Annotated in this window: 390 protein-coding genes and 13 pseudogenes (1 of these 403 only partly in view); 175 read left to right on the top strand and 228 right to left on the bottom strand. The window is 71.0% G+C overall.

Annotated features, from left to right (window positions below; genetic code table 11):
* Positions 1 to 2,038: the 5' portion of a SpoIIE family protein phosphatase gene (locus tag ACFYO2_RS05735; RefSeq protein ID WP_388344537.1), read on the bottom strand. It extends 1,013 nt beyond the left edge of the window; only the first 2,038 of its 3,051 coding nucleotides appear in the window; it begins with the start codon at positions 2,036 to 2,038; the stop codon falls past the left edge of the window.
* Between the two features lie 236 nt (positions 2,039 to 2,274).
* On the opposite strand from ACFYO2_RS05735, the gene ACFYO2_RS05740 reads away from it, so the two are divergent.
* The 4 genes from ACFYO2_RS05740 to ACFYO2_RS05755 all read left to right on the top strand — a co-directional run bounded on the left by ACFYO2_RS05740 (position 2,275) and on the right by ACFYO2_RS05755 (position 6,170).
* Positions 2,275 to 2,460, top strand: coding sequence for a hypothetical protein (locus tag ACFYO2_RS05740; protein WP_388344539.1), 186 nt, complete (start codon positions 2,275 to 2,277; stop codon positions 2,458 to 2,460).
* Positions 2,461 to 2,632: 172 nt separating this feature from the next.
* The gene (locus ACFYO2_RS05745; protein WP_388344541.1) at positions 2,633 to 3,460 is read left to right on the top strand and encodes a class I SAM-dependent methyltransferase; all 828 of its coding nucleotides are present in this window, start codon (positions 2,633 to 2,635) and stop codon (positions 3,458 to 3,460) included.
* 291 nt (positions 3,461 to 3,751) lie between these two features.
* Complete coding sequence (rho, locus tag ACFYO2_RS05750; protein ID WP_388344543.1) at positions 3,752 to 4,894, top strand: transcription termination factor Rho; 1,143 nt, start codon at positions 3,752 to 3,754, stop codon at positions 4,892 to 4,894.
* 103 nt (positions 4,895 to 4,997) lie between these two features.
* Positions 4,998 to 6,170 carry a D-alanyl-D-alanine carboxypeptidase family protein gene (locus ACFYO2_RS05755; protein WP_388344546.1) on the top strand — a complete coding sequence of 391 codons (1,173 nt, stop codon included), beginning with the start codon at positions 4,998 to 5,000 and terminating at the stop codon, positions 6,168 to 6,170.
* A 232-nt stretch (positions 6,171 to 6,402) separates the two neighbouring features.
* On the opposite strand, the pseudogene mptB reads toward ACFYO2_RS05755, so the two are convergent.
* The 12 genes and pseudogenes from mptB to ACFYO2_RS05815 all read right to left on the bottom strand — a co-directional run bounded on the left by mptB (position 6,403) and on the right by ACFYO2_RS05815 (position 19,081).
* A pseudogene (gene mptB, locus ACFYO2_RS05760) lies at positions 6,403 to 7,529 on the bottom strand (polyprenol phosphomannose-dependent alpha 1,6 mannosyltransferase MptB).
* A gap of 108 nt (positions 7,530 to 7,637) precedes the next feature.
* A complete protein-coding gene (locus ACFYO2_RS05765) occupies positions 7,638 to 8,561 on the bottom strand; it encodes a glutaminase (RefSeq protein WP_388344549.1) in 924 nt (307 codons plus the stop codon).
* Positions 8,562 to 8,607: 46 nt separating this feature from the next.
* Positions 8,608 to 10,017, bottom strand: a complete 1,410-nt coding sequence (aspA, locus tag ACFYO2_RS05770) for an aspartate ammonia-lyase (protein ID WP_388344551.1) — start codon at positions 10,015 to 10,017, stop codon at positions 8,608 to 8,610.
* 233 nt (positions 10,018 to 10,250) lie between these two features.
* Positions 10,251 to 11,267 carry an asparaginase gene (locus ACFYO2_RS05775; protein ID WP_388346048.1) on the bottom strand — a complete coding sequence of 339 codons (1,017 nt, stop codon included), beginning with the start codon at positions 11,265 to 11,267 and terminating at the stop codon, positions 10,251 to 10,253.
* A 32-nt stretch (positions 11,268 to 11,299) separates the two neighbouring features.
* Positions 11,300 to 12,742 carry an amino acid permease gene (locus ACFYO2_RS05780; RefSeq protein WP_388344554.1) on the bottom strand — a complete coding sequence of 481 codons (1,443 nt, stop codon included), beginning with the start codon at positions 12,740 to 12,742 and terminating at the stop codon, positions 11,300 to 11,302.
* Positions 12,739 to 13,416: a FadR/GntR family transcriptional regulator gene (locus tag ACFYO2_RS05785; protein WP_388346050.1), complete on the bottom strand. Its 678-nt coding sequence runs from the start codon at positions 13,414 to 13,416 to the stop codon at positions 12,739 to 12,741. Before ACFYO2_RS05785 ends, ACFYO2_RS05780 begins: the two co-directional genes overlap by 4 nt.
* 175 nt (positions 13,417 to 13,591) lie before the next feature.
* A complete protein-coding gene (locus tag ACFYO2_RS05790; protein WP_388344557.1) occupies positions 13,592 to 14,428 on the bottom strand; it encodes an undecaprenyl-diphosphate phosphatase in 837 nt (278 codons plus the stop codon).
* A gap of 70 nt (positions 14,429 to 14,498) precedes the next feature.
* Positions 14,499 to 14,873, bottom strand: coding sequence for a fluoride efflux transporter CrcB (gene crcB, locus ACFYO2_RS05795; RefSeq protein WP_388344559.1), 375 nt, complete (start codon positions 14,871 to 14,873; stop codon positions 14,499 to 14,501).
* The gene (locus ACFYO2_RS05800; protein WP_388344562.1) at positions 14,870 to 15,250 is read right to left on the bottom strand and encodes a DUF190 domain-containing protein; all 381 of its coding nucleotides are present in this window, start codon (positions 15,248 to 15,250) and stop codon (positions 14,870 to 14,872) included. The genes crcB (ACFYO2_RS05795) and ACFYO2_RS05800 overlap by 4 nt, the downstream gene beginning before the upstream one ends.
* Complete coding sequence (crcB, locus tag ACFYO2_RS05805) at positions 15,247 to 15,702, bottom strand: fluoride efflux transporter CrcB (RefSeq protein ID WP_388344565.1); 456 nt, start codon at positions 15,700 to 15,702, stop codon at positions 15,247 to 15,249. Before crcB (ACFYO2_RS05805) ends, ACFYO2_RS05800 begins: the two co-directional genes overlap by 4 nt.
* Positions 15,703 to 15,867: 165 nt before the next feature.
* Positions 15,868 to 16,830: an SMP-30/gluconolactonase/LRE family protein gene (locus ACFYO2_RS05810; RefSeq protein ID WP_388344568.1), complete on the bottom strand. Its 963-nt coding sequence runs from the start codon at positions 16,828 to 16,830 to the stop codon at positions 15,868 to 15,870.
* A gap of 229 nt (positions 16,831 to 17,059) precedes the next feature.
* Positions 17,060 to 19,081, bottom strand: coding sequence for a beta-galactosidase (locus tag ACFYO2_RS05815; protein WP_388344571.1), 2,022 nt, complete (start codon positions 19,079 to 19,081; stop codon positions 17,060 to 17,062).
* Positions 19,082 to 19,278: 197 nt separating this feature from the next.
* Between ACFYO2_RS05815 and ACFYO2_RS05820 the strand changes: the two genes are divergently transcribed.
* The 3 genes from ACFYO2_RS05820 (at position 19,279) to ACFYO2_RS05830 (ending at position 21,234) form a co-directional block, all read left to right on the top strand.
* Positions 19,279 to 20,310 (top strand): LacI family DNA-binding transcriptional regulator, encoded by a 1,032-nt coding sequence (locus tag ACFYO2_RS05820; RefSeq protein WP_388344574.1) that lies wholly within the window; start codon positions 19,279 to 19,281, stop codon positions 20,308 to 20,310.
* A gap of 145 nt (positions 20,311 to 20,455) precedes the next feature.
* A complete protein-coding gene (locus ACFYO2_RS05825) occupies positions 20,456 to 20,800 on the top strand; it encodes a VOC family protein (protein ID WP_388344577.1) in 345 nt (114 codons plus the stop codon).
* A gap of 47 nt (positions 20,801 to 20,847) precedes the next feature.
* Positions 20,848 to 21,234, top strand: a complete 387-nt coding sequence (locus tag ACFYO2_RS05830) for a MarR family winged helix-turn-helix transcriptional regulator (protein ID WP_388344580.1) — start codon at positions 20,848 to 20,850, stop codon at positions 21,232 to 21,234.
* An 87-nt stretch (positions 21,235 to 21,321) separates the two neighbouring features.
* On the opposite strand, the gene ACFYO2_RS05835 is transcribed toward ACFYO2_RS05830, so the two are convergent.
* On the bottom strand, positions 21,322 to 22,170 hold the full coding sequence (locus ACFYO2_RS05835; RefSeq protein ID WP_388344583.1) for a LysR family transcriptional regulator: 849 nt from the start codon (positions 22,168 to 22,170) through the stop codon (positions 21,322 to 21,324).
* Between the two features lie 404 nt (positions 22,171 to 22,574).
* Here ACFYO2_RS05835 and ACFYO2_RS05840 point away from each other — a divergent pair, with 404 nt between their 5' ends.
* The 9 genes from ACFYO2_RS05840 to ACFYO2_RS05880 are packed head-to-tail and all read left to right on the top strand — an operon-like array spanning position 22,575 to position 31,327.
* Entirely contained in the window at positions 22,575 to 23,279 is a 705-nt protein-coding gene (locus ACFYO2_RS05840) for an alpha/beta hydrolase (protein ID WP_388344585.1), read from the top strand.
* Entirely contained in the window at positions 23,276 to 24,115 is an 840-nt protein-coding gene (locus tag ACFYO2_RS05845; RefSeq protein ID WP_388344587.1) for a sulfurtransferase, read from the top strand. Before ACFYO2_RS05840 ends, ACFYO2_RS05845 begins: the two co-directional genes overlap by 4 nt.
* Positions 24,112 to 24,993: an ABC transporter permease gene (locus ACFYO2_RS05850; RefSeq protein ID WP_388344589.1), complete on the top strand. Its 882-nt coding sequence runs from the start codon at positions 24,112 to 24,114 to the stop codon at positions 24,991 to 24,993. Before ACFYO2_RS05845 ends, ACFYO2_RS05850 begins: the two co-directional genes overlap by 4 nt.
* 5 nt (positions 24,994 to 24,998) lie before the next feature.
* Positions 24,999 to 25,715, top strand: coding sequence for an ABC transporter ATP-binding protein (locus ACFYO2_RS05855; protein WP_388346053.1), 717 nt, complete (start codon positions 24,999 to 25,001; stop codon positions 25,713 to 25,715).
* Entirely contained in the window at positions 25,712 to 26,680 is a 969-nt protein-coding gene (locus ACFYO2_RS05860; RefSeq protein ID WP_388344591.1) for an ABC transporter substrate-binding protein, read from the top strand. The genes ACFYO2_RS05855 and ACFYO2_RS05860 overlap by 4 nt, the downstream gene beginning before the upstream one ends.
* 13 nt (positions 26,681 to 26,693) lie before the next feature.
* Positions 26,694 to 27,791, top strand: a complete 1,098-nt coding sequence (locus ACFYO2_RS05865; protein ID WP_388344593.1) for an LLM class flavin-dependent oxidoreductase — start codon at positions 26,694 to 26,696, stop codon at positions 27,789 to 27,791.
* Between the two features lie 10 nt (positions 27,792 to 27,801).
* Complete coding sequence (locus tag ACFYO2_RS05870; RefSeq protein WP_388344595.1) at positions 27,802 to 28,812, top strand: ABC transporter substrate-binding protein; 1,011 nt, start codon at positions 27,802 to 27,804, stop codon at positions 28,810 to 28,812.
* A complete protein-coding gene (locus ACFYO2_RS05875) occupies positions 28,809 to 29,954 on the top strand; it encodes an acyl-CoA dehydrogenase family protein (RefSeq protein WP_388344598.1) in 1,146 nt (381 codons plus the stop codon). Before ACFYO2_RS05870 ends, ACFYO2_RS05875 begins: the two co-directional genes overlap by 4 nt.
* A complete protein-coding gene (locus ACFYO2_RS05880) occupies positions 29,951 to 31,327 on the top strand; it encodes an FAD-binding oxidoreductase (protein ID WP_388344601.1) in 1,377 nt (458 codons plus the stop codon). Before ACFYO2_RS05875 ends, ACFYO2_RS05880 begins: the two co-directional genes overlap by 4 nt.
* A gap of 97 nt (positions 31,328 to 31,424) precedes the next feature.
* Here the strand turns inward: ACFYO2_RS05880 and ACFYO2_RS05885 are convergent, their stop codons facing one another.
* Both ACFYO2_RS05885 and ACFYO2_RS05890 read right to left on the bottom strand, forming a co-directional pair.
* Positions 31,425 to 31,826: an SseB family protein gene (locus ACFYO2_RS05885; protein ID WP_388344604.1), complete on the bottom strand. Its 402-nt coding sequence runs from the start codon at positions 31,824 to 31,826 to the stop codon at positions 31,425 to 31,427.
* Positions 31,827 to 31,978: 152 nt separating this feature from the next.
* Entirely contained in the window at positions 31,979 to 33,193 is a 1,215-nt protein-coding gene (locus tag ACFYO2_RS05890; RefSeq protein ID WP_388344606.1) for an RNA-guided endonuclease InsQ/TnpB family protein, read from the bottom strand.
* A 50-nt stretch (positions 33,194 to 33,243) separates the two neighbouring features.
* On the opposite strand from ACFYO2_RS05890, the gene tnpA reads away from it, so the two are divergent.
* Positions 33,244 to 33,672 (top strand): IS200/IS605 family transposase, encoded by a 429-nt coding sequence (gene tnpA, locus ACFYO2_RS05895; RefSeq protein ID WP_388344608.1) that lies wholly within the window; start codon positions 33,244 to 33,246, stop codon positions 33,670 to 33,672.
* A 285-nt stretch (positions 33,673 to 33,957) separates the two neighbouring features.
* Here the strand turns inward: tnpA and ACFYO2_RS05900 are convergent, their stop codons facing one another.
* Entirely contained in the window at positions 33,958 to 35,634 is a 1,677-nt protein-coding gene (locus ACFYO2_RS05900; protein ID WP_388344610.1) for a cellulase family glycosylhydrolase, read from the bottom strand.
* A 197-nt stretch (positions 35,635 to 35,831) separates the two neighbouring features.
* On the bottom strand, positions 35,832 to 36,275 hold the full coding sequence (locus ACFYO2_RS05905) for an alpha/beta hydrolase (RefSeq protein ID WP_388344613.1): 444 nt from the start codon (positions 36,273 to 36,275) through the stop codon (positions 35,832 to 35,834).
* Positions 36,276 to 36,464: 189 nt separating this feature from the next.
* Between ACFYO2_RS05905 and ACFYO2_RS05910 the strand changes: the two genes are divergently transcribed.
* Both ACFYO2_RS05910 and ACFYO2_RS05915 read left to right on the top strand, forming a co-directional pair.
* Complete coding sequence (locus tag ACFYO2_RS05910) at positions 36,465 to 37,586, top strand: arabinogalactan endo-beta-1,4-galactanase (protein WP_388344616.1); 1,122 nt, start codon at positions 36,465 to 36,467, stop codon at positions 37,584 to 37,586.
* 296 nt (positions 37,587 to 37,882) lie between these two features.
* On the top strand, positions 37,883 to 39,442 hold the full coding sequence (locus ACFYO2_RS05915; protein WP_388344619.1) for a carbohydrate-binding protein: 1,560 nt from the start codon (positions 37,883 to 37,885) through the stop codon (positions 39,440 to 39,442).
* Between the two features lie 383 nt (positions 39,443 to 39,825).
* Here the strand turns inward: ACFYO2_RS05915 and ACFYO2_RS05920 are convergent, their stop codons facing one another.
* Both ACFYO2_RS05920 and ACFYO2_RS05925 read right to left on the bottom strand, forming a co-directional pair.
* On the bottom strand, positions 39,826 to 40,248 hold the full coding sequence (locus tag ACFYO2_RS05920; protein ID WP_388344621.1) for a hypothetical protein: 423 nt from the start codon (positions 40,246 to 40,248) through the stop codon (positions 39,826 to 39,828).
* 67 nt (positions 40,249 to 40,315) lie between these two features.
* Complete coding sequence (locus ACFYO2_RS05925; protein WP_388344623.1) at positions 40,316 to 40,864, bottom strand: DUF2231 domain-containing protein; 549 nt, start codon at positions 40,862 to 40,864, stop codon at positions 40,316 to 40,318.
* Positions 40,865 to 40,988: 124 nt separating this feature from the next.
* Between ACFYO2_RS05925 and ACFYO2_RS05930 the strand changes: the two genes are divergently transcribed.
* The 3 genes from ACFYO2_RS05930 (at position 40,989) to ACFYO2_RS05940 (ending at position 43,358) form a co-directional block, all read left to right on the top strand.
* Positions 40,989 to 41,828, top strand: coding sequence for a helix-turn-helix transcriptional regulator (locus ACFYO2_RS05930; protein ID WP_388344626.1), 840 nt, complete (start codon positions 40,989 to 40,991; stop codon positions 41,826 to 41,828).
* A gap of 146 nt (positions 41,829 to 41,974) precedes the next feature.
* Entirely contained in the window at positions 41,975 to 42,178 is a 204-nt protein-coding gene (locus ACFYO2_RS05935) for a cold-shock protein (protein WP_388344629.1), read from the top strand.
* Positions 42,179 to 42,830: 652 nt separating this feature from the next.
* Positions 42,831 to 43,358, top strand: a complete 528-nt coding sequence (locus ACFYO2_RS05940; protein WP_388344631.1) for a TerD family protein — start codon at positions 42,831 to 42,833, stop codon at positions 43,356 to 43,358.
* Positions 43,359 to 43,851: 493 nt separating this feature from the next.
* On the opposite strand, the gene ACFYO2_RS05945 is transcribed toward ACFYO2_RS05940, so the two are convergent.
* The 7 genes from ACFYO2_RS05945 to ACFYO2_RS05975 all read right to left on the bottom strand — a co-directional run bounded on the left by ACFYO2_RS05945 (position 43,852) and on the right by ACFYO2_RS05975 (position 48,120).
* A complete protein-coding gene (locus ACFYO2_RS05945; protein ID WP_388344634.1) occupies positions 43,852 to 44,517 on the bottom strand; it encodes a dihydrofolate reductase family protein in 666 nt (221 codons plus the stop codon).
* The gene (locus tag ACFYO2_RS05950) at positions 44,517 to 45,023 is read right to left on the bottom strand and encodes an SRPBCC family protein (protein WP_388344637.1); all 507 of its coding nucleotides are present in this window, start codon (positions 45,021 to 45,023) and stop codon (positions 44,517 to 44,519) included. The genes ACFYO2_RS05945 and ACFYO2_RS05950 overlap by 1 nt, the downstream gene beginning before the upstream one ends.
* A 3-nt stretch (positions 45,024 to 45,026) precedes the next feature.
* Positions 45,027 to 45,368 carry an ArsR/SmtB family transcription factor gene (locus ACFYO2_RS05955; RefSeq protein WP_388344640.1) on the bottom strand — a complete coding sequence of 114 codons (342 nt, stop codon included), beginning with the start codon at positions 45,366 to 45,368 and terminating at the stop codon, positions 45,027 to 45,029.
* A 658-nt stretch (positions 45,369 to 46,026) separates the two neighbouring features.
* Positions 46,027 to 46,431 carry a cupredoxin family copper-binding protein gene (locus ACFYO2_RS05960; RefSeq protein ID WP_388344643.1) on the bottom strand — a complete coding sequence of 135 codons (405 nt, stop codon included), beginning with the start codon at positions 46,429 to 46,431 and terminating at the stop codon, positions 46,027 to 46,029.
* A 448-nt stretch (positions 46,432 to 46,879) separates the two neighbouring features.
* Complete coding sequence (locus tag ACFYO2_RS05965; RefSeq protein ID WP_388344646.1) at positions 46,880 to 47,128, bottom strand: DUF2933 domain-containing protein; 249 nt, start codon at positions 47,126 to 47,128, stop codon at positions 46,880 to 46,882.
* A gap of 51 nt (positions 47,129 to 47,179) precedes the next feature.
* Complete coding sequence (locus ACFYO2_RS05970) at positions 47,180 to 47,443, bottom strand: SHOCT domain-containing protein (RefSeq protein ID WP_388344649.1); 264 nt, start codon at positions 47,441 to 47,443, stop codon at positions 47,180 to 47,182.
* A 269-nt stretch (positions 47,444 to 47,712) separates the two neighbouring features.
* Positions 47,713 to 48,120, bottom strand: a complete 408-nt coding sequence (locus ACFYO2_RS05975; protein WP_388344651.1) for a hypothetical protein — start codon at positions 48,118 to 48,120, stop codon at positions 47,713 to 47,715.
* Positions 48,121 to 48,460: 340 nt separating this feature from the next.
* On the opposite strand from ACFYO2_RS05975, the gene ACFYO2_RS05980 reads away from it, so the two are divergent.
* Positions 48,461 to 48,607 carry a hypothetical protein gene (locus tag ACFYO2_RS05980; RefSeq protein WP_388344654.1) on the top strand — a complete coding sequence of 49 codons (147 nt, stop codon included), beginning with the start codon at positions 48,461 to 48,463 and terminating at the stop codon, positions 48,605 to 48,607.
* 173 nt (positions 48,608 to 48,780) lie between these two features.
* Here the strand turns inward: ACFYO2_RS05980 and ACFYO2_RS05985 are convergent, their stop codons facing one another.
* Positions 48,781 to 49,704 carry a DUF1918 domain-containing protein gene (locus ACFYO2_RS05985; RefSeq protein ID WP_388344656.1) on the bottom strand — a complete coding sequence of 308 codons (924 nt, stop codon included), beginning with the start codon at positions 49,702 to 49,704 and terminating at the stop codon, positions 48,781 to 48,783.
* 133 nt (positions 49,705 to 49,837) lie between these two features.
* Here ACFYO2_RS05985 and ACFYO2_RS05990 point away from each other — a divergent pair.
* Positions 49,838 to 50,384: pseudogene (locus tag ACFYO2_RS05990) on the top strand (CBS domain-containing protein).
* Positions 50,385 to 50,519: 135 nt separating this feature from the next.
* Here the strand turns inward: ACFYO2_RS05990 and ACFYO2_RS05995 are convergent.
* The 3 genes and pseudogenes from ACFYO2_RS05995 to ACFYO2_RS06005 form a co-directional block, all read right to left on the bottom strand.
* Positions 50,520 to 50,807: a DUF1876 domain-containing protein gene (locus tag ACFYO2_RS05995; RefSeq protein WP_388344658.1), complete on the bottom strand. Its 288-nt coding sequence runs from the start codon at positions 50,805 to 50,807 to the stop codon at positions 50,520 to 50,522.
* Between the two features lie 11 nt (positions 50,808 to 50,818).
* Positions 50,819 to 52,201, bottom strand: a complete 1,383-nt coding sequence (locus tag ACFYO2_RS06000) for a nicotinate phosphoribosyltransferase (protein ID WP_388344660.1) — start codon at positions 52,199 to 52,201, stop codon at positions 50,819 to 50,821.
* Positions 52,202 to 52,253: 52 nt separating this feature from the next.
* Positions 52,254 to 52,421, bottom strand: a pseudogene (locus tag ACFYO2_RS06005) (universal stress protein); the annotation flags it as partial.
* Positions 52,422 to 52,653: 232 nt separating this feature from the next.
* Between ACFYO2_RS06005 and ACFYO2_RS06010 the strand changes: the two are divergent.
* Positions 52,654 to 53,235: pseudogene (locus ACFYO2_RS06010) on the top strand (AAA family ATPase); the annotation flags it as partial.
* On the opposite strand, the gene ACFYO2_RS06015 reads toward ACFYO2_RS06010, so the two are convergent.
* The 3 genes from ACFYO2_RS06015 to ACFYO2_RS06025 form a co-directional block, all read right to left on the bottom strand.
* Entirely contained in the window at positions 53,217 to 53,882 is a 666-nt protein-coding gene (locus tag ACFYO2_RS06015) for a hypothetical protein (RefSeq protein ID WP_388344663.1), read from the bottom strand. The pseudogene ACFYO2_RS06010 and the gene ACFYO2_RS06015 sit on opposite strands and share 19 nt — an antisense overlap.
* Positions 53,883 to 54,505: 623 nt before the next feature.
* Positions 54,506 to 55,378, bottom strand: a complete 873-nt coding sequence (locus tag ACFYO2_RS06020) for a universal stress protein (protein WP_388344666.1) — start codon at positions 55,376 to 55,378, stop codon at positions 54,506 to 54,508.
* 163 nt (positions 55,379 to 55,541) lie between these two features.
* Positions 55,542 to 55,865, bottom strand: coding sequence for a hypothetical protein (locus ACFYO2_RS06025; RefSeq protein ID WP_388344669.1), 324 nt, complete (start codon positions 55,863 to 55,865; stop codon positions 55,542 to 55,544).
* A 101-nt stretch (positions 55,866 to 55,966) separates the two neighbouring features.
* Here ACFYO2_RS06025 and ACFYO2_RS06030 point away from each other — a divergent pair, with 101 nt between their 5' ends.
* Positions 55,967 to 56,866, top strand: a complete 900-nt coding sequence (locus tag ACFYO2_RS06030) for a universal stress protein (protein WP_388344672.1) — start codon at positions 55,967 to 55,969, stop codon at positions 56,864 to 56,866.
* Between the two features lie 34 nt (positions 56,867 to 56,900).
* Here ACFYO2_RS06030 and ACFYO2_RS06035 read toward each other — a convergent pair whose 3' ends face one another.
* From ACFYO2_RS06035 to ACFYO2_RS06050, 4 genes are all read right to left on the bottom strand, one after another.
* Positions 56,901 to 57,926, bottom strand: a complete 1,026-nt coding sequence (locus ACFYO2_RS06035) for a 6-phosphofructokinase (RefSeq protein ID WP_388344675.1) — start codon at positions 57,924 to 57,926, stop codon at positions 56,901 to 56,903.
* 417 nt (positions 57,927 to 58,343) lie between these two features.
* A complete protein-coding gene (locus ACFYO2_RS06040; protein WP_388344678.1) occupies positions 58,344 to 59,417 on the bottom strand; it encodes a zinc-dependent alcohol dehydrogenase family protein in 1,074 nt (357 codons plus the stop codon).
* A 689-nt stretch (positions 59,418 to 60,106) separates the two neighbouring features.
* Entirely contained in the window at positions 60,107 to 61,114 is a 1,008-nt protein-coding gene (locus tag ACFYO2_RS06045; RefSeq protein WP_388344681.1) for an NADP-dependent oxidoreductase, read from the bottom strand.
* Positions 61,115 to 61,302: 188 nt separating this feature from the next.
* Positions 61,303 to 62,007 carry a TetR/AcrR family transcriptional regulator gene (locus tag ACFYO2_RS06050; protein ID WP_388344684.1) on the bottom strand — a complete coding sequence of 235 codons (705 nt, stop codon included), beginning with the start codon at positions 62,005 to 62,007 and terminating at the stop codon, positions 61,303 to 61,305.
* A gap of 135 nt (positions 62,008 to 62,142) precedes the next feature.
* On the opposite strand from ACFYO2_RS06050, the gene ACFYO2_RS06055 reads away from it, so the two are divergent.
* From ACFYO2_RS06055 to ACFYO2_RS06065, 3 genes are all read left to right on the top strand, one after another.
* Positions 62,143 to 63,195, top strand: a complete 1,053-nt coding sequence (locus ACFYO2_RS06055) for an alcohol dehydrogenase catalytic domain-containing protein (protein ID WP_388344687.1) — start codon at positions 62,143 to 62,145, stop codon at positions 63,193 to 63,195.
* Positions 63,196 to 63,349: 154 nt separating this feature from the next.
* Positions 63,350 to 63,808: a DUF485 domain-containing protein gene (locus ACFYO2_RS06060; protein ID WP_388344690.1), complete on the top strand. Its 459-nt coding sequence runs from the start codon at positions 63,350 to 63,352 to the stop codon at positions 63,806 to 63,808.
* Positions 63,805 to 65,421, top strand: coding sequence for a cation acetate symporter (locus ACFYO2_RS06065; RefSeq protein WP_388344693.1), 1,617 nt, complete (start codon positions 63,805 to 63,807; stop codon positions 65,419 to 65,421). Before ACFYO2_RS06060 ends, ACFYO2_RS06065 begins: the two co-directional genes overlap by 4 nt.
* Positions 65,422 to 65,588: 167 nt before the next feature.
* On the opposite strand, the gene ACFYO2_RS06070 is transcribed toward ACFYO2_RS06065, so the two are convergent.
* The 6 genes from ACFYO2_RS06070 to ACFYO2_RS06095 all read right to left on the bottom strand — a co-directional run bounded on the left by ACFYO2_RS06070 (position 65,589) and on the right by ACFYO2_RS06095 (position 73,310).
* A complete protein-coding gene (locus ACFYO2_RS06070; RefSeq protein WP_388344696.1) occupies positions 65,589 to 68,009 on the bottom strand; it encodes a SpoIIE family protein phosphatase in 2,421 nt (806 codons plus the stop codon).
* An 815-nt stretch (positions 68,010 to 68,824) separates the two neighbouring features.
* Positions 68,825 to 70,054 (bottom strand): acyl-CoA dehydrogenase family protein, encoded by a 1,230-nt coding sequence (locus tag ACFYO2_RS06075; RefSeq protein WP_388344699.1) that lies wholly within the window; start codon positions 70,052 to 70,054, stop codon positions 68,825 to 68,827.
* 35 nt (positions 70,055 to 70,089) lie between these two features.
* The gene (locus tag ACFYO2_RS06080; RefSeq protein ID WP_388344702.1) at positions 70,090 to 70,269 is read right to left on the bottom strand and encodes a hypothetical protein; all 180 of its coding nucleotides are present in this window, start codon (positions 70,267 to 70,269) and stop codon (positions 70,090 to 70,092) included.
* A 325-nt stretch (positions 70,270 to 70,594) separates the two neighbouring features.
* Positions 70,595 to 71,287, bottom strand: coding sequence for a TetR/AcrR family transcriptional regulator (locus ACFYO2_RS06085; protein ID WP_388344704.1), 693 nt, complete (start codon positions 71,285 to 71,287; stop codon positions 70,595 to 70,597).
* Between the two features lie 102 nt (positions 71,288 to 71,389).
* The gene (locus ACFYO2_RS06090; RefSeq protein ID WP_388344706.1) at positions 71,390 to 72,037 is read right to left on the bottom strand and encodes an HAD family hydrolase; all 648 of its coding nucleotides are present in this window, start codon (positions 72,035 to 72,037) and stop codon (positions 71,390 to 71,392) included.
* Positions 72,038 to 72,110: 73 nt separating this feature from the next.
* Positions 72,111 to 73,310, bottom strand: coding sequence for an acetyl-CoA C-acyltransferase (locus ACFYO2_RS06095; protein WP_388344709.1), 1,200 nt, complete (start codon positions 73,308 to 73,310; stop codon positions 72,111 to 72,113).
* 217 nt (positions 73,311 to 73,527) lie between these two features.
* On the opposite strand from ACFYO2_RS06095, the gene ACFYO2_RS06100 reads away from it, so the two are divergent.
* Positions 73,528 to 73,707 carry a hypothetical protein gene (locus tag ACFYO2_RS06100; protein ID WP_388344711.1) on the top strand — a complete coding sequence of 60 codons (180 nt, stop codon included), beginning with the start codon at positions 73,528 to 73,530 and terminating at the stop codon, positions 73,705 to 73,707.
* Positions 73,708 to 73,902: 195 nt separating this feature from the next.
* Complete coding sequence (locus ACFYO2_RS06105) at positions 73,903 to 75,282, top strand: MFS transporter (protein WP_388344714.1); 1,380 nt, start codon at positions 73,903 to 73,905, stop codon at positions 75,280 to 75,282.
* Positions 75,283 to 75,354: 72 nt separating this feature from the next.
* Here the strand turns inward: ACFYO2_RS06105 and ACFYO2_RS06110 are convergent, their stop codons facing one another.
* The 4 genes from ACFYO2_RS06110 to lnt all read right to left on the bottom strand — a co-directional run bounded on the left by ACFYO2_RS06110 (position 75,355) and on the right by lnt (position 80,406).
* A complete protein-coding gene (locus ACFYO2_RS06110; protein ID WP_388344717.1) occupies positions 75,355 to 77,301 on the bottom strand; it encodes a helix-turn-helix domain-containing protein in 1,947 nt (648 codons plus the stop codon).
* Between the two features lie 76 nt (positions 77,302 to 77,377).
* Positions 77,378 to 78,187, bottom strand: a complete 810-nt coding sequence (locus ACFYO2_RS06115) for a 3-hydroxybutyrate dehydrogenase (protein WP_388344720.1) — start codon at positions 78,185 to 78,187, stop codon at positions 77,378 to 77,380.
* 54 nt (positions 78,188 to 78,241) lie between these two features.
* Positions 78,242 to 78,721 carry an NUDIX domain-containing protein gene (locus ACFYO2_RS06120; protein WP_388344722.1) on the bottom strand — a complete coding sequence of 160 codons (480 nt, stop codon included), beginning with the start codon at positions 78,719 to 78,721 and terminating at the stop codon, positions 78,242 to 78,244.
* Between the two features lie 68 nt (positions 78,722 to 78,789).
* Positions 78,790 to 80,406, bottom strand: a complete 1,617-nt coding sequence (lnt, locus tag ACFYO2_RS06125; protein WP_388344725.1) for an apolipoprotein N-acyltransferase — start codon at positions 80,404 to 80,406, stop codon at positions 78,790 to 78,792.
* Between the two features lie 244 nt (positions 80,407 to 80,650).
* On the opposite strand from lnt, the gene ACFYO2_RS06130 reads away from it, so the two are divergent.
* Positions 80,651 to 81,718, top strand: a complete 1,068-nt coding sequence (locus ACFYO2_RS06130; protein ID WP_388344727.1) for an O-antigen ligase family protein — start codon at positions 80,651 to 80,653, stop codon at positions 81,716 to 81,718.
* 38 nt (positions 81,719 to 81,756) lie between these two features.
* On the opposite strand, the gene ACFYO2_RS06135 is transcribed toward ACFYO2_RS06130, so the two are convergent.
* Together ACFYO2_RS06135 and ACFYO2_RS06140 are read right to left on the bottom strand one after the other, a co-directional pair.
* Positions 81,757 to 82,299, bottom strand: a complete 543-nt coding sequence (locus tag ACFYO2_RS06135) for a hypothetical protein (RefSeq protein ID WP_388344729.1) — start codon at positions 82,297 to 82,299, stop codon at positions 81,757 to 81,759.
* A 132-nt stretch (positions 82,300 to 82,431) separates the two neighbouring features.
* On the bottom strand, positions 82,432 to 83,217 hold the full coding sequence (locus ACFYO2_RS06140) for a glutamate racemase (protein ID WP_388344732.1): 786 nt from the start codon (positions 83,215 to 83,217) through the stop codon (positions 82,432 to 82,434).
* A 39-nt stretch (positions 83,218 to 83,256) separates the two neighbouring features.
* Here ACFYO2_RS06140 and ACFYO2_RS06145 point away from each other — a divergent pair, with 39 nt between their 5' ends.
* Positions 83,257 to 84,453, top strand: coding sequence for a glycosyltransferase (locus tag ACFYO2_RS06145; protein ID WP_388344734.1), 1,197 nt, complete (start codon positions 83,257 to 83,259; stop codon positions 84,451 to 84,453).
* Positions 84,454 to 84,457: 4 nt separating this feature from the next.
* Here the strand turns inward: ACFYO2_RS06145 and ACFYO2_RS06150 are convergent, their stop codons facing one another.
* Complete coding sequence (locus ACFYO2_RS06150; RefSeq protein ID WP_388344737.1) at positions 84,458 to 85,678, bottom strand: TerD family protein; 1,221 nt, start codon at positions 85,676 to 85,678, stop codon at positions 84,458 to 84,460.
* Between the two features lie 298 nt (positions 85,679 to 85,976).
* On the opposite strand from ACFYO2_RS06150, the gene ACFYO2_RS06155 reads away from it, so the two are divergent.
* From ACFYO2_RS06155 to ACFYO2_RS06170, 4 genes are all read left to right on the top strand, one after another.
* Positions 85,977 to 86,414, top strand: coding sequence for a DUF6643 family protein (locus ACFYO2_RS06155; protein WP_388344739.1), 438 nt, complete (start codon positions 85,977 to 85,979; stop codon positions 86,412 to 86,414).
* A gap of 41 nt (positions 86,415 to 86,455) precedes the next feature.
* Entirely contained in the window at positions 86,456 to 87,283 is an 828-nt protein-coding gene (locus tag ACFYO2_RS06160; RefSeq protein WP_388344741.1) for an MOSC domain-containing protein, read from the top strand.
* A gap of 189 nt (positions 87,284 to 87,472) precedes the next feature.
* Positions 87,473 to 88,078 (top strand): hypothetical protein, encoded by a 606-nt coding sequence (locus ACFYO2_RS06165; RefSeq protein WP_388344744.1) that lies wholly within the window; start codon positions 87,473 to 87,475, stop codon positions 88,076 to 88,078.
* Between the two features lie 108 nt (positions 88,079 to 88,186).
* On the top strand, positions 88,187 to 90,625 hold the full coding sequence (locus ACFYO2_RS06170) for a right-handed parallel beta-helix repeat-containing protein (RefSeq protein ID WP_388344747.1): 2,439 nt from the start codon (positions 88,187 to 88,189) through the stop codon (positions 90,623 to 90,625).
* Here the strand turns inward: ACFYO2_RS06170 and ACFYO2_RS06175 are convergent.
* Entirely contained in the window at positions 90,595 to 92,943 is a 2,349-nt protein-coding gene (locus ACFYO2_RS06175) for a hypothetical protein (RefSeq protein WP_388344750.1), read from the bottom strand. The two genes, ACFYO2_RS06170 and ACFYO2_RS06175, sit on opposite strands and share 31 nt — an antisense overlap.
* Before the next feature lie 292 nt (positions 92,944 to 93,235).
* On the opposite strand from ACFYO2_RS06175, the gene ACFYO2_RS06180 reads away from it, so the two are divergent.
* A complete protein-coding gene (locus tag ACFYO2_RS06180; RefSeq protein WP_388344753.1) occupies positions 93,236 to 94,066 on the top strand; it encodes a DeoR/GlpR family DNA-binding transcription regulator in 831 nt (276 codons plus the stop codon).
* 62 nt (positions 94,067 to 94,128) lie between these two features.
* Positions 94,129 to 94,602: an SRPBCC family protein gene (locus ACFYO2_RS06185; protein ID WP_388344756.1), complete on the top strand. Its 474-nt coding sequence runs from the start codon at positions 94,129 to 94,131 to the stop codon at positions 94,600 to 94,602.
* Here the strand turns inward: ACFYO2_RS06185 and ACFYO2_RS06190 are convergent.
* Complete coding sequence (locus tag ACFYO2_RS06190) at positions 94,599 to 95,720, bottom strand: PLP-dependent cysteine synthase family protein (RefSeq protein ID WP_388344759.1); 1,122 nt, start codon at positions 95,718 to 95,720, stop codon at positions 94,599 to 94,601. The two genes, ACFYO2_RS06185 and ACFYO2_RS06190, sit on opposite strands and share 4 nt — an antisense overlap.
* A gap of 340 nt (positions 95,721 to 96,060) precedes the next feature.
* Here ACFYO2_RS06190 and ACFYO2_RS06195 point away from each other — a divergent pair, with 340 nt between their 5' ends.
* Together ACFYO2_RS06195 and ACFYO2_RS06200 are read left to right on the top strand one after the other, a co-directional pair.
* On the top strand, positions 96,061 to 96,384 hold the full coding sequence (locus ACFYO2_RS06195) for a hypothetical protein (RefSeq protein ID WP_388344762.1): 324 nt from the start codon (positions 96,061 to 96,063) through the stop codon (positions 96,382 to 96,384).
* 186 nt (positions 96,385 to 96,570) lie between these two features.
* Positions 96,571 to 97,104 (top strand): ATP-binding protein, encoded by a 534-nt coding sequence (locus tag ACFYO2_RS06200; RefSeq protein ID WP_388344765.1) that lies wholly within the window; start codon positions 96,571 to 96,573, stop codon positions 97,102 to 97,104.
* 314 nt (positions 97,105 to 97,418) lie between these two features.
* On the opposite strand, the gene ACFYO2_RS06205 is transcribed toward ACFYO2_RS06200, so the two are convergent.
* From ACFYO2_RS06205 to ACFYO2_RS06215, 3 genes are read right to left on the bottom strand one after another with little or no spacing between them, the layout of a single operon-like run.
* Positions 97,419 to 99,974 (bottom strand): ABC transporter permease, encoded by a 2,556-nt coding sequence (locus ACFYO2_RS06205; RefSeq protein WP_388344768.1) that lies wholly within the window; start codon positions 99,972 to 99,974, stop codon positions 97,419 to 97,421.
* Entirely contained in the window at positions 99,971 to 100,720 is a 750-nt protein-coding gene (locus ACFYO2_RS06210) for an ABC transporter ATP-binding protein (protein ID WP_388346054.1), read from the bottom strand. Before ACFYO2_RS06210 ends, ACFYO2_RS06205 begins: the two co-directional genes overlap by 4 nt.
* Before the next feature lie 5 nt (positions 100,721 to 100,725).
* Complete coding sequence (locus ACFYO2_RS06215) at positions 100,726 to 101,010, bottom strand: SHOCT domain-containing protein (RefSeq protein WP_388344771.1); 285 nt, start codon at positions 101,008 to 101,010, stop codon at positions 100,726 to 100,728.
* A gap of 176 nt (positions 101,011 to 101,186) precedes the next feature.
* Here ACFYO2_RS06215 and ACFYO2_RS06220 point away from each other — a divergent pair, with 176 nt between their 5' ends.
* The 4 genes and pseudogenes from ACFYO2_RS06220 to ACFYO2_RS06235 all read left to right on the top strand — a co-directional run bounded on the left by ACFYO2_RS06220 (position 101,187) and on the right by ACFYO2_RS06235 (position 103,405).
* Positions 101,187 to 101,753, top strand: a complete 567-nt coding sequence (locus ACFYO2_RS06220) for a TetR/AcrR family transcriptional regulator (RefSeq protein ID WP_388344774.1) — start codon at positions 101,187 to 101,189, stop codon at positions 101,751 to 101,753.
* A gap of 10 nt (positions 101,754 to 101,763) precedes the next feature.
* Positions 101,764 to 102,348 carry a DUF4865 family protein gene (locus ACFYO2_RS06225; RefSeq protein ID WP_388344777.1) on the top strand — a complete coding sequence of 195 codons (585 nt, stop codon included), beginning with the start codon at positions 101,764 to 101,766 and terminating at the stop codon, positions 102,346 to 102,348.
* Positions 102,345 to 103,252: pseudogene (locus tag ACFYO2_RS06230) on the top strand (phosphotriesterase). Before ACFYO2_RS06225 ends, ACFYO2_RS06230 begins: the two are co-directional and overlap by 4 nt.
* A gap of 93 nt (positions 103,253 to 103,345) precedes the next feature.
* The gene (locus tag ACFYO2_RS06235; RefSeq protein ID WP_388346057.1) at positions 103,346 to 103,405 is read left to right on the top strand and encodes a DUF1272 domain-containing protein; all 60 of its coding nucleotides are present in this window, start codon (positions 103,346 to 103,348) and stop codon (positions 103,403 to 103,405) included.
* Between the two features lie 40 nt (positions 103,406 to 103,445).
* Here ACFYO2_RS06235 and ACFYO2_RS06240 read toward each other — a convergent pair whose 3' ends face one another.
* Positions 103,446 to 104,915 (bottom strand): ketol-acid reductoisomerase, encoded by a 1,470-nt coding sequence (locus ACFYO2_RS06240; protein ID WP_388344779.1) that lies wholly within the window; start codon positions 104,913 to 104,915, stop codon positions 103,446 to 103,448.
* An 88-nt stretch (positions 104,916 to 105,003) separates the two neighbouring features.
* Here ACFYO2_RS06240 and ilvY point away from each other — a divergent pair, with 88 nt between their 5' ends.
* Entirely contained in the window at positions 105,004 to 105,852 is an 849-nt protein-coding gene (gene ilvY, locus ACFYO2_RS06245) for an HTH-type transcriptional activator IlvY (protein WP_388344781.1), read from the top strand.
* Between the two features lies 1 nt (position 105,853).
* Here ilvY and ACFYO2_RS06250 read toward each other — a convergent pair whose 3' ends face one another.
* The 3 genes from ACFYO2_RS06250 to ACFYO2_RS06260 are packed head-to-tail and all read right to left on the bottom strand — an operon-like array spanning position 105,854 to position 108,285.
* Positions 105,854 to 106,309 (bottom strand): RpiB/LacA/LacB family sugar-phosphate isomerase, encoded by a 456-nt coding sequence (locus ACFYO2_RS06250; RefSeq protein WP_388344783.1) that lies wholly within the window; start codon positions 106,307 to 106,309, stop codon positions 105,854 to 105,856.
* 56 nt (positions 106,310 to 106,365) lie between these two features.
* Positions 106,366 to 107,607 (bottom strand): ROK family protein, encoded by a 1,242-nt coding sequence (locus ACFYO2_RS06255; RefSeq protein WP_388344785.1) that lies wholly within the window; start codon positions 107,605 to 107,607, stop codon positions 106,366 to 106,368.
* Between the two features lie 36 nt (positions 107,608 to 107,643).
* Positions 107,644 to 108,285 (bottom strand): alpha-ketoglutarate-dependent dioxygenase AlkB family protein, encoded by a 642-nt coding sequence (locus ACFYO2_RS06260; RefSeq protein ID WP_388344788.1) that lies wholly within the window; start codon positions 108,283 to 108,285, stop codon positions 107,644 to 107,646.
* Between the two features lie 66 nt (positions 108,286 to 108,351).
* Here ACFYO2_RS06260 and ACFYO2_RS06265 point away from each other — a divergent pair, with 66 nt between their 5' ends.
* Positions 108,352 to 109,485, top strand: coding sequence for a methyltransferase (locus ACFYO2_RS06265; protein ID WP_388346059.1), 1,134 nt, complete (start codon positions 108,352 to 108,354; stop codon positions 109,483 to 109,485).
* Positions 109,486 to 109,493: 8 nt separating this feature from the next.
* Here the strand turns inward: ACFYO2_RS06265 and ACFYO2_RS06270 are convergent, their stop codons facing one another.
* Both ACFYO2_RS06270 and ACFYO2_RS06275 read right to left on the bottom strand, forming a co-directional pair.
* Positions 109,494 to 110,342, bottom strand: coding sequence for a ketose-bisphosphate aldolase (locus tag ACFYO2_RS06270; protein ID WP_388344790.1), 849 nt, complete (start codon positions 110,340 to 110,342; stop codon positions 109,494 to 109,496).
* Between the two features lie 22 nt (positions 110,343 to 110,364).
* Positions 110,365 to 111,246: an SIS domain-containing protein gene (locus tag ACFYO2_RS06275; protein ID WP_388344793.1), complete on the bottom strand. Its 882-nt coding sequence runs from the start codon at positions 111,244 to 111,246 to the stop codon at positions 110,365 to 110,367.
* Between the two features lie 121 nt (positions 111,247 to 111,367).
* On the opposite strand from ACFYO2_RS06275, the gene ACFYO2_RS06280 reads away from it, so the two are divergent.
* Entirely contained in the window at positions 111,368 to 112,147 is a 780-nt protein-coding gene (locus tag ACFYO2_RS06280; RefSeq protein WP_388344795.1) for a DeoR/GlpR family DNA-binding transcription regulator, read from the top strand.
* 36 nt (positions 112,148 to 112,183) lie between these two features.
* Here the strand turns inward: ACFYO2_RS06280 and ACFYO2_RS06285 are convergent, their stop codons facing one another.
* A complete protein-coding gene (locus ACFYO2_RS06285; protein ID WP_388344798.1) occupies positions 112,184 to 113,371 on the bottom strand; it encodes a GDSL-type esterase/lipase family protein in 1,188 nt (395 codons plus the stop codon).
* 84 nt (positions 113,372 to 113,455) lie between these two features.
* Positions 113,456 to 114,031, bottom strand: coding sequence for a TetR/AcrR family transcriptional regulator (locus ACFYO2_RS06290; RefSeq protein WP_388344800.1), 576 nt, complete (start codon positions 114,029 to 114,031; stop codon positions 113,456 to 113,458).
* 146 nt (positions 114,032 to 114,177) lie between these two features.
* Here ACFYO2_RS06290 and ACFYO2_RS06295 point away from each other — a divergent pair, with 146 nt between their 5' ends.
* Positions 114,178 to 116,004, top strand: a complete 1,827-nt coding sequence (locus ACFYO2_RS06295; protein ID WP_388344802.1) for a glycoside hydrolase family 15 protein — start codon at positions 114,178 to 114,180, stop codon at positions 116,002 to 116,004.
* Positions 116,005 to 116,117: 113 nt separating this feature from the next.
* On the opposite strand, the gene ACFYO2_RS06300 is transcribed toward ACFYO2_RS06295, so the two are convergent.
* The 4 genes from ACFYO2_RS06300 to ACFYO2_RS06315 all read right to left on the bottom strand — a co-directional run bounded on the left by ACFYO2_RS06300 (position 116,118) and on the right by ACFYO2_RS06315 (position 119,938).
* Positions 116,118 to 116,879 carry a cupin gene (locus ACFYO2_RS06300; protein ID WP_388344805.1) on the bottom strand — a complete coding sequence of 254 codons (762 nt, stop codon included), beginning with the start codon at positions 116,877 to 116,879 and terminating at the stop codon, positions 116,118 to 116,120.
* Positions 116,873 to 117,811: a PmoA family protein gene (locus ACFYO2_RS06305; protein ID WP_388344807.1), complete on the bottom strand. Its 939-nt coding sequence runs from the start codon at positions 117,809 to 117,811 to the stop codon at positions 116,873 to 116,875. The genes ACFYO2_RS06300 and ACFYO2_RS06305 overlap by 7 nt, the downstream gene beginning before the upstream one ends.
* The gene (locus ACFYO2_RS06310; protein ID WP_388344809.1) at positions 117,808 to 118,923 is read right to left on the bottom strand and encodes a Gfo/Idh/MocA family protein; all 1,116 of its coding nucleotides are present in this window, start codon (positions 118,921 to 118,923) and stop codon (positions 117,808 to 117,810) included. Before ACFYO2_RS06310 ends, ACFYO2_RS06305 begins: the two co-directional genes overlap by 4 nt.
* Positions 118,924 to 119,155: 232 nt before the next feature.
* Entirely contained in the window at positions 119,156 to 119,938 is a 783-nt protein-coding gene (locus ACFYO2_RS06315) for a class I SAM-dependent methyltransferase (RefSeq protein ID WP_388344812.1), read from the bottom strand.
* Positions 119,939 to 120,134: 196 nt separating this feature from the next.
* Between ACFYO2_RS06315 and ACFYO2_RS06320 the strand changes: the two genes are divergently transcribed.
* The 4 genes and pseudogenes from ACFYO2_RS06320 (at position 120,135) to ACFYO2_RS06335 (ending at position 124,618) form a co-directional block, all read left to right on the top strand.
* Positions 120,135 to 121,385 (top strand): sensor histidine kinase, encoded by a 1,251-nt coding sequence (locus tag ACFYO2_RS06320; RefSeq protein WP_388344814.1) that lies wholly within the window; start codon positions 120,135 to 120,137, stop codon positions 121,383 to 121,385.
* Positions 121,382 to 122,014: a response regulator gene (locus ACFYO2_RS06325; protein ID WP_388344816.1), complete on the top strand. Its 633-nt coding sequence runs from the start codon at positions 121,382 to 121,384 to the stop codon at positions 122,012 to 122,014. Before ACFYO2_RS06320 ends, ACFYO2_RS06325 begins: the two co-directional genes overlap by 4 nt.
* A gap of 166 nt (positions 122,015 to 122,180) precedes the next feature.
* A pseudogene (locus tag ACFYO2_RS06330) lies at positions 122,181 to 122,683 on the top strand (tripartite tricarboxylate transporter permease); the annotation flags it as partial.
* 210 nt (positions 122,684 to 122,893) lie between these two features.
* The gene (locus ACFYO2_RS06335) at positions 122,894 to 124,618 is read left to right on the top strand and encodes a protein kinase (RefSeq protein ID WP_388346061.1); all 1,725 of its coding nucleotides are present in this window, start codon (positions 122,894 to 122,896) and stop codon (positions 124,616 to 124,618) included.
* A 20-nt stretch (positions 124,619 to 124,638) separates the two neighbouring features.
* On the opposite strand, the gene ACFYO2_RS06340 is transcribed toward ACFYO2_RS06335, so the two are convergent.
* Entirely contained in the window at positions 124,639 to 125,406 is a 768-nt protein-coding gene (locus tag ACFYO2_RS06340) for a FadR/GntR family transcriptional regulator (RefSeq protein WP_388344818.1), read from the bottom strand.
* A gap of 184 nt (positions 125,407 to 125,590) precedes the next feature.
* On the opposite strand from ACFYO2_RS06340, the gene ACFYO2_RS06345 reads away from it, so the two are divergent.
* The 9 genes from ACFYO2_RS06345 (at position 125,591) to ACFYO2_RS06385 (ending at position 135,657) form a co-directional block, all read left to right on the top strand.
* Positions 125,591 to 126,526: a proline iminopeptidase-family hydrolase gene (locus ACFYO2_RS06345; RefSeq protein ID WP_388344820.1), complete on the top strand. Its 936-nt coding sequence runs from the start codon at positions 125,591 to 125,593 to the stop codon at positions 126,524 to 126,526.
* Between the two features lie 31 nt (positions 126,527 to 126,557).
* Positions 126,558 to 128,321: an ABC transporter substrate-binding protein gene (locus ACFYO2_RS06350; RefSeq protein ID WP_388344822.1), complete on the top strand. Its 1,764-nt coding sequence runs from the start codon at positions 126,558 to 126,560 to the stop codon at positions 128,319 to 128,321.
* A complete protein-coding gene (locus tag ACFYO2_RS06355; protein ID WP_388344825.1) occupies positions 128,318 to 129,343 on the top strand; it encodes an ABC transporter permease in 1,026 nt (341 codons plus the stop codon). The genes ACFYO2_RS06350 and ACFYO2_RS06355 overlap by 4 nt, the downstream gene beginning before the upstream one ends.
* Positions 129,344 to 129,348: 5 nt before the next feature.
* On the top strand, positions 129,349 to 130,317 hold the full coding sequence (locus tag ACFYO2_RS06360; protein ID WP_388346064.1) for an ABC transporter permease: 969 nt from the start codon (positions 129,349 to 129,351) through the stop codon (positions 130,315 to 130,317).
* A complete protein-coding gene (locus ACFYO2_RS06365) occupies positions 130,310 to 131,356 on the top strand; it encodes an ABC transporter ATP-binding protein (protein ID WP_388344827.1) in 1,047 nt (348 codons plus the stop codon). The genes ACFYO2_RS06360 and ACFYO2_RS06365 overlap by 8 nt, the downstream gene beginning before the upstream one ends.
* Positions 131,353 to 132,390, top strand: a complete 1,038-nt coding sequence (locus tag ACFYO2_RS06370) for an ABC transporter ATP-binding protein (protein WP_388344829.1) — start codon at positions 131,353 to 131,355, stop codon at positions 132,388 to 132,390. Before ACFYO2_RS06365 ends, ACFYO2_RS06370 begins: the two co-directional genes overlap by 4 nt.
* Positions 132,391 to 132,525: 135 nt before the next feature.
* Entirely contained in the window at positions 132,526 to 133,665 is a 1,140-nt protein-coding gene (locus ACFYO2_RS06375; protein WP_388344832.1) for an ABC transporter substrate-binding protein, read from the top strand.
* A gap of 136 nt (positions 133,666 to 133,801) precedes the next feature.
* Positions 133,802 to 134,995, top strand: coding sequence for a sensor histidine kinase (locus ACFYO2_RS06380; protein ID WP_388344834.1), 1,194 nt, complete (start codon positions 133,802 to 133,804; stop codon positions 134,993 to 134,995).
* Positions 134,992 to 135,657 (top strand): response regulator transcription factor, encoded by a 666-nt coding sequence (locus ACFYO2_RS06385; RefSeq protein WP_388344836.1) that lies wholly within the window; start codon positions 134,992 to 134,994, stop codon positions 135,655 to 135,657. Before ACFYO2_RS06380 ends, ACFYO2_RS06385 begins: the two co-directional genes overlap by 4 nt.
* A 57-nt stretch (positions 135,658 to 135,714) precedes the next feature.
* Here ACFYO2_RS06385 and ACFYO2_RS06390 read toward each other — a convergent pair whose 3' ends face one another.
* Genes ACFYO2_RS06390 through ACFYO2_RS06405 form a run of 4 tightly spaced genes read right to left on the bottom strand, consistent with a single transcriptional unit; the run spans position 135,715 to position 139,456 of the window.
* On the bottom strand, positions 135,715 to 136,980 hold the full coding sequence (locus tag ACFYO2_RS06390) for an NAD(P)/FAD-dependent oxidoreductase (protein WP_388344839.1): 1,266 nt from the start codon (positions 136,978 to 136,980) through the stop codon (positions 135,715 to 135,717).
* Complete coding sequence (locus ACFYO2_RS06395; protein WP_388344841.1) at positions 136,977 to 137,771, bottom strand: amino acid ABC transporter ATP-binding protein; 795 nt, start codon at positions 137,769 to 137,771, stop codon at positions 136,977 to 136,979. Before ACFYO2_RS06395 ends, ACFYO2_RS06390 begins: the two co-directional genes overlap by 4 nt.
* Positions 137,768 to 138,535: an amino acid ABC transporter permease gene (locus ACFYO2_RS06400; protein ID WP_388344842.1), complete on the bottom strand. Its 768-nt coding sequence runs from the start codon at positions 138,533 to 138,535 to the stop codon at positions 137,768 to 137,770. Before ACFYO2_RS06400 ends, ACFYO2_RS06395 begins: the two co-directional genes overlap by 4 nt.
* A gap of 9 nt (positions 138,536 to 138,544) precedes the next feature.
* Complete coding sequence (locus tag ACFYO2_RS06405; protein WP_388344845.1) at positions 138,545 to 139,456, bottom strand: substrate-binding periplasmic protein; 912 nt, start codon at positions 139,454 to 139,456, stop codon at positions 138,545 to 138,547.
* Between the two features lie 231 nt (positions 139,457 to 139,687).
* Here ACFYO2_RS06405 and ACFYO2_RS06410 point away from each other — a divergent pair, with 231 nt between their 5' ends.
* A complete protein-coding gene (locus tag ACFYO2_RS06410; protein WP_388344847.1) occupies positions 139,688 to 140,866 on the top strand; it encodes a CdaR family transcriptional regulator in 1,179 nt (392 codons plus the stop codon).
* A gap of 105 nt (positions 140,867 to 140,971) precedes the next feature.
* Here ACFYO2_RS06410 and ACFYO2_RS06415 read toward each other — a convergent pair whose 3' ends face one another.
* From ACFYO2_RS06415 to ACFYO2_RS06435, 5 genes are all read right to left on the bottom strand, one after another.
* Positions 140,972 to 141,574, bottom strand: coding sequence for a DUF1097 domain-containing protein (locus ACFYO2_RS06415; protein ID WP_388344849.1), 603 nt, complete (start codon positions 141,572 to 141,574; stop codon positions 140,972 to 140,974).
* Positions 141,575 to 141,576: 2 nt separating this feature from the next.
* Complete coding sequence (locus tag ACFYO2_RS06420; protein ID WP_388344852.1) at positions 141,577 to 142,614, bottom strand: alpha/beta fold hydrolase; 1,038 nt, start codon at positions 142,612 to 142,614, stop codon at positions 141,577 to 141,579.
* Positions 142,615 to 142,634: 20 nt separating this feature from the next.
* Entirely contained in the window at positions 142,635 to 143,882 is a 1,248-nt protein-coding gene (gene fmdA / locus ACFYO2_RS06425) for a formamidase (RefSeq protein WP_388344855.1), read from the bottom strand.
* 18 nt (positions 143,883 to 143,900) lie between these two features.
* Entirely contained in the window at positions 143,901 to 144,182 is a 282-nt protein-coding gene (locus tag ACFYO2_RS06430) for an FmdB family zinc ribbon protein (protein ID WP_388344858.1), read from the bottom strand.
* Positions 144,183 to 144,280: 98 nt separating this feature from the next.
* Positions 144,281 to 145,378, bottom strand: coding sequence for a substrate-binding domain-containing protein (locus tag ACFYO2_RS06435; RefSeq protein ID WP_388344859.1), 1,098 nt, complete (start codon positions 145,376 to 145,378; stop codon positions 144,281 to 144,283).
* Between the two features lie 118 nt (positions 145,379 to 145,496).
* On the opposite strand from ACFYO2_RS06435, the gene ACFYO2_RS06440 reads away from it, so the two are divergent.
* Entirely contained in the window at positions 145,497 to 145,937 is a 441-nt protein-coding gene (locus ACFYO2_RS06440) for a MarR family winged helix-turn-helix transcriptional regulator (protein WP_388344862.1), read from the top strand.
* A 67-nt stretch (positions 145,938 to 146,004) separates the two neighbouring features.
* On the opposite strand, the gene ACFYO2_RS06445 is transcribed toward ACFYO2_RS06440, so the two are convergent.
* Both ACFYO2_RS06445 and ACFYO2_RS06450 read right to left on the bottom strand, forming a co-directional pair.
* The gene (locus ACFYO2_RS06445) at positions 146,005 to 147,459 is read right to left on the bottom strand and encodes a HupE/UreJ family protein (protein ID WP_388344864.1); all 1,455 of its coding nucleotides are present in this window, start codon (positions 147,457 to 147,459) and stop codon (positions 146,005 to 146,007) included.
* A gap of 20 nt (positions 147,460 to 147,479) precedes the next feature.
* Entirely contained in the window at positions 147,480 to 148,757 is a 1,278-nt protein-coding gene (locus tag ACFYO2_RS06450; RefSeq protein ID WP_388344867.1) for a DUF3500 domain-containing protein, read from the bottom strand.
* Between the two features lie 127 nt (positions 148,758 to 148,884).
* Here ACFYO2_RS06450 and ACFYO2_RS06455 point away from each other — a divergent pair, with 127 nt between their 5' ends.
* Both ACFYO2_RS06455 and ACFYO2_RS06460 read left to right on the top strand, forming a co-directional pair.
* Positions 148,885 to 149,604, top strand: a complete 720-nt coding sequence (locus ACFYO2_RS06455) for a response regulator transcription factor (RefSeq protein ID WP_388344869.1) — start codon at positions 148,885 to 148,887, stop codon at positions 149,602 to 149,604.
* Positions 149,601 to 151,064: an ATP-binding protein gene (locus ACFYO2_RS06460; RefSeq protein WP_388344871.1), complete on the top strand. Its 1,464-nt coding sequence runs from the start codon at positions 149,601 to 149,603 to the stop codon at positions 151,062 to 151,064. Before ACFYO2_RS06455 ends, ACFYO2_RS06460 begins: the two co-directional genes overlap by 4 nt.
* 69 nt (positions 151,065 to 151,133) lie before the next feature.
* Here ACFYO2_RS06460 and ACFYO2_RS06465 read toward each other — a convergent pair whose 3' ends face one another.
* The 3 genes from ACFYO2_RS06465 to ACFYO2_RS06475 are packed head-to-tail and all read right to left on the bottom strand — an operon-like array spanning position 151,134 to position 154,298.
* On the bottom strand, positions 151,134 to 151,967 hold the full coding sequence (locus ACFYO2_RS06465; RefSeq protein WP_388344872.1) for a carbohydrate ABC transporter permease: 834 nt from the start codon (positions 151,965 to 151,967) through the stop codon (positions 151,134 to 151,136).
* The gene (locus tag ACFYO2_RS06470; protein ID WP_388344874.1) at positions 151,964 to 153,019 is read right to left on the bottom strand and encodes a carbohydrate ABC transporter permease; all 1,056 of its coding nucleotides are present in this window, start codon (positions 153,017 to 153,019) and stop codon (positions 151,964 to 151,966) included. Before ACFYO2_RS06470 ends, ACFYO2_RS06465 begins: the two co-directional genes overlap by 4 nt.
* Before the next feature lies 1 nt (position 153,020).
* On the bottom strand, positions 153,021 to 154,298 hold the full coding sequence (locus ACFYO2_RS06475; RefSeq protein ID WP_388344877.1) for an extracellular solute-binding protein: 1,278 nt from the start codon (positions 154,296 to 154,298) through the stop codon (positions 153,021 to 153,023).
* Between the two features lie 339 nt (positions 154,299 to 154,637).
* Between ACFYO2_RS06475 and ACFYO2_RS06480 the strand changes: the two genes are divergently transcribed.
* The 3 genes from ACFYO2_RS06480 to ACFYO2_RS06490 all read left to right on the top strand — a co-directional run bounded on the left by ACFYO2_RS06480 (position 154,638) and on the right by ACFYO2_RS06490 (position 157,832).
* Entirely contained in the window at positions 154,638 to 155,390 is a 753-nt protein-coding gene (locus ACFYO2_RS06480) for a DeoR/GlpR family DNA-binding transcription regulator (protein ID WP_388344880.1), read from the top strand.
* 366 nt (positions 155,391 to 155,756) lie between these two features.
* On the top strand, positions 155,757 to 156,920 hold the full coding sequence (locus ACFYO2_RS06485) for an MFS transporter (protein ID WP_388346066.1): 1,164 nt from the start codon (positions 155,757 to 155,759) through the stop codon (positions 156,918 to 156,920).
* Between the two features lie 165 nt (positions 156,921 to 157,085).
* Positions 157,086 to 157,832 (top strand): maleylpyruvate isomerase family mycothiol-dependent enzyme, encoded by a 747-nt coding sequence (locus tag ACFYO2_RS06490; RefSeq protein WP_388344882.1) that lies wholly within the window; start codon positions 157,086 to 157,088, stop codon positions 157,830 to 157,832.
* 30 nt (positions 157,833 to 157,862) lie between these two features.
* Here ACFYO2_RS06490 and ACFYO2_RS06495 read toward each other — a convergent pair whose 3' ends face one another.
* Complete coding sequence (locus ACFYO2_RS06495; RefSeq protein WP_388344885.1) at positions 157,863 to 158,255, bottom strand: MarR family winged helix-turn-helix transcriptional regulator; 393 nt, start codon at positions 158,253 to 158,255, stop codon at positions 157,863 to 157,865.
* 86 nt (positions 158,256 to 158,341) lie between these two features.
* Here ACFYO2_RS06495 and ACFYO2_RS06500 point away from each other — a divergent pair, with 86 nt between their 5' ends.
* Together ACFYO2_RS06500 and ACFYO2_RS06505 are read left to right on the top strand one after the other, a co-directional pair.
* Positions 158,342 to 159,829: an MFS transporter gene (locus tag ACFYO2_RS06500; RefSeq protein ID WP_388344887.1), complete on the top strand. Its 1,488-nt coding sequence runs from the start codon at positions 158,342 to 158,344 to the stop codon at positions 159,827 to 159,829.
* 73 nt (positions 159,830 to 159,902) lie between these two features.
* Entirely contained in the window at positions 159,903 to 160,214 is a 312-nt protein-coding gene (locus ACFYO2_RS06505) for a DUF6332 family protein (protein WP_388344890.1), read from the top strand.
* Here the strand turns inward: ACFYO2_RS06505 and ACFYO2_RS06510 are convergent.
* The 3 genes from ACFYO2_RS06510 to ACFYO2_RS06520 all read right to left on the bottom strand — a co-directional run bounded on the left by ACFYO2_RS06510 (position 160,175) and on the right by ACFYO2_RS06520 (position 162,943).
* On the bottom strand, positions 160,175 to 160,840 hold the full coding sequence (locus ACFYO2_RS06510; RefSeq protein ID WP_388344893.1) for a response regulator: 666 nt from the start codon (positions 160,838 to 160,840) through the stop codon (positions 160,175 to 160,177). The genes ACFYO2_RS06505 and ACFYO2_RS06510 overlap by 40 nt on opposite strands.
* A complete protein-coding gene (locus ACFYO2_RS06515; RefSeq protein WP_388344896.1) occupies positions 160,837 to 162,072 on the bottom strand; it encodes a sensor histidine kinase in 1,236 nt (411 codons plus the stop codon). Before ACFYO2_RS06515 ends, ACFYO2_RS06510 begins: the two co-directional genes overlap by 4 nt.
* A gap of 172 nt (positions 162,073 to 162,244) precedes the next feature.
* Positions 162,245 to 162,943 (bottom strand): TetR/AcrR family transcriptional regulator, encoded by a 699-nt coding sequence (locus ACFYO2_RS06520; RefSeq protein ID WP_388344899.1) that lies wholly within the window; start codon positions 162,941 to 162,943, stop codon positions 162,245 to 162,247.
* 166 nt (positions 162,944 to 163,109) lie between these two features.
* On the opposite strand from ACFYO2_RS06520, the gene ACFYO2_RS06525 reads away from it, so the two are divergent.
* On the top strand, positions 163,110 to 163,559 hold the full coding sequence (locus ACFYO2_RS06525; RefSeq protein ID WP_388344902.1) for a nitroreductase family deazaflavin-dependent oxidoreductase: 450 nt from the start codon (positions 163,110 to 163,112) through the stop codon (positions 163,557 to 163,559).
* Here ACFYO2_RS06525 and ACFYO2_RS06530 read toward each other — a convergent pair.
* Positions 163,549 to 164,808 carry a geranylgeranyl reductase family protein gene (locus ACFYO2_RS06530; protein WP_388344905.1) on the bottom strand — a complete coding sequence of 420 codons (1,260 nt, stop codon included), beginning with the start codon at positions 164,806 to 164,808 and terminating at the stop codon, positions 163,549 to 163,551. The genes ACFYO2_RS06525 and ACFYO2_RS06530 overlap by 11 nt on opposite strands.
* Positions 164,809 to 164,942: 134 nt before the next feature.
* Here ACFYO2_RS06530 and ACFYO2_RS06535 point away from each other — a divergent pair, with 134 nt between their 5' ends.
* Complete coding sequence (locus tag ACFYO2_RS06535; protein WP_388344907.1) at positions 164,943 to 166,298, top strand: dipeptidase; 1,356 nt, start codon at positions 164,943 to 164,945, stop codon at positions 166,296 to 166,298.
* 71 nt (positions 166,299 to 166,369) lie between these two features.
* Positions 166,370 to 167,094: pseudogene (locus ACFYO2_RS06540) on the top strand (MBL fold metallo-hydrolase).
* 74 nt (positions 167,095 to 167,168) lie between these two features.
* On the opposite strand, the gene ACFYO2_RS06545 reads toward ACFYO2_RS06540, so the two are convergent.
* The 4 genes from ACFYO2_RS06545 to ACFYO2_RS06560 all read right to left on the bottom strand — a co-directional run bounded on the left by ACFYO2_RS06545 (position 167,169) and on the right by ACFYO2_RS06560 (position 170,689).
* Positions 167,169 to 168,209 carry an NUDIX domain-containing protein gene (locus ACFYO2_RS06545; protein ID WP_388344910.1) on the bottom strand — a complete coding sequence of 347 codons (1,041 nt, stop codon included), beginning with the start codon at positions 168,207 to 168,209 and terminating at the stop codon, positions 167,169 to 167,171.
* Positions 168,210 to 168,354: 145 nt separating this feature from the next.
* A complete protein-coding gene (locus tag ACFYO2_RS06550; RefSeq protein WP_388344912.1) occupies positions 168,355 to 168,549 on the bottom strand; it encodes a hypothetical protein in 195 nt (64 codons plus the stop codon).
* A gap of 31 nt (positions 168,550 to 168,580) precedes the next feature.
* Positions 168,581 to 169,591 (bottom strand): TIGR01777 family oxidoreductase, encoded by a 1,011-nt coding sequence (locus tag ACFYO2_RS06555; RefSeq protein ID WP_388344915.1) that lies wholly within the window; start codon positions 169,589 to 169,591, stop codon positions 168,581 to 168,583.
* A gap of 132 nt (positions 169,592 to 169,723) precedes the next feature.
* Entirely contained in the window at positions 169,724 to 170,689 is a 966-nt protein-coding gene (locus tag ACFYO2_RS06560; RefSeq protein WP_388344917.1) for an ROK family protein, read from the bottom strand.
* A gap of 216 nt (positions 170,690 to 170,905) precedes the next feature.
* Here ACFYO2_RS06560 and ACFYO2_RS06565 point away from each other — a divergent pair, with 216 nt between their 5' ends.
* Positions 170,906 to 171,955, top strand: a complete 1,050-nt coding sequence (locus ACFYO2_RS06565; protein ID WP_388344920.1) for a LacI family DNA-binding transcriptional regulator — start codon at positions 170,906 to 170,908, stop codon at positions 171,953 to 171,955.
* Positions 171,956 to 171,962: 7 nt separating this feature from the next.
* A complete protein-coding gene (locus tag ACFYO2_RS06570) occupies positions 171,963 to 172,763 on the top strand; it encodes a hypothetical protein (RefSeq protein WP_388344923.1) in 801 nt (266 codons plus the stop codon).
* Here ACFYO2_RS06570 and ACFYO2_RS06575 read toward each other — a convergent pair.
* Both ACFYO2_RS06575 and ACFYO2_RS06580 read right to left on the bottom strand, forming a co-directional pair.
* On the bottom strand, positions 172,709 to 174,883 hold the full coding sequence (locus ACFYO2_RS06575; RefSeq protein ID WP_388344926.1) for a protein kinase: 2,175 nt from the start codon (positions 174,881 to 174,883) through the stop codon (positions 172,709 to 172,711). The two genes, ACFYO2_RS06570 and ACFYO2_RS06575, sit on opposite strands and share 55 nt — an antisense overlap.
* A gap of 95 nt (positions 174,884 to 174,978) precedes the next feature.
* Positions 174,979 to 176,283, bottom strand: coding sequence for a DUF6986 family protein (locus tag ACFYO2_RS06580; protein ID WP_388344929.1), 1,305 nt, complete (start codon positions 176,281 to 176,283; stop codon positions 174,979 to 174,981).
* Positions 176,284 to 176,524: 241 nt separating this feature from the next.
* Between ACFYO2_RS06580 and ACFYO2_RS06585 the strand changes: the two genes are divergently transcribed.
* Positions 176,525 to 177,358 (top strand): endonuclease/exonuclease/phosphatase family protein, encoded by an 834-nt coding sequence (locus ACFYO2_RS06585; RefSeq protein WP_388346069.1) that lies wholly within the window; start codon positions 176,525 to 176,527, stop codon positions 177,356 to 177,358.
* A 76-nt stretch (positions 177,359 to 177,434) separates the two neighbouring features.
* On the opposite strand, the gene ACFYO2_RS06590 is transcribed toward ACFYO2_RS06585, so the two are convergent.
* From ACFYO2_RS06590 to ACFYO2_RS06605, 4 genes are all read right to left on the bottom strand, one after another.
* Complete coding sequence (locus ACFYO2_RS06590) at positions 177,435 to 178,397, bottom strand: electron transfer flavoprotein subunit alpha/FixB family protein (RefSeq protein ID WP_388344932.1); 963 nt, start codon at positions 178,395 to 178,397, stop codon at positions 177,435 to 177,437.
* Between the two features lie 54 nt (positions 178,398 to 178,451).
* On the bottom strand, positions 178,452 to 179,240 hold the full coding sequence (locus ACFYO2_RS06595) for an electron transfer flavoprotein subunit beta/FixA family protein (protein ID WP_388344935.1): 789 nt from the start codon (positions 179,238 to 179,240) through the stop codon (positions 178,452 to 178,454).
* Between the two features lie 218 nt (positions 179,241 to 179,458).
* Positions 179,459 to 179,968: a flavin reductase family protein gene (locus tag ACFYO2_RS06600; RefSeq protein WP_388344937.1), complete on the bottom strand. Its 510-nt coding sequence runs from the start codon at positions 179,966 to 179,968 to the stop codon at positions 179,459 to 179,461.
* A gap of 206 nt (positions 179,969 to 180,174) precedes the next feature.
* Positions 180,175 to 180,588 (bottom strand): TlpA family protein disulfide reductase, encoded by a 414-nt coding sequence (locus tag ACFYO2_RS06605; protein WP_388344940.1) that lies wholly within the window; start codon positions 180,586 to 180,588, stop codon positions 180,175 to 180,177.
* A 77-nt stretch (positions 180,589 to 180,665) separates the two neighbouring features.
* On the opposite strand from ACFYO2_RS06605, the gene ACFYO2_RS06610 reads away from it, so the two are divergent.
* Both ACFYO2_RS06610 and ACFYO2_RS06615 read left to right on the top strand, forming a co-directional pair.
* A complete protein-coding gene (locus ACFYO2_RS06610) occupies positions 180,666 to 181,082 on the top strand; it encodes a DUF4395 domain-containing protein (protein ID WP_388344943.1) in 417 nt (138 codons plus the stop codon).
* A gap of 192 nt (positions 181,083 to 181,274) precedes the next feature.
* Positions 181,275 to 182,003 carry a lysophospholipid acyltransferase family protein gene (locus ACFYO2_RS06615; protein WP_388344946.1) on the top strand — a complete coding sequence of 243 codons (729 nt, stop codon included), beginning with the start codon at positions 181,275 to 181,277 and terminating at the stop codon, positions 182,001 to 182,003.
* 24 nt (positions 182,004 to 182,027) lie between these two features.
* Here ACFYO2_RS06615 and ACFYO2_RS06620 read toward each other — a convergent pair whose 3' ends face one another.
* The 5 genes from ACFYO2_RS06620 to ACFYO2_RS06640 all read right to left on the bottom strand — a co-directional run bounded on the left by ACFYO2_RS06620 (position 182,028) and on the right by ACFYO2_RS06640 (position 186,674).
* On the bottom strand, positions 182,028 to 182,723 hold the full coding sequence (locus tag ACFYO2_RS06620) for a B3/4 domain-containing protein (protein WP_388344948.1): 696 nt from the start codon (positions 182,721 to 182,723) through the stop codon (positions 182,028 to 182,030).
* An 8-nt stretch (positions 182,724 to 182,731) separates the two neighbouring features.
* Entirely contained in the window at positions 182,732 to 183,304 is a 573-nt protein-coding gene (locus tag ACFYO2_RS06625; RefSeq protein WP_388344951.1) for a transglutaminase domain-containing protein, read from the bottom strand.
* Between the two features lie 87 nt (positions 183,305 to 183,391).
* A complete protein-coding gene (locus ACFYO2_RS06630) occupies positions 183,392 to 184,462 on the bottom strand; it encodes a threonine aldolase family protein (protein ID WP_388346071.1) in 1,071 nt (356 codons plus the stop codon).
* Positions 184,463 to 184,488: 26 nt separating this feature from the next.
* Complete coding sequence (locus tag ACFYO2_RS06635; protein WP_388344953.1) at positions 184,489 to 185,235, bottom strand: SDR family NAD(P)-dependent oxidoreductase; 747 nt, start codon at positions 185,233 to 185,235, stop codon at positions 184,489 to 184,491.
* A 41-nt stretch (positions 185,236 to 185,276) separates the two neighbouring features.
* A complete protein-coding gene (locus tag ACFYO2_RS06640) occupies positions 185,277 to 186,674 on the bottom strand; it encodes a DUF6421 family protein (protein ID WP_388344956.1) in 1,398 nt (465 codons plus the stop codon).
* Positions 186,675 to 186,959: 285 nt separating this feature from the next.
* On the opposite strand from ACFYO2_RS06640, the gene ACFYO2_RS06645 reads away from it, so the two are divergent.
* A complete protein-coding gene (locus ACFYO2_RS06645; protein WP_388344959.1) occupies positions 186,960 to 187,643 on the top strand; it encodes a glycerophosphodiester phosphodiesterase in 684 nt (227 codons plus the stop codon).
* A gap of 33 nt (positions 187,644 to 187,676) precedes the next feature.
* Here ACFYO2_RS06645 and ACFYO2_RS06650 read toward each other — a convergent pair whose 3' ends face one another.
* A complete protein-coding gene (locus ACFYO2_RS06650; protein WP_388344961.1) occupies positions 187,677 to 188,207 on the bottom strand; it encodes a GNAT family N-acetyltransferase in 531 nt (176 codons plus the stop codon).
* Positions 188,208 to 188,278: 71 nt separating this feature from the next.
* Between ACFYO2_RS06650 and ACFYO2_RS06655 the strand changes: the two genes are divergently transcribed.
* Positions 188,279 to 188,671 (top strand): VOC family protein, encoded by a 393-nt coding sequence (locus ACFYO2_RS06655; RefSeq protein WP_388344964.1) that lies wholly within the window; start codon positions 188,279 to 188,281, stop codon positions 188,669 to 188,671.
* 2 nt (positions 188,672 to 188,673) lie between these two features.
* Here ACFYO2_RS06655 and ACFYO2_RS06660 read toward each other — a convergent pair whose 3' ends face one another.
* Positions 188,674 to 189,588 carry a GNAT family N-acetyltransferase gene (locus tag ACFYO2_RS06660; RefSeq protein WP_388344966.1) on the bottom strand — a complete coding sequence of 305 codons (915 nt, stop codon included), beginning with the start codon at positions 189,586 to 189,588 and terminating at the stop codon, positions 188,674 to 188,676.
* A gap of 215 nt (positions 189,589 to 189,803) precedes the next feature.
* Here ACFYO2_RS06660 and ACFYO2_RS06665 point away from each other — a divergent pair, with 215 nt between their 5' ends.
* Complete coding sequence (locus ACFYO2_RS06665) at positions 189,804 to 190,856, top strand: aldo/keto reductase (protein ID WP_388344969.1); 1,053 nt, start codon at positions 189,804 to 189,806, stop codon at positions 190,854 to 190,856.
* Here ACFYO2_RS06665 and ACFYO2_RS06670 read toward each other — a convergent pair.
* The 3 genes from ACFYO2_RS06670 to ACFYO2_RS06680 all read right to left on the bottom strand — a co-directional run bounded on the left by ACFYO2_RS06670 (position 190,853) and on the right by ACFYO2_RS06680 (position 195,778).
* Positions 190,853 to 193,420, bottom strand: coding sequence for a cellulosome protein (locus tag ACFYO2_RS06670; RefSeq protein WP_388344971.1), 2,568 nt, complete (start codon positions 193,418 to 193,420; stop codon positions 190,853 to 190,855). The genes ACFYO2_RS06665 and ACFYO2_RS06670 overlap by 4 nt on opposite strands.
* Positions 193,421 to 193,556: 136 nt before the next feature.
* On the bottom strand, positions 193,557 to 194,099 hold the full coding sequence (locus ACFYO2_RS06675) for a MarR family winged helix-turn-helix transcriptional regulator (RefSeq protein WP_388344974.1): 543 nt from the start codon (positions 194,097 to 194,099) through the stop codon (positions 193,557 to 193,559).
* Positions 194,096 to 195,778 (bottom strand): FUSC family protein, encoded by a 1,683-nt coding sequence (locus ACFYO2_RS06680; protein ID WP_388344976.1) that lies wholly within the window; start codon positions 195,776 to 195,778, stop codon positions 194,096 to 194,098. Before ACFYO2_RS06680 ends, ACFYO2_RS06675 begins: the two co-directional genes overlap by 4 nt.
* Before the next feature lie 163 nt (positions 195,779 to 195,941).
* Between ACFYO2_RS06680 and ACFYO2_RS06685 the strand changes: the two genes are divergently transcribed.
* The 6 genes from ACFYO2_RS06685 to ACFYO2_RS06710 all read left to right on the top strand — a co-directional run bounded on the left by ACFYO2_RS06685 (position 195,942) and on the right by ACFYO2_RS06710 (position 200,407).
* A complete protein-coding gene (locus ACFYO2_RS06685) occupies positions 195,942 to 196,484 on the top strand; it encodes a DUF5134 domain-containing protein (protein WP_388344979.1) in 543 nt (180 codons plus the stop codon).
* 113 nt (positions 196,485 to 196,597) lie between these two features.
* A complete protein-coding gene (locus tag ACFYO2_RS06690) occupies positions 196,598 to 197,533 on the top strand; it encodes a M56 family metallopeptidase (protein WP_388344982.1) in 936 nt (311 codons plus the stop codon).
* Positions 197,534 to 197,633: 100 nt separating this feature from the next.
* On the top strand, positions 197,634 to 198,305 hold the full coding sequence (locus ACFYO2_RS06695; RefSeq protein WP_388344984.1) for a phosphatase PAP2 family protein: 672 nt from the start codon (positions 197,634 to 197,636) through the stop codon (positions 198,303 to 198,305).
* Positions 198,302 to 198,817, top strand: coding sequence for a hypothetical protein (locus ACFYO2_RS06700; RefSeq protein ID WP_388344986.1), 516 nt, complete (start codon positions 198,302 to 198,304; stop codon positions 198,815 to 198,817). The genes ACFYO2_RS06695 and ACFYO2_RS06700 overlap by 4 nt, the downstream gene beginning before the upstream one ends.
* 10 nt (positions 198,818 to 198,827) lie before the next feature.
* A complete protein-coding gene (locus ACFYO2_RS06705) occupies positions 198,828 to 199,520 on the top strand; it encodes an HAD family hydrolase (RefSeq protein WP_388344989.1) in 693 nt (230 codons plus the stop codon).
* A gap of 188 nt (positions 199,521 to 199,708) precedes the next feature.
* Positions 199,709 to 200,407, top strand: a complete 699-nt coding sequence (locus tag ACFYO2_RS06710) for a TetR/AcrR family transcriptional regulator (RefSeq protein WP_388344992.1) — start codon at positions 199,709 to 199,711, stop codon at positions 200,405 to 200,407.
* 59 nt (positions 200,408 to 200,466) lie between these two features.
* Here the strand turns inward: ACFYO2_RS06710 and ACFYO2_RS06715 are convergent, their stop codons facing one another.
* On the bottom strand, positions 200,467 to 201,969 hold the full coding sequence (locus tag ACFYO2_RS06715) for an LVIVD repeat-containing protein (RefSeq protein WP_388344995.1): 1,503 nt from the start codon (positions 201,967 to 201,969) through the stop codon (positions 200,467 to 200,469).
* Positions 201,970 to 202,162: 193 nt separating this feature from the next.
* On the opposite strand from ACFYO2_RS06715, the gene ACFYO2_RS06720 reads away from it, so the two are divergent.
* A complete protein-coding gene (locus ACFYO2_RS06720) occupies positions 202,163 to 202,819 on the top strand; it encodes a DUF305 domain-containing protein (protein ID WP_388344998.1) in 657 nt (218 codons plus the stop codon).
* A gap of 63 nt (positions 202,820 to 202,882) precedes the next feature.
* Here the strand turns inward: ACFYO2_RS06720 and ACFYO2_RS06725 are convergent, their stop codons facing one another.
* Complete coding sequence (locus ACFYO2_RS06725; RefSeq protein WP_388345000.1) at positions 202,883 to 203,347, bottom strand: DUF6214 family protein; 465 nt, start codon at positions 203,345 to 203,347, stop codon at positions 202,883 to 202,885.
* A gap of 209 nt (positions 203,348 to 203,556) precedes the next feature.
* On the opposite strand from ACFYO2_RS06725, the gene ACFYO2_RS06730 reads away from it, so the two are divergent.
* A complete protein-coding gene (locus tag ACFYO2_RS06730; RefSeq protein ID WP_388345003.1) occupies positions 203,557 to 204,903 on the top strand; it encodes an FAD-dependent oxidoreductase in 1,347 nt (448 codons plus the stop codon).
* Positions 204,904 to 205,043: 140 nt separating this feature from the next.
* Positions 205,044 to 206,426, top strand: coding sequence for a nucleobase:cation symporter-2 family protein (locus tag ACFYO2_RS06735; protein ID WP_388345005.1), 1,383 nt, complete (start codon positions 205,044 to 205,046; stop codon positions 206,424 to 206,426).
* 342 nt (positions 206,427 to 206,768) lie between these two features.
* Here the strand turns inward: ACFYO2_RS06735 and ACFYO2_RS06740 are convergent, their stop codons facing one another.
* Positions 206,769 to 208,046 (bottom strand): PHB depolymerase family esterase, encoded by a 1,278-nt coding sequence (locus ACFYO2_RS06740; RefSeq protein WP_388346072.1) that lies wholly within the window; start codon positions 208,044 to 208,046, stop codon positions 206,769 to 206,771.
* Positions 208,047 to 208,139: 93 nt separating this feature from the next.
* Positions 208,140 to 209,222: a non-reducing end alpha-L-arabinofuranosidase family hydrolase gene (locus tag ACFYO2_RS06745; protein ID WP_388345008.1), complete on the bottom strand. Its 1,083-nt coding sequence runs from the start codon at positions 209,220 to 209,222 to the stop codon at positions 208,140 to 208,142.
* A 321-nt stretch (positions 209,223 to 209,543) separates the two neighbouring features.
* Here ACFYO2_RS06745 and ACFYO2_RS06750 point away from each other — a divergent pair, with 321 nt between their 5' ends.
* Entirely contained in the window at positions 209,544 to 210,521 is a 978-nt protein-coding gene (locus tag ACFYO2_RS06750; protein ID WP_388345011.1) for a polysaccharide lyase family 1 protein, read from the top strand.
* 32 nt (positions 210,522 to 210,553) lie between these two features.
* Positions 210,554 to 211,357, top strand: a complete 804-nt coding sequence (locus ACFYO2_RS06755; protein WP_388345014.1) for a pectate lyase — start codon at positions 210,554 to 210,556, stop codon at positions 211,355 to 211,357.
* A gap of 67 nt (positions 211,358 to 211,424) precedes the next feature.
* On the opposite strand, the gene ACFYO2_RS06760 is transcribed toward ACFYO2_RS06755, so the two are convergent.
* Complete coding sequence (locus tag ACFYO2_RS06760) at positions 211,425 to 212,195, bottom strand: PaaX family transcriptional regulator C-terminal domain-containing protein (protein WP_388345016.1); 771 nt, start codon at positions 212,193 to 212,195, stop codon at positions 211,425 to 211,427.
* Positions 212,196 to 212,256: 61 nt separating this feature from the next.
* Here ACFYO2_RS06760 and ACFYO2_RS06765 point away from each other — a divergent pair, with 61 nt between their 5' ends.
* Both ACFYO2_RS06765 and ACFYO2_RS06770 read left to right on the top strand, forming a co-directional pair.
* Entirely contained in the window at positions 212,257 to 213,912 is a 1,656-nt protein-coding gene (locus ACFYO2_RS06765) for an acyl-CoA dehydrogenase family protein (RefSeq protein ID WP_388345019.1), read from the top strand.
* 121 nt (positions 213,913 to 214,033) lie between these two features.
* Positions 214,034 to 216,055, top strand: a complete 2,022-nt coding sequence (locus ACFYO2_RS06770; RefSeq protein ID WP_388345022.1) for a HEAT repeat domain-containing protein — start codon at positions 214,034 to 214,036, stop codon at positions 216,053 to 216,055.
* Between the two features lie 148 nt (positions 216,056 to 216,203).
* On the opposite strand, the gene ACFYO2_RS06775 is transcribed toward ACFYO2_RS06770, so the two are convergent.
* Positions 216,204 to 216,788 carry a hypothetical protein gene (locus tag ACFYO2_RS06775; protein WP_388345025.1) on the bottom strand — a complete coding sequence of 195 codons (585 nt, stop codon included), beginning with the start codon at positions 216,786 to 216,788 and terminating at the stop codon, positions 216,204 to 216,206.
* Between the two features lie 283 nt (positions 216,789 to 217,071).
* On the opposite strand from ACFYO2_RS06775, the gene ACFYO2_RS06780 reads away from it, so the two are divergent.
* From ACFYO2_RS06780 to ACFYO2_RS06795, 4 genes are all read left to right on the top strand, one after another.
* Positions 217,072 to 218,157 (top strand): WD40/YVTN/BNR-like repeat-containing protein, encoded by a 1,086-nt coding sequence (locus ACFYO2_RS06780; protein ID WP_388345028.1) that lies wholly within the window; start codon positions 217,072 to 217,074, stop codon positions 218,155 to 218,157.
* Positions 218,158 to 218,239: 82 nt separating this feature from the next.
* A complete protein-coding gene (locus ACFYO2_RS06785; RefSeq protein WP_388345031.1) occupies positions 218,240 to 218,917 on the top strand; it encodes a uracil-DNA glycosylase in 678 nt (225 codons plus the stop codon).
* Complete coding sequence (locus ACFYO2_RS06790; protein WP_388345034.1) at positions 218,914 to 219,894, top strand: N-acetylglucosamine kinase; 981 nt, start codon at positions 218,914 to 218,916, stop codon at positions 219,892 to 219,894. Before ACFYO2_RS06785 ends, ACFYO2_RS06790 begins: the two co-directional genes overlap by 4 nt.
* A 181-nt stretch (positions 219,895 to 220,075) precedes the next feature.
* Positions 220,076 to 220,999 carry a sirohydrochlorin chelatase gene (locus ACFYO2_RS06795; protein ID WP_388345036.1) on the top strand — a complete coding sequence of 308 codons (924 nt, stop codon included), beginning with the start codon at positions 220,076 to 220,078 and terminating at the stop codon, positions 220,997 to 220,999.
* A 117-nt stretch (positions 221,000 to 221,116) separates the two neighbouring features.
* Here the strand turns inward: ACFYO2_RS06795 and ACFYO2_RS06800 are convergent, their stop codons facing one another.
* Positions 221,117 to 222,151 (bottom strand): lactonase family protein, encoded by a 1,035-nt coding sequence (locus tag ACFYO2_RS06800; RefSeq protein WP_388345039.1) that lies wholly within the window; start codon positions 222,149 to 222,151, stop codon positions 221,117 to 221,119.
* Between the two features lie 103 nt (positions 222,152 to 222,254).
* On the bottom strand, positions 222,255 to 223,763 hold the full coding sequence (locus tag ACFYO2_RS06805; protein WP_388345040.1) for an FUSC family protein: 1,509 nt from the start codon (positions 223,761 to 223,763) through the stop codon (positions 222,255 to 222,257).
* A gap of 195 nt (positions 223,764 to 223,958) precedes the next feature.
* Here ACFYO2_RS06805 and ACFYO2_RS06810 point away from each other — a divergent pair, with 195 nt between their 5' ends.
* Together ACFYO2_RS06810 and ACFYO2_RS06815 are read left to right on the top strand one after the other, a co-directional pair.
* A complete protein-coding gene (locus ACFYO2_RS06810) occupies positions 223,959 to 224,435 on the top strand; it encodes an Lrp/AsnC family transcriptional regulator (RefSeq protein ID WP_388345043.1) in 477 nt (158 codons plus the stop codon).
* A 19-nt stretch (positions 224,436 to 224,454) separates the two neighbouring features.
* Positions 224,455 to 225,141 carry an HAD family hydrolase gene (locus ACFYO2_RS06815; protein WP_388345045.1) on the top strand — a complete coding sequence of 229 codons (687 nt, stop codon included), beginning with the start codon at positions 224,455 to 224,457 and terminating at the stop codon, positions 225,139 to 225,141.
* 65 nt (positions 225,142 to 225,206) lie between these two features.
* Here the strand turns inward: ACFYO2_RS06815 and ACFYO2_RS06820 are convergent, their stop codons facing one another.
* On the bottom strand, positions 225,207 to 226,622 hold the full coding sequence (locus tag ACFYO2_RS06820) for an FAD-binding oxidoreductase (protein ID WP_388345048.1): 1,416 nt from the start codon (positions 226,620 to 226,622) through the stop codon (positions 225,207 to 225,209).
* Between the two features lie 114 nt (positions 226,623 to 226,736).
* On the bottom strand, positions 226,737 to 229,340 hold the full coding sequence (locus ACFYO2_RS06825) for an ATP-binding protein (protein WP_388345051.1): 2,604 nt from the start codon (positions 229,338 to 229,340) through the stop codon (positions 226,737 to 226,739).
* A gap of 198 nt (positions 229,341 to 229,538) precedes the next feature.
* Between ACFYO2_RS06825 and ACFYO2_RS06830 the strand changes: the two genes are divergently transcribed.
* Entirely contained in the window at positions 229,539 to 232,343 is a 2,805-nt protein-coding gene (locus ACFYO2_RS06830) for a beta-L-arabinofuranosidase domain-containing protein (protein WP_388345054.1), read from the top strand.
* Between the two features lie 21 nt (positions 232,344 to 232,364).
* Here the strand turns inward: ACFYO2_RS06830 and ACFYO2_RS06835 are convergent.
* Together ACFYO2_RS06835 and ACFYO2_RS06840 are read right to left on the bottom strand one after the other, a co-directional pair.
* A pseudogene (locus tag ACFYO2_RS06835) lies at positions 232,365 to 232,517 on the bottom strand (SLC13 family permease); the annotation flags it as partial.
* A 121-nt stretch (positions 232,518 to 232,638) separates the two neighbouring features.
* Positions 232,639 to 233,424, bottom strand: coding sequence for a LysR family transcriptional regulator substrate-binding protein (locus ACFYO2_RS06840; RefSeq protein WP_388345057.1), 786 nt, complete (start codon positions 233,422 to 233,424; stop codon positions 232,639 to 232,641).
* 58 nt (positions 233,425 to 233,482) lie between these two features.
* Here ACFYO2_RS06840 and ACFYO2_RS06845 point away from each other — a divergent pair, with 58 nt between their 5' ends.
* Together ACFYO2_RS06845 and ACFYO2_RS06850 are read left to right on the top strand one after the other, a co-directional pair.
* Positions 233,483 to 233,872, top strand: coding sequence for a DUF5997 family protein (locus tag ACFYO2_RS06845; protein WP_388345060.1), 390 nt, complete (start codon positions 233,483 to 233,485; stop codon positions 233,870 to 233,872).
* A gap of 60 nt (positions 233,873 to 233,932) precedes the next feature.
* A complete protein-coding gene (locus tag ACFYO2_RS06850; RefSeq protein WP_388345063.1) occupies positions 233,933 to 236,107 on the top strand; it encodes a TerD family protein in 2,175 nt (724 codons plus the stop codon).
* Between the two features lie 112 nt (positions 236,108 to 236,219).
* Here the strand turns inward: ACFYO2_RS06850 and ACFYO2_RS06855 are convergent, their stop codons facing one another.
* A complete protein-coding gene (locus ACFYO2_RS06855; protein ID WP_388345066.1) occupies positions 236,220 to 237,092 on the bottom strand; it encodes a fructosamine kinase family protein in 873 nt (290 codons plus the stop codon).
* A 169-nt stretch (positions 237,093 to 237,261) separates the two neighbouring features.
* Here ACFYO2_RS06855 and ACFYO2_RS06860 point away from each other — a divergent pair, with 169 nt between their 5' ends.
* From ACFYO2_RS06860 to ACFYO2_RS06870, 3 genes are read left to right on the top strand one after another with little or no spacing between them, the layout of a single operon-like run.
* Positions 237,262 to 237,717 carry a carbohydrate ABC transporter permease gene (locus ACFYO2_RS06860; protein WP_388345068.1) on the top strand — a complete coding sequence of 152 codons (456 nt, stop codon included), beginning with the start codon at positions 237,262 to 237,264 and terminating at the stop codon, positions 237,715 to 237,717.
* 44 nt (positions 237,718 to 237,761) lie between these two features.
* Complete coding sequence (locus tag ACFYO2_RS06865; protein ID WP_388345071.1) at positions 237,762 to 238,670, top strand: 5-dehydro-4-deoxyglucarate dehydratase; 909 nt, start codon at positions 237,762 to 237,764, stop codon at positions 238,668 to 238,670.
* Positions 238,667 to 239,917: a glucarate dehydratase family protein gene (locus tag ACFYO2_RS06870; RefSeq protein WP_388345074.1), complete on the top strand. Its 1,251-nt coding sequence runs from the start codon at positions 238,667 to 238,669 to the stop codon at positions 239,915 to 239,917. Before ACFYO2_RS06865 ends, ACFYO2_RS06870 begins: the two co-directional genes overlap by 4 nt.
* Here the strand turns inward: ACFYO2_RS06870 and ACFYO2_RS06875 are convergent.
* Both ACFYO2_RS06875 and ACFYO2_RS06880 read right to left on the bottom strand, forming a co-directional pair.
* Entirely contained in the window at positions 239,898 to 240,044 is a 147-nt protein-coding gene (locus ACFYO2_RS06875; protein ID WP_388345077.1) for a hypothetical protein, read from the bottom strand. The two genes, ACFYO2_RS06870 and ACFYO2_RS06875, sit on opposite strands and share 20 nt — an antisense overlap.
* A gap of 80 nt (positions 240,045 to 240,124) precedes the next feature.
* A complete protein-coding gene (locus tag ACFYO2_RS06880; RefSeq protein ID WP_388345080.1) occupies positions 240,125 to 241,084 on the bottom strand; it encodes an alpha/beta hydrolase in 960 nt (319 codons plus the stop codon).
* A 159-nt stretch (positions 241,085 to 241,243) separates the two neighbouring features.
* Between ACFYO2_RS06880 and ACFYO2_RS06885 the strand changes: the two genes are divergently transcribed.
* The 9 genes and pseudogenes from ACFYO2_RS06885 to ACFYO2_RS06925 all read left to right on the top strand — a co-directional run bounded on the left by ACFYO2_RS06885 (position 241,244) and on the right by ACFYO2_RS06925 (position 256,195).
* Positions 241,244 to 241,726, top strand: coding sequence for a MarR family winged helix-turn-helix transcriptional regulator (locus ACFYO2_RS06885; protein ID WP_388345083.1), 483 nt, complete (start codon positions 241,244 to 241,246; stop codon positions 241,724 to 241,726).
* A gap of 188 nt (positions 241,727 to 241,914) precedes the next feature.
* Positions 241,915 to 242,052 carry a hypothetical protein gene (locus ACFYO2_RS06890; RefSeq protein WP_388345086.1) on the top strand — a complete coding sequence of 46 codons (138 nt, stop codon included), beginning with the start codon at positions 241,915 to 241,917 and terminating at the stop codon, positions 242,050 to 242,052.
* A gap of 49 nt (positions 242,053 to 242,101) precedes the next feature.
* On the top strand, positions 242,102 to 243,796 hold the full coding sequence (locus ACFYO2_RS06895) for an acyltransferase (RefSeq protein WP_388345089.1): 1,695 nt from the start codon (positions 242,102 to 242,104) through the stop codon (positions 243,794 to 243,796).
* A 204-nt stretch (positions 243,797 to 244,000) separates the two neighbouring features.
* Positions 244,001 to 245,083, top strand: coding sequence for an NAD-dependent epimerase/dehydratase family protein (locus ACFYO2_RS06900; protein ID WP_388345092.1), 1,083 nt, complete (start codon positions 244,001 to 244,003; stop codon positions 245,081 to 245,083).
* Between the two features lie 1,599 nt (positions 245,084 to 246,682).
* Positions 246,683 to 247,048: pseudogene (locus ACFYO2_RS06905) on the top strand (C40 family peptidase); the annotation flags it as partial.
* Between the two features lie 451 nt (positions 247,049 to 247,499).
* Positions 247,500 to 250,397: a glycosyl hydrolase 115 family protein gene (locus tag ACFYO2_RS06910; RefSeq protein WP_388346074.1), complete on the top strand. Its 2,898-nt coding sequence runs from the start codon at positions 247,500 to 247,502 to the stop codon at positions 250,395 to 250,397.
* Positions 250,398 to 250,739: 342 nt separating this feature from the next.
* The gene (locus tag ACFYO2_RS06915) at positions 250,740 to 252,131 is read left to right on the top strand and encodes a cytochrome P450 (protein ID WP_388345095.1); all 1,392 of its coding nucleotides are present in this window, start codon (positions 250,740 to 250,742) and stop codon (positions 252,129 to 252,131) included.
* Complete coding sequence (locus tag ACFYO2_RS06920; RefSeq protein ID WP_388345097.1) at positions 252,115 to 253,122, top strand: (-)-alpha-amorphene synthase; 1,008 nt, start codon at positions 252,115 to 252,117, stop codon at positions 253,120 to 253,122. Before ACFYO2_RS06915 ends, ACFYO2_RS06920 begins: the two co-directional genes overlap by 17 nt.
* Positions 253,123 to 253,285: 163 nt before the next feature.
* On the top strand, positions 253,286 to 256,195 hold the full coding sequence (locus ACFYO2_RS06925) for an ATP-binding protein (RefSeq protein ID WP_388345100.1): 2,910 nt from the start codon (positions 253,286 to 253,288) through the stop codon (positions 256,193 to 256,195).
* Positions 256,196 to 256,213: 18 nt separating this feature from the next.
* Here ACFYO2_RS06925 and ACFYO2_RS06930 read toward each other — a convergent pair whose 3' ends face one another.
* The 11 genes and pseudogenes from ACFYO2_RS06930 to ACFYO2_RS06980 form a co-directional block, all read right to left on the bottom strand.
* Positions 256,214 to 257,677 carry an alpha-amylase gene (locus tag ACFYO2_RS06930; protein WP_388345102.1) on the bottom strand — a complete coding sequence of 488 codons (1,464 nt, stop codon included), beginning with the start codon at positions 257,675 to 257,677 and terminating at the stop codon, positions 256,214 to 256,216.
* Positions 257,674 to 260,388: a glucosidase gene (locus tag ACFYO2_RS06935; protein WP_388345105.1), complete on the bottom strand. Its 2,715-nt coding sequence runs from the start codon at positions 260,386 to 260,388 to the stop codon at positions 257,674 to 257,676. Before ACFYO2_RS06935 ends, ACFYO2_RS06930 begins: the two co-directional genes overlap by 4 nt.
* Positions 260,389 to 260,502: 114 nt before the next feature.
* Complete coding sequence (locus ACFYO2_RS06940) at positions 260,503 to 263,877, bottom strand: pyruvate carboxylase (protein WP_388345108.1); 3,375 nt, start codon at positions 263,875 to 263,877, stop codon at positions 260,503 to 260,505.
* Positions 263,878 to 263,988: 111 nt separating this feature from the next.
* Positions 263,989 to 264,804: a DUF427 domain-containing protein gene (locus tag ACFYO2_RS06945; RefSeq protein WP_388345110.1), complete on the bottom strand. Its 816-nt coding sequence runs from the start codon at positions 264,802 to 264,804 to the stop codon at positions 263,989 to 263,991.
* A gap of 22 nt (positions 264,805 to 264,826) precedes the next feature.
* On the bottom strand, positions 264,827 to 266,035 hold the full coding sequence (locus ACFYO2_RS06950; protein WP_388345113.1) for a cysteine desulfurase-like protein: 1,209 nt from the start codon (positions 266,033 to 266,035) through the stop codon (positions 264,827 to 264,829).
* A gap of 11 nt (positions 266,036 to 266,046) precedes the next feature.
* Positions 266,047 to 267,225: a cytochrome P450 gene (locus ACFYO2_RS06955; protein ID WP_388345116.1), complete on the bottom strand. Its 1,179-nt coding sequence runs from the start codon at positions 267,223 to 267,225 to the stop codon at positions 266,047 to 266,049.
* Positions 267,226 to 268,251: 1,026 nt separating this feature from the next.
* Positions 268,252 to 268,392, bottom strand: a pseudogene (locus ACFYO2_RS06960) (AAA family ATPase); the annotation flags it as partial.
* Between the two features lie 28 nt (positions 268,393 to 268,420).
* A complete protein-coding gene (locus ACFYO2_RS06965; protein ID WP_388346077.1) occupies positions 268,421 to 269,350 on the bottom strand; it encodes an ABC transporter substrate-binding protein in 930 nt (309 codons plus the stop codon).
* A 48-nt stretch (positions 269,351 to 269,398) separates the two neighbouring features.
* Positions 269,399 to 270,088 (bottom strand): ABC transporter permease, encoded by a 690-nt coding sequence (locus ACFYO2_RS06970; RefSeq protein ID WP_388345119.1) that lies wholly within the window; start codon positions 270,086 to 270,088, stop codon positions 269,399 to 269,401.
* Positions 270,085 to 270,750: an ABC transporter permease gene (locus ACFYO2_RS06975; protein WP_388345122.1), complete on the bottom strand. Its 666-nt coding sequence runs from the start codon at positions 270,748 to 270,750 to the stop codon at positions 270,085 to 270,087. Before ACFYO2_RS06975 ends, ACFYO2_RS06970 begins: the two co-directional genes overlap by 4 nt.
* Positions 270,747 to 271,883: an ABC transporter ATP-binding protein gene (locus tag ACFYO2_RS06980; RefSeq protein WP_388345125.1), complete on the bottom strand. Its 1,137-nt coding sequence runs from the start codon at positions 271,881 to 271,883 to the stop codon at positions 270,747 to 270,749. The genes ACFYO2_RS06975 and ACFYO2_RS06980 overlap by 4 nt, the downstream gene beginning before the upstream one ends.
* Before the next feature lie 186 nt (positions 271,884 to 272,069).
* Between ACFYO2_RS06980 and ACFYO2_RS06985 the strand changes: the two genes are divergently transcribed.
* The 4 genes from ACFYO2_RS06985 (at position 272,070) to ACFYO2_RS07000 (ending at position 277,478) form a co-directional block, all read left to right on the top strand.
* Positions 272,070 to 273,071: an ornithine cyclodeaminase family protein gene (locus tag ACFYO2_RS06985; protein WP_388345128.1), complete on the top strand. Its 1,002-nt coding sequence runs from the start codon at positions 272,070 to 272,072 to the stop codon at positions 273,069 to 273,071.
* Positions 273,068 to 274,594 (top strand): histidine ammonia-lyase, encoded by a 1,527-nt coding sequence (gene hutH, locus ACFYO2_RS06990; protein ID WP_388345131.1) that lies wholly within the window; start codon positions 273,068 to 273,070, stop codon positions 274,592 to 274,594. The genes ACFYO2_RS06985 and hutH overlap by 4 nt, the downstream gene beginning before the upstream one ends.
* Positions 274,591 to 275,493 carry an amidohydrolase gene (locus ACFYO2_RS06995; protein WP_388345134.1) on the top strand — a complete coding sequence of 301 codons (903 nt, stop codon included), beginning with the start codon at positions 274,591 to 274,593 and terminating at the stop codon, positions 275,491 to 275,493. Before hutH ends, ACFYO2_RS06995 begins: the two co-directional genes overlap by 4 nt.
* A 113-nt stretch (positions 275,494 to 275,606) precedes the next feature.
* A complete protein-coding gene (locus tag ACFYO2_RS07000) occupies positions 275,607 to 277,478 on the top strand; it encodes a serine/threonine protein kinase (RefSeq protein WP_388345137.1) in 1,872 nt (623 codons plus the stop codon).
* A 43-nt stretch (positions 277,479 to 277,521) separates the two neighbouring features.
* Here ACFYO2_RS07000 and ACFYO2_RS07005 read toward each other — a convergent pair whose 3' ends face one another.
* Together ACFYO2_RS07005 and ACFYO2_RS07010 are read right to left on the bottom strand one after the other, a co-directional pair.
* On the bottom strand, positions 277,522 to 279,573 hold the full coding sequence (locus tag ACFYO2_RS07005) for a trypsin-like serine peptidase (protein WP_388345140.1): 2,052 nt from the start codon (positions 279,571 to 279,573) through the stop codon (positions 277,522 to 277,524).
* Positions 279,574 to 279,698: 125 nt separating this feature from the next.
* Entirely contained in the window at positions 279,699 to 281,366 is a 1,668-nt protein-coding gene (locus ACFYO2_RS07010) for a heme peroxidase family protein (protein WP_388345143.1), read from the bottom strand.
* A 557-nt stretch (positions 281,367 to 281,923) separates the two neighbouring features.
* Here ACFYO2_RS07010 and ACFYO2_RS07015 point away from each other — a divergent pair.
* Together ACFYO2_RS07015 and ACFYO2_RS07020 are read left to right on the top strand one after the other, a co-directional pair.
* Positions 281,924 to 284,854: an AAA family ATPase gene (locus tag ACFYO2_RS07015; RefSeq protein WP_388345146.1), complete on the top strand. Its 2,931-nt coding sequence runs from the start codon at positions 281,924 to 281,926 to the stop codon at positions 284,852 to 284,854.
* Between the two features lie 331 nt (positions 284,855 to 285,185).
* Positions 285,186 to 285,407 (top strand): hypothetical protein, encoded by a 222-nt coding sequence (locus tag ACFYO2_RS07020; protein ID WP_388345149.1) that lies wholly within the window; start codon positions 285,186 to 285,188, stop codon positions 285,405 to 285,407.
* Between the two features lie 491 nt (positions 285,408 to 285,898).
* Here the strand turns inward: ACFYO2_RS07020 and ACFYO2_RS07025 are convergent, their stop codons facing one another.
* From ACFYO2_RS07025 to ACFYO2_RS07075, 11 genes are all read right to left on the bottom strand, one after another.
* Positions 285,899 to 289,021, bottom strand: a complete 3,123-nt coding sequence (locus tag ACFYO2_RS07025) for an alpha-N-acetylglucosaminidase TIM-barrel domain-containing protein (protein WP_388345152.1) — start codon at positions 289,019 to 289,021, stop codon at positions 285,899 to 285,901.
* A gap of 67 nt (positions 289,022 to 289,088) precedes the next feature.
* Positions 289,089 to 290,003 (bottom strand): beta-glucosidase, encoded by a 915-nt coding sequence (locus ACFYO2_RS07030; protein ID WP_388345155.1) that lies wholly within the window; start codon positions 290,001 to 290,003, stop codon positions 289,089 to 289,091.
* On the bottom strand, positions 290,000 to 290,944 hold the full coding sequence (locus ACFYO2_RS07035) for a hypothetical protein (RefSeq protein ID WP_388345158.1): 945 nt from the start codon (positions 290,942 to 290,944) through the stop codon (positions 290,000 to 290,002). Before ACFYO2_RS07035 ends, ACFYO2_RS07030 begins: the two co-directional genes overlap by 4 nt.
* 5 nt (positions 290,945 to 290,949) lie before the next feature.
* Complete coding sequence (locus ACFYO2_RS07040) at positions 290,950 to 292,398, bottom strand: alpha-L-fucosidase (RefSeq protein ID WP_388345161.1); 1,449 nt, start codon at positions 292,396 to 292,398, stop codon at positions 290,950 to 290,952.
* A gap of 26 nt (positions 292,399 to 292,424) precedes the next feature.
* A complete protein-coding gene (locus tag ACFYO2_RS07045; protein ID WP_388345164.1) occupies positions 292,425 to 294,569 on the bottom strand; it encodes a GDSL-type esterase/lipase family protein in 2,145 nt (714 codons plus the stop codon).
* Positions 294,570 to 294,578: 9 nt separating this feature from the next.
* Positions 294,579 to 295,799 (bottom strand): SGNH/GDSL hydrolase family protein, encoded by a 1,221-nt coding sequence (locus ACFYO2_RS07050; RefSeq protein ID WP_388345167.1) that lies wholly within the window; start codon positions 295,797 to 295,799, stop codon positions 294,579 to 294,581.
* Positions 295,800 to 295,807: 8 nt separating this feature from the next.
* Complete coding sequence (locus tag ACFYO2_RS07055; RefSeq protein ID WP_388345170.1) at positions 295,808 to 297,814, bottom strand: glycoside hydrolase family 31 protein; 2,007 nt, start codon at positions 297,812 to 297,814, stop codon at positions 295,808 to 295,810.
* Positions 297,814 to 301,539 carry a beta-galactosidase gene (locus ACFYO2_RS07060; protein ID WP_388345172.1) on the bottom strand — a complete coding sequence of 1,242 codons (3,726 nt, stop codon included), beginning with the start codon at positions 301,537 to 301,539 and terminating at the stop codon, positions 297,814 to 297,816. Before ACFYO2_RS07060 ends, ACFYO2_RS07055 begins: the two co-directional genes overlap by 1 nt.
* Complete coding sequence (locus tag ACFYO2_RS07065; RefSeq protein ID WP_388345175.1) at positions 301,536 to 305,189, bottom strand: beta-galactosidase; 3,654 nt, start codon at positions 305,187 to 305,189, stop codon at positions 301,536 to 301,538. The genes ACFYO2_RS07060 and ACFYO2_RS07065 overlap by 4 nt, the downstream gene beginning before the upstream one ends.
* Entirely contained in the window at positions 305,186 to 307,054 is a 1,869-nt protein-coding gene (locus ACFYO2_RS07070; RefSeq protein ID WP_388345177.1) for a glycoside hydrolase domain-containing protein, read from the bottom strand. The genes ACFYO2_RS07065 and ACFYO2_RS07070 overlap by 4 nt, the downstream gene beginning before the upstream one ends.
* Before the next feature lie 161 nt (positions 307,055 to 307,215).
* Positions 307,216 to 310,233, bottom strand: a complete 3,018-nt coding sequence (locus ACFYO2_RS07075; protein ID WP_388345180.1) for a TIM-barrel domain-containing protein — start codon at positions 310,231 to 310,233, stop codon at positions 307,216 to 307,218.
* 600 nt (positions 310,234 to 310,833) lie between these two features.
* Here ACFYO2_RS07075 and ACFYO2_RS07080 point away from each other — a divergent pair.
* From ACFYO2_RS07080 to ACFYO2_RS07090, 3 genes are read left to right on the top strand one after another with little or no spacing between them, the layout of a single operon-like run.
* Complete coding sequence (locus ACFYO2_RS07080; protein ID WP_388345182.1) at positions 310,834 to 312,084, top strand: extracellular solute-binding protein; 1,251 nt, start codon at positions 310,834 to 310,836, stop codon at positions 312,082 to 312,084.
* A gap of 4 nt (positions 312,085 to 312,088) precedes the next feature.
* On the top strand, positions 312,089 to 313,060 hold the full coding sequence (locus ACFYO2_RS07085; RefSeq protein WP_388345185.1) for a carbohydrate ABC transporter permease: 972 nt from the start codon (positions 312,089 to 312,091) through the stop codon (positions 313,058 to 313,060).
* Positions 313,060 to 313,944, top strand: a complete 885-nt coding sequence (locus tag ACFYO2_RS07090) for a carbohydrate ABC transporter permease (RefSeq protein ID WP_388345188.1) — start codon at positions 313,060 to 313,062, stop codon at positions 313,942 to 313,944. Before ACFYO2_RS07085 ends, ACFYO2_RS07090 begins: the two co-directional genes overlap by 1 nt.
* 36 nt (positions 313,945 to 313,980) lie before the next feature.
* On the opposite strand, the gene ACFYO2_RS07095 is transcribed toward ACFYO2_RS07090, so the two are convergent.
* A complete protein-coding gene (locus ACFYO2_RS07095) occupies positions 313,981 to 314,769 on the bottom strand; it encodes a DeoR/GlpR family DNA-binding transcription regulator (protein ID WP_388345191.1) in 789 nt (262 codons plus the stop codon).
* A 177-nt stretch (positions 314,770 to 314,946) separates the two neighbouring features.
* On the opposite strand from ACFYO2_RS07095, the gene ACFYO2_RS07100 reads away from it, so the two are divergent.
* Complete coding sequence (locus tag ACFYO2_RS07100; protein WP_388345194.1) at positions 314,947 to 315,681, top strand: hypothetical protein; 735 nt, start codon at positions 314,947 to 314,949, stop codon at positions 315,679 to 315,681.
* A 72-nt stretch (positions 315,682 to 315,753) separates the two neighbouring features.
* On the opposite strand, the gene ACFYO2_RS07105 is transcribed toward ACFYO2_RS07100, so the two are convergent.
* Entirely contained in the window at positions 315,754 to 316,176 is a 423-nt protein-coding gene (locus ACFYO2_RS07105; protein ID WP_388345196.1) for a secondary thiamine-phosphate synthase enzyme YjbQ, read from the bottom strand.
* A gap of 122 nt (positions 316,177 to 316,298) precedes the next feature.
* On the opposite strand from ACFYO2_RS07105, the gene ACFYO2_RS07110 reads away from it, so the two are divergent.
* The 4 genes and pseudogenes from ACFYO2_RS07110 (at position 316,299) to ACFYO2_RS07125 (ending at position 318,695) form a co-directional block, all read left to right on the top strand.
* Entirely contained in the window at positions 316,299 to 316,382 is an 84-nt protein-coding gene (locus ACFYO2_RS07110) for a putative leader peptide (RefSeq protein WP_313884353.1), read from the top strand.
* 126 nt (positions 316,383 to 316,508) lie between these two features.
* Positions 316,509 to 317,048 (top strand): annotated as a pseudogene (locus tag ACFYO2_RS07115) (ABC transporter permease); the annotation flags it as partial.
* Positions 317,048 to 317,566 (top strand): annotated as a pseudogene (locus ACFYO2_RS07120) (ABC transporter substrate-binding protein); the annotation flags it as partial. The pseudogenes ACFYO2_RS07115 and ACFYO2_RS07120, both read left to right, overlap by 1 nt.
* 52 nt (positions 317,567 to 317,618) lie before the next feature.
* Positions 317,619 to 318,695: an NAD(P)-binding domain-containing protein gene (locus tag ACFYO2_RS07125; protein WP_388345199.1), complete on the top strand. Its 1,077-nt coding sequence runs from the start codon at positions 317,619 to 317,621 to the stop codon at positions 318,693 to 318,695.
* A 12-nt stretch (positions 318,696 to 318,707) separates the two neighbouring features.
* Here the strand turns inward: ACFYO2_RS07125 and mltG are convergent, their stop codons facing one another.
* Positions 318,708 to 319,550, bottom strand: coding sequence for an endolytic transglycosylase MltG (gene mltG, locus ACFYO2_RS07130; protein ID WP_388345202.1), 843 nt, complete (start codon positions 319,548 to 319,550; stop codon positions 318,708 to 318,710).
* A 43-nt stretch (positions 319,551 to 319,593) separates the two neighbouring features.
* Entirely contained in the window at positions 319,594 to 321,402 is a 1,809-nt protein-coding gene (locus tag ACFYO2_RS07135; RefSeq protein WP_388345205.1) for an ABC transporter ATP-binding protein, read from the bottom strand.
* A gap of 107 nt (positions 321,403 to 321,509) precedes the next feature.
* Between ACFYO2_RS07135 and ACFYO2_RS07140 the strand changes: the two genes are divergently transcribed.
* Complete coding sequence (locus ACFYO2_RS07140) at positions 321,510 to 321,965, top strand: MarR family winged helix-turn-helix transcriptional regulator (protein WP_388345208.1); 456 nt, start codon at positions 321,510 to 321,512, stop codon at positions 321,963 to 321,965.
* A gap of 70 nt (positions 321,966 to 322,035) precedes the next feature.
* Here ACFYO2_RS07140 and ACFYO2_RS07145 read toward each other — a convergent pair whose 3' ends face one another.
* The 3 genes from ACFYO2_RS07145 to ACFYO2_RS07155 all read right to left on the bottom strand — a co-directional run bounded on the left by ACFYO2_RS07145 (position 322,036) and on the right by ACFYO2_RS07155 (position 326,057).
* Positions 322,036 to 323,457, bottom strand: a complete 1,422-nt coding sequence (locus ACFYO2_RS07145; RefSeq protein WP_388345211.1) for a cation:dicarboxylate symporter family transporter — start codon at positions 323,455 to 323,457, stop codon at positions 322,036 to 322,038.
* A 173-nt stretch (positions 323,458 to 323,630) separates the two neighbouring features.
* Positions 323,631 to 325,253 carry a peptide-N4-asparagine amidase gene (locus ACFYO2_RS07150; RefSeq protein WP_388345213.1) on the bottom strand — a complete coding sequence of 541 codons (1,623 nt, stop codon included), beginning with the start codon at positions 325,251 to 325,253 and terminating at the stop codon, positions 323,631 to 323,633.
* A gap of 57 nt (positions 325,254 to 325,310) precedes the next feature.
* Positions 325,311 to 326,057 carry a hypothetical protein gene (locus tag ACFYO2_RS07155; protein WP_388345216.1) on the bottom strand — a complete coding sequence of 249 codons (747 nt, stop codon included), beginning with the start codon at positions 326,055 to 326,057 and terminating at the stop codon, positions 325,311 to 325,313.
* Between the two features lie 151 nt (positions 326,058 to 326,208).
* On the opposite strand from ACFYO2_RS07155, the gene ACFYO2_RS07160 reads away from it, so the two are divergent.
* The 4 genes from ACFYO2_RS07160 (at position 326,209) to ACFYO2_RS07175 (ending at position 330,959) form a co-directional block, all read left to right on the top strand.
* Positions 326,209 to 328,005 (top strand): ABC transporter transmembrane domain-containing protein, encoded by a 1,797-nt coding sequence (locus tag ACFYO2_RS07160; RefSeq protein ID WP_388345219.1) that lies wholly within the window; start codon positions 326,209 to 326,211, stop codon positions 328,003 to 328,005.
* Positions 328,002 to 329,783 carry an ABC transporter ATP-binding protein gene (locus tag ACFYO2_RS07165; protein WP_388345221.1) on the top strand — a complete coding sequence of 594 codons (1,782 nt, stop codon included), beginning with the start codon at positions 328,002 to 328,004 and terminating at the stop codon, positions 329,781 to 329,783. The genes ACFYO2_RS07160 and ACFYO2_RS07165 overlap by 4 nt, the downstream gene beginning before the upstream one ends.
* A gap of 384 nt (positions 329,784 to 330,167) precedes the next feature.
* Positions 330,168 to 330,638: a DUF5709 domain-containing protein gene (locus ACFYO2_RS07170; RefSeq protein WP_388345224.1), complete on the top strand. Its 471-nt coding sequence runs from the start codon at positions 330,168 to 330,170 to the stop codon at positions 330,636 to 330,638.
* 69 nt (positions 330,639 to 330,707) lie between these two features.
* Complete coding sequence (locus tag ACFYO2_RS07175) at positions 330,708 to 330,959, top strand: type B 50S ribosomal protein L31 (RefSeq protein ID WP_388345227.1); 252 nt, start codon at positions 330,708 to 330,710, stop codon at positions 330,957 to 330,959.
* A gap of 56 nt (positions 330,960 to 331,015) precedes the next feature.
* Here the strand turns inward: ACFYO2_RS07175 and ACFYO2_RS07180 are convergent, their stop codons facing one another.
* A complete protein-coding gene (locus tag ACFYO2_RS07180) occupies positions 331,016 to 331,810 on the bottom strand; it encodes a metal-dependent hydrolase (RefSeq protein ID WP_388345230.1) in 795 nt (264 codons plus the stop codon).
* 145 nt (positions 331,811 to 331,955) lie between these two features.
* On the opposite strand from ACFYO2_RS07180, the gene ACFYO2_RS07185 reads away from it, so the two are divergent.
* Both ACFYO2_RS07185 and ACFYO2_RS07190 read left to right on the top strand, forming a co-directional pair.
* Entirely contained in the window at positions 331,956 to 334,469 is a 2,514-nt protein-coding gene (locus ACFYO2_RS07185; protein WP_388345233.1) for a DUF3516 domain-containing protein, read from the top strand.
* 19 nt (positions 334,470 to 334,488) lie between these two features.
* Positions 334,489 to 335,355, top strand: a complete 867-nt coding sequence (locus ACFYO2_RS07190; RefSeq protein ID WP_388345239.1) for an acyl-CoA thioesterase — start codon at positions 334,489 to 334,491, stop codon at positions 335,353 to 335,355.
* A gap of 5 nt (positions 335,356 to 335,360) precedes the next feature.
* Here ACFYO2_RS07190 and ACFYO2_RS07195 read toward each other — a convergent pair whose 3' ends face one another.
* Positions 335,361 to 336,302, bottom strand: a complete 942-nt coding sequence (locus tag ACFYO2_RS07195) for a DUF6397 family protein (protein WP_388345241.1) — start codon at positions 336,300 to 336,302, stop codon at positions 335,361 to 335,363.
* Between the two features lie 126 nt (positions 336,303 to 336,428).
* Positions 336,429 to 336,842: a roadblock/LC7 domain-containing protein gene (locus ACFYO2_RS07200; protein WP_388345244.1), complete on the bottom strand. Its 414-nt coding sequence runs from the start codon at positions 336,840 to 336,842 to the stop codon at positions 336,429 to 336,431.
* A gap of 94 nt (positions 336,843 to 336,936) precedes the next feature.
* On the opposite strand from ACFYO2_RS07200, the gene ACFYO2_RS07205 reads away from it, so the two are divergent.
* Complete coding sequence (locus ACFYO2_RS07205) at positions 336,937 to 337,365, top strand: PPOX class F420-dependent oxidoreductase (RefSeq protein WP_388345247.1); 429 nt, start codon at positions 336,937 to 336,939, stop codon at positions 337,363 to 337,365.
* Between the two features lie 28 nt (positions 337,366 to 337,393).
* Here ACFYO2_RS07205 and ACFYO2_RS07210 read toward each other — a convergent pair whose 3' ends face one another.
* The 5 genes from ACFYO2_RS07210 to ACFYO2_RS07230 form a co-directional block, all read right to left on the bottom strand.
* The gene (locus tag ACFYO2_RS07210; RefSeq protein WP_388345249.1) at positions 337,394 to 337,999 is read right to left on the bottom strand and encodes an ATP/GTP-binding protein; all 606 of its coding nucleotides are present in this window, start codon (positions 337,997 to 337,999) and stop codon (positions 337,394 to 337,396) included.
* 92 nt (positions 338,000 to 338,091) lie between these two features.
* Positions 338,092 to 338,505 (bottom strand): DUF742 domain-containing protein, encoded by a 414-nt coding sequence (locus ACFYO2_RS07215; protein ID WP_388345252.1) that lies wholly within the window; start codon positions 338,503 to 338,505, stop codon positions 338,092 to 338,094.
* A gap of 19 nt (positions 338,506 to 338,524) precedes the next feature.
* Positions 338,525 to 338,962 (bottom strand): roadblock/LC7 domain-containing protein, encoded by a 438-nt coding sequence (locus ACFYO2_RS07220; RefSeq protein WP_388345255.1) that lies wholly within the window; start codon positions 338,960 to 338,962, stop codon positions 338,525 to 338,527.
* Entirely contained in the window at positions 338,959 to 341,484 is a 2,526-nt protein-coding gene (locus tag ACFYO2_RS07225; RefSeq protein ID WP_388345257.1) for a nitrate- and nitrite sensing domain-containing protein, read from the bottom strand. Before ACFYO2_RS07225 ends, ACFYO2_RS07220 begins: the two co-directional genes overlap by 4 nt.
* Positions 341,485 to 341,547: 63 nt before the next feature.
* Positions 341,548 to 342,321 (bottom strand): MHYT domain-containing protein, encoded by a 774-nt coding sequence (locus tag ACFYO2_RS07230; protein ID WP_388345260.1) that lies wholly within the window; start codon positions 342,319 to 342,321, stop codon positions 341,548 to 341,550.
* Positions 342,322 to 342,473: 152 nt separating this feature from the next.
* Between ACFYO2_RS07230 and ACFYO2_RS07235 the strand changes: the two genes are divergently transcribed.
* A complete protein-coding gene (locus ACFYO2_RS07235) occupies positions 342,474 to 343,073 on the top strand; it encodes a class I SAM-dependent methyltransferase (RefSeq protein WP_388345263.1) in 600 nt (199 codons plus the stop codon).
* A gap of 159 nt (positions 343,074 to 343,232) precedes the next feature.
* Here the strand turns inward: ACFYO2_RS07235 and ACFYO2_RS07240 are convergent, their stop codons facing one another.
* Complete coding sequence (locus ACFYO2_RS07240; protein WP_388345266.1) at positions 343,233 to 344,138, bottom strand: oxygenase MpaB family protein; 906 nt, start codon at positions 344,136 to 344,138, stop codon at positions 343,233 to 343,235.
* A gap of 99 nt (positions 344,139 to 344,237) precedes the next feature.
* On the opposite strand from ACFYO2_RS07240, the gene ACFYO2_RS07245 reads away from it, so the two are divergent.
* Both ACFYO2_RS07245 and ACFYO2_RS07250 read left to right on the top strand, forming a co-directional pair.
* Entirely contained in the window at positions 344,238 to 344,534 is a 297-nt protein-coding gene (locus ACFYO2_RS07245; RefSeq protein WP_388345268.1) for a hypothetical protein, read from the top strand.
* Positions 344,535 to 344,667: 133 nt separating this feature from the next.
* Positions 344,668 to 345,573, top strand: a complete 906-nt coding sequence (locus ACFYO2_RS07250; protein ID WP_388345270.1) for a hypothetical protein — start codon at positions 344,668 to 344,670, stop codon at positions 345,571 to 345,573.
* Between the two features lie 148 nt (positions 345,574 to 345,721).
* On the opposite strand, the gene ACFYO2_RS07255 is transcribed toward ACFYO2_RS07250, so the two are convergent.
* Entirely contained in the window at positions 345,722 to 345,904 is a 183-nt protein-coding gene (locus ACFYO2_RS07255) for a hypothetical protein (RefSeq protein ID WP_189704020.1), read from the bottom strand.
* Positions 345,905 to 346,020: 116 nt separating this feature from the next.
* Positions 346,021 to 347,067 carry a fatty acid desaturase family protein gene (locus tag ACFYO2_RS07260; protein WP_388345272.1) on the bottom strand — a complete coding sequence of 349 codons (1,047 nt, stop codon included), beginning with the start codon at positions 347,065 to 347,067 and terminating at the stop codon, positions 346,021 to 346,023.
* A 242-nt stretch (positions 347,068 to 347,309) separates the two neighbouring features.
* Between ACFYO2_RS07260 and ACFYO2_RS07265 the strand changes: the two genes are divergently transcribed.
* Both ACFYO2_RS07265 and ACFYO2_RS07270 read left to right on the top strand, forming a co-directional pair.
* Positions 347,310 to 350,171 (top strand): DEAD/DEAH box helicase, encoded by a 2,862-nt coding sequence (locus tag ACFYO2_RS07265; protein ID WP_388345275.1) that lies wholly within the window; start codon positions 347,310 to 347,312, stop codon positions 350,169 to 350,171.
* Positions 350,168 to 351,436 carry an SWF or SNF family helicase gene (locus ACFYO2_RS07270; RefSeq protein WP_388345277.1) on the top strand — a complete coding sequence of 423 codons (1,269 nt, stop codon included), beginning with the start codon at positions 350,168 to 350,170 and terminating at the stop codon, positions 351,434 to 351,436. The genes ACFYO2_RS07265 and ACFYO2_RS07270 overlap by 4 nt, the downstream gene beginning before the upstream one ends.
* 99 nt (positions 351,437 to 351,535) lie before the next feature.
* Here ACFYO2_RS07270 and ACFYO2_RS07275 read toward each other — a convergent pair whose 3' ends face one another.
* Positions 351,536 to 351,868, bottom strand: a complete 333-nt coding sequence (locus tag ACFYO2_RS07275) for a hypothetical protein (protein WP_388345280.1) — start codon at positions 351,866 to 351,868, stop codon at positions 351,536 to 351,538.
* 345 nt (positions 351,869 to 352,213) lie between these two features.
* The gene (xylA, locus tag ACFYO2_RS07280; RefSeq protein WP_388345282.1) at positions 352,214 to 353,380 is read right to left on the bottom strand and encodes a xylose isomerase; all 1,167 of its coding nucleotides are present in this window, start codon (positions 353,378 to 353,380) and stop codon (positions 352,214 to 352,216) included.
* A gap of 117 nt (positions 353,381 to 353,497) precedes the next feature.
* Between xylA and xylB the strand changes: the two genes are divergently transcribed.
* The 7 genes from xylB to ACFYO2_RS07315 all read left to right on the top strand — a co-directional run bounded on the left by xylB (position 353,498) and on the right by ACFYO2_RS07315 (position 362,279).
* Positions 353,498 to 354,943: a xylulokinase gene (gene xylB / locus ACFYO2_RS07285; RefSeq protein WP_388345285.1), complete on the top strand. Its 1,446-nt coding sequence runs from the start codon at positions 353,498 to 353,500 to the stop codon at positions 354,941 to 354,943.
* 97 nt (positions 354,944 to 355,040) lie between these two features.
* Positions 355,041 to 356,249 (top strand): ROK family protein, encoded by a 1,209-nt coding sequence (locus ACFYO2_RS07290; protein WP_388345288.1) that lies wholly within the window; start codon positions 355,041 to 355,043, stop codon positions 356,247 to 356,249.
* A gap of 376 nt (positions 356,250 to 356,625) precedes the next feature.
* Complete coding sequence (locus tag ACFYO2_RS07295) at positions 356,626 to 357,639, top strand: acetamidase/formamidase family protein (protein WP_388345290.1); 1,014 nt, start codon at positions 356,626 to 356,628, stop codon at positions 357,637 to 357,639.
* Between the two features lie 100 nt (positions 357,640 to 357,739).
* The gene (locus ACFYO2_RS07300; protein ID WP_388345293.1) at positions 357,740 to 358,339 is read left to right on the top strand and encodes an N-acetylmuramoyl-L-alanine amidase; all 600 of its coding nucleotides are present in this window, start codon (positions 357,740 to 357,742) and stop codon (positions 358,337 to 358,339) included.
* Between the two features lie 110 nt (positions 358,340 to 358,449).
* Complete coding sequence (locus ACFYO2_RS07305; protein WP_388345296.1) at positions 358,450 to 359,727, top strand: GAF domain-containing protein; 1,278 nt, start codon at positions 358,450 to 358,452, stop codon at positions 359,725 to 359,727.
* A gap of 196 nt (positions 359,728 to 359,923) precedes the next feature.
* Positions 359,924 to 361,447, top strand: a complete 1,524-nt coding sequence (locus ACFYO2_RS07310; RefSeq protein WP_388345299.1) for an aldehyde dehydrogenase family protein — start codon at positions 359,924 to 359,926, stop codon at positions 361,445 to 361,447.
* A gap of 445 nt (positions 361,448 to 361,892) precedes the next feature.
* Positions 361,893 to 362,279, top strand: coding sequence for a hypothetical protein (locus ACFYO2_RS07315; RefSeq protein WP_388345302.1), 387 nt, complete (start codon positions 361,893 to 361,895; stop codon positions 362,277 to 362,279).
* A gap of 49 nt (positions 362,280 to 362,328) precedes the next feature.
* On the opposite strand, the gene hypE is transcribed toward ACFYO2_RS07315, so the two are convergent.
* From hypE to ACFYO2_RS07425, 22 genes are all read right to left on the bottom strand, one after another.
* A complete protein-coding gene (gene hypE, locus ACFYO2_RS07320) occupies positions 362,329 to 363,408 on the bottom strand; it encodes a hydrogenase expression/formation protein HypE (protein ID WP_388345305.1) in 1,080 nt (359 codons plus the stop codon).
* Complete coding sequence (hypD, locus tag ACFYO2_RS07325) at positions 363,401 to 364,528, bottom strand: hydrogenase formation protein HypD (protein ID WP_388345308.1); 1,128 nt, start codon at positions 364,526 to 364,528, stop codon at positions 363,401 to 363,403. The genes hypE and hypD overlap by 8 nt, the downstream gene beginning before the upstream one ends.
* On the bottom strand, positions 364,525 to 364,830 hold the full coding sequence (locus ACFYO2_RS07330; RefSeq protein ID WP_388345310.1) for a HypC/HybG/HupF family hydrogenase formation chaperone: 306 nt from the start codon (positions 364,828 to 364,830) through the stop codon (positions 364,525 to 364,527). The genes hypD and ACFYO2_RS07330 overlap by 4 nt, the downstream gene beginning before the upstream one ends.
* Before the next feature lie 30 nt (positions 364,831 to 364,860).
* Positions 364,861 to 367,245, bottom strand: coding sequence for a carbamoyltransferase HypF (gene hypF, locus ACFYO2_RS07335; RefSeq protein WP_388345313.1), 2,385 nt, complete (start codon positions 367,243 to 367,245; stop codon positions 364,861 to 364,863).
* Positions 367,242 to 368,018: a hydrogenase nickel incorporation protein HypB gene (hypB, locus tag ACFYO2_RS07340; RefSeq protein WP_388345316.1), complete on the bottom strand. Its 777-nt coding sequence runs from the start codon at positions 368,016 to 368,018 to the stop codon at positions 367,242 to 367,244. The genes hypF and hypB overlap by 4 nt, the downstream gene beginning before the upstream one ends.
* A 3-nt stretch (positions 368,019 to 368,021) precedes the next feature.
* Positions 368,022 to 368,420, bottom strand: a complete 399-nt coding sequence (locus tag ACFYO2_RS07345; RefSeq protein ID WP_388345318.1) for a hydrogenase maturation nickel metallochaperone HypA — start codon at positions 368,418 to 368,420, stop codon at positions 368,022 to 368,024.
* Between the two features lie 141 nt (positions 368,421 to 368,561).
* Positions 368,562 to 368,666 (bottom strand): DUF6893 family small protein, encoded by a 105-nt coding sequence (locus tag ACFYO2_RS07350; RefSeq protein ID WP_388345321.1) that lies wholly within the window; start codon positions 368,664 to 368,666, stop codon positions 368,562 to 368,564.
* A gap of 11 nt (positions 368,667 to 368,677) precedes the next feature.
* Positions 368,678 to 369,220, bottom strand: coding sequence for a hydrogenase maturation protease (locus ACFYO2_RS07355; protein ID WP_388345323.1), 543 nt, complete (start codon positions 369,218 to 369,220; stop codon positions 368,678 to 368,680).
* A complete protein-coding gene (locus ACFYO2_RS07360; RefSeq protein WP_388345326.1) occupies positions 369,217 to 370,647 on the bottom strand; it encodes a hypothetical protein in 1,431 nt (476 codons plus the stop codon). Before ACFYO2_RS07360 ends, ACFYO2_RS07355 begins: the two co-directional genes overlap by 4 nt.
* Positions 370,644 to 371,336 (bottom strand): DUF6084 family protein, encoded by a 693-nt coding sequence (locus tag ACFYO2_RS07365; protein WP_388345329.1) that lies wholly within the window; start codon positions 371,334 to 371,336, stop codon positions 370,644 to 370,646. The genes ACFYO2_RS07360 and ACFYO2_RS07365 overlap by 4 nt, the downstream gene beginning before the upstream one ends.
* Entirely contained in the window at positions 371,333 to 371,974 is a 642-nt protein-coding gene (locus tag ACFYO2_RS07370; protein WP_388345332.1) for a DUF5947 family protein, read from the bottom strand. Before ACFYO2_RS07370 ends, ACFYO2_RS07365 begins: the two co-directional genes overlap by 4 nt.
* Positions 371,971 to 372,504 (bottom strand): hypothetical protein, encoded by a 534-nt coding sequence (locus tag ACFYO2_RS07375; RefSeq protein ID WP_388345335.1) that lies wholly within the window; start codon positions 372,502 to 372,504, stop codon positions 371,971 to 371,973. Before ACFYO2_RS07375 ends, ACFYO2_RS07370 begins: the two co-directional genes overlap by 4 nt.
* A complete protein-coding gene (locus ACFYO2_RS07380; RefSeq protein WP_388345337.1) occupies positions 372,501 to 374,285 on the bottom strand; it encodes a nickel-dependent hydrogenase large subunit in 1,785 nt (594 codons plus the stop codon). The genes ACFYO2_RS07375 and ACFYO2_RS07380 overlap by 4 nt, the downstream gene beginning before the upstream one ends.
* 91 nt (positions 374,286 to 374,376) lie before the next feature.
* Complete coding sequence (locus tag ACFYO2_RS07385) at positions 374,377 to 375,465, bottom strand: hydrogenase expression protein HypE (RefSeq protein ID WP_388345340.1); 1,089 nt, start codon at positions 375,463 to 375,465, stop codon at positions 374,377 to 374,379.
* A gap of 63 nt (positions 375,466 to 375,528) precedes the next feature.
* The gene (locus tag ACFYO2_RS07390; RefSeq protein WP_388345343.1) at positions 375,529 to 377,310 is read right to left on the bottom strand and encodes an enoyl-CoA hydratase-related protein; all 1,782 of its coding nucleotides are present in this window, start codon (positions 377,308 to 377,310) and stop codon (positions 375,529 to 375,531) included.
* Between the two features lie 193 nt (positions 377,311 to 377,503).
* Positions 377,504 to 377,761 (bottom strand): hypothetical protein, encoded by a 258-nt coding sequence (locus tag ACFYO2_RS07395; protein WP_388345346.1) that lies wholly within the window; start codon positions 377,759 to 377,761, stop codon positions 377,504 to 377,506.
* The gene (locus tag ACFYO2_RS07400) at positions 377,748 to 378,062 is read right to left on the bottom strand and encodes a DUF6400 family protein (RefSeq protein WP_388345349.1); all 315 of its coding nucleotides are present in this window, start codon (positions 378,060 to 378,062) and stop codon (positions 377,748 to 377,750) included. Before ACFYO2_RS07400 ends, ACFYO2_RS07395 begins: the two co-directional genes overlap by 14 nt.
* Positions 378,063 to 378,939: 877 nt before the next feature.
* Positions 378,940 to 379,986: a branched-chain amino acid ABC transporter permease gene (locus ACFYO2_RS07405; RefSeq protein WP_388345352.1), complete on the bottom strand. Its 1,047-nt coding sequence runs from the start codon at positions 379,984 to 379,986 to the stop codon at positions 378,940 to 378,942.
* Positions 379,983 to 380,855: a branched-chain amino acid ABC transporter permease gene (locus tag ACFYO2_RS07410; RefSeq protein ID WP_388345355.1), complete on the bottom strand. Its 873-nt coding sequence runs from the start codon at positions 380,853 to 380,855 to the stop codon at positions 379,983 to 379,985. The genes ACFYO2_RS07405 and ACFYO2_RS07410 overlap by 4 nt, the downstream gene beginning before the upstream one ends.
* Positions 380,852 to 381,574 carry an ABC transporter ATP-binding protein gene (locus ACFYO2_RS07415; RefSeq protein WP_388345357.1) on the bottom strand — a complete coding sequence of 241 codons (723 nt, stop codon included), beginning with the start codon at positions 381,572 to 381,574 and terminating at the stop codon, positions 380,852 to 380,854. Before ACFYO2_RS07415 ends, ACFYO2_RS07410 begins: the two co-directional genes overlap by 4 nt.
* Positions 381,571 to 382,311 carry an ABC transporter ATP-binding protein gene (locus ACFYO2_RS07420; RefSeq protein ID WP_388345360.1) on the bottom strand — a complete coding sequence of 247 codons (741 nt, stop codon included), beginning with the start codon at positions 382,309 to 382,311 and terminating at the stop codon, positions 381,571 to 381,573. The genes ACFYO2_RS07415 and ACFYO2_RS07420 overlap by 4 nt, the downstream gene beginning before the upstream one ends.
* Positions 382,308 to 383,648, bottom strand: a complete 1,341-nt coding sequence (locus ACFYO2_RS07425) for an ABC transporter substrate-binding protein (protein ID WP_388345363.1) — start codon at positions 383,646 to 383,648, stop codon at positions 382,308 to 382,310. The genes ACFYO2_RS07420 and ACFYO2_RS07425 overlap by 4 nt, the downstream gene beginning before the upstream one ends.
* 624 nt (positions 383,649 to 384,272) lie before the next feature.
* Here ACFYO2_RS07425 and ACFYO2_RS07430 point away from each other — a divergent pair.
* The 10 genes from ACFYO2_RS07430 (at position 384,273) to ACFYO2_RS07475 (ending at position 394,263) form a co-directional block, all read left to right on the top strand.
* Positions 384,273 to 385,904 (top strand): IS200/IS605 family accessory protein TnpB-related protein, encoded by a 1,632-nt coding sequence (locus ACFYO2_RS07430; RefSeq protein WP_388345366.1) that lies wholly within the window; start codon positions 384,273 to 384,275, stop codon positions 385,902 to 385,904.
* A 62-nt stretch (positions 385,905 to 385,966) separates the two neighbouring features.
* Positions 385,967 to 386,719 (top strand): IclR family transcriptional regulator, encoded by a 753-nt coding sequence (locus ACFYO2_RS07435; protein WP_388345368.1) that lies wholly within the window; start codon positions 385,967 to 385,969, stop codon positions 386,717 to 386,719.
* A gap of 291 nt (positions 386,720 to 387,010) precedes the next feature.
* On the top strand, positions 387,011 to 388,636 hold the full coding sequence (locus ACFYO2_RS07440; protein ID WP_388345371.1) for a thiamine pyrophosphate-dependent enzyme: 1,626 nt from the start codon (positions 387,011 to 387,013) through the stop codon (positions 388,634 to 388,636).
* A gap of 11 nt (positions 388,637 to 388,647) precedes the next feature.
* Complete coding sequence (locus ACFYO2_RS07445; RefSeq protein ID WP_388345373.1) at positions 388,648 to 389,580, top strand: malate dehydrogenase; 933 nt, start codon at positions 388,648 to 388,650, stop codon at positions 389,578 to 389,580.
* 53 nt (positions 389,581 to 389,633) lie between these two features.
* Complete coding sequence (locus ACFYO2_RS07450; protein WP_388345376.1) at positions 389,634 to 389,879, top strand: hypothetical protein; 246 nt, start codon at positions 389,634 to 389,636, stop codon at positions 389,877 to 389,879.
* A 360-nt stretch (positions 389,880 to 390,239) separates the two neighbouring features.
* The gene (locus tag ACFYO2_RS07455) at positions 390,240 to 390,773 is read left to right on the top strand and encodes a 2,4'-dihydroxyacetophenone dioxygenase family protein (protein WP_257548577.1); all 534 of its coding nucleotides are present in this window, start codon (positions 390,240 to 390,242) and stop codon (positions 390,771 to 390,773) included.
* Between the two features lie 30 nt (positions 390,774 to 390,803).
* Entirely contained in the window at positions 390,804 to 391,154 is a 351-nt protein-coding gene (locus ACFYO2_RS07460; protein WP_388345379.1) for a hypothetical protein, read from the top strand.
* Positions 391,151 to 392,263, top strand: a complete 1,113-nt coding sequence (locus ACFYO2_RS07465; RefSeq protein ID WP_388345382.1) for a 2,3-butanediol dehydrogenase — start codon at positions 391,151 to 391,153, stop codon at positions 392,261 to 392,263. The genes ACFYO2_RS07460 and ACFYO2_RS07465 overlap by 4 nt, the downstream gene beginning before the upstream one ends.
* Positions 392,260 to 392,994: an SDR family NAD(P)-dependent oxidoreductase gene (locus tag ACFYO2_RS07470; RefSeq protein ID WP_388345386.1), complete on the top strand. Its 735-nt coding sequence runs from the start codon at positions 392,260 to 392,262 to the stop codon at positions 392,992 to 392,994. Before ACFYO2_RS07465 ends, ACFYO2_RS07470 begins: the two co-directional genes overlap by 4 nt.
* Before the next feature lie 309 nt (positions 392,995 to 393,303).
* Entirely contained in the window at positions 393,304 to 394,263 is a 960-nt protein-coding gene (locus ACFYO2_RS07475; protein WP_388345389.1) for a helix-turn-helix domain-containing protein, read from the top strand.
* 194 nt (positions 394,264 to 394,457) lie between these two features.
* Here ACFYO2_RS07475 and paaE read toward each other — a convergent pair whose 3' ends face one another.
* The 13 genes from paaE to pdhA form a co-directional block, all read right to left on the bottom strand.
* Complete coding sequence (gene paaE / locus ACFYO2_RS07480) at positions 394,458 to 395,582, bottom strand: 1,2-phenylacetyl-CoA epoxidase subunit PaaE (RefSeq protein ID WP_388345392.1); 1,125 nt, start codon at positions 395,580 to 395,582, stop codon at positions 394,458 to 394,460.
* On the bottom strand, positions 395,582 to 396,112 hold the full coding sequence (gene paaD / locus ACFYO2_RS07485; RefSeq protein ID WP_388345394.1) for a 1,2-phenylacetyl-CoA epoxidase subunit PaaD: 531 nt from the start codon (positions 396,110 to 396,112) through the stop codon (positions 395,582 to 395,584). Before paaD ends, paaE begins: the two co-directional genes overlap by 1 nt.
* Positions 396,113 to 396,117: 5 nt before the next feature.
* Entirely contained in the window at positions 396,118 to 396,984 is an 867-nt protein-coding gene (paaC, locus tag ACFYO2_RS07490) for a 1,2-phenylacetyl-CoA epoxidase subunit PaaC (RefSeq protein ID WP_388345397.1), read from the bottom strand.
* Positions 396,985 to 396,993: 9 nt separating this feature from the next.
* Positions 396,994 to 397,320 (bottom strand): 1,2-phenylacetyl-CoA epoxidase subunit PaaB, encoded by a 327-nt coding sequence (paaB, locus tag ACFYO2_RS07495; RefSeq protein ID WP_388345400.1) that lies wholly within the window; start codon positions 397,318 to 397,320, stop codon positions 396,994 to 396,996.
* The gene (gene paaA, locus ACFYO2_RS07500; protein WP_388345403.1) at positions 397,317 to 398,291 is read right to left on the bottom strand and encodes a 1,2-phenylacetyl-CoA epoxidase subunit PaaA; all 975 of its coding nucleotides are present in this window, start codon (positions 398,289 to 398,291) and stop codon (positions 397,317 to 397,319) included. The genes paaB and paaA overlap by 4 nt, the downstream gene beginning before the upstream one ends.
* Before the next feature lie 40 nt (positions 398,292 to 398,331).
* Positions 398,332 to 399,177 (bottom strand): enoyl-CoA hydratase/isomerase family protein, encoded by an 846-nt coding sequence (locus ACFYO2_RS07505; RefSeq protein ID WP_388345405.1) that lies wholly within the window; start codon positions 399,175 to 399,177, stop codon positions 398,332 to 398,334.
* The gene (locus tag ACFYO2_RS07510; protein ID WP_388345407.1) at positions 399,168 to 400,034 is read right to left on the bottom strand and encodes a 3-hydroxyacyl-CoA dehydrogenase family protein; all 867 of its coding nucleotides are present in this window, start codon (positions 400,032 to 400,034) and stop codon (positions 399,168 to 399,170) included. The genes ACFYO2_RS07505 and ACFYO2_RS07510 overlap by 10 nt, the downstream gene beginning before the upstream one ends.
* Positions 400,031 to 400,810 carry an enoyl-CoA hydratase/isomerase family protein gene (locus ACFYO2_RS07515; RefSeq protein WP_388345410.1) on the bottom strand — a complete coding sequence of 260 codons (780 nt, stop codon included), beginning with the start codon at positions 400,808 to 400,810 and terminating at the stop codon, positions 400,031 to 400,033. The genes ACFYO2_RS07510 and ACFYO2_RS07515 overlap by 4 nt, the downstream gene beginning before the upstream one ends.
* A complete protein-coding gene (locus tag ACFYO2_RS07520; RefSeq protein ID WP_388345412.1) occupies positions 400,807 to 401,988 on the bottom strand; it encodes a thiolase family protein in 1,182 nt (393 codons plus the stop codon). The genes ACFYO2_RS07515 and ACFYO2_RS07520 overlap by 4 nt, the downstream gene beginning before the upstream one ends.
* Complete coding sequence (gene paaN, locus ACFYO2_RS07525) at positions 401,981 to 403,693, bottom strand: phenylacetic acid degradation protein PaaN (protein WP_388345415.1); 1,713 nt, start codon at positions 403,691 to 403,693, stop codon at positions 401,981 to 401,983. The genes ACFYO2_RS07520 and paaN overlap by 8 nt, the downstream gene beginning before the upstream one ends.
* A 72-nt stretch (positions 403,694 to 403,765) precedes the next feature.
* Positions 403,766 to 405,346, bottom strand: coding sequence for a dihydrolipoamide acetyltransferase family protein (locus ACFYO2_RS07530; protein WP_388345418.1), 1,581 nt, complete (start codon positions 405,344 to 405,346; stop codon positions 403,766 to 403,768).
* Positions 405,343 to 406,362 carry an alpha-ketoacid dehydrogenase subunit beta gene (locus ACFYO2_RS07535; protein ID WP_388345421.1) on the bottom strand — a complete coding sequence of 340 codons (1,020 nt, stop codon included), beginning with the start codon at positions 406,360 to 406,362 and terminating at the stop codon, positions 405,343 to 405,345. The genes ACFYO2_RS07530 and ACFYO2_RS07535 overlap by 4 nt, the downstream gene beginning before the upstream one ends.
* A 5-nt stretch (positions 406,363 to 406,367) precedes the next feature.
* Positions 406,368 to 407,513, bottom strand: a complete 1,146-nt coding sequence (gene pdhA, locus ACFYO2_RS07540; protein WP_388345424.1) for a pyruvate dehydrogenase (acetyl-transferring) E1 component subunit alpha — start codon at positions 407,511 to 407,513, stop codon at positions 406,368 to 406,370.
* 120 nt (positions 407,514 to 407,633) lie between these two features.
* Here pdhA and ACFYO2_RS07545 point away from each other — a divergent pair, with 120 nt between their 5' ends.
* Positions 407,634 to 408,134, top strand: a complete 501-nt coding sequence (locus ACFYO2_RS07545; protein WP_388345427.1) for an Lrp/AsnC family transcriptional regulator — start codon at positions 407,634 to 407,636, stop codon at positions 408,132 to 408,134.
* Between the two features lie 104 nt (positions 408,135 to 408,238).
* Here the strand turns inward: ACFYO2_RS07545 and ACFYO2_RS07550 are convergent, their stop codons facing one another.
* Positions 408,239 to 410,095, bottom strand: a complete 1,857-nt coding sequence (locus ACFYO2_RS07550; RefSeq protein ID WP_388345430.1) for an aldehyde dehydrogenase family protein — start codon at positions 410,093 to 410,095, stop codon at positions 408,239 to 408,241.
* Between the two features lie 5 nt (positions 410,096 to 410,100).
* Positions 410,101 to 411,147 carry a histidinol-phosphate transaminase gene (gene hisC, locus ACFYO2_RS07555; protein WP_388345432.1) on the bottom strand — a complete coding sequence of 349 codons (1,047 nt, stop codon included), beginning with the start codon at positions 411,145 to 411,147 and terminating at the stop codon, positions 410,101 to 410,103.
* A 340-nt stretch (positions 411,148 to 411,487) separates the two neighbouring features.
* On the opposite strand from hisC, the gene ACFYO2_RS07560 reads away from it, so the two are divergent.
* A complete protein-coding gene (locus ACFYO2_RS07560; protein ID WP_388345435.1) occupies positions 411,488 to 412,153 on the top strand; it encodes a hypothetical protein in 666 nt (221 codons plus the stop codon).
* Positions 412,154 to 412,205: 52 nt separating this feature from the next.
* Here ACFYO2_RS07560 and ACFYO2_RS07565 read toward each other — a convergent pair.
* A pseudogene (locus ACFYO2_RS07565) lies at positions 412,206 to 412,391 on the bottom strand (transposase family protein); the annotation flags it as partial.
* A 115-nt stretch (positions 412,392 to 412,506) separates the two neighbouring features.
* Here ACFYO2_RS07565 and ACFYO2_RS07570 point away from each other — a divergent pair.
* On the top strand, positions 412,507 to 413,727 hold the full coding sequence (locus ACFYO2_RS07570) for a metallophosphoesterase (RefSeq protein WP_388345438.1): 1,221 nt from the start codon (positions 412,507 to 412,509) through the stop codon (positions 413,725 to 413,727).
* 372 nt (positions 413,728 to 414,099) lie between these two features.
* On the opposite strand, the gene ACFYO2_RS07575 is transcribed toward ACFYO2_RS07570, so the two are convergent.
* The 5 genes from ACFYO2_RS07575 to ACFYO2_RS07595 form a co-directional block, all read right to left on the bottom strand.
* Positions 414,100 to 417,039, bottom strand: a complete 2,940-nt coding sequence (locus ACFYO2_RS07575) for a hypothetical protein (RefSeq protein WP_388345440.1) — start codon at positions 417,037 to 417,039, stop codon at positions 414,100 to 414,102.
* Positions 417,040 to 417,041: 2 nt separating this feature from the next.
* A complete protein-coding gene (locus tag ACFYO2_RS07580) occupies positions 417,042 to 418,886 on the bottom strand; it encodes an HSP90 family protein (protein WP_388345443.1) in 1,845 nt (614 codons plus the stop codon).
* Between the two features lie 63 nt (positions 418,887 to 418,949).
* Positions 418,950 to 419,936, bottom strand: coding sequence for a hypothetical protein (locus tag ACFYO2_RS07585; protein ID WP_388345446.1), 987 nt, complete (start codon positions 419,934 to 419,936; stop codon positions 418,950 to 418,952).
* Between the two features lie 361 nt (positions 419,937 to 420,297).
* The gene (locus ACFYO2_RS07590; protein ID WP_388345449.1) at positions 420,298 to 420,513 is read right to left on the bottom strand and encodes a tautomerase family protein; all 216 of its coding nucleotides are present in this window, start codon (positions 420,511 to 420,513) and stop codon (positions 420,298 to 420,300) included.
* Between the two features lie 141 nt (positions 420,514 to 420,654).
* Positions 420,655 to 421,437, bottom strand: coding sequence for an SDR family oxidoreductase (locus ACFYO2_RS07595; protein ID WP_388345452.1), 783 nt, complete (start codon positions 421,435 to 421,437; stop codon positions 420,655 to 420,657).
* A 204-nt stretch (positions 421,438 to 421,641) separates the two neighbouring features.
* Here ACFYO2_RS07595 and ACFYO2_RS07600 point away from each other — a divergent pair, with 204 nt between their 5' ends.
* The 4 genes from ACFYO2_RS07600 (at position 421,642) to ACFYO2_RS07615 (ending at position 425,038) form a co-directional block, all read left to right on the top strand.
* Positions 421,642 to 422,514: a helix-turn-helix domain-containing protein gene (locus ACFYO2_RS07600; protein ID WP_388345454.1), complete on the top strand. Its 873-nt coding sequence runs from the start codon at positions 421,642 to 421,644 to the stop codon at positions 422,512 to 422,514.
* 75 nt (positions 422,515 to 422,589) lie between these two features.
* Complete coding sequence (locus tag ACFYO2_RS07605) at positions 422,590 to 423,462, top strand: helix-turn-helix transcriptional regulator (protein ID WP_388345457.1); 873 nt, start codon at positions 422,590 to 422,592, stop codon at positions 423,460 to 423,462.
* A gap of 210 nt (positions 423,463 to 423,672) precedes the next feature.
* Complete coding sequence (locus tag ACFYO2_RS07610) at positions 423,673 to 424,533, top strand: oxidoreductase (protein ID WP_388345460.1); 861 nt, start codon at positions 423,673 to 423,675, stop codon at positions 424,531 to 424,533.
* Positions 424,534 to 424,711: 178 nt separating this feature from the next.
* A complete protein-coding gene (locus ACFYO2_RS07615; protein ID WP_388346080.1) occupies positions 424,712 to 425,038 on the top strand; it encodes a hypothetical protein in 327 nt (108 codons plus the stop codon).
* A gap of 135 nt (positions 425,039 to 425,173) precedes the next feature.
* Here ACFYO2_RS07615 and ACFYO2_RS07620 read toward each other — a convergent pair whose 3' ends face one another.
* Together ACFYO2_RS07620 and ACFYO2_RS07625 are read right to left on the bottom strand one after the other, a co-directional pair.
* Positions 425,174 to 427,219, bottom strand: coding sequence for an ATP-binding protein (locus tag ACFYO2_RS07620; RefSeq protein WP_388345462.1), 2,046 nt, complete (start codon positions 427,217 to 427,219; stop codon positions 425,174 to 425,176).
* A gap of 156 nt (positions 427,220 to 427,375) precedes the next feature.
* Positions 427,376 to 428,137 (bottom strand): SDR family oxidoreductase, encoded by a 762-nt coding sequence (locus tag ACFYO2_RS07625; RefSeq protein ID WP_388345465.1) that lies wholly within the window; start codon positions 428,135 to 428,137, stop codon positions 427,376 to 427,378.
* Between the two features lie 104 nt (positions 428,138 to 428,241).
* On the opposite strand from ACFYO2_RS07625, the gene ACFYO2_RS07630 reads away from it, so the two are divergent.
* Positions 428,242 to 428,469, top strand: coding sequence for a hypothetical protein (locus ACFYO2_RS07630; RefSeq protein ID WP_388345468.1), 228 nt, complete (start codon positions 428,242 to 428,244; stop codon positions 428,467 to 428,469).
* A 31-nt stretch (positions 428,470 to 428,500) separates the two neighbouring features.
* On the opposite strand, the gene ACFYO2_RS07635 is transcribed toward ACFYO2_RS07630, so the two are convergent.
* On the bottom strand, positions 428,501 to 429,559 hold the full coding sequence (locus ACFYO2_RS07635; protein WP_388345471.1) for a methyltransferase: 1,059 nt from the start codon (positions 429,557 to 429,559) through the stop codon (positions 428,501 to 428,503).
* Positions 429,560 to 429,970: 411 nt separating this feature from the next.
* On the opposite strand from ACFYO2_RS07635, the gene ACFYO2_RS07640 reads away from it, so the two are divergent.
* Both ACFYO2_RS07640 and ACFYO2_RS07645 read left to right on the top strand, forming a co-directional pair.
* Entirely contained in the window at positions 429,971 to 430,927 is a 957-nt protein-coding gene (locus tag ACFYO2_RS07640) for a helix-turn-helix domain-containing protein (RefSeq protein WP_388345473.1), read from the top strand.
* Between the two features lie 123 nt (positions 430,928 to 431,050).
* Complete coding sequence (locus tag ACFYO2_RS07645) at positions 431,051 to 431,614, top strand: GNAT family N-acetyltransferase (protein ID WP_388345475.1); 564 nt, start codon at positions 431,051 to 431,053, stop codon at positions 431,612 to 431,614.
* Between the two features lie 22 nt (positions 431,615 to 431,636).
* Here the strand turns inward: ACFYO2_RS07645 and ACFYO2_RS07650 are convergent, their stop codons facing one another.
* The gene (locus ACFYO2_RS07650) at positions 431,637 to 431,966 is read right to left on the bottom strand and encodes a TfoX/Sxy family protein (RefSeq protein ID WP_388345478.1); all 330 of its coding nucleotides are present in this window, start codon (positions 431,964 to 431,966) and stop codon (positions 431,637 to 431,639) included.
* A complete protein-coding gene (locus ACFYO2_RS07655; protein ID WP_388345480.1) occupies positions 431,921 to 432,247 on the bottom strand; it encodes a hypothetical protein in 327 nt (108 codons plus the stop codon). The genes ACFYO2_RS07650 and ACFYO2_RS07655 overlap by 46 nt, the downstream gene beginning before the upstream one ends.
* Before the next feature lie 284 nt (positions 432,248 to 432,531).
* Here ACFYO2_RS07655 and ACFYO2_RS07660 point away from each other — a divergent pair, with 284 nt between their 5' ends.
* Together ACFYO2_RS07660 and ACFYO2_RS07665 are read left to right on the top strand one after the other, a co-directional pair.
* Positions 432,532 to 433,842, top strand: a complete 1,311-nt coding sequence (locus ACFYO2_RS07660; protein WP_388345483.1) for a cytochrome P450 — start codon at positions 432,532 to 432,534, stop codon at positions 433,840 to 433,842.
* Complete coding sequence (locus ACFYO2_RS07665; protein WP_388345486.1) at positions 433,842 to 434,087, top strand: hypothetical protein; 246 nt, start codon at positions 433,842 to 433,844, stop codon at positions 434,085 to 434,087. The genes ACFYO2_RS07660 and ACFYO2_RS07665 overlap by 1 nt, the downstream gene beginning before the upstream one ends.
* 135 nt (positions 434,088 to 434,222) lie before the next feature.
* Here the strand turns inward: ACFYO2_RS07665 and ACFYO2_RS07670 are convergent, their stop codons facing one another.
* On the bottom strand, positions 434,223 to 435,212 hold the full coding sequence (locus ACFYO2_RS07670) for an SDR family oxidoreductase (protein WP_388345489.1): 990 nt from the start codon (positions 435,210 to 435,212) through the stop codon (positions 434,223 to 434,225).
* Between the two features lie 11 nt (positions 435,213 to 435,223).
* Positions 435,224 to 437,431: a SpoIIE family protein phosphatase gene (locus ACFYO2_RS07675; RefSeq protein WP_388345492.1), complete on the bottom strand. Its 2,208-nt coding sequence runs from the start codon at positions 437,429 to 437,431 to the stop codon at positions 435,224 to 435,226.
* Positions 437,432 to 437,811: 380 nt separating this feature from the next.
* Here ACFYO2_RS07675 and ACFYO2_RS07680 point away from each other — a divergent pair, with 380 nt between their 5' ends.
* Together ACFYO2_RS07680 and ACFYO2_RS07685 are read left to right on the top strand one after the other, a co-directional pair.
* The gene (locus ACFYO2_RS07680) at positions 437,812 to 438,357 is read left to right on the top strand and encodes a hypothetical protein (protein ID WP_388345494.1); all 546 of its coding nucleotides are present in this window, start codon (positions 437,812 to 437,814) and stop codon (positions 438,355 to 438,357) included.
* Positions 438,354 to 438,500, top strand: a complete 147-nt coding sequence (locus tag ACFYO2_RS07685) for a hypothetical protein (RefSeq protein WP_388345497.1) — start codon at positions 438,354 to 438,356, stop codon at positions 438,498 to 438,500. Before ACFYO2_RS07680 ends, ACFYO2_RS07685 begins: the two co-directional genes overlap by 4 nt.
* An 82-nt stretch (positions 438,501 to 438,582) precedes the next feature.
* On the opposite strand, the gene ACFYO2_RS07690 is transcribed toward ACFYO2_RS07685, so the two are convergent.
* From ACFYO2_RS07690 to ACFYO2_RS07740, 11 genes are all read right to left on the bottom strand, one after another.
* On the bottom strand, positions 438,583 to 439,074 hold the full coding sequence (locus ACFYO2_RS07690) for a hypothetical protein (RefSeq protein ID WP_388345499.1): 492 nt from the start codon (positions 439,072 to 439,074) through the stop codon (positions 438,583 to 438,585).
* Positions 439,071 to 441,467 (bottom strand): molybdopterin oxidoreductase family protein, encoded by a 2,397-nt coding sequence (locus tag ACFYO2_RS07695; RefSeq protein ID WP_388345501.1) that lies wholly within the window; start codon positions 441,465 to 441,467, stop codon positions 439,071 to 439,073. The genes ACFYO2_RS07690 and ACFYO2_RS07695 overlap by 4 nt, the downstream gene beginning before the upstream one ends.
* A 366-nt stretch (positions 441,468 to 441,833) precedes the next feature.
* Positions 441,834 to 444,821 carry an esterase-like activity of phytase family protein gene (locus tag ACFYO2_RS07700; RefSeq protein WP_388345503.1) on the bottom strand — a complete coding sequence of 996 codons (2,988 nt, stop codon included), beginning with the start codon at positions 444,819 to 444,821 and terminating at the stop codon, positions 441,834 to 441,836.
* Positions 444,822 to 444,933: 112 nt separating this feature from the next.
* On the bottom strand, positions 444,934 to 445,869 hold the full coding sequence (locus ACFYO2_RS07705; protein WP_388345505.1) for an ABC transporter permease: 936 nt from the start codon (positions 445,867 to 445,869) through the stop codon (positions 444,934 to 444,936).
* On the bottom strand, positions 445,866 to 446,987 hold the full coding sequence (locus ACFYO2_RS07710; protein ID WP_388345508.1) for an ABC transporter permease: 1,122 nt from the start codon (positions 446,985 to 446,987) through the stop codon (positions 445,866 to 445,868). The genes ACFYO2_RS07705 and ACFYO2_RS07710 overlap by 4 nt, the downstream gene beginning before the upstream one ends.
* Entirely contained in the window at positions 446,984 to 448,591 is a 1,608-nt protein-coding gene (locus ACFYO2_RS07715; protein ID WP_388345511.1) for an ABC transporter ATP-binding protein, read from the bottom strand. Before ACFYO2_RS07715 ends, ACFYO2_RS07710 begins: the two co-directional genes overlap by 4 nt.
* A 13-nt stretch (positions 448,592 to 448,604) precedes the next feature.
* Entirely contained in the window at positions 448,605 to 449,705 is a 1,101-nt protein-coding gene (locus ACFYO2_RS07720) for a BMP family protein (protein WP_388345514.1), read from the bottom strand.
* 112 nt (positions 449,706 to 449,817) lie between these two features.
* Positions 449,818 to 450,561, bottom strand: coding sequence for a purine-nucleoside phosphorylase (gene deoD / locus ACFYO2_RS07725; protein WP_388345517.1), 744 nt, complete (start codon positions 450,559 to 450,561; stop codon positions 449,818 to 449,820).
* Positions 450,558 to 451,307 (bottom strand): glutamine amidotransferase, encoded by a 750-nt coding sequence (locus ACFYO2_RS07730; RefSeq protein WP_388345520.1) that lies wholly within the window; start codon positions 451,305 to 451,307, stop codon positions 450,558 to 450,560. The genes deoD and ACFYO2_RS07730 overlap by 4 nt, the downstream gene beginning before the upstream one ends.
* A gap of 78 nt (positions 451,308 to 451,385) precedes the next feature.
* Positions 451,386 to 452,426: a LacI family DNA-binding transcriptional regulator gene (locus ACFYO2_RS07735; protein ID WP_388345523.1), complete on the bottom strand. Its 1,041-nt coding sequence runs from the start codon at positions 452,424 to 452,426 to the stop codon at positions 451,386 to 451,388.
* Positions 452,416 to 453,801 carry an amidohydrolase gene (locus ACFYO2_RS07740; protein ID WP_388345526.1) on the bottom strand — a complete coding sequence of 462 codons (1,386 nt, stop codon included), beginning with the start codon at positions 453,799 to 453,801 and terminating at the stop codon, positions 452,416 to 452,418. The genes ACFYO2_RS07735 and ACFYO2_RS07740 overlap by 11 nt, the downstream gene beginning before the upstream one ends.
* 204 nt (positions 453,802 to 454,005) lie before the next feature.
* On the opposite strand from ACFYO2_RS07740, the gene ACFYO2_RS07745 reads away from it, so the two are divergent.
* The gene (locus ACFYO2_RS07745) at positions 454,006 to 454,701 is read left to right on the top strand and encodes a LuxR C-terminal-related transcriptional regulator (RefSeq protein ID WP_388345528.1); all 696 of its coding nucleotides are present in this window, start codon (positions 454,006 to 454,008) and stop codon (positions 454,699 to 454,701) included.
* The last annotated feature ends 53 nt before the right edge of the window (positions 454,702 to 454,754 follow it).

The following is a 454,754-nucleotide window of genomic DNA, read 5'->3' on the forward strand; positions in this document are numbered from 1 at the left end:
CCACCCCGGCCTGCGCGGGCAGGTAGCGGTAGGCGACGTCGACGGCGCTCTGCTCGGGCCGGCCCCGGGGCAGCAGGCTGCGCTGCAGGGCGAGGGCCGTGTTGTGTTCGCGGGTGTAGCGGCGGGCGTTGTCGATGCAGATCGCCGCGCGGCCGGCCAGTTCCTGGGCCAGGGACAGGTCGTCCTCCTCGAAGGGGGCGGGCTTGTCGGAGCGGTAGAAGCTGACCACGCCGAGGGTCGCGCCGCGCGCCCGCAGCGGCACGGTGATCAGGGAGTGGATGCCGGCCGCGAGGACACGCTCGAGCCGTGCACGGTCCTGGGCGAGCCAGCCCTCGGCCTCGAGGAGCACGGGCTCGAGTACGGACTGTCTGCTCTCCAGGCTGCGGGCCTGCGGCGTGGACGGGACGTAGTGGACGGGGTCGCCGACGCCGTAAAGATGGGGCATCCCGTGGACGGAGCCCAGCGCGACCCGGCGCAACGGTGTCCCCGCTCCTCCGAGCGGGCCCGGCTCCTCGCCCTGCAGCACCGCGTCCGGGAGGTCCACGGCGGCGACGTCGGCGAACCGGGGGACGGCCACCTCCGTCAGTTCCTCGGCCGTGCGGGTGACGTCCAGGGTGGTGCCGATGCGGACCCCGGCGTCGTGCAGCAATTCCAGACGCCTGCGGGCCAGGAGTGCGAGCCGGCCGACCCCCAGTTCGCCGACGAGCAGCAGACGGTCGTCGGCGCCGCTGCCGTCGTCTCCACCGGATCCGTCCCGGGTCGGCGGGCGCTCGCCGGTACCTGTGGGAGACAGGGGTGGCGCGGACCGGATGGTCACGGTGGGTCCGGCGACCGGCTTGGCGGACACGGCGGGCGTGGTGGGCAGGAGTGTGGCGGACGAGGCGCCCTTGCCGGTCGGCGCCGTCCCGGGTGCCGGTCCGGTGCCCTTGCCGGCCGATGCATCCACAAGGGCCCGAGCGGCCGTCGGCGCCGCTTCCGGCGGCGCGTCCGTCACGTTCTCGGCGAGAAGCGGTTCGCCCCCGGTCGCTCCGGTCACGGCCGGCCCCGTCGAGGTCGCTCCCGCGGCCGGTCCCACCGCGGTCGATCCCACCACGGTCGATCCGGCCTGGCGCAGTCGCGACCCGCCGAGGACCCGGGCCTCGACGACCACGCCCGTCTCGCCCGCAGCGCCCATGACCGAGCGGCGCAGCAGGGTGGCGACGCGGCCGCCGGACAGGACGACCTCGTCAAGGGTGCGCTGGGGGGAGGCGAGGAGTTCCTCGGCCTTCTCCCGCAGCACGGCCAGGTCGATGCGGCCGAGGCCGCGGTTGCCGTCTCCCTGGTCGGGCGCCGCGAGTCGGGGCTGGCGCGGCCACCCGCCGACATCGGGGCCCGCTCGCCGGTACGCGGCGAGCAGGGCACGTTCGCGCTGCGTGGACTGCTCCAGCAACCGTGCCTCGATGCTGTGGGCGGCCTCGCGGACCAGCCGCAGCATGGCGGGGTCGCCGTCGTCGCGCAGGCAGGTCAGGTCGAGGACGGCCTCGATGCGCCCGCTGAAGGGATCGCGGACGGGCGCGCCCGCGCAGGCGAAGGGCTGGAGGCAGTCGGCGAAGTGCTCGCGGCCGATGACGTAGACGGGGCTGCGCTCGGCAAGCGCGGTGCCGACGCCGTTGGTGCCGACGATCCGCTCGGAGGCGTCGAAACCGGGGGCGAAGCGCACCTCGTCGAGGCGGTCGCGCAACTGCCGGTCACCGCCGAGCCGCTCGACCATACGGCCCCGGGCGTCGCAGAGCGCGATGGTGATGCCGGGCTCGGTGAGTGACGCGCTCAGGTCCTTCAGGACGGGGTGGGCGGCGCGCAGGAACCGGTCCTCCAGCGTCAGGTCAGGCGCGTAGGGGACCAGCAGCTGGTGCGGCTGAAGCCCCGCCGACCTGCATCGCTTCCAGGAGTCGAGCACCGAGTCCCGGACCGCGGAGTCGACGAGCGCACCCGCCAGAAAACGTTCGTGGGCATCGACGAGCCCGCCGATGTCGTCCCAGGCGACGGACAAGGGGATCACTTCCCTCACCCGGAGACGTGCCGGGTCGCGCACCGCTGTTCGACACGCCGCCCGTCGACGTACTCCAAGCGACTTCACCCTAGCCCGTCTGTGACCCCTATCACAACGCCGGTCAGCAGCCCGGACGGCGCACCCTCGGGCCTCGGTGTGAGCTGCTGTCACCCCACCGACGAGCCGCCCCGACGCCGATCGAGACTCCGCGAGCCGCCGCTCGGCGTCGTTCTCCACCAGCTCCAGTGCCCGCTCAGCACGAACCGCTCCAGCTCGGCGTACGGCCCGGGGATGTCGGCCTCCTGAGCCGCGGGAGCGGTGGTGTGGCAGGCGGCGACGGCGGCCTGGATCTGGTACGGGCCGGAGCGGCCGCGCCGCAGGGCGATCTCGAGCAGGGCGGCGCCCTCTTCGGCCTCCGCCCCAGAAGGTGAAGATCAGCCGCAGTCGAAGAGCTTCCTGCGCCCCACCGACGAACAGGACCCCGCGGAATCGACATGCCGGTCGCACGAGTCGTACGAGAAGAGGCCGGGGCACGACCCCGGCGGAGGGCCGTCGGGCCTCGCATGGATGGCATTCCGGGACCGTCCACGGTTGGATGCCGTCATGACGACCGACGAGCACGCTCGGCTGATGCGGGCCAACCAGGCGAACTGGGACGCCCGCACGCCCGTTCACCTCGCCAGCCGGTTCTACGGACTCGACCAGGACCTGGACCCCGAGCGCTGGTTCGCCGCCTTCGAGTGGGACGACCTCGGCGAGCTCGCCGGCCGCGACGTGCTGCACCTGCAGTGCCACCTCGGCACCGAGACGCTCGCCTTCGCCCGGCGCGGGGCCCGGGCCGTCGGCCTCGACTTCTCCGAGGCGTCCGTGGCGGCGGCGAACGCCATCGCCGCGAAGGCCGGCCTCGACGTCGGTTACGTGTGCGCGAACGTGTACGGCGCCGTCGAGGCCCTGAATGGACGGCAGTTCGACGTCGTCTACACCGGCAAGGGCGCCCTGTGCTACCTGCCCGACCTGGAGCGCTGGGCGGATGTCGTGGCCCAACTCCTGTGCCCGGGCGGCCGGTTGTACATCGTCGAGTTCCACCCTCTGCTCAACTCGCTGGGCCCCAAGCCGGCTCCCGGCGAGGGACCCGAGCTGCTGCTGCGCCACGACTACCTGGGCGGCGAGGGCCCCGTCCACCGGGACGCCACCCACACGTACACCGACGGGCCGCCTGTCGAGGGCGCCACCGACAGCTACGAGTGGATGCACGGAATAGGAGAGGTCATCGGCGCGTTGACGGGAGCGGGACTGAGCGTCCGGCTACTGAGGGAGAGCGACGAGCTGCCCTGGCAGCGCTGGCAGCGGATGGTGCGTACACCGTCCGGCTGGTGGCGCCTTCCCGAACCGCGCATTCCTCTCCTGTACGGCCTGCTGGCCGACCGCTGAGTCAGGTATCGCAGACCTGACCGCGCACCGCGTGGTACATTAGGGCTAGCACTTGTGTACGCCCCGTTCCGGGCGCCGGTGCTTCCTCTTCAACCAGCCTGATCCGCCCCCGTTTTCACGGTCGGCGTGCACGGCTTCCCAGCATCACCTCGTCGAGGCCTTCGTCTGCCGTACCCGAGGTGCTGTCCCCGCCGCCGAGGCGTGTTCTTCGCTCCGCCTCCCCTCGCGGCTTCTCCCCCTCCCTTGTTCCGCATTCCACATGCGCTTCCGTCCGTGAAAGGACCACCCATCATGACCACCACACTCGAACACCCTCCTGTCCAGCAGCAGGCCCCGGCCCGGGTCGCCACCGGCGTTCTCGACATCGACGCGAACGGGAAGGGGCATCTGCGCCCCCTGGACCTCCTGCCCTCCCCCAACGACCTCCAAGTCCCTCCCCAGCTGATCCGCAAGTACGGCCTGCGCAAGGGCGACCTCGTCGACGGCGTACGCGGCACCCAGCGCGCCCTCACGGAGGTGGCCCGCATCAACGGGCGCACCGCCGAGGACGAGCGGGGCCGTCGCCACTTCCGCGACCTGACGCCGCTGCACCCGCAGGAGCGGCTGCGCCTCGAACACCCGGCGTCCGGGCTCACCGGACGCGTCACCGACCTGATCGCCCCGGTCGGCAAGGGGCAGCGCGGGCTGATCGTGGCACCGCCCAAGACCGGCAAGACCGTCCTGCTCCAGCAGATCGCGGCCGCCGTCGCCGGCAACCACCCCGAGGCCCACCTGATGGTCGTGCTGCTCGACGAACGCCCCGAGGAGGTCACCGACATGCGGCGCTCCGTGCGCGGCGAGGTGTACGCCTCGACGTTCGACAAGGCGCCCAGGCAGCACATCGCCCTCGCCGAACTCGTCATCGAGCGCGCCAAGCGGCTCGTCGAGGCGGGCGAGGACGTCGTCATCCTGCTCGACTCCCTGACCCGGCTGTGCCGGGCCCACAACAACGCGGCCGCCGCCGGTGGCCGCACCCTCAGTGGCGGCGTCGACGCGACCGCGCTGATCGGTCCCAAGCGGTTCTTCGGCGCCGCCCGCCTGGCCGAGGAGGGCGGCTCGCTCACCATCCTCGCCACCGCCCTGGTGGAGACCGGCTCCCGCGCCGACGACTTCTACTTCGAGGAGCTCAAGAGCACCGGCAACATGGAGCTGCGCCTGAGCCGCGACCTGGCGGGTCGTCGCGTCTTCCCGGCCGTCGAGATCAACCCCTCCGGCACCCGCCGCGAGGAACTCCTCCTGCCCCCGGCCGAGTTGACCGCCGTGCGCGGCCTGCGCCGCGCCCTCCAGACCCGCGACGGCCAGCCCAGCCTGGAAACCCTGCTGGAGCGGATGCGTGAAACCCCGGACAACGCGACCTTCCTCCGCAGGATCCAGCCGACGCTGCCCACCGGCTGACGACCCCTCCGATCGCCTTCCGGCATGTGGCATCCGGGTGTTCGCGGCCCGCTCTCGGACCGGGCAGCGCTGTGTGGGGCCGGTCCGTTCCTACGTTTGCGGCATGACGATCGGATTGACTTCCCGGGCTGTTGTGTCAACCTTCGCGATCTGCGCGGCGGGCCTGCTCGCGCTCGCGCCCGCCTCCGTGGCGGCCCATACCGGGGCGGACCCCGGTACGCCCGGTGGGCCACGGGTGGCGGTACCCCAGCCCTCTCTGCTCTACCGGTCGGGCACGCAGGTCCGCCCACGGGCCGGGGCTCCCGAGCCGCCGGACGTCTCCGCGCTGTCGTGGCTGGTGGCGGATGCCCGCAGCGGTGAGGTGCTCGCCGCGCACAACGCACACCGGAAACTGCCGCCGGCCAGCACGCTCAAGACCCTGTTCGCACTCACCGTGCTGCCGGTCCTGCCCGGCGGCATCCGCCACCAGGTCCGGGAGGAGGAGCTGACCGGCATCGGCGACGGCAGCAGCCGGGTCGGGGTCGCCGAGGGGCGTACGTACCAGGTCGCCGACCTGTGGCGCGGGGTGTTCCTCAACTCCGGCAACGACGCCGTGCACGTGCTGGCCGAGTTGAGCGGCGGCTGGCGCTCCGCGGCCGCGCGCATGCAGGCCAAGGCCCGCTCCCTCGGGGCCCGCGACACGCGCGTGCTGTCGCCGGACGGCTATGACATGCCGGGCCAGGTGTCGTCGGCGTACGACCTCGCCGTGTTCGGCCGGGCGGGGCTGCGCAACGCGGACTTCGCGCGGTACTGCGGCACGGTCCAGGCCAGGTTCCCGGGCGGTGGCGGATGGTCGTACCCGATCCGCAACACCAACCGGCTGCTGTCGGGCGAGGACGGTGTGGAGCCGTATCCGGGCCTGATCGGCATCAAGAACGGCTACACCAGCAAGGCGGGCAACACGCTCGTGGCCGCCGCCCGCCGGGGCGGGCGCACTGTCGTCGTGACGGTGATGAATCCTCAGGCGGGAGGCCGTTTCGCCGTGTACGAGGAGGCCCGTGAGCTGCTCGACTGGGGGTTCGACGCCGACGGGCGGGTCGCTCCGGTGGGCTCCTTGGACGCGCTGCGGGCCCGGCCGCAGGCGAGGCCGTCGGCGTTGCCCGCGGCCGTGGCGCCCGTGGCCGCGGGCAACGCCCCCTGGTCGGAGACGGGCGCGATCGCCGGCGCCGCCGGACTGGGTGCCGGTGCCGTGGCACTCGTGCTGCGGCTCAAAGGCGGGCGGACGGCGCCGAATTGACCCAGCGGCAGCCACAGCAGCAGACCGAGTGTGATCCAGGTGTACGTGTTGCTGCCGAGGAAACCGTCGATACCCGACGCGTCGTCAAGCCACAGCCACACCACGCTGGTACACATCACCGCGTACAGGGCGCCCGCTAGCCGCGGGCGCCCGGCGCGGACCAGTACGACGAAGGACGGCAGCAGCCAGACCAGGTGGTGCACCCATGTGATCGGGGTGACTAGGCAGGCGGTCAGGCCGGTGAGGGCGAACGCGGTCGTCCACTGCCCCGCGACCACCGCCCGGCGGGCGCGGACCGCCCACACGCACAGGACCAGCAACACCGCCACCCCCACACCACGCGGTCCGGTGCGCCCAGCCGGGCCAGGATCCCCTGGAGCGACTGGTTGGAGACATAGTCCAGGCGGCCCACCCGGGTCGTGTCCCACAGTGCGTCGGTCCAGTAGAAGCGTGAGGCTTCGGGCGCCACGCAGGCCGCGAACGCCGTCGCCGCGACGGTGACGGCCGTCGCGACGGCGGCCGCCCGCCAACGCCGGGCGAGCAACCCGCGCGCACCTGGAGGACGGCGACCGCGGCCAGCCCGAGCACGGCGGGCGCCTTGACCAGGGCGGCGAGCGTGACGAGCACGGCGCCCACTACCGGCCACCGGCCCAGCGCCGCCACCAGGCCGAGGCCCGGCAGGCCGAGCATGAGGGCGTCGTTGTGGGCCCCCGCGACCAGGTGCAGCAGGACGAGCGGATTCAGGGCGCCGAGCCAGAGCGCGGCGGCCGGATCGGCGCCGCTGTGCCGGGCCAGACGGGGCAGCGCGGCCGCCATCAGGCCGACGCCGCAAAGAGCCACGAGGCGCATGCCGAAGAGGCCGGCGGGAAGTTCGCCCCGGGTCAGCCCGGACAGCACGGCGGCGACGCCCAGGAAGACCGGGCCGTACGGCGCTCCGGTGTGCCGCCACAGCGGGGAGACCTCGTCCGCGAGAGGGCCGCCGAGCTGTGCGGGCCCGTGTGCGTAGACGTCGATGTGCGCGTCGACCATGGCGCCCTGCGCGAGGTAGCTGTACACGTCCCGGTTGAACGGCGGGGGCGCGAGCAGCAGCGGGGCGGCCCAGATCGCCAGGGCCACCAGCAGGGCGCGCGGGCTCGGCGGCTCGGCGCCCCCGATCAGCCGCCCCAGCAGAGCCCAGGCCGCTATCAGCAGGACGACGCCGAAGTACGCGCCGACCAGGCCGAGGGCGGCGTGGGCGGAGGACGGGGCGAGGAGCTCCCGGACCGGCAGGGCACCGGCACTCTCACCTCCCGCCGCGACGAACGCGGTTCCGGCCAGACCGAGCACCTGGCAGCGACGGAGACCGACGGGAAAAGCCATGGCCAACACTCGGGAAGATGGCCAACGCCGGATGGCCGGAAAACGATGCGGGACTCTCCTGGCGGAGGCCTGCGTGTGACCGGCGTGTGATCCCGGCGGAACCGATTCTCAGAACACGGACAGCCCGGTCAGCGTGGTGAAGCGTTCGAGGGCCGCCACCCCCGCCACCGAGTTGCCCCGCTCGTCCAGCCCCGGGCTCCACACGCACAGCGTGCAGCGCCCTGGTACGACCGCGATGATGCCGCCGCCCACTCCACTCTTGCCGGGCAGGCCCACACGGTAGGCGAATTCGCCTGCCGCGTCGTAGGTGCCGCAGGTCAGCATCACCGCGTTGACCTGTTTGGCCTGGCTCTGGGTGAGCAGGCGGCTGCCGTCGGACCGGATGCCGTGGCGGGTCAGGAAGGTGGTCGCGAGGGCCAGGTCGGCGCACGACGCCCTGAGGGAGCACTGGCGGAAATACTGGTCGAGGAGGACCGGCACGGCGTTGTCGATGTTGCCGTACGACGCCATGAAGTGGGCGAGGGCGGCGTTGCGGTCGCCGTGGGCGGCCTCGGAGGCGGCGACCTCCTTGTCGAAGTCCAGGGTGGGGTTGCCCGACTCGGAGCGGATGAAGGCCAGCAGCTCGCCGGCCGCGTCTCCGGTACGGGTGTGGAGGCGGTCGGTGACGACGAGGGCGCCGGCGTTGATGAACGGGTTGCGCGGGATGCCGTTCTCGTACTCCAGTTGGATGAGGGAGTTGAACGGGTTGCCGGAGGGCTCGCGGCCCACGTGCTCCCAGAGTTCGTCGCCCTCGCGGGCCAGGTCGAGCGCGAGGGTGAAGACCTTGGTGAGGGACTGCGTGGAGAACGGCTCGCGCCAGTCCCCCACCCCGTACACCGTGCCGTCCAGCTCGGCGACGGCCATGCCGAAGCTGCGCGGGTCGCAGAGCGCGAGCGCCGGGATGTAGTCGGCGGGCCGGCCACGGCCGGGGGTGCGGCCGATCTCGCCGGCGATGCGCTCCAGGACCGGCTGGAAGGTCATGGACGAAGTCATGATCGCTATTGTGCCTTCCAGGCCGGTCTTGGGGCGCGGGTGGTGCTCAGGCCAAAGGGGAGCCGGAGCCCGCGAGGACCTCCGGGCGTAGCAGGTCGGCGAGCGTCTCGGCGGGCAACAGGCCCCTTTCCAGGACGAGTTCGGCCACGCCGCGGCCGGTGGCGAGGGCTTCCTTGGCGATGTCGGTGGCGGCCGTGTAGCCGATGTGCGGGTTGAGGGCGGTGACCAGGCCGATGGAGTTCTCCACGGTCGCGCGCAGTGCCTCGGTGTTGGCGGTGATGCCGTCGACGCAGCGTTCGGCGAGGGTGAGGCAGGCGGCGGTCAGGTGGGTGATGGATTCCGAGAGGGAGTGCAGGATGATCGGCTCGAAGGCGTTGAGCTGGAGCTGTCCGGCCTCGGCGGCCATGGTGATGGTGACGTCGTTGCCGATCACCTCGAAGGCGACCTGGTTGACGACCTCGGGGATGACCGGGTTGACCTTGCCGGGCATGATGGACGAACCGGCCTGCACCGGCGGCAGGTTGATCTCACCCAGACCCGCGCGCGGCCCCGACGACAGCAGCCGCAGGTCGTTACAGCTCTTGGACAGCTTGACGGCGATCCGCTTGAGCACGCCGGACATCTGGACGAACGCCCCGCAGTCCTGGGTGGCCTCCACCAGGTTGGCGGCGGTGACCAGCGGCAGCCCGGTGATCTGGGAGAGGTGGCGGCGGGCCGACTCGGCATATCCGGCCGGGGCGTTGAGGCCGGTGCCGATGGCCGTGGCGCCCAGGTTGATCTCATGGATCAACTCGACGGCCTCGGCAAGACGGGACCGGTCCTCGTCAATCATGACCGCATACGCCGAGAACTCCTGACCGAGCGTCATCGGCACCGCGTCCTGCAACTGTGTACGGCCCATCTTGAGCACGTTGCGGAACTCGACGGCCTTGCCCGCGAAGGCGTCCTGCAGTACAGACATCGCCTCGAGCAGTCCACGCACCGCGAACACCGTCGCGATCTTGACGGCGGTCGGGTAGACGTCATTGGTGGACTGGCCCAGGTTGACGTCCTCATTCGGGTGCAGATGCCGGTACTCGCCCCTGGCGTGGCCGAGCAGCTCCAACGCCCGGTTGGCGATCACCTCGTTGGCGTTCATGTTCGTCGAGGTGCCCGCGCCGCCCTGGATGACGTCGACCACGAACTGGTCATGCAGCTTGCCCTCGCGGATCTCCCGGCAGGCCTCGACGATCGCGGCGGCCTTCCCTGGCTCCAGCAGCCCGAGCTCCTCGTTGGCCAGGGCGGCGGCCTCCTTGACCGCGGCGAGGGCCTCGATCAGGTGCGGGTAGGCGGAGATCGGCGTCCCGGTGATGGGGAAGTTCTCGGTGGCGCGCAGGGTGTGGACGCCCCAGTACGCGTCGGCGGGGACGTCACGGTCGCCGAGGAGGTCGTGCTCGGTGCGGGTGATGGCGGACATGAGGGTGCAAGTCCCCTTTCAGAGGGCGGGAGAGACGGGGCGGGCAGAGTCGGGCGAGGGCGAACGCCCCGGCGATACGTGGGCAGTCACAGCGATACGACGCCGGCACGCCCGGCACACCTGGGGGCGCGGGGCTGTGACATTTTGCGGCTCCGCCGCGTGGGCGCGCTCAGCCACAGCATCGCCGCAGCCGGTCGAACACAGCACCCCCACATCGCTCAGCCGGCCTGCCGTCAGGCACAGGCCGACAACGTGACCGGGTCGAGGGCCCGTACCGGGCGTACGCAGCCGACCGGTTCGCCGCCGCCGAGCAGCGGCTCCCCTGCAAACTCAGCGAGCGCCAGAGGGTCGACACCCGCCCGGGCAAGCGCCGCCGCGGCGACGGGCACGCGCGCGCGGTTCGCCCCGTCCGCGATCTTCACGGCAACCGCGCGGCCATCCGGGAGGGCCGCGACCTGGACGCCCTCGAACCCGTCCTTGGCGAGCAGCCCCGGCACGGCCCGCATCTGCGTGGCGACGTCCCGGCCGGAGCCGGACGCCATCTCGGCGTGCTCGCGCATCGCGTCGGCGACGCGCGCCTCAGGGGTGCCGGGCGCGCCGGTGGTGACGCGGGCGACGGCCCGGGCGAGGCCGTGCAGGGAGACGGAGAACAGGGGTGCGCCGCAGCCGTCGACGGTCACCTGGGCGATGCGCTGCCCGGTGAGGTCCTCGACGATCTCGGCGATCGCCTGCTGGAGCGGGTGCCCGGGGTCGAGGTAGTCGTCCAGGGACCAGCCGTTGAGCCTGCTCACGTACAGCATGGCCGCGTGCTTGCCGGAGCAGTTCTGGGCGAGCCGGGAGGGCATCCTGCCGTCCCGGATCCAGTCGTCCCGGACGACCTGGTCGAAGGGCAGGTCGGGGACGTTGCGCAGGTGGTCCTCCGTGAGCCCGGCGATCTCGAGGATCCGCCGGGCGCCGGCGAGGTGGCGTTCCTCGCCGGAGTGGCTGGCGGCGGCGAGCGAGAGCAACTCGCCGTCGAGCGGGAGCCCCGCCCGGACCATGGCGACGGCCTGGACGGGCTTGAGGGCCGAGCGGGGATAGAAGGCGGCCTCGATGTCGCCGAGCTGGAAGTCGACCTGGCCGTCGGCGTCGAGGACGACGACGGAGCCGTAGTGGATGCCTTCCACGACCCCGCCGCGTATGAGGTGGGCGACGGGGGCGTGGAGGGGCTCACGGATCAGGGGTGCGTCCGCGACGGAGCTGTTGTACATCACTGCCTGGGTGTGGTCGGCCGGCGCGTGGATCACGCGTCGGCTCCGGTGGTGGACTTGCGCGCGGTACGGCCGCGGACGGCGAACCATCCGGCGACCAGCGCCCCGACGATCAGCGGGAGGCACAGCACGGTGGTGCGGCCGGCGCCGCCGTCGGCGTACATGAGGACCAGGACGGTGGCGAGGAAGGCCAGCGTCACGAGTTCGGTCCAGGGAGAGCCCGGCAAGCGGTAACCGGGGCGGGACAGTTCGCCCTTCTGGGTCTTCTGCCAGAACATCAGGTGGCAGACCATGATCATGCCCCAGGTGGAGAGGATCCCGATCGCGGCGAAGTTGAGCACGATCTCGAACGCGTCGGCGGGGACGACGAAGTTGAGGCCGACGCCGAGGACGCAGATGCCGCTGGTGAGCAGGATGCCGCCGTAGGGGACCTGGCTGCGGCTCATCACGCCCGTGAACCTGGGGGCGGAGCCGGACATCGCCATGGAGCGCAGGATGCGGCCGGTGGAGTACAGGCCGGAGTTGAGCGAGGACATGGCCGCGGTGAGGACGACGAGGTTCATCACGCCGCCGGCCGCCGGGATGCCGATGTTGGACAGCACGGTCACGAAGGGGCTCTCGCCGGCGGTGTACTTGTTCCACGGCAGCAGCATCGACAGCAGGACGACCGAACCGACGTAGAACAGACCGACCCGCCACATGATCGAGTTGATCGCCTTCGGCATGATCTTCTCGGGGTTCTCGGTCTCGCCCGCCGCGACACCGACCAGTTCGACGGAGGCGTAGGCGAAGACGACGCCCTGGATGATCAGCAGCATGGGCAGCAGGCCGTGGGGGAAGACGCCGCCGTTGTCGGTGATCAGGGACGGGCCCGGGTCGTGCCCGTCGACCGGGTGCTGGGTGACCAGCAGGAAGATGCCGATGAGCATGAAGGCGACGAGCGCGCCGACCTTGATAATCGCGAACCAGAACTCCAGTTCACCGAACATTCTCACGGATATGAGGTTCACGGTGAGGACGACGGCGAGCGCGATGAGCGCTATCACCCACTGCGGGATGTCGGAGAACATGCCCCAGTAGTGGGTGTAGACGGCCACGGCGGTGATGTCTGCGATGCCGGTGGTGGCCCAGTTGAGGAAGTACATCCAGCCCGCGACGTACGCGCCCTTCTCGCCGAGAAACTCACGGGCGTACGACACGAAGGCGCCGGACGAGGGCCGGTACAGGACGAGTTCGCCGAGCGCGCGGACGACCAGGAAGGCGAAGAGGCCGCAGACCGCGTAGGCGATGAACAGGGACGGGCCGGCGTCGGCCAGGCGGCCGCCGGCGCCGAGGAAGAGGCCGGTGCCGATGGCGCCGCCGATGGCGATCATGTTGACGTGCCGGGACTTCAGGGACTTGCTGTAGCCGGCGTCTCCGGCGTCGACGTGCGCGGTCTTTTTGCGGGTCGCCTCTTGGAGGTGCTGCTCGCTCACGCCTCGGGTCCGCCTTCCATGGGGGTGTCCGCGCCCTGCGGGCGCACGATGTCGGTGAGGGTCGTCTCGACGCGGTCGAGGTGGTGGGCCATGGCCTCCTCCGCGTCGGTCTCGCAGCCGTCGATCAGCGCCTCGACGATCGCGCGGTGCTCGCGGTTGGACTGCTCGCGTCGGCCGCCCAGCTCGTTGAGGAACGCCGACTGGCGGGCCAGCGCGTCGCGGATCTCCTCGATGACCCGGCGGAAGACCGGGTTCTGGGCGGCCTCGGCCACGCCGAGGTGGAACAGCGTGTCCATCGCGACCCACGCGGTGGTGTCGGTCTCCCGTTCCATCCGGTCCAGGAGGTGGGCCAGGTGGTCGAGGTTCTCCGCGGTGCGGCGCCGGGCCGCGTACCCGGCGACCGGGATCTCGACATGGCGGCGCACCTCCAGCAGGTCGCTGGCCGCGTAGTCGCCGAAGGTGGGGTCCTCGACGGCACTCGCGACCACGAAGGTGCCCTTGCCGGTCTTGGAGACCGTCAGTCCCATGGTCTGCAGGGCCCTGAGGGCCTCGCGCAGCACCGGGCGGGAGACCTCGAGGTTGCGGCACAGCTCCGCCTCGGAGGGGAGCTTGTCGCCGATCGCGTACTCGCCGCGCTCGATGGCGCCGCGCAGATGCCCGAGCACCGCTTCCATGGCGCTGACGCGCCGCGGGCCCTGACTGGCTGTCTGGCTGTCTGACAGGTTCACGGGAGTGATACTCCGGGGGTCGTGAGGTCCCTGTCAAGGTGGCTGAAACAATAAATTCACGGGGCGTGAACCCTGAAAAAGGCCTCACACCCCGTGCGGACGACCGCCGGGCCTCCGAAGGTCAGCTGCTCAGCCCACCCGTTGCCAGCAGCCCGAACAGCAGCACGCCCACGATGATCCGGTAGACCACGAAGGCGTTGAAGGAGTGCTTGGCGACGAACTTCAGCAGCCAGGCGATGGACGCGTAGGCCACGCCGAAGGAGACGACGGTCCCCACGGCGAGCGGCGCCGCGCCCACCCCGGCCCCGAGGGCGTCCTTGAGCTCGTACAGGCCGGCCCCGGTCAGGGCGGGGATGCCGAGGAAGAAGGACAGCCGGGTCGCGGCCACGCGGTCCAGGTCCAGGATCAGCGCCGTGGACATGGTGGCGCCGGAGCGGGAGAAGCCCGGGAAGAGCAGGGCGAGGATCTGCGAACTGCCCACCAGCATGGCGTCCTTGAACGAGGTGTCGCCCTCCCCGCGCTTGTGCCGGCCCATCTGGTCCGCCGCCCACATCACCCCGCTGCCGACGATCAGCGAGCCCGCCACCACCCACAGCGAGGCGAGCGGTCCTTCGATGAGCGGCTTGGCGGCCAGGCCGACGGCCACGATCGGGATCGTCGCGTAGATCACCCACCAGGCGAACTTGTAGTCGTGGTGGTAGCGCTCCTCCTTGTTCACCAGCCCGCGACCCCACGCCGAAACGATCCGCACGATGTCCTTGAAGAAGTACACCAGCACGGCGGCGATCGCCCCGACCTGGATCACGGCCGAGAACCCGACGACGGAGTCGTCGTCGACCGGGATGCCCATCAGCCCCTCGACGATCTTCAGATGGCCGGTGGAGGACACGGGCAGGAACTCGGTCACCCCCTCGACGGCTCCGAGGACGACGGCCTGACCGACGCTGATGACGCTCATGGGATCCAGTTCTGCTCAGGGGTGCATACGGCGGGCTCTGTCTTACTACACGCAGACGAGAGCCGAGCGCCTACGCCCACACCGCCTGAGCCACCGCCACACCCACGAAGGCGGCCCCCAGACCCGCCATCACGCTGCCGATCACGTTGACGGCCGCATAGAACCCCGCGCCCGTCTCGGCCAGCCGGAGGGTCTCGTACGAGAAGGTCGAGTACGTCGTCAGCGCCCCGCACAGGCCGGTTCCCAGGTGCAGCTGGACGTGGGAACCGGCGGCCCCCGAGGCCGCCGCGCCGGTCAGCAGGCCGAGGATCAGGCAGCCGGTGACGTTCACCGCGAAGGTGCCCCAGGGGAACACCGAGTCGTGCCGGGACTGCACCGCCCGGTCGGTCAGGTAGCGCAGCGGGGCGCCGACCATGGCACCCGCGACGACCAGCAGCCAGTTCACAACGACTTCTTACCCTTCGCGCCCTGATTGCCCTTTTCGTCCCCCCGGCCTACGTACCTGATGACCTCGCAGTCGTCGAGGATCACCAGTCCCTCGGTGACGAGTTCGTCGAGCTGCGGCAGGAACGCCCGTACGCGCTCCTCGTCGTCCACGATCACGACCGCCACCGGCAGATCCTCGCTGAGCGACAGCAACCGGGAGGTGTGGATCAGCGAGGAGGCGCCGAAGCCCTCGATGCCCCGGAAGACGCTGGCGCCCGCGAGGCCGGCCGCGTGGGCGCGGTGCACGATCTCGCTGTAGAGGGGCCTGTGGTGCCAGGTGTCGTGCTCGCCGACGAAGACGGTCACGCGCAGGGCGCTGCCGGTCAGCCTCGTCATGACTGCCTCCACTTCAGGGCCCGCCGGGTGGCCGCCACGGCGAGCCACACCGCCGTGAGTGCCGCGAGCAGGGTCGCGAAGAGGTACGCCAGTCCGGTGCGGGGATGGCCCGAGTCGACCAGCTTCTGGATGTCGACCGCGTACGTCGAGAAGGTGGTGAAGCCGCCGAGCACACCGGTGCCGAAGAACGGGCGGACGAGCCGGTGGGCGGCCCACACGTCGGTGATGCTCACCATGAACACGCCGATCACGCCACAGCCGACGACGTTGGTCCAGAAGGTCGCCCAGGGGAACCCGCCCGGCTGGGCGGGCCACCACACAGCGGCCGCGTACCGGGCGGTGGCGCCGAGGGCTCCGCCGAGCGCGACCACCGCGACGACCGGGGCCTGGCCGCGGCAGACGGGCTGTCGCGCGGCGGGGACGCGGACGCTGTCGGTCTCCTGCGTTGTCATGGTCGGGCGTCTCCTACTCGCCGGGGCCCTGGCGTGCGGGCGTGCTCCATCGCAAGTAGGGACCGTTGGCGGCACCTGAGCCGCGGTTCGGGTACGGCGGGCCCCACCGCCGCGCCGCGAGCTGATCGCGGCTGGTCAACAGGGTAGCCCCCGGGCGCACCCCGGTCACTTCGTGCTCGGCGCCTCGCAGACCGCGACGCCGGGCTCCCACAGGCTTCCCAGGATCAGGTGGCCGGCACTCTCGCAGACACTGGTGACCATGCGGAAGCCGGAGCGGCGGCGGGTGAGGTGGTGGACGATCCCGCCCTGGTCGTCGACCGCGAGGATGCCGATCGTGCCGGAGGGGCGGAAGGGGGCGCGCACGGCGATACGGGCGGCGGTGCGGCGGACGTCGGGGGTGCCGCGGTGCAACAGGTCGAGGGGCGGGACGCGGGGTCCGGCGAGCGGCACCCAGATCGGGCCGTCGGGTGCGCCGCGCCAGAGGTTGTCGGGCATGCCCGGCAGGTTCTCGACGAAGGGCTCGCCGCGGCCCGCCTTCGGTCCGGCGATCCAGTAGCGGGTCAACCGGTACGCGCCCGTCTCGGCGACGACCAGGAACGTCTCGTCCGCGCTCGCCGCGAGGCCGTTGGCGAACTGCAGGCCCTCCAGCAGGACTTCCGGCTCGTCAGTGCCCGGGGCCAGGCGCAGGAGCCGGCCGGTGCCGGTGCGCTCGACGAGATCGCCGATCCACTCCTCCAAGGGGTAGCGGCGGCTGGAGACGGTGAAGTACACGGTTCCGTCGGACAGGGCGACCACGTTGCTGCAGAAGCGCAGCGGCTCCCCCGCCACCGAGCCGGCGACGACCCGTACCGTGCCGTCGGTGAGGTCCACGCCCAGCAGTCCGCGTTCGGCGTCGCACACCAACAGGGCGTCGTCCGGGAGGAGGTGGAGGCCGAGTGGCCTGCCGCCGGTCTTGGTGAGCACCTCGACGCGGGTCGCGGTGGGGTCCGTCAGGCCCTCCAGACGCAGGATCCGGCCGTCCTCGACGCCGGTCAGCACCCGGCCGCGGGCGTCGGCCACCACGTCCTCGGGGCCGCGGCCGCCGATCGCGACGTAATGACGGGGAACCAGAGCCGTGGGACGGTTCATGCGCGCCTGCCCTTCGCTGCCGGAGGCGGATCCTCCTCGCAGGCGTGTACCCCCGCGGGCCGGTCACCTACCAGCCCTTCTCGAACATGCGTGCCATCTCGGCGATCCGTATCTCGTCGCGCCGGCACGCGGCGGGCGAGCTGCCGGCCTTCCTCCGCTCCGAGTCGGGCGGCCTGAGAGGCCCCTCCGCCCGCGGCTCGTGCGCTCGCACGGGCGGAGGGGAGTCGGTTCAGCCGTCGAGTCGTACGACCCGGACGGTGCCCGCCGGGACCCCGAGGCGGCCGGCGGCGCGTTCTCCGGTGAGCAGCTCGATGCCGTCCCCCTCCAGGGGAACCTTGACGTCCGTGGCGGTGTGGTTGATCGCGAACAGGTAGGTACCGGACTCGCCAGTGCGGCGCACCACCTCGACGTCGTGGGGCAGGTCGGCGCGGGTGCCGAGGTCTGCGTCCTCGACGGCGCAGCCCAGCAGCGCGTCCAGACCGTCGGCGGTGAGGCGGGTGGAGACGTACCAGGCGCTGCCCTCACCGAGGCGGTGCCGGGTGACGGCCGGGTGGCCGGCGGTCGGACCGTCGGAGTACGTCCACACGGTCTCGGCGCCGCGCGGCACCACGAACTCGGTCCACACGTCCGCGGTGAGCTCCGAGCCGTCGGGGCCGCCGATGCGCACCAGCTGGTCCTTCAGCAGCGGTGCGAACTCCTCGACGGTCAGGCCCAGCACGTCCCGCAGCGGCCCCGGATAGGCGCCCTCGTGCACGGCGTCGTGCTCGTCGACGATGCCCGAGAAGTACGACACGACAAGGGTGCCGCCGTTCTCCACGTACTCCTTGATGTTGCGCCCGGCCGCCTGGGTCATGAGGTACAGCGCGGGCACGACGACAAGGGGGTACCTCGACAAGTCGGCTTCCGGGTGGGCGAAGTCGACGGTCAGGTGGCGGTCGTAGAGGACCTCGTAGAAGGCGTCGGCGCGTTCGCGCGGGTCGTGGTCCTCGGTCGGGCGCCACTGGAGGTTCTGCGCCCACCAGGACTGCCAGTCCCACAGGACGGCCACGTCGGCGACGGTGCGGCTGCCCCGTACGGTGCTCAACGAGTCGAGACAGGCGCCCAGTTCGACCACTTCGCGCCACACACGGGTCTCGGTGCCGCCGTGCGGGACCATCGCCGAGTGGAACTTCTCGGCGCCGCGCCGCGACTGGCGCCACTGGAAGAACATGGCTCCCTCGGAGCCGCGCGCCACGTGGGCGAGGGAGTTGCGGGCCATCTGGCCGGGGGTCTTGGCCGGGTTGCGGGGCTGCCAGTTCACTCCCGAGGTGGAGTGTTCGAGCAGCAGCCAGGGGGCGCCGCCCGCGACCGAGCGGGTGAGGTCGGCGGCCATCGCGAGGTTGACGTGGGTGCGGCGGCCGTCGGTGATCAGGTAGTGGTCGTTGGTGACGAGGTCGACCTCGCGGCCCCAGGCCCAGTAGTCGACGGAGTCGCACTGGCTGAGCGCGGTCATGAAGTTCGTGGTGACCGGGATGCCGGGCGAAAGGCGGTGCAGGATGTCCCGCTCCGTCACGAAGTTCTCGCGCATGGTGGCGTCGGCGAACCGCTTGTAGTCCAGCGCCTGGCCCGGGTTGCCGACGGTGGGCGCCGTGCGCGGCGGGTTGATCTGGCCGAGGTCGGCGTAGCGCTGGCCCCAGAAGGCGGTGCCCCATGCCTCGTTGACCGCGTCGACCGTGCCGTACGTCGTGGCAAGCCAGCGGCGGAAGTGGGCGGCGCAGGAGTCGCAGTAACAGGCGGAGACCGGGACGCCGTACTCGTTGTGCACATGCCACATCGCCAGGGCCGGATGTCCGGCGTAGCGCTCGGCGAGCCGGGTGGTGATGCCGGCGGCGGCCGCGCGGTAGTCGGCGTTGCTGTGGCAGACGGCACCGCGCGAGCCGAACTCGTAGCGGATGCCGTCGGCCGTCACGGGCAGCGCGTCGGGGTGGTCGCGGTAGAACCAGGCCGGGGGGACGACGGTGGGCGTGCCGAGGTCGACGCGGATGCCGTTCTCGTGCAGCAGGTCGAGAAGCCGGTCGAGCCAGCCGAAGTCGTACGTGCCGGGCGCGGGCTCCAGGAGTGCCCAGGAGAAGATCCCGACGCTCACCATGGTGACGCCGGCCTCCCGCATCAGCCGCACGTCCTCCTCCCAGACACTCTCGGGCCACTGCTCCGGGTTGTAGTCCCCGCCGAAGGCAAGCCTGGTGAGGCCCCTGGGGGTGGTCTCCGGCATGGGTCTCTCCCGTTTCTGGTGGTTGGGAACGTGCACACACGGCGGCAACAGCGCACGCCCAAGATAATCGCACGAAGGCGAGGCTTGCCAAGTGCACGGTGGCGGGTTTTGCTGTGCACGATCACAGACAGCCGCCGCACCTCGTGGTCATCCCGGCGACACAGCGACCGCCATCTCCCTTCCGGGGCCTTAAAGTCATGACCATGAACCATGCGGGGGGCCGACGCAGAGCGCCGACGATCCACGACGTGGCGCGGGAGGCAGGGGTCTCACGCGGCACCGTCTCACGCGTGCTCAACGGCGGCCACTACGTCAGCCCCGCCGCCCAGGAGGCGGTCAACGCCGCCATCCGCAAGACGGGTTACGTCGTCAACCGGCACGCGCGTTCGCTGATCACCGGGCGTTCCGACTCGGTGGGCTTCCTGCTGACCGAGCCGCAGGAGCGCTTCTTCGAGGACCCCAACTTCAACGTCCTGCTGCGCGGCTGCACCCAGGCACTGGCCGCCCACGACATCCCGCTGCTGCTGATGCTGGCCGGCACCGAGGACGAGCGGCGGCGCATCACGCGGTACATCACCGCCGGGCACGTCGACGGCGTTCTGCTGGTCTCCAGCCACTCCGGGGACCCGATCGCCGAGGAGCTGCGCGAGGCGGGCGTGCCGCTGGTCGCGTGCGGCAAGCCGATCGGGCTCGGTTCCCGGGTGAGCTACGTGGCCGCGGACGACCGGGACGGCGCCCGTGACATGGTGCGCCACCTGCTGTCCCTGGGCCGCCGACGCATCGGTGTGGTCACCGGCCCGCTGGACACACCGGGCGGTGTCGAGCGCCTCGCCGGGTACAAGGAGGTGCTCGTCGACGCGGGCGTGGCGATCGACGAGCGGCTCGTCGTCTCCGGCGACTACAGCCGGGCCAGCGGCCAGGCGGGCGCCGAACGGCTGCTCGCGCAGGTCCCGGATCTGGACGCCGTGTTCGTCGCCTCCGACCTGATGGCCCAGGGCGTCCTGACGGCGCTGGAGCGGGCGGGCCGGCGGGTGCCGGACGACGTGGCGGTGGGCGGCTTCGACGACTCCCCCGCCGCGCTGGCCTCCCGGCCCGAGCTGACGACGATCCGGCAGCCCTGGGACCGCATCAGCGCCGAGATGGTGCGCGTGCTGCTGGCGCAGATCGGGGGCGAGGACGCGGCGGCGGTGATTCTGCCCACGGAGCTGGTGAAGCGGGAGTCGACCTGAGGCGTCGGGGCGGCTCGTGGCCGACGCCGGGAAGAACGGCACCGCGGCAACCGGTCAGGATCGAAGAAGCGGCTCCCCCCTCCCCCTGCCTAGCGTGGGACCACCGACGAAATCCGTCGGTCCACGCAGCACCGAGGAGCACGCCATGACCGCCGGACTCAAAACGATCATCTACCCCGTCAAGGACATCGCGCGGGCGAAGGCCCTGTTCAGCGCCCTGCTGGAAGTCGAGCCCTACGCGGACGAGCCCTACTACGTCGGCTTCAAGGACGCCGGCCAGGACGTCGGCCTGGACCCGAACGGACACGCCAAGGGCATGACCGGCCCCGTCCCCTACTGGCACGTCTCCGACATCAGGGGCCGGCTCACCGCCCTGCTCGCCGCGGGCGCCGAGCTGCTCCAGGACGTCCAGGAGGTCGGCGGGGGCAGGATGATCGCCTCGGTCAAGGACGCCGACGGAAACCTCGTCGGGCTCCTCCAGGACGCCTGAGCCGCTTCCCCGGCCGAATGTCGATGCACACGCATTAACATTGGTGTATGGCAGTGAACACGGCCGGTGCCCGGCTCGAGGAACAGTGGCGGGACATCCTGTCGGTGCATGCGCGCACGATGTGCGAGATCGACCGCGCGCTGCACCCCCACGGGCTGGGCGCGAGCGACTTCGAGGTGCTCGACGTGCTCGCCACCGAGGCTCCCGAGGAGGGCGACCTGTGCCGGGTGCAGAACCTCGCCGGCCGGGTGCACCTCAGCCAGAGCGCCCTGTCCCGCCTCATCGGCCGCCTGGAGAAGGAAGGGCTGGTGGAGCGCTCCGTCTGCATGGAGGACCGGCGGGGCGTGTGGGTCGCCCTGACCCGCAAGGGACGCGACCTGCACGCCGAGGTGTTGCCGCTGCAGCGGGACGTGCTGGCCCGGATGCTGGGCTGACCCGGTTCCGCCTCGCCGCGGCCCGGACGCCGGCCCGACCACGCCCGCCTCGCCGCGGCCGGAGGGAACTACCTCGCCACACCCGCGTCAGCGCAGCAGCTCCCGTACGGCGGCGAAGGCTGCCTCGACCGTGGCCGGATCCGCCCCGGGACGGGCCAGCGCGCTCATCGGGATCGGGGTGACCGCCGGGAGACCGTCGTACGGGGTCAGGCCGTCGGGGGCGGGGCCCACGGCGGCGAGCAGCGCTACGCCCTGGCCGGTGCGGGCGATGTCGAGGACGCCCGCGAGGTAGCCGGCGTCGCCTACGACCGTGGCCGGCACCCCCTGCGCGGCCAGCGTGGCGATGGCCCGGCGGCGGATGGCGCAGGGGTCCTCGATGGCGACCAGCGGGACGGCGGCCGGTGCGGGCGGCGGCTCCCAGCCCGGGACGGCGTGCCAGGTGAGCGCGAGACCGCCGACGGGCGTGCCCTCCGTGGCGGCGGCCTCCGTGACGTACACCGCCACGTCGACGCTGCCGCGTTCCACGGCCTCGACGAGGCGGGCGGAACGGTCGATGCGGAAACGGACCCGGCAGCCGGGCCGTACCCCCTGGACGGCGGCGGTGAGCCGGGGCAGGAACTGGTCGGCGGCGTGCTCGGTGGCGCCGACGGTGACGGTGTCGCCGTCGGACTCCAGCAGGGTGCGTACGGCCTCGTCGTGGACGGCGAGGACACGGCGGGCCTGTTCCAGCAGTCGGCGGCCCTCCGGGGTGAACCGCGTGCCGCGGCCCTCGCGTTCGACGACGGGCCCGCCGAGGATCTTCTCCAGTTTGCGGACGTGCTGGCTGACCGCGGACTGGCTCAGGGACAGGGTCCGGGCGGCGCGGTGGAAGCCGCCGCAGTCGGCGATCGCGGTCAGGCTGCGCAAAGCCACGATGTCGAGGACGGGTTGGGGCATGCCGCGACAGTAGCGGCCCATGGGACCGATTGCGATATCTGATCGGTTTCGATGCGGAATCGTCGTTGGACGCGATCCGCCCCCGCCGGTCATGATGGGCTCATGTTGCACGCGACCGCTTCTGCTGCCCTTCTGACGCAGCGCCGAGTCATCGACTTCGGCGTGGCGTGCAGCGCGCGCTGTCGCTGACCTCCCGCCGCCCACCGGCGTATCTCCGCAGGCCGAGCCGATCACGTCTCCTCCTCGCTGACACGTGACAGTCGCCGTCGGCTGACCTTTTCCGAACGCATTCCCCTTGCCCGGACGCGGTCCGGACATCCCCCGGGAAATGCCCATGCCCCAAGCCCCCAAGCCCCCATGCCCCAAGCCCCATGCCCCTGCCCAGAAACGGGAGCTGCCCCCTCATGCCCTCATCCTTCTCCTGGGACGAACCCGAAGGCCTCGCCGCCCGCGGCACGTTGATCGTGCTGGCCGGCCGGGGTGAACACGGCGGTGTGTACGAGCGGTTCGGCCGCCGGCTCTCCTACGACGCGTATCGGGTCCGAGCCCTCGGTGACGCGTCCGCCGATCCGTCCGTGCTCGACCGGGCGGCCAAGCTGCTCGCCGACGAGTCGCTGCCCGGCCCGAAGGTGCTGGTCGGCTCGGACACGGGCGCCCGATACGCCGCCCAGCTGGCCGCCGAGCAGATCCCGGACCTCGACGCGCTGATCCTGGCGGGTCTGCCCACCACACCCTGGACCTCGGGGAGTTGGGAGTCCGAGGTCGAGGCCCGCACCGCCTGCCCCACCCACCGGTCCCGTCTCACGAACGACACCGAGTTCCGACGCGGGGCGCTCGACGAGCACCCGGACCTGCCCGAACCGCGTCTCGACCTCGTGCGTGTTCCCGTACTGGCCCTGCACGGCCGGGAGGACACCGTGAGCCCTCTCGCGCAGGCACTGGACGCGTACGCGGGACACCCGGGCGTACGGACGGTCACCTTCAACGGCGGTCGGCACGACGTCCTCAACGACGCGCTGCACCGCACGGCCGCCGCCACCGTCGTGCTCTTCCTGGAACGCCTGCGCCTCTCCCCCGAGCTGCCCGCCATCGCGGAGGCCTCGGCATGACCGTCACCACAACCGTCCCCGAACTGTGCGAACTGCTCGCCTCCGACGCTCCCCCGATCGTCCTCGACGTCCGCTGGGCACTGGGCGATCCGCACGGCCGCGACCACTACGCCGAGGGTCACATCCCGGGCGCGGTCTACGTCGACCTCGACACGGAACTGGCCGGGCCGCCGAGCCCGGAGGGCGGCCGGCATCCGCTGCCCCGCATCGCGGACCTGCAGGACGCGGCACGCCGGTGGGGCATCGGGCAGGATCAACGGGTCGTCGTCCACGACGACTCGGGCAACACCGCGGCCGCCCGCGCCTGGTGGCTCCTGCGCTACGCCGGTCTCACCCAGGTCACGCTGCTCGACGGGGCACTCGGCGCCTGGCGCTCGGCCGGGCTGCCGCTGGAGTCCGGGATCCCGGCCGACCCGCCGCCCGGCGACGTCGTACTGCATCCCGGCGGCCTGCCCGTGACCGACGCCGACGGCGCCGCCGAACTCGCCGCTTCGGGGCTGCTGTTGGACGCGCGGGCCGCCGAGCGGTACCGCGGCGAGGTGGAGCCGGTGGACCCGCGAGCGGGGCACATCCCGGGCGCGGTCTCGGCCCCCACCGGGGAGAACCTCGCGGCGGACGGCACCTTCCTGCCGTCCGAGGAACTGCGCAAGCGGTTCGAGGAGAAGGGCGCGGGAGGAGCATCCCGCATCGCTGTCTACTGCGGCTCCGGCGTCACCGCCGCCCACCAGATCGCCGCGCTGGAACTCGCCGGGTTCGAGGCGGTGCTGTTCGCGGGCTCCTGGTCCGCCTGGTCCGCCGATCCGGCCCGCCCGGCCGCGAAGGGAAACCGCCCATGACGACGAAACCCCTGGACCCGGCTGTGCTGCCACGACAGGCAGAACCCACGGACCGAGCCCCTGAGCCGAGCCGCGTCACCATCCGCGGCACCGTCAAGACCGGTCGCCGCCTGACCGTCCCCCGCTCCGTACGCCGGTCCGCGGGCCCGGTGGGTCTGGTCCTCCTGTGGTTCCTGACCTCGGCCACCGGCGTCCTCCCCGAATCCGTGCTGGCCTCCCCCGTGGACGTCGCACGCCAGGCCGTGGAGCTCACCAAGAGCGGCGAACTGCCCGACGCCGTCGCCGCGTCGGGCCGCCGGGCGGCCGTCGGCTTCCTGATCGGCGCGAGCGTCGCGCTGAGCCTGTCGCTGCTGGCCGGGCTGTTCCGGCTCGGCGAGGACGTCATCGACTCCTCGATGGGCATGTTCCGGGCGATCCCCTGGGTGGGACTGATCCCCCTGTTCATCGTCTGGTTCGGCATCGAGGAGACCCCGAAGATCGCCCTTGTCGCGCTCGGGGTGACGTACCCGCTGTACTTCAACATCTACGGCGGCATCCGATCCACCGACGCCCAACTCGTCGAGGCGGCACGGATGATGGGGCTCGGCAGGCTCGGGCTGATCAAGTACGTGATCCTGCCGAGCGCGCTGCCCGGGGCCCTCGTGGGCCTTCGCTACGCGCTGTCCACCGCCTGGCTGGCCCTGGTCTTCGCCGAGCAGATCAACGCGGACGCGGGCCTCGGCTATCTGATGAGCAACGCGCAGCAGTACTTCCGTACGGACGTCATCGTGCTGTGCCTCGTCGTGTACGCGCTGCTCGGGCTCGCCTGCGACTTCGCCGTACGGATCCTTTCGCGCCGCCTGCTGACCTGGCGCGCCAACTTCGAGGGCGGGGCGTGAGCGTCATGGCCAACAGCGTGGAAACACGAGGGCTTTCGCGGGCCTTCGACGGCAACACCGTCCTGCACGACCTCGATCTCGACATCCGTGAGGGCGAGTTCGTGGCCCTGCTGGGTCACAGCGGTTGCGGCAAGTCGACGCTGCTGCGGATCCTCGCCGGGCTCGACGACGAGATCGGCGGCGAGGTGACCGTACCCGCCCGCCGCAGTGCCGCCTTCCAGTCGCCGCGGCTGCTGCCCTGGCTGAAGGTGTGGCGCAACGTCGTCCTCGGACTGCCCGGGCGGCCCGACCGGGAACTGGCAGGCAAGGCCCTCGCCGAGGTCGGCATCGCGGAGCGCGCGGCCGTCTGGCCCAAGACCCTCTCCGGCGGCCAGGCCCAGCGGGTCTCTCTGGCCCGCGCTCTGGTGCGCGAGCCCGAACTGCTGCTCCTGGACGAGCCGTTCGGCGCCCTCGACGCGCTCACCCGGGGCAAGGTGCAGCAGCTGGTCGCCGAGCTGTGGCAGCGGCACGGCTGCGCGATCCTCCTGGTCACCCACGACGTGGAGGAGGCGCTGCTGCTCGCCGACCGCGTCCTGGTGATGGACGAGGGCCGCATCGCCCACGAAATGACCGTCGACCTGCCCCGCCCCCGCGACCTCACCGCCCCCGAGTTCGTCACCCTGCGCGCCCGCCTCCTGAACTGGCTCGGCGTGACCCGCACCCTGGAAGGAACCCCCTCGTGATACGCCGATTCGCAGCCGCCACGCTGAGCTTCTCCGCCCTGCTGGCGCTGACCGCCTGCGGCGCGGACTCCTCCGCGGACGCCTCCGGCAACGGCCGGGTCACGCTCACCATCGGCGACCAGGCCAAGACCCTGCAGACGATCGTCGCCGCCTCGGGCGCCCTGAAGGGCGCCGACTACAAGGTGAAGTGGGCCGAGTTCGAGGGCGCGGCCCCGCTCTACCAGGCCGTGCAGGCGGGCGCCGCCGACACCACGTACTCCGCGGATCTGCCCGCGCTCCAGGCACTGAGCGGCGGGGTGAAGTTCAAGAACGTGGCCGCGCTGAAGAACGACGGCCGGCATGTCGGCATCGTCGTCGGCAAGAACTCCGGCATCGACAGCGTCAGGGATCTCAAGGGCCAGAAGGTCGTGGTGTCCTCGGCGAAGGGCAGCATCTCCGAGTACCTGCTGGCCAACGTGCTCAAGCAGAACGGCCTCAGCTACTCGGACGTGAAGGTGCAGTACCTGCTGCCGACCGACGCGCAGGCCGCCTTCACCTCCGGGAAGATCAAGGCCTGGGCGACCTTCGGCGTCTACCAGGCCGTCGGTCTGGAACAGGGCGGCAAGCTGCTCGTCGACGGTGCCGACGGACGGGTCAGCGGCTACGGCTTCGTCGGCGCGTCCGAAGAGGCCCTTGCCGACTCGCCGAAGAAGGCCGCGCTCGCCGACTTCCTGGGGCGCCTCGGTACGGCCCTTCAGTGGACGAGCACCCACAAGGACGCCTACGCGAAGGCCATCGAGCAGCGCAACGGCGCCGATGCCTCCGTGGCCAAGACGCTGGCCTCCGCCGCGTACAGCAAGGTCCTGCCGATCTCGTCGGACGTCAACAAGACCGTCCAGGGGGTGGCCGACCTCATGAACGGCATCGGCGTCCTCGACCCGAACGTCGACGTGGCCCAGTCGGCCGACACGTCCCTTCTCAACTGATCAGGAGCCGCACATGCCTGTCGAATTCATCAGCGCCGTCCATACCGACTCCGCGGCCTCGGGCCCGGCCGCCGCGAGCCGCACCGGCTTCGACCCCGACCACCTGCGCAGGTACGCCCGCACCCTCGACGACGGCGGCTTCGACCACACCCTCGTCGCCTACCACTCGGCGTCCCCCGACGCCTTCCAGGTCGCCCAGTTCGTCGCCACCCACACCGAGCGGATCCGCCCGATCCTGGCGCACCGGCCGGGCGTCGTCTTCCCCACCCACGCGGCCCGTGCCCTCGCCACCCTCGACCGGATCAGCGACGGCCGGCTGACCGTGCACATCATCTCCGGCGGCAGCGACGAGGAGCAGCGCCGGGAGGGCGACTACCTGGGCAAGACGGAGCGGTACGAGCGTTCGGACGAGTACATCCGGATCCTGCGGAAGGTGTGGCAGGCCGACGGGCCCGTCTCGCACGAGGGCAAGCACTTCAAGTTCGAGGGCTACTACTCCGACGTGAAGCCGGTGAACGGGCTGGTCCCCATCTCGGTGGGCGGCTCGTCCCAGGACGCCTACCGGGTCGGCGGTCAGCAGGGCGACATCTTCGGGCTGTGGGGCGAGCCGCTGAAGGAGACGGCCGAGCAGATCGCCGCCGTCAACGCGGTCGCGGATGCCGCCGGGCGCCCCCGCCCCCGTATCTGGGTGTCGTTCCGACCGATCATCGCGCCCACCGACGAACTGGCCTGGGAGAAGGCGCACCGCACCCTGGGCGTGCTCAAGGACCAGGCCCGCAACACCGAGCTGCTGCGCCATTACCGCACCACCGGCCGCCCGGACAACGTCGGTTCGCAGCGGCTGCTGGACATCGCGGAGCGCGGTGAGGTCCACGACCGCTGCCTGTGGACCGCCCCGGCGGTCGCCACCAACGCGGCCGGCGCCTCCACCGCGCTGGTCGGCACACCCGAGACGGTGGCCAAGGCCCTGCTCGACTACGTCGACATCGGCTGCGACCTGCTGTCCATCCGAGGCTACGACCCGCTCAACGACGCCATCGACTACTCCCGTCACGTCCTGCCGCTGGTGCGTCAGGAACTCGCCCACCGCGCCACGACCCAAGCTGCCTGATGGAGATCCCGTGTTGTTCCGCCGCACCCTCCGCACGTCCGCCGCCACCCTCGCCCTGCTGCTGCCCTTCGCGGCGGCGTGCGGGACCCAGGCACAGGCCGGATCCTCGTCCACCGTCACCCTCCGGGTCGGCGCCACCGGCTGGAAGCTCGAAGAGGCGGTCCTGAAGTACGCCGGTCTCGACGACACCCCTTACAAGGTGAAGTGGAGCCAGTTCCAGGGCGGTGACCAGCAGCTCCAGGCGATCCGCGCCGGAGCCCTCGACCTCGCCTCCTCCAGCGAGATCCCGCCGATCTTCGCGGCCGCCGACGGCGAACCCAACTTCGAGGTCGTCGCCGTGCAGCGCGGGGCGACCCTCAACCAGGAGGTCGTCGTCCCCAAGGACTCGAAGGTGACCGACATAGCCGGTCTCAAGGGCAAAAAGGTCGGCTACGTCCAGAACACCACCGCCCACTACTTCCTGTACAAGCTGCTGAAGCAGGCGGGCCTGAACTGGTCCGACGTCGACGCCGAACCGCTCCTTCCCAACGACGGCCTCGCCGCCCTCAACGGCGGCAGCATCGACGCCTTCGCCTCCTACGGCACCTCGATCATCACCGCCCACCAGCAGGGCGCGACGACGGTCGGCTCGGGCAAGGACATCCTTTCCGGCAACTTCCTCTGGTCGGCGCGCGACAGCGTCCTGAAGAGCCCGGAGCAGAAGGCCGCCGCGGCCGATCTGATCGCCCGGATCACCAAGGCGTACGCCTACGTCCGCGACGGCCACGAGGACGGCTTCGCCCAGGTCACCGCCGACGCCACCCACCAGCCCCTGGCCCAGGCGAAGAAGGATCTCGTCGACGCCCAGGCCCAGCGTCCGACACAGGCCCGGACCGTCGGCGCCGACACCATCGCCTCGCAGCAGAAGGTCGCCGACGTCTTCACCGAACTCGGCGCGCTCAAGGAGCACTTGGACGTGAAGTCGTTCTGGACCACCGAACTGAACACCGACCTGAACGCCGACCTGAAGAAGGCCCCGTGACCGACCGCATCGCCGAGCTCGCCGCCGAGTACGACCGTTCGGCCGCCTTTCCGGCCGAGTCCCTCCGCATCGCCCACGAGGCGGGGCTGCTCACCGCGACGATCGGCGAACGGTACGGCGGCCGGGGCGCGGACGTCGAGGAGATCGCCCGCATCCTGCACACGCTGGGGCGGTCCGACCCGTCCGTCGCCCTCATCGCCGCGATGACGCTGAACACCCACGCCCGGCAGGCCGCCCAGCCGCACTGGCCCGAGGAGCTGTACGCGCGGGTGGTCAAGGAGTCGTTCGAGCGTCCCGTCCTGATCAACCACGCGCGCGTGGAGCCCGAACTGGGCTCCCCCGCGCGGGGCGGGCTGCCCGCCACCCTCGCGCGTCGTACGGCCGACGGCTGGTCCGTCAGTGGCACCAAGCGGTTCGTGACCGGCGCCGATGGGCTCGACTGGTTCCTGGTGTGGGCGAGCACCGACGAGCCTGAGCCGCGGGTGGGCACCTTTCTGGTGCCCGGCGGCTCGCCCGGCATCGAGATCACCGGCCGCTGGGACCAGTTGGGGCTGCGCGCCAGCGGCAGCCACGACGTGACGTTCCGGGACGTGGCGGTCCCCTACGAGCACGTCGTCGGCATCGGCCCGCACGGGCCGGCCGCCGAACAGGACAACCGGGCAGGCGCGGCCCTGCATCTGACGCTGGCCGCCCTTTACTTGGGCGTCGCCCGCGCCGCCCAGGACGCCTTCCACACCTTCGCCCGCACCCGCGTGCCCGCCAACCTGGGCCACCCGGTGGCCCGTACGGAGCGCTTCCGGCGCACCGCCGGGGAAATCGAGGTGCTGCTCGCCGCCGCCGAGCAGCTGGTGTTCGACGGGGCCGCGAAGGTCGCCGCCCAGGACACCTCGTACACCCCCGAACAGGCCCTGGGCGCACGGGTACTGGCCGACCGGCACGGCGTGCGGGCGGTCGCGCTGGCGGTACGGCTGCTGGGCAACCCGGGGCTGGCCCGCGGCAACCCGCTGGAGCGGCACTTCCGGGACATCCAGTGCGCGCCCGTGCACGCGCCTCAGGAGGACATCTCGCTGCTCGCGATCGGAACGAAGGTGTTGGACCAACCAGTGACCACCGCACAGGAATCGAAGGTGTCGGACCGATGACCACGGCACCGGAACGGACCGCCTCCGCAAGGCTCCTCGGGCTGCTCGCCCGCGACCTGCCGCCCGACCGGCTGACCACCGACCCGGTCGTACTCACCGCGCACGCCACCGACCGTTCCGGCAGCCGGCCCGACGGCGAGGCACTGGCCGTCGTGCACGCCCGGCGGACGGAGGACGTGACGGTCACCCTGCGGCACGCGCACGCCCTGCGCGTGCCGGTGGTGCCGCGCGGCGCGGGTACCGGTCTGTCGGGCGGGGCCACGGCGAACGAGGGCTCCCTGGTCCTGGACCTCTCGGGAATGAACCGCATCCTCGAGCTCAATGCCGACGACCAGCTCGCCGTCGTCGAACCGGGCGTCATCACGGCCGAGTTGGACCGGGCCGCGGGTGCGCACGGACTGCGGTACGCGCCCGATCCGGCGAGCGCGTCCCTGTCCACCATCGGTGGGAACATCGCGACCAACGCGGGCGGTCTGCGGTGCGCGAAGTACGGGGTCACCCGGGACAGCGTGCTGGGTCTGGAAGCGGTCCTCGCCGACGGGACGGTGGTCAGGACCGGCCGCCGTACCGTCAAAGGCGTCACCGGCTACGACCTGACCGCCCTGCTCACCGGCTCGGAGGGCACCCTCGCCGTGATCACCTCGGCGACGCTGCGCCTCAGGCCGATCCCGGTGGCAACGGCCACGCTCGCCGCCTACTTCCCTTCCTTCGAGCAGGCCGCCGAGGCCTCGTACGCGATCACCCGGGCCGGAGTCGAGCCCGCGCTGGCGGAGCTGGTCGACGGGCCGGTGCTGCACGCCATCGACCCGGCGCTGCGGGAGCGGGGCGCGGCGCTGCTGGTGGTGCAGTGCGACGGCGCGGGGGCGGCGGCCGAGGCCGCGGCGGTGGCCCGGCTGATGGCTCCCCTGGCCACGACGGTGGAGACCACGGAGGACCCCGCCGAGGCCGAGACCCTGCTGGCCGCCCGCCGCCTCGCGCTGCCCGCGCTGGAGCGGCTGGGCCGCCCGCTCATCGAGGACATCGCGGTCCCGCGCTCCCGGCTGGCCGAGGCGGTCCGCGAGATACGCGTGATCTCCGCCCGGCACGACGTGCCCGTGTTCACCCTCGCGCACGCGGCGGACGGCAATCTGCACCCGATCGTGGTCGTGGACCCGTCCCTGGACCGGCTGCCGGAGGCCGCGTGGGAGGTGGCCGGCGAGATCTTCGCCCTGGCCCTGCGGCTGGGCGGGACACTGACCGGCGAGCACGGGGTGGGCCTGCTGAAGCGGCAGTGGGTCGCCGAGGAGCTCGGGCCCGCCGCCCACGCGTTGCAGCGGAGGCTCAAAGAGGTCTTCGATCCTCGGGGAATCCTCAACCCCGGCAAGAGTCTGTGACGCGGAGCGGCAAGGGAAGCCGACCCGGCGTGGACGTCCGTCCACGCCGGCCGCTCCCCTTGCCGCTCCGCGGCGCCCGGGCCCCTTCCGTTCGTCCCTACGGCCTCGCCAGGAGGGTGCGGACGCCCTCCGAGGTGAGGGTCAGCGGATGGGCGGAGTTCGCGTCGATGGTCAGGGACAGGTCGTCGGCCGGCCACTGTGCGGCGAGTGCGCCCAGCGGGACCAGACGGTAGCGGGAGACATACGGGAGGAGCTCGGCCATCTCCGGCTCCGAGGTGAACACGGGCACCACCGGAGCGCCGTCCGGCTGCTCGAGGACCGGCAGCGCCACCACGCTGGAATCACCGGCCCCCTCCTGATCGGCATCGTCGGGCACCGGCACCAGCACCTCGCTGCTCGCGAGGGCCGCCAGCGCCGCCGTGTCCTCGGTGTTCTCGGCCAGCGCGTCCAGCGCCCGCCGGGCCGGTGTGACGGAGTTGTCGTACGCGGGTGTTTCCATGGCTGATGATTCCCCTGGTAGCGGCGGTCGTGCGGCCCGCCCGGGGACAAGATCGCCCCGGGTTCGGTCCTGCTCGCGTACCCGACCGCGGCCGGAGCATGCGTCCGGGTCTCGATGTGACTCCTCCCCCGGCTGAAGCCGGGGGCTTCTCGTTACGCCGGGTGGGCGTCGCGACGGACCAGCCCGGCCCGTAGAACGTTGATCGCCCCGACCGTGTCGGCGTGCGCGGTGTGGCCGCACGAGACGCAGTGGAACTTTTCCTGTGTGGGCCGGTTCTCCTTGGCGGTGTGCCCGCATCCGGGGCACTCGCGGGAGGTGTTGCGGGGGTCCACGGCGATCACTTCCCATCCGGCGCTTTCAGCCTTGGCGTGCAGGATCGTCAGGAATACCCCCCATCCGGCATCATTGATCGACGTGTTGAGCCCTGCCTTCGCGGCTGCCCCGTTGAGCAAGAACACGCCTGGTTGGTCGGGGTCGGGCTTCGGCGCGGGGGCCTTGCTCATGTTACGGATCTTGAGGTCTTCGTGCGCGATGAAGTCATGTGCGCGGACCAGGCCGAGCGCTGTCTTGTGCGCGTGGTCAAGCCGCTGACGACGCACCTTGCCATGCAGCTGGGCAACCTTCTCCACCGCGCGCTGGTGATTGGCGGTGCGGTCCTTGGCCTTGCGGCGCGGGAAGCAGGACAGGGCCTGCTGCGCTGCCTGAAGCTTCGCGGCCGCGCGGCGCCCGTGGCGCGGGTTGGGTACGAACTCGCCGCCCGAGTCGGCCAGGAAGTTCGCGATGCCCAGGTCGATGCCGACCACGCTGCCGGTCGACGGCAGCGGCTCCGGCTGGTCCTGCTCGGCCGTCAGCACGACGAACCACCGACGGCCCTCACGCTTGACCGAGACGGTCTTGACCCGGCCGGCCACCGGGCGGTGCTGGTTGACCTTCACATGCCCGACGCCCTGAAGGCGGACGCGAGTGGTCGGGTCGTGCGGGGTGGAGTTCCACCGGCAACCGTCCCCGTCCTTCAGGAAGTCCACCGTGTCGAACCAGTTCACCCCGCGAAAGCGCGGATAGCCGGGCGTCTCACCGGACTTGACGCGACGGAAGAACGCGGCGAACGCCTTGTCGAGACGGCGCAAGGTGGCCTGCTGCGAGGAGAACGACCAGCGGCCCTGACGCTCCGGATCGAACGCCCGGATCTCCTTGAGCTGCGCGGACTGCACCCCGTACCTGACGGTGGTCTTCGAGACGTGCCGCCAGGCGTCACGCCGTTCCTGCAACGCCGCGTTGTAGAGGGAGCAGTGGTCCCGCAGCATCGCGCCCAGCGCCTGCTCCTGGCGGACGGTGGGTCGCAGGGGGAACTTGTACGCACGGATCAACTCAGCCCACCCCTCCGGTCGAGTTCGCTCGATCCTACTACACTTGGCGTATGTCACCACGCTGGGAACCAGATCCTGACATCAGACGGGGAAACCACGTCGTATACAACCTCCACGCACACTTGGTGTTTGTCACGAAGTACCGGCGGGAGATCTTCAACGACGACATGCTGACACGCTGCGAGGCGATCATGCGCGACGTGTGCCAGTCCTTCGAGGCCGAGCTGCGCGAGTTCAACGGTGAAGGCGACCACGTCCACCTGCTCGTCCACTATCCGCCGAAAATCGCCCTGTCCAAGCTCGTCAACAGCCTCAAAGGCGTCAGCTCCCGCTACCTGCGCGCGGAGTACACCGGCCGGATCAACCGGATCAGCACGGGGTCAGTCTTCTGGTCCCCGTCCTACTTCGTAGGCTCCTGCGGCGGCGCACCACTAAGCCTCGTCAAGAACTACATCGACAACCAGAAGCGGCCTGTCTGACCGTCAGAACAAAAGCGCAGAGAACTCCGGCGCTTCGCGTCTCCGGGGCGAAGATCGCATTCCCGCCCGGCCTGAAAGCCGGGATTCCCTGCGAAGATCAAGGGATGGATCTGCTCACCGCCGGTGCGTACAGGGGAGCGGTCAGCGTGCTGCCGGGCGAGCACGAATTTACCGAGGCCTCGGACGTCCTGCGTGCGCCGGCCGCCTGGGAACCGTGACAGTCGTCATGGACGCACTCCGCACACGTCCATGACGACTGCCATCGGGAGACCGGCCATGCCGGTATCAAGCCGTGGTGCAGGCCGAACCGTTGAGCGTGAACGTGGTCGGAGCGGTGTTGGTGGCGCCCTTGTTGGCGGTGAAGCCGAGGGTCACCGAGCCGGCCACCGGGATGGTGGAGGTGTACGAGGCGGGGCCGACGCTCACCGTGCCGCCCGTCTGCGTGGGGGTCCCGCCCCACATGTTGCTCACAGTCTGGCCGTTGACGAAGGCGAAGACGAGGGTCCAGCCGTTGATGGCGGAGGTGCCGGTGTTGCGGATGACGATCTCGCCCTGGAAGCCGCCCGGCCACTCGTTGGTGGCGCGGTAGGCGACGGAGCAGTTCCCGGCGGGGGCGCTGCCGGTGGTGACGTTCACCGTGGCCGAGCGGGCGGAGCGGTTGCCGGCCGCGTCCCGGGCGTAGACGGCGAAGGTGTACGCGGTTCCTGCGGTGAGGCCGGTCACCGTGACGGAGTTACCGGTGGAGGACGCGGCCTTGGTCTCGGAGCTGCCGCTGACGCGGACGACGTCGTAGCCGGTGACTGCGACGTTGTCGGTGGACGCGGTCCACGAGAGGGCGGCCGAGGTGGCCGTCACGGACGAAGCGGTCGGGGTGCCGGGAGTGCTCGGGGCCTGGGTGTCGCCGGGGTTTGCGCCACCGAAGACGGTGGCTTCCTTCGAGGTCTGGGCGATGCCGTTGGCGCCGTTGAAGATGCGCTGACCCCAGGAGCTGAGCTGCCCCGGGTCGAACCCGATCGACAGGTCGAGGATCGGGTCGGTGTTGCCGCTCCAGGACCAGGCCAGATAGCCGAGGTCGAGCTGCTCGGCCGTGGCCATCATCGTGTCCTCGTCCGGGTCGCCCCACTGGTCGGCGGGACCGCCGAACTCGCCGATGAGGATGGGCAGTCCGGCGTCGACGTAGGCGTTCAGGTAGTCGGTGATCTCCTGGGCGGTGTCGTAGACGCTGTACATGTGGATCGAGAAGATCAGGTTGCCGGTGGTGTCGGCGTCGTAGACGGCCTGGGCGTTGGCGCGCATGACGCCCTGCCAGTCCTGGCCCCAGTTGGGCGCGTCCACCATGATCGTGTGCTCGAATCCGGCGCTGCGCAGCTTCTTCACGGCCGCGATCGTCGGGTCGGTCCAGCCTGCGGGGTTGGTGTTGCCCCAGGGCTCGTTGCCGATGTTGACGATGATGTAGTTCTCTTCGCCGGCGAGCACGTCCTTGAGGCCGATCCAGTAGTCGGCGGCGTGGTCGAGGGTGCCGGCCGCGGTGTCCTCGCCGTAGCCGGTGGTGTCGTGCACCTCCAGTACGCAGATCAGCCGGTTCGCCTTGCACTGGGCGACAACGTTCGCCACGTCGGCAGCGCTGTTCTCGGTCCAGCGGTGACCGTCGGAGAGGACGACGCGCACGCTGTTGGCGCCGAGCGCCTTGATGTCGGCCAGCGACTGCGTCTCGCCCGGGTACCAGGTGTGGGCGTGGTTGACGCCGCGCATGACGAAGTCGTTGCCGTTGCCTTCGAGCAGACGGCCGTCGCTGATGTGCAGGCCCGTTGCCTGGACTCTGGCCTGGGATTGGGCCGGAACTTGGGCCTGGGCGACGGACGGGCCGAGGACGCCGAGGACGACCAGCCCGAGCAGGGCGGCGAGGCCGGTCAGCAGACGGGCCAGCGGGTCCTTTCGTGTCGTACTTCTTGCTGTTCTCACTGCGACTCCAGGGGTGGGCGCCGAGGAACTCTGGCATCAGTAGGGTTCATGGGAGCGCTCCCATGAAGCCACCATGCCAAGTACACGTCAAGACGTCGCGCACGCATCATCACTTGGCGCCGTAGGCGTGCGGTCGCACGAAAAGGTCGCGGCCCGCCGGAACGGACCACGACCCTCTCGCTCACAACCGCGTCGAATCAGGTCACGTCACGCCGCTCACCGGCGGGCCCCGTGCCCACCAGATCGGGCAGCGGGTTGATGAGATCTCCGCTCGGCGACTGCCGCTGAGGGAAGGCGCGGTCGGCCAGACCGCCGGGCAATGGGCGCCCTTTCGAGGGGCTTGAGGGTGAGGAGAGATACGTGTCGATGGCGTCGCGCGCGCACGGGCTCAGCCAGTAGTCGGGGTGACCAACACCGTCGTACGTGAGGAACGCGGCCTCGCGGCCGATATGGCGGGCCGCGTTGGAGCCCCAGGAGTGCGGGGTGGCCACGTCGTAGCGGCTGTTGGTGACCAGGATCGGCGGGGTGCCGTCGACGCGGAGGCGGTGCGGCAGGTTGGTCACCTCGGTCGGCCAGTCCTGGCAGCCGGTCAGGTCCGTCCAGGCGAGGGAGTGGATCCGATGAAGTCCTGCCCATCTCATGGCAGGTCCTGTGCACGTACCCAATCAGTGAGCATGAGCGTCAAGCCCATGACCTGTACGAAATCTCCGTGACACACATATTTACAGCCCCTGCTACCTCCCTTACTGTGAACGTTCACGGAAACAGCTACATGCGCATGCCAAGCCCGACTGCTTGGCTAGGCCACGTCTCGATCAAAGGAGTTCGGGATGACCGTGAACGGTCCAGGTCGCACAGTGAAGGCCGCCCTGCTCATGGCAGCCGTCGCCCTGCCCGCGTCCCTGCTCACCACCCCCACGACCGCCTCCGCCGCGGGCACGCTCACCATGCTCGGCGCCGACGTCTCGACCGCGCAACGCGCCCTCGACCTCGGCGCCAAGTACTACGACGCGGGCGGCACCGCCAAGGACCCGCTCGACATCCTCAAGGGCGCCGGCGTGAACTACGTCCGCCTGCGGGTCTGGAACAACCCGGCCAGTGGCTACAACAACAAGGCCAAGGTGCTGGCGTACGCGAAGCAGGTGAAGGCCAAGGGTCTCAAGCTGCTGGTCGACTTCCACTACTCCGACACCTGGGCCGACCCGGGCAAGCAGTACAAGCCCGCGGCCTGGGCCGGCCACAACATCAACCAGCTGCAGACGGACGTCTACAACTACACCTACGACGTCTGCAACAGTCTCAAGTCCCAGGGCACCACCCCGGACAGTGTGCAGATCGGCAACGAGATCAACGTCGGCATGCTGTGGGACGAGGGCAAGGTGGTGAACAACGACTTCACCAACCTCAGCCTGCTCCTCAAGTCGGGCTACAACGCGACCAAGGCATGCAACAGCGGCACAAAGGTGATCATTCACACCGCCAACTCGGACAGTGACGCGCACGCGCGGTGGTTCTACGACGGCATCACGGCGAAGGGCGTCAACTGGGACATCACCGGGCTGTCCTACTACTGCCCCTGGCACGGGACGCTGGCCAACATGGGCAGCGTGGTGTCCGACATGAAGTCCCGGTACGGCAAGGACGTGGTCATCGCCGAGACGGCGTACCCGTTCACCTCGGCGAACGCGGACAGCACCACCAACTCGGTCACCTCAGGCTGCTCTGGTTACCCGCTCACCTGGCAGGGCCAGGCCGACAACTTCACGGCCGTGCAGAACACCGCCCGCAACGCCGGCGCGATCGGCGTCTTCTACTGGGAACCGACCTGGTACGCGGTCAAGGGCAACGGCTGGGATCCGGCCGACATCAACAACAGCGGCAACGGCTGGGACAACATGGCCATCTTCAACTGGACCGGCCAGGTGAACCCGAACGTCAAGTGGACCCCGTAGTAGACCCTGCAGTACCCGCGATCCAGTAACGAACGGCACCGTCTCCGGACGGTGCCGTTTTGATTTCCCAGGTGGCCTCACTGAGATTCACGCACATGAACAAGGATCATGTACACAACCGTTGACGCGTTCACGGCATCCACTTTACCGTCCAGGGAAAGCGCTTTCTCCCAGCTGGGTGCAAGGTTCGGTCTCCTGTCCCGTTCATGAGCCGAACCAGCCGCTCACGGCACCCAGATGGCCCCGTTCACCGAGCCGCCCCTGGTCGGACGAGACAACCAACCTGGAGATGAACGATGCAACTGAGACCCGTCATCGCGTCCATCAGCCTGCTGACCGGCACACTCGTCGCGGTGTCCGGCGCCACGGCGCAGGCCGCTACCACCCGCTACGAGGCCGAGAGTTCCCCCGCGGTCTGCACCGGCACCGTCGACTCCGACTGGGCCGGCTACTCCGGCAGCGGATTCTGCAACGGCAACAACGCGGTCGGCGCGTACGCGCAGTTCACCGTGAACGCCTCCGCCGCCGGCACGGCCACGCTGAACATCCGCTTCGCCAACGGCACCACCGCCGCACGGCCCGCGAGCCTCACGGTGAACGGCTCGGCAGCGACCTCGGTGTCCTTCGAGAGCACCGGCACCTGGGGAGCGTGGACGACGAAGACGCTCACGGTGCAGCTGACCGCGGGCAGCAACACCATCCGGCTCAGTCCCACCGCCGCCGCGGGCTTGCCCAACATCGACTACCTCGATGTCGAGGTGAGCGGCACCACCACGCCCCCGTCGAGTTCCGCCCTGTACGTGGCGCCGAACGGCACCGACGGCGCCGCCGGAACCCAGTCGGCCCCGACGACGCTCACCTCGGCGATCAGCCGGATCACCCCGGGCGGGACGATCTACCTGCGCGGCGGGACCTACAACCACTCGCAGACGGTCACCATCCCGGCGGGCAACAACGGCACCGCCAGTGACCGCACCGAACTGTCCGCCTACCCGGGTGAGACCCCGGTCCTGAACTTCTCGGCCCAGACCGAGGACCCGGCCAACCGCGGCCTCGCCGTGAACGGGTCGTACTGGCACGTCAAGGGCCTGGTCGTCGAGCGTGCCGGTGACAACGGGATCTTCGTCGGCGGCAGCAACAACATCTTCGAGCGCACGGTGACGCGCTTCAACCGTGACACCGGGCTGCAGCTCTCCCGGATGGCCTCCACCACCCCCAGCAGCCAGTGGCCGTCCAACAACCTCATCCTGAGCGCGGAGTCGCACGACAACGCCGACTCCGACGGCGAGGACGCCGACGGCTTCGCCGCGAAGCTCACCTCCGGTCCCGGCAACGTGTTCCGCTACGCCGTGTCCCACAACAACATCGACGACGGCTGGGACCTCTACACCAAGCCCGACACCGGCCCCATCGGCGCCGTGACCATCGAGGACTCCCTCGCCTACGACAACGGCACCCTCACCGACGGCTCCCAGGCCGGCAACGGTGACCGCAACGGCTACAAGCTCGGCGGCGACGACATCGCGGTCAACCACATCGTCCGGCGCAGCATCGCGTACCACAACGGCAAGCACGGGTTCACCTACAACAGCAACCCGGGCTCGATGACGGTGTCGGACAACATCAGCATCGACAACGCTCAGCGCAACTTCAACTTCGACGCGGGCACCTCGGTGTTCCGCAACAACACCTCGTGCCGCAGCGGCAGCGGGACGAACGACAGGATCATCGGCGACTCCGACAGCTCGAACCAGTTCTGGTCCGGATCGAACGGCTCCCGGTGTTCCTCCTACGCCGGCGCGCTGCACTGGTCCTTCGCCACGGACGGCCGCCTGGTCGTGACCTTCGGCCAGTAAAGGGCGTCGCGGGTCGACGACGGCCCCGGCCGGCCCCTCCGGTATCTGCGGAGGGGCCGGGCATGCCGCGGCGGGCCACGACGCCGAACCGGTGGCACGGATAGTGCGCGGGACACAGGTGGTGCAGGTGGCACATGTAGTGCTCGTGGCACTGGTGGTGCAGGTGCATGTGGAGGTGGCACAGGTACTGCACATCGTGGCCGCCGCGGAGTACAAGCGGAGGCGGTATCACCCGGGCACGAAGGTCTCACCCAAGGTCTTCGGCAACGACCGCCGCCCTCCGACCACCGACCGTCGGCCTGACACGGGAGGGCACCGTCGCGTCGCCTCAGCGCGTTCGTCTTCGGCTCAACTGGTAAGCGGTGTCGGGACGCCGATTCGTGTCACTCCCCGATGCCGAGCGCGGTGAGCAGGACCAGGACCACGGTGGTGACGGCGGCCAGGCCGTGCACGGCGACGACGGGCACCGGGAAGTGCCGTTCGGCCGGTGCGGACTGTTCTGGAGAGGCCGGCGCGGCGGCTCGGTCGCGGTGGACGGGGATCCAGCGGGCCAGCATGGTGAAGCCGAGCAGGGCGACGGGCAGGAGCAGGCCGAAGGCGGTCCAGGCAAGGGCGTCCTCGTCGGTGACCACGTAGACGATCCACACGACGAGGCCGACGGCGGCGAGCGCGAAGTGGCCGAAGACGACCGGGACGGGCAGGCGGCTGGTGCCACCCCTGGCGCCGCCGTGCGAGAGCCAGGTACCGAGCATGTAGAAGCCACCGAGAGCGGTGGCCACCCAGGCGATCAGTGCGGCGATGTCCATGGGGGAGCTCCTTGCGCTTGGTTGCGCACGCCGGGTGCGGACGCGCCGGGCGCGCAGACGGCTGAGGTCAGCTGGATCGGCGGCCCAGGCCGCGCTGTGGGGCGGGGACGAAACCCTCCGCCTGGGTCGCCTCGTCCGCGACCCTGACGCCGTAGTGGTAGGCGAGCTTGCCGCCCAGGAATCCGGAGAAGCCGAGCACGGCCAGGCTCACCGCGCCCAGCACGAGTTGTCCCGTGCCGACACTGCCCGACGGCCCGTCTCCGGAACGGCGCCACAGGAAGTTGCCCGCGTACGAGGCGGTCACGAGCAGGTTCAGCGTCATGTGGACGAGCCCGACGCGAAAAGCCCGCGTACCGGCGGGGATGGCGACCAGGTCCAGAAAGCCGACCATCGCCGCCGCCAGGGCACCGAGCACCCCCACGGCGATCAGCCACATGGCTCCCCGGGCCAGGAAGTCCGGGTCGTCCACGACATGGGAGGCGATGTCGAAGACCACGGCGCCCACCCACGCTCCGATCGGGACGGTCACCAGGATCGGATGGAACGGGTGCCCGTAGGGGCCGGCGAGTGTCGCGCTGACCGGCTGCTTCGCCTGCTGCTGCAGTTCGCCTGCCATGACGTGCCCTCTCCCGTGAATTCACTAAACAGTATTGGTCTTATTCGCCGAGCAGGTCAAGCGGGGCTCAAGGTGGCCATGAACGCCGAGTTACGCCTGCCTAAGTCGGCGATATCGTTCGGTCATGACCTCTGACCCGAGTGCGGCTTCGCGTCCGCCGTCCACCGTCGAGAATGTCGAGGCCGTCTCGGTCCTCGCGGACGACCTGCGCCGCAGGATGTACGGCTTCATACGGCGTGCGCGCCGGCCGGTGACCCGGGAGGAGGCGGCCGGTGACGCCGGGATCTCGACCAAGCTGGCCGCCTTCCACCTGGACAAGCTTGTCGCGGCCGGGCTGCTGCGCTCCCGCTATGACAGCCCGGGCGGCATCCGCAGGGTCGGCCGTAAGCCCAAGGTCTACGAGCCGACCGACACCGACATCCGGATCAGCATCCCTGAGCGCCGCCCCGACGTACTCGCGGAGATCCTGGTCGACGCGATCCTGGCCGAGCAGCCCGGCGAGGACGCGCGGTCCGCCGCGCTGCGCACGGCCCGCCGACGGGGCGAGGAACTCGGCGCCGCCGAACGCGCCCGCAGCCGTCCCGGCCGCCTGGGCCCCGAACGCTCGCTCACCCTCACCGAGACCACACTGGAGCAGCACGGCTTCGAGCCCCACCGCGAAGCGCCCACCGAACTGCGATTGCTCAACTGCCCCTTCCACCCACTCGCCGCGCGATCCCCCGAACTGGTGTGCGGAATCAACCACGCCTTCCTGGACGGCTTCCTCACCGGACTCCAGACCGCCGGGATCGACGCGGTCCTGGCCCCCCGCCCGGGCCGGTGCTGTGTGGAACTGCGCGCCGCGTCCGGCGGTCACAGCACACAGGAGGCCGCCGCCGAGAGCACCGGCATCTGCGGGAAGGAGCACGGCACCTCGCCTGTGGACGACCACGGCGCCACGCGAGAGACGGGACGACTTCCATAGGGCGCCTGCCGCATGCCGACGCTGCCGACGCCGAACCGAAGAGATCCCCAGCCGCGTTTGCCTTCCGCAGCCCTGGGAAGTCGTGCATGATCAAAGCACAACGGCACAGGGCACATTCGCACTGGGCCCATGAAGGAGAGCGAAAAATGGCTACGGGCACTGTGAAGTGGTTCAACGCGGAGAAGGGTTTCGGCTTCATCGCCCAGGACGGCGGCGGCCCCGATGTGTTCGTCCACTACTCGGCCATCGCCAGCACCGGTTACCGGGAGCTCAACGAGGGCCAGAAGGTCGAGTTCGACGTAACACAGGGGCCCAAGGGACCCCAGGCCGAGAACGTCACTCCGGTCTGACTCGGCCCGGCGCTTCTCGCGCCGGTTTCCCAGGGAGCATCGACGCCGGCGCGGGTACTCCCACGAGCCTCGCGCCGTGATCAACCTGTCGAAGAACGCGGCGATGGCGGCAGCCCCCGCTCGTCCTCCGCTCCACGGCTTCCCTCGTCAGGAGGCCAGGGGCGTGTGCGGGAGCCGTGCGGGTCTGCGCGACGCGTCGCTGCCGCCGTGCCTCGGACTGCGTCAGGCATCAGCAGCACGGCTTCGGCGGGTTGGCTTCCTCTGGTCGGCCACCTTCGGGGCCGTCGGCCAGTAGCACCGCGGCCGGACCAGCAGCAATGGGCTGACCAGAACCCGCTCCGGCCCCACGGGCCGTCTGTCAGCTGCACCGGCCCGGCGGGGCCGCAGATGGCCGACCTGTGGTGCCCGCATCCGACCATGGCCGAGGGCCTCAAGCGGTCGCCCAGGCCTACACCCGCGACGTGACCGAGGCGCGCCTTCGTCCGATGTGCATGTTCGGCGCACCGGCAGGCCGGTACTTCGGAGCAGCCCGGGGAATGCACGGCCGCCGAAGGAGCCGACCGTGCAAGGCTTCAACAGGATGGCCGAGAGCCATACTTGACCATACGGGACCAATCCCGTGGCAGGTTGACATGGGAGGGGCAGCGATCCGGTGAGCAGCGGCAGCCAAGGAGTGGGCAAGGCCGAGGTGCGGCTCAAGTGGGACCCGAGTCCCTGGCAGGAGCCACCTCATCATCTCGACATCATCGCCGCCACCTACTCGGCGGATGCCCCCTACGGGCGTCCGGTGTACGTCGTCCACTTCGACAGCCGCTCACCGGACGGCACCATCAACATGAGCCGGCACAGCCAGACCGGTCAGGGTTTCGGCTATGTCGAAGTGATGACTCTGGAACTCGATCGCCTCGCGTCCTCCTTCGCACGTGTGGTCGTGGGCGTGGCGATCCACCAGAACAGGGGCCCCAAGACCTTCGGTGACATATCGAACGCCGGGGTGCTGGTTGTCGAGGGGTACAAGGAGCTGCTGAAGGACGACTTCTCAAGGGTCGCCGGATCCACCGCCGCCACCGTCGCGGAGTTCACCCGGAGTACGGCGACAGCATGGGCGTTTCACGAGATGCTCCGCGGGTTCGACAGTGACCCCATGGTCTTCACCGCGGAGATGGGCGACTCCCCATAGCTGCTCGACTCGCAGCACGGCGCGGCCCCGTGGCGCGTCACGCGCAGCGCCCGCTCAACTACGGCGCGCATACCCGGTTGTGGTTGTCCTTCCTGCGGGGGTGTCGGTCCAGGCACGATCGCAGCTGTCTCAGCCCCCAGCCCGCCGCGTCGGCTCATTCAAATCCATTGACGGAGTGAGTACTCACTCCGTCGAGATCGTCGGCCTGAACCGGCCAGGCGCCGACCTGCACCAGACGCTCAGCGGCGAACTCACCACCGTTCATGACCGGCGGTGGTCCGGTCCTGTCGTCGGCAGACGGCAGCCCCCGTGGTGGCCAGCCCCAGGAGGGCGCCCATCACGAGCGCCATGGGGGGCGCTGCGGGTGCCGAACAGACCGATCAGTGAGGAGGCGACCGCGCCGAAGCCAAACCGGCTCTTCGCAGTTGGCCGTGGAGGTGCTGATTCAAGCGTGTGCGCCGTGGGTGCTCGCCGGGGTGGAGTGGTGGCGCGGCTACCGTGGGTGCACGGCGTAGGTCAGGTGCGTCACCCGCGACGACGGCTCCGAACGGACCGGCTCCAGCGCGACCCTGGACGCGTCCACGCCGTCGAACAGGCGGGTGCCGGCGCCGAGAAGCACCGGTGACAGCGTGATCGAAAACTCGTCGACCAGGCCGGCGTTCAGGTGCTCCACGATCGTCGCGCCGCCGCCGGCGATGCGGACATCGCGGTCGCCGGCGGCCTTGTGGGCCTGGACGAGGGCGTGCTCGATGCCGTCGTTGACGAAGTGGAACGTCGTGCCGCCGGGCCGCTCCCACGGGTCACGCTTGGTGTGCGTCACGACGAAGACCGGGGTGTGGAAGGGCGCCTCCTCCGGCCATGCCTGCTCGCCGAGGTCGAACATGCGCCTGCCCATGACGCTCGCACCGGTGCGCTCGAACGTCTCCCGCGCGACGTCGTTGTCGCGGCCCTCCTCGCCGCCCTCGCCCAGCTTCAGGTTCTCCCGGAAGAACCGCAGCGGGAAGATCCACTGCTGCAGTTCCATCCACTGCGCCATCCAGCGCTGAACGTCCGGGTCGTCCTGCTTCTCGGGCGCGAAGAAGTCGTCAACGGGCACGGACTCGGGCGCGATGAAGCCGTCCAGCGACATCGACACGCTGAAGAACACCTTTCCGGCCATCAGCCCTCCGCCTCCTTCCGCGCGAGGTCGGTGACGTAGGCCGCCAGGCTGCTCAGGGTCTGCTGGCCGCCCTCGATCGCGTGGTACTTCTCGACCGCCTCGTCGCGCAGTTCCTTGGTGGGGAACACCGTACGCATCACGATCCGGGTCGCCGCGCCGTCCGGCGCGAAGGTCAGGAGCGACTCGAAGGCGTTCGGGTCGTCGCGGGACTCACCGTGCAGCAGCGCGATCCGCTCCGGCGGGGCGATCCGCAGCCAGCGGATCCACTCGGAGTAGTCGGTCCCGTCCGGCCCGTGCAGCACGAAGTCCCACTCCCCGCCCTCGCGGAACTCGAAGGACCGCGTGGTGGTGGTGAACCCCTCCGGACCCCACCACCGCGAAAGGTGCCGGACCTCGGTGAACGCCTCGAACACCAACTCCCGCGGGGCGTCGATGATCCGGGAGATCACGATCTCCCGGTCGGCCGTCGCCGGCTCCGGCCGCGTTTCATGCCTTGCCCGTGCCATCGGTCATTCCTCCTGCCGTGTCTGCTTGAGGTCCTGCACGTAGGTGTCCAGCCGATCGAAACTCTCGTTCCAGAACCGCTCGAATCCGCCGACCCACTCGTGGACCGGCCGCAGCCCGCGGGCGTCCAGGCCGTAGAGGCGCTGCTTGCCCGCCCCGCGGACCCGCACCAGCCCCACCTCCCGGAGCACCCGCAGGTGCTTGGACGCCCGCGGCTGGCTCATCCCCAGCGCCTCGGCCAGGTCGGTCACCGGCCACTCACCCGCCCGCAGCAACGCCAGGATGTCCCGACGCTGCGGCTCGGCGATCGCGTTGAACGCGTCCGACGTCGTCGCTGCTCGTGCCATGGCAGCCATCATATTCCGATATCGGAATACATCAAGCCCGGGTTGGTAATCGGGCGAGTCTTGCCGGATGACGATTGCAAACCGGGCCGCGCCAGCAGTGCGGACGTGGCGCCGGGCGTGTCCCGGCGCCAGCGCTGCCCCACCGTGTCAGGGACGGGAAGAGGAACCCGAAGGAGACGACAACACCAGGTCGTTAAGTCCTTCGACACGCACAACTTGACAGGGAACGCACCTGGTCGGACGAGACCACCCACGTGATCCACGAATCGCAGAGCCTGCGCATCGAGCGCGTCCATGGGGCCCCCCGAGACCGCCTGGACCGTGGCCGCGGGCGAGACGCCGGTGTCCGACCGCATGCGGCACCTGACCGCGACCGCACTGCCCCGCCCCGATCCTCCAGACCCTGCTGAACCACCTCGCCGACGGTGACGGGTGGGACACCGCCCTGGGGAGCCCGGCCCCGTTGTGTTCGAAGGGGAGGGGGTTCGCGGACGCGAGGCCGTGCATGCCTACAAGCGCGACCAGCACAGTGAGCACCAGCAGTGCCCGCAGCCGAATTGCTGATTGCGGCCATGATGATGGCGTCGGCACGCTCGGCATCACAGCGTCATCGTAGGCGCGGCCGGGGCTTGGCGCGCGGGCTTGGCTTGCCGCCCCGTCAGCGCACGGTGAGGGTGCCTTCCATGTTCGGGTGGATCGTGCAGATGTAGGAGTAGCTGCCGGATGTGGATGGTGCGGTGAAGGTGGCGGTAGCGCCGCTTGCGATGCTGCCGGTGTCGAACGTCTTGTCCCCGGTGGCGGTCACGGTGTGCGCGGCGGAGTCGCGGTTCACGACCATGATCTTCGTTCCGGGGCGCACTTGAAGGTTCGCCGGGTTGAAGGTGAAGTTCTCGATCACGATGCGCGCCGCGGCGGCGCTGGCACTGGTTGCGGCAGGTGGGGCACTGGTGGTGGCCGGGGCGGTGCCGTTGCCGCCCTTGGAACAGTTGACCAGGCCGAGCAGGGTGCAGGCTCCCCCTATGGCCAGAGCGGTGCGGCCTCGGCGCAGACGGGAAAGTGACATGCGGGGCGGGCCTTCCGGGCGAGGACCGCGTGGTCAGGTGCGGCCGATGGTTAGCGGTTGCACTCAGGTTCGCCGTCTCCGGTGACGCTTGCCTGGGCCGTACCGCCATCCGCCTGGCTGGCTCACCTGAAAGAACGCGGAGCCGCGCGTCCAGCAGGTAGCGGGTGTTACCCAGGGGCGGTGGCGGTGCGGCGGGAGAGGATGGCTGCGGCGAGGGTGAGTCCGGTCAGCCAGGCGAGGGCGATGAACAGGGGGATCCGGTTTCGTCGAAGGTGGGGGTGAGGGATGCGTCGATCAGGACGCGGGTGGCGCCGTAGCCGGGCAGGGCGTGTGCCCAGCCGGGTGGGTCGGGGCGGAGCATGGGGCTCTGTTCGATGCCCAGGTCGATGAAGGGGGCGGCGCTGATGGCGTTCTCCTCGCCGTGCCGTGGACGCCGGTATCCGCCCGGTCAGCGCCGGTCGGATCCGGGGTGTTGCTGGTCGTGCTTGTGCAGCGGGTCCTCGTCGCGGTCGTCACGGCTGTCACCGCCGTGCATGTCCCGACCGTGCATGCTCTTCATCATGAAGAACATCATCAGCGGGCAGGCGGCCACCAGGGCGAGCCAGACCAGGCTCTCCAGTGAGGCGCCGACGATCAGGGCTCCGACGACGACGATCGCGGCGGCAAGCGCGTACATGCCGTAGTTGCGCTGGTTCATCACGAGCCTCCTTCAGCGGAGGGCAGAGGCCGCAGCCAGTGCGGCCGACCGTCAGGGTTTGGTGAGAGGGCCGGCGTGCAGGGTGTTCAGGCGGCGCCGGTACTCCTCTTCGTCGATCTCCCCGCGGGCGAACCGCTCCCTGAGGACCTGCTCGGGGGTCTGCGGCACGGCGGGGGCGTGGGTGTGCTCGTGTGGCCGGTTCACAGCGCGGAAGAGCAGCACGCCCGCTGTGATGATCAGCGCCCAGAACAGGATCATGCTGGCGGACATCGCGAACCAGCCCCATCCGCTGACATCGTGGCCGTACCAGAACATCGCCATTCACCTGCTTCGGATCGTTCGGCGATCGGGTGCGGGCCCGGGGGTCCGACGCCCTGAAGGAGCCTGTGTCCTCATATTCATCGTGCCTCTCCCAGGGGCGGCGCGCTGGGGCCGTATGGTCTCGACGAGTGGGCCGTTCAGCCCCTACCAGGCAGGGCCGGGCGGAGGCTTGCAGCAGCGAGGCTGGATCCCAGCCCGCCGGGGCCGGTGACGGACGGCAGGGGCACCATCTACCGAAGGCCGGCTGCGGTCCGTCGGGCAGGTCAGGGCCGGATGTCGAGTACCTCCGGCACCGGGCGGCGTGGTGTGCGGGGGCCTTTGGGGCCGTATCCAAGGCGCAGCAGCATCTGCGTGTAGCCCGTCCCGGTCACCGGGTCGCGCAGCGGCCAGCGCAGGTCCGTCCATTCGAGGGGCTGGGTGGCGAAGGAGCTGGACAGGCCCTCAAGGGTGGCCAGCAGCAGGGCACGTTCCATGGCCTGGCCGGCGCGCAGCCAGTCCTCCGGGTGGTCATGGCTCGTGCTGACCAGGGCCGGCTGAGGCCTCTGTTCGAAGTCCGCGGCGTCCCGTCCCGCCACCTGCCGCGGGCCCGCGAAGTCCCGCATGGGCGCCTTGCCTCCGCGCTTGCGCGGCCCGAAGGCGTAGTCCGGGACTCCGTCGTCGGTCATGTTCACCGACGGAGCCTCGATGCGGGTCCATTCGGCCCAGGTCCTGGTCGCTGCCGCGGTCGGTGAGGTTGCGCGCCTCGGCTTCCTCGACCACCTCCAGGACCTCCTGCAGGTGCCATGAGGTGGGAAACGTCAGCACGGCCCCCTCACGGCGAGCGGCCTCGCTGAGCGCCTCTCGCACGGCATCGGGGATCTCCGTCTCGTCGAACGGGAAGCGGCTGCTGTGCCGCTCGTGGATCGCCGGATACAGCGCGCCGAGCTCGCTCTCCCCGCTTTCGGGTGCGGTGAGCCGCCCGCTGGCGAGGAGCGCCGGATCGGACGGGTCGTGCAGCAGTCGGGTCTCCGGATGCCAGCCTTCGTGGGCCACGGCGACCCGCAGGTTCGGCAGGGCGGCGCCGCAGCCGATGTGAAGGCCGCGGGTTCGGGGGTCGGAGCGCGGCATGGCCGCTCGAAGTCGGCGCGCATCTCGAAGGTGCGGCTGCGCCGGACGTAGCGGAAGCGCCAGGGCTGTGCGTTGTGCATCGACGGAGCGGCGGCGGCGTCGTGGACCAGGTCCGTCACGCACTCGTCGGACGGTACTTGTCGGCTCACCGGAGCCTCCTCTCCCGAATCGGCGGCATGCCAGGAGGCGACCACTCTTCGGTTGCTGGCCAGTCCTGCGGCGGCTTATTGGTCGGCAGGGGTGATGCGCCTGCCCGTGAGGCTCGCCGGCAGGATCGACACCCACATCTCGCGTTCACCGCCCGGCCAGGGCCTGGTGTGGGCGCGTTGGGTGAGTCCACGGACGGTTCCGGGCTCCGTGACGACGCGCGCCGGCCCGACTGCCAGCACGCTCCAGCCCTGACTCATCGCCTCGTCCACGTGGTCCACCTCGAAGGCGACCTCCTTCCCCACCGCCGCCGCCGGAACCGAGCCGGGCGCGGTCCGGAAGACGATCGCGTCATCGACGACCTCGTAGTTGATCGGGACCACCGCCGGGCGACCATCGAACGCCGGGACCGCGATGCGCCCCACACCGTGCGTGGAGAGCAGATTGCGGCACTCCTGCGGGCTGAGATCCCTCAGTTGAGGGTGCAGCAGCGCGTGGCCCTGGCCGGGGGGCAGATCGATGCCGCCCCCACGCAGGGCAGCGACGGTGGTACCCAGCGCGTCGGCCAGTCTGATGAGGGTCCCCACACTCGGTTCGGCGGGCTGTTCCTCCAGGTACGCCAGGTAGTCGGGCGACATGCGGGCGCGGCGGGCCGTTTCCTCCAGGCTGAGCCCACTTCTGTGGCGTTCCACGGCCACACGCCGGCCGATGTCGCCGGGGTTGGGTGTGCGGTCCGGCGGGGCCGGCGCGGAGACGGATCCCGGCTCACCCGAGTCCGGCGGGGAAGACCCGTGGGTGGTCCCGGGTTGTCCGTGCTCGACGTGGCGGAGGTGCGCGTCGGGCCCGGGGAACACGAGCGTCACTTCGTCCGTGTCCGACCAGCGCACGTCGTAGGGAGGTGTTCCGTCCTCGTGGTGGAGTCCGACGATCTCGCCGTCGCGCCTGGTGGCGCCGGTCGCCGGGCTTTCGATGACGAGTTGGTCGCCGAGGTGAGCTCGCATGATCGCCGCCCTCTCCTCAGAATGGTGTTGTAACCAACGTGCCACGCGCGACAGGCCACCGCATGGGCCGAGTGGCCCGTATCCGCAGGGTGGGCCTGGTTGACTGGCTGTCACGTACGGGATGGGAGTCGACATGCGCCACCGAACGGTCTCTGAACTCAGTGACCCGGGACGTCGTCCGGGCGCGGCGTGACACGCCGTTCAAGGAGATCGCCGGTCCCACACCTTGAGGCGTGGGAGCGGGCCAAGGTGGAGGGGTCCCGCGCCGAGGAGCTGATGTCGGCTCCCTCGGTGTGCGCACGTCCGGAGTGGAGCGTGGTCGAGGCCGCCTGATGGAGGCCCATCACATCAAGCGGCTGCCCGTGGTGGACGAGACGGACCGGCTGCTGCGAATCGTCAGCCGTGGTGACCTGCTGCGGATCTTCCTGCGCCGGGACGACGCGATTCGCGACGAGATCACCGAGGACGTGCTGTGGCGCACGATAGGACTCGGACTCGCTCCCTCGGAGATGACGGCCGAGGTGCGCGACGGACGGGTCGAACTCGGTGGCTCCGTCGAGTTCAGGAGTCCGATTCCCGTCATCGAGCGGCTGTGCGGCAGCGTCGACGGCGTGGTCTCGGTCAGCGGGCACATCGCCTACCGGAACGACGACGCCCGGCCTTCGCCCTCCGGCGGTTGAGCCTCGCGGCAACGTGGTCGGGAAGGGCCGGCGGTTGAACCGCCAGCCCTCGGGAAACCGCGGGCACTTTGCCGGCCCCCGGACGCGTCCCGGTGACTGCCCCCGCCGCCGGCTCAGCCGGTGATCCGCCGTCAGTCACAAGGGCCATCCAGCGGCCTGACGGGTGCCGGGCCGGGGCGCGGCCATGCCCTCGATGTCGCGCTCGGCGGTGTGCAGCAGCTGCTGGGCGAGATTTTGCATGGCCCGGCCCGCCGCCAGTTCGTCGCCGATCTCCGGCACGTTCGTGTCGGCCGGATGACAGTGCGCTGTTCCGTGTCCGCTCAGCGCCGTGGTGCCGGTGTCCAGCACCACGTGTGCCTTCGTCGCTCCGTCGTCGTCCTCGAAGAGGTGGAGACGAACCTTCCATTCCACCGTATGTGGCATCGCTTTACTCCTCACTGTGATCCGGATGCGGTGTGTTCCGGGCTCGCGGGCCGTGCGTAGGGAGCCGACCTCTGCTCGTCGATGCGGCGCCGGACGCGGCGAGCGAGTGCGCTCAGGTGCTCGGAGGCCGTCGCGCTGGGCGGGACCGGGTCCCGTGTCCGGCGGGCCGCCGGCGGCAGTCCGGCCAGGTCCGCAGCGAGTCTCTCCCGGCACGCGTCGAGCGTGGATCTGCCGCCGGTGCGCTGCCCACCGCGCATCACCGTCTCCAGCATCGGGCTGCCGTCACCGGGCGACGGCTCGTCGGCGAGACGGATCACGTCGGCGTACGCCGTGCGGCGGAATACCTGCTTGGGGCCGGGTGCGGTCACCTTCGCCGACGACAGCTTCATCACCGGCCGGCCGTCGTACTCCACCATCTTGTACGCGGAGTCCAGGTACGGTGCGTCGGCGGAGACCCCGACGCGAGTCCCGACGGCATAGGTGTCGATCGGCGCTCCGGAGCGGACCAGGTCGTCCACGGCGTACTCGTCGAGACCTCCACTGGCGATGATCCGTACGTCGGGCAGGCCCGCGGTGTCGAGGATGGAGCGTGCCCGGGCCGCCAGGGCGCCGAGGTCGCCGCTGTCCAGCCGTACGGCCGAGCCGCCGCGGGCCGCGTGGCCGAGGTCTCGCAGCACGCGCGCCGCGACGCGGACGCCCTCCTCGGTGTCGTACGTATCCACCAGCAACGTCACGGGTCCGGGGTGGCAGCGTGCGAACGCGCGGAACGCTTCTTCCTCCGTGGCGAACGCCTCCACGTAGGAGTGGGCCATCGTGCCGACGGCGGGGATGCCGAGAGCCGTGGCCGCGGCCACGTTGCTGGTGCCGGCGAAGCCGGCCATCGCACCGAGCCGGGCGGCCTGGAACCCGGCCTGCGGGCCGTGGGTCCGCCGCAGGGAGAAGTCCACGACCGGATGCCCGGCAGCCGCGAGCACACAACGCGCGGCCTTCGAGGCGATCGCCGTCTGGTGGCTGAGCTGGTTGAGCACGTACGTTTCGGCCAACTGCGCCTGCGGGAGAGGGGCGGTCACCTCCAGCAGCGGCTCTCCCGCGAGCACGATTCGGCCCTCCGGTACGGCCCGTACGTCACCCGTGAACTCCAGGCCGAGCAGGGGCTGAAGATCCCGAAGGGGACGGTGCAGCGCGGAAGCGAAGGCGTCGGCGTCCTCGGGGCCCACTCGGAGGCCGGACAGGTAGTCCAGCGCCGACTCCAGCCCCGCGGCGACCAGGAAGCCCCGCTCAGGAGGAAGGTCGCGGACGAAGAGGCTGAAGGTGGCCGGGCGGGTCATCCCCTCCCGCAGGTAGGACATGGCCATCGTCACTTCGTACAGATCGGTGGTCGTCGCTTCGGACATCGGCGTCGCCTCCTCGTGCACGTGCGGTCTCTGCCCCTCACCGGCCCTTGATGGCACGTTCCGAGGCGTGTCCGATCACGTCGGACACCTCATGGTCCCGCGCCGCCGCGTGCAGAAGGTGGAGTGGCACCCCGTGCCGGACCGCCTCGTCGGCGGCCCAGTCCACAGCCTCCAGGCTCGCCTCGGACCCGTCGACGCCGACCACCAGGGGAATCGCCACCACCCCCGTCTCCTCTCCTGCCGACCCCGCCGCCTCCGGCCCCCTCCTGCACATGCGCCTCGGAAGGGATTGGGGTACTCCTCGAATGAGGAACGCGCCACGCTCGGCATGTCGCCAACATCCGAACAGTCCGGCAATCAGACTCATCAGCCGTCACTTCCAGCTTGCTATGCGACGGAGGCCGCTGCCATGCAACCAGTTGTCACCGTGGGCCTCGACGGTTCACCCGAGAGCCTTGCGCCTGACGCTCGTCGGCGGGCTGCCGGGCAGCGGGAAGTCCACCCTCGCCGGAGCCCTGGCCGACCGGCTGGGGGTCACGCTGCTCAGCAGCGACCGCCTCCGCAAGGAGCTGGCGGGCATCCCCGCCGAGCAGTCCGCGGCCGCCGCCTACGGCGAGGGCCTGTACACCCCCGAGCGGACGGCCAGGACCTACGCCACCCTGCTCGACCGCGCCTCCGCCCTGCTGTTCTCCGGCGAGTCCGTCGTGCTGGACGCCACCTGGTCCCATGCGGGACAACGCGAAGCGGCACTCCACCTGGCCGAACGCACCAGCGCTGACCTGGTGGCCCTGCACTGCCACGTGCCGGGCGACGTGACAGCGGCCCGCCTGACCACGCGCGCCTCCGGAATCTCCGACGCCGACCTCGACATCGTCACCGCCATGGCGGCCACGGAACCGCCATGGCCGGAGGCCGTCGCGGTCGACACCAGCGGCCCGTTGGAGTCCTCGATCGCCCGGGCGCTGGCAGCCGTACGCCCCTGGGGCCCCGGCCAGGCCCCGGTCTTCCGCCGCCCCTACATGGAGCCGGACTGAATGAGCGAGTATCCCGCGTATATCCGGGACCGGCCGCTGGTCGCCGAGCCGCACCACCAGGTTTCGCGGGATGTCCCAAAGTCCCTCAGGGTGGGTGGGTAGGAGGAAGCCCGGCAGGCGTGGCAAGCCGGGCAGCACACGCCCGCCTGCCGGACGCAACATGTCGGCTTAGGGAGCGGGACCGTCGACACGGCCGGGCTGACGGGCTGGCTCTCACTGATCGGCGCAGCGGCGGCTTCCTCCATGGAGTCATGAACACCGGCGGAACGACGAGACGACGGAGTCCGCCGTGCCAGCGGTCCAACGGGCTGATGATCCCGGTTGCCCGGGAACCCCTCGGGGGTGACCGCGGAGTGGGGGAGCGAGGGAGCGAGTATCGTGCGAGCGCTCGTCTCCCCCCGCCGCTGGAAGGCGGTGACCACGCGCATCTTGTGCTCCGGGCTGACCCGGCACAGCAGCAGCTCGGACTTCTGGTCGAGCAACGCGTCCAACGACTCCTCGTCCATCGCGTCGAGCCGCGCCCCCGTCACCACGACCGGATCCGGCAACTCCGTCACCTGCGGCGCCGCCGCCTCCTCCTCCACGCCCAGGTCCAGCCCGGCTTTGGCCGCGACGAGCAGCGCCCCCTCGGTGGTGTCGCCAAGCACCCCAGTGCTCCCTGGGGGTCGTGGGTGGAACAAGCCGGGCGTTGCAGCACAGGCCCGCCACCCGGAGCAGCTCGCGCACCGGCGCGGCGTCGGCGACCTCGCCGCTCGGCTCGTACCCCACACCGCTCACCGGGTGCGGCGCACCTCCCGCCCACACTTGTGTGACGGTCATCTCCGCCTGGGTGAGCGTCCCGGTCTTGTCGGTGCACACGCCCGTGGTCGACCCGAGCGCCTCCACCGCCACCGTCGGCAGGCCGCGCCGTGACGAACCCAACGCGGTGAAGACCTCACCGGCGGGGAGTTCGGGTACCGGAAGACCCGGGCCGGAGCCGGACGTGGCACCGACCGCCTCGTCCCTCCCTCCGCCCGGTACCAGCGGGTCCGTACCGGTGCACATCATCCGATCCCATACGGTGACCACGATTTCGCCGACGCTGTGACCGGCCGGGTCGCGCGGAGGGCCTTGGGCGAGGCTGTCATCACAGACTCCAGCGGACTCCGGGGAACTCGGCGGATATCTCGCCGATGCGCCGCCCATGACCGGCGGTTCTCCCTCATCGTGTGACCGGCCGACCGGCGAGAGCGGGGCCTTCCGGGGCAGAGGTCCCGCGACGTCCGCCGCCTCACGCCGGGACCGTGATGACGGGGCAGCGGGCGTGGTGGAGTACGCCCTGACTCACCGAGCCCAGCCACATGCCCGTAAAGCCGCCGTGCCCCCGGGTTCCCACGACCAGGCCCAGGGCGTGTTCAGAGGCTTCCGTCAGAACCTGCACCGGGTGTCCCCGCACGACTTCGTGGTGCAGCTCCACTTCCGGGTACGTCGCGGTGCGGCCCGCGACCGTCTCCGACAGCACACGACGACACTCCCGCACCGCCGCGTCCTCGTCGAGAACCCCGAGGAGCGGCGGATGCCACACGTACAGGGCCCGCAGGAGCGCTCCACGCAGGGCCGCCTCCTCGAACGCCAGGTCCACCGCCGAGGCCGAATGCGGACTGCCGTCGACGCCGACGACGAAGTACGCGGGCTGCTGGGTTACGTGCTCAGGCTCCGGCACGACCGCGACCGGGCAGGGAGCGTGGGCGGTGAGCGGGAGCGCCAGGGAGGCGGAGGAGAACATCTCGCGCCGCCTGCTCAGGTGCCAGGAGCCCACCACGACCAGGGCGGCGTTCCGCGCCTCCTCGCGCAGGACCCACGCCGGCTCTCCTTCCGCCAGCAGCGTCGACACCTGCACCGCCGGCCGCCTGGACTCGACGAAGGCGACCGCGTCCTTGAGTACCTGATCACCCAGGCCGTGCAGCGCCCGGTTCCACTCCTCCCAGGACGGCCGCGCCTCCCCCGACCGGTATCCGCCGGTCGGCACGCCCTGGGCGTGCACGAGCCGCAGCGGCACGTCACGCCGCTCCGCCTCATCGGCGGCCCAGGCGAGGGCCAGCCGCTTCGAAGGGTCGGGGTCGACGCCCACCACGATCGGCCGACGCCCGTCCGCACCAGCCATGGCACCTCCAGGAGATCTCCGCGCCGCCCGTTCGTTCCTGTCCTTCCAGCCTCACCCCTGCTGTCGAGTGGCGCCACGCCACGGGTACGCGGAGGTGTGCCCTGGTGACTCGGCTCTTCACGGCGCCAGGCTTAGTAGCCGCATCGGGCGGCGCCGCGAGGTGTCAGTTGCACGATGCGGGGCGTCGCAGGGTGGTGAAGGCTGGAGGGAAGCGGCGCGCCTGGCGCCCCGCTTGCGTCAGTCCGGTTGACCGGCGGCGGGTGAGGAGGAGGTGTGTCGTGGCGAACCCGGTCGTTGCGGGAGTGGACGGCTCGGTGAGGTCGGCCGACACCGAGTAGTCCACGCCGTCCTTCAACGCCGGGTTGCGCAGGTAGCACCACAGCACGGTGAACATGCCCAATTCATGGGCCCACGCGAAGACTTCGCTGGCTTCCTGCAACTGGCGGTCCGACTGCTGGTGAGTCCGTGCGGGCCGTTTCACTCGCATCCGGTCCGGACGCCTGAGCGGTCCCGGCGTGGAACAGTGGAAGGCAGGAGACACGGGCCGTGTGCGGCCACGGAGATGCAGGCCGGGCGAAGGAGGACGTGATGAGTCACCCTGTGCTGGCGGGTATCGACGGGTCGGAACGCAGCTCGGCGGCGGCCGACTGGGCGGCGCGGGAGGCAGCGCTGCGCGACGTTCCGCTGCGTCTGTTCCACGCCTCTCCACCGCTTCCCGGGGCGACCGTGCCGGGCCTGGCCCTGGACAGGCTGCATCACATGGGGACGCGGACGCTCCAGCGGGTGGCCGCCGCCCTCGGCGACCTCTACCCGGATGTCGAGGTGCGAGCCGAGCAAACTGATGACGCCCCGGCCGAGGCTCTCCTCGCCGCGGCCGGCGATGCCGGGCTCCTCGTCGTCGGCACACGGGGCACGGGCGGCTTCGACGGCCTCGCGGTCGGCTCGGTGGCCCTGCGGATGGCCGCGGCAGCCCCGTGCCCCGTCGTGTTGATTCCCCACCGGCCCGGCCCCTTCGGAGAAGAGAGGCACGCGGCACGCGGTGCTTCCCAGGTCGTGGTGGGGTTCGACGCGCATCACCCGGTGGGTGATGCGGCGGACTTCGCGTTCTCGGCCGCGGAGGCACGCGGAGCACTCCTGCGGGTGGTGCAGGCATGGGCGTTTCCTGCCGAGGCCGTCTCTCCGCAGACGCTGGTGGTGACCGAGGAGGACCGGGCCACATGGGAGGACCAGGAGGTCTTGCGGCTCTCCGACGCGGTGCGCGCGTGGCAGGAGAAGCACCCCCGCGTGACGGCCCGCACCGATGTCGTACTGCTCCATCCCGCGGAAGCGCTCTTGAACGCGTCGCGGGGTGCGGGCCTGCTCGTCGTGGGGCGCCGCACCGATCCCCAGGCGGCCGAAGGCCGCCTGGGCCCGGTCACGCACGCCGTCCTGCACCACGCCCGCTGCCCGGTGGCGGTCGTACCGCACGCCGGACAGCGGCCGACCTGAGGTCCGGTGGCGATCCGATGAGTACCGGGGCCGGTCAGCCGAAGAACACCTCGAACTCGTCGTACAGGGTCGGATCGACCAGCTTGGTCTTCTCTGTGGCATCGGCGAGGGGCAGGCGGACGATGCGGGTGCCCTGCAGGGCGACCATGACGCCGAAGTCACCGTCCTTGACCGCGTCGATGGCGTGCAGCCCGAAGCGCGTGGCCAGCCACCGGTCGAAGGCGCTCGGGGTGCCGCCGCGCTGGATGTGACCCAGCACCGTGGTGCGGGCATCCTTGCCGGTGCGTTCCGAGATCTCCTGGGCCAGCCATTCACCGATGCCGGACAGCCGCACGTGGCCGAACTCGTCCAGCGACCGATCCTTGAGGATCATCTGCCCCTCTTTGGGGACGGCTCCTTCGGCCACGACGACGATCGGCGCATAGTTGATCTTGAACCGGCTCTTCACCTGCTCACAGACCTGATCGATGTCGAACGGTCGCTCCGGGATGAGGATCACGTTGGCGCCGCCCGCGATGCCGGCGTGCAGGGCGATCCAACCCGAGTGCCGCCCCATCACCTCCACCACCAGGGCGCGCATGTGTGACTCGGCAGTGGTGTGGAGACGGTCGATGGCCTCCGTCGCGATACCGACGGCTGTGTTGAAACCGAAGGTGTAGTCGGTGCCGGAGACGTCGTTGTCGATGGTCTTCGGCACACCGACCAGCCGGATCCCCTGCCGGCTCAGCTCGGTGGCCACGCCGAGCGTGTCCTCGCCGCCGATCACGACGAGCGCGTCCACGTCGTGCGCGGCAAGCGTGTCCTGCACGCGTCGCAGCCCGTCCTCGTGCTTGAACGGGTTGGTGCGGGAGGAGCCGAGGATGGTCCCGCCGCGGGGCAGAATCCCCCGCACGCTGGAGATGTCCAACGGCACGACATCACCCCGGAGCAGACCGAGCCACCCGTCCCGCACGCCGACGAAGTCGACGGCGTATTCCTGGACGCCTTTGCGGACGACACTGCGGATCACGGCGTTGAGGCCCGGGCAGTCACCGCCACCGGTCAGTACTCCGACCTTCATGGGCTTGCTCCCATCCGCTGGTCACCCCGCGCGCCTGGTCGTGGCCTTCTCGGCGAACGAAAACAGCCGTCGGGGCAACATGGACCGCCTCCTTCCAGCCTCCCTCCGTTCGAACCGCAGTGGCCACTCGACAGGCGCGCGTCCAGGTGACTCGTCGTGGGACTTCTGTCCAGCCTTGGCATCGGTTCCGAGTCCGATGGACAGGTGTCGACACCCTGGATGTGCTGTCCGGACAGGTTCCGGCGAGGCGTCCCACTCCGTGCCTCGAAACCGGGGCGCGGTACTCCCCACATCGGTCAGCTCGGTGTCTTCCGTGCTCCGGCCAGCCCGAGGAAGACGCACGAGGTCGCTCACCGGGTGCCCTCCACGGCATGCGACGATGCCACCTCGGTCACGCCCCCTCACCTCTCTCGTTCGTCAGGCCGTCCCGGCGGGGACGAGCTCCTCGTGTTGTTCCCCGCCGAGCACGACCTTGAGCGCACCCGTGTCGGCCGCCTTGGCGAAGACGTCGTATGCCTCCTCCATGTGGGGCAGCGGGAAGGTGTGCGTGACCAGCTGCTCGGTGGGCAGTCGGCCGGCGGCCGCCATCCGCAGCAGAGTGGGGGTGGAGTACGTGTCCACCAGGCCAGTGGTGATCGTCAGGTTCTTGATCCACAGGTCTTCCAGGTGCAGGGTCGCGGGCCTGCCGTGCACGCCGACGTTGGCCACGTGACCGCCAGGTCGCACCGTGCGGGTGCACAGCTCGAAGGTCTCCGGAACGCCGACGGCCTCGACGGCCACGTCCGCGCCCAGCCCGTCGGTGAGATCCGCGATCAGCTGCTCGGGGGCCTCCCGAGCGTCCGCCACCGCGTCCGCGCCGAGCTGCCTGGCGGCGTCCAGCCGTGCGGCGGCGAGGTCCACGGCGACGATCCGCTCCGGCGCGAACAGCCGGGCCGTGGCGATGGCCGCGAGGCCGATGGGACCGGCGCCCACGACGGCGACGGTGTCCCCGGGCCGTACGTGCCCGTTCAGTACGCCCACCTCGTACGCGGTCGGGAAGATGTCGGCCAACAGCACGGCGTCCTTGCTGTCCAGGGCGCCGGGCAGTGGGTGCACGGAGAGGTCGGCGTACGGCACGCGGACGTACTCGGCCTGGGTGCCGTCGATCAGGTGGCCGAGGATCCAGCCTCCGCCGCCCCGGCACTGCCCGTACACACCCTCCCGGCAGTACCGGCAGCGACCACAAGAGGTTATGCAGGACACCAGCACCCGGTCCCCCGGCCGCACGCTCCGCACGTCACCACCGACCTCGACGATCTCACCGACCGCCTCGTGCCCCAGTACCGTGCCCGGACGTACCTCGGGAACATCGCCCTTGAGAATGTGCAGGTCCGTTCCGCAGATGGTGACGGCGTCGACACGCACGATCGCGTCGGTCGCCTCCTTGATACCGGGGTCCGGGACGTCCTCCCAAGCGGACTGTCCGGGGCCGTGGAAGACATAGCCCTTCATGGCGTTCCCACCCTCCTGCTACGACACAATGACGAAAATGCCTCGTATGTTCAGATTGCCGTGCACGGAGGGAAGGCGCTTGAGCCGGTCGGCCCCATCGGTCGGCCGGACGGGGCCTACCCCAGCGGCCGGTCCGCGACCGCAGCGGGAAGGCCCTACCGGACCGGGCACCTGGACCGGTCGGCCCTACCGCACACCCCATTCGCCCGGCTTTGCGTCCTGCACCACGCCACGGCCCCCGTCAGCACCAAACCAGCACGGGAGTCAGCACCGCACCGTCAAATTATCCCGAACTACGCGTCCCGGACGGCTGTTTCGACCACCTTCGAGCCCCTGAACCGCCTTTCCGTGAGCAGGCATGGTGGCCACACGCATAGCCAACCCTCGAACTATGTTGCCCCGCCACATGTGCCACTGACCTGCGGATTCCTACGGCATGGCGACACGCAAACGTCCCCGCCAACCGCCAGGAAGTGGCTTCGACATCCGGCTCGGCGTCACCGCGCTGGACGCGATCGGCTCCGTCGCGGACCGCGCTGCACGCCGCGACGTCGCAGACCGCCGGACGGTCGCGGCCGCCCTGGAAGAACCAGCACCTCCGGATGCCGCGGCCCGTGACGATCCGCAGCACCGGGGCGCGGCCCCGTCCGTCAGTCACGGGTGGGCGGCGACCCCGCTCTCGACGGCGGTCATGCCAGCTCCAGGACGAGCTTGCCGACGTTCTCTCCGCGGAAGAGCATCTGCAACGTCTCGGGGAAGTCGTCCACGCTCCCCCTCACCACATGTTCCTTGACCCTGATGCGGCCGTCGCCGATCCAGGCCGAGATGTCCTGCGCAGCCTGCGCGTAGCGCTTGGCATAGTCGAAGACGACGAAGCCCTCCATGCGGGCGCGGCGCACCAGCAGGGAGAGGTAGTTGGAGGGGCCCTTGACCGGCGTGTCGTTGTTGTACTGGCTGATCGCACCGCAGACCACGACCCGCGCATGCATCGCCAGCCGGGTCAGGGCGGCGTCGAGGATGTCTCCGCCCACGTTGTCGAAGTAGACGTCGATTCCGTCGGGGGCCTCCCGGCGCAGCGCTTTCCTGACGTCGTCGGCGCGGTAGTCGATCGCCGCGTCGAATCCCAGTTCGTCGGTGAGCAACGCGCACTTCTCCGGCCCTCCCGCGATGCCCACGACCCGACAGCCCTTGGCTTTCGCGATCTGACCCACGATGGTGCCGACCGCGCCTGCCGCCCCCGACACCACGACGGTCTCGCCGTCCTTCAGCGCCCCGACGTCCAGCAGACCGAAGTAGGCGGTCATGCCGGGCATGCCCAGCGCGCCCAGGTACGTCGAGGGCGGGGCGAGGGAGGTGTCGATCTTCATGGCGCCCCGACCGTCGGAGACCACGTACTCCTGGACGCCGAAGGTGCCGACCACGTGATCACCCGGCTGGAAGTCGGGGTGGTTGGAGGCGGTGACCTCGACGACCGATCCGGCGCGCATCACCTCACCGATGCCCACCGGCGGCAGGTAGGAGGGACGGTCGTCCAGCCAGCCCCGCATGGCAGGGTCCAGGGAGATGACCCGCGTGCGGCCCGCGAACCGGCCCGGGCCCGGCTCCTCGACGGGCCCTGAACAGTGCTCCCAGTCCCCGGGTTTCACGTCGCCCGTGGGGCGGGCTGCCAGACGGATCTGGCGGTTGGTCGCAGACATGGCGCCTCCTGTCATTCGCGGTCCCGCCGAGAGTACCGACCAGTTGGTATGCCCTGATGGGTGATGTTCACCACATGCCATTGGTGACCCTGCCTTCCGCGGACCGTGGGCAGGAAAGCCCCCGGGTGAGGCGGCGCGGGGGGCCGCGAGAACCGGCCCAGTCAGGGACGTCTGCGGGGCCGGACGGTTCAGCGGGTCGGGGCCTGTGGCTGGGCCTTTCCCTTCCGGCCTCGCTCATGCAGCAGGCGTGCGGTCTGCTCGGACACCGGCGCGGCCAGCAGTGCGGAGACCAGGTCGATCAGTCGGCTGGTGAACAACCGGTCGTCCCTGCGGGGGCGGCCAGCGGCGCGGGCGGCGAGTTCGGCGTGACAGAAGCGCATGGCGGTGAAGCGGCTGTGGAACACCGTGATCGACTCGCCAGCCAGCAGGGGCTGCACCAGGCGCCGCCAGGGATGGATGCTCGACCCCTTCGTCACGACGACCTCGACCAGGGGCTCGGGGCGGTTGAGCAGTTCGGCCACGATCTGCAGGAACTCGCGCCCGCCGTCGGGGTCGGCGAGTTTCGCGGCGATCGGCAGCACCAGTGCGGCGGCGAGGGACCGGAGGTCGACGGCGCCGCTGTCCTCGTACTGCTGCAGCAGCACCTCCCGGCGGGCGTCCACCGCAGGAAGGTGCTTGTCGAGTACGGCCCGCAGGAGTCCCGCCCGGTCGCCGAAGTGGTACTGCAGGGCCATCGCGTTGCGCTGGCCGGCGGCCCGCTTGATCTCGTTGAGGGACACGCCATCGACGCCCTTCGCGGCGAACAACTGCTCGGCGGCCCGGATGAGTGTGCCGCGAGTGTCACCGGCTTTCCGGCCCCCAGGCGACGTGGCCTGCGTCTCATGTGCTGTCACGGAGGCCCATGCTAGCGTCGCCACGCCAAAGTAATACGGGCGCATTAATGCCTGATAAAAGCGCCTTGCACGTTCCCCACTCCCGAATCCCTGTTCTGCACGGGCGCCGCCCTGCGCCTGGAATGGAGGCACCCAGTGAAGGCACTGACCTACCAGGGCCCCCACGACATCCACTACGGCGACGTCCCCGACCCCGCCGTCACCAGTCCCACCGACGCGGTCGTCCAGGTCACCACGGCCGGTATATGCGGCAGCGACCTGCACATCTACGGCGGCAACGGGTTCAGCCCGGACACCGGGTACACCCCGGGACACGAGTGCGTCGGCGTAGTGGTCGACACCGGCGACCAGGTCACCCGTTTCAAGCCCGGCGACCGCGTCCTGGTTCCCGCCTCGGTCGGCTGCACCCTGTGCGCGACATGCGCGCGGGGACTCACCGCCAGGTGCGAGCGGGCCCATGCCCCGACGGACCTTTGCTATGGGGTGAGCCCGCACCTCCCGGGCAGTCAGGCCCAGGCCCTCGCTGTGCCCCATGCCGAGGTCAACCTGGTGCACCTGCCCGACGGCATCTCCGACGAGGCCGCCATCGTCCTGACGGACAACGCCCCGACGGCCTGGTATGGCTGCCGTCGAGCCCGTATCCAGCCCGGTGAAACGGTCCTGGTCATCGGCCTGGGCCCGGTCGGCCTCATGGCCGCGCAATCCGCCTTCGTGATGGGCGCCGCCCGCGTGCTGGGCGTGGACCTGGTCGCGGAGCGCCGTGCCTTCGCAGCCACCCTCGGCGTCGAGCCGGTTGAGGGCGAGGACGCCCGAACGGCCATACGGGAGATGACCGCAGGACGCGGACCGGACGCCGTGGTGGAGGCCGTGGGCTCGGACGCCACCATCGACCTCGCCCTGAAAGCCGTTCGGCAGGCAGGTCGAGTCAGTGTCATCGGCGTCAGCCAGAACAAGGCTTTCCCCGTTCACATGGGACTGGCCCAGATCAAGGAGCTCGAATTCGCCATCGGGCTGTGCTCGATCCACTACGAGCTCCCGGCCCTGATCCCCCTCACCCAGGCCGGCCGGATCACACCGGAGGTCGTGGTCTCCCACCGCTTCGCCCTCTCCCAGGGCCCCGCGGCGTACGAACTGTTCAACAGCCGCGCCGCCGGTGTCCGCAAGATCCTCCTCGACCCCACCCGTTGACCACGAAGTCGATCTTCATCCGGGCGGCCGCATCGACCCCGAAACGTGACCCACTGCGGGCTTACAGGCATTCCAACCAGTCGGTATGGTGCGCCGGCTGAACCATTTCCCCCGTTCACCTCCACGGATCCGAGCCGTAGTGGAAGGCCAGGCGATGACATACCCCGACGAGAACCGGTATCGGCCATCAGCGCCACCGGGATGGCCAATACCGCACGCCGAGCCCCCGTCGTACGGGTACGACGTCCCTCGCTACGACTCGTACGGGCAAGCCCCTTGGGTCGAGCCGTATGCGCAGGAGACTCATCGGCAAGATACCGACCTCGCCGCTCTCCGCTCGGCCTACCGCCTGCTCCGCCGGACCTCCACGCTCGCCGCGCTCGGCTCCTTCGTGGCGTACGTCGTGCTCTCCTGCTTCACGCCGGACCTGATGGGGTCCAAGATCGCCGGGGAGCTGAGCCTCGGCATGGCCCTGGGGGTCCTCCAGCTCGTCGTCACCTTCGCGGCGGTCTTCTGGTACGGACGCAGCGCACAACGCTCGGTGGATCCCTTGGCCCGCGCCGTCAGGGAACGGGCGGTCCCCGCCGACCGCAACGCAAGGACGGCGAGATGAACGACTACAGCTCCGGGACGCAGGCCACCGTCCTCATTCTGTTCACCACGCTGGTCACCGTCACGCTGCTGATGTGCGTGATGGCGGGACCGGACCGCGACGACCTGACGAACTTCTACACCGGCTACCTCACGCTCACCCCGTTCCAGAACGGCCTGGCCATCGCGGGCGACTACATCTCCGCGGCCACGGTGCTGAGCACCACCGGCATCGTCGCGCTCGCCGGATACGACGGCTATGTCCTTGCGGTCAGCACCGCCTTGTCTCTGGTGCTGCTGATGTTCCTGCTGGCCGAACCCCTGCGCAACGCCGGCCGGTTCACCATGGGCGACGTCCTGGCCCGCAACATGCCCGGCCGGGCCGTGCGCATCGCCGCCTGCGTGGTGACGCTTTCGGCGACCCTGCCCTTCCTGGTCGTCCAGCTCTCCGGTGCCGGGTCGCTCCTCACCTTCATCCTGGACCTCCCGCACGTGGCGGGCGCCAGGACGGCGTGCATCGTCATCATCGGCAGTCTGATGATCATTTACGCGGCGCTCGGCGGGATGAAAGGCACCGCGCTCATTCAGATGATCAAGATCGTCATCCTGCTCTTTACCAGCGCCGTCGTCGCCGCTCTGGTGCTGAACCGCTTTGGCTGGAGCCCCGGCAACGTGCTCAGGGCCGCCCAGCACGGCAGCGGCGCGGGCCCCGCCTTCCTCCAGCAGGGCCTTCAGCTGGGCACCTCGGCCGTTGACCGGCTGGATTTCATCGGTCTCCAGATCACCGTGGTCCTCGGTGTGGCCTGTCTGCCCCACATCACGATGCGTCTGTACTCCGCGCGGGACGTGCCGGCCGTACGTCGCTCCATGTCGTGGGCGGTCGGCACGGTCACCACGTTCTGCCTGCTCGTCATCATCATGGGTACGGGAGCGGCGGCGCTGGTGGGATCGCAGTACATCACCGCGGCCGACCCTCAGGGCAGGACGTCGGTGCTCATGCTGTCGCAGGTGCTCGGCGGGGCACACGGTTCCGCGGGCACGACGATTCTCTACTCGGCCGTGGCGGGCATGGTGTTCATCACCCTGCTCTCGTCGGTCGCGGGAATGACTCTGGCCGCGGCCTCATCGCTCGCCCATGATCTGTTCGCCCATGCGGCGCGTCGGGGACACGTCGATCCACGCACGGAGATGACGGTGGCGGCGTGGACGAGCGTGGCCGTGGGAACCCTTGCCATCGGACTCTCCACCCTGGTCCAGGACTGGAACGTCGGCGTGCTGACCACTCTGGCCATCTGCATAGGGGCATCGGCGGTGGCACCCGCGCTCACCTACTCCCTGTTCTGGCGAGGATTCACGCGCAGCGGCCTGCTCGCTTCCCTCTACGGCGGCGCGGCCTGCGCGCTGCTGCTGATGGTCTTCTCCAAGGCCGTTTCGGGCACGCCGTCCGCCGTCTTCCCGAACGCCGACTTCGACCTGTTCCCCATGCAGTCCACCGGACTGGTCTCCGTCCCGTTCGGCTACCTGGCGGGCTGGCTGGGCAGCCGTCTGGACCACCGGCGCCGCGCCGCCGACAGCCTAGAGAACCGGCGGCTGTACGAGGAGAGCGAGGCACGGCTGCTCGCCGCAGCCGAATGACCACGACTGCGCGGCCGGGCTGCGCGAGCGGCCTCGGTGCCGCCGCGGTGGTCCGGCGCGGCCGGCGGGGCCCAAAGCCCGTCGCACAGACCCCTCAGCAGCAGCACGGTCAGCACGGCACGTGTCCTCGGCGGGCGTCCGGGGCCACCCGGCAGGACCTGAGACGGTCAGGTGAACGTGCCGGCCAGTGGTTGTTCGGTCCACACGGTCTTGCCCTCGCGGGTGTAACGGGTACCCCAGCGTTCGGCCATCTGGGCCACCAGGAACAGGCCGCGCCCGCCCTCGTCAGTGGTACGGGCGCGGCGCAGGTGGGGCGAGGTGTGGCTGGTGTCGCTGACCTCGCACACCAGACACCGTTCACGGATCAGCCGCAGGGTCGCAGGGCCGCTGGCGTAACGGTAGACATTGGTGACCAGTTCGCTGGCGATCAACTCGGTCGTGAACGCCAAGTGCTCCAGACCCCATTCGCTCAGCTTGGCCGAGGTCAGTGCCCGGGCCCGGGCGGCGCTGACAGGCTCCAGCGGCAAACTCCAGGAGGCGACACTGTCCGGTGGCAGCATGCGGGTGCGGGCGACCAGCAATGCGACGTCGTCGCTGGGGCGCGATGGCACGAGCGAGTCGACCACCGCTTGGCATGTCCGTTCCAGCGCGTCCGCGGGGCGGGTGAGCGCGGCGCACAGCTTGGTCAGGCCGATGTCGGCATCGATGTTGCGTTCGCCGATGAGTCCGTTGGTGTACAGGCACAGCAGGCTTCCCCCGGCCAGTTCGACGTCCCGGGCCTCGAACGGCAGGCCGCCCAGGCCGAGCGGTGGGCCGGCGGGCAGGTCCAGCAGAGCCACCTGTCCGTCCGGAGCGGTCACCACCGGCGGCAGGTGGCCGGCGCGGGCCACGGAGCACTGCCCGGAGACCGGGTCGTACACGGCGTACAGGCAGGTGGCACCGACGACCTGCTCGCCCACGGGCCGCTCACCGGCTGCTTCCTGTTCCACCGCCAGCAGGATGACCAGGTCGTCCAGGCGGGAGAGGACCTCGTCCGGTTCCAGGTCGAGGCTGGCGAGCGTGTGTACGGCGGTACGCAACCGGCCCATGGTGGCGGCTGCGTGGATGCCGCGTCCCACCACGTCGCCGACGACGAGGGCGACCCGGGCCCCGGAGAGGGGAATGACGTCGAACCAGTCACCGCCCAGGCCCGGGGCCGCGCTGGCCGGCAGGTAGCGCAGGGCCACCTCGACGGCCGACTGGTCCGGAACCGCCCGGGGCAGAAGGCTGCTCTGCAAGGTGAACGCGGTCTGCTGCTGCTGGGTGAAGCGCCGGGCGTTGTCGATGGCGACAGCGGCGCGCGAGGCGAGTTCCTGGGCGAGGGTGAGATCGTCCGCCTCGAAGGGATCGGGACGGCGCGAACGCCACAGGGTCATCACGCCCAGCACCAGGCCACGTGCGGCCAGGGGTACCACGATCAGTGAGTGGGCGCCCAGGTCCGGAGCATGGGCCCCCTGGTGGCCTCTCGTCGAGAACCAGTCGGGCGGGAGAACCGGTTCCAGGATGGGCCGCCCTTCGGCGAGGCATCTGGCCTGGGGGGTGTCCGGCGCGAACTCCACCGGCTCGCCCTGCGGGTGGGCCGGGCCGGCTTGCTGGGCGCCGACACCGCAGGCCCCCACGCGTACCACCGGCCCTGCCAAGGCCCCCGCCAGTTCCTCACCGCGCGTCACGGGCTGAAGCAGGTCCACTGACGCATGGTCGGCGAGGTGAGGCACCATCACCTCGGCGAGTTCCCGGGCCGTCTCTGCCACGTCAAGGGTGGTTCCGATACGGCTGCCGGCCTGGTCGAGGAGTGCGAGCCGACGCTGGGCCCGATGGCGTTCGGTGATGTCCTCGATCATCTCGGCCACACCCAGAATGCGACCGGAGGGATCCACCATCGGGAAGGACGAGACCATCGCCACCCGCTCTCGCGCGGGGTCCTGCTCCAGGCGAACGAACTGCTCGGAGTAGACCGATGGCCTTCCGGTGTCGATCACCTGGCGCACACGGTCCACGGCCCTGCGTGCGTCATCGGGGAGGAGGAAACAGCCGGTGGGCAGCCCCCGAAAGTCCGCTGCGGGGACGCCGCTGAAGCGTTCGATGGCCCGGTTGACCCGGAGAAGCCTCAGGTCGGGGCCGTGGACGACCAGGCCGATCGGGCAGCGGCGGTACAACCCGTCGAGGACCGCGCGGTCCCTTTGCCACTCCAGGACGTCAGCCTCGAGTGCCCCGGCAAGAACCCACTCGCGGACCCGGCCATCGCGTGAGAGCGCATCGGCCCTGAGCCCCATCTCCACAAGTCGCCCGTCGCGGTGCCGCACCGTGAGCATCCCGGACCAGCCGCCGCTTCTTCTGCAGTTCCCCGCGGCCTCCCTGACGGCCGGCAGGTCGCGGGGATCGATAAGGATCTCGGACGCCGGACGACCGATCACGGCTGTGTCCGGATAGCCGAGCAGTTCCTGAGCCCGCCGGTTCCATCCGACCACGGTTCCCCGGTCGTCGAGCACCGCCAAAGCGGCGAGGTGCAGGGCGAACGGATCGTCGTGGCTTTCGCTGAGCTCCGTCATCCGCTTCTCCACCGCCGAACACCACCTTGTCCTCGGTCGCCCCTGTTCTGCCTCGGGGTCCGCCACGGCCGGTGACCGGCGTGACGGCGTCCGAGTCGGTGGCCAGGCGTTCCACACGTGCACGCCGACGACCTACAGATGCCATGTAAGCCTATTGAACCCGGTGGAGCCGCAGCCTCGCCCGCCGTGCGGCACGGTGTGGCGGGCATGGGTGGGCTACGGCAGGGCAGACGGCCCGCTCATCAGCGACCTGAGGCCGGGCCTCCCTGGGGCTGGGTCGGGCAGGGTCTGCCGCCCTGTGCCCACGCCTTGAACGCGTACGCTCAGCTGCCCGGATACTGGATCAGCCGGTGAGCGGTGGTCTACGGGAGACTCCCGCGCGCTGAGCGCTTAATGGCCTGGACGCGGCTGGACAGCGACCTCCACCCGACGCTGTGTGCGCTTTCCCATGGCCCCGAGGGGCCTGATGCGGCTCAAGCCACCGGCGCCTTCCGCCGAGAGCGGGCGACTATGAACAGCGCCGGCGGCGAGTCCAAACCCCGAGAGACCTCTGCGGGGTGGTGCGGTCGGTGACCGCGTGCGGCCGGCAGGTGCTGTGGGACGCGCTGCTGGACTGCGCGGGCACGTCCGCCGAGGCCCAGCAGGCCGCGCTGTCCCTCGTCACACCGCTGATGCGGTACGTCGACTACGCGAGCACCCATGCCGCGCAGGCATACGTCGAGTACCAACAGCACGTGGTGGCGGACGCGGACCGGGAGCGCCGGAGGCCGCCGGTGACGACGGCGGTGCGACCGGTGGGATCGAGTCCCGCCGTCTCAGCTCACCGCTGCCGTGGCCGCGTCGCGGTACTGCCGCAGTTCCTGTTTGGCGATGGCCCGCTTGTGGACCTCGTCGGGACCGTCCGCCAGCCGCAATGTCCGCAGCTGCGCGTACATCATGGCAAGCGGGAAGTCGTCGGTCACTCCTGCTCCCCCGTGCACCTGGATCGCGCGGTCGACGATCTTCAACGCGATGTTAGGGGCGGCCACCTTGATGGCCGCGATCTCGGTGCGCGCTTCCTTGTTCCCGACCGTGTCCATCAGATACGCGGCCTTGAGCGTGAGCAGGCGGATCATCTCGATGTCGATGCGCGCTTCCGCGATCCAGTCCTGGATGTTGGACCGGTCGGCAACCGGACGACCGAACGTCACACGTGACTGCGCGCGCCGGCACATCAGCTCCAGCGCCCGCTCGGCCGCGCCGATCGCCCGCATGCAGTGGTGGATACGACCGGGCCCGAGCCGGGCCTGGCTGATCGCGAAACCCTCGCCCTCGCCCTTGAGTACGTCCTTGGCCGGCACGCGTACGTCGGCGAAGTCGATTTCGGCGTGCCCCTCACGGTCCTGGTAGCCGAACACCGGCAACCCGCGCATCACCGTGATCCCGGGGGCGTCGATCGGGACGACCATCATCGACTGCTGCCGGTGCGGGGCGGCGGTGGGATCCGTCTTCCCCATGACGATGAGCACCTTGCAGTTGCGGTGCAGGGCGTTGGACGCGAACCACTTACGGCCGTTGAGCACGTACTCGTCGCCTTCGCGCTCCATCCGCAACTCGATGTTGGTGGCGTCGGAGCTGGCGACACGCGGCTCGGTCATCGCGAAGGCCGAGGCCATCGTCCCGTCGAGCAGGGGCTTCAGGTACTTCTCCTTGTGCTCGTCATTGCCGAAGAGTGTGAGCACCTCCATGTTGCCGGTGTCGGGAGCGTTGCAGTTGCACGCCTCGGAGGCGATGTGGCTGCGACCCATGATCTCCGCCAGCGGCGCGTACTCCAGGTTCGTCAGTCCCGGGCCCCACTCGCGGTGCGGGTGGAAGAGGTTCCACAGTCCGCGCCTCCGAGCCTCCGCCTTGAGGTCCTCGATGATCGGCGGGTGGAAGTGCGGGTCACCCGACGCGCGCATCTGCTCGTGGTACACCTCCTCAGCGGGGTAGATGTGCGAGTCCATGAACTCAAGCAGGTCCGCCTGGTACTTCTTCGCGCGGTCCGACGTCTCAAAAAAGGACATCTGTACTCCTGACGGGTAGGGAGGGAAAAACTCGGTCAGAGCTTGTCAAGGTGGTCGACCACACCTTCGACGAAATCGGGCCCGCGGAAGGCGTCGTTGCGCCGTGCCTCCTCGGCATCCGGCATACGACACGACAGCGAGGTGAACCGGGCCGGAGGCGGGCCGAAACGAATGTCGCAGTGGAGCGCCGCCACCACGCCCGGGCCGACGGCCACCCCGCGCCGGTCATGCCTTCGCCGGCAGGGAACCCCCGATATGGCGTGACGGGCTCTTCTCTCCTGTTCTGTATACTTGAATCCGACGTCAAGTTCAATAGATGCCCGCGCGGCAGCACGCGGCGACCGCCGCCTGTCACCACGGGGATGAGCGGCTCGCCGAACAGATCGTCAAGGAGCCCGACTCCACGGAAACGGCCAGCGGCTGGCGCGGTTGTCACGTCCGTGAGGGAGGCGAGAAGGAATGCAGGTACCCGGCTGTACCGGGTGTGATCAGGTACCCGGCTGTACCGAGTGTGATGAGGCAGGCGGTCCAGACTGCCGATCAGTGGTGGCCGGGGAACCGCAGGGCGTTCGCCCAGAGCCGCGTGACCGTGGACACGAGCTCCTCGAAGTCCACCGGCGCGCCTTCCTCTTGCTCTTCACAGAGCACGAAGGCGTTGTAGGCCATACCGCTGACCATGCCCGACAGCGCACGGGAGGCCATAATCGGATCGACCTCACGGTCTGCGACACCGCGCGCCTGCAGGTCCGCGATGCCGCGGGCATTGCGGCGGATGAACGCGTCCCCGCGCCGACTTCGGAACTCACGGAATTCCGGCTCCACTTGGGCGACCTGCTCAAGCAGTGCCATCAGCTTCGCATTCCGTTTGTACGCCTCCAGATACGCGCGATTGCTCGCCTCAAGCACCGCATAGGGATCGTCGGCACCCTGCACCCGGCCCATGCCGGGGTGCATCATGTCCTCCTGCGCCTCCAGGAGGACGGCGGCAAGCACCTCTTCCTTGTTGGCGAAGTAGGTGTAGAAGGATCCCGCCGCGCAACGGGCCTCTTTGGTGATGTCGGTCAGGCGGGTGTCGAGGTAGCCGTCCCGTTCGAACACCTTCCGCGCGGCCTTCACCAGAGCAGCCCGTGTCCGCGCTCCCCGCTGCGTCGTGGGCGGCTCGCGAAGTTGCGAGAGGGGCGCCATGGGCGGTGCCGTCTCGCCGTCGATCTCCCCGGGCGCAGTGGTGTCCATCCCCGGAACTTTACTTGAATCCGACGCCATAGTCATAAACAGACGTCAATCCCGAAGTTGCGGTACTGACCGAACCTCACTGCGCCCGAGCGGTCGGTCCCGTCAGGCGGTGATCCTGAAGCGTTCGGCGAGTCGGCGGCGGGTGTCGGCGGCACTCGTGTGCAGCACACCTCCGATTCCGATCCGCGCCGCCCCGTCGAGGTTCTGCTGCAGATCGTCGATCATGACTGCCTCCTCGGGGTGGATGCCGAGGCGTTCACATGCGATCGCGTAAATCCGCCGGGAAGGCTTGCGGACCCCGACCTCGGCGGAGATGACGACCACGTCGGCGACAGCGGCGAGGTCGACGCCGTCGTAGGTTCCGGTTCCGAACGAATTGGATACCAGCGCCACGGGGTAGCCGGCGCCTCGAAGATCACCGAGCAGCGCGAGCATGTCCTGGTCGATCGACATTCCCGCCTGCATGCGGGCCATGAGCCCCTCGGCCGGTACCTCGGCGCCGTGGGCGCGGAGACGCTCGGCGAATCCCCGCTCGAAGGCTTCGGCGTCGATACGGCCGCATTCGTGGTCGGCCAGGAGAGTGCGGGACGGCTGGTCCCGGGCGAGCAGGTGGAGCGGCAGGCGCGGGTCGCCGCCGAGCGAGGCGCCGAAGTCGGTGAAAGCCCGCAGCACACTGGAGGTGATGACCCCGCCGAAGTCCACCAGGACCGCGGTTCGGGCCTTTTCCACCACGTTCGACACGATATCCACGCCTCTCTCCAGCGTCGGCTCGCCGCCGTCCCCTGCGGACGGCGGCCATGTTTCTCCCGCAGGGATGCGGACCTCAGGCAGTCTCGAACAGTCCGGCCGCGCCCATTCCGCCGCCGACACACATCGAGATCACCACATACCGGGCACCGCGGCGCTTGCCCTCGATGAGGGCGTGCCCCACCAGGCGGGCACCGGTCATTCCATAGGGATGGCCGACCGAGATCGCCCCTCCATCGACGTTGAACCGCTCCGGGTTGATGCGCAGTTCGTCACGGCAGTACAGCGCCTGGGAAGCGAACGCTTCGTTGAGTTCCCACAGGCCGATGTCGTCGATGGTGAGGTTGTGCTGCTTCAGCAGCTTCGGAATGGCGAACACCGGGCCGATGCCCATCTCGTCCGGCCCGCAACCGGCGACGGTCATACCCCGGTAGACGCCCAGCGGTTCCAGTCCGCGGCGCTCGGCCTCCTTCGACTCCATCAACACCGATGCCGAAGCCCCGTCCGACAACTGCGAGGAGTTGCCCGCCGTCACGCTGGAATGCGCGCTCACCTGACCGTCGCGCAGCACCGGCGCCAACCCGGTCAGGCCCGCGAGCGTCGTAGACGCGCGGTTGCCCTCGTCCCGGGTCAGGGTGACCTCCTCGTCCCGAACCTCGCCGGACTGCTTGTCGAGGACCTTCTTGACGCTGGTGAGCGGGACGATCTCCTGGTCGAACCGGCCGGCCTCCTGCGCCGCGGCGGTGCGCTGCTGCGACAGCAGGGCGAACTCGTCCTGGCGCTCCCGGCTCACGCCGTAGCGTTCGGCGACGATCTCCGCCGTCTGCAACATCGGCATGTAGATGCTCGGGGTGTGCTCGACCAGCCAGGGATCCGCCATGCGGTGGGTGTTCATGTGGTCGTTCTGCACCAAGGAGATCGACTCGCCCCCACCACCGACAGCGATCTCCATGCCGTCCGTGACGATCTGCTTGGCGGCCGTCGCTATGGCCATCAGGCCCGACGAGCACTGCCGGTCGATCGTCATCCCCGACACGCTGTCCGGAAGTCCGGCACGCAGAGCGGCCTGGCGGGCGAGGTTGAACCCGGAGGACCCCTGCTGCACGGCGCAGCCGAAGATGACGTCCTCGACCTCGCCTCCCTCAAGCCCGGCGCGCCGCACCGCGTGCGCAAGGGCATGGGCGGCGAGTTCCTGTGCCTGGGTGTCGTTGAACGCGCCACGGTATGCCTTGCCGATCGGCGTTCGTGCCGTCGAAACGATGACTGCTTCCCTCATGTGGCCTCACTGCTTCCTGTTGGTCCCGTCGGCCCGGGAGCTTCGGGGCCGGAATTCCGAGCTCCGTGAGCCGGGCTCGATACCGGTGGGCGGTGCCGATCGCCGACTGCGGCGCGGTGTGATCGGTTATATTTGAATTCGACGTCATGTTCAACCAGGGCAGGCTTCCGGCAGGCTAGGGCTGCTGCGACAATGGCAGGCCGCGGCGCCGGCCTACGTGCCGCACCCGTCCGAGTCCGGCGCTCTCACCACGGCGCTCAACTGGTACCGCGCCGGCCGCCCCGCCGGCGCGATCGGCGTCGTCGACGTGCCCACGCTGTACGGCTGGAGCACGGAGGACAGCGCGTTCGGCCCAGCGGCCGCACAGGCACCAGTGCGACCGCTGCTTCGCCCGTGACTTCGGGTTCGGGACCGCCGCCCGTACCGAGCGTGAGCTGTGCCCCTGGGCCGGCCCATCAGAGCGCTGGCATAGGGGCGGCACGCACACTCGCCCCGCGAACTATGTAGTCCCACCATATGGGCGCCTGACATGCGTGTTTCTACCGTGTGCCGACACGTACCCGTCCCCACCGCACACGAGGAAGTGGCGCACATGGCCTCCGCAGCATCAATCGCTCCCCCATCCCCCGCCAACCTCAAGCGCATCGTCGCCGCGAGTCTCATCGGCACCACCATCGAGTGGTATGACTTCTTCCTCTACGGTTCCGCCGCCGCCCTCGTCTTCAACAAGCTGTTCTTTCCGGGCTCCGACCCGCTGGTCGGCACACTTCTGTCCTTCCTGACGTATGCCGTCGGATTCGCGGCACGTCCGCTGGGCGCCCTCGTCTTCGGGCACTATGGCGACCGGCTCGGACGCAAGAAACTGCTGGTCCTGAGCCTGTTGCTGATGGGCGGGGCAACCTTCGCGATCGGCCTGCTGCCCACCCACGCGACGATCGGAACGGCCGCTCCGGTGCTGCTGACCGTGCTGCGCCTGGTGCAGGGCTTCGCGCTGGGCGGCGAGTGGGGCGGGGCGGTGCTGCTGGTCTCCGAGCACGGGGACGCGCGCCGGCGCGGCTTCTGGGCGTCGTGGCCGCAGACCGGGGCGCCGGCTGGCCAGCTCCTCGCGACCGGTGTGCTGTCCCTGCTGACCGCCCTCCTGTCTGACGCCGCGTTCGGCAGCTGGGGGTGGCGGATTCCGTTCCTGCTCTCCGGTGTGCTGGTGATCGTCGGTTTGTGGATTCGTCTGTCTGTCGATGAATCACCGGTCTTCAAAGAGGCGTTGGCGCAGGCCGAGGCCCGCAAGGCGGCACGCCCCGGCGACACCGAGAAGCTCCCGCTCGTCTCCGTGCTGCGCCACCACTGGCGGGACGTCCTGGTGGCCATGGGCGCGCGCATGGCGGAGAACATCAGCTACTACGTGATCACGGCGTTCATCCTGGTTTACGCCACCACCTCGGCCGGCGTCTCCAGGCAGACCGCGCTCAACTCGGTGCTCATCGCCTCGGCCGTGCACTTCGCGGTGATCCCGGGCTGGGGCGCGCTGTCGGACCGGATCGGCCGCCGTCCCGTGTATCTGCTGGGCGCGGTCGGCGTCGGCCTGTGGATGTTCCCGTTCTTCTCACTCATCGACACCGGCGGCTTCGGCAACCTGATCCTCGCGGTGACCGTGGGTCTGGTGCTGCACGGGGCGATGTACGCGCCCCAGGCCGCCTTCTTCTCCGAGATGTTCGCGACGCGGATGCGCTACTCCGGCGCGTCCATCGGCGCCCAGTTCGCCTCGGTCGCGGCAGGCGCGCCCGCGCCGCTCATCGCCACGGCACTGCTGTCCGACTACGGGAGTTCCACGCCGATCGCGCTGTACGTCATCGGCGCGGCCGTCCTGACCGTGGTCGCCGTGGGGGTGGCCAAGGAGACGCGCCACCGGGACCTGGCCGAGGTCGATCCCGCGGCAGCCCCGGAGCCCGTACCGGCGGACGCCCGCACCGCGTGATCCACGACCGGTGAACCAACTGCCCCTGTGCGCCCCGGCGTACGGGGGCGGTGGTGCGTCGTTACCTGGGGGTCAGCGCTGCGTCGGCGTGGACAACCGGTGCAGCCGCAGAGCGAGTTGGATCTCCAGGGCACGCGCGGGACTCTGCCAGTCGTCGCCGAGGAGACGGCCGACGCGTTCCAGGCGCTGGGCGACCGTGTTCACGTGGACGTGCAGGTCGTCCTTCGTACGAGCCGGGCTCATCCCGCAGGCGAAGTACGCGTCGAGCGTGCGCACCAGGTCGGTGCCGCGCCGTTCGTCGTACGCGACGACCTGGCCGATCGTGCGGTCGACGAAGCCGGTGATGTCCCGGTCCCCGGCGAGCAGCAGTCCCAGGAAGCCGAAGTCATCGGCGGCGGCCCCGTCGCCGATGCGGCCGAGCAGCCGTAGCGCGTCGAGGCAGCGCCGGCCTTCCTCGTAGGCGGCCGCCACGGCGTCCGGGTGGGCGACGAGGTTCTCGACCGGGGCGGAGGCGCCGACGGTGACCGCCTCGTGCACGGCGGTGCCCAGGTGACGGGCGGTGCGGCGGGCCAGCTCCGCGGCGGTGTCACCGGGTTCCAGGGGCAGCAGCAGGACGGTACCGCCGTCGCGGGCGGCGGCCAGTCCCTGCCGGGTGGCGGAGAGGTGGGAGGCGGCGGACCACAGACGTCTGCGGTTGTCCGCTTCCTGGTCGGCGTCGGCCGCGGCGCCGTCCAGGCGGGCGGCGAGTACGACGTGGGTGGCGTCGAGGTCGGCGTGCAGCCGGGACGCGCGCTCGCGCAGCAGGCGCGGGTCGCGGTCGCGGGCGTCGAGCAGGTCGTCCAACAGCTCGCCGCGCACGCGTTGTTCCGCCTCCGCGGCGGAGCGCCGGGCGAGCAGCAGCAGCGAGGTGACCATGGCGGCGCGCTCCAGGGTGCGCTGGTCGACGGGGTCGAGCCCCGGATGTCCGCGCAGCACGAGCGCGCCGAGGAGTTCACCCCCGGCGGCGACGGCGGCGATCCAGTCGTCCGCGTGCCGCACCGCGTGTCCCTCGGCACGGGACACTTCAAGGGCTCGCGCGGGTGCGGTGGCGGCCTCGGTGAACTCGACGGTTCCGTCGAGTACTTCGGAGACCGCGGCGGCCACGTCGTGGACACCGCCGCCGCGCAGAACGAGTTCCGCGAGCCGGTCGTGGACGTCGGAGGCACGTTCGATGACCCCACTGCGGTCCCGGATGATCTCGTTGGCGCGCTCCAGGCCGGCGAGGGCCGAGCGGGTCTCGGTGAGGAGGTTCGCGGTGTCGATGGCGGCCGCGGCCAGCGCGGCGAAGGAGCCGAGCAGCGCGATCTGCTCCCGCTCGAAGACCCTGGCACGCCGGTCCGCCGCGAAGAGGACCCCGATGACGTGATGCCCCAGCATCAGCGGCACACCGAGGATGGCGACCAGGCCCTCGTCCCGCACGCCCGCGTCGATGGTCAGGGTGTGCTGGAAGCGGTCGTCCTTGAAGTAGTCGTCGGTGACATACGGACGGGCCGTCTGGGCGACGAGGCCGCCGAGCCCCTCTCCCATGCCGAGCCGCAGTTGCTGGAAGCGGGCCGCGACCGAGCCCTCGGTGACCCGCATGTAGGTGTCTCCTCGCACCGGGTCGTTCAGGCTGAGGTAGGCGACGTCGGTGCCGAGCAGTGACCGGGCGCGCTGCACGATCGCCTGCAGCACCGCGTCCAGGTCGCGCAGCCCGGCCAGGTCGTGGGCGGTCTCGAAGAGCGCGGACAACTCGGCCTCCCGCCGGCGCCGCCCCTCCAGCTCCGAGCGCACGCGCAGCGCGAGCTGCTTGGCCTGCTCCAGTGCGAGGATCCACTCGGCCGGCCGCCCCTCGGCACGGGCGAGCAGCACCGGCTGCTCGTAGGCGTCGGCGGACGCGCCGCGGGCGAGCAGCTCGAGGAACGGCGCCTCGGCGCCTGCTGCCGGCGCTGCGGCGACGGCATCGGATCGCTCGGCGGACTGCACGTGATCGCGGGACATGCTCACAGGATTCACCATCACCCGACCGGCCCGTCAGCCCTGTGGAAAACTCCGCGGGCCACCGGTGCGGCCCCGCTCAGTGCGCCGTCCAGCCGCCGTCGAGGACGAGCGAGGTGCCGGTCACGAAGGACGCGTGCGGGCCGCACAGGTACGCCACCGCCTCCGCGACCTCCTCGGGCTCGATCAGCCGCTTGACGGCACTGTCCTGCAGCAGCACCTCGGCGAGCACGCGCTCCTCGGGGATGCCGTGCGCCCGGGCCTGGCCGGCGATCTGCTTCTCGACCAGTGGGGTGCGCACATAGGCGGGGTTCACACAGTTCGAGGTGACGCCATGGGGTGCGCCTTCGAGTGCGGCCGTCTTGGACAGTCCCTCCAGGCCGTGTTTGGCGGCCACATAGGCCGACTTGTAGGCCGAGGCGCGCAGACCGTGGACGGAGGACACGTTGACGATACGACCCCACCCCTGCCCGTACATGTGGGGCAGCGCGCCTCGGATGAGCCGGAACGGTGCCTCCAGCATCACGGTGAGCACGGTGTGGAAGACGTCGGGCGGGAACTCCTCGATGGGACGCACGAGCTGGATCCCGGCGTTGTTGACGAGAACATCGGTCCCCGCGGCGGCGAGTTCGGCGGCGTCCAGGTCGGTGAGGTCGAGGACGAGCGGTTCGAGGGTGCCCGCAAGGCCCCGGGACTGTTCGGCGAGCGCTTCGAGGCCCGCCGCGTCCCGGTCGACCACTCTCACCTTGGCCCCGGCGCCGGCGAGCCGCAGCGCACAGGCGCGGCCGATGCCGCCGGCGGCGCCGGTGACGAGCGCGGTGCGGCCGCCGAGGTCGAGCGTGGGGGCGGGGGCGCCGTGGGGGCCCGGGAGGGCATTGCGAGCGGTCATGCCTAGACCCTAGGCAGCACCCGCGCCCCGCCCCATGTGGTCACCGCCCACACTTCACTCGGAACTCGTGGGGTCGAACCATGTGGGTGCGTCCGACAGGGCCTGCTTGATCCTCAGGTGGGCGAAGTCGTTCAGCTCGGGCAGCGCGTCCACCGCGAACCACCCCACCTCCAGCGACTCGTCGTCGTTCACCCGTGCCTCGCCGCCGAGGGCCCGGCAGCGGAATGCGATGTCCATGTACTGGCAGGTGTCGCCGTTGTCGTACGCGACGGGCTTCAGCGACTGAACGACGATCACCCGCTCCACCTCGCAGCGCACCCCGGTCTCCTCCTCGACCTCGCGCACCGCGCAGGCCGCGGGCTGCTCCCCCGGCTCCGGGATGCCACCGATCAGTGCCCATTTGCGGGTGTCGGAGCGGCGGTTGAGCAGGACTCTGCCCTCGTCGTCGAAGACGACGACGCTGACGCCGGGCAGCCACAGCAACTCGTGGCCGATGGAAGCCCGGAGTGTACGGATGAAGTCAGGAGTAGCCATGGCCCCGACCCTAACGGGCGGGTTCCGTTACTCCGGCCTTCCTGCCCGGGCGTCCGGCAGGCGTACGGCTACACCTCACCGGCGCGTCGCCCGCGCACTCGGGTGCCGATCGCCGCCCAGCCGAGTCCGCCGGCCGCGACCAGCACGAGGGCGATCTCGGGCAGGATCCCGAGCTGCGTGGCGGGTGTCTGCGAGGACCGCAGCGGCACCTTCTGGACCAGCGAGTCGGCGACGAACATGCCGGTCTTCTGAGTGATCTTCCCGTCCGGCATGATGATCGCGCTGACGCCGCTGGTCACCGGAACGGTGACGGTCCGGCTGTGCTCGACGGCCCGGACCCGGGACATGGCGAGCTGCTGGTAGGTCATCTCGCTGCGGTCGAAGGTCGCGTTGTTGCTGGGCACGGAGATCAGCTGCGCGCCGTCGGTGACCTCTGAGCGCACGGCCCAGTCGAAGGCGGCCTCGTAGCAGGTGACCAGGCCGACCTTGGCGCCGTCCATGTCGAACACGCCCGGCTTGCTGCCCCGGCTGAAGTCCTGGCGGACCATGGAGGTCCAGTTGCTGTTGATCGCCCCGATGAGCGAGCGGAGGGGAAGGTACTCGCCGAACGGCTGGATCTGCCGCTTGTCGTAGGTGTCGGTGGGGCCCTTGACCGGGTCCCACAGGATCTGCTCGTTGTAGAGCTTGCCATCTCGCTCGACGACACCGCCGACGGAGATCGGCACGCCGATCGCCTTGGCCGCCTCGTCGATGACGGTGCGCGCGTCGGCGTTGGCGAACGGGTCGATGTCGGAGGAGTTCTCCGGCCACAGCACGAAGTCCGGCTCGGCCACCTTGCCCGCCTTGACCTCGGCGGCCAGCCGCTCGGTCTCCCGCGCGTGGTAGTCGAGCACGGCCCGCCGCTGGGCGTTGAACTCCAGCCCGGCCCGGGGCACGTTGCCCTGGATGACCGCGACGGTCACCGTGCCGTCCTCGGCCTTGTCGCTCACCAGCGGCCGGGCGGCCACCGCCGCCACCACGGGCACGACCACGCTCAGCAGGGCGACGGCCGCCGCCGACCGCCGTACCGCGCGCGTACGTCGCCCTTCGACGACCAGGCGTACGACCTCGAAGAGACCGAAGCCGCACAGGACGACCGCGAAGCCGAGCACCGGTGTGCCGCCCACCGCGGCGAGCGGCAGGAAGACGCCGTCCGCCTGGCCGAACGCGATCTTGCCCCAGGGGAAGCCGTTGAAGGGCACGCGCGCGCGTGCCGCCTCGCCGGCGACCCAGATCGCGGCCGCCCAGACCGGCGAGCCCGGCAGCTTGGACACCGCGGCGACGCCGGCGCCGACCAGCGCGACGAAGATCGCCTCGATCACGACCAGCGCGATCCAGGGGCCGGGGCCGACCTCCACGCCGGTCCACACCAGCAGCGGCAGCAGGAAACCCAGGCCGAAGAGGTAGCCGAGACCGAGCGCCGCCTTCCAGCCGCGGCCGCGCAGCACCCAGCCGAAGACGGCGAAGGCGGGCATGGCCAGCCACCACAGGGTGCGCGGCGGGAAACTGACATAGAGCAGCACTCCGGAGAGCGCGGCTGCGGCGGCCGGGACGAGACGACGCAGGAGCCGCGCCCCGCGTGCTGCGGGCGCGGTCGGGGTCTGTACCTGGTCCGACTCGTCCACGGAGGTTGCGGTGACGGTCACGTGGGGAGTGTAGGCGGTCGGCCTCGGCGCCGACAGCGCGGTCCGTCCGGTCACAGGGGACGCCGTGCGGCACACCGGACGCATCGTTCCTGCGCAACTCGGTCCGACTCGTCCACAAACCGGCCATCAGCCGTTACGGTGTGCCGGAGTCTTTTGCCGTAGCGGCCGGTGACGCCCGCTGCGGCCGGGACCGTCACAGGTCGGGGGCGACCGGGTTCGGGGGGGCGGGGTGGGTTCCACGGGGATGAGGTCTGCGGCCGGTCCGGATGAGGACGGCGACAGACGAAACGTTTCTGACGCGGTGGGTGTCGTGGTGCTGGGTGCCTGCGCCATCTGGTCCCTGATCACCGCGGCCGCGCACGACGGCCGTCCCGAGGGCGTACTGCTCGCTGTCCTGGCCGTGGGGGCCGGGTACGCCGCGGGGCGGATCTGTGGAGCGCTCCTGCCGGTCGCCGCGCCCTGCGTCGGGGCCCTGGCCGGGCTCGCCCTCACGGTGGGGCTGCCGCACCTCTCTCCCGGGCCCGACATCGTCGCGCCGCTGGGACAGGCGGGCGCCACCGCCGCCCTGCTCACCCTGGCGGCGGGCGCCGCATGCTGCGCCGCCTGGTCCGCTGGGGCGCCGGCCCTGCGACTCACCCTGTGCGCACTGGCCGCCGGGATCACGCTGACCGCAGCCGTTCTCGGTTCGGTCGGCGGGTTCCTCGCCTGCACCGCGGTGCTGCTGTGCTCGTTCGCCGCGGGCCGGATACGCCGCCGCGGCCTCGGCCTGGTGGGACTGGCCCTGTCCGCGGCACTCGTGACGGGGCTGACCTGGGCGGTCGCGGGGAGCGCGGTGCCGGACGGGCTCGAGGTGTCCCTGGAGGGCCGACTGACCCGGCACCGGCTCGGGCTGTGGCGCGACGGGCTGCACATGGCACACCAGGAGGCGGCACTGGGCGTCGGCCCGGGGCGGTTCGGTGAGCTCAGCACGACGGCGACCCAGACGCTGCTGTCCGACGGCAAACCCCACTCGGCGCCGCTTCAGCAGGCCGCCGAGCAGGGCGTCGTCGGCGTTGCCCTGCTGGCGACGGCCTTCTGCTGGATGCTCTACGCGCTGTGGCGCACCAGGCGGCCGACCCCGGTCGCCCTGACCGCGGGCGCCGCCCTGACAGCGCTGGCGGTGATCGCCTGTCTCGGCAACGCGCTGAGCTTCACCACGGTGTCGGCGGGCGCGGGACTACTGGCCGGACTGTCCACGGCACGCCCCTTCACGGAGGAGCCACCGGATCGCGAGAGAGACGTACGCCCGCGTGGAGACCGCCTGACTTCATGAGTCTCGGCGCCTTCCGCGGTCTGCTCGACGGGGTGACCTCAGCGCGCGGCGCCGGTGCCCGACCTCAGCCGGTCACGGATGACTCGCACGGCCGCCTCCGCGTCGTCCACCGTGATGGTGAAGGTGTGGCCGTCCCACAGTTGCAGGACCACGCCCTCGCCACGCCGTACGACGACCGCGGTGCCCTTCTCGGGACGCCAGCGGTAGCCCCAGCCTCCCCAGTGGCGCGGGGTGACGTGCGGATCGAACTCGGCACCCGCGACGTGCGCCAGCGGGATGCGGCGGCGCGGTACGCCCATGTGACCGCAGCGCACCTCGAGGGACTCCTTGTCGACCTTGAGGGCGACATGCACGAACGCGAGGGTGCCGAAGAGGACCAGCAGCCCGGCCGCGATGCAGCCGACGACGGACATGACGAGCGGCGCGATGCCGGACGTCCACGCCGAGTCGACGGCAAGCTCGATGCCGAGCGCCAGGCAGGCGGCGCCGGCGAGCGCCAGCAACCACTGGATCCGGTTGGAGGCCCGTCCGGTCCAGACGTCGGGGTGCGGGGCGTTCTCGCCGCGGGGGTGGTCCCTCATGTTTACGAGATTACTCAGGATTCGCTGCGCGGGTAGGACGTCGCGCAGGGTGACTGCTCCGGGTGGGGGCAGCGGAGGTCGAACGTCCGCTTTGTCCGCCCCTGCCTACGCATACGGAGGACGTCCACGCGGTTACCGTGCGGGGCTGACCGTCGCGAGGAGCCGGCCCTCCTCGTAGGCCAACGCGGGCTCGGGCAGGCTCCCCTCGCGTCCGCTCAGCAGCACCGTCAGGGTTCCGTCGGCCGCTGCCCGGGGGGCGGGCTGCTCGCCGAGCCGGCGCAGCGCTTGGGCGGCGACCGCTCCCGCGGAGCCGTGCAGGACGAGCGGGGGGAAACCGGGGCGCTGCACCGCGGCGCGGATGCGCTCGGAGACCAGCTCGTAATGGGTGCAGCCCAGGACGACGGTCGTCACATCGTCCGGGGTCAGGGCCGCGGCCGCGGCGACGGCGGCCTCGATGGCCGCCTCGTCGGCGTGTTCCACGGCCTCGGCGAGACCGTGGCAGGGCACCTCGGTGACCGCCACGCCGTCGGCGAAGTCCTCGATGAGGCCCCGTTGGTAGGGGCTGCCCGTCGTGGCGGGCGTGGCCCAGATCGCGAAGGGGCCGCCGCCGGCCGCGGCCGGCTTGATCGCGGGAACCGTGCCGATGACCGGGATGCCAGGTTCCAGGCGGGCGCGCAAGGTGGGCAGCGCATGCACGGTGGCCGTGTTGCAGCCGATGATCAGGGCGTCGGGCCGGTGCGCGGCGGCGGCCTCGGCCACGGCCACGGCCCGCCGGGTGAGGTCCTCAGAGGTCCTGGGGCCCCAGGGCATGCCGTCGGGGTCCAGGGAGAGGACGAGATCCGCGTCGGGGCGAAGACGCCGTACCGCGGCGGTGGCCGCCAGCAGCCCGATCCCGGAGTCCATGAGCGCGATCTTCACCCCGCCACGATAGACGATGCACCCTTGTGGGCAGGGTTGGTGGGGCAGACTGCGCGCGTGAGCGCCATCGTGTGGACTGCCGCCGGATCCCTCGCCGCCTGGCTGTGGCTGCTGCTCTGCCAGGGCTTCTTCTGGCGCACGGACGTCAGACTGCCGCCCAGGACCGAGCCCGAGGACTGGCCGTCCGTCTGTGTCGTCGTACCGGCGCGCGACGAGGCCGAGGTGTTGCCGGCGAGTCTGCCGTCGCTGCTCCTCCAGGACTATCCGGGGCAGGCGGAGGTGTTCCTCGTCGACGACGGCAGTTCGGACGGTACCGGGGAGCTGGCGCACGAACTGGCACGGCGCCACGCAGGTCTGCCGCTGACCGTGATCTCGCCCGGCGAGCCGCCCGCCGGCTGGACCGGCAAGCTCTGGGCGGTGCGCCACGGCATCGGCCTGGCACGCGCGCGTGCCCCCGAGTACCTGCTGCTGACGGACGCCGACATCGCCCACGCCCCGGACAGCCTTCGGCAGCTGGTCGCGGCGGCGCGTACCGGGGGCTTCGACGTCGTCTCCCAGATGGCCAGGCTGCGGGTGGCGAGCCTGTGGGAACGGCTCGTCGTACCGGCCTTCGTCTACTTCTTCGCCCAGCTGTACCCGTTCCGCCGGATCGGAATCCGGGGAACGCGGACGGCTGCCGCGGCCGGCGGCTGTGTGCTGCTGCGCACCGAGGCGGCCGAGCGGGCGCGGATCCCGGACGCCATCCGGCATGCCGTGATCGACGACGTGGCGCTCGCGCGGGCCGTCAAGGGCGGCGGAGGCCACATCTGGCTGGGGCTGGCGGAGCGGGTGGACAGTGTGCGCCCGTATCCCCGGCTGCACGACCTGTGGCGGATGGTGTCGCGCAGCGCGTACGCGCAGCTGCGGCACAACCCCCTGCTGCTGACCGGAACGGTGGCCGGCCTCGCGCTGGTGTATCTGGTGCCGCCCGTGGCCGTGGTCACGGGTCTGGCGACGGGACATACGGCGGCCGTGGCTCTCGGTGCTCTCGCGTGGCTGGTGATGACGGGGACGTACGCGCCGATGCTCCGCTACTACCGTCAGCCGCTGTGGCTCGCTCCCCTGTTGCCGTTCACCGCGTTCCTCTATCTCCTCATGACGGTCGATTCGGCGGTGCAGCACTACAGGGGGCGTGGTGCGGCGTGGAAGGGCCGCACCTACGCGCGGCCGGACGCCGTCGTGGGTGACGAGAGCTGAGCGGTCACTTCCTGCCCGGCATCCAGTTCATGCCCCACCCATAGGCTTGGTCGACGGTCCGCTGCGGGCTCACACCGCGCTCGGGCACCAGGTAGCGGGCCTCGCGCTGGACGACCAGGTCGCTGCCGGTGTTGGTGATCAGGGCGAGCGCGCACACCGTGGAGGGGACCGTGCACTCGTCGAGGGAGAAGTCGACCGCGGCGCCGTGCTGCGGCTGGAGGGTGACGGTGGCGTTCAGGTCGGCGAAGGAGCGCGCTCCTTCGTAGATGGTGACGAAGACCAGGATGCGGCGGAAGGCCTGCTGATGGTCGAGGTTGACGGTGAGGTTCTCGCCGCTCGCGACCGCGCCGGTGCGGTCGTCCCCGTCGAGATGGATGTACGGCGGCCGGTGCAGGGCGCCGAAAGCGTTGCCGAGCGCCTGTACGACTCCCTTGCTGCCGTCGGTGAGTTCGTACAGGGCGCACAGGTCGAGGTCGAGGTCGGCGTGCATGGGGACCGCGCGGCCCGGTTTGCGGCCCCATCCCGAGAACTGCTTGTGCACCTGCCAGTTGAGGTTCACGCGCAGGGTTCCCGAGGTGCCGCCCTGTTTGGTGAGTGACACGGAGGGTGCGGCCTTGGTGAGTGTCACCTTGGTGAGACGAACCGGGGACGCCGAGGAAGGGGGCGGCGGCGCAGGGGCGGGGGCCGTGACGGGCGCGGTCTGCTGCGGTTCGTCGACGGTGATCCCGAAGTCCGTGGCGAGGCCTTCCAGGCCACTGCCGTAGCCCTGTCCGACGGCACGGAATTTCCAGGCGCCCTTACGCCGATAGAACTCGCCGAGCACGAAAGCGGTTTCTACCGTGGCGCCCGTGCTGTCGAAACGCGCGACGACAGTGGATTGGGCCCCGTCGCGGACCTCGATATACAGATCCGGCACCCCTGCGAAGGTGCCCCCGTCCGCGGAGGCGGCGAGGACGACGGTCTCGACGGCGGGCTCCACGCGCGCGAGGTCGACGAGGAGAGTGTCGGTCACTCGGCCGCCCCCGTCCCGTTTGCCCTCGTGGCGGACCGCGCCGGAGGCGTGCACCGGTTGGTTGTAGAAGACGAAGTCGGCGTCGGAGCGGACCTTCCCGCCGACCAGCAGCAGGGCCGAGGCGTCCACGTCGGGGACGCCGGGACCGGAACGCCACCCCAATTCGACGCGCAGTGCCGTCGACGGCACCGGAACATTCGATCCTTTCGGCATTGGCATGTCCGCCCCCATCACGTGTCACCACGCCGGGTACGTCCCGGCAGCCGCCTCGTGCTCTCCATGCGGCCAACCTATTCCCCGGGCCGGCGAACTCCCATGAGCGGCGCAGGAAGACCGGTGATCAACCGCCGGTAACCCCCCGGGAACTCGGCCTTTACATGAGAATGGCCCTGTGCGCTGCCCCTTTTTGCCGAGTTCGCTCGCATTGGGGATCCCGCGTCACTGCCGACACGGAAAACAACCCTCTTATCGGTCTCCCCAACCAGCACATCGTGGGCTTAACTTATGTGCCATGACCTCCCCCCGCTCCACTTATGGCGGCGGCTACTACTCCGCCTCCTTCCCGGACACTCCGATCTACGACTCGCTCGTGGCTGAGCGGGGCAGCCCGCAGATCGCCCCGATCCGGGTCCCCGCCGCGTACGACATGCCGGGCAGTCATCTGCCCGCGCTGCCGTCGGCCTTCCCCGCCCTTCCGGCGGGCCCGTCCCAGCCCTCCTACGGTTACCCGCAGACGCAGCAGCCCGCTCCGCTGCAGCAGGCGCCCGCGGCCTACATCCCGCAGCAGGCCGCAGCGCCACGCGGCTATCCCGGTCCGCAGGCGCAGCAGCCGCGCCAGCCGGGCCCCGGGATGGGCACGGGCTACGAGGCGATGCGCCCCGCGGCTCCCCGGCCCGCACCGGCCAACTACCAGGATCCGTACAACAACCAGCAGTACCGCGGCTACTAAATCCTTTCCGGGCTGTCGGTGGCGGCTGTCACGATGGCCTCATGGGGAACGCGCAGCTGCAGTCGATTCATGTTCATCCGGTCAAGGCGTTCCGGGGCCAGGCGCCCCGGGAGGCCGTCGTGGAGCCCTGGGGGCTGGCCGGTGACCGACGCTGGGTCCTGATCGACGACGGGGGAAAGGTCGTCACGCAACGCGAGCAACCTCGCCTCGCGTTGGCCGCCGCCGAGCTGGTGCCCGGCGGCGGTGTTCGTCTGTCCGCGCCCGGTATGGACACCTTGACCGTGCCGGTGCCGCGGCCCGACGGCACCGTGTCGGTGAACGTCTTCCGCGACAAGGTCGAAGGGGTTCCGGCCGAGGACGATGCCGCGCATGCCTGGTGCAGCGAGTATCTCGGCGCCGGGGTGCGCCTGATCCACATGCCCGACCCCGCCACGTGCCGGCCGGTGGACCCGGAGTTCGCGCTGCCGGGCGAGACCGTGTCGTTCGCCGACGGCTATCCGCTGCTGCTCACCTCGGCGGCCTCCCTCGACGCCCTCAACTCCTTGATCGCCCAGGGCGACCACGCGGCCGAGGGGCCGCTGCCCATGAACCGCTTCCGGCCCAACGTGGTCGTGTCGGGCACCGCCGCCTGGGCCGAGGACGACTGGTCGCGCGTCTCCATCGGCGACGTCGTCTTCAGGGTCGCCAAGATGTGCGGGCGGTGCGTCGTGACCACGACCGACCAGAACACCGCCGACCGCGGCAGGGAACCCCTGCGCACCCTCGGCCGGCACCGGCGCATCGGCGGCAAGCTCGTCTTCGGGCAGAACCTGGTGCCTGTCTCCACCGGCACGATCCAGGTCGGCGATCCGGTGACCGTTCTCGAGTAGCGCGGGGCGGGCCGAGCGGATCGGGCGGGAAGCCGGATCACGGGAACCCGGCCCGGGGCCCCGGGCGTTGGGTTCCGTGAGAAGTTCATGAAAGGCCCGGCCGCAGGTGATTTCGCTCTCTCTTTGACCGGGCCCGCACGTGAACGGCTCTGCCGGGCGTTATCACGGAGCGGGAAGGGGGTGCGGACGGTGCGAGCGATCAGTGGAATCTGGCGCTGGCGGCGCAACCCGTTGCGCCGCGCGACCGATCTGGCCGAGGCCTGGGTGGCCCTGGTGGCCCTGCTGCTGATCCTGGTCGTCGGACCCGTGATCGGCTCGCTGGTCGGCGGCGTCGCCCAGGAGGCGCTGCAGCGGTCCGTGCGGGAGCAGCACGAGTCGCGTCACCTGGTGACGGCCACCGTGGTCCGCAAACTGGACCGCTCTCCTCTGGACGCCGATCCCGAGACCTCCTCCGGTCGGAATCTGCGCAGCCGGGTGGCGGCCGACTGGACCGCGCCTGACGGCACCGTGCACCACGGCACGGTCATCGCCGCCCTTGAGGAACCGCACCGCGGTGACCACTTCACGTTGTGGACGGACGAGCACGGCCGCACAGTCGCCCGACCGCTCGACTCCGCCACCGCGACCACACATGCCGTCCTCGCCGGGTTCGGTGCGGCCCTGCTCACCGCGGGCCTCGTCGAGGCCGGCAGACGGTTCGCGGTCTGGCGCATGGTCCGTCGCCGGTACGCCCGTTGGGACCGGGCCTGGGAGCGGGCGGGCCCGGACTGGGGCAGGACCGGTACCGGCAGCTGACAGCCTTCCGGCTCTGGTCAACCCACCGCCTGCGCGCACGCTACGGTGGACCGGCCGAACGTATTCGGCATCAACCCGCGTACCACGAGGTGGGGGCACAGCAACGCCATGGCACAGGGCACGGTCCAGGTGACGCACACCGGCACATCACGCTGGCGGCGCCGCACGGGTGAGTACGCGTCGCTCGCCGCCGCCCTGGAGGCCGCGGCCGAAGGTGACGTCCTCACTGTCGCGCCCGGCACCTACCGGGAGAACCTCGTCGTCCAGCGGGCGGTGACCCTGCGCGGCCCCGAGGGTTCCCCCGGTTCGGTGCGCATCGCGCCCCTGGACGGTGTGCCGCTGACCGTGCGCGCCTCGGCCGTGGTGCAGGACCTGTACGTGGAAGGCCAGGACGCGGCCGCGCCCGCCCTCCTCGTCGAGGAGGGCACTCCGGAGCTCACGGACATCCGCATCGTGACGCGCTCCGCGGCCGGCATCGAGGTGCGCGGCGGCGCGCGGCCGACCGTGCGGCGCTGCACCGTCGACAACCCGGCCGGCATCGGCATCGCCGTACTCGACGGCGGGGGCGGGGTGTTCGAGGAGTGCGAGATCGTCGCGGCCGGCCAGGCGGGCGTCGCGGTGCGCGGCGGCGGGCATCCGCGGCTGGACCGCTGCCGGGTGCACCACGCCTCGGGCGTCGGCCTGTCGGTGACCGGCGAGAACTCCGCGCTGGAAGCGGTGGGTTGCGAGGTCTACGAGGTCCGGGGCAGCGGTGTCCAGGTCACCGGCCGGGCCACCGCACACCTCACCGACTGCGATGTGCACCGCACCACCGGGGACGGCGTCACCCTCGACACGGACGCCGTGCTGACCCTGGCCGACTGCCGTATCCACGACATCCCGGAGAACGCGGTCGACCTGCGCTCCCGTTCGGTCCTGACGCTGACCCGGACGACGGTGCGTCAGTTCGGGCGCAACGGGCTGTCGGTGTGGGACCCGGGCACGCGCGTGGACGCCAACCAGTGCGAGATCTTCGACAGCACGGGCGACTACCCGGCCGTCTGGGTCAGCGACGGCGCCACCGCGGTCCTCGACTCCTGCCGGGTGCACGACGTGCCGGACGCCCTGTTCGTCCTCGATCGCGGCTCGCGCGCGGACGTCGTCGACAGCGACCTCTCCCAGGTGCGCAACACCGCAGTGTCGGTGAGCGACGGCGCCACCGCACAACTCGACGACTGCCGCATCCGGGACGCGGCGACGGGCGCCTGGTTCCGCGACCACGGCAGCGGCGGCACCCTCAACAACTGCACGGTGGACGGCACCCAGACCGGCGTGATCGTCACCAAGGGCGCGGACCCGACGATAGAGCGCTGCACCGTCGACTCCCCCGCCGAAGCCGGCTTCTACGTCTCGGCGGGTGGCCGGGGCAGTTTCCTGAACTGCCGGGTCACAGGCAGCGGCGGCTACGGCTTCCATGTGCTCGACGGCTGCCGTACGACGCTGAAGAAGTGCCGTACGGAGCGGTGTGCGCGCGGCGGGTACGAGTTCGCGGACGCCGGCCCGGACGGGGGATCCGGTGCGGGGCCGGTCGTCGAGGACTGCACGAGCGACGAGAGCAGCAGCCTGCGACACCCGCCCGCGGCGGAAACAGCCGTACAGACGGTGTCCCAGTCTCCCGGCCTGCTGGGATCGATCCCCGGGCAGCGCAGCACCGAGCAGGAACCGCTGGTCGCCGCCGCGGAGCCGGAGAAGCCTGCGCGGACCTCGAAGGCGGTGCTCGGTGAACTGGACGCGCTGGTGGGCCTGGACAGCGTCAAGCGCGAGGTCCGGGCGCTCACGGACATGATCGAGGTGGGCAGGCGCCGACAGGAGGCGGGCCTGAAGGCGGCCTCGGTGAAGCGCCACCTGGTCTTCACGGGCTCCCCCGGCACCGGCAAGACCACGGTCGCCCGTCTCTACGGCGAGATCCTCGCCTCCCTCGGTGTACTGGAGAAGGGCCATCTCGTGGAGGTGTCCCGCGTCGACCTGGTCGGCGAGCACATCGGTTCCACGGCGATCCGCACCCAGGAGGCCTTCGACAAGGCGCGCGGCGGTGTGCTGTTCATCGACGAGGCGTACGCGCTGTCGCCGGAGGACTCGGGCCGGGACTTCGGCAAGGAGGCCATCGACACGCTGGTGAAGCTGATGGAGGACCACCGGGACGCGGTCGTGGTGATCGTCGCGGGCTACACGGCCGAGATGGAGCGGTTCCTTTCGATCAACCCCGGTGTGGCGTCGCGCTTCTCACGCACCATCACCTTCAGCGACTACAACGCCGAGGAACTGCTGCGGATCGTGGAGCAGCAGGCCGAGGAGCACGAGTACCGGCTGGCGCCGGGCGCCTCTCCGGCCCTGTTGAAGTACTTCACGACGCTCCCCAAGGGGCCGGCCTTCGGCAACGGCCGTACCGCCCGCCAGACCTTCGAGGCGATGGTCGAGCGGCACGCGAGCCGGGTCGCCCAGGTCGCCGACCCGAACACGGACGACCTGACGCTCCTCTACGCGGAGGACCTGCCCGAGTCGTCCTGAGGCCGCTGCGCCGGTAGGCCCGGGCGCAGCCGGGCCAGCAGCCGTTCCCGTTCCTCCGCGAACACCGGGTCGGCCTGGTAGTCGGAGTGACCGAGGACCGGCGCGGGCAAGGGGTGTGCGTCGGTACGGCCGTACGCCAGCGGGTCCTTGAGGGCTTCGCGGTCCACCTCGGGCCCGCAGTCGCCGGGCAGGCCGACCGGGCCGCCGATCGGGTCGGTGGGCCGGTGCAGGTTGCGCCAGCAGTCGACGTCGTGATGGAGGGCGCTGAGCGCGGCCGGTCCGAAGTGGGCGGGGAACCAGCGGCCGTACAGGCGCTCCAGTGGGGAGCCGTACGTCAGCAGGCCGACCCGTTTGCGGACGGACGGCGTCAGCTGCCAGGCGGCCGCGGCGGCGAGCACACTGCCCTGTGAGTGCCCGGAGAGGACGAGGCGCCCTCCGGTGGTCCGGGTCCAGGTCTCCATGCGCCAGGTCAGGTCGGGCACCGCGCGTTCGGCGTAGCAGGGCGGCGCGAAGGGGTGGGCGGCGCGTGGCCAGAAGGTTCCGACGTCCCAGAGGATGCCGATGGTCCGCCGTGCGGAGGCGTCCTTGTAGGCGCGGCGGCCCCAGGTGACGAACAGTATGAAGCCGAATCCGATCAACCAGGAGCCCAGCGCCTGCGCGGTCTCGGCGGCGCCCTCGACGAAGGCGTGCGTGCGTTGCGCGGCCTCGGCGGGTGCCTTGTCGGTGGTCATCGCGCCGACCAGGGCCCCGGCACCGAGGAGGAGGGTCGTGGTGGAGGTGACCGCGACGAGCAGGGGCCCGCGGTCGGTGAGTGTGGCCGCCGCACGGGCGCGTGCGATACGGCGGGTGCGGCTGGGGTCCTTGGGCTGGTCCGGGTAGTCCCGCTCCACCGCGGCCAGTTCGGACCGGCGCAGCAGCCGGGTCCGCCAGGCCAGCCAGCCGCACAGCACCAGCAGCACCACGAGCAGCGGCGGGATCACGGACGCCTGCCAGGTCAGCAGGACCGGCGGGCCGGGGATGTTCATGCCGGTGCCGTCCAGCCAGTCGGCGACGCGCTGGGAGACTCCGCCGGACATGACCCCTCCCAGTGCGCAGGCCAGCATCGCGACGGCGGGTCCGCCCAGGCCGCGCATCGCGGCGCGCGGGTCGGGATGGGCGCGGTACAGGACGTCGGCGACCGCGCCGAGGGCGATGACCAGCAGTCCCTGGACCAGGGCGATGCCCCCGAAGGTCGCGTCGCCGGGCAGGCGGCCGGCCGATTCCCATCCGGGCCGCTCCCACCCGGCGTACACGGCGGCGAGGCCGAGCAGGACGAGGGCGGTGAGCGGCAGCCGTCGTACGAGATGGGCGTCGAGGTCCCGGTCGAGGCGGTGCTCGCTGCGGCCCCTGCGGCAGACCACCCATACCACGCCCACCGCGGCGGCGACCAGCGCCGCTTCCAGGAACCGGCCCAGGGCGTCGAGGAGCGCGGGCCCGCCGGACCTGTGGTCGAAGCGTGCGGCCGACGTGCCGACGGCCGCGGCGACCGTCAGCAGTCCGGCGGCGGTGTGGGCGGCGCGCAGCCGGGCCACCAGACGGCGTCCGTACCAGAAGCCGGGCCGGCCGAGCGCGGTGCGGCCGGTCTCCTCGTCGGGCTCGGGGGTGCGGGGCATCGGCTGCTGGGACTCGTACGCGCTCCAGGTGCGCTGGGACAGATACCACAGCAGCCAGGTGAGCGCGGCCGGCACGAGTGCCGCGAGGGCGAGGCGGCGGCCGGGCCTGCTCCACCAGCCGCCGTCCGAGACGGTGGGCGACAGGAAGCCGAGCCAGGTGTGCCGCTCGGCGCACGCGCGCGTGCCCGCGCACTGCCAGGCCGCGAGGTCGAGGGCGACCTCGCAGACGGCGGCGACGAGCAGCACGGTCAGGGTCAGACCGGCGAGCCGCACCAGCAGCCCGTACAGTCGCACCGTCCGTTTGCGGCCGCGTGCGGTGGGGCGCATCCAGTGGGCCAGGTTGACGACCATGAACGGCAGCAGCAACAGCCACAGGGCGCGGGTGCCGTTGCCGGAGGTGAGGTTGCACCAGACGTACGCCTCGGGCACCGGCCGGCCCTGGTGGTCGTCGGGTGTGGACTCGGCGTCGGCGTCCTGGGCGCGCCGGAAGACGGCCGCCGTGTCGTCGCCGGTGATCCGGACGGTGCGCGGATCGTCGAGCATCTTCTCGGGTGTGGTGCCGCCGACTCCGTGGACCAGGAGTTCCAGGGCGGTTCCGGAGGCCTCGGGCCGCGTGGCGGAGCCGTCGGCTCCGGCGGTCGAGGCACGTTTCTGCGCTCGTTCCACTGTTTCGCACTTCCCCCGTGACGCGCCGTCGGCATCTGTCCGTGCGGGCAACAGGATCGCCGTTCGGCACGCCGTGTGCACCTCTCGTCACGGAATCTCCCCGATCCGTGTGACAGTCGGCCGCACGGATGTCGCCCGGATGGCATGAGCGCGTGGGGACGGTCGGTGGCGCGACCCGCCGCGGCCCGTGCGAGGATGAGACGTCCGCGTACCTGGAGAGGGCAAAATGTCCTTGTCACAGGGGATGCGCAGGGCGTGTCGGACGGGTTGAGGCGAAAGGACCGGAGCGTACGTGAGTGAGAATCAGAACCTCCTCGCGGAGCAGCGCCGTGCCCTGATCCTGGACGAGGTCCGCCGCCGCGGCGGCGTCCGCGTGAACGAGCTGACCCGCAAGCTCGGCGTGTCGGACATGACCGTACGGCGTGACCTCGACGCGCTGGCCCGACAGGGCGTGCTGGAGAAGGTGCACGGCGGCGCGGTCCCGGTGGTCGAGGCGAGCACGCACGAGCCGGGCTTCGAGGCGAAGTCCGGTCTGGAACTGACGGCCAAGGAGGACATCGCGCGGGCCGCGGCGGAGCTGGTCGTGCCGGGCAGCGCGATCGCGCTGTCGGGCGGTACGACGACGTACGCGCTGGCGCACCGGCTGGTCGACGTGCCGGACCTGACCGTCGTTACCAACTCGGTGCGGGTGGCCGACGTCTTCCACGTGGCGCAGCGCACCTCGGGCCCCAGGCAGGGCGCGGCCACGGTCGTGCTGACCGGCGGCGTGCGCACCCCGTCCGACTCGCTGGTGGGGCCGGTGGCGGACCAGGCCATCGCGGCGCTCCACTTCGATCTGCTGTTCCTCGGCGTGCACGGGATATCGCTCGAGGCCGGCCTGTCCACGCCGAACCTCGCGGAGGCCGAGACCAACCGGCGCCTGGTGCAGTCGGCGCGGCGGGTCGTGGTCGTCGCCGACCACACCAAGTGGGGGACGGTGGGCCTGAGTTCGTTCGCCACGCTGGAGCAGGTCGACACGCTGGTGACGGACGCCGGACTGCCCGGCGAGGCGCGCGCGGAGATCTCCGAGCATCTGCGGCGACTGGTGGTGGCGGGCGAGCCCGGCGAGGACGCAGACGACTGACTGGCCGTCAGCTAGGGTGACGCTGCCCGGTCAATGCCCGCTCCCCCAAGGGGGTTCTGCCCATGACCCGTCAACTGCGCCCGGTGGGGGTCGAGTTCGTCGAGACCGCCCCCGTACGTCTGGTCTTCGCGCGGGAGGTCTCCGCAGCTCCCGATGCCGTCTTCCACGCACTCGCCGAGGACGTGCCCGGCTGGGCCGACTGGTTCGGCGCGGTGACGCTCGCCCGGTCCTTCGACGAGGGCGCCCGGCGCGAGATCCGGCTCAGGGGCGGGACGCGTTTCCTGGAGACGGTCCTCCTCGCCAAGGAGGCCGAGGTCTACGCCTACCGCGTCGACGAGACCAACGCGCCTGGCCCCCGCGCGCTGGTCGAAGAGTGGCGGCTCACCGCGGCGGGCAGCGGCACCCGGGTGCGGTGGACTTTCGCCGCGGACGGACCGGCGGCCTTCCGGCTGGGCCTGACGCTCGCGCGCGCGGGTCTGGGGCGGGCCTTCCGGGACGCCGTCGCCTCGCTCGAGGGGCGACTGGCGGCGCGCTAGCGCCAGATGCCCGACTCCAGCAGGGAGTCGATCGCCGCCGCGTACGGCGCGATGTCCAGGCCCTGTTCGGCGAGCCACGCGTCCGAGTAGTACTTGTCCAGGTAGCGGTCCCCGGGATCGCACAACAGGGTCACCACGCTCCCCTGCCGGCCCTCCGCCACCATCTCGGCGACGATCTTCAGCGCGCTCCACAGCCCGGTGCCCGTCGAGCCGCCCGCCTTGCGGCCGATGGCCTGCTCCAGGGCGCGTACGGCGGCGACGCTGGCGGCGTCCGGGACCTTCATCATCCGGTCGATCGCGCCGGGTACGAAGCTGGGTTCCATGCGGGGCCGGCCGATGCCCTCGATGCGGGAGCCGCAGTCGCACGTGACGTCCGGATCGCCGGTGGTCCAGCCCTCGAAGAAACACGAGTTCTCGGGATCGGCGACACAGATGCGGGTGTCGTGCTGCGTGTAGTGGACGTAACGGGCGAGAGTCGCGGAGGTGCCTCCGGTGCCGGCCGTGGCGACGATCCACGCGGGCTCCGGGAACCGCTCCAACTCCAGTTGGCGGAAGATGGATTCGGCGATGTTGTTGTTGCCGCGCCAGTCCGTGGCCCGTTCGGCGTAGGTGAACTGGTCCATGTAGTGGCCGCCGGTCTCCACCGCGAGGCGGGCGGCCTCCTCGTACATCTTCCGGGAGTCGTCCACGAAGTGGCACTGCCCGCCGTGGAACTGGATCAGGCGGATCTTCTCGGCGCTGGTCGTGCGCGGCATGACGGCGATGAAGGGCACGCCGATGAGTTTCGCGAAGTACGCCTCGGAGACGGCCGTCGAACCGCTGGACGCCTCGATCACCGGGCGGCCCGGCCGGATCCAGCCGTTGCAGAGGCCGTAGAGGAAGAGCGAGCGGGCGAGCCGGTGCTTGAGACTTCCGGTGGGGTGGGTCGACTCGTCCTTCAGATACAGGTCGATGCCCCACTTCTCCGGCAGCGGGAAGCGCAGCAGATGCGTGTCGGCCGAGCGGTTGGCGTCGGCCTGGACCTTCCGGACGGCTTCTTTCAGCCAGCCACGGTAGGCAGCGTCAGTGTGGTCGACGTCGAGGGTTTCGCCGGTCCGGGTCTTTTGAGGGGTGCTCACGGCGGGGCTCCTTACACTGCGCGCCGACGGCGCATCATGCGGCCGCCACATCGATCATAGACATCTTCCGCACGCTTCTCACCTGCATAAACACACCTTTGAGCGCCTCAAAGGCACCCCTGGGGCAGGGCGGCATCGAGCCGTGGGGGCGCATTCGCGCGAGTGCTCCGGGTGCCTCGGCGAGGGGGCCGTGCGCACTGGTGCTCGACGTCGGTGGCAGGCAGACTGCCCGACGGGACGCAGGTCCGAACGGGGGCACACTGGATCACGACAGGAAACAGGACAACGGCCCACGCGGGAGCGCGGGTCGGTACCCACACGCACAAGGGGGCGGGACGGGATGGCGGAGCCTGAGTTCACGGCCACGGGCGTGCGGATCGGGAAGCGGCTGCGCTCGCTCACCCGAGCCGGACAGGTGCGTATCAGCGACGGCCGGCTGGAGCTGCTCACCAGTTACGGCAGTGAGATCGACAGCGCCCCCGTGCAGGCTGTGCGCGCCTCCAAACCGTGGTTCGCACCGGAGGACCGGGCCCTCGCGGACCTCAACGGCAACCGCTACCTGCTGACCCTGGGCGAGCACGACCCCGCCCCGGGCGAGCCCGGCCCGCCCGCGGCACGCCGGTTCATCGAGGCCGTACGGCGGGCTGCAAGGCGTAACGACTGAACCACCGTGAGTTGCGGGACCTGGACCCCTGGGTCACTCTGGTCTCACATCACTCTGGGTTTACCGGCGATAACGCTGCGAACCAGCCGCCGGGCCACAACAGCAGGCGGCCGTTTCACGCAGGCTCTCTGCTGGATCGATCCGAACTCCGTGTTCTCCGGACCTCTACGTCGGGGAGTCGCAGCCGTGATCAGCCACCCAAGCAGGCACTGCACGGTAGAGCTCCAAGCCCTGCCGTCGCGGATCGGCCAGGTCCGCAGAATCGTATCGGCGCAGTTGCGCTACTGGCATCTGGATCCCCTGATAGACCGCGCCGCGCTCGGTGTGACGGAGCTGTTGACCAACGTCCACCTTCATGCCCGGCCCGACAAGACGTGCACCGTGGAGATCGAGCTGCTGCTCGACCGTCTCACTGTCTCGGTGCGCGACCACGATCCGCGTCTGCCGGTCGTGGCGGATGCCGAGGCGTTCGCCACGTGCGGGCGCGGGCTCGCCATGGTCGCCGCCGTCAGCGAGAGCTGGGGAGCGCGGCCGGACGGCGAGTCCGGCAAGGTCGTGTGGTTCACGCTGCCGACGCCCTTGTCCGCGCGGCCGGCATCCGCCCGCCCGCCGCGGCGCAAGGTGGCGGACAAGCCCGCGCACCGGTTCGTGGAAGTCGCGCACACCGTCGACCTGCACAGGCCCGAACACGCTCCGGCCCGGTCCGCCGTTGCGGGCTGACCGTATTGGATGGCTCGTGCTGTGCTTGATGGCTCGGTCGCCTACGGGGCGCCTCAGCCGGTGTCGAGAGCCCGATCGTGCTCAGCCCTTCGGGCCTCCGCGCGTTCGGGCTCTCGACACCGGCGCGCCCCTACGGCTCCCTCGCGGCCGACACGTGGGGACAGCGGGACTTGGTGGGCTCCCGCCACGAGCCCCACCAGCGGGCCGGGCGCAGGCCCGCCAGCGCTTCCACCACGAGCCGCACCAACGGGCGCGCCCTACGGCTCCCTCCCAACCGACGCGCCGGGACAGCCCGACCCGGTGGGCCCTCGCCGTCACTCTGTGGCGATTGCCCGCAGGACGTCCAGGCGGGCCGCGCGCCGGGCCGGGCGTAGACCTGCGAGAGCTCCCGCGGTGAGCCCCACCAGCGCGACCACCGCGAGTTGCAGGGGCGGCATGGCGAAGGCGCTGTCGCTCGCCCCGTCCGAAGCCTTGACCAGCACCCAGCCGAGGAAGGCGCCGAGGGCCAGCCCGCCGACCGTGCCGAAGGCGGCGACCAGGACCGACTCCCAGCGGACCATCGCCCGCAGCTGGGACCGGGTCTGGCCGACGGCTCGCAGCAGGCCCAGTTCGCGGGTGCGCTCGTGGATCGCCAGCGTCAGTGTGTTGGCGATGCCGAGGAGCGCGATGAGCACCGCGAGGGCGAGCAGGGCGTAGACGAGGGTGAGCATCATGTCGATGCCGCCGGCCGAGGACTGCGCGTACTCGTCGCGGGTCTGTACCTCCGGGTTGCCGTACTGCTCGGCGACCTTCTCCACCGCCGCCTTGCCCGCGTCCGTGCTCACGCCGTCCTTGAAGGAGACGGCGAGGAGGGTGTCGGAGTCCTGGGTGCGGTGCGGGGCCCAGGCGGCGCGGGTGATGACGTACTCGCCGACGAGTTCGGACTGGCCGTAAACCGCGCGGACGGTGAAGTTCTGCGTCTCGCCGTCGGTGAAGGTGAGGCGTGCCTTGTCGCCGCTGGTCAGGCCCTGCTTGGCGGCCTCGGTCTTGGTGATGGCGATGCCGTCGGTGCCGAGGTCGCGCAGGGAGCCGTCGATCGTGCCCAGGTCGAAGGTGCGCTCCAGGGCCAGGGGGTCGGTGACGGTCAGTGCCCTGCCCTTGCCGTCGACTTCGGCGACGCCGCGACCGAGTCCGACGGCCCGGTCCACCTCGGGCAGTTGCTGGACCGCTCCGGCGAGGCTTGGGCTGAGGCCGCTGCCGCCCGCGCCGAACGACGGGGTGCTGACGGCGACATCGCCCGCGAAGGACCGGGACACGGTCTGGTCCATGGTCGCCTTCAGCGAGGCGCCGAACACGGTGAACAGCGAGACCACTGCCACGCCGATCATCAGGGCACTGGCCGTTGCGGCCGTCCGCCGGGGACTGCGCAGGGCGTTGCGCCGGGCGAGTGTTCCCGTGACGCCGCGCAGCCTGTCGAGCGGGCTGCCGAGGACTCGGACGGCCGTCGTCGAGGCGACCGGGCCCAGGACCACGAAGGAGGCAAGGGCCAGGACGGCGCCGGTCCCGGCGAGCCACAGGGACGGTGACACCAGGACACCGGTGAGGGTCACGGCGAGCGCGAGGGCGGCGAGACCCATGCCGGTGACGGCGCGGACGCGGGAGGCGCCGGTGGTGTCGACGGCCGTCTCGCGCAGGGCGGCCAGGGGCGCGGTGCGGCCGGCTCGTACGGCGGGCAGCAGCGCGGAGCCCAGACAGACCACGACGCCGACCGCGAGCGGCAGGGCCATCGACACGGCGCTGATCACCAAGTCGCCCTCGGGGAACGGGAATCCGATGGCCGGGAACAGGGCCTGCAGTCCGGCGGCGATACCGATGCCACCCGCCAGTCCGGTGGCCGACGCGAGCACGGCCACGACACTCGCCTCGGCGAGGGTCGACGCGGTGACCTGGCGGCGTGAGGCGCCCAGGGCGCGCAGCAGGGCGTTCTCACGGGCACGTTGGGCGAGGACGATCGCGAAGGTGTTGTGGATGGAGAAGGTCGCGACCAGCAGGGCGATGCCGGAGAACACGAGAAGGAAGGTAGTGAAGAGGGTCAGGAACTGGCTGGAGATCATGTCCGTGTTCTCCTCGGCCGATTCCTGGCCGGTGATGGCCTCGACTCCCTTGGGCAGTACGGCGGTCACCCGGTCCACGAGCTCCTGCTGGCCGATCCCGGGTCCGGCCCGCACCTGGATGCTCGACGCCTCGCCCGGCCTGGCCGTGAGGTACTTCTCGGCGTCGGCCTGGGTCATGCCGGTGAAGGTGACCTGGGCCATGCCGTCCTCGCCGCCGAAGGTGGCGAGCCCGACGATCGTCACTTTGACGGGGTCGGGGGTGCGCAGGGTGGTCGTGTCGCCGATCTTCAGATCGCCCTTCTCGGCGGTGCCGCGGTTGACGACGACCTCGCCCGACTTCTCCGGGGCGCGGCCCTCGGCGAGACGGTAGGAGTTGAGCTTGGGGTCGGCGATCCAGTTGCCGGCGAGGGTGGGCGGCCCCTGGCCGCCGATCGGCTTGCCGTTCGCGCCCACGAGCTGGCCGGCGCCCTGAATGTTGGGGGCGGCGGCCGCGACGCCCGGGACCTTCTCGACGGCGCTGATCAGGTCGGTGTCGACCGGCTGCCGTACGCCCTGGCTCTCGCCGGGCGTGGTGATGGCGTCGGCACTGCGGACCACGGCGTCCGTGCCGCTGGTCGCGTTGCCGAACATGGTGTCGAAACTGGCGCGCAGCGTGTCGCCCATGACGAGCGTCCCGGCGAGGAAGGCGACGCCGAGGAAGACCGCGAGGAACGTTCCGGCGAAGCGTCGCTTGTGGGCGTGCAGGGAGGACACGCTCAGACGTACCGAGGCGTTCATGAGGGCACCTCCAGGGCTTTCATCCGGTCCAGGACCTTGTCGGCGGTCGGGGATTCCATCCGGTCGACCAGGCGTCCGTCCGCGAGGAAGACGACCTCGTCGGCGTGGGCGGCGGCCACCGGGTCGTGGGTGACCATGACGACCGTGCGGGCCGTCTGGCGCACGGTGCGGCCGAGCAGCCCCAGGACCTCCCCGCCGGAGCGGGAGTCGAGGTTGCCGGTCGGCTCGTCGGCGAAGACGACGTCGGGGCGGCCGGCGAACGCCCGTGCCACGGCGACACGTTGCTGCTGGCCGCCGGAGAGCTCGGAGGGCCGGTGGTGCAGCCGGTCGCGCAGGCCGACGACGTCGATCAGGGCGTCGATCCACTCCGGATCGCCCTTGGTGCCCGCGAGGTCGAGCGGCAGCCTGATGTTCTCCGCGACGGTCAGCGTCGGCACCAGGTTGAACGCCTGGAAGACGAAGCCGACGCGGTCGCGGCGCAGGAGGGTGAGGCGGCGGTCGTCGAGGCTGCCCAGTTCGGTGTCGCCGATGTGGGCGGCGCCCGAGGTGAGGGTGTCGAGGCCGGCCGCGCAGTGCATCAGGGTGGACTTGCCGGAGCCCGAGGGCCCCATGATCGCGGTGAAGCGGCCGACCGGGAAGTCGACGCTCACCCCGTCCAGGGCCCTCACCGCCGTGTCGCCGCTGCCGTAGACCTTCACGGCGTCGAAGACCCGGGCGGCCGGCAGCGTGCCGGTGGTGGCGGTCATGGTGGTCATGCCGCACCGCCCTTGCCCGTACGGCCGAACTGCTCGTCCAGGACGGACAGCCGGCGCCAGTACTCGTCCTCGTCGATCTCGCCGGAGGCGAAGCGGTGGCCGAGCACGGTGATGGGCGAGTTGTCCTCGACGGTCGGGCGCCGCCAGGGCCCGCCACGTCCGCGCCACACGGTGCGGCGCAGCAGGGTGATGCCGCCGATCACGACGGCCGCCCAGATCAGGGGGAAGAACAGGATCCACGGGCCGGGGCCGCCGTCGCCGAAGTGCGCCAGGGTCTGCATGTCGAGTCATCTCCTAGATGGTTTTCTGCGATGCCTCGACAGTGGCTCCGGAGAGGGGTCCCCGTCGTCGTACGGCCAGCGGCAGTGCGCGTACCTCCCGGGGAGTACGCGGATCCGGCGGCGCTGCTTCTCCGGAGCCTCGACTTCTGTAACTACTAGTATGTACAGTGGCGGGTATGAGCACCTCGGAGCGACTGATCGAGTCCACCCGTGAGCTGCTGTGGGAGCGCGGCTATGTGGGCACCAGCCCCAAGGCCATCCTGGAGCGCGCGGGAGCCGGGCAGGGCAGCATGTACCACCACTTCAAAGGGAAGCCGGACCTCGCCCTGGCCGCGATCCGGCGGACGGCCGCGGAGTTGCGGGCTACCTCCGAGGGAGTACTGGACGGTCCAGGGACGCCGTACGAGCGGATCGAGGCGTATCTGCGGCGCGAGCGCGACGTGCTGCGCGGCTGCCCGATCGGGCGGCTGACGATGGACCCGGACATCATCGCCAGCGACGAGCTGCGCGCGCCGGTCGACGAGACGCTCGACCGGATCCGTGAACGGATCGCCGGAATCGTCGAAGAGGGCAAGGAGCAGGGCCAGTTCGCACCCTCGTTGGACGGCGAGGAGATCGCCGCGACCGTTCTCGCGACCGTCCAGGGCGGTTATGTCCTCGCCCGCGCGTCCGGTTCACCGGCCGCGTTCGACGTGGGTGTCCGGGGGCTGTTGTCACTGCTCGCGCCCGACCGCCCGGCCTGAGGAGGCGCCTGTGCACGCCATGCAGTACGAACTCACGTTGCCCGCCGGCTACGACATGGACGTCATCCGCGACCGGGTCGCCCGCAAGGGGCATCTGCTCGACGGCTGGGAGGGCCTCGGCCTCAAGGCGTATCTGATGCGCGAGCGGGGCACCGACGGGTCGCCGGTCAACCAGTACGCGCCGTTCTACCTGTGGAACACCCTGCGGGGCATGAACAGCTTCCTCTGGGGCGGCGCCTTCCAGGGGATCCCCAACGACTTCGGGCGGCCCTCGGTCCGGCAGTGGACGGGGGTGGCGTACGAGGTGGGCGGCGCCGCGGGCTCTCCCGCGCCGGTCGCGCTGCGCCACCGGCAACCCATGCCGGACGGCGTGGAGTTGTCCGCGGCCATGGAGGATGCCGTACACGAGACCGCCCGGCTGGCCGGGGAGGACGGGGCGGTGCTGGCGGCGGCCGCCGTGGACACCAGCCGTTGGGAGGTGGTCCACTTCTCGCTCTGGGCGCATGATGCGCCGAAGTCCGAGGGCCATGTCTTCCAGGTGCTTCATCTGTCGGCGCCGGGGCTCGGTCGGCTGCCGCGGGGACGGCACTGGTGAGCGCGGTTCGCACGGTGCTCGGGGACGTGCACCCCGGGAACCTGGGCGTCTGCGACGCGCACGACCATCTGTTCCTCCGCAGTCCGCTCCTGCCGGGGCAGGAGCTCCAGCACGTGTCCGCCGCCCGGGCCGAGTTGGCGGCGTTCCTCGCACAGGGCGGCAACAGTGTGGTGCAGTGGACGCCGTACGGGATGGGGCGGCGGGCCGCCGATCTGCCGCCGCTGTCACGGGACACGGGGGTGCTGGTCGTGGCCGCGACCGGGCTGCACCAGGCCGTCCACTACGACGACGAGACGCTCGGCCGGTTACGCGGTCGGCTCGCCGAGGTCTTCGTCGCCGAACTGACCGAGGGCATCGGCACGTCGGGAGTCCGGACGGGGCTGATCAAGGTCGCGGGCGGTTTCCACGGCCTCGACGCGCACGCCCGCTGGACCATGAGAGCGGCGGCCGAGGCCCACCATGCGACGGGAGCGCCCATCGCCGTCCACCTGGAGCTCGGCACCGGCGCCCTGGATGTACTGGACCTGCTGTGCGGGGAGTTGGGGGTGCCACCACACCGGGTGATCCTGGGGCACCTCAACCGCTCCCCCGACCTCGTGGTGCACCTGCGAGCGGCGGAGACGGGCTGCTATCTCGCCTTCGACGGGCCGTCACGCGCCCACCACGCCACGGACTGGCGGATGCCGGGCGCCGTCCGGGCGCTCGCCGAAGCCGGACACGGCGACCGGCTGCTGCTGGGCGGCGACACCACGAGCGCTCAGGCGCGCTCGGTCAACGGCGGGCCGGGGATGCCGTATCTGCTGCGCCGGGTGCGGCCTCGGCTCGAAGTCGAGCTGGCGAGGGGATGGTGGAGCGGATCCTCGTGCAGAACCCGGCACGGGCCTTCGCGGTGGAGTGGCGCTGAACGTGCGTCGGCCGGTGGCCCGATCGTGGTGCCCTTTGGCCCTAGGGCGCCTTTCGGCCACGCCGGCGCCAGGGAGCAGCGTGCGGCGAGGCCATCCGCAACGCCTGTCCCAACTGCGGCGGAGAGCTGGTCCCCCGACCGCGCAGGAGCTGAGGCCACCGAGGGAATGCCGCCGCCCTCCCCCACGCGGCATCTAAAGCACGGCGATGTCCACGGACGGCCGGAGCTTCGCCGCCGCGGCCAGGGCCTCGTGGACGGGATGGCTGTCGAAGGCCGTCAATAGGGCCGGGTCCGCCGGGCCTTGGGCCGCCGGGTAGGCGATCTGCTCGTACGCGGCCTGGAAGCGCGGGCCCCAGCGGCGGGCGCCGAGGCGGGCGGTGCGGGAGCAGTTGTCGACCATGTGGGCCACGTCCCGGGCGTGCATGTAGGGCAGCAGCGAGTCGACGGCCTCGATGACGGACTCGTTGACGATCTCCGACCACGGGTGCCCGCGCTCCGCGAACTCGTCGACCTGCGCCAGCATCGTGGCGACGAAGACACCGGCGGTGAACGGATCGACCGGCAGCTCGCGTTCGGCACGACGGCCCCGCACCCGGTCACCGGCGGACCACATCGCCGAGCCGCCGATCTCGCTCATCCGGCGGCCGTCGAGCCGCCGCTCGGCCAGGATGACGCTGCGCAGTTCGGTGCCGTCGGCGACCTCGTCGTAGATCTCGGCGACGATCTCGCGGGCGGGCGCGTACGTCGCCGTGCAGGCGCGGTCGAAGACGTCCCGGCCGGCCGCGTCGAGGCCGTCGCGCACCGCGCCGATCCCGGCCTGCGAGATCGTGCGGGCGATGGGCCCGGTGACGTTCTCGCAGGACCTCTCGTACGCGGTCACCTCGTCGTCTCCGGCGAGGCGGTAGCGGCCGTACAGGCTCTCGACGATGCCGTGGACGGCGCCGAGCAGGATGGCGCGTTCCCCCACGATGTCGGAGAGGTACTCGCTGTCGAGCGTGGTGCGGAAGGTGTACGGCGAGCCCAGCGCCACCGACCAGCCGAGCGCGAGGTCGACGGCCCGGCCGTCGGGGTCGGTGTGCACGGCGAAGCTGCTGTTGATCCCGGCGCCGTTGACCTCGGCGCCCTGCTGGTACAGGCGGCGCACGGAGTCACCCATGCCCTTGGGGCACACGGCGATCACCGGGTGGCCGGGCGGGAAGTCGCCGCCGGTCTCCCGCAGGTGACCGAGCAGGAAGCCGTGCGAGAGACCGATGGTGGCGCCGGGCTTGAGGACCGCGAAGACCTCCTGGTGGTGGGCGGCGAGCGCGGCGTCCGCGATCAGCAGGATCACCAGGTCGCTGTCGGCGGCGATGGCGAGCCAGTCGCCGAGCGTGCCGTCCTCCTCCGTGAAGCCCTGGGCGCGGGCGTCGGCGGCCGACCGGGAGCCGGGGCGCAGTCCGACGGCCACCCGGATGTCGGTGCCGGCGAGGGAGTCGCGCAGGTTGAGGGCCTGCGCGCGGCCCTGCGGGCCCCAGCCGACGACGCCGATGCGGCTCACGCCTTCGAAGGCCCTCGGCAGCAGGGGGAACAGGTGCCGACCGCCGCGCAGGATGGTCTCGGTGCCGCCGGGCACGTCCATCGTTTCGAGGGCGAAGACTCGGGAGGTGTACGTGGTCGAGGTCATGGTCGAGTTGTAGGCTCCGGCCCAGTGTTGCGGCAAGCGCAACCTCTGCAGCGCGCTGTTGCGTGAAGTGAAAGAGCGAGGTCAGGGCATGCGGGACGACCATCGGGAACTGCGTCTCTTCCTGCATCTGGCGCAGACGCTGAACTTCGGCCGGACCAGCCTGGACTGCCATGTCAGCCCGGCGACGCTGACACGGACCGTGCAGCGGCTGGAGGCCGATCTCGGGCACCGGCTGTTCGACCGGGGGCCGCGCGGCGTGTCGCTGACGGCGGAGGGGCACCGGTTTCGTGAATACGCGGTCCAGGCACTGGAGCTGTGGCGTACCTACCGCGAGGAGCATCCCGACCCGGCCGAACTGACCGGCCGACTGGCCGTGTTCGCGACGGTGACCGCCTGCCAGGCGCTGCTGCCCGACCTGCTGGCCCCGTTCCGCACCGCGCATCCCCAGGTACGGCTGAACCTGCGCACCGGTGACGCGGCGGCGGCGCTGGCCCGGCTGGACGAGGGCGAGGTCGACGTGGCCGTCGCCGGAATCCCGGCCAGGCTGCCGGAGCCCCTGGTCAGCCGTACGGTCGCGGTCACCGAGCTGGTCCTGGTCACCGCGCGCGACCGGCCGGACCCCGGTCTCGACGGCCCCTTCGTCCTCCCCCACCGCGGGCTGGTCCGCGAGGCCGCCGACCGCTGGTTCCGGATGCGCGGCACGGCACCCGAGGTGGCCTGCGAACCCGACGGCCACGAAGGGCTGTTGACGCTCGTCGCCCTGGGGTGCGGCACGGGCGTGGTCCCCCGTCTCGTACTGGAGCACAGCGCGGTGCGCGACCGGCTCGCCGTGCTCCCGGTGGAGCCGTTGCCGGAACCGTTCCCGATCGGGCTCTGCGTACGACGGGCCGACCTGCGCCGACCGCTGGTGGCCGCGCTGTGGAGCCTGTGCCGGTGAACTACGAGGTGGTCCTGCCGAGGTCGAGGCGGTCGACGCGGGCCACGTTCTCCCGGTCCTCGGCATCGCCGCTCGCCTCCGCGGCGAACCAGGCGTCGAGGATCTCCTTGAGCAGCGGCTCGGACGTCAGTCGCAGGCTGAGGGCCAGCACGTTGGCGTCGTTCCAGCGGCGAGCGCCGTCCGCCGTGCAGGCGTCCGTGCACAGGGCGGCTCGGACGCCCGGCACCTTGTTCGCGGCGATCGACGCGCCCGTGCCGGTCCAGCAGCACACGACCGCCTGGTCGGCGGTTCCGGCGGCGACCTCGCGCGCGGCGGCCTCCGTGCAGACGGCCCACTGGGGGTCGTCGCCGGGGCTCAGCGCGCCGTACGGCACCACCTCGTGACCGCGGTCCCGCAGCTGGGCGACGAGGCTGCGCGCCACGGGTTCGTCCATGTCCGAGGAAACGGAGATCCGCATGTCATGAGCCTACCCGGGGCTGTGCCCGAGGGCGCCCCACGCCCCGTCCGTGAGCGTCACCGTGCCAGCGCGCCCAGCGGATCGTCCAGGACCGGCTGCCATGCCAACTCGGCCGCGCCGACCAGGCTGTTGTGGTCGAGGGTGCAGGCCAGGATGGGGACGCCGCCGCTCTGCCCCCACAGGCTGCGGTCGGCGACGACCGCGCGCAGCCGGTCCGGTTCGGCGTCCAGCAGGGTGCGGTGCAGACCGCCGAGGATGATCCGGTCCGGGTTGAGGATGTTCACCAGGCCGGCGAGGCCGAGGCCGAGGCGGTCGATCAGGGCCTCGGTGGCGGTGCGGACGGCCGGGTCGTCGTAGTGGTTGCGGACCAGGTCGTTGGCCTGCTGGAGGAGGGAGACCTCCGGGCCCGGGTCACGGCCCGCGGCGGTGAGGAGGGCGAGCGGGTCGGCCTCCACGTCCAGGCAGCCGCGGCTGCCGCAGTGGCAGGGGCGACCCTCCGGGTTGACGGTGAGGTGACCGACTTCGAGCGCCAGGCCCGAACTCCCGGTGTGCAGCCGCCCGTCGAGCACCAGCGCACCGCCCACGCCCCGGTGGCCGGTGGCCACGCACAGCAGGTCCCGCGCGCCCCGGCCCGCGCCGTGCCGGTGCTCGGCGAGCGCGGCGAGGTTGACGTCGTTGCCCGCGAAGGCCGGTCCGGTGATCCCGGCCGCGCGCACGCACTCCGCGAAGATACGGCGCACCGGGGCGCCCACCGGCCATGCCAGGTGCAGCGGGTTCAGGGCGAGTCCGTCCGGCTCGGCGACCGCCGACGGCACGGCGAGCCCGGCGCCCACGCACCGCCGCCCGGTCGTGCGCAGCAGTTCGGCGCCGGCCTCCACGACGGACACGAGGACCTTCGCGGGATCTTCTTCGACGGTCTCGCAGCCGGGTGCGGTGGCGACGATACGGCCGCCCAGACCGACCAGCGCCGCCCGGAACCCGTCGGCGTGCACCTGTGCGGCAAGGACGACGGGCCCGTCCTCGGCGACCGCGAGCCGGTGCGAGGGCCGCCCCTGTGAACCGGCCGCCGCGCCGGGCCGGGCGTCGACCCGGATCAGCCCGAGCGCCTCCAGCTCGGCGGCGACCGCGCCGGCGGTGGCCCGCGTCACGCCGAGCTCGGCGGTCAGTACGGCGCGGGTCGGCGCGCGTCCGGTGTGCACGAGCTCCAACGCGGGCCCGAGCGCACCGCGCCCCCGGTCCAACCGCGCCCTCGAGGTGGTCCCTTCCCCCGCCGTCCGGGGGTCCGCCTTGCCGCTCATGAGGGCGAGTCTCCCATGATCCGCGGGCCCGGCGGCCTACAGCCCGCTCACCCGAAGCGTGATGTTCAACCGCCCGACCAGACCCAACTCCGGCGGCGCCGTGCCCGCCTGGACCCGGGGCACCCCGTGGTACGCGAGCCGGGACGGTCCGCCGAAGACGAACAGGTCGCCGCTGCGCAGCTCGACGTCCGTGTACGGCCGGGTCCGGGTCTCGGGGTTGCCGAAGCGGAAGACACACGTGTCGCCGAGGCTCAGCGACACCACCGGCGCGTCGGACTTCTCGTCGCTGTCGCGGTGCATGCCCATGCGGGCGTCGCCGTCGTAGAAATTGATCAGTGCGATGTCGTACGGAGCCGACTCCGTGCCCAGGGCGTCACGCACCGCGCGGCGGCCCAGCTCCCCGAGCCAGGACGGGAACGGCTTCACCGGTGCGCCGTCACCGTCGGCGACCGTGCGGGCGTAGGCGTACGGATACCAGTGCCAACCCAGACACACCTGGCGGGCGGTCATCGTGCCGCCGCCGGGTGTGCGGACCGTCCTGAGGCCGGCCGGCGGGCGGGCCCACTCCCGGCAGGCCCGGAGCAGGTCGCGCTGCCCGGCCGTGTCCAGCCAGTCCGGCACGTGCACCGCGCCCGGCGCGACCTCCGTACGGGCCCTCGGGAACAGCTCGGCGTCCATGGTTCCATCCTGCCCGACAGCCCTGAGCTGCGGCTCGGCTAGCCTGGGCACACGATGAACGACCGTATGACGACTCCCTGGGCCGAGCTCGAGCTGTCCCGCTTCCCCGAGGACCCGCGCGAGAGACTGCGCGCCTGGGACGCCTCCGACGAGTACCTCCTCCGACATCTCGCGGAGCAGGACGTCCCCCTGTCCGGCACGGTCGTGGTGGTCGGGGACCGCTGGGGCGCGCTGGCCACGGCGCTCGCGGCGCACCGACCGGTGCAGATCACCGACTCCTATCTGACCCAGGAGGCGACCCGGGCGAACCTGGCGCGGGCCGGCGTCGAGACCGGTGCCGTGCAGTTGCTCACCACCCAGGACCCGCCGCCCGGGCGCGTCGACGTCCTGCTGGTGCGGGTGCCGAAGAGCCTGGCTCTGCTGGAGGACCAGCTGCTGCGGCTGGCGCCCGCGGTGCACAAGGGCACGGTCGTCGTCGGCACCGGCATGGTGAAGGAGATCCACACCTCGACGCTGCGGTTGTTCGAGCGGATCCTAGGTCCGACCCGCACCTCGCTCGCCGAGAAGAAGGCCCGGCTGATCTTCTGCACGCCCGAGCCGTCGCCGCAACGCGGCGCGCATCCGTGGCCGTACAGCTACGAGCTCCCCGACGGCCTCGGCCCCGTCTCGGGCCGTACCGTCGTCAACCACGCGGGGGTCTTCTGCGCCGACCGCCTCGACATCGGCACCCGGTTCTTCCTGCAGCACCTGCCCGGCAGCAGCGGCGGGCAGCGGGTGGTGGACCTGGGGTGCGGCAACGGAGTCGTCGGTACGGCGATGGCGCTGGCCGAGCCCGAGGCCGAGGTGCTGTTCGTGGACGAGTCGTTCCAGGCGGTGGCCTCGGCGGAGGCGACGTTCAAGGCGAACGGCGTGCCGGGGCACGCCGAGTTCCGGGTCGGGGACGGGCTGGCGGGCGTTCCCACCGACAGCGTGGATCTGGTACTCAACAATCCGCCGTTCCACTCGCACCAGGCGACGACGGACTCCACGGCGTCGCGGATGTTCACCGGGGCGCGGCGCGCACTGCGGCCGGGCGGCGAACTGTGGGTGATCGGCAACCGTCATCTCGGCTACCACCTGAAGCTGCGGCGGTTGTTCGGCAACAGTGAACTGGTCGCCAGTGACCCCAAGTTCGTCGTGCTGAAGGCGGTCAAGAAGTAGCGGTCCCGTCAGCCGAGCGCCCGGATGATCTCCGCCACCGCCCGCATCATCGCCTCCCGCCCGACGCTCAGGTACCTCCGCGAGTCGACCGCCTCGGGGTGGGCCGCCAGGAACTCGCGGACCGCGCCCGTCATGGCGATGTTGAGAGCGGTGCCGACGTTGACCTTGCTGATGCCGCCCGCGGCCGCCTTGGCCAGCTCGTCGTTCGGGACCCCGGACGAGCCGTGCAGCACCAGCGGTACGTCCAGGGTGTCGGTCAGGCGTCTGAGGAGGGTGTGGTCGAGGGTGGCGGTGCGGGTGGTCATGGCGTGGGAGCTGCCGACGGCCACGGCCAGGGCGTCGACCCCGGAGTCCGCGACGAAGGCACGGGCCTCGGCGGGGTCGGTGCGGGCTCCGGGGGCGTGGGCGTCCAGCGGCGACTCACCGTTCTTGCCACCGATCCGGCCCAACTCCGCCTCGAGCCAGAGCCCTTGGGTATGTGCCCAGTCGGCGGCGACCCTGGTCGCGGCGAGGTTCTCTTCGTAGGGGAGTCGGGCCGCGTCGTACATGACGGAGCTGAATCCGGCGTCGGGTGCCTGGCGCAGCAGGTTGTCGCTCTGCACGTGGTCCAGGTGCAGAGCGACGGGTACGACGGCTCGTTCGGCGGCGGCGACGGCGGCGCGGGCGAGCGGGAGCAGTCGTCCGTAGCGGAACTTGACGGCGTTCTCGCTGACCTGGAGGACGACGGGTGAACCCACCGACTCCGCACCGGCGATGACCGCCTCGACGTGCTCCAGCGTGATGATGTTGAAGGCGGCGACGGCGGAGTGCGTGGCGGCGGCGCGGGTGACGAGTTCGCCGGTGTTGACGAGGGGCACGGCTGATCCTTCCGTGGGGGGGTCAGGGGGCGAGGATCACCGAGCGGGTGAGGTGGCGCGGCTGGTCGGGGTCCAGGCCGCGGGCCGCTGCGACGGCGACGGCGAGCCGCTGGACGCGGACCAGCTCGGCGAGCGGGTCGAGGCCTCCGGCGACCCACCGCCCGCCCGTGTCCCGCACCTGTTCGGGCAGGCCCCCCGGCACCTCTCCGAGCATCCAGGTGGCCGTACCGTGGGTGGTGATGCTGATGGGGCCGTGCCGGTACTCCATCGCCGGATAGGCCTCGGTCCAGGCGAGGCATGCCTCGCGCATCTTCAGCGCGGCCTCGTTGGCCAGCCCGACCGTCCAGCCGCGGCCGAGGAAGGTGAACTGGGCGCAGTCCACGATTCCCTGGGGCAGCTCCGAGCGAAGTGCGGTGCGGGCGTCGGCGACGACGGCCTCGGTGTGCAGGCCGAGGTGGGCACGCAGCAGGGTCAGCGCGGTGGTGGCGAACCGGGTCTGCACGACCGAGCGTTCGTCCGCGAAGTCGAGGACGACGAGGTCGTCGGCGGCATCCATGACGGGCGTGCCGGGATCCGCGGTGATGGCGGTCGTGCGGGTGCGTCCGCGCAGCTCGCCGAGCAGCTCCAGCACTTCGGTGGTGGTGCCGGAGCGGGTGAGGGCGACGACCCGGTCGTACGAGCGGCCGTAGGGGAACTCGGAGGCGGCGAAGGCGTCCGTCTCGCCCTGACCCGATCCCTCACGCAGCGCCGCCACGGCCTGCGCCATGAAGTACGAGGTGCCGCAGCCGACGATCGCGACCCGCTCCCCCGGCGCCGGCAGCGCCCCTCCGTACTCCGTCGCCCGTGCGGCCGCGCGTGTCCAGCACTCGGGCTGGCTGGTCAGCTCATCCTCGACATGGGTCATGCCTCACCCCTCCACTTTGATTGTTTGTGCAAGATATAGCGAAGTTTCGAGCACAATCAAGCATTCGGGGGGAGTGGGGGTGCGCTAGGGTCGCTGGGAGACCGAGGAACGGAGGGCGTGGATGTCACGCGACGCCCGTTGGAAGGCACTGCTGGAGCTGCTGGTCGAGCGCGGCCGGTTGGACGTCGAGGAGGCGGCCGCCGAGCTGGCGGTCTCGTCCGCGACGATCCGGCGCGACTTCGACCAGCTGGCCGAGCAGCAGATGCTCGTGCGCACGCGGGGCGGCGCGGTCGTGCACGGGGTGTCGTACGAGCTGCCGCTGCGCTACAAGACGGCCCGCCACGCCTCCGAGAAGCAGCGCATCGCGAAGGCGGTGGCGGACCTCCTCGCCCCCGGCGAGGCGGTGGGGCTCACCGGCGGGACGACCACGACGGAGGTGGCGCGGGCCCTGGCCGTGCGCGGTGACCTGGCGTCCGGTTCGCCCGCGCTGACCGTGGTCACGAACGCGCTCAACATCGCCAACGAGCTGGCCGTACGCCCCCAGTTCAAGATCGTGCTGACCGGCGGGGTCGCGCGCCCCCAGTCGTACGAACTCGTCGGACCGCTCGCGGACGGTGTGCTGAGTCAGATCACCGTCGACGTGGCGGTGCTGGGCGTCGTCGCCTTCGACGTCGCCCACGGTGCCGCCGCGCACGACGAGGCGGAGGCGGCGATCAACCGGCTGCTCTGTGAACGCGCGGAGCGCGTGATCGTCGCCGCGGACTCCAGCAAGCTGGGACAGCGGGCCTTCGCCCGGATCTGCGCGGCGGAGTCCGTGAACACGCTGGTCACGGACACGGCGGCCGCGCCGGACACCGTACGGCGGTTCGAGGAGGCGGGGCTGCGGGTCCTCGCGGTGTAGGGGCCGCAGGGCAGGGCGTGGGGGCAGCCGCGGGGCTCAGTTGCCGCCGCGGTCCGCGAAGGCCCCGTCGGTCGCGAAGGCCAGCTCGGCGAAGCGTTCGCCGATGTGGCGGTGGGCGGCGGCGTCCGGATGGAGGTTGTCGGGCAGCGGGAGCTCGACGGAGTCCCCCTCGCCGTAGAGGTCGCGGCCGTCGAGGTAGTGCAGGTTCGGATCCTCTGTCGCCCGCTGCGCCACGATCCTGGCGAGCTCCTCCCGTATGACACCCAGGGTCAGTTTCCCGCTCGCGCGTTCCGCCGGATCCCCCATGGCCACGAACCGCAGTTGCCCGGCGCTGAGGTTGCTGAAGTCCGGGGCGCTGGGGCCGGGCGTGTCCTCGTGGATGGGACACAGGATGGGCGAGACGACCAGCAGCGGGGTGGTGGGGTGACCTTCGCGGATGGTGTCGAGGAAGCCGTGGACGGCGGGGGTGAACGCGCGCAGGCGCATCACGTCGAGATTGACCAGGTTGATTCCGATCTTGACGCTGATGAGGTCGGCGGGCGTGTCGCGCAGGGTGCGGGCGGTGAACGGGTCGAGCAGGGCGCTGCCGCCCAGGCCCAGGTTGATCAGTTCGACGCCGCCGAGGGAGGCGGCGAGGGCCGGCCAGATGGAGGTGGGCCCGGCGGCGTCGGAGCCGTGGCTGATCGAGCTGCCGTGGTGCAGCCACACCCTGCGGCCCGGGTCCGGGGCGGGCTCGACGGGAGCGTCGGTGCGCAGGGCGACCAGTTCGGTGGTCTCGTTGTGCGGCAGCCAGATCTCGACGTCCTTGATGCTGTCGGACAGGTCGGTGAAGCGGAGGGTGCCGGGCCGCCCGGCACGGTGTTCGACGCTTCCGGTGGTCATGTCGACGGTCACGGTGTGGCCGTCCGTGACGCTGCCCCGGCCCGCCGGGCACCCGTCGACCAGTAGTTCGTACACACCGTCCGGGCGCGGCGGGGCGCCCACGTAGACCCGCTTGGTGGGCAGCGTGTCCAGTTCGACGACGGTGGCGCGGGTACGGAAGGCCAGCCGTACGCCTGAGGGCTGGGACTCGGCCATGGCCAGTTGCCCGTCGGCGCACTGGGCGCGGGCTCGGGCGGGCAGCCGGTGCGGCAGCACACCGTGCTCGGTGCGCTCCAGATCGAGGGCTCCGCGCAGGAGGTCCATGGTGACGGGCGTGGTGATCCAGTTGTCCTCGGTGTGCATTGCCTCAACCTGTTGATCACGTGACTGAACTGCATGGATTGCATGGGCTGGATGGACTGCAAGAAGCCGGGTGGACTGGGCGGGCTACGTGGTGGACGCGGGCCAGTTCCGCAGCAACGCGTCAAGGGCGTCCATCACTCTTGACCAGGTCTCCTGTGAATCGGGGGCGCTGTGGCTGAACCCTCCCCCGAGCTCCAGGCTCACGTAGCCGTGGAAGACGCTGCCCAGCAGCCGGACCGCATGTGTCTGGTCCGGCTCCGTCAGGTCGTAGCCGCGCAGGATCGCCCGCGTCATCTGCGCGTGTCTGCGGCCGGCGCTGACGGCCGCCACCTCCGGGGAGAGCCTCAGCTGCGTCGCGGCATAGCGGCCGGGGTGCTCGCGGGCGTAGTCGCGGTAGACGTTCGCGAAGGCGGTCAGGGCGTCCTTGCCGGCCCGGCCGGCGAGCGCGGTGGCGCCCCGGTCGGCGAGTTCCTCCAGGGCGAGCAGGGCGATCCCGGCCTTGAGGTCGTGGGAGTTCTTCACGTGCGAGTACAGACTCGCGACCTTCACCTCGAACCGCCTGGCGAGCGCCGAGACGGTCACCTGGTCGAAGCCGACCTCGTCGGCCAACTCGGCTCCTGCCCGGACCAGGCGTTCCGTGGTCAGTCCTACCCGCGCCATAACCAACCCTTCGTTCACCTGAAGGGATTGTGCATTTAGCTACAAGCTTTAGGCAAATCCCGTGTCCAGTTCCTTGGTCGTCGCGGCGCCCGCTCCCCCTAAGCTGAGGCTGATGCCGAGGTGCGTGTCGGGCCGGGGAGGCTGCTATGCGTGGAACACAGGGCATGTCCGGGGCCGGGCCCTATCTGCCGATCGCCGAGCACGGTCTGATCGGCGACCTGCGCAGCGTGGCCCTCGTGGGGACCGACGGCACGATCGACTGGTACTGCTGTCCCTCGTTCGACGCCCCGAGCGTCTTCGCCTCGATCCTGGACGCGGAGAAGGGCGGCTGCTTCGAGCTGGCGGCGAGCGTGCCGGCCCGCACCAAGCAGTTCTACTTTCCCGACACCAACGTCCTGATCACCCGGTTCTTCACCGAGGACGGCGTCGGCGAGGTGCAGGACTTCATGCCGGTCGACGGCGGCTCGGTGGAGACGGAACGGCACCGGCTGATCCGGCGGGTGCTGTGTGTGCGCGGCTCCATCCCGTTCCGTACCCGCGTGGCACCGCGTTTCGACTACGGCGCCGAGCCGCACACCGTGCGCATGGTCGGCGACGTCGCGGTCTTCGAGTCCAGCAAGCTGTCGCTGGGGCTGACCGCGACCGTGCCGCTGGAGGTCGACGGCCTGGACGCACGCGCCGACTTCAAGCTCGCCGAGGGCGAGTCGGCGGTGTTCGCACTGGACCAGGTGGGCGGCGAGGTGGCACCGCGGCGGTGCGCGCGGACCGAGGCCGAGGAGCAGTTCACCACCACGGTGGCGTACTGGCGCAAGTGGCTGTCCGCGTCCAAGTACCGGGGCCGCTGGCGGGAGATGGTGCACCGCTCGGCCCTCACCCTGAAGCTGCTCACCTACGCGCCGACCGGCGCGATCGTGGCCGCCCCGACGACCAGCCTGCCGGAGGAACTCGGCGGCGAACGCAACTGGGACTACCGGTACGTGTGGGTGCGTGACGCCGCCTTCTGCGTGTACGCGCTGCTGCGGCTGGGCTTCACCGGCGAGGCCGAGGCGTTCATGAACTTCGTGACCCGGCACATCAGCCCCGGCGACGGCAAACCGTCGGGCCCGTTGCAGATCATGTACGGCATCGACGGTCGCACCGATCTGGCCGAGCGCGAACTCGACCACCTGGAGGGGCACCACGGCTCCGCGCCGGTCCGGGTCGGCAACGCCGCCGCCGACCAGCTCCAACTCGACATCTACGGCGCCCTGATCGACTCGATCTACCTCTACGACAAATGGGCCAAGCCGATCTCCAGTGACCAGTGGGACGATGTGTCCGCGCTGGTGGACTGGGTGTGCGAGAACTGGGACCAGCCCGACGAGGGCATCTGGGAGACCCGCGGCGGCCGCAAGAACTTCCTCTACTCACGGCTGATGTGCTGGGTGGCGATCGAGCGGGCGATCCGCATGGCCAACCGGCGCGGTCTGCCCGCCGATCTGAACCGCTGGCGGGAGTGCCGCGACACGATCTACCGGCGGATCATGAAGCGGGGCTGGTCCGAGACCCGCCAGGCCTTCGTGCAGCACGAGGACAGCGACGTGCTCGACGCGGCCGTCCTGATGATGCCGCTGACGAAGTTCATCGCCCCGACCGACCCCAAGTGGCTGTCCACCCTGGACGCGCTCACCAACGACCTGGTGTCCGACTCGCTGGTCTACCGCTACGACCCGCAGGCGAGCCCCGACGGACTGCGGGGCGACGAGGGCACGTTCTCCATCTGCTCGTTCTGGTACGTCGAGGCCATGGTCCACGCCGGACGGATCGACGAGGCACGGCTGGCCTTCGAGAAGATGCTCACGTACGCCAACCATCTGGGCCTGTACGCCGAGGAGATCAGCCACACGGGTGAGCAACAGGGCAACTTCCCGCAGGCGTTCACCCATCTCGCCCTGATCAGCGCCGCGTTCAACCTGGACCGTGCGCTCGGCTGAGGAACTGACGAGCCGGGGAACTGCAGCGCCGAGGAACTGAAGAGCCGAGGCACGGTCCGGTGACGTCCTCAGGCCGAAGGGGAAGTCCCGCGCGGACTCGCTCTTCTGCCGGATCAGGAGGGCAGCGTCGTCCCCGGCAGGTTGTACTCGTCCCGCCGGCCGCACATCCCGAAGCCGCCGAGCCGGGTGGGCACGGCCTCGTACGCGGTCGCCTCGCCGAGGTACGCCGGCGCGCCGTCCGCCAGCGCGTCGAGCTGGGCGCCGGTGCGTTCGGCGGTGGCCAGCGCGCCGGCCCGCCACAGCTCGCGCCAGGCCGGGACCTTGGCTTGCACCAACCGGGCGGCGGCACGCTGGAACTCCAGGTACGGGCCGTTGTCGCCGGCGACGAGCGCCTCGCGCAGAGCGAGGTAGCCCTCGACGGCGAGGTCCCGGCGGTGTCGGGCTGCCGCCGCCGTCTCCCCTCCCGTGCCGGGCGGAAGGGTCGCCACCGCCGCGTAGATCTCGGGGTCGGCGAGCACCTCGGGCGGGAAGGTGAAGACGGCGTCCCCGGCCTCCGGCAGCCCGCTGTTCTGCATCAGCACGGTGATGCGCAGGCCGCCGCCCTGGACCATGCGGTGCACGGTACCCGGCGTGAACCAGGCGACCGAGCCCGGCTCCAGGGGGATGTCCCGGTAGCCGTCGGGGCTCAGCGTCTGCACCGCGCCCCGGCCGCCGGTGACGACGTACGCCTCCGTGCACACCAGGTGCAGATGCGGGCTGCCGCCGCAGACGCCGTCGGCGGCCTCCCAGTCGTAGGCGCTCAGGTGGGAAAGGCCGACGGCGCCGGGCAGGGGGTGCGGGAAGGTCGGCTTCACGGCCGCTGGTCCGCTCACCACGGCAGCCCTTCCAGGTGCGAGACGACGCGTTCGCGGTCCCAGGCGCCGTCGGCGAAGACGACCCGGTAGCGGTAGGCGAAGGACTCGCCCGGCGGCAGCTCGAACTCCTCGAAGAACGCCCAGGAGAACGCGACCGTGGGAATCGGCTCGGAGCGCACGAACCAGTGCGACTCGTGGATCGCGGCCCGCTCGTCGAGGTTCTCGGGAGCGTGGGCGAAGACGAGGGTGGAGTGCCCGTCGACGTCGTCGTGTTCGGTGGTGAAGGCGAGCCACGGGCCCTGGGTGCCCATCAGCTTGCCCGCGTCCGCACCCGCTCCCCCGTCGATGTCGGGACCGAAGACGGTGCCGCCGGTGAAGTCGCGCGGCCCGCGCCACTGCAGGCCGGTGTAACCGGCCATCTCGCGGCCCTCGGTCGTCGGGGAGCCGAAGGCGAGGGGCTGGTCGCGGAGGTTGGTGAGCCGGATCGACCAGTCGAGGGCCCAGGCACCGGCCTCCTGGTCGACCGAGTGGACGGTCAGACCGCGCTCCTCGCGGGCCCACTGGGCGCCGCCGTTCTCCACCCAGGTGAGTTCCTCGGTGAAGGCGAGCCGGTCGTCCTCGACCGTGAACGCGGGGAAGCCGTCGTGCCGCATGGAGCCGATGCGTTCGGGCAGGGGGAGGTATCCCTGGCCGTGGACGTAGCAGTTGCCGCCCCAGAAGTTCTGGCCGGACAGATGACTCGCGGTCATCTGCAGGCCCTTGTGCCAGCGGTGGTCGTTCGGGCGATAGCCGGTCACCGTGCGTCCGGCCAGGGTGCGGACCGGGTGGGCGTAGGGCTTGCGGGACTCGAAGGCCTCGGCGTCGGGGCGGTAGACGTAGCGGAGGATCTCCGTGCCGTCCGCCGCCTCGACCGCGATGTGCTGGCCGTGGACGTGGCTGACGCGGATGGTCATGCGCGCTCCTTCGGGGCCCAGTGGGGGTGGTCTCCGTGCATGGCCGGGTAGAACGGGTCGCCAGGGCCGATCTGGCCCGCGTGCACCGGGTTGCCGGTGAACGCGGCCTTGTAGAGCGCGGCGGCGAATTCGAGGGTCGCGCGCGCTTCGGGGCCGCTGTTGGGCGGCCTGACACCGTTGTCGAAGGCGTCGAGGAGCGCGCCGAGCTGTGCGGTGTGGGAGCTGGGCACGTCGGCGGCGGGGGTGCGCCAGGCCTCGGCACGTTCGGCGGCCACGTGGGAAGCCGGGATGTAGGCCCAGTCCTCGTTGCGGTGCCCGTACAGGTGGGTGAGCTCGACGGTCGCGTCCGCGCAGTCGATGCGGATGCGGCTGACCTCGTCCGGGGAGAGCACGCTGTTGACGACGGTGGCGAGGGCGCCGTTCTCGAACCGGACCAGGGCCGTGGACACGTCCTCGCTCTCGGTGTCGTGGACCAGCCGCGCCGCCATGGCCCGGATCTCCGTCCACGGGCCGAGCAGGTGCAGCAGCAGGTCGTACTGGTGGATGCCGTGTCCCATCGTCGGGCCGCCGCCCTCGGTGGACCACTTCCCGCGCCACGGTACGGCGTAGTAGCCGGCGTCGCGGTGCCAGGTGGTCTGGCAGTGGGCGACCCTCGGGGGACCAAGCTCACCGCTCGCGATCAGCTCACGGGCGTGGACGGCGCCGGAGCCGTAACGGTGCTGGAAGACCACGGAGGCGTACGCCCCCGAGGCCTCCTCTGCCGCCGCGATCTCGTCGTACTCGGCGAGCGACAGGGTCAGCGGCTTCTCGCACAACACCCAGGCGCCCGCCTTCAGCGCCGCCACCGTCTGCCCCCGGTGCAGGGACGGGGGCGTGCCGATGAGGACCAGGTCCGGGCGTACCGAGTCCAGCATGGCGTCCATCGACGTGTACCCGGCGACGGCCTCCCCCGCGAGCTCCCGGAAGGCCTCGAGCCGACCCGGGTCCACGTCGACGGCGGCTACCAGTTCCACCCGGTCGGCGTGGGCTCTGACGGCCGGCAGGTGACTGCCGCTGACGATGGCACCGGTGCCGACGACGGCGACCCGGCGACGGGCTGGGAGCGGGGGCATGCAGTTCTCCTGGTACGGCCGACGGACATGCAGAAAGCGCTTGCTCCGAGCGAGCCTAGGTCCCGGAGAATGTCCGGACAACCCCCTGCGGTGATGTGGGAAGGGCTTGGCCGCCGTCGGTCCGGGCGCCGGGCTGCTTCGCAGCCGCGGGGAGCGGCAACACGCCTGAGGCAGCCTTCCGCGCGGAACACCCGGATTCCCGGCGCTGAGCCGCGTCTACGGGCAAGAGGGGTCAGTTCACGTCTCGGTGAGTGACGCGGATCTTGGACTGGCCGTGCGGGAGTTTCTCCCAGTCGTCCATGAAGCGCGCCCGCAGTCCGTGTCGTTCCGCCAGGGCCGTGAGCGTCTCGGTGCGGTAGTAGAAGTCCTCCCGCAGGACGTGGTGTTCCTCGCCCTCGGTGCGGTCGAAGGTGAAGTCGAACCAGCCGCCCGGCGCGAGCACCCGGCCGACGTGCGCCAGGCACTCGTCGATGACGGGGAGCGGCGAGTGCGAGAAGACGCTGTGCGCGTGCACCACGTCGAAGTGGGCGTCGGGCAGGAACCGCAGCGTCAGGTCGCGGACCGGGGTCAGTGTGGGGAGCCGCTGTTGCAGGCCCATCTCGACGACGGTGTCCTGCGCGGCGACGAGGATGTCGGGCGAGATGTCGATGCCGTGGTAGTGCCCGGGCTCCAGGTGCCGGATGAACCGCCAGCCGCCCCGCAGGTTGCCGCAGCCGATCTCCAGCATGCGGTGTTCGGGGCGCAGCCCGTGGCCGATCAGGTAGTCGAACTGCATCGCCCCCAGCGCGAGCCATCGCTCACGGCTGCGGCTGCCGACCGCCGCGTCCGGGTCGGCCCGGGTGTCGGAGCGCATCACGGCGCGGTAGTAGGAGACGTGGTCGGTGTGCCGGTGGCGCAGCCACAGATCCCGGGCGACGCGGGTCAGATGGCGGGGCACCCGGTCAGGATGGCGCAGGGCGTAACCGATGCGGTGGCCGAGGGCGGCACGGTTGACGGTGAGGTTCTTGGTGGGCATGGGGTCGCTGCCTTTCCGGGAGGGCGCATTCCGAAGACGTCTGCCGGGGGGCGGGTCCTGGTTTCAGCCTCGGTGCGGGAGCGGCGCTGCCGGCTCGGCCAACGGGCTGCGGTCCTGCGGCGGTTCGGGTGAGCGGTGGGTCAACCGATCGGTTGATGCGGTGCCGCTTGCGACGCGTTAGACACGGAGGATGAGGATGAGACACACCGATCCTGACGAGCGCTGGCTGGGCGCGGTCGTGGACGCCGCCTTCTTCCTGCTGCTCGGCTCCTCGTTCGCCCGTTTCCTGACCCGCGACCAGGACGGAGCGCGCACCGGGTGGGTGACGGCGCTGTTCGCGGTCTTCTGTCTGCTGTACGTCCTCGGTCGCTTCCTGGCTCCGGCGCCGCCCCCCGGCTCGCCCCCGACCAGGCGTCATCTGGTGTGGCTGGGCTCGGCGTCCGCGGTCTGGGTCGTGCTCCTGGCCCTTGCGCCGAGTGCCACGTGGTGCGCGATGCCGCTGCTGTTCGCCGGGCTGCACGCGCTGCCCCCGCGGATCGCGGTACCGGTGGCGGCCCTGCTCACCGCGCTGATCGTGGCCTCCGAAGTACGCGTCGCCCAGGGCACGTTGAATCCCAATATGGTCATCGCCCCGCCCGCTGTCGCCGCGGTCGCCACCGCCGTGATGGTGCATCTTCAGCGCCAAGGGGCCCGGCAGCGCGTCCTGATCGAGGACCTGGTCCGTACGCGCCACGAACTCGCGGCCACCGAACGGCGGGCGGGTGTCCTGGCGGAGCGCCAGCGGCTGGCCACGGAGATCCACGACACCGTCGCGCAGGGCCTGTCCAGTCAGCGGATGCTGCTCCAGGCCGCCGGGCGCGTCTGGCGGACCGACCCGGACGCGGCCCGCGAGCACGTTCACAGGGCGGCGGAGATCACCTCCCACAGTCTCGCGGAGGCCCGCCGGTTCGTGCACGACCTGGCGCCGGCGGACCTCGCCGACCACACCCTGCCGGGCGCGCTCGCCGTACTCGCCGAACGGGAGAGCGGTCCGGGGCTGTCCGTGGAGTTCCGGCTCGACGGCGAGCCGGGCCGCTTGCCGGAACGGGTCGAGGCGGCGCTGCTGCGGATCGCCCAGGGGGCGCTGGCCAACGTGCGCGAGCACGCGGCGGCGACCCGGGCGGCGTTGACCCTGACCTGCCTGGACGACCAGATCTCGCTGGACGTCGCCGACAACGGGCGCGGATTCGAGGCGGACGCCTCGCGCGCGCTGTCCGGCCCGGCCCCGGACAGCGCGCGCGGGCACGGGCTGCCCGCCATGCGCATCAGGGCCGTACAGGCGGGCGGCACGCTCACAGTGGAGTCCACGCCGGGCGAGGGCACCGTCGTATCCGCGGCGATCCCCCTGACACCCTTGGCCGCCACCCGCCGGTACGCCTCGAACACTCCCAAGGAGCCCGTGCTGTGACGCCCGTGAGGCTGTTGTTGTGCGACGACCACGCCGTGGTACGTGCGGGGCTGCGCGCCCTGCTGTCCAGCGCCGACGGCATCGAAGTGGTCGGTGAGGCGGCCACCGGCGAGGAGGCGCTCGCCATGGCTGCCCGGCTGAGCCCGGACGTCGTCCTGATGGACCTCCAGCTCGACGGCGGGATGGACGGCGTGACCGCCACCCGGCGCCTGACCTCCGAGGGGGGTGGGGCGGGCCCCCGGGTCCTGGTGCTCACGATGTTCGACACCGACGCCGACATCACCCGGGCCATCGAGGCGGGCGCGACCGGCTATCTGCTCAAGGCCGAACACCCCGACGAGCTGTTCACGGCGATCCACAACGCGGCGTCCGGCCGCACGGCCCTGTCTGCCCCGGTGGCCGACCGCTTGATGACCCGGCTGCGCAGCCCGCGTCCCACCCTGTCCGCGCGCGAGCACGAGATCCTCGGACAGCTCGCCCGCGGCCTGGGCAACCGGGAGATCGCCCGGGCCCTGTTCATCAGCGAGGCGACGGTCAAGACCCATCTTGGGCGGATCTACGGCAAGTTGGGGGTGGAGACGAGGGCGGGGGCGGTGGCGGTCGCCAAAGAGAGGCGGCTGCTGACGTGACATCCGGCGGCCGTACCCGAGACCGTCCTGTCTGGGGCCAGGCGCGCGCCTCGCCCCCGGCCGCACGCCCGCGCCACGCACTCCCTCGCCCTGCTCTGGGCCGCCGTGCTCGTGCTCGTGGGGACCACCCCTTCTCACGACCGGCAGAGACCGGCACACAGATCGGCGGCCGTGGCTGGACCGCGCCGAGATGCGGCGGACCTGGAAGTCGTGGCCGCGCGGGCCGTTCATCGGTTTCCCGTTGGGCGCGATCCCGGCGGGCGGCGCGGAGATCCCCACCTTCTTGTCGTACGTCACGGCGAAACGTCTCTCGAAGCACAAGGACGAGTTCGGCAAGGGTGCCATCGACGGCGTCGCGGGACCGGACTCGGCGGCGTCGGCCTCGGCGGCGGGCACGCTGGTGTCCATGATCGACCTGGTGATCCTGCTGATCACCGGTCTGATCGGCTACGGCATGCGGCGCTATGGCCTGCCGGTCCTGCCCGCCGCCATCGCGCCATCGGCGTCATCCTCGGCCCGAACGCCCGGCAGCAGCTTCGGCGGGCGCTGCAGGTCAGCGACGGCAGCGTCACGGGACTGGTCAACACACCGTTCGCGGTGATCGTGTACGCGGTGATCGCACTCCTGCCGGCCTGGCCTCTGGTGAGGAGGCTCGCGGCCCGCCCGCGCGGGGACCTGATCGCGACGACCGCGCAGAATCAGCCATCTCGCGCAACCCGCATGACAGAAATAATCGAAACCCAGAACGTACGCCAAGGCTGGGTTAGCCTCATCTCCCCGCGGAGGGGCGAACTGACGTACGGGGAACATCACTTCGGGGGGACCGTGTCAGAACAGTGGCCGGTGCCACCGGACTCAGCGACAAGCGAGGCTGCCGCGTTGCGGCAGACCGGTGCCGCACCCCTGCGCCCGGTCGACCCGTCCCGCATCGGACCCTATGTGCCGCTGGCACTGCTGGGCAGCGGTGGCATGGGACGGGTCTACCTCGCACGTCCCACGGACGGCGGCCCCGGTCTGTTCGCGGTGAAGGTGATCAGACCGGAGTACGCGGACGACTCCAACTTCCGGCGCCGGTTCGAGCGTGAGGCGTCGGTACACGCCCGGCTCCGCACGCCGCACACACCGGAACTGTGCGGCACGGGGTTCCAGGACGAACTGCTGTGGATGGCCACCGAGTACCTCCCGGGGCTCGATCTCTCGGATGCCGTGGGCCAGGACGGCGCTCTGGAGACCGCGGCGGTCTGGCGGCTGGTGGCAGACCTGGGGCAGGCGCTCGCCGGCCTCGCCGCCGCGGGGATCGTGCATCGGGATCTGAAGCCGTCCAATGTGCTGCTGTCCGTCCGGGGCGCGTATGTGATCGACTTCGGCCTGTCGAAGGCCGTCGACGCGAGCGCGCTCACCGGCACGGGCAACCGGGTGGGAACTCCGGCCTACATGTCGCCGGAGCATCTGAGGACGGGCAGGTGCGACACGGCGTCGGACGTGTTCTCGCTGGCCGGGACGCTGGTCTACGCGGCGACGGGGCATGCGCCGTTCGGCGACGGCACAGGTGTCGACGTGATGCACCGGGTGGCGTTCGAGGAGCCGTATCCCGAACTGCTCGGTGAGATCGCGGCGGTGGACGCGGCGCTCGGCTCGCTGCTGTCCGCCTGTCTGGCCAAGGAGCCCGAGGCGCGGCCCACTCCGCGGGCCCTGACCGAAACGGCCCGGGCACACGCCGGGACGTCCCTCTGGCCCGAGCCGTTGGGCGCCCGAGTGCTGGCCCGGCAGCGGGCGTACGAGGTCCTGCACCCTTTCCCCGCCACAGGGAAGAACCGCTCACCGTCTCCCGACGACCGGCCCGAGGCAGCGCCGCCGACCCCGGCCGAGCGGGTGAGCCGGCCGGCGCCGCCCGCTTTGGGACCGGCGATCGAGGGGGCAGGTCCTGATGCCGTCACACCGCCCGGGCGGTCCCGCGGAGTCCGCACCTGGGCGCGGAAGAAGCCGGTACTGGCGGCCGCCGCGGGCACCCTCATCTGCGCGGTGGCTGCGGGGGGCGTGTTGCTCGCTCGTCAGGACGCCCCCGCGACCGCCGCTCCCTGGGCCGGTGCGACAGCCGGAGCCGGCACCGGCTCCGGCTCCGGAGATGCCGGCTCGTCGCCGTCGCCCGGGGGCTCGGAGGGGACGTCGGTGGCCGGCGAGAAGCCCGACGGCGCCGCCTCGGGCCCTGAGCCCTCCGCCGCCGCCGACGCCGAGCGCCGTACCGATTCGGCCACTCCCGTCGCTCCCGCCGTTCCCACCGTGGAGCCCAGCGTCCCCGCCGACGGGTCTGCGTCCTCGTCCCCGAGCAGCCCGCCTCCCGAGCCCGCGGCCCCGCCCTGGATCTCCGACTGCACGCACTACGCCGGCAACGGACGCACGCTCAAGGGGGACAGCGGTAAACGTGTGCTGCAGGTGCAGTGCATGCTGACGAAGCGCGGGTACGGCGCGGGGAGCACGGACCCGGACGGTGACTTCGGTTCCGGAACGGAGTCCGCGGTGCTGCGCTTCCAGAGCGACAAGGGCCTGGACGCCGACGGCATCGTGGCCCGCGAGACCTGGGAAGCACTGCGCGGCGCCGAGTGACGCCACCGGCCCGGGGGACGTCAGGACGGCTCAATGGCCCGCACGCGGGCCAGGACGTCGCGGATCATGTCGGCGCTGATCGTGAAGTGATCGCGGGCTATCGCCTCCGCCCGCTCGGGCTCGCCCGACGCGATCGCCCCGTAGAGGGCCTTGTGGTCCTCGCCGCCCTGGTGGAAGTGCGTCCGCTCGCCCTTGCCCCACGGCTCGACCGGGAAGCCTAGGCTGATCCGGACGAGGAGGTCCCGGCTCAGCAGGGTGATCTGCGGATTGCGGGTGGCGGTGCGGACGCTCTGGTGGAAGGCGCTGTCGGCGGCCTGCGCCTCCCGTGGACCGGGCGCGGACAGATAGGCGGCCAGGGCCTCCCGCATGGATTCGAGGTCCTCGGAGCGGCGGCGCCGGGCGGCGGTCGCGGCCACCATCCCCTCGACCAGTCCCCGTAGATCGAAGAGCTGCTCGAACTCCTCCCAGCGGGGCAGCAGGGTGTGCCGGACCGCGGCCCCGGAGGACTCGGTCCAGCTGTCGCGCACGAAGGCTCCCCCGTTGCGGCCGCGCCGGATCTCGACGACGCCCACGGCCTGGAGCCGCGCGATGGCCTCGCGCACGGTGGGGCGGCTCACCCGCAGCAGTTGGATCAGCTCGCGCTCGACCGGCAGTCGTTCGCCCGGCAGGAAGTCGCCCACGGCGATCGCGGTGAGCAGCCGGTCGGAGACCTCGTCGACCGCCGAACGCACGCGTACCGGGCCCAACTCCGGCGAGGGGGCGCCGCCGAGGAGGGCACGGTCGAGCATCCGGGAGAACTCGTGGTCGGGCGGCGGGGGTGTGGCGGTCAGGAGTCCTCCTCGGGTCGGTCTTGACGGCCGGGCCTGTTAACTCGCAGTTACTTCTGGGCCGGGCGGCACTAAAAGGTCTTGTGAGCAGACCATTTTCCCCATCAGTATGTCAGCCACCCGCCTCACCCACCTCGTTTCAGACATGGACTGGCTCATTCCGGCCGGTCCGGGAGGCTCCATCGTGGCGATCCCCGATCCCGACCGCACCGGAACCGTCGATTTCAACGGCTGGTCCACCTGGTACCGGATCACGGGCGAACCGGGCAGGACACCGCTGGTCGTCCTGCACGGTGGCCCCGGCGCCGGCCACAACTACACGCTGAGCATCGCGGACCTCGCCCGGCAGGGCCGCCCCGTGGTGCACTACGACCAGCTCGGCATCGGACTGTCCACCCATCTCCCCGGCGAAGGCGCCGACTTCTGGACCGTCCAGCTCTTCCTCGACGAACTCGACAACCTTCTCAAGGCGTTGGGCATCGCCGATGCCTACCACGTCCTCGGCCAGTCCTGGGGCGGCATGCTCGCCGCCGAACACGCCGTACGCCGCCCACCCGGGCTGCGCGGCCTGGTCATCGCCGACTCCCCCGCCTCCATGGAGCTGTGGCTGACTGCGGCGGACCAACTGCGCTCCGAGCTCCCGCCCGAGGTCCAGCACACCCTGCTCGCCCACGAGACGGCCGGGACCACCGACCACCCCGACTACCGCGCGGCCGAGCAGGTCTTCAACGAACGCCACGTGTGCCGCCTGGTCCCCAATCCGCCCGAAGTGCAGGCCACCTGGGCCAACATCGAGGCCGACCCGACCGTGTACCACACGATGAACGGGCCCAACGAGTTCCATGTCATCGGCACGCTCAAGGACTGGTCCGTCGTCGACCGGCTGCACCTGATCGAGGTGCCGACCCTGCTGGTGTCCGGGCGTTACGACGAGGCGACTCCCGAGACCGTCCGCCCCTTCGCCGACCGCATCCCCGACGTCCGCTGGCACTTGTTCGAGCACTCCAGCCACATGCCGCACGTCGAGGAGGCGGAGCTCTACCTCCGGGTCGTGGGCGCGTTCCTCGACTCCATCGACTGATCCGCCCGACCCACCGACGGGAGTTCCCCGAATGTCCCGCACCACCAGATCCCGCACTGCAGGATCTCGCACCGCCAGACGGTCCGCCCTCGCCGCCGGCACCGTCGTTCTCGCCCTGACCGCGGCCGCCTGTTCCTCCTCCGGCGACGGCTCCTCCTCCGACCCGACCACGTCCTCCTCCGGTGACGGCTCATCCAGTGCCTCGGCCTTCCAGCCGCAGCACAAGGGCGGCACCCTGCGCCTTGTCGCCCACGCCGCCGCGGGCAGCCTCGACCCGCAGGTCAACTACACACTCCAGTACTGGCAGTTGTACCAGTCGATGTACGACGGGCTGCTCTCGTTCAAGAAGGTCGGCGGCCAGGAGTCGTTCACCGTCGTCCCGGACCTGGCGGCCGCGATGCCGAAGGTGACCAACGGCGGCAAGACGTACACCTTCATCCTCCGCAAGGGCATCACCTTCTCCGACGGCAAGGCGCTGACCACCGACGACGTGGTGGCGTCCTTCCAGCGCATCTTCAAGGTCTCCAGCCCTACCGCCGGCACCTTCTACAACGGCATCGTCGGAGCCGACGCGTGCCTGAAGAAGCCCGCCTCCTGCACGCTCGCGGGCGGCGTGACCGGCGACGCGACGGCGAACACGGTCACCGTCAACCTCACCGCCGCGGACCCGGAGTTCCCGTACAAGCTGGCCGTCCCGCACGCCAGCGTCGTACCGAAGGACTCCCCGGCGAAGGACGCCGGCACCAAGCCGCTGCCGACCACCGGCCCGTACATGGCCGCCTCGTACGACCCGAACCGGGCGCTGAAGCTGGTGCGCAACCCCCACTTCAAGGAGTGGTCCCGGGAGGGGCAGCCCCAGGGCTACCCCGACGCCATCGACTACACCTTCGGCCAGACCGTCGAGTCCGAGGTCACCGCCGTGGAGAACGGCCAGGCCGACTGGATCTACGACCCGCCGCCCGCCGACCGGCTGAACGAGATCGGCACCAAGTACTCCTCCCAGGCACATGTGAACCCGCTGACCGCGTTCTGGTACGCGACGCTGAACGTCAACATGGCGCCGTTCAACAACAAGCTGGCCCGTCAGGCGATCAACTGGGCCGTCGACCGGTCCGCCGTGGTGCGGCTGTACGGGGGCGAGAACCTCGCTTCCCCCGCGTGCACGATCCTGCCGCCGGGCTTCCCCGGGCACGTCGACTCCTGCGACTACACCAAGGGCGGCGGCAAGACCTGGACGGCCGCGGACCTGGCCAAGGCCAAGGAGCTGGTGAAGAAGTCCGGTACGGCGGGGCAGGAGGTCGGCATCGTCGTCCAGGACGACGACGTCAACAAGTCGATCGGGCAGTACCTGCAGAGCCTGCTCACCCAGCTCGGCTACAAGGCGAAGCTCAAGCCGCTGTCGGGCAACATCCAGTTCACCTACATCCAGAACACCAAGAACAAGGTGCAGCTGGCGCTCACGTCCTGGTACCAGGACTATCCGGCGGCCTCCGACTTCCTCAACGTGCTGCTGTCCTGCGCGTCATACCACCCAGGCAGCGACTCCAGCATCAACATCGCCGGGTTCTGCGACAAGGGCATCGACGCGAAGATGCAGGCCGCGCTGAAGGCCGGGCAGACCGACCAGAAGAGCGCCGACCAGCAGTGGGGCACCATCGACCAGGAGCTGATGGCTCAGTCCCCGGTCGTCCCGCTGATCAACCCGAAGCTGATCGACTTCACGTCGAAGCGGGTCGGCAACTACCAGTTCAGCAAGCAGTTCTACATGCTCGTCGGGCAGACGTGGGTCAAATGAGCCGCACGCTCCCCGCTCCGTCGACCGAGGCCCGGCGCTCGCCGGGCCCCTGGCGGACGGCCGCCGCCGACCTGTCGCACAACAGGTCGGCGGTGGCCGCGGCCGTCGTCCTGCTGATCGTCGTGCTGGCGAGCCTGTGCGCTCCCCTGTACGCGGACCACGTCGCGCACACCGACCCGTTCCAGTCCCACGTCTCCGGCACCACCGTCGTCGACGGAAAGACCGTGCCCGTACTCACCCCCAGCAGCACGGGCCTCGGCCTCGGTGTCACGCCCATCGGACCCACCTGGGACCCCGCCCACTACTTCCTCGGCGCCGACAACCAGGGCCGCGACGTCATGGCGCGCCTGCTGTACGGCGGCCGTACGAGCCTGTTCATCGGTGTCACCGCGGCCCTGCTGACCTGTCTGGTCGGTACGGCCGTCGGAGTCGTCGCCGGCTACGCGGGCGGCGTCGTGGACGCCGTCATCTCCCGGATCCTGGACGTGGTCTGGGCGTTCCCCGTGTATCTGCTGGCGATCTGTCTGTCGGTCGTGCTGCTCACCAACGGGCTGCGCCTGGGCCCGCTCACCGTGGACGCGGGTAGCCTCTGGCTGCCCGTCGCGATCATCGCGGCGATCTATGTGCCGTACATCGCCCGGCCGTTGCGCGGCCAGGTCCTGGTGTTGCGCAACAAGGAGTACATCCAGGCGGCCGTCGGGTCCGGCGCGCCCACGGTGCGCATCCTGCGCCGGGAGGTGCTGCCGAACATCCTGCCCACAGCGATCGTCTTCGTGCCGTTGATGACCGCGCTGGCCATGCTGACCGAGTCGGCCCTGTCCTTCCTGTCCGTCGGCGTCCAGCCGCCCGACGCCAGCTGGGGCACGATCATCGAGGACGGTCTGGGGCTGCTCTACACGCGCCCCACCGTGACGCTCGCCCCGGGCCTGCTGATCGCGCTGACCACGGCGGCACTCAACGTCCTGGGCGACGGCGTGCGGGACGCGCTCGACCCCAGCGCCCGGCTGCGCGGAGGGGTGTGACGTCCATGCTCTCCTTCGCGCTCAAGCGCTTCGGCTCGGCCCTGTTCGTGATGTTCGCCATCAGCGTCCTGGTCTTCCTGATCTTCTTCGCCACCCCGGGCGTGGATCCCGCGGCCCGGATCGCGGGACGCAACGCCGACCCGGCCACACTCGCCCAGGTACGGCACTCCTTCGGCCTCGACCGGCCGATGCCGATCCGCTATCTGCTGATGATGCGGCACCTGCTCGTCGACCGGGACCTGGAGTCGTTCGTCAACCGCGGCTCCCGCGTCATCCCGCAGATAGTGCAGGCCACTCCCGTCACCCTGTCCCTCGTGATCGGCGCGGCGCTGATCTGGATGACGGCCGGCATCCTCATGGGCACCGCCGCGGCGACCTTTCGCGGCAAGGCCGCCGATCCGCTGATCATGCTGGTCGGCGTGGTCGGCGTCTCGCTGCCGGCCTACTGGCTCGGCGAGGTCGTCAACCTCATCACCCAGAAGCAGTTGCACGACTCGGTCTTCTCCTGGGTGCCGCCACCCGGATACGTCGGCCTGAGCCAGGACCCGGGCCAGTGGGCGCTGCACCTGCTCTTCCCCTGGCTGACCCTGGCCCTGCTGTACGCCGGGATCTACGCCCGGCTGCTGCGCGGCGAGGTCGTCACCGCGCTGAACGAGGACTACGTCCGCACCGCCCGGTCCAAGGGTCTGTCCGAGCGCCGGATCCTCGTCCGCCACGCCCTGCGCTGCTCGCTGATCCCGATCGTGTCGCTGTTCGGCCTGGACTTCGGCGCGCTCGTGGGCGGCGCCGCACTGCTCACCGAGGTGGTCTTCGGCCTGCCCGGCATCGGCAAGCTCACCTTCGACGCCCTCCAGAACCTCGATCTGCCCGTGATCATGGGGACCGTCCTGTACGCGGCGTTCTTCGTGGTCCTCGCCAACGCACTGGTGGACATCCTGTACGCGCGACTCGACCCGAGGGCACGCCATGCCTGAACCACTGTTGGACGTACGTGACCTGCGGGTGTCGTTCCGCACCCGCCGAGGCCCGGTCACCGCCGTCGACGGCCTGTCCCTCTCGGTGGCACCCGGCGAAGTCCTGGGCGTGGTGGGCGAGTCGGGCTCGGGCAAGAGTGTGTCGATGCTGGCCGTGCTGCGCCTGCTGACCAACCCGAACGTGACCGTGTCGGGCCAGGTCCTCTTCCGCGGCCGCGACCTGCTGAGCCTCCCCGACAAACAGATGCGCGCGATCCGGGGCCGGGAGATCGCCATGGTCTTCCAGGACCCGATGACCGCGCTGACCCCCGTGTACACCGTGGGCTGGCAGATCGCCGAGCAGATACGGGCGCACGAGCGGGTGTCCCGCAAGGAGGCACACGCCCGCGCGGTCCGGCTGCTCTCCGACGTCGGCATCCCCGACGCCGCCTCGCGGGTGAACGCCTACCCGCACGAGTTCTCCGGCGGCATGCGCCAGCGCGCGGTGATCGCGATGGCCCTCTCCTGCAGCCCCGCGCTGCTGATCGCCGACGAGCCGACCACGGCGCTCGACGTGACCGTGCAGGCGCAGATCCTCGACCTGATGCGCGAGCTCAACGCGGACGGCTCGGCGATGGTGCTCATCACGCACGACATGGGCGTGATCTCCCAGATCGCCGACCGGGTCCTCGTCATGTACGGCGGCCGGGCGGCCGAGGACGGCCCGCGCCGGGCGGTGTTCCACGGCCCGCGGCACCCGTACACCTGGGGTCTGCTCGACTCGGTGCCCCGCGTCGGCGGCCCCCGGCTGCGGCGGCTGCCCACCATCGCGGGCCTGCCCGTCTCACCCGGCAGCCTGCCGGAGGGGTGCGCGTTCGCGCCGCGCTGCCGGCTGCGTCACGACCGGTGCGTGGAACGCCCGGCGCTGGCCGCGGGCAACGGCGACGCCGCACACCGGGATGCCTGCTGGCTGCCGCCCGACGACCGCGCGTCACTGCGGCTGACGACACGGGCCGCGGCGAGCGACGTACAGAACATGGACTCGGAGGCGGCGTCGTGACGGCACAGGACATCGTGGCAGTGGACGCGGGCGCGCCTCCCGGCGGCGAGGTGCTGCTGCGCGCCACGGACGTCACCAAGCACTACCCCCTGCGTACGGAGGCGCTGTCCCGGCGCCGCCGGGTGCTGCGCGCCGTGGACGGAGTTTCGCTCGAGGTCCGCACCGGCGAAACCGTCGGCATCGTCGGCGAGTCCGGCTGCGGCAAGTCCACCCTCGGCCGCTGTCTGGTCCGGCTCACCGAACTCACGGGCGGCCGGGTCGAGTTCGACGGGCAGGACATCACCACGCTGTCCGCGCGCCGGCTGCGGCCCGTACGGCCGGGTATGCAGCTGGTCTTCCAGGACCCGCAGGCCTCCCTCAACCCCCGCCGCCGCGCCGGGGACATCGTGGCCGAACCGCTGCTCGTGCACCGCTACGGGGACGCGGCCGCGGTCCGCCGCCGGGTCGCCGAGCTCTTCGACGTCGTAGGACTGGCCGCGGGGCATCTGGACCGCTATCCGCACGAGTTCTCCGGCGGCCAGCGTCAACGCATCGGAATCGCAAGGGCGTTGGCCACCGAGCCGAGGCTGATCGTCGCCGACGAACCGGTGTCCGCCCTCGACGTGTCGATCCAGGCCCAGGTACTGAACCTCTTCGCCGACCTGCAGGAGGAGTTCGCGCTCACCTACGTGTTCATCGCCCACGACCTCGGCGTCGTGCGTCATGTGTCGGACCGGATCGCCGTCATGTACCTGGGCGAGATCGTCGAACTCGCCACGACGGAGGCACTGTACGAGGCCCCCGCCCACCCGTACACGCAGGCACTGCTGTCCGCGGTCCCGGACATCGACGACGGCACCCAGGCGGCGGACGCACCGGGCCGGGAACGCATCGTCCTGACCGGCGAGGTACCCAACCCGGTGGACAAGCCGACGGGCTGCCCCTTCCGCACCCGCTGCCCCTACGCCCGCGAGCTCTGCGCCCTGGAACGTCCCCGGCTCACCCTCACGGCCTCCGGCCGGCACGCCGCCTGTCACTACCCGCTGACCGGCTGACCCCGCCCGTTCCATCGAACGGTTGAATCCGAAGGCAGCGGATGGACGACGCGGCACGGCGCAGCTCGCGGGCAGACTTGCCGCGCCGTCGCATACGGAACGTGGCGGTGGACCAAGCAGGAGGGGACCCCCCACATGTCCAGCAACTTCAGCAGGCGTCGGCTGCTCGCCACCGGGGCCGGTGTCGCGCTCGGCGGTGCCGCCACGGTCGCCGCACAGAGCCCGGCGGGCGCTTCCCCGGTCACCGCCTCGTCCGGGGTGCGCGAGGAGACGCGCTCTCTGGACGAGCTCTACCAGGCCGCGCTGGCCGAGGGCGGCAAGCTCGTCCTCTACCAAGGCGGGGACGTCGACAGCCAGGCGGCCGGGGTGCGGACCGCGTTCGGCAGCCGCTTCCCCGACATCGATCTGACGGTCGTCGTGGACTACAGCAAGTACCACGACGTCCGCGTCGACAACCAGCTCGCGACCGGCACCCTGGTCCCCGACGTCCTACAGCTGCAGACGCTCCAGGACTTCACCCGCTGGAAGCGGGAGGGCCGGCTGCTGCCCTACAAGCCCGCCGGATTCTCCAAGGTCCACAAGGGGTTCAAGGACCCGGACGGCGCCTGGACGGCGCTGGCCGTCATCGCCTTCAGCTTCATGTACGACATCCAGGCGGCCGGTGCGGCCGCACCGAAGACTCCGCTGGATCTGGTCGACCCGCGCTGGAAGGACGCCATCGCCTCCTCCTACCCGCACGACGACGACGCGGTGCTCTACCTCTTCTCCCTCTACCAGCAGACGTACGGCTGGGACTGGGTCGCGAAGTTCGCCGCGCAGCAGCCGCAGTTCGCCCGCGGCTCGCACACCCCGGGCGTCGCGGTCAACGGCGAGCAGAAGACCATCGGGGTCGGCACCTCGGGCAGCGCTGTCTCCGCGTCGGCCTCCGTCAAGTGGGTGGCGCCGGTGGGGCACCCGTTCATGGCGTGGGGACAGCGGGCCGCGATCCTGAAGCAGGCCGCGCACCCCACGGCCGGAAAGCTGTACCTGAACTGGGTGTTGTCCGAGGAGCGGCAGAAGGCCGCCTTCAACGGCTGGTCGGTGCGCACCGACGTCACCCCGAACGCCGCTCTGAAGCCGGTGTGGGAGAACCCGGACGCCCACGTGGACGGCTTCCCGCGGTTCATGGAGGACCGGGCCGCGATCGAGCGGTGGAAGCAGACCTTCGCCCTGTACTTCGGCGAGGTCAAGGGCGACCCGTCGCCGGGCTGGCTGGGCCTGCACCCGGGGCGGTGACGGAGCCCGAGCAGGGCCGCGCAGCCGGCGTTCACGGCAGGTCGGCTCCGGGGCGTTTACAGCGGCCACACAGGCTACGGCGTACACTTCTGGCGCTCTTGTCGCATCCGTCGGCCCGCCCCAGGGAGCCGCAGCCGTGCCTGCCACCGCCCTCGCCGTACGCCGACCGCCCGTGTCGGCCCGGCACCTCCCGCACCTGGTGTTCCTGGTGGCCGCCGCCGGCACCCTGGTACGGCTCGTCGCGCTGAACAACCAACTGTGCTGGTCCATCGCACCGCCCACGGCCGCGCTGGCCCTGCTGTACGCCGCCGGGCTGGCGCGGTGGGACCGGCTGGGCCGCACGACCCGACCGCTCTGGCTCGGCCTGCTCCTGCTGCTGTGGTCCTGGGTGGCCTGGATCCTCCCGGCGCCGCTCACCTTCGGATACGCGTGGCTGGCCGTGCCGTTGGCGGTCCTGGCACTGCGGATGCCCACCCGCGCGGAGCGGGCGGCGGCGCTCGCCGTCATCACGGCGCTGCTGGTGGCGGCCCTGACGCGGTTCGGCGGCCTCGACCCCGATGTGCTGGCACCGCCAGTCGCCGCCGTCTGGGCCACCGTGCTCCTCTACCGCACCCAGCAGCGACTCACCCTCGAACTGGCCTCCACCCGGGGCCGGTTGGCGCGACAGCAGCGAGAGGCCGGGAGGCTCGCCGAGCGATCCCGCATCGCGCGCGACCTGCACGACACGCTCGCCCAGGAACTCGCGGGCAGCCGCATGCTGCTCCAGGCCGCGGAACGGGACTGGGACCGCCGGCCGGACGCCGCCCGGCGGCAGTTGCGGACGGTCACCGACGCCCTCGGCGAGCACCTCGCGCAGACCCGCGGCATCATCGACGACCTCACCCCGCCCCTTCTCGCCCGGGACGGCCTGGAGGCGGCGCTGCGGGATCTGTGCGCCCGTGCCGACGCCACTGCCGGGACGCCCCGGATCTCCTTCCGCACCGAGCGGGAGCCGTGCCTCCTGTCCACGGACCGGGCCGTCGCCCTGCTGCGCGTCGCGCAGGGCCTCCTGGCGAACGCCCGCGAACACGCGCGCGCCTCGCACGTACACCTCACCCTGACCTACGGCGACGAGGCCGCGGCGGCCGTCGAGGTCCGGGACGACGGAGCGGGGTTCGACCCGGCCGCCGCGAGGACGAGACGCGCCGACCGCGGATTCGGGCTGGCCGCCGCGCGCGACCGCCTGCGCGCGTTCGGCGGCACGCTCACCGTCGACAGCGCGCCCGGACAGGGCACCCGCGTCCGGGCCGTACTGCCGGCCGAGGACCGCGTCCCCGCCGGTGCCCGATGAGCGAGTCGGCCGGTCCACCACTGCGGATCCTGATCGTCGACGACCACACCGTCGTACGAGCGGGGCTGCGCGCCCTCCTCGAAGGCGAACCGGACTTCCACGTCGTCGGCGAGACCGGCGACGGAACCGACGCGGTACGCCTGGTGCGCGGGTTCCGGCCCGACGTGGTGCTGATGGACCTCAGGCTGTCGGACACGGGCGCGGAGGGCGGCCGCGTCGACGGCATCGAGACGACCCGCCGGATCCTGGCGACCTCCACCGACGCGCGGGTCGTCGTCCTCACCAGCTACGGCAGTCAGGCCGATGTCCTGCGGGCCGTGGAGGCCGGCGCACGCGGCTACGTCCTCAAGGCGGGCCCGCCCGAGGAGCTGTTCCGGGCGGTGCGCGCCGCGGCGGCCGGAGGCATGGGCCTGGCGCCGGAGGCGGCGGCCAGCTTCGTCGGGCACACGGCCGGGCCCGGGCCGGTGCTCAGCGAGCGGGAGATCGAGGTCGTACGGCTCCTTGCGCGGGGGCACAGCAACCGGGCCATCGCCGGCGCCCTGTTCCTGGCCGAGGCGACGGTCAAGACCCACCTCGTGCGGATCTACCGCAAGCTCGGCACCGAGAACCGTGCCGCCACCGTCGGCGAGGCCGTCCGGCTCGGACTGATCGAACTCACCTGAAGCGGTGGGGAGTCTGGCGGCAACCGGTCTGGGTGCCGACCCTCCGCGGCCCTCGTCTCACGGACTCCTCCGGTCGAAGCGGAACGGTGCGAGCGACTCCGGGCGGCGGCCGGTGCGGACGTACTCGGCGAGCTTGTGGCCGGTGACGGGGCCCAGCGTGACGCCGAGCATGCCGTGGCCGGTGGCCGCGAAGGCGTTGCCGTAATCCGGTACGCGGTCGATTACCGGAAGCCCGTCGGGGAGGAAGGGCCGTCCGCCGACCCAGGGGTCGCGGATCAGCCCGATCAGGTCGTCCGGGTCGTCGAACCAGCGGCCCAGATAGTGCCGGCTGGCCAGGGCGACGGCGACGACGCGCCGCCAGTCGAGGCGGTTGTTGTTGCCGCTGAGCTCCATCGTGCCGCCGATCCGGGTGGTGGAGCCGATCGGTGAGGCGACCGCCCTGCGCTCGCCGAAGTACAGCGTGTGCCGCGGTGCCGGGTCCAGGTCCACCGAGAAGCTGTACCCCTTGCCCGCCTGGAGCGGCAGCGGATGTCCCAGCGAACTCAGCAGGTGGGACGAGCGCATGCCGGCCGTGATGACGACGCCCGCGCACGGAATCTCGCCCTGCGCGGTGCGCAGCGCGACGACGCGCTCCCCGAGGGTGCGGAACCCGGTGGCCTCGACGTTCTCATGGACCTTCACCCCGGATGCGACGAGCGCCTCGCCCAGCCCCCGGGCGAACGCCTCCGGGTCGACCACGCCCTCCCCCTCGACGAGGTACGCCGCGCGCACCTTGGACGACAGGGCGTCGTCCAGCAGCCGGGCGCCGTCCCCGGTGACCACGTCGTCGGGGATCGGGTAGCGGCCGTCGGCCATCTCCCGCTGCACGGCGAGGTGGTGGCGGGCCTCGGCCGGGGACAGGAAGGCGTGGACCATGCCGGGACGGGTCAGGGTCGTGTCGACGCCGGCCTCGCGCAGGCCGTCGAAGAGGTCGAAGGTGGTGCGGTTCAGCTCGGCGACCGCCGTGTACCCGCGCCGGAAGGCGGCCGGTGTGCTGCTGCGCCAGAACCGCCACAGCCACCGTACGAACGCCGGATCGGGCAGGGGCCGTACATACAGGGGCGAGTCCGGCCGTCCCAGCGAGCGGAGCGCGTACCGTACGACGCCCGGTGCCGGGACCGGCGTCGAATGGCTGAGGCAGACCCAGCCCGCGTTGCCCCGGGACGCCCCGGAGCCCAGGGCGCTTCGCTCGACGATCTCCACCTCCAGGCCTGCCTCGGCCAGGTAGTAGGCGGTGCACAGTCCCACCACACCGCCCCCGACCACCACCACGGGTCCGGTCATGACGCCGACCCGTAGGCGGCGAGGAACTCCCGGGTTCGAGTCCGGCCGGGGTTGTCGAGGACGTCCTGCGGGGGTCCCTCCTCGACGATCCGGCCGCCGTCGACGAAGACGACGTGGTCGGCCACCTCGCGTGCGAAGGGCAGTTCGTGGGTGACCAGCAGCATTGTCATGCCGTCCGCGGCCAGCTCCCGCATGACGGCCAGGACCTCCCGGGTGGCCTCCGGGTCGAGGGAGGAGGTCGGCTCGTCGAAGAGCAGCACCTGAGGCCTGAGTGCGAGTGCCCGCGCGATGGCGACGCGCTGCTGTTCCCCACCGGAGAGCTGGTCGGGCCGGGCGAGGCCGCGGTGGGCCACGCCGACCCGGCGCAGCAGCGCGACGGCCCGCTCCAGCGCCTCCGGCTCGGGGACGCCCGCCTTGCGCTGTGCCAGGACGACGTTCTCGACCGCCGTGAGGTGCGGGAAGAGGTTGAACCGCTGGAAGACCATGCCGACGGTGCGGCGCAGCCGTGGCAGGTCCCGGCAGACCGTCCGGCCGCCGTCGTGGACCACTTCGCCGGCCACCTCGACGGTGCCCCGGTCCGGCCGTTCCAGCAGGTTGACGCAGCGCATCAGGGTCGTCTTGCCGCCGCCGCTCTGTCCGATGACGCTGACGATGCGGCCGCGGTCGACCTCCAGGTTCACCTGGTCGAGCACCAGACGGCCGTCGAAGGACTTGCTGAGCCCCTCGATCCGTACGACCGCGTCGGTGCGGGCCTGTGGGTCGGCTTGCGCTGTGGTGACGGGTTCGGTCATACCGCCGTCTCCTTCTGCTTGGGCTCGGCTGCGAGGACGGCGCCGAGGTCGCCTGCGAGCAGCGCCCGGGCCGCGCGTACCCGTCGGCGCCGCCACGGGGAGAGGGGAACGCCCGCCCGTACCTTCCGTTCCAGCAGCAGAAGCAGCTGGGAGAGGGGGTAGCACAGGGCGAAGTAGACGGCGGAGACGACCAGGTAGACCTCCAGCGCCCGGAAGGTGGCCGACGTGATGAGCCGCCCCTCGGACATCAGCTCGGCGGCGGAGACCGTGACGAGCAGGGAGGTGGACTTCAACAGGTCGACCAGCATGGTGTTGGTCCCGGGCAGTGCCTGCCGGACGGCCTGCGGCAGCACGACATGGACGAAGATGCCGGCCCTGCCCAGCCCCAGCGCCTCGCCTGCCTCGGTCTGTCCGGCGTGCACTCCGCTGATCGCGGAGCGGAAGATCTCGGACAGGTAGGCGGCGTAGAAGACGACGAGGCTCAGGCAGCCGGCCGTGAACACGTCCAGCCGGAGTCCGGCCGAGGCCAGACCGAAGTAGGTCAGGAAGATGATGGCCAGCAGCGGGACGTTCTTGAACACCTCGGTGTAGACGGCGGCGACGGCCCGCGCGGCCCAGGTCCGGCTCAGCCGGAGCAGCGCCACGGCCAGGCCGAGAAGCACCGCGCCGACGAAGCTCACCAGCGTGTAGGAGACGGTGCGCCCCAGCGCGTCGAGCAGATCGGGCCGGTAGTCGGACCAGGGGACTTGGAAGAGACCGGACATGTCATCCCCTCACTGGCCGGACTGTCCGGCGGACGGCGGCGTCCAGTCGGTCGGCCGGTCCACACCGCGGCGCGCGGTGGCGACGTCGGCGGACGGCTTCAGGAACTGCTCGGGGTCGCCGCCGTACTTCGCGACGAGCTTGGCCATCTCGCCGTTCTCGTACATGGCGTCGATCTGCGCCGAGACCGCCTTCTCCAACTTGCCGGCCTGCTTGGGCAGGTAGAAGCCGGTCTGGTACGGCTGGAAGTACGCGTAGGCGGGCTTGGCCTTGACCTCGGCGGCGGTCGGCGGTGTCAGGTACTCCGTGCTGATCTTCAGTTCCGGGCGCTGCTTCTGCGCGGCGATGATGATCAGCGGGTCGAGGAAGCCGACGTCGACGCGGCCCGCGCCGAGGTCGTCGAACACCCCGGTGGCGTCCGGGTAGGCGTGCAGCTCGGCGCCGGGCACGGACCGGATGGACTTGACCCAGACGTAGCCCTCGACCGTGCCGAGGCTGAGGCCCTTTAGGTCGTCGACCGTCTTGTAGGTCTTGCCGCTGCGGACGGCCATCGCCGAGGGCGAGTAGTAGGGCGGGTCGGTGAACAGGCCCTGCTTCTGCCGTTCGGCGGACCAGGCGACGCCGCCGATGGTGATGTCCACCCGGCGGGACTGCACTCCGGCGAGCATGCCGGCGAAGTCGGTGACCTGGGGCTTGATCTGGAGGCCGAGTTTCTTGGCCACGTAGGTGAGGATGTCGCCGTCCAGTCCGACGATCTTGCCACCCTGGACACTGGTGTAGGGCGCGTACGGCTGGACGGCCACCTTGATGACGCCGGGTGTGAGCGTCCCCAGGGAGGCGGTCTTCGCGGACACGTTCTTCGGGGCCTCGTCGCCGTCGGAGCCACAGGCGGCGACGGAGGAGAACAGTAGGAGGGCGGTCACAGTGGATACGAGAGAACGCACACGAGTCATCGGCTCGGGCCTTCCGTAGGTGCGCTGAAAGGAGCCCGCCGTTCACTGCGCTGTGCCCCCGGCGGGGATGTGATTGGGGCCATACGCTAGGGATCAACGAGCCGCGAGTCACCGTTCACTTCGTACGTAGTTGTGGCCGAAATCGATCGGTTCCCTGTACGGTGCGTCCAACCCGACCCGCCCTCGACGGGAGGAACGCCCGTGCTGAGCCCGTCGCTCGCGCAGGAGATCGCCGGGGACACCTCCGCCGTCATCGGCTTCAACGTGCTGATCACCGATGCCGAGGGCATGGTCATCGGCAGCGGCGACAGCAGCCGGGTCGGCAGCTTCCACGAGGCGTCCGTCGAGGTCATCCGCACCAAGGAACCCGCCACGCACAGCGCCTCGCAGGCCCAGCGACTGCGCGGGGTGCGTCCCGGGGTCACGCTGCCGCTGGTCACCGGCGGGCGGGCGGTGGGCACCGTCGGGATCACCGGCACGCCCGCCCAGGTACGCCGTTTCGGCCTGCTGGTGAAGCGTCAGACGGAGATCCTGCTGAGGGAGTCGGTGATGCTGCGCTCCCGCCTGCTCGCCGAGCGGGCCGCCGAGACGCTGCTCGCCGACATCGCCGCGTACGATCCCCAGGTCGTCGAGGGCGACTTCCTCGTGTTCCGGGCCGCCGAACTCGGCTTCGACCTACGGCTGCGACGGGTCGCCGTGGCCCTCGAGGTGACCGTTCCGGACACGGCCGCGCGGCACCGGGGCGCCCCCACGCAGGACATGGCCCTGATCCGTTCGGAACTGCTGCGCACCGTCCGCGAGGTCTTCGCCGACCCTCAGGACATCGTGGCCGGCACGGCTCCCGGCTGGATCGGCGTCCTGCAGCGGTTTCCGGCCCGGGGTTCGATGGCGTCGCTGGTCGCCGACTGCCGACGGGTCGCCGACGTGATCGCCGCGCAGGACGGACTCGCGGCCCGGGTGGGGATCGGCGAGCCGGCCACCTCCGTCGGCGGTCTGCACGACTCCTACCAGGACGCGTGTGACGCTCTTCGCCTGGGCGCCCGGTCGGCGGACGACTCTGCCGTCCATCTCATATCCGATCTGCGGGTCCACCAAGTCCTGGCGGCAGTGGGCCACTCGGCCCGCAATCGTCTGCTCGACCTCACGGCCGCGGAGCTGCGCGCCCAGCCGGACTGGCCGGCGCTCCGCGACACGGTCACCGCGTGGTGCGAGAGCGGGTTCAACCTCGTACGGGCGTCCGCGGCCCTGCACATCCACCGCAACACCGTCGTCTACCGGATGAACAAGATCGAGCAGATCACCGGCCGCCCGATGCGCGACCACCGGGCGACCATGGCCCTCTACCTCGCCTGTCTGGCGGATCGACTGGGCGGCGGTTGACGGTCGGTGGGCGGCGGTTGACGGCCACGTTCGTCGGCGCGATCGCCGAGGGGCGGGCCGGTGGCCGGGCCCGCCCCTCCTCCTCGGTACGCGCGAACGCCCCTGTCAGGCGGGGGCTTCGCTGGCCGAGGGTCTCACCTCCTCGGCCTCGTGGTGCCTCTCGGGCTCGGGCGTCGTGGCCGGTGCGGCGAACATCAGCCGTAGTCCGAGGGTGGCCGCGAGCGGGCCCAGGGCGCACATCGCGGCGGCGCTGACGAACGCGGCGCCGAGATCCCCCGCGTCATAACCGAATCCGCCGAAGTACGTGGCGAAGGTCGACGCGAAGCCGAAGAACATCGCCGGGATGAGAGCGAACGGCTTCAGCCGGCCGGTCGCCAGCAGGGTCCCGTTGACGAAGAAGATCACCACCCCCAGGGCCAGGGTCTGGGCGAACTCCCCGGTGCCGAACATCGTGCCCGTCTCCCGGTTGAGGAGTACGGCCACCACCGCGAACCCCGCCCCTGTCGTGGTCGCGGTGATCATGGAGATGGCGTTGGCGATGCTGGGGCCACCCTGCATGAACGTCCCGGCCCAGGTGATGAAGATCGCCCAGGTCGGCATGTGGAGCGGGCTCAGGAGCAGCAAGACGGTGGCGAAGGCGATGATCGAGGCGCTGATCTCGTGCGGCAGTGTGATGCGTCCGGAGCGTCCGGTGTGTCTGGCGCCCATGGCTACGCCAACCCGCCCGGCTTGGCCAGCAGTTCCTTGATACCGGTGTCGATGAACTCGGTGTCCTTGGGACTGCTGCCGCCGCCGGCGAAGTGGCCCCAGATGCCGGGGATCACACGGAGTTCGGCGCCCGGTATGTGGCTGACTGCCCAGGCCTCGTCCTCCGGCGGGAAGTAGAGGTCCTTCTCGGCGGGCATGTCGAGCGTGGTCGCCTTGATGGACCCGAGCGCCGCCTCCGTGTCCCCGTTGAAGCCCGGGGTGAGCCCGACGTCGCCGTTCTGCCAGGTCCAGAGCATGGTGAGCAGGTTGTTCGGGTCGCGGCCGTCCAGGAAGAAACCCTCCCAGAAGCCGACCAGGAAGTCCTCCAGGGACGTGTAGCCGAGCTTCTCGTACTCCTTCTCCCAGTAGAAGGCCTGCGAGAAGCCCCATCCCGCGTACACCCGGGCGAGTGCGCGCAGTCCGGTGGTCGGCCACTTCTCCGCGTCGTACCAGCCGCCGTTGAAGACCGCGTCGGCGGTCAGCGCGGCCTTGACTCCCTCCAGGAAGACCTTGTTGTGGGCACTGGTGCGCGGGGAGCCGCAGAAGGGGGCGATCCGCTCGACCATCTCCGGGTGGCTGACGGCCCACTGGAAGGTCTGCCCGGCGCCCATCGACCAGCCGGTCACCAACTGGATGCGCTCGATGCCGAACTCCTCGGTGACCAGCTTGTACTGGGCCTCGATCTGGTCGTACACCGTGATGTCGGGGAAGCGGGCGCGGTCGTACGGCGGCGGGGTGTTGCTCGGCGACGTGGACAGGCCGTTGCCGAGCATGTTCGGGACGATGATGAAGTACTCGGCCGGGTCGAGAGCCATGCCGGGCCCGATGAGCCACTCGTTGTCCCAGTGCCGGCCGGAGTACCAGGTGGGATACACGATCACGTTGGACTTGTCCGCGTTGAGCTCGCCGTACGTGGTGTAGGCGAGGTGCGCGCCGCGCAGGGTGGCGCCGCTCTGGGTGGTGAAGTCGCCCAGTTGGAAGGTGAGATGGTCACTGCTCATGGGGCTGCCTTTCGAGACGTTCAGGAGGTGACGGCGCACTGGCCGCGGTCGGCTTTTCTCGGGCCCTCGGCCGTCGGCCGGATGTCGAAGTCGAAGATCGCCGTGGGGAGGTAGAGGGTGCTGCACGCGTTGGGGATGTCCACGACGCCGCTGAGCCGGCCCTCGATCGGGGCCGAGCCGAGCAGGAGGTAGGCCTGCTCGCCGCTGTAGCCGAAGGTCGTGAGGTAGTCGACGGCGTTGAGGCAGGCGTTTTTGTACGCCATCGTCGCGTCGAGGTAGTGGTTGGTGTCGGTCTCGTGGTCGACGGAGATGCCGACGAACGAGATGAACTCGGTGTACTGCGGCGCGACGTTGCCCGGCATGAAGATCGGGTTGGTCGTGACGCCGTACTTCTCCATGCCGCCCTTGATCAGGTCGACGTGCAGGTCGATGAAGCCGCCCATCTCGATGGCGCCGCAGAAGGTGATCTCGCCGTCGCCCTGGCTGAAGTGCAGGTCGCCGCCGGAGAGCAGGGCGCCGGGCACGAGGACGGGGTAGAAGACCCGGGAGCCGCGGGTGAAGTTCTTGATGTCGTGGTTGCCGCCGTTCTCCCGGGCCGGGACCGTGCGGGCGCCTTCGGCGGCGATGAGGGAGGCGGTCTCGCCGGTCGCCGTGCCGGCCAGCGCGTTGTCGGCGAGCGGGGGCAGGGCGAGCGCCGGTACGCGGTGCGGGTCGGTGTCGATGAGGGCCTGCTCGCGGGCGTTCCAGCGGGCCAGCAGTGCGGCGGAGGGCGCGGTGCCGAAGAGGCCGGGGTGGGTAATGCCGGTGTAGCGGACGCCGGGGATGTGGCGGGAAGTGGCCTGTTGGCCGTGGAAGTCCCATACGGCCTTGTAGGAGTCGGGGAAGCGGTCGGTGAGGAAGCCGCCGCCGTTGTTCTTGGCGAAGACTCCGGTGTAGCCCCAGCCCTGTCCGGAGCCCTCACCCTCCGACTGCGGTACGGGGCCCAGGTCGAGGATGTCGACGACGAGCAGGTCGCCGGGCTCGGCGCCCTCCACGGCGATCGGGCCGCTGAGCATGTGGGCGTGGGTGAGGTCGACGTCCCGGACGTCGTTGGCCGAGTCGTTGTTGCCGATCTGGTTGTCGGTCCAGTCCCGGCACTCGATGCGGAAGTTCGTGCCCGGCTTCACAGTGACGGCGGGCGGAATGTCGGGGTGCCAGCGGTTGTGGCCGGGGACCTTCTGGTCGCGCATGGACATGGCCTGGTCGACGCTGAAGACGACTTCGGGCATGGGGGCTGCCTTTCAGGGTCAGGGCTTGGGCAACAGGGCTTGCCGTGGGTCGGCGGCGAGCGCCGGCCGGTGGCGGGCCGACGGCACCTCGGTGACGACTCGCGGTTCGTGGGCGCTGGCCTCCTGGGCGCGCAGGGCGCGGGCCAAGGGGGCGGGCGTGCGGGCCAGCAGCGGTGCGCTGAAGACCCGGCGGGCCTGGCCACCGCACGTGTCGCAGGGCTCCTCGGCGAGGGCTCGGCCCATCGGACGGATCACGTCGAAGGTGCCGCAGCCGGTGCAGCGGTACTGATAGGTCGCCATGGACAACCAACCTCCAAAAGCTTCGAGAAAAAAGTATTTCCTGCCGAAGCAATTGGGCAAGAGTTGGCCGTGTTACGTGCACGTAAAAAAGAGCGCCGTTACGGCAACTGCTGGAGCACGTCCCACTGCAGCCCGTCGGCCGCGGCGAGGAACACCCGCTGGTGCAGATGGCGGTCCCGTATCTGGACCGTGCCGCGCGGGGTCTCGTACTCGAGTCCTTCGGCGGCCGCCTGGATGCGGGGCACGTCCACGGCTCCGGCGCGGCGCAGTAGCTCGGTGAGCATGCGCACCCCCTCGTAACACGACTCGCCGAGGCTGTTGAGCACCGGCGCCCGGGGCCCGAACCGACGTCCGTACGCGGCGGCGAAGTCGAGCCCGGACGCGGTCGGCAGGTCCTCGAAGTAGCCGGCCGAGGTCATCAGGCCCCGGGTGTTCTCCGGCCCGGTCGCCAGCAGGACGTTCTCCTCGATCAGCGAGCTGAACCGGATGTGGTCGCGGTCGAGCCCGGCCGCGGTGAACGCGCGGTTGAAGAGCACGGCGTCGTCGCCGATCAGCAGCATGAGCACGGCCTCGCAGTCACTGGCCGCGACCCGGTTGAGGACCGGCCCGAAGTCCTCGGTGCCGAGCGGCACGTACATCTCGTCGCATACCTCGCCGCCGAGCTCCCGCAGATAGCGGTGGGCCGCACGGGCGGAGGCGCGGGGCCAGACATAGTCGTCGCCGACGATCGTCCAGCGCCGGATGCCGAGTTCGCCGGCGAACCACTGCAGCGCGGGCCGCAGTTGCCGGTTCGGGGTCTCGCCGGTGAGGAACACGCCCGGGGACCGCTCTCCGCCTTCGTAGAGCGCGGTGTAGACGTACGGCACCCGGCCGTCGATCCGCGGGGCGACGACCTCACGGACGGCGGAGATGTGCCAGCCGGCCACCGCGTCGACGACGCCGCCGGAGATCAGCGCGTCGATCTCGGTCGCCACCTGCTCGGGCGGCGCCCCGCCGTCGACGAGCACCAGCCGCAGCTCCCTGCCCAGCACGCCCGACTCGGCGTTGACCTCCTCGGCCGCGAGCAGGGCGCAGCACTCGCAGGACGGGCCGAAGATCCCGGCCGGGCCCTGGAGAGGAACCACCAGGGCGACATCCAGCGCGTCCCGGGTCCGGCCTGCCGGAGCGCCGAGCCGGACAGACGCCTTCTCGATCATAGGCGCTCACACTAGCGATTGGTTGCTACGAGAATATTTCGCGGCGATAAGGAAATGACTGTATCGTGGAACCACTTCGAACCGCTTCCCCACGACCTCGACGACATTTGGCAGGGCGATGACCACGACGACCCCGGCGGCCGTATCCGATCTCGACCTGGCACGAGCCCTCACACTCGTGGAGCGGAGCGTCGTCCAACGGATCGGTGAGGCGCTGAAGGAGGAGGGGGCGACGCTCGAGGAGTGGCGGGTGTTGTCGTTCCTCGGCGACGGTGCGGGCCACCCGATGACCGAGATCGCCGAGTCCGCCCTGCTCACGGCGCCGACCCTGACCAAGGTCGTCGACCGCATGGTGTCCCTGAACCTCGTCCTGCGCCGGGTGGACGACACGGACCGGCGGCGCGTCCTGGCGTTCGTCTCCGAACGGGGCAGCGAGGCGCTGACGCGCTGGACGGCAGCGGTCGAGCGCGAGCAGGAGAACATCGTGACCGCCCTCGGCACGGAGGAGACAGCCCTGTTGCGGACGCTCCTCCAGCGCGCTTCGAGGCGCCTGGGCTGACCGATCGACCGGGCGGCCGAAGCCCTGGCCCTGCCCCTGGCCCTTTGCCCTTTGCCTGGCCCTGCGCTCAGCCCCCGCTCTCCGGATCCCAGCACCCGCCGCGCCGCATGCGGCCGCTGACCTGCCGCCAGTCTTCGGCTGAGGCTGGGGCTGGGGCTGGGGCTGGGGCTGAGGCTGGGGCCGAAGCCGACCACTGTGGGTCGAGACTCCGCGCGGTGGCGGCTCCGAAGGCGTCGACCAGGTCCGCCTGCTCCAGGAGGACGCGGTTCGGGGCATTCGGGGCCAGGCGTCGCGCCACGGCGGCCAGTACCGCGACGGACGCGGCGACGAGCAGGGGGTGCCCGACCAGCGACGTCTGGACGCCTTCGAAGGGGTCCGAGGAGGTCAGGCCCACGCGTTCGAGCATCCAGGACACCGAGAACAGCAGGCCGAGGAGGGCCACCGCGACACGGAAGGCGGGGTACACGGCCGTACGGGCGAGGACGAGCAGCGACGGCATCATCAGCGCGACGACCAGCAACTGGGTCAGCTCGATGCCCAGGTTGAAGCCCAGCAGCGTGGTCACCAGGGCCCCCCGGTCCAGCCCCAGCTCGCCGATGAGCGACGCGAACGCCAGCCCGTGAACGAGCCCGAAGCCACTGGCGATGAGGACCTCGCCGCGGGCCACCAAGGGGCGTAGCGCATGGAGTGCGGACACCGCGATCGAGAAGGCGATCAGCGTCTCGACCGGCCGTGACGGTACGTGGATCACACCGGCCGCCGCCAGCGCCAGGGTGAGCGAGTGGCCCAGGGCGAACGCGGAGACGACGTGCACGACGCGGACGATGCTGCGCCGCGCCGATCCACCGCCCGTCCGCCACCGGCCGCCCACCGCCGCCAGCGGGGCCGGGATGAGCAGCATCAGGAGGAACAGCAGGTGGTCGGCGCCCTCGCCGACGTGCTCGATGCCCAGGCCGGCGGTGCCGGCGAAACCGCGCAGCCACGAACCCTCGCCGGCGGGCACCTTCAGGCTCTTGGTGTTCCAGGCGACGACCCCGAGGGTCTCGGCATCGTCCGTCTTGAGGATGCCTCGGTCGAAGTCGTACCGGACGGTGACGATGACCCGGTGGGTGAGGAGCTCCTCGACGATGACGTCGTAGCGCAGCTCGAAGTCGGTGACCCGGCCGTCGGGCGGGCGGATCTCGAGCGGGTAGACGAGGTGCGTGACCCCGTCGATCGTGCGGACCGACGGCGTGCCGAGCGTGACCGTCCAGGACGTGCCGTCGTCGGCGGCGGCGATGTGCGCGGCGGTGTAGCGCTTGAGGAACGCCCGGTCGACGCCGAGGACGCTCGCCGGGGTGAGGTCGCGGTGGACGGCGATGGCCAGGCGGTCGACGGGCAGTTGCACCTCCCCCTCGACCCGGTCGTCCCGGACGTCGAGGAGAACGGCGGAGGTGCTCATGGGGTGGGCGCCGGCCGACGACGCGAGGCCGCCGACCAGCAGGAACACCGCGATGAGAAGTGCGGGAAGAAGACGGCGCACGGCGATGGTCCCTCGCTCCGTCATTCCCAGCCGTAGTCGGAGGTCTCGTCCCGGAAGATCGTGTGCTGGTGGATGCCGTCGGTGGAGGCACCGGGCTGGTTGGAGAACTCGATCCAGGCGGACGGTCCGTCAAGGCGTACGTATGTCTGGTCGTTGTCGAGGGTCGTCCCGCCGCTCCAGCCGATGTACGTCTCGTCGTACTCGGAGACGTACTTGGCCAGTATCCGCGCCGCGGCCTTCTCGTCCAGGTCGTCGACCCATGCCTTGAGCATCGCGGTGACCTTGGCCTGCTGCTTCTTGGTGAGGCTGCTGACCAGAACGCCCTCCGGCTGCTCCGGGAAGGGACCGTCGTTGCCCGGGCCGAGGTACAGGTCGTCGAAGCTTCCGTCGATCTCGGCCGCGGTCAGCTCGTCGGCGGTGAGGGACTGGATGGCGCCGATGGTGGAGGTCCGCTTGTCCTCCAGCGGGGCGTAGTACAGGTCCTCCCAGTTGAACTCCATCGGCTCCACCGCGGTCAGGGTGGGCGACATGGTCACGCTGCTTCCGGCGTAGGTGATGTTGTACGCCGCGTGGTGGCCGCCGTACTGGACCGTGAACTCGCCGGTCCCGCTGGGCGTTCCGAAGAAGGAGATGTAGTACCACTCCGAGCCGAAGTTCGCGCCCCCACCGCCACCGCCGGGGCCGCCGCTCGGCGGCGTACCGGTGGGCGTGCCGCTCGGGAGGGCGGTGGGTGTGGCGCTCGGAACGGCCGTCGGCGTGGCCCCGGTGTCGCCGGTGTCCGAGAGCGAGGCGAGGTAGTCGTCGGCCTTGCGGATCTCGACGAGTTCCTCGTACCCCTTCTTGCTGAGCGCGGCCTCCATGACCTTCAGGGCCGCGGCCTCCTGCTCGTCGGTGAGGTCACCGAGCTTGAGTCCGTTGCGTTCCACGACCGGCGTCGGGAAGTTCGACCAGCCGGTCTTCTTGACGGCGTCGTCGAAGTCGTAGAGGACGGCGTCCTTCTGCTCGTCGGACAGCGTCGCGAGGAAGGCGTTGGCGGCGGCCACCACCTGGGCGGTGTTCGCCCCGCCGGCACCGGTGCGGGTCGCGGAGGCCGGAATCGCCTTCCGGGCCGTCAGCTGGGCCGACGAGGACGCCGAGCCGGTGGTGGCGCAGCCGGCGACGCCGAGACCGAGGCACGTGGCGAGGGCCACGGCACGGCGGACGAGCGCCTGCCGGTGCCCTCCGGCGCGCGACGTGGATCCGGGAGCGGCGGTCGGGGTGGGGGCGTGGGTGTGGGTGTGGGTGATGAGGGCTGACATGGGACTCCTGTGGGGGCGAGCAGTGAGGTACAGCCCTCATGCTGGGCGAGCGATCTCAGAGCTCGACGGGAGCCGGTCCGGAATTCGATGAGAACAAGCTTTCAGAACGGTGTGTCATCATGCCCGGATGTTCGATCGTGTCCTCATCGCCGACGACGATCGCGCGGTCCGCGAATCCCTTGCGCGTGCCCTGGAGTTGGAGGGATACCACGTCGTCACCGCCGTGGACGGGGTCGAGACGCTGACCCGGGCCCGCCGGGAGTCCTTCAGCGCGCTGGTCGTCGACGTGATGATGCCCCACGTCGACGGTGTGGCCGTGTGCCGCGTGCTGCGGGCCGACGGTGACCGCACACCGCTGCTGATGCTCACCGCGCGGTCCGGGGTCCCCGACCGGGCCGCCGGTCTGGACGCCGGCGCCGACGACTATCTTCCCAAGCCCTTCGAGGTGCCCGAACTGCTGGCCCGTCTGCGGGCGTTGCTGCGCCGGGCCGCGCTCGTGCCGGGGTCCGCGCCGGGGACCGGGGAGACACCGGATCAAGCGGATGCCCTGCTGCGGATGGGGTCGCTGCGCATCGCCCCGGGCGCCCGGCGGGCCTGGTGGGGCGAGAGCGAACTGCGGCTCACCAAGACGGAGTTCGAGCTGCTGGAGCTCCTGGTGCGCAACGAGGGTCTCGTACTGGACCACGCGGCGGTCTACCGACAGGTCTGGGGCCCTGGCGTCGGCGTGGACGCCAAGAACCTGGCGACCTACGTCGGCTATGTGCGGCGCAAGCTCGCCGAGGCCGGAGCGCCGCCCGACCTGATCCACACGGTGCGGGGCGTGGGCTACGCGGTGCGGCGGCGGTGAGCCTGCGCTCGCGGTTCGCGCTCGCCTTCGCCGCCGTCGGCGCCGTGGTGGCGGCGGTGGTCGGCGCGCTGAGCTACCAGGCCGCCTCGGACCGCGTCCTCGCGGAGGTCGACCGGTCGCTGCGGTCGTCGACGGTGGCCCTGGCGCGCGCCCAGGAACAGGAACTGGCCCTCGACGACGCGGTCTCCCAGGCCCCGGACCTCTATGCCGGGCCGGACCGACCCGGCCCGGGGGACGAGGAGGAACGGCAGCCGATCCTGCAGGCGGTGTCCCCCGACGGCACGCTCACCCCGCTCGGCGGCCCGCCCGTGCAGGTGCCGGTGTCCGGCATCGCGCGCCGCCTGGCCGCCTCCGGCAAGGCCGGGCAGTCGGACACCGCCGAGATCGTCGTGGACGGCCGCACCTATCGCCGGCTGACCACCGCGCTGGGCGGGGACCGCGGGGCCTTGCAGGTGGCCGTCCCGATCGACCAGACGCACTATGTGCTGGGCGGCATGGCCAGGGAGATCGCGGCGGTCAGCGGCGTGGTCGTGCTGGTCGTGGCCGGTGCGGGCCGGCTGCTCGCCGGTCGCATCACCCGGCGCCTGGCCCGCCTGACCGACGTCGTCGAGGAGGTGAGCGCCGACGGCCGGTTCGCCTCCGACGGTGCGGGCCTGGTGGGCGGGCGTGACGAAGTGGGGCGGCTGTCCGCGTCGTTCAGCAGGATGCTCGCCCGTATCGTCGCCGCCCGGGAGGCCCAGGAGAGGCTGGTGCACGACGTCGCCCACGAGCTGCGGACCCCGCTCACCAGCCTGCTCACCAACGCCACCGTTTTGCGCCGCGCCACCGAGCTGTCACCGGACGCCCGCGAGAGGCTCCTCGACGACGTCGAGGGCGAGACGCGCGAGCTAGGTCACCTGGTCGACGAACTCGTCGAGCTGGCCCTGGCCCGTGACCGTCAGGAGGCCGAGGAATCCGTGGAGCTGGCCGAGGCGGCCCGTCGCGCGGCGCGACGCGTGTACCGGCGTACCGGCCGCCTGGTCCACGTCGACGCCGACGGCTGCGTGGTCCGCGGCCGCCCGCAGGGACTCGAACGCGCGATGGGCAACCTGCTGGAGAACGCCGCGAAGTTCGACCCCGACGGCGACAAGCCCATCGAGGTGCGCATCCGTCGGGGCCGGGTCACCGTCTCGGACCGCGGGCCGGGCATCGACGCCGCCGACACCGCCCACGTCTTCGACCGGTTCTACCGGGCCGACACCGCCCGCGGCCTGCCCGGGTCCGGACTCGGCCTCGCCATCGTCCGCGACGTCGCCGATAGCCACGGCGGCACCGTGTTCGCGGGTGCCCGGTCCGGCGGCGGGAGCGCGATCGGCTTCAGCGTGGCGGGATCGCGCCTCCTGCCCGGCTCCGGGTCGGATTCGGATTCGGATTCGGATTCGGATTCGGATTCGGCTCGAGGTGAGCCCCGCTCGAGATGAGCCCCGCTCGAGCGCCCCGGTGCCGCAGGGCCTCTCGCCCCGCGACCGGGCCTGATCACCTCGCCGCCGTCAGCGCAGGGCCCCCTTCGTCGCGTCGGCGATGAACCCGCGGGCGAAGAAGGTGAACACCAGCACCAGCGGGATGACCGACAGCAGCACCCCGGACATCACCATGCTGTAGTCGGTGGAGTGGCCCGCGTACAACTGTGCCAGCGCCACCTGGAGGGTGAGGCGGTCCGGGTTGACCAGCATCACCAACGGCAGGATGTAGTCGTTCCAGGCAGCGATGAAGGTGTAGATGCCGAGGAACGCCAGGGCCGGGCGGACGCACGGCAGCACCACGTGCCAGTACAGGCGGAAGAAGCCGGCGCCCTCGATCCGGGCGGCGTCCAGCAGTTCGTCCGGGACACTGCTGGTGGTGTACTGGCGCATCCAGAAGATGCCGAAGGCGTTGGCGGCGGCGGGCACGATGAGCGCCTTGAGCGTGCCCAGCCAGCCGAGCTGCACCATGATCTCGTACTGCGGGATGATCGCCAGCTGGGTCGGCAGCAGGTACATCGACAGCAGGACGCCGAACAGGAACTTCTTGGCCGGGAAGTCGTACTTGGCGAAGGCGAAGGCCGCCAGCGAGTCGAAGAACAGCACCAGCAGCGTCGTACAGACCGCCACGATCACCGTGTTGAACAGCGAACCGAAGAAGTCCATCTTGTCGAAGAGGTGCTGGACGTTGGTGATCAGGTTGCCGCCGAACCAGAGTTTCGGCGGGTAGCTGTAGATGTCCTGCGAGGTGTTCGTCGCCATGACGACGATCCAGTAGAACGGGAACACCGAGATGACCACGCCGACCATCAGGATCACATGGACGCTCAGCCCCCGGAAGCGGTTGCGGTTCAAGCCGTTCATGGCCGTCGCTCCTTACGCTGCACCAGGCTCCAGTTGATGAGGACGATGAGCAGGATCACCAGGAAGAAGGCCCACACGATGGCCGCCCCGTAGCCGAAGTCGTTGTTGTCGAAGGCCTGGTGGTAGAAGTACAGCAAGGTGGTCAGGGCCGCCTGGCCCGGTCCGCCGGAGTTGGGGTTGGTGGAAGCCTCGCTGCCGAACAGCACCTGCGGTTCGGTGAAGCTCTGCAGGCCGGTGACGGTGGAGACCACCACGGTGAACAGGATGATGGGCCGCAGCAGGGGGATCGTGATCGAGAAGAAGAGCCGCACCGGGCCGGCCCCGTCCATCTTGGCGGCCTCGTAGAGCTCCGAGGGGATCGCCTGGAGACCGGCCAGGTAGATGATCGCGTTGTAGCCGGTCCACTGCCAGGTCATCAGGGCCGCGATCACCAGCTTGATCGTCCACTCGTTGCTCAGCCATGGCACGGCGGACACGTGCATCGATCGGAGGATGGCGTTGATCAGGCCGAAGTTGTTGCTGAAGATCGCGCCGAAGAAGATCGCGATGGCCACCAGCGAGGTGATGCTGGGGATGAACAGGGCGACCCGGTAGAAGGCCGTGAACCGCTTGGTGGAGTTCACCAGCACCGCGAGGACCAGCGCGAGGAAGAGCATCGGCACGGTGGACAGCACCCAGATGACGAGTGTGTTGCGCACGGACAGCCAGAACACCGGGTCGTCCCACAGGAAGCGGAACTGCTGGAACCCGACGAAGTGCATGTCCCCGATGCCGTCCCACTTCTGGAACGCCAGATACACGGTGAAGATCACCGGGAAGAGCATGAAGACCGTGAAGATCAGGTAGTACGGCGAGATGGCCAGGTACTGCGGCCAGTGCCTGGCGACCCGCCGCGGCCCGGGCCGGGCCCCGGCCGACACCGGGCGGACCCGGCGGCCGTGCCGGCCCGGACCACCGTGCGGGCGGTCCGGAGCCGGCCGGGCGGTGGGCGCGGCGTCGGATCCGGAGGACGGTCCGGTGGCGGCCGGGCCGGCTACCGGGCTTGACGACATGTCACTTCACTCCCTGCCGCTGGGCGATCTGCTTGGCCTGGCTGACCGCGTCCTTCCAGGCCTGCTCGGGGTCCTTGCCCTTGGCCTCGATGCTGGTCAGCTCGTTGAAGAAGGGCACGGAGACCGCCGCGTCGGCCGGGGCCTCGTACGCGGAGGGGATCTTCTCGGCCGCCGGGCCGAAGATCTCGATGGTCTTCTGACCGCCGAAGAAGGCGTCCCCGCCGGTCAGCGCCGGCAGCTTGTACGCGGCCGGGGCGGTCGGGAACAGGGCCGCGTCGGTGAAGCCGCGGGCCTGGTTCTCAGGGTTGAGGATCCAGCTGATGATCTTGAAGGCCTCCTCGGGATTGCCGCTGGTCGCGGGGATGGACAGGAAGGACCCGCCGAGGTTGGACGGCCCGCCCGGCAGGTTCGCCACCCGCCACTTGCCCTTGGTGCCCGGGGCGGCACTGCTGATGTCCAGCGCGTGCCAGGCGGCGCCGATCTCGGTGCCCAGGGCACCGCCGCTGATGGCCGCGTTCCAGGTGTTGTCGTTGATCTTGGCGTCGATGCCCAGGGTGTAGGGCTTCACGGCGGTGGTCCAGGCGGTACGGATGTGGTCCTGGTCGCCGATGAACGTGTTGTCCTCGTCGATGAACCGCTTGGCGCCCTGGCCGATGATCATCGAGAACACCGAGCCGATGTTGTTGACCAGGTAGGTCTTGGGCACGGCCTTGTGCAGTTCGACGCCGAGCTTGAAGTAGTCGTCCCAGGTGGACAGTTCGGCGGAGACCTTGGCCGGGTCGGTGGGCAGCCCCGCCTTCGCGAAGAGGTCCTCGCGGTAGTAGGTGGCGCACGGACCGATGTCGATCGGGAAGCCGATGAGCTTGCCGTCCTGGGTGGTGGCCTGCTTCAGCTTCCACGACAGGTACTGCGGCATCAGCTTGTCCGCGCCGACGGACTTCAGGTCGATGAAGCGGTTGGCGTTGGGCAGGAACGAGGCGATGTCCTCGCCCTTGATACCGGTGATGTCGGGGGCGGACTGCGCTGCCCGCAGGCCGGTGAGCAGCTTGGTCTTGAAGTCGCCGCCGACCACGGAGGTCTTCAGGCTGATGCCGGAGAAGTGCTTCTTGGCGTCCGCGACGACCTTGTCGCTCAGGCCGCCGGACCAGTACCAGAGGCTCAGGTTCTTGTCGTTCTTGCTGCCGCTCGTCCCGGCGTCGCCGCCGCACGCCGCGGTGGCACCTGCCGTGGCGGCCGTCAGTACGGCGGCCTGAAGGAATCGTCTGCGGGAAAGGTCCACGGTCTTCTCCTGGTGTTGGGCGTGTCCGGCTAGGACCTGTGAGTCATGGGTGAGGGCGGGGAGAGCGGGGGTCCGGATGGCTGAAGGGCGACGGTGGACGGCGGAGGCACCTCGCTGTCCGGAACGTGTGACGTGGTCTTCTCAGACGGTGCCGACGCGTGAATGGCGGCGAAAAACGCCATTGATCCGCTTCGGCCGACCGGAGTGGGGCCCGAGCCCGGCTCGAATTACGCAAGAGAGTGCACCCAGTGAGCGGGTTTGACAAGAGTCAAGCAGCAATCGAGACATTGGTGCGCGACTTTGCTTGAGTTTGGCGGGTTGGCGAGTATGGTCGGCGCCATGCTCCCTGACCGAAGACATGAGCTGATCCTCCGCGTGCTGCGTGCGGACGGTCCCACCAGCGTGACCGCACTGGCCGAGAAGGTCGGGGCGAGCCAGGCCACGATCCGGCGTGACCTCGTACAACTGGAGGACGAGGGGCTGCTCAAGCGCGTCTACGGCGGTGCCGCCCCCGTCCTCGGCGAGGACGACCCGTTCGCCGACGTGGCCGCGGTCCGGGTGGAGGCCAAGGACGCCCTGGCCGCCTGGTGCGCAAATCTCGTCAAGGACGGTGAGACGCTCCTTCTCGACATTGGCACCACGGCCCATCGGGTCGCCCGCCATCTGCACGGCCGGTCCCTGACCGTGATCACCAGCAACCTGGCCGTCTACGAGGAACTCCAGGACGACAAGGACGTCCAGCTGATCCTGCTGGGCGGCGTGGTCCGCCGCGACTACCGCTCGCTGGTGGGCTTCCTGACCGAGGACAACCTGCGGCAGATCCACGCCGACCGGCTGTTCCTCGGCACCAGCGGGGTTCGCCCCGACGGCCAGGTACTGGACACCACCGCGGTGGAGGTGCCCGTCAAGCGGGCGATGATCGCCGCCAGCGCCCAGGTGGTCCTGCTGGCGGACGCGGGCAAGTTCCCCGGCACCGGCATGGCCCGGGTGTGCGGGCCGGAGGAACTCGACATCGTGGTGACCAACTCGAATGCAAACGAGAAGACCTGCAGCCGACTGCGCGAGGCGGGAGTTGAGGTGATCGAGGTATGAGGCTCACGATCCCGGGCGGGGGCGGCTTCCGGGTCCCGCTGGTCTACCGGGCGCTGCTGGGCGACCACGGCCGAAGGACGCGTCACCGAGGTGACCCCAGAGCTGTAGGTCACCTTCGCAAACCCGGTCGTGCCCCCACCCGCTCCGCCCCGCCTGCCCACCACGCCAGGGCGACACCGTCCAGTGCCGAGCCGAGGTCCTCGCCACCGCCGGCCTGCGCGTCGCCCCTGCTCCGCCCGGCACGGGGGTCGGTGCCGGCTGGAGGACATGCCCCTGCCCGGCCTGTTCCGCCTCTTGCCTCCGTCTCAGGCACCCGCCTAGCCTGATTTTGTGCCGCTGATAAACAAAGCCCGAACGCACAATGCCGTGCCGGGCGGCACCCTCACCCGGCTTCGTATCGCCCTCACCGTCTTCTTCGCCCTCGACGGCTTCATCTTCGCCGGCTGGGTCGTCCGCATCCCCGCGATCAAAGAGCAGACCAACGCCTCCGCCACCGCACTGGGACTCGCCCTCCTCGGCGTCTCCGCCGGCGCGGTCGTCACGATGATGCTCACCGGCCGCCTCTGCCGCCGCTACGGCAGCCACCCCGTCACCGTCGTCTGCGCCGTCCTGCTCTCACTCAGCATCGCCCTGCCACCCCTCACCCACTCGCCACTGACACTCGGCGCCGTCCTGTTCACCTTCGGCATGGCGTACGGGGGGATCAACGTCGCCTTCAACAGCGCCGCGGTCGACTTGGTGAGGGTCCTGCGACGCCCCGTCATGCCCAGCTTCCACGCCGCCTTCAGCCTCGGCGGCATGGTCGGCGCCGGACTCGGCGGACTGGTCGCCGGAGCGCTGTCCCCCACGCAGCACCTGCTCGGCCTCACCGTGACCGGCCTGCTCGTCACCGTCTTCGCGGGCCGCGTCCTGCTGCACATCCAACCCCCGACACCATCGAAGAGCGCACCGCAGAACGAGTCCGCGCCCCGCCGCCCGGACACCCGCACACGCGGACTCGTCATCACTTTCGGCCTGATCGCCCTGTGCACGGCCTACGGCGAAGGCGCCCTGGCCGACTGGAGCGCACTCCACCTCGAACAGGATCTGGACGCCTCAGCAGGCACCGCGGCAGTCGGTTACTCCTGCTTCGCGCTCGCCATGACCATCGGCCGGCTCACCGGTACGAGGCTGCTCGAACGGCTGGGCCAGACCCGCACCTTGATATCCGGCGGCACGACCGCCGCGATCGGGATGCTCCTCGGCGCCCTCTCCCCCTCCCTGTGGGCAGCGCTCCTCGGCTTCGTGATCACCGGGCTGGGCCTCGCCAACCTCTTCCCCGTCGCCGTGGAGCGCGCCGGCGCGCTGGCCGGCCCCGACGGAGTCGCGATCGCTTCCACCCTCGGCTACGGCGGCATGCTCCTGGGACCACCCGCCATCGGATTCATGGCGGACTGGTTCTCCCTTCCCGCCGCCCTCACCAGTGTCGCGGCACTGGCCGCCACGGCAGCCGTCATCGGATTCGTCACGCGACGTGCGGCAGAGCGCTGATTCCGGCCACCGCCGCGCGGCGCCACCTGTCCTTCCACCGCTCCCCGAGCGGAGTCGGCGGCGCGCTCCTCGGCCTGTCGCCATCGGCTTCTCGGCCGCCCGGTTCTGCCCGCCGCACCGAAACGCCTTGCCGTCGAACGCACTCCATCAGGCACACTCACACCCATGGAGACTGCCGAGTTCGTAGCGATGCTCGACCAGGAGGGCCGGCTGCTGGCCGCGGCCGCCGAGGAGGCCGGCACCGGCGCCAAAGTGCCGACCTGCCCGGGGTGGCAGGTGGCGGACCTGGTGCGGCACACGGGGATGGTGCATCGCTGGGCGGCTGCGTTCGTCGCCGAGGGGCACACCTCCTATCGCCCGGACGGAGGGCTGCCCGACCTCGACGGCGCCGAACTGCTGGCCTGGTTCCGGGAGGGGCACGGGCAACTCGTCGACACCCTGCGCTCCGCCTCGCCCGACGTCCAGTGCTGGCACTTCCTGCCCGCGCCGTCGCCACTCGCGTTCTGGGCCCGGCGGCAGGCGCACGAGACGGTCGTGCACCGCGTCGACGCCGAGTCGGCCAGGGGCGGCAGCCCGAGCGGGATCGCCGGCGACTTCGCGGTGGACGGCATCGACGAGCTGCTGATCGGCTTCCACGCCCGCCCCAAGAGCAAGGTGCGCACCGAGGAACCCCGGGTGCTGCGGCTGCGGGCGACGGACACGGACGGCGCGGTGTGGACCGTACGCCTGTCGCAGGAGCCGCCCGCGGCCGGGCGGGGCGAGGGTGGGGAGGCCGAGCCCGACTGTGAAGTGGCCGGGCCCGCCGCGCAGTTGTATCTGGCGCTGTGGAACCGGCTGCCGTTCCCGGCCGTGACCGGGGACGCCTCGGTCGCCGAGCTGTGGCGGGAGAAGTCCGCCGTGACCTGGAGCTGAGGCCGGCTCAGCCCCGAGAAGGCATCCGGCTCAGCCCGAGGCCAGCATTCTGGTCAGTACCGCGCGCTGCACCGGCAGCACATCGCCGTGCAGTGCGCGCCCCTTCTCCGTGAGCGCCACGCGAACGCCGCGGCGGTCCTCCTGGCACAATCCGCGCTCCACGAGACCGTCCTTCTCCAGCCGGGCGACCAGCCGCGACAGCGCGCTCTGACTGAGGTGGACGCGTTCGGAGATCTCCTGGACGCGGTAGGAACACACGCCGTCGGCACGTTGCTCGGACAGGACTTCGAGGACCTCGAAGTCGCTGGCGCACAGGCCGTGTCCGTGCAGTGCTCGGTCCAGTTCGCACTGGGTGCGCGCGTGCAGCGCCAGGATGTCCCGCCACTGGTCCGCGAGCGTCTGCTCGGCCTTCTTCGCCGCCATGAGCGGCACCGTAACAGAAAAACGACTTTGTTGCACTGGAATTAAATGCGTTTGCATTGGATGTACGCGCATGTAGTGTCATCGGCATGACTTCTCCGCTCGCCACCCCGGCGGCCCCGTCCCCGGCGGTTCGCTGGACGCCCCGGCTGTGGGGCACCCTGCTGGTGCTGTGCGCCGCGATGTTCCTCGACGCTCTGGACGTGTCGATGGTCGGCGTCGCCCTGCCGTCCATCGGCGCCGACCTCGGCCTGTCCACCTCGACCCTGCAATGGATCGTCAGCGGCTACATCCTTGGCTACGGCGGCCTGCTGCTCCTCGGCGGCCGGACCGCCGACCTGCTCGGCCGGCGTCAGGTCTTCCTGATCGCCCTGGGAATCTTCGCGGTCGCCTCACTGCTCGGCGGGCTCGTCGACTCGGGCCCGCTGCTGATCGCCAGCCGCTTCATCAAGGGCCTGAGCGCGGCCTTCACCGCCCCCGCCGGCCTGTCGATCATCACCACGACCTTCCCGGAGGGCCCGCTGCGCAACCGCGCCCTCTCCATCTACACCACCTGCGCCGCCACCGGCTTCTCGATGGGCCTGGTGCTGTCCGGTCTGCTCACCGAGGCCAGTTGGCGCCTGACCATGCTGCTGCCCGCGCCCATCGCCCTGGCCGCCCTCGCCGCAGGCCTGAAGCTGCTGCCGCGCAGCTCCCGGGAGAAGGACCACAACGGCTACGACGTCCCCGGCGCCGTCCTCGGCACCGCGTCGATGCTGCTGCTGGTCTTCACCGTCGTCCAAGCCCCCGAGGTCGGCTGGACCTCGGCCCGCACCCTGCTGTCCTTCCTCGCCGTCGCCGTGCTGCTCACGGTGTTCGTGCTGGTCGAGCGGCGCTCGGCCGGTCCGCTGATCCGGCTCGGCGTGCTGCGGTCCGGCACCCAGATCCGCGCCCAGCTCGGCGCGATGGCGTTCTTCGGGTCGTACGTCGGCTTCCAGTTCCTGGTCACCCTGTACATGCAGTCCCTGCTCGGCTGGTCGGCGCTGCACACCGCGCTCGCCTTCCTGCCCGCGGGCGCGCTGGTGGCGCTGTCCTCGACGAAGGTCGGCTCGATCGTCGACCGCTACGGCACCCAGCGGCTGATCGCGGTCGGCTTCGCGCTGATGGTCGTCGGGTACGCGCTGTTCCTGCGGGTGGACCTCGACCCGGTGTACGCGGCCGTCATCCTGCCGTCGATGCTGCTCATCGGCGCCGCCTGCGCGCTGGTCTTCCCGTCGCTCAACATCCAGGCCACCAACGGCGTCGAGGACCACGAGCAGGGCATGGTCTCCGGTCTGCTCAACACCTCGGTCCAGGTCGGCGGCGCGATCTTCCTGGCCATCGTGACGGCGGTGGTGACCGCGGGCGCCCCCGAGAACGCCACCCCGCAGGCCGTCCTGGACAGCTACCGGCCCGGACTGGTCGTGGTGACCGTGGTCGCCGCGGCCGGGCTCCTGATCACGCTCACCGGACTGCGGCCCACGCGTCGCGCCCAGCCGTCCGTCGTGGTCGCCAAGTCCACTGTGAAGGAGACGGAGCGCGTCACCGTACGCGACTAGGGGACGTCTCCGATGGTGTGTGCCCGGCGGGGTCTGCTTGCCCCGCCGGGCACACGGCTGTGAGACTTCCGGGATGGAGACGTACGGGGGACGGCGCGGTCAGACCGAGCGGGACGCGATCACCGTCGAGATCGGGTACGCGCTGTTCAGCGCGGCGTTCGCGGCGGCGGTCGTCTCCGGGGCGGTCGCGGGCCCGGCGCTGCTGTTCCAACTGCCGTCCAGCGTGGAGCTTTTGCTCCTCCGCACCGCGATGGTGCTCGCGCCTGTCCTCTTCCTCGCCCGGATCGTCAGCGTGCTGGTCCGTTTCCGGAGCCGGAGTGCCGATGGTGCGCCCGGGGACGCGCCTCAGCCCAGCCAGCCTGGCCGCACCAGCCCCGACTCGTAGGCCAGCACGACGAGTTGGGCCCGGTCGCGGGCCCCCAGCTTGACCATGGTGCGGCTGACGTGGGTCTTCGCGGTGAGGGGGCTGACCACCAGACGGCGGGCGATCTCCTCGTTGGACAGGCCGACGCCGACCAGCGCCATCACCTCCCGTTCCCGCTCGGTGAGTTGGCCGAGGGCGTCGGCGGCGGCCGGTTCCTTGGAGCGGGCGGCGAACTCGGCGATGAGGCGGCGGGTCACGCCCGGCGAGAGCAGCGCGTCGCCCCCGACCACCGACCGTACGGCGCGCAGGAGTTCCTCCGGTTCGGTGTCCTTGACCAGGAAGCCGGAGGCGCCCGAACGGATCGCCTCGAAGACGTACTCGTCGAGTTCGAAGGTGGTGAGCATGATCACCTTCACGTCCGTCAGCCCGGGGTCCTCCGTGATGCGGCGGGTCGCCGCCAGGCCGTCCAGCTGGGGCATGCGGATGTCCATCAGGACCACGTCGGGGCGCAGTTCGCGCACCTTGCGCAGTGCTTCCTCGCCGTCGGAGGCCTCTGCGGCCACCTCGATGTCGGGCTGCGCGTCGAGCAGCGCCCGGAAGCCGGCCCGTACCAGTGACTGGTCGTCGGCGAGCAGTACGCGGATCACCGGTCCTCCTCCTTGGGCTTCACCTTCGCCGGCAGTACAGCCAGCACCCGGAACCCTCCGTCGGCACGCGGGCCCGCCTCGATCGTGCCACCCAGCGCTGCGGCCCGCTCCCGCATTCCGGCCAGCCCGTTGCCGCTGCCGCCCGCGTCGGCGCCGGTCGCGGGTCCGTCGTCGTCGATGCGCAGCCGTAGCGCGCCGCCGTCGTGATCGAGCCGCACCCGCGCGTGCCGTGAACCGGAGTGCCGTACGACGTTGGTGAGCGCCTCCTGGACGATACGGAAGGCCGCGAGGTCCGTTCCGGGGGCGAGCCGGGGAGGCTCCCCCTCGACCTCTACCGTGAGGCCCGCGCCCGCCGCCTGTTCCACCAGCTCGGGCAGCCGGTCAAGGCCGGGCGCCGGCGCGCGCGGCGCGTCCCCCGGCGCGCGGAGCGTGTCCAGGACCTGTCGGACCTCGCCGAGCGCCTCCTTGCTCGCGGCCTTGATGGTGGTGAGCGCGGTGCGTGCCTGCTCCGGGTCGGTGTCGAGGAGCGCGAGGCCGACGCCCGCCTGCACGTTGATGACCGAGATGCTGTGCGCCAGGACGTCGTGCAGCTCACGGGCGATCCGCAGCCGTTCCTCGTCCGCGCGCCGCCGCGCCGCCTGCGCGCGCTCGGCACGCTCCCGGGCCCACTGCTCGCGCCGGGTGCGGGCGAGTTCCGACACCGCGAGGATCAGCACCATCCAGGTGGCGACCACAACCTCCTGGCCCCAGGAGGCGCCGGAGTCCCCGGACGGCGGCAGCCACCGGTACAGCCAGTGCGCCACCAGCACATGCCCGGCCCAGAGCATCCCCAATGCCGCCCAGGCGGACCGGCGGTGCCCCGCGACGATGGCGTTGAAGCAGGCCAGCGCGACAGCGAGGAACACCGGCCCGTACGGGTAGCCCGCGCCCAGGTAGAGCATGGCGGCCGCCGCCGTGCCGAACACGACGAGCACCGGATGCCGCCACCGCCACAGCAGCAGGCCCGCGGCCAGGGCCAGCAGCACGCGTGCGAAGGCGTCGAGTGGGGCTCGCTCGCCGACCTGCTCGGCGGCCGCGTAGTTCGAGCCGGCGAGCACGAACACGGTGAACAGCACGGTGGAACGCCACGGCCACCGGGCACGCGGCTCCTCCGCGTCCCCGTGGCGCAGCCACGGCGGCCCGTGCCGCCACCCGTGCGGTGGGCCGGCCCCGCGTACGCGCTGCACGTCCATGTCCGCCACGCTAGACGCCGGGGGCGGTCGGCGGCGTCCGCCGGGCGCGGTGATCACGCGTACTCCCTGGGAAGTACGTGCCATTCCGAGCGGACGCGGTAGGACATCTCGCGGCGGCCGCCCGGCTCCACCCGGTCGAGCACGAAGCGGGGTTGACGCGGGCGGCCTGTCTCTACCGCGGATCCACCAGTCCCACTCCGTGGGCGAGTCGCGTCACCGCGTGCCGGAAGAACGGCTCGCGGTCCTCCACCACCCGGTTGAACTGCCCGAACAGCTCGAATCCGATCAGCCCGCCGAGCTGGGCCCAGGCCGCGACGAGCGCCGTGACCGTCTCGGGCGGGAGGTCCGGGGCGAGGTCGGCGGTCATCCGGTCGGCCTCGAGCCGCAGCTCGGCGGCGAGCGGGGGCTTGGTGACGCCGGGGCCCTGGTGAGCGTCGCGCAGGATGGCGATCAGGATGAGGCCGACGCGGGAGGCGGCCGGGACGGTGGTCTGCGGCGCGGTGTAGCCGGGAACCGGCGATCCGTAGATCAGCGCGTACTCGTGCGGGTGCCCGAGCGCCCACGCGCGCACCGCCTCGCAGACCGCCACCCAGCGCCGGACGGGCCCGGCGTCGGCGGCAGCGGCATGCGCGTGCTCCGCGGTCTCGCCAAGGGAGTCGTAGGCGTCGATGATGAGCGCGGTGAGCAGGTCGTCGCGGCTGGGGAAATAGCGGTACAGCGCGGAGGAGACCATGCCGAGTTCGCGGGCCACGGCACGCAGCGAGAGCTTGGCGGCGCCTTCGGCGGCGAGCTGTCTGCGCGCGGCGTCCTTGATGGCCGCGGTGACTTCGATCCTGGCGCGGGCTCGGGCGCCCTGTGCAGTGCTGCTCATGGACTCAGTGTTCCACGGAAGGAGAGCGGTGCACACATACAAGAGCACCGAGCAAAAAAGAGAGCGGCGCTCTTGCTTGCAGGACCGATCTCAGGCAGACTGTTCATCAAGCGAGAGCAGTGCTCACAAAAGTGAGCGGGGCTCTTCTCATTCCTTGGGGGTCTCCATGTCCACGCACGTCCAGAAGCCCGGCTGGTTCACCGTCAACGTCCTCAACCGTGCCGTGGCATGGATGACCCGCCGCGGCATCAGCGTCTGGGGCTCCCGGGTCCTGGCGGTGCGCGGCCGCAAGAGCGGCGAGTGGCGGACAACCCCCGTGAACCTGCTGACCGTGGACGGACAGCAGTACCTGGTCGCCCCTCGCGGTCACGTCCAGTGGACGCACAACATGCGTGCGGCCGGCGGCGGTGAACTCCGCCTCGGCAAGAGCGCGGACGCGTTCACCGCGACCGAGGTCACCGACGACGCCAAGGTCCCCCTGCTGCGCGCCTACCTCAAGCGCTGGAAGGCCGAGGTCGGTGTCTTCTTCAACGGCGTCGGCCCGGACTCGCCGGACGCCGACCTGCGCCGGATCGCCCCCGACCACCCGGTCTTCCGGATCACGGTCACGAGCTGACGTCGGCGGCGTCGGTGGGAGCCACCTGGCGCCGGTCCAGCGCCATCAGGGCACGCTGGGCCATCGGACGGGTGCGGATGATCTCGCCCAGCGACGTGGCGCCGCGGGTGATGTCCATGAACGCCTTCCAGACCGGGCGCACACCGGTGAGCCCCGCGTGGAACAGGCCGGGGCGCCGCTCGAACGCGGTCAGCAGCCGCTTCCCGACGCTCATCTCCACGCCGAGCCCGGCCTTGATCGCGAACGCGTAGTTCAGGGCCTGGCGGCGAGCGTCCACCGCGTCGTGCGCCTCAGCGATCCGCACCGCCCACTCCCCCGCCAGCCGGCCGGAGCGCAGCGCGAACGAGATGCCCTCGCGGGTCCACGGCTCCAGGAGTCCCGCCGCGTCCCCGCACACCAGCACCCGCCCGCGCGACAGCGGGGAGTCGTCGGCCCGGCAGCGGGTCAGGTGGCCGGACGAGATGCTCGGTTCGAAGCCGGCGAGGCCGAGCCGGCCGACGAAGTCCTCCAGGTACCGCTTGGTCGCGGCGCCTTCGCCGCGCGCGGAGATCACACCGACCGTCAGCGTGTCGCCCTTGGGGAACACCCAGCCGTAACTGCCGGGGATCGGCCCCCAGTCGATGAGCACCCGCCCCTTCCAGTCCTCGGCGACCGTCTCCGGCACCGGGATCTCCGCCTCCAGGCCGAGGTCCACCTGGTCGAGCTTCACGCCGACGTGCGCCCCTATACGGCTCGCACTGCCGTCAGCGCCGACGACCGCCCGCGCGAGCACCGTCTCGCCGCCCTGCAGGACCACCGCGACCGTGCGCCGGTCCGGCACGGCCGAGCCGTGCTGCTCGACCCGCTGGACGGCGACGCCCGTGCGCAGCTCGGCGCCCGCCTTCTGCGCGTGCTCGACCAGCTGATGGTCGAACTCGGGCCGGTTGATCAACCCGAACAACATCTGCTTGGAGCGGCGGGTGCGGGCGAAGCGGCCGTTGTGGGAGAACGTCACCGCGTGCACACGGTCCCGGAACGGCAGCTCGAAGCCGGGCGGCAGACAGTCGCGCGAGGGGCCGATGATGCCGCCGCCGCACGTCTTGTACCGGGGCAGCTCCGCCTTCTCCAGCAACAGCACGCGCCTGCCCGCGACCGCCGCCGCGTAGGCGGCCGAGGCCCCCGCGGGTCCCGCGCCCACCACGACGACGTCCCACACCCGCTGCACGTCGTCCGCCGAAGAGTCGTCCGCCGAAGGGTTCTCGCTGCTCACGATGGTCTACTGCTCCCGATCAAGCCGCTGCCGCACCTGTCCCTCCGCATCCTACGGCGGACGATCCCCCGGACCGCTGTGGGAGGATCTACGGCACTCATCGGTACAACGTCGCACCCACAAGGAGCGTGCCCATGTCGTCGAATCCGGTCGCCGAGACCGTCGCCTCGCTGATGCCGAGGGCGAAGGCGGAGCTCACCGAGCTGGTGGCCTTCAAGTCGGTGGCGGACTTCGACCAGTTCCCCCGGAGCGAGAGCGAGGGCGCCGCCCGCTGGGTCGCCGACGCGCTCACCGCCGAGGGCTTCGAGGACGTGGCGCTGCTCGACACCCCCGACGGCACGCAGTCGGTGTACGGCTACCTGCCCGGCCCCGCGGGCGCCAGGACGGTCCTGCTGTACGCCCACTACGACGTGCAGCCGCCGCTGGACGATGCCGCCTGGACCAGCCCGCCCTTCGACCTGACCGAGCGCGACGGCCGCTGGTACGGACGCGGGGCCGCCGACTGCAAGGGCGGCGTGATCATGCACCTGCTCGCGCTGCGCGCACTCAAGGCCAACGGCGGCGTCCCGGTGCACGTCAAGGTCATCGCCGAGGGCTCCGAGGAGCAGGGCACGGGCGGCCTGGAGCGGTACGCCGAGGAGCACCCCCAGCTTCTGGAGGCCGACACCATCGTCATCGGCGACGCGGGCAACTTCCGGGTCGGCCTGCCGACGGTCACCTCCACCCTGCGAGGCATGACGCTGGTCCGCGTCCGGATCGACACGCTCGAAGGCAACCTGCACTCGGGCCAGTTCGGCGGCGCCGCCCCCGACGCGCTCGGCGCCCTGATCCGCGTACTCGACTCGCTGCGCGCCGAGGACGGCTCGACCACTGTGGACGGGCTCACGCCTCAGACGTCCTGGGACGGGTTGCAGTACGACGAGGAGCAGTTCCGCCAGGACGCCAAGGTGCTGGACGGCGTGCGACTGATCGGCTCCGGCACGGTCGCCGACCGCATCTGGGCACGCCCCGCCGTCACGGTCCTCGGCATCGACTGCCCGCCGGTGGTCGGCGCCACCCCGTCGGTGCAGGCGAGCGCCCGCGCGCTGATCAGCCTGCGCGTGCCGCCGGGCCTCGACGCCGCCGAGGCCACCAAGCTGCTCCAGGCCCACCTGGAGACGCACACTCCGTGGGGCGCCCGGGTGCACACCGAACACATAGGCCAGGGCCAGCCGTTCAGCGCGGACACCACCAGCCCGGCGTACGCCGCGATGACCGAGGCGATGGCGGTCGCGTACCCCGGCCAGGAGATGCAGTACGCCGGCCAGGGCGGCTCCATTCCCCTGTGCAACACCCTCGCCGCCCTCTACCCGCACGCGGAGATCCTCCTCATCGGCCTGAGCGAGCCGGAGGCCCAGATCCACGCGGTGAACGAGAGCGTGTCCCCGCAGGAGCTGGAGCGCCTCTCGGTGGCGGAGGCACTGTTCCTGCGCAACTACGCGGCGGGCTGAGCAGGCCTTCCGCGTCTGCTGTCGGCAGAGGGCCCTCGTCACGGGACGGGGGCCCTTCCTACGGTCGTCCCATGGACGTCATCGAGCTCCTCCTCCCGCGCCTGCACCTTCTGCGCTTCCCGGTCGGCCAGGCCCATGCCTGGCGTGACGGCGACGAGTCGAGGCCGATCGACACCGGACCCGCGGGTTCCGGAGCACCGATCGCCGAACTCGCCTCCGCTCCGGGGCGCGTACGGCGGATCGTGCCGACCCACTTCCACGAGGACCACGTGGGCGGCGCCGCCGAACTGGCGGCGACGACCGGCGCCGAGGTGCTGGCCCACCGCCTGGACGCACCCGTCGTACGGGGTGAGGTCCCCGGTCCCCGCCGACGTTCGAGGACTGGGAGCGCCCCTTGCACGCCAAGGCCGTACGACAGCTGCCCCGGGGTGAGTTCGCGCGGCCGCCACAGGTCACCGAGCTGTCCGACGGCGGCCTCCTCGACTTCGGCGGCGGAGCACACGTCGTACCCGGCCACACGCACGGCAGCATCGCGATCCGTCTCCCACGACACGGCGTGCTCTTCACGGGAGACGCCGTCGCCGCGTCCCCGGTCGACGGGGCCGTGATGCTCGGCGTGTTCAACCTCGACCGGGACCAGGCCGCCGCCTCCTTCCGGCGGCTGGCGGCGCTGGACCCGGACCTGGCTTGTTTCGGCCACGGCGCCCCGGTGACCGGGCAGGCCTCGGCCGTCCTTCGCAAGTCGGCGGACGGATACCCGGCTTCGCCGCCTCGACGATCCGGCCGGGGTGCATGACCGCGACCCGCTGCGCCGCCCGGGCACGCCGACATCCGCGACGTCGCCATGAGCGGCGGGGATCCCACCACGGATCAGCCGACCGGGATTCCGGCCTCCAGATACATCGCCGCGCCGCGCTCCCGCGCCCGCAGGGCCCACCGCAGCCGTTCGTAGCGGACGGGCGGCAGCAGGTCGGCGGCCTCCTGCTCGGTGGCGAAGCGCCAGCCGCGCAGCTCGGGGCCGGGAAGGAGGAGGCGCGCGGCGTCGGCGGAGTCGAGCCGGCCGCCCTCGAAGAGGAGGCGCAGTCCTCCGTAACCCGGGGGTACGGGGGGCTCCCAGTCGACGACCAGGAGCCGGGGTACGTCGTCCAGGCGGATCCCGGTCTCCTCCTCGACCTCGCGCATGCCGGCGCGGGCGGGCGCCTCGCCGGGTTCGACGACGCCGCCGGGAAACTCCCAGCCGGCCTTGTAGGTGGGGTCCACGAGAAGCACCCGGTCCTGCTCGTCGAAGAGCAGGACACCCGCGGCGAGGGTCTCGGCGGTGGGCTCGGGCGTCTGCACGATGTCGCACGCGGGCACGGTCCCGGCGCTGACGGCCTCCGCGATCCGGGCGGCGGTCTCGTACGGCGTGAGGGCACCGCTGTCGATGGGGTGGGCGTCGGCGGTGAGCCAGGAGGCGAGGGCGGTCTTGTACGGCTCGATGTGGTCGTACGCCCACTGCCGTTGCCGTATCTCGCCGTCGGGGAGGTCGGGCGGGATCTCCCGCCCGGCTATTCGCTCACGCAGGATCGTTTCCGCCGGGGCGAGCAGGACATGCCGGACGGCGATCCGGCGCGCGGCCAGGCCACCGAAGATCTCGTCCCGGTAGTCCTGGCGCAGCAGGGTCATGGGGACCACCAGGGTCCCGCCCAGCTCGGCGAGCATCGCGGCCGCCGTGTCGATCACGAGCCGTCGCCAGATCGGCAGGTCCTGGAAGTCGCCGACCTCGGCGAGGTGTTTGGGCGGCAGCAGGTGCCAGAGCGCTCCGCCGATGACCTCGGGGTCGAAGAGCGTGCTGTTCGGGATCAGTTCGATCAGTTCCCGTGCGGTGGTGGTCTTCCCCGCACCGAACGCGCCGTTGACCCAGACGATCACGTTTCCCCCTCTGCTACCGGCCCCCTGAGGCTTGCCCGCTCCACCCTGCCATGGAAACCAGCCGCAGTTGAGGGCGCACGAGGGGGCGCCGGCGCCCCCTCCTCGCGGGGGGACCGGCGCCACGGCCCTGCTGTGCCGTACCTCGTCAGCCGTTCTGCCCGAGGACACCCTTTTCCACGTCGGCCAGGCTGTCGCTGGCGACGGTCTGGTCGAGGGTGCTGAGAGTCTTGTCGACGTCCAGGTCACCCAGCTCCTCGCCCAGGGCGTGGGACGGGGAGACCGCCGCGACGACGAAGCCGGTGGCGAGGGAGGCGATGGCGAGCATGCTGCGCTTCTTCATACCGGCTTCAACGGGGGAACGGTCGCGGGGGTCACGCCCCGCGCCGAAGTGATCGGGGCAGGGACGGAAGTCGCCGCCGAGGGGCTCGCCCGACGGCGCCGGGCCCGCCGCGCAGGCGTCGTACCAGGTCGTCGGCGGCTGAGGGCCACTCGGCGTAGCCGAAGGCGAAGCCCGCTTCGAGCAGGCGCGCCGGGGTCACCCGGCGGCTCTTCAGCAGGAGTTCGGTGTCCGAGCGCAGCACGAACGCGCCGATCTCGGCCATCCACTTCGTCGCGGGCAGACCTGCCGGAACACGCCAGGCGGAGCGCAGTTCGCGCATGAACGCGCGCTGCGGCAGCGGCCCGGGAGCGGCGAGGTTCACCGGCCCGTCGATGTCGTCGCGGTCGATCAGGAACTCGACCGCGCGCACGAAGTCAAGGTCGTGGATCCAGGACACGTACTGGGCGCCGCCCGCGACCGGACCGCCGAGCCCCAGCCGCACCAGCCACGACAGGACGTCGAAGACGCCGCCGCGGTCGGGGCTCATCACCATGGCCGAGCGCAGGGCGACCTTGCGGGTGTGCGGGGTTTCGGCCCGCTGCTGGGCCAGTTCCCAGTTCCTGGCGATCTCGACGCTGTAGGCCCAGTAATCAGGTACGTCGGGCTCCTCACCCCCGATCACACCCGTCAACTCGTCGTTCGGCGCGTCGAAGCGGTGGGCGTAGACGGTGGCCGTACTCATCTGGAGCCACACCCGTGGCGGCCGCAGGGCGGCCTCGATCGCCTCGCCCACGACCTGCGTGGAACGCACCCGCGAATCCATCATGGCCCGCAGGTTGGCCTCGGTGTAGCGGCAGCTGACGCTGCGACCGGCCAGGTTGATCACGACGTCGCTGCCGTCGATCTCCTCGGCCCACGCGCCAGGTGTCTCCCCGTCCCAGGCGACCTCGCGGTCCCGCCGCGGCCGTCGGGTCAGGACGACGACCTCGTGGCCCGCGGCGGTCATCGCGCGGTCGAGGACCGTGCCGACCTGTCCGGTTCCTCCGGGTATCACGATCTTCATGGGGCTCCCCCTTCGAGTGGGGCAAGCCTAGCGAAAAGTTGAACGTGTTCAAAACTCTTGTGCGGCGTTATCCCGGAGCCCGCCGACCCTCGTGCGTCGGCGGGCTCCCGAGAAACGTTCCTGCTGAGTGCGTCAGACTCCCGCCGCAGTCGCAGTCGCAGCCGCGTCCGCCCGCCTGGCGAGCGCCGCCGCGGCCGCCCCCACCAGCCCGGCGTCGGTGCCCATCTGGGCCGGCGTCACCGTCAGGCGCTGGACGAAGGACAGGGTCGCGTAGTCGGTCAGCGCCTTGCGCAGGGGCGTGAACAGCACGTCGCCCGCCTTGCCCACGCCGCCGCCGATGACGACGACGTCGATCTCGACGAGGGTCGCGGTGGCCGCGATCCCGGCGGCCAGCGCCTGGGCGGCCCGCTTGAAGGAGGCCACGGCGATCGGGTCGCCGGAGCGGGCGGCGGCGGCCACCGCGGCGGCGGAGGCGTCACCGTCCGGGCCGGGCCGCCAGCCGTTCTCGATCGCCCGCCGGGCGATGTTGGGGCCGCTGGCGATCCGCTCCACACAGCCGCGCGAGCCGCACGGGCACGAGTCGCCGTCCAGGTCGACGCTGATGTGGCCGATGTGGCCGGCGTTGCCGGTCGGCCCCGGGTGCAGCCGGCCGCCGAGGACCAGGCCGCCACCGACACCGGTCGAGACCACCATGCACAGGGCGTTGTCGTGACCGCGGGCCGCGCCCTGCCAATGCTCGGCGGCCGTGATCGCGACGCCGTCGCCGATCAGCTCGACGGGCAGCCCCCCGGCCGCGGCCCGCACCCGCTGGACCAGGGGGTAGTCGCGCCAGCCGGGCACGTTCACCGGGCTCACCGTGCCCGTGGTGGCGTCCACCGGGCCCGCGCTGCCGATGCCCAGCGCCGTGGCGCGTCCCCACAGTGGCGACGCGGCCAGCTCGCCGATCACCTTCTCGACGGCCCGCATGACGGTCTCGCCGTCCTCCCGCGCGGGCGTGGGGCGCTGCGCGCGGGCCTGGATCCGGCCGCGGCCGTCGACCAGCGCCCCGGCGATCTTGGTGCCGCCGATGTCGAGCGCGGCCACGAGGTCGGTGTGCATCAGTGTCGGATCTCCCCGTCAGACATGAGAACAGCCTTGAGAACAACCAAGAGGAAACAGCAGGCCGGTTCGCGGTGGGGCGCAGGCCGGAGATTGCGCTGGACAGTGTCTCCCGCATCTGACAACGTTGTCCAGGTTCTATGCTCGACGCCACACCCTCATACACCATCATGGATCGACGCCATCCCCGTGGACGGCAGGACAGGACACCGCATCGTGCCCGAGACCCACAGCCGAGCAGACCGCTCCTCAGGGAGCCGCTACGGCAACCGTCCGACGATGAAGGACGTGGCCGCGCGGGCCGGGGTCGGGCTGAAGACGGTCTCGCGGGTGGTCAACGGGGAGCCGGGGGTCACGCCGGAGACGGAAAGCCGCGTACAGGAGGCCATCGACGCGCTGGGCTTCAGGCGCAACGACAGCGCGCGGGTGCTGCGCAAGGGCCGCACCGCCAGCATAGGACTGGTCCTGGAGGACCTCGCGGACCCGTTCTACGGCCCGCTCAGCCGCGCCGTCGAGGAGGTGGCCCGCGCCCACGGAGCGCTGCTGATCAACGGTTCCAGCGCGGAGGACCCGGAGCGCGAGCAGGAGTTGGTGCTCGCCCTGTGCGCGCGGCGGGTCGACGGGCTGGTGGTGATTCCGGCCGGTGACGACCACCGCTATCTGGAGCCCGAGTTGAAGGCGGGCGTCGCGACGGTGTTCGTGGACCGCCCCGCCGGGATGGTCGATGCCGATGTCGTGCTGTCGGACAACTACGGCGGTGCCCGCGACGGCGTGGCCCACCTCATCGCGCACGGGCACCGGCGGATCGGGTTCATCGGCGACATGCCCCGCATCCACACCGCCGCCGAGCGGCTGCGCGGCTACCGGGCCGCCATGGAGGACGCGGGGATAGCGGTGGAGGACTCCTGGACGTCCCTGGGCGTCACCGACCCCGGGCGGGTGCGGCGGGCGGCCGAGGAGATGCTGGCCGGACCCTCCCCCGTCACCGCGATCTTCGCGGGCAACAACCGGGTGACGGTCACCGTGATCCGCGTCCTCGCCGAACAGTCCCGGCGTATCGCCTTCGTGGGCTTCGACGACATCGAGCTCGCCGATCTGCTCCAGCCCGGCGTCACGGTCGTCGCCCAGGACGCGGCGACGCTGGGCCGTACGGCCGCCGAGCGTCTCTTCCGCCAGCTGGACGGCACCCTGCTCACCCCGGAGCGGATCGAGCTGCCGACCCGGCTGATCACCCGCGGCTCGGGCGAGCTGCCGCCGACGGACTGAGCAGCCCATGGAGAACCGCACACTCGAAGCACTCGGCCTGGGCGAGGCAGCACGCAATCAGCCGCTGCTCTACCCGGGAGCCTGGCCGCGGGAGTCCGGGCTCCTCGACGGGGACCACTTCCTCCCCCTCGACCACCTCGTGCACGAGGACCGCTCCCCCGTCCTCGCGGTCGGCTCCAACGCCAGCCCGGGCCAACTCCGGCACAAAATGGTCGAGGCCCGGATCGCCTCTCCTCTCCCGATGGTCAAGGCGACGGTCACCGGCATCGACGTGGGCGTCTCCGCCCACGTCAGCCGCATGGGATACGTGTCCGCGTCGCCCGTCGACGCGCCGGACGCCGTACGGGAGTTGTTCGTCATCTGGCTCGACGCCGAGCAACTCGCGGTGGTCGATTCGAGCGAGGGCGTACCGCTGCCGAACGGCAACTACGGCCGGGCCTGGCTGTCCGCCCCCGAGGTGCGGATCGAGCCGGCGCCCGGGGTGGTCCTCCCGGGCGTGTACGCGTACGTCAACCGCCACGGCGTGCTGCACGACGGTACCGGCACCGGTACCCCGCGCACGCACCCGGGCCAGCGGGCGCTGCTCACCGAACTCCTCGTGGGATCGGCCCGGTTGAGGGAGCTGTTCGGGGTCACGCCCGAGGAGTTCAGCGCGCGGGCCCGTGCCGACCGGCGGCTGTGCGAGCGGGGTACGCGGCTGTTCAAGGACGAGAAGCGGGTGACGGCTTCCGGTCTGGAACAGCACGTACGCGTTCAGCAGACCGGGAGCCCCGGGACCGGCTCGTCGTTGTCGCCGCCCTTGAGGTAGACGTCGCTGACGTAGACGTTCGTGTTGCCGCTGTCGTCGTCCGTCTTCGCCCACCAGACGTTGGTCCACTCACCGGACGTCTCGCGGCGGCCCAGGTTCTCCTGGCAGTAGAAATAGTTGGTACCCGCGTTGAGGACGCCGACCTCGGTGCCGGAGGCGGTGTACGACTTGGCGGTGCGCCAGACCTCGCAGTTGTACTTGCCGCCGCCTATGGACTGGCAGGAAGAGGCCGGGGGAGTCGCCGTATCGCCACCGCCTGTCGTGCCGCCTCCGCCCGTCGTGCCGCCGTCACCGGAACCACCGCCGGAGGTACCGCCGTCGGTGCCGCTCCCCGAGGTCTCGGCCGGGGAGGACGTGGTGGCCCGGCCGGTGGGCGCGGTGTCGGTCCTGCCGCCCGGTGCCTTGGTCGTCGTCGGGGTCTCGTCGCCGCCCTGTTCGCTCGGCTTGGAGTCGTCCGAGCGGCCGTCCGCGGCCCGGCCTGCGGCCGAGGCGGAGCCCGCGACGGAGGTGGCGGACGAGGTGGGCCGCGTCCCGGCTTCGGCGTCCCCCTGGTCGTTCAGCAGCGCCACTGTGGCCCCGGCCGTGGCGAGGACGACGGCGACGGCCGCGGCGGCGAGAAGGGCGCGGCCCTTGCGGCGGGGTGGAGCGGGGGTGGCCATCGCGCCGGTAGGAGGCGAGGTCCCGGGCGTGGCCGCGGAGACCGGACCGGACGGCGGCGAGGAACCGGGAAGTACGTTGCCCGGCACCCCCGGCATCGCTCGCTCCGCGCCCCCGAAGCCCGGCGCGGCCGTTGCCGCAGCCTCCCCGGGACCCGACCGGGGCGTTCCGGCCCCGCCCTGCCCAGCGGGACCGAACCCCGACGTGCCGCTCGCCGCAGCCTCCGCAGAACCCCACCCAGGCGCTCCAGCACCATCCCCACCAGCGGACCCCAACCCGGACGTGCCGCTCGCCGCAGCCTCCGCAGAACCCCACCCAGGCGCTCCAGCACCGTCCCGCCCAGCGGGACCCGACCCTGGCGTGGCCATTGCCGCAGCTTCCGCGGGGCCGAGGCCCGCCGCGCCGGACCCGCCCTGCTCCACCGGACCGGATCCCGGCGTACCGGCCCCGTCGCGCTCCCCGGAGCCGGGCCCTTGTTCCACGGGCGCTGTCGTCCCCGGCGGCCCGAAGGCCGGCGGTGCGGCCGGAACGGCCCGCCTCGTGGCCTCCTGCCCAGGCGCGGCGCCCGCCGCACTCCGCAAGGTCGTCGTCGGCGCGTCCGTACCGCCCGGGTCCGCGGCCGCCTGCAACAGTTCGCGCGCCTCGTCCGCCTCCGGGCGGGACTCGGGGCGCTTGTCCAGCAGCCGTTGGAGGACGGGCCCCAGCCGACCGGCGCGGCGGGGTTCTGGCAGGGGCTCGGTGACGATGGCGGTGAGGGTGGAGAAGGTGGACGTACGGCGGAAGGGCGAGGCGCCCTCGACCGCGGCGAACAGTGTGGCGCCGAGGGCCCAGATGTCGGAGGCGGGGCCCGGGTCGGCGCCTTGGGCGCGTTCGGGTGCCAAGTAGTCCAGGGAGCCGACGAGTTCGCCGCTGCGGGTGAGGTGGGTGGCCGAGCCGTCGTCCGGGTCCTCCATGGTGGCTATGCCGAAGTCGGTGAGGAGGACACGGCCCGAGCGGTCGAGGAGGATGTTGCCGGGCTTCACGTCGCGGTGCAGGACACCGGCGCGGTGGGCGGCGGCCAGCGCGTCCATGACCTCGGCGCCGATCCCGGCCACCTCGTGCGCGTCGAGGGTGCCGCGCTCACGCAGGACGTCGTCCAGGGACGGCCCGTCCACCAGCTCCATGACGATCAGCGGACGGCCGTCGACCTCGGTGACGTCGTGCACGGCCACGACGCCGGGGTGCCGCACCCGGGCCGCCGCACGGGCCTCGCGCTGCATCCGCAGCCGCAGCCCGGCGAGTTCGGACCCGTCGGCGTCCGTGTACGTCCGCAGTTCCTTGACGGCGACCTCACGCCCGAGCACCTCGTCGACGGCCCGCCACACCACGCCCATACCGCCGCGCCCGAGCTGCGCCACGACCCGATAACGCCCGGCCAGCACCCGCCCGACCCCGTCCGCCTGTCCGTACTCCCCCGAAGACACCGCTGCTCCGATCCTGTGACCCGTCCGTGCGTGCCGTACACCCTACGGGGCAGGAGTGACAACACCGGCCGACAGTGACCGCTGTGACAGGTCCGCTACTTCCCGGACACCGTGAGGTCCCCCCGCCTGGGCGCCGCGAAGCCCTCCAGGTCGGCGCGGGTCAGGCCGGACAGGCGGGCGACCTCGGCGATGTCGAGGGCGCCGCAGTCGAGGCCGCGCAGGAGGTAGCCGCCGAGGGCCTTGGCGGTGGCGGGCTCGTCCATGACGTCGCCGCCGACGCGGCCCGCGTAGCGGGCGAGGCGGGCGGCGGCCTGTTCGAAGCCCTCGCGGTAGAAGGCGAAGACGGCCGCGTAGCGGGTCGGGATGTGGCGGGGGTGCATGTCCCAGCCCTGGTAGTAGGCGCGGGCCAGGGCGCGGCGGGTTAGGCCGTAGTGGAGGCGCCAGGCGTCGTGGACCTTGGCGGTCGTGCCGACCGGGAGCACGTTCGTCGAGCCGTCCGACACGCGTACGCCCGTCCCCGCGGCCGCGACCTGCATGATCGCCTTGGCGTGGTCGGCGGCCGGGTGGTCGCTGGCCTGGTAGGCGGCGGACACGCCCAGGCAGGCGCTGTAGTCGAAGGTGCCGTAGTGCAGCCCGGTGGCGCGGCCCTCGGCCGCCTGGATCATGCGGGCGACCGTGGCGGTGCCGTCGGTGGCGAGGATGGACTGGCTGGTCTCGATCTGGATCTCGAAGCCGATCCGGCCGGGCTCGAGGCCGCGCGTCTTCTCGAAGGCCTCCAACAGCCGGACCATGGCGGTGACCTGCTCGGGATACGTCACCTTCGGCAGGGTCAGGACCAGTCCGCCGGGCAGGCCGCCGGCCTCCATCAGGCCGGTGAGGAAGATGTCGAGCGTGCGGATGCCCCGGTCGCGGACGGCCGCCTCCATGCACTTCATGCGGATGCCCATGTACGGCGCCGCCGTGCCGTTCCCGAACGCCTCGGCGATCAGACGCGCGGCCCGGGCGGCCGTCGCGTCCTCCTCGGCGTCCGGGCGGGGGCCGTAGCCGTCCTCGAAGTCGACGCGCAGGTCCTCGACGGGCTCGTGCTCCAGCTTGGCGCGGACGCGCGAGTAGACCGGTCCGGCGAGTTCGTCGGACAGGCCCAGGACCGCGGCGAAGGAGGCGGCGTCCGGGGCGTGTTCGTCGAGGGCGGCGAGGGCCTGGTCGCCCCAGGAGCGGATGGTGTCGGCGGCGAAGGCGTCGCCGGGGACGTACACGGTGTGGACGGGTTGCCGGGTGCCGGGGTCTCCCGGGTAGCGGCGCTCCAGTTCGGCGTCGACCGGGGCGAGGGAGGCGCTGATCTCCTCGCTGACGGCGCCCGCGAGGCTCGTCGCCACCTGCTCCTGCTGGCCCTGACCCATCCCACATCCTCCCGTTTTCCGCAGTACGGAATCAACAATCCGTAGAACGAAGCTATCGGTGGAACTTCCCGCTGGTCAACACCCATCCGCACCGTGATCCGTCGGGCCGCTCCCGCCCCTACGCCTTCTTCCGCACGACAGGGCTCATCCCTCATCCTGACTCGCGGGGGGAGGGAATCGCGTGTCGGACGTGAAGAGAGTGACCCGCCGGGCGGGCCTGCGGACGGTGGTGGCCGCCACCATGACCGCGCCCCTGTTCACCAGCGCGCCCGTCTCCGCCCTTCGCAGCGGGAACCGCAGGCTGGAGGTGATGAGCCTCAACCTCCGTTTCGCAAGCACCAGGGAACCCAACAGCTGGGCCGCCCGCCGTCCGGTGCTGCGCGCGCTGTTACGCCGCGAGGCCCCCGCGGTCCTCGGCACCCAGGAGGGCCTCTACCAGCAGCTGCGCGACATCGAGAGCGACCTCGAACCCAACTACGACTGGATCGGCACCGGCCGCGCGGGCGGCAGCCGCGACGAGTTCATGGCGGTCTTCTACGACACCCGCCGACTCGCCCCTCGGGAGTACGACCACTTCTGGCTCTCCGACACCCCGGACGTGATCGGCTCGAACACCTGGGGCGGCGCATCCATCCGCATGGTGACCTGGGTCCGCTTCCGCGATCTGCTCGACCGGGACCGGGAGTTCTACGTCCTGAACACGCACCTCGACAACGCCAGTGAGTACGCACGCGCGCGTGCCGCGTCCCTGACCACCGAGCGGATCGGCGGGCTCGACCGGACGCTCCCGGTCCTGGTGACCGGCGACTTCAATGTCGCCGCCCACAAGAACGCGGTCTACGACACGATGCTGGAAGCGGGCTTGGTCGACACCTGGGACGGCGCGGCCGAGCGGAGCAGGCTGTACGGGACCTTCCACGGCTACCAGCCGTTGACGCCCGAGGGCGACCGCATCGACTGGATCCTCGCTTCGTCCGGCGTCACGACCCACCGCGCCTCGATCAACACCTTCGCGCTGAACGGGCAGTTCCCGAGCGACCATCTCCCGGTGCAGGCGTCCCTGACCCTGGGATGAGGCGAGGCTTGGATGAGCCGAGGCCCCCGCCACCGCTCGGAAGCGGTGACGAGGGCCTCGTAAGCCCTGCGCGGGATCAGCCCTTGCGGGTGTTGATCTCCTCGGTGAGCTGGGGGACGACGTCGAAGAGGTCGCCGACCACGCCGTAGTCGACGAGGTCGAAGATCGGGGCCTCGGCGTCCTTGTTGACCGCCACGATCGTCTTGGAGGTCTGCATGCCGGCCCGGTGCTGGATGGCGCCGGAGATGCCGGAGGCGATGTACAGCTGCGGGGAGACGGACTTGCCGGTCTGGCCGACCTGGTTGGTGTGCGGGTACCAGCCCGCGTCGACGGCGGCGCGGGAGGCGCCGACGGCCGCGCCGAGGGAGTCGGCGAGGGCCTCGATGATGGCGAAGTTCTCGGCGCCGTTGACGCCGCGGCCGCCGGAGACCACGATCGCGGCCTCGGTCAGCTCTGGACGGCCGGTCGACTCGCGCGGGGTGCGGGCGGTGACCTTGGTGCCGGTGGCCTGCGCGGAGAAGGACACCTCCAGGGCCTCGACCGCGCCGGCGGCCGGCGCCGGCTCCACGGCCACGCTGTTGGGCTTGACGGTGATGACCGGGGTGCCCTTGGCGATGCGGGACTTGGTGGTGAACGAGGCCGCGAACACCGACTGGGTGGCCACCGGGCCCGCCTCGCCGGCCTCCAGGTCGACGGCGTCGGTGATGATGCCGGAGCCGATGCGCAAAGCGAGCCGGGCGGCGATCTCCTTGCCCTCCGCCGAGGACGGCACCAGCACGGCGGCCGGGGACACGGCGGCCACCGCGGCCTGCAGCGCGTCCACCTTCGGGACGACCAGGTAGTCGGCGTACTCGGCGGCCTCATGCGTGAGAACGCGGCTCGCGCCGTGCTCGCCGAGGACGGCGGCGGTGTCGGCGGCGCCGTTGCCCAGGGCGACGGCGACCGGCTCGCCGATGCGGCGGGCCAGGGTCAGCAGCTCCAGGGTGGGCTTGCGGACGGCGCCGTCCACGTGGTCGACATAGACGAGAACTTCAGCCATGGGAATGCTCTCCTGCGGATTGCGAAGTCTGAGGGGCGGTAAGGGGGGTGGGCCTTAGATGAACTTCTGGCCCGCGAGGAACTCGGCGAGCTGCTTGCCGCCCTCGCCCTCGTCCTTGACGATCGTCCCGGCGGTGCGCGCCGGGCGCTCGGTCGCGGACTCGACGACCGTGTAGGCGCCCTCCAGACCGACCTCCTCGGCCTCGATGTCGAGGTCCGACAGGTCCCAGGCCTGCACCGGCTTCTTCTTCGCCGCCATGATGCCCTTGAAGGACGGGTAGCGCGCCTCACCCGACTGGTCGGTCACCGACACCACCGCCGGCAGGGACGCCTCCAGCTGCTCGGTGGCGGAGTCGCCGTCCCGGCGGCCCTTCACCACCCCGTCCTCCACCGTGACCTCGGACAGCAGCGTCACCTGCGGCACACCCAGGCGCTCGGCCAGCAGCGCCGGCACGACACCCATGGTGCCGTCGGTGGAGGCCATACCGGAGATCACCAGGTCGTAGCCGGCCTTCTCGACCGCCTTCGCCAGCACCAGCGAGGTGCCGATGGCATCCGTGCCGTGCAGGTCGTCGTCCTCGACGTGGATCGCCTTGTCCGCGCCCATCGACAGCGCCTTGCGCAGCGCGTCCTTGGCATCCTCCGGACCGACGGTCAGCACGGTGACCTCGACGTCGTCATCGGAGTTCTCGGAGATCTGCAGCGCCTGCTCGACCGCGTACTCGTCCAGCTCGGAGAGCAGACCGTCCACGTCGTCCCGGTCGACGGTCAGGTCATCGGCGAAGTGCCGGTCGCCAGTGGCGTCGGGCACGTACTTCACAGTGACAACGATCCTCAAGCTCACGCCGGCTCTCCTACTGCATCGTCAGTTTTCGGCTGCCTACTTGCTGGCAGCATAGGCGCCCCAAGCGGCCGATTCCGGTCGGGGCCATCCGCGCTCCGACCGAAATATTACTCGTCAGTACACCTAGTTCGTTCCCGCTAAGCAAGCGCTTTGAACTGTGACCTTCGCAACGCAGCGTAATCGGAAATCGACGGCTTCGCAGAAGGGCGGCGAGCCGATCAGTCGCGCAGCCCGTGGAACCGACCCTGGTGGTACAGCAACGGGCGGCCCGGGCCCGTGGAGTCGCCGAGGACGACCTCGGCCAGCACCAGACGGTGGTCGCCGGCCGGCACCCGGGCGGCGATCCGGCACAGCAGCCAGGCCTGGACGTCGTCGAGGACGGGGACGCCCTCGGGGCCCTCGCGCCAGGCGGTCGCCGTGCCGAAGCGGTCGGCGCCGCTGCGGGCGAAGGTTGCGGCCAGGCCCTGCTGGTGCTCGCCGAGTATGTGCACCCCGACATGGTCGGTCTCGGCCACCGCGGGCCAGCTGGAGGCGCCGGTGCCTATGCCGAAGGAGAGCAGCGGGGGATCGGCGGAAACCGAGGTGAGGGAGGTGGCGGTGAATCCGACGGGGCCGGCGTCACCGCGGGCGGTGATCACGGCGACTCCCGCCGCGTGCCGCCGGAAAACCGAGCGGAGCAGGTCGGGCGAGGCGAGCCGGGCGGCGTCGAGGTCGGGCGTGGCCGTCATGGAGCTGTCCTTCTGCGAGGAGTGGCGTGGGCGTCCGTGGCTGCTCAACAGCCCGGACAGCGCGCGCTCGCGGTGCGGGTTAGGTCGACGTGGACCCGCCCGAAGAGAAGGAGTTCCGAAGGCATACGGTCAGGCTGACGATAGGTGGTGCACACAGTCAAGTACGTCCCGGCATGTGGGAGATGCCTCACCCCGGCCCCCTGCCCTCACACCGCCTCCCCCAGCGCGGCGATCACGTCGGCTTTGCGCGGCTGCCCGACGGCCCGTCGCACGACCCGGCCGTCGGCGTCCAGGACCAGCACGGTCGGAGTCTTGAGGATGTCGAGTTCCCGGACGAGCTCCAGCCGCTCCTCGGCGTCGATCTCGACGTGGGTCACGCCCGGGACCATGCCGGCCACCTCGCCGAGGACCCGTCGGGTGGCCCGGCAGGGGGCACAGAAGGCGCTGGAGAACTGGACGAGCGTGGCACGCTCGCCGAGCGGGCCGCCGAGTTCGGCCACACCGAGCCGTTTTCCGTCGTCGCGCCCTCGCACCCGTACCCTCCCGCTCCGCCGCCGATGCAGCACTCCGTATGCGCTCGCCACCGCGAGCACCGCCACGCACACCACAAGTCCGGTCATCCTCTGCACAAGCATTCACACGACTGCAAAGATTCCCGCCTCCCCTGAACCCGTCCGCTGCGGAATCCTTGGTTCCCATGGACATCGATGCAAGGGGGCCGCGCTTCGGGGCAGCCGTGACGACCGTCGTGTTGGCGGTCGTACTAGTCACGGGGAGCGCCTGGCTGCTGGCCTGGCAGACGCTGGCGTTCGCATTCGGCGCGGCGGGCGGGGTGGGCCGCTCGCCGTACGGCTGGCTGTTCCGCAAGGCCGTGCGGCCCCGAATCGGGCCGCCCACCGAGTTCGAGGCGCCCGAGCCGCCGAGGTTCGCCCAGGCGGTGGGGCTGGTCTTCGCGGGCGTGGGCCTCGCCGGCTACGCCCTGGGCCTGGAGTGGCTGGGGCTCGCCGCCACGGGGGCCGCGCTCGCCGCCGCCTTCCTGAATGCCGCCTTCGGGTACTGCCTGGGGTGCGAGATGTACCTGCTTGTACGAAGGGCGACGGCGGGCGCGGAGTAATGACGCCGCAAAACCCCGAGGTGTGGGTCACTTGGGGGAAGTGACGAGAATCTCTCCGTGGACGGGCACCAGGACTGGCTCCCCGTCCGTTCTTGGGGCACCATCTGCGAGATGCCGTAAACCTACGGCTGCGTAGCTTTCCCGCCGGGAGCTCCCTTTTCCCAGGCAGAGAAGGAAGGGTCCACTCCGTCCATGGCAGAGCTTGTCTACCGCCCCGTCGTCGGTCTCGCCCAGGCGTTGTTCAAGGCGTGGGACCTCAAGATCGACTGCAAGGGTTCGGAGAACTTCCCGCGCTCTGGCGGTGCCGTGCTGGTGAGCAACCACATCAGCTACCTGGACTTCATCTTCAGCGGGCTCGCGGCACTCCCGCAGAAGCGTCTCGTGCGCTTCATGGCGAAGGAGTCCGTCTTCCGCCACAAGGTCTCCGGCCCGCTGATGCGCGGGATGAAGCACATCCCGGTGGACCGCAACCAGGGCGAGACGGCGTACGCCCACGCGCTGGACTCGCTCAGGTCCGGCGAGATCGTGGGCGTCTTCCCGGAGGCGACCATCTCGCCGTCGTTCACGCTGAAGAGCTTCAAGTCGGGCGCCGCGCGCATGGCCCAGGAGGCGGGCGTACCGCTGATCCCGGTGGCGCTGTGGGGCACCCAGCGGCTGTGGACCAAGGGGCACCCGCGCAACTTCAAGCGCAGCCACATCCCCATCACCATCCGCGTCGGCGAGGTGATCGAGGCCTCCCGCGACAAGTACGCGGGCGCGATCACCCGGCAGGTGCGCGAGCGGGTGAACGAGCTGCTGGAGGCGGCCCAGCGCGCCTACCCGGTCCGCCCCAAGGACGCGGACGACACCTGGTGGATGCCGGCCCACCTCGGCGGCACCGCCCCGACCCCGGAGCAGGTCCGCGAGGCCGAGGCGCGCTGAGCCCGCACGCTCCGCCGAGGCGGCTCAGGACACCGGGGACCCGACCGCGATCCGTGCTCCGGGACTGAACTTCTCCAGCAGCTCGGCGAGTTCGGTCGCCGCCGCCTCGACGTCGGCGACCGGCATCGGCGCCAGGCTCTCCAGCAGGAAGATCCCGGACGCGGTGTCCTCGGTGAGCCGGGTGCGCGGGCCCTGTCGCCAGTTCCAGCGGCGGCAGGTCACGCCCGCGTCGTCGCGCCACACCACCTCGCCGGCGTCGGGATGTTCGACGGCCTCCTCGCCGCCGGCGACGGTCACGAAGTCCTCCTCCCCGGTGGCCCGCACGAGGCGCATGCCTCCCTCGATGCGGTCGACGTCCTCGCCGCCGACAGGGATCAGGTGGGCGACGCTGATCGCGTTGTAGAGGTCGACCAGCAGGTTGATCCGGGGCAGCCCGCCCTCCGACAGGGCCCTCTTCGCCAGCGCCTCCGCCGAGTTGCGCGTCCGGGAGGGCTTTGACCCGAACGCCGTGTAGACCTCGCGCCAGGCCCCCATGTGCGCGTCCTCGTGCGGGGCACGCCCCTCCAGGCGGGCGGCGAGCCGACGGGCCGCGTCGTCGAGGAGGGCGGAACTGCCGTCGGTACTGGGCCCGTTGACGAGGCCGTGGGCCTCGATCGCGATGTGTGTGAAGCCGGGCGCGAGGAGGCGCACCTCGTCGGACACGGTCAGGGTGAGAGTCATCGCCTGCCTCAGAGTGCGGTGGGGAGCGTCTTCCAGAGGTACGGCCGGTCGGGGGCGGCCCGGAGGGCGCCGAGGACGGCCGGATGCGGTTCAGCGTACAGGACCGGATAGTCCAGCTCATTGGACTCCGGGTCGGGCATGAAGGCCAATCGTTCGCCGTCGAGGGAGAACTGCGCGTTCACTCCGGGCTTGTTGCCCCGGGGATCCTGTCGATGCCAGGCGCCGTTGAAGCGCACGGCGACCAGGCCGTGCACCACATCCAGCTTCTGGTAGCACAGGGCTGTCGGGATGTCCTCGGCGCGCAGGAGCGCGGCCAGCGCGTGCGCCTTGGCGTAGCAGATACCGGTGCCCTGTTCCAGGACGTCGGAGGCCCGCCAGGTGACGCGGAGATCGCCGCTGTCGGCCGAGTGCGGGATGGTGTCGCGCACGAACTCGAATGCCAGGCGCGCATAGGCATACGAATCTTCGGCCTCCTTGGCGAGACGCGCGGCCATGTCACGCACGAGCGGGTGACCATGGTTGATGACCTCGTCGGCGGCCAGGTATGCGGACAGGTCGGGGGTGTTCTGGATCAGCTCCATGCCCGCAGAGCATAGGAATGCGATCACCCACCAGTCAATGACTTTTCATGTGATCGCATATCTATGCACCGCTCGACCGCTCTGTGGCTAGCGCGCCATCTCCTCCTTCACCGCCCCCACGAACGCGTCCACGTCCTCCTCCGTCGTGTCGAAGGCGCACATCCAGCGCACGACACCCGCTGACTCGTCCCAGAAGTAGAACCGGAACCGCTCCTGCAGACGCGCGCTCACATCGTGCGGCAGCTTGGCGAAGACCCCGTTGGCCTGCACCGGGTAGAGGATCTCCACGCCGTGCACGGCCCGGACGCCCTCGGCGAGCCGCTGGGCCATCTCGTTGGCGTGGCGGGCGTTGCGCAGCCACAGGTCCCTGGCGAGCAGGGCCTCCAACTGCACGGACACGAAGCGCATCTTGGAGGCGAGCTGCATGGACAGCTTGCGCAGGTGCTTCATGTGGCTCACGGCGTCCTGGTCGATGACGACGACCGCCTCGCCGAACAGGGCGCCGTTCTTCGTGCCGCCCAGGGAGAGGATGTCGACGCCGACCGCGTTGGTGAACGTCCGCATCGGGACGTCCAGCGAGGCCGCCGCGTTGGCGATGCGGGAGCCGTCCAGGTGGACCTTCATGCCGTGCGCGTGGGCGTGCTCGCAGATCGCCCGGACCTCGTCGGGCGTGTACAGCGTGCCCAGTTCCGTGCTCTGGGTGATCGAGACGACCTGAGGCATCGCGCGGTGCTCGTCCTCCCAGCCGTACGCCTGCCGGTCGATCAGGTCGGGGGTGAGCTTGCCGTCGGGCGTGGGCACGGTGAGCAGCTTGAGGCCGCCCATGCGCTCGGGGGCGCCGCCCTCGTCGACGTTGATGTGCGCGCTCTCGGCGCAGATCACCGCGCCCCAGCGGTCGGTGACCGCCTGGAGCGCGACGACGTTGGCACCGGTGCCGTTGAAGACCGGGAACGCCTCGGCCGTGGCCCCGAAGTGGCTGCGGACGATCCGCTGGAGGTTCTCGGTGTAGTCGTCCTCGCCGTACGCGACCTGGTGCCCGCCGTTGGCCAGGGCCAGGGCGGCGAGCACCTCCGGGTGGGCCCCGGCGTAGTTGTCGCTGGCGAATCCGCGGACGTCCGGGTCGTGGTGGCGCCGGGCGTCGGTCTTCGGCGGGTTCATTGCCTCTCGGGTCACAGCTTCTCGGGTCACGGCTTCTCGGTCAGCCACAGACGCCTTCCGTTCACTTCTGCGGCGGGCTTCTCCCAGACCCCGACGATCTCCTCAGCCAGGTCCTTGACGTCGGTGAAGCCCGCGAACTTCGCGTTGGGGCGCTCGGCGCGCATCGCCTCGTGCACCAACGCCTTCACCACCAGGATGGCAGCGGCGGACGTCGGCCCGGCGGCGCCCCCGGCCTTGCGGAAGGCGTCGGCCAGCGCGAGCGTCCAGGCCTCGGCGGCGGCCTTCGCGGCGGCGTACGCGGCGTTGCCCGCGCTGGGCTTCGTGGCTCCCGCCGCGCTGATGAGCAGGTACCGCCCGCGCTCGCTGCGCTGCAGACCGTCGAAGAATGCCAGCGAGGTGTGCTGCACGGTGCGGATGAGCAGCAGTTCCAGGAAGTCCCAGTCGTCCAGGCTGGTCTTGACGAACGTCTCGCTGCCGCGCCAGCCGCCCACGAGGTGGACCAGGCCGTCGATCCGGCCGAACTCCTTCTCGGTACGGGTGGCCCAGTCACGGGTCGAGTCCAGGTCGAGAAGGTCGACGGACTCGCCGGTGACCATGGCACCGCCGGCGCTGTAGCGGGCCGCGTCCACGGCCTCCGCCAGCCGCTCGGGATCGTTGTCCGCGCCGACGACGGTCGCCCCCGCCTCGGCGAGCCTGAGAAGTGCGGCCCGCCCCGCGGGTCCGCCCGCGCCGGCCACCGCGATCACCGCACCGCTGAGAGCCCCGTTCCCCATGATCTTCGCCTCCTGAGCAGTGTTCTTGGTAGGCCGGTCGCTCACGCGGCGACCCGTTCGGCGCTCTGAGCCGTGATGCCCTTGGTGGAGGCGATCACGCTCTTCAGCTTCTTGGAGAGTGCCTCATAGAACATGCTCAGGGGAAACTCGTCCGGAAGCACGTCATCGACGAGTTTCCGCGGCGGCTGGCTCAGGTCGAGGGCATCGGGGCCCTTGGCCCACTTGGAGCCGGGGTGCGGGGCGAGATAGGTGGCGACCAGCTCGTATCCGGCGAACCAGTGCACGAGTTTCGGCCGGTCGATGCCGTCGCGGTAGAGCTTCTCGATGTCGGCGCACAGCTGGTTGGTGACCTGCGGGGCGCGCTGCCAGTCGATGAACAGCTTGTTGTCGGTCCAGCGGACGACATCGTGCTTGTGCAGGTAGGCGAAGAGCAGCTGACCGCCGAGGCCGTCGTAGTTGCGCACGCGCTCGCCGGTGACCGGGAAGCGGAACATACGGTCGAACAGCACCGCGTACTGCACGTCACGCGCCTGCGGGACGCCGTCCGCCTCCAGCTTCACGGCCTCCTTGAAGGCGGTGAGGTCGCAGCGCAGCTCCTCGAGGCCGTACATCCAGAACGGCTGGCGCTGCTTGATCATGAACGGGTCGAAGGGCAGGTCGCCGTGGCTGTGGGTGCGGTCGTGGACCATGTCCCACAGCACGAAGGCCTCCTCGCAGCGCTGCTGGTCGTGGACCATCGCGGCGACGTCCTCGGGCAGCTCCAGGCCCAGGATGTCGACGGCGGCCTCGGTGACGCGGCGGAAGCGGGCGGCCTCGCGGTCGCAGAAGATGCCGCCCCAGCTGAACCGCTCAGGGGCCTCGCGCACGGCGATGGTCTCCGGGAAGAGGACCGCCGAGTTGGTGTCGTAGCCGGTCGTGAAGTCCTCGAACTTGATGCCGCAGAACAGCGGGTTGTCGTAGCGGGTGCGCTCCAGCTCGGCCAGCCAGTCCGGCCAGACCATGCGCAGAACGACCGCTTCGAGGTTGCGGTCCGGGTTGCCGTTCTGCGTGTACATCGGGAAGACGACCAGGTGCTGGAGGCCGTCCGCGCGGTTCGCGGCAGGCTGGAAGGCCAGCAGCGAATCGAGGAAGTCCGGCACCCGCAAGCCGCCCTCGGCCCAGCGGTACAGGTCTTTCACGAGGGCCTGGTGGTACGCGGCGTCGTGCGGCAGCAGCGGGGACAGCTCCTCGACCGCGCGGACGACACGCCGTACGGCGCCTTCGGCGTCCGCCAGGTCGGGAGCACCTTCGGCGTCGAAGTCGATCGATCCGTCCTTGGACTGCCATGGCCGGATCTGCTCCACCGCATCCTTGAGCACGGGCCACGCCGGATGCTCCACCACCCTGGCCGCGGGAGGAACCTGGCCCTCCGAACCCACCTGCACAAGAATTTCCGTCATGTCCCATCCTCCACGGGAGAACCTCACGTCAGGACACCGTATGCACAGGAGGTTTCTCCCAGCAAGTGGACCTTCGAGAAATTATACTGCTCGTCCCCATGGTCACAGGATTTTTTCCTGCCGGACTTGTGAACTGCGATCGCTTCCGCTTCGTACACCCGCTCCCGTCGCAGGCGCGGGTTCATCGCGGGGCCGGGCCGTTAGGCTGCGGACTGCCCGCGCGACCGTCCGCCCCGGCCGCGCGCGGTTGCCCCACCGCCACCCCCGACGGAAGCGAGTCGCATCTTGAACTTCCTCACCATCGGTCACCGCGGAGTCATGGGTGTCGAGCCCGAGAACACCCTCCGTTCCTTCGTCGCCGCCGAGCAGGCGGGCCTGGACGTCATCGAACTCGATCTGCACCTGAGCAAGGACGGCGCCCTCGTCGTGATGCACGACTCCGACGTGGACCGTACGACCGACGGCACCGGCCCGGTCGCCGAGCAGACCCTCGACGAGTTGCGCGCCCTGGACGCGGGCAACGGCGAGCGGGTCCCGGTGTTCGAAGAGGTGCTGGACGGCCTGCACGCGCCGTTGCAGGCCGAGATCAAGGACGTGGCGGCCGCGCGTGCGCTGGCGGAGGTCATGCACCGCCGGGACCTGGCCGCGCGCGTGGAGGTGTCCTCGTTCCACGACGAGGCGATCGCCGAGATCGCCCGGCTGGTGCCCGGCGTGCGGACCGCGCTCATCGCCAGCCGGTTCGGACCGGAGATCGTGGACCGCGCGGTCGCGGCCGGTGCCGGGACCGTCTGCCTGAACATCCGCCGGCTCACCCTGGAGGTCGTGGAGGACGCCCGCAAGGCCGACCTGAAGATCATCGGCTGGGTGGTGAACACGCAGGAGCACCTGCGGCTCGTACGGGCCCTGGAGCTGGACGGCGCAACCACCGACTACCCGGAGATCAAACGCACCGGCCGCTTCACGGCGTGACCGTGACCGGGCCGACGATGACCGGCGTGACGATTATGCGAGTTCCTTGACCAGCAGCTCGAACTGCAGGTCGTCGCGCTGCGGAATCCCGAAGCGCTCGTCGCCGTACGGGAAGGGGGTCATCTTTCCCGTACGGCGGTAGCCGCGGCGCTCGTACCAGGCGATGAGGTCGTCGCGTACGGAGATCACGGTCATGTGCATCTCCGTGACGCCCCAGGTCTCGCGGACGATCCGCTCCGCCTCGGCGATGATCACCTTGCCGAGGCCTCCGCCCTGGAGCGCAGGGCTGACCGCGAACATCCCGAAGTAGGCGTGCACACCCCGGTGTTCGAGCTGGCAGCAGGCGACGACCCGTCCCTCGCGCTCGACGACGACGAGCCGGCTGTCGGGCGACTTGATGACCTCCAGCACGCCCTCCGGATCCGTCCGCTGCCCTTCGAGGATGTCCGCCTCGGTGGTCCACCCGGTGCGGCTGTCGTCCCCGCGATAGGCCGACTGGATCAACGCGACGACGGCGTCCACGTCGGCGTCGGTGGCATCGCGGAAGGTCAGGGCGGTTTCCATGGTCGACTCTCCGGTTCTCGCGCGGCTCGGGCACCGATGAGAGTAACCGCCTGCCACTAGGCTCCGGATGCATGGTGCATGTACTGAGCGGCCGTACCTTGCTCCGGCCCACGGATCCGGAACGGTCCCGTGTCTTCTACGGCGAGCAGCTCGGGCTCGCCGTCCACCGCGAGTTCGGTACGGGGCCGGAGCGCGGGACCGTCTACTTCCTCGGGGGCGGCTTCCTGGAGCTCTCCGGGCGGTCGGAGGTGCCCCCGTCCCCGGCCGTCCGGCTGTGGCTTCAGGTCGAGGACGTGGCCGCCGCGCACGCCGAACTGCGGGCGAAGGGGGTCGAGATCGTGCGGCCGCCGGTGCAGGAGCCGTGGGGGCTGGTCGAGATGTGGATCACGGATCCGGACGGGACGCGGATCGTGCTGGTGGAGGTGCCGGCGGACCATCCGCTGCGGTACCGGCCCGGGATCTGAGATCAGCGGGGGCGGTGCTCCCAGCGGCGGTCGGTGCGGGTCAGTTCCCGGAAGCCCGCCGAGGTCAGGTGGTCGATCGCGGTCCGGTCGGTGGCCGATGCATAGGCGAGAAGCCGGTCCACGTCGCACAGGCGCAGCCAGTCGGCGGCCTGGGCGAGGAGCCAGTGCTCCAGCCCCTGGCCGTGGTGCGCCGGGTCGACGTGCAGGTTTCCGATGTCGGCGAGGCCCGCGGCCCGGGTGTGGCGTTCCGGGCGGGCCAGGGCCGTGTCGGTCTCGATGAAGCCGAGGGCGTGTCCGTCGGCGTACGCCGTGAAGCGGGTGCCGCACTCCCCCAGTGTGCGCTCGACCGTGACGTCCGGGCGGGGCTTGAGCGCCGGGAGCTCGGCCACCCGTGCGATCAGGATGACCTCCGTGTCCCCGAGGTGCCGGAAGTCCGCGCGCTCGTAGACGGCGCGGACGTGCGGCCAGTTCCGGGGCAGGCCGTAGACGACCGGGGCGGGGAGCGCGCCGTCGGCGTAGCGCACGCGGACGTGCCAGCGGGCGAGCTGTGCCAGGCAGGCCGACATCAGCAGGTCGGCGGCCTGGGCGGAGTCGGGCCGGAACGAGGCCGGCGGATGGCAGACGAACCAGTCGATCTCACCCGCGTCCCGGTAGTCGGCGCCCACCTCGGCATCGGCGCGGTAACGCAGCAGATGGGCCGCGGCGACGACATGGCCGCGCTGCTCGGCGACGAGCGTGATCCGCCGGTCCACCCACGGATCGGTGATGAACTCGCCGGGCTGTCGCTCCAGGTCGCTCAGGACGGTGTTCACGGAGACGGAGACGCCGGGGACGACGGCGGCGACATGGGCGTTGATCAGTTCGGTGAGCTGCTCGCGGTCGTCGCGGCGGAAGGAGCGCACCGTGGGCGCGGACATGCGTGACCTCCAGGTCAAAACGGTGGGGGTGGAGGCCGCCATGCGGTGCGGTACGGCGACGAGGATACGCCGGGCGCGGCCGACGGACCAGAGCGCGCCCTGCCGGGCCGCGGGCCCCGAAGGGCCGGCAAGGGGGACGAGGCCTGACGCGCGCTTGCGTTGAAGTGCGCTCCAACTCCTAGCGTCGTACGCACCACCTGCCTGAAGGGGAATGCGTGCGTTACACACTGTTCGGCAAGACCGGCCTGCGCGTGAGCGAGTTGAGCCTGGGGGCCATGACCGTCGGTGACGACCTGGGGTGGGGTGCCGACAAGAAGACCAGCGCGAGGATCCTGGACGCCTACGCGGACGCCGGCGGCAACTTCGTCGACACGGCGAACATCTACACGGGCGGCACGTCGGAACGGATCCTCGGGGAACTGCTCGAAGGGCGGCGCGACGAGTTCGTCCTGGCCAGCAAGTACACCTGCGGGATCCGCGAGGGGGATGTCAACGCCGCGGGCAACCATCGCAAGAACCTGGTGCAGTCGGTGGAGGCGAGCCTGAAGCGGCTGCGGACCGAACGGCTCGACGTGTTGTGGGTGCACGCCCGGGACAACTTCACGCCGGTCGAGGAGGTCATGCGGGCGCTCGACGACCTCGTCCGGACCGGGAAGGTGCTGTACGTCGGCGTCTCGGACTGGCCCGCCTGGGAGATCGCGCAGGCCAACACCCTCGCGGACCTGCGGGGTTGGACCGCTTTCGCGGGTTCTCAGCTGCGCTACAACCTGCTGGATCGGACGCCGGAGCGCGAACTGCTGCCGCAGGCGCGCGCGTTCGACCTCGCCGTACTCGCCTGGGCGCCGCTGGCGGCCGGGAAGCTCACCGGCAAGTACCGCAGGGGCGAGTCGGGGCGGCTGGACCTCCGGGACGACAAGCCGACCTCGCGGGAGGAGGACGTCATCACCGCCGTTCTGGACATCGCCGAGCAGGGCGGCTGGAGCCCCGCCCAGGTGGCGCTGGCCTGGCTCCTCGGCCGCCCCGGCAACGTGGTGCCGATCATCGCCGCCACCAAGGAGAGCCAGCTCGCCGACAACCTCGGCTGTGTCGACGTCCGGCTCGACGCCGATGCCGTCGCCCGTCTCGACGAGGTGAGCACCGTATCGCTCGGGTTTCCGCACGACTTCGTACGGGAACCCGCGATCACCCGCACCATCTACGGCGACCGCTGGCCCGAGATCGACGACCGGCGCTCGACCTATCGCCGCACCGCCACCGAGGTCCTCTAGAACAGCGGAGTCACGGTGACCTGGTCGACGACGGGTGCGTGGGCGGAACGCTGACCGTACTGGTTGCGCGACTCGCCCCCGAAGTCGGGGAGTTCGTCGGCGGTGAAGGTGACCGTGTTGGTGCCCTGTTTCAGGGTGACGGGGACCGAGAGGTTCCAGAAGTTGTTGAAGTGGAAGGTGGTGGGGAACAGGACGCGGCGCGGGGCGGCTCCGTTGACGGAGAGGTCCGCGTGGCGGCAGACGGGGTCCGGGTTGTAGTGCGTGGCGGGCGCCTGCTCGCCGTTGGCGTAACGGATGGTCAGCGCGTGGCGTCCGGCGCGGTCCGCCGTCACCGTCAGCGTGAGCGCGTTGTCGGGTCCGCCGCCGATGCCGTCCACCGCCTTGCCGCCGCTGGCGTACGCGTATCCGGTCACCTTCGCGGTGCCGGTCAGGGCGCCCTCCTCGGCCGGGTGGGCCGTGGTGGGCAGCAGGCCGCGGGACGGGCCGACGCGCAGCCGGTCCACGATCAGGAGTTCCGAGGTCCCGGTGACGGTCAGCTTGTTGACGCCTCCGGACAGGAAGAGCGGTACGGCGCCCCGCTGGACGCGGCCGACGTCCTCGCCGTTGACCGCGAGCAGGCCCTCCCCGGGGCCGAGGACGTCGACGCTCACGCTCGCCTCGCCGTCGTCGGCCGCGTGCACCCAGAAGGTGACGGTGCCCCGGCGCGGGAGTACGGCGGCGCCGGGCCCCGAGGCCCCGCGGTGCGCGTGGCTGACGACCGCTCCGCCGCCCAGGGCCGCGTACTCGGCCTCGTACAGGGCGGTGCCGTCCTCGTCGCGAAGGGTGAGGTCCAGCTTGTCGACGACCGCGTCGCCCTTCGTGACGCCGAGGTCCGGGTCCTGCGCGGCGAGCGTGATGCGGTGCTCGCCGGCGGTCAGCTCGACCCGGGTGTCGGTGTGGCCCCACACCGCCCACTTGTAGCCGAGCGGCAGCCGCAGTTCGCGCGCTGCCTGGCTGTCCACGCGCAGGAAGACGTTGGTGGGGCCGAAGTCCCGTACCAGGTCGGCCTGGTTGTAGGAGTTGGCGAACACGCTCAGGTCGTACGTCCCGTCCTGCGGGACCTCGACGTCGAAGGCGAGCACGCCGTCGGAACCGGTGCGCAGACCGCCCACGTGATAGCCGCCCGAGGTGGCGAACTTGTCCACGTCGGCCGGGGATCCCTCGGGCCCGTTCTTCGAGTGGCCGCCGCCCGTGTAGGTCGCGTCCTCGGCCTCGTAGGTCCGCCGCCACCGGATCGAGGGGGGCAGCAAGGCGGCCCCGTGGCCGCCGGGCGAGAGGACGGCCTGGTAGGCGGACATCGCGTCGAGGTCGCTCACCGGCAGGGTCACCCGTCCGTCCACGACGGGCAGTTCCTCGTCCCGCAGCCGCGACGGCTGGGCGCAGGCGCCGACCTGCCCCGTCCAGGGGATCTCGTGGAGCCGTAGGTGTGCGGTCGTGCCGAAGACGTCCGGGTCGACGCCCTCGAAGACGAGGTCCGCGGCGCCGCCCGCGCCGCCGAACAGCACGCGGGCCTGCCGCTTGTCCCTGTCCAGGGTGGCGACGCCCTGGAGGGTGTACTGCACGTTGGGGTGCGGGGCGTCGACCCGGACGGTGTTGCCGGTCAGCTGCCCGTAGGCGTTGAACAGCCACCACTGGCCGTTGGCCTTGTTCGCCTCCACCGCCGAGTCGTTGAGGTTGCCGGCGATGTTCCAGTACGCCAGGTCGGCATCGACCTTCGACTCCTCGATGGCGGAGATCCACTGCACCATCTGGCCGGGGACGGAGACGTGGTAGTTGTGCGCGTACTCGTTGAGGTTGACGGGCAGCGGCCCGATGCCCAGCTCCCGCTCCATCTCCCGGTACTCGGCGACGTTCGTGCGGACCTCGGCCGGTGACGACAGCTCGTGCCAGGTGATCACGTCGGGCAGCACGTCGTGCGCCTTGGCGAACTCCAGGAAGTCTCTGACCTCGGGGTACAGGACGCAGGTGTTGGGGCCGGCGATGCGGGCGTCGGGGTCGAGGCCCTTGATGAGGTGGTACGCCTCCTTCCACGCCGCGAAGTAGTGCCGCGGATCGGTGCGCCAGGAGACCCTGTCGTAGCTCCACTCCCCCTCGCCGAACATGTTGCCCTCTGGTTCGTTGAACGGGACGTACACGACATGGGACTTCTCCGGGCCCAGCGTCAGGACGTGCTCCACCTGGCGTCGGACGATCTCCAGGAATCCGGCCAGCCGTTCCTCGCCGTCGGTGCCGGGCCACTCGTACGGGAAGCCGCGGTAGAAGTCGGGCAGGTAGACGTACACGTCCTTGCCGCCCGCCGCGACGAAGGGCGGCAGGATCTCCAGGGCGTCGCCGCCGGGGTGCTGGATGCCGTCCTGGGCCTTGGTGGTGACCGTACGGACGTACATGCCCTCGACGAGGGTGCGGCTGGGCACGCCGTCGCCGTACAGGCCGTAGAGGGTTCCGCTCGCGCCGCCGTGGAAGGGGCCGGTCTCGGTACCGAGGTCCACGGTGAGCGTGTCGGGGGCGGGGGGCTCGGCAGTCACGGCACCATCCTTCGTCCGGCATTTCGTACGCCGATCGATGATCCGAACCGGCCTGGTCGAACGTAGGAACCAGGCACCCGTCCCGTCAATGGCCCGCCGGCCTCCGAAAATTCCGAAACCGGAGCGCGGGAAGAGATCAGGGGCGCAGCACGCCGAGGAGCCCCTCCAGTCGGCCCAGCAACCCCGAGAGCAGCACGGCCAGTTCGTCCTGCTCCGCCTCGCCCATGCCGGACAGCACGGCGGTCTCGTACGCGAGCTGCTCGGGCAGGATGCCGTCGACCAGGTCGCGGCCGGCGTCTGTGAGGCGGACGTGGGCGACGCGGCGGTCGCGGTCGTCGCCGCGTCGCTCGACCAGGCCGCGTTCGGTCAGGGACTTGAGGCGTTTGGTGACGGCGGCGCCGGAGGAGAAGGTCTCGCGGGACAGTTCGCCGGGAGTGAGCTCGTGTCCGGTGCGACGCAGCGCGCCGAGCAGGTCGAACTCGGGGCGACTGAGCCCGGCCCGGCGCAGCGGGGCGTCCTCGGCCTGCTGGAGGAGGGCGGCGGAGCGGTTGATGCGGCCGATGATCTCCATGGGGCCGGTGTCGAGGTCGGGGTGGACGGTCTGCCACTGGCGGACAACCGCGGCGACGGTGTCGCTCCTGGTCGCTCGGGGGGCGTCCGCTCCGTTGGTCGCCGTCATGGCCGTACGTCCTCCGTCGTGTTGTCCGTGTGCCGGTCCAGGCGGTGCAGTCCCTGGCGCCGTGCCGTCGCGGCGAGCGTACGGTGTCCGGCCTGCTCGGCGAGCACGACCCTCTCGTGCGGCAGGGCCCGCTGCCACCATTCGCCGGACGCGGCCTCGGCGGTGGCGCGCAGGTCGACCAGGGCGGCGGCGAGGGCACGGCGGGCGGACTCCAGGGCCGCGGGCTCGGGGTGCGGCTCGGCCAGGGCACGGGCGGCGCGCTCGCGGGAGCGCTCGACGGCGGTCAGTGCGTGCTCGACGCCGGTGGCCGCACGCCGGTTGGTGACGGCGACGGCCGCGACGAAGCCGACCAGGGCGCCGACGACGGTGTCCACGATCCGCTCGGTGATCAGCCGGCCGGGCTGCTGGTGGCCGGCGAACTCGGTGATGAGCAGGGCCATCGGGGTCACGCAGACGCTGCCCAGCCAGTAGTTGCGGCTGATCAGGGCCTCTGCGCCGAAGTTGAAGGCGAGGCAGCACAGGACCAGGGCCGCCGGGCCGAGGTGGGCCAGCGGGGCCACGGCGGCGAAGAGGAGGACGCCGACGAGGTTGCCGACGACCCGCTGGACGCCCCGGCTCCAGGTGAGGGTGAGATTGGCCTGGTAGAGGGAGGCGGCCGTGACGAGGGCCCAGTAGGGGCGGCCGACGCCGAGGGCGAGGGAGGCGTAGCCGGCGAGGGCGCAGCCGAGGGCGGTGCGGACGGCGAGGGGGGTCAGCGGTCCGAGTCGGCTCCACCACGGACGGGCCGGGGCGGCGAGTTCGGCGTCCACGCCGAGGAGTTCGTCGGTGTCGGCGGGCAGCGGGTCGGCCTGCGGCAGCGGGCCGGTGCCGCGCAGTGCGCGGGCCCAGGTGCGCAGTCGCTCCGGGTCGGTGTCCGAAGGGGCGGCGAGCGCGATCTCGGCGCGTACGACGAGCCTCTCGAGGGCGCGCCGGGTGCCCGTGGGGGCGCCGGCGGACAGCAGCGACTGCCAGGCGGCCTGCACGGCGGCGGCCGCGGCGGCACGGGCCTTCGCGTGCCCGTCGCCGGTGCCGTGCGTGGCGGCGTGGTCGGCCGCCGCGTTCAGCGCGTGTGCGGTGGCGCGGCGCTCCGGGCCGTGCGGGCGCAGCAGGCCGGGCGCCATGCCGATCAGCCAGGCCCAGAGGCCCGCCGCGGCGGCCAGCGCCAGGTGGGCAGGGATCTGACCGAGGGACTGGGGCGCGAACAGGGCGGCGGTGCTGATGAAGGTGAGGACGACGTTGCCCGGCGGTCCGATCCGGGTGGCGTCGCACAGCACCTTCTGCACAGCGGCCAGGACGGCGCCGACGGCCACCAGGACGACGGCACTGGAGGTGAGGGAGGCCGCGAGCAGGGCGACGGCGAGGCCGCCGATCATGCCGAGGACGACCCAGGCCAGGGCGCGGGCCCGGGCGGCGTAGGGGCGGTTGTGGGCGTAGAGCGCGCACAGGGATCCGGCCATCGTGTACATCGCCAGGTCGAGCCGGCCGAGGGCCAGCAGGATCAGGTTGGGCGGAGCGACCGCGACGACCACGCTCAGGGCGGGCTTGAACCAGATGTCGGCCGGCCGGCCCAGACGCAGCACGCCGGCGAGCGGGAAGCGTCGGGCGGGTGGGGCGTCGGGGGTGAGGGTCGCACGGCTCATACCCACAAGCTTAACAGGTGTTTTACCTGTAAAACGTAGTGCCTCACCTGCCGTGCTCCGTGGAATGCCCCCCGTGTACACCCTTGCGCTCGCTTGCGCGCCGCATGACCAGGGCATCCCTTGACCGACCGTCGAGCACCGACCGTCGAGCGGGGAGGTGAGCGTGCACGGACCGGCTTCGCCCGCCTGGCTGCTGGTGGCGCTGTGTGCGGCGACCGGGGCGTACTGCCTGCTGCGGATGCGCAGCAGTGTCGAGGAACAGCGCCGGGCCGCGGGCGGCGAGGCGCTGATGGGCTTCGGCATGGCGGCGATGGCCGTGCCCGCCGCGGCGTTCACACCCCCGTCCTGGGCCTGGCCCGGCTACGCGGTGGTGTTCGGCGCGGCCGCGCTGCGCGCCCTGTGGGCGGCCCGGGCGGGCATCCACCATCTGCACCACCTGGTGGGGGCCTCGGCCATGGTCTACATGGCGGTGGTCATGTCCGCCTCCCCCGGACACCACGCCGCACCCGGCGGCGCCGGGATCCCGCTGCTGACGGGGACGCTGCTGCTCTACTTCACCGGGTACGTGCTGCTGTCCGGCCTGCGCCTGGTGCCCGTCACCGCCGGTGGCGGCGGGGCCGGACGGTGGGGCGACCGGCCGGAGCTGGCGCGGGCGTGCCGGCTGTCCATGGGAATCGGGATGGTGGCGATGCTGCTGACGCTCTGACGCGGGTGGCGCTCCGGCGCCGGTCGCGCGGAACGTCGTACGCAACCGTTGCCTGCGTCACTTCCCGTGGCAGGCCGTACCTGTGAGTGGCACGGCCCTCATAGGCTGCGCTCATGATGCTCCCCGCGGCACTGTTGCTGCTCGGCGCCGTGACCGCCGTCGTCGCGCCCCGGCTGCTGGTCCGGGCCGACTGGGCGGACCGCGAACCGGTGCTGGCGCTGTGGGTGTGGCAGTGCGTGGTGGCGGCCGTACTGCTGTGCTGCGCGCTGTCGATGACGCTCAGCGCGGCGACCGCCTGGCAGGCGGTGCGCGGCCAGGTCTTCGCCCCGGCACCGAGCGTCGTCATGGAGGCGTACACACTCGGTACGGCCGAGCCCTGGGCCGCGGCGACGGCGGTGGCGCTCGCCTGCGGCGGGGTGTGGAGCGCGGCGATGCTGGTCCGCGAAGTCGTACGGGCGCGTGCGCGCCGTCGGCTGCGCCGTGCCGAACTCCTGGTCCGCGCCCCGCTGTTGCCCGGCGAGGAGGCCGCCGGCAGTCGCCTCGTGGTCCTCGAAGGTGAGCGGCCCGACGCCTGGTGGCTGCCGAGCCCGGCGCCCCGGCTCGTCATCACCACGGCCGCGCTGCGCCGCCTGAAGGACCGGCAGCTGGACGCCCTCGTCGCCCACGAGGAGGGGCACGCGCAGGCTCGGCACGACTGGCTGCTGCACTGCTCGGCAGCGCTGGCAGGCGGGTTCCCGCAGGTGCCGGTGTTCGCCGCGTTCCGGGACGAGATGCACCGACTGGTGGAACTCGCCGCCGACGACATGGCCTCCCGGCGCTTCGGCCGGCTCACCACCGCTCTCGCCCTGGTCGGGCTCAACGAGGACCGGGGCGTGTTCGGCCCCTGCCCGACCCCGCAGGCCCATGTACCGCAGCGGGTCCACCGGCTGCTCGCACCCCCGGACCGGCTCACTCCGGCCCGCCGGCTGCGCCTGACGGCAGCGGCCACCCTTGTGCCGATCGTGCCGGTGCTGGTGGCATTCGTGCCCGGGTTGCGGGCACTGGGCTGAGCGAGCCCGAGGGGGTCGCTCAGCCGAGGCCGAGAGCCGCTGGACGGTTTGTGGGATGCGGGATTGGCTTACCGCGCCACGGTTCGGCGAGGATCGCAGCATGCACACCCCGCACGTCGACTCCCCGCCCCGCCCGCCGACGCACCGCAGCGCCGCCCGAGCCGCGGGCCTCCTCGCGCTGTGCTCCGCCCTGCTGATCGCCCTGGTCGCCACCAAGTGGCACCCCCTGTTCACCCTGGACGGCGACATCGCCCGCACCACCCACAGCTGGGCCGTGGACGACCCGGACACCACCCAGGCGTTCCGCATCCTGACGGACTGGATCTGGGACCCGTGGACGATGCGCATCCTGTGCGCGGTCGTGGTCGTGTGGCTGGTGTGGCGGCATTCCGCCTGGTGGACGGCAGGATGGCTGGCGGTGACCACCGCGCTTGGCACGCTGCTGCAGCAGTCCCTCAAGGCCGCGGTCGGGCGCCCGCGGCCCACCTGGCCCGACCCCGTCGACTCCGCCCACTACGCAGCCTTCCCCTCCGGCCACGCCCTGACCGCCACGGTCGTGTGCGGCCTCCTCCTGTGGCTGCTGCACCATCACGGCGCCGACCGCCTCCTGTGGCGTACGGCCCTGACCGTGGCCGTGCTCTCCGTCGTCGGCGTCGGCCTGACCCGCGTGTGGCTGGGCGTCCACTGGCCCTCCGACGTGATCGGCGGCTGGCTGCTGGGCGCGATGCTCGTGGCCCTGGCGGTGACCGTCCACCGGCGGCTGCGCCCATGAACCCGCCCCCGCGCGGCTACCGCTACATCGGCCCGCCCGAGCTGAGGTCGACGGTACGGCCGGACACCGCGGGCCGAATCATCCGCTCCGCCGAGGATCTCGCCGCCTGGCTGTCCGGGCGCGGGACGGCCGAGAGCGCGGAGCCGTTCACCTTCGTCGTCGCCCTCGACGGCTTCCTGCGGCTCGCGCCCCGCAGAAGCGAACACGTGGCGTGCGCGGGCGGCGGCGACGTCCTGGCCGCGGGCGAGCTCGGGTTCCACCGCGACTACGGGTCCTGGATGGTCCGCGAGGTCAGCAACCAGTCCACCGGCTACTGCCCGGACCGCGATTCGTGGCACGCCGTCGCCCGTGCCCTGGACCTCGCGGGCATCGGCCATCCCGGCCGTTTCACGCACGAGGTCGTGTTCCGGCGGTGTGAGCGGTGCCGGGAGTGCTCCGTGGTACGCGAGGGCGACTTCGTCCGCGTGTTCTGCGGCATCGGCCTTCCCTGGGCGTGGAACGTCGCCCCCTAAGATCACTCCCATGGCTGCCGTGTTGTTCGACTTCTCCGGAACGCTCTTCCGTATCGAGTCCACCGAGTCGTGGCTGCGATCCGTCCTGGCCGAGACCGGACCCTCCCTCGACGAGCCCGAGTTCCGTCAGGTCGCGCAGGCCCTGGACCGGGTCGGCGCGCTGCCTGGCGGCACGCACCCCATCGAACGGATCCCCGACGAGCTCGCCCACGTCTGGGAGATCCGCGACAAGAGCGCCGAGCTGCACCGGGCCGCCTACACCGGCGTCGCCCGCCAAGTACCGCTGCCCGACCCCGCGCTGTACGACGCGCTGTACGACCGGCACATGACCCCGGCAGCCTGGGCGCCGTACCCCGACGCCGCCGAGGTGCTGCGGGCACTGCGCGAACGCGGGATCGGCGTCGGCGTGGTCAGCAACATCGGCTGGGATCTGCGCCCGGTGTTCCGCGAGCACGGCCTCGACCCCTACGTCGACACGTACGTCCTGTCGTACGAACACGGCATCCAAAAGCCCGACCCCCGGCTGTTCGCGACCGCCTGCGCCGCACTCGGCGTCGAGCCGCGGGACGCCCTGATGGTCGGCGACGACCGGCGGGCGGACGGCGGCGCGGCGGCCCTGGGGTGCGGGGTGCACTTCGTGGACCACCTGCCAGTGACCGAGCGGCCGGACGGGCTGCGGCCGGTGCTGAACCTGGTGGTCTGACTCGGCATCCGAAGCGTTGGGAACCGGGCTCGAAGTTGCCCGAGGCCACCATCGGGAAATGCTCGACCGTCCTGGACGATCCCCCGCGTCGCCCAGGACGGCGGCAAACCCCGACCAGGCCATTGCAGGGGCCGGACCGGACGCGTTGAGTATAGTTGGCTGATAGCCAGTCAACGCAGGAGTACAGCATGTCCCCGCGCAGCGCCTCGGTCAATGAAGAGCTGCGCCGGCGTTCCCGGGAGCGGCTTCTGCAGGCGGCGGTCGAGCTGGTCGGCGAGCGCGGGTACGAGGCGACGACACTCGGCGACATCGCGGACAGAGCCGGCTCGGCACGCGGTCTGGTGTCGTACTACTTCCCCGGCAAGCGCAGGCTCGTGCAGTCGGCCGTACACCGTCTGATGCACCGCACTCTGGAGGAGGCGCTGGAGCGCGAGCCGCGTACCGAGGACGGTCGGGAGCGGATGGCGCGGGCCATCGACGCGATCCTGGGCCTGGCCCGGGACCAGCCCGTGCTGATGCGCCAGCACATGGCCGGCATCCTGCAGGCCGAGGGCTTCGTGCAGTGCCCGGAGCAGCAGCGCCTGTCCCAGCTGCTGCGGGACACCGTCGCCCGCCAGGGCTCCGAGGACGTCGACGCGGACTACGCCATGCTGCGCGCCCTGCTGATGGGCGCGGTCTTCGCGGCCCTGGTGCCCGGCGTGCCGATGGCCGTGCCGGTGCTGCGGGCCGAGCTGTTCAAGCGGTACCGGCTCGACTGGGAGCTGGGGGTCCCGCCGGACACCGAGGCGGCGTCCGACGGAACGTGCGGCAGGGACCTGTCACGGTTCTTCGCCACCGGGGCCGCACCGGATCACGGCCCCGAGCCCCGTACGACTCAGTCGAAGTAGTCCGGCTAGTCGAAGTAGTCCGGCTAGTCGAAGTAGTCCGGCTAGTCGAAGTAGTCCGGCTAGTCGAAGTAGTCCGGCTGCGTCTGGACGTTGAGTTCGCCCAGGCGGACCCGCTTCGCCGGGTCGGTGCGGCGGTCGTTGAGCTTCAGGACGTCGAAGCCCTTGGCGATGTCGTTGGAGTAGATGTAGCCGTTGTAGTAGTACGCCGACCAGGGACCGGCCGTAGTGAGCCGCTCGGTGTTCACCGGGCCCCGCTCGAAGTAGGCGATCTCCTTCGGGTGGGCGGAGTCGGTGAAGTCCCAGACGGAGACGCCGCCCTGGTACCAGGCCTGGACCATGATGTCCTTGCCCTTGACCGGGATCAGCGAGCCGTTGTGGGCCACGCAGACCTCGACGGCCGCCTGGTGGCGGGGGATCTTGAAGTAGCTGCGGAAGACGAGCTTGCGGGCGTCGCCCTTGCCGACGATGTCGTAGACGCCGTCGGCACCCTTGTTCGGGCCGATCTCCGCATTGCAGGTGGCCGCGCCGCCGCCGCCCAACTCGTCGGTGAAGACGACCTTGTTGGCCTTCTGGTTGAAGGTCGCCGAGTGCCAGAACGCGAAGTTCACGTTGTCCTGCACCCGGTCGATGACCTTAGGGTTCTCCGGATCCTTGATGGAGAAGAGGATGCCGTCGCCCATGCAGGCGCCCGCGGCCAGGTCCTTCGAGGGCAGCACGGTGATGTCGTGGCAGCCGGTGGTCTTGGAGACGCCCGGGTTGGTGGGCGCGCCGGGGTTGCCGCCGCCGTCCGGGCCCTCACCCGGGAAGAGCACCGGGAAGCCGACGACCGCCGCCTTCTCGGGCGCGTTGCGGGGCACCTTGATGACGGAGATGCCGTCGTGCGGCGGCTGGCAGTCCGGGTAGGTGGCGTTCGGCGAGTACGAGGAGACGTAGACGTATACGTTCTTCCGGTCGGGCACCAGCGTGTGGGTGTGCGAACCGCAGGCGGTCTCGACGGCGGCAACGTACTTCGGATTCGCCTTGTCGCTGATGTCGAAGACCTTCATGCCCTCCCACGACGACTTCTCGGTCGCGGGCTGCGTGGTGCTGTTGCAACTGCTGTCGCTGCGCGAGGAGTCGGTCGACAGGAAGAGCAGGTTGCCGGAGACCGAGATGTCGTTCTGCGAGCCCGGGCACAGGACCTGCGAGACGGTCCTGGGCGCCTTCGGGTTGCTGATGTCGAAGATGCGGAAGCCGTCGTAGTTGCCGGAGAAGGCGTACTTCCCCTGGAAAGCCAGGTCCGAATTCGTGCCGGGCAGGACGTCCTTGGGGACGTTGACGAGGTGTTCGATGTTGGCGGAGTGGACGATCTCGTCCTGGCCCGGTATCTCGCCCTCGGCGATCGCCGCGCGGACCTCGGCCTCGTCGCTCCTGGACACCTCCTCACTCGCGGCCGGAGCGTCCCCCGGATCGGGGGTCGCGGCCGCCGGGCCGGCCGTCAGCAACGCTGCCAGGAGGCCCACCGCGGTGGCGGCAACTCCCAGGCGTCTGTAACGCGTTCGGGGTTCTGTTAACAGGATCACTGTTTCCTCCCTAGGTGCCGTTCGTGGGGGAACGGATCACGCACCACCGAAGTATCGTCTTCACCATGCACATATCAACAGGGGGCAACGAAGACGTAATGAAGGTTTTTGATCAGTCACGCGCCCAGGCGTGCTAGGACGGTCTTCGACACTCACGAGGTGTCCCCCAACCCGCCTGCCACAGGAGGTCGTTGTGCCCTTCCGTCGCGCGTACCGCGCACCCCTCGCCGCGGCCTCGCTGGCCGCCCTTGCCGCACTCGGCCTCGGGGGCTGCGACTCCGGATCGGGCGCCAAGTCGGCCACGGCGACCGGGCCTTCGGTGCTGGTGCCCGGCAAGCCCGGAGAGGCGAACCGGACGATGTCCGCCGAGGACGCGGCGCAGCAGCGCACCGACGACGACACCCCCAACTCGGCCGACATCGCCTACGCGCGGATGATGATCGAACACCACACACAGGCCCTGGAGATGACCGAACTGGTCCCGGACCGCGCCGCGTCCTCGAAGCTCGAGAAGCTGGCCGAGCGGATCAGCGCCGCCCAGGGACCGGAGATCGAGAGCATGCGGGCCTGGCTGTCGGAACACGGCGAGGACGAGAAGGGCGACGGCCACGAGCACGCGTCGATGCCCGGCATGGCGACCGAGGCCCAGCTGAAAAAGCTGAGCGCGACGAAGGGCAAGGCGTTCGACCAGCTCTTCCTCACCCTGATGATCACGCATCACGAGGGCGCGATCACGATGGCCACGGATGTGAAGGCACAGGGCAACAACATCCGGATCGAGGAGATGGCCGACGACGTGGTGGCCCAGCAGACCAGCGAGATCACGCGGATGCGGGACATGTCCGCCTAGCTGGTCACCGCCCGACGGATCTGGTCACCGCTCGATGTACCTGGTCACCGCCCGACGACCCGCTCAGCGCCGTGCGTGACGCGATGTCAGGTAACCCGCGTCACGCGCCTGGGAGATCAGGCGCAGCGACTTGCGGCGACTGTGCCCGGTCGCGCACATCACCGCGAGCACGGGGTCGACGCCCTCCTCCTGGGCCGCCCGGTACTCCTGCGCGACGAGCCACCGCCCCTCGATGCCGCGCGGCCACGCGGGGCGGGCGCGGCGCGGCCCGGCCCCCTCGGGTTCGGGCCCGAGTCCGAGCCCCGAGACCTCGGCGAGCGGGTCCTCGAGCCAGTCCGCGAGCACGGCCAGGTCGTCCAGGGACAGCGCCGGCTGGGCCCGGACGTCCTCCAGGGAGACACACCCCTCGGCCACCACGGCGAGCGCGTCGACCCGGGCGCCGTCGCCGAACTCCAGCCGGACGTCGAACCATGCCGTCGTCACAGCGCCCTCGCCCTCCCGCACCTCCCACGCGGGCCGCACGGACACGGTGCCGTCCGTCGGACAGCGATCGGAAAGATTAAGAAAGGATGCTTCTAGCACACACGGAACGTAACCGCATGATCACATTCCATACGAACGGACACGCGTGCCCGTCCGGCGCACAACACCCTGTCAGCGGAGCGCCGACGGTGCGATGCTGGAGGTGACAGCGATCTCCCGTAGCCCCCAGGGGTCCCCCGGTGAGGAGTTCCGCCGTGCTGCATGTCGCCGTCGTCGGCTCGGGGCCGAGCGGGTGCTACGCCGCCCAGAGCCTCGTCCAGCAGGAATCCGAGGTGTGCGTCGACGTCCTGGACCGGCTGCCGTGCCCGTACGGCCTGGTGCGGTACGGCGTGGCGCCGGACCACGAGAAGATCAAGTCGCTGCAGAACAATCTGCGCACGGTCCTCGAGCACGAGCGGGTGCGCTTCCTGGGCGGTGTCCAGGTCGGCCCCGGGGGCGTGTCGACCGCGCGGCTGCGGGAGCTGTACCACGCCGTCGTGTACTGCGTGGGCGCCGCCACCGACCGCCGCCTCGGGATTCCGGGCGAGGACCTGCCGGGCAGTTGGTCGGCGACGGAGTTCGTGTCCTGGTACAGCGCGCATCCCGACTCCGCCGCGGACGGTTTCGTGGTCGGCGCCCGGTCGGCGGTGGTCATCGGCGTGGGGAACGTCGCCGTGGACGTCACCCGGATGCTCGCCAGGGGCCTCGCGGAGCTGAACCCCACCGACATGCCGCAGGCCGCGCTCACCGCGCTGGCCGCGAGCCAGGTGCGGGAGGTCCACATGGTGGGGCGGCGCGGCCCTTCCCAGGCCCGCTTCACCACCAAGGAGCTGCGCGAGCTGGGCGCCCTGCCAGGCACCGAGGTCACCGTGGACCCGGCGGAGCTGGCCCTGGACCCGGCCTACGCCGACCCGTCGGGGCTGCCCGCGGCGCAGCGTCGCAATGTGGAGGTGCTGCGCGGCTGGGCGCACACTCCGGCCCGGGGCACCGAGCCGCACCGGATCCGGCTGCGGTTCTTCCTGCGCCCCGTCGAACTCCTCCCCCACGGCGGCCGCGTGGGCGCGGTGCGGTTCGAGCGGACGGCGCCGGACGGGCGCGGCGGGGTGACGGGCACGGGCGTGTTCGAGGAGATCGAGGCCCAGCTGGTGCTGCGTTCGGTGGGCTATCGCGGAGTGCCGCTGGAGGGGCTGCCGTTCGACACGGTGAGCGGCACGGTGCCCAATCTGGCCGGACGCGTGCTGCGCGACGGCGTGGTCGCGCCGGGCGAGTACGTGGCGGGCTGGATCAAGCGGGGGCCGACGGGCGTCATCGGCACCAACCGTCCGTGCGCCAAGGAGACGGTGACCTCTCTGCTGGAGGACGCCCCGGCACTCGTACACAAAGACCTCCCCGACGACCCGCTCATGGCACTGCGCGCCGACGGGGTCCAGCCCGTCCGGTGGGCGGGGTGGCAGGCGATCGAGCGGGCCGAGGCGGAGCTCGGGGCCTCGCTCGGGCGGAGCGTGGTGAAGCTGCCGGACTGGGAATCGCTGCTGGCGGCGGCGCGTTCGGCCGCTCCCTAGCCGCTTCGCGGGCGACTGGGCGGGCAACTGGGTGGGCATGACACAGGTCGGCAACAACGTCGAAATCAACAAACTGTTCAAGCCTCGTACGGTCTCGTGCTGTTCGAACGTTCCCAGCCATCCGCCGCTCTGGAGTGCCCATGGCAACGACCGCACCCGTGCATCCCGTCGACGAGGTCCCACCCGTACGACACCTGGCCGCCTTCGGTCTGCAGCACGTGCTCGCGATGTACGCGGGCGCGGTGGCCGTGCCGCTGATCGTCGGCGGTGCGATGAAGCTGTCGGCCGCGGACCTGGCGTATCTGATCACCGCGGACCTGCTGGTGTGCGGGATCGCCACGCTCATCCAGTGCATCGGCTTCTGGCGGTTCGGCGTGCGGCTGCCGATCATGCAGGGCTGCACGTTCGCGGCCGTGTCACCGATGGTGCTCATCGGTACGACAGGCGGCGGACTGCCCGCGATCTATGGCTCGGTGATCGTCGCGGGGCTCGCGATCATGCTGCTCGCGCCGGTCTTCGGCAAGCTGCTGCGGTTCTTCCCGCCGCTCGTCACGGGCACGGTCATCCTGATCATCGGCATCTCGCTGCTGCCGGTCGCGGGCAACTGGGTCGCGGGCGGCGCCGGGGCGGGGGACTTCGGAGAGCCGAAGAACATCGCTCTCGCCGCCTTCGTCCTGGTGGTGGTGCTGGGCGTGCAGCGGTTCGCGCCGGCGTTCCTGAGCCGGATCGCGGTACTGATCGGAATCGTGGTGGGCCTGGCGGTCGCCGTCCCGTTCGGATTCACCGACTTCGGCGGGGTCGGGGACGCCGACTGGGTCGGCATCAGCACGCCGTTCCACTTCGGAGCGCCCACCTTCGAGGCGTCGGCGATCATCTCCATGCTGGTCGTGGCCCTCGTGACGATGACCGAGACGACCGGTGACCTGATCGCGGTCGGCGAGATGACCGACCGGAAGGTGGAGCCGCGCTCCCTCTCGGACGGCCTGCGCGCCGACGGCCTCTCCACCGTCCTGGGCGGCATCTTCAACACCTTCCCGTACACGGCGTACGCGCAGAACGTCGGCCTCGTCGGCATGACCCGGGTCCGCAGCCGCTGGGTCGTCGCCGCAGCGGGGGGCATCCTCGTGCTGCTCGGCCTGCTGCCCAAGTTGGGCGCGGTGGTGGCGGCCATCCCGGCGCCGGTCCTCGGCGGGGCGGGCCTGGTGATGTTCGGGACGGTCGCGGCGAGCGGTCTGAAGACGCTGGCCCAGGTGGACTTCAAGGGCAACAACAACCTGACCGTGGTGGCCGTCTCGGTCGCCCTGGGCGTGCTGCCGGTCGGCGTGCCGACGATCTACGAGAAGTTCCCCGACTGGTTCCAGACGGTGCTGACCAGCGGCATCAGCGCGGGCTGCCTGACGGCGATCGTCCTGAACCTGCTCTTCAACCACCTGCCGACGGGGGCCGGTTCAGCCGTCGAAGCGGACGGCCTGCCGGCCGGCGTCGAGGAAGGCGTCGAGAAGTCCCGGGAAGAGGTCGTCTAGGTCTTTCCGGCGCAGGCCGTTCATCTTGGCCGTGCCCCGGTAGACCTGCCGGATCATCCCGCAGGAGTACGGCACCCCGGGCGTCTGCTCCCGCAGGGCCGGGGTCGATGTCTCCCCGGGCACGATGTGCCCGGGACGGAGGGCGACGAGGCTGGTCGCATCAGGCAGAAGGGGAGCGCCATGAACCGCCAGACCCGTATCCGCGTCAACCGCCGGCCCAGCACGCCGCGCGACACCGAGACCGACCGCAGGACACCCTCGGGGCGACTCCTGCCCTACTGACACTGGCACGACCGCGCAGCGGCCGGGGAGCGTACCCCGGCCGCCGTGCGGTCGTGTACGTCAACCCGTGCAGGCCGTCCCGTTCAGCGTGAACGCGCCCGGAGCCGCGCTGTTCCCGGTGTGGTTGGCCTGATAGCCGATGCTGACACTCGTCCCCGGTGCGAGCGTCGCGTTGTACGTGGCGTTCGTCGCCGTCACCGCCCCGGAGGGCGGCGTGTACGTGGCGCCCCAGCCGTTGGTGATGGTCTGGCCGGCGGGGAGGGTGAAGCCGAGTGTCCAGCCGTTGATCGCGGTCGTGCCGGTGTTGGTGAGCGTGAGCGACGCGGTGAGGCCCGTGTTCCAGGCGTTGGTCGTGGCCGTCACCTTGCAGGCGCCGGGCTGGGGTTGGGGCGCGGGCCCCGAGCTGTCCAGGCCGAAGAAGGTGAGGGCGCGGGCCGCCATGCCATTGGCGTAGAGGTTGTGGCCGATGCCCTGCAGGCTGATCGCCTCGACGGGGGCCCGGTCACCGGTGGCGCCGTAGCGGGTGCGGGTCCAGCCGGAGACGGGCGTGTCGGTGGCGGCCGGGGTCTGGCTCACGCCGAGCACGTTCGTCCACTGCTTGATCTCCTCCCCGAAGTTGGGGTAGCGCAGCACGTCGTCCTCGGTGCCGTGCCACACCTGCATGCGTGGCCGGGGGCCGGTGTAGCCGGGGTGGGCGGCGCGCACCAGGTCGCCCCATTCCTGCGGCGTGTGGGTCACCGTGCCGCCGGAGCACGCGCTGTTCCACTCGGAGCCGTCGGTGGTGGCGAAGCAGCCGAACGGCACGCCGGAGAAGGCGGCGCCCGCCGAGAAGACGTCGGGGTAGTCGCCCAGCAGGACGTTCGTCATCATCGCGCCCGAGGAGATGCCGGTGGCGAAGATCTTCGAGGTGTCGGCGTCGTAGGTGCGGGTGACCCAGTCGACCATCGACTTGATGCCGACGGGGTCGCTGCCACCGCCCCGCTTCAGTGCCTGGGGCGAGGAGACGTCGAAGCACTTGCTGGCGCGGGTGACCGAGGGGTAGACCACGACGAATCCGTAGCGGTCGGCCAGCGAGGCCCACTCGGTGCCGGAGTACATGGCGGGGCCGGAGCCCGTGCAGTAGTGCACGGCGACCACGACCGCGGGGTTCGCGGTGACGCTGTCCGGCACGTACAGGTACATCTGGAGGTTGCTGGGGTTGGTGCCGAAGTTCGTGACCGCGGTGAGCGTCGCGGTGGGGGCCGCGTCGGCCCGCTCGGGGCGGGCCGCGGCCGTCGGCGCGGCGAGAACGGTGGCCGCGAGTAACGGCACCAGTGCCGCGAGCAGCGTCACGAGCACCGAACTCAGGGGTCTGGTCGGGGAGTTGCGGGGGGTGAGGGGCACGTCCTGGTCCCTTTCCGGTCGCGGCTCTTCGGACGTGGTGCGCGGTCGTCAGCAGGTGGAATTCGTCTGGGTCAACAGGGACAGACGCCAGGGAAGTTGGGAGTAGTCGCCGCTCGCGGCCGGGTCCATCCCCTGGTAGAGGAACCGCAGTCGGCAGGGGTTGATCGTGAGCGTCTGGTCGACGCCGTCGCGGATCATCTCGCCGTGACTGAAGTCCTTCGTCCAGGCCGACTGCCCGTCCGCGAACGTCACGTTGTTCGCGCGGATGAAGGCGTTGGCCTCGGTGTCCGCGAGCGGGGTCCAGGTGCCGCCCAGGCTGTCGGCCGTCCAGGCCCGGAAGTAGCGCCGCCAGTCGGACTTGGTGGCGAGCGCCTCGACGAGCATGAGGTACTTGCCGCTGTTGCCGAGGCGGTAGACGTTGCTCGCCTCGAACAGGTCGAAGCGGTTGGGTTCGGCCAGCACGATCTCGGTGTCTCGGAAGCTGTTCGGGAACTCGGCGAGCGTGGTCCTGGAGCGGTACTGGTGGCCGTTGTCGTCGGAGAAGAACAGATGACAGTCGCTCTTGTCGCAGATCGTCCAGAAGTCCAGCCAGAAGCCGTCGCCCTTGTTCTCCGTGAGGACGGGGGGCTCGCTGTCGAAGAAGTACCGCGGGGCGCTCCAACTCTCCGGCTTGGAGGGGTCGGTGGTGGTGGAGTAGGACGGCGGACCCGTCTGGTAGACCATGTACCAGAGCTTCTGCGGGGCGAAGTAGAACACCTGGGGAGCGGCGGCGTACCGGTCGCCGATGTTCGGGTTGGCGTCCAGGAAGGTCTGCGGTGCGGCGGCCGCCTGGGACCAGTCCTCGAAGCTGGTGTACGCCAGGCTCCACCGGCCGGCGGTGTCGGCGGTGGTCGCGTAGACGTGCCAGCGGTTGTTGTAGCGGAAGACCGTCGGGTCCTTCACGGAGACGACCGGGTGGCTCGCGTCCGGCTTGGGAGCGATCAGCGGACCGGTCGAGGACCAGGTGAAGGAGCCTTGCAGCGGGGCCGACCGGCCGGCCCCGGAGTCACCGGCGGCGGCCGGGCCGGGCGACAGGGCCGCCAAACCGACGGCCAGTAAGGCGAGCACGAGCCCGCTGATGTACGTACGCATACGTGGAGTCGTCATCGACCGGCCTCTCACGGAAGGAAAGCATCCGCCGAGCATCGTGGCATGCACATGCCTGCCATGGAAGCGCTCCCACGCAACGAAAGAATTCGCTCCCGCCGCGCACCAGGGACGGCTGAATGTCTTCTGCGCAAAGCGTTGACTAGAAAGCGCTTGCCCCCTACGTTCCGTTCAGGAGTGTGACCGAGTCGCATCGCCTCAGGCCCACAAGGCCCCTCTGCCCGTGCACGGCGATCAACATGGCGTACAACATTCACGTACATGACCCACCAGCACCCGCAGGCACCTTTGAAGGGACGCACCCGCATGCGTACTCTCCCCCCACGTACACAGGCGCAAAGATCCGTACTGGCAGCCGGCGCGGCCGCTCTCGCGACGGTGGCCGTGCTGGCCATCCCCCAGTCGGCCGGGGCCGCCGAGACCTCGCCGATCGGATTCGGCGCCGGGACGACCGGCGGCGGCAGCGCCACGGCGATCACCGTCTCGTCGCTCAGCGCCTTCAAGACGGCCGTCACCGGCAACACGGCCAAGGTCGTCAAGGTCAACGGTCTGATCTCGCTGAGCGGTCAGGTCGACATCGGCTCCAACACCACGGTCCTGGGCGTCGGTTCGTCGTCCGGGTTCACCGGGGGCGGGCTGCGTCTGAAGAACGTCACCAACGTCGTCGTCCGCAATCTGAACATCAGCAAGCCGCTCGCACCGGCCGACGGCATCGAGGTGCAGAGGTCGACGAAGGTGTGGATCGACCACAACTCCTTCTCGGCCGATCGGGATCACGACAAGGACTACTACGACGGTCTGCTGGACATCAACCACGGCTCCGACAACGTCACGGTGTCCTGGAACACCTTCAAGGACCACTTCAAGGGCTCGCTCGTCGGTCACAGCGACAACAACGCGAGCGAGGACACCGGGCACCTGAAGGTGACGTACCACCACAACAGCTTCAGCAACGTCAACTCGCGCATCCCGAGCCTGCGCTTCGGCACCGGGCACTTCTACGACAACTACGTCGTCGGTGCCGAGACCGCCGTGCACTCCCGCATGGGCGCTCAGATGCTCGTCGAGAACAACGTCTTCCGTTCGACGCAGGTCGCGGTCACCACGAACCGCAACAGTGACGTCGACGGATTCGCCAACCTGCGCGGCAACGACCTGGGTGGAGCCGCCACCGAGGTGTCGCAGGTCGGCACCTTCACCACCGCTCCGTACAGCTACACCGCCGAGCCCGCCTCCTCCGTCGTCGCCTCGGTGACGAGCGGCGCGGGCACCGGAAAGCTCTGACAACCCCCCAACACGGAAGAAGGATTCGGGACATGACTTCTTCGCCTCCGCCGCGCGCCCGCAGGCGTGCGGTGACCGGCTCGCTGGCCGCACTCGCTCTCTCGGCTGGCATGATCATGACACTAAACGCCCCGCAGGCGAGCGCCGCCACCTGGCCCAGCGCGAACGGCAGCCAGGCCGTCTCCTCCACCATCGCGGTGTCCGGCACCAAGGACTACGGGATGAAGCGCCTCTACGGCTCCGGTGCCCTGGGCAGCGACGGCCAGGACGAGGACCAGGGTCCGATCCTGGAGCTGGCGGCCGGCGCGGTCCTCAAGAACGTCATCATCGGCGCCCCCGCGGCCGACGGCATCCACTGCAAGGGCAGCTGCACGCTGCAGAACGTCTGGTGGGAGGACGTCGGCGAGGACGCCGCGACGTTCCGGGGCTCCTCGTCGTCCAACGTGTACACCGTCTCCGGCGGTGGCGCGAGGTCGGCCAGCGACAAGGTGTTCCAGTTCAACGGCGCCGGGACGCTGAACGTCTCCAACTTCGCGGTGCAGACCTTCGGCACCTTCGTCAGGTCCTGCGGCAACTGCTCGACGCAGTACAAGCGGACGATCAACCTCAACACCATCGAGGCGACCTACTCGGGCAGCAAGCTCGTCGGCATCAACACCAACTACGGCGACAGCGCGACCCTGAGGGGCATCACGATCGTCGGGGACAGCAGCAAGAAGATCATCCCGTGCCAGAAGTACATCGGGAACAACACGGGCAAGGAGCCGACCACCAACGGCAGCGGCCCCGACGGCACCTACTGCAAGTACGCGTCGTCCGACATCACCTACAAGTAATCCCCCCACGGTAGGTGAGGCGGCCGTCCGAAGCGTCCCCCGCACGGCGCTTCGTACGGCCGCCGCGTCATGCGCCGAGGGCGGCGCGCTGCGGCACCGTGTCCGCCAGCTCTTCCTGGTAGTCCGTGTACGCGGTGCGCAGGTCCGTTCCCGGCCAGTCCTCCGGCAACAGTTCGGGGGGCAGGACGGGATCGGTCAGCAGGTGCCGTACGACGGCCGCGAAGGCGGTGAGCCGGTCGGCGGGCCGGTCCGGGCGCGCCACGTGGGTGACGTGGTGAAGCAGAGCCCGGGCCGTGGCCGCCCAGGTGTCCAGGGGCCACAAGGTCGCCGCCAGCTCCGGCGCGGGCCGGTCGGGACGGGCCCTGTAGTGCTGGGCCACCTCGTCGAGGTCGTCCGGGAGCGGGCGGGGCAGGTTGGCGGGCCGGAGCCAGACGCCTTCGCGGAGTTCGGCGAGCCTGAGGGCGGTCAACCGGGCCCGCAGGTCGGCGCGTTCTGCGGGGCCGCGGCCCGTCGCGGTGATCACGACCATCTCCCAGTCGCCGTCCCACGCGCGCGTGCGGGGGTGTACGGCGTCGTCCTGGCGGCGCTGACGCGCGAGCAGCCGGTCGCTGAGGCGGTGGACCGAGTCCGTGCGCCGCAGGTCTCCGGCGGCCACCATCCGGCTGAGCGCGGCCCGCAGCGTGGAGCCGCCGATCCCGAAGGGCTCCACCGCGCGGACCAGGTCCTTGACGGGGAGCTCCGGCGGATGCGCGCCCAGGAGCAGGCTCAGTACGACCGACCGGGCGGACAGCGGCCGCAGGTCGACCTCGCCAGGCTGCACCGACACATTCCTCCGCATGGTCACGTACTGTACTTGTTGCATCATTGCCACAATCGCAGCAAGAGTGCAACATGGCCGTATGGTCTCGACACCCGCGCTCGAACGGTCCACGACGCACGACGTCACCAACCAGCCCCCTCCCCTGGCCCCGTACGACGCGTCCGAGGACACGGCCCTCTTCGAAGGGCTGCGCCGGGAGGGCGCCGGATGGGCCGAGAAGGACATCCGTCGGCTCGGCCTCAGGGCCGGCAGCGCTCAGGCCCAGGAGTGGGCCGAGCTGGCCAACCGCCATGAGCCCGAGCTGCGGACGCACGACCGGTACGGCAACCGTGTCGACGAGGTCGACTTCCATCCGAGCTGGCACCACCTGATGCGGGTCGCGGTCGGGGAGGGGCTGGCGGGCGCGCCCTGGGCGGACGACCGGCCCGGAGCCCATGTCGCCCGTACCGCCGGCGGCTTGGTGTGGGGACACACGGACGCAGGCCACGGCTGCCCGACCTCGATGACGTACGCGGCGATCCCCGCGCTGCGCAGGCAGCCGGAGCTCGCGAAGGTCTACGAACCGCTGCTGACCGGCCACGAGTACGACCCGCAGCTCCGGGTGCCGACCGAGAAGCGTGGCCTGCTGGCGGGCATGGGGATGACGGAGAAGCAGGGTGGCTCCGACGTCCGCACGAACACGACGGCTGCGACGCCCACGGCCGAACCGGGTGTGTACACGCTGCGCGGGCACAAGTGGTTCACGTCGGCGCCGATGTGCGACCTGTTCCTGGTCCTGGCGCAGGCCCCGGACGGACTGTCGTGCTTCCTGGTGCCGCGGGTGCTGCCCGACGGGAGCCGCAACACGTTCCGCATCCAGCGGCTGAAGGACAAGCTGGGCAACCGGTCCAACGCCTCCTCGGAGCCCGAGTTCGACGGGACGGTCGCCTGGCTGGTCGGTCCCGAGGGACAGGGCGTCAAGACGATCATCGAGATGGTCAACTGCACCCGGCTGGACTGCGTGATGATGTCGGCGACGCTGATGCGCAAGACCCTCGTCGAGGCGGGCCACCATGTGCGCCATCGCAGCGCGTTCGGGGCGCGGCTCCTCGATCAGCCGCTGATGCGCAACGTCCTGGCCGACCTCGCGCTGGAGTCGGAGGCGGCGACGACGCTCAGCCTGCGACTGGCCGGCGCGGCCGACCGCGCGGTGCGCGGGGACGCCGGCGAGGCGGCGTTCCGCCGGATCGCGACCGCCGTCGGCAAGTACTGGGTCACCAAGCGGGGCCCGGCCTTCACCGCGGAGGCCCTGGAGTGCCTCGGCGGCAACGGGTACGTCGAGGAGTCGGGCATGCCCCGCCACTACCGCGAGGCTCCCCTGCTGTCGATCTGGGAGGGCTCCGGGAACGTCAACGCGCTGGACGTCCTGCGGGCGTTGCGGCGCGAGTCCGGCAGCGCTCGGGCCCTCTTCGCCGAACTCGCGCTCGCTCAGGGGGCGGACACCCGCCTGGACGCGGCAGTGACACGGCTGAAGGGGCAGCTGGCGCAGACCTCCGAGGCCGGTGCGCGGCGACTGGTGGAGCTGATGGCCCTGACTCTGCAGGCCTCCCTCCTGGTCCGGCACGCCCCGCCCGCCGTCGCCGACGCCTTCTGCGCGACCCGGCTCGGGGGCGACTGGGGACACGCCTTCGGCACACTGCCCGACGCCGCCGACCTGGACACGGTCCTGGGGCGAGCGCTGCCCGAGGGCCCCTGAATTTCCGCCCGAAGGGGCCTTCTCGGCCGGTTCGCACACAGTCACCCCGCGATTCCGCTTCGTTGTCAGTGCCGTGGTGCAGACTCACGATCAGTCGGTACTTCGCCTGGGGGAGGACAACGTGTTCACGGGGATCGACGAGGTCGACTGGGCCTCACTGCGGCATGCGTACGGCAGCGCGGCGGACGTGCCCGGATGGCTGCGGGGGCTCGCCTCGGCGGACCCGGCCGAGCGGGAGGCCGCGCTGGACCGGATGTACGGGGCGGTGCACCACCAGGGAGACGTGTACGACTCGACGCTGGCCTGCGTTCCGTTTCTGTTCGCGCTCGTCCGCAGCGAGGAGGTGCCGGACCGGGGCGGGATCGTCGAGCTCCTGGTGAGCATCGGACGGGAGGGCGAGGGACGGGAGGCCGACGCCACCTGCGCGTCGGCCGGATCCGCCGTCCGCGCGCGTGCCGAGGTCTTCACCGGGCTGAGCGGGGACGCGGACGCGACCGTGCGCGGTGCCGCCGCGGGCGCTGTCGTACGGTTCGTCGACGAACCGACCCGGGTGCTGCGCCTGTTGCGGGAACGGATCACGGTGGAGCGCGACGACCGGGTGCTGCTCGCCCTCGCCGAGAGCCTCGGCCTGTTCGTACGACGGCACCCCGGGCACGCCGACGAGGCGCTGGAGCTGCTGGTGGCGCAGAGCGCGGCGCCGTTCGGGCCCGGGGTGCGGCTCGCCGCGCTCGGTCAGCTCGCGGGGTGCGCCCCCGACCGGCTCCCGACCGACCTGGTCCCCCTCGCCGTCCGGCTGCTCAGGGGACGGTCCGAACGGTGGCCCGTGCGGCCGGAGGAGGCCGAGGGTCCCGGCGCGGACACGCTCGCCGGCCTGCTGCGGCGGCTGCGGCCCTCGGACGAGGAGGGCTCGCAGCTGATGCGGACCCTGCACAGGGCGCTGGACGGCCGTGTGGAGGACCGGATCGCCCTCCTGGAGGGGCAGTTGACGTGCCCGGATGCGACCGACCGGTGCAACGCCGTGTGGATGTCGGCGGGGCTGACGCGCGAGTGGCGCGCGGACTGCGCGGGGCTCGTCGCTCTGATCGGGGCTCAACTGGGCGCGGTGGAGGACGGGTTGCGCGACGCCGCCGTGTCCGTCCTCACGGACCTCTTCGAACTCGCCGCCCCCGCCGCCGACGACCTCGCCGCGCTGGTGTCCACCCGTCCCGGCCTGTGGGTTCGGGAGTGGGAGCGCGGGGTGCCGACGCTCGGCGGTCCCCTCAAGGCGCTTGTCCGGAGCGGAGATCCCCGGGCGGTGCCGGTGCTCGCCGAGGTGCTGGCCGGGCCGGTCGTACCCGGTGATCTGGGGCAGGCGGTCCGCCATATGGGCCGGGACGCGGCATCGCTCGCACCCCTGATCCGGCGCAGGCTCGGTGAGATACCCGTCGACTCGCCCGAGCCCTCCGCTCCCGCCGTGCCACTGCTGTCGGCGCTCGCGGCGCTGGAGGAGGCCACCGAGAGCGCCGGGGAGGCCCTGCCGGAGGTGCTGCGGCTGCTGCGCGGCGCGGCTGCCGGGGCGCGTCCGGGTGACGCCTGCATGGGGGCCCTGGTCCGGGCGGTCGGCGCGTACGGGTCCGCCGCGCGGGAGGCGGTGCCGGTGCTGCGGGGGCTGCTGGACACCGAGTACGCGAGCGCGGCGGCAGGTGCGTTGTGGGAGGTGGAGGGGGACCCGACGGTCGTACTGCCCGTTCTGCTGCGGGAGTTGGCGGGCGGGGAGCCTCGCCGTCGCCGGTTGGCCGCGGCGGCGCTGTCGCGGATGGGTGCGCGGGCGCGCCCCGCGGCGGCGGCGCTTCAGCGCCTCGCAGAGTCCGGTCACCGGGAGCGGGCGACGGCAGCGTGCGCCCTGTGGCGGATCGACGGGGACGCCGATTCGGTCCTTCCCGCGCTGCGCTCGGTCTGGACGGAGAGTCCACGCACGCGTGTCCCGGTCGCCGGGTGCCTCCTGGAGATGGGGCCGGCCGGAGCGCCCCTGCGGGACCTACTGGAGGCGGAACTCTCGGCACCGCGGCGCCACCTGGCGCGGCCCGGGGGATTCGGCAGCCATGACATCTGGAAGGACGAACGCTTGCTGAGGCTGTGCCGGGAGGCGCTGGCGGGCGTGTAAGCAGGCGCGCGGTCAACAGCTGTGCCGTGCGCGTGAGCGGGCGCGCGGGGCAACAACTGTGCCGTGCGCGTAAGCAGCCGCGCAGGGCAACAACTGTGCCGTGCCGTCCGCGTCCCATCGGTGTCATGGGTACGCGGATCCCGCGCGGTCAGCCCGTCGTACGGCCCCACAGCGGGCCGAGGAGCGCCCACTCCGCGTCCCACCGCGCCATGCGGCGGCGCTCCATGCGGCCCCGCAGAACCCGTCCGCCCACGAAGGGGACAGCCCCGGCGCTCACCCCGATCAGGCCGCCGATCAGGGCGGCCCGCAGCCGGGCCTGGGCTTCGGTGGCGGGCCTCGAGACCAGCCGGCCCTCCGGGTCCGTCCACACGGTGACCGGGGCCCCGAGGGTGCTGCCGGGTGGGACCCTGACCTGTCCGGTGTGCGCGGAGCCGTCCGCCGTGCTCCAGCGCACCTCGGCCCACACCCGTTCGCCGCTCGACGTCTCGGCGGGCGGGTCGGACGTTCCGGGCGCCTGCTCGGTGAGGTGGGCCGCGACGGGGCGCCACTCGACGCGCTCCCGGGCCAACTCGCGCTCCACGGACCAGCTCACCGCCAGACCCGCGAGCACCCCGGCGAGGACGGTGAGCACCCAGGCGCCGAGCACCACCCAGGCCTCCAACACATCGGCCCCACGTTTGAGCGGATTGCGCCGCCAGCGCCACAGCCACACCCTCGGACCACGGAACGCCATCGAAGGCATCCTCCTCATCAGCGCCAGAAGTGAGCGCACGAACATGCCGTACCGCACTCCCATACGGGAGACGCCTCTTCGATACTCACGCCGACTTTCCCGACTCGCACCGCCGCGGGTCCCCCGACGGTGCGGAATCTGCCCGAAACGGGCTCGCGGACCGGCCCGGCAAGCTACCCTCGCCGCCCTGACCTGCGACGGAGCTCTTTCAGAGGGTGACTGTCAGTGGTGGGGTGCAAACTGGCGAATGTCCTGAGACGACGACGTCGCGGAGGTGGTCGGCATGACCGAGGTACTGCTCGCCGTGGGCACACGCAAAGGCCTGTTCATCGGGCGCAGGCGCGGTGGCACGTGGGAGTTCGACGAGAATCCGTACTTCAACGCGCAGGCGGTGTATTCGGTCGCCATCGACACCCGGGGCGAGCGTCCGCGGCTGCTGGCCGGCGGCGACAGCGCGCACTGGGGACCGTCCGTGTTCCACTCCGACGACCTGGGCCGGACCTGGACCGAACCGGCGCAGCCCGCCGTCAAGTTCCCGCAGGACACCGGCGCTTCGCTGGAGCGGGTCTGGCAGCTGCACCCGGCGGCCGCCGAGCCGGACGTGGTGTACGCGGGCACGGAACCGGCCGCGCTGTACCGCTCCGAGGACCGCGGGGAGAGCTTCGAGCTGGTCCGCCCCCTGTGGGAGCACCCCACGCGGTCCAAGTGGGTGCCGGGCGGCGGTGGCGAGGGCCTGCACACCGTGCTCACCGACAAGCGGGACCCGCGCGCGGTGACGGTGGCCGTCTCGACGGCCGGGGTGTTCCGTACGAAGGACGGCGGAGCGAGCTGGGAGCCGTCCAACTCCGGTGTCTCCGCGGTGTTCCTGCCGGACCCCAACCCGGAGTTCGGCCAGTGCGTCCACAAGGTCGCCCGGGACGCGGCGACCCCGGACCGCCTGTATCTGCAGAACCACTGGGGGGTGTACCGCAGCGACGACTCGGGCGCGCACTGGACGGACATCGGCGAGGGCCTCCCGTCCACGTTCGGCTTCGCGGTGGCCGCCCACCCCCACCGCGGCGACACGGCGTACGTGTTCCCGATCAACGCCGACGCGGACCGGGTGCCCGCCGACCACCGATGTCGGGTCTTCCGTACAACGGACGCGGGCAAGAGCTGGGAGCCGCTCACCGCGGGCCTGCCCCAGGAGGATCACTACGGCACGGTCCTGCGGGACGCGATGTGCACGGACGACGCCGACCCGGCGGGCGTGTACTTCGGCAACCGCAACGGCGAGGTGTTCGCGTCGGCCGACGACGGCGACAGCTGGCGGCAGTTGGCCTCGCATCTGCCGGACGTGCTGTGTGTGCGGGCCGCGGTCGTCGGATGAATCGGATGAACGGGAATCGGTTAGCGAACGGCCTTGGCCACTGGTTGATCTCCATTGCCTGTACGGCAGTAGGGTGACGCCCGTGGCTCCACGACCCTTGCATGAAATCGTCGAACCGGGCTGGGCGCAGGCCCTCGAACCCGTCGCCGGGCGGATCGCCGACATGGGCGACTTCCTGCGCGCGGAGATCGCCGCGGGACACACTTACCTCCCGGCCGGACCGAACGTCCTGCGGGCCTTCCAGCAGCCCTTCGACGAGGTGAGGGTCCTGATCGTCGGACAGGACCCTTATCCGACGCCGGGGCACGCGGTGGGCCTGTCGTTCTCGGTCGCGCCGGAGGTACGTCCGCTGCCCGGCAGCCTGATCAACATCTTCCGTGAACTGAACACCGACCTGGGGCTGCCGCAGCCCTCCAACGGCGATCTGACGCCGTGGACCCGGCAGGGCGTGCTGCTGCTCAACAGGGCGCTCACCACGGCGCCGCGCAGCCCAGGGGCACACCGCGGGAAGGGCTGGGAGGAAGTAACCGAGCAGGCGATACGCGCGCTGGCGGCGCGCGGCAAGCCGCTGGTGTCGATCCTGTGGGGCCGCGACGCCCGCAATCTCCGTCCGCTGCTCGGCAGTCTGCCGTCGGTGGAGTCCTCCCATCCCTCGCCGATGTCGGCCGACCGCGGCTTCTTCGGTTCCCGTCCCTTCAGCCGGGCCAACGACCTGCTGGTCGGGCTGGGCGGACAGCCGGTGGACTGGCGCCTGCCGTGACCGGTACGGGGGACGGGTTCCTCGCCGTCGACTCCGGCGGGTCCGGCCTCCGCGTCGTCGTCGGTGCCCCCGGGCGCGGCCCGCTGCCCCGGCGGGAGTCCCGGGAGCCGGTGCGCACCGGTGACCGGGGCATCGATCCGGGGCACTTCATGGAGCAACTGGTGCCGATGGTGCGTGCCTTGACCGCCGAGACGGGTCTCGACGGACTGGGTACGGCCGTGGTCGGTGCCGCCGGGCTCGCCACCCTGGGTGACGCACTGCGCGCCGAACTCCCGGACGCGCTGGCGCGGGAGTTCGGGGTTCGTAGGGTCGCCCTCGTCGCCGACGCCGTCACGGGCTACACCGGCGCCCTCGGGTCGCACGCCGGTGCGGTCGTCGCCGCCGGCACGGGGCTGATCGCGATCGGCACCGACCTCGCACGCTGGCGGCGCGCGGACGGCTGGGGCCATCTCCTCGGCGACTGCGGCGGCGGCGCCTGGATCGGCCGGGCCGGGCTGGAGGCGGCGCTGCGCGCCCACGACGGGCGGGATGGCGGCTCCCCGCGACTGCTGGGGTGCGCCGAGAGGTTGTTCGGCCCGATGGCGGAGCTGCCCGGCAAGGTGTACCCGCGCCCCGACCGACCCGCCGTCCTCGCCTCCTTCGCGCCCCAGGTGTCCTTGTGCGCGGTCGACGACCCCGTCGCCGCGGGCATCCTGCGTGCGGCGGCGCGACACATGGCCGACTCCGCGGCCGCCGTCTGCCCGGCCGTGGGCGAGCCCCGGGTCGCGCTCACCGGCGGCCTGTTCAGGATGGGCGACCCGCTCGTCGTACCTCTGGAGGAGGAGCTGGCGAGGCGGCTGCCGCACGCGCGGCGGGTGGCGGCCGAAGGGGACCCGCTGCACGGCTCGGTGCGCATCGCGACCGAACTGGCCGCCGATTCACTCACTCTGCCGGGTGACGAGAAGATGCTGTACGTGGTGACCGCGAAGGGTGGTTGATCCCACGGCGCGGCAGATGTTCGAAACACGCCTCTTCGCCCCCTGGGGCATGCGCTCCGGCGCCGGAAAACCCTGATCACTTCGGATCCGTACGTAACTCATCAGACAAAACCGGACGGATACCGCTCACCTGCACCCTCCCCGAACAGGGGAGCCCAGGAAGCCAGTAACATGCGACGCCATGAGCTCCCCCACTGGGCCCGCGTCCGGCCTGCCAGTACGAATGCCGCGACCTCGCCAGCCCGGGCGGCACCGCCGACCCGAGCCGCTGGCGGCTCCCGAGGGCGCGCCCGCGCTGCTGCTCGCCGTGCCGGGCACGCCGGGCATCGCCACGCGCAGTCTCGCCGAGGAGGTCGTGAGCATCGCGCGCTCGGAACTCCCCGGCCTGGACGCCCGGATCGGGTACCTCGACGGGGACGACGCGGAGTTTCCCACGCTGCAGGCCGTGCTGGTGCACGCCGCCGAGGAGCGTGCCGCCCGCTACGAGCAGGCCAAGGCCGCCGGTGTGGACGTCAAGGAGCCGGACGGCCCCGTGGCCGTCGTCGTACCGCTGCTCGCCGGCCCCGACAGCGCGCTGCTGCGGCGGATCCGTCAGGCCGTGATGGACAGCCGGATCGCGGCCGACCTGACCGACGTGTTGGGCCCGCACCCGCTGCTCGCCGAGGCGCTGCACGTGCGCCTGTCAGAGGCCGGTCTGGCCCGCGCCGACCGTGCCCGTCTGTTCACCGTGGCGACCGCCGCGGACGGCATCATCCTGGCCTCGGTGGGCGGTGAGGAAGCCGTGCAGGCGGCCGGGATCACCGGCATGCTGCTCGCCGCGCGCCTGGCCGTGCCGGTGATGGCCGCGGCGCTGGACCAGGAGGGCTCGATCGCCTCCGTCGCCGAACAGCTGCGCTCCTCGGGCTCGCAGCAGCTGGCGCTGGCGCCGTACCTGATAGGTCCGGAGATCGACCCGGGGCTGGTCGCGGGGGCGGCCAGGGAGGCGGACTGCTCCGCCGCCGAGCCGCTCGGCCCCTACCCGGCCATCGGCAAGCTCGCGCTGGCCAAGTACACGACCGCGCTGGGCATCGCCCCGCCGCAGCCGCAGGGTGCGCCGGTCCGCTGACGCGCACGGCACGTTCGTACGGCGAAGGGCCCGCTCCGCGTCCGGGGAGCGGGCCCTCGCCGTGTCCGGGTCCGGAGGTCTGCCGGTGTCCGGGTCATCCCCTGCGGGGGCCTCGGTTCAGCCGATGACCACGCACGACGCCGCGGTGACTTCGACCGAGCCGCGGTGGCTCGGCAGTCCCGTGTCCGGGTCGACGGCGAACCAGGAGACGTCGCCGGAGCGCTCGTTGGCGGCATACAGGAAGCCGCCCGACGCGGTGATCGCCCGCGGCCAGTGGCCGCCCGAGGCCACCGTGCCGATCAGTCGAAGGCTCTCTCCCTCGACCGCGAACGTGGACAGGACGTCCTCGCCTCGGGTGGCGGTCCACACGAAGCGGCCGTCGGGTGAGACGGCGATGCCCGACGGGTAGGCGTCGCCGGCCGGGGAGCCCGGCAGGATCGGCGCCTCGGCGAGCGGCTTCAGCGTGCCGTCCGCGGCCTCCCAGCGGCAGACGGTGACGGTCGGGGTGAGTTCGTTGACGACGTAGGCGTACGAGCCGTCGGGGTGGAAGGCGAGGTGGCGCGGCCCCGAGCCGGGCCGCAGGGCGCTCTCCCGATGCAGCACGGGCACGCCGTCGGTCAGGGTGCCCACGCGCACGGAGTCGGTGCCGAGGTCGACGCTGACGGTCCAGCGTCCGCTCGGGTCGGGCTGCACCTGGTGCGCGTGCGGGCCCTGCTGGCGGGGCGTGTGCGGGCCCGAACCGGTGTGCGGGAGCACGCCGGACGGGGCGGAGGCGAGGCTGCCGTCGGGGCGGACGGGCACGGCGGTGACGCTGCCGGAACCGTAGTTGGCCGTCAGGACGTGCCCGGCGTGGACGCTGAGGTGGGTGGGCCCGTTCCCGTCGACCGGCACGGGCGGGCCGACCGGCTCCGGCTTGTCACCGCTCACGCGGTACGCGGCCACCGCGCCCTCGGAAGTGTCGCTGACCGCGTACAGCGTGTCCCCGTCGGGCGCCAGGGCCAGATACGAGGGGTCGGGAAGGCCGTCCAGGCTGCTCAGGACCGTGAGCGCGCCGGTGGACGCGTCCACGTCGGCCGTCACGATCCCGGGGCCTCCCGCCGCCGTGAAGGACCCGATGAAGGCCCGTCGTCGCCGCCTGCCGCCGTCTGCCACCGCGGTCCCCTCTCGTCCGGTGCCGTTCGGGGTGACGGTAGCAGCCGATCACGCGAGGTCTAGACCAAAAGCGGTATTCGCCGAGCCTCCAGGAGGCAGCCTCTCAGGCGCGGACCAGCGGCGAACCCGACCGCGTCCGCAGGGGCAGGGCGAGTTCCGCGAGAGCGCGCTCCAGGCCGTGCAGGTGCGCCAGCGCCGGTTCCGCGGCGGGCGGCCGGGGCGCGGGCACCGTGACGTGGTCGCGCGCGGCCACGCTGAGCCCGTCGCCGACGAGCGCCTCGACCGCGGCCTCGACACGCCGGCACGCGGCGGTGAGGCGGGCGTCGTGCGAGGCCTCCGGATCGGCGGCCACGGCGACCAGGCCACGGATCTCGCGGGCGCAGTCGTCGAGCAGGGCCAGCACCCGGCGGGCGCGCCGCTTGCGGCCGAGCATCGGGTTGAGCGGGTGCACTAGCGGCGCGACCGACAGTCGTACCCGGCCGAGCAGTAGCTCCAGTTCGGCAACGCGGGACACCGGGGCGCTCGCGGACCCGGCGAGGCGGGCGGCGGCCTCCGCGGTGCACGCGTGGACGCAGCGCAGGGCCCGCCGGATCCAGGCGTCGGTGACGGTGTGGGTGGTGACCGGCAGCACGAAGAGCACCGCCAGCACGGCGCCGAGCGCGCCGATCCCGGTCTCCGCGAGCCGCAGGGCGAGCAGCGCGGGGTCGAGGACGCCCAGGAGGCCGTAGAGGAGCTCCGCGAGGAGGGTCACGCAGAGCATCATCCAGGTGTAGGACACGGCGGCCGTGTAGAAGATGCCGAAGACGCAGGCGGTGAGCAGGACGGCCGTGGGCAGGCCGGCCCCGTCCAGGGGGACGGCGACGAGCAGGCCGAGGCCGATGCCGATCATCGTGCCGAGGACGCGGCGGAAGCCCCGGACCAGGGTCTCGCCGCGCGAGGTGGTGTTGACGAAGATCCACCAGGTGGCGCCGACGGCCCAGTACCAGCGCTGGCCGGAGACCAGTTGGCCCACCACGAGGGCGAAGCCCGCGCCGGCGGTCGCCTGGATCGCCTGGCGGGTGGTCACGCGGGCGAGGCCGGTGCCGCCGGGCGGGGCGGGAGCCGTGGCCGGGGGCAGGCGGCGCTCGTAGCACCACAGGCCGAAGCGGACGGCCGCGGCGGTGAGCACGGACAGCACGACGGCGGCGTACAGCTCGGGGAGTCGGTCGGTGGTGGCGTGCAGGAACTGGGCCACGAAGAAGGTCATGAACGCGAACACGCCGAGGCTGTGTCCGCGCGGGCCCCAGCGTCGCGCGTACACACCCGCGCCGACCACGGCGAGGAAGCTGAGGTCCCGGGCGACGGGGTGGTCGTGCAGTTCGGCCGCGACGGCGAGCACGGGCAGGCCTACGGCGGGCAGCAGCGCGGTGGTGAGAGCCTGGCCGCGCACGGTGGCGTCCGTGACGGTGAACAGGGCGAGCAGCGCGGCGAGTCCGCCGGTGACGGCCCCGACGAGTGAGTGCCCGGCGAGCCCGCACACGACGACCGCCGACGCGATGCCGAGCACGGCCCGCGCGGCGAACCGCAGCCGTACCCGCCCCGGGTCCGGCGCCACGAACACCCTCTTGCGCACTGCTTCCCGCTCCCTTCGGCCCCTGGCATGAGAAAGGCGCCGCGGGATCCGCAGCGCCATCGACGTGTACATCACAGCATTGAGGCCCCGCATGGCTCAAGTGACGCCTAGAATGATGAACCATTGGCATAGACATATCGGTTCTGGCTCGTCCACCCGCGAGCCAACGGACCAGGTACGAGGAGGCCGGACCGCATGGCCGTGGACGAGCTCGACACCCGCATCCTGCGCCTGCTGCTGGAACAACCCCGCACGAGCGTGCGCGAGTACGCCCGCATCCTCGGGGTGGCCCGTGGCACGCTCCAGGCCCGTCTGGAGCGTCTGGAGCGGGACGGCGTGATCACCGGCACGGGTCCGTCCCTCTCCCCCGCCGCGCTCGGCCACCCGGTGCTCGCGTTCGTGCACATCGAGGTCACCCAGGGGAATCTGGACGACGTGGGCGACGCGCTGGCCGCCGTACCGGAGATCGTCGAGGCCTTTTCGATCACGGGTGGCGGGGATCTGCTGACCCGGATCGTGGCGCGGGACAACGCGCACCTGGAGGACGTGATCCAGAAGCTGATCAGCCTGCCGGGCGTCGTCCGCACCCGCACCGAGGTGGCGCTGCGCGAACGCGTTCCGCACCGATTGCTGCCCCTGGTGGAGTCGATCGGGCGGGCCGCTCGGAAATGACCTTTGAAATCATGAGGTCATGAGCAATCTCGGCGCCACCGCGGTCATCTTCGATCTCGACGGAACGCTCGTGGACAGCGAGCCGAACTACTACGAAGCGTCACGCGCGCTGCTCGCCGATCACGGCGTTGCCTTCACCTGGCAGGACAACGAGCGGTTCGTGGGTATCAGCACGTGGGAGACGCTCGGCCTCTGGCAGGAGCGGTACGGCATCACGGCACCGCGCGCCGAACTGCTCGACGAGCTGAACCGCCGCTACCTGGAACTGGCCCGCGTCTCCACCCCCGCCTACCCCGAGATGCGCGAGTTCGTGGAACTGCTGGCGGCCGAGGGCGTCCCGATGGCCGTGGCCTCGGGTTCGTCGCCCCCTGCCATCGACGCGATCCTGGCCGGCACGGGCCTGGACACGCACCTGAAGACCGTCGTGTCGGCCGACGAGGTCGCGCGCGGCAAGCCCGCCCCCGACGTCTTCCTGGAGGCGGCCCGAAGGCTCGGGGCGAATCCCGCGGACTGTGTGGTCCTGGAGGACGCGGCTCCGGGCGCCGCCGCGGCCCACGCGGCCGGAATGCGCTGCATCGCGATCCCGTACGTCGCCGCACAGGCCGACGCCCCCCAGTTCGCCACGGCGGGTCTTCTCCTGCGCGGCGGACAGGCGGAGTTCACGGCAGGCGCAGCGTTGGACTTCGTCCTCACGCACCGTCCGTAGCGACGCTCGGACACGCCACAGGGTGGCCGCACCACGGCGGTGCGGCCACCCTGTGGGGTGTTCACTCAGGGGCGGGCCTCGTACCGCGCCTTCGGCGCCGGCTGGATGTTCTGGTTGAGGCGGAAGACGTTGTCGGGGTCGTGGTCGGCCTTGATGCGGGCGAGGCGGTCGTAGTTGCCGCGGTAGCTGGCCCGGACGCGTTCCTGGCCCTCGTCCATCATCATGTTCACGTAGGCGCCGCCCGCCGAGTACGGGTGCAGCGCCTCGAAGTAGTCGACCGTCCACCGCCTGACCAGCTCTGCGTTGGCCGGGTCGGGGTCGACTCCGGCGTAGACGGACGCCCAGCGCGCCTCGCGGTAGGCCCAGGGCGTCTCGTCCGGGCCGACGTCGTGGGCGGCGCCGTCGATCGGGTAGAGGTGCATCGTCGACTGCATGGTGGGCACTTCGGCGCCGAACTTGGCGTGCAGGTCGACGGCCTCGTCCGGGATGTCGTCGACGAAGTCGGCCCGCCAGTACCACTGGTGGCCCGGCGGGTAGAGCCCGTCGAACATGGCCTGCATGTCGGGGTGGGGCATGGGCCCGGGCGCGTGGAGCATCGGTTGCGGCAGGGCGTCGAGGAGCGGGGCCATCTCCCGTGCGGCCGCCTCGGTGTCGTCGCCCGTGTAGCACCACACGACCCCGGCCGTCTTGCGCAGTCGGAACTCCTCGGGGAACGGCGGGGCGGGCGGGACGGTGCCGTACAGGAAGAAGGCGGTGAGGTCGCGAGGCGCGGTCGGGAGGAAGTCCCGGTAGGCGGTGAGGACTTCGGCGCTGATCTCGACGGGCCAGAAGGTGGGTCCGGCGACGACCGTGCTGATCTCGTGCAGCCGGAAGAGGAACGAGGTGACGACGCCGAAGTTGCCGCCGCCGCCCCGGACCGCCCAGAACAGGTCGCTGTTCTCGTCGGTGCTCGCCCGGACCTGCCGGCCGTCGGCCAGGACGAGGTCGGCCGCCAGCAGGTTGTCGATGGTCAGGCCGCACTTGCGGGTCAGATGGCCTAGTCCGCCGCCGGTGGCGATACCGCCGACTCCCGTGGTGGAGATGATGCCGCTGGGGGTGGCGAGGCCGTGCGCGTTGGTGGCGCGGTCGACCTCTCCCCAGACGCAGCCGCCGCCGACCCGGACCGTGCGGGCCTCGGGGTCGACGTGGATGTCCTTCAGGGGCGACAGGTCGGCGACGACTCCGCCGTCGACGGTGCCGAGTCCGGCGCCGTGGTGGCCGCCGCCGCGGATCGCGAGCGGCAGGTCGTGGGCGCGGGCGAAGCCGATCACGCGGGCGACGGCGTCCGCGTCGGCGCAGCGGGCGATGAGTGCGGGACGTTTGTCGATCATCGCGTTGTAGACGGCACGGGCGTCCTCGTAGCCGGTGCCGTCGGGTCCGATCAACTCCCCGGTGAAGCCGGTCAGTTCGCGTCGGGCCGCCTGGGCGGGTGTGCTGGTCATGCGGTTCCCCCGTTGCTGTTTCTGGTTGTTGTTTCGGGTCGATCCGCCCGTTCTATGCCGTTCGCGGGGGTGCGGGTATCCGTGAGCGTCACCCACCTCGGGCCCTCCGCATACCTAGGTCTCCGGGCCGTCCAGGAGCCCGAGTTCCGTCGCGCGGACCGCGGCCTGCCGCCGGGTGGGCGCGTTCAGCTTGTCCAGGACCGCGCGTACGTGGTTGTCGACCGTGCGGACCGACACGACCAGCCGGGCGGCGATCTCCGCGTTGGTGAGGCCGCCGACGAGCAGCCGCACCACCTGGAGCTGGCGTTCGGTGAGACCGGCTGGGTTGTCGCGGGTGGCCGCGAGCGGACCGCGGGGGATGTGCCGCACGCCGAGGCCGCGCAGTTCGGCGCGGGTCAGCCGGGCCTGCGGCTCGGCGCCCAGCGCGTCGAGGGCGGTGAGCGCGGTGAGCTTGTCGGCGGGCTCCGCGCTCTGCGCGAGCGCCACGGCGTGTTCGTAGGGGCAGCCCGCCGCCTGCCAGAGCTTCGCGGCCCGCCGCCACTGCCCGCGGGCCTGCAGCGCGTACGGATGGTCCGTGTCGTCCGCCGGGACCGGGTGCCCGGCCTTGGTGAGCCAGTAGCCGAGCTCGGCGCGGTACGGGGCGCCCGGCAGGTCGCGGGCCTGGGCGTGCACGGGTGCGGCGGCCGCGACGACGCCGGCCGGGTCGCCGCGCAGCCAGGCCGCCTCCGCCCGGGCCACGGCCACGGGCCCGGTGCGCTGGAGTTCCCGGGTCCGTACGGCGATCTCCCAGGCCTCGTCGAGGAGTTTCCCGGCGCCGGGCGGCCCGCCGCGGCGGATACGGACCCGGGCCAGGACGGTCAGGGCGGGGCAGCGGGCGGGGACGAAGTCGTGCATCCCGAACTCGGCGTGTTTCTCGGCGTCGTCCCAGTCGGCGGCCGCGAGCCGCCGCATGGCCAGCTCGACATGGAGGTAGTTGAGGAAGCCGAGGTGTTCGGCGCGGTCGGCCAGATCCATCGCCGGGGGCAGGAAGCGGTCGGCCTCGGCGTATTGGAGGGTGTCCAGCAGGTTCCAGATCAAGTTGGCGTAGGCCCGGCAGGCGTGTTCGACCTCACCGGCGGTGAGGGCGACATCGAGGCTCTCCTCCAGCTGGCGGCGCCCGGCGGGGTCTCCGCCGCGCCAGCGGGCCGTACCGACGTTGTTGAGGGCGTGCGACAGGATCGCCGGGTCGTCCGCCGTGCGGGCCAGGGCGATGGCGCGTTCGCCGTGTGTGACGGCCTCGGCGTAGCGCTCGGACAGCATGCGCAGCTGGGCGGTGTTGCTGACGGCGAGCGCCAGCAGCCGGTCGTCGCCCGCGTGTTCCAGGACGGCGACGGCCTCCCGGGCGGCTTCCTGGGCCGGGTCGGCGTCGCCGGCCCACCAGTGGATGCGGGACAGCCAGCGCAGGTCGGCGCCGAGGGCGCGGATGTCGCCGAGCGAGCGGCGCAGCGCGACCGCGTCCCGCTGGGCGGCGACGGCGGCGGCCGAGTCGGCGATGGTGTAGCACTCCACCGCGTAGCGTTCGAGGAGGTCGGCGAGTTCGGCCGGGGCGTAGCGGTGCCGGTCGCGCAGGACGAGCCGGAGCTGGGCGGCGGCCTCACGGTGGGCGCCCGCTCCCGCGGCGTCCTTGGCGGCGTCGGGCCCGTACCGGGCGATGGCGTCCCGGTCGCCGGCCTGGGCGGCGTGGTGGACGAGACGGGCGGCGTCGGTGCCGGGCCGGGCGACGAGGGCCGCGAGGACAGTGCGGTTGAGCCCGATACGGCGGGCGGCGGGCAGGGAGTCGGCGACGGCCCGCCGGATCAGTTCGTGCCGGAACGTCACCCGCTCCGGGGTCACGGCCAGCAGACCGCGCTGCTCGGCCGCCGCCAGGACGGCCACCCCGTCCGCGAGCAGTACGTCGATGAGCGGACGCTCGACGGCCGAGGGGACGACGGCGAGCTGTTCCAACGCGGCCACGGTGGCGGAGTCGAGCCCACGCAGTCTGGCGAGCACGGCGTCGACGACGGTCGGCGGCACCGCCCCCGTGCCGCCCGCGGCCACGACCTCGGCGACGAAGAACGGGTTGCCCGACGTCACCGCGTACACCTGCGCCGGATCGAGCCGGCCGGCCGCGCTCAGCGTGCGTACGGCGGCCAGGGAGAGGCGGGCCAGGGGGAGCCGGTGGACGCGCCGCACGCGGGAGACCTGGCCGAGAAGGTGGCGCAGGGGGTGCCCGCTGGTCAGCTCGTCGTCCCGGTAGGTGAGGACGAGCAGGGCGGGCAGCCGCTCCACGCGCCGCACCAGGAAGCGCAGGGCGTCCAGCGAAGCCTCGTCGGCCCAGTGGACGTCCTCGACGACGAGTACCGCCGGATGCGGGCTTCCGGCCAGTTCTTCGTGCAGGGCCTCGTAGACGCGGTGCCGGTCGCCGCCCTCGGTGACGGCCCGCGCCAGCTCGGCGCCGACGGAGCCGACGAGGTCACGGAAAGGGCCGAGCGGCCGCCGCGTGGCGAGGTCGTCGCACTCCCCGACGAGCATCCGGGCCTGGACCGCAAGCCGCTCCGGCATGGCTTTCACCAGGCTCGACTTGCCGATGCCCGCCTCTCCGAAGACGAGCACCACCGATCCGGCCCCGTCCGCCGCCTCCCGGGCGGCCGCGGCCAGTCGCACCAGCTCGGCCTCGCGCTCCAGGATCCCCCGGTCCACGGAAGCGATTCTGTCACCCCACCGCCGTCCCACGGAGGCCGTCGGAGCTGTCGTTACGGACCACCGCGGGCTTGCCGAACGGCCGGAACCGAACGCTCCCGCCCCGTTGACGCTTCCCCGTCCCCTCCCTATCGTCTGGTCGATCATCCGCACGCTGTCCGTAATGTCGAACACTCATGGACTCCCGGAGGCGCACACATGGCACCGCCCCTCTCCAGACGGCACCTTTTCCAGGCCGCGGCGCTCGCCGCGGTCACCCCGGCGATCTCGTACGCCGCGACCGGCCGGGCCGTCGCCGCAGTCTCGGAGGCACCGTCCGTGTGGACCGTACGGCCCTTCGCGCTCGAGGACGTGAAGCTGGGGCAGGGCGTCTTCGCCGACAAGCGGCAGCTGATGCTCGACCACGCCCGTGGCTACGACGTGAACCGGCTGCTCCAGGTCTTTCGCGCCAACGCCGGTCTCGCCACGGGCGGCGCGGTCGCCCCCGGCGGCTGGGAGGGCCTGGACGGCGAGGCCAACGGCAACCTGCGCGGCCACTACCCCGGTCACTTCCTGACCATGCTGTCCCAGGCGTACGCCGGTACCGGCGAGCAGGTCTTCGTCGACAAGACCCTCACCATGGTCGAGGCGCTGACCGAGGTGCGCGAGGCGCTGCGTCACGACCCGGTCGTGCTGAACTCCCCCGGCAGGTTCGGGACTTCGGCGGAGAACGTCCGCGGCTCCTACCAGTACGTCGATCTCCCCGCCGACGTCCTCGGCGGCGCCTCCGCGGTCACGCTCTCCGCCTGGGTGAAGCCCACGCACGACGCCAACTGGACCCGGATCTTCGACTTCGGCAACGACACCACGCGTTACCTGTATCTGGCCGCGCGCAACGCGAACGGTGTACCCCGCTTCGCCATCACGACGAGCGGCGCAGGCGGCGAACAGGGCCTCAACGGCACCGCGCCACTGCCAATGAACCAGTGGAGCCACCTGGCGGTCACGATCGCGGGCGGCACGGGCACGCTGTACGTCGACGGCACGGCCGTCGCAAGGAACACGTCGATGTCCCTCACCCCCGCGGCCCTCGGCACGCTCGCCCACCACTGGCTCGGCCGCTCCAACTACGCCTCCGACCCCGTCTTCGCGGGCGCCTACGACGAGTTCAACGTCTGGTCGCGCGCCCTGACCGCCGCCGAGGTCGCCGAGTTGCAGGGCGGCCGGGCCGCCGAGGCCTCCGCCGGCCGGGGCGACCTGGCGTCGTACGCCTTCGACGAGACCACGGGGTCGACCTTCGCGGACGACTCCGGGCGGAGCCTCACCGCCGCCCTGCGCCGTACCTGGGGCGGGCCCAGCCATCCCGGGTTCCTGGCCGCATACCCGGAGACGCAGTTCATCGACCTGGAGTCGAGGACCAGCCCCGACTACACCAAGGTGTGGGCGCCCTACTACACCGCGCACAAGATCCTCAGGGGCCTGCTGGACGCGTACAGCGCCACCGACGACGCACGGGCGCTCGACCTCGCGTCCGGCATGTGCGACTGGATGTACTCCCGGCTGTCCAAGCTGCCCGAGGCCACCCTCCAGCGGATGTGGGGCATCTTCTCCAGCGGCGAGTTCGGCGGCATCGTCGAGGCGATCGTCGACCTGCACGCCCTCACCGGCAAGGCCGAACACCTCGCGCTGGCCAGGCTGTTCGACCTCGACAAGCTCATCGACGCCTGCGCGGCGAACACCGACATCCTCGACGGGCTGCACGCCAACCAGCACATCCCGATCTTCACCGGGCTGGTCCGGCTGTACGACGCTACGGGCGAGGAGCGTTACCTCACCGCCGCGAAGAACTTCTGGGGCATGGTCGTACCGGGCCGCATGTACGGCATCGGCGGCACCAGTACCACCGAGTTCTGGAAGGCGTCCGGGGTGATCGCGGGAACGATCAGCACGACGACCGCCGAGACCTGCTGCGCGTACAACATGCTGAAGCTCAGCCGGATGCTGTTCTTCCACGACCAGTCCCCGAAGTACATGGACTACTACGAGCGGGCGCTCTACAACCAGGTGCTCGGCTCCAAGCAGGACAAGGCCGACGCGGAGAAGCCGCTCGTCACGTACTTCATCGGGCTGACTCCCGGTCATGTGCGGGACTACACGCCCAAGCAGGGCACCACCTGCTGCGAGGGCACCGGCATGGAGAGCGCGACGAAGTACCAGGACTCGGTGTACTTCAGGACGGCCGAAGGCAGCGCCCTCTACGTCAACCTGTACAGCCCGTCCACCCTGACCTGGGCGGAGAAGGGCGTCACGGTCACCCAGACCACCGCCTACCCGGCAGAGCAGGGGACGACCCTGAAGATCGGGGGCGGCCGGGCCGCCTTCGAGCTTCGGCTGCGCGTGCCGTCGTGGGCGAGTGCCGGGTTCCGCGTCACGGTCAACGGGCGTGCGGTGTCGGGCACTCCGACTCCCGGGAGCTACTTCGCCGTGTCCCGGACCTGGCGCGCGGGCGACACCGTGCGCGTCTCCATACCCTTCCGGCTGCGCGTGGAGAAGGCCCTCGACGACCCGTCGCTGCAGACCCTCTTCTACGGCCCGGTCAACCTCGTCGCCCGCAACCCGGCCACGGACCACCTGCCGTTCGGTCTGTACCGCAACGCCGCCCTCTCCGGCGACCTGTTGCCCACCCTGACGCCCGTGACCGGCAAGCCGCTCCACCGCACCTTGGACGGCACCGAGTTCGCGCCGTTCTTCGAGGGCACGGAGGACCCGACGCACGCCTACTTCCGGCGTTCGGAACCGCGCGTGGTCTTCGCCACCGTCGACTCCGGGGTGGCCAACCCCGCGAAGGCGGACGGCACCACGCTGCTGGACGAGATCTGGGCCGCGGCCCCGTTCCGCGACAAGGGCGCCCTGGTGTCCCGGGTGCGCTCCGTGGTGGACGCGTGGGTGTCCGCCGAGCTGCTCGCCCGGGCCGACGGCGACAACGTGGTGAGTACGGCGCGGAAGGCGTCCTTCGCGGCCTGACGCCCCCCGCGCCTGTGTCGTCACCGCCGTCAGGTGGATCAGGAAGTCGTTGAAGGTCAGGCCGGAGCGGCCGGCGATGATGATGTCGGGCGGGTCGCCGACCAGGGTCGCGGTGCCGCCGATGTCCGCCGCGAAGACCTCGGCGATGAGGAACGGGGCGGCGGGCAGCGCGAGTCACACTCGGCTCCCGTCCCACCGTCGCCGCCGTACCCGCTGCCGTCGCTTCGACTGTCGTACGGCGGTCCGGGCGGTATCACGAGCGGTGATACCGCCGGTCGACGTGAGGGATGCCTCGTTACGACCGGCGGCGCGGTTTGCCGCGGCGGCTGCTCTGGGAGCCGCCCGCACCACGGGCGCCGCCGGAAGTGCCCCGGGAGCCCTTGCCCGTCGGTTTGCCCTGGGCCGGTTTGCGGCCGCCGCCCTTCTGCTCGGGCCGCTTGCGCTGCGCCCCGGCCTCGGGCTCCGGCCTGGTGCGGCCGCGGGTGCTGTTGGGAGTCCGGCCGCGGACGATGCCGATGAAGTCCTCGACCAGGTCGGTCGTCGCGTCCTCGGGCCAGGCCAGGGCGACACCGGACTGGGGGGCGTCCACGAGCGGGCGGTAGGTGAGGTCCTTTCGGTGGTGCAGGCGGGCCACGGACTGCGGAACGACGAGGAGGCCGATGCCCGCCGCCACGAGTTCGACGGCGTCCTCGGTCGTGGCGGGGCGTTCGAAGGCGGGCCGTCCGGGGGGCCGCTCCCAGTCGAGGACGTCGTCCAGGGGATGCAGCACGATCTCGTCGGCGAGATCCTCGGCGGACAGCTCATCGGCCGCCGTGACGACGTGGTCCTTGGGGGCCACGACGACCGTCGTCTCGGTGTAGAGGGGGATCGCGCTGAAGACCGTACGGTCGACCGGGAGCCGTACGAGCGCCGCGTCGGCGTCGCCGGCGCGCACCACATCGGATGCCTCGGCGGCCGGCACCGCGACGAGCTCCAGCGGAACGTCCGGCAGGCGCTCCTGCCAGATCCGCACCCACTTGCCGGGGGTCACTCCGGGAACGTATGCGAGCCGGAACGAAGAGGATGCCGCAGAGCCTGTCACCACGCCAGGCTACCCGCCGTGGTCGGACGTCTCGTGCGCGGTCGATAGTCTGGACACCATGAAGTCGCACCAGAGCACCCAGACGATGAAGCCCGCGACCGCGGCGAAGAAGCTGGGTGTGTACCTCCCGGCCACCCCTCAGGAGTTCCAGGACGGAGTCGTCACCCGCTCCGAGCTGAACGAACTCCAGGCGAACCCGCCCGCGTGGCTGCAGGAACTGCGCGGCAACGGCCCGCACCCTCGCCCGGTCGTCGCGGCGAAGCTCGGCATCTCCATCGCCGGCGTGGCACGCGGCGGGATCACGGAGCCGCTCACCACCGAGCAGATCGAGGCGCTCAAGCAGGAGCGGCCCGAATGGCTGGAGAAGGAGCGCGCCATTCAGGCCGAGGTCCGCAAGGAAGCGGTGCGCATCAAGGAGAAGAAGGCCGAGCAGGACCAGCGCTCCTGACTCGAACACCGGTCGAAAACTCCGGTGCGGTGGCATGTGCCGCTCTGCGATCATCCCGGAATGGTCGAGAGTCTGGAACCGCTGGTCGTCCGGCACACCCACCGCCTGCCCTCCCCCACCGGTCCCGCCGGTGCGGGCGACGTGGCGGCGCGGCAGTTCGACGCCGCGCTGATGTCCGTCGGGTTCAAGCTGTCGGCACAGGCACTGGAGCGCCTGTCGGGGCTGTCCGAGGGCACGGTCGTCGACACCGCCGTGCGCACGCTGCACACGGTCCGCGAGATGGTCGGCGACCACGTCGAGCACAACGTCTACTTCGTCGACTTCCCGGCCAACGTGCCGGACACGCTCGACTTCTGGATGCACTGCATCACCGAGGCGCTCGACGACAGCGAGGCGCGGCCCGCTGTACTGGAGCAGCTGCGCCGGGGCGTGGTCAACCTGCTCACCCTCCCCTCGTACGGCCGCTACCAGCACACGTACGCCGAGATGCTCGCCGCCCACGCCGAGCTGATCGCCGCGGCGGGCGACCGGATGACGGTGCTGCACCTGGGCGGCGCACTCGACGACGAGGTCACCGCCCTGTACCTGGCCCTGGCCGGCAGTACGACGCCGCTGGGCGAGGAGGGGCTGAGCGACCTGAAGGCGCTCGCGCAGCAGTGTGCGAGCGGGCCCCAGCCGGAGGCGATGCCGGTCCGGGAGAACCGTGCCGTCGTCAATGAGGCCCGTCTGAGGGCGGGCGCCGACCTGCTCCTGGACACCGTCACCGATGTGCTGCGCCTGGCGTGCGCGCTGTCGGGCGGTGACGTGACCCTTCAGGAGCCGACGCGGTTCCGGGCGCTGTCGCGTCCCGTCCGTCGCGCGCTCCTCGCCGGTCTGGACGGCGTCGTCGCCGCGGCTCCGGTCAAGCTCGCCGACGTCCACGCGCACCGCGAGGAGTTCAAGCGCCTCGGCGAGCGGCTGCACCCGCACGAGTACCCGCGGTGGCCACGGGCCGCCGAGGTGTTCGCCGTCGCACGGGGCGAGCAGAAGGCGCCGTCCTTCGACAGCCGGGTGGAGGAGCTGCTCGGCGCGGGCGACGTGGTCGCGGCGGCCGCGTTGCTGAAGTCCGCTCCCGGCAGGCTGTTCCGGGCGCTGGACCGTCTGTTGCGTACGGCCCACGCCGAGGAGGAGCGGGCGGCCGTCGTGGCCGCCGTCGAGGAGGCCGCTCCCTCGGTCGCCGGACGGGTCGTGCTGTCGGTGCGCGAGCATCTGCACAACCGAGACGGCGAGACCGGTGACCGGCGTGTTTACATCAACCGCCTGGGCCGTGCCTGGGTCGCCTCCGAGGACCGCCCGCCCCTGCCGGCACCGGAACGGGAGCGCCTGATCGCCGCGCTCGACGCGGAGATGCGCCGCCGACTCCCCGCGGCGGGGCATCTGTTGGTGGACCCCGAGATCCTCGACGTGGCGCTGCCGTTGAGCGGAAAGGCGACGGCGGCGGGCCTCGGCGTGCTGCCGCGCGGCTCGGTCTCCCCGGTCGACGGCGAGCTGCTGCGGTTCTTCGTGTACTGGAAGCAGAGCGAGCGCACCACCGACTACGACCTGTCGGCGCTGATGCTGGACGCGGACTACGAGACGGTCTCCTGGCTGTCGTACACGAACCTCTCCGCCGTGGACGGTGAGCACTCCGGCGACATCGTCGAAGCGCCCCAAGGCGCCTCGGAGTTCATCAACCTGCGGCTCGGCGCCGTGCGGGGCACCTTCATCGTGCCGCAGGTCAACCTCTTCTCGGGGGAGGGCTTCGAGGAGGTCGAGGAGTCGTTCTTCGGGTTCATGCTGCGGGACGGCGAGCAGAAGGGCCGGCCGTTCGAGGCGCGTACGGTGCGGATGAAGTCGGAGCTGCGCGGGCCCGGCCGGGTTGCGCTGCCGCTGGCGTTCATGCGGGGCGAGGACGGCCGGTGGCGTGCCAAGTGGCTGCACCTGTACCTGAAGGGCACCCCGGCGTCGAACCGCGTCGAGGGCAACCGGGTCTCGGTCGCCACGCTGCTGCGCGGCATCGTCGAGCGCGAGCAGCTGACCGTGCGGTACCTCACGGGGCTGATGGCGGACGGTGCCGCCACCGGCATGACGATGTGGGACGGCACGTCCGTGCCGGACGGGCCGGTCACGTACATCGGCCTGGAGCGCCCCGAGGGGCTGCACCCGGACTCCCGGGTCGTCACCCTCGAAAATCTGCGCGACCTGATCCCCGAGTGACTGCTAACGTCTGACCACGGCGAGGCCATGAAGGGGCTTCCTTCTCAACCTCCTTGAAATTAGTCCCTTCGCTCTCCTCGCCCTCGACGTCGCTCCGGGCGGCACAGGCGGATCACCGTGCCTGTGCCGCCCGAGCCACGTCCAGGGCCTGTTCCGCATAACCGCGCCCGAACAGCACCGCGTGCACCAGCAGCGGGAACAGCTGGTGCAGCCCGATGCGGTCCGCCCACCCGTCGGCGAGCGGCGCCGCCTGCTGGTAGCCGTCCAGCACCCGGTCCAGGTGGGGGCAGCCGAAGAGGTGGAGCATCGCGAGGTCGGTCTCGCGGTGGCCGCCGTGCGCGGCCGGGTCGATGAGCCGGACCTCGCCGTCGGCGCCCCACAGGACGTTGCCGTTCCACAGGTCGCCGTGCAGCCGGGCGGGCGGTTCGGCCGGGCCCGCCAGCTCGGGCAGGCGCGCACAGAGCCCTTCGATCGCGGCGGCCTCGGCGGGGCGGACGGTGCCGTCGTCGACCGCGCGGCGCAGGTAGGGCAGCACCCGGTACTCGGCGTACCAGGACGGCCAGTCGTCGCCGTCGGTGTTCCGCATCGGGGCGAGTCCGATGTACGCGTCCCTCGGGCCGCCGGGCGGCGGGGCGCCGAACGCGGGTGCCCCGGCGGCGTGCAGGGCGGCGAGGTCGCGCCCGAACCGGACGGCCGCGCCGGCAGTGGGCCGCCCTTGCCGGACTCGGTCGATCACCAGCCGACGCCCCTCGTGACCGTGCACCACAGGGACGCGAACCGCTCCCGCCTCGGCCAGCCAGCGCAGCCCGGCCGCCTCGGCCTCGACCGCGGGCTCCTCCCCCAGCTTCGCCATGACCACCCGCCCGCCGTCGAGGGTGACTTCGGCGAGCGTGCCGGACAGCGGGCGCACCCCGGTGACCGCGCGCCCCGTGAGGCGCGCCGCCGCTTCACCCGGCCCCTCGCGCGTCACGTCGTACCGAACCATTCCTCGTCCGTTTCCACCACACACAGCACGCCCGAAACGGTAGGCCGCCGGTCCGCCCGTGACAACGCGTTCCTGTCGGAGAGCGGCTCACAGAGCCGCCATTGGGCGCGTGTGACGCTGGTGAAATGTTTCAGCCATGTATTGACATGTGGGTGAAACGATTCGTAGCTTGGGCGATCATTTAGAGGTCGGCGTGGACCTGAAGGGGACGGCGTGGGGCGTGATCCTGCCGCTCGGCGCCTGGGGCTTCTCGGTGATGCTCCTGACCGAGTTCATGAAGGACATCCCCACCGACATAGAGGAGGCCGCCCTCCTGGACGGGGTGGGCGAGTTCCGGATGCTGTGGCAGGTCGTCCTGCCGCTGTGCAAGCCCGCCCTCGGCGTGGCCGGGGTGCTCGGCTTCGTCATGATCTGGGACGAGTACCTGCTGCCCCTGATCGCCTCCAAGGACCCCACCGACTACACGGTCACCGTCGCCCTGTCCATCCTGCGCACCGACCCCGAGGTCGGCTCCGGGGTGGTGCTGGCCGGTGCGGTCATCGCCCTGGTCCCCAGCCTGATCGTCTATCTGCTCCTCCAGCGCTCGCTGGTCACCGCCATCGCCGCCGGGGCCACCAAGGGCTGATCCCATCGAGGGCCTGCCCCCCACACCCCAGTTACGAGGGAGACATGAAGTTCCACGGAGTGCTGTTCTTCCCGGTCACGCCGTTCGCCGCGGACGGCTCGCTGGACGAGGAGCGGCTCGCCCGGCACATCGAGGCCGGAGTCGCGGCCCGTGCGGGCGGCGTGTTCGTCGCCTGCGGCACCGGCGAGTTCCACGCGCTGACGCCCGAGGAGATCGAGCGCGCGACACGGATCGCCGTCCAGGCGACCGCGGGGCGGGTGCCCGTCCTCACGGCCGCCGGCGGCCCCGTGCCGGTCGCCCGCGACCAGGCGGCCCGCGTCGAACGCGCCGGCGCCGACGGCATCCTGCTGCTGCCGCCGTACCTGGTGAGCGCCCCGCAGCACGGCCTGGTGCGGTACGTCAGGGAGGTCACGGACGCCACCGGCCTGCCCGTCGTCTTCTATCAGCGGGGCACCGCCCGCCTCACCGGGTCCACGGCCGCCGAGATCGCCGCCCTGCCCGGGGTCGTCGGCATCAAGGACGGTCTCGGTGACATCGAGCGGATGCACCGCATCGTCCGGGCCGTGCGCGCCCTCCCGGACGGGCAGGACTTCCAGTTCTTCAACGGCCTGCCCACCGCCGAGATGACCGCACCCGCGTATCGCGGCATCGGCGTCGACCTGTACTCCTCCGCCGTGTTCGCCTTCGCCCCGGAGATCGCCCTGGCCTTCCACCGGGCGCTCGCCGAGAACGACGAAGCCCTGGTCGACACGTTGCTCGACGAGTTCTACGGCCCACTGGTCGAGCTCCGTGACGAGGTCCCCGGATACGCCGTGGCCCTGGTCAAGGCCGGGGTGACACTGCGCGGCCTGGCCGTGGGCGGCGTACGCGCGCCCCTCGTCGACCCGACGCCGGAGCACGTCGCCCGGCTCGCGAAACTCATCGACCACGGCTTGGAGGTGATCGGCGCATGAATCCCACCAGGATCAGGGAGCTCATCGTCACCCCGATCGCCTTCCGCGACCCGCCCCTGCTCAACTCCAACGGCGTCCACGAGCCCCTCGCCCTGCGCGTGATCCTTCAACTCGTCCTCGAGGACGGCACAGTGGGTCTCGGCGAGTCGCCGGGCGGCACCGCCCGCCTGGAGCGGCTTCAGGCGGCGGCGAAGGTGGTCGTCGGCATGGACGTCTTCGACACGACGGCCGTGGCGGCCGCGATCGACGCCGCCCTGCTGCCGACCGTGCCCAGCTCCCACGAGCGCGGCTGGACCACCTCAGCCGTGGAGGTCGCCTGCCTCGACGCACAGGGCAGGCTGCTCGGGCGGCCGGTCGTCGACCTGCTCGGCGGCGCGGTCCGGGACTCCGTGCCCTTCGCGGCGTACCTCTTCTACAAGTGGGCCGAACACCCGGCGCTCGACGGCCGCGCGGCCGTCGGCGACGACTGGGGCGAGGCGCTGGACCCGGCCGGGATCGTCGAGCAGGCCCGGCTGATGCAACAGCGGTACGGCTTCCGCTCGTTCAAGCTCAAGGGCGGGGTCTTCCCGCCGGACGATGAGATCGCCGCGATCAAGGCGCTGGCGGAGGCGTTCCCCGGACAGCCGCTGCGCCTGGACCCCAACACCGCCTGGACGGTGGCGACGTCGAAGTACGTCGCCCGTGAACTGGACGGCGTACTGGAGTACTTGGAGGACCCGGCCAAGGGCATCCCCGGCATGGCTCAGGTCGCGCGGGACTCGCCGCTGCCGCTCGCGACCAACATGTGCGTGATCGCCTGGGAACACCTGAAGCCGGCGATCGAGCAGAACGCGCTCCAGGTCCTGCTCACCGACCACCACTACTGGGGCGGGCTGCGCCGCACCCGCGAACTGGCCGCTGTCTGCGAGGCGTTCGGGCTCGCGCTGTCCATGCACTCCAACTCGCACCTGGGCATCAGCCTCGCCGCGATGACCCATGTGGCGGCGGCCATCCCCAACCTCGACCACTCCTGCGACACGCACTACCCGTGGAACTCGGCCGACGACGTGATCGTCCCGGGTGCGCTGGAACTGCGCGACGGGGCGGTCGCTGTCCCCACCGGTCCCGGTCTCGGCGTGGAACTCGACCACGACGCCCTCGACCGGTTGCACCGCCTGTACATCGACTCCGGTGTACGCACGCGGGACGACACCGGTTACATGCGGCGGATCCAGCCGGAGTACGAGTTCAGGCTGCCGCGTTGGTGACGGAGTCCGCCCGAACGGCGACCACTCCCGGTCGTCCCCGCCCCAGCGAGTAAACCAGCAGCAGGACGGGCGCGTCGGCGGGGCCGAGGCCGGTGCAGAACAGGCGGATGCGGCCGGGGGCGATCACGATGCTCTCCTGGAGTGGACGGGGCAGGGGGCACGCCTCTCAGACGTGCCCCCTGTTCCTGCCGAAGCAACCGGCGGGCGTCAGGCGGTGCCCAGCGCCGTGCGCAGCGTGCTGACCGCCTGGTTGATGGCGGCCTCGGCGGCGTGGGTCTCGCGCAGGGCGTTGAGCATCACGAAGTCGTGGATGATCGCCTGGTAGCGGACCGCGGTGACGGGGACGCCGGCCTCGCGCAGCTTGTTGGCGTACGCCTCGCCCTCGTCGCGCAGGACGTCGGCCTCGCCGGTGATGACCAGGGCCGGGGGCAGGCCGGTGAGCTGCTCGGTGGTGGCGCGCAGCGGGGAGGCGGTGATCTCGGCGCGCTGCTTCTCGTCGGTCGTGTACTGGTCCCAGAACCACTGCATGCCGTCGCGGCGCAGGAAGTAGCCGGTGGCGAACTGGTGGTAGGAGCCGGTGTCGAAGGCGGCGTCGGTGACCGGGTAGAACAGCACCTGCTGGACCAGCGGGACATCGCCGCGCTCCTTGGCCATCAGGGTCAGCGCGGCGGTCATGTTGCCGCCGACCGAGTCGCCGGCGACCGCGATGCGGGTGGCGTCCAGGCCCTGGGACGCACCCTGCTGCACGACCCACTGGGCGACGGCGTAGTTCTGCTCGATGGCGACCGGGTAGCGGGCCTCGGGGGAGAGGTCGTACTCGGGGAAGACCACGGCGGCCCTCGCGCCGACGGCGAGTTCGCGCACCAGGCGGTCGTGGGTGTGGGCGTTGCCGAACACCCAGCCGGCGCCGTGGATGTAGATGATGACCGGCAAGGTCCCGGAGGCACCGGCGGGCTTGACGATCCGCGCCCGGACGCTGCCCGTCGGGCCGCCGGAGACGGTGATCCACTCCTCGTCGACCGCCGGCTTGGCGATCTCGCTGGACTGCACCTCGTCGACCGCCTTGCGGCCCTCGGCGGGCGGCAGGTCGAAGAGGTACGGCGGGTTCGCGGTCGCCTCGACGAAGGACTGGGCGGCGGGCTCGAGGACCGGGCGGGTCTCGGTCATGGCGATCTCCTCGGATCGGGTGCCGCGGGCAGGCTCCGGTGGGGGGATCCCGACCCGGAGAGGCGGCACACATGGAGAGTAGCGCTCGATTCAGTCGTGCACAACTAATTAGGAGGCGATAGTATCGAGTGGACTTCAACGATAGGGTGGTGCGATCAGATGACCAGCACAGGAACCAGGAGCCGATCCGTGAGCACAGCCCCCGAACCGGCCGAAGGGTCGCTGCTCCTGGACGACCAGCTCTGCTTCGCGCTGTACGCCGCCTCCCGCGCGGTGACGGCGCGCTACCGACCGCTGCTGGACGAGCTGGGGCTCACCTATCCGCAGTACCTGGTCATGCTCGTGCTGTGGGAGCAGGACTCGATCTCGGTACGTGAGCTGGGCACCTCGCTCCAGCTGGAGTCCAGCACCCTCTCGCCCCTGCTGAAGCGCCTGGAGGCGAACGGCCTGCTGCACCGTGAGCGGCGGGCCGACGACGAGCGCTCGGTAGCCATCCGCCTCAGCGAGGCCGGAGCCCGGCTCCGGGAACGCGCGGGTACGGTCCCCCTCGCCATCGGCGACGCCATGGGCCTCACCCCGGAGCAGGACGCCCTGGCCAAGCAGCTGCTCCGCCTGCTCACCACGAACGTCAGCGCCGGCTGAGTTCACGAGGCACGGGGCGGAGCAGCCGTACGCGTCACTCGTTGCGTGGACACGCTGTGCGGCGCCGAGTGGACGGCGGCCCGGCACGCAGCCGCGGACGGCTACGTGCTGGTCGCCGCGAACCGGCCCGACCGCGCAGCACCACCGCGACCGTGACCTGCCGTGGCGTCATGCCGATGGACTTGAGCATGCGAGTGCGAGGCGGTCAGCGCGCCCTTCGGCAGCTCGTCGGTGACGCCAAGTCGGCGCTGCGCGACCGCGCCCAGGCCGTCGTCCTGGCGGATGAGACGGGGCTGGTCAGGCCGGGAAGGCTGCCGGGCCGGTGAGACTCACGGGCCCTTCCGGTGACGTATCGGGACGCTTAGCGTACGGCCCATGGATCACCAGGAGCCGTCCGTACGGCACTTCGACCACTGCCCCTGGCTGTTCGCGGCGGAGGCGACCGAGGAGCAGCGCCTCGCCCAACGGGAGCGGCAGCGGGAGATCGACGGGGCCGTCGAGATCGGCGAGCGGTGCTACGTCGCCGAGTCGGCGGCTGTCTTCCCGGACCGGCTGCGGCTCGGGGACGGCTCGTACATCGCCGCCCACGCCTATGTCACCGGGGAGTTGGCCACCGGTGCGGACTGCACGCTGAATCCGTTCACCACCGTGCGAGGTGTCGTGGCCCTGGGCGACGGTGTACGGATCGGGGCCCACACCTCGCTGCTCGGCTTCAACCACTCCATGGACCCCGACCGGCCGGTCCACCGGCAACCGCTCACCAGCAGGGGAATCAAGGTCGGGGACGACGTGTGGATCGGCTCGCACGTGGTCGTGGTGGACGGCGTGACCATCGGCGACCACTGTGTGATCGGCGCGGGAGCGGTCGTCACCAAGGACCTTCCGGCGTGGACGGTGGCCGCCGGGAATCCGGCACGTCGGATCCGTGACCGCCGGGACACCCCGCCGGCCCTCACGGTCGGTACGGATCTCAGCCGCTTCGCCGAGACCGCCCGCGCCCAGGCTCCCGCCCTGCTGGCCCGCTGCTGGGACGGAGTGCGGTACGTCGACCGTCCCGGCGCCACGCCCACCGTCCGGGCGCACTGCGACGCCGTGGAGATCGCCGACCTGCTGCTGGACTCCGTCCCCGGGCAGTTGGCGGCCGACGAGCACAGCGGCCGCCTGGCCGCGCTCCAGGATCCCGGAACCGGGTTGGTGCCCGAATTCGGCGAGTCCCTGCCGGACGACGGCTTCCCCGGCGAGGGAGCCGCGCTGTACCACGTCCTCAGCGTCGGCTACGCGCTGGACCTGCTGGGCGTAGCCCTCCCCCATCCGGTGTGGGGCGTACAGGACATGACGGTGCCTCAACTGGTGGCCCGGCTCGAAGGTCTGCCCTGGCGGGACAACGCGTGGGGCGCCGGAGCCTGGATCGACTCCTGGGCCACGGCTGCCCACTGGAACCTGCGGCGACCGCAAGGCGGCGGTACGGAGCCCGGAGCGCCGGAAGCGCTGTTCGGCTGGCTGCTCACCCGTGCCGACCCGTGGACGGGGATGTGGGGCGTCCCCTCGCCCGGCGCCGGGCGGTTGCAGGTGGTCAACGGCTACTACCGACTGACGCGCGGGTCGTTCGCCCAGTTCGGACTGCCCGTGCCGCACCCGGAGCGGGTCGTGGACGCGGTCCTGGACCACTCCCGGGATTCCAGGTACTTCGGGGCGGGCCAGGAGAACGCCTGCAATGTGCTCGACGTCGCCCACCCCTTGTGGCTGTGCACGCGGCAGCTCGGGACGGGCTCCGGGACCGCCGGCTACCGCACCGCAGACATCCACGCCTGGGCCGAGCGGCAGCTGGCCCTCGCCCTGACTCGCTGGCGGGACGGCCTTGGCTTCGGTTTCGGCCCGGGCACGGCGGGCCCGGGCCCGGAGCCGGGTCTCCAGGGCACCGAGATGTGGCTGGCCATCGTCTGGTTCCTGGCCGACCTGCTGGGCCGCTCCGGCGAACTCGGCTACCGCCCCCGCGGCATCCACCGGCCCGAGGCGGCCCGAGGAGATGCTGGGGACCAGGGACGCCCGGAGCAAGGGGCGCGGCCCTGACGCCGCGGACCGCACCCGTTGCGCCGACCGCCACGTCCGCGGCCCGGACGGCGAGGTCCTCGGCGACGAGGAAGACCCTCCGGGGACCCCGCACGGCCCAATCGATCATCCCCGACGATCACAACTCGGCCATTGCTGTTCCCTTCCGGCCGGGGCATGCCCGACTCTGGCCGGGGACGCGGATCTCCGCGCCCAGGAGGTGCCGTGACGGGGACTGAGGAGTGGGGCGTGGGCAAAGGCGGGGCGACGGTCGTCGCGGTGACCGGCGGCAGTGGGTTTGTCGGCAGTCATCTGGTCCGACGGCTGCTGGAGCGTGGCTACGCGGTGCGCACCACCGTACGGAGCCTCGCGCACACGGCGAAGGTACGGCCGCTGCGGGAGATGCAGGAGGAGTTCTCGGGCCGCCTCGACCTGTACGAGGCCGACCTGCTGCGCGAGGGGTCCTTCGACGACGCGATCCGCGGCTGCCGGGTGGTCTTCCACGTGGCGTCGCCGTTCTTCATGCCGGAGAAGATCAAGGACGGCCGGCGGGACATGGTGGACCCGGCCCTGCTCGGCACGCGCAACGTGCTGGGCAGCCTGGAGCGGACCCCGACGGTCGAGAGACTGGTGTTCACCTCCACCGTCGGCGCGATCTTCGGCGACTACGCCGACGTGCTGGACATGGACGACCAGGTGCTCTCGGAGAAGTACTTCAACACCACCAGCACGGTACGGAACAACCCCTACCACTACGCCAAGACGGTCGCGGAGCGCGCTGCATGGGAGGCGGAGGCGGCCCAGGACCGCTGGCACATGGTGTCCGTCAACCCCGGCCTGATCCTGGGCCCTTCGCTCGCCCCCGCCTCGGAGTCCGGCAGCCTGTTCCTGCTGGAGGAGCTGTTCAAGGGCTACTTCTTCTACGGAGCACCGGACTTCGCCTTCACCACGGCGGACGTACGGGAGGTGGCCGACGCGCACATCGCGGCGGCCGAGAACCCCGAGGCGAACGGGCGTTACATCGTCGCGGCCGAGACGATGACGTCGTTCCACGAGATGTCCCGCATGATCCGGGCGCACCACCCCCGTGACCTGCGCCTGCCGCGCACCGCGCTCCCGCACTGGCCGGTGCGCGTCCTGGGCCCGGCCTTCGGACTGACCCAGGACTACATCCGGGGGCACCTCGGCATCCGCTTCCGGGTGGACAACAGCAGGAGCGTGCACGAACTCGGCATCACCTACCGCCCGGTCGAGCAGACGGTGCTCGACCACTACGAGGCCTGGCGGCGGCAGCGGGCCGCGCGGTGACCGCCGTCGCCCTCGGGGGCGGTCACCGGCTCTCGAGTTCACGCTCCGCCGGAGGTCCCTCGGAGCGACACGACGAAGGTCACAGTTACGTATCGGGCATTTAACCCTTCAATCTTCACACCAGTCACACAAATTGGCTAAGTTGGCCGCCGGACCGCACGACTTCCCCCGGTGAAACCCGCCGTGTCGCGCGTACCTTGTTCGAGTCGTCCCCTGACCGGACCCACCAGCCGCCTCGGCGGCAGGAGTTCGGTGACGGGCTACGGAAGGAGTACCTCTTCCATGGCGCCGGAGCGAACCCCGCGTCCCGGAGGCATCGGCCTTCCGGGCATGCGCAACTCCGCACTCGCCACGGCGGCTCTCACCTCCGTGGCCCTGCTCTCCCAGACCGCGAGCGCGACTCCCGCGACCGGGGACGAGGGGCCGAGCCGTGAAGAGGTCAAGCAGCGGATCGACAACCTCTACGACCGGGCCGAGACCGACACCGGGACCTACAACGCGACCCGCGCGGCGTCGAGCCCGCGCAAGCGCGCCGGTTCGCCCGCCCCGAGCGGGCGGGCAGGCGCGGCTCCGGTCACCGACGACGGTCGCGGTCGCGTCGACTCCGGGACCGACAAGGCGCCGCGCAGGCAGGCCGATCCCGCCGTCGGTGACGTCACCCGGCAGTGGTTCGACGTGGCGCGCGCCAAGCTGGGGCCGACCGTCCCGGCAGCCCTGCCGGCCGACCGGAGGCCCGCCCCGACGTCCGACGCCCGGCCCGCGCGTCCGACGGCCGCCGCCGACGTCCGTGCGCCCGCGGGGGCCGACCGCGCCGTACGGGAGCTGACCGCCGGGTCCTCCGCCCCGGCACTGCCGCCGGCGCCGGAGGTGGCTCCCAAGGCACTGCCCGCCGCCACCGCGGAGCCGAGGCCGTCCTCACTGCGGACCACGAAGGAACGCGTCCAGCGCCAACTCGCCACCGCCCGCGACCTGCTGACCGCCCACACCGTCCAAACCACCCAGACCGCACAACCCGCCCTGCCAAGCACACCTTTCGCCGCGATCGACTCCGGCCCGGCCGAGGAGACCTGGGCCGCACCGGCCCCGGAGACCCGCCTGGATTCCGCCCCGCTCTGGCAGCAACAGCAGCCCTCCGCCGTGCCGATGGACGCCCCGCCGCCCATGGGAACGCCCTTCGCGGCGAACATGCCGCTCGCCGTGCAAGCGCCGCTCACCATGGCCACCCCGGCCCCGGAGAACCACCTCGGGACCGACCTGACCTGGCAGCAACAGCAGCCGTCCGCCGCCACGATGGACGCCCCGCCGCCCATGGGAACGCCCTTCGCGGCGAACATGCCGCTCACCATGGCCGCCCCGCCCAACACGAGCGCGCCCGTCGCCATGGACGCCTCCCTCACGATGGCCGCTCCCGTCGCAACAGAGGCGCCCGCCGCCCCGCAAGCCCCCTTCCTCACACCGCCGCCCTTCCCCGCGGCCGCCCCCCTCCAGACAGACGCCGCCTTCCCGGCAGCGACTCCGCTCCGGGCAGACCCCACCTTCGCGGGCCTCCCTCTCGCCACCACACCCCCCGTCGGCGTCGCCCCGACGCCCGAAGTCCCCGCCTACGAGACCAAGGCGACCCGCGCCCTCGCCTTCGCCCGCGGCCAGATCGGCAAGCCGTGCGTCTGGGGCGCGGCCGGCCCGGGCTCGTACGACAACGCGGGCCTCACCCAGGCCGCCTGGCGGGCCGCCGGCGTCGAACTCCCCCGCACCACGCCCGCCCAGGCGGCCTCCGGCACGGCGGTGCCCCTCGCCGACACCCGCGTCGGCGATCTGGTCTTCTTCTACGACGACCTCAGCCACGTCGGCCTCTACATCGGCAACGGCACGATGATCCACGCGCCGGGCCCGGGGGCGTACATCCGCGAGGAGTCGGTGTTCTACGCCGGCGAGTCGGCGATCCGCGGCGCCATACGCCCCGCCTGACCTCCGCGGAACACGGCAGGACCGACGGAGTCGCGCGGTCGGCATCGTCGTACCCCGACACGCGTGATGCCGTCGCACCCGGCGAAGGCTGCCGGGGCAACGATCCCGGCCCGCCCCAGCCGAGGCGCCGTCACCGGCCTCTCCTGACCCCTCTGCCACCTTCCGGCACCCCACCCCCGCATGACTCTGGACGCCCCGTCCGACCCTGCCCTACTGTGCGACAGCAAGCGCTTTCTAGCCCGATCCCTGCCACCATCCGCATTCATTCCGTCATCTCCTCTGCCTTCTCTCCCAGCCCCATGCGCCAACCCCGCCGGACGGCCCGCACGAGGGGCCGCCGGGCGTGCCCGGCGCGGAAAGGAAGCGTCTCGTGCCGCACAACGAACCGCAGGACCCGTCGCAGCCGTCGGATCCGTCGCGACCATGGACCCGCAAGTCGTTCCTGCGCGGAATGGCGGCCGTCGGGGTCGCCCCGCTGCTCCCGGGGGTGCTGCCCGCGACCGCCCGGGCCGCCGAGGCCGCCGCCCCGGACCGGCCGGACTTTCCCCTGGCCCAGGGCGGCGCCGCCACCGACGTGTTCGTGGACGCGGCGGACGACCCGGCCGTGGTCCGCGCGGCCGGCGACCTGCCCGCCGACATCGAACGGGTCAGCGGCGTACGACCGAAACTGCTGCACACCCTCCCCACGCGCGCCACGCACCTGGTCCTGGTGGGCACCCTCGGCGCCAGCCCGGTCATCGACCGGCTCGTGACGGACCGGCGTCTGGACGTCTCCGGGGTGAAGGGACGCTGGGAGGCGTCGGTCACCCAGGTCGTGGAGCGCCCCTTACCGGGCGTGGACCGTGCCCTGGTGATCGCGGGCAGCGACCGGCGCGGCACGGTCTACGGCGTCTACGACACCTCGGAGCGTATCGGGGTCTCGCCCTGGTACTGGTGGGCCGACGTGCCCGTCACCCACCGCGACACCGTGACGGTGCCCGCAGGCCGCCTCAAACGGCGTGAACCCTCCGTCCGTTACCGGGGCGTCTTCATCAACGATGAGCAGAACCTCACCACTTGGTCCCACCGCACCCAGGAGCCGGACAAGAACATCGGCCCGGAGACGTACAAGCGCGTCTTCGAGCTGCTGCTGCGCCTGAAGGCCAACTACCTGTGGCCGGCCATGCATCCGTACTCCGACTTCTTCAACAAGCACCGCGAGAACCCCGAGCTCGCCGACCGCTACGGCATCGTCGTCGGCTCCAGCCACCCCGAGGCCCTGCTGCGCAACGGCGTCCACGAGTGGGATCCGTGGGCGAAGGAGCACCCCGGCGCGGACGGCACCCTGCCGGTGTACGACTACACGGTGAACCCCGGTGTCATCTCCGAGTACTGGAGAGCCAGAGCGCGGCAGAACGCGTCGTACGAGAGCAGTTGGACGCTCGGTATGCGCGGGCTGCACGACACCGCGCTGGAGACGAAGTACGCCACGACCGTGCCCGAGAAGGTCGTGGTGATGAACGAGATCATCGCGGACCAGCGCCGGATCCTGGCCGAGGAGGTCGGCGCGGCGGTCGAGCCGCAGATCTTCATCCCGTACAAGGAGGTGCTGGATCTCTACAACGCGGGTGTACAGGTCCCGGACGACGTCACGCTGATCTGGCCGGACGACAACCACGGCAACATGCGCCAGCTGCCGAACGAGCCGGAGCGCGTCCGTGCGGGCGGCAACGGCATCTACTACCACCTCTCCTACTGGGGCCGCCCGCGCAGCTATCTGTGGCTGGACACCACCCAACTGTCCAAGGTGTGGCAGGAGTTGCGGCGGGTGTACGAGCACGGCGTCGACCGGATGTGGATCTTCAACGTCGGTGACGTCAAGTCGATCGAGACCGGGTTGTCCTTCTCCATGGACATGGCCTGGGACGTAGACCGCTGGGACGCCGACGACGTCGAGGACTTCGTCGCGGAGTGGGCGGGGCGGCTGTTCGGGCGGACCCACGGGCCGGAGATCGCCGCGATCCGTACGGAGTACTACCGTCTCGCGGCCGAGCGGCGCCCGGAGTTCATCGACCGGTCGATGTTCTCCGTCGTCCACCACGGCGACGAGGCCGGACGCCGGATGGCCGCCTACGAACGGCTGCTGGAGCGCGCCCGGGCGCTGGGCTCCGAGTTGCCCGAGGCCTATCGGGACGCCTTCTACGAGCTGGTCGAATACCCGGTGCACGGCGCGTACTTGATGAACCTGAAGTACTACTGGGCGGACCGCAACGCGCTCGCGGTCCGGCAGGGGCGCGGGGCCGGCACGAACCGTTTCGCGGACCTGGCCGAGGCCGCCCACGCCGAGGAAGCGGCGATCACCAAGCGGTACAACACCGAGGTGGCGGGCGGGAAGTGGGACGGGATCGTCAATCCCTACCCCTCCCAGATCCCCAAGGCGCCGGGCCGGCCGACCGTCATCAGGATCACCCGGCAGGAGACCTCGGGGCTGGGCGTGGCGGCCGAGGGGAACGAGACCGGTGCGGGCCGGCCGCTGTCGTTCTCGTCCTACACCCGTGACCGGCGTTTCGTGGACGTCTTCAACACCGGTTTCCTGAGCGTCGACTGGGCGGCGCAGGCGGGACACCCATGGGTGCGGCTGAGTGCGACGGGCGGCTCGCTCACCGAACAGACCCGGGTGTGGGTGGAGATCGACTGGGCGGGCACTCCCGAGGGTGCGCAAGAGTCCACGGTCGTCGTCACCGGTGCCGGGCAACGATTCGAGGTGCCGGTGCGGGTGGTCAACGACGGGGAGCGGGCGCGCCGGCGGACCCGCGGGTTCGTCGAGGCGAACGGATACGTGTCCATCGACGCCGCGCACTTCGAGCAGCGGGTGGCCCGTGGCGGATCCCACTGGCGGACCGTGCGCGGGCTCGGCCGGCGTACGGGCGCGATGGAGGCGGTGCCCTCGACGGCGGCCCCGGTCACCGGGGACTTCGCCGCCCAGGCGCCGGAGTTGAGGTATCGGGTGCGCTTCGCGAGCGCCGGGACCTTCCCGGTCACCGTGTTCCGGCTGCCCTCCCTGGACGAACGCGGTCACCGTCGGATCGCCGTCGCCCTGGACGACCAGCCGGTCACCGTGCTGTCCGGACAGTCCGTCGCCACCGGCAACCGCGGCGACGCCTGGGCCCGCAACGTCGAGGAGGGCATCGAGAAACTGACCGCCACCGTGACCGTCGCCGCACCCGGCGAACACGTCCTGCGGCTCTTCATGGTCGACCCGGCGATCGCCGTGGACCAGATCGTCGTCGACACCGGCGGCCTGCCCGCCAGCTATCTCGCACCGCCGGAGAGCTATCACCCGGTGTTCAATCCCGATCCCCACCTTTGATTGCCCGGCATATTCGGATTCGCCGCAACGAAAAAGGAGCACGAAAGAACGTTCGAGTGACAGAAGGCGACAATCCTTGGGTGTATTGCACACCCAAGGTCGTCCGCTCAATGCGTCTTCGTGCTCCCGTGCGCCCCCGCGCACAGAGGATTCGGACCACCGTCAGCAGAGTGGACTGGGCAGGACATGACTCGAACGCCAAGCCGGTGGACCGACCACCGACTTTCGTGCGTCGACTGAGACAGGTGGTATTCGATGAGCAATGCCGCACCTGAAACAGAACGAGCATGGACCGCGGGTACTGCACCGGGCATATTCCCGACCGTCAGCCACCCTATTGCCTTGTTCCGTCGGCCGCTGGATTTTCTGAATTCCCTGCCGACCCGTGGTGATCTGGTCGAGTTGCGCCTCGGCCCGCTCCGCGCCTGGATGGCGTGCCACCCGGACGTGGCCCGCCGCATCCTCGTCGAGACACGGATCTTCGACAAGGGGGGCCCGCTCTACAACCGGCTGCGGCCGTTGATGGGCAACGGCGTGGTGACATGTGATCAGGACACCCACCGACGGCAGCGCAGGCTGCTGCAACCCGGCTTCCGCCCCTCCCGGGTGGCCGACCACACGGACCTGATCGGCCGGGAGGCCGAGTCGCTGTGCCGCGAGTGGCGGGCGGGAGACCGGATCGACGTCAGCGCGGCGGCGATGACCCTGACCACCCGGGTGATGAACCACGTTCTCTTCTCCGACTCGCTTCGGGGCGCGGCGGCCGCCGAGGTCGGCGACTGTCTCGCCGTCATCGTCCGTGGTCTGTTCGTCCGTACGGCCGTGCCGGTCGACGCCCTGTTCCGCCTCCCGACGCCCGCGAACCGGCGCTACCGGCGCGCGTTCGACCGGGTGCACGCGATCGTGGACGAGGTGATCGCAGAGCGCCGGCGCAGGAGCCCGAACGGCGACCGGGAGGACATGCTCGACACGCTTCTGGCAGCCACGCGCTGCGCAGCGTCGGGGATCACCGAACAGGAGGTCCACGACCAACTCGTCACACTGCTGCTCACCGGATCCGAAAGCCCTTCCAACTGCCTCGCCTCCGCCCTCGATCTGCTGGCCCGGAATCCGGAGGCGGAACGCCGGCTGCACGCCGAGGTCGACGCCGTGGTGGCCGACCGGCCGCTGCCGGGCCCCGATGAGCTGCCGCGGCTCACCTACACCCGGTGCGTCGTCGCCGAGACACTGCGCCACCGACCGCCCGGGTGGCTCTTCACGCGCATCACCACCAAGGACACGACGCTCGCCGGGCACCGGCTCCCCCGGGGAACCACCGTTCTGTACAGCCCCTACCTGCTGCACCACGATCCCGCCTCGTTCCCCGATCCCGAGCGTTTCCTTCCCGAGCGTTGGCTCCCGGGGCGGGCCATCGCCGATCCGCACGGCGCGATGCTCCCCTTCTCCGCCGGCAACCGAAAGTGCATCGGGGACACCTTCGCGTGGGCGGAGGCCACACTGGCCCTCGCGACCATCGCCGGGCGCTGGCGGCTGCGCCATCTGCCCGGACACGCCGAACGGCTGCGCCCCGCCGCGACCTTGGGACCCCGGTCGCTGGTGATGACGTGCGAACCACGTGCGCACGCGCCGGCCGGCACAGCACCCGGCGCACGATCCCTAGCCCCCCGAGCGACCGCAGCGACCCGCGCACAGGACTCCCGAACGGCAGGTGACAACGGTGCCGACGACGTATGAGGACATCGCAGCGGCTCCGCAGGGCATGATCACGACCGGCAGTCTGAGGGATCTGATCGACGCCCACCTTTACATGCCTTTCCCGTTCCAGAACAATCACCGCGCGGCCGAGGCGGCGGCGGGCGTCCAGACCTGGCTGCGTGCCCGGGGGCTGACCGACGACCCGGCGGTGGCGGCCATGATCAGCGCCACCCGCCCCGCCCAGCTCGCGGCCTACAACAGCCCGTCCATGGACGCCGACATCCTCCAGATCGTCGCCAATCAGATCGCCTACCAGTTCATCTTCGACGACCGGGCCGAAGAGGTCGGCCGCCGCCGGCCCGGTCTGCTGCTGCCCATGCTGAGCGAGAGCGTCGAGATCCTCAGGGACGGCCGGCCGCCCAGCACGCCCCTCGGCGCCGCGTTGGCCGACCTCCACCGACAGGTGCGGGAGCGCTGCACACCCGCCCAGGCCGCGCGCTGGGCGTGGAACAGCCGTGAGTACGTGCACGGCCTGCTGTACGAGGCGGTGTCGCAGGCCGAATCGGTACCACCGGAGATCGGACTGTGCGGGTCGATACGCTCACTGATCGCCGGCGTCGAACCGTTCCACCCGCTCTGCGAGGCCGCGCAGTCCCGAGAACTGGCCGCCGGGGAACTCCACCATCCCGTCGTACGGCGCCTGGCGCGGCTGTCGGCGGACGCGGCGGTGTGGATACCCGACCTTTTCTCCGCGGTGAAGGAGCAGCGCGCGGGTAGCCTGATCAATCTCGCCCTGGCCCACCAGCGGGCCCGGGGATGCTCGCTGCCGACGGCCGTCCTGCTCGCCATCCGGCGGATCAACAGCACGATCCGTGAGTTCGAGGCGCTCTACGACGAGATCAGGCCGGAGTTGAGCGCGGCCGGCATCGGCTACGTGGACGGCATGGCCGGCTGGATCCGCGGATGCTACTTCTGGTCCCGCACCGTGCCGCGTTACGCGGACACCGCGGAGGCATCCGCCCTTCCGTGACCGCAGGCGCGGAATTTTACCCGAAAAATGAGAAGGTAACTCGCCGTAGCGCATATTTCACCCTCCCCGCTGTCCTCCTGTCCGAACACCGCCGCCGGGCGTTCACGAGGGCGTACGCTCGGCGCCGTCCTCCGCGGATCAACGACAGGAAGCGGTAGCGCACATGGCGCCTGGGCTGCGGCAATCCCTCACCGAAAACCGTCCGTTGCTCGAACGCCACCGGGAACTGCGGGCACTCGACTCCGCCTTGACAGAACTCTGTGAAACGGCCGGGGGCGTGCCCCGCGCGCCGTCGAGCGAACTCGTCACCTTCGCGGGTCCGGCCGGCATGGGGAAGACCACCCTCGTCTCGGCCGCCCGCGCCCGTGCCCTCGCACAGGGGTGCACGGTCCTCTCGGGCAAGGGCGGCGAGAACGAGCACGAGCTGGCGTTCCACGTCGTGCGCCAGCTCCTGCAGCCCGCCCTGGCCGCGATGGACGAGGCGGAGCTCCGTAGCTTCCTGGGCAGTTGGTACGACATCGTTGCCGTGGCGCTCGGTCTCGAGGCGAGGGCCACCGCCCATGTGCCGGACCCGACCGGCGTGCGCGACGGCATCGACTGGGTCATGACACGCCTGGCGATGAAGAAGAAGCCGGTCGTACTGCTCCTGGACGACCTGCACTGGGCCGATGCCGAGTCCCTCGGCTGGCTGACGTCCTTCGCGCCACGGGCCGCCGATCTCCCACTGCTGATCGTCGCCGCCTACCGGCCCGACGACATGCCGCCCGAGGCGAGCGCCTTCCGCACGCTGGTCGAACGTCACGGGAACCGTCCCCACACCCTGGGACCGCTCAGCGCCGACGGCGTCGCGCGGATCGTGAGGAACGAGGTGGGCGAGGACGCCGAGGACGAGTTCTGCGACGAATGCTGGACAGCCACCGGCGGGAGTCCGTTCGAGGCCGTAGAACTGGCCATCAGGCTCGGCGAACGGCAGGTGAGGGGCCTGCGGCACGAGTTGCCCGTGATGCGGGATCTCGCGGCGGCCGTCAAGGGCCCGGGTCTGATCGAGCGACTGCACCGCCTGAGTCCGGCCACCGTCCGCTTCGCATGGGCCGCCGCCGTCCTGGGCGGGTCCTTCTCGCCGGAGCTCGCCGCGACCCTCGCGGTGATCGGCCACGAGGAGTCCGCCGAGGCGACCGAGCGGCTGCGTACCGCCCGGATTCTGGCCGACAGCCACGGACCCGGCGGCGGACTGGAGTTCCTCCACCCCATCGTCTCCACGACCATCTACCGTGACGTTCCCTCGCATCTGCGCGTCGGCATGCACGACCGGGCCGCCGAGGCCGTCCGCGCCGCGGGTCTCGGCCCCATGGCCGCGGCCCGGCACCTGCTGGAGGTTCCCTGCGACGGAAGGTCCGAGGTGGTCGAATGCCTTCGCGCGGCCGCTCGTGAGTACCTCCGTTCCGGGGCACCGGAGGCCGCCCGGCGCGTCCTGACCCGAGCCCTGCAGGAGCCGCCTGCTCCGGAGGACCGTGCGGCCATCCTTCACGAACTCGCGTGCTCGACGTTCCTGATCGAACCCAGGGCCACCGTCAGCCATCTCCGGGAGGCGCTGGCGGAGCCCGGCGTCGACCCCGACCTGCGAGCCGGCATCGTCTACCGGCTCGCCCAGGCGCTGGCCCACACCGACCGGCTGGCCGAGGCCGCGGCGGTGGCCGCCGACGAGGCACAGCAGGCCACCAGCCCGCGCATCAAACTGCGCATGCAGGCCGAACACTTCGTGTGGAGCTCGTTCCGCACCGACGAGCCCGACTCGGCCGCCCGCTCCCGCAAGTTGACGCGGCTGGCCGGGAAACTGACCGGCCGCGGGCTCGAGGAGCGTTACATCCTGGGGCTGCGGGCATGGGACGCGCTGGTGCGTGGTGAGCCCCGGCGCACGGTCCTCGCATATGCCGACGACGCCCTGCGCGGAGGAATGAGCTGGACCGACGAGAACCGCGGCTTCGAGGTGCCGGTCTCCGTCGCCCTGGTCTTCATGTACTGCGACCAGCCCCGACGGGCCGAGGAGCTGTTCACCAAGGGCATGGCGGAGTGCGAGACGAAGGGCTGGCGCGGCTCCCACCTGGCTCTGAGCCAGGCGCTCCTGGGTTACATCCACTACCGGCGCGGCTGCCTGGCGGAGGCGGAACAACTCGCCCGGGAAGGGCTTCGCATCGCCGACCGCGTCGAAGGCGCCGTGCCCGCCCAGTGGTTCGCCATCGGCATCCTGATCCAGATCCTGCTGGCCCGCGGCCGGACCGCCGCCGCCCGCCGGCTCGCCGACCGGTACCAGTACGGCGAGGTGGTGCCGAACGCCGTCATCTATCCCGACCCGAGCACGGTGTACGCCGAACTGCTCCTGGCGCAGGGGCGGCGCACGGAGGCCGAGAGCCTCCTGTCCGAGGTCGGGGACCGGCTGGAAGCGCGGGCCTGGCGCAACCCCTCCTGGTGCCCCTGGCAACTGGACCTGGCGTCCGCCGTCGCACCCAGCGCGCCCGACCAGGCGGTCCGTCTCGCCCAGGACGCCGTCAAGCGGGCCCGCGACTTCGGTGCGGTGTCGGTGATCGGCCAGGCGCTGCACGTCGAGGCCGAGGTCACCGGCGGCCCCGCGGCGCTCCACCTGCACGCGCAGGCCGTCGAACACCTGGAGCAGTCCCCCGCCGCCTACGAACTGGCCCGTGCCCTGGTCGGCCACGGGGCCGCGCTGTCCCGCAGCAGCCGGCTGCAGGAGGCCGCCGACCGGCTCTACCAGGGGCTGGAGACCGCCGTCCACTGCGGTGCCGAGGCCGTGGCCACCCGGGCCAGGGAAGAGCTGGCCGCCGCCGGAATGCGCCCGCTGCCCCTGCGCTACGGACAGACGGACACCCTGACCGCCCACCAACGCCGAGCCGCCGAGATGACGGCCCAGGGCCACCCGGTGACGGTGGTCGCGAAGGAGCTGCACCTCACCGAGCAGGGCGTACGGAACCTGCTCTCCGCCGCCTACCGGAAGATCGGCACGGACGCGGCGGGGCTCGCCGGGGCGTTGAAGACCTTTCCACGCCCCCTGCAGTGACAGTGACGAGAAAAGCTGTTACGAGGTGACCCTGGCCGACACCGTCAGGACGTGTCCCTCCCAGGCGTCCAGGGCCACGAAGAGTCCCGGGTCGGTCAGTTCGTCGCCCTCGCGGTCGTACGTCTGCCCGGTGAGCAGATCCGTCAGGTGGTACTCGGCGCCCCGGAGGTCGGCCCAGGGCAGGGGCAGCCGCGCCTGGGCCGGGCGGTCGGAGTGGTTGACGACGACCAGGTGGCGGGTCTCCTTCTGCGTCCACGTCCAGGACAGCAGGGTGCGGTGGGTGTCGTTGTCCGGCCAGCCGGTCGGGGTCAGCGGCCGCCATTCGCCCCGGCGTACGGCGGATGCCGCCCGCAGCAGACGGCCGTAGAAGTCGCGCAGCCGTTCGTCGGCCGGTTCCTGCGGTCTGCGGGAGAGGAAGACCGGTGGGCGTACGCGGCGGCCCTCGAACTGGCCCTCGTGCCAGAGCGTCGCGCCGGGGAGGGTCGCGACGGCCATGGCTGCCGCGCGGCCCCGGTCGCCCGGCAGGGTCGCGGCGGCCCGCGGCTCGTCGTGGTTCTCGATGAAGCGGACGAGGCCGCGCTGGTGGGCGAGTTCGGCGCCCAGATGTGCGCGGACGGAGCCGGCGTTCTCGTGGCACAGGCGGTCGTAGAGCCGCTTGTCGTAGCAGTGGTCGAAGCCCTGCTGCTGGAGGGCCGATTCGAGGTCCCAGTACGCCTCGGCGACGAAGAGGAGGTCGGGGTGGCGGGCGCGGACGCGCGGGATGACGTACGGCCAGAAGTCCTCGGCGGGAGCCGGACCCGCCCGGTCTCCCCAGGTCTTGGCGAAGACGTCGTTCATCATCAGCATCGCCATGTCGCAGCGCACGCCGTCCGCCTGGTCGCCGATGGAGACGAGCGTGTCCACCGTCGCCGCGCGCAGGCCGTCGCTGAAGGCGTTGAGCTGGACCACGTCCGGCCAGGGCGGGAAATACGGGTCGCGGCCCCGGGCATAGACCCGTCCGCCGGTTTCGACGAAGGCGTCGGGTGCCCGGCCGAGGTCCTCCGTCGTGCCCTGGATCAGGCAGTCGGGGCGTTCGGTGAGCCAGGGGTGGTCGGGGGACACGTGGTTGGGGACGTAGTCGAGAATCAACCGCAGTCCACGCGCGGCCAGTTGGGCGCGGGCGGCGGCCAGGCCCTCCGGCCCGCCGAGCAAGGCGTCGACGACGTAGTTCTGTACGCAGTACGGGGATCCGGTGATGTCCGCCTCGGTGAGGTCGGGCAGGGCCGCGCGGAAGGAGGCCAGGAGTTGCTCGTCGCGCAGGGCGATGCGCAGTCCGGCCGGGCTGCGCTCCCATACGCCCATCAGCCAGACGGTGTCGATGCCGGGGCGGGCCACTTCGTCCCAGACCTCGCCGGGCACGTCACCCAGGCCGATCGTGCGCCCGTACCGTCGGCTCAACTCGCCCATCCAGACCAGGGTGTTGACCTCGTAGACGACCGTCACGACAGGGGCTCCTCGCACTCGCCCACGGGCTTCAGGGACTCCCGGCCGCCGCGGTGCCAGTCGTCGGCGCTGATGGTGTGGAACAGCGTCGCGGTGGCGGCCACCAGACCCGTCCAGCCGGTCTGGTGGGAGGCGCCGAGGCCGGCCCCGTTGTCGCCGTGGAAGTACTCGTAGAAGAGGATCAGGTCCTTCCAGTGCGGGTCCTTGGCGAACTCGGGCCGGCTGCCGTGCACCGGGCGGTGGCCGTCGGGGTCGCGCAGAAAGGTGGAGGTGAGCCGGTCGGCGATCTCGCGGGCGACCTCGTACAGGTTCATCCGCCGACCGGAGCCGGTCGGGCACTCCACCGTGAAGTCGGGGCCGTGGTAACCGTGCAGGTTCAGCAGGGCGCGGATGAGGAGGATGTTGACCGGGAACCACACCGGGCCACGCCAGTTGGAATTGCCGCCGAACATGCCCGAGTCGGACTCGGCGGGCAGATAGCCGACGCCGTACGTCTGACCGTGCACCTCGAAGGTGTAGGGGTGCTCGGCGTGGTGGCGGGACAGGGAGCGGATGCCGTGCGGGCCGAGGAACTCGCCCTCGTCGAGCATGCGGGCCAGGATGCGGCGCAGCCGGTCCTCGCCGAACAGGGCGAAGAGATAGCGGCCGTCGACGGTGGGATCCGTGGTGGCGTGCCGCGAGACGTACGCCTCGACGGCCGGGTGCCGCCTGACGAACTCCTGTGCCCCCTGGACCAGTTCGGGGAAGATGCGGTGTGCCTTACCGCCGATCACGCTGGTCGCCGCGAGGGGTATCAACCCGACGAGGGAGCGCACCTTCAGCGGGGTCGCGGTGCCGTCGGGCAGCCGCAGGACGTCGTAGAAGAAGCCGTCCTCCTCGTCCCACAGGCTGGCGTTGTCCTTGCCGATGCGGTTCATGGCGACGGCGATCCACGCGAACTGCTCGAACAGCATCTGCGCCTGCTCGACGTATACCGGGTTGTCGACGGCGAGTTCGATGGCGATGTCCAGGAGGTTCTGGCAGTACAGCGCCATCCAGGCGGTGCCGTCGGCCTGGTCGAGGTGGCCGCCGGTGGGCAGCGGGGCGCTTCGGTCGAAGACGCCGATGTTGTCGAGGCCGAGGAAGCCGCCCTGGAAGACGTTGTTGCCGTCGACGTCCTTGCGGTTGAGCCACCAGGTGAAGTTCTTCATCAGCTTCTGGTAGGCGTTCTCCAGGAAGGCCCGGTCGCCGTGGCCGGTGCGCTGCTTCTCCAGTTCGTAGACGAAGAGCACCGCCCAGGCGTGCACGGGCGGGTTGACGTCCCCGAAGTTCCATTCATACGCCGGGATCTGGCCGTTGGGATGCAGCAGGAGGCGTCGCAGCAGCAGCGCCAGCTGGCCCTTCGCGAAGCCGATGTCGACCATGGACAGGGGCAGGGTGTGGAAGGCGAGGTCCCAGGCCGCGAACCACGGGTACTCCCAGGTGTCCGGCATCGACATGATCTCGTCGTTGACCATGTGGTACCAGGCGCTGTTGCGGACCCGGGGGTCGGCGGAGAGCGGGTCGACGCCGTGTTCGGTGAGCCAGCGCTCGACGTCCAGGTAGTAGTACTGCTTGCTCCACAGCATCCCGGCCAGCGCCTGCCGGACGAGGTGTCGCTGCTCCTCGCCCACCCCTTTTGGGGTGACGCCATCGTAGAAGGCGTCGGCCTCGGTGCGGCGGATGTCCATGGTCGATTGGAACTCGCCCCAGGGGTCGGCGAGTTCGGCGTCGGTCAGGCGCAGACGGATCGTGGTGCTCGCGCCGGCCGGGACCGTCAGGACGTGGTGGACGGCCGCCTTGGTTCCGGTGCGCCCCGGGTTGACGGCGTCCGGGTCACCGTGGACGACGTACCGGTCGATGCCGTCCTTGACGTACGGCGTGGTGTTCGCGCTGTCGAAGATGCGCTCGTTGTTGGTCTCGTTGTCGGTGAAGAGGGTTTCGGCGCCCTCGAAGTAGAGCCTGCGGGTGCCGAGTTCCTCGTGGTCGGCGCGGACGGCCCCGTCCTCCGCGTGCAGAGTCGGCACCGCCGAGCCGCCCGCCCAGGACCAGGTGTGCCGGAACCAGAGAGTCGGGAGCAGGTGGAGCGTGGCCTCGTCGGGTCCGCGGTTGTGCGCGGTGATCTCGAGGAGCAGGTCCTCCGGTCCGGCCTTCGCGTACTCGACGAACACGTCGAAGTAGCGGTCCTCGTCGAAGACGCCGGTGTCCAGGAGTTCGTACTCGGTGTCGCGGCGGTCGCGGGACCGGTTGGTGTCGACGAGGTCGGCGTAGGGGAACGCGCCCTGCGGGTACTTGTAGAGGAACTTCATGTACGAGTGCGTGGGCGTGCTGTCGAGATAGAAGTAGTACTCCTTGACGTCCTCGCCGTGGTTACCCTCGGCGTTGGTCAGGCCGAACATCCGTTCCTTGAGGATCGGGTCGCGGCCGTTCCACAGGGCGAGGGCGAGGCACAGGCGCTGTTTGTCGTCGCTGACGCCGGCGATGCCGTCCTCGCCCCACCGGTAGGCGCGGGAGCGGGCCTGGTCGTGGGTGAAGTGCGACCAGGCGTCGCCGTCGGGGCTGTAGTCCTCCCGGACCGTGCCCCACTGGCGTTCGCTCAGGTACGGGCCCCAGCGCCGCCAGGGCGCCGCGCCCGCGTCGGCCTCCGCCAGCCGTCGCCGCTCGGCGTCCGGTGCGCCCGCGTCACTCGCCATCGCCCGCTCTCCTCTCTGCCCGGCACCTGTGTCCGAACGTCCAGGCTCCGCCGCCCCCGACCGGGCCGCAATGCAGAAGGGCCGTGAGGAAGCGGGCGGCAGCGTTCCGCCAAGCTACGCGATCTCGACGAGCAGGTCTCCGCCCTCCACCTGCTGGATCTTGTTGATGGCGAGCCGGGACACCCGTCCGGCCTTCGGGGCGGTGATCGTGGCCTCCATCTTCATCGCCTCGATCGTGGCCACCGTGGCACCGGCCGCCACCTCGTCGCCCTCGGCGACCGCGAGCGTCACCACACCGGCGAACGGCGCGGGGACGTGGCCGGGCTTGGAGCGGTCGGCCTTCTCGGTCACCGGCACGTCGGAGGAGGCGGCGGCGTCACGGACCTGGATCGGCCGCAGCTGGCCGTTCAGCGCGGACATCACGGTGCGCATGCCGCGTTCGTCGGCCTCGCCGACGGCTTCCAGCTCGATGAGGAGCCGCACGCCGGGCTCCAGGTCGACGGCGTACTCCTTTCCGGGCCTGAGGCCGTAGAAGAAGGCCTTGCTGTCCAGCACGCTGGTGTCGCCGAAGCTCTGACGGTGCGTCTCGAACTCGCGCGTCGGCCCCGGGAACAGCAGCCGGTTGAGCGTCGCGCGCCGGTCCTTCTCCAGTCCCGTACGGTCCTCAGCGGCCAGCTCCTGCACGGGCTTGGCCTCGGCGCGGCCCTGGAGCGCCCTGCTGCGGAAGGGTTCCGGCCAGCCGCCGGGCGGGGTGCCGAGCTCGCCGCGCAGGAAGCCGATGACGGAGTCTGGGATGTCGAACTTGTCCGGCGTCGCCTCGAACTCCTCGGGCACCACCCCGGCGCCGACCAGGTGCAGGGCGAGGTCGCCGACCACCTTGGACGACGGGGTGACCTTCACCAGGTGGCCGAGGATGCGGTCGGCGGCGGCGTACATCGCCTCGATGTCCTCGAAACGGTCACCGAGGCCCAGCGCGACGGCCTGCGTGCGCAGGTTGGACAGCTGCCCGCCAGGGATCTCGTGGTCGTAGACACGGCCGGTCGGCGAGGCCAGGCCCGCCTCGAACGGTGCGTAGATCTTGCGGACGCTCTCCCAGTACGGCTCCAGGTCACCGACCGCCCGCAGGTCCAGGCCGGTGGGCCGCTCGGAGTGGTCGGTCGCCGCCACGATCGCCGACAGCGACGGCTGCGAGGTGGTGCCCGCCATCGAGGCGACCGCCCCGTCCACGGCGTCCGCACCGGCCTGGATCGCGGCGAGGTAGGTGGCGAGCTGGCCGCCGGCCGTGTCGTGGGTGTGCAGGTGCACCGGCAGGTCGAACTCGCGGCGCAGCGCCGAGACCAGCTTCGCGGCGGCCGGGGCGCGCAGCAGGCCGGCCATGTCCTTGACGGCGATGACATGGGCGCCCGCGGCCACGATCTGTTCGGCCAGGCGGAGGTAGTAGTCGAGGGTGTACAGCCGCTCGTTCGGGTCGGACAGGTCGGAGGTGTAGCACAGGGCGACCTCGGCGACGGCGGTCCCGGTCGCCCGTACGGCGTCGATGGCGGGCCGCATCTGGCCCACGTCGTTGAGCGCGTCGAAGATGCGGAAGATGTCGATGCCGGTCGCCGCGGCCTCCTCCACGAAGGCGTCGGTCACCTCGGTCGGGTACGGCGTGTAGCCCACGGTGTTGCGGCCGCGCAGCAGCATCTGCAGGCACAGGTTCGGCACGGCCTCGCGCAGGGCGGCCAGGCGTTCCCAGGGGTCCTCGGCGAGGAAGCGCAGCGCGACGTCGTAGGTGGCGCCGCCCCAGCACTCCAGGGACAGCAGCTCGGGCAGGGTGCGGGCCACCAGCGGGGCGACGGCGAGCATGTCCTTGGTGCGGACTCGGGTGGCCAGCAGCGACTGGTGGGCGTCGCGGAAGGTGGTGTCGGTGACGCCGATGGTCGGGGACTCGCGCAGCCACCGGGCGAAGCCCTCGGGGCCGAGTTCGGTGAGCTTCTGCTTGGATCCCGCGGGCGGTTCCGTGTCGGCGGGGCGCGGCAGTTTGGTCGTGGGGTCGATCAGTTCGGGCCGCTCGCCGTGGGGCTTGTTCACCGTCACGTCGGCGAGGTAGGTCAGCAGCTTGGTGCCGCGGTCGGCGGAGTGGCGGGCGGTGAGCAGGTGCGGGCGCTGTTCGATGAACGACGTGGTGACGTTACCGGCCTGGAAGTCCGGGTCGTCGAGGACCGCCTGCAGGAACGGGATGTTGGTGGCGACGCCGCGGATGCGGAACTCGGCCACGGCACGCCGGGCCCGGCGCACCGCGGTCGTGAAGTCCCGGCCCCGGCAGGTGAGTTTCACCAGCATCGAGTCGAAGTGCGCGCTGATCTCCGTACCCGCGTGGGTGGTGCCGCCGTCCAGGCGGATGCCCGAGCCGCCGGGCGAGCGGTAGGCGCTGATCCTGCCGGTGTCCGGGCGGAAGCCGTTGGCGGGGTCCTCGGTGGTGATCCGGCACTGGAGGGCGGCGCCGTGCAGGGTGACGGTCTCCTGGGAGAGGCCGAGGTCGGCGAGGGTCTCGCCGGCGGCGATGCGCAGCTGCGCCTGTACCAGGTCGACGTCGGTGACCTCCTCGGTCACCGTGTGCTCGACCTGGATGCGCGGGTTCATCTCGATGAAGACGTGGTTGCCCTCGCGGTCGAGGAGGAACTCCACGGTGCCCGCGTTGCGGTAGCCGATCTCGCGGGCGAACCGTACGGCGTCGGCGCAGATCCGCTCGCGCAGCGCCGGGTCGAGGTTGGGCGCGGGCGCCAGCTCGATGACCTTCTGGTGGCGGCGCTGCACGGAGCAGTCGCGCTCGAAGAGGTGGATGACGTTGCCCTGTCCGTCGGCGAGGATCTGCACCTCGATGTGACGGGGTTCGACGACGGCTTTCTCCAGGAAGACGGTGGCGTCGCCGAACGCGGACGCCGCCTCGCGGGCCGCCGCCTCGATGGACTCGCGCAACTGGGCGGGCTCCTGGACGCGGCGCATGCCGCGCCCTCCGCCGCCGGCGACAGCCTTCACGAACACGGGGAAGCCGATGTCCTCGGCGGCCCGCACCAGCTCGTCCACGTCGGTCGAGGGCGCCGAGGAGCCCAGCACCGGTACGCCGGCCGCGCGGGCGGCGGCCACCGCGCGCGCCTTGTTGCCCGTCAGCTCCAGGATGTGCGCGCTCGGTCCGACGAAGGTGATGCCCGCGTCCTCGCACGCCTGGGCCAGTTCGGGGTTCTCGGAGAGGAATCCGTAGCCCGGGTAGACGGCGTCGGCACCGGCCAGACGGGCGGCGCGGATGATCTCCTCGACGGAGAGGTAGGCCCTGACCGGGTGCCCCGGCTCGCCGATCTCGTAGGCCTCGTCGGCCTTCATCCGGTGCAGCGAGTTGCGGTCCTCGTGCGGGAAGACGGCGACGGTCCTCGCGCCGAGCTCATATCCGGCGCGGAAGGCTCGAATCGCGATCTCGCCTCGGTTGGCGACCAGTACCTTGCGGAGCATTCCGGATCCTTTCGAACTGCCGGTGAGGACTCCATGCTCGCGGCAATGCGGTCGCCTTGCCATGAGAGCCAGGTCACGTGGGGAGTGTCGGTTCGGGATGATGTGCGCCGGTTACTCCGGTGATGGCATCGAGAGCATCGTGGTGAACGGGGTGACGGGGCGCTGCTGCCGCTCGCCGTCGACGGTGATGTCGACCGCCTCGTTGTAGAAGGCAAGGAGTCCCTTGACGGCAGCCACCGCGGGCAGCGGGTCCGGGTAGCTCCAGACGATGTTCGGCGGTACGTCGGCGTCGGTCCGCCACGACCAGTAGCGGGCGGTGCCCTTGTAGGGGCAGCCGGTGCTGTGGTCGGTGTGGTCGAGCAGGTCGAGGCGGACGTCGTCGCGGGGGATGTAGTACCGCGTGGGCAGACCTGTCTCGAACACCAGGACCGGGCGGCGGGTGTCCGCGACGACGGTGCCGTCGAGCTCGACCACGACGTGGCGGCTGCTGGGGATCGCGTCCACCCGTTTCTGCGGGTCGCGGGGGTGGATGAAGATCTCCTCCTCTTCCTCGTACCAGTGGTCCAGGCCCCGGCCGACACGCCGGAACCATTCGAAGGCGATGTGGTCGGCGAGGTCGGCGGCGGGGAAGGTCCAGGCCGCGTTCTCCACGATCTCGCCGTCGATCTCGAGGTCGTAGAAGATCCGCGAGCCGGTGTGCGTGCCCGTCGGGGGGTTCTTCGCCGGGCGGAGCAGGTCCTCGCGGACCTCATCGCGGGGGAAGGCGTACAGCGGCACGGGGACGTCTGGTTCCCAGACGAGGACGGGATGCCGGCTGTCGACGACCGTCACGTCGTCCTTGAGGCCACGGACCCAGCGTTCGCTGGGCTCCCACAGAAGGCCTTCCGGGGTGGTCCGGACGGCCCGGGCGGTGGGGAATGTGGTCATGACCTGCTCTCCGTTCAACGGCTCACCGGGATGTCAGGAACTCGGACAACCCCGTCAGGAGCCGGTCGACATCCTCGGTGCTGGTGTAGGGCGCGAGGCCGATGCGGAGGCCGCCGGTGTCGCCGAGGCCGAGTCTGCGCGATGCCTCGACGGCGTAGAAGGATCCCGACGGCGCGTGGACGCCGCGCTCCGCGAGGAAGCGGTACGCGTCCATCGTGCTGTGCTTGTCGAACGTCAGCAACAGGGTGGGAGTGCGATCGGCCGCCCTGGAGTGGATCGTGACGCCGTCGAGCGAGGACAGCCCCTTGTCCAGCTGCGTGCGCAGGCTGTCCTCGTGGGCTTCGAGCGCTGTGTACGCCGCGATGAGGCGCTGTCGTCGCGTGCCGCCGGCACTCGTGTCCAGGCCGGCGAGGAAGGCGACCGCCGCGGTGGTGCCGGCGAGGAACTCGTAGGGCAGGGTGCCCAGTTCGAAGCGCTCCGGGACGGCGTCGCTGGAGGGCAGGAGCTTGTCCGGCCGCAGCGTCTCCAGCAGTTCCGGCCGGGCGGCGAGGACTCCGTGGTGGGGGCCGAGGAACTTGTACGGGGAACACGCGAAGAAGTCCGCGCCGAGCCGCTCCACGTCGACCGACGTGTGAGCGGTGTGGTGGACGCCGTCGACGTAGGTGAACGCCCCGATGTCGTGCGCGAGTCGGGAGATCTCGGCGATCGGGGGCCGGGTGCCGATCAGGTTGGACGCGGCGGTGACGGCGACCAGCCGGGTGCGCTCGGACAGCACGGCGCGGATGTCGTCGACGGTCAACTCCCCGGTGGCCGGGGCGAAGTCGGCCCAACGCACGGTGGCCCCGGCCCGCTCGGCGGCCTGGATCCAGGGACGGATGTTGGCGTCGTGGTCGAGGCGGGTGACGACCACTTCGTCTCCGGGCGACCACGTCCTGGCGAGAGTGCGGGAGAGGTCGTAGGCGAGCTGGGTGGCACTGCGGCCGAAGACGATCCCCGAAGGCTCCGCGCCCAGCAGGTCGGCCATGGCCCGGCGGGCCTCGGTGACGATGTTCTCGGCATTGCGCTCCCCCGGCGCCGTGTGCCCCCGGTTCGACAGGGGGTGGGCCAGCGCGTCAGCGATGGCCTGGATGACCGGTCGGGGCGTCTGGGTGCCGCCGGGGCCGTCGAAGTGGGCGGTGTTCGCCGTCAGGGCGGGGAACTGGGAGCGGATGGCTGTGAGGTCGTACGTCACGGATGCTCCTGTCAGGCGGGCCTGTCCCACAGCACGTGCAGGACCGGGGGCTTGCGGAAGACCAGGCCGTACGGCGCGGTCGGGCGGGTCGGGTCGAGGCGCAGGGCGGGGAGGCGTTCGAGCAGGCGCCGCAGGGCGATCCGGGTCTCCAGGCGGGCGAGGTGCGCGGCGAGGCAGTGGTGGGGGCCGTGGGCGAAGGCCAGGTGGAGGCGGGCGTTCTCGCGGCGGACGTCGAACCGGTCGGGGTCGGGGAAGACGGCCGGGTCGCGGCCCGCTCCCGTCAGGGAGACCGTGACCAGTTGACCGCGGCGGATCGTGGCGGGGCCGAGGACGGTGTCGCGGGTGGCGTAGCGGTCCACCACCGCGGCGCCCGGTTCGAGGCGCAGCGATTCCTCGATCGCGCCGTCCAGCAGGTCGGCGTCGGCGCGGACGAGGACGAGCTGGCCGGGATGGCTCAGCAGGTGCAGCAGCGCGTTGGTGATCATCGCCTCGGTGGTCTCGATGCCGCCGAACATCAGGACCGCGGCATTGGACGCCACCTCGGACAGCCCCAGCCGCTCGGCCGCGGAGACCAGGAGCGACGAAGCACCCCGTCCGTCGGCGACGGTGGCTTCCACGGCCGCACGCAGCTGCCCGTACGCCACGGCGCCGGCGGCCCCCGCCTGGAGTCCGGCGGTGATGTCCGAGACCGACCGCACGATGGAGTCGTACCAGGAGAGCACCGTGGCCGCGGTGGTGCCGACCAGCCCGAGTGCCTCGGTCACGACGGCGACCGCGAGCGGGCCGGCGAAGGCGCGTCGCAGGTCGACGGCGCCGGCCGGTTCCAGTGCGGTGATGAGCCGGTCGGTCTCCCGCTCGATGGACGAGGCGAAGCCGTCGCGCACCTCCCGGGGCCGGAACGGAGCGGCGAAAGGGTCGCGGTGACGGGCGTGCGCGTCGCCGTCCAGGGACAGCATGCTCGGCCCGACGACCTGGGCGGTGGAGAACCGGGGGTCGTCGACGGTGAAGGTCGCGGCGTCCCGCATCACGCCCATCGCGAGATCGCGACGGGTCACCAGCCAGCCGTCCAGCTCGGGCAGCCAGGACACGGGCTCGTGGGCACGCAGCAGCGCCAGTCGCGGATGCGGGTCCTCGGCGAGTTCGGCCAGGGTGGTCGCGGCGCCGAGCGGGAAGGAGTCGACGACGCTCATCGCGAACCCGGCCCGGGTAGGGGGAAACCGATCACAGCCAAGGCTAACAATCGCCTTCGCCGGGCCGGTTGCGGGATGCCGCCGCGCTCGTGGACGAACCGTCGGCGGACCCAGGACGTCGAAACGCGGCTGACGGACCGCAGCGAACGACGCCAGGCTCCGCGGCGATGACGACTCATTCCGTTGGCAGATTGGGGGTCCCGTCCGCGCAAGGTGAGTGCTGATGCTCACTTGGACCGCGAACAGGGATTCCAGCCTTTCCTTCTGGCCGCGCGTGCGAGAGTTCGCCGTGCCGCCCTCCATGATCGAGACCGCGACCGCCCGCCGACGCGTCGGCGACTGGGCAGGGGCGTGCGCCGCGGGGGTGTCGACGCCGATCTCCAGCTGCGTTTCTGTGGCCCGGACCCATGGCCGGGAACTCGCGGCCCGGATCCGCGCCGATCTCCGCCATCTGGCTCCCGACCTGCTGCGCTGGCACCTGCCGAGGATCGCTCCCGACGGGTTGCTGCGTCCGGGGCTGACCGTCTCGCCGGCTCGGTACGCGGCTCCCGGGCGGGACCGCCCCATGCATCTCATGGTGCGAACCCCGCCTGCCTGGGCGGACGCCGGGCAGCGGATCAGCCTCGAGCTGTGGGACGGCTCCCCTTCGGAGGGCGGCGCCTCCCGTCATCCGCATCCTTGGCCGAACAGGCGGTTCCGCCTCGACCTGCACCGCCATCTGTGGGACGTACGCAGGACCGGTGAGCTGCGGACCCGGTCCGGGGCCGAGGTGCCGACCGGCGGCGGTCGAGCTGTGGCGGCGCCGGATCTGCCGGAGACGGTGCCGCCCGGACGTCGCTGTGCCGTCGACCGGTGGGCGGCCGAGGCGGGGATCCTGCTGCGGGCCGAGGGGCGGTCCTCCGGTGACGTCGTCGTGCGGCTGGGGCGCGACATCGGCTGGTACGGGATGTGCCGGACGACGTCGGGCCGCCCACTTTCCGCATCGCGGCGTGGAAGGACAGGGGCGCCTCCGCATCCGCCTCTACCCAGGTCGGGGGCTCCGGTCCGCACCGCCCGGACCAGGAGCCCCCAGGCCGCGTCCCAGCGGGCCCTGTCCGGGCGCCGGCGAACCGCGTCCGCCAAAGGTCCCCGCGCTCCTGCCCGAGGTGGCGGGCAGGAGCGCGCTGGGCGGACGGTGTGGGCCTGTCCGAACCGGTCAGCTCCCGAGGCCTGCGCTCGTCAGCCACTCCTTCGCGACGTCGGCGGCGTCCTCCTTGTCGTCGACCAGCTTCTTCATCATGTCCAGGAGGTCTTCGGTGGTGAGCTTGGCCGATACGCCGTTGAGCGCGGTCTTGGCCGTGTCGTTGACGGCGGACTTGTAGACCAGGGGCGTGACGTTCTGCGAGGAGAAGAGGTTCTTCGGGTCCTCCAGCACGACCAGCTTGTCCTCGACGATGGCCGGGTCGGTGGTGTAGAGGTTGGCGGCCTGGACCGTGCCGTTCTGCAGGAGCTTCAGCAGGGTGCTCTGGGCACCCGCGTCGAGCGGCTGGAACTTCTTGAACTCGACGCCGTAGACGCTCTTCAGACCGACCAGCCCCTGCGTGCGGGTCTTGAACTCCGAGCCCGCGCCGATCGCCAGTTCGCCCGCGACGGGCTTGAGGTCGGCGAGGGTCTTGAGGTTGTACTTGGCGGCGGTCTCGGAGGTGACCGTGACCGAGTCCTTGTCCTCGGCCTCGGAGGAGTCGAGTATCTCCACCGAGGAAGGGAGCTTCTTCTTCAGCTCGGCGTTGATGTCCTCCGTACTGGTGGCGGTGCTCTTCGGGTCGACCGCCACCGCCAGCAACGCCCCGTTGTACTCCGGGAAGACACCGATGCCGCCCTTGACCACCTGGTCGTAGTAGACCTCGCGGGCTCCGATGTCGAACTTGCGGGTCACCTTGAGCCCCTTGGACTCCAGGGCCTGAGCGTAGATCTCGGCGAGCAGCTGGTTCTCGGGGAAGTTCGCGGAGCCGACGACGATGGACTTGCCGTCGCCGGCGCTGCCGGTGCTGCTGCCCGTCAGCGGATTGCTGTCGCTGTCGTCGCCGCCACCGCAGGCGGTCAGCGCGAGCGCGGCGATCAGGCCGAACGCGGCGCCTGCGTACATGCCTCTCATGGGTGTTTCCTTTCTCAGTGCCCGGGAGCTCGAAAAAAATCAGGGTCTGGACGCCGAAGCCCGCAGGCCCGGCGACACGATGAGGCGCCGCAGCGCGGTGAAGAGGACCTGGACGACGAGGGCCAGTACGACGACGACGGTGGAGCCCCCGATGACCAGCTCGTAGTCGTTGCGGGAGAGTCCGTCGACGATGAAGCGGCCCAGCCCGCCGAGGCCCGGGTAGGCCGCGACGGTGGCGGTGGCCACGACCTGGATGGCGGCGACCCTTAGGCCGAGGAGGATCAGCGGGAGTGCCATCGGCACCTCCACCCGTATCAGGACCTCCCACTCGGTCATGCCGACCCCGCGCGCGGCGTCCCTCGTGTCGGGGTCCACGCCCCGGACGCCCTCGAAGGTGTTGATGAGGATCGGCGGGATCGCGAGCGCCACCAGGGCGACCAGTACGGGTGCGGTGCTGAGCCCGGCGAGCGTGACGACGAGGACCACCAGGCCGAAGGTGGGGACCGCCCGCGCCAGGTTCGCGACGCTGGCCACGGCGAACGCCCCACGGCCGGTGTGCCCGACGAGCAGTCCGAACGTCAGCCCGATCAGGGCGGCGAACAGGAGCGACAGGCCGCTGTAGGTGAGGTGCTCCAGGAGCCGGTGGGGGATTCCGTCATCGCCGTGCCACTGCGTGGAGGACGTCAACCAGTCCCCCACGAGCCGGATCTGGTTCAGGAGATCGTTCATGCCGTCGTCACCTTGCTCCGGGACCAGGGGGTGAGCAGCCGCTGCGCCAGGACCAGCAGAGCGTCGGTGCCGAGCGCGAGCAGCATGATCAGCGCGATCGCGGTGACGATCGGGGTGGGGAAGTCGAGCTGGAGGCCACGGGTGATGTAGTAGCCGAGGCCGCCCTGTCCGATCAGCTGTCCGACGGCGACGAGGCTGATGGAGGAGACGGCGGCGACGCGTACGCCGGCGATGACGACGGGTACGGCGATGGGCAGTTCGACCTGTACGACACTGCGGACCGGACCGAATCCCATGGCGGTGGCCGCGAGCCGGACCGGTTCGGGGACCGAGGCCAGTCCGTCGACGACGTTGGGGACCAGGACCGACAGCGTGTAGAGCGTCAGCGGGATCATCACCGTGCGTTCGGTCAGCCCCGTGTACCGGACGAAGATCATGAACAGGGCCAGTGACGGGATCGAGTACAGGATGTTGGCCACGGTCAGGACCGGCGGGTACAGCCATCGCCAGCGATGGCACAGGATGCCGAGAGGCACCGAGATGATCAGCCCGAACAGCACCGGCAGCAGGCCCAGTCTCAGATGGACACCGGTGTAGTCGGCGAGCTCGCCGGCATGGTCGGCGATCCAGTCCCAGCGGACGAACGGCTCACCGTCGCTCATCGTTCGCCACCTCCCGGTCCGGCACCCACGTCGTCACCGGCCGCTTCGGCGGCGGCCATCACGGCGGACAGCTCGTAGGCGTCCGCGACTCCGACGACCGCGCCCTCCGCGTCCACGCCCACCGCTAGCCGGGAGGGCGACAGGAGCGCCGAGTCGAGGGCGGCCCGCGCCGAGTCCCCGACGACGCTGAAGGTGTGGCCGAGCGGCGTGAGCGGCGCTTTCGCGAGCGTGCCCGTCTCCGGCAGCCCGGCGACCGCGGCCCAGCCGAGCGGTCGCCGGCCCTCGTCGACGGCGAGCACCCAGGGCTCGTCCGCCGCCCGGGCCCGCGCCACGGGGGAGGTCGCGGGCAGCACCGGGCCCTCGCGCAGCGGAACCTCGGCCGCCTTGACGAAGGACAGCCGGCGAATGCCCCGGTCGTGTCCGACGAAGCCGGCCACGAAGTCGTCGGCGGGGTGGGCGAGCAGCCGCTCCGGGGTGTCGAACTGGGCGAGCTTGCCGCCGGTCCGGAACACCGCGATGTTGTCGCCGAGTTTGATGGCCTCGTCGATGTCGTGGGTGACGAACACGATCGTCTTGTGCAGCTCCTTCTGCAGCCGGATGAACTCCGCCTGCAGCTCCGCCCGGACGATCGGGTCGACCGCGCTGAACGGCTCGTCCATGAGCAGCACCGGCGGGTCGGCGCCGAGTGCCCTGGCGACGCCGACGCGCTGCTGCTGCCCGCCGGAGAGCTGGTTCGGGTAGCGCTTGGCCATCTCGGACGGCAGTCCCACCAGTTCCAGCAGCTCCGCGGCCCGTGCCCGCGCCTTCTTGCGGCTCCAGCCGAGCAGCAGCGGAACGGTCGCGATGTTGTCGAGGATGGTGCGGTGCGGAAACAGCCCCGCGTGCTGGATCACGTACCCGATCCCCCGGCGCAGCTCGGGGGCGTGGACCTCCCGGATGTCCCGGCCGCGCAGGCTGACGGTCCCGGCCGTCGGCTCCACCATGCGGTTGATCATGCGCAGGGTCGTGGTCTTGCCGCAGCCGGAGGGACCGACCAGGACCGTGATACCGCCCTCGGCCAGCTCCAGGGACAGACCGTCCACGGCCGTGGTGCCGTTTGGATAGTTTTTGCTCACCGCGTCGAAACTGATCAAGGCTGCCCCTTACCCGGCTGCATATGTTCATTCAGAGTTGCGGGTGAGTGAATGGCAGTCAATGCCCGGCTGTAAACGCGGCGTTACAGTCCTACGAAATCGGGCCACAGGTGTCCGAAGTCGTGCCGCTCTGCGGCTTACGTGGCATTCAGAATCAGCCAGCCCACACGTTAGGGAGAGACATCCATGGAACCGGTCTGGTTCACCTTTCTGAATGGTTCGGACATCGAACAGCTCGAGCTGACCGACATCGAGATACTCGACGCCGTCGAGGAGGGGCTGCGAGCCCAGGGCCTCGGCGAGACGGTCGTCGAACCGCGTGTCCACCTGATGCCCGACCCCGCGTTCAACGGCCACTTCAATGTCCTGCGCGGCTATGTCGCACCGCTCGCGCTGGCCGGAGTCAAGATCGTGGGCGACTTCGTGGACAACTACCAGGCCGGGCTGCCCTCCGAGATGGCTCTGCTCAATCTCTTCGACCCGCGCACCGGCATGCCGGTGGCCGTGCTCGACGCCACCGCCATCACCGAGATGCGCACCGGTGCCCTGACCGCGCTGGGCGCGCGTCACCTGGCCAGGCCGGATGCCAAGGTACTCGGGCACATCGGCGCCCGCGCCACCTCGTACTGGAACGTCCGCCTGCTCGACCGGATCTTCGACCTCAGCGAGATACGCGTCCACTCACGCCGCCCCGAGAGCCGCGAGGCCTTCGCCGAACGGCTGGAGCGGGAGCTCGGCAAGCCCGTGATAGTGACCGAGGACTGGCGGACCTGCGTGGAGGGCGCGGACATCGTGGTGGAGGCGTCCCGCCTCGAACGCCCCGAGCCGCTGCTGAAGACCGAGTGGATCGCCCCCGGCGCCCTGGTCGTGCCGTACGGAACGAACAGCGCGGTCGAGCTCACCCTCACGGACATCATGGACAAGATCGTCGTCGACGACTGGGGCCAGGCCCACGCCGGGCCGTTCGGCGCCCTGCGCGCGCACGTCGACTCCGGCAGACTCGACAGGGGCAATCTGCACGGGGAGCTGGGCGAGATCGTCGCCGGCCGCAAGCCGGGCCGGGAGAGCGCCGCGGAGACCAACCTGTTCTGGCACCGCGGGCTTTCGCTCTCCGACATCGCGCTGGGCGCCGCCATGCTCAAGAAGGCCGAAGAGCGCGGCCTCGGCCAGAAGCTGCGGTTCTCGTGACCAGGGTCGTCATCGACGGGCGGACGCTGTCCTACGACGATGTCGTCGCCGTCGCCCAGCGCGATGCCCGGGTGGTGCTCGCGGACGAGGTACTCCCCCGGCTTGAGCGTGACCGGGCCGTCGTCGAGGACATCGTCGACCGCCAGGTGGCCACGTACGGCCTGACGACGGGACTCGGCACCCGCTCGTCGTACGCACTGCCGCGCGACGAACTCGAGGAGTTCAGCGTCCGTACGGTCCGGGGACGGGCCAACGCGGTCGGCGATCCGCTGCCGGTCCCCGTCGTACGCGCCGCCGTCCTGGCCCGTCTCAACGGCATCGCGGGCGGCGGCAGCGGAGTGCGCCCGGCGATCCCCCGGCTGCTCTTGGCCATGCTCAACGCGCGGGTGCATCCGGTGATACCCGAGGTGGGGTCGATCGGCGCCTCCGACCTGTGCCAGATGGCCCATGTCGGGCTGGTCGTCATCGGTGAGGGCAGCGCCGAGTTCGCCGGTGAGGTGCTCGACGGGGCCACGGCCCTGCGGCGGGCCGGTCTCGGCCCGGCCGAACCGGGCCCGAAGGACGGGCATGTGCTGTGCAGTGCGAGCCCGCTGGCGGCCGGACAGGGCGCCCTCGCCCTGCACGAGGCGGCCGCCGTCCTGCTGCTGGCCCAGGCGGTCACGGCGCTGACCTACGAGGGCTTCCGGGCGAACACGAGCCCGCTCGACAGCCGGGTGCTGGGCCTGCGCCCCGCCCCCGGGCAGTCGCGCGCGGCGGGTGAACTGCTCGCCCTGCTGGACGACGGCGAGCTGGGCGACCCCCGGCACGCGCGGCGGGTGCAGGACCCCGTCAGCCTGCGCTGCTCGGCCCAGGTGCACGGGGCGCTGCACAGCGCGCTGGACTTCGCCGACGAGGCGCTGCGACCGGAACTCAACGGCTGCGGGGACAACCCGGTGGTGCTCGCCGACACCGGCGAGATCCTCTCGTCCGGCAACTTCCACACCCCGGCCCTGGCCCTCTCCTTCGACACCCTCGCGCTGGCCCTGACGCAGACCGCCGCGATCTCCGCCGAGCGCATGCGCCGGCTGCTCGACCCCGCCGTCAGCGCACTGCCCGCGAACCTCTCGCCGTACGGCCCGGAACGCTCGGGCTTCGCACCGCTGGCCAAGACGGCTCAGGCACTCGTCGCCGAGATCCGCATGCTGTCCGCACCGGTGAGCACCGATCCCCGCCATGGCGCTGACGCCGTCGAGGACGACTCGACCAACGCGGCGCTCGGGGCCCGGCGGCTGACGACGATGCTCACCCGGCTGCGGCAGCTGCTCGCGGTCGAGGCCGTCGTCGCCGCGCAGGCGGTGGACCTGGCGGCACCGTCCGCGCTGGGGCGGGGACCGCGGTTGTTGCACCGCTCGATTCGCGAGATCGTGCCCCGCCTGGACGACGACCGGCCCTGCGGGGTGGACGTGGAGGTGGTCAACCGCGACATCCTGGGGTCCGACGACGTCCGGAGCGCACTGCGCGCCTTGGTGGGAGGAGCGTCATGACCAACGTCGACGTACACCAGCATCTGTGGAGCCCCGCGCTGCTGGCGGCCCTGCGGTCCCGCCGCGAACCGCCGTTCCTGGACGGCTGGACCCTGTTCCTGGCCGGTGAGCCGCCCTACGAGATCCCTCCCGCCGACCACGACGTCACCCGGCGCACCGAACTCGCCGCCACCGACGGCCTGGGCCGGGTGCTCGTCTCCATGTCCGCCCCGATCGGCGTCGAATGGCTGCCCTCGGCCGAGGCACGGCCCCTGCTCGACGCCTACCACGAGGGTGCGGCCGCGCTCCCCGAACCGTTCGGGGCCTGGGCCGCCGCCTGCGTACGGGACATCGACGCGAGCGCGACGGCCGACGACCTCGACCGGGGGTTCGCCGGCCTCCAGCTCCCGGCGAACGCCCTTGCCGACGCGGCCGGCTACGCGCGGTGCGCCCCGCTGCTCGATCTGCTCGAAGAGCGCGACCTTCCGCTGTTCGTGCACCCGGGGCCCGCGCCCGGCGGGTCCGAGGGGCCCGGCTGGTGGCCCGCGATGGTCCCCTATGTCCAGCAGATGCATGCCGCCTGGTTCGCCTTCCGTGCCTTCGGCCGGCCGCGCCATCCGCGCCTCAGGGTGTGCTTCGCGCTGCTGGCCGGGCTCGCCCCGCTGCACGGGGAGCGCTTTGCCGCCCGGGGCGGCGGGGACGTCGTCGGGGTGGACCCGGACGTGTTCGTCGAGACGTCCTCGTACGGCCCGACCGCCGTCGACGCGATCGTCCGCGCCCTCGGTGTGGACGCCGTCGTCCAGGGCTCGGACCGGCCCTACGCCGAGCCGCCCCGGCATCCCGGCTTCGGTCTGGGCGGCGCCGCGGCGTACGCCTTCCGCATCGCCAACCCGCGACGGCTGCTCACCGGAAAGGATTGACCATGCCCGGGACATCCGAGCGGCACCTTTGTCCACCGAGCGCGCGGAGGGGGACGCGAGGCACCCGTGATGCAATAGGCCACGACAGAGCAGATCCGGGGGTGGAGTGAGGCGTGTTGAGCAACGGTGGGCCCGATACCGGGAGTTTCCAGCCGCTGGAGGAGGGCGATCCGCGGGTCGTGGGTGGCTACCGGCTGGTGGCGCGGCTCGGGTCCGGCGGTATGGGACGGGTCTATCTCTCGCACACGCCGGGCGGGCGGGCCGTCGCGGTCAAGGTGATCCGGCCGGAGCTGGCCGAGAACTCCGAGTTCCGGAAGCGCTTCCAGGCCGAGGTGTCCGCCGCGAGCCGCGTGCACGGGCTCTATACGGCTCCGGTCGTGGACAGCGACACCGGGGGATCCATACCGTGGTGTGCGACCGCCTACGTGCCGGGGCCGTCACTCGCCGATGCGGTGCACGACCACGGGCCGCTGCCCGTCGACACAGTGCTGCGGCTGATCGCCGGCGTCGCGGAGGCCCTGCAGGCAGTGCACCGCGAGGGCATCGTGCACCGAGACCTCAAGCCGTCGAACGTGCTGCTCGCCGCCGACGGCCCGCGGGTCATCGACTTCGGTGTCGCGCGGGCCGCGGATGCCACTTCGGTGACGCAGAGCGGCACGGCCCTCGGCACCGTCGCCTATATGGCGCCGGAGCAGGCGCTCGGCGGGGAGGCCACCGCCTCGGCCGACGTGTTCGCGCTGGGACAGACCGCCGTGTTCGCGGCGACGGGCGTCGCCGCCTTCGGAGCCGGGGATCCGCACGCGGTGCTCTATCGCGTGGTGCACGAGGAGCCCGACCTCAGCCGCGTGCCGGAGGAGATACAGGAGCTGGTGACGCGGTGTCTGCGCAAGCCCGCCGCCGAACGCCCTTCCGTCGAGGAGGTCATACGCTGCGTTCAGACGATTCAGGCGAATCGCGGTGACGAAGCGCGGTTCACGTCCGGGGCCTGGTTGCCGGGCGAGCTGGCGGCGGGGATCACGGCTCGGGCCACAGGCGCCGATCAGGCCCGGGCGGGGGCGGCATCGGGCACACACGCTCCCGGCGGTTTCGGGCCCGCTGGGTCCGGCGCTTTCGGGCCCCCGACGGCCTATTCCCCCACCTCACCGCCCCATGCCGCGCTGCCCGCGCCTTTCGTGCTGGGACCAGACGTCCCGCCGGGGCCGTACGCGCCGACCCCCTGGCCGCAGCCGCAGGAGCCGGCCCCCGCACAGACCGCTTCGGTGGCCTCGGGCGGCAACGGCCGCAAGGTCCGCGCCTGGGTGTTGTCGGCGGCCTCTGTCGTGCTCGTCGCCTGTGGCGCGGCCGCCGCGCTGCTGCTCGTTCCGGGGGACGGCGACAAGAGCGACGGCCGGGCACAGGAGGTAGCCGCATCCCAGTCGGCCACGGCCGCCGCCAAGGCGTCGCCGTCGACGTCCGGCTCCCCGTCGGCCCACACCTCGAAGAAGCCCCGGCCCACCAAAGCCGCTCTGCCGCCCAGCCCTTCGGGGCCCTCGACGCCCACAAGAACCGCGTCCTCGGCGCCCCCGACCGCCACATCCAGCAAGCCCGCCGCACCGACAGCCCCTGTCCCGGCGACGTATTCCGGGATCCGGATGACCAAGAGCCACGACCTGTTTCTGGCGGACGCTCCGGTGCGGGCCAAGGCGGACACCGGCACCTCCGACGAGGATCTGACGTACGCCGTCTACTCCTCCGGCGCGGTCCTTGCCCCCGGTACCGACTCCGGCAGCTCTCTTGCCCTGCTGCCGGCTGGTCGGCAGGGAAGCCTGGACGTGTGCAAGGCAGCGACCGGCTACAAGAGCTACATCTGGGTCAAGGACCTCACCGTCGGCCAGCAGATGTGCGTCATCAGCGGGACGGGGCACGTGGGGCTCGTGACGTATCGGGGCTCGTCCGGGACCACGTACGCCACCTTGGACGTGAAGGTATGGCGTGACGCGGCGTAGCAATGGGTGGTGCGGAGGCAACTGTTCCTCAGGACGTGCCGGGCTACGTGCGGACGCCGCGCCCGATCTCGGCTGCGACTCGGGCGTCGGAGAGGTATTGGGTGATGTCGTGTGCCCGGTCCTTCCGGTTCGCGCAGAGCACATCGCGAACCTGTGACCAGGTGTCGCCGAGCGGGCAGCCGATGGCCACGGCGTCCCCCGCCGCCCACGCGTTGATCCACACGCCGACCTGGCCGGGCCGGACCGGTCCGCCTGCGAGCAACCGCCGGTACACGGCGTCGAGTCCGAGCGGGCTGCCGGCGGTCACCAGCAGGGGTACCGAGGTCCGGCCGGGCAGCCGGGTGAACAGATCGAGCGCGACGACAGTTCCGAGGCTGTGGGTGACCAGCACGATCTCGCCTTGGTCGGGCATCCCGGCCAGCACCGCGTCGAGCACGGCGTCGCGTACCGGCTTGTTGTCGAGGTAGGCCGCGACGTCGCGGAACACCGTCGCGATCACGACGTCGTCGAGCCCGCTGCGCGCCGCGATCCACGACAGCGGCCGTTGCAGTGCGGCGACCGCCCCGCCGAGCAGTCCGGACTCCTGAGCCGCCGCGCCCTCCCACGCCGGCGTGCTCTGCCCCGCGCGCACGCCTTCCGCCAAGGGCTCGCGCTCCGGTGCGGGCATCCCGGTGGCCTCGGCGGCCTCGTCGAGCAGTGCGGCGTACACCGCGCGAGCTCCGGGACCGGCGGGCGCGTACGCCTCGGCCGTGCTCGCCGCCGTATCGGGGGCGACACGCTCGCGAGTGGCCAGTACGGCGGCCAACGCGTCGCCGTAGTAGGGGAACCAGACATCGTCGGCGCGCAGCGGAGCAAGGCCGGCCGCCGCCAGCCCGGTGCCCAGGCCCTCGCACCATCCGGCGCGCAGTCCGGCGGGATCGCGGCCCTGCTGTCCCCGGCCGTGCAGGAACACCAGGTGCCGGCCGGCGCCGGTCCGCCCGGTGAGGCCGCGCCGCTCACGGGCACCCGCGGCGACGTCGGCGCGCACGGTGGCGGAGACGGCCTGAGCGGACAGGGCTCCCGGAACCGGGAGGGTCCCGGCCGGTGCCCCACCGGGACGGTCGTCCGTCGGTACCGCCCCGACCGGCACCGCTTCCCTCGGCACCGCCTGTGGCCCCAGTTCGGCGAGCAGCGATTTCTGCCCCGGTGGCAGCTCGGCCGCGGCGAGGTGCCGCAGGATGGCGCTGACTCGGGCTCCCTCGTTGGCGATCCAGCCCTCGCCGTCGGGATCGGGCACGCCTGCGTGGTGCAGCGCGACGACCTCCCACTGGTCGTTGAACACGGGCGAGCCGGAGTTCCCGGGCTCGGTGTCCGTGCGGTAGTGCAGGAACTGGGGCAACTGGTTGAGCAGGGCGTTGTCGCGGACCGCGATCTCCTTCGGCCGCCCGTCCGGGTGGCCGACCACGTTCACCGGCTCACCGATGACGATCTTCCCCTGCTGGGCGATCAGCTTCAGCCAGCCGTGCACCGTGCCGGGCCGCCTGCCGTCGGAGCCCACCGCGACCGCGACGAGTGTGTAGTCGAGCTCGGGGTCGGTGACGAACAGTTCGTCCGGGGACAGGTCGTAGGGGTCGACCGGTTCGGGTACACCGTCGGCGTCGGCTTCGAAGTCGAACTCCGCGAACGACCCGGTCGCCGTCGCCACGTCGGGCAGCACGTGGTGGTTGGTGAGCAGCAGGCGCTCCCCCACGAGGAACCCGGTGCCGAAGCCGGCCCGCCGGCCGTCCTCGACGACGGAGATGCGCGCGACCGCGCTTGCCGCGCGCGCCCCGCGGGCAAGGAAGTTGACGCTCTGCAGCTCGCTCGCGGCGCCGAGGATCCGCTCGAACACGACGGCGGGACGGGCCTGCTCTCCGTCGGGCGGCACCGGCGCCAGTGCCTCGGGGTCGACCTCGCCCTTGCTCAGCAACCGCTCCGCGCGGGCGCGCAGCTGCTCCTCGCTGTCGGCGGCGAAGGGGGTGCCGGTCTCCACCTGCCGACGCCGGATGTGCTCGCGTTGGTACACCGTCTCGCGGTATCGCTCCGCCATGTTCCGTTGCTGCTGTCGTACGTCCATGCGCGCAGGGTCCGCCGAGGGGGACGTACTGCGCATCGGGGAAATCCCTACGGAGCAAACGTGCGCCCCCGCCGAAGCAGATCGGCGGGGGCGTGGGGGGGCACGGCTATGAGGCCACTGTCGTGTCAGAGCACGCCGGCGAACCGGAGGAAGTCGGCGATCGTGCGCACCGGCCGGCCGTTGGGGAGCAGGACGCCCCGCGCCGGGCTCCAATTCGTCTGGCTGACGTACGAACCACGGTCGTTGCGGATCTGGCCGATGAGTGTCTCGGCGACGATGCGGCTGCCGACCTCTCCGAGCCGGCGGCCGAGCTCCCGCACCTCGGCCTCCTTCAGCACGTAGAACCACAGCGGGGTCCTGTCGAACAGGCCGCCCGCCTCAAGGACGTTCCTGACCGCCTCGCTGCTGCCCCGCTCGAGCTCGGCGCGGCTGAGAGGTTGGACTCCGAGCGCGTTGGCCACCGCCTGGCCGGTGGGGGCAGCCAGTCGGTAGCCGCGCAGGAGGTTGCGGCGGGCGAGGTGCTTGAGCAGGTCCTTGATCCGCTCCGGCAGGCCCGGGTCGTTGCCCTCGTTGATCATCTGGGCGAGCGGTGGCGCGAGCCTGGTGTCGATGAGCCGCGCGAAGCGGTTGGCGAACTGGCTGTTCTTGTCGACCATCCGGTCCCACTCCACCGGCCAGTTCGAGGGGAGAGTCGGCAGCGAGGCGGCGAACCCGCCCCTGCCGGTGAACTGGAACAGCTGGTCCAGGGTGGCGATGGGGGCCCGGTCACCGGGACGGCCGAAGTTCCGGTTCCAGTCGTAGGCGCCGCGCACCATCGTGTGGCCGAAGCGGAAGGCCGCCACCGAGAACTCGACCGGCATGTACGTGCCGCGACGGTCCATGCCGAGCAGGTTCCCCTCCGCGGTGTCCACACGGTCGACGACGTCGGGGCGAGCCACGGTGCGCAGATAGTCGTGCACGCACAACCACTGGTAGGTCCACCGGGTGAGGTCCCTGGCCCGCAGGAAGACCTCGGCGTCCGACTCCCACTCGGGTTCGTTGTCGCGCACCCAGTCGACCGCCGCGTTGTGGAACCGCAGGAACGCCACGTGCAGTTGAGCGACGACGAGGTTCTCGTCGTTGCGGGTGTCGCCGACGAGCGGAGTGCGGTCGGCCTTGCGCGGCAGGTCCCGTTGGTTGTCGTCGACCGGGGGGATCAGCACGCCCGCGGCGGCGGGGACCGGCGAGAGCAGGCCCAGCCGGAACTTGATCCCGTCGTAGGGAACGGCGTCCTTGTTCGCCACCGGTGCCGCGAACGGCCCGTCGCCATAGACCGAGTCGAGGTTCAGCGCCGGGATCCGGAGGTTCTCCAGCTTCTGGATCACCTGGTCGGGCGGAATCGGCGGGAGGTCCTCATCGGTGATGTTGATCTTTTTGTCGTTGTCGGTCGCGGCCGTCAGGTCGTGGTCGACGAACTGGCCCCAGTACGTGTAGACCGGCGGAATCGGCGACTCGAGATGCGGGTCGCGCAGCTCGTCCTGGGTCTCGACCATCACCGTGCCCAGTTCGAGCAGGGCCATGACGACCTTCGCGACGTCGTCCTGCGGCACGTGGTGTGCCGGGAACTCCTCCGCGAGGTCGGGGAACAAGTAGTCGAAGGAAGTGGTGCCCACATGTGCCGCGGTGTCGGCGGACTCCTGAACCACCGCGCTGCGCGGACTCACCTTCTCGTCCTGGTCCGCGCTGTCGAGTATCGCGTGACCACCGTGCGCGAGGTTCGTGATCACCCGCCGGACCTGTCCCTGCTCAGCCATCCCGTGCCCCTTTTTGTCTAGGAACAGGCGAGTCTTTCCGAACGGTCGCACCGCGGCTTCCGGGAACTCCCTACTTCCGCCCGGCCCCGCACTCCGGCGTGCTCCGGCAGGGCGTTCCACGCCGTGCTCCGGCAGCGCGTTCCACGGAACGTCTACGCCATCCGCCGTGTCACCGGCACCGGACGCACATGGCGGGGCCTACGCGCCCGGGCTCACCGTCACGACAGCACCGGGCGGAGACCGCCGTAGGCCGTTGGCCGGGGACGAGGAGCGACCCGGCCTCCAGGGCTCCGCGAGGCGCCGGTGTGCGGGCCCCGTACGGCGGGAGTGGCGGCGTCATGACGCGGTCGGTGACCTCGGTCGTTGCTCCGGTCGCGCGGCTCGCCACCGGGATGCCGGCCCCTTCGCCGTGCCACGGGAGACCGCGCGACCGCGTTGCGGGCTCCCTGCCCGGCCCGTGGGTGAAACTCCCCGACCACCCACGCCGATCACCCTCCGGGGCGCACCCTGGTACGCGAAGTGCGGCCGCAGGGGAGCGGCAGGCATACGGGGGCGTCATGAACGAAACAGCGATGACCGGCGTGCCGGTGGGCGGAACGGCACGCGACCCGATCCGCGGATCGGGCGACGTATCGGGTGACTTGGAGGGGAACCGGCCGGCGCTCGCGGGGACGCACGGACCGTACTGCGTGGTGTTTCCCCCCGCACCCGACGAGGCGGCGCCCGGCCCAGGCCCCGTCGCACTCGTCGGCCGGCACACCGAACGAGAGCTGGTGGCCGGCTTGGTGGATGCCCTGCCCCATCGGGGCGGCGCGCTGCTGCTGAGCGGTGAACCGGGGATCGGCAAGAGCATGGTGCTGCGCCACGCGGCCGCCCGCTGCCAGGGCGCCCAGGTGCTGCGGGCCTGCGGTGTGGAGTCGGAGGCCGTGCTGCCGTACGCGGTGCTTGCCGATGTGCTGCTTCCGCTCCGCCGCCACTTCGGCGAGCTGCCGTCGGCCCAGCGCAGAGCCGTGGAGGGCTGTCTCGCGCTCACGGACGTGGCCGAGCCGAACCTGTACGCGGTGTGCGCGGGCGCGCTCGGCGTGCTGTCCGCGGCCGGGGAGGCGTGGCCACTGCTGGTCCTCATCGACGACCTGCACTGGGCCGATCCTTCGTCGCGACAGGTCTTGCAGTTCGTGGCCCGGCGGCTGGCCACCGAGCGCGTGGCCCTGATCATGGCGACGCGCAGTGGGCAGGCCGCGGACGGCATCCGGGAGAGCGTGCCGCACGCCGTGCTGGGGCCGCTGACGGACGACGAGTGCTGGACGCTGTTGCGGCGGCAGTCGCTCGACCGGGCGGATCCGGCGGCGGGCCGGATCGTACGGCTGGCGCACGGCAACCCCTTGGTCCTGGTGGAGTACGCGGCGGCGCTCGCCCGGAACCGTGCGGCCGGTGCCGAGCCGTGGGACGACTCGTGGGAGGCGCCCGGACCGCTGGTGGACCGCGCCTGGAGCGGACAGTTACGCCTGCTGCCGCCGCGCAGTAGAGAGGCGCTGGTGTACGTCGCCGCCGGCCAAACCCCCCAATGGCCCCTGCTGCAACAGGCCTTGGCGTCCGGCGGACTCACGACCGCCGATCTGGACGCGGCCGAGGCGGCCGGGCTGGTGCGGATGCGGGACGGCGCGTGCGAGCTGCGGCATCCCGTGCTGCGGCCGGTGGTGCTGGGACAGTGCGCCACGGTCCGGCGGCTGGAGGTCTACCGGAGACTGGCCGCGGTGAGCACGGGCGAGCTGCAGACCTGGTACCTGGCCGCGGCCGCCCCCGGTCCGGACGAATCGGTCGCCGCTCGCCTGGTGTCCGACGCCCGACAGGCGCGGCAGCGCGGGGCGTTGGCGGCCGCCGCACCGGCCTGGCACCGTGCCGCCGAGCTGTCGCCGGACCCCGCGGACGCGGCCCGCCGCCTGTTCGAAGCCGCGCACGACGCCTTCTACGGGGGTACGACGCGCGACGCCGCCGGGTGGTGCGACCAGGCGCTGTCGCACAGCCGCGATCCGTTGCTCACCGCGGACATCGAGTTGCTGCGCGGCCAGGCCTGCACCTGGCTCGGGGATCCGGGCCGCGCGCACCAGCTGCTGGTCGGCGCCGCCCGGGCGGTGGAATCGGTGGACCGCGCACGCGCCTCCCGGCTGTACGGGGCGGCGGTGGTGCCGGCGACGATGGACGGGCAGATGCGCGACGCCTGCCACATCGCCGCCCGCTGCGAGGAACTGGCGGACGGCACGCACGGCGAACGGCGCCGGCACGCCGCCGTCATGCGCGCCCGGGCGCAGGCTCTGGGCGGCGACGTGGGCGAAGCCCGTACGGCTCTGCGCGCTCTGCTGGAGGAGACGCGCGGATTACCCGGCCCCGAGGAACGTCAGGCGACGATGGAGATCGCGCAGGGCCTGTCCTGGACCGGCGACGGGGACCTCGCCCGCCGCGTGCTGGACACGGTGATCGAGGCGATGCGACGCGACAACTGCCCGGCCCTCCTGCCGTACGCGCTGCTTGCGCGGTGCGAGGTGGAGATGTGGTCGCGGTGGCCGATGGCCCGGGCGGACGCCGTCGAAGCGCTGCGCTGGGCGGCGGAGTTCGGGCATCTGGCGATGACGGGATACGCGTTGGTCCAGCTCGCGCGGCTGGACGCCCTGCGCGGCGACTTCACGGGCTGCCGGGAGCGCGTGGCGCAGTACGAGCGCTGGTGCGGCAGCCGGCTGCGCGGCCTGGCGCTGTTCGCCCGCGGCGCACTCGGTACGTCCGCACTCGCCGCCGGTGATCCGGAAGCGGCGCGTGCGCACCTGGAGGCCGCGTTCGCCATGGCCGACGAGATGGGGCTGGTCAATCCCTCCCTCATGCCGTGGGTGGCCGACCTCGCCGAGGCCTGTCTGCGCACGGGAGGGCGGGAGGGGGCTGTCGCCGTCGCCGACTGGCTGCGGGAGCGCGACACGGCGACCGGTCTGGCGTGGCCGGCGGCAGCGCACGCCCGCTGCCGGGTGATGCTGGCGCGGTCCGCCGAGGAGGCCGCCGACTGGCTGGCCGTCGCCGAATGCGTCCACGCCCGCAAGGAGATGCCCTTCGAGGCGGCTCGGACACGGCTCGCCGCGGGAGAGGTGCTGCGCCGGTTCCGGCGGCCGTCCGCGGCACGGGAGCCGCTGCTGCTGGCACAGCGGACGTTCACCGCGATAGGCGCCGTTCCGTGGGCGGTACGGGCCGAGGCGGAGGTCGCGGCGACCGGGCACCGCACCGCGGTCCACGGGAACGAACCGCCGCCGGTGGCCCTGCTCACGCCGCAGGAGCTCCAGGTGGCGCGCGCCATAGGCGAGGGCCTGAGCAACGTGGAGGCCGCCGCATCACTGTTCCTGTCCCGCAAGACGATCGAGGCGCATCTCACCCGCGTCTACCGCAAGCTGGGCGTCCGTTCACGCTCGGACCTGGCCCGCTGCCTGGCCCATGCCGGCGTCACGGGGTGACGGGCCGCGGTTCGCCCCGGAGGCCGGCCGTGGCACGACCCCGGGCATCGGGTGTACTGCTTCGCGGACACCACCGGCGCCGCTCATGAAGCACGCCGCATCGGCCACCCCATAGGGCCCGACGCGACAGAGATCACGTACGACCCTGTCCGCCCCGGCCGCGTGGGGCGACGTGCTGTGGATCACGACCACGCTGCTGCTCGGCCACCTCCTTTTCGGCGTACCGGTAGTGATCACCATGGCGGCCTACCTGCTGTATTACTTCAGCCGCGCGGTGAATGCGTAGGACTCGAACCACCGGCAGCGATCCGGCAGGCGCATACTGGTGACAATGAGAAAGTCACCTGCACCCAAACGCCATCTGCCGACGAGCCCGTTCCTGGCCCCGACCGCGCCCACTTCGAAGCAGTTCACCGTAGGAAGCCGAGTCACACACGATGTGTACGGGCTCGGTCGGGTGACCGCTGTCGAGGAGGGAGTCGCGGTTGTTGTCGATTTCGGCTCGCTGGAAGCCCGGATCATGAGCCCCTACAACAAGTTGTCCAACCTCTGAGCCCTTTCTGCGCGTGCGCAGGCCCGTCCGCACACCACTTCCCTTGGCATGCCCGAAAGTGAGACGTCTCATCGACACGACCTCGCTGTTCTCCGACCCGGAGCCGACCCGCCTCCATACCGCGGCGGCATCGCCACCTCCGGAAAAGAATCCCTTCCGGGCCCCCGATGTGGAGGAGGAGACCTCCCAAGCCCCCACCACCGTGACCGGGTGACATCGGCCTTCCGGCGCCCGTGCCGCCGGAAGATCTGGGCCGCGAATCAAGGGCCCACAAGAAGGACCGAACGCACCTTTCGCTACGAAATGTCCCGGTTCGTGTCCGGTGAACTCCGGGGGCCGGAGACACGATTCCGAGGGGCTTGTACCGACTTTCGGGCGTCTGCGTGGGCGCAGACAATGGCGACCGGCACGGGCACGCACTCCCGCGGCCGTACGACGACGGCTGAGCCGGAGCCGCGTGATGCGGCCCCGGCCGGCCCATGCTCATCCGCTCAGTCGACGGAGAAGTCCTCGAATCCGGCGATGCCGCGGGTGCCGGTCCAGCCGTTGGCCGCCGTCATGAAGACGCCGATGTCCTGGGTGTCGGCGACGCCGCCCGGAGTGGCGGTGCCGACCGTGGTCCAGGAGACGCCGTCACGGCTGCACTCGCCGGTGTACGTGCCGCCGGAGCGCGTCAGCCGTAGGTGCACCGGGGCGGCCAGGGAACCGGCCAGTTCGATGGCGTCGAACTGGCCGTTGCCGTCGGTGTCCCAGGACAGCGTGCAGCCGTTGGACGGCGTCACCGCCAGATTGACGTAGCCGGTCGAACCGTTCTCGGAGAGGTCGTTGCGGACGATCAGTCCGGCGCGGGCCCAGCCGCCGGTGGTGTCCTGCGAGGTGACGCGGACCGTGGCGGTCGAGGCGGAACCGAGGGCCCCGGCTTGGTAGACCGTGCCGAACTCGTTGGTACCGCCCCACAGGTCGGCGCCCGCGCCCTCGATGGCGATGGCGTCGCCGGACTGGCCGAAGACCGCGTCGTTGAAGGAGGCGGTTCGGTAAGGCGCTTGGACCCCGTTGCCCGCCATCAGACGGACCGCCGCCGTGGCCGAGCCGCGCGTGCCGCCGGTCCGGTAGGACGCGCGCACCGGCACCCGGGAGATCAGCGCGCCGGTGGCCTGGGTGAGGGTGACGGTGAAGGTCGCCGAGAAGGTGTCGCCCGGGGCGACCGACGCCGCCGTGGTCGTGCCGGCCGGCTCGGCGGTCATCCCCGCCGGGGCGTCGAGGGCCAGTGTCACATCCGTCGCCGGCGCGAAGCCGTTGCGGTTGGTGAACGACACGGTGACCGTGACCGGGCGGTCCTCCGCCACCGCTCCCCGGTCGGCGGACCCGGTCAGCACCACCTGGTCCGGATCGGTGGCCAGGGTGTCCCGCACCTGCCGGGCCAGCTTGTACACGTCACCCGACGAGTTCACCGGATAGCTGTCGTGCTGGTGCGCCCAGCGGTCCTCCAGCGCGAACCAGTCGATCTCGGCAGGTTCCCGGCCGGCCCCGAGCGCGGCGGACAAGTCGGCGAAGTACGTCTTCCAGCGCGTGTGGTACAGGCCTCCGACCAGCCCCGCCCATTCCCGGTTCGCGTAGTCGTGCAGCCCTTCCTCGCTGCTCGCCCGGCCGCCCCAGGTGGTGATGATCGACCGTGCGTCGTACTCCAGCTGGTCCTTCTCCGCGCTGGTGGCGCCCCAGGACCGGGCGTCGGCCAGCCACCGTCCGAGCAGGTGCTGCGGGGACGTGGCCAGTACCTTGTCCATCAGCTTCATCCAGCTGAGCCAGGTCTTGGTCAGCCGGTCGAAGCCCGCGCGGTCCCCGGCCTCGTACGCCGCCTTGATCCGGGGCAGCAGCACGCGGCTGCGGTTGGACAGCACCTGGCGGGTCACGTCGGCGAGGTCGTAGGCGTAGGCGGAGCTGTCGCGCAGTCGCGGCGCTACCTGGAGCAGTTCGGTGAGGGCCGCGTCGAACACCGTGGTGTCGTAGCGGTCGGCCTCCGGGCCCCAGGCGGCTGCCTTGTTGGCGCCCAGGCTCGGCCGGGCACCGAACAGCCCGTCGGGCGCCTCGCTCCACGCATCCTTGCGGGTCATGTTGTACGCGGTGTCGCGGATCGTCTTCCAGGCGGCGACGGCGTGCGGGTCATCGCCGCCGTACCGGGACACGGCGTACGCGGCGAACCAGTCGTCGAGGTCGATGGTGCCGGGTGTCCACGCCAGGTCGGTGAGGAGCGCGAGCGCGGGCGCGTTGTTGTCGGCGGCCTCCGGCATCGCCGCGATACCGGCGAGCGCGCTGCCTTCCTTGTCACGCCACTTGGGGTACTGCTCCACCCAGTCCGGGGCGTTGGCGCCCATCGGGGTGTGGCCGCCGAAGTTCCAGATGCTGCCGAAGGCGTACGGGGTGCCGTCCCAGTCGCTCTCCCGGTCGGTGACGGTGGTGTAGCGGTCGGACAGGCCGTCGACGACGAGCATTCTGCTCTTGTTGACGCCGTCGAGCAGGGCCTTGGAGGGGTTGTTCTGCCAGCCGAGAATCGCCCAGACGGCGCCCGGGCGGGCCTTCTGGAGCGCCCCTTCGACGGCTGCCGCGGCCTCGCCCACCGGGACGTCTCCGGGGTTGCCGCCCTCATGCAGCAGGTCCATCTTGTACATCGTGCTGTCGCCGAACCGCTGCGACTGGGCCCGGTAGAAGGCCGCGGCCACCTCGTCGAAGGCCGTGGTGCGCGGGTCGAGCCAGTCGGGGCGCTTGAAGGCGCCCCAGTCGCCCTGGGGGACCACGGCCGCGTCCCCACCGTGTTTGGCGACGAAGTCGTCCGGCACGGTGCCGAAGTAACCGGGCAGCACCGGTGTCATGCCCAGTTCGCGCACCCGGTCGGTGATCTTCCGGGCGAGATCGGCGCGCCTCTCGATGAGCTGCTTGGACACCGGACCGCCGAACCCGGACATGTTCTGCAGCAGCCACCACGGCTGATGGGCCGGTGCCGGAATCCACGCCCGCATTTCGGCGTCCGAGTAGCCGAACTGCCGGAAGGTGTCGTAGTAGACGGCGTCGCCGCCGGTGTAGACCAGCACCCGGTTGATGCCGTGCAGCGCGAGCACGTCCAGCTCGCGCTCCCACGCGTCCCAGTTCCGGTAGGGGCCGGTGTAGCCGTCGTTGGTGTCGTTGAGGGCGAACCGGTGCGGCACGTTCGCCGATCCGGCGATCTCCCCGCCGGGGGCGGGCAGCAGCCTGGGGAGGTTCAGCTGTTCGCCGTTCCAGGAGATGTCGGCCTTCGCCGCCCGCGCGAGATAGGTGTTGAGGCCGGTGAGCAGCACCGCCGGGCTGCTGCCCGCCACGGTGATGGCTCCGGCCCGGCCGGTGACCTTGAACCGGTCGGCGCTGCCGGCGTCCAGCGCGCGCAGCGTCACCTGCCGGTAGTGGTCGGGCAGCAGTCGTCGCAGCGCGACCGATGCGGGGGTCGTGTCGAACGGCTTCGCGACCGTGTCCGCGGCCGCTGGTGCGGCGTGAGCACCTGGCGGCGGCGTCAGCAGCACCACTGAGCCGAACGCGGCCGCTCCGGTCAGCAGGCGTCTGCGGCTGAGGGGTTGATTGCCTGTCATGAACGTCCTTCCAAGACTTTTCGGTTCTTCCGAGCCGCGGTGCGATGTGGCCGCACCGCGGCTCGGGTCAGGCGACGGTCATCGCGAAGATGTGCAGAGCGGGACCACCGCTCGTCAGGCCGTCGCTGACCTTCGGCAGCACGACGGAGTGCAGTTCCTTGTCCTCCAGCTCGACGCCGAAGGTGTAGAGACTGATCGGGTTCCTGTCCTGGCCCGAGGGGGTGTTGCGGTACGGCAGTACCACCGCGGCCGCGGGGTTCGCCCAGTACCAGTCGGGGACCTCGACGGAGAAGGCCTGCTCGGTACCGTCCGCGTACACGACCTTCCCGGGCCCTTTGCCGTCGCCCCAGGTGCAGGTGCCGAGGAAGGCCAGCCGCGACCCGGTGCCGGACAGCCGTACGGTCTGCCCGGAGGACACCACGTTGTCCTTGGCGCCGGGCTCGGTGTCCGGCCAGGTGAAGGTCGTCCCGCCGTATGTCACCGAAGCCCCGGGAGTCAGCCCGACCGATGCCAGCGCCTCGGCGGACAGGCTGGAACGCGAGCCGTCGATGTCGGCGGTGGTGGTGGCGTCGTCGGAGGAGATCCCGGCGTTGTCGAAGGCACCGGCCAGCGACCTGTACGGCAGTTTCAGCGACGAGGTCGCGCGGGTGCAGTCGGATCCGTGCTCGTGCACGTCGAAGAGCGCGTGCGCGATGCAGGGGACCACTCCTTCGGCGTCGTCGGGGAGCCGGGTCTTCCAGGTGCGGGTGACCGACCGTCCGGGCGCGATGTCGCCCAGGCCGTCCGACTGCGCGAGGTCGCCCACGGCGAGGTAGAGAACGGTGCCGCGCAGGGTGATGCCGGTGGTGTTCTTGAGGGTGGCGGTCAGGGTCACGGCCTGGCCCGGTCCAGGGGTGGCCGGGGTGACGGTGAGGGAGACGGGCGGCGAGAGGAAGTCCTGTTCGGGGCGGTAGGCGGCCTGGGCGAGGCGGTGGGTTGTCATCTCGTCTCCACTGAGAAGTGGTCGAACACGGCCTGCACGGTGGAGCCGGGGTAGTTGAGGTTCACGGCGCTCGCCACCACGCCGGCGTCCAGAGCGCCGCTCGCGGAGGACACGGTCGCCCGCGCGATCTCGGTCCAGGAAAGACCGTTGTTGGTGCTGCTGTACGCGATGTACGTCGTGCCGTCACGGACCAGGCGCAGCCAGGCGGGGTGGGTGGAGCCGCCGCCACCGGCCCAGGTGTCGAGCCGCCCGTTTCCGTCGCTGTCGGTCATGAACTCCAGGCCGAACGACTTCGACATGGTGAGTACGGCGTAGCCGCCCTTCTCCGGGGCGGTGAGGTCATTGGCGACGGCGATGCCGTACTTGGCGGTGGGGTTGTCGCTCCCGGTGAGGCTGACCGTCTCGACCTGCACCACGCTCGACTCGGCGGCGGAGCCGGGAAGGAGGATGCCCCCCTTCTCGTCGGTTCCACCGGAGAAGTCGCGGCCGCCCGCCCAGATCACCAACTGGCTGCCGTACTGGCCGAACTTCGCGTCGTCGGTGGTGGCGAACGTCCGGTACGGGTCCCGCACACCGTTGGGCTCGTAGGGCACGGTGAACGTCTTGGCGGACCGCGCGCAGTCGCTGCTGTGCTCGTCGACGTCGAAGACCACGTGCGCGGTGAACGACACGTTCCCGGCCACGTCGGCCGGGATCGCCGTCTCCCAGCGCCGGGTGGCCTTCGCGCCGGGCCGCAGGTCGCCGAGCGGAATGGTCTTCGCCGCCGTGGTGGCTCCGGGGTTGATCAGATGGAGCACGGCGTTGAGGAGCGGGAAGGAACAGTCGTTGGTGAGGACCGCGGTGGCGGTGACCGGGTCACCACCGGCCGGCTCGGCGGGTTCGGTGGTGACGGTGAGCGTGGGTCCCAGGGTGTCGAACTGGGTACCGTTACTGATTCCCATGCCGGTCACCGGGCCCAGTCGACGGTGAAGACGTTGGCGATGTCGCTGGGCAGTGAGGACGGGACCGTGATGTTGATCTTTCCGTCACGGCGGGTCCACCTCAGACTGCCGCTCGTGCCGAGCAGCCGGATCCGGGAAGTGGCGCTGATGGGGATGTCGCCGGGCACCGAGAGGGTGCCGCTGGGCGCGCCCAGCACGATGATGTTGAACTTCCCCGGGGAGACGGTGTAGCGGATGCCGAGCGAACTGGCCTCCTCCTCCGCCCGCACCCAGGGCGTCGACCCGTAGATCGCGGGGCCGTTGACCTTCAGCCAGGCGCCGATGTCCTTCAGCCGCTCCTGCATGATCTCGGGGATCGTGCCGTCCGGCCTGGGGCCGATGTTGAGCAGCAGGTTGCCGTTCTTGCTGACCACGTCGGCGAGCAGCTGGATCAGGAACTCGGAGGTCTTGTAGTCCTCGTCCGGCTCGTGCTTGTTGTAGCCCCAGGAGTAGCCGATGGTCATGCAGCACTCCCACTTCTGGGGATCCATTGTGGGGTTGGTGCGCTGCTCGTACGTCGCGAAGTCGAAATGGGTGTCGAACCGGTCGTTGATCACGACACCCTTGGGGTGCGTTCGGTTCTTGGCCTGGTTGTAGTAGTGGGCCATGGGTTCTTCGCTGCGCCACGGCGGGTTGCCGGTGGGCCGGAACCACTGGCCGTCGGCCCACAGCAGCTCCGGGTCGTAGCGGTCGATGATCTCGTACAGCTGCTTGAGCTCGTAGTCGCCGACGTAGTCCTGGACCGGCTTGTAGCCGGTCATCGGGATTTCCTGGTCGGTGTAGAAGTTGCGCATCGGCCGACCGATGGCCGGGTTGAAGAACTCGCCGAGCGAGTAGTACAGCCCCGGGCGCACGGTGCCGCGCTTGCGGGCCGCGGTCATCAGCTCACCGACCAGGTCACGCTTCGGGCCGTACGCCACGGAGTGACGGTCCGTCACCTTGCTGGGGTAGAGCGCGAATCCGTCATGGTGCTTGCTGGTCAGCGCGAAGTACTCGGCACCCGCCTGCTCGAACAGCCTCACCCAGGAGTCGGGATCGTACTTCTCGGCCTTGAACTGCGGGATGAGGTCGTCGTAGGTGACGTTCTCGCCGTAGGTGTCGCGGTGGTACTTCCACTCGGCGGTGTCCTTGGTGCTCTGGTACCACAGGTACCACTCGGACGCGCTCCTCGGCGTCGCGCCGCCGATCACCGAGTAGATGCCCCAGTGGACGAAGATGCCGAACTTGGCGTCCTTGTACCAGCGCGGCACCGGGTGGGTGTCGAGGGATGCCTTGGTGGGCTGGTAGTCGGGAATGCCCAGGGCGCCGGACACAGCGCCCTGCGTGAGCGCCTGGGCGGTGCCGGGCGGGGCGAGCAGCACCGCGCCGCCGAGGGCGGCCGCGGTGGTCATGAAGTGTCTGCGGTTGACTGCCATATACGTGCCTCTCGCTGGTACGTGGATCACGCGTGCGTGGAGAAGGAGTCGAAGAGTGCTGTCGTGATCTGGCCGGGGTAGTTGAGGTTGACGGCGCTCGCGACCAGCCCGGCGTCGCCGGTGCCGCTCGCGGACGGCACGGTGGCGGTGGCGACCTGCTGCCAGGCGGCGCCGTCGGAACTGGCGTACGCGGTGTAGCTGGTGCCGTCGCGGACGAGCTTCAGCCAGGCGGGGTGGTACGAACTGCCGCCGCCGGCCCAGGTGTCGAGCTTCCCGTCGCCGTCGCTGTCGGTCAGGAACTCCAGGCCGAACTGCGCGGACATGGTGAGCACCGCGTAGCCGCCCGCCTCCGGGGCGGTGAGGTCGTTGGCGACGGCGATCCCCGCCTTGGCGGAGGGGCCGCTGCCGGTCTGACCGACGACGCGGGCGGTCACCGTGCCGGACGGCGGCGCGGCGTCGGCGAGGTAGACCGCCGCCTTCTCGTCCTTCCAGCCGGACAGGTCCTGGCCGCCGGCCCAGATGGCGAACTGGTCGCCGTTCTGGGCGTATTGGGCCTGCTCGGTGGTGGTGGCGGTGGTCAGATACGGTGCCCGCACCGAGGACGGAACAGGGGTCACCGTGGCGTCCACGCTGTCCGAGTCGTGCCGTGTCCGGCCGTCCTGGAAGAAGGAGGTGCGTACTCCGATCTCGTGGGTGCCCCAGGCCGCGTCGGCCGCGGGGGTCACCGTCCAGGTGACTTTGGCGCTGTCGCCGGGGGCGAGGGAGCGCGTCCTCGTGCTGCCGGCCGGTTCGGCGGACCAGCCGTCGGGGAGATCGAGGCGAGTGCTGACCTGGGTGACCGTTTCGGTGCCGGTGTTGGTGACGGTCGACGTGATCTTGCCGTCACCGCCGGCTTGCAGGGTCGGCCGGTACGGGGTGAGCCGGACCCGGGCCGAGGGGCAGTCCCGGGCCACCCGCAGACCGGCGAGGTCGACCGCGTCGGCGAACGCCTTCATCCCGGTGTCGTTGGGGTGCAGATGGTCACCGGAGTCGAACGCGGCGCCGTAGCGGGTGGGATCGTCCGGGTCCCGCACCGCCTTGTCGAAGTCGGCGTAGCCGTCGAAGACGCCGCCGTCGCGTACGAACGTGTTGACCTTCTGCCGGTCGGCCTCCTTGGCCTCGGTCCACCAGTCGCCCCAGCCGCGATACGGCACGACCGTCGCGCCGATCACGCGCAGCCCGCGTTCATGGGCGCGGCGCACGATCTCCTTCATGCCGTCGATCACCTGATCGCCGGTGGCGCCGCCCCAGCTGAGGTCGTTGACACCCTCGAACAGGACCACCGTGCGGGCGCCCGGCTGCGACAGCACATCGCGCTCCAGCCGGTCCAACGCCGACGGGTTGCCGTCGACGCCGGCCGTGATCCGGTTGCCGCTGATGCCCTCGTTCAGCACTCCGGCGGTGGTCGAGCAGGCCGCCAGCCGGGCCGCCAGATCGTCGGGCCAGCGCCGGTTGGCGTTCGAGGTGGAGGCCGCGCCGTCGGTGATGGAGTCGCCGAGCGCCACCACGGCGCCCGCCGCGTTGCCGCCCTGTACGTCGACACCGGTCAGGAACGGGAAGGTGGAATCGGTCTTGGTGAAGGCGTCCCCGTCGGAGTCCGAGGTGTGGTCGCCGCCGCCGTCGGGTGTCCAGTAGACCGTCTGGAGGCCCATCCAGTGCTGGCTGATGTGGGTGAGCCGGCCGGGGAAGTACAGGCTGACGACCAGGTCGCTGCGGGCGGGCACGGTGAGCTGGACCTGATCGCTGGCCGCCTGCTCGCCGGCCGCGATCGTCACCTCGCTCTTCCCGCCGAACCGCAGCTTCTGCGGCTTCGTGACGGCGGAACCGCCCTCACGAAGTCCGACGGTCGCGTGTCCGATCGTCACCGGCTCAGTGGTGAAGTCGTTGGTCAGGCGGATGCGTACGCTCGACCCGCCGGCGCTCACCCGCACCGGGATCCGTACCGTCACCTCCGAGGTGCCCGGGTCGTACGAGGCGTGCTGCGCGGTCGCCCAAGTCCCGGTCCACCCCGGCTGCGCGGTCTCCGCCGCGGCCGGCGCCACCGGAAGCAGGGCAGCCACGGTGGCCGCCAACGCCGTGGCCAGGACCGCGAATCTTCGGTGCCCCCGCAAGTGTTCAAGCCGTTTGGACACGGTTCCTCCTCAGGAACAGCCGCGGCCGAGGCCGAGCGACGTCAGGTCGATGGAGTCGGCGAATGCCTTCATCCCGGCGTCATTGGGATGCAGGTGGTCTCCGGAGTCGTACGCCGCGCCCAGCCGCCGCGGATCCGCCGGGTCCCGGACCGCACGGTCGAAGTCGGCGTAGTCGTCGAAGACCCCGCCGGAGTCCCGGACGAACGCGTTGACCTGCTGTCGCCGCGCCTCCGTCTCCTCGGTCCAGCCACCCCAGGTGAAGTCCTCGTACGGGGTGATGGTGGCGCCGACGACCCGCATCCCGCGCTGGTGGGCCCGGTCGGCGATCTCCGTCATGCCGGCGATGATCTGCTCGGCACTCGCCCCGCCGAGGTCGTTGATCCCCTCGAAGAGGATCAGGGTCCGCGCCCCCGGCTGGGAGAGCACGTCCCGGTCGAGCCGGTCGAGCGCCGAGGGGTTGGTCGCGGTCCCGGCGGTGATCCGGTTGCTGGTGATGCCCGCGTTGAGCACCCCGGCGCCGGGCAGGCAGGCGTTGAGGCGGGCGGAGAGCAGGTCGGGCCAGCGCTGGTTGGTGTCGGCCGTCGAGAACGACCCGTCGGTGATCGAGTCGCCGAGCGCCACCACCGACCCGGTTCTCGGAGCTGTCACGTCGACGCCGCTGAGGAACGGCCAGCTGGTGGTGGTCCAGGTGTAGGCGTCCCCGGTCGGGTCGACGGCGTGGTCGCCCGCCCCGTAGTCCGTCCAGTACACCGTCTGCTGGGCCCACCAGTGGTCGGTGATGTGCGTGACCTGACCGGGCAGATGGAGGCTGACCACGAGGTCGGTCAGGGCCGGCACGGCCAGGCGGACCGGGTCGCTGACCGCCTCACCGCCCGCCGGGATCGTGACCTGGCGTATTCCGCCGAATCGCACGTCGTACGGGCGGGCCACAGCGGAACCGCCGTCACGCAGGCCCACGGTCGCGTGCCCGATCGTCACCGGGTCGGTGGCGTAGGCGTTGGTCAGCCGGATGCGTACGGATGAGCCGCCGACGCTGATGTGCACCGGCATCCGTACCGTCACCTCGGACATCCCCGAGACCTCGTAGTGCTCGCTGGCAGCGGTGGCCCAGGTCCCCGTCCAGCCGCGCTGACCGGTCAACTGATCTGCCTGGGCGGGCGCGACCGATCCCGCCAGGACAGCCACGACCATGAGCATGAGCACAGCGAACCTGCCGCGCGTCGAACGCATCCCGCCCCCTACCCTTCCGCGCCGGTGCGCGCGAGCGCCTGGTACGCCTTGCCGGCGCCCTTGGCCTTGAGGTTCACGAACGCCGGCGTCACGCCGAGTGGCGCCGCGTACTGCTTGAGCGTGACGGGACCGCGGAGGACCCTTCCGGTGGTGACGTCACGCCATGTACCGGTCGGCAGGAAGACGTCCCGGGTGGTGCCTTCATCGAGCTTGGGCGCGGCCAGCACGGCCGGTCCGAGCATCCACTCGTCGGTGACCGTGTAACTCGCCTCGTCCTTCGGGAAGTCGAAGAACAGCGGCCGCATGATCGGATCGCCGGTCTTCAGCGTCTGCTGCACCTGATCCCAGATGTACGGGGCCAGCCACTCGTGCGTCTTGATCGCCTGCCGGTAGAGGTCGACCGTCTGCCGGTCGTACCCGTTCCACTCGCCGGTCGTCGCGTCCCGGACACCGGTGGGCGAGGTCGAGGCGTACATCAGCGGCATCAGGGACGCCGCCTGCGCCCAGCGGGCCAGGACCTGCTTGGTGGGTGGCGGGTAGCTGAGCGAGCCGCCGATCATGTCGGTCTCCACGAACGGGTAACCGATCGTGGAGACCGCCAGGTTGGCCGAGACCGCGGCACGCAGCCCCGCGAAGGTGGTCGGCTTGTCGGCCGTGCGGGTGGCGAAGCCCTTGGCCTGCGCGGCGTTCCACGCGACCCGCAACCCCGCCCCCTGCTGGTCGAACTCGTCGGCCAGCTCGGTGCCGTACTTCACGTAGTCGGCGCGGGTCGCCCCCGGGTAGGGGGCGCACCGGTCGTCGAAGAAGGCGGTGTCGAACTTGAACCCGGCCACCCCCAACTGGCTTGTCTGGGCTTTGAGATCGTCGGTGTACCACTGCCGTGCGGCCGGGTTCGCCAGGTCGATCAGCCCGGTCTGGCGGCCGTTCCACCAGGTGAACAGGCACGGTTTGGTCGGGTCGGACGGGTCCTTGAGCAGATACCCGTTGTCGACGGCTTCGGAGAAGTTGGCGGCGGTCTCGGGCATGTACAGGCCCGTCCACATACCGAGGTCGAAGCCGAGGCGCCCCAGTTCCTTGGACAGGGCGGGCAGATCGGGGAAGCGTTCGCCGAAGTCCGAGGCGATCACGCTCTCCTCGATCTGCACCGCGTGCCCGCCGAGCCCGGCGCCGGCCAGCGCTCGGGCCCAGGCGAGGACGTTCTCCTGGGTCTGCTCGCCGTAGAACTGGGCCCAGGAGTTCCAGAGGGGGGTGGCGTACTGCTCGTAGGGGGTGTCGGCGCGTTCGGGCTTGCCGACCAGCGCGATGTGGTCGCGGTACACCTCGGCGGCAGTGTCCTCGACGAACACCGTGGAGGCGGAGGGCCGTTCGCCGGTGACGGTGAACTCGCCGAGCCCGTTGCCGCCGGAGTTGATCCGCACGTCCATCGGGTCGTTCGTGTCCGCCCGCAGCCCGGTGGCGCTGGAGGTGTACCAGAAAGGGGAGACCACCTGGTACGAGGCCGGGCTGAAGCCGGTGTCCACCAGCTGCCCGGAGTCCAGCGGCCACGGCTGGACCGTCTGGTCGCTGTTCTCGCCGTGCCCGTACCAGTGCCCGGCGCTGCTCAGGTCGTACGCCGTGCTGAGCGCGTCGGCCTGTGCGCCCGACAGAGTCCAGTTCATGTCGTACCGGTCGGAGCGCAGGGTGATCCGCAGATCGACGCTGACGCCCGGCAGGTCGGTGGCGGCGGTGACGCGCAGGGAGTTGCCTATACGGGTGCTGCCGGTGACCTCCCGGACGATGTGCCAGTCGGCGCCGATCCGGAACCGGAACGCCGCGGGCGCGGTGGCCAGCACGGTCCGGCCCTCCCGCACGGTGGTGACGGTCAACCGGTCCGTGCCGACGCGTAGTTCGTAGGCGGGTGTCGTGAAGGTGATCGGCCCGGAGTCGGCGGCCGCCGGCGCCGCGCCGAGCAGCGGGGCGGCCAGGGTCAGCGCCGCCGCGCCGCGGCGTACGGTTCGTCTCGCCGTAGGCGGCATCAGGCACCACCGCCGCACGTCAGCTTGGCGTCGGCCCAGTCGGCGTGGTCGAGGGCGTTGCCGTCCCCGGCGTCCGAGACGACGAGTTCGAGGCGGCGCGCGCCTGCCACATCGACGTCGATCTCCTTCGTCGCGGTGTCCCGGTCGACGGTGCCGCTCTCGTAGACGGGTGTTCCGTCGGCGAGGACGGTGTAGGTGACGGTGGCCGGGCCGTCGGAGCGGCCGTAGGTCTCCTGGTCGAGGCCGAGCGCGGCGTGGAAGGTGGTGCAGGTGCCGCCGAGCCACACCTGGACGCTGCTGGCGGCGTGGGTTCCGAGGCCCTTGTCGTAGACGGTGTCGTGGAGGGTGAGCGGCAGGCCGTCGCCCTCGGCGTTCTCGCCGACGGACTGGTCGCGTTCGACCGGACCCCAGCCGTTGCTGCTGGAGGCGAACGGCAGATCGCTGAGGTAGTGTTCGCCGGCCGTGAGCGGCGGTGGCTGTGCCGCCACGACCTGTTCCCCGGTCACCGAACCGGGCTTGCCGGCCCGGGTGAAGCCGGCGGTGGCGCTGATGACGGTGACGGTGCCGGTCTTCTGGTCGGCGGGGACGGTGACGGTCCACCGGGCTTTCGCCGAGGCGCCGGGTTCGAGGGTGCCGAGGCGGACCGGGTCGGCCGGGGTCGCGGTCCAGCCGGCGGGCAGCTTCGGGCTCAGGGTGAGGTCGCTCAGCGTCCTGCCGTTGCCCGGCACGGAGGTCGTCGCCGTGACCTGGTAGGTGGTGCCCGGCTCGACGGTGTCGGGCGCGTCGACCGTCACCCGAGCCGGAGTGGCCGGGGCGGCGTAGGTGGCGGCGTCGTAGGCCGGGGCGGCCACATCGGCGACCCGCAGCGAGGAGGTGACGTTGCCGAGCGTGGTGAGGCCGACCTTTCCGAGGCCGCCGCTCTTCGCGTCCTCGCTCCACGAGGCGATGGCGATGGTGTTCTTGCCGTCGGCGCGCAGGATGCCGTTCGGGATGGGGAACGTGTGCTGCGGACCGGTGTCGTTGACGTACTGGCCCATCAACCAGCCGTTGACATAGATGAGGGCGCGGTAGTTGCGGTCGGGGTCGTCGGTGATCGTAACGCCGACGGAGACGTCCTGGCCCTTGGGCAGTTGCGGGTTGAAGGTGGTGCGGTACCAGGCGATACCGGGTGCGGTGTCACTGGCCGGCAGCGTGGCCGCGTCCCAGGACCGGTCCGGGAATCCGGGCAGGGTCCAGCCCGCTCGCTCCCCGTACAGGCCGCCGTTGTTCATGTGCCCGCGTACGGTGTCGACGGGCTGCTCGCCGCCCCGGGCACCCTGGATGCGCCAGGTGATCTGCGCGTCGGAGCCCGCCAGATACGCCGTGGTCAGACCGCGCGGCTGCTTGTGGTCGTCGCTGTTCCAGGTGAAGTCCTCGTTGTGGCCCATGGTGCCGACCAGGACGGAGATCACGTTCTCCTTGCCCTTGTGCAGCAACCCGTCGGCGATGGGGAAGGTCTTGCGGCCGGTCTGACTCGTCCCGGCGAACTTCCCGTTGATCCACACCGAGTACGCGCCCACCGCGGCCGAGCCGGTGTCCGGGTTGGTGGCGTAGGCGGTCATGGAGAGGGACTTCTCGGTGCCGGTGGCCTTGAAGCGGCCCCGGTACCAGACGTAGCCGTAGTGATAGCCGTACTCGTCCTGGTACAGCACCGGTACAGTCCCGGGCTTGGTCGGGTTGTCGGTGGTCAGCTTGTCGGCGTACGTCCAGGACGAGTCGTCGAAGCCGGGGGCGGCCTCGGGGGTTTCGGCGGACGTCTTCCAGCCGGTCAGCTCGGGGAGCTTGACGTCCTTCGGACCGGGCACGGTGCCCGACAGGCTGCCGGAGGAGGTCCGTCTCACGCTCAGGGGTACGCCGTTCCAGGTGACGTTCCGTACGCCGGACGGGGCGAACACCTCCAACGGGCCCGCCTCCTTCGCATCGCCGGTGAGGGCGAGCGTCGTCCCCAGGCCGGTGACGGACGCCGTGCGGACCAGTTCGGTGCCGCGTTCCAGGACCGGACCGGCTGCCGTGTCCTGCCGCCAGAAGCCGGCGGCCTCGGCGTCGGTGCCGATGAGCAGCAGCAGATCGGGGCGGCCGGAGCTCTGGACGAGGACCCGGGTGACGCCGGAGTGGGTGTAGTCCAGCTTCAGGTCGCCGCGCTCGGCGTCCCAGCTGACGTCCGCCTTGCCGTCGAGCACGGTGACCTTGGGCTTGGCGGAGTAGCGGAGCATCGTCTGCCCGGGGTCGCCCTCGCCGCCGTACAGCACGGCTCGGGTGCGGTCACCGGTCTTCGCGCTGGTCAGCAGCTCGCTGGTGGAGTAGACGAGCCGCTGGCCGCCGCCGAGGTCGTGGCCGGCGACGAGGATCTTGCCGGTCTTGCCGTTGAGGCGTGCGGTGACCGGATAGGTGCCGTCCGGGGTCTTCCAGTCGAAGGTGGTGGTGGCGTCGGCATCGGCCATCGGGTCGCTGTGCCGGAGGTAGAGGAACTGGGTGTGCGTGTCCGGGTTGGCGCGGACCTCGATGTGCACGGCGTCGTTGGACGAGGCGGGGGCGTTCGCCGGATCGGTGGCGGTGAGCGGGGCGGTGGTGGTGTAGAAGAGGCCCTGCCGCTTCATCTCGTCGTAGTCGGCGCCGGTCTGGCGCGGCTCGCTGATCGGTGCGCCGTAGTCGTACGAGGTGTAGACCTGGCGCGGGTCGGCGAGCCAGCCCCAGTTGGTGCCGCCGTAGGTCATGTAGAGGTTCTCGATGGTCGTGCCCTGCATGACCTCGTGCTTGTTGACGATCTTCTGGTAGGCGGGACCCATCTTCTCGGGGCACTTCTCGTAGCCGGTGTCGCCCCAGGTCTGGAACCAGCCGGTGCCCGCCTCGAAGATCGACAGAGGGGCGTTGTCCTGCTGCCGTTTGAGGGTGGGCAGCCACCACTCGCCCTTGCAGAAGGAGTTGTACTGGTCCAGCTCCCCGACGAAGTCCAGGCCTTCGCCGCCCGCGTACTGCGGCATCGGCTCGTTGCCGACGAGGGGCACGGTGATGCCGTCGGCCCGTACCTGCTTGGAGAGTTCGACGATGTAGTCGCGGCCTTGCGGGTCGTACAGCTCGTTCTCGACCTGGTAGAGCAGTACCGGTCCGGTGCCGTCGGTGACCTGGCGGCGGGCGAGGATCCTGTCGATCTCCTGGAGCCACTCGCGGGCGGCGTCGAGGTATTCGGGGTCGGTGGAGCGGGCCTGTCCCTTCTGCGTCATCAGCCAGCCGGGGAAGCCTCCGCCGTCCGTCTCGGCGTTGATGTACGGGCCCGGGCGGGCGATGACGTAGAGCCCGGCCTCCTCGGCCATGTCGAGGAGCTTGTCGACGTCACGGATCCCGGTGAAGTCGTAACGGCCCTTCGACGGGGAGTGGTAGGCCCAGTCGAAGTAGATCGAGACCGCGTTCATGCCGCTCGCCTTGATCTTTAGGAGCACGTCGCGCCACAGGTCGGGGCTGGGGAGGCGCCAGTAGTGGAACTCCCCGGACCAGACGAAGAGCCGCATGCCGTCGACCTTGACGGAGTACTTGTCGTAACTGACCGTGTGGGGCGTGGGCTTGGCGGCCGCGGCGTCGGCCGGGACCGTGGCGTGCGCGGGCACCGCGGCGGCGAGGACCGCGAGCAGTACGGAAGCCAGCGCCGCGGACAGCAGGGTTCTCAGTCGTCCGACTCGGGCGAGGATCACGACGTACCTCCCGTGCAGGTCAACTTGGCGTCGGCCCAGTCGGCATGGTCCGAGGAGACATCGCCGTCCCCGTCGACCAGCAGATCCAGCCAGCGGGCACCGGTCAGATCCACGTCGACCTCGGTGCCGCCGTCGGAGCCGCGCACCACCGCGGTTGTGGTGAGCGAGCGGCCGTCGGCGATCACCTGGAAGGAGACGCTGCCGCCGTCGCCGACCTCGTCGTCCACCCCGGCGGTCGCGGTGAAGCGGGTGCAGCCACCGCCGAGATAGACCCGGACCTGGCTGTTCGCGTGCACGCCGAGGCCCTTGGTGTACGTGGTGCCGCCGATACTCAGGGGGCGACCATCACCCGCCGCGTTCTCCCCGTTGGAGGCGTCCTTCTCCACCGGACCCCAGCCGTTGACCGCCTTGACCAGGGTCAGGTCGCTCACATAGGCGTCGGCGGACAGTCCCGGCGGCGGCACCTGTACGGCGCGTACACCGGTGACGGTGCCCGGACGGCCGGGCTGGGTGAGCTTGGCGGTCGCGGACAGGACGGCGTAGTGAACGGGATCGCTGGGCGGGGTCACGGTGTAGTCCGCTGCCACCGTGTCACCGGGCCTGACCCGGTCGAAACGGATCGTGTCGTCGGTGGTCGCGGTCCAGCCGTCCGGGACCTTCAGCGCCAGTTCGGCGTTCCAGGCGGTCGGCGCGTCCTTGGGCACGCTGAGAGTGACGGGGACCTTGGCGGCGGTGCCGGTGCTCAGGAACGGCTCGGCGTCGACGGTGACTTGAGCGCCCGCGGTCGGCATCGCGTAGGTCTTGGCGTCGTACGAGGGCGCGGCCACCGTACCGACCTTGATCCCGCCCGCCGAGGCGCCGAGGTCGACGAGTTTGACCGAGCCCGGGCCCGCGCCGGCCTTGGTGGACCACACGGCCAGGGCGATGGTGTTGTCGCCCTGCTCGCGCAGGAGGCCCTTGGGGATGACGAACCGTGTCTGGGGTCCGGTGTCCGGCAGGTAGCGGCCGATCAGCCAGCCGTTGACGAAGATCTCGGCGCGATAGCCGGTGCTGCCGCCCGCGGCTTCGGCGAGATCCAGTGCGATCGCGTTGTCCTGGCCCTGCGGCAGGTCGAGCCGGGCGGAGGTGCGGTACCACCGCACGCCGGGCTCAGTCTTGGCGGCCTGCCCGGAGAGGGTGGTGCTCTTCCAGCTGCCGTCGGGGAAGCCCGGCAGCGACCAGCCGGCCCGCTCCCCGTACAGCCCGCCGTTGTTGTACGGGCCCCGTGCGGTGTCCACCGGGTCCTCGCCGCCCCGGTTGCCCTGGATCTTCCAGGTGAGGGTGGAGGCCCCGCCGACCACCTCGGCGGAGAGCAGACCGCGTGGCTCCTTGGAGTAGTCGTGGCCCCATTCCTCGTTGTGGCCCGCGTTCTCCACGAGGACGGAGAGGACGTTGTCCCCGCCGTCCGAGCCGGACTTCAGCGTGCCCGCCGGGATGTCGAAGGTGTGCGCGCCGTCGCCGGAGCTGCCGAGGTAGCGGCCGTTGAGCCAGACCGCGTACTGGCCCGTGTTACCGGTCTTGGCGTCGAGTGCGAGCGCGGTCGCGGCACCGGTGGTCTTGAACCGGCCGCGGTACCAGACGTTGCCGTGGTGGAAGCCGTACTCGTCCATCGCGAGGACCGGCAGCGACCCGGCCAGCGCCGCGTTGTTGGCGGTGAGATGGTCGGCGGTGGTCCAGGTGGAGTCGTCGAAGACGGGCGCGGACTCCGGTGCCTCCTCCTTGTACTTCCACGTCGTCAGCTTGGGCAGATCGACCGGGAGCGGCGCCTGGGTGACGGCGACGTCGCGGCCGTTCCAGGTCACCTTCTTGGCGTCCGCGATGACCTCGATCTTCGCGGCCTTGGTGGAGTCGCCGGTCAACTTCAGGGTCCCGTCGGCCAGTTCCGCCGTACGGAGGAGGGATGGGCCGCGTACGAGGACGGGGCCCGCGGCGGTGTCCTGCCGCCACCAGTGAGCGGTCTCGGCGGTGTCGGCGATCAGCAGTTCCATGCCGTTCACCAGCACGCGGGCCAGGCCCTTGTGGGTGTAGTTCAGGCGCAGGTCGCCGCGTTCGGCGTCCCAGGTGGTGGTGACGTCGCCGTCGAGGACGGTGACCTCGGGCCGCTCGGCGTACCGCAGCACGGTCTCGCCGGCCTCGCCGGCCCGCCCGTACAGCAGCGCCACGTCCCGGTCGCCGATCCGGGCGCGCGTCATGATCTCCGAGGTGGAGTAGACGAGCCGCTGCTTCTCACCCAGGTCGTAGCCGGCGACGAGCAGTTTGGCGTCCCGGCCGTCGACGGTGATCGTTCCCTGCTGGGGTACACGGGGGTAGTCCCCGTCCTTGCCCGAGAGGGACAGGGTGGTCTCGTCCTTGTCCTTCACGCGGGTGTCGGCGTGCCGCACGGTGAAGAACTGGGTGCCGTCGTCGGGGTTGACGCGCCGGTCGACGCGCAGGGCGTCGTCGGACGGGGCGGGGGCCTCGGCCTTGTCGGTGCGCGCCAGCGAGGTCACCGAGTTGACCATGTAGCCGAGGCGCTTGAACTCCTGGTACTTGACCGTCAGTTGGCGGGACTCGTTGATCGGGGCCCCGTAGTCGTACGACGTGTAGACCGCGTTGGGGTCGGCGAGCCAGCCCCAGTTGGTGCCGCCGTACGTCATGTAGAAGGACTGGCCGCTCACCCCGGCGGCGATGTTCATCTTGCTGAACACCCGGGTGAAGTCGGTGCCGGTGAGTTTCGCGCAGTCCTGGTACCCGGTGCCGCCCCACGGGTCGAAGGCGCCGCCCTGTGCCTCCGGGATGATCAGGGGAGACTCGGGCTTCCACTCGTTGACGTACGAATAGTCGGGCAGGTTCTTCCAGGTCTCGGGGTCCTTGCAGTCGAAGCCCTGCGGGTAGGCGTCGAAGCCGTAGATGTCCGGGGCGCCCTTGCCGCTGACCCAGTTCTGGTTGGCGCCGCCGTCGTTGACGAAGGTGGGCACATCGATGCCGTCCTCCTTCGCCCAGTCGATGAGGGTCTGCATGTAGTCGGCGTCGTGGCGGCCGCCCTGGTACTCGTTCTCGACCTGGTAGAGGATCACCGACCCGGTGCCACGGGTGAGTTGGTGGCGCGCGATGATCGGGTTGATCCGGCTCATCCACTCCCGGGCCGCCTTCATGTACTCCGGCTCGGAGGTGCGGTTCACGCCGGCCTGTGTCGACCGCCAGGCGGGCATACCGCCGCCGGAGACCTCCGCGTTGATGTACGGGCCCGGTCGGGCGATCACATACAGGCCCGCGCGCTCGGCCTCGTCGAGCAGCCGCTCCACGTCACGGATGCCGGTGAAGTCGTAGGAGCCCGGCTTGGCGGAGTGGTAACCCCAGTCGAAGTAGAGCGAGACCGCGTTGAATCCGCCCGCCTTGATCTTCTGCAGGACGTCGCGCCACGCGTCGGGGTTGGGCAGCCGGAAGTAGTGGAACTCGGCGCCCCAGATGTACAGGGGTTTGCCGTCGACCTGCACGGAGTACTGGTCGTAGGTGACGGTATGCGGGGCCTGCTGCTCTGCCTGGACCGGTGGTGCGGCGACAGCTGTGCTGGTCAGGGGCATGACAGTCAGGGCCGCGGAGAGCAGCAGGGACTTCCACTTCACCCTCATGAGGTCAGACCCTTCACGACGGCCGCCCGCGCGGTCTCGATGTCGCCCACGTCCTTCGTCCGGCCGTCGAGGTTCCGCGTCGCGGTGGTCAGCGCCTCGGTCAGGGCGTCGCTGTCGGTGCCGCCGTCCTTCTTGCGCAGCTCGGCGACGAGTTCGTAGTCCTCGATGCCCTCCTTCAGCTGCTCCCAGCGGATGCTGGACATCGGGCCGTCCTCGCCCGGGTAGACCAGGTACTCGTCGCCCTGCGTGAAGATGTGCACCGGCTGATTGAAGGGGTCGCTGGTCCAGCTGTTGTACGACCAGCGCAGGAAGCCGTCCAGGTTCCGCTGGGCGGAGATCCACGGCAGCATCCGCGACTCGACGGCGGGCGAGAACGACAGCGTGTTGGGGTGGGCCGGAGCGCCGTACACGTAGAAGGTCGTGATCTTGCCGGCCTTGCGCCGTTCCTCCACCTTCTCCTTCGTCATCGCGTCGATGCCGCCCCAGTCGACGGACAGGTTGGACGCGACGCCTTCGGTGTTGATCGAACCGGCCACGGAGATGCGGTCGTCGAAGGCCGGCGCGACCTCGTGGACGAAGTCCTTGACGACGGTCATCGTGTTGATGGGCCGCTCGTCGAAGGACAGCCAGGTGTTCTCCAGCCAGCCCTTCGCCTTCACGTGCTTCTCGAAGGCGGGGAGGAACGCTCCCCACGCCTGACGCCAGCGGTCGCCGCCCAGATCGACGTTCTCGTAGACGGTCTTACCGGTGCTGGTGTCGGTGTAGGTGAGGTGTTCCTGGTCCTGGAACGCGAGCATGGAGAAGGCACCGATGTCGGGCCCGAGACCGGCACGTCTGGCGGTCTCGACGTACTTGTCCCAGCGGCTGAAGTCGAAGGAGAACGTCTTTCCGTTCCAGGTCCAGCCCACCATGCTGGTGTACGGCGTGGCGGTCTGCGACTCCCGGGTGCCGAGCGACCACTGGTGGTGCCAGGGGTTGTCGACGATGGTGGTGTTGATGACCTTCTGGCCGCGCGAGGCCAGGTCTCGGTTGTACTTGTCGATCAGCTTCCAGTGCTCGTCGGACCAGAGCCTGACGCCGTGGTTCTTGGCGATCGTCTCCGGCTGCGCCCACACGTCGAGGAAGAAGCTGTAGTCCTTCGGGTCGGGCACGCTCGCGTCGGCGACCTCGATGGTCAGCGGGTAGGTGCTCTGGGTGCGGCCGTCGGCGTTGACCTTCACCGTGCCGGTGTAGGTGCCGGGCTTGGCCGACTTGGGGATGTGGAAGGTGAACCACAGTGGTTGCGCCGCGTACGCGGGTACGTCCACCGAGGACCGTTCCTCGAGCGGGTCGCCGACCACATCGGGGTTGCGGTCGCCGGACACCTCCTTGCCGGAGCTGACCTGGTCGATGGTGGCGGACCAGTCGACCTCGCTCTTGGAACGCTGCACGGGTACGTACTTGACGTACCGGACCTGGGTGTCGGCACCGGACAGCTTCGCGCCGCCGGGCCCGGTGAGGTCGCCGACCACGGCCTTGACGTCGTCGAGGTTCTTGCCGGAGGCGATCGCCAGCTGCGCCGAGACCTGCTCGTTGCGCACGGCGGAGAGCTTGAGCTCCTTGGTGTCCTTGCCCTGGATGGGGGTCATCGGGTAGCGCGGGACCCGCTCCTCCGCGGAGCCGGCGAAGGAGCCGGTGGGAACCCAGGTGATGGTGTCCCTGGTGCCCATGGCGTCGGCGACCTTGACGGTCAGCCAGGTGGTGGTGGCCTTGGAATTGAGGTCGGTGCTGGTGGTCGCCGTACCGGTGACGGCGATCGCGGTGGTGCTCGCGGCCACGACGACGCCGGCGACGAAGCCGGCGACGAGTGAGGACGTACGTGCCATGGGGCTGGGTTCCCTCTCTCACGGAGGTGCAGGGAGTGGTCCCCGGCGGACCCCCAGGGGCCGGAGGACTACCGGGAAGCGGGGGTGGTCCCCGGCAGGCCCCAAGGGGGAGGGGGGCCTGCCGGGAAACCGGGGGTGGTGGTGCTGGAGATACCGGTGCGTCAGGAAGTGACGGTGAATCCGCTGAAGACGGCTTCGATGTTCTCGCCGGGATAGTTGACGTTGGCCGCGCTGGCGACCATCCCGGCGTCCTCGGTGCCGGAGGCCGACGGCACCTGGGCGGTGCCGACCTGCGACCAGGTCTGGCCGTCCTTGCTGGCGTACGCGGTGTAGGTGGCGCCGTCCCGGGTCAGCTTGAGGTACGCCGGGTGATAGCTGGAGTTACCGCCCGCCCAGGTGTCGAGCTTCCCGTCGCCGTTGCTGTCGGTCATGAACTCCAGGCCGTAACTCTGGGTCATGACCAGCACCGCGTAACCGCCCTTCTCGGGTGCGGTCAGGTCGTTGGCGAGGGCGATGCCGGCTTTGCCGACCGGTGAGGCGCTGTTCTGCGAGACCAACTGGGCCTGCACGGTGGACTTCTCGCCTGCCGCGTCGTCGCGGTAGATGACGCCCTTCTCGTCCTTCCAGCCGGACAGGTCCTGGCCGCCCGCCCAGATGGCGAACTGGTCACCGGCCTGGGCGTACTGGGGGTCCTCGGAGGTGGTGTCGGTCGTCAGGTAGGGCTCCTGCACGCTGCCCGGAGCGGCCTTCACCTGCGCCTGCACGGTGTCCGACACCTTCGTCGAGCCGTTGTAGGTGGCGGTGCCGGTGAGGTCGTGGCTGCCCCAGCGGGCGTCCTCGGCGGGTGTCACCGTCCAGGTGGTGGTGAGTGTGGCGCCGTTCTTGAGGTAGTCCGCGGCGGTCGGGTCGGTCGCCTTGGCGCTCCAGCCGTCGGGCAGGTCGAGGGCTGCCTTGACGCTCGTGAGGGTCCCGGTGCTCCAGTTGGTCACGTCAGTGGTCACCTCGAACGGCTTGCCGGCGTCGGTGGCCGGGGCGTCCGGGGTGATCAGGACGGAGGCAGCCGGAGCGTCGTCGCGCTTGAGCGCCTTGATGGCCTTGTCCGCGCCCTGGGCCTTGAGGTTGACGAAGGCCGGGGTGACGCCGAGCGGCGCCGAGTAGCCCTTCAGGGTCTTGGGGCCGCGGATCACGGTGCCCTGGTTGACGTCGTACCAGGTGCCCGGCGGCAGATGCACGGAGCGGGTGGCACCGGTGCTCAGCTTCGGCGCGGCCAGCACGGCCGGGCCGAGCATCCACTCGTCGGCGACCGTGTAACTCGCCTCGTCCTTCGGGAAGTCGAAGAACAGCGGCCGCATGATCGGATCGCCGGTCTTCAGCGTGCTCTGCACCTGGTCCCAGATATAGGGAGCGAGCTTCTCGTGCGTCTTGATCGCCTGCCGGTAGAGGTCGACCGTCTCCTGGTCGTAGTCCACCTTCTGCCCGGTGGTGGTGTCGTTGGTGTCCACCGGCGAGGTCGAGGCGTACATCAGCGGCATCAGTGAGGCGGATTGCGCCCACCGCACCAGTACGTCCTTCGTCGGCGCGGGCTGGCCCCCGGAGCCGCCGATCATGTCGGACTCGACGAACGGGTAGCCGATGGTGGAGATCGCCAGGTTCTGGGAGGCGGAGGCGCGCAGGGAGTCCCAGCCGGTGCCCTTGTCGACCTGACGGGTGACGAAGCCGGCCTCGTGGGCCGTCTTGTTCCAGTGCACCCGGATGCCGGCGCCCTGGAGGTCGAACTCGTCGGCGAGCTGCGTGCCGAGCTTCTGGTAGTCCGTGACCTGGGAGCCCTCGCGCGGCGCGCACCTCTCGTCGAAGAAGCGGGTGTCGAACTTCAGCCCGTCGATGTCGTACGTGTCCATGAGGGACTTGAGGTTGCCCTCGTACCAGGCCTTGGCCTCGGGGTTGGCCAGGTCGATGATCCCCGCCTCGCCGTTCCACCAGGTCACGTCACACGGCTTGGTCTTGTCCTTGGCGTCCATGAGCAGATAGCCGTGGTCCACCGCGTACTGGTAGTTGGCGGAGTCCAGGTTGATCCACAGGGTGACCCAGACGCCGAAGTCGAACCCCATGTCGTGGATCTTCTTGGAGAGGCCCAAGGGATCGGGGAAGGTCTTGGGATCCCAGGTCAGATTGCCGTAGTTCGACTCCCACTTGTCGTCGAGCTGGATGGTGTGCCCGTCCAGCCCGTTGTCGTGGAGGTCGGTGGCGTAGTCGAGCAGTTTCTCCTGGTCGACCTTGGTGTAGAACTGCGCCCAGGAATTCCACAGCGGCTTGGCGTACTGCTCGTACGGGGCGTCGGACTTGGTGGGCTTGCCGACGATGCCGATGTAGTCGCGGTAGACCTCCAGCGGGGTCGACTCGACGAACACGGTGGCCTTGTAGGTGTCGGGCGACTCGACGACGAAGGTGCCGAGGCCGTCCTTGCCCTTGTTGAGCGCCACGTCCATGACGTTCCCCGTGTCGACGCGCAGACCGGTCGACTTGGAGGTGTACCAGAACGGGTCGATCATGTGGTACGACGCCGGGCCGAAGGTCTTGTGGTCGACCTCGCCGGCGTCCAGCGGCCAGGGCTGGTTGGTGCCGGGACCGCCCTGCGGGGTCTCCGCCTCGCCGTGGCCGTACCAGTGGCCGGCCGACGACAGGTCGTAGGTGAGGCCGAGTTGGTCGGGGCTGCCGCCTTCGACGTCCCAGTCCAGCTGGTAGCGGTCGGCCTCGGGGGTGAGCCGGGCCGTGACGGTGGCGCCGTCGAGGGTGGTGTCGGTGGTGAGGGCGAGGACACCGCTCTTCCACGTCCAGTCGGTGACCTTGGTGGCGTGTTCCCACTTCTCGCCGGAGCGGAAGCGGAGTCCTCCGGTGTCGCCGCTCGCCGTACCCAGCACCGTTTTTCCGGAGCGCTCGGTGGTGAGGGTGAGTTCGTCGGTGGCGATGTCGACGGTGTAGCCGGGGGTGTTCCTGGTGCCCGGCACGGACAGGGTGAGGCCGTCCGCGCTCTGGGTCACCTTCGGCCCAGCGGCGGTGACCGCCTCGGCCTTCGTGGTGAGCGGGCCGGCAACGGTCGGTATGAGCGTCAGGGCAAGCGCGGCGGCCAACAGTGCTGCGGGCCTGGGGGATTTGCGCCGTCTGAACGGTTGGGTGCGCACTCACGTCCTCCGGGGGGCGGGGCGGGGCGGGGCGTTGCTCAGCGGGAGCAGCACGGCAAGATCATGCTCATTTCTGCTCATGTTCTGGCCACAAACGTCAGCTGTCAACATTCTCTTCCATGATTTCTCCGCGGCACCACGGGTCACTGTCAACCCTGGTGACAGTCGCGTTCCTGGGTCCACGCCCTGCTCAGGAAGGGGGCTGAGCCGGCTGAAACGGCTGTAAATTCTGCGTGAACCGCGCACGAATCGGTGGATTCCAGCACCTCGCCGGAGGTCGACCGGGCCGACGGAGGGGTGCAGCCGGGGTCGGCCGCAGCCCGATCCCACCGAACAGGGCGCAGATAAACACCGGTTCGGGGGCTTTCGGGTGATTCGGGGGCTTCGAACGGCTTCGCAGGGCTTCAAGGATCGCGAACCGGGTGTGCATCACCGTCACTTCGTCGGCGAAGTCCACCAGGGCGGCCGCGTCGCGTAACGCACCGGCAACCATCCTTCCCTTGACATCGCGCGCAACCTGTTGGGCATGATGGTGATTACTGCTTGAAGTAAGCCTTTTTCGAGCACAAACAATCACCAGCTTGCAGCGAAGGTGGTCCCATGAAACGTCACGTCATCGGCATCTCGGCAGGTGTGGCCCTTGCTCTGGTCCTCAGCGGATGCGGCAAGGGAGGTTCGTCAGGAGGCGGCGGCTCCGACGGGAAGACGATCAGATTCGTCGCCGCCAAGTACGACGACGACACCCAGCCCTACTGGGACAACCTCATCAAGGCCTTCGAGGCCGCGAACCCCGGCTACCGGGTCGAGTTGGAGGTTGTCGACTGGGAGCAGATGGACTCCAAGGTCAAGACGTACGTCCAGACCGGGCAGCAGCCCGACGTCCTCAACTACAACAAGTTCTCCGACTTCGCCCGCGACGACCTGATCTATCCGGCCAAGGAGGTGGTGTCGCCGAAGGTGCTGGACGACTTCCTCCCGGTCTTCGCCGGCCAGGCGAAGTACGAAAACGTCCAGTACGGCCTGCCGTTCATCTCCAGCGCGCGGCTCTTCTTCTACAACAAGGACATCTTCGGCAAGGCCGGGATCTCCAAGCCGCCGGCCAGCTGGGCCGAGGTCGAGGACGCCGCCAAGAAGATAAGGAAGGCCGGGGACATCCCGCTGGGCCTGCCGCTCGGCGCGGAGGAGGCCCAGGCCGAGTTCTACATCTGGGCGATGAACAACGGCGGCGGCTGGACCGACAAGTCGGGCAAATGGACGGTCGACCAGCAGGCCAACGTCGAGACGCTGGACTACCTGCGCAAACTCACGAAGGCCGGGCTGACCCAGCCCAACCCCGAGGCCACCAACCGCAAGGACGTCTTCAACCAGTTCGCGCAGGGCAAGATCGGCATGATCAACGGCGCCGTCTTCATGCGCAAGGGCTTCATCGACACGGTCGACAAGAACCTGAACTACGGCGTCGCGCCGCTGCCGAGCAAGGACGGCACGACGCACAACACGCTCGGTGTCCAGGACTACCTGGTGTCCTTCAAGAAGGACGACGGCAAGAACCGCGAAGCCGTCAACAAGTTCCTCGACTTCTTCTACCAGAAGGAGAACGCCTCGAAGTTCCTGTCCACCGAGGGCTTCCTGTCGGTCACCAAGTCGGCCGGAGACGCGCTGAGTTCGGACTCCGCCTACTACAAGCCGTTCGTCGACGCGCTGTCGGGCGCACGGTTCGCCCCCACCGACAACCCCAACTGGTCGGCCGTCGAAGGCGCCGTGAAACAGCGCATCGGCACCGCCGTGTCGGGCGCCGAACCCAAGAAGGTCCTGGCCGAGATCCAGGACACCGCCGAGAAGAACGGCTGACGAGGTGGCCGTACAGGACGTCACCACACGCACCGCCGGGGCCGGGCCGGAACGGACACCAACGGCACCGGCGCCCCGCTCCGGCCAGTCCCGTAGCGGCCGCCGCCTGCGGGCACTCGAGCCGCTGCTGTGGCTCGGCCCCGCCCTCGTGCTGATCCTCGCCGTGGTCATCTGGCCCGTCGTCGAGATGGTCCGCACATCCCTGATGGACATCAGCTCGACCGGACTGACCCGGGGCTTCGCCGGTGGCGACAACTACGCCGAGCTGTTCGCCGAGCCGGACCTGCCGGGCGTGGTGCTGCGCACCCTGGTCTGGGTGGTGGGCGTGGTCACGGTCACCATCGCCGTCTCCCTGGCACTGGCACAGTTGCTCAACTCGCGTTTCCCCGGGCGCCGGATGGTCCGCTGGGCGCTGATCGTTCCCTGGGCGGCATCGGTCCTGATGACGGCGCTGACCTGGCGCTGGATGCTCAACAACTTCTACGGCGTCGTCAACCGCGTCCTGATGGACGTGGGGATCCTGGACAAACCGGTGAACTGGCTGGCCCACCCGGCCCAGGCGTTCGCCTGGATGATGGCCGTGGCGGTCTTCGTCTCCCTGCCCTTCACCGCGTTCGTCATCCTCTCCGGCCTGGGCACCATCCCGGCCGAGGTGTACGAGGCGGCCCGCCTGGACGGCGCGGGAACGGCCCGCACCTATCTCTCCATCACGCTGCCGCTGCTGCGCCCGTCCCTGATGGTCGCCGCGATCATCAACGTGATCAATGTCTTCAACTCCTTCCCGGTCATCTGGGCCATGACCCGCGGCGGTCCGGGCTTCGCCACCGACACGACCACCACCTACATGTACAAGCTCGCGTTCGACAACCAGGCCGTCGGCGAGTCGGCGGCCATGGCCGTCGTGAACTTCGCGCTGATCCTCCTGGTCGTGCTGGTGTATCTGCGGGTCGTCCGCGGACGAGAGGAGACCGGCTGATGTCCGCCGTCACGGACCGACCCACGACAGCCCCTCCCGCGACGGCCCGGCGGCGTCCGCTGCGGCTGCGCACGGTCGTGCTCACCGCGGTGGGCTGGCTGGTGGCCCTGTTCTTCCTGGCGCCGTATCTGCAGATGCTGCTGACGGCGCTGAAGCCGACACCGGAACTGATGAAGTCGCCGCCGTCCTATCTGCCGTCGCACTGGCAGTGGTCGAACTTCGCCGACGTCTGGTCACTGAAGGATCCGCCGGTCTCCGACGCGCTCTTGTTCTCTCTGTACGTCGCCGGGATGTCCACGCTCCTCGCCCTCGCCGTGGGACTGCCCGCCGCGTACTACACCGCCCGCCACAAGTTCCGCGGACGCGGCGCCTTCCTGCTCCTGGTTCTCGTCACCCAGATGTTCGCGCCGACCGCACTCCTGGTGGGCATCTACCGGGAGATGGTCAGCCTCGATCTCACCGACACGGCGGAGGGGCTGATTCTGGTCAACGCGGCGTTCAACCTGCCGTTCTGCATCTGGATCCTCAACGCGTACTTCGCGAGCATCCCCAAGGAGCTGGAGGAGGCGGCGTTCATGGACGGGGCCGGCCGGCTGGGCGCGATGGTGAGGGTCACGCTGCCGCTGGCGCTGCCCGGAGTGGTGACCGCGCTCGTCTACACGTTCATCGGGGCATGGAACGAGTACGTCGTCGCCCTCACCATCACCTCGTCCGGCGACCGGACGACGCTGACCAAGGCCATCCCCGGATTCGTCACGGCGTACCAGGAGCAGTGGCAGTACCTCTTCGCCACGTCGCTGATCGCGATCGTGCCGGTGGTCGTCCTGTTCGTCTTCGTGGAGCGCTATCTGATCAGCGGTCTGACGGCCGGCGGCATCAAGTGACCTGCCGGGCCCACACAGTGCACCGCGCGGAGGCGCTCAGGCCCGGATGATCTCCACGCCCGCCGCGGCGAACGGCTCGGTCAGTTCCGGGCCCGCCGCCTTGTCGGTCACCAGCACATGGACGTCTTCCACCGGGCAGATCCGGGCGAAGGCCCGTCGACCCAGCTTTGAGGAGTCCGCGACCACGATCACCCGTTCGGCGCGGCGGGCCAACGCCCAGTTGATGCCCGCCTCGCCCTCGTCCTGGGCCGTCGCCCCGTGCCGGACGTCGATCGCGTCGACGCCGATGAAGGCGTGGTCGAGCGTGATCTGCGCGAGCATTCCGGTAGCGAGCGGTCCGGTGAGCTCGTACGAGGCCGGGCGGGCCACTCCGCCGGTGAGGACGAGCTTCACATGGCGGCGTACGACCAGCTCGTTGGCGATGTTCAGCGCGTTGGTGACGACCGTCAGCGAGGGCCCGGCGCCCTCCGTGCTCAACTCGGGCCTGATGGCCAGTGCCCGGGCGACCGCGGTCGTCGTGGTGCCGCCGTTCAGACCCACCACGGCACCCGCCCTCACCAGGCCCGCCGCCGCGTTGGCGATCCGCTCCTTCTCCGGAGCGTTGCGCGCGGCCTTGTAGCGGAGCGGCAGGTCGTACGCGATGGCGTTGATCACGGCGCCGCCGTGGGTACGGGTGACCATTTGCTGGCGCGCCAGCTCGTCCAGATCGCGTCGGATCGTGGCGGTGGAGACGTGCAGTGCTTCCGCGGCGGCCTCGACCTCGATCCGCCCGTCGCGCGTCAGTATGTCCAGCAAGGCGCTCCAACGGTCCTGCGGTGCGGCCATGCGTCGTCCCCTGTCCCTGGTGTGCGGACTCCTGAAAGCACGAGCCGTGTCCGCATCTCTGCAAAGCAATGCCTGTTTCAGCAGCTTAGACGGCCAAACCCAGCACTTCTGTGCAAGGTGGTCGGCCACGGGCCGGCCGGTCACATGATCAACATGTGGCCCGGGACAATCATCGCCATGAGCGACAGTACGGACCACGCCGAGAGCCGTCTCGCCAGGATCGAGCGACTTCTGGAGAGCGGCGAGCGCGATGTGGCACCCGCATGGCGCCGGGCGACGCAGGGGGAGTCGCGCTGGGCGGTGACCGCCGTGATCCTGGTGGCGGTCACCCTCCAGCTGATGCTGCCGCACCGGCTCACCTTCCAGCCGCACTGGGCGCTACCGGTCCTGGAGCTGGTACTGCTGGCCGGCCTGATCGCCGCGAATCCCCGGCGGGTCGAGCCCCGGACCCGGTGGCTGCGATGGCTGGGCCTGGCCATGATCTGCGTGATCAGCCTGGCCAACGGCTGGGCGGCGGTCCGGCTGGTGGCGGGCCTGGTGAACGGAACCGAGGGGACGGACGCCGGGCCCCTGCTGCTGACCGGCGGCGGCATCTGGCTGACCAATGTCATCGTGTTCGCTCTGTGGTACTGGGAGTGGGACCGCGGCGGACCGACGGCGCGGGCCCGGGGTCATCACCAGTTCGCCGACTTTCTCTTCGTACAGATGCAGAGCCCCGAGACCGCGCCGCCGGACTGGGAGCCGGCGTTCCTGGACTACCTGTACCTGTCGTTCACCAACTCCACCGCCTTCAGCCCGACCGACGTGATGCCGCTGTCGCGGTGGGCGAAGATGCTGATGATGCTGCAGTCCTCGGTGTCGCTGGTAACCGTGGTCCTGGTGGTCGCCCGGGCCGTCAACATCCTGCGATGACAGCGCAGCCCCGCAGCCGGGACCCGCTCGGCCTTTTGACCGGTGCGGTGGCCGCCGACGTCGCCGCGCTCATCACCCGAGAAAGCTCAGCCGCACCTTGCGTTCCGTGTTGTCCTTGTTCGTGTCGACCAGGCACACGGACTGCCAAGTCCCCAGCTCCAGGCGGCCGTCGAGCACCGGCAGGGTCGCGTGCGGCGGGACGAACGCGGGCAGCACATGGTCGCGGCCGTGGCCGGGGCTGCCATGGCGGTGCTGCCAGCGGTCGTCGGCGGGGAGGAGGGTGTGCAGGGCGGCGAGGAGGTCGTCGTCACTGCCGGCGCCCGTCTCGATGATCGCGATGCCGGCGGTCGCGTGGGGCACGAAAACGTTCAGCAGGCCGTCGCGGCCGGCGGCCACCTCCCGCAGGTAGGCCTCGCAGTCACGGGTGAGGTCGGCGATCCGCTCCGTGGAGCCGGTGGCCACGTTCAGGACTCGAGTGGTGAAAGCGTCAGACATGACTCCCATCCTGACCCACACGCCGCGTTTCACACACGAACGTCCGCCCGCCCTCTGATACCGACGGTCCACTTCGCGAGACACCATTGACCGTGGCCATGCCATCTGACCACTTTCGCCGCATGTTGCGTTCAGCCCTGCTCACCACGCGCGGTCACATCGACCTCCTGCGGGTGGCCTCGGCCGCGTGTCGCCGCGGCCGCTGACGCCCTCCTCCCGCCTCGCCGTCTCTGCCGCCCATCGCCGCACCCGCGCGCTCTGACCCGCCGGTGATGTCGCGGCGCTGACGCGCGCTTCCTCTCCCCCGGACGCCCACCTCCCGTGGAGCACTCATGAGCATCAGCCATGCCCCGTCCGGCCCCTCAGAATCTGATATTTCCCCTGAATCACCTTCCGTCAGCTCTCCTCCGGACCTCGATCTCGAACCCCTCGTCCCCAGCTCCTCCCGCCGCACCCGCGTCCCCCGCCGGCTGCGCCGCACCGCCGGCCCGCTCCTGCTGCTGGGGCTGTGGCAACTCCTCAGCAGTACCGGCGTATTGGCGGCCGACGTGCTCGCCTCGCCGGGGCGGATCGCCGAGGTCGCCAGGGATCTGGTCGCCGACGGTTCACTGACCTCCGCGATGGGCACCTCGCTGCAGCGGGTGGCCGCCGGACTGCTGCTGGGCACCGTCGTCGGTACCGGACTCGCCCTGGTCTCGGGCCTGTTCCGGATCGGCGAGGACCTCGTGGACGCCCCGGTGCAGATGCTGCGAACCGTGCCCTTCGTGGGCCTGATCCCGCTGTTCATCATCTGGTTCGGGATCGGCGAGGCTCCGAAGGTCGCCATCATCACGCTCGGCGTGACGTTCCCGCTCTACCTCAACGTGTACGCCAATACCTCCAGCCCGCCGACGCGCTGGCCGCGTTCACGTCCGGCAAGGTCGACGCATGGGCGGTCTGGGACCCGTACACCTCGCAGATCCTCCAGGCGGGGCAGGGCCGCGTCCTGACGACCGGCGAGGGCGTGACCAACGGGCTGACCTTCCAGGTGGCCGCCCCGAGCGCGCTGAAGGACGAGAAGAAGTCCGCGGCGATCAAGGACTACCTGGACCGGCTGCGGCGGGCGACGGCCTGGGTCCACGACCACCAGGTGGAGTGGGCGAAGGTCTGGGCGAAGGACACCGGGCTGCCGTACGTGGTGGCGCTGGCCTCGGTGAAGCGGACCAACTCCACGCGGATCTCCGTCGCCGTCGACAAGCCGCTCATCGCCTCGGAGCAGGAGATCGCCGACGCGTTCACCGGGCTGAAGCTGATTCCGCGCAAGGTCGACTTCGCCGCCTTCGTGGACACCCGGTTCAACGGCGACCTGCCGGCGTCGACCACCGAGGCCCGCGCCTCCACCGGCTCCTGAGGGTCCGCGGCCGCGCGGGAAGATCCGCAGCCATCCCGCTGTTGGTAGAAACGTGAACAACATGCGCGAGGTCGACGTGGTCGTCATCGGCGCCGGTCAGGCCGGACTGGCCGGCGCCTTTCACCTGCGGCGCACCGGCTTCGAGCCGGACCGCGACTTCGTGGTCCTGGACCACTCCCCCGGGCCCGGCGGCGCCTGGCAGTTCCGGTGGCCGTCGCTGACGTACGGCAAGGTGCACGGGATGCACTCGCTGCCCGGCATGGAACTCACGGACGGCGATCCGGCACGGCCGTCGGCCGAGGTCGTCGCCGAGTACTTCGAGGCGTACGAGCGGGCCTTCGACCTGCGCGTGCGGCGGCCCGTCGACGTCCGTGCCGTGCGCGAGGGCGTCGACGGGCGGCTGCTCGTGGAGACCTCGGCGGGGAACTGGTCGACGCGGGCGCTGATCAACGCGACCGGGACCTGGGACCGGCCGTTCTGGCCGCGTTATCCGGGCCAGGACACCTTCCGGGGGCGGCAGTTGCACACCGCGCAGTACCCCGGGCCCGAGGAGTTCGCCGGGCAGCGGGTCGTGGTCGTGGGCGGAGGTGCGTCGGGCACCCAGCATCTGCTGGAGATCGCCAAGTACGCGGCCGCCACCACCTGGGTCACCCGGCGGCCGCCCGTCTTCCGCGAGGGTCCCTTCGACGAGGACGCGGGCCGGGCAGCGGTCGCGCTCGTCGAGGAGCGGGTGCGGCAGGGGCTGGCGCCGAAGAGCGTCGTCTCGGTGACCGGGCTGCCGCTCAACGACGCGGTGCGGCAGGGAATCGCGGGCGGGGTCCTGGACCGGCAGCCGATGTTCGACCGGATCACACCCGACGGCGTGGAGTGGAACGACGGGCGGCGCGTACGCGCCGACGTCATCCTGTGGGCGACCGGCTTCCGGGCCGCCATCGACCATCTGGCACCGCTGAAGCTGCGCGAACCCGGCGGCGGGATCCGCGTCGACGGCACACAGGCCGTTGCCGATCCGCGCGTCCACCTCGTCGGCTACGGTCCGTCGGCGAGCACCATCGGCGCCAACCGGGCGGGCCGTGCGGCCGTACGCGACATCAGGCGGCTGCTGGCCGAGGAACCGGTCGCCGCATAATGCCCCGTGCGGTCACGTCCTGGACTGCGGGCTCGCCTTCTCTCGGGCGTTGAACTCGGCGACGTTGCGCTGATGCTCCGCGTAGTCGGCGGTGAAGCGGGTGTCGCCGGGCTTGACCGTGACGAAGTACAGCCAGCCGCCCGGGGGCGGGTTGATCGCGGCGCGCATCGCGTCCTCGCCCGGGTTGTCGATGGGGGTCGGCGGCAGGCCCATGCGCTGGTACGAGTTGTAAGGGCTCTCGATGCGCAGGTCGGCGGCGGTGGTCTTCAGCGTGGAGCGGTTCAGCGCGTAGTTGAGGGTGGAGTCCATCTGCAGCGGCATGCCCCGCTCAAGGCGGTTGAAGACGACCCGGGCCACCTTGCCCATGTCGGCCTTGGAGGCCGCCTCTGCCTGAACGATGCTCGCGATGGTGACGGCCTGGTAGACGTTCATGGCGTTGCGCTGCGCGCCGGCCGCGATGGGGGCACCGTTGAACTTCTTGTTGGCGGTGTCGACCATGAACGACAGCAGCTGCTCCGCGGTCGCCTTCTCCTGCAGCGGATACGTCGCCGGGAAGAGGTAGCCCTCCGGGTTGCCGTCCGCGTCGTTCGGCAGCTTCAGGTCGGCCTTGGCCAGGGACTTCTTGGCGGTTCCGGCGGGCAGGGCGAGGGCCTTGTCGACGGCCTCGTAGACCTGGCCGGCTCGCCAGCCCTCCGGGATCACCAACGTCCTGGGCTGCTTCTCCCCGTCGCCGTCCAGGCTCAGCAGCGGCACCGCCACGGCGGTGCCGGCCACGACGGCCCCGGTCGCGATGAGGGCGATCCGGCCCCGACGCGTCAGTCGAATCGTGCTCCGTGGCGGAGTGTTCATGTGCATGCGGGCACGGTAACCCGCTAAGGCACACAAACCCGGCATATCGTCATCTTGTCGGCTCCAGTCGGGCGTCCCGGCGGACCAGTGCCGCATACCGCCCGCCCAGCTCCAACAGCTCCTCGTGCGTGCCCTGTTCGGCGACGCGCCCGGCGTCCAGGACCACGATCTGGTCGGCACCCCGAATGGTGGACAGCCGGTGCGCGATGGTGAGCGTGGTGCGGTTGGCCGACAGCGCGTCGATGGCCTCCTGGACGGCGTGTTCGGTGCGGGTGTCCAGGGCGCTGGTCGCCTCGTCGAGGATCAGGACCGGCGGGTCGCGCAGGATCGTGCGGGCGATGGCCAGCCGCTGCTTCTCACCGCCGGAGAAGCGGTGGCCGCGCTCGCCGACGACCGTGTCGTAGCCGTCGGGCAGAGCCGCGATGTGGTCGTGGATCTGGGCCGCCTTCGCCGCCTGCCGGATCTCCTCGTCGGTGGCGTCCGGCTTGGCGAAGCGCAGGTTCTCCGCGACCGTGGCGTGGAAGAGGTACGTCTCCTGCGAGACGACGCCGACCGCACGCGCGAGGGTGTCGAAGTCGAGGTCGCGGACGTCGACCCCGTCGAGGGTGATGCGGCCGCCCGTCACGTCGTACAGCCGCGGCACGAGATAGCCGAGCGTTGACTTGCCCGCGCCGGTCGGTCCGACGACGGCGAGGCTGCCGCCCGCGGGGACGGTGATGTCGATGCCGTCGAGGATGGGGCCACTGTCGTTGCCGTCGTATCGGAACTCGACGTCCTCGAAGCGCACCTCACCCTCGACCTTGTCGAGGTGGATGGGCCGCTCGCGCTCGGTGATGTCGATGGGCAGGTCGAGGTACTCGAAGATGCGCTGGAAGAGCGCGAGCGAGGTCTGGATCTGGACACCGGTCGACAGCAGGCTGACGGCGGGGCGGAACAGGCCCTGCTGGAGCGAGACGAAGGCGACGATGGTGCCGATGGAGATCTGGGTGCCGCCCGTCTGGAGCGCGAGGCCCGCGGTCCAGTAGATGACGGCGGGCATGGCGGCCATGACGATCGAGATGACGGCCATGCGCCAGCGGCCGGCCATGTTCGACCTGACTTCGAGGTCGACCAGTTGCTCCGACTCGTCGGAGAAGGACCGGGTGAGCGAGTCGGAACGGCCCATCGTGCGGCCGAGCAGGATGCCGCTGACCGACAGCGACTCGGTGACGGTCGCGGCCATGGCGGCCATCTGCTTCTGGCGCTGGGTGGTGATCTTCTTGCGCTCGCTGCCGACCCGGCGGCTGATCCACACGAAAACCGGCAGCAGGAGCAGGGAGACGACGGTCAGCCGCCAGTCGAGGGCGATCATCGCGACGATCGTGGCGACCACGCTGGTCAGGTTGGAGACCAGGGAGGTGGCCGTCGAGGTGACGGTGGCCTGCATGCCGCCGATGTCGTTGGCGATGCGGGACTGGACCTCGCCGGTGCGCGTGCGCGTGAAGAAGGCGAGGGACATGCGCTGCAGGCGGCCGTATACGGCGGTGCGCAGGTCGTGCATGACCCGCTGGCCGACCGTGGTGGAGATCAGGGTCTGCAGCACGCCGAAGATACTGGTGAGGACGGCACTGAGGATCATGCCGAGCGCGAGCAGGCTCAGCAGACCGGTGCGGCCCTCGGGGATGGCGACGTCCAGCGTCTCCTTCAGCAGGAACGGGGTCGCCACGGTGACCAGGGACGCGGCGCCGACCAGCAGGCCGACGATCGCGAGCCGGGCGCGGTAGGGCTTGAACAGCTTGAGGATGCGGCGCACCTGCCGCGGTTGGTCGTCGATGGAAGTGCCGGGAGATGGGGACCATTTGATGTCGTCGCGGGGCATGGCTCCTACGGAGGGTGAGGGGGAAGAAGACAGGGGGTGAAGACTGCCGGAGCTTAGCTCATTGTTACCTATGCTCACAATGAACCTAGTCCTGATATTGTTCCCGCATGACCACCCCCGATCCCGACGGCGTGCTCGCCGAGCAGCTGCTGCGGCTCACCCGTCGCGTGCACCGGATCCAGAAGCGCCATCTGGAGCGGCGCGGCCTCGGCGTCACCCCGGCCCAGTCCCGCCTGCTGCGCACTCTCGCGCACTGCGACTCGCCGCCCCGCATGGCCGACCTCGCCGAACGGCTGGAGGTGGTGCCCCGGGCCGTGACGACGCTTGTCGACGGTCTGGAGGCGAGCGGCAAGGTGCGGCGGGTCCCCGACCCGACCAATCGCCGGGTGATCCGCATCGAGCTCACCGACGACGGGCACCAGGCCCTGCGGGAGCTGCGGGGTGCGCGCCGGGCCGCCGCGGAGGAGATCCTGGCACCGCTCAGCGACGAACAGCGTGAGTTTCTCGGCGGGTTGCTGGACACCCTGGTGGACGGGGCACCGGTGCGGGGGCAAGGCTGCTGAACGCCACCTGGCCGCGGCCGCCGCTCCGTACTGCTGGAGCGGCGGCCGCGGCCCAAGGGTGCAGTCGTCGTCAACCGGCCTCGGGAGCCGGCTCCTTGGACGACTGCGCGGGTACGGCGGAAAGCTGCTCCTCGGCGGTAGCTGTCGGCCCGCCCTCGGCGGCAGTCGTCGGATCGCCCTCGTCGTCGTAGGCCGTCGGCACGATCTCGCCGTCCAGGACCTTCTTCGCCTTGTCGGTGTCCAGCGCGCCCTCCCAGCGGGAGACGGCGAAGACGGCGACGCAGTTGCCGAGGAGGTTCGTCACGACGCGCATCGAGTCCATGATGCGGTCCACGCCGAGCAGCAGCGCGACGGCGCCGGCGGGGATGGCGCCCAGCGAGGAAGCGGTCGCGGACAGGGCGAGGAAGGCCGAACCGGGGATGCCGGCCATGCCCTTGCTCGTCAGCATGAGCACCAGAACCACGGTGATCTGCTGACCGAGGCTCAGGTCCACGCCCACGGCCTGGGCGATGAACAGCGTGCCGATGGACAGGTAGAGCGAGGCTCCGTCGAGGTTGAAGGAGTAACCCGTCGGCAGCACCAGGCCGACCGCGTCGTCCCGGGCACCGGCCTTGCGCAGCTTCTGCATGACGCGCGGCATGACGGACTCGGTGGAGGCAGTGCCGAGCGCGAGGAGTATCTCCTCGCGGATGTAGCGGACGAACTTCCAGAGGCTGAGCCCCGTGACCATCTTCAGCGCGACGGACAGCAGCACGATGAAGAGCACGGCGGCCACGTAGCACAGGATGATCAGCTTGGCGTACGTCTCGATCACACCGAGCCCGTACTGGCCGATCAGGACGGCCATCGCGCCGAACACCGCGATCGGGGCGAGCCGCATGATGAAGCCGACGACCGCGAAGATGATCTCCTGGGCCTGCTCGATGGCGGGCAGGACCTGCGGCACCTTGGTGTGCCCGAGGTGGAGCAGTGCGGCGCCCACCAGGCAGGCCAGGATGAGCACTTGGAGCAGGGAGTTCTCGGCGAAGGCACCGATGAAGCTGGTGGGGATCGCGTTCACGATGAACTCGGTGGTCGAGGGCAGCGAGCCGCCGCCCGTCTTCGCGTCGACCGCCGAGGTGTTGAGCGTGGACGGGTCGACGTGCATCCCCGAGCCGGGCTGGACGACGTTGGCGGCGACGAGGCCGATGACGAGGGCGAGCGTGCTCGCGACCTCGAACCAGATCAGCGCCTTGAGCCCGATCCGGCCGAACGCCTTGAGGTCACCGGCCTTGGCGATGCCGACGACGACCACGCAGAACACCAGCGGCGAGATGATCGTCTTGATCAGCCGGGTGAAGCCGTCGCCGAGCGGCTGGAGCTCCGTGGCCACGTCGGGCCACAGCTTTCCGACGACGATTCCGAGCACCAGCGCGCAGGCGACCTGCGCGAAGAGAGAGGTACGCAATATGCGTGCGACGCGTCGCGAGGGGGACGGGACGGACGGCGGCACGGGCACTCCTTGAGGGGGGACGGTGACACACAGAAGCCAAGGACGGTACTTCTGCGATACGGAAAGCCGTTTCCGTGCCGATCACTCTGGAGGCGACGTTGATCGCCCGCAAGACCTTCGTGTTGCCCCCGCGTAAATCCAGGCCACCTGTGACGCATCGCACACAACTCCGGTCAGCAGCCCCGGTGATCCTCGGTGAGCACTCCCTGGACGGTGGTCAGCGAGCGGTCGTAGCACCCGTCGGAACCGCGGATCCGGTAGCGCTCGCCCGTCGTGCCGACCGCGTGCCGCTGGTCGCGCGGCACGTTCACCGTGTACGTGGCGTCGCCCGCGTAGGTGTCGTCGAGCCGCGACCACGCGGTGCGCCGTCCGCCCAACGATTCCGTGATCACGGCACGGTCACCGAGGGTCAGCACGGTGCGCAGCCGGTCGGCCGCGCTGAGCGTGGTCCTGCCGTCCATCGTGTACGTCCGCTGCGTGCGCGCTGTACGGGCCGGTCCGCGACCGTCGACGATGACCGACTCGTCGTCCGTCCACGTGGCGTCCAGCCCGTCCGTGGTCTCGCCGTCCGTCCAGCGGTGCGTGGAGGTGTTCGCGAGGGAGCGGGTGACGGTGGTCGTCACCCGGCCGTGCGAGGTGTCGACGTACCCGGCGACGGTCAGCCGATGATCACCCTCGGTGTCCACACGGTGTTCCCAACCGGGCGTGTACGTCGAGGAGTCGGCGAGTGGTCCGACCTTGTGCGCGGTGAGCTTCCCGGTGACGTGGGCGCTCTTCGCGTCCTGTCGGACGAGGACGTTCACCGGGGTGCTCCAGCCGCTCTGCCCCTCGGGAACGCCGACGACCGAGACCTCGACGCGGTGTGGACGGCCGTCGTTGAACAGGCCGGCGAAGGGCGTCAGGTCGTATTCGATCGGCTTGATGTCGAAGGCGCGCGGTCCCGGAACGACGTACCAGAGGAAGGGGTTGGACCAGCCGCCGGTCCACACGGTCGGGAACGGGGCGGCGATGCCCGCGAGGTGCCCGTCGACCTTGATCTGCACCTCGCGGTAGGGGCCGCCGTCGGCCTGGCAGGAGTACGGGGCCTCCTCGGGGACCGTCAGGTACCAGTACTCCTCACAGCCGCCGCCGGAGCCGGTGGCGTACACCTCGGCGATGATGCGTTCGCTGTTGCGCGGGGTGGTGAGGGTGGACCGGTCGTCGAGGGTCAGGACCCGGTCGGGCGTGACGGCCGGCTTGCCCGCGTAGAACGTCAGGGTGACCTTGACGTCGATGATTCCGGTGTATGTGTCGTCGACGACGTTCCCGATGAGCATCTCGACGTCCTGGCTGTCGCGAAGGGTGTCGGTGTAGCGCGTGACGTCCTTCTCGACGGACCACTCGATACCGTCGGGCGAAGGCTGGGGAGTGGACGTACGGAAGATCTCGACCCCGCCCAGGTGCAGATAACCGAGCCGGTCGAACTGCCGTCCCTTGACCTTGCCGTCCATGCGCAGCACGACCTTGCTCCACCGGTCGCCACAGCCGTCCGGCGGTGTGTACGAGCCCTTGTAGGGCGTGAAGTCACGGAACTGCGCCTCGGCGAGGGTGACTTGGCAGGACTTTCCGGCGGGCTTGGTGAGGGGCGGGGCGGCCGTGATGGGATCGTGCCAGTCGGTGCCGAACTCGGCGGGGACGTCGGCGGATGGGGCCGGGGCGGTCCCGGCTTCCGCGGCGGGCGCGGGCGCCGCTCCGAGGAGGGTGCTCGCCAGAAGGGTCGCTCCGGCGAGCATGGACATGATGATCCGTCTCTTCATGGCCGGTGTTCTACGGCCAGTCGGGCGTCCCCCGCAATGAGGCCTCCCACCCGAGTGCTAGGTCTTCAGGTCGGCCCGGTCCCCCATCACCACCACGGGATGCCGGTCCGGGTCGAGCGTGCGCAGTAGATACCCCATCGCCTGCCTGGACACGCTGACGCAGGCCGACGTACCGCTGCCGTGGTCCATGTGCAGCCAGATCCCGCCACCCTTGGAGGCGCCCTCGGGGCGTACCGGGTCGTTGGGCGGGGTGCCCTTGACGCGGTTGTAGTCGATGGCGATGACGTAGTCGAAGTCGTGCCAGTACGGCTTCGACCACCAGCGCGGGGCCGCGAAGGCCGCGGACCGCGTGTACGGGAGCCTGGCGCCGGGGTCCTGGAGCACGCCGCCCGCGTCACCGAGCGTGAACACTCCGACGGGGCTGCGGTTGTCGCCCTCGTGATGGTCGGTGGTCCAGCCCTTCTTGCCGTTGTGCGCCGGCCAGTCGCGGGTGCGGTCCCAGGCGGAGCCGTGCTTCGTGTACAACACGACCGTGGCGTCCGCCGAGTCCCTGCCGGTGCCGTAGACCGCCACGACCTGGCGGGAGTCGGCGGGAATGCGCCGCTGCAGCCGGTCGCCGACGTCGGGGATGCGGGTCGTGCGGGCCGGGTCGGTGAACGCGGAGCGGGTCGGGGCGGCCTTCCCGACGGGGCCCGCGTCCCCACCACCGCCCGGCTCGGCGCCGCCGCACGCGGACGTGGCCGTCACAAGCAACCCGCCGGCCGCCCACGCCAGCGCTCGCCGCATACCGCCGCCCTTTCGCATCGCTCCATGGTCGCACCACCCCGGGTAGCCGGTTTCGCGCGCCGGAGCAGAAAACCTGTTGCCCCCGACCACGTTGCGACGCGAACCTTTCACGGTTTGTTGCCGCCGTTCGCGGTCCCTTCCACCCCCTGACACGAGCCACTGGGACGTCATGCAGATTCAAGACCTTCCGTATCCCGACCCGGGTGTGCCCGACGCACGCTCAGGTCCCCGATTCCTGTGGTGGCTCTTCCGTAATCAGCTGGGGGGCCAGTTCAAGTCACTGGCGTGGGGACTGCTGCACTTCGTGTCCGTCTCCGCGCTGCCCTTCTGTGTCGGTCTCGCCGTCCAGGCCGTCGTCGACCGCTCCGGCCGGCAACTCGCCCTGTCAGGCGGGCTGCTGGCGCTGTGCTGTGCCGGGCAGGCGATCGGCGACACCTTCCTGCACCGCACCGCCGTCACCAACTGGATCACGGCGGCCGCCCGGGTCCAGCAACTGCTGGCCCACAAGGCCGCCCAGCTGGGCTCGGCGCTGACCCGGCGCGTGGCGGCCGGCGAGGTCGTGGCCGTCTCCACGGGAGACGTGGAGAAGATCGGCTGGTTCGTCGAGGCCTTGTCGCGGTTCACCGCGGCGGCGATCACCGTCGTGCTGGTCTGCGTCGGCCTGGTCGTCTACCAGCCGACGCTCGGCGTCGTCGTCGCCGTGGGTCTGCCGGTGGTGGCGCTGGCGGTGCTGCCGCTGCTGCCCCGGGCCACCCGACGGGCCGACTTCCAGCGCGAGAAGGCCGGACGGGCCACCGAACTCGCCTCGGACACCGTCGCCGGTCTGCGCGTACTGCGCGGCATCGGCGGCGAGGACCTCTTCCTCGACCGCTACCGCCGTGCCTCCCAGGAGGTCCGCCACGCGGCCGTCCGCAGCGCCCGGATGTGGGCCCTGATCTCCGCGATCCAGGTGCTGCTGCCGGGGCTGCTCATGGTCGCAGTCGTCTGGTACGGCGTCCATCTGGCCCGCCAGGGCCGCATCGGCGTCGGCGAACTGGTCACCGTCTACAGCTCGGTGATGGTCCTCACCTACCCGCTGCGGCACTTCGAGGAGATCGCCATGGCGTACTCCTTCTCGCGCCCGTCGGCCAAGCGGGCCGCGCGCGTGCTGTCGCTGGAGCGGGCGACCGACACCGTGGGATCGCGCGCCGCCGAGGTGCCCTCCGGCGACCTGTACGACCCGGCGACCGGTCTGCTCGCGCCGTCCGGACGGTTCACCGCTGTGGTCTGCGGCGACCCGGATGCGGCGGGGCGCCTGGCGGAACGGCTGGGCGGCCACCCCTCGGAGGAGGGCACGTCGGTACTGCTGGGCGGGGTGCCTCTCGACGAGCTTCCGCTCGACTCCACGCGAACGGCCGTCCTCGTCCAGGACAAGGACCCCGTGCTGCTGTCCGGTTCACTGCGCGAACTGCTGAACGTCCCCGCGTCCGGTGACGTCGGCGCCGAGAAAGCACTGGCGGCCGCGCAGTGCGGTGACGTCCTCACCGCCCTCGTCCAGGGCTCGCTCGACGCCGAGGATCCGATGGACGCCCGCATCACCGAACGCGGACGCTCCCTGTCCGGCGGCCAGCGCCAGCGGCTCGCCCTGGCCCGGTCGCTGCTCACCGACCCTGAGGTGCTCGTCCTGGACGAGCCGACCTCCGCCGTCGACTCGCACACCGAGGCACGGATCGCGGAGGGCGTGCGGGAGCTGCGGGCGGGGCGCACGACCGTGGTCTTCACCTCCTCGCCGCTGCTCCTGGACCGGGCGGACCGGGTCGCCCTGGTGCACGAGGGCGAGGTCGTCACGGTCGGCGTGCACCGCGAACTCGTCCACAAGGACCCCCGGTACCGGGCGGTCGTGACACGCGAGACCGACGAAGAGACCGCCCTGAACGGCGTGCTCGAAGGACTCGACGAACTGGAAGAAATCGAGGAGACAGCATGATCGGCGTGGCGCCACCGGCGTACGACCCGGCGGCCCCGACGACGGCGAACACGCTGCCCGTCGGCGCCTCCGCGACCGTACGCGCCTACGTGGCCGAACTGTTCCGCCGGCACCGCCGTGCCTTCGTTCTCCTCATCACCGTGAACACCATCTCCGTGATGGCCTCCATGGTGGGCCCGTGGCTGCTGGGCGGGCTCGTGGAGCGGCTGTCGGACGGCGCGCGTGAACTCCATCTCGGGCTGACGGCAACGCTGTTCGTGGTCGCCCTCGCCATCCAGGCCGTGTTCGTGCGCGAGGTGCGGCTGCGTGGGGCGATGCTCGGCGAGCGAATGCTGGCCGACCTGCGCGAGGACTTCCTCGTCCGGTCGGTCGGTCTGCCGCCGGGCGTCCTGGAGCGGGCCGGGACGGGCGACCTGCTGTCCCGGATCACGACGGACATCGACAGGCTCGGCAACGCGATGCGCGAGGCCGTGCCCCAGCTGGCGATCGGGGTCGTGTGGACGGCCCTGCTGCTGGGCGGGCTGGTGATCACGGCACCGCCACTGGCGGCCGCCGTGCTGCTCGCCCTTCCGCTGCTGGTCGTCGGCTGCCGCTGGTACTTCCGGCGGGCGCCGTCCGCCTACCGTTCGGAGTCCGCCGGGTACGCCGCCGTGGCAGCCGCGCTCGCCGAGACCGTGGACGCCGGGCGCACCGTCGAGGCTCACCGGCTCGCCCACCGCCGTATCGATCTGTCGGAGCGCCGGATCAAGGAGTGGACGGCCTGGGAGCGCTACACGCTGTGGCTGCGGTCGGTGCTCTTCCCGGTCATCAACGTCACCCACGTGACGGTGCTGGGCTCGGTCCTGATGATCGGCGGCTGGTTCGCCCTGCGGGGCTGGATCGATGTCGGTCAGCTGACGACCGGTGCGCTGATCGCGCAGATGCTCGTCGACCCGGTGAACCTGATCCTGCGCTGGTTCGACGAGCTCCAGGTCGCCGAGGTGTCGCTGGCCCGTCTGGTCGGCGTGCGCGACATCGAGACGGAGGCCGGCGACGCCGGGCTCGTTCCCGACGGACGCGACGTGCACGCGAACCGGGTGCACTTCGGCTACGTCGACGGCGTGGACGTGCTGCGCAAGGTCTCCCTCGATGTGGCGCCCGGCACCCGGCTGGCGCTGGTCGGCCCCTCGGGCGCGGGCAAGTCCACCCTGGGCAGGCTGCTCGCCGGCGTCTACGCACCCCGGGACGGCCGGATCACCCTCGGCGGCGCCGAACTCTCCCGGATGCCCGCGGAACGGGTCCGCGAGCACGTGGCCCTCGTCAACCAGGAACACCACGTCTTCGTGGGATCGCTGCGCGACAACCTGCTGCTCGCCCGGACCGACGCCGACGACGCCGAGCTGTGGGCGGCGCTCGGCGCGGTGGACGCCGACGGCTGGGCGCGTGCGTTCGACGACGGCCTCGACACCGAGGTCGGCTCGGGCGGTCTGGCGCTCACCCCGGCCCAGGCCCAGCAGATCGCGCTGGCCCGCCTGGTGCTGGCCGACCCGCACACGCTGGTCCTCGACGAGGCGACCTCCCTCCTCGACCCACGCGCGGCCCGTCACCTCGAACGCTCCCTCGCCCGTGTCCTCGACGGCCGCACGGTGGTCGCCATCGCCCACCGCCTGCACACCGCCCACGACGCGGATGTCATCGCCGTCGTCGAGAACGGCCGCATCAGGGAGCTGGGCAGCCACGACGAGCTGGTCACCGCAGACGGCGCGTACGCGGCGCTGTGGCGGTCCTGGCACGGGTGAGCGGGCTCTGCCGGGGGCGGGGCGGGGTGGGTCCGAGCTGCCCAGCCTCGACTGGTCCGGGCTGTAGTCCCGGCTGCACGGCCTCGACGGGACCGAGCAATGCCGCTCCAGCGGGTCCGGGCCGTGCCGCGGCGGGCGTGGCCGGACGGGGACGTTCCGGTGTGGGCTGTGCGGGGGCCGGTCGGGAGTGAGCGGTTCGCGGGCCGCTGTGTCCGTGGCGTTGCGCGGTTGCGAAAAGGGGTGGAAGGCTGGAAACCGGCACCGGCTCGGGGAGCGCCCATGGTGCATACGGTTCGCCGATGCGCTCCGCGTGCGCCCCGTACGCTCACGGCCGGTCGCCGACCGCGGGGAGGACGCGCCCGCCCTCATCACCTGGAGGTACCCGTGAACAGCGCCGACGGATGGGGCGACGACGTCTACCAGCCCGACAGATCCGAGATCCAGGACGACGCAGGGCTGCTGGACGCGGAGGACACCCTGGAGAACGATGGTGTCGGCGATCCTCTCGACCGGGGCTGGTCCCCTCCGGAGCGGCCATGGGCGGTGGAGCACAGCGGTGTGACGGCCGCCGAGCGCCGGCATGGCGAGACGCTGGACCAGCGGCTCGCCGAAGAGCTGCCCGATCCCACCGCCCCCGACGGCGACGGCATCGGTGACTGCGAGGACACCGACGGGGAACCCCTCGACAACGAGGTCGGCTCGGCCCGCTCCGGCCGACTCGTGGCACCCGACGAGGGGGTACACGAGGACGAGGAGAGCGCGCTGGTCGCCACGGACGTGGGCATCGACGGTGCGGCGGCCTCCGCCGAGGAGGCCGCGATGCACATCGTCGACGAGGAGACCCTGCACGGCTGATCCCGCCGGACCCGCGCCCTCGGGTGCCTCACCGACGCCGTAGAAACCGACGCCGTAGAAGGAGCATCCATGCAGCAGGACAAGCACGCCGACTACCACGAGGTCGTCTTCCGGGACCGCGCCGCCGGCTACGCCTTCCTGACCCGGTCCACCGCGACCAGCGACCAGACCATCGAGTGGGACGACGGCAAGACCTACCCCGTGGTGGACGTGGAGATCTCCTCGGAGAGCCATCCCTTCTACACCGGAAAGGCACGGACGGTGGACACCGAGGGCCGCATCGCCCAGTTCGAACGCCGCTACGGCGGCGGGGCCGACTGAGATCACCCCGGGCACAGCTCCCGCAGGCGCGCGGCGGCCCGATGCGGGCCCGGCGCTCAGATGAAGTTGAGCGCCGCCGCGCAGCCCACTCCCCCGAGCAGCATGAACGCCGGCATCAGCACCTTCAGCTCGACCCAGCTGCCGGCCCGGAACCGCATGACCTTCGGCGGGCCGATCGGATACCAGCGCTTGCGGCCCACCGGAATCGGCCACAGGACCGGGCAGCCGGAGACGGTCAGCGCGTCCCCGATGTCGTGCACCAGCGCACCCAGCACGATCGGCAGCCCCAGCCACAGGTACTCCTGGCCCGGCGCCGTGAACAGCCAGTCCGAGCCGTTGCCCGGCTTGTCCAGGACGCCGGCGAGGATCCATGAGCTGGTCGCGGCCAGCAGCCAGACCAGGACGTCGGCGCTGGAGCCCCGGGTCGCCCGCCACAGCAGGCCCTCGATGGCCAGCACCATGTGCACGAACAGGAGCGCCAGCACCGCCCAGCGTCCGCCGGTGATCGCCGCCACCGAGCCGCCCGCGCCGATCAGGACGGCCCACAGCCAGGTGTGCGTGAGCGTGCGGTGCCCACCGGAGCGGCGCGGATCGCCCTGCTTCTTCGTGGCCTTGTAGACGGCGTAGGAGAGCTTGTCGACGATCTCGCATAGCCCGCGGGAGATCGGTCCGAAGGCGCGCGAGATGGTGGCGGCCTTGTGGTCGAGGTCCGGGGCGAGCGCAGCCCCGGCGCAGATCAGGGCTCCGACCAGGAGGACCGGCCAGGGCATGGTGTGCCCTGCCGCGGCGGCCGCCGCCCCGACGCCGAGCCAGGCCGCGGCCCCCGACAGTGAGTGTGCTGGTCCCATCATCGCCGCTGCCCGCCCCATTCCTCGTGTGCCGCTGTCCAGTTGACCGGGCGCACTGACGCTCCGTCGGCGACACAGCGTAGCGTTCGCGATCTTCATGCCCGCATCCGATTCCCCTATAGGGGAGGAGGGCAGGCAAGATGGGTGGGTGACCCTCATCGATCAGCTGCCGCCGACCGCCGACCCCGACGCCCTGTACGACGCCTTCGAGTCGTGGGCCCAGGAGCGCGGTCTCACGCTCTACCCGCACCAGGAGGAAGCGCTGATCGAGGCGGTCTCGGGTGCCAACGTGATCGTGTCGACGCCCACCGGCTCCGGCAAGAGCATGATCGCGGCGGGCGCCCACTTCGCCGCGCTGGCCCGTGACCAGGTCACCTTCTACACGGCTCCGATCAAGGCGCTCGTCTCGGAGAAGTTCTTCGAGCTGTGCAAACTCTTCGGCACCGAGAACGTCGGCATGCTGACCGGTGACGCTTCCGTCAACGCCGACGCCCCCGTCATCTGCTGCACCGCCGAAGTGCTCGCCTCGATCGCCCTGCGCGACGGCAAGCACGCGGACGTGGGCCAGGTCGTCATGGACGAGTTCCACTTCTACGCGGAGGCGGACCGCGGCTGGGCCTGGCAGATCCCGATCCTGGAGCTGCCGCAGGCGCAGTTCATCCTGATGTCGGCCACGCTCGGCGACGTGTCGATGTTCGAAAAGGACCTCACCCGGCGTACCGGCAAGCCGACGTCGGTGGTCCGCTCGGCAACCCGCCCGGTACCGCTCTCCTACGAGTACCGGCTCACCCCGCTCACGGAGACGCTGACCGAGCTGCTGGAGACCAAGCAGGCGCCGGTCTACATCGTGCACTTCACCCAGGCGCAAGCCGTGGAGCGGGCGCAGGCCCTGATGAGCATCAACATGTGCACGCGCGAGGAGAAGGACCAGATCGCCGAGCTGATCGGCAACTTCCGCTTCACCACCAAGTTCGGCCGCAGCCTCTCCCGTTACGTACGGCACGGCATCGGAGTCCACCACGCCGGCATGCTGCCCAAGTACCGCCGACTGGTGGAGAAGCTCGCGCAGGCCGGTCTGCTGAAGGTCATCTGCGGCACGGACACGCTCGGCGTGGGCGTCAACGTGCCCATCCGGACCGTGCTGTTCACGGCCCTGACCAAGTACGACGGCACCCGCGTACGCACGCTGCGTGCCCGTGAGTTCCACCAGATCGCCGGCCGCGCCGGACGCGCGGGCTTCGACACCGCGGGCTTTGTAGTCGCACAGGCTCCCGAGCACGTGGTCGAGAACGAGAAGTCGCTCGCCAAGGCGGGCGACGACCCGAAGAAGCGCCGGAAGGTCGTCCGCAAGAAGGCGCCCGAGGGCTTCGTCGGGTGGACGGAGAACACCTTCGAGAAGCTCATCACCTCCGATCCGGAGCCGCTGACCTCCCGTTTCCGGGTGACGCACACCATGCTGCTGTCGGTGATCGCCCGGCCCGGCAACGCCTTCGAGGCGATGCGGCACCTCCTGGAGGACAACCACGAGCCGCGCAAGCAGCAGCTCAGGCACATCCGCCGCGCCATCGCCATCTACCGCTCGCTCCTGGACGGCGGAATCGTCGAGAAGCTCGACGAGCCGGACGCCGAGGGCCGCATCGTCCGCCTCACCGTGGACCTGCAGCAGGACTTCGCGCTCAACCAGCCACTGTCCACCTTCGCGCTCGCCGCGTTCGAGCTCCTCGACCCCGAGTCGCCCTCCTACGCGCTGGACATGGTCTCCGTCGTCGAGTCCACGCTCGACGACCCGCGGCAGATCCTCGCCGCCCAGCAGAACAAGGCGCGCGGCGAGGCCGTGGCCGCGATGAAGGCGGACGGCGTCGAGTACGAGGAGCGCATGGAGCGCCTCCAGGACGTCTCGTACCCGAAGCCCCTGGAGGAGTTGCTCTTCCACGCCTACGACACGTACCGCAAGAGCCATCCGTGGGTGGGCGACCACCCGCTGTCCCCGAAGTCCGTCATCCGTGACATGTACGAACGGGCGATGTCCTTCACGGAGTTGGTGTCCCACTACGAGCTGGCCCGCACCGAGGGCATCGTCCTGCGCTACCTGGCCAGCGCCTACAAGGCCCTGGACCACACGGTCCCGGACGACCTCAAGTCCGAGGACCTCCAGGACCTGATCGAGTGGCTCGGCGAGATGGTCCGCCAGGTGGACTCCAGCCTGCTGGACGAGTGGGAGCAGCTCGCCAACCCGGAGGAGATGACCGCCGAGGAGGCTCAGGAGAAGGCCGACCAGGTCAAGCCGGTCACCGCCAACGGCCGCGCCTTCCGCGTCCTCGTCCGCAACGCCATGTTCCGCCGTGTCGAGCTCGCCGCCCTCGACCAGGTGGAGGAACTCGGCGAGATGGACGCGGAGGCCGGCTGGGACGCCGACGCCTGGGGCGAGGCCATGGACAAGTACTGGGACGAGTACGACGACCTGGGCACCGGTCCGGACGCGCGCGGCCCCAAGCTGCTGATGATCGAGGAGGAGCCGCAGAACGGCCTGTGGCGCGTCCGCCAGATCTTCGACGACCCGAACGACGACCATGACTGGGGCATCAGCGCGGAGATCGACCTGGCGGCCTCCGACGCCGAGGGCCGCGCGATCGTCCGCGTCACCGACGTCGGCCAGCTGTGAGTACAGGAGAATCCCACCCATGACGAACGCGGCCGAGAGGCTCGTCGACCTGCTCGATCTGGAGCAGATCGAGGTCAACATCTTCCGCGGCCTCAGCCCGCAGGAGTCCCTGCAGCGGGTCTTCGGGGGCCAGGTGGCGGGCCAGGCGCTGGTCGCCGCCGGGCGCACCACGGAGGGCGACCGCCCGGTGCACTCGCTGCACGCGTACTTCCTGCGTCCCGGACGGCCGGGCGTGCCGATCGTGTACCAGGTGGAACGGGTGCGGGACGGGCGGTCGTTCACGACCCGCCGGGTCACCGCTGTGCAGCAGGGCCGCACGATCTTCAATCTCACCGCCTCCTTTCACAAGCCTGAGCCAGGAAGTTTCGAGCACCAGCTGCCGCCGGCCCGCAAGGTCCCGGACCCGGAATCACTGCCGACGGTCACGGACGAGGTCCGGGAGCACCTGGGCGCGCTGCCCGAGCAGTTGGAGCGCATGGCCCGCCGTCAGCCCTTCGACATCCGTTACGTGGACCGGCTGCGCTGGAGTGCCGAGGAGGTCAAGGACGCCGAGCCGCGCAGCGCGGTGTGGATGCGCGCGGTCGGGCCACTCGGCGACGACCCGCTCGTGCACACCTGCGCACTGACCTACGCCAGCGACATGACCCTCCTGGACGCCGTCCGCATCCCGGTCGAACCGCTGTGGGGTCCGCGGGGATTCGACATGGCGTCACTGGACCACGCCATGTGGTTCCATCGGCCGTTCCGCGCGGACGAGTGGTTCCTGTACGACCAGGAGTCGCCGATCGCGACGGGCGGACGCGGTCTTGCCCGCGGCCGGATCTACGACGTGGAGGGGCGGCTGCTCGTGTCGGTCGTCCAGGAGGGCTTGTTCAGAGCCTTGTAGCCCGCTCAGAGCCGCACAGGCGGCCGGCGTTTGCCGCGGCGCAGCCAGCCCGGCAGTTTCCGGGGCGGATGTGGCTGCGGCTCCTCGGGCACGGGCGAGTCGTGCTGTGCCGGTGCAGGGACCGGGTTCGCCGCGCGGGTCGGTTTTGCCGCGGGGCGCGCTGTCGCGGGGCGCGGCGCGGGCCGGTGCTCCCGGGCTTCCTCCAGCACTCGCGCCAGGTCCGCCCTCAGCCAGCCGATCTCGTCCGGGTCGTCCGCCGTCATGATCCTCTCGGCGAGGTGCGCGGTCGGCGAACCCGGCGCGCCATGGGCGGGTGGCCCAGGCCTGAAGCGGTTCAGATGGGAGCGCTCGTAGGGATCGGGAACGATCTCCGCGATCTGGAGAGGGTCGAGGAAGGCAGCCACTGCCCCGGCCTGCTCCCAAGGGTCGCCGGCCTGCCGGAGCAGGAAACCCAGGTGGCGGCCGCGCCAGTTGCGAGCGCGCAGATCCAGGCCGGTCTCCAACTGGTCGCGCAGCCCCTCGGGCATACGCGCCGTCAGCAGCCGGGCGTTCTTCTCGTCGGCCGCGAACTGCCGCAGTTCCTCGGCCAGATACTGCCAGACCACCGTTCGGTAGCGGTTCAGATAAAACGTGACCGGCACCACCAGTCCCAGGCGTGCCAGGCGCGTGAACCTGCCCGGGGGCACCTCCATGACGGCCGCGCCCTCCGTGGTACCCACGGCTGTCACCCGCGCCCGGAGGGACTCCGGGAAGCCTTCGTGCGCGGACAACCGGTCGATCTCGGAGCGCGTGACGCGGCGGCCCCCGCCCTCTTCGTCGGGCACGGTACTGATGTGTCCGAGGTGGACGGCGAGGTCGAACTCGCCTCGCCTGAGCCCCAGTTCCCGTGCGGCGCGGCTCGGTGCGCAGGAAAGGCGGTGCGGTGTCGTAACGGTGTCGACAGACATGGTCGATCTCCCCCGTGGAGTCTGTTGCTCACGCTGTGTGCGTTCGCCGTGACAAAAACCGTAGCCGGTCCGGCAGACATCGCGGCGAGCCTGTGGATAACTCCACGGGGGCGACGAATATGCAGGTCAGAGATCTGTTGCTGTGCTGCGCTCGGACTGCCGGACGTCCACGCCGAGGTGCTCGCCGACACGGTTGACGAGCAGTGTCATCTCATAGGCGATCTGACCGATGTCAGCCTCCGCACCGCTGAGCACGCACAGACAGCTGCCGGTTCCCGCCGCGGTGACGAACAGCACCGCGTCGTCGAACTCGACCATCGTCTGGCGCACCCGGCCCGCGCCGAAGTGTCGTCCCGAGCCCTTGGCGAGGCTGTGCAGTCCGGACGAGACGGCGGCGAGGTGCTCCGCGTCCTCGCGGCGAAGTCCCGTGCTCGCCCCGGTGACCAGCCCGTCGTTGGACAGGACCAAGGCGTGCCGCACGTGTTCGACGCGCTCGGTCAAGTCGTCCAGCAGCCAGCCAAGTCCCTGGTTCTCCGCCATGTTTCCCGTCTCCCCGTGTGACGTCTCCTCCTCGCTGGAGGATCTCCCTGCCACCCTTCCCCACCACTCTCCTGCGAGCAAGGAGGATAGGGGCATGGCACAGAAGATGACCGAAGAGGAATGGCGGGAGTTCGTCTCGTACGGCACCCGCACCGGAAAGCTGTCGACCGTGCGGGCCGACGGGAGCCCGCACGTGGCGCCGATCTGGTTCCTGCTCGACGGGGACGAGCTCGTGTTCAACACCGGCAAGGACAGCGTGAAGGGGCGCAATCTGGCCCGGGACGGCCGGGTCGCCCTGTGCGTGGACGACGACCGGCCACCCTTCGACTTCGTGGTGATACAGGGCCACGCCCGGCTCTCGGAGGATCTCGACCAGGTCCGCCACTGGGCCGGTCGCATCGGAGCGAGGTACATGGGCGAGGAGCGGGCGGAGGAGTTCGGCGCCCGCAACGGCGTCCCGGGCGAACTCCTCGTCCGTGTCTCGATCGACAAGGTCCTGGCGCAGAAGGCCGTCGCCCACTGAGAACGGCTTCCGGCACCCGTTGCCGGGGTCAGCCCACCGAGTCGAGCAGCCGGGCGGTGTGCATCCGCCCGGCGTACTCGACCAGCCGGATCAGCACCTCCTTTCCTGAATCGCGGTCACGGGCGTCGCAGAGCACCACAGGTGTGCCCTGGTCGAGATCGAGGGCGCGCGCGACGTCCTGCGCGCCGTAGCTCCGGGCGCCCGAGAAGCAGTTGACGGCCACCACGAACGGGATGTGGCGGTGCTCGAAGTAGTCCACCGCAGGGAAGCAGTCCTCCAGTCGGCGGGTGTCGGCGAGGACCACGGCGCCGAGGGCGCCCTGCGACAGCTCGTCCCACAGGAACCAGAAGCGGTCCTGGCCCGGCGTGCCGAAGAGGTAGAGGGACAGACCGGAGCGGATGGTGATGCGGCCGAAGTCCATGGCGACCGTCGTGGTGACCTTCTGGTCCACGCCGTCGGTGTCGTCCACCAGCTGACCGGCCTCACTGAGCAGTTCCTCGGTGCGCAGCGGCCTGATCTCACTGACCGCGCCCACCAGGGTGGTCTTGCCCACGCCGAATCCGCCGGCGACCAGTATCTTCAACGCCAGCGCGGTCGTGTCGCCGCCCTGGACGTCGGAGTCATCGGAGACCATCGATCACTTCTCTCGGGAGGGCCGGCATCGGACGACGGCAATAGGTGCGTGCATGGTGGCAACCGCGGTTTCTTTCGGAGGGCAACTGTCATCTACAGCGCGCGCAGCCCCTCGATCACCTCGCGCAGAATCCGTTCGTCAGGCAGCTGCGCGGGCGGCACCGGACGGCTGACGGTGACACAGCCGAGTTCCAGCAGATCGCCGAGGAGCACCCTGACCACGCCCACGGGCAGGTCGGCGCCCGCGGCGAGTTCCGCGACCGACTGTGTCTCCGGGCGGCACAGGTCGATCAGGGCCCGGTGTTCGGGTCCGAGCGCGGTGTCCTCGTCGATGCCGGGCGCACCAGTGTCCAGCGTGACGAGGGCGATCAGGTCGAATCGCACCCCGCTGGGGCCGGGTTGGGTGCGTCCGCCCGTCATCGCGTACGGCCGGACGAGCGGACCGGCCTCGCCGTCGTACCACTGGCTGCCCTGCTCCCGCGGGGCGCCCGTCATGTCCTCGGTCATGGGCGTGGACCTTCTCGCCTCATCCGGCGGCGGGAGGCCGCGCGCCGATGCGGGTAGGCGTGTACAGGTGCTCGCCGACGCGCTTGACCAGTCGTGCCATCTCATAGCCGACCAGGCCGATGTCTGCGGTCACGGCGGTGAGGACGGCGAGACAGGAGCCGTCACCCGCGGCGGCCACGAACAGGAAGCCGTCGTCCATCTCCACCATGGTCTGGCGCACGCCTCCGGCACCGAAGTGGCGGCCCGCCCCCTTGGCCAGGCTGTGGAAGCCGGAGGCTACGGCCGCGAGGTGTTCGGCGTCCTCGCGGCCGAGGTCGGTAGAGGCGCCCACGGCGAGCCCGTCGTTGGACAGCACCACGGCGTGTCGTACCTCGCTCACACGCACCACCAAGTCGTCCAGCAGCCAGTCCAGTTCGCCGGACCGCTGGGCGGCTCTCATGCTCGGGTCCTGGATCATTCGGGGTCTCCTTCGATGCTGTCACTGCCCGCCGGGGAATCCGGGGTGGCACCGCGACCGGGCTGCCTGCCGCCGCCGCGGGCCCAGCCGTCGCGGTAAGCCGCCATGCGGTCCCGTACGAGTTCGGGGGTGCGTTGGTCGTCGTTCGGGGCGGCGGACGCTTGTGCCGGGTCCTCGGAGCGCCGCTCGCGCAGTTGGGGGGCGAGATTCGCCTGCCGTACCCGGCGTGGGAGGTCGTCCGAGTCCTCGGCGGCGTCGTCCGGAGGACGGTGCAGACGCAAGGCGGTGACTCCCGGGGGTGGTGTGTCGGTCGTGGCCCGTGCCGCGGCCGGCGCTGGTGCCACCAGTGCGGGGCGGTCGGCCGGTGCGGGGACGGACTCCTGGTGCTGTGCGGTGGCGGCCACGCGCGCGTACTCGCGTTCCGCGGGCCGCTCCGCGTCCTCCTCCCGGCGGGGGGAACGTTCCGCCGCACCGGCGTGCAGCAAGGCCGTGGGCAGCAGGACGACCGCGGTGGTGCCGCCGTAGGGGGAGGTACGCAGATGCACCTTGATGCCGTGGCGGGCGGCGAGCCTGCTGACCACGAAGAGGCCGAGCCGGTCGCTGTCGAACAGGTCGAGTGTCTCGGACTGCTCGATGCGTCGGTTGGCTTCGGTGAGGGTCTCTTTGCCCATGCCCAGACCGCGGTCCTCGACCTCGACGGCGTAGCCGTTGCCGACGGGTTCGCCGGTGACGCGCACGCGCGTGTGGGGCGGGGAGAACTGGGCGGCGTTCTCGATGATCTCGGCCAGCAGGTGGGTGAGGTCGGCGACGGCCGTGCCGACGACCGACGCGTCGGGGAGTTGTCGTACCTCCACGCGCGCGTAGTCCTCGACTTCGGAGACTGCCGCGCGGACCACGTTCGTCAGGGGGACCGGCATGCGCCAGGCCCGGCCGGGGGCGGCTCCGGAGAGGATGATCAGGCTCTCGGCGTGCCGCCGCATGCGGGTGGTGAGGTGGTCGAGCCGGAAGAGGTCGCTGAGTTCGTTCGGGTCGTCGGACCGGCGCTCCATGCTGTCGAGGAGGCTCAGCTGGCGATGGACGAGGACCTGGCTGCGGCGGGCGAGGTTGACGAAGACGCCGGAGATGCCGCTGGCGAGCTCGGCGCGCTCCACTGCGGCCCGCAGCGCGGCGCGGTGCACGGTGCCCAGGGCCTCGGCGACCTGACCGGTCTCGTCCTCCGCGGGCGGTCCGGGCGGGGCCTCGGCCTGCACGTCGATCTCCTCGCCCGCACGCAGTTTCCGCATGGCTTCCGGGAGTTTGCGGCGTGCGATCTCCAGGGCGCCGTTGCGCAGGCTGACCAGCTCGACGACGAGGCCGCGTCCGATGCGTACGGAGATGACGAGTGAGGCGGCGACGGCGACGAGGCCCAGGAGTACCGCGGCGCCCGCAGGGGTGAGCAGACCGCGGGTGAACGGGTCGGCCCGGTCGGCGACATCGCGTCCCGCGTCCTCCTCGATCGTCCGCATGCCGTCCTGCACGCGCGCGTGTGCCCCGGTCCATTTGGCTTCCGGTGCCGCCTCGATCGCGCGGGCGCCCGCGCCGACGGCGAGGATCTTGTCCTCGGTGGCGCCCACGGTGGCGTAGGCGCTGCCGTCGGCGAGGTGGTGCCAGGCGGCGCGTTCGGAGCCGCGCAGGTCGGTGACCGCGGACTCGGTGAGGGCACGGCGGGTGTCGACGGCGCCGGTGAACAGCCGCAGTCGCTCGCCCGAGAGGCCGCCGGCGAGGCGCGCGCTGGCGAGGACGGCGTCCTCCTGGGCCAGGGCCTCGCCCGCACGGGAGAATTCGAGCAGCACGCGCGCGTCGGAGCCGAGTTCGGCGTCCTGGATGCCGGTGAGGGCGCCGCCCACCGCGAAGGCGCTCCCGATGATCTTGGTGTACCGGCCGTATGTCTCGTCCCAGCCCGCGTCGCGATCGAGGACGGCCGTGCGCAGTGAACGCAGTTGTTCGGCGCCGGTGACGAACGCGTCGAGCCGCTGGGCCACTCCGGTCGGCAGCTCCTCGCTGTCGGCGATGGTGCTGGCGTCCCCGAGCCGCAGTTCGGCCACCGCCCGGTCCGTGCGTTGCGCGAGTTTCTTCAGATCGCCGCTCGGCCCGGCCGACGGGTCGGTCGCCTGGCGAACGGCGGCTGCCCGCTCGGTCTGCAGCGCGGCCACGGCCGCGGCGACGGGGGTGCGGATCCCGGAGTCCACGCGCTGCAACTGCCGCAGGCGGGCGACGTCCTGGGCGGTGGTGACGGTGGCGTACGCCCACAGGGCGAGCAGGGAGACGACCGGCACCATGAGCAGGCAGACGATCTTGGCGCGGACCGTCCGCGGGCGCATCAACCAGCGTCCCGCGCGCGCGGGTGCATCGTCCGGTATCGCGCCCACGGGGTCGTCCGGGCTTTCGTCGGCCGGCGGTCCGGCGTGTGCGCGGCGGCCGCGCACGGTGGGCTGGGGCGGCGTCTCGGCGCCGGCTGTGGGGGTCCTACGCGGTGTACGCATGGCCTCCTCGCTCGGGAGTGGTTCGGGGCGTGCCGCCCGGGCGGTGCGGGGTCCGGGGCACCGCTAGTGGGCCGCGCTCTCGATCGGCCGCTGGGCCGAGGCGGATGCCTGGCGCTCCCCCGTCGTAGGCGACAGCGCGACGAAGGCCGAGGTCAGGAAGAGATAGGAGCCGAGGCCGACGGCGAGGGGGAAGATGAACTGCATCGCCGTGGCCCCGGGCAGGGGCGCCCCGGAGGGCGCGACGCGCACGCCCACCGCGAACATCCCGGTGTAGTGCATGCTGCTCACGGCCGCCCCCATGATGAGCGAGGCGATGGTGACGGCGACGGGTGACTTGATGTTGAGGGCCGCCCACAGGGCCGCTGTGGCCGCGACGACGGCGATCAGGATGGAGAGTCCGACGAGCACCGGGTCGTAGGTGACGTCGCCGTGGAGCCGTACCGCCGCCATGCCCAGGTAGTGCATGCTCGCGACGCCGAGCCCGGTGGTGAGTCCGCCGAGGAAGAGCGCGCGGGTGCGGTCGCGGCTGTATCCGACGGCGAAGACGCCGGCACAGACGACGATCATGGCGACCAGGAGGCTCGCGATCGTGAGCGGCACGTCGTAGCGGATGTCGGTGCCACTGACGCTGAAACCGAGCATGGCCACGAAGTGCATGGTCCAGATGCCGGTGCCGATCGCGGAGGCCGCGGTGAGGAGCCAGTTGCGGCGCGAGCGTCCGGTGGCGCCGAGCGCGCGGACGGTGCAGCGCAGCCCGAGCGCGGCGCCTATGCAGGCCATCACATACGACAGTGCGGGGGTCAGCCACCCCAGGGCGGCGTGGTCCAGGTGTCCCATGGCTCAGTGACGCTAGTCGGGGCAGGGGCGCACAAAGGGGGAGCATTTCGAAAACTGTTGGAATATGGCGCAGAGGTGCACCTGGACGATCGCATCGCGCTCGAACGTGTGCGCCGGGACGTCATCCTTGTCGGTGAGGGATCATGCGGAACATGAGCGACGACCACACACGTGTCCAGGAGTTCTTCGGCGCCCGCGCCGCCGGCTGGGACAGCCGGTTCCCCGACGACGGTCCCGCCTATGCCGCCGCGGTCGCGGTCCTCGGGCTGCGCGAGGGTGATCGCGTGCTGGACGCGGGCTGCGGCACGGGACGGGCCCTGACGCCGCTGCGTGCGGCCGTGGGGCCCGCTGGGGTGGTCGTCGGGGTGGATCTGACCCCGGACATGCTGCAGGCCGCCGTGCGGGCCGGACGGGACCGGGACGGGCGGTTGCTGCTCGCCGACGTGACCGCGCTGCCGCTGCGTTCGCGGTCGCTGGACGCCGTGTTCGGAGCGGGGCTCATCTCCCATCTGCCCCATCCGGCCGAGAACCTGCGGGAGTTGACGCGCGTGGTGCGCCCCGGCGGCAGACTGGCACTGTTCCACCCGATCGGCAGGGCGGCGCTCGCGGCACGCCAGGGCCGGCAGATCACGCCGGACGACCTGCGCACGGAACCCAACCTCCGTCCGCTGCTGGCCGGTTCTGGGTGGCGCCTGACGTCGTACGTCGACCAGGACGACCGGTTCCTGGCCTTGGCCGTCCGCGAGGGCTGACGCCGCCGGTCCGGCCCGGCGACCGCCGCCAGGAAGGCGTCGGGGTGGTCGAACGTCACGTCGTGACCGGAACCTGGCACGGTCACCACGCAAACGCCGACGGCGTCCAGAGCCCCCTCCCGTGGAGGTCGACTCGCATGGTTGCGCGACACGCTTCGTTCACTCTTCGGAGACGACCGCCGTCGGACCGGTCCGACGGACCGGGCAGCCCCGCATCCCAGGAACCGGCCGGGTGCCCAGGTCCTCCAGCCGGTAGCCGTTCGGGTAGCCCTTGATCTCCCAGTTCTGGCGCGCGTAGTGGGGTGCGCGCCGGGGCGGCAGCAGCCGGACGGCACGGCCGCGCAACCGGACCGCGCGGCGGACCACCGCACGGGTGGCGGCGTTGGGCGGCGAGTAGCGGAAGGCACGCAGGAGCGGGTCGTCGAGCAGGGCGAGCGTCGTGCTGCGCAGGAGGGGCGCGAGGGGACGCGGGTACCAGGAGGCCATCAGGTCGAGTGTGGCGTCCGAGACCTGCCGTGCCTGCGGATCCCAGGCGAAGTGAGCCTCTTCATAGGCGTCGAGACACGCCTCGAACTCCTCGTAGGTCTGCGGTATGTCCTGGATGCCCATGTGCCGCCCCAGAGTGCGGTGGTGGACGGAGGAGGCGACGATCTCGTGACGCGACAGCCGACGCCAGCCGTAGGCGTCGATCCAGCGCTTGGGCATGACGACGAACGTGCAGAGCACGTACCGCAGCTCGTCGTTGCTGATCTCGTAGCTGCGATGCATCTGGTTGATGCGGCGGATCGCCGTACGGCCCTCCTCACTGGCGAAGCCGTGCTCGACGACGGCGTCGAGAAGCAGCGAGGTGTCGTCATAGCGCTTCTGTGCCCGAGCCGTGAGCTCCGCCGTCTCCGCGAGCAGTCGCCCTACGCTCGGCACGGCGTACGTGCGGTACAGGGCCAGCTCCAGAGCGCGGGTGAAGTCCCAGGGGAACTCGTACGCCGCGGTAAGCCGGTAGATCTCCGTGGCGTCCTGCTCCGGATCCATCGTCCGGATCTGTGCGAGCCGCTCGAAGCGCTTCACCGCGCCGTCCCCCTTCTGCCGCCGAAGCTCCAACTCTACGTTGAGTAGCGGAAGATGGACGATCAGCCATGGCAACCACGCAGGGGGAAGGTGGTCAGCATGTTCGGCAGGGTCCGCAAGTCCTGTGCCGGATTCGTCAAAGCGTTGCGTCCCGAGACGGGGACCGGTCGGGACGCACGCTCGCACAACCTGTTCGAGGCCGCCGCCGCGTATGTGTCGGCCTGCGCGGAGGACGATCAGGAGCGGATCGACGAGGCGGCCGGCTGGGTGTCGCCGGAGGCACTGTCGTTCGGGGTCAACGAGCTGGCCTGCCGGGCCGTCATCGCCCTCGCCCGGGAGCGCGACGAATCGCCTCGAACGGTGGCACGGGCACTTCTTGGGCTTCCGGCGGCCTGAGGCACGGCACCGGGTGGTCGATTCGCCCCGTCCGGTCGGAAAACTGCAGCTCCGGTGTGCCGGGGAGTCGTGACAAGCGCCTCCCGGGCGCACTAGGGTGCGCGCCGTTGGACGAACCGATGGGGAGGCTGGGATGGCCGGGACGGACGAGGGCGCCGTCGCCGCCGAGGACGACGCGCTCTATGTGCTCACGGCGGTGCTGCTGACGCCGGCGAAGTTCCCGAGCGTCCTCGGCGACGACTATCTGGAGGCCTGCGCGGCGCTCGGTCTCGCGCCGCTGGCCGACGGGTACGGCCTGGTGCTCGGCCAGGACGGCGAGGGCGCCCGGTGGACGGTCGTCATCGACGACGTGTCGCTGGTCGCCGTGGCCATCGCGTCCTGGGACTGCGGCATGGAGTACGACCTGTCACCCGACGAACGCACGGTTGTCGCCGGCCTTCCCGGCTGGCCCCTCGCGGTCGCCGTCGCGGCACCGGGTGTGCCCGCGCCGCACGATCCCGACCCCGAGGTCGCGGACCGTCCCGCGCTGGCACCGCCGGACACGACCACCTGGGGGCCGGCCCAGCGGCGGCTGGGCGCCGACGAGATCGCACTCCAGTGGGCGATCTGGCGCGAGCAGATCGACGACGCGGCCTTCCCGAGCCCGGACCGCGAGGCTTCGGGGACTGCCACCGCCGACGGGTCGCCCGAGGCCACCGGAGGCACGGAGGAAACCGAGGGCACGGAGGAAAACGAAGGCACCGGGGAAGCCGAGTCGGACGGACCCAAAGGGCACGCCGGCATCCGACGCGTCCTCGCGGAGGCCCGCGCGTACGTGGACGCGCCTCCGCCTCTCGGCCGTGTACGGTCGTCCTTCGCCCCAGGGGACGCGCGGACCCTGCGCGCCGACGGTCCCGGCTGGTCAATCGTGGCCAGAACCGACGACATCGCGTTCGTACTGCTCGACGACGAGCCCGGCGAGGTCCTGCCGGTGGGCCGGGGCCCGGAGCTGCCGGGCCTCCTCGAGGCACTCGACAAGCTGGCCGTACGCCCCATCTGAGCCCGGCCGGGTGGCGACACCTCGGCGTTGGTCAGTTCGCCGGGTGACACGGGAACGCCCGCGGACCTTGCCGTCGGCAGGTCCGCGGGCGGCTCTACGGTGGGCTTCTGCGCACTGGACGGCCCGACCGGGCCGACGCGGTGGTGCGTCAGCGGCCGAGCTCCTTTCGCGTGACTCGGCGCAACCTGCGCCGCTGTGAGGGGTCCAGCGTGAGGTACGCGGCCGCCGGGACTCCCAGGACGATCAGGAGCGCGGCCCACCAGGGCAGCCAGATCAGCAGGATGAGCCCGACCGCCACACCTCCTGCGGCGATCTTGGCGTTCTTCGACATGTGCGTCGCCTCCTCCGCGGCCACTGCCGCTCTCTGTCCAGAAAAACGGATCCGCGCCTCCCACGGTTCCGAACCGCGACCCTGAGACGTCCCTGAGACATTCCCGACTCGCGCCCCTACTCCGTCCTCAAGGGCTCGCCCACCTCATGCATGTGGCGCAGCGCCTGTCGGTAGGAGTCGACGAGCCCGGTCTCCGCGTATGGGATACCCAACTCCCGGCAGTGGGCGCGCACCACAGGCCGGGCGAGCCGCAGATGGGGGCGGGGCATGCTGGGGAACAGGTGGTGCTCGATCTGGTAGTTGAGACCGCCGAGGAACCAGTCGGTCAGCGCGCCGCCGCGAATGTTGCGCGAGGTGAGCACCTGCCGGCGCAGGTGGCCCCACGGTTCGCCGTTCGGGTCCGGCATCTCCATGCCCTTGTGGTTGGGCGCGAAGGACAGGCCCAGGTGCAGGCCGAAGAGGGCCTGGTGGAGAGCGGCGAAGGCCAGAGCCCTGCCCGGCGACATGGAGGTGAGCAGCAGCGTCGCGTATCCCACGACGTGGCTCACCAGCAGCACGGCCTCCACGGACCGCTCCCCGGGCGACTGACGGCCCAGGTCCCGGAATCCCTGCACCTTGAGGGCTACGCCTTCGAGCAGGGTGAGCGGGAAGAACAGCCAGGCCTGGTTGCGGGTGAGCCGGCGCCTGAAGCCCGTCCGGTGCGCCGCCTGCTCGCCGGTGAAGACGAGGACGTCGGCGGCGACGTCGGGGTCCCTGTCGATGTGGTTGGGGTTGGCGTGATGGCGGTTGTGCTTGTGGTTCCACCAGGAGTAGCTCATCCCAAGCAGCAGGTTGCCGTGGACAAGGCCGATGAGCCGAGCGGCCGTCTTGTTGCCGGTGATCTGTGAGTGACCGGCGTCGTGACCTATGAAGGCGGTACGCGCCGAGAACACGGCGAGCAGCGGCGCGAGGAGCAGCGTCCACCAGGAGTCACCCACCAGGGCGATGCCTGTGACAACGGCGGCGAGAGCGAGCGTGTTGAGGGCGATGCATCGCGCGTACCAGCCGTACCGGCGCTCCAGGATGTCCTGGCTCTTGACGGTGCGCAGGAGGGGCGTGAACTCGCTGCCGCCCGAGGCGGAGCCGGGCATCGCCCGAGGGGTGGCTTCGACGGTTCGGGGCATGTCCGGACTCCGGCTCTCTCAGAAACGGGCTGACCTGAGAAAACGTACGGATCCGTGACCTGCGGCGACCATGAGGCAACCCCCCGTGTGCGGCCGGGGGCCAGCACCGAACGGCAGGGGGGGTGACGACACCCTCATCGAGAAGTGGCCCAGATCACTCATCGGGCGGGCCGGAGGGTCGCCGGCGTGCTGTATCCTCGACGGTCGCCCAAGTAGTCAAATTTGAGGAATACGGCATCTCTGTGCAGAGGAATTCCGCGGTCCCACCGTCCGAGATCTCCGAACTGGCCGACTGCTGTGCCGTGTTCGTGTCCAGTGACCCGGCGCGCCTTGGCAGTGTCGCGTTCTGGCGGCCCGACCGCGATGTTCCTCCTGCCGTCGAGGAGGGGGCCGTCGAGGACCTGACCGTCGCCCTGCCCGGTGACGACGGTGTCGAGCGGGTGAGGGTGCCGGCTCTCCTGCTGCCGGTGCGCGCCGCGCTACCGGTACTCACGCGCGCGCGTGGCTCCGCAGACGCACACCGGGCGCCCGCGTTCTGGGGTACGGCGGCCCTGCTGGCCCTGAACCTCGTGGCACGCGGCCTGCTGCTGCCCGGACTTTCCCCGCTCGACCACGATGCCTGGCGCACGGGCCCGCTTGAGGCGGCGGACCTGGAGCGCATCCGCCGGCTCGCCGCCGCGATGCCTCCCGAGGCGCACGCCGTGCCCCTGGACGGCGCCGGGCCCCTGCGCCTGCCCGACCCGGAGCGGCTGCTGCGCGCCTTCCTGGACGCGGTCGCCGACACGCTGCCCCGCTCCCCCGCGGCACCGCTGGTAACCGGCGGGCCCGCTTACGCGGCGCGGGAACCTCAGCACCTGCCGGAGCAGCGCGAGTGGGCCGCCGCCGTCGCCGCGGGCCACGACGCGGGCGTGCGGCTCTCACTGCGGGTCGAGGTGCCCGGACTGACCGAGGCGCAGGACGACACGGTGCTGCCGTTCCGGGCCGTGCTGCAGGTGCACAGCGTGAGCGACCCGACGCTCGTGGCGGACGCCGTCGAGGTGTGGACCGGGTCCGGCACGGCGGGCGGCGTGTTCGGCCCACGCGCGCGGATGGACGCCCTGCTCGCACTCCGCCGTGCGGCCCGGGCCTGGCAGCCGCTCGCGCCCCTGCTGTCCGCGTCCGTGCCTGATGCCGTCGAACTCGCCGACGAGGAAGTCACCGAACTTCTCGCAGAGGGCGCCCGCAGCCTCGCGAGCGCCGGCGTCGAGGTGCATTGGCCGAAGGAACTGGCCCGCAAGCTCACCGCCCGCGCGGTGGTCGGTCCGCCGGACGATGCGACCGGGCCCGTCAAGGTCTCCGCGGACATACCGACGCTCCTGTCCGCCGACGCACTGCTCTCCTTCAACTGGCGGTTCGCACTGGGCGACCAGCGGCTCACGCGCGAGGAACTGGACCGGCTCGCCGAAGCCGACCGCCCCGTCGTGCGGCTGCGCGGCCAGTGGGTCCTGGTCGACCCCGAGGAGGTGCGCCGCGCCCGCACCCAGCAGGACCGCAAGGTGACGCCCATCGACGCGCTGAGTGCCGCTCTGACGGGCTCCACGGAGGTCGACGGCCGCCGGGTCGACGTCCACTCCACGGGCTGGCTGGCGGCGCTGCGGGAGCGCCTCGCGGACCCCGAGAGGCAGGAGCCGGTCGCACAGCCCGCCGCACTCGCCGCCACACTGCGGGACTATCAGCGGCGGGGCCTGAGCTGGCTGGCCCGGACGACGTCCCTGGGCCTGGGCTGCTGTCTGGCCGACGACATGGGGCTCGGCAAGACCATCACCCTGATCGCGTTGCATCTGCACCGGCAGACCGACGCCGCCTCCGCCGGCCCCACGCTCGTGGTGTGCCCGACGTCCCTGATGGGCAACTGGCAGCGCGAGATCGAGAAGTTCGCGCCCGGCAGCCCGGTACGACGCTTCCACGGGTCGCGCCGCAGCCTGGACGACCTGGCCGACGGCGAGTTCGCCCTCACGACGTACAGCACGATGCGCCTCGACGCGCGCCGACTCGGCGAGGTGCCGTGGAGCATGGTCGTGGCGGATGAGGCCCAGCATGTGAAGAACCCTTACTCGGCGACCGCCCGGGAGCTGCGCTCCATCGGGGCACGCGCGCGCGTGGCGCTCACCGGCACGCCGGTGGAGAACAACCTGTCCGAACTGTGGGCGATCCTCGACTGGACCACCCCGGGTCTCCTGGGCCGGCTCGGCGCCTTCCGCACGCGGTACGCGCAGCCCGTCGAGGGCCGCCTGGACCCGGCCGCCGCCCAGCGGCTCGCCCGGCTCGTACGCCCCTTCCTGCTGCGTCGCCGCAAGTCGGATCCGGGGATCGCCCCGGAACTGCCGCCGAAAACCGAGACGGACCGTGCCGTGTCCCTGACCCGCGAACAGGCGAGCCTGTACGAGGCGGTGGTTCGCGAGACCCTCGCGGAGATCTCCCGCGCCGACGACATGGCGCGGCGCGGGCTGATCGTGAAGCTGCTGACGGGCCTGAAACAGATCTGCAACCACCCGGCGCAGTACCTCAAGGAGGAGCGGCCGACGATCGCCGAACGTTCCGGGAAGCTGGAGCTGCTGGACGAACTCCTCGACACCATCCTCTCCGAGGGGGCGAGTGTTCTGGTCTTCACGCAGTACGTGCAGATGGCCCGGATCGTCGAGCAGCACCTGGCGGCCCGTGGCACGCCCTCCCAGTTCCTGCACGGAGGGACTCCCGTCCACCGACGGGAGGCGATGGTGCGGCGCTTCCAGGACGGTGAGGTCCCGGTCTTCCTGCTGTCGTTGAAGGCGGCGGGCACGGGGCTGAACCTGACCCGGGCCGAACATGTCGTGCACTACGACCGCTGGTGGAATCCGGCCGTCGAGGCGCAGGCCACCGACCGCGCGTACCGCATCGGTCAGACCCGGCCCGTACAGGTGCACCGGCTGATCACCGAGGGGACCATCGAGGACCGCATCGCCGACATGCTCAGCCGCAAACAGGAGTTGGCCGACTCCGTGCTCGGCGCGGGCGAGGCGGCGCTCACGGAACTGACGGACGCGGAGCTGGCCGATCTGGTCGAACTGCGGGGGGACACACGATGAACAACCAGGACGGTGACACGGAGCGCACGTTCGCCGCACTGCCTCCCGCGCGCGGGAGGGGCTTCGCGCAGACGTGGTGGGGCCGGGCCTGGCTGAAGGCCCTGGAGGACACGGCACTGGACTCGGAGCAGGTGAAGACGGGCCGCAGGCTCGCGCGCGCGGGAGCCGTGGGCGCGGTGTCGGTGCGCCCGGGGCGCATCACCGCGGTCGTCCAGGATCGTGACGGCACAGCCCACCGGGCGGACGTCCTGCTGGCGGAGCTGACCGACGAGGAGTGGGACAGCTTCCTCGACATGGCCGTCGAGCGTGCCGGGCACGTCGCGGCACTGCTGGACCGCGACATGCCGCCGCACCTGGTCGAGGACGCGGCAGCGGCGGGCATCGAACTGCTGCCCGGCGTGGGCGATCTGGAGCCCCGCTGCGACTGCGACGCCTGGGACCACTGTGGACACACCGCGGCCCTGTGCGACCAGGTGGCGCGGCTGCTGGACCAGGACCCCTTCGTACTGTTGCTGATGCGGGGTCGCGCCGAACACGCCCTGCTGGACGCCCTCCAGGAGCGCGGCTCCGCGCCCGCCGCGGAGGTCGTCGAACCAGTGGGCGTCGATGCCGTGGAGGCGTACGCGGCCGGGGACGTCCTGCCGCCGCTGCCCGCTCTGCCCGAGCTCCCCGAGGAGCCCGGCATGCCGCCGGCCCTGGACACCGAGGCCCCGCCCGCGGCCGGCATCGACCCGGCGGCCCTCGAGTTCCTGGCCGCCCGGACGGCCGTGGAGGCCCATCGCCTGCTCGCCGAGGCTCTTCGGGGTGGACCGGAGCCACACGTGGACGAAGCGGAGCTGACGGTGGCTCAGGATGCCGTCCGCATGGCCGCAGGCAGCCCCGCGAAGGTCGTGACGGAACGGCTGGCCGACGGATCGGGGCGTGGCATGGACCAGCTGGCCCTGGCCGTGCGCGCCTGGCGGCACGGAGGCGCGGCCGCGCTGTCGGTGTGCGAGGAGGAGTGGACCGTGGAGGGCGAAACGCTCGCACGCGCGCGTGCCGCCCTGGACTCGGCCTGGGAGGAGGACGAACGGCCGACGCTGCGGGCGACGGCGAACCGGTGGACGGTCGTCGGCGCGGCCGCCCAGGTGCGTCTGGGCCGGGACGGCCGTTGGTGGCCGTCCCGGAAGGAGGGCGGTCGCTGGGTGCCCGCCGGTGGGGCGGCCCAGGATCCAGCCACGGCACTGGCTTCGGCGGAGGCCGACCCGGAGGAGAAGCCCTCCTGAGGAGACCGCCTTGCGGACAGGGCGCCCTCGAGAGGGCGGCTGCGGGACGGCATCTGACGTCGGATGGCCCAGGTACGGCCGTCCGACGTCGTCTTGTGGCTACGGGAGCACGTCCCCGAGTGACGGGACCAGCGATTCGAGGTCGCTCGGGAAGTCGCTCGGCAACTCGGTGGGGAACTGCGACGGCAACTCGGTGGGCAGGCTGCTGGGGATCTCGGTCGGGAGGCTGAAGGACGGCGAGGGAGAGCGGCTCGTACTCGCGCTGCTCTCCGGGGGCGGCGTCTCGTCCGGTGAGTCGTCGTTCCCCGACGCCATGAGGACCACCGCGGCGACGGCCACCGCGGCAACGATCACAATCAACAGGACGAACAGCGGATTCCGGCGCCTGCGCGGGCCCTCGGGCGGCCCGCCCGGTTCGCCGGTCGGGGACATCGGCTGAGTCGACGAGTCACCACCGTGCGACGCATCGCCGTACGGCGACGGGCTGCCGTACGAGGTCGGACCATTGTGGTCGAAGCCTTCCGGAGGCGGTCCGAAACCGTCGCCCGGAGGCGGCGTGTCACCCGGTGGCCCGGGCGGCTGAGGCGGTACGGGCGGCATGGCCATACCGTCCAGAGTCGCCTCGAAGCGGTCATGGCGCGACCCCCACGCGGACGTTGATACGGCCTCATGCCTTGGACCGCATGATTCCGGAACATTCCGCGCGGGGTCGCTCAGGAGCCGAGGTCACTCAGAAACTGAGATACCTCGGACAACTGACGGCACGCGCACGTGCGTTCAGCCGCGCGCCGCCAGCAGGTGATCCATCGCCAGCTGGTCGAGCCGCTCGAAGGCCATCCCGCGCGCGGCGGCCGACTCCACGTCGAAGTCCTCGAAGGCGCCGCGGTCGGCGAGGAGGGACTTCAGGCCGTCGGCCGCGGTGGGCTGTGCCAGCTCGTCCAGACGCGAGGCACGCAGGGCCTCCTGGACCTCCGGGTCGGCGCGGAAGGCGGCCGCCCGCTCCTTGAGGATGAGGTAGTTGCGCATGCAGCCCGCGGCCGACGCCCACACACCGTCGAGGTCCTCGGTCCGCGGCGGCTTGAAGTCGAAGTGCAGCGGGCCGTCGTAACCGGCGCTCTCCAGGAGATCGACCAGCCAGAAGGCGGCGCGCAGGTCGCCGCCGCCGAAGCGCAGGTCCTGGTCGTACTTGATGCCGGACTGACCGTTGAGGTCGATGTGGAAGAGCTTGCCCGCCCACAGGGCCTGCGCGATGCCGTGCGGGAAGTTCAGGCCGGCCATCTGCTCGTGGCCCACCTCCGGGTTGACGCCGTACAGCTCGGGACGCTCCAGGCGCTCGATGAACGCCAGCGCGTGGCCGACCGTCGGCAGCAGGATGTCGCCGCGCGGCTCGTTCGGCTTGGGCTCGATGGCGAAGCGCAAGTCGTAACCCTGGTCGGTCACGTACTCGCCGAGGAGGTCGAAGGCCTCCTTCATGCGGTCGAGAGCTACGCGTACGTCCTTCGCCGCGCCGGACTCGGCACCCTCGCGTCCGCCCCAGGCGACGTAGGTCTTGGCGCCCAGTTCGGCCGCCAGGTCGATGTTGCGGATCGTCTTGCGCAGGGCGTAGCGGCGCACGTCGCGGTCGTTGGCGGTGAACGCGCCGTCCTTGAAGACGGGGTGCGTGAAGAGGTTCGTCGTGGCCATCGGCACCTTCATGCCGGTCGCGTCGAGGGCTTCCCGGAAGCGCTTGATGTGCGCCCCGCGCTCGGTGTCCGAGGACCCGAAGGGGATCAGGTCGTCGTCATGGAAGGTCACGCCGTGGGCGCCGAGCTCGGCCAGGCGCTGCACCGTCTCGACCGGGTCCAGGGCACGCCGCGTGGCGTCGCCGAACGGGTCCCTTCCCTGCCAGCCGACGGTCCACAGGCCGAAGGTGAACCTGTCCTCGGGGGTGGGCTGGTAGTTCATGCCGCGGCTCCTTGCGTGCTGAGACTATTTCGTCATGGCCGTTTACAAATTAGTATGCGAACGCATCTCTGGGAAGACAGAGCCCGCAGAGCCGCGGAAAAAGTTAGGGAGAGCCCGATGTCAGCAGCCGAGGGTCCGCTCGTCGTCGGCGTGGACACGTCCACGCAGTCCACGAAGGCGCTGGTCGTCGACGCGGCGACCGGGCAGGTCGTCGCAAGTGGTCAGGCCCCGCACACGGTGACCTCCGGCGCCGGGCGCGAGAGCGACCCGCGTCAGTGGTGGGACGCCCTGCGCGAGGCCCTGCGTCAGTGCGGAGACGCTGCACGTGAGGCGGCCGCGGTGTCGATCGGCGGCCAGCAGCACGGGCTCGTCACGCTGGACGCGCAGGGCGAGCCGGTACGCCCGGCCCTGCTGTGGAACGACGTGCGTTCGGCGCCGCAGGCCCGGCGGCTGACCGAGGAGCTGGGCGGCGCGAAGTTCTGGGCCGAACGCACCGGCTCCGTACCGGCCGCCTCCTTCACGGTCACCAAGTGGGCGTGGCTGGCCGAGCACGAGCCGGAGGCCGTCCGGGCGACCAAGGCCGTACGCCTCCCCCACGACTACCTCACCGAACGCCTCACGGGGCAGGGCACGACCGACCGGGGCGACGCCTCCGGGACCGGCTGGTGGGCCTCCGGTACGGAGTCGTACGACCCCGAGATCCTCGCCCACGTGGGGCTCGACCCCGCCCTGCTGCCCCGGGTGGTCCGGCCCGGCGAGGTGGCCGGCACCGTGCGCGACGGCCATGACCTGCCGTTCTCCAAGGGCACCCTGGTCGCCCCCGGCACCGGCGACAATGCGGCCGCCGCGCTGGGCCTGGGTCTGCGCCCCGGCACGCCGGTGATGAGCCTCGGCACCTCGGGCACGGTCTACGCCGTGTCGAAGCGCCGCCCCGCGGACCCGACCGGCACCGTGGCGGGTTTCGCCGACGCCCACGGCGACTGGCTGCCGCTGGCCTGCACCCTGAACTGCACCCTCGCCGTCGACCGTGTCGCGACCCTGCTCGGGCTGGACCGCGAGGCCGTCGAACCCACCACCGGCGTCACCCTCCTCCCCTACTTGGACGGCGAGCGCACTCCCGCGCTGCCGAGCGCCTCGGGACTCCTGCACGGGCTGCGCCACGACACGACCGGCGGCCAGCTCCTGCAGGCCGCGTACGACGGCGCCGTGCACTCGTTGCTCGGTGCGCTCGACCTCGTCCTCGACGAGGACGCGGACCGCTCGACCCCGCTGCTGCTGATCGGGGGCGGCGCCCGGGGCAGGGCCTGGCAGGAGACCGTCCGGCGGCTGTCGGGGCGACCCGTGCAGGTGCCCGAGGCCAGGGAGCTGGTGGCGCTCGGCGCCGCGGCTCAGGCCGCCGGCCTGCTGACCGGCGAGGACCCGGCGGCGGTCGCCCGGCGCTGGAACACGGCAGCCGGTCCGGTGCTCGACGCCGTGGAGCGGGACGAGGCGGCACTGGCCCGGATCGCCGGGGTACTCTCCGACGCGGCGCCTCTGTTGGAGCGGGGGACGGGAGACCACTGACGGCGCCCTGGCGACTGGCGGGTGCCCTTCTCGTGGCCATCGGCCGCCCGACCGACGGACGACCGTCGACCGACACCGACCAAGGACGGACGGAGGCATGACCGCACCGCCGCACGGGGCGCACCCGGCAAGCCCCGGCCGTGCCCTGCCCGACACGCAGCAGGGCATGCGCCGCCGCAACCTGGCCCGGGTGATGCACACGGTCAGCGCGGAGGGGCCGCTGTCCCGTGCCGCCGTCGCCTCACGCATCGGTCTCACCCGTGCCGCGGTGTCGACCCTCGTCGACGAGCTCATACGTTCCGGACTTCTGGAGGAGCTGGGCCCCGAGAGGCCCGGCAGGGTCGGCCGACCGGGGTCGGCTCTCGCCGTCAGCGGGCACGGTCCCGCCGGGATAGGCGCCGAGATCGGCGTCGACCACCTCGCGGTCTGCGCGGTCGACCTGCGCGGTGAGGTGCGGTCCAGGGCCGTGCGGTACGGCGCGAACCGCGGCCGCGCCCCCGGCCCGGTGATCGAGGAGCTCGCAGCCCTGGTGCGTCGGGTGGTCGGCGAGGCGGAGAGTTACGGGCTGTGGCCCGCGGGGCTCGCCGTGGCCGTGCCCGGACTGGTGGCACGCGACGCCCGCACCGTCGTACGCGCCCCGAACCTCGACTGGCACGACACGGACCTCGGTGCCCTGCTGCCGTCCGACTTCCCGCTCGCCGTGGGCAACGAGGCGAACTTCGGCGCCCTGGCCGAACTCTGGCTCGGCGACGGCACACCGCGCGACTTCCTGCACGTGTCGGCGGAGATCGGCATCGGCGCGGCGGTCGTGGTGGACGGGCGGTTGCTGCACGGAACACGCGGGTTCGCGGGCGAGCTCGGGCATGTGCCGGTCCGGCCGGACGGGCCGGACTGCGCGTGCGGCGGGCACGGGTGTCTGGAGCAGTACGCCGGCGAGGAGGCGGTGCTGCGGGCGGCTGGTCTGGAGCCGGGCGAGGATCGCGTCGGGCTGCTCGCCGGGCGCGCCGCGGACGGCGACGAGGACGTACGGCGGGCGCTGCGCGACGCGGGCGAGGCGCTCGGCATCGCGCTGACCGGGGCGGTCAACCTCCTCGATCCGGAGGGCGTCGTGCTGGGCGGTGCACTTGCCGGACTCGCGCCGTGGCTGCTGCCGTCCCTGCAGGAGGAGCTGGCCCGGCGCACGGCGGGACCGGCGTGTCCGGTGTCCGTGTCCCAGCTGGGTTCCGAGGGGCCATTGCTGGGGGCCGCGCACTCGGTCGTGCGGGCGGTCCTCGACGACCCGGCGGCCGTGGCCGAACGGGCCTGAACCCGGTCGGCCGTGGCCGAACGGGCTTGAACCCGGGCCGACTTCACCCGTACGGGTGGGCGAGTTTTCCACAGTCGCGCCGTCGTCCACCGAAGCACGCCGTGTCCTGCTGCCCAACGGGTGAGCGCCGTACCGTCATTCACGCGAGGCGCAGCCGTCGTCTCGTGGCGACCGGGGCGTCTACCGGTGGATGAGGGGGGATTCGCGTGTCGGGTGAAGCGGTTGGTGAGCTGGGGCGCGACGCCATCGGGTTGCGCGAGATCCTGTCCCAGAGATCACGGCGATGGCACCGGCGGCATCGATCGCCGTGTGCACTCGGCCAACACCTCGACGAATCGCCGAACGCCGGCCGTCCGCAGAACGGAGCAGTGCAACCATGAACGATCCCAGAATCCTGACCGTGCGCCCCGAACCGGGCGAGTACGCCTGGACGTTCGGCGGGGCACCGCCGGTGGCGCGCATCGTGCCCGGCACGGTTCTCGACCTGTACACGGAGGACTGTTTCGCCGGCCGAGTGCGGTCCGAGAAGGACCTGGTGTCCGAGGTGTGCGAGTTCCCGTTCCTCAACCCCCAGACGGGCCCCTTTTACGTGGAGGGCGCCCAACCGGGCGACACGGTCGCCGTGCACTTCGTGTCGATCGAACCGGCGCGGGACTGGGCCGCGTCGACCACGGTCCCCCTCTTCGGCGCGCTCACCTCGACGCACACCACGGCCACGCTGCAGCCCCCGCTTCCGGAGACGGTGTGGATCTGGCCGCTCGACCGCACCCGGCGCACCGCGTTGTTCCGCGCCCACGACAGTGAGATCGAGATCGAGCTGCCCCTCGACCCGATGCACGGCACGGTGGGCGTGGCTCCCGCCAACCTGGAGGTGCGCTCGGCGCTGGTGCCCGACGCGCACGGCGGGAACATGGACACGCCCGAGATGCGGGCCGGCGTCACCTGCTACCTCGGGGTGAACGTCGAAGGCGCCCTGCTCAGCCTCGGCGACGGGCACGCCCGGCAGGGCGAGGGGGAAACCTGCGGAGTGGCCGTCGAGTGCGCGATGAACACGGTGGTGGTCGTCGAGTTGCTCAAGGGCCTGGCCACACCCTGGCCGCGCATCGAGTCGGACACGCACATCATCTCGACGGGTTCCGCGCGCCCGCTGGAGGACGCCTTCCGGATATCCCAGCTCGACCTGGTGCAGTGGCTGGTGCGCGACTACGGGTTCGGCGAGCTGGACGCGTACCAGTTCGCGACGCAGACCGTGGAGTCGCCGTTGGCCAACGTGTGCGACACCAACTACACATGCGTGGCCAAGCTTCGCAAGCAGTGGCTGCCGGCCCGCGAGACACACCGGGGAGTCCACGCGCGGCTGCGGGAGACCGCGGCGGCTCTCCGAGGCTGAGCACATCCACCAGGCGTCGAGCGCACCAGCCGGCCTCTCCGGCTGAGCACACCTCCCAACCCGTCCTTGGAAGCCCCCCACCTCGAAAGGCAATCCGTTCATGGAACGCGCAAGACCGCTTGTCGGCAGGCGTCGGCTGCTGAAGGCCGCCGCCCTCGCCGCTGTCCCTTACGCGTTGCTCCCCGACGCACGTGCCGGAGCCGAGATCCAGGCCGTCGACTTTCCTTCCGCCGAGTGGCAGCCGGCGACCACCTACAACTACACGGTGTCCAACCGGCCCACCGCCCATCCCGTCAACCACGTGATCATCCACGTCACGCAGGAGACGTACGTCGATACGCTGGCCATCTTCCAGAACCCGCAGAAGAAAGTGTCCGCGCACTACCTCGTCCGGTCGGCCGACGGACACGTCGCCCAGTGCGTCCGCGAGGCCGACGTCGCCTGGCACGCGGGGAACTGGGACTTCAACACGCGCAGCATCGGCATCGAGCACGAGGGCTGGGTGGACCGGCCCGCCTACTTCACCGACGCCCTGTACGAGCAGTCGGCGCGACTGACGGCGGCGATCTGCACGTCGTACGGAATTCCGAAGGACCGCGCGCACATCATCGGGCACTACGAAGTGCCGGGCACCGACCACACCGATCCCGGTCCGAACTGGGACTGGGCGCGCTACATAAGGCTGGTCAACTTCGCCTGACCGGAGCGGCGAGGGCCCCAACGTTCGGGGCAGCGCGGTCGAAACGGTTGTCCGCGCGCGCACTCGGAGTGACCATGTCTCCACACGCATCACCTTTCGGGGAGGCCGGGTTGACCGATCCGTGGGTGGCCCTCGAGCCGGGGGCCGACCCCGCCGAGCACGTGCGGATGCTGCTGCGCGCGCATGAGACGTTCACCGAGGTGGGCACGGTGCCGCGGCCGGTCCGATCAGTGGTGGCCGACTCGTGGCTGCGTTCCGCGCGGGCCGGTGTCGGGCCCGACGGCACCGCGAGCGTGGAGCTCATGGACGGCGACCTCGGTGCCTACCGTGCCGAACATCCGCTGGCGCGGGTGATGCCGCTGTTCCGTGAATTGCTGGGCACCTTCGCCTCCGACGGCGAGCACCTGCTCGCGGTGTGCGACGCGCACGGCAGGCTGCTGTGGGTGGAGGGCCATCCCGCCACTCGCGCCCAAGCCGGCCGGATGAACTTCGTACCGGGCGCGCGGTGGGCGGAGACGGCGGTCGGGACGAACGCGCCGGGCACGGCGGTCGCCGTCGACCGGCCGGTGCAGGTGTTCGCGGCCGAGCACTTCATCCGGCGGGTGCAGCCCTGGACGTGCGCGGCGGCGCCGGTGCACGACCCGCGCTCCGGGCGGGTGCTCGGTGCCGTGGACATCACGGGTGGGGACGGGCTCGCGCATCCGCACAGCCTGGGTTTCGTGCAGGCAGTGGCGCGGGCCGCCGAGTCACATCTGGCGCTGCTCGCACCCGAAGGACCCGCCATCGACACGGCCGAGCTGACCGCGCTGGGCCGGGACGAGGCTCAGTTGGTGACCGGTGGTCGCAGGATCAGGCTCAGCCGTCGGCACAGCGAGATCGTGCTGCTGCTGGCCCGCCATCCGGAGGGGCTGACCGGCGACGAGCTGCTGTGCGCCTTGTACGAGGACGAGTCGGTGACGCCGGTGACGCTGCGCGCCGAACTGGCCCGGCTGCGCCGCTTGCTCGGCCCGGGCCTGCTCGCGTCGCGGCCGTACCGGCTCACCGTCCCGGTCGAGTCCGATGTCGCCGTGGTGGAGCGGCGGTTGGAGACAGGTGCGGTCACGGCGGCCGCGACGGCGTACGCGGGACCGTTGCTGCCCGGCTCCCAGGCACCGTCGGTGGTCAGACTCAGGCGCCGTCTCGCCGACGGGCTGCGTACGGCGTTGGTCGCCCGCCGCGATCCCGACCTGCTGGCGGACTGGGCGCACGCGCCTTGGGGTGAGGACGACATCGACGTATGGCGGGCACTCGCGGCGGTACGACCGACGGTGGCGGCCCGGGCCCGCCTCGCCGCGCTGGAGTCGGAGCTGGCGGCGCCGACGGTGTGGTCGCGTTCGTCGGGGCGCTGACCGAGGGCCCCGTCCGGCCGCCGACCAGGCTGCCCGGCCGCCCGGCCGCCCGGCCGACGAGATCAGACGCTGCGACCGCCGGTCCCAGAACCGGCGTCGCCCGGCTGCACGCAACGTACCTGCAACCTCCCGCTCCCTAGCCTCGCGCCGAGAGCTGCCCAACGGCGGGCAGCGCTTCTGAAGGAGGCCGACCGGCATGACTCGTTACGCGGCGCCCGGAACCGAGGGCGCGATCGTCTCCTACCAGGCGCGCTACGACCACTTCATCGGGGGCGAGTACGTGCCGCCGGCCCGCGGACAGTACTTCGAGAACCCGTCGCCGGTGAACGGGCAGCCGTTCACGGAGATCGCGCGCGGTACGGCGGAGGACGTGGAGCGGGCCCTGGACGCGGCGCACGCGGCGGCGCCCGGCTGGGGTCGCATGTCGGTGACCGGGCGGGCCGACATCCTGCTGAAGATCGCCGACCGTATGGAGGCCCACCTCGAACCCCTCGCCGTCGCCGAGAGCTGGGAGAACGGCAAGCCGGTGCGCGAGACGCTGGCGGCCGACATCCCGCTCGCCATCGACCACTTCCGCTACTTCGCGGGCGCGATCCGTGCGCAGGAGGGGTCGCTCGGCGAGCTCGACGACGACACGGTGGCCTACCACTTCCACGAGCCGCTCGGCGTCGTCGCGCAGATCATCCCGTGGAACTTCCCCATTCTGATGGCGACGTGGAAACTCGCTCCCGCCCTCGCAGCGGGCAACGCGGTGGTCATCAAACCCGCGGAGCAGACCCCGGCCTCCATCCACTACTGGATGAGCCTGATCGCCGACCTGCTTCCGCCTGGTGTGGTGAACATCGTCAACGGCTTCGGCGCGGAGGCGGGCAAGCCCCTCGCGTCGAGCCCGCGAGTGGCGAAGGTGGCGTTCACGGGTGAGACCACGACGGGGCGGCTGATCATGCAGTACGCCTCGGAGAACATCAAGCCGGTCACCCTGGAGCTGGGCGGCAAGTCGCCCAATATCTTCTTCGACGACGTGTGGGCGCACAATGACGACTTCCGCGACAAGGCGCTCGAAGGCTTCACGATGTTCGCCCTCAACCAGGGCGAGGTGTGCACCTGCCCGTCGAGGGCCCTCGTCCAGCGCGGCCACTACGCCGAGTTCCTGGAGGCGGCCGTGGCCCGCACCGAACTGATCAGGCCCGGCCATCCCCTCGACACGAACACGATGATCGGCGCCCAGGCGTCCAACGACCAACTGGAGAAGATCCTCTCCTATCTGGACATCGGCCGGCAGGAGGGCGCGAGGATCCTCACGGGCGGTGAACGCATCGAGTACGACGGCGAGTTGAAGGGCGGCTACTACGTCCAGCCGACGATCTTCGAGGGCGACAACCGCATGCGCATCTTCCAGGAGGAGATCTTCGGGCCGGTGGTCTCGGTGACGTCGTTCGACGACTTCGACGACGCGATGAAACTGGCCAACGACACGCTGTACGGCCTCGGTGCGGGCGTATGGACGCGGGACATCAACACCGCGTACCGCGCCGGCCGCGCGATCCAGGCGGGCCGCGTCTGGACCAACTGCTACCACGCCTACCCCGCGCACGCGGCGTTCGGCGGCTACAAGCAATCCGGGATCGGCCGCGAGAATCACAAGATGATGTTGGAGCACTACCAGCAGACGAAGAACCTTTTGGTCAGTTACTCACCCAAGAGGCTGGGCTTCTTCTAAAACCCCCAGAAAGGGCATCCGGCGCGGTAGGGCTTGGCGAAGTGAACCCGGCCGCCGCGAGTGTGCCGCGCCAGTCGGGGGAGCGGTGGCAGGAGCCTTTGTCGGTCAGTACCCGGACCTCGCTGCAGGCCAGGCGGAAGTGATCGTCGACGGAGTTCCGGGCTTCTTGATGTCCACATGTACCAACTCGTCCGGCACGGAACACCCGGCCCCCAGCGGCACAGGACATCCTCAGCGGCGCACGGCGCGGACCCAATGAGGGCGTCTCTGAGCCGCGGTGGGCCCTCATGTCAAGAAACACTCAGCCGTGACCCCTGTAACAACTTCCGTGGTCGGACCAGAAGCAGTCACAACGTGCTCGAAATGTCCCAAGGAGGGATAATTTACTCACCGCGGGTACGCGTGACTGGCGTCCCCCACTGACCGTGAAAAGGCAGATCGGACCATGTCGAAGAAGCCACGTTCATCCGAGCCACCACATGGAAAGGCCCCCAGCCGTCACCAGGGCTCCGAACAGCACGGCTGGTCGCCCGATGTGGATGAGACGCGTCAGCAGGACAACCCGAGCGCCCAGCGTTCCTTCCGTACGGCTGAGCAGGCCGGCGAAAGAGGCCGAGGCCGGACGAAGTCCCCGGCGGAGACGAAGTCCGTTCCGGGTGACACGGTCGAGAGTCGCGGTGCACGCGGCGAGGAGTACGGCGACGCAGACGAGAAGGGCAGACGGGACACCGGACACAAGGGCCGCTCCCAGCGTCCCAGCGGCACGAAGGACGCTTCTGCCAAGACCGGCGTGGACCCACAGGACCCGCCGTCCGGGCACCGACCGGGTTGACGGTCCGATCGGCGCCGGGATGGCCGGCTCCTCGACGAGCGAAGCCCCGTCAGCAGATCCGCGGCAGTTGCTCCCCGATCGGCAGATCGACCACCCGCGTTCCCCCCAGGCCGGTACGGGCCACGACCATGCCGGGATGAGCGTCGACGGCCTCACCGATGATCACGGAGTCCGCGCCCAGAGGATGGGCTCGCATCGCCTCAAGGACGGCGTCGGCGTGCTCGCGCGGGACGAAGGCCACCAGCTTGCCCTCGTTGGCGATGTACATGGGGTCCAGTCCGAGAATGGCGCAGGCATTGGCCACGGCCGGCGGGATCGGGACGTCACGCTCCCGGATGACCACCCCTGTGCCGGAGGCCTCCGCGATCTCGTTGAGCGCAGCCGCCAGGCCGCCTCGGGTGGGATCACGCAGTACGTGCAGATCAGGGGTGACGGCGAGCATGGCGTCGACCAGGCCGCCGAGGGCCGCGCAATCGCTCTTGATCTCCACTCCGAATTCCAGGCCCTCACGAACGCTCATGACGGCCACGCCGTGGACACCGATGGCGCCGCTGACAATCACGACGTCGCCGGGGACGACCCGCTGAGGACGCAGATCGACACCCGCCGGGACGAGACCGATGCCCGCCGTATTGATGAAGATCCCGTCGCCATGGCCGGCCTCCACCACCTTGGTGTCGCCGGTGGCCACCTCCACACGGGCGGTGCGCGCAGCCGCACCCAGCGCCTCGGACACCCGCGCGACCACGTCCAGCTCGACGCCCTCCTCCAGGATGAATCCGCAGGAGAGGTAGGCGGCGCGGGCGCCGCTCATGGCGAGGTCGTTGACGGTGCCGTTGACCGCTAGGTCGCCGATGCTGCCGCCAGGGAAGAACAGCGGCCGCACCACGTAGGAGTCGGTGGAGAACGCCAGCCGGGCACCGCCCAGGGTGAGGACGGCTGCATCACCCATCTGGGCGAGCACCTCGCCCCCGAAGGCGGGTGCGAAGATCTGCTGGACCAGTTCGGCGGAAAGGGCTCCACCGCCGCCGTGGCCCATGACGACGCGGGGCAGGTCGCGTACCGGTGCCGGGCACGTCCACGCTTCGAGGTCCAGGGCGGGGACGGGGAGATCGGTGGTGTCAGACAACGGGGCTCGCCTCCCGGGCCGTGGTGGTGGGCACTTCCAGACGCCGGTAGAGGTAGTACGCCGCGCAGGCGCCCTCGCTGGAGACCATGGTGGCTCCCAGGGGGCTGCGAGGGGTGCACAGAGTGCCGAAAGCCTCGCACTCGTGCGGCTTGAGCAGCCCCTGCAGGACCTCTCCGCTGCGGCACTCGGCGGGTTCCGCCGTCCTGATCCCGTCGACCGAGAAGCGGTACTCGGCGTCGTGGTCGCGGTACTTCGACGCCAGCCGCCAGCCGCTGTCGGGAATCACCCCGATGCCACGCCAGGCACGGTCGGTGACCTCGAACACGTCCTCCAGCATGGCCCGGGCGGCCGGGTTGCCCTCCGGGCGAACGGCACGGGCGTAGGCGTTGTCGACGGTGTGCTCACCGCGTTCCAGCTGACGGACGGCCCGGCGCACGCCTTCGAGGATGTCCAGTGGCTCGAAGCCCGTCACAACGATCGGCACCCGGAAGCGCTCCGCCAGTTCCGGGTACTCCCCCATGCCCATCACACTGCAGACGTGGCCGGCCGCAAGGAAGCCCTGCACACGGCAGCTCGGCGACGACATGATCGCCTCGATGGCCGGCGGTACGCGGACATGGGACACCAGCATGCTGAAGTTCGGGATGCCCAGCTTCCGGGCCTGATGGACCGTCATGGCGTTGGGGGGTGCCGTCGTCTCGAAGCCGATGCCGAAGAACACCACCTCGCGGTCCGGGTTCTGCTGCGCGACCCGCAGCGCGTCGAGCGGCGAGTAGACGACGCGCACGTCACCGCCTTCCCCGCGGACCTGGAACAGGTCCCGCCCCGTGCCCGGCACGCGCAGCATGTCACCGAAGGAGCAGAAGATCACTTCCGGTCGGGAGGCGATCTCCAGAGCCTTGTCGATGACCTCCAGCGGGGTCACGCACACGGGGCAGCCCGGTCCGTGGATCAGTTCGACCTCGTCCGGCAGGAGTTGGTCGATGCCGTGGCGGATGATGCTGTGCGTCTGCCCTCCGCACACCTCCATCAGGGCCCACGGCCTGGTCACCGTGGCGTGGATGTCGTCGAGGAGCCGACGCGCCAGCTCCGGGTCCTGGAACTCGTCGATGTACTTCACTTCCGCACCTCTTTCACGGCGTCCTCGCCCGTCTCCGCGGCCGCCGCCGTTTCCCAGGGGTCGCCGAACTCCTCCTGCAGCAGACCGAGTTCGGCGAAGAGTTCGAGCGTCTGCCGCGCCGACTCCTCGTCCAGCCGTTGCAGGGCGAACCCGACGTGGACGATGGCGTACTCGCCGACCTGAAGGTCGGGCAGGTACTCCAGGCACACTTCCTTGACCACGCCGCCGAAGTCGACGGTGGCCATCCGGGTGCCATCCCGTTCCTCGATGTCCAGCACTCTGCCGGGTACCGCCAGGCACATGAGCCTCTCCTCGCTGTGGGTCGCGCTTGCTCAGTCGGTGGGAGTGGCCCGGGCGGCCACCATCAGCTGGCCCAGCGCCAGGCCGCCGTCGTTGGGCGGCACCAGGTGGTGCCGCAGGACAGTGAAGCCGTCCTCGCGCAGGGTGGCGGCACAGGCCGACGAGAGCAGCGTGTTCGCGAACACGCCTCCCGTCAGGGCGACCGTGTCCAGCCCATGCCGTTCTCGCGCCCGCGCGCACATCCCGTGCACCAGACCGGCCACACCCCGGTGGAAGCGAACCGCGACCAGGGCCGGCTCGATGCCCGCGCGCAGGTCGCCGACGATCGCTGCGAGTACCGGTGCCGGATCTGCCCGTACGGCGCCGTCCCCGAGCTCCTTGGACCCGTCAAGGGCGAAGGCGTACGCGGTGGTGTCCTCGGCAGGCGCGCGCAGAGCCGCGCCCTCCAGCTCGACGGCGGCCTGCGCCTCGTATCCGGCTCGGTGGCACACCCCGGCGAGAGAGGACACGGCGTCGAAGAGCCGGCCCATGCTGGACGTGGGGACACAGTTCAGTCCGCGCTCCAACTGCCTCTCCAGGACGCGGAGTTCGTCGGGCGGGCAGGAGGCAGTACAGGCGAGTTCGTCGGACCAGCCGATCCCGGCCGCCCTGAGATGGGCCAGCGCCATGCGGTACGGCCGGCGCACCGCGGCGTCGCCACCGGGCAGCGGGACGTACGCGAGGTGCCCGAACCGGGTGAAGCGGTCGTAGTCCGCGAGCAGGAACTCCCCGCCCCACACGGCGCCGTCGTCGCCGTGGCCCGTGCCGTCGAAGGCGACGCCGATCACCGCCCGGGTGCCGTCCAGCCCGTGCTCGGCCATCGCGGCGGCGACGTGCGCGTGATGGTGCTGGACGCGTACGACGGGCCGGTGCGCCGCGTTCCGGTCGGCCCACCGGGCGGAACGGTAGCCGGGATGCCGGTCGGAGACCAGGGTCTCGGGCCGCACCCCCGTGATGGACTCCAGCTGCGCCGCCGCGCGCTCGAAGGCCCGCTGGGTGCCGACGTCGTCCATGTCCCCGATGTGCGCCGAGAGCCAGGCGCGACGGCCCGCCCCCAGACAGAAGGCGTTCTTCAGGTCTCCGCCGACGGCCAGGGCCGGCCGCACGGGCAGCGGGAGGGAGACCGGCAACGGGACGTAGCCACGCGAGCGGCGGATCACCAGCGGCTCCCCGTCGCAGACGCGGACCACGGAGTCGTCGCACGGGACGTGGATCGGCCGGTCGTGTGTGAGCCAGGCGTCGGCCAGGTGCGCGAGCCGCTCCAGCGCCTCGGTGTCGTCGGTGACGATCGGCTCACCGGACACGTTGCCGCTGGTCATGACGAGCAGCCGGGGGCCGTCCGGGTCGCCGGGCAGGCCGAGCAGCAGATGGTGCAGGGGCGTGTACGGCAGCATCACGCCGAGGTCGGGGCTGCCGGGCGCGACGGCCTCGGCGGGCCGGCGGTCACCGGCGGCGTACGACGGGTGCGGACGCCGCCTCATCAGGACGACCGGCCTGGCCCGTCCTTCGAGCAGGCTCCGCTCCGCGGGGCTCAGCCGGACGAGGTGACGAACGTCGTCCGCGGTCCTGGCCATGACGGCGAACGGCTTGTCCCCGCGTGCCTTCCGGTGTCGCAGGAGGTCGACCGCCGCCTCGTTCGTGGCATCGCAGGCCAGGTGGTAGCCGCCCAGGCCCTTCACGGCGAGGATCGCGCCCCGCGCCAGCAGCGCGCGGGCCTCGGTGACCGGGTCCGCCCCGTCAACACTACTGAACCCTGGCTCCTGGGCGACGACCAGCCGCAGACGCGGCCCGCAGGCCGGGCAGGCGACCGGCTGCGCGTGGAAACGGCGGTCGGCCGGATCCGCGTACTCCCGGGCGCAGTCGGCGCACATCGCGAAGTCGGCCATGGTGGTGTTGGCCCGGTCGTACGGCACGCCGGTGACGATCGTGAAGCGCGGGCCGCAGTGGGTGCAGTTGACGAATGGGTGGCGGTACCGCCGGTCCGCCGGGTCGGCCAGCTCGGCGAGACAGTCGGCGCAGGTGGCGGAGTCCGGGGAGACCAGGGTGCGGGCCGGTCCGTCGGTGCGGGAGGTGAGGATGGTGAACGCGGTGCTGCCGACGGGCGGCATCTCCCGGTGGTGGACGGACTCGACGTGGGCCAGCGGGGGTGCCTGGACGGCGATCCGGTCACAGAACCGGGCCACGGCCGAGGCGGTGCCCTCGACCTCCACGACGACGCCCTCCGGAGTGTTGATCACGTGTCCGGCCAGGGCGAGTTCGGTGGCGAGGCCGTACAGGTAGGGCCGGAAGCCCACGCCCTGCACCACTCCCCGGACGGTGACCCGGCGGCGTCGCGGAGTGTCCTCGGCGATGGCGACCGGGGCCTGTGGACCACTCACGAGTGGGTGTGGGCCATCGTGCCGGTGGCCTCCGGGCGCGCGTGCGGGTGACCGTTGTCCGCGTGCGTGTGACCGTGATGATGGGGCTGCCGGGCCATGACCGGCGAGTGGACGGGTGCGCCGTCCGCGGCTGCCATCGCCCTGTCGAGCAGCGCGCCGACTCCCTGGCCCCGGCGTGCCGAGGTCAGGACCACCTCGACTCCGGGGTTGACCTGCTCCACGTTTGCGCGGAACGCGGCCTCGTCGAACTCGACGGCCTCCGCGATGTCGGTCTTGGTGACCACGACCAGGTGGGCGAGGCCGAAGGCGGTGGGGTACTTGAGCGGCTTGTCCTCTCCCTCCGTCACGGAGGCGAGGGTGACTCTCAACGTCTCCCCCAGGTCGTAGGAGGCCGGACAGACCAGGTTGCCGACGTTCTCCACGAACAGCAGCCGCGTGTCGTCGGGCAGCCACCCGTCCAGGTGCCCGGCGAGCATCCCCGCCTCCAGATGGCACAGTCCGTCGGTGAGCACCTGCTTGACCGGGGCTCCCGAACGCGCCAGGCGTGCAGCGTCGTTCTCGGTCGCGAGGTCGGCGGTCAGCGCCGTGACGGGAACGGACCGCTCCCGCGCCCGCAGCAATTCGCGCTCCAGCAGCGCGGTCTTGCCGCTGCCCGGGCTGGACAGCAGGTTGACGACCGCGGTGCCTCGAGCCGCGAGGTGCGCGCGCAGTTCGTGGGCGCTCGCGTCGTTCTTCGCGAGTACGGCCTGCTGCAGGTCGGTGACACGACACATGGTTCAGCGCTCCTCGGAGATCGGTTCGCGGGTGGGCGCGTGCGGGAGACCGCCGTCCTCCCAGTGCACGTCGACAATCTGCAGTTCCCGGCCCGCGAGCAGCTCGGTCCGCGTCCCGCCGCACCCGGGGCAGGTCAGCCGAGGTGGCATGCCGACGGCCCATTCGTGTGCACAGGGCGTGCAGCGGGCCCGCCCCGGCACCGCTTCGGTGACCAGTTCGGCGCCTTCCAGCAGGGTTCCGGCGCAGGCCAGTTCGAAGGAGAAGGCGAGCGCATCGGGTACGACACCGGCCAGTTCGCCCACCTGGAGTCGTACCGATCGCACCGCTGTGACGCCTCCGGCCCGGGTGGCGGCCTCTGCCACCTGGTCGACGACGGCCAGCGCGACGGACATCTCGTGCATGGTCACCGTCCTTCCGCAGCCTGCCTCCCGCCAGCCTTCATTAGAGGTGCGCACACCCGGGTCGCACGCCCGGCACGCCGTCGCCTGCCGGCGGGTACGCCGTTCGACGCAACCGCACGGCACGCCGGTGGCGCCCACGGTTCACATCCGTCGGATCCGCAGGTAGCGCCTCAGGTCCGGAAGCACCTCGACGGCGAGGGCGACCATGGCGGCGAGGGCCGCTCCGCCGATGACGATCTTCTTCATCCTGTCTCTCCTCACGTCGAAGCCTCAGCGGTTGAGGCTTGCGCCACGGACGGCACGCCGCCCTGCAGCAGCTCGTCAATCAGCCGAACAGCCTGCGGTACGGCGTCGCACACCGGCGGGCTGAGACCGATGCCCTCCTCGACGGAGGCCGGTTCGCAGCCGACGATCAGGACGCGTCGGGGCGGTTGTCCGCCGGTGCCGGCGCAGAGCGTGTCGAGCAACGCCAGGACGGTGTCGGGGGTCATCCGGTGGCCGTCGATCGCGGGGACCGCCCAGGTATCGCAGCCGGGGCCGTCGTGTTCGATCACGTACAGCGTGCCGGGGGCTTCGCCGCGTGCCGTGGCGTCCACGAGGACGAGGGTGTCGTAGCCGTCCAGGAGCTGGTAGGCGAGGTGTACCCCGCGCACCCCGATGTCCACGACCTCGATGTGTCCGGGCAGGTCGCGCTCGGCGAGCCGGCGCGCGGTCTCCACGCCGAAGCCGTCGTCTCCGAGGAAGATGTTGCCGATGCCCGCCACGAGAGTCCGTGGACCTACCTGTGGGGAAAGGTTCATACGTCGTCCTCCAGCGGTGTGACCTCGTCGGGCTGGAAGTAGAGGAAGCGTCCCTGCTCGCGGCGGATGTCGGCGCCCGGGTCGCCCTCGACCGTGACCGCCAGGTGCACCCCGCCGTCGACGTCGTGCAGCACCGCCTCGACCTTCGCGGTGCGGCCCCGCAGGAAGATGTCCTGCGCGTCGGTGCGCCGCAGGCCCGGGCGCAACTCGACGCGGCTGCCCTTGCCCACCGGCCGGCCGTCCACGACCACTCGGTCCTGCGCCGGGTCGAAGCCCGCCTCGCTCGCGGGGTCCCACCAGGGAGTGTCAGGCCGCTGCACCCCGTACTCGTCGGGGAAGCCACCGTCCGGGGCGGCGGGGCCCGGGCCGGTCACCTCGCGCAGGCTGCGCACCGCCCCGTGCAAACGTTCCAGAACCTCGGGCGGCATCGAGTCCGCCAGGTCGATCACGGCGGCCGCCCGCTCGTCGGTGCCCCGGGCCTCGCGTTTCTCCTCGTCGGTGAGGGCGGCGGTGCGCAACGCGAGGATCTCGTCGATCTCGGTGGCGTCGTAGAGCGCCCCGGGGCTCTCCGGCGCGATGGCCGGGTGGTCCTCCAGGATGATCGGTGAGGACAGCACGAGGTCGGCGCGGCCGGGTTCGCCGGCGAGTACGGGCCAGGTGTGCAGGTTGCGGCAGGTGGCGACCGCGCCCTTCGCCCACTCGGGGGGATCGGTCATCGACAGGAACGATCCGGCGCTGAGAGCCATGAGGAGGTGGGTGGCCACCAGGGAGCGCGGCAGCGCCGCGTCCCGGTCGGCGCCGCGGCCCTCGGGGGGTGTCCAGTCGCTCGTGTTCGCGACGACGGCGGTAAGCCGCATGGCCCGGTAGGGACCGTCGAGTTCGCGGGCGGACAGCCGGACCGTCCCGCTGATCTCCTCGCACCGCCGGACCAGTCGGCCGACGGTGCGGCCGGCCGCGTCCAGGACCGGTGCGGCGTCCTCGCGGGCGGGGAGCCGGAAGGGATGCGTAACGCCGTCGCCGAGGAGTTCGTCCACCGAGGCGACCACCTCGACGCGCTCCTCGCTTCCCTCGTCCCAGGGCACCAGCACCCGGTCGTCGAGGCGGAGTTCGGCAACCGTGTCGAAGCCGCCGTCCGGGCGTGCCCGCTGCACCGTGCGCCGTCGGGCGTGCAGGAAGCGCACCTCGACCGAGAGGGTCGCGCCCGCCTTCGGTTCCATCAGGCATTCGGTGTGCTGGAAGTCGTGCTCCTCGCACTCGGTGCCCCAGCCGGGCGGCACGAGCACGCCGAACTGCCAGCGCAGCCGGTTCTTGGCCGCCGAAGCGCGGTACGGGTAGAGCACGTAGCCCTCGAAGAGGACGGCGTCGGCCACCTGCCGGGCGAGGGCGAACCGCTCCTCCGTCTCGGAGGCGAACGCGGTCACGGTCACGGATCCGTCCTTCCGGTGGTGCCGGTGAGCGCGCGCAGCGGGTCGCTCGCGGTCGGGGAGGCGGCGACGCTGTTCTCGAGCAGGTCCTCGACGGTCGCCTCCCAGGAGGGCAGGGCGTGCCGGGAGCGGTAGGCGAGGAGGGCGTCCATGGTGTCGCGCGGCAGCCGGATCCAGCCGCACCCGGGGAAGTGCTGCTCGACCATCTCCCGCCAGGTGGCGACCGGCATCCGGAAGGCCGCCTCCCGGTCCCACGGGACCGGCTCGACCTGGAAACCGCCGACTCCGGTGAACGCCGTACCGGAGAAGAGCATCAGCAGCGGAACCTCGCCGCCGGTGAGGGCGGTGAGGTAGCGGGTCGCGGCGACGTCCATGTCGTAGGTGCAGGGCACGACGAGGTCGGCTTCGGTCTCTCCGGTGAAGCCGGGGACCATGAGCGAGACCTGGGCGAACTGCACCGGCTGGAGCGTGCCGCCCCAGCGTGAGCGCTCGCCGAAGAGGTCCGCCAGCCCGTCGGCCTCGGCGGACTCGTAGCCGCGCCGGGCGGGTTCGATGCGGATCTGGCAGCGCAGCGCGAGGGCGTGCACGCGTGCCTCGCCGGCGGCGGTGACGCGCAGCCGGAAGACGAGGGTCGGCCCGGCGGCGTACCGGTCGGCGCGGACGCCGGTGCAGGCGAAGGAGAACTCCGTCACGGCCGCACCGCCTCGGCCACGGGCCGGACGCGTCGCGCGACGTCCGCGAAGAACGCGTCCAGAGCGGCGCGGGCCTCGGCTCCGCCGTCGAAGCCCTGCCACAACAGGCGCATGCGGCCGACGAGTTCGTAGCAGATGTCGATCGGTACGAGGTGGCACTCGCAGCGGCCGTCGGTGCGGCGCAGCAGCAGCGCCTCCACGTCGGGTTCGAGGAGTTCGGCGAGGGGGCTGTTGCCGAGGACCGCCGTCCAAGTGGCCGGGTCGAGTTCGCTCTCGGTGGCTCCGGCCGGGCTCGGGTAGAGGGCGACGAGCCGGTCGAGCGCCGCGTTGCGGAAGAAGAAGGCGACGCCGACCGGGATCTGCAACGCCTCCCAAGCGCTCTCGTCGAGGCGGTGTCCGGGGTCGGTGAGGTAGCGGCCCGGGACCGTGCGGAAGCGGCCCGCCGCGGCACCCGGCTGCTGCATCAGCAGCGCGCAGGGGGTGCAGGCGCAGACGAGGGCGCGTTTCTCGGTGTCAACCAGGTGGCGGTGGTCCGCCTCCACCGTCACGGCGCACAGCTCGCACCGTTCGGGCTGCGGAGGTCGCTCGGTGAGGAACCTCCGCAGGCCGGGCGTGCGCGTCGCCGGGGACGCCGTCATCGGGCCCCCGTCGGTGCTGTGCCGATCTGGAGGAGCGTGGGCCCAGCGGGTGCGGTCTGTACGTCGACGGCCCTGACCTCCGGTGCGAAGCAGGCGAGCGCCGCCTCCGCGGCCTCCCGGGCGCTCGCGCCGGAGTCGCAACCGCAGCCGCCGGCCTCCCGGGTCCGCAGCGTCAGGCTGCCGCTCTCCTCGTCGAAGTCCACGACGTCCAGAGCGTGTTCCCGGACGCTGTCGAGGGCCCGGCCGATGCGGGTGTCGCGGTCCTCGGGGTGCAGGTCGTGCAGGACCAGCAGGCTCGAGACCAGTCCGTCACCGAGCAGTCCCGCCGACGGTTCGCCGGGAGCGGAGGACAGCAGGTGGAGGATGCGGGCCAGGCCGGCGCCGTAGAAGTCCATAAGGGACCGGACGAGTTCCTCTGCCGCCGCGGCGGCGGCCGGGTCGCCGCTCGCAGTCAGTCGGTCCAGCACCTCCTCGACACGGCGCCCGGTCTGCTCCGCGTTCACCGGCGTTGCCGCCGTCACCGCGCTCATCCGCCCAGTCCGCTCAGGCCGGTGGGCACGTGCATCGACTTCACCGTCTTGCCGCCGCCGACGTACATGTGGACTCCACAGGGCAGACAGGGGTCGAAGCTGCGGACGGTGCGCATGATGTCGATGCCCTTGAAGTTCTCCGGGGTGTTCTCCTCGAAGATGGGCGTGTTCTGCACAGCGTCCTCGTAGGGGCCCGGCGTGCCGAAGGTGTCCCTGGTGCTGGCGTTCCAGGGGGTGGGCGGGTACGGGTGGTAGTTGGCGATCTTGCCGTCGCGGATCACCATGTGGTGGGAGAGGACACCGCGTACCGCCTCGGTGAATCCGACGCCGATGCCCTCGTCCGGCACCTCGAACTTCTCCCAGGTCTGGGTGCGACCGGCCCGGACCTCCTCCAGCCCCTTCTCCGCGAAGTGCAGTGCGACGGCGGCGGTGTAGGCCTGGAAGTAGGTGCGCGCACGGTTGCGTTCCAGCGCGTTGCTCCACTTCGGGATCTTCCACTCGAAGCTGGTCTCGGGCCTGGTCATCGTGCGGGGCAGGTTGATGACCACGCTGTGGCCGGTGGCCTTCACGTACCCGGTGTCGACGAGCCCGGACAGGGCGGTGGACCACAGTCGGGCGATGGGGCCGCCGCCGGTGTCCAGGGCGAGGTGGTCCTTGCCGTCGAACCACCGGGGCGACATGACCCAGCTGTACTTGTCGTCGAAGTCCCGCTTCTGCGGGGCGGGGATGGTGTGCTGGTTCCAGGGGTGGCGCGGGTCGACCGGGTTCCCGAGGGGGTCGTGGGTGACGAACTGTTCCTGCCCCTGCCAGTCCTCGTAGTAGGAACTGCCCAGCAGGATGCGGATACCGAGGTTGATCTCGGTGAGGTCGTTGGTGACGAGCTTGCCGTCCACGATGATGCCGGGCGTGACGAACATGCGCCGGCCCCAGTCGGTCATGTTCGCGTACGTGAAGTCGCAGTACTCGGGGTCGTTGAGCGCGCCCCAGCAGCCGAGCATGACCCGCCGGCGGCCCACTTCCTCGTACCCGGGCAACGCCTCGTAGAAGAAGTCGAAGAGGTCGTCGTGCAGGGGCACGACGCGCTTCATGAACTCCACGTACTTCATCAGCCGGCTGAGGTAGTCCGTGAAGAGCTGGACGGAGGCGATGGTGCCGACGCCGCCCGGGTAGAGCGTGGAGGGGTGCACATGGCGGCCCTCCATCAGGCAGAACATCTCGCGCGTGTAGCGGCTGACCTGGAGGGCCTCGCGGTAGAACTCGCCCTCCAGGGGGTTCAGCGAGCGCATGATGTCGGCGATCGTGCGGTAGCCGTGCTCCGCGGCGTGCGGGGCCTCGGTGCGCTCGGCGAGTTCGAGGACGCCGGGGTTGGTCTCCTTGACCATCTTCTCGCAGTAGTCGACCCCTACCAGGTTCTCCTGGAAGATGTTGTGGTCGAACATGTACTCCGCGGACTCGCCGAGGTTGATGATCCACTCGCCGAGGTGCGGGGGCTTCACGCCGTACGCCATGTTCTGCGCGTACACCGAGCAGGTGGCGTGGTTGTCCCCGCAGATGCCGCAGATGCGGCTGGTGATGAAGTGGGCGTCGCGGGGGTCCTTACCGCGCATGAAGACGCTGTAGCCGCGGAAGACCGACGACGTGCTGTAGCACTCCGCGACCCGCTTCTGCTTGAAGTCGATCTTCGTGTGGATGCCCAGGCTGCCCACGATCCGGGTGATCGGGTCCCAGGCCATCTCCACCAGGCCGCTGCCGTCGCCGGCCGCCTTCGTCTTCGGTGCCATCTGTGTGCCGTGCCCTTCGTTGCGCGGGAGGTTCGAGTGGGGGGTGCACGAAGCAGGGAGCGGATTACTGCGGACTACGAGCGGCTGATGCTCACCACGGAGGTCGGTATCCGGTGGTGATCTTGTCTCCGGTACGGCGCCACTTGGGCTCCTTGTCCACCGTCTTGGCCGTGATCGACCGGAGCTTGCGGACCACGGCGCCGTAGGCTCCGCTGGCGGTGCTCGACACCTTGGCGCCGGGAGGCTCGTCCATGAACGGCATGAACTTGTCGGGGAACCCGGGCATGGTGCAGGCGATGCAGATGCCGCCGACGTTGGGGCAGCCGCCGATCCCGTTCATCCAGCCGCGCTTGGGCACGTTGCACTTGACGACCGGCCCCCAGCAGCCGATCTTGACCAGGCACTTCGGCGAGTCGTACGACAGAGCGAACTCACCCTGCTCGTAGTAGCCCGCGCGGTCGCAGCCCTCGTGCACGGTTGCCCCGAACAGCCAGGTCGGACGCAGCTTGTCGTCCAGCGGGATCATCGGGGCGGCGCCGGCCGCCTGGTAGAGCAGATAGGTGAGCGTCTCGGAGAAGTTGTCGGGCTGGATCGGACAGCCGGGGACGCACACGATGGGGATGCCGGCGTGGGACTTCCAGTCCCAGCCGAGGTAGTCCGGCACGCCCATGGCGCCGGTCGGGTTGCCCGCCATGGCGTGGATGCCGCCGTAGGTGGCGCAGGTGCCGATGGCGACGACCGCCAGTGCCTTCGGGGCGAGCCGGTCGATCCACTCGCTGGTGGTGATCGGCTGGCCGGTCTCCGGGTTGTCGCCGAAGCCGCACCAATAGCCCTCGGGCTTGATCGCCTCGTTGGGGACGGAGCCCTCGACGACCAGGACGAACGGGTCGATCTCGCCCCGCTCCCCCTTGAAGAACCACTCGATGAACGTGTCCGAGCCGCCGACCGGACCGCACTCGAAGTCGATGAGCGGCCAGTGGACGGCGATCTTCGGAAGCCCCGGCAGCACACCGAGCACGATCTCCTCGATGCTGGGCTGCATGGCCGCCGTCAACGCGACCGAGTCGCCGTCGCAGCTCAGCCCCGCGTTGATCCAGAGAATGTGGATCGTGGGTGTCTCGTCGGCGGGCGCGCCGCCTGCGTCCGCAGTGCCGGCCGTGCCCGGCGTCGCCTCAGTCATGGGACCGCCTCCCGGGGAGGTAAGGGATGAAGGCCTGTATTTCGACCTTCGCTCTTCTTCGTATCAGCGGTTCGGCCGTGACGAGACGCCATTGCGGGCCGTTCCGGTGACATCCGCCGCGGAGGGGATCGGACCGGTTTGCGCAACCGTGGCGGGACCGAGGTGCGGCGGGGTGCACGGTAGACGCTCCTTGTGGACGAAGGAACGACGCAGAGCGTGATACGGGGCGTCCGGGTCGTCGAAGGTCCGGCGCATCCGGGCCAGCTCCTGCTCACGGAAGCCGGCCAGCGGGGTCGCACTCTCCAGCCGGTCCAGCTCCGTCTTCTTCGCGGTGATCCGTGACGCCGTCGCCGGAAGTGACGCCAGCCGCGCCGCCAGGCCGCCGACCTCCCGCGCGAACCCATCGGGACCGCAGTCGACCACCCGGTCGACGAGCCCGAGGCGCAGTGCGCTCGCAGAGCTCACCGGCAGAGCCTCACGCATGAGCCGTTCGGCCGTCGCGGGACCCACCCTGCGCGGCAGGGTGTACGTCCAGTACTCCGAGCCGTACAGGCCCATCAGACGGTAGTGAGGGTTCAACACGGCGCCCGAGCGGCACCACACCTCGTCGGCCGCCAGGGCGAGCATCACCCCGCCCGCCGCGGCATTGCCCGCGACCGCCGAGACCACCAGCCGGTCCGTCGTCGTCAGGACCGCCTCGACCAGATCGTCGATGGCGTTGATGTTCGCCCAGGACTCGGCGGCGGGGTCGTCGGCGGCCTCGATGACGTTGAGGTGGATGCCGTTGGAGAAGAAGTCGCGTTCGCCGCCCAGGACCAGCACCGACGTGGGCCGCGCGCACGCGTCCCGGTAGGCGTCCAGCAGACGTCGGCACTGCTCCGTGCTCATGGCCCCGCCAGGGAAGGAGAACGACAGGAAGCCCACGTTCCCGTCCTCCCGATAGCGGATGTCCGTCCAGGTGCGGTGCCGCGCCTCGGGCAGCAGGGGCAGGCGGTGCTCGGGCAGCGGCGGCAGGCGGTCGCCCAGGGCCCGCACGGCGGGCAGTTTGAACGTGGGCGGCTGCCCGGGCCCGCGCCGGCGCCGCAGTTCGGGGATCCACACGGCGCCGTCCTTGGTCGCCCGGCAGACCGCCCCGGCCCGGGTGGCCAGCAGCTCGCCCGGTCGGCCGCGCAGCACGCTCTCGGGATGACCGCCGTGCAGATACCACTCACCGCCGAGCAACGTGTCCAGCACACCGGGCTGCGAGTCCGCCGCTCTCAGCTTGCGCAGGACGTCCTGTGTGGAGTTCTCGGCCCAGTCGATCCGCCGGACGCTCTGGTCGAGGTACGGACGCGGGCGCAGGCGGGTGCCCGCCGTGCATGCCGCGTCCTGCTTGCGCGGGACGTGGGTTCCCCCGGCGAAACGCTCTACCGCGAGCAGGACGGCCTCGAGCGCGGCGTCGGCGATCTCACCTCGGTACAGCTCGCTCTTGGACACCGGAGGGACCCGGCACGGTACGGAGGCCCACACATCACCGGCGTCCATCTCCCCATCGGCCTGCAGGACGGTGACGCCCCACTGGTCGACGCCCTCGTGAATCGCCCAGTCCAGGGAGGACGGTCCGCGGTCGCCCACGGGCCCCGGATGGACGACGAGGCAGGTGTGAGCTGTCCACACCTCCTCGGGAATCGCCGTCTTCAGCATCGGCGCCACGATGAGCTTCGGTGCGTGCCGCCGCACGGCGTCCGGCAACGGGCTGCCGGGCAGGGCGAGTTCGACCGCCACGGTGTGGCCGCGGTCGCGCAGTTCGACGTGGACGCGCTGGGTGAGGCTGTTGAACGCGCTGGCTAGGAGCAGAATGTGCACGGCTGCCTCCGGGCGGACGAACGGCAGGCAGGGATGGCCGCCGACCGCGATCCTCGGCCAAGGCGGCCTGCCGTCCCCGACGACAGACGGTGAGATCATCCGAAAGCAGGCACCGATCCGCCGTACGGCCTCACGGGCCACGGCCCGCGGCGGCACCGACGACCCGGCTCACCTGGTCAGCCGGGGTGAATGATCACCGTCGGCGCAGGCCGCTGGTAATGCGCTCCCACCGGGAGCGGGTGGCACCGAAGTGGGTCTCGTGGGTCCAGATGTGGGTGCACGACCGGCACTGCAGGTGGAGCAGGCTGCCGATGTTGGAGAGCAGGTAGCGCCAGTGCTCGGAGCAGGTGCGCCCCTGCTCGCAGGTGCCGCAACCGCGACGGTCGTCGCAGTTCGGGCAGGCCACCCAGGCGCGACGCCCGATGTCGGCCTGCGGGTCAAGCGGCAGCATCGCCGCCCCCTCTCCGCGGCAGCACACCGGCCGAGACCAGTTCGTCGTACATCCGCTGCTGCTCCGCGTCGAGGCCGGAGTACAGCAGCTCATACGCCGCTTCCTCGCCGCGCAGTGCGGCGACGGGGTCCCAGTCGGGGCCGAGAGCGTCCAGGACATGAGCGCGCCGGAGAAGTTCGTGTGAGCTCAGGTCGACGTCCAGGTCGACCAGGGGGAGGACGCCAGGTCGGTCCGCCGCAGGCCTGCTCGCCGCAGCGGGTTCGTCAGGTTCGCCGGGAAGGGCGCGGCCATGGGAGGACATGCGACCGAACGTAGGTACTCGTTCCGCACCCCGGCAAGAGCAGGTGGGAGAAGTCACAACAGACCCCGTGCCCTCCGGAGGCACCCGGATGCGGACCCCACATCGGCCGGATGGAACTGGGTGAATTCCTCGCACAGCACTGGTACGCCCCCGGGAGAAGTCCCGCTGCGGACCTCCCCTCGAACGCGCCGGCACGTTCGAGCGCAGTTGCTCTGCTGAACATGGACCCCGCCACAGGCCGAGCCCTGGCCGGCCCGAGCGACTCCTTCCAACAGTCTCCACCTGTGCCTGTTCGTCACCACGGGCCCCGGGCTGTGCCGCGCGCCAGGAGGAAGGTCGCCAAGGAGCTGAGGCCCCCGGGTCTGAGGATCAAGATCCGGACCACTCACGGGCCAGCCGCCCCGCCGACGGCAGCTCCAGGCATCATTCCCGCTGGTCAAACGCGGTGTGGCGCGTGTACCACCAGGAGACGAAGAACCTGCTGGTGAGCTACTCGCCGAAGAAGCTGGGCTTCTTCTAGTGCCGTGACCGCATGGGTTCACCGGGTTGGATCATTTCAAGAGGGCGATGCCCACGGGTGAGGACTGGCATTCCGGCCCCTGGCGACAGCGCTGTCAGCGGCCTGCCGTCTCGGTGGTTTCTGACAGGAGAAGCGGCTGCCAAGCCCACGGCGCGGGGCACTTCAAGGCTCCACCCAGTGGGCCTGCTGTGGTGGGCCCGCCTCCTTCGGTCACGTCCCTGTGCGGCGGGGCATCGTGGCTGGCTTGAAGTCGGTGAGACGCCCTTCCAGTGGTGACCACGGTGTTCGCGTGGGGTCCTGGAACGGGCGGCTCCGATGGGAAGTCGCTTGCGCGACTCCTTTCCGGGCGGGCGGCTGTCAGGCCTCGTCACGTCGCGCGTCCTGCAGCACTTTGTGGGTCACGGGGAAGATCGCGAAACCGGTCCGGTGGGCCAGGGTTCCCCACAGGCCCCGTGGAAGGTAGAGGGAGACGGCGATGGCGGCGGCGCCGATGACGACGAGGTACCAGACGCCGCTCTGGGCGAAGTACTTGTCGAGGAGGAAGTAGACGAGGGCGCCGATGACCGGGCCTTCGACGGTGCCGATGCCGCCGATGACGACCATGAAGATCATCAGGGCCGTGTACTGCACCCCGAAGATCTGTGGAGGCGAGGCCACCCCAAGGCTGTTGACGCAGATCACCGCTCCGGCAGCGGCGCAGCCGCCGGCCGCCGCGATGTAGATGATCCGCTTGCCACGCGTGACGTTCACGCCGAGCGAGCCGGCCGCGGTCTCGTCGTCTCGGATGGCCTGGAGGTCCAGGCCGAGGCGGCTGCGCAGCGCCACATACGTGCCCAGCACCGCCGCCGCCATCACGGCGAGGGCCAACCAGTAGGTGTACGCCTGCCGTAGCACCGGTTCGGCGGTGATGGTGGTGATGTTGCGGCCGCTCGCGGCACCGAGGGAGTCGAAGCGGACGACGATGAGGCGAACGACCTCGGCGATCACCCATGTCCCGACGGCGAAGTAGCCGCCGCGCAGCCGGAAGGCGATGTAGGACACCGGCCACGCGATCAGAGCGACGACCGCCGAGACGACGAGCGTGCCGGCGTAGACGTTGATTCCGTGGTCGTTGACGACGAACAGCGTGTACGCGCCGAGGCCGATGAAAGCCTGCTGGCCCATGGAGACCATGCCGGCGTATCCGGCCAGCAGGTTCCACATCGAGGCCAGGGCGATGAGGTAGCAGAGCCTCACCAGTTGGGTGGTGACGCCGCTGTCGACGACGTAGGGCAGGCTCGCCATGACCAGCAGGACGAGGAACGTCCCGGTCAGGCCGAGGACGGCGGCGCGGCCGCCGCGTCGGACGGCGGGGAGGACAGTCGGGGCCGCCGGGGAGTCGACGGCGGTGGTCTGGGCGGTCATGCGAGCACACTCCTGCCGAACAGGCCCTGCGGCCGGAGAACCAGAACCGCCAGGAACACCAGATGCCCGGCGAGCAACGGCAGGTCGGGCGAGATCTGGGCGCCGACGGACTGCGCGATGCCCAGCACCACGCCGCCGGCGAGGGTGCCCCACAGCGAGCCGAGGCCGCCGATGATGACGACTTCGAAGGCGAACAGGACGTTGAGCTGGCCCTCGTACGGGGTCACTCCGCCCTGCCGCATGGTGTAGAGGGTGCCGGCCAGGGCGACGGTGGCGAAGGCGATGACGCTGGTGAGGGCATAGACCTTGCGGTTGTCGACGCCCATCAGTCGGACGACGGCGCGGTCGTCGGCGGTTGCCCGGACGATGCGGCCGGACTGGGTGCGGTAGAGGAAGACGTGCAGCGCGGCCAGGACGGCGACCGCCGCCACGACGGTGATCAGCGGGAACCAGCCGATGGCCAGGTCGCTGCCGACGCGGATGCTCGCGGTGCCGAGCGAGCCGATGGCGAGCGGCTTGGAGTCGTTGCTGAAGAGCTGGACAAGTACGTTGGGGATGATCACGGAGATGCCGAAGGTGACCATCAGGGGCGCGAACTCGCCGAGCCCCATGGCCCGGTCGAGCAGTGTCCGCTGGATGAGGTAGCCGAGGCCGCCGACGGCCGCCATCGAGACCAGCACGGTGAGCGCGACGGGGATGTGCAGGCTGACGGCGGCCACCGAGGCCACGTAGCCGCCGAGGATCATCAGGTCGCCGTGGGCGAGGTTGGCGACCCGCATCACCCCGAAGATCAGGGACAGGCCCGCTGCGGCCATGGCGAAGACGCCGCCGAGCAACATGCCCTGTGCGATGGCGTTGAGCCACGTCATGGAGACGTCACCTCCAGGGTGCCGAAGTAGGCGGCCGTGACCTGCTCACGGGTCAGGTCGGCGGCCGGGGCGGTCAGGACGACGCGGCCCTCCAGGACGCAGGCGATGCGGTCGGCGACCGCGAAGGTGCGGGTCAGGTCCTGCTCCACGAGGACGACGGTGGTGCCCTCGGCGCGGATGCCGGGAAGCGCCGTGTAGAGCTGCTCGACGACCAGCGGCGCGAGGCCGAGCGACACCTCGTCGAGCAGCAGCAGGCGGGGGTTGCCCATCAGGGCGCGGCCGATGGCGACGGCCTGCTGCTCGCCTCCGGAGAGGCGGGCGGCCTTGCGGGTGCGGCGGTCGGCGACGAGCGGCATCATCTCGTACACCTTCTTCAGGTCCCACGGGCCTTTGCGGCCGGTGGCGGCGCCGACCCGGAGGTTCTCCTCGACGGTGAGGGACGGGAAGAGCCGCCGCCCCTCGGGGACGAGGCCGATGCCCTTGCGGGAGCGGTGGATGTCGGGGAGGGCGGTGACGTCCTCCCCGTCGAAGCGGACGGTTCCGCTGAAGGGCTTGAGGGCCCCGGCGACGGTCCGCAGCAGGGTGGACTTGCCGGCGCCGTTGGCGCCGACAAGGGCGAGCAGTTCGCCTTCGGCGACGTCGAGGGTGATGCCGAAAAGAGCCTGGAAGTCCCCGTATCCGGCATCGACCGCATCGAGGTGCAGCAGTGGGCTGCTCATGCTGCCGTACCTCCCAGGTAGACCTCGGCGACCTCGGGGCTGGCGAGGACCTCGTGCGGGTCGCCGTCGACGCGGATGCGGCCGTACGCGAGGCAGACCAGCCGGTCCACGACCTGGACCAGGGCCTTGACGACGTGCTCGATCCACAGGATGGTCACGCCGGCCTCCTTCAGCGACAGGACGGTGCCGACCAGTTCGTCGGCCTCGCTCTCGGTGAGGCCGCCTGCGATCTCGTCGAGCAGGAGCAGCTCGGGGGCGGTGGCCAGGGCGCGGGCCAGCTCCAGGCGCTTGCGGCCGAGCAGCGGCAGGCCGCCGGCCGGCTTGTTGGCGACCGGGAGCATGCCGGTAGTCTCCAGCGCGGTGAGGGCCTGTTCGCGGGCGTGGGCCCCGCGCAGCCCGGCCCCGCGTTGGGCGCCGACCAGGACGTTCTCGAAGACCGTCAGATCCCCGAAGGGGCGGGGGATCTGGAAGGACCGGCCGACCCCGAGCCGGCACCGCTGGGCGGCGGAGGCGCGGGTGACGTCGCGGCCCCCGAGCCGTACGGTGCCCCGGGTGACGGGCTCGACGCCCGAGATGGCGCTCAGCAGCGTCGACTTGCCGGCCCCGTTCGGGCCGACGATGCCGACGGCCTGGCCGCGCGGGACCGCCAGCTCAACGTCCTCCAGGACGTTGAGGGCCCCGAAGCTGACGGCCAGGTGCTCCACCTCCAGCAGCGGCTGGAGCACCGGCGCCGTCACAGCTCCCGGGCCTTCATGTCGATCTTGGCCTCGGGGATCAGCGTGTTGCCGACGATCTTCAGGTCGTACGCGCCGCCACTGCCCTTGACCCACTGGGTGCTGACCACCGGGATGGCGGCGACGTTCTTGACCGGGTTGGCCGCGCCGCCCGCGGTCCAGTCGACGCGGCCGATGACCGTGTCGAGGCTGGTCTTCCCGATCCGGGTGGCGACAGCCTTCTTGTCCTTGGGGTTCGCGTGCCGCAGGACGTTGTCCGCGATCTCGAACAGGGCGTGGTTGAAGCCGAGCGCCTGGTTCCACCTGCGGCCCTTGGCCTGCGCGGACTTCCCGTAGTCGTCGGCGAGCTGCTGCGACGTCTGCCCGGTCAGGCTGGAGCTGAACGGGAACTGCGGCAGCCACCAGCTCTCGGTGCACAGTCCGTCGCCCAGGCCGTTCGGCAGCGAGGCGACCGACGACTCGAAGAGGATGGCCTTGGCGATGGTGACCACCTTCGGCTTGAAGCCCTGCTGGGCGGCCTGCGTCCAGAAGGTCGCGAAGTCCGGCGGCGTCGGCACACCCGCCAGGATCTGCACGCCCTCCTTCTTGAACGTCGCGATGATCGACGAGAAGTCCTTCGTCCCGTCCTCGTAGGCGCCCGGGTCGACGAAGGTGAAGCCCTTGGCCCCGGCCTGCGCGCGGAAGCCGGTCTTCTTGTCGCGGAACGCGCCGCCGTCGGCGTCGTTCGGCCACAGGACACCGACCTTCTTGTTGGTGTCGAACATCCGCCAGATGTCGCTCTCGCCGGTGACGACGTGCTCGATGCCGTCGAAGAAGTGGTACGTGTACGTGAACGTCTTCTGCGGGGTGCCGCCACGTCCGAAGAAGTACGACTGCCAGGGCTCGATGGTCGAGATGCAGGGCACGCCCTCGCTCTCGCACTTGTTGGCGACCGGGTGCACGGTCTCCGGCGTCGACGTGACCAGCATCAGGTCCACGCCCTGCTGGGTGATCAGCTCGTTCGCGATCGTCGCCGCCTGCTGCGGGTCGGAGCCGGTGTCGCGGTCGAGGATCTGCACCTTGTAGGTCTTGCCGTCGTACTTGATGCCCTTGGCGAAGGCTGCTCTGGCCTGCTTGAGGATGTACTCGTCGGACTCGGCGAAGGCCGCGTACGCACCGGTGCGCGGGCTCACGTAACCGATCTTGATGACGTCGCCGGACGAGGATCCGGAGCCCTTCAGGCCCCCGCCACAGGCGGCGATCAGCGGCGCGGCGCCCGCGGTGGCGGCGCCGAGCCCGAGGGCCCGCAGGACGGTTCGTCTGTTCGGCTGGTTCTTCGGCTGCTGCGCGGAGTGGTACATGCGGTGACTCCCGGCTCCTAGTGACGACGCGGTGAACGTAGGGCTGCGCGGAGCCGGTGCACAGTGCATGGATTCGATATGAGAAACGGCGGCGACGCCGTTGTGGAACGGTGATGAAACAAGACCTGTTCGTCCGCGTCTTTCATTGTGAAACGGCTCGTTCACCAGCCGGGACCCCGCGTCTACGGTCCCGGCATGAACGGTGACCGGCACGTAGAGGAGCTGCTCGACCGCGCTGAGCGAATGGCCGGGCTGGGCGCCTTCGTCGCGTTTGCGAGATCGTCATCGCGAAGAACGCGTACGACCTGACCGGTCACTACGCGCGCCCCGACGCGACCTACCTGGTCCACCATCGCGAGCCACGCCGAGCGGTCGTTCCGGGGGTTGGGAACTGCTGCCTCTTAGGTGAGCGGGAGTGACTTTGGGTGAGTGTGAGTGAGTGCTGGGTCGGGAGGCGTGGGTCGGGTCGTCTGCGGTGTGCCAGGGATGCTCTTGGGTCAGGGGCGCGTTCCAGGCTGACTTGTCGGTGGGAACGGGAGTTCTTGGGGCGAACGGGTGACCTTTTCGAATAGTGCTCGTTGACTGCGGTGACGGTGGATCTTCGAACTCGGCGGGGGTGGACGGGTGGGCGGGCTGCGGGAGTTGGCGGCGTCCTTCGTGGTGCCCGGTCCCGCTGGGGTGGCGATCCGGGACCGGCTGCGGGTGAGCGCGTCGGACGCGGCGGTGCTGGCCGAGGTCGGGGTGTTCCTGGGGTCGCTGGCTGCTGCGGATCTCGCGGAGCGGTCCCGGCAGGGGTCTGCGCATGATGCGGCCTCGTGGGCGGTGCGCAAGCGGGAGTTGACGGGGAGGTCGTCGGCGCGGTGGGCGGGCAGTATCACCAAGGCCACCCATGACCAGTGGGCGCTGGCCCGGCGCGGGCAGGTCGCCCACCTGGCGTGGCTGCGTGGGCAGATCGGGTTGATTGAGGCGCGGCTTGCCCGGCCGTTGGGGGCCAAGGCGGACAAGCGGGCCGGGCTGGCGCGCGGCTACGCCACACGCGGCGAGTGGCATGCCAAGTCCCGTCGCCTGCACGGCTTGAAGGACCGGCTGGTGGTGGTGGAGGCGGACCGGGCGGCGGGCCGGGTGCGGGTGGTGCGCGGCGGCAGACGGCTCGCGAACACCCGCCACCACCTTCAGGCGGCCGGACTGGACGAGCAGGCGTGGCGGGAGCGTTGGCGGGCGGAGCGGATGTTCCTGGCCGCCGACGGGGAGTCCGGCAAGCGCTTCGGCAACGAGACGATCCGTGTCACCGACACCGGCCGACTCTCGGTCAGGCTTCCGGCCCCGCTGGCCCATCTGGCCAACGCCCCGCACGGCCGCTACCTCCTCGACGCGGTCGTACGGTTCCAGCACCGCGGGCAGGAGTGGCGTGACCGGGTCACCGCGAACCGGGCGGTGGCCTACCGCATCCATCACGATGTCGTGCGTGGCCGCTGGTATGTGACCGCGTCCTGGCAGCGTGCCGCCGCCCCCGTCCTGACGTTGCAGGCGGCGCTGGCGCGGGGGGTGGTGGGGGTGGACATGAACGATGACCACCTGGCCGCCTGGCAGTTGGATGTGCACGGCAACCCGGTCGGCGAACCACAACGCTACTTCTACGACCTCACCGGCACCGCCGCACACCGGGACGCGCAGATCCGGCACGCCCTGACCCGGCTGCTGCACCACACCCGGCGCTGCGGGGCGGCCGCGATCGCCATCGAGGACCTCGACTTCACCGACGGCACCAGCCGCGAGCAGCACGGCCGCAACAAACGCTTCAGGCGGCTGCTGTCCCGTTTCCCCACCGCGAAACTCAGGGCCCGGCTGGTGTCGATGGCCGTCGAGGAGGGCATCGCCGTCGTCGCGGTCGACCCCGCCTACACCAGCCGCTGGGGTGCGCAGCACTGGCAGCAGCCGCTCACCACCCCCACCCGCAAGATTTCCCGACACGATGCGGCGAGCATCGCGGTCGGGCGACGCGCCCTCGGGCATCCGATCCGGCGACGGACGACACCGCCCCACTCCGACCAGAGCGATCGTGGTGGGCATCGGACCGCCCAGGCCCGACCGGACACCCGCAGGCGTGAGGAAACCCGCCCCCGTATCCCCGGACCACGGACGCGAGCCGTGTCACCGGACGCGGAGCGAAAGCGGGCGACCAGGACATCCACCACCGTTCGGGATGTCCGCAGTGACCAGGTATGGGTCCAAGACTCACTCCTGCTCACTGACTAGGAACGGTGACCGAGGCAACCTTCTCCGAGCTGGAGCGTTCGGTAGGCGCGTAAGGTGACGGTATGGGCGAAGCGCGAGGAAGCGGCAGCGAACCGGGCGAGCCGGACGCCCTCAAGCCCTCCGTTCAGACCCTGGACCGGGGGCTGCGGCTGCTTGAGCTGATCGCGCTGTCGCACGAGCCGCTGTCGCTGGCCGAGCTGAGTCAGCGGATGGGGCTGCACCGGTCGATCATCTACCGCCTGTTGCGCACCCTCCAGGACCACCGCCTGATCGCGCACACCCCGCAGGGATACGTGCTCGGCACGCGCGCCCAGTCACTGGGCCGCCGCACGCTCCCCGTACTCCAGCGGATCGCCAAACCCGAGATCGCCAAGCTCGCCGCCCGCGTCGGGCTGACCGCCTTCTTCGTCGTCCGCGACGGTGACGAGGCGGTCACTCTCGTCTCCGTCGAGGTGGAGAGCGTCCGCTCCCGCACCGTCTACACCCCAGGTGACCGGCACCCCCTCACCCTCGGCTCTCCCGGCATCGCCATGCTCGCCGCCGAACCCCCGCGCGACGACGAACGCCCCGAGATCACCCGGGCCCGCGCCGCCGGCTACGCCACCAGCCGCAGCGAGGTCGTCCTCGGCCTAGGCTCCCTCTCCGCCCCTGTCGTCTCACCCTCCGGCAACGCCGTCGCATCCGTCTCCATCGTGTTCACCGTCGAACGCCCCGGTCCCGCCGAGATCGAGGCCGTCATCGACACCGCTCGGGTGATCACCGGGCGTCTGCACACGGCTCTGTCCACGGGGGCGGTCCTGCCGGGCGTCGGCTGACCCTTTCCTCTGCCGCCGCCCTCGCGGGCGCTTCGCCCGCTTCGGGACGGCTGCGCCGGACTCTCCCCCAGCCTTCGGCCGGGAGGGGCCCCCTCCGCCTTGCCGGGGCACACGCCCGTGCCGGGTTCAGGGGGCAGCCCCGCGAACGCACCACGCCGCGGTCCTGGGCGGAGCCCATTGTTGAGGGGAAGGCAAGGCGTTCGCGGGGATCTCGCATAGCGAACTCGCCTGTGGTCCGACCACGGGGGCCGCGCCTAGCGTCGCCTACCGAAAGTCCGAAAGGGGGACCGCGTGGCAACAGCCAGGACGGCCCAGACGATCAAGGACGCGACCTTTGAGGTCCTGCGTCAGTACGGACTCACGACCCTGTTCAGCAATCCGGGTTCGACAGAGGTCGGCTTCCTCGCCGACCTGCCGGCCGATATCGAGTTCGTCCTCGGACTGCACGAGGGTTCGGTGGTTGGTATGGCCACCGGGTACGCGCTGAAGAGCGGTCGGCCGGCGCTGGTGCTGCTGCATACGACCGCCGGGTACGGCAACGCCGTGAGCGCGCTGGCGACCGCGCGGGCGAACCGGGCGCCGCTGGTGGTGACCGTCGGCCAGCAGGACCGGCGGCACCTCGCCCATGAGCCGTTCCTGGCCGGGCGGTTGGACGGGCTGGCCGGGGAGTACCCGGTGTGGCAGCACACCCCGGCGCGGGCGCAGGACGTGCCGGGTGCGATCGCCCGGGCGTGGCACGAGGCGCGGACCGGGCGAGGCCCGGCGGTGGTGGTCGTACCGATGGACGACTGGCATGCCGAGGCGGACCCGGACGCGGTCCTGGCCGCACCGGCGGCACTGCACGGGACCCGCAGCGCCGACGGCCCGGCGGTCGACGCACTCGCGGACATGCTGCGCGGGGCCACCGCACCGTGCCTGGTGGCGGGCGCCGGGAACGACTCGCCGCAGGGGTGGGGGAGCCTGACGGCGCTCGCGGAACGGCTGGACTGCCCGGTGTGGCAGGAGTCGTTCGGGGCCCGGGCAGGCTTCCCGCAGGATCACCGGCTCTTCGCCGGGCACCTGCCCTCGGCCCGGTCGGGGCTGCGGGCGGCGCTGGCCGGGCACGACGCCGTACTGGCCGTGGGGGCACCGGTGTTCCGGCAGTATCCGTACGAGCAGGGCACGTTCGTAGCACCGGGTACCCGGCTCGCCGTGATCACCGACGACCCGGAGGAGGCCCACCGCAGCTCGGTGGAGCTGGCGGTGCTGGCCGACCCGGCCGACACCGTGCGGCGTCTGGCGATCGCGCTTCCCGCCGCCACGGGCACGCCCCGGCCGCCCATGAGGAGCCTGGCACCGCCTGCCCCGCCCGCCGACGGCGAGCCGCTGCGCGCGGCGCACGTGCTGGCGGCCCTGGCCGACCGGCTCGCCCCGGACGCGGTGGTCGTGGAGGAGACCCCGTCCAGCAGGCCGGACCTGCACGCGCTGCTGCCCGCCCGCGCCCCGTTCGGCTTTCTCAGCGCCGCCATGGGGGGCCTCGGCTTCGCGATGCCGGCCGCGATCGGCGTACGGATGGCGGATCCCGGGCGGCCGGTGGTGGCCGTCATCGGCGACGGGTCGTCGCTGTACTCGGTCCAGGCGCTGTGGAGTGCCGCGTACTACGGCACCGGCGTGCTGTTCGTCATCCTGGCCAACGGCCGATACGCGATCATGGACCGCCTCTCGGAACACGCGGGCTCGGCCGCCCCCGCCTGGCCGGCGTTCGGCGAGTTGAGCGTGTCGGGACTGGCGCGCGGGCTGGGCTGCCCGGCCCAGCGGGTCGACAGCCACGCCGCCCTGCTGTCCGTACTCGACAAGGTGCTGCCGGACCTCGCCGGGCGGCAGAAGCCGCTGGTGCTCGAAGTGGCCGTCGAAGCCGATCCCGAATTCCGTTCGTAGGAGACAGATACATGATGAAGGTCCTCATCATCGGGGGCGCGGGCGGCATCGGCTCGTCCGCCGCGTTCAATCTGCTGTCCGCGCAGGGCACGTACGAGATCGTCCTGGTCGACACCAGGCCCAACATGATCACCAGCCATGTGATGGACCAGGAGAACGCGCTCGCGCTCGGCGCGACGCCCGACACCGTTCGCGGCGGCACGCCCGAGGACACGCTCGACGCGGACGTCGTCGTGCTCAGCGCCGCCGTACCGCTGCGGCTGAACTCCTCGCGGTCCGTCTTTCTCGCCGACAACGCGGCGATCGTCGGTCAGTGCTTGCGGCCCTTGAAGGATTCCGGCTTCGGCGGTGTCGTACTGATACTGACCAATCCCGTGGACGCGCTCATGACCTGGGTGCACCGGCAGGGCTGGCTGCCTCGGCACCGGCTGATCGGCTACACGCTCAACGACAGCCTGCGCCTGCGCACCGGTATCGCGTATGCCCTGGGCGTCCACCCCAGGAACGTCGACGCCTGGATGATCGGCGAGCACGGCGAGGGCCAGGTCCCGCTCTACAGCCGGATCACCGTCGGCGGCGAGCCCGTCGTCCTCACCACCGAACAGCGGGCGGCAGCCGAGGAGTACGCCGACAACTGGTACGCCCGGCATGTGGCGCTCGACTCGGGCCGTACCTCCACCTGGACGACTGGCCTGGGCACCGCGCGGCTGATCGAAGCCATTGCGACCGACAGCGGGACCGTCCTGCCCGCGTCGGTTGTCCTGGACGGTGAGTACGGAGTGCACGGGGCGAGTCTCGGTGTGCCCGTGGAGCTGGGCCGCGACGGGGTGCGCCGGGTCGTCGAGTGGGACCTCACGCCCGGCGAACTGCACGGCATGCAGCAGGCGGCCGTGCGCGTGGAGGCCGCCGTGGCCGACATGGACGACGTGTCCGCCGCCCGCTGAACGACCCCCTTTCGGACTCGAAGCGACTCGCACCGACTCAACGAGGAGTCGCAGTGACCGACCGGATGTGCCTGCTCGCCCCGGCTGCCACCGCATGGCCCGGCCACATCCACACCGCCTACGGCTGGACGCCCGGCGGCGACGGCGAATTTCCCGCCGTTGAGAAGGCCACAGACAAGGAACTCGCCACCGTGGGGCGGGCGTCGGTGGAAGACGTAGGCGTGTCCGCCCGCCGTGCCCGGGACGCGCAGATCCTCGACGTCATCTACTTCTGGAACGAGTGCGGTGCAGGTAGTTGACGCCGAGGATCTCCTCGCCGCATCGCGGGCTTGACCTCGGGGGCTCTCGGCGAACGCGCAGCCACCGAGCTCAAGCAGCGATGGCGCACTCCAGTGCGTCACGCTCAGCCCCAGCCGGATCGGCGACATCGCCCGCGCCGGCCTTCGTCCTCAACGGAACCTGGAAGTGATCACCATTGAGAAGATCTCACCGGCCAGGGGGCGGGTGCGCAGCTGGACGAATCGCACGACCGGCGACAGGGCTGCGCGTGCGGCGCGGGCATGTCCCAAACAGGCAATCCACGATGTCTCCCGAGGGAAAGACATGTCCTCGGCTCTCGGGGTTCACTGTCGGCCACCCCGACGAAATGGAGCCGAAACATGTCCGAGGAAGCCAGGTCCGAATTCTGGAAGGGCCTCAAGCCGATCACGAATTCGGTCAAGCCGGACGCGCAGCCGGAGGTCTATCTGTCCCAGGTGGCCACCGACGACGACCGGTATTACGCACCGCTCAGCGAGACCGTCGGATCGCGCCCGCTGTGGATCAACGTCAAGGACAACTCCTGGGCAGACATCCTCTACGCCAAGGAGGCCGGACTCGTCAACCGGCACTACCACCCGCACGAGGTGTTCGCCTACACGATCTCCGGCAAGTGGGGTTACCTGGAGCGGCCCTGGACCGCGCAGGCCGGTGACTTCATTTACGAGGCGCCGGGCGAGGGACACACATTGGTGGCCTACGAGAGCGACGAGCCGATGAAGGCGTTCTTCATCGTCAAGGGGCCGTTGATCTGGCTGGACGAGAACGGCGAGACCGTCGGCTACTTCGACGTCCACGACTACATCGAGCTGTGCCGGAACCACTACGAGAAGGTCGGCATCGGCGCCGACTACGTCAACTCGCTCTTCCGGTGACCTGGGTCCCTCCCCTCAACCGAGGTTCCGATGCCACGTATCCGTACCCGTGTCCGGCCCGGCGCGAAATCGCCCTCGGCCATCGACCGTGATTCAGGCCGCTACGAGAACCGGCTGTTGCTGATCCTCTTCCTGGCCTTCGGATCCGTCTTCTTCGACCGCCAGGCGTTGCCCTTCCTCGCCCCGTTCATCAGCAAGGAAAACCACCTGTCCAACACCGAGCCGGGCACACTGTCCGAAGTGCTGGCACTCACGTGGGCACTTTCCGGGCTGGTTGCCGGCCGTCTGCCGGACAAGCTCGGCGACATGGGGCTGCTCCAGGGCTCCTCGGCCGGCCAAGCGGTCGAAGGAGAGCGCAGTCCGATACGGGGCACCGTATGAAGGCCGCTGTCTGGTACGGAGCCAGGGACGTCCGCATTGCCGAGGTCGGCGTTCCAGCACCCCTGCGTGGCGAGGTGCTCGTCGAGGTGGCCTACTGCGGCATATGCGGCAGCGACCTGCACGAGTACGCCGACGGGCCGCACGCGATCCCGGTCGCCGAGCCGCATCCGGCCTCCGGTGCCACAGCTCCGCTCGTCCTCGGTCACGAGTTCTGCGGGACGGTGGCGGCCCTCGGGCCGTCGGTGACCGGCCTGGCCATCGGCGACCGAGTGGCGGTCGAGCCGAACTACCGGTGCGGGGCATGCCCACGGTGCCGGGCCGGCGAGTACAACATCTGCCGGCACTTCGGGTTCGCCGGGCTGATGGGGAACGGCGGCATGGCCGAGTACGCCGCCATCCCCGCCTACATGGCGCACCGCCTCCCCGAGACCGTGTCGCTGGAGCAGGCCGCGCTCTTCGAACCGGCCTCGGTCGCCCTGCACGCACTGCGACGCGCCGGAACCACACCGGAGACAGTGGCCGTCGTCGGCCTGGGACCGATCGGCCTGCTCACCGTCCTGCTCGCCGGGGAACGCGGGGTGCGGCGGATCCTCGCCGTCGATGTGTCCCCGGCCCGCCTGGAACTCGCGGCCGGCCTCGGCGCCACCGACCTGATCGACGCCGGCCGAGAAGGAGACGCCGGGGAGCGGATCCATGAGCTGACCGGCGGAGAGGGTGTCGATGCCGCGTTCGAGATGGTCGGATCCGAGATCGCCCTGCGCACCTGCCTGGCCGCGACCCGGCGCGGCGGTCGGATCGTCCTCGTCGGCCTGGCCCAGGAGGTATCCCTGGACGCCTTCGCACTGGTCAACAACGAGCAGTCGATCGTCGCCAGCGTCGGCTACCGCGACACCTATCCGGAACTCATCCGGCTCGTCGCGGAACAGCACCTGGACCTGACACCGGTCGTCACCTCGACCATCGTCCTCGACGACCTCGTCTCCCATGGATTCGAGGCGCTGCTGGGCGGCCCGGGAAACCAGGTCAAGATCCTCGTCGACCCAGCGGCACACCGTACCGGGGCACCAGTCCCCCACCCACCCGCCGACCGAACGGAAAGACAAAGATGACCACTGGACTCGCCCCCGACCCCTTCGCCGGCCAGTGCGTCCTGGTGACCGGAGGCACCTCCGGCATCGGCGCGGCCACCGCCGACCTGCTCGCCGAACTCGGAGCCGAGGTGCACGCCCTCGGACTGCCGCCGGCCGACGCCGACGAGCTGCCCCGCCACAAGCGAGTCGACATCGTGGAGCAGGACGTCACGGACCGGGACGGCCTCGCCGGCCGGATCGAGGCTTACGACCGCATCGACCACCTCGTCGCCTGCGCCGGCGTCAGCCGGGACCGCGACGAATACGACCTCGGATGGTGGGACCGGGTGCTGGAGGTCAACCTCACCTCGACCATGGTCGCGTGCCAGGCGACCCGCCCGCTGCTTGCCAACCGGGGCGGCAGCATCGTCACCGTCTCGTCGATGTTCGGTTTCTTCGGCAGCCGAGACCGGCCGGCCTACAGCGCCAGCAAGGGCGGCGTCTCCCAGCTGACCCGGTCCCTGGCCGCCGAGTACGCCGCGGACGGCATCCGTGTGAACGCGGTGGCACCGGGCTTCGTCACCACTCCGCTCGCCCGCGATCTGCTCGACGACCCCGACGCCGCGCAAGCGGTCCTCGCGCGAGTCCCGCTCGGACGGTTCGGCCGGCCGCGGGAGATCGCGTCAGTGATCGCCTTCCTGTGTTCGCCCGCCGCCTCCTACGTCAACGGCGCGGTCCTCCCGGTCGACGGCGGCTACCTGACCGTCTGAACCGTCCGGTACGCCGGAGTACGGCGCGCCCTCTCCGGACCGCTTTCGCCCGGCCGCACTGGTTCGAGGGCCGGGCTTCTGGCTGCGACCCGTGACGCGGGTGCGGCACCGGAGTACGCTCAGGCCGGCGAGAGAGGCAGGCGCCGCCGGCGGCCCTCACCTCAGAGCAGGCGGCACGGCCCAGTTCGCTCACTCTCCTGCCGGTGGCTGTACTCACCCAGGCGCGGCAGCGAGTTGTTGTCGCCCCGGTATACCGGCCCCCGAACCACACCGTTGTCGGATGTAGGGGTAGTCGGAAAGGAGACTCAGGTGACCGTACCCATCGTCTCCCGCGTGTCCACGCAGTCGGTCGATCCGGCGGACCGGATCGACTTCTGGGAGGAACACAACCGACGGGCCCTGGTGGGCTTGACCTGCTCTTCCTACTCGGAGCAGGGTCTGCTGGCCACGGAGACGAACATCGAGCTGGGTGATCTGCGACTGGCCGAGATCTCCGGCAACGAGCACGTCATCGAGCGGACTCCGCGGACGTGTCAGGCGCTGCCGAAGGACTCCGTCTTCGTCTCGTTGCTGACAGCGGGCCGCGGGGTGTTCTTCCACGAGGGCGGCTGCCTCACCCTGCAGACGGGCGACCTGATCCTCTACGACACGCGCCGGTCTTACCTGTTCGGGTTCCCCTCTCCCATGCGCCAGCTGTTGGTGGACATCCCCCGCGAGGTGTTCGCCACGCGGTGCGCCTCCGGCGACGTGTCGGCGCCGATGCTGCTCGGCAGGGGGTCGGCGGCCGAGGGTGCGCTGGCTTCCGCGCTGGAGGCGGTACTGGCCGGCTGGGTCACGGGGCAGGAGAGCGATGACTCGATCAGCACCCAGGACACTGTGCTGGACCTCGTCCGTACGCTGGCCGCACCGAGGCTGGATGGTGGTTCCGCGCCGCCTGCCGCACTCTCCCAGCTGGCCGTGGCCAAGGACTACATAGACCGGCACCTGGCCGACCCCGGGCTGAGCGCAGGGCGGGTCGCCGAGGCGATCGGGGTGTCGGCCCGGCACCTCAGCCGTATCTTCCAGCCGACCGGGGTGAGCCCCTCCCGCCACATTCTCGAACAGCGGCTGGACAAGGCCCGGCAGGTGCTCGCCGATCCCGGCTCACGCCATCTGACGATCGCCGATGTCGCCCATCGTTGGGGCTTCGCCAGCCAGGCTCACTTCACCCGGGTCTTTCGGAGCCGTTTCGGACAGACTCCTGGCAAGACGCGCCCGTTCCTCATGTGAAGGCTACGCGGTCAGAGCACTGGACACAGAAAGAGGGCGCCAAGGCACAGACCTTCAACGACACCCCCGCAGGCGCCGCTGACGGAGCACCCCGGCGAACAACGGAAAGGGCACCAGGAGCCGTGCGCCACACTGGTCGCACGTCTCCTGGGCTCCTTCCCGCTTCTGGACACCTCAGCGGCCACGGCTCACCGTCAACTGTCGAAGTCCACAGTGAGCGTGTCGGCGGCGGCGAAGGTCTGGCAGGTGAGGACGTATCCCGCGGAGACTTCAGCGGGTTCCAGCGCGTAGTTGCGGCGCATGTCGGCCCGGCCGTGGGTGACGAGGGCGCGGCAGGTGCCGCAGACTCCGCCCTTGCAGGCGAACGGCAGGTCGGGGCGCGCCTGTTGGGCGCCGTCGAGGACGGTGCTGTGCCGCGGGGCGGAGAACGTGGTGGCCCGGCCGTCGAGGACGACGGTGATCTCGCTCGTCGGGCCGACGGAGGCGACGCCGTCGCGTTCGGCCGTGGGCGGCGCGGGTGGCTTGTCGTCCGCGTGGAAGAGTTCCTGGTGGACGCGGTCAGCCGGGACGCCGAGGCCGGAGAGGATCGCGCGGGCGTCGCGGACCATGCCGTGCGGGCCGCACAGCCACCAATGGCCGACGTCCCGGACGTCGACGAGTGCGCCGATCAGGGCGGTGAGCCGGTCGGCGTCGAGGCGGCCGGAGAGCAGTTCGGCTTCGCGCGGTTCGCGGGACAGGACGTGGGCGAGCTGGAACCGGGCCGGGTAATGGTCCTTCAGGTCGGCGAGTTCGTCGGCGAACATCACGGTGTCGGTGCGCCGGTTGCCGTACAGGAGGGTGACGCGCGAGGCGTCGTCCGCGCCGAGGACGGACGCGGCGATGGACAGCATCGGCGTGATGCCGGATCCGGCGGCGACGAGCACATGATGGCCGAGTCGGCCACGGTGTCCGGCCTCGGTGAGGTCAGGGGTGAAGGCGCCGACCGGGCCCATGACTTCCAGGACATCCCCGGGGCGTACGCCGTGTACGAGCCAGGAGGAGAACAGCCCGCCGGGTACGACGCGGACGCCGATGCGGGGTGGCGTTCCGGCCGGTGAGCAGATGGAGTACGAGCGCCGCTCGTCGCGGCCGTCGATCTCGCGGCGCAGGGTGAGGCACTGGCCGGGGAGGAAGGCGAACTCCTCGGCCAGGCGGTCGGGGATGTCGAAGGTGAGGGCGGTGGCGTCGGCGCACAGCGGTTCGACGTCGGCCACGCGCAGGGCGTGGAAGGCGGGACGGCGGCGGACCCGTACGGCAACGGGGGGTGCGGGGTTGGTCATCACAGGTCCTTGACGTGCTCGAAGGGCTCCAGACAGGCGCGGCAGCGCCGCAGTGCGGTGCAGGCGGTGGCGGCGAAGCGGGAGAGCTCCTCGGTGTCGGCCGAGGCGCAGCGGGGGCAGGGTATGGCGGCCGTGACGGGGGCCAGGGTCAGCCAGATCCGCTCCGGCGCGGAGTTCTGGATCCGACGCGCGCCGGGTGGTGCGATGCCGTGTTCCGTGAGCTTGCGGCGGCCTTCGTCGGTGATCCGGTCGGTGGTCCACGGCGGGTCGAGCACCGTGACGACCCGGACGGCCAGAAAGCCGGCGGCGCGCAGCCGGGTGGCGACCTCGGCGCGCATCTCGGCCATGGCGGGGCAGCCCGCGTAGGTGGGGGTGAGTCGCGCGACGACGGTGCCGTCCTCTTCCACCTCGACGCTCCGGAGCACTCCGAGGTCGAAGAGCGTCAGCATCGGCAGTTCGGGGTCGGGGACCGAGCAGGCGATGTGCCGGGCGCGTTCCGTCTGTTCCGCGCGGTGCTCGGAACGCTCCATGGCGGTCACCATGCCGCGTCCGGGTGCGCGCGGGCGACGCTCTGCAGTTCGGCGAGGAGGGGTGCCAGGTGCTCGGTGTGGTCCGCGTTCCGGCCGGAGCCCGGGACCGGGGACATGGACGCGGGACCGAGCGGCATGACCTCGGCGGGTTCGAGTCCGGTCCTGACGAACACGTCGGTGAGCGACAGCAGAGTCCGGTCGGCGACCGCGGCGGGGGCCGCGCCGAGGTGTTCCGCGGTCCGGTCGGTCAGCAGCTCGTGCAGCCACGGGGCGATGCCGTGCAGGGCGGATTCCAGACGGGCGCGGGACTCCTCGGTCCCGTCGCCGAGCCGTACGGTCCACCCGGCGGCGTAGTGGCGGTGATACGCCAGCTCCTTGACGCTCTTCGCGGCGATGCCGGCCAGCACCGGGTCGGGCGCGGCGGTGAGTTCCTCGAACAGGGCGAGCCGCCAGGTGGAGAGCACGAGCAGGCGGGCGACGGTGAACGCGAAGTCGCCGCCCGGCAGTTCGGCGAGCCGTACGTTGCGGAAGTCGGCGGGGTCGCGGAAATAGGCGTACGCGTCCTCCCCGCGGCCCGAACCGTCGGCCCGGCCGGTCCGCGCGTACAGCAGACGCCCCTGGCCGAGCAGGTCCAGGCCGATGTTGGCGAGCGCCAGCTCCTCTTCCAGCTCCGGGGCACGGGTGCACCACTCGGCCAGCCGCTGGGCGGACACCAGGGCGTCGTCGCCCAGCGCCAGGCAGCAGGCCGCCAGATCGCCGGCGTCGACGCCGTCCGGGACGGCCTGGTCGACGCCGTGCAGCGGGTCGGTGAAGCCGGTGCCGAACGCCCACCGGGTGTCGTCGTGGTCGACGTACAGGTTTTCGTCGCTCATGCGCTGCTCCTAGATGTGGGGCACGTCGTCGGGGATGTCGTAGAAGGTGGGGTGCCGGTAGACCTTGTCGGCGCTGGGCGCGAAGAAGGGGTCCTTCTCGTCGGGAGCGGAGGCGGCGATGGTGTCGGAGCGGACGGCCCAGATGCTGACGCCCTCGTTGCGCCGGGTGTACAGATCGCGGGCGTGGGTGAGGGCCATGTGGTCGTCGGCCGCGCGCAGGGAGCCGACGTGGACGTGGTTGAGGCCACGCTTTCCGCGGACGAACACCTCGTACAGCGGCCACTGGCCGCGCGTACGATCCGCAGCCTCTGCGGGAGCTCCATCGGTGCCGCTCATGCCGCCGCTCCTTCCCGCACCCGGGCGGCCTGCTTGGCGGCGTGCTCGGCCGCCGCTTCCCGCACCCAGGCGCCCTCCTCGTGCGCGGCCCGGCGTCGCGCGATCCGTTCGGCGTTGCACGGCCCGTCGCCGGAGATCACCCGGTTCAGCTCGTCCCAGTCGGGGGTGCCGAAGTCGTGGTGTCCGCGCTCCGCGTTCCAGCGCAGCTCGGGGTCGGGCAGGGTGACACCCAGCTTCTCGGCCTGCGGAACGGTCATGTCCACGAACCGTTGGCGCAGCTGGTCGTTGGTGTGCCGCTTGATCTTCCACGCCATTGACCGGGCCGAGTTGGGCGAGTTGTCGTCGGGCGGACCGAACATCATCAGCGACGGCCACCACCAGCGGTCCACCGCGTCCTGCACCATGGCCCGCTGGTCGTCGGTGCCGCGCATCATGGTCAGCAGCAGCTCGTATCCCTGCCGCTGATGGAAGGACTCCTCCTTGCAGACGCGCACCATCGCTCGTCCGTACGGTCCGTACGAACTCCGGCACAGCGGCACCTGGTTGCAGATCGCGGCGCCGTCGACGAACCAGCCGATCACGCCGACGTCGGCGAAGGTGCGGGTCGGGTAGTTGAAGATCGACGAGTACTTCTGCCGGCCCTCGATCAACCGCTCGGTCATGTCCGAGCGGTCCGCGCCCAGGGTCTCGGCCGCCGAGTAGAGATACAGGCCGTGCCCGGCCTCGTCCTGCACCTTGGCGAAGAGGATCGCCTTGCGGCGCAGCGACGGTGCACGGGTGATCCACTCGCCTTCCGGCTGCATGCCGATGATCTCGGAGTGGGCGTGCTGGGCGATCTGCCGGATCAGCGTCTTGCGGTAGCCGTCCGGCATCCAGTCCCGGGGCTCGATGCGCTGGTCGCGGGCGATGGTGTCCTCGAAGGCCGACGCGAGATCCCGGGGCTCGGGAGGTGCGCCGGTGGATGTGCTCATGATGATCGGTGTCCCGTCGTGTGGTGGGTGAGTGGGGAGATCAGTGGCCGCGGAAGGCGGGGTTGCGGTGTTCGAGGAAGGCCGCGACGGCCTCGTGGTGGTCGCCGGTGGCGCCGAGCCGCCGCTGGACGACTGCCTCGCGTTCCAGCGCCGCCGGCAGGGGCGTGGTGGCCGCGGACCGCAGCAGGGCCTTGGTCTCCCGGTGGGCGGCGGTGGGTCCGTCAGCCAGGGAGCCGGCGAGAGCCAGCCCTTCGGCTGTGGCCGAGCCGTCCGGTACGACGCGGTGAACCAGACCCCACTGTTCTGCGTCCCGCGCGGAGAACCGGTCGCCCAGGAGCATGAGTCCGGCGGTCCGCGAGGGGCCGAGCTGGTGGGCGAGGGCGCGGGCGACGCCGGAGTCGGAGGTCAGGCCGATGCCCGTGAAGGCGGTCGCGAAGCGAGCACCTTCCCCGGCGACCCGCACGTCGGCGCAGAGGGCGATGCCGAGCCCGGCCCCGACGCAGGCTCCCTCGACGGCCACGACGAGCGGTACCGGCAGCGCGTGCAGCTCCTTGACCAGTGGGTTGTAGTCGTTGGGGATGTTCGCGAAGGCCGCGGCGGGTGAGGTCTTCAGCAGCCGGGCGTGCTCCTTGAGGTCCTGGCCGACGCAGAAGTGCCTGCCGCGGGCGGTGATCAGGGCCGCTCGCACACCGCGTGCGGTGTCCGTGGTCAGGCGCCGTGCCGCCAGGAGGAGCGCGCTGCGCATGTGGGTGTCGAGCGCGTTGCCGCTCGCGGGTCCGCGCAGCTCGATGACGGCCACGGCGTCGGTGACGTCGTAGGCCACCCCGTACGGTGCGGGGCACTCGCCCGCCTGGTTCTCGGTGATCGTCCCCTCGGTCACGGCCATGGGTGGAATCCCTGACCGGTCTTGCGGCCCAGCTCGCCGCGGGCGACCTTCTCCCGCAGCAACGCCGGCGGGGCGAACCGCTCCCCGAGCGTCGCGTGCAGGTGGTCGGCGATGGCCAGCCGCACGTCGAGGCCCACGACGTCGGTGAGGCGCAACGGTCCCATCGGGTGCCGGTAGCCCAGGCACATGGCCCTGTCGATGGCCTCCGCGTCGGCGACACCCTCCTCGACCATCCGGATCGCCTCCAGACCGAGGGCGAGACCGAGGCGGCTGCTGGCGAACCCCGGCGAGTCCTGGACGACGACCTCCTGTTTGCCGAGGGCGTGCGTCCAGCCGACCGCCGCCGTCAGGGTCTGCCCGGTGGTGTCCGGAGCGAGGACCAGTTCGACCAGTGCGGAGACGGGCACGGGGTTGAAGAAGTGCATGCCGAGGAAGCGTCCCGGCTGTTTCAGAGCGGCCGCGAGTTCGGTGACCGACAGGGAGCTGGTGTTGGTGGCGAGCACGCACCGCTCCCCCACGGCCTGTTCGGCGGCGGCGAGCAGCCCGGCCTTGAGCGCGGCGTCCTCCGGTACCGCCTCCACGACCAGATCGGCGTCGTGGGGCAGTTGGGCGATCGAGGTCACGGCGGTGACCCGGTCCGATACGTCACCGGCCTGGCCGTCGAGCCCCCCGCGCTCGGCGGCCAGGCGCAGTCCTGCGGCGATCCGGTCCAGGGCGACGGCCACGGCCGCGCCGTCGTGTTCCACGACGACGACCGACGCCCCGGCGGCCGCGAAGGACTGGGCGATCCCGGCGCCCATCCGGCCGCCGCCGATCACCCCTACGACGGCGGGTGGTGATGCTGATGCCGAGGTCATTCCCGGCCTCCGTTCTTCTGGCTCTTCTCGTTCTTCTCCAGGAAGCGCGTCATGCGCTCTTCCTTGTCGCGGCCTTCGAACAGCACGGCCTGGGCGAGGTCGTCGGCCACCGGATGGGCACCCGGGGCGTCTGTGACGAGCTTGGTCAGGCGCAGGGCGAGTGCTGAGGACCGGGCCATGCGGTCGAGCAGAGCGTGCGCTTCGGCGATCAACCGGTCGGCCGGTACGACGTCCATCACCAGGCCGCAGGCGAACGCGGCAGACGCGTCGAGGTTCCGTCCCCCGAGCAGGACCTGCTTGGCCACCGACTCGCCGACCAGCTCCTTGAGCCGCCAGCAGGCCCCGGCGCCGGCCAGGATTCCCAGGCCCGGCTCGGGGTTGCCGAAGACGGCGGACGGTCCGGCGATCCGTAGGTCGCAGGCGTACGACAGTTCGGCGCCGCCGCCGAGCGCCCAGCCGTCCACCGCGGCCACGGTGGGCATGGGCAGCTTGCGCACCCGCTCGAACAGGCGGCTGTTGATGCCCTGCAGCGCTTCGTCGCGGCCGCGCCGCCGCAGTTCGGCGATGTCGGCACCGCCGGCGAAGACGCCGTTGTGGCCGGTGACAAGGAGCAGCTTGGGGTGGTGCTCCAAGTCCTCGCACACGCGGTGCAGTTCGGCGACCATGCGGCCGTTGATGGCGTTGCGGGCCTCGGGCCGGTGCAGGGTGACGACGACCCGGTCCGCGTGCTCCTCGACCGACAAGGTGTCGTACGACGTACTCGTGGGCGTGCTCACGGCCGCTCCACGAGCATCGCCATGCCCTGTCCGACGCCGACACACAGGGTCGCCAGCCCGCGGCGGGCGTCCTCGCGTTCCATGCGGCCGAGCAGGGTCAGCAGGATGCGGGCGCCGGAACAGCCCAGCGGGTGGCCGAGGGCTATGGCGCCGCCGTCGGCGTTGACGCGGTCCTCGTCGAGCTTGAGCCGACGGACGACCGCCAACGCCTGGGCGGCGAACGCCTCGTTCAGCTCGACCGCGTCCAGGTCACCGGCCGTCCAGCCGGCCCGGTCCAGCGCCTTGGCGGTGGCCGGCACAGGACCGAGCCCCATCAGGCGGGGCTCGACCCCGGCCGAGGCGGCGGTGACGACACGGGCCCGGGGCGTGAGCCCGTACCGTTCGACCGCCGCCCCGCTCGCCACCACCAGGGCCGCGGCCCCGTCGGACAGCGGGGAGGAGTTGCCCGCGGTGACGATCCCGTCCCTGCGGAAGGAGCTGCGCAGCGCGCCCAGCCTCTCCAACGAGGTGGACGGCCGGGGTCCCTCGTCCTGGGTCACCTCGCCGTCCTTCACCGGCACCGGGACGATCTCCTTGTCGAAGCGGCCCGCCTGCTGGGCGGCGACCGCGCGCCGGTGGCTGCGTAGCGCGAAGGCGTCCGCCTCGAGACGGGTGATGCCGTCGAGAGCAGCGACCTCCTCCGCCGTCTCGCCCATCGACAGGGTGGTCGTGGCGGGGAAGCGGGGGTTGGTGAAGCGCCAGCCGATGGAGGTGTCGTGCACCTCCCCGGGCCGGGCCCAGGGCGTGCCGGGTTTGGCCATCACCCAAGGGGCGCGGGTCATCGACTCCACTCCGCCCGTCACGACCAGGTCGGCTTCCCCCGCCCGTATCGTGTGGGCGGCCGAGGCGACGGCCGTCAGCCCGGAGGCGCAGAGCCGGTTGACGGTGTATCCGGGCACGGTGTGCGGCAGTCCGGCCAGCAGTACCGCCATCCGGGCCACGTCCCGGTTGTCCTCGCCGGCCTGGTTGGCGGCGCCGAGGATCACCTCGTCCACGGCGTCGGCCGGGATGCCGGAGCGCCGTACCGCCGCGCCGACGACGAGGGCGGCCAGGTCGTCGGGGCGCACGGACGCCAGGGCACCGCCGTAACGGCCCTGCGGGGTGCGCGCCCCGTCGATCAGATAGACCTCGTCAGGCATCGGTGTTCTCCTCGGTGCAAGCGGGCGCGTGGCGGCGGGACTGGACTACCGAGAAGCGGCCGGTGACGAAGGCCGGGTCGGTGAGGGCGGCGTTGGCGGCGGGGTTGGCGGCGGTGCCGTGGAAGTCGCTGAACGCGGCGGACTGGTTGACGAAGACGCCGCCGGTCAGGTTCTCCGACAGGTGCACCCCCGCTTCAAGAGCGGTCGCCCGTGCCGCTTCCCGTACGCCCTCGTCGGTCGTGTACACGGAGGCGGTCAGCGCGCCGTGCCGCCGTACGGTGTCGTGCAGCAGGCGCAGGCCGTGGGCGGTGGAGTCGGTGCCGATGACGAAGGAGACCGGCCCGAACCACTCACTGGTGTACGTCTTCTCGTCGGCCTCGGCGTCGAGCCGGGCCACCAGCGGGGTTCGGACTGTCGCGTCCGGGTGGTCGGGATGGGCCGGTTCACGGGAGGGGTGGGCGGTACGGTCCAGGGCCGCCGCCTCCGCCAGGCGCTCCAGCACCCCGTCGTTCACTATCGCGCCGAGGGTGGCGGCGGCCCGGGCCGGGTCGTCGAGCAGCTTGTCCAGGGCGGTGCCCAGGTCGGCGGCGAACTCGTCGGCCGTGCGCGGGCCTTGGTCGGTGGGGATGCCGTCCCGGGGAACGAGGATGTTCTGCGGGGTGGTGCACATCTGGCCGCTGTAGAGGGAGAGCGAGAACGCCAGGTTCCGCAGGAGTCCCGCGTAGTCGTCCGTGGAGTCGACGACGACGGTGTTGAGCCCGGACTTCTCGGTGTGTACGACGGCCTGGCGGGCGTGGGTCTCCAGCCAGTCGCCGAACTCGCTGGAGCCGGTGAAGTCCACGATGCGTACGTCGGGATGGGTGGCCAGGGCGGGCGCGGTGCGCTCGTCCTCGCGCTGGGCGGCGAGCAGCACCACGTCCGGGTCGAATCCCGCCTCCGCCAGGACCTCGCGGGCGATGCGCACGGTGATCGCCAGCGGCAGTACGGCCCGTCGGTGCGGCTTGACGATCACCGGGTTGCCGGTGACCAGGCTCGCGAAGAGGCCCGGATAGCCGTTCCAGGTGGGGAAGGTGTTGCAGGCGATCAGCACCGCCACCCCGCGTCCGACGGGGGTGAAGGTCTTGTCCATGACGAGCGGGCCGCCTCTGCGCTGCGGCTTGCTCCAGCGGGCGGTGGCCGGGTGGCGTTTCTGCTCCTGCCAGGCATACGCCACCGCCTCGAGGCCGCGGTCCTGGGCGTGCGGGCCGCCGGCCTGGAACGCCATCAGGAACGGCTGGCCGGTCGTGTGCTGCACGGCGTGCGCGATCTCGAAGCTCGCCGCGTTCAGTCGGGCCAGGATCTCGGCCGCGACGCCGGCCCGGGCGTCCGGGCTCGCCACGCGCCACGCCACGGCGGCGGCCTTGGCCGTCGCGACGGCCACCTCGGACACCAGGTGGGGATAGCTGACGCCGAGTGGGAAGCCGTAGGGAGAGATCTCGGCGGCGGGGACGGTGCCGGTGGTGGGGTGCCCTTCGAGACGGAAGGGACTGCCCAGCAGGCCGCGGAAGGCGGCCTCGCCCAGCTCGGGTGCCCCTGCTCCGTACACGGAGGTGCTGGGGGTTTCCGGGTACGGCGACCAGTAGTCGCGGGCGGCGGCACGCTCCACCGCATGGTGGAGCAGATCCGCGTGACGAGCGAAGAAGTCGGTGTGATGGTCAGTGGACACGAGGGGCTCCTGGCCGAACGTTCGGTAGGTGGGTGCATGGCACCCGGACAGAGAAAAGGAACTGAGGTCGGATCAGACGTCGGCGAGCAGGATCGCCGGTCGCTCCACGCAGTCGGCCACATAGCGCAGGAAGCCGCCGGCCACTCCCCCGTCGCAGACCCGGTGGTCGAAGCTGAGGGAGAGCTGCATGACCTTGCGAACAGCGAGGGCGCCGTCCACCACCCACGGTTTGTCCACGATGCGGCCCGCGCCGAGCAGCGCGGCCTCGGGGTGGTTGATGATGGGCGTGGATCCGTCCACACCGAACACTCCGTAGTTGTTGAGGGTGAAGGTCCCACCGGTCAGACGGTCCGGCGGCAGGCCCCCGTCGCGGGCCAGCCCGGTCAACCGGGCGAGTTCGGCGGCCAGTTGCACGGTCGTCATGCGGTGAGCGTCGCGGACGACGGGAACGACCAGGCCGCGTTCGGTCTGGGCGGCGAAGCCGAGGTGTACCTCGCTGTGGCGGAGGATCTCCCGCCGCTCGGTGTCCACCGAGGAGTTCAGCTCCGGGTAACGGCTCAGGCCGGCGACGCAGATGCGGGCCAGCAGGGCCAACAGCCCGATGCGGCGGCCGGGTTCGGCGGCCTCCAACACCTTCTTGGCCTGGAGCAGCCCGGTCGCGTCCACGTCGACCCAGGTGGTGGCGTCGGGGATCTCGGTGCGGCTGCGGGAGAGCTTCTCCGCGACGGCGCGGCGCACTCCGCGCAGCGGGATGCGCTCGGGACCGTCCGAGGCGGGGCGTTCCTGCGGTGCGAGGGCGGGCGCCGGGGTGTTCGGCGCGGAGGCGGGTTCCGTCGGCGGCGCCTGCGGGGCGGCACGGACGATGGCCTGCTCCACGTCCCGTCGCAGGACGACGCCGGCGGGACCGGAGGGCGCCACATCGGCGAGGTCCACCCCGTGGTCCCGGGCCATCCGCCGTACGAGGGGGGAGATCACCCGAGGTGCGTGGCCGACAGCCGGGGCCTGCGATCCTGCCGTGACCGGGGTGGGACGTCCGTCGTGCGGCAGTATTCCGACGCCGATCGGGGCCTCGGCGTCAGCAGCTGCGGCACCGACCCTTGAGGCGCTCGCGGCCCCAGCCGCCTCACCCGGGGCCACCACGGCGGCGCGCCGACGGCGGCGGCGTGAACTCGCCGGGCCATGGCCGGTGCCGTAGCCGATCAGAACGTTGCCGGAACCGGCCTGTTCCTCCTCCCGATAACGCTCCGCGTCCGCATCCGCGTCGGTCCGCACCGGCCCGCCCGGCGCCGTACCCGAGGTGCCCTCGGCCGTACCGGCCCCCGGCGCCGTGGTACGGGATCCCCCAGCGGGGCCGTCGGAGCCATCGGCCCCCTCGGAGGCGCCGATGCCGCCGGAGGCGTCCGCACCCACCGTGATCAGAGGCTCCCCCACCTCCAGGGCCCTGCCCGCCTCCGCATGCAGCCGCAGCACCGTGCCCGCATACGGGACCGGTACCTCGACCGCGGCCTTGGCGGTCTCGACCTCGACCACGATCTGGTCGATCGTCACCATGTCGCCGACCGCGACCTTCCACTCGATGATCTCGGCCTCGGCCAGTCCTTCGCCGAGGTCGGGCAGCCGGAACAGCTGCTCCTGGAGCGTTGCGCTGGTCATGCGACCGGTCCCTTCAGCAGGTGCCGGGTGTCCGGCTCGTCGGCGAGCTGGAGCCGGTCGACCGCGTCGAGGATCCGGTCGACGCCGGGCAGGTGCGCGTGCTCCAACTTCGGTGGCGGATACGGGATGTCGAAGCCTGCGACCCTCAGGACGGGCGCGGCCAGCGAGTGGAAGCAGCGTTCCTGCACGCGTGCGGCGATCTCCGCCCCGACGCCGGCGAAGCCCTGAGCCTCCTGGACGACCAGGCAGCGCCCGGTCCGGCGTACGGACGCCGTCACCGTCTCGTCGTCGAAGGGCACCACGGTCCGCAGATCCACGACTTCGAGGTCGATGCCCTCGGCCGCCGCGGCTTCCGCGGCCGCCAGGGCCACCGGAACCGACGGTCCGTACGCGACGACCGTGGCGTCGCGGCCCTCCCGCCGGATCTCGGCCCGCCCGAACGGCAGCGCATCCCGCCGCTCCAGGTCGGTGTCCTCCCGCGACCAGTACAGCTTCTTCGGCTCCAGGAAGACGACCGGGTCGGGGTCGGCAACGGCGTCCCGCAGCAGCCAGTACGCGTCTTCGGCCGTCGCCGGGGTGACGACCTTCAGGCCCGGGGTGTGTGCGTAGTACGCCTCGCTGGAGTCGCAATGGTGCTCGACTCCGCCGATGCCGCCCGCGTACGGGATCCGGATCACCATCGGCAGCGAGAGCCGTCCCCGGGTGCGGTTGCGGAGCTTGGCGACGTGCGAGGCGATCTGCTCGAAGGCCGGGTACGCGAAGGCGTCGAACTGCATCTCCACCACGGGCCGGAATCCGCCCATCGCCATGCCGACGGCCAGTCCGACGATTCCGGCCTCGGCCAGCGGAGTGTCGAAGCACCGCTGCTCGCCGAAGTCGCGGGTCAGTCCGTCGGTGATGCGGAAGACGCCGCCCAGGGGGCCGACGTCCTCGCCGAAGACGAGTACACGCTCGTCCTCGCGCAGTGCGTCGCGCAGTGCGGTGTTCAGCGCCTGCGCCATCGTGACCTTGGCCATGGCCGTCAGCCCTCCTGAGTCTGAAGCGTGGTGGGTTCGGTGGGTTCGTCGGCTTCGGCCAGCTCGGCGGCCAACAGGGCGCGCTGTTCGCGCAGTTGCGGGGTCGGCTCGGCGTAGACGTGCTCGAACAGCTCCATTGGGTCGGGGACGGACTCCGCGTTCATGCCTGCGCGCAGCTCGGTGGCCACGGCCTCCGCCTCTTCCCGCACAGCTGCGACGTCCTCGTCGGTGAGTTCGCCGCGGGCCCGCAGGTACGTCTCCAGCCGGCTGAGCGGGTCGGCGGCGCTCCACTGCTCGACCTCCCCGGCGTCCCGGTAGCGGGTGGCGTCGTCGGCGTTGGTGTGCGCGTCCATGCGGTAGGTGTGCGCCTCGACGAGGAAGGGCCCGTTGCCCGCGCGAGCGTGCTCGACGGCCGCGGTCAGCACCGCCAGGACGGCGACCAGGTCGTTGCCGTCGACCTGTTCGGAGCGCACGCCGTAGCCGATGCCCTTGTAGGCGAGGGCGGGCGCCGCGGTCTGCCGGGCCAGTGGCACGGAGATCGCGTACTTGTTGTTCTGGACGAAGAAGACGACCGGCGCGCGGAAGACGGCCGCGAAGTTCAGCGCCTCGTGGAAGTCGCCCTCGCTCGTGGCCCCGTCCCCGGCGAGGGCCATCGCCACGCCGTCTCCGCCCTTGCGGCGCAGCGCTTCCGCCATGCCGGTGGCGTGCAGCACCTGGGTGGCCAGCGGGGTGCACTGGGGGGCGACGCGGGTGGCGGCCGGATCGTAGCCGCAGTGCCAGTCGCCGCGCAGCAGCGTCAGTACCTCGAGGGGGTCGATGCCGCGGGTGACCAGGGCCACGGAGTCCCGGTAGGTCGGAAACAGCCAGTCGTCCGGACGCAGCGCGAGCACGGCACCGACCTGGCAGGCCTCCTGACCCCGACTGGACGGATAGACCGCGAGCCGCCCCTGCTTGGTGAGCGCGGTCGCCTGGGTGTCGAACCGGCGTCCCAGGACCATCCGCCGGTAGGCGTCTCGGAGGGCCTCGACCGGCGGCTCGGTGTATCCGGCGGGCGGCTTGGCCATCGGGGTGCCGTCCTCGGCCACGAACCGCACCGGCGTGAGGGACGGCAGGAGGCCCTGGACCGTCTGTCGGAGGCTCTTCACGGACATGGAGGGCACTCGCTTTCTCTGGACACTTGACAGGAGAATGGTCGCCATAACGGAATAAGTGTTCAATACTTCGGCTGAACCGGCGATGAACTGCCGGGCCGAGTGGTCTGGGAGGGCAATGTGTCCGAGGAAACCTCACTGCCGGGGTCGGTGCCCGGACGAACTGCCGTTCCGCTCGACGACATCGACCGGCAGATCCTGAGCCGGCTCCTCAAGGACGGCCGGGTGTCGGTCCGCGCACTCGCGGAGGACGTGCACATCTCACGGGCCAACGCGTACACGCGCATCGGCCGACTGGTGGCCGAGGAGGTCATCACGGGATTCACCGCGCAGCTGAACCCGCAGCGGGCGGGTCTGGGCACCAGCGCCTACGTGACGCTGACCATCGAGCAGAACGCCTGGCGCGACATCTCGCGCGAGCTGCGCGAGATGCCGTACGTCGAGCATGTCGCCCTCGTCACGGGCGACTTCGACGTCCTGGTGCTGGTCCGCGCACCGGACAACCTGGCGCTGCGCCGGGTCGTGCTGGAGAGCATCCAGTCGGTGCCAGGGGTGCGCTCGACCCGCACCTGGCTGGTCTTCGACGAGGTGCGGGGGCGCGGGTCCGACTGGACTGCCTGACCGCCCCGCCGGGGCCCGGGGACGCAATTCGTCCCGGGCCGGGCGACGCGGCTCGGGCTGCCCCGGACTCGGGGACACAGTTCGGGCACGGTCGCCGGGCCTGCTCAGACGTCGAGCAGTGCGGTGGTGGAGCCGACGTCCGGCACCGGAACGCGAGCCGGCTCCGCCGTCGTGGCCGGGGCAGGAACCGCCATCGTCGCCTGGGTAGGGACCGCCACCCGGACCGGGCCAGGGACCGCCACCGTGATCGGGGCCGGCCCCGCACCCGGAGTCGGGGCCACCGGGACCGCGTGCCGCCGGGACCGCACCACCCGGAACCGCCCCGTGACGAAGTGGGCGCCCGCGGCGGGAAGGTCCGCGCCGGCCGAGGAGGGGTCGGCCGGGAAGTCGTCCGCGAGGTTCTGCACCAGATGCACGCCGGCGTCCAGGGCAGCCGCCTCGGCGACCGCCAGCACCAGCGGGTCGGTCGAGTGCACCGCGGCATAGAGCGCGCCGTGGCGGCCCACGGTGCCGCGGAACAACGCCAGGCTGTGCGACGTCGAGTCGGTCCCCACCAGGAACGAGACCGGCCCCGGCCACTCCCGGGCGTAGATCCGTTGGTCCCCGGCTGACAGCCGGACGAGCAGCGGGCTGCGCAGATCGGCGCCGGGACGGTCCGGATGGCGCAGTGGCCGGGAGACGTGCAGTACCGCGCCGTGGCGCGCGGCCTGCGCCAGTCCCGCCCGCACCTCGTCACCCGCGATCGCTCCCAGCAGCCGCGCCACACGCGCCGGGTGCCCGAGCAACCGGTCCACGGCCTCGCCGAGGTCGGCGCCGAAGTCCCTGAGGCTCTTGTGACCCTCGTCGGTCGTGATGCCCGTCGTCGCCACCAGGATGTTCTGCGGTGTGGTGCGGAGCGTTCCGCTGCACAGGCACAGGGAGTGGGCGAGGCCGCGTACCAGACCCCGGTAGTCCTCGGTCGAGTCGACGATGACGGTGTTCAGGCCGGTCCGGTTGGCGAACACGGCCGCTTGGTGGGCGTGTTGCTCCAGCCAGCCGGCGAACCGCGCCGAGCCGGTGAAGTCGATGATGCGCACCGCCGGGTCCGTGGCCAGCCGCCGGTGCAGCCGTTCCTCCGGTTCCGCCACCGCCAGGGTCACGATGTCCGGGGAGTGACCGGCCTCCGCGAGCACCTGCCGCGCGACACGCACAGTGATCGCCAGCGGCAGCACGGAGCGCGGATGCGGCGCCACGATCACGGGATTGCCGGTCACCAGGCTGGCGAACAGGCCCGGGTAGCCGTTCCAGAGCGGATAGTCGGGGCAGCCGATGAGCAGGGACACCCCGCGCGGCACCAGGGTGCACGTGCCCCGCAGCGCCGGTGGCTGTCTCCTGCCGCCGGTGCTCTCCCAGCGCAGGTCCGCGGGAACGCGCACCGACTCGGCGAAGGCATGGGCCACGGCCTCCAGTGCCCGGTCCTGGGCGCGCGGCCCGGCGGCCCGGAACGCCGCCTCCGGAGGTTGTCCGGTGGTGTGGTGCACCGCGAGGGCCAGTTCGTGGCTGCGGGTGTTCAGCCGACGCAATATCTCCACGGCCAGTCCGGCGCGCTCGTGCGGTCCGGCGGCGCGCCATCCGGGCGTCGCCCGCGCGGCCGCCCCCACCAGCGCCGCGGGGTCGCAGCGCGGGTAGCCGATGCCCATGCCTGTGCCTGTTCCCATGCCTGTGCCTGTGCCGTACGTGCCTGCGCCGTACGGGGAGGACTCGGTGGCCACCCGGCCGAGTTCCCCGGGCTGGTCGAGGTCGAAGGGCCGTCCCAGCAGGGAGCCGAAGACCTTCCCCGCCGTACGCGTCGACCTCATGCCCGCGTCGGCGGCATCCTGCCCGGTCGCCTCCGTGAAGGGCCGGCGGCATTCACCGGCCGCGAGTGCTCGCACAACCTCTTGGAGCAGCTCGCGATGCCGCTCATAGGGACTGGGGCCCATGGCCTTCAGCCTCTCCAGCTCGCCGCGAGCGCGAGCAGGGTGTCGTTCTCCTCAGGCAGACCGATCGTAACCCGGACGCCTTCACCGAGGAACGGGCGGACCACAACCTTCCCTTCGAGGCAGTGCACGGCGAAGTCCGCGCTGTCCTCCGCCAGCGGCAGCCAGACGAAGTTGGCCCGGGAATCGGGAACTTCGAAGCCCAGAGCGCGCAACCGCAGGGTGACCCGGTCGCGTTCGGCGACCGTGAGAGCGGCCCGCCGGGCGACCTCCGCGCGCTCCCCGAGAGCGACGACGGCGGCCTCCTGGGCGAGCGCACTGACGCTGAACGGCACCTGGGTCTTGCGTACATGGGCGGCGATCTCCTGCGGCGCCACGCAGTAGCCGACCCGCAGCCCCGCCAGGCCGTACGCCTTGGAGAAGGTCCGCAGCACCACCACGTTCGGCCGGTCACCCAGCAGCCCGAGGGCATCGGGAACCTGTGCCGGATCGGCGTACTCCCGGTAGGCCTCGTCGACGACGATCAGCACATCGTCCGGAACCCGGTCCGCGAAGTCGCGCAGTGCCCGCTCGCCGACCGCGGTGGAGGTGGGGTTGTTGGGGTTGCAGACGAAGACCAGCCGGGTCCGGCCGGTGATCGCCGCGGCCATGGCCTCGAGGTCCAGCGCGTGGTCACGCAGCGGAACCTTCACCGCCGTACCGCCCGCGACCGCCGTGAGAATCGGGTACGCCTCGAAAGATCGCCAGCCGAAGACGACCTCGTCGCCGGGACCGACGACCGAGTGCAGCAGCTGTCCGCAGACCTCGGAGGAACCGGCGCCCACCGCGATCCGCTCCGGCTCCACCCCGTGGTGCCCGGCTATGGCCCGGACGAGGGAGGCCGCGCTCATGTCGGGATACCGCGACACACCGCCGGCCAGCTCCGCGAGCCTCGCGGCGACGCCGGGCAGCAGCCCGTAGGGCGATTCGTTGCTGGCCAGGGCGGCCGCACCGGGCAGCTTGCGGCCCGGGACGTAGGCGGGCAACTGCGTCAAGGACGAACGGACACGCACCATGCTCGACTCACTTCCGAAGCCGTGGGGCCCGGGGTCGCGCTTCCGGGCACTTGACAGGGAAATCGTGAGGAGTGAACGACAAATGCTCAACTGTTTGGAGAATTCGGCGACTGATCGCCGAAATCCGGCCTTCTGATCGGCAGCCCGTCTCATCACCCGCATCTCCGGGTCCTGGCCACGAGACGGACTGCTCGGACGTCACCGGACAACGTCGGCGTCCGCTGATCACAAGTCGGCCACATGGCCCTTTCCGGTACCCCGGCCGTCGGCGCGGCCCGCGAAGACTGCTCCCCGCACACTGCGCGAGGCGCCCGCCTCGCCGCTCGGATCGAGGGAGACCATGTCCAGGACCCATCTCGCACACGGGTCGTTGACGTCACTGGTGGCGGCTCTCGCGCTGCTGACGGCCGGCTGCTCGGAAACGGCCGACGGCGCGGAAGCCGTCGGCTGCCGCGAGAACGACGGCTGGTCGGCGAAGCAGCAGGCTCAGTGGCTGCGCCCCACCGCGTCGTTCCCAGAGGCCACGGCCGCCGAGAAGGCCGGCGAGAGCGCGGCTGACGAGGACGCGGCCGTCGTGATCCACCCGCGCGACACCGCGGACGGCGGGCAGCTGTGCGAACCGGTCACCGTGCAGGTCGAGTTCTGGGAGCTCACCGCCACGACAGCGGGCACGGACATGACGTCCGTGCTGCGCTACCAACTGGCCACTGACGGAACCGAGGACCGGGCCATCGGCCTCCCTCCGGGCCTGTCCGCCAAAGAGCGCGGCGCCTGCACGGGCGTCCTCATGGCGGTGTACGCGGGCGCGCGCCTGACCGAGGCCGAACTGCCCAAGGAGATCGACCACTTGACTTCCACGGCGACCACGGGCGTGGAGTTCGGCACCGACCGGATCAGCGCGTACAAGCTGGTTCCCCCACCGGATCGGGAACAGTGCAACGCGGACCGGCAGCCCACGACCACCCCTCCCGCCACGCCGCTCCCATGGCCCAGAGACCATCCATGACCGGCGCGTACGTCGAGACACTGCACTGGTCGGCAACGTGCGGCACGTGTACCGGCAGCAGACGAAGGGGCGTCGTCACCCACGGGCCGGCTCCTCTGTAGGCACGGTCGGCGAGGACTGGGATGTCTTGGCGTTCGCAGATCCGGATGATCCGGTGGGTGCGGGCCACGGTCAAGTCGTGCGCGCGGCCGGGCAGTGCGGGTGAGATCCACAGCAGCCGGCCACAAGGATCGGTTACCAACGCTGCCGGCAGGCTGATCACCGCGGTGGTGCAAGCGTGGGCGGTGCCCACCGAGACACCGAAGCGACCGGATACAGTGCGCGGGACGGCAGCCTGGTTTGTGAGGGGAAGCGTGACCGACACCAGCGACACCCGACCCGCCGACAGTGAAGCGCCAGCGCCGCGGCAGAGCCGACTGCTCCGCCTGATGCGCTACATCCCCCTGATCGCCCCCGTACTTCTGTGGACCGTGCCCTGCTGGGTCCTCCTGTACACCGGCCAGCACTGGCCGCTGCCCGTCACGCTGGTCGGCACCGCCCTGTTCGTCCTCGGCCTCGTCGGTATGCCGCTCGCGATGGTGCGCGGCCACGGCCGACGTCAGAAGGACCGGGCGGCGATCGTCGGTGACACCCTGCTGGGCACGAGCTGGGTTCTGTTCACCTGGTCCGTTCTGCTCGGCGTCTTCTTGCGGCTCGCCCTGACCGCGGCCGGCGTCGGCGAGAGTCAGGACCGGGCCCGAATCGTCACTTGGGCCGTCCTCGGCATAACCGCCGTACTACTCGCCTGGGGGTACGCCGAGGCCCGCCGCGTGCCACGCGTGCGCCGACTCGACGTACAACTCCCACGGCTGGGTGCCGGATTGGACGGCACCCGCGTCGTCCTCATCACCGACACCCACTACGGTCCCCTCGACCGCGCCCGCTGGTCGGCACGGGTGTGCGAGACCGTGAACACCCTGGAAGCCGACCTGGTCTGCCACACCGGTGACATCGCGGACGGCACGGCCGAACGCCGCCGCGCCCAGGCCGCCCCCCTCGCAACCGTGCGGGCCACCCGGGCCCGGGTATACGTCACCGGCAACCACGAGTACTACAGCGAGGCCCAGGGCTGGGTCGACCTGATGGACGAGCTGGGCTGGGAGCCCCTGCGCAACCGCCATCTGCTGCTCGAACGCGGAGGCGACGCCCTCGTGGTCGCCGGCGTGGATGACGTCACCGCCGAGTCCTCCGGCCTGGCAGGCCACCGCGCCCACCTCGCCGGAGCCTTGAACGGCGCCAACCCCGACCTGCCCGTCCTGCTCTTGGCACACCAGCCCAAGTTCATCGACCGGGCGGCAGCTGCCGGCATCGACCTCCAGCTCTCCGGCCACACCCACGGCGGCCAGATCTGGCCCTTCCACCACCTGGTCCGCATCGACCAGCCCGCCCTCGCCGGCCTCAGCCACCACGGCCCCCGCACCCTCCTGTACACCAGCCGCGGCACCGGCTTCTGGGGCCCGCCGTTCCGTGTCTTCGCCCCCAGCGAGATCACCCTGCTCGTGCTCCGCTCCCCGCACCTGCCCACCTCGATGTAGCACTCGACGGGCCGACACGTCCGCTTGGAGCAGGCCACGAGCCGAGGGATGCGGCGTCGACAGATGACCAGGGCCGTCTCGCTGAGGACAAGATCCGGACCATTCCCGGGCCGACGGCTCCAACGAGCCCTGACCAGGGCAGATGCCCGTCAGGCGCCCTTCTCGGCGCACATCTGAGCGGTGAGTCGAAACACGCCCTTACTCCCGATATGTCCCACCCCCATCCCAGCTCTGACCAGCAGTTCCGGGTAACGGGATACCGGCGTGGCGCAGGTCGTAGGGCCGCTTCGCCGGCTCCAGGCGTGCTCGTCGCCGACGGCCCGTGCGGTGGGCGCCGGTGCCGGGGCGGGCTGTCGCCCCGGCACCGGCGCGTCACTCCTCGTCGCGCAGCCGGGCCGCCAGGGAGATCAGTGGCTCTGTCTCCTCCCTGTGGCCCAAGGCGGTCAGGCGGGAGACCGCTGCGTCGAGGCGGGTGAGGGCGGGGGCGGGGCGTTCCAGGTAGATGCCCTCCACGGCGCCGGCGAGGCGGACGCACTCGGCCCACTCTCCCGCGCGGCCGTCCTCCGACCCCGGTTCGCCGAGCAGGGCGAGGGCCTTCTCCAGCGCGGCGAGGGCGTCCTCGTACTCGCCGGCGTAGGCGTTGACCCGCCCGTGTTCGTAGGCCAGGGCCGAGTCCAGGGCACGGTCGTGGGCCTCGTACTCGGCGGCGCGGGCCTCGTCGGCGATCCGGCCGGCGTCGGCGAGGAAGGTGCGGGCGTCGGCCAGGCCGTCGGCGCCCTGCTGCTGGGCCTGGAGGCGGGCGAGTTCGCGCAGGCAGTTGCTGAGCTGCTCGTAGCGTGGGGCCCGGGCGTGGGCGGCGATCGCCTGGTCCGCCGCCTCGCGGGCCCGGCCGAACTCGCCGGACTCGCCGAGGAGTACGGCCGTCTCCGCGGCGATCATGGCGTGGCTCCCCGGGTCGTCGTCCCAGCCGGCCGACTCGGCCGCGAGGGCGACGAACTCCGCCGTGGCGGCCTTGAGGTCCTCCCCCGCGTGCAGCGCGCGGGCGCGGGTCAGGCGCAGCTGAGCCACGATCCGGTCGTCCAGCTCTCCGGCGGCGACGTCCGGTTCGGCCAGCAGGGAGTCGAGCAGAGCGATGCAGTCCTCGACGCGGCCCAGGTCGAGGCTGAGCTGGGCCGCGTTGCTGTAGGCGCAGAACGCGTCCGTCCGGCTGCCGCGGCGAAGTTCCAGCTCGGCGGAGCGCGTCAGGTGTCGCAGGGCCTCGTCGGGGCGCCCCAGGTGCATGCAGGCCTGGGCCAGATCACCGTGAAGGCGGGCGGTGTCGACTGCGTCGGCCGGCCAGTCGCCGGCCAGTCGCAGGCCTTCGGTCAGGTCGGCGTGCGCGGTCCGCGCGTCCTGGAGACCGAGTTGGAGCCGGCCGCGCAGTCCCAGCGTGCGGGGCAGGTGCCAGGCGGGGCCGTGCGCCTTCAGCCGCTCGACGATGGCGTCGATCTCGGTGACCGCGGCGGGCAGGTCGCCGGAGATGGCGTACGTGCTGGCCCGCAGCAGCAGGGCGCCGGAGATCTGCCCGACGACGTCGTGCCGCGAGGCGAAGGCGTGCAGCACGTCCACCTCGGCGAGGACCGGCGCGACGTGTTCCTCGCTCCCCGACGTCTGCAGGCGCAGGGCGAGCGCGGTCGCCCGCAACCGAAGCAGGCGGGCCTCCTGGTACGGGGCGAGGCCGGGCGTCTCCTCGTGCAGGCGGACCATGGAGGTGTGGGCGGCGGTCAGCGCGGCGGCCTTCGCCTCGGCTCCGTCGGCGCCCTGCGCGGGGGTCTCGGCGGTGGCGAGCAGGGCGCAGGCGCGGGCGAGCGCCGCGTGACCCGGCGCCCCGGCGGCGTCGTACAGGGCCGAGGCCTCCTCGTGGAGGTCGGCGGCGTCGGCGAACTCGTCCTTCTCGCCCGCCCGGCTCGCCTCGTCGGCCAGCAGGTCCGCGCGCAGGTGTACGAGCGGGCCCACGGCCGGGTCGTCGGGGTGGGTGTAGTCGCGGGCGGCGACGAGCGTGCGCAGCCGCGCCCAGCAGGCTCGTGCGTCCGGGTGCCCCTCCTCCTCCAACGCCCTTGCTCTCAGGATCAGTTCGGGCAGCGAGTCGGGGACGGTGGCGGACGTGCGGGAGGCGGGCGCGGTGACCGGGGCATCCGGGGCCACGTCGTCGAGGCTGCGGGAGCGCAGGGTCAGTTCCAGCGACTCCAGGAGCGGGGCACGGTCGAGGCGGGCCTTGCGGCGGTCGGCGTGGGTCGTGGTTCCGTTGCGGGCATCGAAGCGGGCGGCGAGGTCGTCGGCACGGCCGCGCACCTCGGTGCGCAGGCCGGCCACCGTCCAGGTGCGGCCCGCGTATCCGGCGGCGGGCAGCTCGCCGTGACCGAGGAACTCGACGCGCTGGAGGAGGACCTCCACGCCGGTGAGGAAGCCGAGCAGGTCCAGCGGCGAGTCGACCTCGTCGAACAGGTTCCGGTTCTCGGCGAGCAGTTCCAGGCCGCGCGCCTCGTTGCCGGTCAGCGCGCAGAACTCCAGGTGCCTGCTGACCTCCTGGGACCTCGAGGGGTTGCGGCGGCAGCCGCGGTAGCCGGCGAGGTGCAGTTCGCGGGCCCGGTCGGTGCGGCCGGTGCGCAGCAGGGGAAGCAGTGCGTACGAGACGGAGCGGGTCGGCTCCTCCTGGCAGGATTCCTTCCCTGCCAGGACGGGCTCCCAGGTGCGCAGCGCCCGCTCGTCGTCGCCCGCCGCGAGGTGGTACAGGGCGCGCTCGCAGATCTCGCAGGCCTCGCAGTCGCTGAGCCTGGTGCGGGTGCGGCCCGCCCACAGCTCGTAGGCGAGGGTGGTGTCCTCGCCGACGTGGGCGGCGAGCTGGTACGCCTGTCCGTAGTAGGGCTGGAGGTCGAGGTCGGCCTTCTGGTACCGGTCGCGCATCTCGGTGAGCCACTGACGCAGGCTGGCCAGCGGTATCTCGGGCAGCTGGCGCAGGGCGTGGGCCACCCACTTGAACCGCCAGAACAGCATGTGGCGCAGGCGGTCGTCGAAGACGTCGGGCTGCTCGTCGAAGAGGGTGAGCAGGCGGGCGAAGACGACGGGCGATTTCCGGGGTTCGGAGCCGTAGGTGTACGCCTCCTGGAGTTCGAGGAGCGCGTGGATGAGCGGCACGGGCTCCGCGAACTGCTCGGCGGCGTCGACGAGTTCCTCGGCGGTGACGGTGCGGGTACGGCCGTAGGGGCGCCGGTCGTTCTCCTTGAGCGCCTGGTACAGCTCGTCCGTGCTCTGGGGATGGGGTGCGGTCGTCATCGTCAGCTGTCCTTGCGGAGGGCGTGGGCGAGGAGGTCGAGGAAGGAGCGGTTGATGAGGCTCGATTCGGAGGGCCTCAGCGGGCGCCGGGACAGCATCGCGGCCTGCCCGTAGAGGGCTTCGGCGCTGGTGCGGGCCAGCTCGGGCTCGTCGATGGTGACGGCGGTGCGGACCAGCGGGTTGAGCTGGTTGAGGATCAGCTGGGCTCGCGGGGCCTCCTGCCGCAGGGCACCGAGGATGTCGCCCCATATTCCGCCCTCCTGCTCACGGGCGAGCTGGGAGCGGGTGCGCTCGTGCCGCGCCTCGCGACTGTCGACGAGGAGGGCGGGGGCGGAGGCCGGCTGGAAGGTGCGCAGCGCTACGTCGCAGTCGAAGACGGCGAGGGCGTCGCGGGCCTGGGCGAGGTAGGCCGCGGCGGCCAGTTCCGTCTCGCGGTCGACGGGGTCGAGGTGGGCGGTGAGAGTCGCCGGGTCGAGATCGGCGACGGTGGCCTCGGGCCTGATCTCGGGCAGCCGGTGGACCAGTTCGCGGTCGTAGGTGTAGCCGCCGTTGACGACGCCGAGCCCGGCGGCCGAGGCGATCGCCGCGACCTGCCGGAACTCCTCCACGCTCGACGTCACGAGCACGGTGCGGTGGGTGCGCGCGAACTCGTCGAGGGTGGTGTGCCCGTCGGTGGTCTCGAACGGCAGCCAGGGCAGCAGCATGCGCAGGATCTCGTCGTCGTGCACCGCGAGCGACTTCACGGCCAGGTGGTGGGCCTGGAGGAAGCGGGCCAGCAGGTCCGGGTCGCTGGCGGCGGCTCGGGCGATCCACGCGCGCAGCCGCTCGGCGAGGGCATCGCGGACGGCGGCGAGCGTGTCGTCCTCGTACAGGGACTCGCGGGACGCCGTCGGGCGCAGGCTCTCGGCGTCGACGACGCAGCGGACGAAGAAGGCCCAGTCGGGCAGGATCTCCTCGGCCCGCTCGGACAGCAGCATGCCCTTGACGTGCACGCGGTGGCCGTGCCGGCGCCCGGCCGGCACCGCCTCGGGCAGCACGCACGCGATGCCCTTCAGACCCACGGCCGGCAGGTCCAGCTCGATGGTGTCCAGCGGCTTGAACCCGAAGACCTCCTCGCCGTACGCGGCCAGCGCACGGGAACGGGATCCCGGTGTGGGATACGTACGTGCCCAGGGCGCGGGCTCGGGGTTCACGGACGCCCCCGGACCGCCCGGACCGTCCGAGCCGCCCGTGCCGTCGTCGAAGGTCACCGGGTGGCGCAGCAGGGAGCCGAAGTGCCGGGCCAGCGCGTGCACCTGCGCCGGGGAGGTCCACTCGCCCGCGTCGGCGCGCGGCGTCAGGGTGACGGTGGTGCCGGGCTGTGGGCGGGCGGAGGCGGGCAGGGTGCGGACGGTGTAGCTTCCGTCGCCGCGTCCCCGCCACTCCACGGCGGGTGCGTCTGGGGTGCGGGCGGAGCGGCTCAGGACGTGGATCTCGTCCGCGACCAGGAAGCAGGAGAGCAGGCCGATGCCGAACTGGCCGATGAAGTCGCCGCGTTGTTCGGCGATACGCTCTGCGCGCTTGCTGCTGCGGCCGATCGTGGCGAGGAATGTGTGCACGTCGGCCTCGGTGAGACCGACGCCGTCGTCCTCGACGCGTACCACCGAGCCATCGGCGTACAGGCGGATACCCAAGGCGGGTGCGGCCGGTTCGAGGCTGTGCCGGGCGGTCAGCGCGTCCACCGCGTTCTGCATCAGTTCACGCAGGTAGACGCGGGGGCTGGAGTAGAGGTGGTGGGAGAGGAGGTCGACGAGGCCGCGCAGATCCACCTGGAAAGTGCGGTCGGCAGCGGTGTCGGGCAGAGTCATCGGGCAGTCCGGAGGTGGAGGGGCGACGGGTGGCGGGCAGGCGGCACCGGGGCCGGCGGGTACTCAGGCACGGCGGTGGTGGCGGGCGAACTGCTTCTCGGGCTCACCGAAGTAGGTCCAGGGCCACTTGGTGTAGGCGCCGTCCAGCGTTCGGAAGACACGCTTGACCGTGTGGCGCTCACCGGCCAGCGACAGGGCCATGGCGAAGATGTTGAAGTCCTCCTGCCAGCCCAGCGGCCACTCGTAGGCGGGGTGCAGGATGCTGAGGTCCGCCGCTTCCCGCAACTGCGCCTGGATCTCGGAGGTTTCGAGATAGTCCCCCCGGTCCGACTCGACCCACTCCTCGATGTACGCCATGGCGATCACGCAGCCGAGGCGGTGCCCGTGCGGGGCACGGGCAGCCGCCTCCTGGGCGAACGCCAGGGCCTGGCCCGGCTCGCCGCCCCAGCGGGGTTGCAGCTGCGACACCCACTCGATGTGGGTCTCCAGGTCCAGCGGATCACGGCGCAGGGCGGCGTCGAGCCTGGTCTCGTTGACGGCGGTGCCCAGCGACATGCCGCGACCGGAGGTGAGGAGACGGCGCCACGGTGTGACCCATTCCGGCCGCAACTCGGCGGCTTCGAGCAGCTGCTCCTCGGCGATGTGGAGCCGCTCGTGGAAGACGCGCCACTGCTCCTGCGTGACGTTCACGGCACGCTCGGCGGTGCGTGCCTCCCAGCCCCAGTTGATGTGACGCGTCCCGGATATCAGCAGGGCCGTCGCCCGGTGCTCCTTGTCCTCCTCGACCGCCCGGCCGATCCAGTCCTGCACACCGTCCAAGTCGGCCAGCTCACCGAGGACTTGGTGGTCGCGGCCGAGGTCGAAGGGAGCCAGCGCCGCCTTGACCGCCTCCCAGTCACCTGCGTCGGCCGCCTCGACCAGCGCGAGCACCCGCGCGTCTCCGAGTGCGCGCAGCTTGTACACGCCGTTCTTCTGCCTGCGCGGGACAGGAAGTGCCTGCGGATCCGCCACCGGTCTCTCCGCACCCCTGCCGAACAGCTTGCCGAACATGCCGCGTCCTCCCCTGGTCCCCGCGTGATCGTCCGGGGCAGCATAAACGGCCCCACCGACACCACTTCCACAGGGCTTTCACCGGCGCTTCACGGGCCCGGTCCGGTTCCCCGTCGCCCCTCCCGGTCCCCGCCGGCACCTCTGTGCCTCCGGCTCGGGACCGAGCTGTGGTGGGTCTGGCGGCCGAGCAGTGTGCCGCGGCCCCCCTGGACACAAGCACCGTACGGCCGGGCACGCCTGACCAGGCGGCAGGCCGCCCGGCGCTGTCGCGGACGGCCTGCTCCGGCTGCGGTTTTCGCTGTCAGGTCCTGGAGTCGGCCGGCGTGTGGCCGACTGAGCCTGCCGTGGGCGTCCGAAGGCGTCAGGACTCGGGGGATTGCTCGAGCATCGCGAGGGTCAGGACGCTGCCGCCGATGCCCCAGCCGCCATCGGTGACCTCTTCGACGAGGACCATGGTGTTGGCGCGGGCCCGTTCACCGTATATCTCGACGTAGAGCTCGGTGGTGCGGGTGACGATCTTCTCCTTCTGCTTCTCGTCGAGGGTGCCGGCGGGGACCTTGAAGTTGGCGAACGGCATCGTGATTCTCTCTTCTTGGGAGGGGATTACAGGGTGCTGCCTGCGGTGAGCAGGGTTGCGTAGAGTTCGTCGTAGGCGGCGGGTCGGTGTCGGCGGGTGCGCCGGCGTGGAGGAAGGGTCGTGCAGGTCGGCGTCATGGAGTCAGATGATGCCGCCGTTGGCGCGGATGACCTGGCCGTTGACCCAGTGGCCGGCCGGTGAGGCGAGGAAGGCGACGACCTCGGCGATGTCGGCGGGGGTGCCGAGGCGTTCCAGCGGGGGCTGGGCGGCCAGGCGGGCGATGGTCTCCTCGTCCTTGCCCTCGAGGAACAGGTCGGTGGCGGTGGGGCCGGGGGCGACGGCGTTGACGGTGACGTCCCGGCCGCGCAGCTCGCGGGCGAGGATCATCGTGAGCGCTTCGATGGCACCCTTGCCGGCGCTGTAGGCGCCGTAGCCGGGAAAGGCCAGGCCCACCACGGAAGTCGAGAAGGTGACCATCGCCCCGCCCCTGCGGATCTTCCGTGCGGTCTGCTGGGCCACCACGAAGCTCCCGCGGATGTTGGTGCGGTGGACCTCGTCCAGCTTCGCCAGGTCAAGGTCGGCTATCGGGGCCAGGTACATTCGGCCGGCCGCGTGGACGACGACGTCGACTCCGCCGAACTCCGACTCGGCGGTGTCGAACAGCGCGGCGACCTGCTGCTCGTCGGCGACGTCGGCCTGTACGGCGACCGCCCGGCCGCCTGCCGCGGTGACCTCCTTGACGGCGGCCTCGGCCAGCTCACGGTTGCCCGCGTACCCGACCACGACGGCGAATCCGTCGGCGGCCAGCCGGCTCACGGTCTCGCGGCCGATACCGCGGGAGCCCCCGGTGACGATGGCGACGCGGGGCTGGTCCGCCGGGTGGTTGAGCGCGGCGCGAGGCGTCGCGGTTTCTTGGGTCGACATGGAGACTCCTGCGAAGAATCGAGAGATGCCGGATACGGGATGCCACGACGGGCGGATCGTGGCGGGGGGCGTCGGTGTGGTCACCGGCTGCCCCCTGCTTGCGTCTCCAGCGTGGGCCGGTGCCGCCGCGCCGGCCAGGGCTGTCTCTACCCAGGGGTTGCCACCCCCTGGCTCAGGACGCCGGTGCGCGTCACGATGAGGAGCGTGAACCACTCAGCACTCGCCGCGTTCCTGAAGTCCCGGCGTGCCCTCATCCGCCCGTCCGACGTCGGGCTGCCCACTGGTCCGCGGCGCCGGGTGCCCGGACTGCGACGCGAGGAAGTCTCCCAGCTGGCGGGCCTGTCCGCCGACTACTACACCGAACTGGAACGTGGCCGCGGCAGCCAGCCCTCGGCTCAGGTGCTGGCCGCCCTCGCCCGGGCGCTGCGTCTGAACGGCGACGAGCGGGACCACCTGTTCCATCTCGCCGGCCGTCGCGTCCCCCCGGCCGCGCATGGCCCGACCGCGCATGTGCAGCCGGCTCTGCTCGGCCTGCTGGACCAGCTCACGAGCACTCCCGCCCAGGTCATCACCGACCTGCACCAAACACTGGTGCAGAACCACCTGGCTGCCGCGCTCGTCGGCCGGCCCCCGGCGGTGCGCGGCCCCGAAGCGAGCTTCGTCTACCGCTGGTTCACCGACCGCGACGCCCGCGGCATCTACCCGGCCGAGGACCACCCCCACCACTCGCGGGTCTTCGTCGCCGACCTCCAGGCGGTCGCCGCACGGCGTGACAGCGACACCGAGGTGCATCAGATGGTGGCCGCGCTGCGACGGCGCAGCCAGGAGTTCGCCGACCTGTGGGACACCCACGATGTCGCCCTCCGCCGGACCGACCACAAGCGCATCGTGCACGCCACGCTGGGCGTCATCGAGCTGGACTGCCACAGCCTGTTCAGCGAGGACGGACGCCAGCGCCTGCTGTGGTTCAGCGCCCCTCCCGGCACCGAAGGCGCGGCCCAGCTGCAGCTTCTCTCCGTCATCGGCACCCAGGACATGACTACCGGCGCGAAGGAACTCGGGCAGCCACAGGCCTGAGTCCGACGAGCCTAGGAGTATCGCGGCCACCTTGCGTCGCTGCGTCGGATGTGATGCGGGGCTACCGTCGAAGGCATGGACAGCGACAACCTGCTGGGACAGTTTCTGCGAGCTCGTCGCGGCCTTGTGCAACCCGAGGAGCAGGGCGTGCCCGTGACCGGCCACCGCCGTGTGGCGGGCCTGCGCCGGGAGGAGGTCGCCATGCTGGCCGGGCTGAGCACCGACTATTACGTGCGCCTGGAACAGGGACGTGAGAGGAACCCCTCGGTGCAGGTGGTCGACGCGCTGGCCCGGGCACTGTTGCTGGACGACGACGCGATCGCCCATCTGCACCGGCTGGCCCGGCCTGTGCCGGGACGTTCCCGCAAGGGCGCCCGGCGTCAGCGGGTGAGTCCCGTTCTGCTGCAGATGATGAACAGCTGGACCGGCACACCTGCCGTGATTCTGGGGCGTTGTATGGACGTGCTGGCGCACAACGCCCTGGGCGGCGCCCTGTTCGCCGGCCACACCTACAGCGGTGACCTGATGCGGCTCGTCTTCCTCGACCCCGACGCCCGGGATTTCTACCCGGACTGGGACCGGGTCGCCGCCAACACGGTCGGCGGCCTGCGCGAGGCAGCGGGAACCGACTACGACGATCCGCGGATGATCGAGCTGGTGGGCGAGTTGTCGCTCAAGAGCGAGGCGTTCCGCAGGTTGTGGTCGCGTCATGACATCCGCCAGAAGAGGCATGAGACCAAACGCTTCCGGCACCCGGTCGTCGGGGAACTCACGCTGGACTACGAGTCCTTGACCATCAACAGCGCGCCGGGGCAACAACTCGTCGTCTACCAGGCCGAGTCCGGCAGTCCCTCCGCCCACGCGCTGTCGCTGCTCGGCAGCCTCACCGCGACGGAGTCGGCGCACGCTTCGGACTCCGCGCAGCAGGACATCGCCACCGGCGACTGAACCCACTCCGGCCGTTCCATTCCCTGAATCCACTCCGGCCGTTCCATCCCGCCAAGTCCCCGCGCGCGAACGCCGTGCACGGACTCCGTACCCGAACGCCGTGCACGGACTCCGTGCCCCAACGCCGGGCTCGTACGCCGTGCCAGTACGCCGTGCTCGTACGCCGTGGCGTCCACTCAATGCCGTCTTTCTTGAAGGGACATATCCCCTATGTCTGTCGACTCAACGCCCGTCTGGTTCATCACGGGCTGCTCCACCGGCCTCGGCCGTGCCCTGGCCCACGCGGTCCTCGACCGAGGCTGGCGAGCGGTCGTCACCGCCCGTGACCCGCGGGCGGTGGCGGACATCGTCGCCCGCCACGAGGACCGGGCAATCGGCCTGGCGCTCGATGTCACCGATGCCAAGCAGATCGAGAAGGCCGTCGAGGCCGCTCAGGAGTCCTTCGGCCACATCGACGTACTCGTCAACAACGCGGGCTACGGCTACCTCGCCGCTCTCGAGGAGGGTGAGGACGCCGAGATCCGCGCCTTGTTCGACACGAACGTCTTCGGACTCGTGGACGTCACGCTCGGCGTCCTGCCGGGCATGCGCGCCCGCCGCCGCGGCCACATCGTGAACATCTCCTCTCTCGGAGGTCTGGCCGCCTTCGGCGCCACGGGTTACTACCACGCCACCAAGTTCGCCGTCGAAGGACTCTCCGAGTCACTCGCGGCCGAGGTGTCACCGCTGGGCATCAACGTGACGATCGTCGAGCCCGGAGCCTTCCGCACCAACTGGTCCGGCCCCTCCATGCGCCAGTCGGCCACGCGGATCGACGACTACGCGGACACCGCCGGCGCCCGCCGCAAGAGCACGCTGGACACCTACGGGCACCAGCCCGGCGACCCGGAACGCGCCGCCGCAGCCATCATCGAAGCGGTGCGGTCCGAGAACCCCCCACTGCGGCTGCTCCTGGGCAAGGTGGCCCTTGACGTCGCCATGTCCCGGCTCGACACCCTCAAGACCCACTTCACCGCATGGCGCGATGTCACCCTCAGCGCCGACTACCCCGACGACCGCACCACTGTCTGACGGGAACGACCCCACACCGGAGGACCCATGCCCACGCTGGCGATCATCGGAGCAGGACCGAACCTCGGTCTGGCCACCGCGGCCAGATTCGGCGCGGAAGGCTTCGACGTAGGTCTGGTCGCACTGGATCAAACCCGTCACCCGCACCACCTCCGAGGACGTCCGGCTGTCGCTGGGCCTGAGCGTCCTCGGCGCGATCGACTCGGTTCAGGCCGTACTTCCCGCCATGCGGGAGCGTGGCCGGGGAACCCTTCTGTTCACCACAGGAGGTGCCGCCGTCGCCCCCAGCGCCGCGCGTGCCAGTTCCGCCATCTCCTACACCGCGGAGGTGGCGTACGCCCGTTTGCTGCACGAGGAGCTGAGCCCCGAGGGCATACGGGTGGCACACACCGCGATCGTCGGCGCACTGGGCCCCGGGCTGCGGCACGAGCCCACGACGGTGGCCGAACTCCTGTGGCGCCAGCACGCCGAGGGCGGCGACTTCCAGACCGCCTGCGCGAGTTGAGACCAGAAGGCGCGTCGCCACGCCGCCGGCCGACGTGGTGACGGCGAAGTAAGGCCCGACGAACGGCGGGCAGCCTCCCTGTCCCTTACGTGCTCACTTCGCGCTCACACTGCTCAACGAGCGTCGGTGCTCCGCTCAGTTCTGACTCCACAGCACATCGGTGATGTGCTTCACGGCGGCGGTCAGATGCCGGCGGTAGGTGCTGAAGGACATACCGAGGCGCCTGGCCGCCGCTTCCTGAGTGGGAGCGGCCTTGCTGTAGGTGGTCGTGATGACGAGGTGACGTTTCTCCCCACCACGCACTTCCAGCACCGTGTCGATGGCACGCACCAGGACGTCATGGAGGCTCCGGTCCGTCTGAGCGACCAGGCGGCCGCGGCTGAGGGGGTTGGCCGCGAGCTCGCCCGGCCACCACAGCGCACGCAGGGCGTCCCGTACGGCTACCTCGAACTCCCGCCGGGACAGCACGAGAGGTTCCACCCGCTCCTGCGCAGTTCGGGCCGCATATGTGACGGCGGCCCCGCCCTCCTGCACGGCTTCGCGCTTCTGCTCCGTCCACGCCATGCCGGACTGGGGACGCCAGTCGTGGGCGAAGAGGCGGTACCCGTGGCCGCCGACGACGGGGACGGCATCGGTCGGCATCATGTCGGAGCGTTCGAGGTAGCTGTTCCAGAAGCCGTCGTCCCGCATCACGACGAACGACCATGCGAGGCGGTCGGCTCGGATGATCTCCCCGCCCACACGCCACTGCATCAGGTTCATGGAGGGCGAGGGCCGCTGGTATGCCTGCGGCTCGACCTGGAACCGCGCCATGGCCATGTGCTCGCCCGCCCGCAGGGGCCCGCCGGCGTCCACATGGGCCCAGGCGGCGGCCACCACCGGATCGACGTCCACCCCCTCCGGCCCGCCGAACCGCAGCCAGGCCGAACAGGCAACGATGTCATCGGTCCGGGTCGAGCGGTACACGCTGAACGCTTCGGGCTGCCGATCGAGCCAGAACCGGGCGATCGCGGCGGACTCGGCCCCCTCCGCCTCGCGCACCAGCTCCACCACACGGCTCTCGTCGGCAGGAGCGCAGGGCATTTCCCGCACCACGCCCTCGGAATGCCATACGAGCGTGCCGGACATGTGGGCGACGGACCGTTCCAGGTACACCAGGGCCTGCATCGCCTGGAGCATCTGCGCGGCGGGCGCCTGCCGGACCCGGCCGAGCAGATACTCGTACATCCGACGGCGCAGGGCGGCGAATCCGTCCGGGTCACGCCAGCGCAGATCAGCTGCCAGTACCTCGCGCACCACATCGTGCGGACAGAGGCCGGCCGCGGTGGATTCGACGAACGGCTGGGCGCGCAGCCAGGCGAAGAGTTCGGCGGCACGATCGCCCGTCATCGCCCGCAGCAGCGCCTCGGAGGTGACATCGGCCTGGGCGCACACCTCCAGTGCCGTGCGGTGGTCCTGACTCGGCGGATCGCCCACGAGTTGCGGCAGCAGTCTTCCGATCACGTCCTGGCCGGGTGACCAGTCGGCCGCCCGAGGTGTCCCGTGCGCGTCCTGCCCCTCGGCGTCCTGCCGGTCGGCGACGGCCACCGCCAGGGACAGGGCCAGCGGATTGCCGCCGGTGAAGGACAGCAGTGCGTGGTGCGCGCCGGCCGGGACACCCCGGGCGCGCAGGAACGCCGCGGCGTCGTCCCGAGCCAGGTCGCGCAGTGGCACCACGCGCAGCAGGTCGGCCCACCCCGGGTCCGCGACCCAGAGCGGATCGGGGGCCGCACGGCCGGCGACCACCACCACCGAGCCCAGCGGAAGCCGCGGCAGGAAGTGCTCCCACAACCAGTGCTCCAGACCCTGGCAGTGCTCGAAGGTGTCGACCAGGAGCACCGATCCCGGCTCGGCGGTCGCCTTTTCCGCGGCGTGCTCGAAGTCCTCCGGCGTCGCGGGAACCGTACGGCCGTCCACCTCGACCACCAGCCGGCCCGCCTCCCGCGCCTCGAGAGCGAACCGCCTGAGCAACGTGGACTTGCCGATTCCGCTGGGCCCCTGCAGATAGAGCACGGGCGAAGAGCCGGGGTCTTCGTCCAGTGCGGACCGGAACAGGGCCCGCTCCGCTGCCCGCCCGACGAAAGCCCGGTCCCGTGCGCCGACCACAAGGGCCCCCAGAGAGCGGCCGTCCCCCATGTTCATGAGCCCCTCATCACCGAACCGAACCAGTACATGGCCGAACAGCCTACGTCGCACCTGTCGTCGCCATCGAAGGGCTGAAAAGGCGCGTCGCTGTGCGGTACTTCACGCCTTCGGCGGGGAACCAACCGGCTGGCGGGGCCGCCGACAGCCACTTCGCTACGGCCGCTGCCGCGCAGGCCGGATGACCATCTCGTTGACGTCGACATCGGCGGGCTGACTGATCGCGTAGGAGATCGCACGAGCAATGGCATCGGGCGGGATGGCAGCCGAGCGGTAGGCCTTCATCGCCGCCGCAGCTCCTGGTTCGGTGATGGTGCCGGCCAGTTCGGTCTCGACGACGCCGGGTGAGACGGTGGTGACCCGGATGAACGGCTCGGCCTCCTGCCGGAGGCCTTCTGTGATCGCCCAGGCCGCGTACTTCGTGGCGCAGTAGACAGCGGCCGTGGGGACCACGGAGTAAGCACCGATCGACGCGATGGTGATGAAGTGCCCGCTGTTCTGGCGCTGGAAGTGCGGCATGGCCGCGGCGATGCCGTGCAGCAGGCCCTTGACGTTGACATCGATCATCCGGTCCCACTCGTCCACCAGCAGTGAGTCGAGGCGCGACAGCGGCATGACGCCGGCGTTGTTGACGATCACGTCGATGCGCCCTCGAGCGGTCACCGTATCGTCGACGAACCTGGCTACGTCGGCCCGGTCGGTGACGTCGAGACGGCGTACATCGATGCTGCCGCCGTCAGCCCGGACGCTCTTGGCCAGATCGGCCAGCCGATCCTCTCGCCGCGCACCGGCGACGACGTGGTGGCCTTCCGCGGCGAGCCGCCTGGCGATGCCTTCGCCGATGCCGCTCGTGGCACCCGTGACGAGTACGACCTTGCGGCTGCCCTGCTCTGTGGTCTCCGACGTTGTCCGTGTCACGGCGTCCTCCTTGTTCAGTCAGGGCCCAAGCCCCGCCAATGGTCCGTTCACCTGCGAACCTGCCGTGTTTCCGAGGGCGGGAGAAGGCCGGGATCTTCCTAGGAGTGCCGCACCCACCACCGGGCGTCGGCTCACGATGGAGGGACGAGGCCGATCCGGATGTGCTGACCCGGCTGGTGCGCCGGGAGCCCGGCCTCGACACCTCGCTCTCCGGCGTGATCCGGCACGAGTGGGTCGAGGAGGTCTATCTGTTCGAAGGCGATCTCCACGACCTGACCCTGGATCAGACCTTCCGCGCCGGATCACCCGGCCACCTCGGGGCTCATGGTTGACCATCTGCCTGCCTCGAGCACCACGCACCCGTCAGACGGCGACGAGCTCCATACCGAAGTAGCCGCCACCCACGGGGTACGTCTGCGCGCGGCGCCATCCCGAGGCCGCGAAGAGGGCGTCGAACTCGTCCAGATCGCGTTCCATGCCGTTGGTCATGGTGAGCATGGTCATGTCCGCCCGGGTGGCGAAGTCGGGCTTGCCGATCTCGCCGATGACCATCTCGACGACGAGTGCGCGTCCCCCCTCGTTCACGGCCGACCGGCAGTTCCGGAGGATCACCGCGCACTGGGTGTCGTCCCAGTCGTGCAGGATCGTCTTCAGGAGGTAGAGGTCCGCCGCGGGAACCTTCGCGAAGAAGTCGCCCGCCACCGCGGAGAAGCGGTCGGACAGACCACGCTTCCCGGCCTCGCCGCGTGCGCTCTCGACGGCGTGAGGCAGGTCGAGTACCTGTCCGCTCAGCCGGGGGTCGGTCTCCAGCAGCGCCAGGACGAAATCACCGTTCGCACCGCCGACGTCGACAACCGTCGACACGCCGGCAGTGGAGACCGCGCCCACGGCGCCGTGCGTCACCAGACCCGACAGGTCTCCCATCGCCTGGGCGAAGAGCGCGGCTTCGTCAGCGTTCTCCGGTTGCGCGAAGTACTCGAAAATGTCCGTTCCCAGCGCCTTACTGGTCTGCGTGGCTCCTTGCCGCACCGCCTCGGGGAAGTGGGCCCAGGACTGCCAGTGCGAGCGTCCCGTCTGGGCAAGTACCAACGAGCGCAAGGAACCGGGCACTCCTGAACGCAACGTCCGGCCTCGCCCGGTGAGAGCGAAACGATGACTCCCTTCGTAGCTCAGCAGGCCCAACGACGAGGCCGCGCGCATCAGCCGGTAGGTGGCCTGCGGATGGCTGCCCTCACGCTCGGCCAACTCCTCGGCCGTCAGGGCGCCGTCGGCGAGATGATCGGCTATGCGCAGCTCGGCCAGGGCCCGCAGGATCTGGGCGACGACGAGGCCGCTCAGCAGGTCGAAAACGGCGGCGGCGTCCGCTGCGGGATCACTCGGCGCGACTTCGGTGCCACGCGTCATATCAGTCAGGTCGGTCATGACAGTCCAAGACCTCTCAAGATTGAGAACGGGGGAGCCCGTGGAAGGCGGGGGCGGTAGGTCCGGACGTCCGGCGACGCGGTGGCTCCTCGATCGGCACGACGCCGGATCTGAGCTGCCGTGGTTCCGCATCAGAAGAGACACAACCCGGCCTCCGTGCTCTGCGGCACATGCCCCACCGCTCACCCTAGGGAGATCGTTACGGCGCACGCATGTACCGCAGCGTCACTCCGGCAGAACGTCAGCGTCATGGACGGTGCCTCATGGACGGTGTGTCAGGGACGGTGCGTCATGGTGAAGGGTCAGGCGGGCCGCACAAGCCTGCGAACCGTTGTCGAGTTTGGGGCGTTGGCCATGAGCAACACGGGAAGCACCGCGCCGAGGGCCGGCGGGCCGGGCAGGAACTTCTTTGTGGACGTCACAGCCCCGAGCACCGCGTGGGACGGCTTCGACGTCTTCCGACGCGAGTGGGAGGGACAGGTCGGGGAGGCGCTCCCCCTGCCACCCCTCGAACCGCGCGGATCCGGTGGCTTCCGGGTCAGCGTCCGCGCCTCCAAGGTGCAGGACGCGGTGATCGCGGACCTCTACGGCGAGTCGCTGGCCGGCGCCACCCGGGGCGGCGCCGGTCACCACCTCGACGACCGGGTCCTCGTGCACGTGATGCGGCGCGGCGAGTGGCGCTTCGTCCGACCGCGCGACGGCGGCGAGGCCGCCGTACCGGCCGGGCAGTTCATCGTGCGGCACAACGGACCGCCGGTACGGTTCGAGATGGAACCGCGCACGGCAGCGAAGGTGCTGATCCTGCCCGCCTCGGAGCTCAGGCCGCTGAACGGCGACCGGCCGATCGTCGGACCCGCCCACTCGACCGAAGTACGTCTGCTCACGGCCTACGCCAAGTTGGTCGACACGACGCTGAACGACCTCACGCCCGCCGGCGTACACGCCGCCCGCAACTCGCTGCTCGAACTGGTCAAGGGCGTGCTGACACAGGGGTTCGACGACAACGAGCCCCGGCTGGTCCCCGCGCTGACCCAAGCGGCCAAGGACATCGTGGACAGCCGCCTCACGGATCCCGAGCTCTCCCCGTCGGCCCTGGCCCGCGAACTCAACGTCTCGGTACGGACGTTGCACCGGGCGTTCGCCGCGGCCGAGGAGTCGGTGAGCGCCTACATCCGGCGCAGGCGGCTGGAACATGCCCGGCTCGAGCTCGCGTCACCGTTCGGCCGACCGGGCATCTCGGAACTCGCCGCCCGCTGGCGATTCGCCGACAGCAGTCACTTCGTCCGTGCCTTCAAGAAGCAGTACGGCCAAACGCCCACCCAGTTCGTCAGGTCGAGGAGCACGGAGCCCGGACACCCTCCCGTGTGAGACGGCCCGTTCGGGGCGTCACCCACGGCCGGCTGCCCGCGGGCCCTGACGCGGGCACCACGGCAGATGTGCTCAGCCGCACCCGCCGCACCCGGATGCTCCCCGGTGCGTAATACTCTTGGTATGAAGTCAGGCATTACACCCAGGCGCGGGCCGACCACGATACGGCGGGCCGTGGCGCGGGACGCCAAACGGCTCACGCGGCTCGTGCGGGGCTCGCGGGCCTACGAAGGGCAGTACGCGGCCATGGTCGCGGACTACCGGGTGGGTCCCGACTACATCGAGGCCCACCGCGTCTTCGTGGCCGTCGCCGCCGAGGAGCACGAAAGCCGTGTCGTGGGGTTCTACTCGCTCGTCCTCGCCCCGCCGGAGCTCGACCTGCTGTTCGTCGCCGACGGAGCACAGGGCCGCGGCATCGGACGGCTGCTCGTCGCGCACATGACGTTCGAGGCCCGCGCCGCCGGGCTCGACCGTGTCCGGGTGGTGTCTCATCCTCCCGCCGAGGGCTTCTACCGCAGTGTGGGTGCAATGCACACCGGGACCGCGTCCGCGAACCCGCCCGCCGTGGTGTGGGACCGTCCCGAGCTGGAGTTCCTCATACCGCCCGACGTGGCGGGAACGCCTGGCCAGGTCCTCCAGAGCCGTCCGAGAGCGTCGACCTGTACGGGTCCGGGCGAAACGGCGTAGGCCGGGGAGGCCCAGGTCCGGCCTACTTGGGTGGCAGGCCTGCCGCGAAGCTGTGGCCCTCTTCGATCCACGCGTCGAGCTCGGTGTCCTCCATGAGCGCCGAGGCGGCGACGACGACCCAGCCGCGCATCGGACGGCCGGTGAAGTCGAAGAGGCGCGCGCCGGGGCGGGCCAGCGCGGTGTCGGTGCCGTCGGGACCGACGCGGACCATGAGGTCGTCCCCGATGACGCCGACGGCCATGTTGCCCCGGTGCAGGAACGCCAGGCCGCCGAACATGCGCTTCTCGGTGATCACGGGGTCCGCGCTCAGGCGTTCACGGATCCGCTCGGCCAGTCCTTCATCGAATGCCATGGTCGACTCCGTTTCTTGTGCTCGGGCCGCGGCGGCGTGGTCCGGCGGTCATGACGGCGGTCCCAACAGCTTGCGCGCCGCTTGCCCGGCTCGGCCTGGTCGATGCGGAAATCCCAGGTCATCGGCGCGTCGGGGAACGACAGCCGGTGCAGGGCGCCGATTCCTTCCCCGATCTCGGCCCCGGTCGTGAACCAGCCGGCCACGCCCTCGGGTGCGGAGACGGCGCGGTGGACGGTCTCGGCGTCGGCGTCGATACGGATCTGCAGAGCGATGTCAGCCATGCGGGTGTCCCTTCCAGAGCGGGTCGGGCCCGACTGGCCGGAACCCTTCACTTTAGTTGAGACTCCCGCACGTCCACTGGCCGGACACCTCCCGGAATCCGGCGGAGCCGCGGACCGGGTACGACGCCAGTGCCCGCGCTGCGCCTCCGTCGCCGGACGCCGTGGGACCGACGCACGCCCACGGTGGCAACGCACCGATCCCCGGCCGTGAGTGCCGCGCTTGCCTCCACCCCGGCCCACCGGGGCCGCGTTTCCGGCCGAGGCCCACGGGCACTCGCCGAGCCATGAATCAGAGTCGTCGCCCCCCGCTAGTCGACAGCTCACTCGCCCTCCTCGCCAAGGGGTACGCCTGGCTGCCCGATCGCCGGCGCCGTGCCCCGGGCCCCGTCGTGCGCGCCCGGCTGATGGGACAGCACACGGTCGCCCTGCACGGCCCGGAAGCGGTGCGGTTCTTCTACGACGAGCGGCACGTGGAACGCGGAACGGCGCTGCCAGGTCCGGTGCTGAGCACACTGTTCGGCCACGGAGCCGTGCACACCCTGGACGGGCCGGCCCACCGCGCCCGCAAGGACATGTTCCTCTCCCTGCTCACCGGGCCGGAGGCGGTCGCCGGCCTGGTGGAGGACGTCACCGGAGTGTGGGACGAGGCCGTGCCGTCGTGGACCCGCCGTCCGTCGGTCGTCCTGTTCGACGAGACGAGCCAGGTCCTCACCCGAGGCGTCTGCCGGTGGGCAGGCATCCCCCTCGACGACCCCGGCCCGGTGGCCCGGGACCTGGTCGCCATGGTCGACGGCTTCGCCACGCCGGGGCCGCGCCACTGGCGGGCCCGCAGCGCGCGGGCCCGCAGCGAGGCGTGGCTGGGACGTCTGGTCGAGGACGTACGGGAGGGGACCGCCACCGCGCCGGCCGGGTCCGCGCTGGACGTGGTGGTCCGGCACCGGGACGTCGACGGCCGGCTCCTGGACCCGCACACGGCCGCCGTCGAGCTGCTCAATGTCATCCGTCCGACCGTCGCGGTGTGCTGGTTCGTCGCCTACGCCGGTCATGCGCTGCACCGCGGGCCCGACATCCGGGAGCGGTTGCGCGAGGACGACCCCGCGTACACCGTGGCCTTCGCCCACGAGCTGCGGCGCTTCTACCCCTTCGCCCCCTTCCTCGGCGGCCGGGCGGTCACCGATCTGGAGTGGCGGGGGGAACCGATCCCGTCCGGCGCGATGATCCTGCTCGACCTGTACGGGCAGAACCACGACCTCGACCTCTGGGACGATCCGTACACCTTCGAACCGCGGCGCTTCGTGGGGCGGCCGCCCCAGCGCGACGAACTCGTTCCGCAGGGCGGTGGCGACCGTGCCACCGGTCACCGTTGCCCCGGCGAGGACGTCACGATCGCGCTGCTGACGACCCTCGCGCCCCGGCTGGCCCGGCTGGAGTACGACGTGCCCGAACAGGATCTGCGGATCCCGCTGAACCGCATACCGGCCCGCGTACGCAGCGGATTCGTCATCGGGGCGGTCCGTGTGTCGGCGTCCGCCCTGTCCGGGCGTTCAGCGGGCCGACGGCAACGGCAAGGGGCCGGAAGGAGGGAGACGAGCTGATGATCACTGGCGATCATGTCCGCGAACTGCTGAACCGTGAGGACGACGCCGTGCTGGTGCTGCTCCACGGCCGGGCCGAGGTGGTCCCGGCGCCGGAGCTGGACTCCGAGCACTGTCGCGGCGCGCTGCCGGTCGTGTCCGGCCATGATCTCAGGGAACGCCTGAACGCCGACCGGTCAGCGTCCAGCGACCCCGAGGCGGTGGCGGCCGCCCTCGATACGACCGTGCGGGAGCAGGGCGGCTGAGGTCGACGGTCGCTGAGCGGGTCGCGGTTGCACAGGTTCGCCGTACGGCCGACTGCCGTACGGCGAACCGCTCGAGGAACCGCTCACGGCCCTCTGCCGGTCAGCGAGGAACCACCGCTCACGGCCCCCTTCCGGTCAGCTGTGCGCCGAGGCACGACTCATCCGGCGGCCGGCGGTCACGGCCGCCCCCGCCAGCGCGGCGGCCGCGGCCGTCCTGCGCATCGCGGTGCGCCGCCGCCCGTGCCAGCCGCCGTGCACGGCTCCCTCTCCGGGAGCCGGTACGTGCAGCACCCCGTGCGTGGCGGGAGCCTCCTCGTCGCGGGACAGATGGGTCCTGTCCGCCTGCCGTGCCATCGCCCGCTCCGCGATGGCGGGTGCCATCCGGGACTGGCGAACCAGAGCGCGGCCCGCGGGGCCGACCACGACTTCACGATGCGGGTGGCGGACGAGGTCGACGACCGCCTTGGCGACCCGCTCGGGGCTGTAGACCGGCGGCATGGCGACCACCTTGCGCCCCGTGTAGTTGGCCGCCTGCTCGAAGTGCGGGGTGTCGATGGTCGCGGGCATCACCGTGCACACATGGATGCCCTTCATCCCCTCCACCCGCAGCTGCTGCCTCAGGCTCGACCCGAGCCCCTGGATGGCGTGCTTCGACATGCTGTACGGGTGGCTGTACGGCTGTGCGACGGTACCCGCGATGGACGAGATGTTGATCAGCGTGCCGGTACCCTGCTCCCGCATCACCCGCAGCGCCGCTCGGGCCCCGTACACGTAGCCCATCACATTGACGTCCAGGACCTTACGGAAGTCCTCCAGCGGCACGTCCTCGAAACGGCCGAAGGCGTTGACGGCCGCGTTGTTGACCCAGACGTCGATCCGGCCGAACGCCTCCACGGCACTCCGCGCCAGGTTCTCGACGGCCCCCACGTCCGTCGTATCGGTCGGCACGACCAGCGTCCGTGCCCCGCGGTGCTTCCCGCACTCCTCGGCTGCCGCCTCCAGCGCCTCCTCTCGGCGCGCGGCCAGCACCACCGCGCACCCTTTGCGCGCGAAGGCCTCGGCCGTGGCCCGCCCGATCCCGCTGGACGCTCCGGTCACCACCACCACGTGGTCTCGCAGTCCCATTCCGTACCTCCTCAGGTCTGCCCGAGCCCGACGCCTGATGTCCGGCTCCGCCCGGACCGGGTACCCGAAACCACCGGGTCGCCTCTGCCGTCAGCGGCCCGTTCCGTTCCGTGCTGCAGCACGAGGAGTGCGATGTCGTCGGTGCGCTGACCGGCCACCCTGGCCTTCCTCAGCAGGTCGTCGATGAGCAGGTCCAGGTCCCGGTCGTCGGCGTGGGCGAGGTGCTGTGCGAGGTGGGCGATGGAGTCGTCGAGGTCCACTCCCGGTGTTTCGACGAGGCCGTCGGTGTAGAGGGCGAGCATGAGCCCAGGGGTGAGCGGGATCTCGGTCAGGGGGAAGACGGCGTCGGGGTCGACCCCCAGGAGTGGTCCGGGCGGGACGTCGACGGGCCGGGTGTCGCCGTCGGGAAGGCGCACGAGTGGGGGCGGGTGACCGGCGCTGGCCAGGATCACGCGTCGGCGGGCGAAGTCGAGGTGGGCGTAGAGGCAGCTGGTGAACAGGTCGGGGGCGAGGTCGGCCAGGAGCCGGTTGGTTCTGGCGAGGACCTGGTCGGGGGGCGTGCCGAGGGTCGCATGGGCGTAGACACCGGTACGGACCTGACCCATCAGGGCGGCGGCGGCCACGTTGTGGCCCTGGACGTCGCCGATGACGGCCGCGGCGGCGGTGTCACCGAGCCGGATCAGGTCGTAGAAGTCCCCGCCGATGTCCATGCCCCGGGTGGCGGGCAGGTAGCGGGCGGCGACCCGCAGGCCGGTGATCCGGGGCAGGGTGCGTGGGAGCAGGGCCTGCTGGAGACCGTGGGCGAGCTCGTGTTTGGTGTCGTAGAGGCGGGCGCGGTCGAGGGCCTGGGCGATGAGCCCGGCGAGCGACGTCAGGACGGCGCGTTCCTCGGCCGGGAACTCGTGGGGCTGGTCGTAGGACATCACGCAGACGCCGACGGGCCGGCCGGAGATGATCAGCGGCAGGAACGCCCAGGCCTGCTTGCCGCTGATCAACGGTGCCTCGGGGTAGATGCGCCGCATCTCCTCCGGGTCGGAGAAGAACGCGGGGATGCCGCTGGCGAGGGCGCGCCCGGCCGGGGTGAAGTCGGTGTCGAGGGGCAGTCCGTCCAGGCGCTGGATGGTGTGGGCGTCGTAGCCGCGGTGGCCGGTGATGCGCAGCCGGCCGGCGTCGGCGGTGGACATGACCAGGCCCTGGGCACCGAAGGCGGGCATGATCTGGTCGGCGACCAGGTCGATGACGTCCTGGACGCCGACGACCTCGGTCAGCGCGGCCGCCAGGTGGGTGAGCTGGTAGAGCTGCCCGGCGCGGGCCGGTGTGAGGGTGCGCGTGGACCGGTGGGACGCCGGTGCGGGCGGGGGCTGCGCACCGCTGGGAAGGATGCGGACGCTGATGCCGCTGGAGTCCGGGTAGAGGTGGAACTCCAGCCACCGGTCCGGCGGGCGGCACGCGGTGAAGGAGAGGGACTCGCGGCTGATCACCGCGGCGCGGTAGCGGTCCTCGTAGGTGGGGTCGTCGAGCCAGCGCAGGGACTGCCACGGCAGGGTGCCCAGCAGCTGATCCGCCTCGCGGCCCAGCAGGTCGCAGGCGCCCGAGCTGAGGTAGGCGAAGCGGCCCTCCAGGTCCAGGGCGCAGCTGCCGCCGGGCAGGCGCTCCACGAAGTCGGCGGCCGCCATCGCCGGGCTCTCGGACCGGCGGCCGGTCCCGGTGGGGACGACGCGAGGCCGGTCGCCGCGCGCCGGGGGCCTGCCGTCCTCGACGGCTTCGTCCAGCAGCCGGGCCAGACGCCGGCATCGGGACTCGATGTGACCCCGTTCCCGTCCGGTCATGTACGGCGGACGGCTGGTGGTCGGCCACATCAGCAGCAGCGTGCCCCGCCGACGGGCGCCGGTGACCGGCGCGGCGACCAATGCCAACGGGTAGGGAAGCACCATCGCGGTGCGCGGATAGGAGCGGGCCATCTCCTCCTGACTGCCCACCCACACCATCCGGCCCTCACGGACCGCCTCGGCCACCGGTGCCGGAGCGGTCATCGATACCCTCTCCCACGGCGCGGCGAACTCGGCCGGCGCCCCGCACAGCACGTCCAGCCACAACACCTGCTCGTCCGGCGCGAGCAGGTACAGAGCGCCGATGGACGCGCCGGTCCGGCGCACCGTCTCCGCGAACACGGCATCGAGTTGCTGCGCGTCGGCGGCCGGATCGGCCCGGCTGGTCACGAGGCACCTCCAGCGTCGCGCGGGACATTCCCGGACGGCCGCGGGTGCCCCGCTGCTTCCCTCGGGGCACCGCATACGCATGCCGGACGTGCCCGGACCTCGCCCATAGGAGGACGTTACGCCCATGGAGAGCGGTCGGCACTCCCTCCCGCGCGCTGCTCATACCCGCGTCCGTGCGGCGTCTCACCGGGTGTCGGCGATGCCGCCGGTCACTGCGATCACCTCGCCGACCGTGTAGCTCGAGTCGGCGTCGGAGGCCAGGTAGACGTAGGTCGGCGCGACGCAATTCCGGCGTCAAGGGTGTGACCAGGACCCTCGGGGTACTCGGCCTCGCGTCGGACGTCGCCGAACGCGTCGCCGATCACGAAGGGAGAGGCCTCATGGACGACCGCCCGAACCCGATCGACAGGAACCTGCTCGGTATCTACCTCAACGATCACCTCGCCGGAGCCACGCTCGGCGTCGACCGGGCGCGGACGCTGGCCGACGCCGAGTCCGAGCGGGACCCCGCCCTCGCTGACGCGGTGCGGCCGATCGCCGAAGAGATCGCCGAGGACCGGGCGGAGCTGCTGAAGATCATGCGGCGGCTTGAGGTCCCGGTACGCCGCTACAAGATCGTCGCGGGCCGACTGGCCGAGCGGGCGGGCCGGCTCAAGGCCAACGGCCGACTCGTCAGCCGCTCTCCGCTCAGCCCCATGCTGGAGCTCGAACTGCTGCGCCTCGGCGTCGAAGGGAAGGCCGCCGGCTGGCGGACGCTGCGCAGGCTGGCCGACGCCGACACCCGCCTCGATCCCGGGCAGCTCGACAACCTGCTCGAACGCGCCCACCGCCAGCTGGACACGCTGGAACAGCTGCGCCTACGCCAGGTCAGCACGACCTTCCAGGAGAGCGGCGACCGACCCGTGCACCAGGAGTCACACGCATGAACGACCACACCCCCTCCCAGGCCGAAGGCGAGCCCGACGACACCGACACCCGGAGCACGGCCGACAGCCCGGCTCCGGACCACCCGACGCCGTCTCAGGCCGAGGGCGACCGCGATGACGCGGGCGACACCGACGGGTCCTGACACTCCCGCAGTGCCGAGCAGGCACTGCGGGAGTACGCCGTGCAAAAGCAAGCCCAGCGCCAGCGTGCCGCGCAGCAGGCGCTCACGCACTCACCAACAGCTGCGGCGAGAGTTCCTTGATCATGGTGTTGGTCCATCGCATCTGACGCAGCGTCTGCGGGTGGCAGGCGCCGGCCAGCCCGAGGAGCCGGTCGTCCTTGGTGGCCTGTGCGGCCTGGGCGAGCATCTCCCAGTGCAGCGAGTTCCGCGTGGCGGCCAGGTGCAGTTCGCGCAGGTCGTACAGGAGGAGCAGGCCGGTCTCCGGACGGCGGCCGAGGGCTTCGGCGGCCTTCTCCTTCAGCGCGGTGAGGGCTCCGGGCGAGGCATGGTTCTGGGGGCCGGGCAGGTCGAGGTCGTAGTGGCGGCCCACGTCGGCGAGCCGGGTGGTGTGCTCGCGAGACCAGCGGGAGAGGTCCGTCGCGACATGGTGGATCTCGTGCTCGGTGCGGTGACGCGCCGCGGCGGTCAACAGGTCACGCTCCAGCGTGCGTTCACCGTCGTGGAGGATGCGGAGCGTGGCGGCGATGCCGGTCATGTCGTGCTCCCTGCCTTCTCGGTGGTGCTCCCCGCCCTGGCCCCGGTGCCACGGCGGGCAACGAGGGTGACGCGGGCCGCCGCGGTCTTGAAGAGGGGCTGCTTGGAGACCGGGTCCCAGTCGGTGACGGTGCCCTCGTTGGCGGCGCGGCCCGCGCCCTCGTCCGGCGGGCGGTGGCCGGCGGGCGTGTCCCAGTAGCCGTAGTGGAAGGGCAGGAACACGACGCCGTCCCGGATGCCGGTGGTGCGCAGCCGGGCGCGCACCGCTCCGCGAGGGGTGCTGACCTGGACCAGATCGCCGTCGGACAGGCCTTGGTGGGCGGCCTCCGTGGGAGAGAGCTCGGCCCAGACGTCGGGGGCGGCGGCGTTCAGTTCGGGTGCGCGGCCGGTCTTCGTGCGGGTGTGGAAGTGGTGGACGGTACGCCCGGTGATCAGCTGGAGGGGGAAGTCCGGGGAGGTGTCCTCGTGGGGCGGCAGGTACTCGGCCGCCCTGATGACCGCCTTGCCGTGCGGGTTGAGGGACCGGTACTCGACCTCCTCGACGGACGCTCCCGTGACCAGGTCCTTGCCGTAGCTCTCGCAGGTGTCCGGGTCCGCCCAGCTGATGCCGTCGGTGTAGAGGCGGGCGGTGCCGTCGGGTGCGTCCTCGGTGCACGGCCACTGGATGCCACTGCCCTCGCGCAGCCGGTCGTAGCTGAGGCCGGTGTAGTCGCACGGGCGGCCGGCGCTGCACCGCTGCCAGGCCCGGAACGCGGACTCCGCGTCGTGCCAGCCGATCAGCGGGTCGCCGTCCTTGTCGCGGAAGTCCATGCGGGCGGCGTAGTCGAGGAAGATGTCCAGGTCGGAGCGGGCCTCGCCGGGCGGTTCGACCGCCTTATCGGACAGGTGCACGGTGCGGTCGGCGTTGGTGAGGACGCCGGTCTTCTCCCCCCAGGTCGCGGCGGGCAGGACCACGTCGGCCAGTTGCGCGGTCTCGGTCTCGAACAGGTCCTGGGCCACCACGAACAGCTCCTCCTTGGCCAGGATGGAGCGGATGCGGGACAGCTCGGGCAGGGAGACGGCCGGGTTGGTCCCGGTGATCCACAGCATCCGGATCGAACCCTGCTCGGCGTACCGGAAGATCTGCATCGCGTGGGTGGGCGGCGCGTAGTGCGGGATGCGCTCGGGGGTCACGTTCCACACCCGGGCCAGGTCGGCGACGTGCTCGTCGTTCTGCCAGTTCCGGAAGCCCGGCAGGTCGCCGTCGGCGCCGCACTCGCGGGTGTTCTGCGCGCTGGGCTGGCCGTTCATCTGCAGCACTCCGCACCCGGGGCGGCCCAGCATGCCCCGGACGAGATGCAGGTTGTTGACCTGGACGGCGGCCGCGGTGGCCTGGTGCGACTGGTAGACGCCCTGCAGGACCGTGGACAGCAGCCGCTCGGCGCCGCCGGTGATCTCCGCCGCGTGCTCGATCGAGGCGGCGGGTACGTCGCAGATCCGGGCCGCCCACCGCGGGGTGCACGGCTCGACCATGGCGGCCAGTTCGGCGAAGCCGACGGTGTGCGTGTCGAGGTGGTCGCGGTCGATCCGGTCGGTGCGGATGATCTCGTGCAGCAGCGCGTTGAGCAGGGCCACGTTCGTCCCCGCCCGGGGTGCCAGGTGTACGGTCGCCCGCCGCGCCACCGGCGTGTAGCGCGGGTCGACGCAGACCAGGCGGGGCGGCTGGGGGCCCGCAAGCCGGTCCAGGACGCGGGTCCAGAGCACCGTCTGCGTCTCGGCCATGTTGTGCCCGAACAGGGCGATGACATCGGCGTGGTCGATGTCCTCGTAGGAGCCGGGCTGCCCGTCGCAGCCGAAGGTCTCCTTGAGGGCCTCGGCGGCGGTGGCCGTGCACAGGCGGGTGTTGCCGTCCAGGTGGTTGGTGCCGATGCCGGCCCGGGCGAGCACCGCCAGCGTGTAGTACTCCTCCAGGAACAGCTGCCCGGTGGTGTAGAAGCCGATCGAGCCCGGCCCGTGCTGTTTCAACAGGTCCTTCGAGCGGGCCACGATCCGGCCCATCGCGGTGTCCCAGTCGGACTCGACCAGCCGGCCGGCTTCTCGCACCAGCGGGCGGGTCAGCCGGTCCGGCGAGGCGTTCGCCTGCCACCCGTAGAGGTCCTTCGGGCCGAGCCGGCCGCGGTTGACCCGGTCGGTGGCGCGGCCACGTACACCCACGATCCGCCCGTGCCGTACGGCGATGTCCATGGCGTCCCCGTTGGAGTGCAGCAGCGAGGCGGACTGCACCCACCGCTCCACGTCCTCCTCGGCGACACCGGACGCCAAGTGGGCGTCGGTGCGCGTGGGCCAAGGAGTACCTGGGCCATACGGCGTACGCGCGCCCCACGGGTTCTTGATGCGATCAGTCTCGTCCACCACGATCACACCTCCATCGGGCGAGCCGCCGGTGCACTGAGTACCCCGCACGCACGGTCTCGCACCGGCCGCGGCCGAAAGCCGCCCTTCCGCCGTCGTCGGAGCCGTGAGGGAGGCGGAGCGGGGGTACCCGGCGCCGACCCAGTCCCGGTCTGTCATCCGAGGAGACCGTTCCTGTGCCCTGGTCGACCACACCCGCGACGCCGTCCGCCAGGCCATGGGGAAGGGCGGGCCCCACTGACACGCCAGTCCGGCACCGCACGGCCGGACACCGAACGCCGCAACCATGCCGTTCAGCCTGACGGAATTGCCCCGTCGGGCCCCTGACGCCTTCGGCCATGGCCGTTGTCCCCTCGGCCACGGCCGTTGTCAGGGCAGCTCGGTCACACGGTCGGTGCCGGGCGGGGCGACCGGGCTGTGGGCGGTGAGGTAGTCGGTGAGGGCCGCGATGTCGTCCCCGCCGCCGACCGTGTCGGTGCCCTCGGCGAAGGTGGTGAAGCCGTCGCCGCCCGCAGCGAGGAAGGTGTTCGCGGTCACCCGGTAGGTGGCGTCCGGCTTCAGCGGGTCGCCGTTGAGGGTGATCGACGCCGGGTCGATGCGGTCACCGACCGGGGCGCCGCGGGAGAAGGAGTACGTCAGGCCCTTGGAGACGCCGAGCATGAGGGTGGGCGCCCGGGTGCCGGAGTCGTTGAACTGCTCCTCCAGGATCTTCTCGATCTGCGCCCCCGTCAGGTTCACGGAGACCAGGGATCCGGCGAAGGGCTGTACGGCGAAGGCCTCCGCGTACGTGATCTCCCCGAGCGCCTCACCGCCCGTCGACGACGCGTACACCAGGTCCGCCCGCACCCCACCGGGGTTCATCAGGGCGATCTGGGCCCCGCCGCGCTCCGGTGCCGAGGTCGCGGCGAGTTGGGCGTCGGCGACGAGGTTCGCCAGGTCGGACTCGGCGTCGCGGGTCTCGGAGCGGGTGATGTCGGCGCTGACGCTGCCGACGACCCGGTTGGCCAGCGGGGCCGACAGGGCCTTCCACTTTTCGATGACGGCACTCTGGTCGGCGTCCTTGGCGCCGGTGCGGGTGACGAGGTGGTTCATCGCGGCGACCCGGTCCCGTACGACATCGCCGGTACGGCGGTCCACCGGCAGCCGGGTCTCGGTCACCACCCGGCCGAACGACGAGGCCGAGGTGACCAGGCGGGGGTTGCCGGCCGGGTCGGGCAGGGAGCAGATGTACGGCTGGTGGGTGTGGCCGGTCACCACGGAGTCGATCGCCGGGTCGAGGTTCTTGGCGATCTCCACGATCGGCCCGGAGATGCCGTCGCACTGACCGTACGATCCGGCCTGCACGCCTCCCTCGTGCAGCAGCACGACGATCGCCTCCACGCCCTGTCGGCGCAGTTCGCGGGCGGAGGCGTTGGCGGTCTGCACCTCGTCGAGGAAGCGTACGGACTTGATGCCGGACTGGCCGGTGACCTCGGGCGTGCCCTCCAGGGTCATGCCGATGAAGCCGACCTTCACCCCGTCCACCTTCTTCACCCAGGTGGGTGCGAGGAGGGGCTCGCCGGAGTCGCGGTCGATGACATTGGCGGCCAGCCAGGGGAACTGGGCGCCGTCGTACGGCTCGTCCTTGATGAAGCAGCCGTCCTTGGGGTGGCAGCCCCCGTGCTGCATGCGCAGCAGTTCCTCGGTGCCCTCGTCGAACTCGTGGTTGCCGACGCTGGTGACGTCCAGGTGCAGCTTCTCCATGGATTCGACGGTGGGTTCGTCGTGGAAGAGGCCGGACAGGAAGGGGCTGGCGCCGATGATGTCGCCCGCTGCGACGGTCAGCGAGGTGTCGGTGCCCTGCCTCAGCTGGCCCAGCCGGGCAGCGAGGAATTCCGCGCCGCCGACCGGTGTGGACTTCGGGTCGAGCTTGGAGCCGAGGTTGGCGTCGCGTCCGGTGGGCGGCTCCAGATTGCCGTGGAAGTCGTTGAAGGACAGCAGCTGGACGTCGACGGTGGACGGTGGCTTCTGCGCCGTGGGGAAGGCGCGGGTGTACGAGATCCACAGCCGGACGTCGGCGGCGTCCGTACGGCCGTTGCCGTCGAGGTCTCCGGCCGCGCCGGCGGTCGGGATCGCCGCCAGGTCCTTGGCGTCCACGGCACCGTCGCCGTTGACGTCCGGGGTGCGGGTGGCGAGGAGATCCGGCCGGACCGACAGCAGGTGGAACTTCGTGACGCTGCCGTTGAAGCCGAAGTTGTCGTCGGCGACGAGGACGAGCGAGCGGGAGCCGTCGGGCAGCCTCGGCCCCCAGGTGATGCCCTCGACGTTGTCGGCGTCGGTGCCGGAGGTGGTGAAGTCGTACAGCAGCTTCTTCGGCATCGGCTTCTCGGTGCCGGACAGGGCTTCCTTGCCGCCTACGTCCGTCGCGCCGATGGTGCTGGTCCAGTAGAGGCGGATGGAGAAGCCGACACCGGAGGCGAAGGATCGTTCGACGGTGAGATAGTCGGTGTCGTTGATCGCGAGGATCTCGGAGACTCCCCGGTCCGCCGAGTACGTGCCGACCGGGGCGGGCAGGGGCGCGGTGGGCGCGTCGGAGATCGGGTCGACCTCGTAGACGTGCTCGGCTTCCGGCTTCCCCGTCTGACGGTCCATCTGCAGCAGCCGGGACGGGCTCTTGACCGTCAGCCCGGCCGCGGGGCCGTCCTGGACGAGGGCGTTCTCGGTGATCGTGACCACCTTGCGCCCGTCCGGGGAGAGGGTGAGGCCTTCCAGCGCCTGGTTGTTGCGCACCCCGGCGGTGAGCGTGCCCGAGGCCGAGCGGACGGGGGCGTACGCCTGGGGCAGTGGCAGTTCGCGGACGTACCCGCCGGAGGTGGCCGCCTCTCGGACGAAGGCGGGCTGTCCGATGGACGAAGCGCCCTCACTGGTCCACAGCAGGCTCTTGCCGCCCGGTGTCCAGCGGATCGCCTCGGGGTCGACCGCCTTGGGGGCGAAGGGTTCGCCGGTGGTGTCGGCGAGCACGGTCAGGCCGTCGAGGGCGGGCTCGTCAGCGGCGAAGGCCGCCCCGTCGAGTGGCAGTCGGAGGGTGTAGAAGCGGGCCTTGCCGTTCTCCGAGCGGTCGTCGCTGAGGGCGACGTACTCGCCGGACTGCGGGTCGTAGTCGATGCCGGACAGTCCGCCGAACGGCATGCCGAGCTCCGTGGTCCCGGCGGGGACCGTGAAGGTGTCGAGGAGCCGCACGTCCTGCGGCTTGGCGGAGGTGTCCGCCTCGGGTTCCGCGGCGAAGCCGTTCGTGAGGGCCAGGCTGCCGAGGAGGCCGGCCGCGGCGAAGGAGGCGAGGAGTGCGCGTCTGCGGCGAGCTGGGGATCTGTGGCGCATGGGTGTCCTTCCAAGGGAGGCGCACGGGCGTGCGGGCATGGCTCGCCGGCCCGCGCGCTCGGCGAGGTGCGGGCGGGTGGGAAAGCCCAGGGAGAGGGGGGTTGACGAGGCGTCAGAGTGAGACAGCGGCCGGCACGGCACGGCCCCGGCGTTTGCGGCGCCACGCGTACAGCGCGAGGGCGACGAGCGTCATCGCGTACGGGATTGTCGACACCAACTGCGGCGGTACGTCGAGCGAACCGAGCTGCACGGCCAGTGCCTCGGCTGCTCCGAAGCCGAGCGCGGCGAGGAAGACGCCCCAGGGCCGCATGCCTCCGAGAAACACGGCCGCGAGTGCGATGAAGCCACGGCCGGCCGTCATGTCCCGTACGAAGAAGGAGACGTAGCCCATGCTGAGGAAGACCCCGGCGAGTCCGGCGAGGGCCCCGCTGAGGGCGAGTCCCGCGTACTGGACACGACGTACCGCGATCCCGACCGACTCGGCGGCGTCCGGCATCTCGCCGACCGCGCGCAGGTGGAAGCCGAAGCGGGTGCGGTAGAACAGCCAGGCGACGAACGGCGCGGCCAGGAAGGCCAGCCAGGTGATCATGTTCTGGCCGCTCACCACATCGCCGAGCACCGGCACGTTCTCGATGCCCGGCAGGGTGATGGCCGGCAGGCTGCCGCTCTTCAGGCCGGAGGTGCCGCCCTTGTCGTCGAGGAGGCTGTAGACGGCGTAGGCGGTGCCGCCGGAGGCGAGGAGGTTGAGGCCGATGCCCGCGATGATCGCGTCGGCGCCCAGTTCCAGGCGGAGGGCGGCGAGCAGTACGCCCAGCAGCGTTGCCATCGCGACTCCGCTGACCGCGCCCAGCGCGACGGAGTGGCTGTACCCGGCGACCAGCGCACCGGTGCAGGCCGCGCTCAGCATTTGGCCTTCCAGGGCGATGTTGCTGATGCCGGCGCGTTCGGCGACCAGTCCGCCGAACGCGGCGAGCAGGTACGGCGTGGCGATCCGCAGCGCGGCCGCCAGGAAGGCGCTGCTGAGGACGACGTCGAGCACGGAACTCATCGGACGCCCACCTGCCTCCGCGCGATGCGCCGCTTGAGCAGGTCAGGCAGGGCCTGGGCGGTGACCAGCAGCACGATGACCGCCTGGATGACCACCACGATCTCTGTGCCGACGTCGGTCTGCTGTTCCATGATGTCGCCCCCGGCGCGCAGGTAGGAGTAGAAGAGTCCGGCGACCACGACGACCAGCGGGTTGTTCCTGGCCAGCAGGGCGACCACGATCCCTTCGAAGGCGAGGCTTCCGGCGAGTCCGGGTTCCAGCCGTCCGTACACGCCCTGGACGAGATGGGCTCCGGCCAGGCCCGCGACGGCGCCGCCGATGACGAAGCTCCACTCGATGACGCGGGGCACGCGAATGCCGCCGTAGGCCGCGAAGTCGGGGTTGGCGCCGGTCATCCGGATGCGGTAGCCGAGCGGGGTACGGGTGATGAGCAGCCACAGTGCGACGGCGGTCAGCAGCATCACCCCGAACCCGATGTTGGCCCGGCCCAGCGGAACGCCGAACCAGTCGCTCAGCGGGGTGAGCGCCGAGTCCTGCTGGATGGACTTCGAGTGCACGGCGCTGCTGCCGGACTCCTTCAGCGGGCCGTTGACCAGGTAGTCGTAGACGCGGACGACGATGGCGTTGAGCATCAACGTGGCCACGATCTCGTTGGCGCCGAGGCGGGCCTTCATCGCGCCGGGCACGAGGCCCATTCCGGCGCCCGCGGCTGCTGCCGCGGCCATCGGCACGATCACGGCGACGACGGGCGGCAGCGGCACGAAGATCGCGACGGTCGCCGCCGCCAACGCACCGGCGTAGACCTGGCTCTCGGCACCGAGGCTGATCTGCCGGGCACGGAAGGGGATCGCGACCGACAGCCCGAGCAGGGTGAGGGTCGTGGCGTCCTCCAGCCAGCGGCCGACGCGGAAGGAGCGGTCCAGCGGGCCGGTGAGCATCACTTCGTACGCCCGTACCGGGTCGTTGCCGGTGGCGAGCATGACGAGGAAGCCGATGGCCAGGGCGGCCAGGATGGTGGCCAGGGCCATGCTCAGGTCGACGGCGAAGTCACGGCGCCGGGTGGCTCGGTACTGGCGGCGGTCCTCGGTCTCGATCGCCGTCATGGGGGTCGTGGTCACGGTGCCTCCCCCATGCCTTCCGGGCCGGCCGTTACGTCGTCCAGACCGGCCGTGAGCTGGTCGCGGTCGTGCTGCTCCACACCGAGCATGTAAAGCCCGACCCGCTTCTCCGTGAGGCCGGTCGTGTCGTCGAACCGGGCGACCAAGTGGCCGTCCTTGAGGACCAGCAACCGGTCGGAGAGGGCGAGGAGTTCGGTGAGGTCGGCGGAGATGAGGAGGACGGCGGCGCCCGTGTCACGCGCGTCGACGAGACGCTCGTACATGAAGCGCATCGCGCCGATATCCACCCCGCGGGTCACCTGCGAGGCGACCAACAGGCGTGGTCCCGCGGAGAGTTCGCGGGCGACGATCACCTTCTGCATGTTGCCGCCGGACAGCGCCCGCACCGGGACCGACGGGTCGGGGGTGCGGATCGCGTACTGGTCGATCAGCTGCTCGGCGTGGGCGCGTACGGCACTCGGGTGCAGGACGCCACGGCGGGCGAGGGGCGGGCGGTCGTGGCGGTCGACGACGAGGTTGTCGGCGATGGACGCGTCGAGGGCGGCGCCGTTGTGCAGCCGGTCCTCCGGTACGTAGCCGATGCCGGCCCTGCGGTGTCCCGCCACGTCGAGGCCGGCCGTGTCGGTGCCGTCGATGTGGACCGTGCCCGCGGTGGGCCGGCGCAATCCGGCGAGGATCTCGGCGAGTTCGCTCTGGCCGTTGCCCTCGATGCCGGCCACGCCGACGATCTCCCCGGCGGCGACGTCGAAGTCCAGGTCGTGCAGCCACTGCCCGGTCGCGGCCTCGTAGCCGAGGCTTCGTACCCGCAGGGTGGTCTCCGCGGGGCGGGCCGGGGAGCGGTCCACGTCCAGGGACATGTCCCGGCCGACCATCATGGAGGCGAGCGAGCGTTCGGTGGCGTCGGCGGTGGCGACCGTGCCCACCAGGGAGCCGGCGCGCATCACGCTCACCTGGTCGCTGATCTCCCGTACCTCGCGCAGCTTGTGCGAGATGAACAGCACCGTCATGCCGCCGTCGCGCAGCCGGCGTACGGCGGCGAACAGGTCCTCGGTCTCCTGCGGGGTGAGCACGGCGGTCGGCTCGTCGAGGATCAGTACGCGGGCCTGCCGGTGGAGTGCCTTGAGGATCTCGGTGCGCTGCCGCATCCCGACCGACACCTCGTCGACGCGCGCCTTGGGGTCGACGACGAGTCCGGACTCCTCCGCGAGCCGGGCGGTCGTCTCCACGGCCGCCTTCGGGTCGACCAGACCGCGCCGGCCCGGCTCCACGCCGAGGACGACGTTCTGGGCGACTGTGAAGGACGGCACCAGCATGAGGTTCTGGTGCACCATGCCCACGCCCAGGGCGATCGCCGAGGCCGGGCCCCGCAGCACCCGGGGTCGTCCGCCGACCAGGATCTCGCCCGCGCTGGGCTGCTCCAGGCCGTAGAACATCTTCATCAGCGTGGACTTGCCCGCGCCGTTCTCCCCGACGACCGCCCGGATCTCGCCCGGCGGGACCTCCAGGTCCACGGCGCGCACCGCGCGCACCCCGTTGGCGTAGGTCTTGGTGACCTGGCGGGCGGCGACGGCCGGTCCGTCCTTGCCCCATGGCTCGTTCATCATCAAGGCCGTTCGGTTAGAGGGCGCTGGGCACCGTGACGGAACCGGACTTGACCTTGTCGGCGGCTTCCTGGACCTCGGTGCGGATCGTCTCGGGCACCAACTCCTTGAAGTGGTCGTCGTTCACATAGCCGACGGCGTCATCGGCGAGGCCGACGGTGGAGACGGAGCCGTACTTCAGGGTGTCCTTCTGGTCGTCCTGCGCGGCCTTGTACAGCGCGTTGCCGACGTTCTTGAGGATGGAGGTGACGACGGTGTTCTTCTGCGCCTGGTCGGTGAGGGTCTGGTACTGGTCGGAGTCGACGCCGAACGCGTACCGCTTGGCGCTGACGGCCGACTCGAAGGTGCCGAGCCCGGAGAGCCCGGCGACCGGCCACACCAGCGCGGCGCCCTGGCCGTACATGGCGGTGCTGATCTCCTTGCCCTTGGCGGGGTCGCCGAACGGCTTGTCGCCGCCCACGTACTGGACGAGGACGTCGGACTTCTTTCCGCCGGCGGCCTGGAAGCCGGACGTGAAGCCGACGACGAAGTCCTCGATCAGCGGGATCTTCACGCCCCCCATGACGCCGACCTTCTTCTGCGATTCGGCTCCCTTGAGGGCTTTCGCGGCCACCAGCTTCTCGGCCAGGAATCCCGCGAGATAAGCGCCCTCGTTCTGCTTGAACGTGACGGAGTACACGTTCTCGCACTTGTTGGAACAGGCGCCGTTCTTGCCGCTGTAGTCGACCGGCGCGTCGAAGACCCAGAACTTCTTGTCCGGGAATTCCGGGGCGAGTTTGCCGATGTAGTCGGTGACGTCGAAGGTGCCCGCGGCGAGAATGTCGTAGTCGTCGGCCGAGGCCGCGTCTTCGAAGCCGGGCTCCCACTTGGTGCGGTCGGAGCCGAGCTCCACGACCTTGAGCTGGTAGCCGAGGTCCTTCGATGCCCGCTGCAGGCCGGCGTAGGCGGAGTCGAAGAACGACTTGTCACCCAGCCCGCCATTGATCACCAATTTGATGCGCGGCTTGCCGGAGGACGCCGCTCCGGAATCGTCCCCGCCACCCGATCCTCCGCACGCGCTCAGTGCGAGCATCCCTGTCACCGTCACCACGATGGCGGCGCTTCTTCCGTATCTCATCATCGATCTCCTGATCGTTTCGTCGCCGAGTGAGCGGCTGGGTCGACAGTAGAAAGTGCAAAACGTTTTGGCTACGTTGCCCGGTTTCTGTTTGATTTCCGCTGTGGGAATTTCAGCCATCGGTGAGCAGCGCGGTCGCGGCGATGCGCAGCGTCCGGTCGAAGTCCGTCTCGCGTTCCTCGGCGGTGAGGACGTCACCGGTGCGGACATGGTCGGACACGGTCAGCACGGCGAGGGCCTCGCCGCCCTCGGCGCAGGCCACTGCGTACAGTCCCGCCGCCTCCATCTCGACCGCGAGCGTGCCCCGGCGCTCCAGGGCGTCGAAGAGGGCGGGGCGGTCCAGGTAGAAGTGGTCGCTGCTCAGTACCGCCCCGATGTGAACGGCGGTGGACGCCAGGTCGGCGGCGTCCGCCGCGGCACGCAGCAGCCGGTAGGAGGGAGCGAGCGAGAGCGTCACCCCGTCCACGAGGACGCGACTGAGGCTGGAGTCGGTGTGCGCTGCCGAGGCGATCACCACGTCCCGTACGGAGACCGCCGCCGGGATCGCACCGGCCGTGCCGACCCGGACGATCCGGCGCACGTCGTAGTGGCGGAACAGCTCCGTCGCGTAGATCGTCATGGACGGAATGCCCATGCCGGAGGCGAGGACCGACATCGGTACGCCCTGGTGGGTTCCCGTGTAGCCGAGGATGCCGCGTACGTCGGTGACCTGCCGTGCGCCCTGAAGGAAGGTTTCCGCGATCCGCCGGGCACGGCGCGGATCCCCCGGCATCAGCACGAGCGGCGCGAAGTCGCCCGGCCGAGCCGCTATATGGGGTGTGCCGGCGACGGACGTGGGGACGGGCCCGGGCGTCACCGTTCCGCTCCCGCGAGCCAGCGCACCAGCCGGTCCCACAGCTCGGGGTACCCGTCCCAGGCCAGGAAGGGCGGCGGCGCCCAGTGCGGTGCCACGTCCGAGGTGAACGCCGCCGACCTGCCCCCGCCGTGACTCCCGACGACGAGCAGGGGGTGCCCGGCGCACTCGGCCAGCAGCGACGCCCCGGGCCGTGCGGTGACCTCGTTGAGGCCGAGCAGCGCGGGCCAGGACCGCTCCAGCCCCCGTACGACCGCGTGCTCGCCCACCACCTCGGGGACGGCACCGGCCGGGAGCTCCACCCGGTCGTCGCGGTCCAGCATCGTCACCGGCAGGGCGGCGGCGAGCGGGGAACGCCCCCATCGCGCGCGGGCGTCGATGCCGCTGAAGGTCAGATAGCCGCCGATCATCAGCACCCCGCCGCCCCGCTCCACGAAGCCGCGCACCAGCTCGGAGCGGTCGGGCGCGGGGACGGAGTGGTCGAAGGTCTCCGGCGGGAGCTGGAAGCTGTTGGCGCCCACATCGCTGATGACGACGACGTCGTACGCGTCGAACCCGTCGGCGGAAGCCGGTACCCGGGTCGGGATCTCGTGCGAGGGCACGTAGGTCACGTCGTGGCCGCGTGAGCGGAGTGCGTCGAGGAAGGCGCCTCCGCCTTCGGTGTACTGGGAGGTGTGGAAGGCGTCGAAGCCTTTCTGGTGGACCGTGTAGGTGAACCAGGACTCGCCCACAACGAGCACTCTGGGCATGACGAACCGCCTTTCGAGGCAGGGGGTACCGGCACGGGAACTCCGTGCGGCGCGACGGCAGTCGAGGTCGGGTGAGGGTCAGCGGGCGGCGGGTGCCGTGCTGCCGCGGACCTTGAGTTCGACGGGGAGGGTGTGCCGGGAGGCGGGCGGGACCTCGCCCCGCGTGACGTACTGGAGGAGTTGCGCGGTGGCGGTGCGGCCCACGTCGTAGGCCGGCTGGTGGACGGTGGTCAGGGGTGGATGCGCCAGCGAGGCCGCCCGGATGTCGTCGAAGCCGACCACCGAGACGTCGTCCGGCACCGACAGCCCCGCCTCCCTCAGCGCCAGGAGGGCGCCGAAGGCCATCAGGTCGTTGGCCGCGAAGACGGCCGTGCAGTCCTCGGGGAGACCGCCCTCCTCGAGGAGTTCGGCGACGAGGCCGTACCCGGAGGTCTCCTTGAAGTCGCCGACACGTTCGACGACCTCACCCCGGAAGGCCCGTACGAAACCGTTCGCACGGGCGTTGCTGCTCTTCAGGGCGCGCGGGCCGGTCAGCATGAGGACCCGGTGGTGGCCGAGCGCCCGGAGGTGCTCCCCCACCAGCCGTCCGCCCGCCTCGTGGTCGGCGGTGGCGATGAGGGCGCCTTCGAGACCCTCGACCTCCTCGTCGGCGAGCGCGATGGGGAACTTGCCCATCAGGGCCTCCAGCCGTCGCCGGGACGGCGGGGACCCGGAGGCGTACACCATGCCGTCGATGAACCGGCTGCGGATCATGCCGAGGTAGCGGTCCTCGCGGTCGGCGTCGAACTCGGTGTTGCACAGGATCAGGCCGTAGCCGAGGTCGTGGGCGGCGTCCTCGGCGCCCTTGGCGAGTTCGGCGAAGAAGGTGTTGCTGATGTCGGGGATCAGCAGGCCGATCACCGAGGTGGAACCGGCCTGGAGGCTGCGGGCCAGCGAGGCCGGGACGTAGCCGAGCCGGTTGACCACACTGCGGACGCGTGCGGCGGTGTGCTCGTTGACCGGCCGGTTGCCGCTGAGGACATGGGAGACGGTGGTGGCGCTGACGCCTGCCGCGGCGGCCACGTCCTTGATGGACGCGGGGCGCCGGACCGCCTCCCGCTGGTACGGCTCAGGGGTCATAGTGCTGCACCGCCCTGCCGTGGGAGGTGTCGAGGATCCGGGCCACCCGGGTGTCGGCCTCGGCCAGCAACGCGGGCTCGTCCACGGTGAGCAGCCGGCCGTCGCGCATCAGGACCCGGCCGTCGACGACGACCGTCCGTACGTCACTGGCGCGGGCGCTGTAGACCAGCGCGGCGCGCGGATCGTGCAGGGGACGGCAGTGCAGCCCGGACAGGTCGGTGAGGACGATGTCGGCGCGCATGCCCGGTTCCAGCGCTCCGATCTCCTGCTGCAGCCCGAGGGCTCGGGCCCCTCCGCGCATGGCCGTGCGGAGGGTGTCGGAGACGGTCATCCAGGTGGCGTCCCGTACCGCCTGCTTCTGGGTGAGGGCGACCAGCCGCAGCGCCTCCCACACGTCCAGCGTGTTGTGGCCGGCTGCGCCGTCCGTGCCGACCGCCACCGTGACTCCGGCGCCGAGCAACTCCCGCACCGGGGTGAGCGGGGACAGCGCGTGCTTGAGATACACCTTGGGGCAACAGGCCACGGCGGTCGTGGCGGCGTACTCGGCCAGCAGCGGCAGGTCTTCCTCGACGATCCCGCAGCCGTGCGCGATCAGCGCCCCGGCGTCCAGCACCCCCGTCTCGTGCAGGACCCGGATCGGGGTGATGCCGCGCCGCTCCAGACTGGACCGCGTCTGCTCCAGGTGCTCGGCGGCGTGGATGTGCATGCGCAGGCCGAGCCGCCGGGCGTGCCCGGCTAGGGTCCGCAGGTCGCCGTCGTCGACCGTGTACGGGGCGTGCGGTCCGAGCGAGACGGTGACCCGGCCGTCGGCACGGCCGTGCCAGGCCTCCGCGAACTTCACCGTGTCCTCCAGGGCTTCCTCGCCCCGGCTGCTGAAGTAGGTGGGCGCGATGTCGGCGCGCAGGCCGGTCTCGGCGACCGCCTCGGCGATCTGGTCGGGGAAGAAGTAGTGGTCGGCGAAGGTGGTGACACCCGAGCGGATCATCTCGGCGCAGGCGAGCCGGGCCCCGGCCCGTACGTCGGCAGGGGTGAGGTTGGACTCCATCGGCCAGACGCGGTCGTTGAACCAGCCCTCCACCGTCACGTCCTCGGCCGCGCCGCGCATCAGCACCATGGGGCTGTGCGTGTGCGCGTTGACCAGACCGGGGACGGCCAGCAGTCCGCGCCCGTCGATCACGTCGGCCGCGGGGCCGGGACTGACGGGGCCGTCGGTCGGACCAGTCGTGCCAGTCGGCCGTACGTCCTGGATCACGCCGTCCGCCACCACGATGTCCTGCGCGTGCAGGATCTCGCACTCGCCCCGTGTCGGGACGCGCAGCACGTCGCAGCCGCTCACCAGGAGGCGGCCGGTCGACGGAGGCGTTCTGTCGCTCATGTCGCACAAGCTAGATATCCAAAACGTTTTGCACAACCATCGGTCCGCGGAGGTCCGACGCTCGGCTGCTGAGCGACGACGACACCACCGGAATGTGACCCACACCACAAGGAAAACGGCGCCGTTTCGATAGCTATCAGGGATAGCCTTTCCATGTGAACGAAACGGTTTCGTTCAGGGGTGACTGAGAGGGGTACGCCCGGCATGACTTCCGTACTAGTGGTCCACGACCAAGCTCTGCAACGCATCGGCTTCCGGATGCTCCTCGCGGCCCAGCCCGACCTGACCGTCGTCGGTGAGGCGTCCGGCGGGTTCGAGGCGGTCCGTCTGAGCACCGAACTGCGTCCCGACGTCGTCCTGTTGGACGCCCGCGTGCCCGGCACCGACGGTATCGAGACCATCCGCCGTATCACCCGGGCCCCCGCACTCCACCACCCCTCCAGCCCCGTTCGAGCCGTACGGAACCCCCCGCGCGTGCTGATGCTGACCAGCACCGGCCTCGCCGAGTACGCCTACGCCGCCCTGCGCGCCGGAGCCCGCGGGTTCCTCCTGGACGACGCCACCCCCGACGAACTCACCGCGGCCGTCCGCATCGTCGCCACCGGAGACGCAGTGATCACCCCCGGTCTGACCCGCACGCTCATCGATGCCGTACGTCAACAACGGCCCGGCCACCCCGTGGAGCGCGAGGCCGGACTCGACGCCCTCACCGAACGCGAACGCGATGTGCTGATCGCCGTCGCCTCCGGCTGGTCCAACGCGGAGATCGCCGCCCGGCTGTCGATCGCCCCGACCACCGTCAAGTCCCACGTCAGCCACATCCTCGGCAAGATCGGCGCCCGGGCCCGCGTCCAAGCCGTGGTGTTCGCCTACGAGTCCGGCCTGGTCCGGCCGGCCTGACGCGGAGACGCCCCGGACTCCAGGCGCCCGATCCCGCCGATCGAGCACACGCC

Origin of the sequence: Streptomyces sp. NPDC006602 (assembly GCF_042870385.1) — a bacterium.
Lineage (GTDB): Bacteria > Actinomycetota > Actinomycetes > Streptomycetales > Streptomycetaceae > Streptomyces.

Bases quoted from the DNA above. Each gene is read 5' to 3' on its own strand.
- ACFYO2_RS07070 (WP_388345177.1), bottom strand. From the start codon at position 307,054: ATGGCACGTACGTCCTCACTCGTCGCCGGCTTCGTCGCCGGCGTCGTC.
- ACFYO2_RS06995 (WP_388345134.1), top strand. From the start codon at position 274,591: ATGACCAACGTCGACGTACACCAGCATCTGTGGAGCCCCGCGCTGCTG.
- ACFYO2_RS07150 (WP_388345213.1), bottom strand. From the start codon at position 325,253: ATGAAGAGACGGATCATCATGTCCATGCTCGCCGGAGCGACCCTTCTG.
- ACFYO2_RS07040 (WP_388345161.1), bottom strand. From the start codon at position 292,398: ATGGCAGTCAACCGCAGACACTTCATGACCACCGCGGCCGCCCTCGGC.
- ACFYO2_RS06440 (WP_388344862.1), top strand. From the start codon at position 145,497: ATGACCACGACGACCCCGGCGGCCGTATCCGATCTCGACCTGGCACGA.
- ACFYO2_RS06390 (WP_388344839.1), bottom strand. From the start codon at position 136,980: ATGACCGGACCCGTGGTGGTGGTCGGGGGCGGTGTGGTGGGACTGTGC.
- xylB (WP_388345285.1), top strand. From the start codon at position 353,498: ATGTCAGCAGCCGAGGGTCCGCTCGTCGTCGGCGTGGACACGTCCACG.
- ACFYO2_RS06210 (WP_388346054.1), bottom strand. From the start codon at position 100,720: ATGACCGCCACCACCGGCACGCTGCCGGCCGCCCGGGTCTTCGACGCC.
- ACFYO2_RS05840 (WP_388344585.1), top strand. From the start codon at position 22,575: ATGCCCTCATCCTTCTCCTGGGACGAACCCGAAGGCCTCGCCGCCCGC.
- ACFYO2_RS06020 (WP_388344666.1), bottom strand. From the start codon at position 55,378: ATGGCTGGTGCGGACGGGCGTCGGCCGATCGTGGTGGGCGTCGACCCC.
- ACFYO2_RS07135 (WP_388345205.1), bottom strand. From the start codon at position 321,402: ATGCCCCGCGACGACATCAAATGGTCCCCATCTCCCGGCACTTCCATC.
- ACFYO2_RS06465 (WP_388344872.1), bottom strand. From the start codon at position 151,967: ATGAACGGCTTGAACCGCAACCGCTTCCGGGGGCTGAGCGTCCATGTG.
- rho (WP_388344543.1), top strand. From the start codon at position 3,752: ATGACCACCACACTCGAACACCCTCCTGTCCAGCAGCAGGCCCCGGCC.
- ACFYO2_RS05845 (WP_388344587.1), top strand. From the start codon at position 23,276: ATGACCGTCACCACAACCGTCCCCGAACTGTGCGAACTGCTCGCCTCC.
- ACFYO2_RS06885 (WP_388345083.1), top strand. From the start codon at position 241,244: ATGACCAGCACAGGAACCAGGAGCCGATCCGTGAGCACAGCCCCCGAA.
- ACFYO2_RS06035 (WP_388344675.1), bottom strand. From the start codon at position 57,926: ATGAAGGTCGGAGTACTGACCGGTGGCGGTGACTGCCCGGGCCTCAAC.
- ACFYO2_RS07315 (WP_388345302.1), top strand. From the start codon at position 361,893: ATGTCGAAGAAGCCACGTTCATCCGAGCCACCACATGGAAAGGCCCCC.
- ACFYO2_RS07210 (WP_388345249.1), bottom strand. From the start codon at position 337,999: ATGGTCTCCGATGACTCCGACGTCCAGGGCGGCGACACGACCGCGCTG.
- ACFYO2_RS07400 (WP_388345349.1), bottom strand. From the start codon at position 378,062: ATGTCCTCCCATGGCCGCGCCCTTCCCGGCGAACCTGACGAACCCGCT.
- ACFYO2_RS06400 (WP_388344842.1), bottom strand. From the start codon at position 138,535: ATGTCCGGTCTCTTCCAAGTCCCCTGGTCCGACTACCGGCCCGATCTG.
- xylA (WP_388345282.1), bottom strand. From the start codon at position 353,380: ATGAACTACCAGCCCACCCCCGAGGACAGGTTCACCTTCGGCCTGTGG.
- ACFYO2_RS07290 (WP_388345288.1), top strand. From the start codon at position 355,041: ATGACCGCACCGCCGCACGGGGCGCACCCGGCAAGCCCCGGCCGTGCC.
- ACFYO2_RS07660 (WP_388345483.1), top strand. From the start codon at position 432,532: ATGAATCAGAGTCGTCGCCCCCCGCTAGTCGACAGCTCACTCGCCCTC.
- ACFYO2_RS06675 (WP_388344974.1), bottom strand. From the start codon at position 194,099: ATGACGGCGACCAACGGAGCGGACGCCCCCCGAGCGACCAGGAGCGAC.
- ACFYO2_RS07260 (WP_388345272.1), bottom strand. From the start codon at position 347,067: ATGCCCCGAACCGTCGAAGCCACCCCTCGGGCGATGCCCGGCTCCGCC.
- ACFYO2_RS07445 (WP_388345373.1), top strand. From the start codon at position 388,648: ATGATGAAGGTCCTCATCATCGGGGGCGCGGGCGGCATCGGCTCGTCC.
- ACFYO2_RS07405 (WP_388345352.1), bottom strand. From the start codon at position 379,986: ATGACCGCCCAGACCACCGCCGTCGACTCCCCGGCGGCCCCGACTGTC.
- paaE (WP_388345392.1), bottom strand. From the start codon at position 395,582: ATGACCAACCCCGCACCCCCCGTTGCCGTACGGGTCCGCCGCCGTCCC.
- ACFYO2_RS06240 (WP_388344779.1), bottom strand. From the start codon at position 104,915: ATGACCTCGACCACGTACACCTCCCGAGTCTTCGCCCTCGAAACGATG.
- ACFYO2_RS06600 (WP_388344937.1), bottom strand. From the start codon at position 179,968: ATGACGGCCACGCCCGACCTCGACGCCGCCCGGCTCGCCTCGCCCGAC.
- ACFYO2_RS05865 (WP_388344593.1), top strand. From the start codon at position 26,694: ATGCCTGTCGAATTCATCAGCGCCGTCCATACCGACTCCGCGGCCTCG.
- ACFYO2_RS06615 (WP_388344946.1), top strand. From the start codon at position 181,275: ATGGCAGAGCTTGTCTACCGCCCCGTCGTCGGTCTCGCCCAGGCGTTG.
- ACFYO2_RS06815 (WP_388345045.1), top strand. From the start codon at position 224,455: ATGAGCAATCTCGGCGCCACCGCGGTCATCTTCGATCTCGACGGAACG.
- ACFYO2_RS06560 (WP_388344917.1), bottom strand. From the start codon at position 170,689: ATGCACACCGACCTCGTGGCCGCGCTCGACATCGGCGGCACCAAGATC.
- ACFYO2_RS06495 (WP_388344885.1), bottom strand. From the start codon at position 158,255: ATGGCGGCGAAGAAGGCCGAGCAGACGCTCGCGGACCAGTGGCGGGAC.
- ACFYO2_RS07685 (WP_388345497.1), top strand. From the start codon at position 438,354: ATGAACGACCACACCCCCTCCCAGGCCGAAGGCGAGCCCGACGACACC.
- ACFYO2_RS07015 (WP_388345146.1), top strand. From the start codon at position 281,924: ATGAACGAAACAGCGATGACCGGCGTGCCGGTGGGCGGAACGGCACGC.
- ACFYO2_RS06570 (WP_388344923.1), top strand. From the start codon at position 171,963: ATGGAGAACCGCACACTCGAAGCACTCGGCCTGGGCGAGGCAGCACGC.
- ACFYO2_RS06085 (WP_388344704.1), bottom strand. From the start codon at position 71,287: ATGGACACCACTGCGCCCGGGGAGATCGACGGCGAGACGGCACCGCCC.
- ACFYO2_RS07410 (WP_388345355.1), bottom strand. From the start codon at position 380,855: ATGACGTGGCTCAACGCCATCGCACAGGGCATGTTGCTCGGCGGCGTC.
- ACFYO2_RS07250 (WP_388345270.1), top strand. From the start codon at position 344,668: ATGGCCGGGACGGACGAGGGCGCCGTCGCCGCCGAGGACGACGCGCTC.
- ACFYO2_RS06555 (WP_388344915.1), bottom strand. From the start codon at position 169,591: ATGAAGATCGTGATACCCGGAGGAACCGGACAGGTCGGCACGGTCCTC.
- ACFYO2_RS06305 (WP_388344807.1), bottom strand. From the start codon at position 117,811: ATGACCATCCGCGTCAGCCACGTCCACGGCCAGCACATCGCGGTCGAG.
- ACFYO2_RS07330 (WP_388345310.1), bottom strand. From the start codon at position 364,830: ATGTGCCTGGCGGTACCCGGCAGAGTGCTGGACATCGAGGAACGGGAT.
- ACFYO2_RS06310 (WP_388344809.1), bottom strand. From the start codon at position 118,923: ATGCCCCCGCTCCCAGCCCGTCGCCGGGTCGCCGTCGTCGGCACCGGT.
- ACFYO2_RS07720 (WP_388345514.1), bottom strand. From the start codon at position 449,705: ATGAGATACGGAAGAAGCGCCGCCATCGTGGTGACGGTGACAGGGATG.
- ACFYO2_RS06895 (WP_388345089.1), top strand. From the start codon at position 242,102: ATGGATCACCAGGAGCCGTCCGTACGGCACTTCGACCACTGCCCCTGG.
- ACFYO2_RS07680 (WP_388345494.1), top strand. From the start codon at position 437,812: ATGGACGACCGCCCGAACCCGATCGACAGGAACCTGCTCGGTATCTAC.
- ACFYO2_RS06660 (WP_388344966.1), bottom strand. From the start codon at position 189,588: ATGTCCGCGCCCACGGTGCGCTCCTTCCGCCGCGACGACCGCGAGCAG.
- ACFYO2_RS05980 (WP_388344654.1), top strand. From the start codon at position 48,461: ATGCCAGCCTTCGTGGGCCACGGCGACCCGCAGGTTCGGCAGGGCGGC.
- ACFYO2_RS07435 (WP_388345368.1), top strand. From the start codon at position 385,967: ATGGGCGAAGCGCGAGGAAGCGGCAGCGAACCGGGCGAGCCGGACGCC.
- ACFYO2_RS07215 (WP_388345252.1), bottom strand. From the start codon at position 338,505: ATGACCGAGGACATGACGGGCGCCCCGCGGGAGCAGGGCAGCCAGTGG.
- ACFYO2_RS06910 (WP_388346074.1), top strand. From the start codon at position 247,500: ATGGCGGCCGTCGGGGTCGCCCCGCTGCTCCCGGGGGTGCTGCCCGCG.
- ACFYO2_RS05775 (WP_388346048.1), bottom strand. From the start codon at position 11,267: ATGTACAACAGCTCCGTCGCGGACGCACCCCTGATCCGTGAGCCCCTC.
- ACFYO2_RS07510 (WP_388345407.1), bottom strand. From the start codon at position 400,034: ATGACCTCGGCATCAGCATCACCACCCGCCGTCGTAGGGGTGATCGGC.
- ACFYO2_RS07025 (WP_388345152.1), bottom strand. From the start codon at position 289,021: ATGACAGGCAATCAACCCCTCAGCCGCAGACGCCTGCTGACCGGAGCG.
- ACFYO2_RS06635 (WP_388344953.1), bottom strand. From the start codon at position 185,235: ATGGGGAACGGGGCTCTCAGCGGTGCGGTGATCGCGGTGGCCGGCGCG.
- ACFYO2_RS06450 (WP_388344867.1), bottom strand. From the start codon at position 148,757: ATGTCAGCCCTCATCACCCACACCCACACCCACGCCCCCACCCCGACC.
- ACFYO2_RS06775 (WP_388345025.1), bottom strand. From the start codon at position 216,788: ATGGCGTTCCGTGGTCCGAGGGTGTGGCTGTGGCGCTGGCGGCGCAAT.
- ACFYO2_RS06820 (WP_388345048.1), bottom strand. From the start codon at position 226,622: ATGACCAGCACACCCGCCCAGGCGGCCCGACGCGAACTGACCGGCTTC.
- ACFYO2_RS05995 (WP_388344658.1), bottom strand. From the start codon at position 50,807: ATGCCACATACGGTGGAATGGAAGGTTCGTCTCCACCTCTTCGAGGAC.
- ACFYO2_RS06650 (WP_388344961.1), bottom strand. From the start codon at position 188,207: ATGGAAACCGCCCTGACCTTCCGCGATGCCACCGACGCCGACGTGGAC.
- paaD (WP_388345394.1), bottom strand. From the start codon at position 396,112: ATGGAGCGTTCCGAGCACCGCGCGGAACAGACGGAACGCGCCCGGCAC.
- ACFYO2_RS05835 (WP_388344583.1), bottom strand. From the start codon at position 22,170: ATGCCCCAACCCGTCCTCGACATCGTGGCTTTGCGCAGCCTGACCGCG.
- ACFYO2_RS07550 (WP_388345430.1), bottom strand. From the start codon at position 410,095: ATGGGCCCCAGTCCCTATGAGCGGCATCGCGAGCTGCTCCAAGAGGTT.
- ACFYO2_RS06765 (WP_388345019.1), top strand. From the start codon at position 212,257: ATGGTCTCGACACCCGCGCTCGAACGGTCCACGACGCACGACGTCACC.
- ACFYO2_RS07230 (WP_388345260.1), bottom strand. From the start codon at position 342,321: ATGGGACACCTGGACCACGCCGCCCTGGGGTGGCTGACCCCCGCACTG.
- ACFYO2_RS07535 (WP_388345421.1), bottom strand. From the start codon at position 406,362: ATGGCCAAGGTCACGATGGCGCAGGCGCTGAACACCGCACTGCGCGAC.
- ACFYO2_RS06795 (WP_388345036.1), top strand. From the start codon at position 220,076: ATGAGCTCCCCCACTGGGCCCGCGTCCGGCCTGCCAGTACGAATGCCG.
- ACFYO2_RS06880 (WP_388345080.1), bottom strand. From the start codon at position 241,084: ATGACCGAGACCCGCCCGGTCCTCGAGCCCGCCGCCCAGTCCTTCGTC.
- ACFYO2_RS07380 (WP_388345337.1), bottom strand. From the start codon at position 374,285: ATGGCACCGAAGACGAAGGCGGCCGGCGACGGCAGCGGCCTGGTGGAG.
- ACFYO2_RS06025 (WP_388344669.1), bottom strand. From the start codon at position 55,865: ATGCGAGTGAAACGGCCCGCACGGACTCACCAGCAGTCGGACCGCCAG.
- ACFYO2_RS06075 (WP_388344699.1), bottom strand. From the start codon at position 70,054: ATGTCCTTTTTTGAGACGTCGGACCGCGCGAAGAAGTACCAGGCGGAC.
- ACFYO2_RS07065 (WP_388345175.1), bottom strand. From the start codon at position 305,189: ATGAGGGTGAAGTGGAAGTCCCTGCTGCTCTCCGCGGCCCTGACTGTC.
- ACFYO2_RS07575 (WP_388345440.1), bottom strand. From the start codon at position 417,039: ATGACGACCGCACCCCATCCCCAGAGCACGGACGAGCTGTACCAGGCG.
- ACFYO2_RS06695 (WP_388344984.1), top strand. From the start codon at position 197,634: ATGCACACCCCGCACGTCGACTCCCCGCCCCGCCCGCCGACGCACCGC.
- ACFYO2_RS06205 (WP_388344768.1), bottom strand. From the start codon at position 99,974: ATGAACGCCTCGGTACGTCTGAGCGTGTCCTCCCTGCACGCCCACAAG.
- ACFYO2_RS07225 (WP_388345257.1), bottom strand. From the start codon at position 341,484: ATGCGTACACCGCGTAGGACCCCCACAGCCGGCGCCGAGACGCCGCCC.
- ACFYO2_RS05930 (WP_388344626.1), top strand. From the start codon at position 40,989: ATGACCTCTGACCCGAGTGCGGCTTCGCGTCCGCCGTCCACCGTCGAG.
- ACFYO2_RS07160 (WP_388345219.1), top strand. From the start codon at position 326,209: ATGCAGATTCAAGACCTTCCGTATCCCGACCCGGGTGTGCCCGACGCA.
- ACFYO2_RS06870 (WP_388345074.1), top strand. From the start codon at position 238,667: ATGAATCCCACCAGGATCAGGGAGCTCATCGTCACCCCGATCGCCTTC.
- ACFYO2_RS07355 (WP_388345323.1), bottom strand. From the start codon at position 369,220: ATGAACCTTTCCCCACAGGTAGGTCCACGGACTCTCGTGGCGGGCATC.
- ACFYO2_RS06845 (WP_388345060.1), top strand. From the start codon at position 233,483: ATGAAGTCGCACCAGAGCACCCAGACGATGAAGCCCGCGACCGCGGCG.
- ACFYO2_RS05925 (WP_388344623.1), bottom strand. From the start codon at position 40,864: ATGGCAGGCGAACTGCAGCAGCAGGCGAAGCAGCCGGTCAGCGCGACA.
- pdhA (WP_388345424.1), bottom strand. From the start codon at position 407,513: ATGTCCGTGAAGAGCCTCCGACAGACGGTCCAGGGCCTCCTGCCGTCC.
- ACFYO2_RS06350 (WP_388344822.1), top strand. From the start codon at position 126,558: ATGTCCCGCACCACCAGATCCCGCACTGCAGGATCTCGCACCGCCAGA.
- ACFYO2_RS06345 (WP_388344820.1), top strand. From the start codon at position 125,591: ATGGACTGGCTCATTCCGGCCGGTCCGGGAGGCTCCATCGTGGCGATC.
- ACFYO2_RS07635 (WP_388345471.1), bottom strand. From the start codon at position 429,559: ATGACCGACCTGACTGATATGACGCGTGGCACCGAAGTCGCGCCGAGT.
- ACFYO2_RS06760 (WP_388345016.1), bottom strand. From the start codon at position 212,195: ATGCGGAGGAATGTGTCGGTGCAGCCTGGCGAGGTCGACCTGCGGCCG.
- ACFYO2_RS07645 (WP_388345475.1), top strand. From the start codon at position 431,051: ATGAAGTCAGGCATTACACCCAGGCGCGGGCCGACCACGATACGGCGG.
- ACFYO2_RS06130 (WP_388344727.1), top strand. From the start codon at position 80,651: ATGAGGTCTGCGGCCGGTCCGGATGAGGACGGCGACAGACGAAACGTT.
- ACFYO2_RS06215 (WP_388344771.1), bottom strand. From the start codon at position 101,010: ATGCAGACCCTGGCGCACTTCGGCGACGGCGGCCCCGGCCCGTGGATC.
- ACFYO2_RS05755 (WP_388344546.1), top strand. From the start codon at position 4,998: ATGACGATCGGATTGACTTCCCGGGCTGTTGTGTCAACCTTCGCGATC.
- ACFYO2_RS07055 (WP_388345170.1), bottom strand. From the start codon at position 297,814: ATGCCGCCTACGGCGAGACGAACCGTACGCCGCGGCGCGGCGGCGCTG.
- ACFYO2_RS06185 (WP_388344756.1), top strand. From the start codon at position 94,129: ATGACCCGTCAACTGCGCCCGGTGGGGGTCGAGTTCGTCGAGACCGCC.
- ACFYO2_RS06955 (WP_388345116.1), bottom strand. From the start codon at position 267,225: ATGAGCGTCGTCGACTCCTTCCCGCTCGGCGCCGCGACCACCCTGGCC.
- aspA (WP_388344551.1), bottom strand. From the start codon at position 10,017: ATGTCCGCCATCACCCGCACCGAGCACGACCTCCTCGGCGACCGTGAC.
- ACFYO2_RS06395 (WP_388344841.1), bottom strand. From the start codon at position 137,771: ATGACCGAACCCGTCACCACAGCGCAAGCCGACCCACAGGCCCGCACC.
- ACFYO2_RS06385 (WP_388344836.1), top strand. From the start codon at position 134,992: ATGAGCGAGTCGGCCGGTCCACCACTGCGGATCCTGATCGTCGACGAC.
- ACFYO2_RS06160 (WP_388344741.1), top strand. From the start codon at position 86,456: ATGGGGAACGCGCAGCTGCAGTCGATTCATGTTCATCCGGTCAAGGCG.
- ACFYO2_RS06985 (WP_388345128.1), top strand. From the start codon at position 272,070: ATGGAACCGGTCTGGTTCACCTTTCTGAATGGTTCGGACATCGAACAG.
- ACFYO2_RS05815 (WP_388344571.1), bottom strand. From the start codon at position 19,081: ATGCCGGAGACCACCCCCAGGGGCCTCACCAGGCTTGCCTTCGGCGGG.
- ACFYO2_RS06040 (WP_388344678.1), bottom strand. From the start codon at position 59,417: ATGAAGGGCTATGTCTTCCACGGCCCCGGACAGTCCGCTTGGGAGGAC.
- ACFYO2_RS06710 (WP_388344992.1), top strand. From the start codon at position 199,709: ATGTCCCCGCGCAGCGCCTCGGTCAATGAAGAGCTGCGCCGGCGTTCC.
- ACFYO2_RS06195 (WP_388344762.1), top strand. From the start codon at position 96,061: ATGGCGGAGCCTGAGTTCACGGCCACGGGCGTGCGGATCGGGAAGCGG.
- ACFYO2_RS06535 (WP_388344907.1), top strand. From the start codon at position 164,943: ATGTCGTCGAATCCGGTCGCCGAGACCGTCGCCTCGCTGATGCCGAGG.
- ACFYO2_RS06500 (WP_388344887.1), top strand. From the start codon at position 158,342: ATGACTTCTCCGCTCGCCACCCCGGCGGCCCCGTCCCCGGCGGTTCGC.
- ACFYO2_RS06470 (WP_388344874.1), bottom strand. From the start codon at position 153,019: ATGTCGTCAAGCCCGGTAGCCGGCCCGGCCGCCACCGGACCGTCCTCC.
- ACFYO2_RS05765 (WP_388344549.1), bottom strand. From the start codon at position 8,561: ATGACTTCGTCCATGACCTTCCAGCCGGTCCTGGAGCGCATCGCCGGC.
- ACFYO2_RS06375 (WP_388344832.1), top strand. From the start codon at position 132,526: ATGTCCAGCAACTTCAGCAGGCGTCGGCTGCTCGCCACCGGGGCCGGT.
- ACFYO2_RS07350 (WP_388345321.1), bottom strand. From the start codon at position 368,666: ATGAAGAAGATCGTCATCGGCGGAGCGGCCCTCGCCGCCATGGTCGCC.
- ACFYO2_RS06110 (WP_388344717.1), bottom strand. From the start codon at position 77,301: ATGTCCCGCGATCACGTGCAGTCCGCCGAGCGATCCGATGCCGTCGCC.
- ACFYO2_RS05985 (WP_388344656.1), bottom strand. From the start codon at position 49,704: ATGCGAGCTCACCTCGGCGACCAACTCGTCATCGAAAGCCCGGCGACC.
- ACFYO2_RS06750 (WP_388345011.1), top strand. From the start codon at position 209,544: ATGCGTACTCTCCCCCCACGTACACAGGCGCAAAGATCCGTACTGGCA.
- ACFYO2_RS07655 (WP_388345480.1), bottom strand. From the start codon at position 432,247: ATGGCTGACATCGCTCTGCAGATCCGTATCGACGCCGACGCCGAGACC.
- ACFYO2_RS07595 (WP_388345452.1), bottom strand. From the start codon at position 421,437: ATGTCGACCCAAGAAACCGCGACGCCTCGCGCCGCGCTCAACCACCCG.
- ACFYO2_RS06550 (WP_388344912.1), bottom strand. From the start codon at position 168,549: ATGAAGAAGCGCAGCATGCTCGCCATCGCCTCCCTCGCCACCGGCTTC.
- ACFYO2_RS07110 (WP_313884353.1), top strand. From the start codon at position 316,299: ATGTTGCGTTCAGCCCTGCTCACCACGCGCGGTCACATCGACCTCCTG.
- ACFYO2_RS07465 (WP_388345382.1), top strand. From the start codon at position 391,151: ATGAAGGCCGCTGTCTGGTACGGAGCCAGGGACGTCCGCATTGCCGAG.
- mltG (WP_388345202.1), bottom strand. From the start codon at position 319,550: ATGCACATGAACACTCCGCCACGGAGCACGATTCGACTGACGCGTCGG.
- ACFYO2_RS07190 (WP_388345239.1), top strand. From the start codon at position 334,489: ATGACGAACGCGGCCGAGAGGCTCGTCGACCTGCTCGATCTGGAGCAG.
- ACFYO2_RS06095 (WP_388344709.1), bottom strand. From the start codon at position 73,310: ATGAGGGAAGCAGTCATCGTTTCGACGGCACGAACGCCGATCGGCAAG.
- ACFYO2_RS06935 (WP_388345105.1), bottom strand. From the start codon at position 260,388: ATGGCGAGTGACGCGGGCGCACCGGACGCCGAGCGGCGACGGCTGGCG.
- ACFYO2_RS06340 (WP_388344818.1), bottom strand. From the start codon at position 125,406: ATGCTCGACCGTGCCCTCCTCGGCGGCGCCCCCTCGCCGGAGTTGGGC.
- ACFYO2_RS07590 (WP_388345449.1), bottom strand. From the start codon at position 420,513: ATGCCGTTCGCCAACTTCAAGGTCCCCGCCGGCACCCTCGACGAGAAG.
- ACFYO2_RS06520 (WP_388344899.1), bottom strand. From the start codon at position 162,943: ATGAGCAGCACTGCACAGGGCGCCCGAGCCCGCGCCAGGATCGAAGTC.
- ACFYO2_RS07020 (WP_388345149.1), top strand. From the start codon at position 285,186: ATGAGAAAGTCACCTGCACCCAAACGCCATCTGCCGACGAGCCCGTTC.
- ilvY (WP_388344781.1), top strand. From the start codon at position 105,004: ATGCGGGACGACCATCGGGAACTGCGTCTCTTCCTGCATCTGGCGCAG.
- crcB (WP_388344565.1), bottom strand. From the start codon at position 15,702: ATGACAACGCAGGAGACCGACAGCGTCCGCGTCCCCGCCGCGCGACAG.
- hisC (WP_388345432.1), bottom strand. From the start codon at position 411,147: ATGGTGCGTGTCCGTTCGTCCTTGACGCAGTTGCCCGCCTACGTCCCG.
- ACFYO2_RS05970 (WP_388344649.1), bottom strand. From the start codon at position 47,443: ATGTTCTGGTACGGCCACGATGTCAGCGGATGGGGCTGGTTCGCGATG.
- ACFYO2_RS06580 (WP_388344929.1), bottom strand. From the start codon at position 176,283: ATGGGTCAGGGCCAGCAGGAGCAGGTGGCGACGAGCCTCGCGGGCGCC.
- ACFYO2_RS05810 (WP_388344568.1), bottom strand. From the start codon at position 16,830: ATGAACCGTCCCACGGCTCTGGTTCCCCGTCATTACGTCGCGATCGGC.
- ACFYO2_RS06415 (WP_388344849.1), bottom strand. From the start codon at position 141,574: ATGGGCGCCAGACACACCGGACGCTCCGGACGCATCACACTGCCGCAC.
- ACFYO2_RS07370 (WP_388345332.1), bottom strand. From the start codon at position 371,974: ATGACGGCGTCCCCGGCGACGCGCACGCCCGGCCTGCGGAGGTTCCTC.
- ACFYO2_RS06780 (WP_388345028.1), top strand. From the start codon at position 217,072: ATGACCGAGGTACTGCTCGCCGTGGGCACACGCAAAGGCCTGTTCATC.
- ACFYO2_RS06965 (WP_388346077.1), bottom strand. From the start codon at position 269,350: ATGTACGCAGGCGCCGCGTTCGGCCTGATCGCCGCGCTCGCGCTGACC.
- ACFYO2_RS05965 (WP_388344646.1), bottom strand. From the start codon at position 47,128: ATGAACCAGCGCAACTACGGCATGTACGCGCTTGCCGCCGCGATCGTC.
- ACFYO2_RS07705 (WP_388345505.1), bottom strand. From the start codon at position 445,869: ATGAGTTCCGTGCTCGACGTCGTCCTCAGCAGCGCCTTCCTGGCGGCC.
- ACFYO2_RS06970 (WP_388345119.1), bottom strand. From the start codon at position 270,088: ATGAACGATCTCCTGAACCAGATCCGGCTCGTGGGGGACTGGTTGACG.
- ACFYO2_RS07100 (WP_388345194.1), top strand. From the start codon at position 314,947: ATGAGCGACAGTACGGACCACGCCGAGAGCCGTCTCGCCAGGATCGAG.
- ACFYO2_RS06155 (WP_388344739.1), top strand. From the start codon at position 85,977: ATGACCTCCCCCCGCTCCACTTATGGCGGCGGCTACTACTCCGCCTCC.
- ACFYO2_RS06640 (WP_388344956.1), bottom strand. From the start codon at position 186,674: ATGACGGAAATTCTTGTGCAGGTGGGTTCGGAGGGCCAGGTTCCTCCC.
- ACFYO2_RS07245 (WP_388345268.1), top strand. From the start codon at position 344,238: ATGTTCGGCAGGGTCCGCAAGTCCTGTGCCGGATTCGTCAAAGCGTTG.
- ACFYO2_RS05800 (WP_388344562.1), bottom strand. From the start codon at position 15,250: ATGACGAGGCTGACCGGCAGCGCCCTGCGCGTGACCGTCTTCGTCGGC.
- ACFYO2_RS07030 (WP_388345155.1), bottom strand. From the start codon at position 290,003: ATGACAACCCACCGCCTCGCCCAGGCCGCCTACCGCCCCGAACAGGAC.
- ACFYO2_RS06250 (WP_388344783.1), bottom strand. From the start codon at position 106,309: ATGCGGATCTCCGTTTCCTCGGACATGGACGAACCCGTGGCGCGCAGC.
- ACFYO2_RS05830 (WP_388344580.1), top strand. From the start codon at position 20,848: ATGGCAGTGAACACGGCCGGTGCCCGGCTCGAGGAACAGTGGCGGGAC.
- ACFYO2_RS07200 (WP_388345244.1), bottom strand. From the start codon at position 336,842: ATGGCGGAGAACCAGGGACTTGGCTGGCTGCTGGACGACTTGACCGAG.
- ACFYO2_RS06605 (WP_388344940.1), bottom strand. From the start codon at position 180,588: ATGACCGGACTTGTGGTGTGCGTGGCGGTGCTCGCGGTGGCGAGCGCA.
- ACFYO2_RS06265 (WP_388346059.1), top strand. From the start codon at position 108,352: ATGACGACTCCCTGGGCCGAGCTCGAGCTGTCCCGCTTCCCCGAGGAC.
- ACFYO2_RS07080 (WP_388345182.1), top strand. From the start codon at position 310,834: ATGAAACGTCACGTCATCGGCATCTCGGCAGGTGTGGCCCTTGCTCTG.
- ACFYO2_RS07205 (WP_388345247.1), top strand. From the start codon at position 336,937: ATGGCACAGAAGATGACCGAAGAGGAATGGCGGGAGTTCGTCTCGTAC.
- ACFYO2_RS07470 (WP_388345386.1), top strand. From the start codon at position 392,260: ATGACCACTGGACTCGCCCCCGACCCCTTCGCCGGCCAGTGCGTCCTG.
- ACFYO2_RS06285 (WP_388344798.1), bottom strand. From the start codon at position 113,371: ATGCACACCGAGGACAACTGGATCACCACGCCCGTCACCATGGACCTC.
- ACFYO2_RS05955 (WP_388344640.1), bottom strand. From the start codon at position 45,368: ATGGCACGAGCAGCGACGACGTCGGACGCGTTCAACGCGATCGCCGAG.
- paaC (WP_388345397.1), bottom strand. From the start codon at position 396,984: ATGAGCGACGAAAACCTGTACGTCGACCACGACGACACCCGGTGGGCG.
- ACFYO2_RS07195 (WP_388345241.1), bottom strand. From the start codon at position 336,302: ATGTCTGTCGACACCGTTACGACACCGCACCGCCTTTCCTGCGCACCG.
- ACFYO2_RS06890 (WP_388345086.1), top strand. From the start codon at position 241,915: ATGCGAGTGCGAGGCGGTCAGCGCGCCCTTCGGCAGCTCGTCGGTGAC.
- ACFYO2_RS05920 (WP_388344621.1), bottom strand. From the start codon at position 40,248: ATGGACATCGCCGCACTGATCGCCTGGGTGGCCACCGCTCTCGGTGGC.
- ACFYO2_RS07620 (WP_388345462.1), bottom strand. From the start codon at position 427,219: ATGAACATGGGGGACGGCCGCTCTCTGGGGGCCCTTGTGGTCGGCGCA.
- ACFYO2_RS06505 (WP_388344890.1), top strand. From the start codon at position 159,903: ATGGAGACGTACGGGGGACGGCGCGGTCAGACCGAGCGGGACGCGATC.
- ACFYO2_RS06365 (WP_388344827.1), top strand. From the start codon at position 130,310: ATGCCTGAACCACTGTTGGACGTACGTGACCTGCGGGTGTCGTTCCGC.
- ACFYO2_RS07530 (WP_388345418.1), bottom strand. From the start codon at position 405,346: ATGACCAGCGCAACGCTCCAGGAGCAGCTGTTCCGGCTGCCCGACCTC.
- ACFYO2_RS07155 (WP_388345216.1), bottom strand. From the start codon at position 326,057: ATGCGAAAGGGCGGCGGTATGCGGCGAGCGCTGGCGTGGGCGGCCGGC.
- ACFYO2_RS07425 (WP_388345363.1), bottom strand. From the start codon at position 383,648: ATGTACCACTCCGCGCAGCAGCCGAAGAACCAGCCGAACAGACGAACC.
- ACFYO2_RS06945 (WP_388345110.1), bottom strand. From the start codon at position 264,804: ATGACCACATTCCCCACCGCCCGGGCCGTCCGGACCACCCCGGAAGGC.
- ACFYO2_RS07740 (WP_388345526.1), bottom strand. From the start codon at position 453,801: ATGAGCGACAGAACGCCTCCGTCGACCGGCCGCCTCCTGGTGAGCGGC.
- fmdA (WP_388344855.1), bottom strand. From the start codon at position 143,882: ATGCCCGAAGTCGTCTTCAGCGTCGACCAGGCCATGTCCATGCGCGAC.
- ACFYO2_RS07715 (WP_388345511.1), bottom strand. From the start codon at position 448,591: ATGATGAACGAGCCATGGGGCAAGGACGGACCGGCCGTCGCCGCCCGC.
- ACFYO2_RS06355 (WP_388344825.1), top strand. From the start codon at position 128,318: ATGAGCCGCACGCTCCCCGCTCCGTCGACCGAGGCCCGGCGCTCGCCG.
- ACFYO2_RS07520 (WP_388345412.1), bottom strand. From the start codon at position 401,988: ATGCCTGACGAGGTCTATCTGATCGACGGGGCGCGCACCCCGCAGGGC.
- paaA (WP_388345403.1), bottom strand. From the start codon at position 398,291: ATGAGCACATCCACCGGCGCACCTCCCGAGCCCCGGGATCTCGCGTCG.
- ACFYO2_RS06065 (WP_388344693.1), top strand. From the start codon at position 63,805: ATGAACGACTACAGCTCCGGGACGCAGGCCACCGTCCTCATTCTGTTC.
- ACFYO2_RS06630 (WP_388346071.1), bottom strand. From the start codon at position 184,462: ATGAACCCGCCGAAGACCGACGCCCGGCGCCACCACGACCCGGACGTC.
- ACFYO2_RS07175 (WP_388345227.1), top strand. From the start codon at position 330,708: ATGCAGCAGGACAAGCACGCCGACTACCACGAGGTCGTCTTCCGGGAC.
- ACFYO2_RS05785 (WP_388346050.1), bottom strand. From the start codon at position 13,416: ATGGAAGCGGTGCTCGGGCATCTGCGCGGCGCCATCGAGCGCGGCGAG.
- ACFYO2_RS05950 (WP_388344637.1), bottom strand. From the start codon at position 45,023: ATGGCACGGGCAAGGCATGAAACGCGGCCGGAGCCGGCGACGGCCGAC.
- ACFYO2_RS06280 (WP_388344795.1), top strand. From the start codon at position 111,368: ATGTCACGCGACGCCCGTTGGAAGGCACTGCTGGAGCTGCTGGTCGAG.
- ACFYO2_RS07090 (WP_388345188.1), top strand. From the start codon at position 313,060: ATGTCCGCCGTCACGGACCGACCCACGACAGCCCCTCCCGCGACGGCC.
- ACFYO2_RS07275 (WP_388345280.1), bottom strand. From the start codon at position 351,868: ATGTCCCCGACCGGCGAACCGGGCGGGCCGCCCGAGGGCCCGCGCAGG.
- ACFYO2_RS06480 (WP_388344880.1), top strand. From the start codon at position 154,638: ATGCTCCCTGACCGAAGACATGAGCTGATCCTCCGCGTGCTGCGTGCG.
- ACFYO2_RS06315 (WP_388344812.1), bottom strand. From the start codon at position 119,938: ATGCCCACCAAGAACCTCACCGTCAACCGTGCCGCCCTCGGCCACCGC.
- ACFYO2_RS05825 (WP_388344577.1), top strand. From the start codon at position 20,456: ATGACCGCCGGACTCAAAACGATCATCTACCCCGTCAAGGACATCGCG.
- ACFYO2_RS07345 (WP_388345318.1), bottom strand. From the start codon at position 368,420: ATGCACGAGATGTCCGTCGCGCTGGCCGTCGTCGACCAGGTGGCAGAG.
- ACFYO2_RS07235 (WP_388345263.1), top strand. From the start codon at position 342,474: ATGAGCGACGACCACACACGTGTCCAGGAGTTCTTCGGCGCCCGCGCC.
- ACFYO2_RS06430 (WP_388344858.1), bottom strand. From the start codon at position 144,182: ATGGCGACCTATCAGTACCGCTGCACCGGCTGCGGCACCTTCGACGTG.
- ACFYO2_RS06515 (WP_388344896.1), bottom strand. From the start codon at position 162,072: ATGGACGTGCAGCGCGTACGCGGGGCCGGCCCACCGCACGGGTGGCGG.
- ACFYO2_RS07010 (WP_388345143.1), bottom strand. From the start codon at position 281,366: ATGGCTGAGCAGGGACAGGTCCGGCGGGTGATCACGAACCTCGCGCAC.
- ACFYO2_RS06105 (WP_388344714.1), top strand. From the start codon at position 73,903: ATGGCCTCCGCAGCATCAATCGCTCCCCCATCCCCCGCCAACCTCAAG.
- ACFYO2_RS06030 (WP_388344672.1), top strand. From the start codon at position 55,967: ATGAGTCACCCTGTGCTGGCGGGTATCGACGGGTCGGAACGCAGCTCG.
- ACFYO2_RS07300 (WP_388345293.1), top strand. From the start codon at position 357,740: ATGGAACGCGCAAGACCGCTTGTCGGCAGGCGTCGGCTGCTGAAGGCC.
- ACFYO2_RS07295 (WP_388345290.1), top strand. From the start codon at position 356,626: ATGAACGATCCCAGAATCCTGACCGTGCGCCCCGAACCGGGCGAGTAC.
- ACFYO2_RS07385 (WP_388345340.1), bottom strand. From the start codon at position 375,465: ATGACTGAGGCGACGCCGGGCACGGCCGGCACTGCGGACGCAGGCGGC.
- ACFYO2_RS07560 (WP_388345435.1), top strand. From the start codon at position 411,488: ATGTCCAGGACCCATCTCGCACACGGGTCGTTGACGTCACTGGTGGCG.
- ACFYO2_RS06255 (WP_388344785.1), bottom strand. From the start codon at position 107,607: ATGAGCGGCAAGGCGGACCCCCGGACGGCGGGGGAAGGGACCACCTCG.
- ACFYO2_RS06620 (WP_388344948.1), bottom strand. From the start codon at position 182,723: ATGACTCTCACCCTGACCGTGTCCGACGAGGTGCGCCTCCTCGCGCCC.
- ACFYO2_RS06850 (WP_388345063.1), top strand. From the start codon at position 233,933: ATGGTCGAGAGTCTGGAACCGCTGGTCGTCCGGCACACCCACCGCCTG.
- ACFYO2_RS07005 (WP_388345140.1), bottom strand. From the start codon at position 279,573: ATGGACGTACGACAGCAGCAACGGAACATGGCGGAGCGATACCGCGAG.
- hypB (WP_388345316.1), bottom strand. From the start codon at position 368,018: ATGTGTCGTGTCACCGACCTGCAGCAGGCCGTACTCGCGAAGAACGAC.
- ACFYO2_RS05945 (WP_388344634.1), bottom strand. From the start codon at position 44,517: ATGGCCGGAAAGGTGTTCTTCAGCGTGTCGATGTCGCTGGACGGCTTC.
- ACFYO2_RS06170 (WP_388344747.1), top strand. From the start codon at position 88,187: ATGGCACAGGGCACGGTCCAGGTGACGCACACCGGCACATCACGCTGG.
- ACFYO2_RS06755 (WP_388345014.1), top strand. From the start codon at position 210,554: ATGACTTCTTCGCCTCCGCCGCGCGCCCGCAGGCGTGCGGTGACCGGC.
- ACFYO2_RS07650 (WP_388345478.1), bottom strand. From the start codon at position 431,966: ATGGCATTCGATGAAGGACTGGCCGAGCGGATCCGTGAACGCCTGAGC.
- tnpA (WP_388344608.1), top strand. From the start codon at position 33,244: ATGTCACCACGCTGGGAACCAGATCCTGACATCAGACGGGGAAACCAC.
- ACFYO2_RS07730 (WP_388345520.1), bottom strand. From the start codon at position 451,307: ATGCCCAGAGTGCTCGTTGTGGGCGAGTCCTGGTTCACCTACACGGTC.
- ACFYO2_RS05935 (WP_388344629.1), top strand. From the start codon at position 41,975: ATGGCTACGGGCACTGTGAAGTGGTTCAACGCGGAGAAGGGTTTCGGC.
- ACFYO2_RS06700 (WP_388344986.1), top strand. From the start codon at position 198,302: ATGAACCCGCCCCCGCGCGGCTACCGCTACATCGGCCCGCCCGAGCTG.
- ACFYO2_RS06275 (WP_388344793.1), bottom strand. From the start codon at position 111,246: ATGACCCATGTCGAGGATGAGCTGACCAGCCAGCCCGAGTGCTGGACA.
- ACFYO2_RS06360 (WP_388346064.1), top strand. From the start codon at position 129,349: ATGCTCTCCTTCGCGCTCAAGCGCTTCGGCTCGGCCCTGTTCGTGATG.
- ACFYO2_RS07670 (WP_388345489.1), bottom strand. From the start codon at position 435,212: ATGGGACTGCGAGACCACGTGGTGGTGGTGACCGGAGCGTCCAGCGGG.
- ACFYO2_RS06705 (WP_388344989.1), top strand. From the start codon at position 198,828: ATGGCTGCCGTGTTGTTCGACTTCTCCGGAACGCTCTTCCGTATCGAG.
- ACFYO2_RS06000 (WP_388344660.1), bottom strand. From the start codon at position 52,201: ATGTCCGAAGCGACGACCACCGATCTGTACGAAGTGACGATGGCCATG.
- ACFYO2_RS07665 (WP_388345486.1), top strand. From the start codon at position 433,842: ATGATCACTGGCGATCATGTCCGCGAACTGCTGAACCGTGAGGACGAC.
- ACFYO2_RS07095 (WP_388345191.1), bottom strand. From the start codon at position 314,769: ATGGCCGCACCGCAGGACCGTTGGAGCGCCTTGCTGGACATACTGACG.
- ACFYO2_RS05855 (WP_388346053.1), top strand. From the start codon at position 24,999: ATGGCCAACAGCGTGGAAACACGAGGGCTTTCGCGGGCCTTCGACGGC.
- ACFYO2_RS06855 (WP_388345066.1), bottom strand. From the start codon at position 237,092: ATGGTTCGGTACGACGTGACGCGCGAGGGGCCGGGTGAAGCGGCGGCG.
- ACFYO2_RS07415 (WP_388345357.1), bottom strand. From the start codon at position 381,574: ATGAGCAGCCCACTGCTGCACCTCGATGCGGTCGATGCCGGATACGGG.
- ACFYO2_RS06590 (WP_388344932.1), bottom strand. From the start codon at position 178,397: ATGGCTGAAGTTCTCGTCTATGTCGACCACGTGGACGGCGCCGTCCGC.
- ACFYO2_RS05885 (WP_388344604.1), bottom strand. From the start codon at position 31,826: ATGGAAACACCCGCGTACGACAACTCCGTCACACCGGCCCGGCGGGCG.
- ACFYO2_RS06420 (WP_388344852.1), bottom strand. From the start codon at position 142,614: ATGAGCAGTGACCATCTCACCTTCCAACTGGGCGACTTCACCACCCAG.
- ACFYO2_RS07690 (WP_388345499.1), bottom strand. From the start codon at position 439,074: ATGACCGGCATCGCCGCCACGCTCCGCATCCTCCACGACGGTGAACGC.
- ACFYO2_RS07180 (WP_388345230.1), bottom strand. From the start codon at position 331,810: ATGATGGGACCAGCACACTCACTGTCGGGGGCCGCGGCCTGGCTCGGC.
- ACFYO2_RS06745 (WP_388345008.1), bottom strand. From the start codon at position 209,222: ATGCGTACGTACATCAGCGGGCTCGTGCTCGCCTTACTGGCCGTCGGT.
- ACFYO2_RS07105 (WP_388345196.1), bottom strand. From the start codon at position 316,176: ATGTCTGACGCTTTCACCACTCGAGTCCTGAACGTGGCCACCGGCTCC.
- ACFYO2_RS06690 (WP_388344982.1), top strand. From the start codon at position 196,598: ATGATGCTCCCCGCGGCACTGTTGCTGCTCGGCGCCGTGACCGCCGTC.
- ACFYO2_RS06830 (WP_388345054.1), top strand. From the start codon at position 229,539: ATGGCACCGCCCCTCTCCAGACGGCACCTTTTCCAGGCCGCGGCGCTC.
- ACFYO2_RS06940 (WP_388345108.1), bottom strand. From the start codon at position 263,877: ATGCTCCGCAAGGTACTGGTCGCCAACCGAGGCGAGATCGCGATTCGA.
- ACFYO2_RS07610 (WP_388345460.1), top strand. From the start codon at position 423,673: ATGTCTGTCGACTCAACGCCCGTCTGGTTCATCACGGGCTGCTCCACC.
- ACFYO2_RS07165 (WP_388345221.1), top strand. From the start codon at position 328,002: ATGATCGGCGTGGCGCCACCGGCGTACGACCCGGCGGCCCCGACGACG.
- ACFYO2_RS06455 (WP_388344869.1), top strand. From the start codon at position 148,885: ATGTTCGATCGTGTCCTCATCGCCGACGACGATCGCGCGGTCCGCGAA.
- ACFYO2_RS05905 (WP_388344613.1), bottom strand. From the start codon at position 36,275: ATGAGATGGGCAGGACTTCATCGGATCCACTCCCTCGCCTGGACGGAC.
- ACFYO2_RS06610 (WP_388344943.1), top strand. From the start codon at position 180,666: ATGGACATCGATGCAAGGGGGCCGCGCTTCGGGGCAGCCGTGACGACC.
- ACFYO2_RS06865 (WP_388345071.1), top strand. From the start codon at position 237,762: ATGAAGTTCCACGGAGTGCTGTTCTTCCCGGTCACGCCGTTCGCCGCG.
- ACFYO2_RS07270 (WP_388345277.1), top strand. From the start codon at position 350,168: ATGAACAACCAGGACGGTGACACGGAGCGCACGTTCGCCGCACTGCCT.
- ACFYO2_RS07580 (WP_388345443.1), bottom strand. From the start codon at position 418,886: ATGACTCTGCCCGACACCGCTGCCGACCGCACTTTCCAGGTGGATCTG.
- ACFYO2_RS06115 (WP_388344720.1), bottom strand. From the start codon at position 78,187: ATGACCGCTCGCAATGCCCTCCCGGGCCCCCACGGCGCCCCCGCCCCC.
- ACFYO2_RS06045 (WP_388344681.1), bottom strand. From the start codon at position 61,114: ATGTCTGCGACCAACCGCCAGATCCGTCTGGCAGCCCGCCCCACGGGC.
- ACFYO2_RS06150 (WP_388344737.1), bottom strand. From the start codon at position 85,678: ATGCCGAAAGGATCGAATGTTCCGGTGCCGTCGACGGCACTGCGCGTC.
- ACFYO2_RS07585 (WP_388345446.1), bottom strand. From the start codon at position 419,936: ATGTTCGGCAAGCTGTTCGGCAGGGGTGCGGAGAGACCGGTGGCGGAT.
- ACFYO2_RS05790 (WP_388344557.1), bottom strand. From the start codon at position 14,428: ATGAGCGTCATCAGCGTCGGTCAGGCCGTCGTCCTCGGAGCCGTCGAG.
- ACFYO2_RS06260 (WP_388344788.1), bottom strand. From the start codon at position 108,285: ATGGACGCCGAGCTGTTCCCGAGGGCCCGTACGGAGGTCGCGCCGGGC.
- ACFYO2_RS07220 (WP_388345255.1), bottom strand. From the start codon at position 338,962: ATGATCCAGGACCCGAGCATGAGAGCCGCCCAGCGGTCCGGCGAACTG.
- ACFYO2_RS06070 (WP_388344696.1), bottom strand. From the start codon at position 68,009: ATGACGGAGCTCAGCGAAAGCCACGACGATCCGTTCGCCCTGCACCTC.
- ACFYO2_RS06120 (WP_388344722.1), bottom strand. From the start codon at position 78,721: ATGGCTACTCCTGACTTCATCCGTACACTCCGGGCTTCCATCGGCCAC.
- ACFYO2_RS05745 (WP_388344541.1), top strand. From the start codon at position 2,633: ATGACGACCGACGAGCACGCTCGGCTGATGCGGGCCAACCAGGCGAAC.
- paaB (WP_388345400.1), bottom strand. From the start codon at position 397,320: ATGAGCGGCACCGATGGAGCTCCCGCAGAGGCTGCGGATCGTACGCGC.
- ACFYO2_RS06320 (WP_388344814.1), top strand. From the start codon at position 120,135: ATGAGACACACCGATCCTGACGAGCGCTGGCTGGGCGCGGTCGTGGAC.
- ACFYO2_RS06290 (WP_388344800.1), bottom strand. From the start codon at position 114,031: ATGGCGCGGGTAGGACTGACCACGGAACGCCTGGTCCGGGCAGGAGCC.
- ACFYO2_RS07255 (WP_189704020.1), bottom strand. From the start codon at position 345,904: ATGTCGAAGAACGCCAAGATCGCCGCAGGAGGTGTGGCGGTCGGGCTC.
- ACFYO2_RS06655 (WP_388344964.1), top strand. From the start codon at position 188,279: ATGGTGCATGTACTGAGCGGCCGTACCTTGCTCCGGCCCACGGATCCG.
- ACFYO2_RS06925 (WP_388345100.1), top strand. From the start codon at position 253,286: ATGGCGCCTGGGCTGCGGCAATCCCTCACCGAAAACCGTCCGTTGCTC.
- ACFYO2_RS07460 (WP_388345379.1), top strand. From the start codon at position 390,804: ATGCCACGTATCCGTACCCGTGTCCGGCCCGGCGCGAAATCGCCCTCG.
- ACFYO2_RS06295 (WP_388344802.1), top strand. From the start codon at position 114,178: ATGCGTGGAACACAGGGCATGTCCGGGGCCGGGCCCTATCTGCCGATC.
- ACFYO2_RS05910 (WP_388344616.1), top strand. From the start codon at position 36,465: ATGACCGTGAACGGTCCAGGTCGCACAGTGAAGGCCGCCCTGCTCATG.
- ACFYO2_RS06625 (WP_388344951.1), bottom strand. From the start codon at position 183,304: ATGGAGCTGATCCAGAACACCCCCGACCTGTCCGCATACCTGGCCGCC.
- ACFYO2_RS05880 (WP_388344601.1), top strand. From the start codon at position 29,951: ATGACCACGGCACCGGAACGGACCGCCTCCGCAAGGCTCCTCGGGCTG.
- ACFYO2_RS06490 (WP_388344882.1), top strand. From the start codon at position 157,086: ATGGAGACTGCCGAGTTCGTAGCGATGCTCGACCAGGAGGGCCGGCTG.
- ACFYO2_RS07605 (WP_388345457.1), top strand. From the start codon at position 422,590: ATGGACAGCGACAACCTGCTGGGACAGTTTCTGCGAGCTCGTCGCGGC.
- ACFYO2_RS06735 (WP_388345005.1), top strand. From the start codon at position 205,044: ATGGCAACGACCGCACCCGTGCATCCCGTCGACGAGGTCCCACCCGTA.
- ACFYO2_RS06680 (WP_388344976.1), bottom strand. From the start codon at position 195,778: ATGAGCCGTGCGACCCTCACCCCCGACGCCCCACCCGCCCGACGCTTC.
- ACFYO2_RS07310 (WP_388345299.1), top strand. From the start codon at position 359,924: ATGACTCGTTACGCGGCGCCCGGAACCGAGGGCGCGATCGTCTCCTAC.
- ACFYO2_RS05960 (WP_388344643.1), bottom strand. From the start codon at position 46,431: ATGTCACTTTCCCGTCTGCGCCGAGGCCGCACCGCTCTGGCCATAGGG.
- ACFYO2_RS06135 (WP_388344729.1), bottom strand. From the start codon at position 82,299: ATGAGGGACCACCCCCGCGGCGAGAACGCCCCGCACCCCGACGTCTGG.
- ACFYO2_RS05850 (WP_388344589.1), top strand. From the start codon at position 24,112: ATGACGACGAAACCCCTGGACCCGGCTGTGCTGCCACGACAGGCAGAA.
- ACFYO2_RS06060 (WP_388344690.1), top strand. From the start codon at position 63,350: ATGACATACCCCGACGAGAACCGGTATCGGCCATCAGCGCCACCGGGA.
- ACFYO2_RS05820 (WP_388344574.1), top strand. From the start codon at position 19,279: ATGACCATGAACCATGCGGGGGGCCGACGCAGAGCGCCGACGATCCAC.
- ACFYO2_RS07375 (WP_388345335.1), bottom strand. From the start codon at position 372,504: ATGAGCGCGGTGACGGCGGCAACGCCGGTGAACGCGGAGCAGACCGGG.
- ACFYO2_RS07505 (WP_388345405.1), bottom strand. From the start codon at position 399,177: ATGGCCGTGACCGAGGGGACGATCACCGAGAACCAGGCGGGCGAGTGC.
- ACFYO2_RS07745 (WP_388345528.1), top strand. From the start codon at position 454,006: ATGACTTCCGTACTAGTGGTCCACGACCAAGCTCTGCAACGCATCGGC.
- ACFYO2_RS06810 (WP_388345043.1), top strand. From the start codon at position 223,959: ATGGCCGTGGACGAGCTCGACACCCGCATCCTGCGCCTGCTGCTGGAA.
- ACFYO2_RS07140 (WP_388345208.1), top strand. From the start codon at position 321,510: ATGACCACCCCCGATCCCGACGGCGTGCTCGCCGAGCAGCTGCTGCGG.
- ACFYO2_RS06220 (WP_388344774.1), top strand. From the start codon at position 101,187: ATGAGCACCTCGGAGCGACTGATCGAGTCCACCCGTGAGCTGCTGTGG.
- ACFYO2_RS07735 (WP_388345523.1), bottom strand. From the start codon at position 452,426: ATGACCCCTGAGCCGTACCAGCGGGAGGCGGTCCGGCGCCCCGCGTCC.
- ACFYO2_RS07395 (WP_388345346.1), bottom strand. From the start codon at position 377,761: ATGCTGCCGCTTGACCCGCAGGCCGACATCGGGCGTCGCGCCTGGGTG.
- ACFYO2_RS06525 (WP_388344902.1), top strand. From the start codon at position 163,110: ATGTCCACGCACGTCCAGAAGCCCGGCTGGTTCACCGTCAACGTCCTC.
- ACFYO2_RS05915 (WP_388344619.1), top strand. From the start codon at position 37,883: ATGCAACTGAGACCCGTCATCGCGTCCATCAGCCTGCTGACCGGCACA.
- ACFYO2_RS06585 (WP_388346069.1), top strand. From the start codon at position 176,525: ATGACCGCGCCCCTGTTCACCAGCGCGCCCGTCTCCGCCCTTCGCAGC.
- ACFYO2_RS07455 (WP_257548577.1), top strand. From the start codon at position 390,240: ATGTCCGAGGAAGCCAGGTCCGAATTCTGGAAGGGCCTCAAGCCGATC.
- ACFYO2_RS06975 (WP_388345122.1), bottom strand. From the start codon at position 270,750: ATGAGCGACGGTGAGCCGTTCGTCCGCTGGGACTGGATCGCCGACCAT.
- ACFYO2_RS07050 (WP_388345167.1), bottom strand. From the start codon at position 295,799: ATGCGTTCGACGCGCGGCAGGTTCGCTGTGCTCATGCTCATGGTCGTG.
- ACFYO2_RS07700 (WP_388345503.1), bottom strand. From the start codon at position 444,821: ATGCGCCACAGATCCCCAGCTCGCCGCAGACGCGCACTCCTCGCCTCC.
- ACFYO2_RS07035 (WP_388345158.1), bottom strand. From the start codon at position 290,944: ATGGGAATCAGTAACGGTACCCAGTTCGACACCCTGGGACCCACGCTC.
- ACFYO2_RS06435 (WP_388344859.1), bottom strand. From the start codon at position 145,378: ATGATCGAGAAGGCGTCTGTCCGGCTCGGCGCTCCGGCAGGCCGGACC.